The following is a 461373-nucleotide window of genomic DNA, read 5'->3' on the forward strand; positions in this document are numbered from 1 at the left end:
AAAGTATCACAATATCAGAGAATAACCGACCTGAATTCATGCCAACGTACGAAAATATTACGTTGAAAGTAGTATTTGAAGAAGAAACAAGACGAATTGTAGGCGCACAGGTTATTTCTAAAATTGATGCTACTCAAGCAATCAATACATTGTCTGTATGTGTACAGCAGGAAATGACCATCGATGAGCTTGGCTTTATGGACTTTTTCTTTCAACCGCACTTTAATAAGCCTTGGCATTTCTTAAACCAAGCAGGACTTCAAGCGCTTCAAGCATAAAAAAAGCAGGTGACTACCTGCTTTTTTTATGTAGATTTTATTATCTTTTTTATTTTAGCAGGTCTAAAGCGGATCCAGCCTATAATAAGAAGAATAAAAGGATAAAAAGCCCCTACGAAAAAACTATAGGGAATCCACGTTTCGGCTAACCATGTTTTTTGATAGATAATAGTTGGATAAACGATAATAGAAAAAGTTGTAACGATTAACCCCATCGGTAACGTTAGAAATCGAGTTTCGTTAACGTTAAAAATGTGGCAAAGCCCAGCGATAGAAGCATGAAAATAAAGAGAAACTTTAAAGAAAAGAGTAAGAAACCATATAATAGCAATAATTACTTCAATTCCTTGCAAAAAATTCCCCAGCTCAATTCGCTTAGCCATTTCGTATACAGGAAACATGGTAGTTGAAGAATGATAAGAGCCAATAACCATTATACAAAAGAGAATGATCGCTACCATAATAAATCCACCTAACAGACTTCCGCTCATTAAAGCTTTAGCACCTTTTTCAGGTTTTCTTAAATGAAGAGGAAATACCATCATTAAAGGAGCAAAAGTAAAATAAGTGATGCTAAGAAAGATGAAAACCGAATGAGTCAGCGGCTTTAAGTGAATATCTAATAAAGGCATAAGGTTTTGGACTTTCATTTGAGGAGTCAGTGAGAAGATGAAAATTCCGAGAAGGCCAATAAACCAAGGGAAAAATATTTCACAGCAGCGTGCGATGGTTTCTAGTCCGAGTCTTGCTCCGAACACAACCACAAGCATAAAAATAATGTGAATAGCAATCAGCGGCGTTTCCATCATAATATGTGTATTTAAAAAACTCCCCACGTAGTATACAATGCGGCTGCATGTTATGACAGTAGACGTGACAAATAAACAAGATACACCTTTTCCTAGATATTTTCCAAACACTGCTTCATTGATTTCTATCAGATTTTTATCTTTAAATAACAGTCCGAGAGCTATATATACTTTTACTAATACAAATCCGCATACTACTCCAAGGATAGCTGGAATCCAAGCGGTTTGTTTGGAATCTACAGTCATAGCTGCTGGAGCAATAACAATTGTGCTTCCAATTGTATAAAGCATAACGAGCATGCGAAATTGAATCGTTGAAATTTTAACTACAGGTTTCACTGTATTCACTTCCTCGTCTTAACGTATTAAGATAATAAATGAAATAAAAATATGCTGATTGGCTTGAAGATAGCAGCTGATAAATCAGAAGGATTTGGAACATTTAAACCAAGTGCTTTACAGATGCTTACCACCATTCCGATTGCAAGAACTGTATAGAATAGCCACAGTTCTTTCTTCGCTTTTTTATGCCGTAGTTTAGGTACTTCAAACCAAATGACGAGCGTGCAAACGATAAGTAAACCCAATACCCCTAGCATACACTAGCTCCTATACATGAATAATTAGTGTTATATTTTCCTGAAAAATAATTACTTATACTGAAGGTGCATTCTTTATTAAAGGTTTTTGAGTTTCTATCCATTGCTAGAACGCCGCTTTTTGTTTTGAATAAACCCTGCAATTAAAAGGAAAAGTGGATATAAGATGCCTACAAGTAAGCTGTAGGGAATCCACGTTTTTGTATCCCAATCCTTTTGATAAGAAACGCTTGGATACACAATAAGGGAAAGGGTAATCATGATGAGTGCGACTGGAAAAGAAAATAGCTTGTAATCCTTTATATGAAATACATTGGCAAACCCCAAAAGAGTAGCGTAAAAGTAAATGCAAAGCTTAAAAAAGAGAGTAATAAACCACAAAATAGCAATGACTACTTCAATTCCTTGAAGAAAGTTTCCTACATCAATTCTTCTTCCTAATTCATAGCTTGGAAACATGGTGATTTGGGAGTAATAAGGACCAAGTACTAAAATTCCGAGTAAGATTAACGTAACCATCACTAGTCCACCGGCTACATTACCTATATAAAAAGATTGAGTTGCCTTTTTCGTGTCTGGTGTATGGGAAGGGAAAATCATAAGCAGAATCGTATAAGTCAAAGAACTTATGCTTAAAAACGTTAAAACAGCACGAATAAAAGCTTTTGGATGGATTTCGAACACAGGCTGAAGATGCTCTATTTTAATTTGAGGATCATAGACACAATGAGAAGCCCGAATAATCCGACAAACCAAGGGAATAAAATCTCGGCACTTCGTGCAATAACCTCTATTCCTAGGCGTACTCCTACGATGACCACACCCATAAATGCAATGTGGATGGCTGTAAGCGGGGTGTAGGGAAGAATTTGTGTAGTGAGAAAATTCCCTACATAGTAAAGAACTTGACTGCTGATAAATAAATTGGATAACACAAAAACAGCAGAAACAATCTTTCCAAATAGTTTGCCAAAAATTTTTTCGTTCATTTCCATCAGCGTAAGCGTTGGAAACATTTTTCCTAGTGAGGTAAAAAGCAAAACTAAGCCAATTCCTAATGCAACACCGAAGAGTGCGGCAATCCAGGCATCTTGATGAGCATCAGCTGTAATAGCGGCAGGTACAACAATAATTGTGCTTCCGATGCTATACAAAGTTACTAATTTGCGAAACTGCGCAGCTGAAATATTGATTTCATTAAGCAAAATGAGCACATCCTTTTGCCATATACACTAATTAAGTGATCCAACGGAATAATAAGTGACTTAAAGGTTGAAACATTACTTCTACCCAATCAGAAGGGTTCGGTAGAGGCAGCCGAAAGATTTTTGCAAGAGCGATTATGATACTGATTGTCATGAACACAATAAAAATGTTCCGTTCCTTTTTATGAGAGTGTTGAGGTAATCTTTTTATTTCCATCCATATAATCCCTGCACAAATGATCAAAAAGGAAAGAAACAAGTGCATGCAGTCAACCCCAATACATTTTTTCGTTCAGATAAGCTATTCGTATGATGTCCGCTACAGAAAGTCATTATACATTTCTGTAGAATATAGAAAGTATTTCAGGAGATAGAAGATATTTTCTAGGGCTCTTATATGATTGAGGGGTTTGTTATGAGGAATATACACTTAGCTTTAACCTATTGAAGCGTTGTATGAATATGTAGAAAAATGCCACACTAAAGAGTGAACAAATGGAAAGGAGCACTATGATGAAAAAATTCCCATACAATAAAGATAAACAACAATCGTTTCAAGCAGCACAGCAGGGGCATAAAGAAGCAGTAGATGCATATGAACAGGCAAATGAAGCTAAAAATGATGCATCGTACGGCCATGAAGCGAAGCAAGCGATAGGTGAAGTGAATGAAGCCTCTCAGCAAATTGAGAATGCGCTTGAAAATGCTTCTGAAACACAGCGTCAGCGTTTAACAGAGTTTCAGCAAGATATAAAAGATATGGAGAACAACCTTAATCAATAAAAGAGCCGCTGTTTTACTTAGAACAGGTTCACAATAGGGTATAAATTGTAAAAGCAGAAGATAATGAACTTCTGCTTTTTTTATTGGTAGTGTGAACGTAGGTTTCGTGTATATAATTGCTTCTGGCTATTGTTTGGGGGAAAGGCGAAGACTTGCACGGAAATCAACAGTGGTGTAACAAATAATCCATCATTCCATTCTTATTTTAAAAGGTATAGAAGTTAAAAAAGTAAGAATCCTAATAAAAACAGAACGATAAGAATGGAAAGGGATTGTGACAGGAACATGCTAATAAATATACTAATAATGATTGTCGTATTGTACTTCATATATGTATTCGTAACTGCAGTGGTACTGTTTTATGTCCCTTTGCACAAGGGAAAAGACTTAAAAGTAATAAATACTGAGAATTTTTACGGAAAGGAAGAATCCACAGACCGGGTTATGCTTTTGGAAAACGGTTATTTTTCAGGGCTTGTTCGGATGCAGATGATTCAAGAAGCGAGGCATACAATTGATATTGCTTACTTTTCCATCGGTAAAGGTCGTTCTTCGGATTTACTTATGGGCGCTTTATTCGAAGCTGCGGATCGAGGTATACGTATTCGAGTGCTATTAGACGGGATCTCTCATGGATTAAAAGGCAAGAGAAAAAATGTTCTTTATGCTCTAGCTTTCCACAATAATATAGAATTAAAGTACTATGAGCCCTTCACTATTTTTAAACCTTGGACCTGGCATAATCGTCTTCACGATAAAATAATAGTAGTCGATGGCCAATTAGGTATTATTGGAGGACGAAATATTGGAGATAAATACTTGGCCAGTCAACCAGATAAAAATTTTGTCTATGACCGTGATGTGCTGATTTATAACACAAAGCAAGAAAGTCATAGTGTCATTCTCTCAATGGAGAAGTATGTAGAGAAATTATGGACTCATCCGTATACACGCAAAGCTTTTCAAAAGCTCAAGAAGACTAAACAATTTCGTGGTCTTTCAGGAAAAAAATTGTTGATAGATCAATACGAAAAGGCAAAAAAAGCAAACGAACCTTTTGTCCATCCTTATATTGTATGGAGAGAATCAACGATGCCTACAAGAAAGGTTTCTTTTATTACAAATCCTATTCAGAGAATTAATAAAAGCCCTTTTATATGGAAAACATTTATTAAGCTTTCCCAACAAGCTGAAAAATCCATTGTTGTTCAAAGCCCTTATATCGTACCAACAAAAGAGATGGAACGGTATATAGATAAGCGGGTAAAACCCAAAGTACAAAGAATTATTTTAACTAATTCTATTACATCCACTCCAAATGCTATGGCTTTTTCTGCATACTTGGGAGTGAAGAATCACGTCATAAAAGCTGGTTCAAAGCTTTATGAATATCAAAAGCCCTATTCAATTCACGGGAAATCTGTTGTTTATGATCAGCGTTTAAGTGCAGTTGGTTCTTTTAACTTAGATTCCCGCTCTGCATTTTTAAATACTGAATCCATGGTTATGATAGATAGTAAAGAATTTGCAGCCGAGTTAACAGGAGCTATTGAAACTAAAATTTCTCACAGTATGCTTGTGGGAAATGAGGGAGAACCTGTGGATTTTAATACGGATTCTCAAAAAAACGCGCCTCCTGTAAAATCTGCACTTCTACATATTCTTTCGGTCTTTACGCGATTTTGGAGACATTTTGTATAGTACTGTGTTACAGTAGAGTCTCTAAAAACAAATAGCGGAGATTAAAGAAGACTGCAGCTGGTGAAGGGAATGTGTAAAAAGCTGTGATATGCCTCACAGTTTTTTTGAAACTGCTAGTACTAGTTATGATTTATCAAAAGACCTATTGACGAAATTCCATATATGTTTTATTATGATATAGCGTCGTTAATAAACGAGGTTCTTTTGAAGAAATCATTTCTAGGGGCATAGTTTAAAGGTAGAACTACGGTCTCCAAAACCGTCAGTGTGGGTTCAATTCCTACTGCCCCTGCCATTTTGAAGTTATCTTTTAGTTCACACGCGGGTGTGGCGGAATTGGCAGACGCGCTAGACTTAGGATCTAGTGTCTTATGACGTGGGGGTTCAAGTCCCTTCACCCGCATCTTTACTTTCATATATGCGCGGAAGTAGTTCAGTGGTAGAACACCACCTTGCCAAGGTGGGGGTCGCGAGTTCGAACCTCGTCTTCCGCTTCTTTTCAAAAGCAGTTTGCATGTGCAAACTGCTTTTTTTGTTGTAGAAATAAAGAGTTTTATTATGCTGTTTTTAATCAGAAATATTTTATTAAAGCAGTACTGCTTATACGTGTTGTTTTCGTGAATATACACATAATATTGGGGTTACATTAAAAGCTAATGAACGATACGTGAAGACATCTAATATGGTTTTTAAGATAGGGGAGAGTCCTATGGAATCTAGTTGGTTTTCCATTATACCGTTTTTAATTGTTATTCCAATAGCTATTTTCACCAAACAAGTGCTGCCAGGGTTGTTTTTGGGCTTATTAGTAGGCGCTTATTTGATTGATCATTCGATTATTGGAGGTGTTGAAAAGCTACTTCACTACGTTGTACAAGCTCTTAGAAATAAAAGTAATATAGAAATCGTCGTCTTTTTATACGCGTTTTCAGGGCTTATCGGAATGATTAAGATGGCTGGAGGAGTTAAGGGGTTTGTGGAAACTGCTGCAGAAAGAATTGATACAAGAAAAAAAGCCCTTATTTTAACCTATGTTTCAACCATTGGGACATTCAGTGCTCCGACATTTCGTTTTGTTACGATCGCGCCCATCATGAGAGCGCTGCTGAAAAAAGTGAAAATGACGACAGCAGAGCTAGGTTTTGTTATTGAAACAACTGCTACTCCTGTTATCGTCTTAATTCCTGTGGCAACGGCATTTGTAGGATATATGGTATCAATCATTCAAATGGCGATTGATCATCAAGGCATAAAACAAGACGCTTATTCTTTGTTCATTCAAAGTATTCCTTATAACTTCTTTTCGATTGTAATTATTTTAGTAGGGATTTATTTAAGCTTTTTTCATCATTCAACATCTACGGCTCCTATGAAGCTTGAGGAAGAAGACGAAAAAGATTGGCATGATTGTCATCCTTGCGTATCGAAGGATTTGCCTTCTAAGCCTTGGAATCTCTTAGTGCCTTTACTTGTCGTGATCTCACTCACCTTACTTTTAACATGGTGGAGTGGACATCATAAAAGTCACACCTTTTTTGAAGCATTTATTAAAGCAGACGTACTAGAAGCGATGGTAGTAGCTTTGATTATGACTACGTTAATTACCCTCATTTTTTTCTTATTTCAGCGCTTTACATTACAGAATTTGCTTAATGGTTTTATCACAGGAGGCAATGACTTAATGTCCGTTATTCTGTTGTTATCGGTAGTATGGGGATTATCCGCTGTTACAGAAGACTTGGGTTTTTCGAATTTCGTGACGGCACATTCTAAGTGGATTCCTCAAATGTTTGTCACTCCTTTTATGTTTGTGTTTGGAGCTGCTATTTCTTACTTTATCGGGTCTGCTTGGGGGACGTGGGGGATTTTAATGCCGCTTGGCGTATCGCTTGCAAGTTCTGCAGACCTTTCTTTACCGTTGATTATCGGTGCGGTATTTGCGAGCGGTTCATTTGGAGCGTTTTCTTCACCTTTAAGCGACGATACGAATACCATCGCCAAAATATTAGATTTATCTGTTATTGAATATGCTAAGTATAAATTAAAACCAGCTTTAATTGCAGCAGGAATAACAGTTGCTTTTTATCTCGTTGTATCTTTCTTGTTTTGAATGAGAGAAATAGCCATCTAGTATCAATTTTTTAGTTTTTTCAGCTTAACGTATGCATACAGTCCTAATGATAGGCACACTAGTATGATACAAGTAAGCGGAAATAAGATGGTATTAACAAAATGATCATAAAACCATATATACACGAAAATCACCTCACTAACTGCAAATTTATTGTTATTGTCTCTGCTGCCGCTTCCTATTCTTAAAAAATGCGATAAGCAGAAGCAGTATAGGTACGACAGCAAAAAGTGGCATATGTAAAAGCAATCTTGCTACGTGCAATCCTTCATAAAGATGCTCTTGAAAATTACTAGCGATCGTAATCGACAAAAACAACACAATGATGCCTAAAGGATATGCCAGACGTGAAGGAGATTTAATTTTAAATAAAGTAGCTGTACTTATTATAGAAGCATAAAACAAGATGCTAACTTTAAAATAAATCCCAATAACCATAGCGAACATAAAAAATACATCTAGACGCTCTAAAAAATCAGCTACTTGGATTGTTTGGACAGTACTCAGAAGAGGGAACTGTGATCTTGTCGTCAAATCAACTCCAAGCACGCTAATGTTAATGATCATCGTAATAATTAGATTAATTCCGCTTAATCCCGTTGCGCATAGCATGGTGACATTTGCTTTTTTAGGGTTGCTTAAATAAGGCAGAAGCATGGTAAATACAATAGCTTCTGTGAAAGGGAAATACAGCGTTTCGGTTAAAGCAACTTTGGCAACAGGAAGTATTCCTTCTTTTAATACCGGCTGTAAGTTCTTAAAATCAATTAATCCTGAGCTAATAATTAAGATGAAGCCTGCAATAGCCAGAAAATACATAAAAATAAACAGAAGCTCTCCTGACCTCGCTATTGCTTCAATTCCTTTTCGGGTTATATAGATAATGACCAGCATCAATAAAGCATTGGCAATAAATAAAGGCGTATCCGGATAAGCAAAAGTAAGAAGCATCTCTCCGAAATCTCTCAGAACTCGCGATGCATCGTATAAAAAATACACAATATATATGAAGGCAAGAAGTGTTCCCAGTACCTTACCTAAAATTTTCTGCATATACTCTGTAGGCAGGAGGTCCGGATAGTAGGAATAGAGTTTATGATAGATTAAGAAGAAAAAAAGCTGCACAGCATTCCAATTAAAATAGCTAGCCACGCATCTTGTTTCGCTCCCATTGCAAGAGGGACTAATAGAGCGCTTCCCAGTTCAAATAAAACCATGAGAATAAATAATTGAGTGGCGCTAATTTTTGCTTTTTCCATATACCCAGTACCTCCTTGTCTTAGTGTTGTTTTTCTTTTACGCTAGAAAGAAATGATTTATTGCGCAGACCTGTTCGGCGAATATAAGCTTCTACCGTAACGTCTACATCTAATTTTGGAAAGTAAACGTCATCCCATTCTGATTTGAGTTTTTCCCACTGATTGGGGCGCGTGCGTTCCAGCGCTTCTCCAAATCCAAAGATATCAACTTTGTCTGTCTGAGCTTGTTTAATAGCCGTTTGTAATTCTTTTTTTATTTCTTTACCTGCAGCTTTTTCCATTTTTTTGATTACAGCAGGTTGACGTGTATCAACAGGGACCTCCACTTCTCCAAGATCGCCTTCTACACGAGTATGAACGGACGCATAAGGTTTTCCTTTTATCATTTTTACAGATACATCCGTTTTTTGACGAACTGTTTGATAGGCAAGCGCTTCTTTTTTTCCTTTCCAATCTACATTAATATCGGTTCCTTGTATTTTATCAAGGATCCAAACACTGCCTCTGGCTGGACTATTGTACAACCAGTCGATTAACTTTCCATTTTTAAAAACAGCAATGCCAGAAGCACGAAGGGTAGCTTCTGGTGCGCTTTGCTGGAGATTATCTAATTTTTCTGCTTGTTGAGGATTTCCAACTAAACGAAAACCCGATACTAGCGCTTCTCCTCCGGGAGATTCGAGAGATCTCATCACTTCTTGAAAGGAAACCTTTAGGTTTTCTCCCCATTTTCTTTGAGTGAACTCCAGCGTTTTCATAATTTTGTTTGCTGGAATTTTATCGACAGGCGTTAGTGCTTTTACCAAATCAGCAGCACTTGATTGGTTTGCGATTACTAAGGAAGTCGTAATTCGAAACTCAGGATCGCGATCAATAGAATCAATAAGAATGTTAATTCCTTCTTCACGCGCTAGTTTTTCTCCGATCACGACTAAGTTGGTATGGGCATAATAAAGTCTTCGGGAAATTCTAGCTGAAGCGCGTCTGCTTGCTTCAACTAAATTATCACCGGAAGCGGAATAGATCGTAACAGGCGGACTTTGAGTACCGCCGCCCCCTTGTAAGCCAGCTACATTTCCCGGGTTAATAATTTGAAAGGTAAGCTCATACCGCCCGTCTTTCGTTTTATCAATGCCCATTGCCGATACAAATGAAAGGTCCGTTAACTCTTTTTTACTCCAGCAGCTAGTAAGCAATACCATCATTATGGTCATTACCAGTAAAAATAAACTTTTACGTTTCATTTTGATCATCTTCTTCCATTTCCTGATTAATCATGCCTCTTGAAGAAGGAGGCTCAGGCTTTTGATGTTTGCTTTGACGAACTTTGTTATCACTAATTAATTTAGGTCTTCTTCTCATCGTCCACCAAGGTAACCGAAGCAATGTATCTTCATTGCTTACAGGAATAAAGGGTGCTAATGGCGTCATGTAAGGAACACCAAATGAACGTAAGCTGCACAGGTGTCCAACCCCCATTAAAAGAATAAGGATAATGCCATAGAAACCGAATGTAGCCGCTCCTAATATAAATAAAAAACGAATTAAACGCGCTGAAATAGCCATATCGAAAGACGGTGTGGCAAAGCTAGCAATGGCTGTAATCGATACAATAATAACCATAGCTGGTGAGACGATCCCTGCTTGGACCGCTGCTTGCCCAATAACAAGAGCTCCAACGATCGATACAGCAGAGCCGATAGCTTTTGGTAAACGAATCCCTGCTTCACGCAAAATTTCAAAGGTGACTTCCATAAAAAAAGCTTCCACGAACGCGGGAAATGGAACGGATTCTCGCTGTGCCGCAAGAGCTACAATAAGCGTTGTGGGTACCATCTCTTGATGAAATGTCGTAACCGCCACATACATAGCAGGAGCGATAAGTGAAATCATAAACATAAACACCCGCAAAAGACGAATGGACGTCGCAATATCAAAGCGTGCGTAGTAATCTTCAGCCGATTGGAAAAATTGAATGAACAAAGCTGGAGCGATAAGTACAAAAGGAGTTCCATCCACAAAAATAGCAATTCTTCCTTCCAAAAGGTTACCCGCCACCACATCGGGTCTTTCTGTATTATAAATAGTTGGAAAAGGAGTGACCGTTTGATCTTCAATTAGCTGCTCAACATAACCTGATTCCAAAATACTATCAATATCAATGTTTTTTAATCGCTTTCGAATTTCTTTTACAACTTTATCGTTTGCGATGCCATGAATATACATAAGAGTGACATCCGTTTTAGTTACCCGGCCAATCTTCATCAACTCTAGCCATAAGTCGGGTGTTTTAATAATTCGGCGCACCATGGCTAAGTTTGTGCCAATAGACTCAGTGAAGGCACCTTTTGGTCCTCGCACTACCATTTGAGTAGTAGATTCTGCAATGGCACGCTTTTCACCGCCTTGTGTACTCACGCTGAGTACGCGGTTTATGCCGTCGACAATAAGAAGGCTGTCACCGGACATTAAAGAAGAAAGTAAATCATTCCAGTTGTCTGCAAACGATACGTTACCCATTGTTACGATGTCTTCGGAAATTAACTCTAATGCATTTTGATCGTTTAGGTCGTTTTTTTGATTATCTTTCATAAGAGACTGCAGTAAGTAATCTTGAATAGCCTGATTATCTACAATCCCTTCTATGTAGACGATAGCAGCAGCCAAGCTGTTATTGACGCTTATTTTAAAATGACGAATCACAATATCTGAGCTGTTTCCAGTTTTCTCTTTAATGAGGGTAAGGTTTTCAGACAGCAGATTCTTAAGAGAAGACACTGTTTGTTCGTTGTTTGTTTGATCTGCCTGAGGTTGAAGTTTATTTTTAGATTTTTGATTTTTAAAGAACGAAGGCATAAATGAAAGCACCCTTACTATAGTTTTTATTAATTTGACCAAAAACCGTATAATTATGTAATTTTTAACAAAATATCTTTTGCATGACGGTAAATAAAAATGACGACCCTATGAGGTAAGTAATGATTAGGTGAGGAGAGAAAATGATGAAAATTATTGGAGTTAGCCTGCTGCTATTTGGATCTGTGATCGCTCTTTCTGTAGGAATTGATCTTTTTCAAGGAACAAACGTACTGCAGGCACTATACAATGCTTTAAGCCCGTTTCGTGTAATGGAAGTGGCCGAATTATTTGTCCTTTTTTCTCTTTTGTTTTTCTTTTTCGCAGAGTCACTTTATCTTGTTTTAAAGAAGCGTCAACAAAAGCAATAGTAACTTGGTGCAAAGAGGTTTTTATATCTTCACTATCGAAACAAGCGTATAGAGAGATAGCTTTGAGATAGGGGAGAACCACATGAACATTGAGACTAAAAGATTACTAATACGCAAATTTAAATATGAAGATTGGCAAGATGTCTACGCATATACATCTGATGCTAATGTCATGAAGTATATACCAGAAGGTGTTTTTAGTAAGACTGATGCGAAGAAATTTTTAAATGAAAATATGAAAGAAAATGTTAAAAATTTTCCAGTTGTATTAAAAAACAAAAAAATTCTAATTGGTCATATCGTCTTTTTTAACTATTTTGGCAACCATACTTATGAAATTGGCTGGGTATTTAATTCTCTCTATCATCAGAAAGGATATGCTTCAGAAGCGGCAAAAGCAATAGTGGACTATGGCTTTAACACAATGAAACTGCATCGGATTATTGCTACTTGTCAACCTGAGAATACGTCTTCTTATCGTGTTATGGAGAAGATTGGGATGAGAAGAGAAGGGTATTTTAAAAAATGTATTCCAACTGAAAAAGGATGGTGGGATGAATATTATTACGCGATTTTAAAGGAAGAGTGGAAATGAGCTTTACTTTTACGGAATTGCATTTTCCGAGTTATAAAGACGAAAACAAGCCCAATTTTAAAAAAATGAGCAGAACAGCAAACCAAAACGTCTAGGCAGACATACAATAACCTATCCATGAGAAACACCCCATGTTTGAACCTTCTTTGTTTTAGCAACAGAAAATTACGTTGAAAGGGAGTGCTTGTATGTCTAATGCTGGATGTGGATTTGGTTCTGGTTTCGCTTTATTAGTTGTATTATTTATTCTATTAGTAATTATCGGATGTAGTTGTTATAGCGGTGGTTACGGTGGCGGCTACGGCTGCTAATTATATCACTGAATAGCCTAAAGGATACCCTTTAGGCTTTTTTATGTTCATTATAAAAAGCTGGAAGAGATGATTAATCGGCAGGCTCAGTATCAACATGTGATTCAATTTTTTTCTCTTTCTGCAATTGATTAATAGAAGCCCAAGGCACGCGGCGAGGCTTGTATTCAATCGCATCGGTAGAATAAACGGCTACGCTTACGACTCCGCCGTGCACCTGCGCTCGAATCAACAAAGGATCACTATACGTATTTTTAAAATGAAAGTCAGGTCCATACCAGCTCACGGTAGCATCTCGCCCAGGAGGTACGTAGGAAACACTGCGGCTATGTGAGTAACGCTGCGTAATTGTTACGCCAGCGTTATCGACGGCGTTAAATAAGGTAGAAGAAACTTGGCAAATTCCTCCTCCAACTCCTTCAGAATACTCTCCTTTTACAATGATTGGCGCACGCATATACCCTTTGGCTGCCGTTCTTTTTCCGACGGTTTGATTAAACGAGAAAACTTCCCCAGGAAATATGACGCTGCTGTCTAGTGATTCAGCCGCAAGGGAAATATTGTGAGAACGATTTTTATTATGAGGGTTAAATAACGTATGATAATGACCGATTTGCTTAATTCGAATCGTTGCAAGCAGCTCCTTATCCACGCGAGGCGGAACAGGAAGCGTCGGGATTTCTAATGTTGACGTACCGCCGTTAAAAAAATAAGTATAAAATTTCTTCGCAAAATCTTTATGATATAGTTTGACACCCGCTTGCTCAGGAACAATTTGTCCGCTTTTATCAATGCGGGCATTTATGGGCTCTCTATATGTTTTTTTATCCAATTCTTTTAGAAGAAGATTGTATCGATCAAGATCAACCATAGGTACAGGAAGAAGAGGCACGGCCACTTTGTCCCGTTCAATCCGTTCAATTGGGTTACCGTCATGAGTAATAGATAGGTGGTCTTGTGTAGAAAGAGGTTGAATGAGCATTAAAAGTCCAACCATCCAAGTGAAATTCATATCATATACCTCGCTTTCACCTGTTAGTATGAATAAAATGAACCGTTTAATGTATAAGATTCACAAGCTCTTTTTTGTATTATTTTCCATGAGCTTAGCGTGTAAAAATTTCTATTTATAATTGTATGTGTACTTTCGCATATTACATAGAGAAACTACAAGGTAATGAGGGTAGACAATGACAAAATTAATGATTTTAGTCTTTATGCTTATTAGTTTTTTTGTGCATCCCCAAAAGATGAAAGCAGAAGAAAACCTTACGTACTTTCCCGTAAGTGACACAGGAAAAGTATTAAAGTGGAAACGTGTAGAAAGCTTACTGCCAAAGGGGAAAAAATTTAAAGTGATCGATGTAGAAACTGGTTTTTACTTTTATGTGCAGCGAAGAGCAGGCTCACACCATGCAGATGTTCAGCCGCTTACACGCCAAGATACAAAAATAATGAAGCACTTATATAATGGGAAATGGAGCTGGAACCGAAGAGCTGTTCTCATTCCGTTTAAAGGTCAAATGCTTGCAGCTTCCATGAACGGAATGCCTCACGGAGCCGGTGCGCTTGACAATGGGTTCCCCGGTCATTTTTGCATTCATTTTGCAGGAAGTACGACTCACAAGTCTCAAAATGTGGATCCAGGTCATCAGTTAATGGTATTAAAAGCAGGAGGAAAGCTTGATGAATATGCATTAAAAGCTGAGCCGGCAGAAGTCGTAAATATGTTTTTAACAGGATTAAAGCAAGATGACGATGCCTTAATGCAGCCGGTTTTGCGCGTGAAGCAAGAGCATAAGCTATGGACAAAACTGCATAGTATCTCCACTATTTATTATAAAACGGACTTATTTCATGCAAAAAAGTATAAAACAAAAGAGAAAATCGCCGTAGATTGCCTTATTTATTACGAAGATAAAGGGGCTCAAAAGACCACGATGGTTTTTACTTTAAAAAGAAACCCGTTAACAAACGGGTGGGAAATTTCTTCACTTACATTGTAAGTACTGATTAATGCTTAAAAACACATCTGACAGAAAACAGATGTGTTTTTAAGCATTTGTTTAGCTCTTTAGTCCTTCGCAATGTTATAGTGTAAAAACGTGCTTACATACGATAGAAAAGAATAAAAAAGGGTATAAGTAATAATATTACTCTTTCTACAAAGAACTCTACAGCAAGAAAGGAGAGGGTGTTTATTTTTTCATATTGGTTTAGCCGCTTAGTTGCTGCAGACCCTGGACGAAAAAGGCTCAAAACAGCTTCTAAAGCTACGATCAGCGTCATTACAGCGGTCGTTATTATGCTGATCGTATTAAAAGCAGCGGGAAGCTCACAAATTACCGCTGCTATTTTAGCAGGTGTAATCGGCCTGATGGGTATATTGGTCGTGAATGATGAAACAACAAAAGCAAAAAAAGTGACAACAGGCTTAGTAGCACTTTCCAGCGCCGTTTCTCTCGGAATTGGCTCGTTTTTATCACGATATGGACAAGCAGAAAATATTTTTCTTGTTCTGTTGGTGTTTTTGTCTTTTTATTTACAGAAATTTGGTATTCGCTATTTTTCCCTGTCGATGGTAGCATTTATGTCGTTTTATTTTGCTTCTATTTTACACGTCACATTTTCTCAGCTGCCGTGGCTGTTAGCTGGCGTTGTAGTAGGAGCTTGCTGTGCATTTATCTATAATTTTGTTATCTTTAAAGACCGGCCTGCCAACGTGCTGAGGTCTTCAATGAAATCATTTCATATTCAAGTGAATTTGGTGCTTGATTTAATTATTGAGTTAATTCAAAAGAAACAAATTGAACCGGCTCAAATCAAACAATATAACCGCAATATTAAAAAACTAGCAGAGTATGCCCGTGTAGCATCAGAAGAGCTTGGAAATACAGATCCCCACGACATATGGCCTGGCGTAACAGCTGAACAGATGCGCCTTTATGTATTTGATACAGTTATGCTGCTTCAGACATATTCCCCGGCGATTCGAAAGCTCAGTGAATTAAAAGCATTTAATCATTTTGACATTCAGCAGCTGCTGTTAAAGCTAGTGGAATCGATTCGCGAAGCAGAAGTATTAAATGAAAATCCTACTCATTCCTTAACGGATGCAGCTCAGCATCTGCAAGAGCTGCGCCAAAAATTAAGTGAACTCGAACCTCAAGATAAAAGGTATAAAGACTGGCTTTACTTAATCCGCCGTATCGAAACGATATCAAATCACGTGATTGATGAAGCCTATGAGCTGCAGCAAGCAATTGTGAAACAAGAAAAACAGCCTCAAAAAGAAGCGGAAGAAAAAGAAGGCGAAGAGGACAATGATGAAGAAAAAGGATTAAAACCATCTACGAAAAAGTCTATTCAAGCGGTCATCACCGCTGTTGCCACATTAATATTTGGCTCTTTTTTATCTCCATCGCATCAATATTGGGCGCTGTTAGCAGGCTATCTAGTGCTTCTTGGTACAGAAACGATAGGAAGTACGTTTGTAAAAGCCGTGCAGCGAAGCGTAGGAACGCTTTTAGGAGCAGCTGTTGGCTTTGTTGTCGCAAGCTTTGTCTCACCCGGGATACTTGAAATAACGCTGCTTTTTATCTGTGTATTTATGGCTTTTTATTTCTTTCCTATTACGTATTCGTTTATGAGCTTTTGGATTACGATGATGCTCGCCTTTATGTATGACATGCTTCTTGGGGGGATTTCAGAGAGTTTATTACTAGCTCGCGTATTAGATACAGTTGTAGGAGTTGGAATTGGTTTAGCCGTATCTGCTCTTGTGTTTCCTAAAAGAACAAGAGATAAAATAACCGACACCTCAGTAGAATACGTAGCGGCTTTAAAAGAATTTGTTCACACTTATTTGCATCGTTTTACGAAGCAGTATGCGTTGGCCAATTTAGCTGATAAAGGAATGGAATTAGAAAAAAAGCTAAAACAGCTTCATGTCGATTCAGATCCTATTATCAAAGGTTTCGTTGGCCGTTCACGTCTTCAGCAATTTTTGACCGTCTTTACCGCCATTAATTATTACGCCAAGCATTTGGTAGCTTCTTCTACTAGAAACGGGGCTTTTTATAAGGAAGCAGAATTTCATGGCGTAGTAAAGGAAGTGGAAGAGAAAGTAGCAAGCAACTTCACTCAGCTTGAAAAAGCGTTACGAGGAGAAAGAGGAACGTATGTATACACGCTTGAAGATGTAAGACAAAAGATTGAACAATCTTTAGATTATTTTGATACGTCCGTTCAATCAAGAAATTTACAGCATCTTCAGCTGCTGCATAACATTTATTACGTATGGAAAATCAATCAATCGGTTGTTCACTTAGCCAAAGAGCTAGGGGCAGAAGAAATAAGTAGTGAAGACTAAAAACCAGCGAATATTTCGCTGATTTTTAGTCTGATGAATAAGGAGACGTATCTTTTCTAATCGTTCTCCACGTTGTTTTAAGACCGGCATAGCTGCCAATTGCAGCGTATCCATAAAAATATCCCATAAACAAGCCGGCAATAATATGATGAGGATGACTGATAAATACTGAAAAAAGCACGCCAACAGCTAAAGCAATAGTCGGAACATATTGCTTTTTAGGATGGAAAAGCCATTTGATCAGCTGCGTCACGATTAATACGATAGGAACGCCAATGACTGCGTCCCAAAAATTTGTATGAATTGTAGGGAAATCCATATTCAAGCACCTCGTTAAATGTGTTAGATGTAAGGTTATCTATGCTGCTTACCTTAAAACACTTCAGTTAGTTATGAGGTGCTCCAGGTGAATAATAATAAGGTGGAATTTTAAGCCAGCCTTTTTGCTGCATCAGACTTTTCACTTTTGATCCTAATATGACCTTTTCAGTGTGGAATTTTAGCCACATCAATCCAATATCGGTTCTAATAGACTGTCCCATATTTGTGCTGCACATGACGATATTAGAGGCAACTTTTACAGATATTAAGTTAGCGATTTCAGAATCCGTTGCTTTTGCTCCTAATGGAATGCTGTTAGGGTCGGATTTGGGATTGGTAGCCGGTATTTCAGGAAGCAGGATTCCTTCTTTAACCATTAATTTCTTTAGGGTATCAATCTGAGATTCAGCCAGGTTTTTTGAGTCTTGAATAAGCTTAAGCAGTTCACTGTTGGTTGTTGTATTAAGACAGGTTTCTAAGGCAGGTACTTCTTCCGCTAAAGCAGTGAAATATAACCAGCATCCCATAGCCTCACCAATATGTGGGGGAGGGGGCGAATCATCTGTAGAAAAGTTCTTTATATAATCAAGTAGTGTCTCAATGACGTTAATCATAACTTTTCACCCTTTATATAGTTTATCCATCTCCATTATTACCTTCAGCAGAAAAGGATAAACACAGCTAAGAAATGCTACATATAAAATTGATTATGATGAGTGGAAGAAAAAGCATCTCACGCAGCCATTTATAATGATGACAGTACATTTACTGTCACCACATCTAAAGGTATAAAAATTGCGGCAATGCGTACTAAATATGTTAGGGCTAGAACATGAAGTAAATAGAAAAAAATCTCCTTGCTCATTAAGGAGATTTTTTTATCAGATGTGTTATATCGTTTTTCTCCGATGCTCTCTCCATAAAGAAGTTAAATCCTCTGACCAATATTTATAATCAAATACCGTTATATTTTTGCTAGGCATAAAAACATTCAACAGCCAATTAACCCTTAATTTGTCTCTGACGCCTATCGTTTTATCGTTTTTACAGCAGCCTTCATCACAGGGTTTATCGTGTATCTTGTAAGGAATATTTTTAACGACTAATCCATTTTTCACACGTTTTGTGTACTCAATTCCTATAATCAATATATCACTCCTCACAGTAGCTCTTATCTTCATAATCATATGTATGAATGACTTCTTTAATGAAAGGGTAAAAGGGAGGAAGACAAAAATAAAAAAGCCCTGCTGTAGGGCTTTTAGATTAAGCAACTTTTGATGCAACGACGATGACTTTACCGTGATCTAATTCTTCTTCATAGCGTTCAGCTTCCGGCTGTGATAATCCTAATGAACGCATCTTGGCACGAAGCTCGTCTCCTCGAGAACGAAATACATTCGCAATCGCATCAAAAACACCTTGTTCAGAAAGACCGATGTTGTTTGTATTTGTTGCAGCTGTTAAATCCTCGGAGCGATCTTGATGGTGTGCAAGTAAATAAACTTCGTCTTTTGTAAATCCTTCACGCAAAAATTGTTCAATTGTATCTTTTGCCTGTACGCCATTTTCAACTACTTTTACATTTACCATTTCAAAAAACCTCCTTGTATGATAGCCAACTTTCTTGAATACGTTGAGTAATGAAGAGAAGCTTAAGTAACTTATCTCCTTGTTTTGTGTATACACGTTATTGGAAGAGATAAAACCTATTTTATGAAATTGAGTTAAAAAGCCTAATATAGAAGAACAAGGAAAAACGATTTTATTTTTAAGGAGAATCTGGTGAAGGATAAGCGGGAAGAAGCTTTAGTTAGCCTTTTTCCTGCATCGTTTTTTTTTTTTTTTTGACCTTTTAAGGTACAGTACAAACTGCAAAAAGCCTGGATCTTAAACAGCTAAGATCCAGGCTTTTTGCATACATGAGAAATTTAAGATGAAAGACGTTCTTTTTGTTTTTCATAAACAGAAGTAGACTCGTTCCATGTATATCGACCATCTTGTAATTGAATGGTTGCGCTGAATGGACAGTCTATTGACGTTTCTGCGTCATCTAAACTACTTTCAAGTAAATTTTTTTTAAATCGAAGCAAATCTTCTTTTGAAGCAACTCGAAAAACCATTTCTAACGTAAGATCATCGTCCATTGCATTGTGTAATTGACTAATACTTTTGCGGAATTCTTTATTATATTGGAGCATAATTTTAATATCTGCTACGCAAGCAACACCAAACACATCTTTCACAACAGACTCAACCGTTAACTGAGTTGTGGAAGCATATGTTGAAATATTACGCTGTGGATTTTCTAAATAATAAATCGTTTCTACAGGATGTCTCGTGATAAGCACCTCTTTCCTATTCTTAAGTATACAGGAAAAAAGAATGGAATGGGGAAAGATTTTTAGGAAAGGAGTCCTGACATACATAAAAAGACTGTTTGTAAACTGTTTGTAATAGGAAAGAGAGTTATAAATTGAGGGCTTTTCGCTTATCATTTTTGCTATAACCTTAAATCAACGAATTCTGTGCAACTTCTTTTAAGATTTGGTAAAATAAAACCCTACGTTTTAATTCCTTCCGATAGATCCCTCAACTACTATTTCTACTTATTTTAAAGGAGGACGCTATTTTGCAGTTTGAACAAGCTTTAACACATTTACAGTCCTATTTTGGCTATGATTCGTTTCGAAAAGGACAGGAAGAGTCGATTCGTTATGTTTTAGAAGGGCACAATACCGCTTGTATTATGCCAACAGGAGGAGGAAAATCACTTTGTTATCAAATTCCTTCATTATTATTAGAAGGTACAACACTGGTGATTTCTCCGTTGATTTCCTTGATGAAAGACCAAGTGGACACGCTGAATGCAGCTGGTATTCCGGCCACGTATATTAACAGCTCGCTGACTCACACGGAGGTACAGCAGCGCTTAGAAGAAGTCGCACTTGGCGAATATAAGTTGCTTTATGTAGCGCCGGAACGACTGGAGTCTCCGCAGTTTTTAGAGCAGCTTCAAATGCTTCCTATCCCGCTTGTAGCGGTAGATGAAGCGCACTGTATTTCACAGTGGGGTCATGATTTTAGACCGAGTTACTTACGCATCAACGAACTGATCAGCAAGCTGTCTAACGCTCCGATTGTGATGGGGCTGACGGCTACGGCGACGCCTCAAGTGCGTGAAGATATTTGTCGAGCTCTTCATATTAATGAAGAGTACACGGTGATGACGGGATTTGAACGTGAAAATTTATCGTTCGCTGTGGTAAAAGGCCAGGATCGAATCAGCTATATCGAGCAGTATATCCGTAAAAATGACCAAGAAGCAGGAATCATTTATGCCGCTACGCGTAAAGATGTTGAAGAGCTTCATGCTAGATTACAAAAGTCAGGAGTTAATGTATCAAAATACCATGCTGGTATGAATGGGAACAGCCGTGACGAAGAGCAGAACCGCTTTCTGCAAGATGATGTGCAGGTGATGGTGGCTACCTCTGCCTTCGGAATGGGGATTGACAAATCAAATATTCGCTTTGTTCTTCACTATCAGCTTCCGAAAAATATGGAAAGCTATTATCAAGAAGCAGGACGTGCTGGTCGTGACGGACTTCCAAGTGAGTGTATCGTCCTTTATTCTCCTCAAGATATTCGCGTGCAGCGCTTTTTGATTGAACAGTCAACGTCAAATCCTAAAAAGCAGATTCAAGATCTTGAAAAGCTGCAAAATATGGTGAACTACTGTCATACAGAAGGCTGCTTGCAAGCGTATATTCTTCATTATTTTGGAGAAAGTGAAGCGCATGAGTGCGGCCGCTGCAGCAACTGTACGGATGATCGTGTGGAAATAGACGTAACGGTCGATACGCAAAAAGTATTATCTTGTATGATTCGTATGGGCGAACGTTTCGGTAAAATGATGATTGCTCAAGTATTAACGGGTTCACGAAATAAAAAAGTAGTTGATTTTGGTTTTGACAAGCTGAAAACGTACGGCGTCATGAGCGACCGGTCGGCTAAAGAAGTGAGCGATTTTATTGAGTATTTGATTTCAGAGCAGTTTATTTTAGTAGGACAAGGATCATTTCCTACTTTATCAGTAGCAGCGAAAGGAAAAGGTGTGCTTCTCGGCACGGAAAAAGTGATGAGAAAAGAACAAATGGAAGTGAAGCAAATTGTCCAAGACGACGAGCTGTTTGCTCATTTGCGTTCCGTTCGAAAGCAGCTGGCAGACGAAGCGGGCGTGCCTCCTTTTGTTATTTTCTCAGACGATACTCTTCATGATATGTGCGCAAAACTTCCGGTAACTCTTGAACAGTTCGCCACTGTAAAAGGAGTCGGAGAACAAAAACAAGAGCGATACGGAGAACGATTCACGACTGAAATCAAACAGTTTTGTGAGAAACATCCAGATCGAAAGCGAGAAGTATCTTCCCCTGCTCCGAAAAAAGCAAGAGCTTCATCAAAAGAAGGCTCTCACTTAATGACGTATGAGCTATTTCAGCAAGGAAAATCGTTAGATGAAATTGCTGCAGAACGTGAATTGAGCCGCATTACCATTGAAAATCATTTGTTTAAATGCGCAGAAGAAGAAAAAGAAATTGACTGGTCACCTTTTCTTTCAGAGGAGGACGAACAGCTTATTTTAGAAGCTGCTTTCTCAGTAGGCGATGAAAAGTTAAAACCAATCAAAGAAGAATTACCTGAAAACATTACCTATTTTATGATTAAAGTAGCGCTGTTTAAACAAAAAATGAAGCAGCTGTCTTAAACAAAAAGCTCCTATTTAAGGAGCTTTTTTATGTTGAATAAGGGAGTTTACTGATAAAATAGAAGATATAAATATTTGAAAAATCAGATTAAATAAAAAGGAGTACTGCACTGAGATGATTGAACGAGAGCTTGAAGCTATTTTGCATGCTTCTAACGACAATATCGTTATCACTGATGAAAAAGGGTGTATTTTACGAGCGAGTCAAAACTGCCGTGATATATACGGGTATGACGTGCCAGAGTTGGTCGGACAAACAGTATACGAATTGCAAGACCGCGGGATATTTTCACCTTCCGTTACGATTGAAGTGTTAAAGAAAAAGAAAGAAGTACAGCTGATGCAAAAAACAGAAACGGGTAAAGTTGTAATGGCAACCGGTATTCCCGTGTATGATGAATATCAGTGTATGAAAAGAGTAATTAGCTTTTCACATGATTTAACAGAGCTTCAGCGCTTAAAAGAAGATTATCAGCAGCTCGAAGTGAAAATGAAAACATATCAGCTAGAAATGGAAGAGCTTCGGGAACAGCAGTCAAATGAGATGGTCATACGAAGTCAAGCGATGAAAAAGGTATGGTCCATTATTAATCGCGTGGCAGACAGCGATGCAACGGTTGTGTTGCTAGGTGAATCGGGTGTTGGTAAAACGGCTTTTGCGCGTGCTTTACATTATGGAAGTGAACGAAAAGAAGAGCCGTTTATTGAAATCAACTGCGGAGCCATTCCAGCTAGTTTGTTTGAATCTGAAATGTTTGGATACGAAGCAGGATCTTTTACAGGTGCAAGTACAAAAGGGAAAATAGGAAAGGTTGAATTAGCTCATAACGGCACGCTTTTTTTAGATGAAATAGGAGAGCTGCCTCTTGATATGCAAGTGAAGCTGTTAAAAGTGCTGCAAGAAAAAACAGTCACCAAAATTGGAAGTGAACGAGCCAAATACGTAAACTTCAGGCTGATTGTAGCAACAAATCAGCCGCTTGAGGAAATGGTCAAAAAAGGAACATTTCGCGAAGATTTATTTTATCGGTTACACGTTATTCCGATTACTATTCCTCCGCTTCGCGAGCGAAAAGAAGACATCGCGGCACTGCTTTATCATGTGTTACATAAACAAAATGAAAAATATAAAATGAAGAAATTTTTTCATGCAGAAGCATTAGATATATTGGTTGAACATCCGTGGCCCGGAAATGTGCGCGAGCTAGAAAATACAATTGAACGCCTTGTGTTAACAACGGATGAAAACAGCATCTCGCCTAAAGACCTGCCGTTTTATACAGAAAAGATCAAAAGTGATAAAGAAGAATGGGAGACTCTTGATACGTTAACCTCTCAGGGAATGACCCTTCAGCAAGCACTTGCAGAAGTGGAGAAAAACTGGCTGATTCGTGCTTATCGACAGTGTCAAACAACGTATGAAATGGCAAATGCATTAGGAATTAGTCAGCCTACGGTTGTAAGACGTTTACGAAAGTACAATATTAAATAAAGAAAATTTAATTCAAAATGAATTAACTGATTCCGTACTGAATCAGTTTTTTTGTTTTGATTCTATTATGAATTAAAAATCGTCCATAATTGCACGAAATAAGACGATAAAAATTGGCATGCATTTTGCATTAATAAAAAGTATCTAAATAAAAAGCGTCAGTATCTAACATGTTGACACGGCGCTAATGAATGAAACCCATTAGGAGGAATAAATCATGCCAAAATATCAGCCGAAAAATTCATTTGAATCTCCGCGTTTTTGCGGACCTCGAACATTTATGAGACTTCCGTATGTAGAACAAGTAAATTCGGAAATGGATTTTATTGTCACGGGTATTCCGTTTGATTCAGGTCAATCTTTTCGAACAGGAGCACGTTTTGGACCGGAAGCTATTCGAGATTTCTCCATTTTGCTTCGCCCGTATAACCCAGAACAAAAGATTAATATTTTTGATTACATTTCAGGCGTTGACTACGGCGATTTGTCAGTTGTTCCGGGATATATTTTAGAAACATATAAAAAAATTGAAGAAGGGTTAACGCCGGTTGTGAATGAAGGAATTATTCCTATTTCACTAGGCGGTGATCATTCGATGACGCTCGGCGAACTTCGTGCCATCGCGAAAAAGCACGGGCCGGTAGCGCTTTTACAGTTTGATGCTCATTCTGATACGTGGGATAGCTATTTTGAACAAAAATACAATCACGGTACGGTATTTAGACGAGCAATTGAAGAAGGGCTAATTAACGTGTCGCGTTCGATTCAAATCGGTATGCGAGGCGGTCTGTACGGAATTGAAGATTTAGAAGATGCAAAGAACTTAGGTCTAGCTCTGTATACGACAAATGAATATAAAAAACTGGGCGTTGAAAAAATGCTAGAAATTATTCATGAGCGTGTAGGAGAAGGACCCGTATTTTTATCGTTTGACATTGACTTTTTAGATCCAGTTTACGCGCCGGGAACAGGAACGCCTGAAGTATCGGGTGCAAGTATTGACGATGCGCTTCAATTCGTTCGTGGGTTAACAAATATTAATTTTGTCGGGTTTGATTTAGTAGAAGTACTGCCAGCTTATGACCATGGACAAATTACAGCAGCAGCGGCCGCTAATATTGTTTATGAATTTATCACGCTTATTGCGTTAAGAAAAAAAGCAAAAGAAGAAGAAGCGCTGTTAGTAAAAGCACGCGACTGAATATAAAGAAGACAGTAAAAGTGGGAAGGTACTATTATCTTCCCACTTTTATATAAGAGTTCTCTATAGGGAGTGTTTGACTATGAACGAGCAAGTAAATGTAACAGTAGATAAAAAGCGAGCAAAACCATGTAAAAGAGAAATATTCAATCCAGCGACCAATAAGATCATAGCGGAAGTGTTTGATTCGTCGCTTCAACAAGTAGAGGAAGCGGTAGGTAAAGCGAAACAGGCTTTTGAACAGAGTGAATGGAAGAAAAATAAGTCACTGCGTGTAGAGGTGCTTACGAAACTAGCAAATCTATTAGAAAATGAAGCGAATATATTCGCTGAAACAGAAACATTAAATACTGGCAAACCGATAAAAGAAGCGCAGTTAGATATTGAAGATACGATTAATTGTTTAAGATATTACGCAAATTTAATAGAAGAAAATCAGCCGTGGACAAAGGACATGTTCGACGATACAAACAGTAAAATCATTCAAGAACCTATCGGCGTATGCGCGCTAATCGTTCCTTGGAATTTCCCTTTGCTGCTTGGCATGTGGAAGCTGGCTCCTGCCTTAGCAGCTGGAAACACGGTGGTGTTTAAGCCTTCAGAATTAACGCCACTTTCTTTTTTAAAGTTAGCTTCATTATGTGAAAAAGCTGGTATACCAGAAGGTGTGTTTAATTTACTTACAGGAGACGGTGAAGTGGGAAGTGCGCTGGTTGAACACAAAGACGTAGCTAAAGTCTCTTTTACAGGAGGATCAGAAACAGGCAAACGTATTTATCAGCAGTGCGCAAAAGAGATGAAAAGAGTTTCTCTTGAACTGGGAGGGAAATCTCCGCTTCTTATTTTTGAAGACAGTGAAATTGATATTGCAGTAGACTGGACAATATTTGGCTCATTTTTTAACCAAGGACAAGTGTGTGTAGCTTCATCGCGTATACTCGTAGATGAAGCTATTTATAAGCCGTTTCTTTCTGCTCTTATGGAGGCTGTTGCTGCTATAAAAATTGGTAACCCCTTAAGAGAAGAAACGGAGATGGGTCCGGTTATTAGCACGGAGCATCTGAACAAAATACAGGATTTTATCAAGTTAGGTCAAGAAGAAGGAGCGAATTTATTAACAGGAGGAACGTTAATTGACTGCGAAGGTGGAAACTATATAAAGCCGGCTGTGCTCGTCGATGTGGAGCAGCATATGAAAGTCGTACAAGAAGAAATATTCGGTCCCGTCATTACCGTTCAATCTTTTTCAAGTGAAGAAGAAGCCATAGTACTTGCCAACGGCACGAGATTTGGTTTAGCTGCAGGAATTTTAACGAATGATTTAATGAAAGCAGAGCGAGTTGCTGAACATCTTCAAGCGGGAACGATTTGGATCAACGGCTACCATACGCCTCATATTGAAACGGCGTGGGGCGGTTTTAAAGAAAGCGGCATTGGGCGGGAGTTAGGTCCATCAGGATTAGCTGCTTTTACTGAAACAAAACATGTGAATACAAATTCCAAGCTAGCTCGAGCCAATTGGTATCAATAAAAGTGAAAGGTGGAAAAGGAATGACAACAAAAAGTGGTCTCGCCCATGATGATGTGCAGCCGATTGCAATGAATAAAAGAAGTATGGGCTTCTTCTCTACATTTTCCATGTGGATAGGAGCCAATGTGGTAGTAACGACCGTTTTTACCGGAATGCTGTTTGTACCCGATATGACCTTTTTAAAGGCATTATTTATTATTGTGCTTGGCTCTTTAGTTGGTGCCATACCGCTCGTGTTGATGGGGAATATCGGAACTCGAACCGGTCTTCCAACCATGGTTTTGATGAGACCAGCTTTTGGGCAAAGAGGAGCTATGCTTCCTGCTGCTGTTAATCTTATTACATTAATCGGCTGGGCCTGGATTCAAGCCTACATGGCAGGGCTAAGTTTAAATCATGCCGTTACCTTTTTGACAGGTTACAGCAATATCAATCTATTTACAATTCTTACTCAAGTGTTGGTAGTAGCTATTTCTATATACGGACATAAAGGCATTGAAGCAACGGAAAAATTAGTAGCTACGCTTATGGTCATTTTAGCAACCGTTGTGTTTAGCTATTTGTTTATCGAATTTGATGCAGCAAAATTAATTCAAATGAAAGCAAGCGAAAATCCTGGTATTACAGGAATGTTAGCTTTTGATATTGTCGTAGCTACAGCTTTTACGTGGATTCCCATTGTTTGCGATTATAACCGAAACTGTAAATCTGAAAAAACGGGCATTGCGGGAACTTATTTAGGGTATAACGTCGCAACTCTAATTGCGATGGGGTTAGGGGCAACGGTTTCTGGCTTTTCAATTCTCGGAAATATGACGCAAACGTATGACCCGGTAAATTTAATTGGTGCATATAGCCCGCTGTTAGGGTTAGTAGCTGCCATCGTAATTTTTTTATCGGTGCTGTCAACCAACGTAATGGTATTGTATAGCGCGACAATGTCTTATTTATCTATTTTTCCAAAGCAGAGGTTCTGGATACCGGCACTAACCATGGGAGTTGTCACAGTTCTAGGCTCTTTATTAAAAGAGTGGTTAATGACAAATTTTCAAAGCTTTCTGCTTATGATCGGCGTATTATTTATTCCTATTATTGCGATTGTTCTTGTTGATTATTATATCATTTGCCGAAAACACTATGACGTTTCAGCTATTTTAGAAAAAGAAAATAAACTATACTGGTATACAAAAGGCTTTAACCTTCGTGTGTATGTATCTTACATAGTGGGGGCTGTATTTGCCTACTATTTTACGTACGTTCACCCGCTAGCCACAGGCGCAACAATCTTAGCTTTTTTATTTACAGGTGTTTTGCATGTATTGTTAACCAAACTTTCGCAGCTCTCAATCCCTTACTCAAAGGGAATCGACAGAAATGCTTAATATAATTTTAAATAGACTGAATTATCAAAAATAATCAAAAAGCTCCTATTTAAAGGAGCTTTTTGTGTTAAAAATAGCTAAGAAATAAGCAAAAGCAGGAAGAAGAGAGGTTCTTGATCTAGCTAAAAATAAAGTAATAACATGTATTTGATTCTGTCAGGGGTCTTTCCTATAATAAATGTAGGAAAACTTTCCAAAGGAGAATTTTATGCTCGAATTAGAGACTATTCAAAGCAGTGCCATTGAAAAAACTAAACATACATTACTAAAGGATATAAAAAACGTAATAGGTGAACAAGACGAATGTCCGGATTTTGAGACTTATTTAACAGACAGACACTCTTTTATTAAAAAGGCCTGGGGGACTACGTGGAGAAAAGCAGTTGTTTCTTCTGTATCTAAAAAAAGCAGAAAGTCATATTTAACAGAGAAAGGCTTCGAGGTGAAAGGGTATAAACCTCAAGCTATAGATAAGTTATTTGCTAAAGAAACGAGAAAAGGTATAGAGTTTAATGCTTTTTCTTGGCTAGAAGAGCAATACGGAAAGGGCAATAAAGCGGAGTGGCTATCTCTATACGGAGAAGCAAGAGCTGAATTTGCCGAAAAAGAAGAAGAAAGAAAAGAGAAGGAACGACAGCAAAGTATTAATGATCGAAAAGCTAGATATCAATTACAGTTAAACTTAGAAGCAGCTCCTATTTTGGAAGTAAACAAAGGGCTGTATTACCTACATATAAGAGAACAGCTTTCCCATCAGCTGTCAAAAGACATTAAAACAAACTCAAAGTATATTGAAAACTATGCGCCGCATACTGAGCTTGAAGATGAATTAATAGCAAACGGCGATTTAACACGTCATGATTATGAAACGGTTAATGACTTTTTTCAAGAGCTCACCGGCGGCGTAAGCTCAGAATTAGACAGATATTCAACGATTATCTTGTTTGAAACGTATGAAGATGTATACGAGGTATTTATCACCGATAAGATTTATGAAATTATTCCAACTATGATTATGGATGACCTTCCTGCTTCATTTAAAGAAGAATATAAATGTTATACAAATGCTTCGGTAACACGAATGGATATTATAAAAGCACTTAGAAGTGATTTATCGGATTTGGTCTATGAATATAAAAAAATGCTTGTAGAAGAAAAGCTTTCTGATGTACTAGAAATTTCAGATCACAACTTGACGATTGAAGAGCATCAAGAGAGATATCAACAGCAACTGGAAGAAAGACGATTACAACAAGAACGTGAACGTGAGGAAAAGAAAAAGCTTATCGAAGAAGAACAGCGACAGTTAAATTATATTTTTGGTGCAGAATACGAAATGGACCCAAGAAAAGAAACGGAATACATCCTTCATCTCGGTGATACAAACACAGGAAAAACGTATACGGCATTAAAATCATTAAAAAAAGCTGCTTCGGGTAGTTACTTAGCGCCGCTTCGCCTGTTAGCTTTAGAAGTTTTTGAAAAGCTGAACAAAGACAGAGTCCCTTGTTCGTTAAAAACAGGTGAAGAAGAAAAGATTGTTGAAGACGCTCAGCATATGGCCGGTACCGTAGAGATGTTTAGTGAATTAGAACATGGCGATGTAACCGTAATTGATGAAGCACAAATGATTCAAGACAGAGACCGAGGATTTTCATGGTATAAAGCCATCACTCGAGCCAATGCCAAACAAGTTCATGTTATCGGGAGTTTAAGTATTCGAAGTATGTTAGAAGAGATGTTAGACGGTGTGATCTCAGAAATTCATGAGTACGAAAGAGATATACCTTTAAAAGTAGATCTTCGAAGGTTCAAAATTGAACAAGTAAAACCCGCAGATGCTTTAATTGTTTTCTCGCGTAAGAAAGTGCTCCAGACAGCGGCTAAGCTAGAAAAAGATGGTCACAAAGTTAGCGTGATTTATGGAAGTATGCCGCCTGAAACGAGAAGAAAACAAATTGAGCAGTTCATTAATAGAGAAACAAATGTCATTGTGTCTACAGATGCGATTGGAATGGGGTTAAATCTTCCAATTAGACGAATTGTCCTTTTAGAAAACATGAAGTTTGACGGACAAAAGAGGAGATTGTTGACTTCTCAAGAGTTAAAGCAGATTGCAGGTCGTGCTGGAAGGAAGGGTCTCTATAATGTAGGAGAAGTTGCATTCGCTAAAGATGCAAAGCAAATGAGAGAACTGTTATTTTCAACAGACGAGCAAATCAGTAAATTTTCAATTGCGCCTACTTCAGATATGCTAAGAAGATTTAAAGAATATCATCATGACCTCGGAACGTTTTTTGACATGTGGGCTAAATTTAAAAATCCAAAAGGTACACAAAAATCAAACCTGGCACAAGAACGTGAGCTTTATGAGGAAGTGAAAGACACGCTGATTGAGGCGAAAATGCCCATTGTTGATTTATACGGCTACTTGCAGCTGCCGTTTTCAGCAAAAGAAAGCTCCTTGAAAAAGCAGTGGGTTGCCAGCATGAATGCGATTGTTAACAGAGAAGAGTTACCTGAACCACGGATGATAGAAGGTTCACTGGAAAAATTAGAGCTGTCTTATAAAGCAATTGGCCTGCATCTTTTATTTCTATATCGAATGGACAGAAGGCCAGAAGCTATTTACTGGGAACGTGTCCGAGAAGAGCTTACAGATAAAATCCATAACGTATTAAGAAAAGATATGAAAAAATTTAAAAGAACATGTAGTGCGTGTTCTAAAGACCTTCCTTGGAATCATGATCATGCGATATGCGATTCGTGTTTTCATAAAAGATTCCGCAGAAGGTATGGAGACGACGATTTTAATTAATAAGATGTAGTGATAAAAAAGAGGCTTGTATAAACGTATGTTAGTTGAAGGAAGAGGCTGGGACAAAAGTATTTTAGCCGAAGTGAAAAACGAACCATTGATCAACATGTTTGATTAGTGATTCGTTTTTTTATTATGGTGAACGTAGGTTTCATCTGTTTCGTTTCTTCTAGCAGTTGATTGGAGGGCAAGGCTAAGGCTCGTGCGGGAAAAGCATAAGTGGCGAGGAGGCTCAGCGGCCGCCCGCGGAAAGCGAAGCCTTGCATGGAAATCAACTGCGGTGTAACAAGCGGTTCAGCTCATGCATCCCATTTACTCGTCTTTAGATTGGATTCATTTCTTTATGTCTCAACCTTATTTTTCGGATAGGCTTTTTATCTTTTTCCTATGAATTTCTGCGTCAAAGCAGATTTTTGTAGAAAAAAATCGGAAATGTATAAGCGGTCATCTTGTAAAAAGAGCAATAAATTATTATCATATAGAGTGGAACTGATATTTTAAAGAGTTCCGTGATTTTTTTGTTGGGCGGACGTGTATTGTATTAGAGTAAGTTTGCTATCATTCGTTATGTTAAAAGCAGCACTTTTAAATAGAGATACGGTTCGTAATAGAAGGGAAGAGGATGATGACAAGTCATAACAAAGAAAACAAAGCTGCAGCCGAGCAGTACAGTAAAGGGAAGATTTTGTGGCAATTAACCCGTCCTCATACGCTAACAGCATCGTTTGTACCGGTTTTAATTGGAACAGTTCTAGCCATGTTTTATGGCCATGTGAACGTTTGGATGTTTCTTGCGATGCTTTTTTCATGTTTGTGGATTCAAATTGCGACGAACTTATTTAACGAGTACTATGATTTTAAACGCGGCTTAGATACAGAAGACTCTGTAGGTATCGGAGGAGCCATCGTCAGACACGGCATGAAACCGAAAACGGTATTAAATTTAGCACTGATTTCTTATGGAATTGCTCTTATTTTAGGTGTATATATATGTGCAAACAGCAGCTGGTGGCTTGCTTTAGTTGGATTAGTAGGTATGGCGATTGGTTATTTGTATACGGGCGGACCGCTTCCGATTGCGTATACGCCGTTTGGAGAATTATTTTCAGGTCTTTGCATGGGCGCCATGTTCGTATTGATTTCATTTTTTATTCAAACTAATACCGTAACGTCTGAAAGCATCTTTGTATCACTTCCGATTGCGATTTTAGTAGGTGCGATTAATTTGTCTAACAACATTCGTGATATAGAAGAAGATACAAAAGGCGGACGACGTACGCTAGCCATTTTATTAGGTTCTAAAAATGCGATTAGATTTTTAGCTGCTTTGTTTGGCATTGCGTATATTTGGACCGTTGCATTAGTGGTATTCTTCGATATTAGCCCTTGGATTTTCTTAGTGTTTCTTAGTGCACCTAAGCCAATTCAAGCCGTACAAGCATTTGTACGCGGAGAGCTTATTGCGATGAAAGCAACCGCGCAAACAAATACGTTTTTTGGATTTACTTTATCAATTGGCTTATTAATTGGCTATTTAGTAAGCTGATTAAGTGGAAAAAGCCTGTCTTTTTAAAGACAGGCTTTTTGTTATGCTTCAGTTATTTTTTCTTTTACTGCGCTAATAAATGCGTTCATATTTTCAGAAGATGAAAAGCTGGCTTGGGCTTGTTTTGGTCCGCCGCCGCCTTTTCCATGGTAAAGTGGAAGCAGCTCTTTATAAAGTTCGCCGCATTTGACCCCACTGCCGCTGTGAGCCAGCAAAACTTTTTGATCACTTGAAAAAGAAAAAAGAAGCGTCGTATCAGGTGTTTGAAGAAGCTGCTTTGTCAAGGCTTGCACATCTTTTAGTGTGCGGTTTTCAAAGTGATGGTACAGAAATGAACCTTCTTTTTTGCTTTCTAATTCACTTGCTAAATAAGCTGCATTTTCATTTTTTAATTCTTCTAGTTGTTTTTGCAGCTCTTTTTGTTCAGTCTCCAATTTTTTAATGCGTTCTACAACTAATTCACGGCTTGTGCTGAATTTATTGCTAAGTTCTGCTACGATTTCTTGAGACTGCTGATAATCAGCTAATGCACGCATACCGCATTTAAAAAAGAGGCGTGTATTGCCGCGCTGCTTTTCTGTTTTCGTAAGTTTAATAAGGCCAAGCTCTCCAATTTGGTTTACATGAGTACCGCAGCAGGCAGAAACATCAATGCCTTCAATTTCCACGATGCGTACCACTTCGTCTTCTAGATCGGGCACTTTGCGAAGCGCAAGAGTATGTAACTCTTCTTTCTTCACTTCGTACGTTTTAATGTGACGGTTGCTGTGAATAGCGTCATTTACAACTTTCTCAATGTGTAATAACTGCTCATGAGATAATTGAGGTACATTCAGATCGATAGAGACTGCTTCGTTACCTAAATGAAAGCTAACGGTGTGAATATCATATGTATCGATTAATAGAGCCGAAAGTAAGTGTTGTCCGCTATGCTGCTGCATGTGATCAAAGCGGCGATGCCAGTTAATTTCACATGTGACGTTCGTTTGTGCAGGGAGCGTATTGACGATATGATATACTTCTCCATTTTCTTCATACACATCTTTCACGTCGATTCCGGCAATATTACCGTAGTCAGACGGCTGTCCGCCGCCTTCTGGATAAAAAGCGGTTTGTTTTAACGTTAATGCGTAGCCATTTGAAAGAGAGCGTGTCTCTATCACTTCAGTTTCCCACGTTTTTATGTAGGGGTTGCTATAATAAAGTCTTTCTGTCATGTTCATCATCCTTTCTAGTAAAACCATATCTAACTTTTTCTATAGTATCAGAAATATGTTTCTTCGAACATGGATAAGCTAACTTGTAACAATAAAACTGGGTGGGACATATGAAAAATACTGTTTATATTTATACAAGGGATTTAAAAAGAATTTTCACCAATTGGGCGATGATTATCATTGTGCTGACGCTTATGATTCTGCCGTCTTTTTACGCATGGTTTAATATAAAAGCATCTTGGGATCCATACGGGCGGACTGAAGGTATTGCCATTGCAGTAACAAGCGAAGACGAAGGTTCTACGATAAGAGGTCAGCACGTGAACGTGGGAAAAGATATTATTGCAACGTTAAAAAAAAATAAAACGCTTGGATGGACGTTTGTCTCCAAAGAAAAAGCTGATCACGGAGTAAAGCACGGAGACTATTATGCAAGTATTGTTATTCCAAAAGATTTTTCACAAAAGCTTGGTACCGTTCTTCAAGATCGTTTGGAAAAACCGGTCATTATTTACAAAGTGAACGAAAAAATAAACGCAGTGGCGCCTAAAATTACAAGTAAAGGAGCCAGCAGTTTAACACAACAGATCAGTGAAAAATTCGTCAAAACAGCGAATGGAGCTATTTTTTCAGTGTTTAACGAACTAGGTATTACACTGCAGCGGGATTTGCCGACCATTCAACAAGTTGAACAGCGGATTTTTGAACTTGAAAATCGTCTTCCTGAAATCAAAAAAGTAATTAATGAAGCGAATGACACCACTCAAAAAGCTGGAGCTATTGTATCAAAAGCTCAGGCCGCTCTTCCTGAAGTAGAGAGACTAACAGCTGACGGCGCACAGATGACTCAGCAGCTAAACACTTTTTTAACTAAAAGCGATGAAGTTTTAAAAAACGCTGAACCAACGATCAACGAAACGCTGCATCGGGTTCAGCAACGAGCTCTCCGGGTTCAAGAATTGAAGAATCAGCTGATGGAAAAAGATATAAAACCGGCTGAAGTCAACGCAGCATCGGAACAGCTAAAAGGGCAGTTAACAAAACAAATTGCTGACACAGGAGAGATTCTTACGCTTCTTACAGATTTAAATGCGTTATCTCAACAAAAAGTTCTTTCACCTGTTATTAATGACGTAAAAGATGTAAATACGCTTTTACAGCAGCAGCTTTCGGATGTAAACAGCCTGCAGCAACAAACAAAGAATGGTGATGTTCCAAATCAAAGCGTACTTGATAGGTTCAGCTCTCACACCGATCAAGCTGTTTCTAGATTAAATGCGTTAACGAATTCATATTCTTCTACGATTGTGCCTGCTGTTGAACAAGCAATCAAAGAAGCGAAAGATAAAACGGCAAGCGCAAACTCACTGCTTGATGAAGCCAATAAAAGCATACCGGATGTTTCTAACGTCCTGTCTAAAACAGCCAGTGGCATCTTGCTTGGGCAGCAGGAGCTTGGGAAAATAGCAAAAGACTTTCCGCGAATTGAACAAAACGTGCACAATATAGCGGATAAAATACGAGAATTTCAGCAAAAAGAAAATATTGAAGATATTATTAATTTGCTAAAAAACGACGTGCAAAAAGAAAGTGACTTTTTTGCTAAGCCGGTTCTTTTAAAAGAAGAAAGACTTTACCCGATTCCGAACTACGGCTCAGCTATGTCGCCGTTTTATACAACGCTTTGCTTGTGGGTCGGAGCTTTGCTGTTAGTTTCGATTTTAAGCGTAGAAGTAGCGGATGAAGAGCGATTCAAAAGCTATGAGGTCTATCTTGGAAGACTTTTAACGTTTTTGTCTATTGCTCTCGTGCAAGCTTTTATTGTGACGCTAGGGGATTTATTTTTAATCAAAACGTATGTCGTAGATAAAGTACCTTTTATCTTTTTAGGCTTGCTGTGCAGCTTCGTATTTATGACGATTGTATATACGCTTGTTGCGATATTTGGCAATGCAGGAAAAGCAATGGCGATTGTTTTACTTGTGCTTCAGCTTTCCGCTGCAGGCGGTACATTTCCGATTCAAGTCGTGCCTGCTTTTTTTCAAGCAATCAATCCATTTTTACCATTTACGTATGCAATAAGCATGATGAGAGAAGTTGTAGGAGGCATGTTAGCGGATATTGTCAGAAAAGACGTTACGGTGCTTCTTTGCATTTGGCTAGGCGTGCTGCTCGTTGGCATTTTTCTTCATAAGCCTCTTAGTAAAACGAGTGCAAAATTAACAAAAAAAGCGCGTGAAAGTAAATTAATTCATTAAAAAAACGTTTTGGGTTTCCAGACAGAACAAAATGCGGTAGTGTAGATATAAAGGAGTGATCAGCATGGGTATATTAGATGGACTATTAGGAAATGCATCAGAAGCAGATATAAGAGGAACTGAAAAAGACTTACAAAATATCTTAATTGCCAACGAGCGAGTGGAACAAGCGTATAAAGTCATTCGCGATTTAATGGTGTTTACGACGAAACGCTTAATTATCGTTGATAAGCAAGGAGTGACGGGAAAGAAAACAGATTATCATTCCATTCCTTATAAGACGATTACCCATTTTAGCGTAGAAACGGCTGGAACATTTGATTTAGATGCGGAATTAAATATTTGGGTATCGGGTTCTAGTGCACCGATTTCAAAAGAATTTCGTAAAGATAAAAACATTTACGACGTGCAAAAAGTATTAGCATCTTATGTGTTAGATTAAAAAAGTTGAGCCATGAAAAACTGGCTCAACTTTTTTAATGTGTGTAAAACGAGAAAGTATAACAGTCTTGCATACAGTCGTTTGAAAATACTCAGGCTGTTGTCCATTCCTATTTTCACTTTACTCATTACCGAAATGCATGAAAACGATTTACATAATGAATTATACAGAATAAAAAAACCGTGATATGCTTTTTTTAGAGAAAAAAGGAAGTGACCAACTGTGAGTTATACCGTAATTGGAACATCAGCTTTTCGCAAAACAAATGTTGCGCTTTTTGCAGCAGGCTTCAACACATTTTCGATTTTATATTGTACACAGGCCATTTTACCCGAATTTTCTAGAGAATTCGGGATATCCCCGGCGTTTGCCAGCTTGTCTCTTTCGTTAACAACCATTACGCTAGCGGTTAGTATGCTTTTTTTAGGTTCTTTATCAGAAGTGTGGGGACGAAAGAAACTGATGGGTCTATCGTTAATTTTTGCGTCATTGCTATGCATCATGACAGCATTTAGCTCTACCTTTGAAACGCTGTTAGTCTTTCGCGTCATTCAAGGAATCGTTTTAGCAGGGCTGCCTTCCGTGGCCATGGCTTACTTAGGAGAAGAAATTGAACCAGGGAGTTTAGGAAAAGCGATGGGGATTTATATAAGCGGCAACGCCTTTGGAGGCGTGGCGGGAAGGCTTATGACAGGGGTGCTCACGGAATATTTCAACTGGTCCGTAGCTCTTGATGTTGTAAGCGCAATCAGTTTATTAGCCACCTTTGTTTTTTTTATGAACTTGCCAGATTCACAAAACTTCACTTCACGATCTTTTGAACTTCGTCAGCTTACCGGCTCTCTTCGCAGTCATCTTCAAGATAAAGGGATGCTTTGTCTTTTTGCTATTGGTTTTGCGCTGCTTGGGAGTAACGTAGCTTTATACAATTATATTGGATACGCTTTATCCGCTCCTCCGTATTCTTGGAATCATACGCTTGTAAGTTTTATTTTTGTTATTTTTTTTGTGGGAGTATTCAGCTCGGTCTGGATGGGGACGCTGGCGGATCGATACGGCCGGAAAAAAGTGCTGTTATGTACGATTGCTGTTACGCTTATAGGTTCCATCGTTACGCTGCATCCAGTTTTATGGATAAAAATTACCGGGCTATTGCTGCTGACTTTTGGCTTTTTCGGAAGTCATTCCATCGCAAGCAGCTGGGTGGGAAGAAGAGCCACTCATGACAAGGCTCAGGCTTCGTCTTTGTATTTGTTTTTTTACTATGCAGGATCAAGTGTTGGCGGGACAGTGGCTGGATTATGCTGGAGTGCGTACGGCTGGAAAGGTGTTATTGCTTTAATTGGTGTGTTTCTTACAACAGCCTTTTTCCTAGCTGTTCGTTTGTCAAAAATGCCGGCTCAGCAGACGCATGTTCACTAAAAAAGAATGCAAAGACATGTATGGCTATTGATTTAAAAAGACTTTCCACTCAGCGTGGAAAGTCTTTTTTTAGTTTAAAAGCTGAATAAAAAGCTCGGCTACTTTTTTATGAGCACTGTTAGCAGGATAGATATAAGAGAAACGGCGCTTAAAAGGAGCGGTGTTAACGTTGAGAATCGATAGGTGCTTTTGTTCTACATCTTCTTTAATAGCGCAAAGTGACAGCACAGACATTCCTAAATCGTGAACAATGGCTTCTTTAATTCCTTGATTGCTGCTGATCGTTAGCATGCTTTTCATTTTTAAACCGTTGGACATTAGAACGTGATCTAAATATTCTCTTGTTCCAGAGCCTTTTTCACGCGCTACCCACCGCTGATTTTGTAAATCATCAATTTCTACTTTTTTAAGCTGAGCTAAAGGGTGATCCACTGACGCAACGATAGCAAGTTCATCGTCCATAAAGGACTGAATATGTAAGTCGGATTCTTCCGTGTGTCCTTCAATAAGCCCTACATCTACTTTGAAATGACGAACAAGCTGAGCGATTTCCTTTGTATTACCGATAGTCACTTCTACATCAATATCAGGATATTGTTCACGAAGCTTTGCTAAAAATGAAGGGAGAATATATTCGCCAATCGTGAAACTGGCGCCAATCGTTAGCATTCCTTTGACACGGTGATGATGTTCATAAATATCTCGTTTCGTATGCTCATATATCTGAATCATTTGTTTAGCACGATCGTATAAAATTTCGCCGCTGGGTGTGATTTTTAACATTTTAGGTGAACGCAGGAACAGGGAAGTTTGAAATTCTTTTTCAAGATTTTTGATGTGTACGCTTACGCTTGGCTGTGAAATCATTAACTTTTCCGCAGCTTTTGTAAAGCTTTGCTCTTCTACAACAGAAACAAACGTCTTTAACGCATCATAGTACATAGAGTATGGCTCCTTTTATATTAAAAAAATTAATTATAAACATTATAAAACATTGCTATTGTAATAACTAGAGGCACTTGGTTAAAACAGTAAAATAAGGTGCTGGCTTAAAGATTTATAACGAAAGCAGTACAAGCTATTTTCAGAAGTTAATCTAGTTATTTACATTTCATCTATAAAGCTACTAAACACTTTTTTGTCATCTGTTTGTAACAAAAGTAAAAAAAGTACTTGTTTTTTCCAAAAAACATATTATAATATTAACTGTAATACGATGAGTAATACAGTTAATACACCTAGTACACACATCATGATTTTTGGTAAATGAAGGGAGGCAGACTATGTTTGATTTAGATATTCGTAGTCGCAAGCCGATATACGAGCAATTAGTAGATAAATTGAAAGAACTTATTATTCATGAAGTCTTTAAGGCCGATCAAAAGCTTCCATCTGTTCGACTGCTAGCAAAAGAATTAACAATTAATCCAAATACAATTCAAAAAGCATATCGTGAACTAGAACATCAAAATTATATTTATTCAGTTCCAGGCAAAGGAAGTTTTGTAACGCCTCAAGTTGATACACTAAATAACGAGAAGGTGAAAAAGATGAAAGAAGAATTAGTAAGGCTGTTGGCAGAAGCTATGTATTTAGGGATGGATAAAGATGAAATTCTATCACTTATCTCACAGGCTGAAAAAGCAGTAAAAGGGGGAAGCGATAGTGATTGAACTGAAGGCGATAAAAAAAGAGTTTGAAGAAATGGAAGCTCTAAGGGACGTCACGCTTTCTATAAAAAAAGGATCTATTTACGGACTGCTTGGCTCCAACGGGGCAGGGAAAACAACGCTATTAAAAATCATTGCAGGTATTTACAAGCAAGATCACGGGAAAATCGTAATAGACGGCGAGGAAGTATTTGAAAACGTTGGCTTAAAAGAACGTCTTATTTTTATGCCAGATTCTCTTTATTTTTTCCCTCAAACAACGATTAAGCAATTAGCGTCTTTTTATAGAAGCGTCTACCCGACTTGGAACGAAGAGCGGTTTCAAAAATTAAAAGAAGCTTTCCCAATTCAATTACATAAAAAGGTACACAGAATGTCCAAGGGAATGCAGCGTCAAGTAGGTTTTTGGTTAGCGCTGTCTGCTATGCCGGATGTACTTATCTTAGATGAGCCGCTCGATGGGTTAGATGCGGTAATGCGTCAAAAAATTAAAAACCTTCTTGTTCAAGACGTGGCAGAACGGGAAATGACGATCTTAATTTCATCGCATAACTTGCGAGAAGTGGAAGATCTTTGTGATCATGTAGGCATTTTGCATCACGGTCAATTATTAATTGAAAAAGAGCTGGATGATTTAAAATCAGACGTGCACAAAATTCAAGTTGCATTTGAAGGAGATGTGCCGCTAGCGCTTTATGACACGCTAGACATTTTATATCAAGAAAAACGAGGAAGCGTCTTGCTTTGTATTGTTCGAGGAAAAGAAAATCATTTAGTCAACAAAGTTCGATCGTATCAGCCTTTAATTTTTGACATCTTGCCACTTACGCTAGAAGAAATCTTTATTTATGAAATGGGGGATGTGGGTTATGCAATCGAAAACATCATCGTTTAACCGCGGCATGTGGATTCAATCCATGAGAAACGTGGGATGGATTGGTGCTTTATATACACTTGTTCTTTTATTTATTTTGCCACTTCAAATTATTCTGAGGTATACAGGTGAAGTTAACGAAAATGGAATGTATACAGAAAAGTTAAAGACTCTTTTTGAAGTTGTTGGAAGCCTTCAATTTTTGTTTATGTTTACTGTTCCTGTGGTGCTAGCTATCTTTTTATTTAGATATATCCAAACAAAATCAGCCGCTGATTATATTCATAGCTTACCAATAAGCAGAGGTGTGCTATTTTGGCAAAACGTATTATTAGGAATTGTATCATTAGTTTTACCTGTTATTATTTCAGCCATCGTTCTTTTTCTTATTAAAGATTCAGTAAATGTTGACGATTTATATACGCTAAAATTAATTCTACGATGGGCTATTGATACTATTATTTTGAATATCTTTGTTTTTTCTGGAGCCGTATTTGCAGGTATGTTCACAGGTATGTCAATACTGCAAGGTGCGTTTATATATATATTATTCATTCTTCCGGCTGCGCTCATTCAGTTTTTTATTATGAATGTTAAGTTTTATTGGTATGGGTTTGCTACAACATATTATTCAGGGAGAAATTTACAAGATTTGGTTCCTTTTATCCATATTATGGATCTGTTAGATAGTGGAAAAGAAAGTTATCTAAGTCTAGTAATATATGCAATTGTAGCTTGTGCACTTTGTTTTATTGCATTTATTGCATATCAAAAGAGAAGTTTAGAAATCGCTACGCATGCAATCGCTTTTAATTGGTTAAAACCTATCTTTATCTATGGACTGACGACGTGCTCATTATTATTATGGGGGATGTACTTCGGAGAGATCAAGGATTCTTTTAAATGGCTTATTTTTGGTTATGTTTTTGGATCTTTATTAGGGTATATCCTTGGACATATGATTTTAGCTAAAACATGGCGTGTGTTTGATAAATGGAAGGGCTACTTATTGTTTGTGGCAGCAGCCATCATTATAGGTATAGGCTTGAAAGTGGATGTTTTTGGTTACTCTAGTTACTTACCAAATCAAGAAAATATTCAATCTGTATATTTTGATGAAGATGATTACTCCTTGACAGATAACCCTAAAAGTCATGATCCAGAGAATGGTGACTATTATAGACCACCTTACTATTATTCTGATAAAAATACCGTTAATTTTATACGAGCATTGCATAAACAAATTATAAAAGATCAGCCTAATATTTCTAAAAGAGAAATACAGTCTGGAGATGCTCGTGAAATAACTTTTGCTTATAATTTAAAAAATGATAAAAAAGTTGTTCGACAATATGCGGTAAGGGAAGCTGATTATAAAGCTTTTTATAAACGAATTATAGAAACACCTGAGTACAAAAATCATTCTTTTTATATTTTAGAACGTGATAATAAAAATATGAGGTATGTAAAAGAAGTTCAAATTAATGTGATGTATAAAAGCGGCGAACCTATTGTAATTAAAGATCCAAACAAAATTGAAGATTTGAAACTGGCAATAAGAAAATCCATACAAAATCAAACGTATGAGGATACTCAGAGTAACCAACAAAGCTGGTCTAGCATTGACTTTATGGATGGAAATGGACGAAGTGTAGACTCCATACCTTTTGAGAAATCATATAAAGAAGTTGAAAAGTGGCTCAAGCATGAAAAAATGTTTGAAAGTGCTCGAGTGATGCCAGAAGACGTTTCAAATATTGTAGTTTTAAAGAATAAAGATCACGAAATTCTTCAGAACGCATGGGTAGACACGCCCTCTATTCTAACTAAAAGAAAAGGTGCGTTAACTATTAAAGATTCCAAACAAATCGATCATTTTCTTTCGCATACAACCATTCAAGAACAAGGGGATTATATAGTTGTTTTCCGTTATAAAAATTCAAGTCCTGAAGTTCAAATGTTTGATGCTAACACGATTCCAACAGAACTAAAAGAAAAACTAAAATAGCAAGGGAGAACTTATTATGTGCGGCGAGGAATTGCAAGATTATTTAAATCAGGTGCTGGCTTATTTATTAAAAAATGGTGTGAATAGACAAGACGCCGAAGATATTACGCAAGAAGTAGCATTAAAATATTTAGAAAAACAAGAAATGGTCGATCCTGAAAAAATAAAAGCTTGGATGTTTCGCGTCGCATTAAATAAACGGTGTGATTTAGGAAGGCGTAAAATAGTGAAAGACCGCTATACGTCTTCTTACAAAGAAGAACCCGTTATGTATACGCCTATTCAGCAGGTGCTCAGAAATGAAGAAGCGGCTGAATGTCAGGCGATTTTAAATCAATTGAATCCTAAGTATCGCAATTTGCTTCTATTAAAATACGGATTAGGGTTTAAATATGAAGAAATTGCCGAGTTATTAAATATGCAGATGACTACGTTAAAATCAGCTCTTTACCGCGCGCGCAAGTACTTTGTAAAGGGGTATAATGAAGTCATTTAATATAAATGAAACAGCAGCAGTTTGTGAAAAAGCACTTTTTACACAAACTACTGCTGTTTTTTTCGTATTTTTCTTCTTTGGACGGCATAGATAATCAAACTGATCGCACAAAAAGCTAAAGTGATCTCAATCACATCAGTATAAGAAGATGTCGTATTAAAAAAGGAACCGAAAATAAATAAAGCGAGCGTCCAAATAAAACCGAAGGAAAATGAGACTTTAATATAATGCCGATGCTTCATTCCGCTTGCTCCGAGAAAAAAAGGCATCACATGTCGCATTCCTGGTAAAAAGTAGCTTGCGATGATGGCGTGAGATCCATATTCTTGAATCGTTCGCTCAACTTTCATGACATTCTTTTCCCATCGCGGGCGTTTTAATAGCGCAAGCGCCTGAGCTGAAAAAAGACTGGCTATCAAAAACTTAAGATACAAGCTAATCATCATGCCGCTGTAGGTAAGTATAAAAGCTGGAATATACTGAACGGATGGAGACGTAGCCTGGCTGCCTGCAAGCATAATATATACCGGGTCAGGAATAGGAGTAAGGTTGGCTCCGACTAAAATGATAAAAAAGAAATATCCGTAGCCTAATTGGTTAATGGCTCCGATAAGCTGATCAATCACGTTTTCTTCCTCCTTTCTTCATTAGAATACGAGAGAGTGACACACAGTGTTCGCTCAAAATAAAAATAAAGTATAGGTGCGCACAATTTAGGAAAAAAGAGTTATAATAAATAAGAATGTACGTTCTTCTTTCGGGGATTAATTATACAGAAAGAGGTGATAGTATGAAAATGATGTACCCTAAAAACGGCAAAGTTATTCTTCATATTGATGCCAATGCTTTTTATGCATCTGTTGAAACCGCACATGATCATACGCTCAAAGATAAGCCTCTTGCTATTGCTGGCAATCCAAAGGAACGAAGAGGAATTGTTGTAACCTGTAACTATATTGCTCGTAAACGCGGAGTATATGCGCCTATGCCTCTTTGGGAAGCGAAAAGAAAATGCCCCGAGCTGGTTGTTATAAAACCTAATTTTCCATTATATCGCCAAATGTCCAAAAACATGTTTGATTATTTAGTAACCATTTCACCTCTTTTAGAGCCCGCTTCAATTGATGAAGGCTATTTGGATATTACAAACTGTGCTGAATTAGGCTCTCCTCTTGACATAGCAAAGTCCATTCAGCAGCATTTAATACAGACGCTGCAAATTCCTGTGTCAATTGGAATCGCGCCGAATAAATTTTTAGCCAAAACGGCAAGTGATATGCAAAAACCTTTAGGGATTACCGTCCTTCGAAAAAGAGATGTCCAAACAGTTCTTTGGCCAAAAGCCGTAGAGGAAATGCACGGAATCGGTACAAAAACAGCTGAGAAGCTAAATGCGATTAAGATCGTGACCATCGGTGATCTAGCAAAAGCCGCTCCCGGTCTTCTTAAACAAACTCTCGGAATAAAAGGAGAAGTTATGAAAGAACGAGCATGGGGCCAAGATGATCGACAGGTGAACCCTGATCGCCAATCACAGTTTAAATCTATTGGAAACTCTACGACGCTATCTCAAAATGCAGTAGATGAACATGAAGTTCTCCCTATTTTAAATAAACTATCGCATTCTGTAAGCTCTCGTATGAAAGCGAAAAAAGTTGTAAGCAAAACGATTCAACTAACGATACGATACAGTGATTTTAAAACCATTACTCGAAGCCAAACTATTTCAAAAGCAATTAGCGAGCCAAATGATCTTTTTCATTACAGTGCGGTATTATTTCAAAAGCATTGGAACGGAGAACCAATTCGTTTATTAGGCGTAGCTGCTCTTCAAGTGAGCCACCATGTTCAGGAAGAAGAACAGTTAGATTTGTTTACATATGGAGAGCAAGCAAAAAAAGAGCCTTTATACAAAGCGGTCGAAAGTTTGCGTGAAAAATATGGAGATAACATTATTCAAAGCGGTTTAAAAAAACAAAGAGGAAAAAAAGAGAGGTAACTCTCTTTTTTTGTATAAAATAATAGGTTTACACTCATTATAGAAGGGGAAGTACATTACTATCACGGTAATCAAAGTGATTACAAAATGAATTTGATTGCGACTTTTTTGATTGTCTGCAATGAAATTACATAAAATAATCTATGAGGTGATCTTATGTCAGACGTACTATTTACATCTAAAGCAACAGCGGTAGGAGGCCGAGATGGTCGAGTCAAATCAGATGATGGTATTATTGATTTAACCCTTGTAAATCCTTCTCCAAATAACAAAGAAGAAGGAACAAATCCCGAGCAGCTGTTTGCAGCAGGATATTCTGCTTGTTTTGACGGTGCTTTAAATTTAATTGCTAAGAAACAAAAAAAAGACATTGATTCGTCTATTACTGCAGAGGTAAGTCTACTAAAAGACCACACTGATGATGGCTTTAAAATTGGAGTGGTGTTAAACGCTCATATTAAAGGCGTTTCACAAGAAGTAGCTGAGAAGCTAGTAGAAGATGCACATCAATTCTGCCCGTATTCTAAAGCAACGCGTGGAAATGTTAACGTAACGTTAAATACAACGGCTGAGTAAATAAAAAACGCCTGGATTTCTCTTGAATCCAGGCGTTTTTTTTATGTGCAATTTTATATGGTCTATTTTTGATTGTACGTATGCAGTGATTGCAATAACTCCTGCAGCGTTTCTTTCAGCTTTTCTAATTCTCTCTGTGACTTATTCGTCATACTAAAAACTTCTTCTGGAATATGACAAGCTTTATCACGTAATTTTTTTCCTTTTTCGGTTAAACTAATAAAAACAACGCGTTCATCTTCATGAGAACGCTGACGAATCACTAATTCTTGATCCTGCATTCTTTTTAGCATAGGAGTAAGGGTGCCTGAATCCAAATACAGAAGTTCGCCCATTTTTTTCACGCTGAGTGTTTCATGTTCCCATAAAACAAGAAGGGCTAAATACTGCGGATAGGTTACTCCTAATTTATCGAGCAGCGGCTTGTAAACCTTTGTAATTTCTCGAGACGTGGCGTAAATTGAGAAACAAAGCTGATTTTCCAGCTGCAGCTGCTTATAAAGTTGTTCCATTGATGTTGCCTCCAGTCTATTGCTTTTTATTCAATTATACACAATTAAATAGTGGTGTCCAATAACGCCGGATGAAAAAGTAATCAAGCTGTAAATAAAAAATGGGAATTTTACATATACTAAGAAAAAAAGGGAGCTGTGTACATGTATTTTGCAAAAAAAGCCGTAGAAGAAGAAGTAGATCAAATGATGGATACGACTGTATATGCGTGTCAATCTAAATCATGTAATGGGTGGATGAGAGAAGATTTTGTTACAGTTGATTATAACTGTCCGATGTGCGGAACAGAAATGTCGCAGGAAGTACGCGAGCTGCCGAAAATTAAGTACGATCATCAATTTTATAATAAATAAAAAAAGAAGCAACTGCTTCTTTTTTTATTTTTCACTAAAATTTCATTAAGCTGCGCTAGACTAAGAACCAACATACGATGAAGGTGGGGAATATCAGAATGAATCAAGGGAACTTTTTGAAAGGTTTATTTTGGGGAACCTTATTTAGTATTCCTATTTGGATTTCATTGTTTGGCTGGTTCCGCATTTTATCACATCTTGCATAGTTTCGTTTTATAAACCGTCATACGCGCCCTTATCTTTCTATTTCCGCTATAATAAAGGTGATAGAAAAAATAAGGAGCTGTTCTCATGATTCAATATAAAACGGAGCAAATGACGGTTTTTGAAAGCGCGCTATTTCAAACAACATCTGCAGTAATCGAAACAAAAGACTGTGTCATTGTTGTTGATCCAACATGGCTTCCTCACGAAATTAATGAAATTAAGCAGCATGTTCAAGAGATCTTAAATCATCGCAAACTGTATGTGTTTTTTACTCACGGAGATTTTGATCACGTCATTGGGTATGGCGCTTTCTTAGAATTAAATGCCACCTTTATCGGCAGCAAATTTTTAGAACATCACCCGGACAAAGAAGAGAAAGTTCAAATGGTTAAGCAGTTTGATCATGACTATTATATAAAAAGATCTCATGATATTATATTCCCAGAGTTAGATATTGTTGTAACCGAAAATGAACAGCATATTACTTTAGGTGAAACATCCATTACCTGTTATTTTGCAAAAGGTCATACAAACGATGGCCTTTTTATGATTGTCGATGATTCGATATGGATTGCAGGGGATTATTTATCGGATTTTGAATATCCGTACATATATGAAAGTGTAAATGATTACCGCGACACGCTTGCCACTGCGCGACACATTTTAGCTAAGCACCAAAATCTAACGCTAGTTCCCGGGCACGGGAAAACGACACATCACCGAGTTGAAATTCAAAGACGGGTGGAGATGGCCAGCTCTTATTTAGATGAACTGCAAGCGGCAGTGAAAGAAAACAATAAAGAAGCGCTCGATAAGCTAAATGATAAACTGGCGTTTCCCTCTGATTTCACGGCACAATGTCATCAGAAAAACGTTGAAATTATGAAAAGAGAATTGCTGTTATAGAAATCGAGTGTACAGTCATCCCGTCGATATTAAAAGTAAGAAACCGCATCTTCTGTTGGAGATGCGGTTTCTTACTTTCCTTTATTTATCAATTAAATGAAACTTTTTCCTTTTCTGTCCGTTTATATAAATAAGAAATTATTTTATTTATAAAGGAGTATGACAATGGGGAAAAACGGTTGTGTAAAATGCGGACATACAGAAGCAAAAACAAAAGAAATTGCTACAACGGGAACGGGACTGTCTAGATATTTAGACGTTCAGCACAATCACTTTACAGTGGTATATTGCACGAACTGCGGATATTCAGAGCTATATAATAAATCATCTTCAAGAGGCAGCAATATTATTGACTTATTTTTTGGAGGATAAAGATGAGTATCGACCTTATTGAAATCCACAAAGACAGGCGCGCTTCCTATTTGAACCTGCTATTAATAGGGGATGAAGACGAAAAAATGGTGAAGTCGTATATAAATGAAGGTTCCTTATTTACCATTGTGTATGAAAAGAAGGAGATAGGAGTTGTGCAGTGCCTCATCGATGAAGAGGAATCGGCAGTAGAAGTAAAGAATATTGGTTTAAAAAAAGCATACAGAGGAAAAGGAATCGGCAGCAAAGTTATTAAAAAGTTAGAAGCATTGTATGAGTGTAACCATTATTCTAAAATGATTGTAGGAACAGCGGACTCCAGTCTTGAAAACATAGCATTTTATAAAAAGGCAGGCTTTTATCAAAGTGGTGTCAAAAAGAATTTCTTTTTGCAGTACGTTCCACCCATTTACGAGAATGGCTTGCAAGCTATCGATATGGTTATGTTTGAAAAAAAATTAAAAAGCAGAAGCGACTAACACGCTTCTGCTTTTAGTGATTAATCTAAAATTTGAAGTTTTACCGTTTTGCGTCCCCAATTTAAAGCTGAGCTCTGAGATGCCATAAATAAATCAACGCGAGTACCTTTAATGGCACCACCAGTATCTCCAGCAATTGCTTCTCCGTAACCTTCTACGTATACGCGAGAACCTAATGGAATCACGCGAGGATCCACTGCAATTACTTTTCGATTAGGATTTGACCTTAGGTCGATGCCTGTAGCAGTGATTCCACTGCAGCCCGCACAGTAAGCAGTATAAGCTGTTGCTTCAACCGTAATCTCTTTTGAAACCGACTTGCTTTCTTGCGCTGGAGCAGGTGCCGGCGTTGAAGTTGACGGTACTGAAGTTGACGGTGTTGATGGTTTCGCCTGAGCTGCAGCTTGTCCGCCTACTTGTAGCACTTGATTAATGTAAATCGTATTAGACGATAAGTTATTCCACTGTTTTAATTGAGAAATTGAAATGCCGTGGCGCTGTGCTACGCTCCACATTGTATCTCCAGGCTGAACTTTGTAACTTTTACTGTTGCTGGGAGCCGGGGATGCTGGCGTTTCGTTTGTTTTTTCTTGTACAGGTGCTGAAGGTGATGATGAAACAGTTCCTGTTCCGCTTATTTTTAGTACTTGATTCACATAAATTAAATGACTAGATAAGTTATTCCACTCTTTTAGCTGCTGTACAGAAGTACCGTTGTTTTTAGCGATACGATAAAGCGTGTCGCCTGATTTTACTGTATATGTATGATTTGAAGATGTCGTAGTTGGAGTTGAACTAGATGGAGAGTCAGTAGATGTAGATCCAATTTGTAATGTTTGGTTTGCATAAATTAATGTGGAAGAAAGACCGTTCCACTTTTTTAAGTCTTCAACTGTTACATTATGCTGCTGTGAGATGCTGAATAACGTTTCTCCAGCTTTTACTTTATGCGTGTCTGTGTCAGCTGATGCTGCGTCTGCAATTCCAATTGATACTAAAGCTGTAGCCCCTAATGTAAAAATGTGTTTTTTCATCTAATATTTCTCCTTTATTTCCAATAGTTGTCTCTTATTCTATCAGCAATATGTAACAAACTCATGACAAAATGGTAGGTTTTATATTACAAGTTTGTAACAATGCGTCTAAAAATATAGAAAAAACGCAGTTTTTTTACGATTATGATGAAAAAAGTCTTAATTTGTCTGGAGAGATAGACTAGTAAAAAAGGTGTTCTCCTTTTATAAAAATGAAGAAGAAAGAAGCTATGCTATATTCAAATGACGTGATAGAATAGACAAGTTAGAAATGAACGGATAAAAAGGGAGTTAGACATCTATGGAAAAACGCTCTATCTCTTCATATTTAAAAGCATGGGTGCGCGCACTTTCGATTGAGATTAATTATATGAAGAAACACGGCGGAGAAAAGTATACGGTAGGAAAAGGAGAGTACTTAGGGCAGCAGGGAGATGCGTATCTTTACCGGTTTGAACGCACAGCCGATTTATACCTTTTTGATGGAGCTCAGGTACGCCTTATCCACCAGCATAAAGAAAGTAAAGGAGAAGTTATCGGAACAGAAGGATTTGATTTGTACCTTAAAATAGATGCGTTTATTGGACAAGAAGTAGACGAACTCGATATATATAACGAACCATGGGAATTATTGCAGGCTCTCATTGATAGACTTACGGAAGCAAAAGATTACAAGCAAAAAATAGTAAGAATCAAACGTCTTATGAGAGGCGATAGTCCTGTTCGTCATAAGGAGTATACGTCTAAGAACGCTCTTCATGAAGTGTTGCTGCGAGCGCGTTATAACCGTACTACGTATATTTGGGGTCCTCCTGGAACTGGAAAAACATATACGCTATCCAAAATCGCGGCAAGCTATTACCGGAAATCAAAGCGGATCCTTTTATTATCTCACAGTAATGCAGCGGTGGACGGTTTGCTGCAAGAAACTGCGCGTCAGTTAAAAAAGAAAGAAGCTTGGAAAAAAGGAAAACTCATTCGATACGGAGCAACAAAAAGCAGCGGCTTAGAAAATATAAAAGTAGAAGAAGTCATTGGAGAAGATGATCCGGATTTAGCTCAGGAGATGCGTGATCTACAAGAAGAACGAGTTTACTTAAGCAGGTATCCCAATAGAGCTCACCAGCTTCAGCAAGTTAACAAAAAGCTAAACGCCCTTCGTAACAAGTGGATTGAAGCGGAGAAAAATGTTTTTGATCAAGCGTATATTGTAGGCACTACTTTATCAAAAGCGGCTATTGACCGATTACTTTATCAAAGTGAATTTGATATGGTTGTGGTAGATGAAATTAGCATGGCATATGCACCGCAAATTGCTTTTGCAGCTACGTTAGGAAAACGAATTGTCGTATGCGGCGATTTTAAACAGCTTCCCCCGGTATCTCAATCTTCTCATGCTGAAGTGAAGAAGTGGCTGCAGCGAGATTTATTTGAGCAGACGGGTCTTGTAGAGCAAGTAGAAAGCGGTGAGATACACCCGCACCTTTTTATGCTGACGAAGCAAAGAAGAATGCATAAAGATATCTCAGCTTTTACAAATCGCTATATTTACGGCAATCGAGTAGCAGATCATCCATCTGTCACAACAAGTCGAGAAGTGGTAGCAGGCAGCCGGCCGTTTGCTCATGAAGCAGCGTTTATGCTTAACATTGGTCATTTGCATTCTTCCGCTATGCGAGATGTCGCTTCCGGCTCACGTTACAATGTGATAACGGCTGTTTTGGCGGTAAGTTTGATGCTGCGGGCACGCAAAGCTTCTTCAGCTACTCTTGGCTATGTAACTCCTTATAAGTCCCAAGCTAAATTGATCAACGCATTTCTTCAAGATATTGAACCAGCTAGCGGTATAATTGCAGCAACCGTACACAAATTTCAAGGCGCGGAACGAGATATCATGATTTTTGATACGGTCGATACAAAGCCGCAGTCAAAACCAGGGTTACTTTTAACAAATGAAAATAGCGATCGATTGGTAAATGTGGCGGTGACGCGTTCAAAAGGAAAATTTATTATGCTTTCAGACGAGTCGTTTGCCCAGCAGCGTGTACCAAAGGAGCGAGCGTTATGGAAGTTGGTCAACCACTTTAACGAAAATCAAAAAGTATACCAACCTCAGCAGTTTTTAAAAGAAGTCATTCAGCATCCTAAATTGATTTGGTACCATCCATCGAACAGCAATCAGTTAAAAAAAGACTTATATCAAGCTCGGCAGCAGATTTTGTTGTGTATTCCTTATGCTTCCCTCGTTCCTCAAGAAATACGGGGTGTGTTAAATTCGTTTAAAGGTGAAGTGACCGTTCTTACTCGTGAACCAACAGAAGTTCGAATTGACGGCGCTCATGTCATTTCATCTGCTGTTCCGATGTCACTGCTTATCATCGATGAATCCACTATATGGATCAATATGCCTTACGGCGGAAAGAATGAAGCATTTATGGCAGCTAGAATTGAATCAAAGCTAGGCGCTAAACAGCTTATTCGGTCAATTGACTTTACCGAAGATAAAACAAGAAATCAAGAAACGAAAATGTATATAGAAACAAATAAACCACAATATTCTTTGAACAATTACCTTCGCAGCTGGGATCGCTGTGAATCTTGTCAGCATATGCGAGAAGTAGAGATAACAAAAAAAGGAAAAGTAAGGTTTATTTGCTATTATTGCGGGAAAACAAGTGGGGCAACACGTTTATTAGTGGAAAAATATTTAAACTACGTACATGCTGTATGTAAAGCATGCAAGCAGCCAATGAACGTAGAGTATGATGAAAATAAAGGCGTCTACGCATGTTGTCCATCGTGCAAAAAGGAAGTTTTGCCTAGAGATTTATTGTAACTTTAGGAAAAGGGCGTGATCTTATCGTTTATTCTCGTAATATAGCGGCTTTAGCTGATTGTTTGCTAGAAGGAAACGTTCAAAAAAGCTGGCTGCTCATTGCTATATATATAGAAGAAGGCCATTCTTCAACTGACGTATACACGTTTCTGACAGAAGCAATGTACGAGATAGGGAAAAGGTGGCAAGAAAATAAAATTTCAGTCGCGGACGAGCATCTGGCTACTGCAACCTGTGACTATGTGTTAACTCGCTTTCAGCTGTCACAGCATCAATTGCTTCAGCGCCATCGAGCACTTCTTTTTTGCATTGAAGGAGAAGAGCATTACTTAGGTATTAAAATGATTGCAGGACTTATGAGAGAACAGGGATGGGAAGTTAAAAATTTAGGAGCAAACTTGCCGCTGCCGTTTGCTCTAAAAAGCATTGAAAGATGGGACCCTGATGTAGTGTGCTTATCTGTCTCACAAGTGCATTTGCTGCCTGATTTACAAAAATACATTGCTGAGATTGAAAACATGCCGCAAAGTCCTCTTGTATTAGTGGGCAGCAGGCTTCTCAACAAGCACGATTTGTCGGCTTCAGGATCTTCAAGAACCATATTCATTAATCATATTCAAGCTTTTAAAGACTGGCTTCTAATCAACAATAAAGAAAGTTCGACGCAAGATAAAATGTTAGCAATGGGGGAAGAAATATGATCAGTTTGCCGATTCAACACATTCCGGTTCCAATGTTTTTACTCAATAAAGACAACGAAATAATTGAATTTACACCAAGCGTCACGAAAAATTTCCCGCCTGTTCAGAACTTTTTAGATCTAGTTGATGAAGACAGCCAAGAAAAAGTAAAAAGAGCACTCCAGGGAAAGGAAGAAGTGCAAATCGAAGTAAATATGCGCACGTTTTCTAACCCGGTTGCTCTTTTTGATTTTCATTTTAAGCCTGAAGCCTATCATTCGCTGCACGCTGTTTTCTGCTATCCTATTCATGAGCATATGACGAGTGTTCAATCAACTCTTCAACAGTTTCGCTCTATGCTTATGCAAGACTCATCACAAGTGAACCAAGATTTTTCAGTCAGGGAAACAGATGTAGAAACGGCGAAAAAAATGCAGCTAGTTGATCTTCAGCGTCATTTTCGAGAAATGAAAACAAATGTGCTAACCATTCAAGACCTCCTAAGTATTATCCGCTCCGACGTAATTGAAGCAGGAAAAGGAGAATATATTGAATTGGTCTCTACACATTTGTTTGACATCCAAGATGTAATTAATCAGGAGCTTGAATGTTTAAGGCAGAAGAACAAAGTACATTAAGAAAGCGGCAATCGGATTTCTACCGTTGTTCCTTTTCCTTCTTCACTATCATACGAAATGCTTCCTTTATGATTACTAATGATTTTGTGACTCACCATCAATCCTAATCCTGTTCCTTTTTCTTTTGTTGTATAGAAAGGCTCGCTAATTCGTGTTAATCGATCTTTCGGCATGCCTTTTCCTTCATCTATCACTTGGACGACTACTTGATTTGTATCTGGATCAAATTTAGATACCACCAGAATAGACCCGGGGTCATCCATCGCTTCAATAGAATTTTTCACCATGTTGATAAATACTTGTTTCATATCTTTTTCAATACAATGAACAACAGGTAATTTTTCTTCAAAATCTGTTGAAATAGTAATGTTTTTAAGAATGGCCTGTGTATGCAGCAGCGTACATACGTCTTGAAGAATTAAATTTATCTGTTTATTTTCATATTTTACGACTTCGGGTTTGGCTAGAATGAGCAGTTCGCTAATGATCAGTTCTAAGCGGTTAAACTCGGACATCATGACATCCATATATTCTTTTTTATACGTTTCTTCTTGCATCATAAGCTGTAAAAAGCCCTTTAATGATGTAAGAGGGTTTCGTATTTCATGGGCAATGCCAGCAGCCAGCTGTCCAAGTGCTGACAGCATCTCTGAATTTTTGAGCATCATTTCCGACTGTTTGCGCTGTGAAATGTCTTCGCTTAACCCAATGTAATGGATGATTTCATCCTGATCATTTTTAACAGGCATTAAGGCTAACTGTTCCCAAACGGTTTCTCCGCCTTCTTGAACGTAGGAAATTTCTCCGTTCCATTTTTCTCCTCTGTATACTTCATTCCAAATCTTAGGGAATCTTTTAACCCCCAGATTTTTTGTATATAAGTCATAAAGGTGTAAACCAAATACTTCCTGCGGCGCATGCTTTTGTTCCATGAACTTTTGATTAATGTACTTAATTTTACCTTGATGATCGGTAATAAAAATGCCCGTAGGACTGTGAGCAACTGCAAATGATGTAATAGCCAATTCTTCATTTGACCGTTTAATTTCTGTAATATTAATAAACGTAATAACTACACCGTTAATTAAATTCTCATTTGTACGATAAGGCATCATTTTCATGCTGTACCATTGGTTATCGTAGCTTTGAATTTCTTTTTGAAGGGTGTTATTTGTTCTTAAAACGTGCATTGCGTCCTCGATTAGATGGTCATATCTAAAGTTATGCGAAATATGAAAGAAAGGTCTTCCGATATCTTGATGAAGAACGTTGATCACTGTTTTCGTTTCCGGCGTAAATAATTTAATATTCAGCTGCTCGTCTAAAAAGATGGTAGCAATAGTTGTGCTGATTAATAAATTATCGATATCGTTGTTTAAGTCCGTTAATTCTTCAATCTTTCGCTCGTACTGGTTGTTAACACTAATTAACTCTTCATTAACAGACTGCAATTCTTCATTTGTCGACTGCAGCTCTTCGTTGGAAGCAATCAGTTCTTCGTTCGTGGACTTTAGCTCCTCATTTGCTGTTTCTAGCTCTTCAATCGTCGTTTGCAAATGCTGCTGCGTATAATGAAGCTCTTGCTCTAAATCTACTACAAGCTCACTAATAGAGCTTGTTTGATTAAGAAACATGGGCTCTCCCTTATCAATAATGGCACTATCTGTCTGTTCATCAAACATAAGTAAGTAAAGAGAGTGATTTGTTGGAAGAGCAGATATCGTAATATTAAAGCGGCGCTGCACGTTGTTTATGACAAACTCAATGTGCTGACAGCATACGCTCATACCTTGCTCTTTTACGCGTTTAATAGCTGCTCCAATGGCTAAAGAGACGTGAACAGGAACCATTTTGAAAATTGTATAATTAATTTTCCCTACAGGAACGTTAATAAGCTGAGTCGCTTCTTTTGAACAAAATATCACTTCGTTGTATTCATTTAATACGAGACAAGGGCTCATAAAGTGATCAATCATTGACTGATACATCTCATCTAATTTAAGCGAAGGAAGAGGCTTATAAAGTTGACTTGGCAGCGGCACGCTAGAAAAATCACCTTCATGCAAGTTGGATTTTGAAAGATTAAAAGCTCCCGTAATTTGTCGGCTGGGCTGTCCGGAACGCTTAAATATTTTCCACTTACTGTTGATAGGGCGGAACAAATCAGACAAGTTTCCCGTTGTTTCGCTAGGGCCTAAAAAAAGTACGCCTTCTTCTGTCAAAGAAAAATGAAAAAGAGACAGAATGCGCTGCTGCAGTTCAGCTTGGAAGTAAATCATCATATTTCGACAGCTAATTAAATCAACGTTTACAAAAGGCGAGTCTTTTCCTATATTATGGGGGGCAAAAACAATCATTTTGCGGATTGTTTTTTTAACTTGATAACTCCCGTGTTTTGTTTGCTCAAAATATTCATTAATCTGAGCTGCTGAGAAGGAATGAACTTCCGCTTCTTCATAAATACCTTGACTAGCTCTTTTGATTGCATGACGATCGATGTCCGTAGCAAAGATTCGGACATCGAAATAACGGTTGATTGTTGATAAATAGTCATGAAGCAAAATAGCTAATGTATATGCTTCTTGACCAGTAGAACAACCTGCTACCCAGATGCGGATTTCATCTTCTTGACTATGAATCTTTCTTTCAACTAATTGAGGGATGACTTGTTCTTCAATAATAGAGAATGCTTCTTTATCTCTAAGAAATTGTGTCACTCCAATCAGCAAGTCTCGCTGCAGTTCGACGATTTCTTCGGCTTCTTTACATAAATAGTCCCGGTATTCTTCCATCGTTTGAGAGGGCGGATCGAGTAAAGCCATTCTCTTTTCAAGTCGTCGCAGCACCGTGTTTTTTTTGTACATAGAGAAGTCGATGCCTGTTTTCTTCTTTATTAATGAATAAATGTATTGCAGCGTTTCTTCATTATATGTAAATTCAGTTTGGCTGACATGCGTTTGCACAAGGTCAGGCATATCAGCAGGAGAAAGAATATAATCAGCAAGGTGTGCATCAATAGCGCTTAGGGGCATATCTCTGTACTTTGCTGTGCTTTCATCTTGTACAAGTACAGTTCCGCCATACTCTCGTATCGTTTTTGCTCCTCCTGTTCCATCATTTCCTTTTCCCGATAAAATAATGGCTGTGCACCGGTGTTTTTTTGCAGCAGCCAGAGAATGAAAAAAGGCGTCAATCGGATACTTTACCTGATCATTTTCTTCATAAGGACGAAGGCGAAGAGTATGATCAACAACGGTCACATAATGATGGGGAGGATTTAAATAAATTGTGTCTTCTTGTAAAGTCATCCCGTCTTGTGTCAGTTTGATATTCATTCCTGTTTTTTTTGCTAAAAGTTCTGGCATAAAGCTTTTATATTTAGAGGAAAGGTGCTGCACAATAATAAACGCCATTCCATTTGGTGAAGGCATATTAGCGAAAAACTGCTCAATAGCTTCTAACCCTCCGGCAGAAGCGCCAATTCCCACAACGTGTAAATCCTGTTTCTCTATTCCTTCTGTAGACGATGGAACTGTAGAAAACGAGTTGTTCTTCATAATAGAACCTCCAATAATGTTTAGACACTTCGTAGATTGTATGTCGTTTTGTCTATTTTAATGTCGACAGCACAGCGTGGTTTACATCAAAAGTAAATTTTTTTAAAAAAACCAAGATGCTGGTACATAGGTTCATTTTAGCAAACCTATTATATTGTTCAAATAACGTTTTCAAAATTCCTTTATTTTTTGCAAAAAAATTTAAAAGTCCAAACTATATAATATGCCCCGATTTTCTTTATATAAACGTATTTTTATAAAAAAAATCGTTTTTTTTTGCAGAAAAAAATATTTAAAAAAGTTTTGTTTACGCTTACATATGCATAAGGTTATACGCTCAAGGAGGAAAAAAACGGTTAAATCCAACTTGACACTCTTTTTCAGCATGTTACTATAGGAACCGTTGAAAGAAACGAGAACAAAAATACGAACAAATGACAGGGGAGATTTGATGGATCAAAAACAAAAAGTTGCTTTTTTAGGTGCTGGATCAATGGCTGAAGCGATGATTTCCGGTATGGTCAATGCAAAGAAATTACCTGCTGAAAATATTATCGTAACAAATCGAAGCAATGATGCGCGACTGCATGAACTTGAAAATAGATATGGTATCACAGCAGTAAAGCGCAGCGAGCTGAAAACAGATGACATTGATGTTTTTATTCTAGCGATGAAGCCAAAAGGCGCTGAAGAGGCATTAAACGAATTAAAGCCTCAAATCAACAAAGACCAGCTTGTCCTATCTGTTCTTGCAGGGATTTCGTCTTCTTACATGGAAGAGTTATTGCATGATGAACAGCAGGTCATTCGAGTGATGCCGAATACATCAAGTATGATTCAGCAATCAGCAACGGCTATATCTCCAGGTCAATATGCTGCAATGGATGCTGTGCTAACAGCAAAAGAGCTGCTTTCTGCAATCGGAAAAGTATACGTGATTGATGAGCCACAAATGGACATTTTCACAGGAATTGCCGGAAGTGGACCCGCTTATTTTTATTTCCTTATGGAGCATATCGAAAAAGCAGCTAAAGAAGAAGGTCTCGATCCTGAGCTAGCACGTGAAATTGGCGCCCAAACCATTTACGGTGCAGCAAGAATGATGATGGAAAGAGATGAAACGCCGACGGAGCTTCGTGAAAATGTGACGTCTCCAAACGGTACAACAGCAGCTGGTTTAGACGCCTTAGCTAAACACGGCGGCGGAGAAGCAATGATGCAAGCAGTCAAAGGAGCATCAAAGCGTTCAAAAGAAATGAGTGCTCAACTACAAAAAGTGGCAAGTACTAATTAATTCGTCACTTATCTTCTTCGTGAATTCCTCACCACAAAAAAATAATCATAAACAAGAAAACATACAGAACACACTAGGAGTGATTTGATGAGTCCCGACAATAAGAAGCGGGTTGTAATTAAAATTGGAAGTAGTTCATTAACAAGTTCACACGGCGAAATCAGCAGACGGAAGCTCGAGCGCCTTGTGGATCAAGTCGTAGACTTAAAAGATAGCGGTCATGAAGTGCTGTTGGTTTCATCAGGAGCTGTAGCTGCAGGGTACCGCAAGCTTGGCTGCTTAGAGCGACCTAGCTCTTTACCTGAAAAACAAGCAGCTGCCTCAATCGGTCAAGGACTGTTAATGGAAGCTTATTCAGAACTGTTTCTATCACATGGATACGTTGCTTCTCAAATCTTAATTACAAGAGACGATTTTTCAGACGAAAATCGTTACAACAATGCACGAAATACAATTAACGTGCTGTTAGAACGCGGCATTGTGCCAATTGTCAATGAAAACGACACGGTAACCATCAATCGATTAAAATTTGGCGATAATGATACACTTTCAGCTAAAGTTGCTGGACTAGTGGATTCCGACCTGCTTATTATTTTATCGGATATCGATGGCTTATACAGCGCGGACCCTCGCCAGGATCCAAATGCAAAATTAGTTCCTCACGTAGGGGAAATCACGCAAGAAATCGAAGAATCTGCAGGAGATTCAGGAAGTTCAGTTGGAACAGGCGGTATGCGCTCGAAAATTGACGCGTTCAAAATCGCTATGGCGTCAGGAATTCCAGCATTTTTAGGAAGAGCCGGCGTGCCAAACATTTTAACACAAGCGGTTGACGGAGATGCAACAGGAACGTATTTTGAATCTGAAGATGATTCTGCGAACCTTAATCAGAAAAAGCAGTGGATTGCGTTTAACTCTGGTCCTGAAGGGGAAATAGTAGTCGAAGATGCCGCGAAACGTGCAATTATTGAAGATAAAGAGCCTTTACTTCGCGAGCATGTTAAATATATTAAAGGCCACTTTAGTGAACGAGCAGTTGTACGTATTCTAGATAAAGACGAAAATGAGCTGGCTCTTGGCGTGACAAATTATTCATCTGATGAACTTGCACTGAATGAGCCAATTGATCAACCGATTGTAGACAGCGAGGGTCTAGTGTGTCACTTAGAAATTCCAGTACCGGTCGGTTTGTAAGCAAACATGCTGTAAAGAAAAGGAGCCCTTCCTTTTCTTTGCATGATTGCATTTACCTCTTATGCCTCACACTTTAAAATCAAACAAAACTAAAACGAATCCAGGAGTGATTTGGTGTTACAAACAAATGAAAAGTATTCAGTAGAAGAACAAGCTATTTCAGCAAAAAAAGCAGCTAAGAAATTAAGTTTACTAACAACAGAACAAAAAAATGATGCGCTGTTAACGATTGCCTCTACACTTGAAAACAACACGGAGTATATTTTAAAAGCAAATGAAGTAGACTTAAAAAACGGTAAAGAAAAAGGGTTTGACGAAGCGCTGATGGATCGCCTTGCTCTTTCAGCGGAACGTGTAAAAGAATTTGCTAACGGCCTTCGTGAAGTTGCTGAGCTAGACGATCCAACAGGAGATATCTTATCAAGCTGGACATTGGATAACGGTCTAGATGTAAAGCAAGTACGTGTGCCTCTTGGCGTTATCGGAATGATTTATGAAGCACGTCCAAACGTCACGGTAGATGCAACAGGGCTAGCGTTGAAATCTGGAAATGCCATTGTGTTAAAAGGCGGCTCTTCAGCTATTTCATCTAACCAAGCTATCGTGGACATTATTCATAAAGCTCTTGATGAAACGCCAATTCCTAAAGAAGCGGTACAGTTTATTTCAAGTACAGATCGTGCGGCTACGCAAGAATTATTTACAATGAAAGAGCATATTGACGTGCTAATTCCGCGCGGAGGGGCTTCATTGATTCAAGCGGTGGTCAATAACGCAACGGTTCCCGTGTTAGAAACGGGAGTCGGAAACTGCCATATTTATATCGATGAACAAGCTGACGTTAAGAAGGCCATTCCGATTCTGATTAATGCAAAAACAGATCGACCAGCGGTGTGTAACGCAGCAGAAACGGTTCTTGTACACAAGAACTGGCTCGATTCTCATAAAGAAGAATTGATTCAAGCATTCAATGATCATAATATTGAAGTATATGGTGACAAAGCGACAGTAGGTGAAATTCCTGGAGCAAAACCAGCGGCTGAAAAAGACTGGGCTGAAGAGTATTTGCGCTTAGCAATCGCAATGAAAGTAGTAGAGAGTGTGGATGAAGCGATTGACCATATCGAAACATATGGAACAAAACACTCTGAAGCCATCATTTCAGAAGATGAACAAGCCGTTTCACGCTTCATGTCTTTAGTGGATGCAGCGGCACTGTATCATAATGCATCTACGCGTTTTACTGACGGAGGAGCTTTAGGATTTGGAGCTGAAATTGGGATCTCAACTCAAAAGCTTCATGCACGCGGTCCAATGGGACTTCCTGCGCTTACGACAATTAAATACATTATGAGTGGAAACGGACAAACTCGATAAGAAAAAAAGCGAGCCTAATCATGTGCTCGCTTTTTTTTATGAAAAGCAAAATAAGTAAATGGAAGCTGATTTGTAAAAAAATATAAACTCTGTTATAATAGTAAAATATATAATTTTTGTGATCTTCATTTTTGTTCTTTTCAGACTATCCCGTTGTTTTAAGAAAAGCAACTGCTATCTGCTTTGTTATAACTTCATTTTTATTTTAGTCTTTCAAGACGCCGTATGTATTCCTCAAAGATTGATTTACGGATGTATAGTATCACTTTATCTTGCACCATTTACCACATTTACACGCTAAGTTAATCTTCATTTATTATCCACTTAAAAAGTACTGTTTAAAGGAGACGATGTGTATGTATAATCGTAAAAATTTAGAGCCGGCTGTTATTGAAGAAACAAAAGTTTGGGAATGTACATCAGATACGTGTAATTGCTGGGTTCGAGATAACTTTAAAAGCGGAGATCAGCCAACTTGTCCAATTTGCAAAAGCGAAATGAAGCAAGCTGTAAAAGAACTGCAGGTTATTCATAATCCTAGAGTCATTGATTAATAACTTTTAGGAAGACGTTTTTTGAAAGGGGTTTGTGGATGTTTCTAGGAATTGATCATGTTCAGCTTCTTGGTCCAGAAGGATGCGAGCAAGAAGCAAGAAATTTTTATGAAAATCTTTTAGGAATGAAAACTGTTCTTAAGCCGGAAAATTTAAGGCACAGAGGCGGCATATGGTTTCAATGTGGAACTCAAGAAGTGCATATCAGTATTCAAGATGACTACATACCTGCTAAAAAAGCGCATCCAGCTTTTGTCGTGGAAGATATCAAGACGCTTAGACGTAAGTTGGCACATTCGGGCTGCGTTCTTTCTGAAGAAGAGCCTATTGCAGGGAGAGAGCGTTTTTTTGTCCACGACCCGTTCGGAAATCGATTAGAATTTTTACAATATGACAAATAAAAGACCTCCAAGCGGAGGTCTTTTATTTTAAGGCGTTATCTAAATACGTATATACCGTTTCTTTGCTAACTAATACTTCATTTTCTCTGTCTTTATCTTTTTGCCACTTTTCCTGTGCTTTTGCTAATACTTCTTCGACTTCCTCCTTTGGAACGACAATGACTCCACCGTCGTCACCTGCAATAAGATCCCCAGGACGGATCTTCACGCCCCCGCAGGAAATGATCTCGTTTACCTTTCCTTTTTCTTTTTTGCTGCTTGCTGCGATCGTAGAGCCCTTACAAAATACAGGGAAATTAAGCTTTTCAATGTCTTCCTGATCTCGTATAACACCATCTAGTACAATACCGCTTATTCCAACAAGCTTCGCCATGGCTACTACGAAATCTCCTGCTAAGGCACGGTTACAGTAGCTTTTTCCATCAATGACGAGCACGCTTCCGGGCTCCGCTAGTCGAATCGCTTCAAGCACTGAGTAATTATTACCAGCAGGCGTATCTACGGTAAGAGCCGGCCCAAATAGTTTGTAATGACGCTGCAATGGCTTAATAGAAAAGTCTAAGTGGTTTGCACCTTCCATTGCATCTGATAAATTTGCTGTTGATAATGGGAGCTGTTCATTCAACATCGTATCTCTCCTTTTTAACTTTAGTCTATCTATACATATTCATATAAGAGAAAGCTCTTATTTATGAAAGGGCAAGTAGATAACGTGAAGCATTGACCATCAATTAACTGCAAATGTACAGCGTTAGAAGCTTCCAAAGCCAATTTTTAATGAATTTTATTATATCTTTGAGGCACTGTTTCTCGTATGGTATTCGTCATATAAGCACCTATATCCTTTAATTAGTAATAAAGGCGAAGGTAGCAAAATACATGCAAACGTTTAATCCTATGAACATTTGATGGAGCTTGATGCATTTTTATATAAAAAAGTGAAACCTTTTGGTATGATGAAACGTAGGAACATATATGGAAATCATATATGAAAAAACATATGTGACGTTAGTCATTTAGTGGAGGGAAAACAATGGTAAAAAAATTATTGGCCGCATTTATTGCATTAGCGGTTGTGTTTTCACCAGTTGGTGGATCACTTATTCATGACGGTTCAAACGTAGCAAGCGCAAAAGGGTATAAATCAGGAAAGCGCTCTTTTGACAGCGGAAGCAATAACCAATCAAGCTTATTTAAAAACAATAACAGTAATTCAGTTAAGCAAAACAATACGTCTAAAAATTCATCATCTAAGAGTACAGCGGCTAGCTCAAAGCGTGGCGGCTTAATGAAAGGTCTTTTAATGGGAGGAATTGCGGGCTTATTATTCGGAAGCTTACTATCTAGCTTAGGACCATTAGGCCCAATTTTAGGCTTTATGGTAAACATGCTTGTGATTGTAGCTTTAATTCTTCTTGTAGTAAAGTTATTCCAAAGCGTACGTAGCAACAAGCGTAAAAATGAGGAAGTGAAATCTTGGAGACAATAAAAATTTCTGAACAAGATATTATCAATGCGATGTGTTTGTATATCGCGGAAAAAAAACAAGTTCAGCCTCAAGAAGTAGAGATTGAGCTAATGTATGATGATGACTACGGTTTTTCAGCAGAGTCATACGTACATGATCGTAAGCAGGTTCATATTACTTTGAACATTATTGAAGCGCTGCGCTTTTGGCTGGATACGGAAATGAACGTAGACCCATACGCAGCAGGACTAGAACTGGAATTAGACGACGAAGAAGGTATTATCGCTTTTGCTAAATTAAGTCGATAAAGAAATCTTCAATAAAAAGCCCGCTCAAGTGAGCGGGTTTTTTATTAGGATTTTAACTGTTCGTTGGAACTGGACTTATCGCGTTTTTTAGTGAAAAACCACCAGTTGGCATCTCCAAGCAATTTCATAAGAGAAGGGACAAGAAGCATTCTGACAATCGTTGCATCGATAAATATAGCTAGAGCAATTCCTACACCCATTTGTTTAACAGGAGTTACGTCTGTAAAAGCAAAGGCTCCTGTAATCACAATCATGATTAAAGCAGCGCTCGTAATGATTTTACTAGTGGAAGCTAAGCCTTCTACGGTTGCCACATTATTATCGCGGGTTTGATGGTACACTTCGTGAATGCGCGAAATTAAAAAGACTTCGTAGTCCATGCTAAGCCCAAATACAAGGCCGAAAACAAAGACTGGCAGTACTAAAGCAATATTAGATTCGGTAAGACCTAAATGTCCATTTTGAAATAGCCATACAAGTAAACCAAACGTAGCTGTTAAGCTTAAAATATTCATAATGATAGCCTTTAAAGGAATGAGTAAGGAACGAAAAGCAATCATTAAAATGACATACGTTGAAAATAAAACAAGAGCCAAACCATAGGGAGCTTTTTCATAAATTTCATCGAATATTTCTTGTTCAAATTTTGGATAGCCGCCAATATGAACGGTGAAAGGTGAACGTTTGTCTTTCCATTTTCGAACAAAATCTTTTGCTTGATCTGAATTTTGGTCTGTATCTAGCGTAGCTTTTATGAGCATATAATGTCCGTTAATGAACGAATCTACAGCTGGCTTTGTCTGCGCACTTATCTGCGGGTTTTCCAGCATAGCTTGAAGCTGATCACTCGATTTTACGTTTAAAGCGGTAGAAATAGAATCGACTTGCTTAACTAACGAATCTTCTTTTAATTGTTTTATAAAAGTAAAGGCATTTGCTAAAGGCTTTTCATTCAGCATATCTTGCTTAGCTTCTAGCAAAAAATAAACGTCTGCCGTGTTTTTATTTATAAACGTATCGTTATATGTGTCAAAAGCTTGACGGGACTCGTATTTTGTTGGGAGCGCTTCTGAAGACGGTATCTCTAGATGCATGTCTCGAACGGGAATAAGTGCTACTAACAAAATGATAAGAGAAACAATCGTCATAGTTACAGGCTTTTTCATGACAAATGTAGCGAATGAACGCCACCTAGACTGACCGCCTTGTTCACTGACTTTTAAGATGCGTAAACGATTAATGCGTGTACCTAATATAGCCAGTATGGAAGGAAGAAGCGTAAGAGCTGAAAACACAGCAATAAAAACAACAGCCATTCCTCCAAGAGCGACGTTTTGGAAAATATCCACTTGAATAAACAGCATTCCCGCTAATCCAATAAATACGCATAATCCTGAGAAGATGACCGAGCGTCCCGCTGTTTGAATGGTAATTTTGATTGCTTGTTCTACCGATTTTGTTTGAATTTCTTCTTTAAAGCGATTAATAAATAAAAGGGCAAAGTCAATACTAAGAGCTAATCCAATCATTGGAATCACATTTAAAATAAAGATGGACAGCTCTGTGTACGGATGAAAGAAATAGACAACGCCCATGGTAGTAACAACGGTTACAATTCCTATCATAAGAGGAATTGCAGCAGCTACCACGCCGCCAAAAGCTAGAAGAAGCACAACTAAAGCAACAGGAATGCCAATGGCTTCCGCTTTTGCTAAATCAGCTTGGCTTGCTGTATTCATATCTTTTTCAATAATAGGACCACCGGTTAATTTTACACTAACTTCTTTTTCTTCAGCCGAAAGAGTTCTGATCTTTTCCACTCGTTTATCCATCGTTCCATCATCGTGATTAAAGTGGATAATTCCATACGCTGTGCTTCCTTTTATCATCTTGTTAGAAGCCGTTGGTATGTCAACTTTCGACGCGTCTGATTTGTCCTTTGCCTTTTGCATATACTGAGCGATCGTTTGCTGGAATTTCGAGTCAGAAACTCCGTCTTTTTTTAAAAACAAAACGATAACCTGAGCTTCACTAACATCAAATTTATCAACTAAAAGCTGCTCGGTATCTTTATACATTCCTTTCATTTCAAATCCGTTTCCTCCCAGCACAGAAGGAAGCTTAGCCGCATAAAAGCCAAATCCGACAATTAGGATGATCCATAGTATTAATAAAATTTTCCTGCTCGCATATAATGCGTTCGCTACTTTATTCATATTAACCTCCAATTTTTTGTACAGTTACTAGACTATTTTATACTAACAGTTATTGTAATTAGAAGAAGTATTGTGTTTTTTTGTTTTTCTTGCCTGAAAAAGTTTTTATACAGAGAAGCAGGGGTGTTTCCTCAGCAAAATCGTGTTTATGTTTCAGGAGATTTAGGGAACACTGTACATAAATGCACGAAGGGGGATTTAAAAAGATGCAAATGAAACAGCCAGCTAAAATGACGAATAGTTATGGGTGTAAAAATGAGTATGATACATTAAAGCGTGTGATTGTTTGCCCACCTACATATATGAAAATTGAAGAAATTATTAATGAAACACAAAAGCACTATGCGGACGAAAATATTGATGAGAGCTTGGCTTCAAAGCAACACCGTCAATTTGTCGAATGTCTTCAAAAAGAAGGAGTGGAAGTCATCGGGCTATCTGCACAAGAGCCATTTCCAGAACAAGTATTTACGCGGGATATTGGCTATACGCTCGGAGATACCATTATTGTCACGAAAATGGGCAGCGAAATTCGAAGTGGAGAAGAACAAGTGCTAGCAGAGTGGCTGCAGCAGCAAGGTATTCCTTCCCATCAGGTACCGGACCATCCCATTGAAGGTGGAGATGTGCTGATTGATGGACAAGCTATTTTTATTGCGCTCAGCGACCGTACAAGTAGAGAAGGTGTGGAGCATATCCAAGAGCTGCTTCCAACGTATGAGGTTGTTCCGATTCCTATTGACCGATCTTACCTTCATCTTGATTGTGTGTTAAATATTTTATCACCTACAGAAGCGCTCGTATTTTCACCAGCTTTACATGAGAAAGAATTAAATTTACTTCGCATGAAATATGACTTAATTGAAGTAACAGAAGAAGAGCAGTTTACGATGGGAACCAATGTATTATCAATCGGTAATCAGCGGGTGATCAGCCTGCCAATGAATACAGAAGTGAATGAAGAGTTAAGGAAACGAGGCTATGAAGTAATTGAAGTTGATATATCTGAAATTATTAAGTCCGGCGGTTCTTTCCGCTGCTGCACAATGCCTCTGGAACGAGTGTAAAAAAGCTTAAAAAGAAAAAAAGATCTCGGCGATAGCCAGGGATCTTTTTTTTGAGGGATGTTGTATAAAATTTCAAGTGAAAGGAACATTAACCTATATAAGCTGTTGAAGGAAAGGAGTGATAAACATGGCAAATCGTAATCCTATTTTAGTTCAAGGTGCTGAACAGCTTCTTGATCAATTAAAAACGGAAATTGCGGGGAGACTTAACGTTCAGCTTGGCGCGGAACAAACGGCTCGCGCAAATGGTTCTGTTGGTGGAGAAATGACGAAGCATCTTGTTGCAATGGCGCAACAGCAATTAAGCGGTGCACAAGGACACATTCGCTAGTCTGCTCTACATAAACACTTTGATGAAAAGTTCTGGCTCTTTTGAGCTGGAACTTTTTTTGTGTAGAAAACATCATTCTACTTTCTCTTGGTCGTTTGAGTGGAGATTTTGCTTGAAATTCTCCACTTTCAAGGTTGAAAAGTGCATAAAATGGGAAAAGAACAAAAAAAGAGAAAGTAGAGGTTTATCATGAAAAAGCTATTATCATTTGGAAAAAGTCTTGGTAAAGAAATTCAAGAAGACCAAGCAACGGGACTAGCGGCTGAGCAAGCTTATTATTATATGCTATCATTATTCCCTATGCTTATTTTACTGATATCAATTGTTCCGTATCTATCTATTAAACCGGAAGAGGCAATCGATCTTCTTCAAAGCGTTATGCCGGGAGAAACGGCTGCAATCTTTAAAGATAACGTAGCTCAATTTGTAAGCCAACCAAACGGCGGGTTACTGACTGTAGGGATTTTAGGAACCATTTGGTCCGCTTCAAACGGTATGAACGCCTTTATCCGTGCAATGAACCAAGCCTACGACGTGAAAGAACAGCGCTCGTTTATTAAAGTAAGAGGTCTGTCCATTCTTTTAACAATTGGATTAATTGTAACAATTGTTGTATCGCTTCTTTTACCAGTGTTCGGAGGAGTTTTGTTAAATTGGATAAGCGAATGGTTTTCTCTCCCTTCAGGTACAACAGTGGTTTTAAATATTCTGCGCTGGATTGTTGGTGTCGGCATTATGGTACTTGTTTTATCCGTATTATACAGATTAGCGCCAAACAAAACATTTCCTTTTGCTCATGTATGGCCCGGAGCACTCGCTGCTACGCTGCTATGGCAGCTAACATCTTTAGGGTTCTCATTTTACGTAAGCAACTTTGGCAATTATTCTGCTACTTATGGAAGCTTAGGAGGCGTGATTGTTCTGATGCTTTGGCTATTTTTAACGGGGTTAATTCTCGTGATTGGAGGAGAGATTAACGCTATTTATCACCGAAACAAAACGGCTGCACCTCCTAAAGATACGTCTCAGGCGATGTAATAAAAAAGGAAACCTTTATAGAGGTTTCCTTTTTCAACGTTTAAAGCTATTAACAAGCTGTTTAAATGAGTTGGCTGTATATTTGACCGAATCTTTTTTGTACTGTACATCGGTTTTAATAGCTGCTTGTGTTACTTTTAAATGATTTGTTTTTTCTTTGATATGATCAGTTTCGTTTTGAAGATGTTGAGAAGTGGCATTTACAGAGTTCACAGTTGGCTTGATTTTTTTATTAAATGATACGCCTGCGTAAATAAGATACGCAAGTGATGCCAAAACAACAGCTAAGCTTATATAAACAATAATCATCAGTGTGCCTCCTTTGTACGTATTTATATAGGTGAGAATAAAATATATACGAATATCATCCTCTTTATTTAATTGTTATACCCATTTTTAATTAAAACAAACAAAAGCCTGCCGAGAAGACAATATATTGGATTTTTTCTGAAATTTCATTCATCATTACATATAGAGTTACCTTGAAAGGAGAGAGAAGAAGAATGCCGTTAGATCCGCATATTCAAATATTTCTAAATCAATATAATGAAATGCCCCGTCCTTCTTTAGAGGACGTTACACCCCCGCAGCTGAGAGAAATGGAAAAGATGTCTTTAACTCCTTCCAAAGAAGCAGTTAAAAAAGTATATAATAAAGACATTGAATTAAATGAACGTACGCTCACTATACGAGTGTATGAACCTGAAGGAACAGGGCCATTTCCCGCTCTTGTTTATTATCACGGAGGAGGCTGGGTATTAGGAAGCCTGGATACTCATGACTCTATATGCAGGTCGTATGCAAATGGAGCAAACTGTATTGTGGTGTCTGTTGATTATCGTCTTGCTCCTGAAGATAAATTTCCTGCTGCAGTAAACGATGCCTATGAAGCCTTGTATTGGATTTCAGCTCATGCGTCTCAGTTAAATATCGATTCAAATAAAATTGCCGTCGGTGGGGACAGTGCCGGTGGCAACCTTGCTGCGGTTGTGAGCATTTTAGCAAAAGAAAGACAAGGTCCATCCATTGTTCATCAGCTGCTTATTTATCCGTCTTTAGGATTTAAAAATCAGCACCCTGCCTCTATGAAAGAAAATGCGGAAGGATATTTCCTTTCAAAAGATCTCATGGATTGGTTTCGCCTTCAGTACTTAAATAATAAAGAAGAAGAACAGCATCCTTATAACGCTCCGGTATTACTAGAAGATTTATCGAGTCTACCAAGCGCTACCATTATTACAGCACAGTATGATCCTTTAAGAGATAGCGGAAAAGACTACGCGGACGCATTAAAAAATCACGGTGTCCCCGTCACCTATGAAAATTATGAAACAATGATTCACGGGTTTTTAGGGTTTCATGAATTTGTCCCACTCGCTCAGCAGGCGATCAATAAAAGCGCAGCTCAACTGCGTCAAGTATTTGACTCTATTTAAGGCGCAAAGATATATAGTGTCATAAATTATATGAACTTGGGAGAAGCAGCACATGGATGTGCTGTTTTTCTTTATTAATAGGGAGAAAAGATTGACAATAGTTTCAAAAAATAGCCCATTATCTCTTTTAAAGTCATTTTGTTTGGAGTATAGTAGAAAAGTAGGATAAAAACATTTGTTTACATTAAATAAGGTGATTTTTCGAATGATAAAAAACAAGTAGGTCAGCTGATTCCTTTTCAAAAAATACTTGATAAACGTTGATATAATAGGGTTTTTAGAGGGTAAGTAAATAGTCACTAAGACTGAAATTTGTCCATAATAAAAAAACTACCTAAACTGTTAAGGCAACTTCCATATTCAAAGGGGGTTGCCTTTTTGTGTGCAAAGCGAATAAGAAAGGGAGCAAAAGTAGCTCAAATAAATCTTGAAGAAGCTAAAGAGAAAATTATTAAAATTAAAACTTTAGAAGGTATGGCTCAATCCACTTTAAATCAATATAATCTCGTTTTTAATGATTTAATTGCATTCTTTGAAAAAGATACAAGAGTAGATGATATCACTTTAAATGACGCTAGGGATTTTATTAATTGGTTGCTTCACGAAAAATCTGATACAAGTAGTAAATTTAAGCAAGTTGCAAAGAAGGGGGTGAAGCCATCTATGTAAATAACTACCTTCAAAAAGCACGTGCTGCTTTTAATATTTTGAAACGTGAAGAAGTGCTGAAAGAAAATGTCTTTAATGAAATTCGTAATGTAAAGTTCCAAAAACATAAGGTTGAAACATTGACGGTAGATGAAATAAAGCGAATTTTTAATGCCTTTAATAAGAGTTATTATGCTCAATTTAGATCATATGTGCTTTTACATACATTGCTAGACACATTAGGAAGGGTAGATGAAACTTTATATTTGAAGAAACGAGACGTTGATTTCGATAAGCGGTCAGTAACTTTTCAAAATACAAAATCGAAGAAATTTAGATTAGTAGAATTAACTCCAAAAACTATAGGACAACATTCTAGTATGGATGATTTAGCTAGTAAATTTCAGATAAGAGAGATTTGCTTGGATTATGATCATAATGTTGATGACATTGATGAAGTAGAAGATACAGTGGAAGAATTAAGAATTGATTGCAATGTGGAGATTACATAGTTTTAAACGATTTTCCTAGGTATGCCCATAGATAATTAAAAATTACGAAAGGGTTGTGTAGGATAATGCCCTATGAACAAAAGGATTATTATATCAGTGCTAAGGATAATGAGTATTACAAAGCACTAAATGTTGTAGAACACTTAGCAGAAGAGGATAAGCAAAGGAATAATTCTCCGATTAGACTGAAACCTTAGAGAAATTAACTAACGAATTAAAAGATAATAATGGAGATAACCTTACTCCATGGCATTTCAATATGATAATATCAATACTTTTAGATTATGTGCCTACTGAAGTAAAAGACAAATGATAACAAGTAAAGAGTCACTCAATTAGAGTGGCTTTTTATTTTGTTTAACAACAAAAATCACCTGTTTTGGTGCTCAGCGAATATGAATAATAGTTTGTTTAGCAAGTTGTTGGCTAGGCATTAGTTCTAGGGCATATGCTACATCTTTTAATTCTGGGTTATTAGGTAAATCATAAGGATCTAGGGACTCAAAATGTAGAATTTGTTCATCTGTTAAAAGGTCAAGTGGGATACATACATCTACAATTGCTCTAATAATAGTTATACCTAGTTTTTTTGCTAAGTATGGTCTATGATTACCTCCATTACCAACGCAAAACTCACCATTAGGAAATAATGTTAGGTTAATATCCATGTGAGAGGAACCAGTTGTTACATATCCGTGAGTTTCTATTGATTTAAGAAGACGACTTAACTTTTCTTCAGACAAAACGTTGTCATGAGTTAAGCCTTTTATTCTTGAAACCGGCACCAGCATTGAGCCAACATGATGAGTTAAATAGTTTCTACCATAAATTTCTGTATAGTCATCATAAAATTGCCAGCCTGTATATTCAATCACTGATATCATCTCCTTTAAGATCAATTACATAAATAATATTAATAATGTTGTTAAATTAGAACATCATAGATACAGTTAATAAAATCAGGGAAGCATCGTTTCAATTCAGGTGCTTTTTAGTATGTTCAAATTTAGAAAGGGTGACTATTAAATAATGACCGATGAACTTTACCAAAAAATATTAGATGGAGAAATTAGTAACGAAGAGTTCTTACGTATCAATGAAGAAGATGATGAACCTTTAACTCATAATCAAAGAATAATGTTGGCTGAGTACTTAATGAGTTTACAAGGATTAACCAAGTATGAAGCTTTCAAATTGCTTTCAAGTGCGTGGAATAAAAATATTCTCATAGTCATATAGCGAGAAGGGTTATTACACTTTTTGTCGAAATTATAGGCAGAAAGTTGGTGATTAGAAAATGAGAATTCAATTAGATTTTAAAGTGCTAAATGTTATAGTAGAAAACGGCATAAAGTCCTACATTGTGCAATGCCTAGGCGAGAATTTCCGACGGGTTATTAAAGCACAATATGACGGGAGTGTATATATACCAGATTACCATCAACAATTTTGGGACATACCAGCTCTAAATCGAACCTTTATTGATATTGAATTAGCTAATTTTATAATGAAAATTGAGAAAAGTGAAAAAATACAGTAAGACTACTTGTATAGATAAGTAGCATTAGTGTGGGAGGGAATCTTTCTAAAAAAGAGATGACACCCCCAATGATTTTATTTTACTATTAATTAGTTAGTCAATGAGCTATGACTATTGTTATAGCTCATTAGAATTTTATTGTTATATAGGAATGGTGTAATGAAGAACCTATTGTACATTCTAGCAAGTGTAATAGTTTGTGTAGTAATATTCGTAGTAATGGAAGCCTTATTTAATGGAGATTGGACTCCATATATTGCTTTAACTATATTTGCTGGGGTAATAATTGGATTGCTTTTACGCATTCAACATTTTAATACTTAACGTTAAGTCGCTCTAAAAATTAGAGTGGCTTTTTATTTTGTTCGAGTAATAAAAAGTTGTTGAAAACGATGATTCACAATAAAAGAAAAGCTTTCATATTTTAATGAAGGCTTTTTTACAAATTGAAACAAAGTAGGTGATTAAATGTTTTATTCTAATTTCTATACGCCTTTTAACTATACTTTCTACCCCTATTTTATGCCTTCCTTTGGACGTCCTACTGGATATGTACTGAATTCTAGTGGTGAGGTTGACAGTTGGTGGGGGAATTATCCATTGGGGTATCCTGCTAAGGCTCCAAAACTTGGGGGTGGAGGACAGTCGCCTATTTCGGGACCTGCCATACCTTTCAGTTTCAGGAGTTATTATTGAAGTAATAAGCATAAGGATACTGATTCATCAGTGTCCTTTTTTATTAAAAACAGATGATTTGTCATTCTTTGTCGAACTAGTAGGTGAAGAGGTGATACACATATGCTTAAATTTAAAGTTGTTTTTGAATTTATAAACGGCAGGACAAAGGAATTAAAATTTGAAGCCACATCAAAGAAAGAAGTCATTAGTCATATAACAAAACATGAAAAATTTGTTTCGAATGAAAAAGAGCTAGTGCATATCAATTTAAATAATGTGGTGCAGTTTATGGTTACAGAAGAAAAAAAATAATAATAAGGTAAGAATAAATAACTTTTTGTCGAATAGAATAGACAAAAGGTGGTAATAGATATGGTCGATAAAAATTGGATTAATGCTTATGTTTCTAAAATTTCAGGAAAACATTTCGAACTGGTACTGATTCAAGATATTATTGATTCTTTCATTGAGATGTTAAATGTAAAGCTAAATGATAATCAACAGCCTAAAGTCAATTTTAATAAAGAGGAAAATGAAATTTCATTTCCAGACTGTTTAGTTTCTTTTAAAATCCAAGGATCTGTATTGAGCTTGAGGAAAGTTTTAAAATCTAACTATCAGGTTGCTGGTGGAATTAAAATTTTTGATACGGGTTTATCTTATCATTTGAAATCTGGCGCAGAGTTGATTGAAGAGGTTGAAACTATATCTGAAGCATTAGATAGGGCGCTAAGTTATTTACTTTTAGAGCTGAAATAAAAGTAAATATTTTTATAAGTTTAAGCTGCTCAAATTGGGTGGCTTTTTATTATGTCTAAATTACATAAATTGAAATATGTGCTAAATAATAAAAGGAACAGGAAGGGTGGTTAAAACACATCGTGCCTCGCAAGAGTCCTAAGATATGTAACACGGAGGAATGAATGTAGAGAATTAACTTATGATACATATTGTGATAAGTGTAGGGAAGATGCTCATCGAGAGTATAAAGAACAGCGAGTAGATAAGAAAGAACAAGCCTTTTATTCTAGTATTTCATGGATTAAATTACGCAATAGGAAGAAGAGGTTAAACCCTTTATGCGAGGTCTGTCTTGAAGAAGGCAGGCTTACTCCTGTTGAAATAGTCCATCACCTTATAGAAGTGAAAGAGGATTGGAGTAAACGTTTATCAATAGACAATCTACAATCAGTATGTAAAGCACATCATCATAAGAACTGGAAGCATCATCTGCTAAACTTTTAACTTCAAAACTACAATAGTTGAGTCTAAAAGCTTCTTTTAATAAATGAGCTTTAGCTCTACTATCATCTGTATAACCATTGTACGGACTGTACAACTGACCAAACCCTACCTAAACCATAACTTCTTGACCTAGTGGTCTTCCGCCACACCGTTCTTCAAAAGTAAGCTGTCGGTTAGATAAAATACGAGATAAACCTTCAGATGTCTCACTTTGAGGATCATTCCAAATTTCGTCCAATAGTCGACTAGCAGTTTGATAATATTGTAGTACGTGAGAGTTATTTTCTAAAAGTGCATCTACGGTAAAGAATGTAATTAAATTTCCTCCTTCTGGATGTATAGTTCTTTTTCAGTATACATAAAAATAATATAGGTAAAAAGAAATTTATTTTAAGTTAGGGAAAGAAATTTGAAGCAAAAACAAATGAAATAATAACAAAAAAATCCTTTTTTATGATAATATGTACTTATTAAGGGGCTGTTTGTTGTGGAAGAGCAATTGAAATCAAAGGAAATTAACATAGAAGTTAAACTTGAGCTTCTAAAGATATGTAATAACGTAATGAATAATACTTGCACCCCTAATGAATTAATCAAGGACTTAGAAAAATTAGTTAGTCGAATTAATTTATCAATTCAAGGTGATATTTTATAAAGGTTAAGTGGGTTAGGTGTGACGTCAATATAATTAGAAGAATTTTTCTTGGAATTTTTTTCTTATTTCTATTGATAAAAAAACTATCTAAATGTACAATAGGCTTACAATATTATAACGGAACGTTGTTTTAACGGGGTTTGTACGTTTTAAGTAAGGTGATTTTTTGAATGATAAAAAACAAGTAGGTCAGCTGATTCAAGATCTGCGAAAGATTGCGGAAATGACAACTGTCGAGTTATCAAAAGGAATTTGTACAGAAGAAGAGCTACATCGATTTGAACAAGGTGAAATTCATGCAAGCAGTGAAGTTCTCTATCATTTATCGAAACGCTTAGGGGTTCCGATGAATTATTTCTTTGAAGCAGGAGAGCTAACGCCCAACGATTATTCAAAAGAAATTAAATCGACCATTAGGCATTATATACGAAAACGCGATTATGAAACCGTGTTACATATGGTGAACAAAGAAAAAGATAATCCTATGTTTCAAGATCCTTTTCACGCACAATTTTTCCTATGGCACGAAGCCATATGTGATTATTATATTGGAAATAAATTTGAACAAGCGCTTCGTAAATTGGAAAAAGCCATTGCGTTCACGCGTACGAGCGAACAGTTTTATTCAGAAAAAGAGATTGCTATTTTAAATAGTATTGCCATTATTTATGAAGAAGAAGGTCATTTAAAAAAAGCGTTCAGTACGTTTATGGAAGGATTGCAGCATATTGCTTTGCTTCCTAAGTTAAAAGATCCTTTAGTCAAAATTCGAATTTTATACGGATTATCGCGTGCGCTTTTGCAAATGGAACGTTATGAAAAGTCGGTTAAATATGCACAAGCAGGACTAGAGCTTTGTATTCAGCATGAGACGCTTTATTTATTAGGAGAACTGCACTATCAAATTGGAGAAGCACTCTGTCAGCTTGGTGAGCTTAAAGAAGGAATAGCTTACTTAGAAAAAGCTATTACTGTTTTTGAAATTGAGCAAAATAAAGCGTTTGTGACCATTATTAAAGAAGAGATGTCTAAATATCAAGAAACAAAAAAGAAGAGCTGATCGCTCTTCTTTTTTTATCTCCAATACACTGGGTGTGGGTAAAACGGACGAGGACGAGGGTAAAAGTAAGGGGGATGGTAATAAATAGGACGAGGATAAGGGTAAGGATAAAATGGACGTGGGCGAGGGTATGGATAATAACCATAAGGGAATCTTTCGTCAGTTTCATGGGGATTCGAATAATAATCATAGCCATATTGGTACTCTTCTAAAGGTTGTTCCGGGTAATATTGATAATTCACTCTTTTCACCGCCTAAATTTTTATGCTTTTTACTGTATTCATTATAGAAAGAATTGGAGTATGTACCCATCAAATTTTTAATTTGAAAAAGGCGGGAGACAAAGAGTATTTTGAAAATAAAAACAAATCAGCTTTCCTTCTCGTTTTTTTGTAAGTTATCAGCATCGGGGAGGTTGGGAAGTTCAAAGCTTTTAATAAAAGAAGCGTAAGCAATCGTGTCTTTAATAGGATTTACATAAGATAATGGTTGACCTCGATAGCTGAAATTAAATGTAATCCAAGCAAAATCTTTATTATTGTTGGAAATCAGTTTCGCATTATGTATAAAAGCAGATGCGGCAATCATCGCATCCGGGCCTTTAATTTTTTTATTGGATTCTATTTTGGCTTTTCTACGAATTTGAGCTGCTAGCTGTGCAATTTCACTTGTAACGTCTACAATTTTATCTGTCATATCGTAAATATAATAATTTTTTACTGCTTTGACTTGAGGATTTGTTTCTACTTCCCAATGCGACAGAAGTTCCATTTGTACAACGGTAGGCATTAAAAATTCCGCATTATTTGAGATAAGTTCATTAATATATTCCACAACTTCTGGATAATTAAGCGCATGTGAAGCCCAAATGTTTGTATCAATGATTACTTTTTCACCCAACACAAATCGTTCACTCCTCTCTACTAGCCATTCGTACCAGCTCTTCTAACCCAAGAGGTGAGTAAAGAGCCGCAGATTCTGAAAGCTGATTGCTTAATAGAAGCTTTTCATATTTAGTTAATCTAGTTTTTGCAGATTTTATGAGCTTTTCTTGTGTATCATTTAATGTTTTATCTTTTTTATCGTACGTGCGTAGAACTTTATTTTGAGGTTTGTATTTAAGATTTTTCTTCTGTATAGGGGGGGAGGAAGGTGATTGTGGCGAGGGTTTTGTGTAAATTTTTCCATTTATTTTTAGTTTAAAGTGCTTCTGAACCTCCTTGCTGTATGTTCCTTTTTGGTCACCTACCAAGCGCTGTGCTTTCATGATATCCCTGCCTTTTATATAAATTTATATAGTATATGTGATGAAGTTTTCTCTTACTATTCCTTTTACATAAAAAGATTAAAAAATTAGCTTCCGGGAGTTATTAAATTAACTAATGTTTGCCTGGTGGGTGATAATCTCAGCGAATACCGGACAAAGGTTTAAAAACATGATATCGTGTAAGAGAATAAATCAGTATAGGTTAGAGAAGGAACTACAAAAAAGGGGATGCAAAATGAAAACAGAAAAACAAAAAATGCTGGATGGAGAATTATACCTTTCCGCTGATCTGCAATTAATAAAAGAACGTGAAAACGCTCGAAGATTAACAAGGCTTTATAACCAAACAACAGAAAGGGAAGAAGAAAGACGTACAAACTTATTAAAAGAACTGTTTGGGTCTACGGGAAATTCTCTTTGCATAGAGCCTACTTTCCGCTGTGACTACGGTTCTAACATTCATGTTGGAGAAAATTTTTATGCTAACTTTGATTGCGTACTTTTAGATGTATGTGAAATAAGAATAGGAGATAATTGTTTTCTTGCACCAGGTGTACATATCTATACAGCAACTCATCCTTTGCATGCTCTTGAAAGAATTTCAGGAGCTGAGTTTGGAAAACGCGTAGAAATAGGAAATAACGTCTGGATTGGGGGAAGAGCCGTTATTAATCCTGGAGTGAAAATAGGCAACAATGCGGTAATTGCTTCGGGTGCCGTTGTGACAAAAAATGTTCCTGCTAACGTGGTAGTCGGAGGCAATCCTGCAGTTATAATCAAGCATATTGAAAATTAAAGAATAAACAAAGAGCTTTTGAATTGTAAAAGCTCTTTGTTTATACGATGTTTTATTGCCGATATGGCTCGTCCTCATTTATAATGTTTTGGTTAAATGTAAAAATATACATATTTCCTTCCGAGATCATCCATACTTTATTGACAAAGGAAAATTAATCATGGTATATTATCTTTAATTAAAGATATTTAAATTAAAGATAAATGATGAATAATAAACTAGACGATTTATCCGGAGGAATGTAGAATGAACCACTTAAAAGGAATACACCACGTAACGGCTATTACAAGCAGTGCAGAAAAGAATTATGAATTTTTCACATATGTGTTAGGCATGCGCTTAGTTAAAAAAACGGTCAATCAAGATGATATTCAAACATATCATTTGTTTTTTGCAGATGATAAAGGAAGCGCTGGAACGGACATGACTTTTTTTGATTTTCCAGGTATTCCAAAAGGTTTTCACGGAACAAATGAAATTTCAAAAACATCTTTCCGCGTCCCAAATGATGAGGCTTTAGACTATTGGGTAAAGCGCTTTGATCGCTTAGAAGTAAAGCATACGGGGATTCAAGAGCTATTTGGGAAAAAGACGCTTTCGTTTGTTGATTTTGATGATCAGCAGTATCAGTTAATTTCCGATGAAGGAAATCAAGGAGTTGAATCAGGCACTCCTTGGCAAAAAGGCCCTGTTCCTCTTCAATACGCTATTACGGGACTCGGTCCTATCTTTATTCGTATTGCCGAGTTTAATTACTTTAAAGAAATGATGGAAAAAGTCCTTTTATTTAAAGAGATTGCTCAAGAAGGAGATCTTCACCTATTTGAAGTAGGAGAAGGAGGAAACGGGGCGCAAGTAGTAGTAGAACACAATGAAAAACTTCCGCAGGCTCAGCAAGGTTTTGGAACGGTTCATCACGTTGCTTTTCGCGTAGAAAATCGACAGGCTCTTGAAGAGTGGATTAACCGAATGCCAAGCTTCGGTTTCCATACTTCTGGTTATGTGAATCGTCACTTCTTTGAATCGTTGTATGCAAGAGTGGCTCCGCAAATTTTATTTGAATTTGCGACAGATGGACCAGGATTTATGGGAGATGAACCTTACGAAACGCTCGGAGAAAAATTATCACTGCCTCCGTTTTTAGAGCCAAAACGTGCAGAAATTGAGAAGCTCGTGCGTCCGATTGATACAGTAAGAAGTACAAAAGAGTTTGTGAAAGAATAGTATACAAAAAACACTCAAATAGTTATTTGAGTGTTTTTTGCTGTTTCAAAGATGAATCAGCTTTCAAAACGCTAAAAAAACGTGCTTTTGATATTTTCTACTTTTATATATACCTGTCGCGAATGTTTACTTAAAAACTGCCAATGTTCTACAGGGAAGGAGTGGGAGTGGGTTGTGCATAGCCTTCTTTATATTTTTCATCGATGTCTTTGCGAATATCTTTTATTGATTTGCCTCGGTTATAGTCGAGCATAGCTTTAGCTGCAATTTCTATACACAATCCGCATTTTGTTCCATGATCATCCCAGACAACTGCTCCGTTTCTTTTGTTTTTAAAAATAAAGCAGTCATAGCTATTTTTGTGATTCGCTTCCATGCCACATCCGCAGTAGCAAGGGATTTTTTCAAGTAGTTCACGATTTTTAGCAACGGATAGATAAACTAGTTTCATATCTTTAGGCTGGTTCTTCAAAAACTGTGGTAAAACATCTGCTCCTGGAGTCTCTTCGCGAATGTCAGCAACTGCAGCTTTATGATGTTCATGACCTGAATGTGCAGAAGAGTTTGTGGCAGAAGAAGTTGTTGTATTGTTTGAACAAGCGGATAATCCAATACTTGTAGCGAGAATCCCCAACAAAATAATTGATTTTTTCAATACAATTAACATCCTTTCATGTGAAAATAAATGATAGTTGCATCATACACGGCAGTTTATCTATGTAGATAATCAAATACCTGCTTGTTTATATCTAATTCTCTATAAGTATGCAAAGCAGTTATCGTGTATGATAGAGATGGACGAGGAAAAAATATGAAGCATGAATTTATCATAAGGTACGTTTTGTAAGTAATTGGACAGAAGGAGAAAGTGAACGGAGGTTAAACAGTAGTGAGTGAACAAAATCAACGTCTTTTTGAATATATTTTAGAGAATTCAGCCTCTATCAGTGAAGAATGGCTGCGCCAAAGAAGTAATATTAAAGGATCGATTTACTCAAAGGACGCAGACGCTTCAGTTGAGAAAAAGCTGCGCGAGCAGCATCTTTATACGATCGAAACAATTGCGAGCGGCTTTCTTGACGATCAAGAGATTTTTAAACAACGTATGGTGAAATGGACGACGGAAGTAGTAAACAGCAGAATTAAATTTGATACGCCGATTTACGAGGTAGTAGAAGCGCTAAGCAAAACAAGAAAAATTATTTGGACGTATGTCAAAACATATAGTCTGATACATTCATCTATTACAAAAGAAGATATACTGTCTTGGAGCGAAGTTTATCATACAACATTTGATAAACTCATTAATGAATTCTCCGAACAGTATTATAAAATCACAAGGCAAAAAATAAGTCTTCAGCAAGAGCTAATCGACGAAACGAGTTTTCCTGTCATTCCAATTGTAGATCACATCGCGGTCTTGCCTTTGGTAGGGCTTATTGATGAAATCAAAGGTGATTCTATTATCGAGGTTGTTCCAAAAAGGTGTGCAGAAAAACATATAAGGCATCTAGTCATTGACTTATCGGGTGTAAATTATGTAGATACGTATGTCGCTCACAAATTTTTTGATTTGATTAACATTTTGCAGCTGCTAGGCATCCATGCGATTATGTCAGGAGTGAGTCCTGACATGGCTCAGACAGCTGTTAATGTAGGAATTAGTTTTAATAAAATTGAAACGTTTGGGCATTTAAAACAAGCTCTCTCTTCGCTTGGTGTAAAGAAAAAAGAAGAAGAATAAAGTATAGAAATGCTAGATCAAAACGGAACTGAGACCTTTACTCTCAGTTCCGTTTCTTTTTGTTTGTCTATATTCTATATATGAAATAATATTCTGCTGCATTCAAAATCTTGTAAGCATACCTTACAAACTTCTTTCCACATGGGGACAAATGGAAGATACTAAGAAGCAAATAAACGGCGGTTTTCTATGCCAAACGTCTCGTTTAGCTTAAGAATGGAGGTGTAAAGAGAAGAATAAGAGAAGTACATAATGAGATGGTTAAAGCCTTAGATAAGTACTGTTAAGCCGTTTGATTAAGGAGGAGTTCTATGAAAATAATTTATCTTCTTTGCCTGCTTCCGTTTGTAGGAATATTAGGTTTATTGCCTTTTGTTAACAAAGTGAAGCCGTTTATTTTAGGGATGCCCTTTTTTCTCTTTTGGATTGTTATGTGGGTAATCCTTACGTCTTTTATTATGGGTATTGTGTACAAGCTCGATCCTGCTGTTAAAGGAGGAGATAAATAATGAATACCGCTCTGATTATTATTTTTGGTTTTTTACTTTTAGCTATTTATCTTGGAATTCGAGCTACGCGGGGCAAAAAAATGGATTTAGAACAGTGGAGCGTAGGCGGCAGAGGTTTTGGAACTGTTTTTGTCTTCTTTTTGATGGCGGGTGAAATCTATACTACTTTTACGTTTCTAGGAGGAAGCGCTTGGGCATATGGAAAAGGAGGGCCGGCGTTTTATATTTTAGCCTATATTTCTTTAGCGTACGTGTTAGGGTATTGGATCGGCCCGCAAATATGGCGATATGCGAAGAAACATAAGCTCATGTCTCAGCCGGATTTTTTTGTTTCAAAATACAAAAGCCCGTTTCTAGGCATCGTTGTTTCATGCGCAGGGGTGCTGGCAATTGTTCCTTATATTATTTTACAATTCAAAGGCTTAGGTATTATTGTATCTGAAGCTTCTTATGGCTCTATCTCTTCAACCGCAGCCATTTGGATTGGAGCCATATCACTAACGGTTTACTTAATGATATCAGGCATACATGGTTCCGCGTGGACGGCTATTGTTAAAGATATTATGATTTTTATTGTCGTCTTATTTTTAGGAATATATATGCCGTTTCATTACTACGGAGGCTTACAGCCAATGTTTGAGGCTGTGCATCAAGCAAATCCAACGTTTCTTACTCTTCCCAAGACAGGTCTAAGTATTTCGTGGTTTATTTCTACAGTCATGCTGACCGTATTAGGATTTTACATGTGGCCGCATACGTTTAATGCAACGTATTCAGCTGAAAACGAGAATGTATTTCGAAAGAATTCTATTATAAGTCCTATTTATACGCTAATGCTGCTTTTTGTCTTTTTTGTAGGGTTTACTGCTCTTATGCAGGTACCTGGACTACAAGGCGCAGAAGCGGACTTGTCACTGCTTCGTCTTTCCATTCAAACATTTGACCCGTGGATTGTCGGCTTTATTGGCGCTGCTGGTTTATTAACAGCACTTGTGCCTGGATCGATGCTTTTGATGGCAGCTTCTACGTCACTATCTAAAAACGTTTATGGCGTTCTTGTTCCCTCAGCGACGGGCAAACAAATTTCGATACTGGCTAAATGCTTCGTACCGGTCATTGCGCTTGTTTCAGTCTATTTTACACTTCATGGAGGGAATACGATTGTAACGCTTTTACTAATGGGCTACAGCATTGTGACGCAGCTGTTTCCTGCTTTTATTTTTAGTTTAATGAAAAACAATATCGTGACTAAATACGGGGCGTGTGCAGGTATTGTTGCCGGCATTGCGTCTGTGATGTATATAACGATTACTGAAACAACGCTTGGCACGTTGTTTCCTGCGTTGCCACAAATCATTAAAGATACAAATGTCGGCGTTATTTCTTTATTTATTAATTTAGTTGTATTAATGGTGGTCAGTTTAGCAACGAAAAAAATCGCCGCACAGCCGCATTTTGAAAGCGGGGCAGTAGATGGAAAACAAATTTTGTGAAAATCTTTTTCCAATGGCGTTTTAAGAACATCATGAAGGGTATAAAAGTAGTGCATCACCAAAATGTTCAATATGGCTGCAAGATATAAGCAGCCTTCTCGATAAAATGTAACGATTGCGTTGTTTTTAAACATAGGTAACGAGTGTGAAAAGCAACAAGACGTATGCCACAAGCGGTGTACGTCTTTTCTATGAAAGATATTTACTTAAAAAAGGAGATGATAACATGACATCTGAAAAAGCATTTGAGCAAAAGAAAGATCTTTTAATGAATCAAATTATTGAATCGGGTTACTTTAAAGCAGAAGACGGGAGACATTTGTACGAATTGAATTTAAGTGAACTAGAACAAACGCATCACGATCTTCAAAACCAAAAAATAAGAGAAGTATAATTAAAATCTTCCAGATTATTAGAAATTCAGCTGATTTCGTATATGTGTGTAAACACCAGCTGTTCAGTTTGTTCCTCCGCGGCTTTTTTGCTTGAAAGCAGGCACTTTTCTTTTTCTTCCTGTGCGTTTACAGCCTAGCTGTTTCCAATCATACTCCTCAAACATATAACTCAACACTTAAGAAATATGCGAATAAAAACAAAAAAAGCGCAGCTTCTGCGCTTTTTTTGTTGAGTTAAAAACGAGTGGAGGCCGCTGTTTTTTTAGGTTTGCTCATTGCTTTTTTTAATACTTCAGAAAAATAGGGCTCTCCGCTAGGATTTTGCTGTCTTAGCAAGTCAATGGTTCCTTTCACGTCATCCATAGCTCTGTGAGCGTGCTCTCTCTCGATATTATGATGATCAAGAAGCGTTGTTAGTTTTTTATTAGGAAAGCCGTACTCTTTCCATTTGACAGCACGCATAGAGCAGTGCCATTTTTGGTTGAATAAAGATGGATACCGTTTTAAAAGAAAACTGCGATCGAAAGAAGCATTATGAGCGATGATAGCCGAAACGCTAGTTAACAGCGATTCCACTTTTTTATCGTCTAATGTTTTATTTTTGACCATCTCATTTGTAATTCCCGTTAAGTTTGTAATATACGGAAAAATGGGAGTTGAAGGCATATTAAATTCTTCATATTCTTCTACAATGTCGATTATTTCTCCGGTAGAAGAATCATAAGAAACAACAGCAATAGCTAGTTCGATAATATCGCATGTTTGCGCACTTAATCCCGTTGTTTCAACATCTAAAACGGCTGCTAATTTCACTTGTTCAGTTGACAACTCGTCGCCCTCCCTTTCTATTTATCATTCTATTAGCTTATCATTTTTCAACAGAAAACGTTAGTAAAAAAGATGAGGTAGCACGTACATGGATTTATTTTATACGCCTACGTGGAAAAGGAATTTATTTTTTTAAAGGAGATGACGATATCAAAGGAGAATAGTAATATTTACTCATCTAAATTAAGTCTTCATTGAAAATAATGAAATGAAGGAAGAAGGGGATCGTTATCATGCAATTGCTGTATATGGTACTTTTTCTTGTCTTAATTTTTTGGGGAATTACATCTTTTATTCATTACAGGAATCAAACTATTAAAGTTCGTTTGAACAAACATTATACGAATGCAGTAGAATGGATTGAAGCTGTTAAACAAGAGCTAGAAAAGCAAGGGAAATCCGTGAGTTATGAAGGGGATTTCTTGTTTAAAATTGATGAAAAACCTTATGAAATCGCAGCGCGTAACATGTCTATTTGGAGCATGTCGCTCTATCATATCTTGCTGCAGCGTCAAAAAGAACATTCTTAAATTTACTTGCATACAGAAATTATCACTTCTCCTCTATTGAGAAGTGATTTTTTATCTTTCTGTATCCATAATGGGGAATTTTTTGTTTTTATATAATAGTAATACGGAAAAGATGGTTCTAATTCCCTAAAAAAATACGCTTCATATATTTTTAGTTTCTGTTATCGATTTGGCATAGAATTTGCATATGTAAGAAGGTTTTATCAGACATTTTAATTGTCAGGCAAAGAAAATTAGTTACATACTATAAAACTATTTTACATTATCTACTAGAATTAAAAAATTTTAATAATATAGTAAAATGTAGTTGACCTTCCTAGTTTTAGAATATAAAATAAATCTTGCTAATAGTTTGAAAATTCTAAAATGGAGGGGTTTACTTGAAAAGCTGGAAAAAGATTTTGGGGACATCTTTTCTTGCCACAACTGTTACATTAAGCGGAGTGGGGCCAGTACTTATGAATGGAAGTACTGCTTCAGCTAAAACCGCACAATCGGATGAACTTCCGAGTTCACCAATTGATATGAATACAGTACCGGAAGAAAGATTGGCTAACGCACTGAAAAACCAAGGAGTTATTTCTCAAAGTGCAACACCGCAAGAAGTGAAGAAAGCCGTTACTTCTTACATAAACAAAAAAGATGCACATAAAGAGAGCATGAAGGGACATAAAGCTAGCAAAATTGATTTGAAAGCGAAAGAAATGCAAACAAAACAAAAAGAAAAGTTTCAACGAGGCGAATTTGCTAACATTAAGTCTCAAGGAAACAATTCGGGGAACGGGGTAAACGTTAAACCTGCAGCTCAGGCAAACTATAAAGGACAAGTGAGAAAAGATAAAGTTCTTGTTCTTTTAGTCGAATACGCAGACTTTAAGCATAACAATGTCGTTCAAGAACCTGGTTACATGTATGCAAAAGATTTTAACCGAAATCATTATCAGCAATTAATGTTTGGAAAGAAAGATTTTACGCTATTTAACGGAAAGAAAATTAAAACGTTTAAACAATATTATGAAGAACAGTCTGGAGGTAGTTACACAGTAGATGGAACGGTTTCTGACTGGTTAACTGTACCTGGAAACGCAAAAGAATACGGAGCAGACAACCCAGCGGGAGGAAACGATAATGCGCCTGGATCTAAAGGGCCTCGTAATCTTGTAAAAGAAGCGCTTGCTGCTGCAGCAAAAAGCGGCATTAACCTTTCAGATTATGATCAGTTCGATCAATATGATATCGATGGAGACGGCAACCGCAATGAGCCTGACGGCATAGTGGACCACTTAATGGTCATTCATGCTGGAACTGGGCAAGAAGCAGGTGGAGGTAAATTAGGAAACGATGCTATCTGGTCTCATCGCTCTACTTTGGGACAAGTGTATAAAGTTCCTGGAACAAACATGGCTGCTTATGATTATACAATTGAACCAGAAGACGGAGCAGTTGGCGTTTTTGCTCATGAATTTGGCCATGATTTAGGTTTGCCGGATGAGTATGATACACAGTATACGGGTCAAGGTGAGCCGGTAGGCGTTTGGTCAATTATGAGCGGAGGGAGCTGGGCTGGTGAAGTAGCTGGAACAGAACCGACAAGTTTCTCCCCGCAAAATAAAGAGTTTTTCCAAACAAATATGGGTGGGAACTGGGCAAATATTCAACAAATCGACAGCAAAAACATTACAAAATCGGGCTCTGTGAGCGTGGTTGATCAAAGCGTGACAAAATCTAAACGACCGGGTATTGTGAAGATTAATTTACCTAAAAAAGCTGTTCAAGGGATTAAGCCTGAGTTTGGAAGCAATTATTACTACAGTAAACGCGGAGACGATCTGCATACGACGATGACTACGCCAGAGTTTGATTTAACAGCAGCAAAAACAGCTAAATTCAATTACAAAGCGTTCTATGAAGTAGAGGCAGAATACGATTACTTATATGTAAATGCGATTCTTCCTGACGGTTCAAAAGTTCTGTTAGATACAATTGGTGATAAAGCGAATAATGCAGATAGTTCTGCTGAAACATCTAACGGAAAATGGGAAGATAAAAGTTATGACTTGACGCAGTTTAAAGGTAAAAAAATCAAGCTTCAATTTGAATACGTAACGGACGGTGGACTTGCTCTTCAAGGATTCGCTCTTGATAATGCCAGTTTAGTAGTAGATGGAAAAACGGTATTTACGGACGATGCTGAAGGAGCTCCAAAAGTAACGTTAGATGGATTTGAAAAGACAAACGGCATCAGCTACAAAGATAACTATTATTACCTTGAGTGGAGAAACTATGCAGGCAGTGATAAAGCACTTCAATTCGCGCGCGGTGCAAAATATAATACAGGCATGCTGCTTTGGTACGCAGATGAAAGCTATCTTGATAACTGGGTAGGACAACATCCGGGTGAAGGATTCCTTGGTGTAGTTGATTCACATGCTCATAAAGTTCTTTACTTTAATGTGAATGGTATTAGCACTACAGCAAATTCAAGCCGATATCAAATTGCAGACGCGGCGTTCTCATTTGATAAATCACCTGCTTGGTCATATTCTCATAAAACGTGGGGAACGATTTCATCTAAAGAATCAAATGGCGTTACAAGCTTTAACGACAAAAAATCGTATTTAGATGAAAGAATTAAAGATGCAGGCCGCTTGCTTCCTCAAAACGGATTAAAATTAGACGTAATTGGTGAAGCGAAAGACAATTCAGCTGGTGCTGTATGGATTCATAAGTAAAATTGAATGTATTAAAAAGATCTGAAGAGCGTATTCTTCGGATCTTTTTTTGTATCATAAAATCAAAATAAACTATGAGCTAAATAATCAAAGACGCTAAGCCCGTTTAAAAAATAGAAAAAAGGGAATTTTCAACAGTGAATAATTGTTATTATGTAATGAAATTCATCCATATAATCAATACTAATAGGTAAAGAAAATATTGAAAAGGAGTTCTAACTATGAGCTATCGTATCGAAAGAGATTCAATTGGAGAAATCAAAGTGGCAGAAGATAAACTATGGGGAGCGCAGACGCAAAGAAGTAAAGAAAACTTTCCGATAGGGATTGAAAAAATGCCGATTGAAGTAATACGCGCTTTTGCGGTTTTAAAGAAAAGTGCGGCTATTAGTAATCATAAGTTAGGCAAACTATCAGCAGGGAAATCGGAAGCCATCGTGCAAGCTGCTAACGAAATTATTGAAGGGAAATGGAATGAACATTTCCCTTTAGTAGTATGGCAGACAGGAAGCGGAACGCAATCAAACATGAATGTAAATGAAGTGATTTCCCACCGAGGAAACCAGCTAATAAATGGCGACGAAACGCTTCATCCAAATGATGATGTCAATATGTCACAAAGCTCTAACGATACTTTTCCTACGGCTCTTCATATTGCAGCTGTACTAGAAGTCGAAGATCAATTATTGCCTGCTCTAAAAACATTAAAAGAAACGTTCGCTGCGAAGCAAGAGCAGTTTAAAGATATTATTAAAATAGGCAGAACCCATTTACAAGATGCTACACCGCTAACACTAGGACAAGAAATTAGCGGATGGCATCATATGCTCGAAAAGAATGAAGAAATGATTAAACAAAGCGTAGAGTATATGAAGGAGCTAGCTATTGGCGGTACAGCTGTTGGGACGGGGATAAATGCACATCCCGACTTCGGCGATGAAGTAGCGAAAGAAATCAGCAGCACGCTTGGAAAAACATTTATCTCAGCACCTAATAAATTTCATGCATTAACAAGTCACGATCAAGTGGTTTATGCCCACGGTGCACTCAAAGCCTTAGCAGCTGACTTAATGAAAATCGCCAATGACGTACGCTGGCTGGCAAGCGGTCCTCGTAGCGGACTAGGCGAAATTACGATTCCTGCTAACGAACCAGGAAGTTCTATTATGCCTGGAAAAGTAAATCCAACTCAAAGTGAAGCTCTAACAATGGTTTCTGCACAAGTGCTTGGGAATGACGTGACGATTGGCATTGCGGCTAGTCAAGGAAACTTTGAATTAAATGTATTTAAGCCAGTTATTATTTATAATTTTTTACAATCAGTCAGATTGCTGACAGATTCCATGCAGGCTTTTAACGATAAATGCGCAGTAGGAATTGAACCCAACAAAGAAAAGATTCAGCATAATCTAGAAAATTCTCTTATGCTTGTAACAGCGTTAAATCCGCACATAGGTTATGAAAATGCGGCTAAAATCGCCAAGCTGGCTCATAAAGAAGGAACGACATTAAAAGAAGCAGCGGTCAAAACAGGCCTTCTGACTGAAGAACAATTTGAGCAATGGGTAAATCCTGCTAATATGATTCATCCATCAAAATAAAACAAGAAACCAAGCAGCTCAGAATGCTTGGTTTCTTGTTTTAATAAAATAAACATTGTTCTAAATAAACACATAAAAAGAAACTGCGGATTAAAAGAAATTTTACACTAGCTTGTACTAGATTCAAATACATACGATTAGGGTATTTACATTTTTATAAAGGAGGGATTCAAGTGACGTACGAAGTGAAGTTTTATTTTGGAAATGAAAAATCAATCAGTACATTGGTTGAATCAGAAAATGTAAAAGAGCTTGAGGAATCTATTATTCATACACAAGGATGGTATCGTTATTATGACAAAAAGCACGAAGCTTATTTAGCGATTCAAATGAGCAACGTTTTACACATCGTTATAAAAGAATATCAGGATCCGGAAAAAACAGGGGTTTTGAGAGATTCGTCGTATACATAAGGAAGCTAGCAAAAGAGGTGAAAACTATGCAAAGGCGACATTCAAATAATCCTATTATTCTCGACGTTTCTCATCATCAAGGAATCATTAATTGGAAAGAAATAAAAAACACCTCAGTAAAAGGGGTGTATATAAAGTTAACAGAAGGTGGAACTTTTGTAGACCCTAGATCCTATGAAAATTATATAGGTGCTAAAAATGCAGGCTTGAGAGTAGGGTTTTATCATTATGCTCACTGTACAAATAGCCCGGAGAAAGAAGCTGCTTTTTTTATTGCTCAGCTTGGACAAATGAAACTAGACCTTCCGCCATGTTTGGATTTAGAAGAAGATAAGAAAAAATCCAAAGAATTTGTTTCTCGCTTTGCCGTAAGCTGGCTCGGGCATGTTCACAAAACAACAGGGATTAAGCCTATCGTATATACGAACTATCATTTTGCTAAAACTTTTTTTACAAACGAAATAAGTAAGTATCCTTTGTGGGTAGCAAGATATAGTGCAGCCAACAGACAAGGCGGTATGCAGCACCCTGGTAAGCTAAGTCAGTGGCAGCGATGGGCAATGTTTCAGTATACGGATTCTGGCAGAGTAAAAGGAATTTCTACAAATGTGGATATAAATGAAATGGACTACTCATTTTTTAAAGAAGTTACAACAAATCTCTCTATGACGAATAATACAAAAGGACCCTTTGTGTATTCCAAAGGTGATAGAGGGTTAGGAGTCAAACAAATTCAGCAAAACTTACTTGCGCTAGGTTTTTCTCTTCCGAAGTTTGGAGCAGACGGTTTCTATGGAGATGAATTAATCGCTGCAGTGAAAAAATTCCAGAATCGGTATGGCCTTTTTTCAGATGGGATAGCAGGAGCGGACACACTGCCGCGTCTTGTTAAAGAAGTGAATAATCTGAATAATCTGGTTTAAGAGATTACCTGATAGGGAAAAGTCACTGTAAGATTCAAAAAGGTACAAGGAAGGAGCTATTATGAGAAAACGAAAACAAAAAGCATTGATATCAGGTATTACATTATCCACGGTAGGAGTCGGCATTACGTCTTATATATTAAGCGATGCTGCGAAACGACGAAAAGTAAAAGGACTTGTTCGAAGTGCCAAAGTAAAACTTTCAAGTTTATCTAAAAAACAGCAGGTAAATGCTACCTTGAATAAAGATGCTCATTCAGATCCTACGTACGTTTCTGAAAGCAATATGATTTCAGAAGGACCTATGTATCAAGACCAACATAGATAATAAAAAACTAGTCTTGCCTCGGGCGAGACTAGTTTTTTTATTAATTTTATAAATAGCAGCGCTTATTCATGTTACACTCTCTATATAAGGGAATTATTTTACGCATATTTACAAGTAAAGGAGGAATAGAAGGAGTGGTTAGTAGCGGATTGTTTGTTAACTTATGTATTTTTTCGTTTTTTGTCAGTATTATGATTGCGATACGAATATTTTTGTTACAGCGTCTAGCCCATAAATACAAATGGATGAGTGGTATTTATGCAAGTATTGTTTCTGCTATTCTTATGGTGTATAGCGTTACGTATCAACAGATTACATATGATTTACGTTTTCTTCCTCTTATTTTGACCGTTCTATACTTTGGTTATAGAGCCGGTGCAGTTGCAGGTATCACTATGGCTGTGTGCAGTATCTATTTAGAAAGTCATTGGTTACTGACTATCTTAATTTTAATTTTTACCTTTTTGTTTTCCCTTCCTCTTATTCGATATAAAAAGCAGTTTTCTTTATTAAAACAATCTCTTCTTTGTTTCTTTCTTCATTTTATCGTTCATGTCTTATTGACAAATTACTTCTGGAATACACCTATTCAGTCGCCGTTTTATAGCGAAATAGAATATTTAGTGTTCGGAATTCTCGGACTGGGAGTAGCCGTAGCGACGATAGAATTTTATCGTAAATTTTACGCTGTAGCAGAAGAAGCTGCTTATGCTGGATCAGATTCATGTAAGGATGAAGAAGATTCTTTTTTTGTCAGAATAATGAAAAAAGAACTAGAATATACGAAAGAACAGTTGGAGTCTTTTATTAATCATCACATGGATGCGGTTATTATAACTGATTTAGAAGGGCAAATCTTGCGAGTTAATGAGGCCTATGAAAAAGTATATGGATGGAAATCCCATGAAGTCATTGGGAAAAAATATTACGATATAGCAGGAGCTTTTAGTAAGGATGTACATGAGAATATAAAAAAGACTGTTGCTGAAAAAGAGGCAATCAATCGAGTAGAAGTTGTCAGAGCTCGTAAAGATGGAAGTTTGGTAGACCTTCGCATCACCATTTCTCCAATTTTTAATGGGAAAGATGAGTTGGTAGGTTTGTCTGGAGTATGTGTGGATATATCTGAAGCTAAAAAAGCTAAACAAGAGCTTGATTTGCTGCATCGTAAGCTTAAGGAAAGTGAGTTAAAGTACCGCACGTTATTTGAATATGCAAACGACGCGATTTATTTACTTGAAATAGGTTCGGATCATTTCCCTGCCCGTTTTGTTGAAGTAAACGAAGCTGGATGTAAACGCTTTGGATATACGAGAGAAGAGCTTTTATCCACGCCTTGTCACGGTATTATACCTAGAGATTCTGACATTGTTCAAAAAACAGTCGAAGAAATTCGTAACGGAAATCTTTCTTTTACGCTGCAATCACAGTTTACATTTAAGTCTGGCGAAATAAAAAAACTAGAATATAGTGGGAAGTTGTTCAATATAGAAAACAAAAAAGTGCTTCTTATTGTTTCAAGAGACAGGACAGAGTACTTAAAAACAGAAGAGCTGCTGCAGAAATCTGAGAAATTAGCAGCGGTCGGGCAGCTTGCTACAGCTATTGCTCATGAAATTAGAAATCCTTTAACGGCCATCAAAGGGTTTATGCAGTTATTAACTGAAAAAGCGAGTAAAGAAGAGTTAACCTATATGAACATTATATCCTCTGAAATTGAGCGTATTGAAATGATTACAGATGAATTCATGTCTGTGGCAAAACCACAGGCCGTAACATTTCAGTCGATTGATTTGCAGCTGTTAATTCAACAAGTGATTTTATTGCTGCAGCCTCAAGCAACCATGAAAAACATCTTTATTGAACTTAACTCATATGGAGAAATGCCTTTTGTATATTGTGAAAGCAATCAAATGAAACAGGTGTTTATAAATATTCTTAAGAATGCGATTGAAGCAATGCCTTCCGGAGGAGAAATTAAAGTTGAGCTGAGAAAAAAGGACAACAATCATATTCATATTCAAATTATTGATGAAGGTGTAGGAATTTCAAAAGAACGCATCAAACATTTAGGTGAACCATTTTACAGTATTAAAGAAGACGGAATCGGGTTAGGATTAATGATCTGCTTTAATATTATCCAACAGCATAAAGGAACTCTTAGTATTGAAAGTGAAGTAAACAAAGGGACGAGTGTGGAAATTTGTTTACCGTTAGATTAAAAGGTAATCAGTTAAAGGAAGAAGAAATTTTGCAACAAGTTGTTTAGTAAAGTTATAATATTCTATGTTGAAGTAAAATAAGCAAAGGAGTGGTTACGATTAAACAGAAAAAGTGGATTAACATATTTCGTATTCTGTATATTATTTTTGCTATTATTGCGATTGGAGCATCTTTTGGAGACTATTCTTTTGGGCTTAATAATCCCCGCATAGTCAGTTTAACGGCTCTCATTTTGGCGGTTATCTGTATTGTTCCGTATTACATACTTCGCTTTAAAGAACAAGCTTCTAAAAGTAAATAAGTTAATATTTGTTATCTTAAAAGAGGCTGGGACAAAAGTATTTTAGTTGAAGGAAGATCCGAACGATTCATCGTTCGGATTTTTTTATTTTTATGGTGAACATGGGTTTAATTCAGCTGGTTGTTTCTAGCGGTTGATTGGAGTAATTTCGTTATGTCTCAATCTCTTTTTTATCGTAATAATTTATCGTAATAAAAGGGCGATAAATGGGCTAACATTTTTCCTAGCCTGTACATATGCTATAGAGTAAACAGGCTACGGAGGTGAAGTCAAATGGGATTTTGTAACTGGGGTTACGGCGGTGGTTATGGCTACGGCGGTTACGGCGGCTACGGTAATTACGGTGGCGGTTTTGCATTAATCGTTGTACTATTTGTTTTATTAGTTATCGTTGGTTGTACATGTTTCAAATAAAAAAAGCACGAATCTGCAAAGAATTTAGTAGATTCGTGCTTTTTTATATGGGTAAAACCTTAGTACTATAATGAAATAATGTCGTGAACATACATAAAAAACATATAAAAAATTTAATTAATAGATTAAAAAAATAAAAAATGAATAGGAACAGTAGATTTAAGTCTTAAAAATGGGCTAGAATTTATAATTTTCCTTATAAGTAATTTTTGTAAAATGCTTCAGAGAGTTGATAGTAAGAGCCAATAGCACTAACTAGGCTACTAGTTTTTATCACCTGCCCAGAAGAATTATTTCACTTGTATGAAAATCAACATAAATGATTTTCATATAGTTTAAATAGGTAAAAAAGACTTATTGTAAAGATTTATTTTTAATTTTCATAATAATAGGAATATTAAAATAATATATAGACGTAGTAATTTTTAGTTGCTATAATGTTGCTAATTATCACAATTAACAGAAAAATTGCGGTAATTAAATTTACTAGGGATAGGGAGAAAAAACTATGAAAAAGAAAAAACAGGCTTTAAAGGTATTATTATCAGTTGGTATTCTTTCTTCATCATTTGCTTTTGCACATACGAGCAGTGCCGCGCCAAATAATGTACTTTCAACTAAAAAGTACAACAAAGAAATTAAATCTCCTGAGTTTATTTCTGGGAAGCTCTCAGGCCCATCATCACAGAAAGCTCAAGACGTCGTATTTCACTATATGAATAAAAATAAAGACAAATATAAATTAGGAAACGAAAATGCCCAAAACTCGTTTAAAGTAACAGAAGTAGTGAAAGATCCCGTTGAACAAGCAACCGTTGTACGCTTGCAGCAGGTATACAATAATATTCCTGTATGGGGATCTACTCAATTAGCACACGTAGCGAAAGATGGAACCTTAAAAGTTGTATCAGGTACAGTAGCTCCTGATTTAGATAAAAAGGAAAAGCTAAAAGGACAGAAGCAAGTTGACAGCAAAAAGGCGATTCAAGCAGCTGAAAAAGATTTAGGCTTTAAACCGACGTATGAAAAATCCCCTTCATCTGAACTGTATGTTTATCAAAATGGTTCAGACACAACGTATGCTTATGTAGTAAATTTAAATTTCTTAAGCCCTGAACCAGGCAACTATTATTACTTTGTTGATGCTATTAACGGTAAAGTGCTAGATAAGTACAATACGATTGATTCCGTAGCTGGTCCAAAAGCCGACGTGAAGCAAGCGGCAAAGCCGGCAGCGAAACCTGTAACAGGCACAAATGCTATTGGCTCAGGTAAAGGAGTGCTTGGAGATACTAAATCCTTAAAGACAACGTTATCTAGTTCTACTTACTACTTACAAGATAATACAAGAGGCGCCACAATCTATACGTACGATGCAAAAAATCGTACATCTCTTCCGGGTACTCTATGGGCAGATACCGATAATACGTACAATGCAACCCGCGATGCAGCTGCAGTAGATGCTCACTATTATGCAGGTGTGACATATGATTATTATAAAAACAAATTTAACCGCAACTCCTATGACAATGCAGGAGCTCCGCTAAAATCGACTGTTCATTATAGCAGCGGCTACAATAATGCGTTTTGGAATGGCTCTCAAATGGTATATGGAGATGGAGATGGATATACTTTTGTTCCGTTATCAGGAGGATTAGACGTTATCGGACATGAATTGACGCATGCGGTCACAGAAAGAAGTTCTAATTTAATCTATCAATATGAATCAGGTGCATTAAACGAAGCAATTTCCGATATTTTCGGAACATTGGTAGAATACTATGACAACCGCAATCCAGATTGGGAAATTGGAGAAGATATTTATACGCCTGGAACAAGCGGTGATGCCCTTCGTTCAATGAGCAACCCAGCAAAATATGGAGATCCGGATCATTATTCAAAGCGCTATACAGGTTCTAGTGACAACGGCGGAGTTCATACAAACAGCGGTATTATCAACAAAGCGGCCTACTTGCTAGCTAACGGAGGAACGCATTACGGGGTTACTGTAACAGGCATCGGCGGCGATAAGCTAGGAAAAATTTATTACCGTGCCAATACGCTATACTTCACTCAGTCTACAACGTTTAGCCAAGCGCGTGCAGGTTTAGTACAAGCTGCTGCTGATTTATACGGTTCAGGCTCTCAAGAAGTAATTTCAGTAGGTAAGTCATTTGACGCAGTTGGTGTTCAATAAGTTATAAACCAAAAGTCGCAAGATAAATGAGGTATCTTACGACTTCCTATATTACCTTACTACCAATAAAGGAGTACTCGTATAAATATATTACAGTACTCCTTTATTTTATGTTAATAAATAAGGAAGACAGATTTCTTCTTGATCTATAAAAATCCACTTCTTATTCCTCCCTTTTATGTCCGTTCGGATTATACCATTGTTTGTTAAATGAAGAGGACCCGTTTTAGTAAACGGTCTTATTATAAAATGTTATAATAAAGAAAAGAATTGAATACATACATATGAAAAAGGAGTGGAGGAATCAATGGACAAAATTGCTGTTATTTCAGATATCCACGGAAATCTTCCTGCATTAGAAGCAGTTTTAGCTGACATACAACAACGAGATATCCATCGCATCATTTGTCTAGGTGATTTAGTAGGAAAAGGACCGGATTCAAGTAAAACGATTGATATCATAAAAGAAAAGTGCGAAGTAACAGTAATGGGAAACTGGGATGACTTTATTACAAAGCCTGCGGAATTTGAAGCGTTAAAATGGCATCAAAAGAAGTTAAGTTCAACCCAAGAGGCATACTTAAAGGAACTTCCTTTTTCCGTTGAGTTTATGATGAGCGGAAAATTAATTAGAATGTTTCACGCTTCACCTAGAAGTCTTTATGATCGAATTCAACCCTGGGATTCACTTGAAAAGCGCCTTAGTCTATTTGCTAATACGGAATATACGGAAAATATAAAAGGATCAAGAGAGCCGGATGTTATCTGTTACGGAGATGTACATAATGCATTTATTCAACATATTAAAGGGAAAACGCTATGTAATGTAGGAAGTGTAGGAAACCCGCTTGATTTACCGCAAGCTTCCTATCTTATCTTAGAAGGAAACGATCAAGACGAAAGCCCTTCAGCATTTTCTATTCAATTTGTGCGTATTCCATACGATATTGAAAAAGCAATAGAATTGGCGAGATCTGTAGAGATGCCGGATTTTGAACCCTACGTTCAAGAATTAAAAACAGCTCGCTATAGAGGACTAAAAAATTAAGAATAGAATGTATCTCAACCTTCAGCATAAATGCTGAAGGTTTTTTAGTGGGGTATATGAGGGGTTTTTCAACATCATTAGTATGATACATGCAAATAAAAGTTATTCCGATGAATTTAAGGGAGGGAAAACTTGGAGAAAAACATACAGCATTTGAAAGGAAATAAATTTTATTTTATGAAGACAATATGAAGAGGGCAATTCCATTTGAACATAAAATCATGCAAAAACGCCCCTGAAAAGTTGTTTTTAACATAACGAGTGGAGGAATACATGATGAAATTTTTTATTGATACAGCTAACCTGGAAGATATTAAAAAAGCTTATAAAATTGGGGTATTATCAGGTGTTACCACAAACCCTTCCCTAGTAGCTAAAGAAGGCGTAAAGTTTGAAGATCGCATCGAAGAAATTTTAAAAACCGTCCCGGAAGTAGAATCCGTTTCAGCAGAAGTCACGCCCGACACAGTAACAGCAGATGACATGATTGCTCAAGCAGAAGAGCTTATAAAAATTAATGGAGGAGACAAAAATATAACGATTAAACTTCCTATGACCATTGCTGGATTGGAAGCAACCCGTTATCTAGCTAAAAAAGGCGTAAAAACAAACGTAACGTTAATTTTTACAGTGAATCAAGCGCTTCTAGCAGCGCGTGCCGGTGCCACATACGTATCGCCATTTTTAGGACGCTTAGACGATATTTCAGAAGACGGTGTTTATCTGGTATCTCGAATTGCAGAGCTATTTCGAATTCAGCACATTGACTCACAAATTATAGCAGCGTCAGTCAGACACCCAGATCACGTCACGCGAGTAGCTCTTGCTGGGGCTCATATTGCTACAATTCCGTATGCCGTAATTGAACAATTAGTAAAACACCCGTTAACAGAACAAGGAATTGAAAAATTTGCATCAGACTGGGAAAAAGCTGTAAAAAGTTAAATTCACTTAAGGAGAAGACATCATTTTAGTGTCTTCTCTGCTTAAAGGGTATACGAAGATTCTTTTTTTCTATTTTGCAGCAAACAACTTATCATTAATAGGCGAACATCCTATACATATATGCAGAGATGACATACGTTAATAGAAACGAAAGAGGTGTTAAAATGGGCTGTATTATTAACATTGAGAATATCGTGACTAACGGGTTAAAAGACAATTCGAATGTAAGCGTAGGCTGTGTTGTACAAAATAGTCACACGGCAAATACAAAATCGGTAGGAGCTTGTTTTTCGTTTGGAAACGGCTCTCCTGCTATTGCCTCTATGACAAACAGTAATATCGACTTTTGCAAAGGTGAAGAAAATAAAGAGTAACAATCTTGAAAACAATTCCAGAAAGAGTATTTCTGGAATTGTTTTTTGGTAAGTGATAGAGTTTTGTTAACAAGTTGTTTTGGCTTTTAAAAGAAAAACATTCATGAGGGAGGGGTTTGAGCGGTGCTATGAGCATTATTTCTATTATTCCTTATACATACGTTGAAAGAAAAATAAAACGAACACAAAAGGTGACGATTCAGCATTCAAAAGACATGTGCTTATATACTGATAATATTCAAACAGAGAATGATTGCTTTCACATTAACAGCATATTTGACATCTCTTACAAATGCGTTTCAAAAGAAAGCGGCTTTTTATACTTACATACAAATCAAGGGATGTTCGCTTATACCATACACACCGATCCTGCTGCCTTTATAGCAGCATATAAAGATATAAAAAAGAAGGGGTGACATTGCTGTCAGCCCTTCTTTTTTTTGTTACTATTTTATCCACTGTACAACTTGATCCATACTTCTTCTCGTTTTTCCACGTTTAGGTTCATGAATTCGGTAGCCGAACGCAACCATAACGGAAATATCAAACTTACCGTCTTCTAGTAATCCTTCTTCTTTTAGAATTTCATGTACTTGGTCATAGTTAAATCCTTCAATCGGACAAGAATCAATACCAATTTGAGCAGCTGATGTCATCATATTAGCTAGTGCAATATAAGATTGTTTGCTAGCCCAATCAAAAAGCGCTCGCTTGCTTTCGAACAAGTGAAAATCATTTTCTTGGAAATCTTTATAACGAGGCATTAATGTCTCTAATACATCATCGGGCATTTCTTTTACGTTTTTCTGAAGATCCAATACATATTCAGAGTCATATCTTGCGTCTGTGCGAGAAAGAATAATAACAAAATGACTTGCTGTAGGAATTTGACCTTGTGCTCCCCAAGAAACAGCTTTTAATTTTTCTTTTAAATCTTTATTTTCAACGACTAAAAACTTCCACGGCTCATAACCTACTGAGCTTGGAGATAAGCGCCCTGTTTCTAAAATGAATTGGAAATCTTCATCGGAAATTTTCTTCGTTGGATCAAACTCTTTTGTAGCATGACGAAAGTTAAATGCGTCTAAAATTTCTTGTTTTTTATCTGTATTGTTCATGTGTAAACAACCTTTCTGTAAAAATATTTAGTGATGAACTGTTCAGAGTAAGCTATACCCTGTATAGCTTACAATTAACAGCCAGTTAACATACAATTTGTCATAAAATCCGTTTGCAGATTTATCATAAATTATATAAATCATTCTAACAAGTACGCACATTTTTGTTGTATAGTATACTTTTTTATACTGTTGATCCAATTTTATAAGAAGCAGAAAGGAGGAAACGATCTGGGGAGTTTGTTTTTGAAAAAATAGTTAAGAGGGAGAAAAAGGAGAAGAGTACTCTTCTCCTTTTTAATTAAATTTTGGTATTTGATTTTTTCGCTTTGTTTTCAAGTTCACTTTTCGGTTCTGTTGAAAATTCAACATCTTTTCCGTGTCCTTGAGGGTTAACACCAGGAGCTACTTGACCGCGGTTAGCAGATTTTTTTGTACCCATTTTCGTCACCTCCGTTCGGTTAGTATGTGCAAAAAAGTGAAACAAAAATCAAGAAGTAAAGCGTGGAAAGATAAATAGGAAAAGATTATCTTTAAGCATCTTCATTACATAAACAAGATAGTTACTCATTTAAACGGCCATAAAAAAACACCCTTGGAAGGGTGTTTTTTGTTTAAGAATCTGAGCTTGTCGCTCTGTCTGCGTATGGATAGATAGGATCTTTTAATTGAAATTTGTAAGTCACTCCATCTACAAGTCCTACCGTTTTATTGCTATCATAAAGATCCAGCATAAAAGCAGCCATTTCTTTTGACGTATGAAACTTAGGTACTCGTCCTTCGTATTCAAAATCACTCATATCCATCGAACGCTGTGCAAATTCTGTTTCAGTAGCCGCCGGAGCTAGAACTTTAGCCTGCATTTTTGCTCCTCTCCCTTTTAATTCTTGAGAAAGACCTTCTGTAAATGCACTTACGTAGAATTTTGTTGCGCAATAAGTGACTGCATCAGCAACAATGGTGTAGCCGCCTCCAGAAGAGACATTAATAAGCTGGGTACCTGCAACGTTTTCATAATCTCTTACAAATAGAGAAGAAAGAATGGTTAAGGCTTCGATATTTAAATGAAGCATTGTTTCAATTTTAGTTAATTTTTGTTCACCGACAGAAGCAAAGTTTCCGAATCCAGCATTGTTAATCCAAGTTTCTAATTCATACTCTTTGAGTGACTCATAAAACGTATGAGCATTTTCTGCCACGGATAAATCAATCGACTGGACAATAACATTTACATCTTGGTTCAGTTCTTCAATTTTTCTTTTTAACTCTTCTAGCTTGTCCTCTCTACGTGCAGCCAATATAAGATTTTTTCCACGTGCTGCAAAAGCTAAAGCTGTTTCATATCCAATTCCTGAACTTGCGCCAGTGATTACTGTATATTTCATGTTGATTCCTCCATTTTCGATGTTTTCGAATTGATTATAATTGTTAAAGTATACTTTAAGTCAAGCGTTTATTTGATTTATTTTTCCCTTTAGAAGTATGTTTATAAACATTTGAAGTTGGGTGCTAAACTTTTTTGCTTTTATGCTACACTTGAAACAACAGCCGAAATTTCATTTCATTAAAAGGAGGAATGTATGCGTTTTCCAAATGTGAATAGAAGACCTAGCTTACTTGCCCAAATTACATTACTTATTACGGTAGTTATTCTTGTGAGTACCGTCCTTGTATGCATTTTATTTTCTGCAATGATAGATGAAATTGTTGAAAAATATGTAGGTAAGCAAGCTATGACAGTAGCAAAATTAGCTTCTGAAGACAAAATGATTGTAAAAGCTTTTAAGAATAAAAATCCTTCTGAGCAGATCCAACCTGCTGCAGAAAAAATAAGAAAAACCACTGGGGCAGATTACGTCACCATCGCTAATGATAAAGGAATCCGCTATTCTCATCCCAATAGTAGCTATATTGGAAAACATACCAAAACAAGCAACGAAGCTTCTTTAAAGGAGCATCAATCCATTATTTATAAAGGAAAAGGAATTTCAGGCTTTGCAATTAAAGCCAAAACCCCCATATGGGATAGCCGAGGAAACGTAATAGGCGTTTCGTCGGTAGGGTTTCTTGTAAGCAATATAGAAAAACAGATTAATGATTATAGGATAAAAATTATTAAATTGTCCTGTATTCCTTTTCTTATTGGAGCATTTGGAGCTTTTTTTATTGCAAGGCGGGTAAAAAGACTAATATTTGGACTGGAACCGGAGGAGATTTCCTTTCTTTTTAAAGAAAAAGAGGCTACCCTTGAATCTATTCGAGATGCTACTGTTACTGTAAATGTTGAAAAATATGTAACGTCGATGAACAGAAGGGCTAGAGAACTATTTGGTCATCTTCAAATAGGAGGAGAGATAAAGAACGCCCGTTTAGGACAGCTAATTGATCAAGCGATAGAAAAGCAGCGGGTGTATTCTAACCAGTCCCTTGTACTAGATGGTCAGCAGTATATTTTAGATTTATCTCCTATTGTAAGAAAAAAAGAAGTGCAGGGTATCGTCCTTACTATAAGAACTTTATCTCAAATTGAAGAATTGACAGAAGAGATTTCTAAAATTAAAATTTTTTCTGATAATTTACGTGCTCAAAATCACGAATTTTTAAATAAGCTGAACGTGATTTATGGATTGTTAAAGTTAAAGAAGTATGAGCATGTCATGCAAATGATTTCATCAGAGGTAAAGGAACGCCAAGATATTATTTCTTTTTTAATGTCTTCTGTAAAGGATCCTTTGATTGCGGCATGCTTACTTGGAAAGATCAATCGTTCGAAAGAATTAGACGTTACTTTAGAAATTGACCAAGATAGTAACTTAACAAGTACTTTAGATATCGAAGACGCAAAAAACGTTGTTTCTATCTTGGGGAATTTAATTGATAATGCGCTCGAAGCTGTGCGAGAACATAAAGGGAACGTGCTGGTATCTTTTACAGATGTAGGAAATGACCTGATTTTTGAAGTTGAAGACAATGGACAAGGGATATCAAAAGAAGTAGAAAATATGATTTTTATAGATGGTTACACAACGAAAAAAGGTGAAAATCACGGAATTGGATTGACTATTGTTAAAAGATCTGTAGAGCTGCTTAAAGGTGAACTATACATAAGCAAAAGTATGTTACAAGGGGCAAGATTCACATTAGTTATCCCAAAGCTATTAAATAATGAAAAGGAAGAATCGATATGACTGAAAATCAAATTAATGTCATGATTATAGAAGATGATTCTACAGCTGCACAAATTTATGAACAGTTTACTAAGAAACTAGAGCATTTCACTGTTGTTGCGACAGCAGGATCTGGAGAACAGGCTTTAGAATTACTAACAATATTTACGCCGCAATTAATTTTATTAGACGTCTTTTTACCAGATATCAACGGAGTGGAACTGCTATGGGAAATCAGAAAGAAGTATCGAGGAATCGATATTATTTTAATAACGGCAGCCAATGATGTTGAAACAGTAGGGGAAGCAATAAGAGGAGGAGCATTTGGTTATTTGGTGAAACCTGTAATTATTGATAAATTTTTATCTACTTTAAAACATTATCAGTCTACGAGAATAGAATTAACCGAAAATAAAATGATTAACCAAGACAAAATAGACCATTTATTTAGAACACATCATAACCGCCACACTCAATCAGCAGCTGCAGTAACAGAACTTCCTAAGGGGATTGATAAACATACTCTTCGTTTAGTAAGAGATAAAGTTCGCGAAGTTCAGCAGAGCTTGAATGTAGATGAGTTTGCTCAACTAGTAGGTATCAGTTATTCAACAATGAGAAGGTATTTAGAGTATTTAGTATCTTGTAAAGAAATGCAGGTGGAAATAGTGTATGGAAGTGTAGGGAGGCCTGAGCGGAAATACCGAGTAACTAATTTTACATAAAAACGAGATAGCGGTTCTTTGTCCGCTATCTCGTTTTTATGTAAAAATGATGCATGAAAAAAATGAAAAGAATTACTTTTATAAAAGATATTAAACTTATGGTGGTTATCTATGAACCTGGTTTAACAGGTGATACCTTTTTAGTAACGTGTAGCAAACAAAAAATGAAAACGTTATCAAAAAGGAGGAAAAATATCCGTGCTTTCTTTATTAGGATTTTTAATGGTTGCAGTATTCATGTATTTAATTATGTCAAAACGACTTACCCCCATGGTTGCTCTTATCATTATTCCAATTATATTTGGTTTAATAGGTGGTTTTGCTAGTGGAATGGGACCTATGATGCTAGAGGGTGTAAAAGATATCGCTCCTACAGCTATTATGATTTTATTTGCTATTTTATATTTTGGATTAATGATTGATTCAGGGTTGTTTGACCCTCTCGTTTCATTCATTTTAAAGGTTGTAAAAGGAGATCCTCTAAAAATCGTCGTCGGAACTGCTGTTCTTTCAATGATGGTTGCTTTAGATGGCGATGGAACTACTACCTATATGATAACGGTCTCTTCTTTGCTTCCATTATATAAACGCCTAGAAATGAATCCGCTTATCCTAGCAGGAGTTGCGATGCTATCTATGGGAGTTATGAATATGACTCCGTGGGGAGGTGCTTCTGCTATGGCTATGAGTTCATTAAATTTAGATTCGTCTCAGTTGTTTTTGCCTTTAATACCTGTAATGGGTTTTGGGCTTCTATGGGTGCTGTTTGTTTCTGTTGTCCTTGGAAGAAGGGAAAGAAAAAGGTTAGGAGTTATCAATATTAAACATTCTGCAAATGAAATTGCACATGCACATGAATTAGAGGGAACAGCGCAACATTCAGACTATCGACGCCCTAAGTTAGTATGGTTTAATTTTCTCCTTACCATTAGTCTTATGGTGTGCTTAATTATGGACTTTATGTCGCTGATGCTTTTGTTCATGGTAGCGTTTGCTATTGCATTATTAATAAATTATCCAAACATCAAAGATCAACAGCAGCGAATTTCATCTCATGCAAATAATGCGGTAGCCGTCGTTTCAATTGTTATTGCAGCAGGTATTTTTACAGGAATTATGTCTGGAACAAAGATGATTGATGCTATGGCAAATACACTTGTAGGAATAATCCCAGATGCAATGGGCCCTTTTTTGCCAGTTGTAGTAGCATTTTTAAGTGCTCCATTTACATTTTTTATGTCTAATAATGCCTTTTATTTTGGCGTATTGCCGATTATTGCTCAAGCTGCCGAAAGTTATGGCATTAGCGCAGCTGAAATTGGAAGAGCTGCTATCTTAGGGCAACCTGTTCACGTGATAAGTCCCTTGGTAGCAGCAGCTCACTTATTAATTGGAATGGTAGGAATTGAATTTAGTGATTTGCAACGATTTTTAATTAAGTGGGCTCTAGGCACTACGGCAGTGATGACAATAGCAGCATTAATCTTAGGTGTTATTTCCATTTAATAAAAAAAAGACCCCGAGGGGTCTTTTTTTTATACTCTTAATCTTAAGTTGAACTAGACTGTTCGCTGCAACTGCTCTTTTTAAAATAGAACTTATAAATTAAAAATCCGCATACAGCCACTACCGCTGCAATTAAAATATAGGTTTGTGCATCTGAGATAAAAGATTGAATGGACTTAAAGTTTCCGATTTGTCCTAACCAAAGCATGGCAATATTCAAAGGGAAGATACCAAGAAATGTGAGCAGAGCAAACGGCATAGGTTTCACTTTAGATAGCCCTGAAAGGTAGGAAATGTAGTTGCCGAGCCCTAAAGGACGAGCAATCGCAATACTCCATAATCCGCATTTTTTAAACCATTTTTGTGATTTCTCAAATGCTTTTTTCTTCTTTGATAATTTTTTCTTTACCTTATCCTCTAATTTATAGCCTATCCCATAAGGTATAAAGCTAAAAGCTGTATAAACGGCGCTTCCTGCAAAAGCGATTAATAATAATTTCACTATGTGCATGTTTAATAAGTATCCGTAGGTAAGGGTGAGAAGAGAACCAGGAAACGGCAGGGAGGAAGCCTCAATGGCCAGTCCGCTTAAAAGTCCCCAAATTCCAAATTGTTTCAGTAAGTCTGTTATGAAATGTAGCATAAGATCGCCTCTTTTTCTGTGTCATAACATTCAAATACCCATCTATATGTTCGGAAAAACTTATAAAAGAAAAGAAAATACAGGAAGAAAGCGGGATGTGAAAGAAAAAAACTTAGCTTGTACAAGGAAAAAGGAAGGAAGTGTATTTTATAGCTTCTACTCAGAGTAAAATTATAGGGGAAAAATAATCGAGTGTGGATTTTTAAATAAACTACGACTTTTATTCATAGTTTTGATTCCTTTTATTCATTTTACTTATGAAAATAACGGGTGTAAACTTGTTGTGTTGTGAAATAGCCCATTATGTATATGTATTAAAAAGGAAAGGAGGTTACCGTGTGGTTATTATTGTAGGATTGTTATTGTTGATGTTTTTTGCTTATCTAGGATGGTCTATTATCTGGGTGGCTCCTGTTGTAGCTACGTTCGTTGCTTATTTTAGCGGTTTAAAAGTACTGCCTACTTATACAGATGTGTATATGGAAGGGTTTGTAGATTTCGCTGCAAAATGGTTCCCCATCTTTTTATTAGGAGCCGTCTTTGGAAAGCTAATGGAAGATACAGGCGCAGCTAAATCGTTGGCGCAGCGTATTGCTAAATTATTTGGAAGTAAAAGAGCCATTTTAGGGGTGCTGATTGCTTCAGCTATTTTGACATACGGCGGAGTGAGTCTATTCGTTGTTGTCTTTGCGATTTATCCTTTAGCAATCGCGCTATTTCGAGAAGCTAACGTATCGCGAAATTTACTGCCAGCAACCATTGCACTCGGAGCATTTACGTTTACAATGACAGCGATTCCAGGTACGCCTCAAATTCAAAATCTGATCCCGACTGCTACATTTAAAACCAATGCAATGTCCGGTTCGATTATTGGAATGGTCTCAGGTCTTATTATGGCGGTGGGAGGATATTTATGGTTAGCTTATCGCGATAAAAAATTAAAAGCTAAAAATCAAGGGTTTACCGAGCCTAATGAATCATCAGTCGCAGCGAGTGAAGAGCAGGACTCGATGAATATAATATTAGCTATTTTACCGCTGATTGTCGTTGTCGTGGCATTAAACGTTTTAAAATGGGAGCCTATCGTATCATTATTAATTGGTATTTTTTCTATTTTACTTATTAATTTTAAACATTATAAGAAGTTTATTTCTTCTATAAATGAAGGAGCAAAAGGATCCGTGATGGCTGTTATTAATACGAGTGCAGCAGTAGGTTTTGGCTCGGTTATTACAGCAGTTCCAGATTTTAAAGATGTCACGAATGTGTTGCTAAATGTTTCGAGTAATCCGCTCGTTTCAGAAGCGTTAAGTGTTCAAGTGCTAGCGATGATCACGGGTTCAGCATCCGGCGGTATGGGTATTGCGCTTCAAGCATTAGGAGATACGTGGTATCACTTGTCTCAAACGACGAATTTAAGTGCTGACGCTCTGCACCGTATTGCAAGCGTTGCGTCAGGTGCATCTATTTTACCGCATAACGGTGCGTTGTTAACGCTGTTAGCCGTAACTGGTCTTCGGCATAAAGAAACCTATAAAGACGTATTTGTTGTTGCATTTATCATTCCAACAATCGCTTTATTTGCAGGAGTCGCATTAGCGGCAGCCGGTATTATTTAAAAACAGGAGGAGAATACACATGGTTGAAAATCAAGTAATTGTAATCACAGGAGCAGCAAGAGGAATTGGGTTTGAAATAGGTAAACGATTCGCAGAAAACGGCGGAAAAATTGTGTTATCCGACATTGATCAAGCTGCTGTAGAAGCTGCAGCACAAAATCTTCGTGAAGCTGGATTTGAAGCGCTTGGTGTCAAAGCCGATGTAACAAAAGAAGAAGAAATCAAACATTTAATTGAAACAGCAAACACGCATTTTGGAGCGGTTCATACGTTCATTAATAACGCTGGCTTGCAGCATGTTTCTCCAATCGAAGAGTTTCCAACTGAAAAATATGAGTTAATGATCAAAATTATGCTAACAGCTCCATTTATGGCGATTAAGCACGCGTTTCCGATTATGAAAAAACAAGGGTTCGGACGTATTATTAACGTTTCTTCTATCAACGGTTTAATCGGTTTTGCGGGCAAAGCAGCTTATAACAGTGCTAAACACGGTGTAATTGGGCTAACAAAAGTAGCTGCTCTTGAAGGCGCAGCACACGGTATTACGGTGAATGCACTTTGTCCTGGCTATGTGGATACACCACTAGTGAGAGGTCAGTTAGATGGTTTAGCTAAAACAAGAAATGTACCATTAGAGAGTGTGCTTGAAGAAGTTATTTATCCTTTAGTCCCTCAAAAAAGATTACTAGACGTGAGCGAAATTGCTGACTATGCTATTTTCTTAGCGAGTGATAAAGCAAAAGGTGTAACTGGTCAAGCGGTAGTAATGGACGGCGGATATACAGCTCAATAAAAAATAGAATAAGTCATTAAAAGCATAAAGGAGTCTAATGAGCTCCTTTATGCTTTTTTATGTTATATCTATTCTATCGAGTTAATCAACGTTAAAATATAACTAGGCGATACATAAAAGAAGCCTTATACTATTTCTCCTATAAAGATAAATAGTATGATAAAAAAGCCTACAGATTAGAAAGGATGATACATATGGTGCAAACAGTAAATGAATTAATTAAACATCCGGTTTTTTATTTTTTTAACGAAATTTCAGCTATTCCTAGAGAATCTGGAAATGAAAAGAAAATTAGTGACTATTTAGTTTCTTTTGCAAAAGAAAGAAGCCTTGAAGTTATACAAGACGAGGCTTTAAATGTAATTATTAAAAAGCCGGCAACTAAAGGGTATGAGCATGCTCCAGCCATCATTTTGCAAGGACATATGGACATGGTATGCGAGTTAAATAAAGGAACTGTGCATGATTTCGAAAAAGATCCGCTTCAACTGCGAATTGTGGAAGATATGCTTTATGCAAATGGTACTACGCTAGGAGCTGACAACGGGATTGCCGTTGCATATGCACTGGCTTTACTAGATGCTCATGATATAGCTCATCCTTCTCTTGAAGTAGTCATTACTACTGAGGAAGAAACAACTATGGGCGGAGCCATTGCTGTAAATTCAGCTCATTTTGAAGGGAAAATCTTTATTAACCTTGATACAGAAGAAGATGGAAAGCTGCTTGTCAGCAGCGCAGGCGGGGTAAAAGGCGTGCTTCGCATTCCCGTAGACTGGGAATCGTCTTCCGATAACTCAGAAACATATAGCTTAAGCATCGGTGGATTGCGCGGCGGACATTCTGGAATGGAAATTGATAAAGAAAGAGGAAATGCTAATAAACTGCTAGGGAGAGTTTTATATGATTTACAACATGAACTTCCCTATTCTTTAAGCAGCATTAGTGGAGGATTAAAATCAAATGCGATTCCCCGTGAATCAGAAGCAATTCTATCAGTTGAGCCTTCTGAGGTAGGAAAGCTAGAAAATAAGATTCGTGAGTGGAACGAAATAGTAAAAAATGAATTACAAGCGGCTGATCCGAGCGTATATGTGAAAATAAACAAATCTTCTTCCGTTGAGAAATGTTTTACAAAAGAAACGACAGAACGAATTGTACAAGCCATTATGCTAACACCAAACGGCGTTCAAAGCATGAGTATGAATATCGAAGAATTGGTAGAATCTTCTACCAACTTAGGTGTGATTACGACGACAGAGTCTGAGATTGTTTTTCAAAATGAAATCCGCAGCTCAGTAAAAAGCCTAAAAGAAAAAATAGTAAGTCAAGTGCACATACTTGCTCAAGTAGTCGGAGGAAGAGTTGAAACAAAAGGTAATTACCCTGAATGGGCGTACAATGGAGATTCAAAAATTCGTAAATTATGTAAAAAGGTTTACAAAGAAAAGTATGGGGAAGAGGCGGAGATCATCGCCATCCATGCTGGAATTGAATGCGGTATTTTCCTGGAAAAAATCCCTGGATTAGACGCTATTTCGCTCGGTCCCGATATGTACGACGTTCATACACCTGATGAACACCTGAACATTCCGTCTACTATTAAGACATGGGAATACTTATTAGCAGTATTAAAAGAAGCAAATAAGATATAAAGTTATCAGCATCCCTATAATTTTTAAAAAAGAGCTTCTGTAAAGGAGCTCTTTTTCATTCGTCATTTATCGGATAATAATCAGAATTCCGTCAACACGTCAGGCAAATGAGAATATTTATGTAAGCGTTTTACAAATAAAGGTTTTAAAACGGGCCTAAAAGAGGTAAACAATTACTAAAACGACAGACAAATGAATTCAAAACAAGCTCTGCAACTAATAAATTAGTAGGGAGAGAATGTATATGAATGATAATAGTCTTATCAAAGATCCCTTTTTGGAAAAAGGAGAAATTGAATTTTTAGAATTAAGGAAAGACGAAATACGTTATCTAAAGTTCGATCGGTTTTTGAAAGTGATTAAAACACTTAATCAACGCAGTGATAAAGGCTACCAGAGTCTTATGCTTTCCGTTGATGGCTTTAAAGGTAATTCAAGAGAATTATATGAGATAGAGGAGTTTCGCAGATACGTAAATTTGTTAATTAATCAAGTTCCTCAAATATTATTTTATATTCATGATAAAAACAAAATGACTAATCAAATTTTGAAAAGTCTATCAAACAACAGCAGCCAGCCGGCCTCTATAGATCCTAAAAGAGCACGTTTAATGATTGATGCCATACAGGAGCAAGTAGAGAAAACAGAGGATAAAGAGATAAAGGAGAATCTTTCTGAATTCGTATGTAAAATCCAGAGCTTTGTGAATCAGTATTAACATTTCCCAATAGAAAAGTAGAATCCATATTATAAAAAAGTACGAGAACTCAAAGTTTCTCGTGCTTTTTTATTGGAAAAACAGTAGAAAGAGAAAAGGATTATCAACATAGATTGATAAATAACAAATAATAATGGTAAAGCTTCATATTCTGACGTGAAATAACAAAATAACAAGGAGGAATGAACATTGCATCATATTGAAATAAGAAGACCAAAAATAGAAGACAGCGCAGAACTCCACGAGCTTTTTAATGAAGTAATCACAGATACCTTTCATAAAGAGGGTCTATCTGACATGGTGAACGATATACAAATAGAAATTGAAAGTAAAGAACAATATTTAAAAAGTGACCTCGATAGCGGTGGAAAACATCGATTCTTTTGGCTTGGAATAGATAAGTGCACCAATAAGATTATTGGATGTATCGAATATGGTCCTGCTAGTGAATTAATTACGGCGTGTACAAAAGGAGAGCTGCAAGGATGGATTGAAATCGGCACAGTTTTTGTTCATCCAAAGTACCAAAGAAAAGGTGTAGGGACACTGCTTTTACATACTATGCTGCTTACGCTTCAAAGCAAAGAAATTAAAAAAATTTGTTTGGACAGCGGATACAAAAATGCTCAGGAAGTATGGAAAAACATATTTGGAATCCCTGATTATTTAATAAAAGATTACTGGAGCAAGGGGTATCATCACATGGTTTGGAAAATATCAGCAGAAAGTACGCCGATAGTATTTAAGCTCAGTTATAACAAAGAATAAGGTCTCTCCTAGAAAATAGCCGGTACGTTTCTACCGGCTATTTTCTACTGGTTAAGCTGTTTACATATGTTCAATTATAAATTAGTGTATTTTATTGATTATAATACCTTGACTGTCATAGTAATATGATTTAAATTATACATAAAGAGGTGATACTTTGGTATATGCAAAAATGTCTTCAGATTTACTTCGGGGACATACAGATACAATGATTTTGAAATTACTTCTCAGCGGAGATAAGTATGGTTATGAAATTAGTAAGCTTATTTATACCTACTCTAAAGAGCAGTATGAATTAAAAGAAGCCACAATGTATTCAAGCTTGAAGCGCCTGGAAAAAGACGGTCATATTCTTTCTTACTGGGGAGATGCTGTACAAGGCGGTCGCAGAAAATACTATAAAATTACAGAACAAGGAAAAAGCGTATATAAACAAAACAAAGAAAACTGGGAGCAAGCGAAAAAAATTATTGATTTATTGTTGTAAGAAAGGATGATGTTATAAATGAACGAAAAAATAAAAAATCATGTGCATAACATTTTGGCTCCTTATCAGGATGTAAAAAATGTTCAAGATCTAGAAGAAGAACTATCACAGAACTTGCAGGAAAAATTTACAGATTACAGAAAAGACGGGCATAATGAAGAACAGGCTTATTATATGACAATCAATTCTATCGGTGATATCACAGAACTGATTCAATCAATAAATGTAGAAACAAAGGAATTAAAGCAAACCGTCCCTATGGATTTTTCAAAGACCGAGCTTACAAAATCTGATTTTCGTTCTGTATCGGTGTATAAAGGGAAATTTAATGCAAGTAATTTGAATGAATCTGATTTTAGCTACGCAGATCTTACAGACAGCATGTTTAAAAGCAGCAATTTAACGAAAGCAATATTTCATCAGGTTAATTTGACAGGCGTACAATTTAAATGGGCAAATTTTAAACAGGCTAGTTTTAAAGGCTGTATCTATGACAACACGTACTTTAAGCAATGTAATTTAACAGACGTTGTATTTGACGAAGAAACATTTAACGGAACAATCTTTGAAGGAACATCATTAAAAAAAGCCTCATTTCGCAACGCAACTTTGCTAAATGTACAGTTTCGAGGATCAGATTTAAAGAAATCCGATTTTGAAAGTGCAAAAATGGATAAATTGACATATAACTTTTTAAAAAGTGCCAAGATAGATCTTAGTAAAGTTACGATTATTTAAAGATAAAAAAGACCTCTCTGAAGGTCTTTTTTTATGGACATATAACAATTCTTTTTAAGAGCGAGCAGGATAGTTTATGAGAGAGCTAGAACACATTCATAATACGAACGATTACGGCAACAAGCTGAATATGAGAAGAACATATTCGTATCTTTGAAATAATAAAGCTTTTATCACTTATGTGGAGGAGTATGGAAATGTCTATATATGAAATTTGGAATGAAGTGGATCTTTATATGAATGATAAGCTTATACAACCTGACCCTATTCTTGATGAGGTATTGAAGGCAAATCAAGAAGCTGAATTACCTGCCATCGACGTATCGCCTAGTCAAGGAAAGTTTCTGCATTTGTTAGCTTCATTAAAAGGAGCTAAACGCATTTTGGAAATTGGTACTCTTGGAGGGTACAGCACGATTTGGCTAGCCAGAGCTCTTCCGAAAGACGGGCAGCTGATTACGCTCGAATTAAGCGCTCATCATGCAGAAGTAGCAAGAGCTAATTTAAAAAGAGCGGGAGTAAGCCACTTAGTAGAAGTCATTGTCGGCCCCGGGCTTGATACATTAGCTGTATTAAAAGATAGGGGAACAGATCCGTTTGATCTTATCTTTATTGATGCTGACAAGCCGAATAACCCAAATTACTTAAAGTGGGCTCTAGAATTATCGAAAAGAGGAAGTCTGATTATTTGTGATAATGTTGTTCGTCAAGGGCATGTGGTGAACTCAGAAAGTGAAGATGAAAATGTAAAGGGAATTCGTCAATTTATGAATGCTCTGGCTCAAGAAAAACGAATCAGCGCCACGGCTATACAAACCGTTGGAAGCAAAGGCTATGATGGATTCATTGTAGGGATTGTTGAATGATAAAATTTGTATTACACCTAAAAAGAGACGGAGACATAACTAAACCCATCCAATCAACAGCTAGAATCAAATACATACATGAAACCTACGTTCATCATCACCCTAAAAAATCCGAACGAGTTGGATTCTCAACCAAACTCGTTCGGATGGTCCTTCAACTAACATACTTTTGTTCCAGACTCTTTTTAAATGGGCCCCAATTTATCTGTCATTTGTTTTTCGGTTAAAAAATTAATCAATTCTCGTACAGCGAATGAACTGTAGCGTTCTTTTAACAGAATAATTCCAAGTTCCCACATCATTTCAGGATCTGCAATAGGTACGGTAGTAATATTGGGATCTTTCACTTTGGCATAAAGCGATTCGGGTAAAATAGCAATACCTAGTTCTGCCGCTGTTAATTCAATAATTAAATCCCATTGAGAACTTTTATACGCTATAGAAGGCACAAAGCCTGATTTTAAAGCATCTTGAATTAACCGGTCGTGCAGCGTAAATTCTTCACTGAACATAATGAATTTTTCATGCTCCAATTCTTTCATCCAGACGGAAGAACGTTTCGCTAAAGGATGGTTTTTATGCGCGTATAAAAGGAATCTCTCCTTAACGAACGGGTATACGTGAAAATGTTCATCATGAACGCTTGTGAGAGGAAGCATAACAATCCCCATATCTACACCAGCCTCTTCCACAAGTGCTTCAATTTTTTTTGCTCCAAATTCAATAAGCTCTAGAGATACTTTAGGGTATTGTTCATTAAATGCTTTTGCAATCTTCGGGAAAAACAAGGTCCCGATGAGCGGAGGGACTCCCATCTTGATTTGCCCTGTTTGCAAGTTCACTAAATCTCCCAACAAGTGAGGCATGTCTTTTAACACCGACAGAGCTTTAGTTGCCTGATGATACACGACTTCTCCTGCATCGGTTAGCTTTAATTCTCTTGTTGAACGATCAAGAAGCTCAAATCCTAGTTCATTTTCTACTTTTTTGACGGCTTTACTTAAAGCCGTTTGTGACAAATGAACTTGCAGCGCTGCCTTTGTAAAATTTTTATGATTCGCTACCTCTATAAAGTATTCTAAGTCTCTGATTTCCATGTGAAACTCCATTTCTGCAAACTGCTTATCCTTTTTCTTTACTCTTTATTTTAACCATTAAATTATTTACTGTAAATGTGCTGATTATATCCAATGAATAAAAACAGGGAAAGGAAATGAACTAAAGTTTCTGTCGAAATTGATTTATAAAACGAATAATTTTTTTATAGAGAAACATAGATTTTGCTATTAGCTGATGGGGGATATAAAGATTTTTGCATGTGCGTTCGGGCAAAAATGCAAAACTGATTAAAACAACTGAAAGTCCAAATGCTGCGGCTGTAATCTCTAGCCAGGAAAACATCATACCATTCCTCCTTTTACAAACCTACTAATAGAATATGTAAAAGTTCGAAAGGAGGTTGTACGATAGACCTATAACGAGTGACGGTATGAAGCTCTCTCTAAAAATAAAATTACGTCAAAGAACGTTTGGCACAGGCCCTGCGTTCTTTGACGTAATTTTATTTTCGCTCTTCAGCCTGATGCTCTTGTTTGTTTTGTTCAGTGAGACGTTTTTGATGAGCTTTTGTTTCTGCACTTACGTGATTTGCATCATTCGGTTGATTCTTCTTTGAACCTCCTGCAGCGTTACTCATTAGACGACACCTCCAGTCTGGTTATGAAACATACCTATAGAATGTGCGTATTTACAGACTTTATACACCTCTATCGATATTACTGCACACGAAAAAAGCAAAGGGAGAGTCACTAAGACTGTTCCCTTTGCTTTTTTACTAGGCCACTTTATCGGTGGTGATAATTTTGTTAATCCAGTCTTTTCCTTCTGTAAACCTTGTAACCAGCATTGCTGTTACTGTATTTCCTGTACTATTTAACAGGGTAGCAGGGGCGTCAATAATCGTGGAAATGACCGCAATAATGGGCAGAACTTCTGGCGAAAATCCATAAATCGTAATAATTAACATTTCGCCAATCATACCGCCTCCAGGGATTGCTCCCATTACAGCTCCAACTAAAAAGGCTACGCCTAAAATACTCAAAATGCTCGTAGCAGACGTCATATCTTTTCCAAACAAACTGAATAAGAAAACAATTTTTAGAATACCGCCAATAACAGAACCATCTTTATGCGTGTTTGCTCCTAATGGAATCACCGTTTCAGCAATATCAAGTGGCACACCCATTTTCTTTGTTGCATCTAAATTGACTGGAATAGATGCAGCAGAAGAACAGGTAGCAATAGCGGTGATAGAAGGAGCAGCTGCATTTTTCCAGAACAGTTTAATTCCTGCTTTACCGCCAGCAATCCATGCGTATAGCGTAAAGAAGCCGAAATAGTAAACGATTGCAATTAATAAATAAAGAATAAATGCTCTAGCGTACCCTTGTAAGATCTTTGGTCCTAGTTCTCCTACAACAGTAGCAAAATAGCACCCTAAACCAATTGGAGCATAGTACATCACAATTTTAACAACCTTCATCGATACTTCTTGACCCGAAGTCAGGAATTTCGCCATAGGCTGTCCTTTTTCACCGGCCATCGTTGTAGCAATACCGAAAATGACGGCAAAGACAATTAATTGTAAAATATGCTCTTTCGAAAATAACTGAACAAAATCAGGTACAGTAAAGGTACTAACAAGCTGAGTTAAAAGCGTCATTTTTTCAGCTGTATTTTCACTGTCACCCATTAATTCTTTAATCGCAGAAGTATCTACGTTGTGCAGCGGATTGTAAAGTGACGCGCCTAAAAAGCCTAGAACAGCTGAAACAGCAGCAGTAGCGATAAACACAACGGCGATACCTAGCATAATTTTACCGAGACGTTTCATTTCGTTCATGTTTGCAATTGCCGAAGCCACACTAAAAAAGACAAGGGGAACGATAATCATGAACATTAAATTAAGAAACAAATCACCAAAGGGCTTTACGACTGCTACATCGGGCCCGATAGCATATCCTGCTATCCCGCCAATTAAAATAGCGAGAAGCAGAATAAGCGATGATCTGTACGTTTTAAATACACTTAAAACCATAGTTATATTTCCTCCAAACAACAATAGCTTCTTTACTACGCAAGAACAGCTATCATTTGCTCATTGCATACGTAGTAACGACTGGCTTTACATCTTTTCGCACCAAATCTTCGTATGTTTCTCGCTCCACAGCAAGACGAGCTTCTCCATTTTTTACAAATACAACAGCAGGGCGCGGAATGCGGTTGTAATTGCTAGCCATTGAATAGTTGTAGGCACCTGTAGAGGAAACTGCTAATAAATCTCCTTGATTAACGCGCGGTAAATCGATATCCCAAATAAGCATATCTCCTGATTCACAGCATTTCCCCGCAATCGATACCGTTTCATCTTTTTTATCCGTCACTCTATTAGCCAAGACAGCTTCATGCTTTGCATCATACAAAGCAGGACGAATATTATCGGTCATACCCCCGTCAATTCCCACGTATTTGCGTACACCTGGAATCTCTTTCGTTGAGCCAATTGTATAAAGCGTTGTACCCGCTTCTCCTACGATGCTTCTTCCAGGCTCAATCCAGACTTCCGGAAGGGTATAATTTTGTTCCGTTAACGTACGGCTTAGCTTTTCTGTCAGTGCATCTACATAATACTCAACTGGAAGAGGAGAATCGCTTTCGGTATAACGAATACCAAAACCACCACCTACGTTTAAAACTTTTACTTCAAAGTCCATTTTATCACGAATATTGAATAAGAAATCAGTTAAAATATCAATGGCGCGAGAAAAACCATCTACTTCAAAAATTTGCGAACCAATATGACAATGAATGCCTAAAAGATTATAATAAGGCTTTTCTAATGCAGAACTTACCGCTTTCATGGCTTGGTCATTGGAAAGACCAAATCCAAACTTTGAGTCTTCTTGTCCGGTCATAATATATTCGTGTGTATGGGCTTCAATCCCTGGAGTAACACGGAGAAGAATAGATGCTTTCTGTTTGCGCTCAGCTGCTAAGGCATGCAAAACTTCAAGTTCGGTGAAGTTATCCACAACAAAGCAGCCGATATTCGCATCAAGAGCCATTTCAATTTCTTCAATCGTTTTGTTATTTCCGTGAAAATGAATGCGTTCAGCTGGATATCCCGCTTCAAGAGCTGTAAATAATTCGCCTCCTGAGACCACATCTAATGACATATCAAGCTTCGTTAAAAGATTAGCCATTTCCATACAAAGAAAGGCTTTCCCTGCATAGGCGATTTGATATGAAAATCCACTTCTTTGGAAGGCTGAATGGAAGGCCTTGCATTTCGTCTCAATTAATTCTTGATCGTAGATGTATAGGGGAGTGCCGTATTGTTTTTTCAGTTCGACCGTATCGCACTGTCCAATTTCTAAATGATTGCTGCTGTTAATTTTACTCGTTCCATGTAAGTACATAATCCATATCCCTCCATTTAAATCATTCAACTATAACTTTGATGATCAGTAGAAAAACACAAAAAAGACCCGTGAAGTGATGTTCACGCGTCTTGGTTTCATAATAATAAAGTATTATTACATTCTAGGCATCAACATCTCTTCAATAGCTCTCCACAAACCAAATGGTTTGTGACAGCTCAGCATTTATTCAATACTGAACCAGTATATGAACACAATGGATGTCTATATACTTCGGCACGAAATCCCTTTTACTTATCTTCACAGACTCCATTAGTCTCTAATAAGTGACTCTTGATTTCATGCACCTCTATTCTCAGAGAGGAAAATTATATTTAAATGTAACTCCTATTATATTTCCTTTTCCTCTGTCTAGTCAATGAAAAGTTAAGGCATAGGAATATCAAAAAAAATAAATAAAAAAGCTATAAAGCTTCCAGATAGAATCCAAGCAGCCAGTGCTGTCTTCTGATGAATGATTAAAAGTGAGAACGTGACAACATTGAAGAGAAAAGAACACAGCAGCGACCATCCATAATGATGAGTGATACTGTGATTAACATAAGCAATGAACTCAATCACAGTAAATAAAAGCGCCCACAAAAGAATCCACCACAGCCGGCCGCTTACATGCAACGGCAGCCTTCCTAAAAAAACCGGTATAACAAACGGATAAATAATTAAGGTTATTCCAAGGGAAACCATTAGGTGATCGGGTAGAAAAAGGTGATCAATACCAACAGGGTGAAATACCCATACGCGGTGATGAAACAGCAGCACTTCATAAAGCAAATTCCCCGTGATCCAAAACAACAAAGTAGGATAGTATTCTTGATATCTCCGCCACTTGCCAAATAGTAAACCAAGAATGATGAAAAATAATACAAATGAAGATTGCATACGCTCTCCTTAAAATAATGGTTATTTCTTTTTATTTACATATTATAGTGGTTTTATTCTTTCATTTTTTTATTCAGAAACTATAATAAAAAAGCGGTAAACGCAGTGTTAAATATGCGCGATCACTACTTGTGGTTTGCTTCATCTCACCATAATCTCCGTAAAAGAACTTATTGCGCTTTTGTTTACAATGAAAGGAGCTATATGTCAAAGTCAGCAAGACTCAAAAATAAGCTCAAAATAGCTTCACCTAGTATGTGACTTCTTTTTTTGCTATGCTAAAATTGCGTACATAATGGCATAAGAATACTAGAAGAAAGAAAAGGGTGTTTTGGTATGAAAACATACATCGTAGTTGGAGCTGGGATACTTGGAGCTTCTACAGCATATCATTTAGCAAAAGCAGGAGCAGATGTGACATTGATAGATCGCAAGGATGCGGGTCAAGCTACTGATGCAGCAGCAGGAATTGTTTGTCCATGGCTTTCGCAGCGTCGAAATAAAGCATGGTACCGCTTAGCAAAAGGCGGCGCCAAGTACTATCAAACATTAATTCAGCAATTAGAAGAAGATGGAGAAACGGATACGGGATATAAGCGAGTAGGAGCAATTAGCTTACATACTGATGAGCAAAAGCTTAAAAAAATGGAAGAAAGAGCATATAAGCGTCGGGAAAAAGCTCCCGAAATAGGCGAGATTACACGTTTATCCGCTAAAGAAACACAGGCTTTGTTTCCGGTTCTTTCGGAAGAATACAGTTCAGTTCATATTAGTGGAGCCGCTCGCGTTAACGGAAGAGCTCTTCGAAACGCACTTGTGAATGCAGCGAAGAAAAACGGTGCAAAAATAATAGAAGGAAACGCAGAACTACTTTATGAAAATAATCAAGTAACGGGCGTTTCCGTAAATGGACAAACCCTTCTAGCAAGTACAACAATCGTAACAGCAGGAGCGTGGGCAAATCAATTACTAGAGCCTCTTGGAGTGAAATTTTTAGCAAGCTTTCAAAAAGCACAAATTGTCCACTTGCATCTCCCTGATGTAGATACAAAAGACTGGCCCGTTGTGATGCCTCCAAGCGACCAATATATTCTTTCATTTGAACAAGGTCAAATTGTCATTGGAGCAACACATGAAAACGACACGGGTTATGACTTGAGAGTAACTGCTGGGGGGCTTCATGAGATTTTTTCAAAGGCCTTATCAATTGCTCCCGGCTTAACAGAAAGCACAGTCTTAGAAACAAGGGTAGGGTTTCGACCATTTACTCCAGGCTTCTTGCCAGTCATTGGAACTCTTCCGGCTTACGAAGGAATACTAGTAGCGAATGGTCTCGGAGCTTCAGGCTTAACGTCGGGTCCTTATCTTGGTTCAGAGCTTGCTAAATTAGCACTTGAAATGGAAATGGAAATTGATCTTAGCGACTATGATGTAGGAGGAGCTATCGAGTCTTAAGCAAACAGAATGAATGAAAACAAATAGAAGTTCGTAAACTATAACTACTATATGATGAAAGGAAGTAGATTGTTTGCGAAAGATTATGATAAGTGCAGCAGCAGCTTTTTTATTTATGAGCGCGACGCCTGTATTAGCAGAAAACAATCCTCAGCCAGAAACAAAAGACGTGCAGCTGACGTCTCAGCAAAAGCAGGAATTGTCCGTGCTGTACAAAGAAATGCTAGCAAAAAAGAAAGAAATACTTTCAAAATATGTGGAGTACGGTGTGCTAAGCAAAACGGAGAGTCAAAACATTTCTTCACATATGGAAAATCGCTATCAGCATATGGAGAAAAATGGTTTTGTTCCGAAGCGACACTGTCATAAAATGCATCATTCAAAGTAATTCATATTCACATAAAAAAGCGCCTTTACAGGCGTTTTTTTATGTGAGTGAATGGAAAATATCCGCTTCTTTATCTAGTAAATTCTAAAATCCTCATGTAAAATTAAGAGAATGAGAACGAGTAGGAAAGATGCTAGTGAGGGGTAGGTAAATACGAACGATGAACGAAAATAAAAAAATAGTCCGATTACATGCAGAAAATCATTCAGCTGAGGCGCTAGGAATCATATTTGCTTACAAACAAAAAGATGACCATCTTGTTTACAGTATGTATCAAGGTGAAAGCGTTCATGAGCAAAAAATACCTCTAGAAGAATGGGTCTCGTATGAGCATTTTTTCGAAGCACTAAACAAAAAGAAAAAGCTTATGTACGAGCTTCAAATAAATGATAAACGCTATGTAGTAAACTTAACCCCTTTATCTTACACAGAAAAGCCTGAAATTATGGGGCATTGCGTGAATATAACTAGTTATCAGGAGAAGAAAGAACAGATTCAGCCTTTTATTTATCATAACGCAGATGCTGTTGCTGTCGTTGACTTAGAAGGTAAAACGCTTCAAGTGAACCCTGCGTTTGAGAATACATTTGGCTGGACGTTTGAAGAAATTTATCAAAAGCCTCTTCCAATTATACCTTCGTTTTTAAAGGAGCCAGTGTGCGAACTTCATAAGACCATTCAATCAGGGGAATCGAAAACGGAATTTGAGACGGTCAGACAGCATAAAGACGGTCATTTAATTAATGTAAGCGTCACACTATTCCGCGTTGAAAATATGAATGATTGGCCGCTATGCATTGCTTTTGTCTATCGAGATATAACATCACGAAAGCAGGCTGAAACGGCTTTAAAAGAAAGCGAAGAACGCTACCGAAGCTTGATTGAGTTATCGCCGGAAGCGATTATCGTTCATAGTGAAGGGAAAATTGATTACATCAACCCTGCAGGAGCCAAAGCGCTAGGATACAAAAGTCCTCAAGACGTATTAGGAGCGTGTGTTTATCAGTTTGTTCACCCTGATTACTATGATGTGGTAAAACAGCGAATTTATCGAATGAAAACAGAAAATAAATCTGTAGACCTACAGGAAGAGAAGTTTATTCATAAAGACGGTCATACGATTGATGCCGAAACCATTGCTTTTCCTATTCCCTATATGGGAAAGCAGGCCATTCAAGTTTTGTTTCGTGATATTACAGAACGTAAAAAAACTGAAAAATTGCTGCGTGAATCCGCTCAGCTTTCCTTAGTCGGACAGTTAGCGGCTGGTATAGCTCACGAAATTCGAAACCCTCTGACGGCGGTAAAAGGATTTATGCAGTTATTAAAAGAAACGAGCGGTCAGCCTTACTATGTAGAAATGATAAATCATGAGTTAGATAGAATTGAATTGATTACTGATGAGTTCTTGAGTCTTGCAAAGCCTCAGGCGAAAACCTACAGGGACAAACATGTCCAAGATATTTTAGAGAATACTTTAAAGCTAGCTGAGGTGCAGGGGATTACGGAGAAAATTCACGTAAAAAAAGAAATTGATCTTCATCTTCCTCTCGTATTATGCGAAGAAAATCAGTTGAAACAGGTGTTTAGCAATATATTTAAAAATGCAGTCGAATCTATGCCAAGTGGAGGAACCGTAACGATTCAACTAAAAAGATTTAATCAGGAGAACCTTGTTGTCCGGTTTAGCGACGAGGGGCCAGGCATCACGCAGGAAAGAATGCAGCATTTAGGAAAACCTTTTTATAGTACCAAAGAGAAAGGAACGGGGCTTGGACTGATGGTGTGTTATAAGATCATTCGAGAACATAGAGGAGAAATTAACTTTGTAAGTGAACTTGGAAAAGGAACTACCGTAGACATTCTTTTGCCTTTTAAAAAGTAGATTCTACTTTTATAAGCATGAAACCTTTTCTAAAGGGGAATACATGTTAGTGAACGAATAATGAGATTAAAATAGGAGGGAATAAGATGGAACGCATTGAAACGGGAGAGATTTTTACAATTTTAGATGAAAATGATCAAGAGCAAGATATTGAAGTGCTTGGAAAAATGACGATTGAAGGGCACGATTATATTGCTGTTGCGTTTGTGGAAGAAGTTTTAATTGAAACAGAAGAAGAAATTGATGTTTTCTTTTTGAAAATTGAAGATGATGGTGAATGGTCTTCAATTGAAGATGACGATGAGTTTGAAAAGGTATCAGCCGTATTTGAGGAAATGACATCCGCGTAAAAAGAGAGGTTAAAACCTCTCTTTTTTTATTTTTAAATAATATAATATTTAGAATTTTTCTAAAAATATCTTGCTGAATTATTTCCCTTCATTTATGATGAATATGTAACATACCAACCGGTTAGTAAGTAAATGAAAGCGAGGGACTACCGTGTATTTTTCTTACTCTGACAAAGTAGTGAAGCTGCAAAAAGAATTGACCTCTTTTATGGAAGAGCATATTTACCCAAATGAACGGCTATACGAACAACAGCTGAATGAACAGCCATCTAGATGGTCAGCTGTTCCTCCGATCATGGAAGAGTTAAAAGAAAAAGCAAAGCAAGCTGGATTATGGAACTTATTTTTGCCAGAAAGCGAATACGGAGCGGGTCTAACAAATGTCGAATATGCCCCCCTTTGCGAAATTATGGGCCGTTCTATTATTGGACCAGAAGCTTTTAATTGCGGAGCTCCTGACACCGGCAATATGGAAGTACTGGTTCGATACGGAACGTCCGAACAGAAAGAAAAATGGCTAAAACCGCTGTTAAATGGAGACATTCGCTCCTGCTTTTCTATGACAGAACCAGATGTAGGTTCTTCTGATGCCACAAACATTCAGTGCAGTATTATAAGAGAAGGCGATGAATATGTAATAAATGGAAGAAAATGGTGGTCTTCAGGTGCGGGAGATCCTCGCTGCAAAATTGCTATTGTCATGGGAAAAAGCGATTTTACCGCATCTAAATATGAACAGCAGTCTATGATTCTAGTTCCATTAAATACTCCAGGAGTTAAAATTGAACGAATGCTGCCAGTCTTTGGATACGATCACGCTCCTCATGGACATGCTGAAATTCATTATGACAATGTGCGTGTGCCAGCGTCTAATATGCTTTTAGGCGAAGGCAAAGGATTTGCTATCGCTCAAGGCAGATTGGGGCCTGGACGTATTCATCACTGCATGCGGCTAATAGGAGCAGCGGAAAGAGCGCTTGAAGAATTATGTAAGCGTATTCAAAATCGTTCTACTTTTAATAAGTTGCTTTCCCAGCAAGGGGTTATTCAAGAATGGGTGGCAGAATCGCGTATTGAAATTGAGCAAGCTCGCTTATTAACATTAAAAGCTGCTTATATGATGGACACAGTTGGAAATAAAAAAGCGCGGAAAGAAATTGCTATGATTAAAGTAATGGCTCCTGCTATGGCTTTAAAAGTCATTGATCGTGCTATTCAAGCATTTGGAGCAGCAGGTGTTTCAGAAGACACGCCGCTTGCGGCACTTTGGGCAAATGCCCGCACTCTTCGCCTCGCTGATGGTCCAGACGAAGTGCACAAAGCTCAGCTTGCAAGACTTGAATTAAAATCCTATCAAGAAAAGGAGGCAACATATGCACATAAAGGATTTGTTTGATTTAACTGGGAAAACAGCTATTATTACCGGCGGAGGCAGAGGATTAGGAGAACAAATGGCAGAAGGGCTTGCAGAGGCAGGGGCAAATATTGTTCTATGTTCGAGAAAAAAAGAAGCATGTCAGCAAGTGGCCGATCGATTGGCCACTACAGGCGTAAAAACCCTCGCTTTAGCATGCGACATCAGTCAGCCTGAAGATATTAAAAATGTCGTGCATCAAACGATTGAAAAATTTGGACGTATTGATATTTTAATTAATAACAGCGGAGCTACGTGGGGTGCTCCAGTTGAAGAAATGCCTCTTGAAGCATGGCAAAAAGTGATGAATATTAATGTTACAGGAACGTTTTTAATGTCCCAAGAAGCTGGAAAAGAAATGATTAAACAAAAAGCTGGCAAGATTATTAACATTGCTTCAATTGCCGGTCTTGGAGGAACAGATCCTCAGTACATGGATACAATCGGGTACAACACGAGTAAAGGAGCGGTCATTACGTTTACGAAAGATTTAGCTGTCAAATGGGGACAGCATAATATTCAAGTTAATGCGATTGCGCCGGGATTTTTCCCTACTAAAATGTCAGGTGCGATTATGGAACAAGGCAAAGATTATTTTCTGAGTCAAACCCCTTTAAAACGCTTTGGCTCCGAAGCTGATTTAAAAGGAGCGGCTGTTTTTCTTGCTTCTGCGGCGTCTAATTATATTACGGGAGATATTCTGACAGTAGACGGTGGAGTTCATGCTATGTGAATAAGAAAGGAGTAACTTGATGGAAGACGTTAAAAAATGGTTTACACCTTATCCAGAAGCTTACACTCATGACATTCACATCGAAGATATTTCACTATTTGATATGCTGAAAGAAACAGCCGAACGTTATCCTGCTCACACGGCAACGCGCATGTATCAGCATACGTTAACGTACCAGGAGCTGTATCACTCAGTTCGCGTATTTGCAGGAGCACTACAGAAAAAAGGGATTAAAAAAGGAGATCGTGTAGCAATTATGCTGCCAAACTGTCCGCAATATATAATAAGCTATTTCGGCATTGTAGCAGCGGGCGGCATTGTGACTCAGGTCAACCCTATGCTTGTCGAACAAGAGCTAGAGCATATTTTAAACGATTCCGGGGCAAAAAAAATAATTCTGCTCGATGATTTTTATACGAGACTTCAAGAGATAAGAAACCGCGTTGATATAGAAGAAGCGATAACTGTCAGCTTGCAAAAACCTTTTGTTCCTACATCACCAGACCTTTCCTTCCTAGATTTTTTAACCATCAAGCATGAATTTAATCAGCCGGTCATCCATCCAGGACACGATATCGCTGTTCTTCAGTATACGGGAGGAACGACCGGACCATCTAAAGGTGCGATGCTTACACATACAAACATTTACACAAACGCAGTTCAATCATACGAAATATTTAAGCATGATATTGAATTAGGAAAAGAAAAATGCTTAACCGTTATTCCATTATTTCACGTATTTGGCATGACTTCCTGTATGCATTTATCGATTCTTTGCGGAAATGAAATATTGCTATTGCCGCGTTTTGATTTGGAAGAAGTACTAAATACAATAAAAAAAGAGCAGCCTAGTATTTTTCCTGGCGTGCCAACTATGTATGTTGCTATTACAAATCATCCGAGGGCAGAAGAATACAACATCGAAAGTATTCGCATCTGCAACAGCGGCAGTGCGCCGATGCCTATTGAGCTGATGAAAGAGTTCGAACGAAAAACGGGTGCTAAAGTGTTAGAAGGGTACGGCTTATCAGAAGCATCCCCTGTCACGCATTGTAACCTGCCGTTTTGTGAGAGAAAGCCAGGTACAGTCGGACTTGGCGTTCCGCAAACTGCTTATAAAATTGTAGACGTGGCTACCGGAACAAAAGAACTGCCAAGAGAAGAGCTTGGAGAAATAGTGATTAAAGGCCCTCAAGTTATGAAGGGCTATTGGAATCAACCTGAAGAGACGGCTCACGCGCTTAGAAACGGCTGGCTGTACACAGGAGACATTGGACAGATAGATGAAGACGGGTATTTATCCATTGTTGATCGCAAAAAAGATATGATTATTGCGAGTGGTTTTAATGTGTATCCTCGAGATATTGAAGAAGTTTTATATGAACACAGCCACATTAAAGAAGCCGTTGTAATTGGTGTGCCGCACCCTTACAGAGGAGAAACGATTAAAGCGATTTTGGTAGTGAAAGAAGGGAAATCTCTTTCCGAAGAAGAGCTTACTTCTTATTGTCGACATCACCTTGCCGCTTACAAAATTCCGCGAATCTTTGAGTTTCGCGCTGAGCTTCCTAAGACCAATGTAGGGAAAATTTTACGACGGGCACTACGAGAAGAAGTGGTGAAAGAAACGATGTAAATAAGCTGAACATAAACAAACTTTTTCAAAAGCTCCCTCTAAGCCATGGTATAATTTGTGAAAATGAGAAAAGACAGAGAGGGTTTGACGATGAAAGATTTGATGATGGAACGAAGCATTCAGCTTTTTGCTCAAAAAGGTTTCAAAGAAACGTCTATTCAAGATATTGTAAATGAATTAAACGTCACAAAAGGAACGTTTTATTATTATTTTAAAAGCAAACAAGAGCTTTTAATGGATATTCACCTTCAATATATTGAAAGATTAATAGAAAACCAAGAGACGATTCTTGCAGATAAGACAACATCTTATCCAGAAAAGCTTCACAGCATTATTTTTAAACTTGTTCATGATATTGAGAAAGAAGGTCTTCGAGCTAAAGTGTTTTTTAGAGAGATGCGTCATTTGAGTGAAGAACACTTAGAACAAATCATTCCAAAACGCGATCGTTTTAAAGAAAACGTACAAGAAATTATTGAAAAAGGAATAGAAGCAGGGCAGTTCCGTTCAGATTTGCCTTCAGATATCGTGACGCTAGGCATATTAGGAATGACAAATTGGAGCTATTTTTGGTTTCAGCCGGATGGAGAAAAATCAGATCGAGAAGTTGCGGCTATTTTTTATAAGATGCTGGTGAAAGGTATTCAGTCACAGTAGCTGATAGGCTAGACAGTGCTCGTAAAAGGCGGGAAAGTATAAGCTCTTTCTCTCCTTTTATATTAAAAGGAGGCTATAACATGAATAGTAAAGACATACAGCGTATTGCTGTTATTGGAGCAGGACAAATGGGACATCAGATCGGTATGCTTTGTGCACTTGGAGGATATGAAACAATTATTCAAGATATGAATGAACAATCACTCATTGATGCAAAAAATAAGCTGGAAGCGATTATAGGCAAGTGGGTTCATAAAGGAAAAATCTCTTCTGAGGCTAAAGAAGCCGCATTTCGAAGATTGTCTTTTACAAACACATTAAAGGAAGCGGTTTCAAATGCTGATTTTGTAATTGAAGCTGTGGTAGAAAAGTTAGATGTAAAACAAAGTGTCTTTAAAGAAATAGATGAGTACGCACCAAGTCACGCCATTTTAGCATCGAATAGTTCAACAATTGTTAACTCGCTTATTGCAAGTGCAACAAACCGTCCAGAGCAAATCGTTAACATGCATTTCTTTTTTCCTCCCCTTGTAATGGACTGCGTAGAAGTTGTGATGAGTGAAAAGACAAGTGAAAAAACAGCTCAAACGACAATGGAAGTTTGCAAGCAAATTAATCGTACAGCAGTCCTTCTGAAAAAAGAAATCTCAGGTTTTATTGCCAATCGAATTTTAGGAGCGTTGCAAAAAGAAGCCGTTTTTCTTTACGAAAATGGATACGCAAATTTTGAAGACATTGATACGATTTGCAAAAAAGCGCTCAATCACCCGATCGGTCCTTTTGAATTGATGGATCTCTCGGGAATTGACGTCGGATATTTTGTGATGCAGCAGCGCTATAGCGAAACGGGGGATCCAGAGGACAAGCCAGCTGCGTGCATTGAAGAAAAAGTTCAAAAAGGCGAGCTTGGACGCAAAACAGGAAAAGGTTTTTACACATACCACACACAAGGAGTGAAGTAATGATGAAAAAATTTGTACGTGTTGAAAAAGAGGAGAAAACGGCAATTGTAACCATTGATAACCCGCCTTTAAATGTAATGAGCCAGACTGTTGTGCAGCAGCTTGAAGAAACGTATGAAGAGCTTAGTAAAGATCCGGATGTAATTACAATCATTTTAACAGGAGCGGGCGAGCGGGCGTTTATGGCTGGAGCTGATATTAAAGAGTTTCCTCAGTTAATGGGGCAAAGCGGCATTAAAGAAGAGTTTATGAAAACCCATCGTGTTTTGCAAAAACTTGAAAACATTGAAAAACCAACAATTGTCGTGTTAAACGGTTTAACGTTTGGAGGAGGATGCGAACTTTCACTAACCGCTGATATACGCATTGCCGAAGAACATGCTCAAATCGGTCTTCCGGAAGTGAAGCTCGGATTGTTTCCTGGAGGCGGCGGAACTCAGCGTCTTCCACGCGTAATCGGCGTTTCTAAAGCTAAAGAGTGGATGTTTGCCGGCAGTCCTGTTTCTGCAGAAGAAGCGCTTCATGCAGGCTTTGTCAATCATGTCACGCCTAAAGGAAAAGGGCTCGAAAAAGCAAAAGAGCTGGCTAAGAAATTTAACCGTCACTCTCTTCCATCACTTTCTCGAATTAAGACAGCGGTAAACGAAGGAATAAATCGTACATTATCTGAAGGTCTTGAACTTGAGGCAGAGCTGTTTGAAGAAGTCTTTCAAACAGAAGATATTAAAGAAGGAGTATCAGCATTTATTGAAAAGCGTCCCGCTGTTTTTTCACATAAGTAAAGGAGGAGAAGATCATGTATGAAACACAGGTCAAAGTGCGCTTTTGCGAAACAGACGCACTCGGTCACATTAACAATACGAGCTATTTCATTTATTTAGAAGAGGCCCGGATTGCTTTTTTTGAAGAAATGGGAGCATCCATGCATACAGAAAAGTGGGAGTATATTTTAGCGTCTACTAAATGTGATTTTGTTGCGCAAGGTTATTTTAATCAAGTGCTAATGATTAAAACCTTTGTATCTAATGTCGGCAATAAAAGCTTTACAATTGGACATGAAATTACAGACAGCAAGACGGGATCGCTGATTGCTAAAGGAGAAGCTGTCATCGTGTACTTTGATTTTGATGCACAAAAAAGCGTTTCTATTCCAGCGGACATTAAGCAGTTTTTGATGAATTATAAAGTAGCTGTTTAACTATAAAAAAGCAGGTGGTAAAAGAATGTCACAAATCATTCCTGTACGAAAAGGAGAGGAATTAAACACGGAAAAACTGCATCAGTTTCTCCGTGTTTCGGTTCCTGATTTACCTACAGAGCCTCTTTTAATCAAGCAATTTGGATCAGGTGCGTCCAATTTAACCTACGCTCTTTCAGTCGGAGAGTGGGAGGCGGTGTTGAGACGCCCTCCCTTTGGGCCAGTTGCGCCAAAAGCGCATGACATGCAAAGAGAATACAAGATTTTATCTGTTTTATCGAAGTCTTTCCCTCTCGCTCCTAGGCCGTATGTGTTTTGTGAAGATGAGACGGTGGTCGGGAAATCCTTTTTTTTAATGGAGAGAAAGCACGGTGTTCTCATCGACACAGCGTTTCCAGAAGACGTGAAAGGAACTAACGAACTTTGCCGTTGTATCTCAGAACAAATGGTGGATGTCCTTGCTCAACTTCATGATGTTCCTTACAAAGGCACGCTTCTTGAAAAAATCAGCAAGCCCGAAGGATTTTTAGAACGTCAGGTACACGGCTGGATTCATCGTTATGAAGAATCAAAAACAAGTGACATACCGGAAGTAGAAGCCCTAAAAAAATGGTTGACCACACACATCCCCACTACACAGCATTCGACCATTATTCACTATGATTATAAGCTTAACAATACGTTATTTTCACCGGATGGAAATAAAATTGTAGGATTATTTGACTGGGAAATGACAACCGTTGGAGACCCGCTTGCTGATTTGGGAGTGGCGCTGAGCTACTGGATGGAAGACAGCGATCCTGAACTTTTGAAAAGAGGACTTGGAAATCCACCTGTTACTGTGCAAAAAAGCTTTTATTCTCGTCGAGATTTTGTAGAAGCATACGCTAAAAAAAGCGGACGGGATGTTTCACATATTGACTTTTACCTAAAATTTGCTTACTTCAAACTTGCTGTCATTTGTCAGCAAATTTATTACCGTTATAAAAAAGGCCAAACAAATGATAAACGGTTTTCACAATTTGGAGATTATGTCAAAACACTAATTATTCATGCTCTGCACACAGAACGAGGACATATATGAAAGGAAAAGTTCACGTAATACTCAAAAAAGAAGAGCTTCTTGCCAAAAAGCTAGAAGGAAAAACGGTTGTTATATTTGATGTCTTATTAGCTACATCAACAATTGCGGCTGCTTTACAGCAAGGAGCAATAGAAGTTATTCCAGTAAAAAATGAAGAAGAAGCGCGTAAAAAAGCAGAAACGTATAAGCCTGATGAAATTGCGCTTGTAGGCGAATATAGAGGGAAAACGATTGAAGGCTTTTTTGATCCAAACCCCAGCACGTTAAAGGAGCATGTTCAAAATAAAGCAGTTATTTTGTCTACCACTAATGGAACGGTAGCCATCCATAACGCCGAGAAAGCGAAACATGTATATGCAGCTTCACTGTTAAACGGAGAAGCGGTTGCGAATGCTGTTTGTCAACCAAGTCAAGATGAAACTGTTTTATTGGTTTGTTCAGGTTCATCCGATCGCTTCTGTCTAGAAGATTTATATGGAGCGGGGTACTTCATAAGCTGTTTGCTGCAACTAAAAACATTTCATTTAACGGATGCTGCAAAAGCCGCACTGCTTTTATATGAGGCTTATGAGCATTCACCTGTTGAAATATTAAAACGCTCAGCCGTAGGGGAAATGCTCACTCAGTATGGCTTTCTAGACGAAATTGGCTTTGTAAGCCGGAAAAACGTCTATTCCGTAGTTCCTAAGGTAGTGAAAAAAAAGCTAGTAAACGGGGAGGAAACGATATGTCTGAAATGAAAACCGAAGCAAAAGGCGGATCATTTTTACTGAAAAAAACATCTACGCATCACGTTTATACACCCGAAGACTTAACGGATGAGCACCGTATGATTGCTCAGACAGCAAAGCAGTTTATTGAAAAAGAAGTAGACCCTTACCATAATGACATTGAGCAGCAGGATTTTAATAAAGTAGTAGAATTGATGCATAAAGCAGGCGAGCTTGGACTTCTTGCTCACAGTATTCCAGAAACATATGGAGGACTAGGTCTTGATAAAGTAAGCAAAGGACTCGTCGGTGAAATCATTGGCCGGACAAGCGGATATGGAGTCGCTCATTCTAATCATACATGCATTGCGACACTTCCTATTACGTATTTTGGCACCAAGGAGCAAAAAGAAAAATACTTGCCTAAATTGGCAAGCGGGGAATATATTGGCGCCTACTGTTTGACAGAGCCAGAAGCAGGTTCTGATGCTCTTGCAGCCCAAACAAAAGCCGTATTAAATCCTGAAAAAACACATTATGTATTAAATGGAACGAAGCAGTACATTACCAATGCTGCCTTTTCAGATACGTTCATCACGTATGCAAAAGTAGACGGTGAACATTTTACCGCTTTTATTGTAGAAAAAGGTTTTGAAGGACTCTCTCTCGGGCCAGAAGAAAAGAAAATGGGAATTAAAGGGTCGTCTACTCGTCCAGTTATTTATGAAGATTGCTTAGTACCCGTAGAGAACGTACTTGGACAAGTAGGAAAAGGTCACTTGATTGCGTTGAACGTCTTAAACCTCGGACGTTTTAACTTAGGTTCTGCATGTATGGGTGCAGCGAAATATGCGTTTGAACTTGCTTTAGCTTATACAAAAGAACGCAAGCAGTTTAAAACAGCTATTGCGGAATTTAATGCTTCAAAAGAAAAAATAGCAAAAATGGCGGCTCGTATTTTTGCATCTGAATCTATTCAGTACCGTACAGCTGGTTTACTAGAAGAGGCACTTGGTGGCTTATATGAAAGTGAAAATCATAAGTTAGTAGCTAAACAGCTGGCTGAATTTGCAATGGAATGTTCAGTTTGTAAAGTGTACGGATCGGAAACGCTTGATTTAATTGCCGATGAAGCGCTGCAGCTTCATGGCGGCGCAGGGTTTATTCAAGAATATAAAATAGAACAAGTATATCGTGACTCACGCATCAATCGTATTTTTGAAGGTACAAATGAAATCAATCGCCTTTTGCTTCCAACTCAGCTTCTAAAAAAAGCAGACAAAGGAGAAATAGAGCTGAGCAAACAAGTAGAACATGCTGTTAGTGAATTGATGAGCGGTCAGTGGGAAATATCTTCAAATGAACTTCTAGCAAGAGAAAAGCAGGCGGTTATTACCACAAGACATTTATTTCTTGCTTTGTTAGGAACAGCATTCCAAACGTTTAACGCCAATCTAGCACAAGAACAAGAAACGCTGATGAAGCTCGCAGAAATTGCTGTTGGACTATTTGCCATAGAGTCATCTGTGCTGCGCGCGGAAAAAGCCGTGAACAAAAATGGAGAAGAAAAAGAAAAGTTAAAAAGCAAGCTGACAGCAACGGTTGTTAGTGAAACACTCTTTGAAATTGAAAAGCAGGCTCGACAATTAATAAACGGAATGTTAACGGGTGAAAAACACCGACAGTACCGCGCAATTCTTGGAAAATGGATGAATGATTTGCAAAGTGAAGGAGAGTTCACGCGCAATCGAGACATCGCCCGTGAATTTATCGAAAGCGGGCGATATGTTGTATAAGGAGGGATATTATGCGTTTTGAAGGGCAAATAGCTGTTATTACAGGAGCTGGAAGCGGCATTGGAGAAGCGACCGCTCAGAGAATGGCGAAAGAAGGAGCTCGCGTCATTCTTGTCGGGCGAACTAAAGAAAAACTAGTACAGGCTGCATCGGCTATTGACACACGGTGTGAACGAAAATGCACGGATATTTTCTCAGCTGATGTAACGAAAGAAGAAGACGTCAAAGAGCTGGCTGAGTTTATAAAAGAAAAGTACGGACAAATTCATTTATTAATTAATAACGCAGGCGGATCAGTTAATTCAACAATCAAAGAAACAACGCTTGAACAGTGGAAACACGTGCAGGACGTCAATTTAACAAGCGTATTTCTTGTCACAAAACATTTGATTCCTTTTTTAACTGAAGAAATAGGAGGAAATCGATCTATTGTTAACATCGCTTCTCTATCAGGACATAAAGCTGGGGCACAAATTCCTCACTACAGCGCTGCTAAAGCTGGTCTAATTAACTTTACAAAAGCAATGGCGTTTGAGTTAGCACCCCACGGAGTCAGAGTAAACTCTGTGTCTCCTGGATTCGTAGAAACACCTTTAACGCAGCCTGGACTTGAAAACGAGCGCTTCACTAAGGCAATCGAAAAAAATACGGCTTTAAAACGTGTAGGTAAACCAGATGAAATTGCAAATGTTATTGCTTTTGCAGCGTCTGAAGAGGCATCTTATATGACGGGAAGTGATTTATTAGTAGATGGCGGGTGGCTTATCGTTTAATGCAAATTAAAGAGGAGGGAATTGAAATTATGAGTGATTTAGTAGTAGAAAAGCAGGGGACTATTTTATCTTTAACGTTAAATCGGCCGGAGCGTTTAAATGCATTCAGTGAAGAAATGATTGAAAAGTTAACAGCTGAAATAAAACAGGCACAAAGCGATGAGTCTATTAAAGTAGTTATATTAAATGGAGCAGGGCGCTCGTTTTCTGCCGGAGGCGATGTAAAAACGATGGGTCAAGCATCCGGATCTGATGTTTATGAACATATCGGCCGTTTAAATGAATGTATTTTAGCGATGCAAAATCTAGAGAAGCCAATTATTTCAGCAGTTCATGGATTTGCAGCAGGAGCGGCTTTTAATTTAGCTCTTGCTTCTGACTTTATCATTGCGTCAGAAGAAAGTCGGTTCGTATTAAGCTTTTCTCAAGTTGGATTGATTTCAGACGGAGGAGGCCTTTACTTTCTTACAAAGGTCGTTGGTCCCCATAGAGCGAAGGAACTATTATTTTTAGGAGAGCCTATGGATGCCGACACGGCTTACAAAGCTGGTTTTTTAAACCGTGTAGTATCGTTAAATCAGCTGAAAGATGAGGTCACATCCTTTGCAAGTCGCTTATCACAAGGACCAACGAAAGCGTATGGGAAAATGAAAAAAATTGTCAACGATTCCTTTCATTTAACGTTAGAACAAGTCCTTGAACAAGAAAGACTAACGCAAGTTCTTATGGTAGAAACAAGAGATCATCAAGAAGGAATATCTGCGTTTAAAGAAAAAAGAAAGCCACTATTTCAAGGGAAATAAGAGGGGGATATAAGATGAAAGCCATTCAATTTACGCAGTACGGGGGACCTGATGTTCTTCAAGTTATCGATATTGCACGCCCTGTACCAAAAAAGAAAGATGTGCTCATTAAAGTTGCGGCAATCGGCGTTAATTACGCCGACGCTGCGCGGCGTGAAGGAGCATACGTAGTCGAAACACCGCTGCCTTTTATCCCAGGTTCTGAAGTAGCGGGCGAAGTGGTTGAAGTAGGCGAGGATGTAAAAGGGATACAAGTAGGTACAAAAGTCGTGACGCTGCTAGGATCTAATCGAGCAACAGGATACGCTGAGTACACGCTGGCAGATTCAAGAGGCCTTATTCCGTTGCCGGAGAATGTGGATTTAACACAAGCGGTTGCTTTGCCTCTTCAAGGACTCACGGCTTATCATATTTTAAAAACAATGGGTCGCCTTGAAAAAGGAGAAACCGTCATTGTTCATGCGGCAGCAGGCGGTGTTGGAACCTTAGCTGTTCAGCTTGCCAAAATGTTTGGAGCTGGAAAAGTTATTGCTACAGCGAGCTCCAAAGAAAAGCTTGAGCTTGCAAAAAATCTCGGAGCTGACGAAACGATTAACTATACAGAAACAGGCTGGGAAAAACAAATTTTAGAAGTAACGGAAGGAAAAGGAGCCGATATTATTTTAGAAATGGTAGGAGGGCATATATTCTATGAATCTCTTCAATGTCTTGCACCATTTGGGCGCCTCGTTTTTTACGGAATGGCTAGCGGAAAACCTGTAAAATTTAACCCTGCCCGCCTGATGGAAAAAAATCAATCGGTTCTAGGCTTTTTCTTACCTCAAATGATGGCAAAACCAGCGCTTTATCAGCAAAGCCTGCATGAGCTATTAAACTACGTAAATTCCGGTCAGCTAAAATTAATGCTGGGCGGCACATTTTCACTTGATGAAGCAGCAGATGTACATCGTCTGCTTCAAGGAAGAAAAACGACCGGAAAATTAGTGTTAGTTCCTTAACAAAACAGCTTCCGTCTCTAATAGGGATGGGAGCTGTTTTGGTTTAAAAAATTGGCTTTCACCTGCCAATTTTTTAAAAACCGCTTAATAATTTGGCATAAAAACCAATGTTTTTTACTAATTTCTTCTATATTTTAACACTGGCATGGAAGTTGCATAATAAGTGTTTGAACATATAAAGGAGGAATTGAATATGGTGAGAAATGGAACGGACCGCGTGAAGCGGGGAATGGCAGAAATGCAAAAAGGCGGCGTTATCATGGACGTCATTAATGCAGAACAGGCAAAAATTGCAGAGGCAGCAGGCGCTGTTGCCGTTATGGCGTTAGAGCGCGTTCCGGCCGATATTCGTGCAGCAGGCGGCGTATCTCGTATGGCAGATCCAACAATTGTGGAAGAAGTGATGAACGCTGTATCCATTCCAGTTATGGCGAAAGCTCGTATTGGCCATATTGTTGAAGCACGCGTGCTAGAAGCAATGGGTGTAGACTACATTGACGAAAGTGAAGTACTCACTCCAGCTGATGAGGAATATCACCTTAACAAAAGTACATTTACGGTTCCATTTGTATGCGGATGCCGTGATTTAGGGGAAGCAGCAAGACGAATTGGTGAAGGTGCTTCGATGCTGCGTACAAAAGGCGAACCAGGAACAGGAAACATCGTCGAAGCAGTGCGTCATATGCGCCAAGTAAACGCTCAAGTACGTAAAGTTGTAGGCATGGATGAAGACGAGTTAATGACAGAAGCTAAACTATTAGGTGCGCCTTATGAGCTATTACTGCAAATTAAACGTGAAGGCCGTTTACCGGTTGTAAACTTTGCAGCAGGCGGCGTAGCAACACCCGCAGACGCAGCGTTAATGATGCAGCTAGGAGCAGACGGTGTGTTCGTTGGATCAGGAATCTTCAAATCAGACAACCCTGAAAAATTTGCGCGAGCAATCGTGGAAGCAACAACGCATTATCAAGACTATGAACTTATTGCAAACTTGTCAAAAGGATTAGGAAGTGCAATGAAAGGAATTGAAATTTCATCATTATTACCAGAAAATCGTATGCAAGAACGCGGCTGGTAATGAGTAATAACTTTTAAACTTAGTTAGGAGAATGACCATGGGGAAATATACGATAGTCGATAAAGAAACGTGTATTGCGTGCGGTGCATGCGGAGCTGCGGCACCTGATATTTATGATTATGATGATGAAGGAATTGCGTTCGTTATACTTGATGATAATCAAGGCACGGTTGAAGTGCCCCAAGAGCTGGAAGACGATTTAATAGATGCGTTTGAAGGATGTCCAACAGAGTCCATCCGTATAGCGGATGAAAAGTTTGATGGAGACTCGAATAAATTTCAATAAACCGAAATAAATAAAAAAATAGAAAGTTTTTTTAAAAGAAAAGAAGGATTTTGTCTAGAAAAGGCGAAATGTTAGTTGTGTAAGAACATATCTTTTTAAAAATGAAAGCACTTACATAACTAAAAGCATATGAGTTAGTCTCATTTGACCTTTCAGAATTATTATTGTAAAAGTGCAGAGTAATCAAATAGTTTTTAAAAGGAGATTAAGGGGCATGCAAATACTGAATACAGTCATTGTGACAGGATATGCAAAAGCTCCACAGGGAACTTCCATGTATGAAATGTATAAGCATGCGGGAATTGTACTAGAAGTGGATCTGACAGAGCATAAAATTGTAAATGCTGAGTTTACGTTTATTACGGAGCTGACGCAAAATTTTTTCCGGAAGCTGCTTATTGGTTACTGCCTTGCAGATGGAATTGAACCTCTTATTGAACGTATTCAAAATTATTATTTTGCTCCATCTCAACAGGCGATTATCGTAGCGCTTCAGGCTGCAATCCAACGTTACTGGGATAATGTGAATCAAAAAATTACATAGCGTTTGGTTAGAATAAAGTGAGAAGACAACCTCTTTTCATGGTCTTATTAAAACCAAGCAGACACACACACACTTTACAAAGAGTGGGGACATCCCTTTTTCTTTGGGGAGTCATTGTGTCCTGCTTGGTTTTTTTCGTGTAAAGCGCTGTGAAATATAAAAAGAAAAGGAGGAAACAAAATGAACAAAATCATCACGCGCGAAGAAGCAATAGAAAAAATAACAGATGGCGCACGCATTATGGTAGGTGGATTTGGTCTTGTTGGAAGCCCGCTTAGTCTGATTGAAGCGATTGCCAAATCAAACCTTAAAGATTTAGAGATTATTAGTAATAACCTCGGTGAACCTGGAAAAGGATTAGGTGTATTGGTTCAAAAAAAACAAGTAAAAAAAGCCATAGGGTCTTATTTTACTTCCAACCCTGAAGTTGTACACGCTTATCAACAACAAGAACTTCAAGTGGAGCTCATCCCGCAAGGAACAATGTCCGAGGCAATTAGAGCAGGAGGAGCAGGCATCGGAGGATTTTATACGCCTGTGAGCGTAGGGACCCAGCTGGCGGAAGGAAAAGAAGAACGAGTATTAAAAGGAAAGAAATATGTTTTGCAAGAATCGCTGCACGCAGATGTAGCTCTTATAAAAGCTAAAAAAGCAGATCGACTGGGAAATCTTATTTACAGCAAATCAGCAAGAAACTTTAATCCAATGATGGCAACAGCCGCTGATATCGTGATTGCAGAAGTAGAAGAAGTTGTTGAAGTTGGACAGATTTCTCCTGAAGAAATTGTAACTCCTCATTTATACGTTACTTATATCGTAGTGAAAGGAGAAAATTAAGATGAACGTCAAACAATATATTGCTGCGCGTGCTGCAAAAGAGCTTTGTCACGGAGATGTAGTGAACTTAGGAATCGGCATTCCTACTTTAGTTGCTAATTATATCTCACCCGATGTTCACGTGTTTTTACATTCAGAAAACGGGATTCTCGGCGTTGGACCTACTCCTGAAGAAGCCTATGTAGATCCAGAACTTGTGAATGCTGGAAAGCTGCCCGTCACAGTTTTGGGAGGTGCCTCATTTTTTAACAGCGCTGATTCTTTTGCTATGATACGCGGAGGCCATGTGAATGTATCCATTCTTGGAGTGCTTCAAGTAGATGAAGCAGGCCGAATTGCGAACTGGGCTGTTCCTGGGAAAAGTGTTCTTGGCGTAGGAGGAGCAATGGATTTATTAGAAGGCTCAAAAAAAGTGATCGTGACGACTCTTCATACGAATAGCCAAGGAGAGTCAAAGCTAGTTGAGGAGTTAACTTATCCACTTACTTCAGAGCGACGAGTCGATATGATTATTACGGAATTAGCTGTCTTTTCCGTAACGGACCTTGGTCTTGAACTTCTTGAAACAGCTCCCGGTGTTTCTTTAGAGACAGTACAACAAAAAACGCAGGCTTCTTTTCGCGTTTCTAAATTATTTAATAAAAACAATGAGGTGACAGCATAATGGCAGTGATTGTAAATGCATTTCGAACCCCTATTGGAAAGTTTGGCGGTTCGCTTGCAGATACGCTTCCAGAAGAACTAGTCTCTCTTGTGATGAAAAACAATTTGTCTTCAGCGGGATATACTTCAGAGATTGTTGATGAAATCATTGTCGGACAGACGAAACAAAGCGCTCATGCTCCTAATATAGCGAGAGTAGCCGGGCTGAAAGCTCAATTCTCTGAACGTATTCCAGCTTATACCGTGCACCGCCAGTGCGGTTCAGGCATGCAGGCTGTAATGAATGGAGCTATGTCCATTTTATCAGGTCAAGCCGAAGTGGTATTAGCCGGAGGAGTGGAAAGCATGTCTCAAGCACCGCACTATACGGTAGGCACTCGTTTTGGTTTTCACGTTGGTGATTTAACACTCTATGACTCTAATACAGAAAGTCAGCCAAAATCACAGCCTGAAACGTTATACGGAACGTTTACGATGGGACAGACGGCCGAGTGGCTCGCTGAAAAATATAGTATTAGCCGCACGGAACAAGATGAGTTTGCTTTTTATAGTCAGGAAAAAGCTAGGCGGGCTATAGAACTGGATTTGTTTGAAGAAGAAATTATCCCGGTACCTGTAAAAGAAGGAAAAAAAGGTATGAGGCATTTTGCAACAGATGAATTTCCTCGTCTTACTAGCAAAGAAAAGCTTGGTGCGCTTAAGCCTGTTTTTCAAAAGAATGGAACGGTGACAGCCGGCAATTCATCCGGCAGAAACGATGGCGCTTCAATGATGCTGTTGATGTCGGAAGAAAAAGCTGAGCAGCTTGGATTAACGCCTATGGCAAAGATTGTGTCGTTTGCCGCAGCGGGCGTCTCTCCAAAGGAAATGGGAATTGGCCCCGTTTCTGCTTCGCAAATTGCTTTAAATAAAGTCGGTTTAAGCTTAGGTGATATGGACTTGATTGAATTAAACGAAGCATTTGCCGCTCAAAGTATTGCTTGCTTAAGAGAATGGGACATCACATCAGAAAAAGTGAATGTAAACGGAGGAGCGATTGCGCTTGGACACCCTTTAGGCTGCTCCGGGGCAAGAATCATAACAACTCTGTGTCATGAACTCCACAAGCAAAAAAGACGATACGGCCTAGCTACTATTTGCGTTGCAGGAGGATTAGGAATGGCGATGGTGGTGGAAAGATGGACGAAATAAAAAGAGATTATGTTTTTCATAGAGATTTAACAAAAAAGTATCCAATGATTACGCATGGTGAAGGAAGCTACTTAATAGATGAACAAGGCAAAAAGTATTTAGACGGCTGCTCCGGCGCCGTGGCGGCAAACTTAGGGCACGGCATTGCGCAAATAGCCGAGGCGATGGCGGAGCAAGCAAGAAAAGCGGCGTTTGTTCATACATTACGTTTTGAAACGAATGTTTTGCATAAACTTGCAGAAAAAATTGGTAAAATGGCGCCGCTTCATTTAAACAAAGTCTATTTTACATCAGGAGGATCAGAAGCAAATGAAAGTGCATTAAAATTAGCAAGGCAATATCACAGAGATGCCGGAAAGATGCAAAAACACATCGTAATCGGAAGGTGGCAGTCTTACCACGGAAACACGATAGGGGCACTATCAGCTGGAGGAGATGTAAAAAGACGATATCCTTATACACCCAACCTTTTACATTTTGCGCACGTCTATTCGCCGTATTGTCATCGCTGTCCGTATAATCGCAATCCAGAAGACTGCGTGGCAAATCAAAACTGGAGCTGTATCACCGATATTGAACGCACCATTTTAGAGCTTGGTCCAGAAAATATTTCAGCTTTTATCGCAGAGCCCATCGTAGGAAGTCAGCAAGGAGCTGTTGTACCTCCACTTGACTATTTCAAAAAAGTACGTGAGCTTTGCAGCCGCTATGACATTCTTTTGATTGTTGATGAAGTGATGACAGGCTTCGGGAGAACGGGAACTGATTTTGCAGTGGAACAATTCGGAATCGAACCGGATATCCTAACGTTTGGTAAAGGAGTTTCAGCTGGATACGCTCCTTTAGGAGGAATGATTGTCCATGACCGTCTGATTCAAGGCTTGTTAGAAAATAGCAGCGGGAAATTTCTTCATGGCTATACGTACAGTGGACATCCTGTTTCAATAGCGGCAGGCCTTGCTGCTTTGGATATGTATGAAGAAATGAATATCCTTCAAAACGTTGAAACTCAAGGCGCGTATTTAATGGAATGTTTAGTAGCGCTGCAGCGCAAGCATCCTTATATTTCAGATATTCGCGGCCGCGGACTTTTAATTGGATTAGAACTAATGAAAGACGCCAATCAACAGATATTTTTCGAGCCACGTGAAGCAGCCAGCGAAAAGCTCAATGAAATTTGTATGGAGCTTGGAGGCGTCTTTTATCCAGGATCCGGATCTATAGATGGACATAAAGGAGAACATATCATTATCAGTCCTCCTTTAAATATAACGAAATCAGAAGTTGATGAAATAGTGAGATTGCTAGATCATGCGTTTTCTATTTTTTATCAGCACATAAGAAAGGATGAGTCATATGAAAGTGCAAAATAAAACAGAAGAGCTTCAAATCAAAGGAAAAAAACATTTATCACCGGTGATGACAAGAGTAACAGAGCTTGTTATTGAAAAAGCGCACGGTGCGAAATTTTGGACAGCTGATGGCAAGGAATATATTGATTTTGTATCAGGAGTAGCTGTCAATGCAGTGGGTCATACGCATGAAAAGATGGTAGAAGCGATAAAAAAACAAGCAGATCAGCTGCTTCACCTAGGCTTAAACTACGGCTATTACGAAACAGCAGTGAATTTGGCAGAAAAACTTGCGCAAATTACGCCTGGAAACTTAGACACGGTGTTTTTTTCAAACTCAGGCGCAGAAGCCATTGATGGTGCGCTCAAATTAGCAAAAGCGGCCACTGGCAGACCAGCGATAATTGCTTTTGAAGGTTCTTTTCACGGTCGTACACTAGGAGCTACAGCTATTACGGCTTCAAGCTCAAAATACCGCAGCTACTACGAGCCGATTTTAGGAGAAGTGTATCACGTCCCTTATCCTTATCCAAGTCAGCTTCCTAATGTTGACGAGGAAGATGCAGAAGCATATTGCTTAAATCAACTGCAAAAGCTGTTTGATCTGCGAGTGGATCCTTCACGCGTAGCAGCGATTGTAATTGAGCCAGTCATGGGCGAAGGGGGCTATTACCCTGCTCCTTCTAGCTTTTTACGCGCACTGAGAGACATAGCGAATGATTATGGCATTCTGCTTGTTTTTGATGAAGTGCAAACGGGATTTGGGCGCACTGGAAAAATGTTTGCCGCAGAACATGCTGGAGTCACACCAGATATTTTAGTTTTAGCAAAAGCTCTTTCCGGCGGCATGCCTTTAGGAGCCATTGTAGCAAGCCGCGAACTGCATGAGAAATGGCCAACAGCTGGACATGGTTCTACTTTTGGCGGAAATCCAGTATCGTGCGCAGCGGCTTTAGCTAATATTTCAATCATTGAAGAAGAAAAGCTTGTAGAGCGCAGTGAAAAAGTAGGCGCTGATATTGTTAAACGCCTTCAGCATTCTATCGGACATTTACCGGCTATTAAAGAGGTTAGAGGAATTGGTATGATGATTGGTATTGAATTTCATGTTGAAACAGCAGCTGCTTATGTCCCTGTTATTAAATCAAAAGCGCTGGAAAAAAGACTGCTAATTATGAACTGTGGAGTCAAAGGGCAAACCATTCGTTTAATGCTGCCGCTAAATATTGATAAAGACGTGCTGGATCAAGGACTGTCTTTACTAGAAGAAGCCATCACAGAAGCAGTTTCAATTAACTAGCTTTTTAAATGAAAAGGAGGGTAACAATATGAGTCAGACTAAAACCGAACTGTTACAAGGAAATTTATATATTAACGGCGAGTGGGTAAGTGAAGAGGAGCAAACCTATTTTGAAAGTATAAACCCTGCAACACAAGAGCTCGTTGGAACGTGCGCAGCCGCTACGGCTAGTCAAGTTGATGATGCGGTAAAAGCGGCTAGTACAGCCTACAGCCACTGGAAAAATACATCTATTCCTGAACGTGCAGCATTTTTAACAAAAGCAGCTGAGCTTTTTGAAGACAGAAAAGAAGAGCTAGCTCAAGTGATGACAAAAGAGATGGGAAAACCGCTGACAGAATCCATAGGGGAAGTTGGTGTCGTCATTGCAACAGCTCAGTATATGGCTGGAGAAGGAAGACGTTTGTTTGGCGAAATAGTGCCCGCTGGCTTTCCTGACCGAGATATAAAAATGGTTCGCGAACCGCTTGGAGTTGTGGCATGTATTACACCTTGGAACTTTCCTGTTTCTCTCGCTTCTTATAAAATGTTTGCCGCTTTAATCGCTGGCAATACCGTTGTCTGGAAGCCGGCTTCAGAAGTGGCGCTCTCAGCGAAGATTTTTATGGAAGTATTGCACGCTGCGGGGCTTCCAAAAGGAACAATTAACTTGCTTACAGGATCGGGCAGAATTGTTGGACAAAAGCTTGCTACGCACTCTGAAGTGAAAATCATATCATTTACAGGTTCTACGGAAGTTGGTCAGCAGTTAGCAGAAATGAGCAGCAAAACCTTAAAACGAATTTCTTTAGAGCTAGGAGGAAAAAACGCTGTTATTGTGTTAAAGGATGCCGATTTGGATAAAGCAGCAGAAGGAATTGTTAAATCAGCATTTACGACAACGGGGCAGCGCTGTACCGCAGCTAGTAGAGTGATTGTGGAGCGTTCAGTAAAAGAAGAGCTTTTGAAAAAAGTAATAGCTCTTACAAAAGAAATGAAGATTGGAAATGGTCTTGAACAAGGAGTTGTGATAGGACCGCTTGTTAATGAACAGCAGTGCCGTTTAGTAGAAAATTACGTACAAAAAGCGGTAGAAGAAGGCGGAAATATTGCGCTTGGAGGTCATGCTTTATCAGAGTTAGGAACTTGTTATTACATGCCTACAATTATTGATAACGTCAGTTCGAACCACACAATTGCTCAAGAAGAAATTTTTGGTCCCGTGCTTGCTTTTATTGAAGTAGATGGCTACGAAGAAGCAATGAGCGTCAATAATGGAACGATGTACGGGCTTTCCACTTCTATTTATACAAGCAGCTTGCACTATGCCAGCCGAGCGGCAAAAGACGCTGTTAGCGGATTAGTCTATATCAATAACGGAACATCTAATGCTGAAATGGGAGTAGCATTCGGAGGAATGAAAATGTCTGGCAACGGCCACAGGGAAGTTTCTCATCATGCATTTGATGTGATGACAGAATGGAAGTCTGTCTACACCAACTATTAATCTCGCACCTTAGCGAAAAGGAGGAGCACATGTCTTCATATCGCATTGGCATTGCCTTTTTTTATCATGAATCTCACAGCTTTAGTCCATTAAAAACAGAAATAGAACACTTTGTACAAGAAGGCTATTTTGTTGGAACGGAAATATATAAAGCATACTCAGGAACCAAAACAGAAGTAGGGGGATTTTTAGATGTATTAAAGCAAGAGAAGCAAGTAGAAATCGTTCCCCTTGTTTGTGCAGCTGCAGTTCCGTCTGGGATTGTATCTTCTGAAGCTTATCACATAATTGAAAAGCAAATGTTACACTCACTTACTCATGCGGGGCCGCTAGATGGTTTGTTAATCGCTTTGCACGGCGCAATGGTAGTAGAGCATCTTTTCGATCCTGAAGCTCATTTGTTAAGTCAGATAAGAAGCTGCATAGGAAGCGACGTTCCCATTGCTACTACGCTCGATATGCACGCAAATATCAGTGAAGATATGCTTACGTACACGCCGCTTCATTTTGGTTTTAAAACATATCCTCATGTTGATATGTACGAACAAGGAGTGAACGCTGCGCGAGCGCTTTTAACACAAGTAAAAGAAAGCGCTATCTATTATGCATCTTTTAAAAAAATGCCTATGCTTTTGCCCTCGATTAATATGCGAACCGCAGAAGGGCCGATGAAAAAAATGATTGATCTTGCTAAGCAAGCCGAGCAAGAAGCAGACGTATACAATGTTTCCATTTTTGGAGGCTTTCCGTATTCTGATATTCCAATTGCCGGAGCAAGCGTGCTCGTAACAGCTTTGAATCCTGAAACAGCAGAAAAAACAGCAAAGAAACTAGCTTCTCAGTTTTGGAGTATAAAAGAAGAGTTTATCGTGGATTTGCCTACCGTTGAAGAAGGTCTGCAAACAGCGTTAAAACGATCAAGCGAACAGCCAATTGTGCTCGCTGATATAGCGGACAATCCTTTAAGCTGCGGAAGCGGCGATACAACAGAACTTTTGGAATACATGCTGAAGCTAAATATGCCGGGGACACTGTTTGGAGGTCTTTATGACCCTGAATCTATTAAACAATGCGTGCAAGCAGGAGTTGGGAATTACGTCTCTCTTTCCTTAGGAGGAAAAGTTTCTCCTGAGTTCGGAAAGCCCGTTGAAGTTGAAGCAAAGGTCATTGGTTTATCAGAAGGTGAGTTTTACAATTCGGGACCGTTTAATCAGCATTTGAAAGTAAATGTAAAAGGTGCAGCTCATATTCGAGTAGGAGAATTGGATATTTTGCTGATTGGAAGGCCGGTATCAGCAAACGATCCTGAACTTTTTCGCCATATCGGTATTGAGCCAGAGACGAAAAAAATCATCGGTTTAAAAGCTAAAAATCATTTCAGAGCCGCTTTTGAACCGCTTGTAGGATCTATCATCTATGTGGATGCTCCAGGCGTAGCATCAAATCGCTTAACGACCTTTAAGTATCAGCACATTCCAAAACCAATATGGCCGCTGCAAGATGTCAAATATGAAAGTGAAAAAAGGAGGAAAGAAAAATGGATGCATTAAAAGAGCAGTACTATATCGAAGTGCCGGAATCGTTAAATCCTGAGCAGCAAAAAATGATGATTGAACTTGAAAAAGATGCGTTTCCGGGCATGGGAGCCGTTGATGAACAGACGCTTGTACCTTTAGCCCGCTATGGCAAGCTTATTCAATATTTCCAGGAAAATGACGCAAGGCCAATTGCTATTTGCGAGCTGCTTCGAGATTACAAAGATATCACAAAAGCTTATATCTTTGGGTTCTACGTCCGCTCTGATAGACAAGGAAGCGGAATTGGACAGCTGTTTTTAGAAGAAATATTTTCGATTCTAAAAAAAGATAATTTCGAAAGCGTTTGTTTGACTGTGAATGTACAAAATGAAGGGGCTGTGAAGCTGTATAAAAAAATGGGCTTTACCATTAAAGAAACGCGAGCAGGAGAGTTTGGGGAAGGAGAAGATCGCTATTATATGGTGCGGTCAATTTCTTAATAGAACATCTATTCAAAAAATGAACTTTGGAGGGAATATAAAATGAACAATACATTATATAAAGCAAGCAGACACTGGAAAGAAATCGAACTTTGGAAGGATGTAACGGATGAGCAGTGGAACGACTGGGTATGGCAGCTGACAAACACGATTAAAACATTAGAGGATTTAAAGAAAGTGATCAATTTAACACCTCAAGAAGAAGAAGGCGTAAAAATTGCAACCAAAACGATTCCGTTAAATATCACTCCTTATTACGCATGGTTAATGGATGAGAACGATCCGAAATGTCCAATCAGAATGCAGTCCGTTCCTATTTCAGAAGAACTGCATAAAACAAGGTATGATTTAGAAGATCCGCTTCACGAAGATGAAGATTCACCGGTTCCTGGCTTAACGCATCGTTATCCCGACCGCGTGCTGTTTTTAGTTACAAATCAATGCTCGATGTACTGCCGCTACTGTACAAGAAGACGTTTTTCAGGACAAATTGGCATGGGCGTTCCAAAAAAACAGCTGGATACAGCTATTAATTACATTGCAGCCAACCCTCAAATCCGTGATGTATTAATTTCTGGAGGAGACGGACTATTAATCAATGACAATATTTTAGAATATATTTTGAAAAATTTGCGCGATATTCCGCACGTAGAAATTATTCGTATCGGTACAAGAGCACCGGTGGTGTTCCCGCAGCGCATTACAGAAAACCTGTGCAATATCTTGAAGAAATATCATCCGGTTTGGCTAAATACGCATTTTAACACATCAATTGAAATTACAGAAGAATCAAAGCGTGCTTGTGAAATGCTTTCGAACGCAGGAGTTCCAGTTGGAAACCAAGCGGTTATTTTAGCCGGAATTAACGACAGCGTGCCAATCATGAAGCAGCTTATGCATGATTTAGTAAAAATTCGCGTGCGTCCTTATTACATTTATCAATGTGATTTATCAGAAGGAATCGGCCATTTCCGTGCGCCGATCAGTAAAGGGCTAGAAATTATGGAAGGACTTCGCGGCCATACGTCCGGCTATGCAGTTCCTACGTTTATCGTGGATGCTCCTGGAGGGGGCGGTAAAATTCCGCTGCAGCCAAACTACATTATTTCTCAAAGCTCCAATAAAGTGGTGCTTCGAAACTTTGAAGGTGTTATTACATCTTATCCGGAGCCGCAAAATTACCAAAGTGGTAGCGCAGAAGAATTTTATAAAAAAGTATATCCTGAAGTGTTTGAAAAATTTGAAAGCAACGGTGTTCTTTCGATTATTGATGATACAAAGTTCAACTTAACGCCAGAAGGTCTAAACCGTCTTGACCGCCGGAAAACGTATGACCAAAATCCAGAGCATAGCTCTTTGAAAGACAAGCGTGAAAAACGCGATCAATTAAAAGAGAAAAAATTTGAAACGCAAATGAAAAAATACGAAACGGCGGGAGCGAAGGAGGAATAATATTGAAATGTCAATGGTGCGAATCCTATGAAGCGAAAGAGACGGATGCAACGGTTTATTGGGAGCTTCCTGACGGCACAAAAGCCATAGAAATTAAAGAGACGCCTTCCATTACATGTTCAGAATGCGGAATTACGTATCAAACAGATGAAACGGTAGGACACATTGAAGATCAACTGTTTTTAATCAACACCTCTGCCTTAGAAAAAAGTGTAACGTACGAACAGCTTATGAGCCTGCCTCGTCTATTAAAACGAAACTACTTTGATTTTTCAAAGTAAGCAATGAAGAGTCCATCTCCTACTTTTTATAGGAGATGGATATTCTTATACGCTTTACGTTAAACATGTGCGCATAGTTCATTTATAAAGGTGGGATAAGTATGGAAGCGGTCGATATAAATCGTAATGAAGAAGAAAAAAAGCAGGACGATAAGCATATAAAACGCCATTTAAAAGCACGCCATATGACCATGATTGCCATTGGAGGGTCAATAGGAACTGGCTTATTTCTAGCTACCGGATCATCCATCCAAACTGCTGGACCTGGAGGAGCACTGATTGCTTACGGGGCCATTGGAATTATGGTTTACTTTCTCATGACTAGTCTTGGAGAAATGGCCACGTTTATGCCGGTCTCAGGTTCTTTTTCAACGTACGCCAGTCATTATGTAGACCCAGCTCTCGGCTTTGCGCTCGGCTGGAACTACTGGTTTAACTGGGCTGTTACGCTCGCTGTAGAAATAGCTGCTTCTGCTATTATCATGAAGTTTTGGTTCCCTGATGTTCCAAGTATTATCTGGAGCGCTTTGTTTTTAGGCTTAATTTTTTTACTTAATTTCCTATCTGTAAAAAGCTATGGAGAATCTGAATATTGGTTTGCTCTCGTAAAAGTAGTAACCATCATTGTGTTTATCGGAGTGGGACTTCTGACGATCTTTGGCATTTTCGGCGGTGAATATATTGGCTTTAAAAATTTTACATTAGAAGAAGCGCCGGTCAACGGCGGATTTCTGTCCGTACTAAGCATTTTCTTTATCGCGGGATTTTCTTTTCAAGGTACAGAGCTAGTCGGCATTGCAGCGGGGGAAAGTGAAAACCCTCAAAAAAATATACCAAAAGCCATTCGCCAAGTCTTTTGGCGCATTCTTCTATTTTATATTGCAGCCATTGCTGTAATCGGGCTCATCATTCCTTACACAAGCCCATCTCTTCTAGGAGGAGACGTGGATAACATTGCTGTTAGTCCATTTACGCTTGTTTTTGAAAAGGCAGGAATTGCTGCAGCTGCTTCAGTGATGAATGCTGTTATTCTTACCTCGGTTTTATCAGCCGGAACTTCTGGCTTATATGCTTCTACGCGAATGTTGTGGTCAATGGCAAATGAAGGGCAAGCGCCTAAAGCGCTTCGAAAAATTAATCGCCGAGGAATTCCAGTAAACGCGCTTGTTTTAACCACTATCATTGGCGGTCTTGCCTTTTTAACATCAATTTTTGGTGATCAAATGTATATGTGGCTTTTAAACGCTTCAGGCATGAGCGGATTTATTGCGTGGATCGGTATTGCCATCAGCCACTATCGTTTCCGAAAAGCATATGTTGCTTCAGGACAGGATATAAATGAACTGGCGTATAAAGCAAAATGGTTTCCTCTAGGTCCTGTTCTTGCATTTGGAATGTGCCTCATCGTTATTCTAGGTCAGAATTATCAAGCGGTACTTTCTGACAAAATTGATTGGTACGGCTTGACGGTCTCATACATCGGTCTGCCTCTCTTTTTAGCGACGTGGTGGGGATATAAAATAGCAAAGAAAACCAAGGTTGTACCTTTGCATGAGTGTATCCAAAGAGACGATAAGAAATAAAAAAGCTATACGGCTAACGATAAGTAAAAAAGGTGAACCTTGGACAACAAGGTTCACCTTTTCATTTATAAAAATTTATCATAGTAAGCTTTATTTTATAGATATCATAGCATAAAAAGTGATTTTTTTCCAGTCTGGTTTTTATTTTGTTTATTGATAAAATTCAAGAATACCACTGCATGCTAAGCGATTATGGAGGCTGAAAATCTTTGTACTTTAATAAGAAAAGGGGTTTGCAATGAGAATTTCTGCAGGTGTTGAAATGCTACAGTTGACTGCCAGAGCTTTTGACCAAGATATAATATTAAATCCTACATTAGTTTGGAATAACGATGAAGCTATTCTAATTGATACAGGAATGCCTGGGCAAACCGATCAACTGAAAGAGGCCTTGGGTGAATTGAATATATCTATTGAACAGCTAAAAGTAATTCTTTTAACACATCAAGATCTAGATCATATAGGATGTGCGACTGATATACGAAAAAAATCAAATGAAAATATCATCGTATATGCTCATGAATTTGATAAGCCGTATATTGAAGGGAAACTTCCGCTTATTAAAACGAATGCGAGTCGAATGAGTAACGAAGAACTAGCAGCTATACCTGATGAAATAAAATATTTGTATACAAACCCTCCAAAAGTTGACGTAGATATAGTATTAAAAGGGAGTCAAATGCTCCCATACTGTGAAGGCATTGAACCGATTTTTACCCCTGGACACACACCTGGGCATGTAAGTTTTTATTTAAGAAAATCAAAAACACTGGTTGCTGGAGATGCTTTAGTATTTGCAAATGGACAACTAATGGGACCTGTTAAACAAACGACCTTAAATATGGACCAAGCAGTTCACTCACTGGAAAAATTCTTACACTACGACATTGAGCATGTTATTTGTTATCATGGGGGGTATTTTAAAGGCTGTCCGAAAGAAGCGATTTTAAGGATAAAAGAACGCATTGCACAGGGAGAAAGTTAAGGGGAAATGAACTTGTTTTTTTTGCTAGAACAAGTAAGGGAAAATAAAAACCAAAGGGGATGTATAAAATGTTTACACCAACTATCAGTGTCCGAAAAATAAATGATAATCTCATTATAAAATGGCAGCTTTCACACTTTACGATTCCGTTAGAAGACATTCTTGAAGTAACGGAAGATGACACGTACGGAGGTAAAGAAGCAAACGCCATTCGAATTGGCCCTCCGTACGGAACGACTGACCGCATTTTTATAAAAACGACCAATAAAAACTATCTGTTATTTACCTCAAACGCACCGGCTATATTAAACGAAATAAATTCATAACGACCATTACTAAATACGAGATATATAGGAGAGAAAAAATTGAAGATTAGCCGTACTTTCGATGCTGGTAAAATTGCCAAGCTTAATCAGTCTGTTCATCAACTGCATGTAGAATTATACCCCCAGCATTTTCAAACATATGATTTTCATCAGGTACATGAATTTTTTAAGAAAGTGATGAAAGACGATAGATTTATCTTTCTTTTAGGAGAAGACGAAGGTCAGCATGTAGGGTTCGCTTGGCTGGAAATAAAGCAGTATTCAGAAACAGTGTTTAAAAAAGCTTACGAGTCAATTTACGTGCATCAAATAAACATCGCAGAATCCTATAAAAACAAAGGGTTTGGTTCAAGTTTGATGAAAGAAATTTATAGCATTGCTCGTACAAACGACATAAATACAATTGAGTTAGATTATTGGAATGATAATACGATTGCCGAAAGCTTTTACGAAAAAGAAGGATTTGTTACGTATAGAAAAATAGCTTATAAAGAACTTTAAAAAGAGCATTTACTTGCTCTCTTTTTTATATCCAAGAAGCCATTTTCTTCATTTTAATTACTCAATAAAATAAAGTACGCGATTTGAGAACTTAACTCTTGAAAAATTTTTGTTTTACATTTATACTTACATTCTTGTTCGCGTAATGCGACAACTTACTTTATATTCAACTAGGAGGTATACAGATAGTATGGAAAATTTCATTTATCATAATCCCACAAAATTAATCTTCGGAAAAGATCAGCTTCAAGCATTATCAGAAGAACTCCCGAAATACGGAAAAAATATTTTGCTTGTATACGGCGGAGGAAGCATTAAGAAAAACGGTTTATACGATCAAGTTCTTACGCTGTTAAAAGAGTTAAACGTAAATATACATGAGTTAGCGGGCGTAGAGCCAAATCCTAGACTATCTACGGTACGAAAAGGAATTGAGATTTGCCGGAATGAAAACATTGACTTCATGTTAGCAGTCGGCGGAGGAAGCGTTATTGACTGCACAAAAGCAATCGCTGCCGGAGCTGAGTATGAAGGAGACGTCTGGGATATTATTAACAAAAAAGTAACGGCTACAAAAGCACTGCCGTTTGGAACGGTATTAACATTGGCAGCAACAAGTTCTGAAATGAATCCTGATTCTGTTATTACGAATTGGGAAACAAATGAAAAATACGTTTGGGGCAGCTCTGTTACGCATCCTGTATTTTCTATATTAGATCCTGTGAACACGATGTCTGTTCCTAGAGATCAAACTATCTACGGCATGGTAGACATGATGAGCCATGTATTTGAACAATATTTCCATAACGTGAAAAACACGCCTTTACAAGATCGTATGTGCTATTCCGTATTACAAACAGTAATTGAAACAGCACCGAAATTACTAGAAGATCTGCAAAGCTACGAGCACCGCGAAACGATTTTATATTCCGGAACAATCGCGCTAAACGGAACACTTCAAATGGGCTACTTTGGAGATTGGGCTTCACATACTATTGAACACGCAGTGTCAGCTGTATATGACATTCCTCACGCAGGCGGTTTAGCAATCCTATTCCCAAATTGGATGCGACACGTTGTAGATCAAGATGTAACTCGTATGAAGCGTGTAATGACAAGTATGTTCGATATTGAAACTGCAGGTAAAAGCGACAAAGAAATTGCGTTAGAAGGAATCGATAAGTTAAGCGCTTTTTGGTCCAGTCTTGGTGCACCTTCTCGCTTAGCAGATTACGATATCGGCGAAGAGCGACTAGACGAAATTGCTGGAATTGCTGCTCGTGAAATGGAGTACGGAGGTTTCGGTAACTTTAAAAAACTAAATAAAGGTGATATTTTAGCTATTTTAAAAGCGTCACTGTAAAGTGAAAACCAAAAAGAAGGAGACATCTGTCTTCTTCTTTTTGGTTTATCTTATAAATGACTGGAAATTAAGTAGAGCAGGAAGAATGGTTTTTTCTCAAATTTCAGTTAACAACTAAAGGAAAAGCTTTATAATTAAGTACAGAGAGAACGTTTTAGAGAATTTAAGGGAGTGGGGAGATGAAAAAGTTTGCGCTAGCTTCATATGCGCTTTATTTGCTGGGCGGATTAGTCATTACAGCCGTAGGGTCCGTCTTACCGCAATTGCTAACACATTATCATGTGTCCTATACAGTTGGCGGACAGCTTGTATTATTAGGTTCTTTAGGATTTTTGATAGGAGTTCCGCTATCTTCTTTTCTATTAGGACGCTTCAGAGAAATGAATTTACTTACAATTGCCGCACTAATGATAGCGCTATCACAAATAGGTATGCTTTTATTGCCTCCATTTGAGTGGATTATTGCATTCAATTTTTTAAACGGTATTGGTGTAGCCGCATTGGAAGTAGTTGTAGCTACTTTAATGATGGAAGTATTTATCGGTAGAAGAGCTATTGTTATGAGTTATTTAGAAGTATCATTTGGTCTAGGTGCGCTGTTGATGCCGTTAGTAGCTAGCTTATTGATTTCGCAGAACAGCTGGAGGTTTTCATTTTTTATAACGAGTGTACTAGCTTTACTAATGGTTGTGGTCTGCAAAATGATTCCTTTTAAAAAAGAGACTGTTTTAACTTCAGAAAGCGATTCTTCAGACGCCAACTCAGAACCTGCGCCTGTGCTTGCTAAAAATCAAAGATGGAAAATACTTGCTCTTTTTAGTGTGATGATTTTTATGTACGCCGGAGTAGAAAGCAGTATGAATAATTTTCTTTCGTCTATTTTTATCACGTATCTAGATGTAATTCCGTCACAGGCTACTTTAAGCATAAGCGTTTTTTGGGTGGCTATGCTAATAGGACGAGTGGCTACTGGATGGATTATTCGAATCGTTACATACGAACGCTATCTTTTTGGCAGCATTGGAGGAACAATTGTGAGTTTAGTGCTGTTTATCGTATTAAAAGAAGCTGTCGCAGGCTATATTTTATTAGGGTTTTTAGGGCTTGCAATGTCAGGTATCTATTCGATTACGATGGTATATGCTAATCATACATTTACCGGATCTGCTCGTATTGTAACAAGTTTAATTACTGGTTTTTCAGGGCTTGGAGGAGCTATTTTTCCTGCGCTTATTGGCTTTACTATGGACGCAAGCGGAATTACCTCAGCACTTTGGTACATAACAGCTTTTGCATGTTTATATCTTCTGGCGCTTTGCATCATTTTTTTCGTTCAGCGTGATGCAAAACAAAAAGCTAATAATCATTTGCAGCCTATGAAATAAATGTTACGTCAAAAAAAGAAGTGAATTATAAGTTCACTTCTTTTTCTTTTCTCTTTCGTTATAGTAAACAAAAAGGGTTCACATAAATTCAAACAAGAAAGTGAAAAATGGATATATCTATGAAAAAGGAGCGCAATATGAAAGAAGTGAATATAAAGGATCCCGCATTAAACCCCGACATTGCATTAAAAAGAATACTAAATGAGATGGCTGAAAAAGATGTAACTTCATAAATGGTTAATATCTATTTTAATAAAAAATATAAAAAAGAAAGGTTGAATCTATGTCGACCTTTCTTTTTTTATAAAAATTCTCATTAAATTTTTTCTAACAATATCTTTATAATCAAATAGCAAAATTCCTGCTTTTAATTTCGCTTTAGTATTAACCCTATAAACCATTCTTTTCTTTACTTTTTACTAATATATCAAATATTCTATATATTCCTAATGTTATATAAAATTAAATTGACAAATATATGAAGCGGTCATTAGAATTTAGTCATCGAACAGTGAAGAGCTGTTTAAAAGTAGGAGGGAAGTAAATGCCGTTACAAAATAAGCATCTAGCAGTTGTGTTACAAAATACATATTTACCGTTTATTTTTGAAGAAGCAGAAGCTCTCGGAATTAAAGTGACGTTTTTTTATAACCAGGAAGAAGTAGAACCTAAGCATCTTAAAAACGTACAAAATTTCATACCCATCGATTTATTTCACACCCCAGACAAAGCTCTTGAGATTATTAAAGCAGAGCATCACAAAAATCCTTTTGACGGCATTATGACATTATATGAGCCTGCATTAGAGTTTGTATCTCAGCTGACAGAAGAATTAAACTTACCTGGTTTATCACCGTTTGTGATTAGTAACTGTCGCAACAAACAGAAGATGAGAGAGGTTTTAAAAGATAATGATCTTAACACTCCGTATTTTAAAGAGGTTGAAAATACGGAGGAATTAAAGAATCTTTCACTGCCTTATCCTGTCGTAGTAAAACCTTCTAACGGATTTTCCAGTCAAGGTGTATCACGAGCGAATAATAAAAAAGAACTGATTGACAGCATAGAAAAAGTGAGACGCGTAAATGAAGAAGACCTAAGTAAATTCACAAAAAATAAAACGGGCATGGTAATTGAACAATTTATAGACGGGCCAGAGTTTGCTATTGAAACGTTTTCTGTAGAAGGGGAAGTTTATGTACTTTCTATAGGTTATAAAGGGAATTCCAAAGGCCCTTTCTTTGAAGAAGGTGTTTATATAGCTCCAGCTCAGCTAGAAGAAAACGTTTGGCAATCTATTGCACGAGAAGCAGCTAGAGCAGCAAATGCTTTAGGGATTGAGGATGGCCCGGCTCATATTGAATTACGCCTGGATCCAGCGGGAAAACCTTATGTAATTGAAATAGGAGCGCGCATTGGAGGATCTGGGATTTCTCATTATATCGTAAAGGAAAGTACAGGTATTAACTATATGGAGCTAGTTTTTTACTATGTATTAGGATTAAAACCTCCTGTATTAAAAAATGAAAGAAAACGAAAGAAAGTGGTGGGCAACTACATTATCCCTGTGCAAGGCTATGGGATTTTTAAAGAAATTCGAGGCTTAGAAGACGTGCGTAGAGATACTGAAGTAAAAAGGGTTATTCAATTTATAACTAAAGGGACAGACATTTTACCATATCCGCACTTTTCAGGTTACCCTGGATTTATTTTAACCACTCATGACTCTTATTACGACTGTGAGCAGTATTACAGCTATTTAGATAACAAAGTAAAAATCGTTTATAAAAATAAAGTAAACGCATAGGGGGTATCAAAGGCTATGATAGTTGCAGAGTCGTCTAGTAAGAAAAATAAGCAGCTTCAAAAAATTAGCATTATCCATACCTTAGGGCCTGAAGGAACAAATTGTGAAAAAGCAGGCTATCTGTGGTTCGAACGCCAAAGCATACAAGGTCAGGTCTTTTTGCATCAAACGTTGGAAGAAGCTTTAGTTCATGTGAAAGAAACAGAGAGTTCTGCTCTTCTAGGCTGCGCGGTATATCCTTACTTACATGATATTGTATTCAAAAACTTAACTAGTTTAGAGCTAGTAGATAGCTTTATTATGCCAACGTATAACATGGTGCTTGCCTCAAAAGAAGAGGTGATAACAAACAATAACCTGTTAATTGCTTCACATCCTGCCCCTGTTGATTTAGCTCATTCCATCAGTCCTAATGTTCAGTTAGTAAATAGTAATGCTCAAGCGGCGATTGATTGCTTAGAAGGAAAGGTAGACGCATGTATTACAACGAGTAAAGCCGCTAACGAGCAGGGGTTAACAGTTGTAAAAGATTTTGGAGAAGTGCCGATGTGTTTTACGCTCCACGGAAGAAAATAGGCTTAACTTTAAAAAAGAAATAAGGTGAAACAGTGATTTCTAAATTAACCCGTATTCATGTACATCTTTTGTTTTGTCTATTAGCCGTCATCGGGGGAACGACATGGGCTTTTCAAAAGACTGGATTAAAGGATAGCTTGCCTCTATGGTCAGCAGGTATGAGGTTTTTAATTGCTAGTTTAATAATTGCCCTCTACCTCTTACTCACAAAAAAAATGGCCATTTCAAAAGAAGTAGTAATTATTTCAGCATTAAACGGAATTTTGTACTTTGCTCTACCGTTTGGTTCTGTTTATTGGGCATCCGTCTATTTGCCAAGCGGGCTTGTTTCCGTTTTAGCTGCCAGCATTTCAGTGTTTGCCCTTTTATTTAATCGCTTATTTAAAGGAACACCAGCTACAAAAGGACAAAAGATAGGTGTAGTCATGTGCTTAATTGGTATGAGCGTTGTATTTGGAAATCAGCTGTTTATACAGGGGAATGTGATTCAAATAGTAGCCATGATTGTCATTTTAATGGCTATGCTAGGTTCTGCTTTTATAACTGTTCAAGTTCAATCTCGCATAAAATCCTTGCCTATTATGACCTTTAATTCTTTTTCGATGCTAAGTGGAGGCGCTTGTTTACTGATTGTTAGTTTGTTTGTAGAAAATGGAAACCGCACTTTCTCTGGTATTAGTCTTATCTCATTATTATATTTGGCCATTATAGGGTCGGTCTTGGGGTTTTCTATTAATATTTATTTATTAAAAAAATGGCATATATCAAAAGCAACGGCGCATTTATTTATTTCACCGGTTATCGCCTTATATGTAGGGTTTGTCTTTTTAGGTGAAACATTAAACAAACAGGTCTATATAGGTACAGCATTTGTAATAGCAGGGGTTATATTTATTAACTTGAAAAAGCAAGTAGAGAAAAACACAAATAACTCTACTCTTACATCATCTAAAAATATTTCTGCTAAGTAGCTGTTCTAAAAAAGGAGGGTTTTAATCATGTTAACAAAAAATCATACCCAAAGTTTAGTGGAGTTATTAAACGATAAAATAGTACCTGCTCTATATGAGATAAGAAAATATCAGGGCCCAAATGGAGAGGTCAAAAGAAATTACGAAAAAGCTAGAGAACTCTTATTAAAAGTAGTTGCTGAAACTGAAACAATATATAACTCTTTAAATTTACCTGTAGTGTGGAATGCATTAAAAAATGACGTATGTGATTGGATTGAAAGAGGACTCGATCAAGCTCCTTATTTTGATCAAACGTTAATTGCTTATAGCCCGCCTGCAAACGGGGAGGCGACGTTCTTTTTAGGACCGATTGTAACGCCTAATGGCCCTACAAAAAGAGGGTTTTATTTAGAAGCCTTTATCGCCGTTCGTGATGAACCTGAAATCATGAAATCCATTGAAGCAGACCTTCCTCATCCTAAAAATGGATGTGAATCTTTAAAGCTGTTAGCTGGTACTCAAGGATTTATGGAAGGGAAGTGTATTGTATTTTTCCCTGAGAATGTAAAAACAAAAGAAAAGGTAACAAGTCAAAACTTCGCGATATTTTTCTTTAATAAATTTCACAGCATATACAATCAGGATACATTAAAAAGAGCGTATTCTATCTTTCCTGATTTTAACTTTAAATCTCATACTATGAATAGAGAAGACACTTATCAGGCAAGGGTGATTTGGGGATATCTGCATGATTATTACCATCACTGCGGAAATAAACCTTTTGACCAACATATACAGGCGAAAATGAATTTTTTTGCAGGCATACTAGAAGAAGTTAAAGTAGATTGCCAGACGGTGCTGACTCTTCATAAAAGAAAATATCCTTTTTGGGAAGAGATAACGGAATTTGTTCTCTTTGAACGACTTTTAAGATACCCTAGTCAGCATAATGCACCCCGAAACTTTGATTCTGGAACAGGATTTTTTCTTTTTAGCTGGTTAGTTGCAAATGGGCGTTCAATATCCCGAAAAGGAGACCATGCTTATTTAGATTTAGACATATGCTTAAAAGAACTGGATCTTTTAGTAAAAGAAATTGAAGAACTTGAAACGATTCAAAGTGACCTTGACTATAAAGAAGAAGCTGAACATTATGTTCGAAAATACTTATTACCTAGTGAGAACGATGATAAATTTATTATCCCGGACAATTACTTTATTAATCAGCAAAATAAAAAGATTGAAGTTCCATACTTACTATTCGATGACCATAATCTTTAAGGAGAAGGTGCACTAGTGACTGCTTTGCATTTAAGTAAAATAGGAAACAAAATGACTAATAAAGTAGGCGTTCGCGCTATTATGCATGATATCCAAGAAGTGCTCAATTCCAATCTTAATCAATATGTGAATTTAAGTGCTGGCAACCCCGCCATTCTCCCTCAAGTTTATGAAATGTGGGAAGAAGCTTTAAAGGATATTGTGAACGACAAACAATTAAAAAATTTGATTAGCCAATATGGTTCTAGTTACGGTACGCATGAATTAATTGATTGCATAAGAGAATATTTCTTTACGAATTATCATATTAAACTGGACAGAGAACAAGTCTTGATCACTTCGGGAAGTCAAAATCTCTTTTTTTTAGCTTTAAATTCGTTTTGCGGTACAAGTAAAGAAGGAAGGGTAAAAAAAGCATTAATACCTATGCTGCCAGATTACGCTGGGTATAGTGGAGTCGCGCTTGAGGAAGGTGTAATAGAAGGAATTCCTCCTATCCTCTCAAAGCTTGATCATCATACGTTTCGTTATGAATTTAACAAACAAGCATTTAAAGATAAAATAGCTCAGGACCCAGACGTCGGAGCTGTTGTATTATCAAGACCTAATAACCCAAGCGGCAACATTCTTTCTGAAGAATCCGTACAGCTTATATCCCAAGTGTGCAAGGAATATCAAATTCCATTGCTAATTGATTCAGCTTACGCACCGCCTTTTCCTGCTATTAATTTTATTGAAATGGATCCAATCATACATGATAATATCATTCACTGCATGAGTCTTTCTAAAGTCGGATTGCCTGGAGAGAGAATAGGAATTGCTATAGGAAAAAGTGACTTCATAAAAGTAATGGAAGCATTTCAATCAAATATTTTGATTCACTCTTCTAGGTTAGGTCAGCGAATGGTGGTTAGCACCTTAAAAAGCGGGCAGTTAGCCGGAATTTCAGCTAACCATATAAGAACTCATTATAAACAAAAACATGACTATTTAAAAAATCTTTTAACTATACGTATGCCGGATGATATTCCTTGGTATTTGCACAAAGCGGAAGGTTCGTTATTTGGTTGGCTTTGGTTAGAAGGTTTGCCTTTCAGTGATACCGATCTATACAATAAATTAAAAGCAGAAAACTTGATTGTAGTGCCAGGCGGGTCATTCTTTCACGGTAGCCAATCTTCTTCTCACAACCGGGAGTGCATTCGCATAAGTCTTACTGCTGCAGATGACGAGTTAAAGAAAGGAATTGATATTCTTTCTTCAGTAGTTAAGGAAATATACAGTTCAAACTTTATATTTCAAACAGAAAAAATATAATTTCTTTAAGATTTAGAAGTGCAACTAATACGTAATCATAAAAGGTCCAGTTTTATAAGCTAAAGATTGTTTGAAGAAGACAATAACATCCAATTTCTTTTGGAACTGGATAATTTTTTGTAATGAAGGACTCCTATATTTCTGCTAGCATATGAACCACGTCAAGAAATAGCAAGGAGGCTTTTTATTTTTATGATAAAGAAACTAGTGATTGCTATAGCAATGCTTATCCCAAGTTTTGGTGCAGGTTACTCAGCATTTGCTGCAGCGCCCGCTCATGAACAGCACATTCAAGTAAATAAAAATGATAAAGAATTATTAGCTCGTCTTGTATCAGCTGAAGCCAAAGGAGAGCCTTATGCAGGCAAAGTAGCCGTGGCGACAGTTGTATTAAACAGAGTCGACAGCAGCAAATTCCCGGACACTGTAAAAGGCGTTATTTATCAAAAAGGTCAGTATAGTCCGGTCAGCAACGGTCAAATTAATAAACCTGCAGACACAGATTCAAAAAAAGCTGTAGAAGAAGCAATTAACTTCCAGGGTCAAGGAAAAGGTTCATTATTCTTCTTTAATCCTGATAAAACGGGAGATCAATGGCTGCGCCAAAAACAAGAAACAATTAAAATAGGACATCATGTATTTGCAAAATGATGAAAAAGCTAATGGCTAGCTGCGCGCTGCTATTAGCTTTTTTAGTTATGTACATAAAATAAACAGTAGAACAACCTTTAAAATTGGAATTTAATGGTAAAATATAAGAAGTCATTCATACTTAAAAATATGAGGTGATAACGTGAAAGAGAATATGATGTTTGCTTGGATAGCTTCATGGTTAGCTCTTGCTGGTCAGCTCGTTTTTTTTATGGGAGTAGCGCTTTTTACAGGGGATTGGCGCTATATGATGTGGAGTTTTATGATAAGCATAATTGTAGGTATACCTAGTATCATTGGTACCTATAAACGAAATCAGTAGCTAAAAGCATACAAAAAATAAGGAATATCGTATTGAAATGAGCTATGAAAGACTTAGAGAAATCCTCCAAGTCTTTTTTGTTTGGGCATAAAAAGACATGAATCGTACTCCGTTCTTCTAAAAAAAGTGCTTTTTACATAGTTTATCAATACAGAAAATTTGATAAACACGCGGAGGAGTAAACATGCAGAAGCAGCCTAATTTTTTGTTAATTATCGTGGACGAGGAGCGATTTCCACCCTTATATGAAAGTAAAGAACTAAAAAAGTGGCGAAAAAAACATTTAAAAGCACATGAATTTTTAAAACAGCATGGAATGGAATTTACCCGTCACTACGTCGGTTCTACAGCCTGTTCACCAAGTCGAGCTACATTGTTTACAGGGCAGTATCCTTCCTTGCACGGAGTTACGCAAACACAAGGTATCGCAAAGAAGTCACAAGATCCTGATATGTTTTGGCTGCAGCCTAATACCATCCCGACGATGGGAGATTATTTTAAGCAGGCTGGGTATCAAACCTTTTATAAAGGAAAATGGCACATTTCTGATGAGAACATCTTAATTCCAGGAACACATAACGTTTTTTCTAGCTACCAGATGCAAACAGGAATACCGGATCTAGAGAAAGAGTGCCTCTATCAACAGGCTAATAAGCTTGAAAAGTTTGGGTTTTCAGGGTGGATTGGTCCAGAACCGGAAGGGAGAAACCCGCACAATTCTGGTTCATCCGCGGCCGTTGGAGTGAGCGGACGAGACGAAATATATGCAGAGGAAATCATAGAGCTTATTCAACGATTAGAACATCAAGCGACTGCGCAGCCTTGGCTCATGGTAGGTTCGTTTGTGAACCCGCATGACATTGCGCTGTTTGGAGCGATTACCAAACACCTTCCTATGTTTCAGTTTTCTATTGATGAGACGATTCCGAACATCGATCCGCCACCTACCATTAGAGAATCTTTGCAAACAAAGCCTAGCGCTCAAAGCAGCTATAAATACATCTATCCAAAAGCGCTGCAGCCGACGCCAAATTCTAGCTTCTACCGGCGCTTGTATTATCAGCTGCAAAAAAATGTTGATAAACAAATTTTAAAAGTTCTTCGGACCATCGAACAATCTTCGTTCTATGAAAATACAATTATTATTTTTACCTCTGATCATGGTGATTTGCTTGGAGCTCACGGTGGACTACATCAAAAATGGTACAACATGTATGAAGAATCTATTCACGTTCCGCTTCTCATTCACAACAAATGTTTATTTCCCAATTATCAACGTACAGACCTGATGACTAGTCACGTTGACTTGATTCCGACAATGCTTAGTTTAGCTAATATCGATGCTTCCGCTGTTCAAAAGCAATTACAAAAAAGTCATACGGAAGTACATCCATTTGTTGGGCGAGACCTGTCAGGTATACTTCGAGGAGAATCGTCTCTTGAGCAAGTGCAAACACCGATTTTCTTCATGACGGATGATGACCCGACAAAAGGACTTCACCAAACAAATTTTTTAGGAGAAAGCTACCCGTCAGTTGTTCAGCCTAATCACATTCAAGCGGTCATTGTCGAGTTTTCGTCAGCGGCAGGAAAGGAAATTTGGAAATACGCTCGTTATCATGATAATCCGCAATTTTGGTCAGCAGCTGAAGAAAAAGATAAAGTCAATCACCGGGAGCAATATGAAGGTTACCCTGTAAGTTTTACTACCCTTAAAACAACACGTGTTCCCGATCAAATTGAAATGTACAATTTGACCAAGGATCCGTTAGAAACAGTAAATCTGGCTCACCTGTATTTTTCGACAAATGAAACAAGGAAAGTTCAGCGGCAGCTTGATGTTATTCTTAAAGAACAAATCAGGAAAAAACGGATTTTTCCGCAAAGTGGAAGCATGAATGATGAGCTTCCCTCTAAAGATAGATAAAAAATAGTTTCTACGGATTGAAGTCAACTATTTGGGTGAGCAGAAAAAGGTGTATTTAATATTTTAGTATATAAATAAAAAACCTGATAATGCTTGTGCTATGTTATTTGTTCTGATTTGGGATAGTATTGGGTTTCACTTCGTTAATACCGCTTAGATAAAACAAATAAGGACTTATAGTATCTTTCTTTTTCGCCTTTATTGTTATGAAAATAAAGGTGAAAATAAGAATGAAAAGTAGTCGTTAATAGTATAATAAAAAACTTTTTCAGTCCGTGTATTCTTAAGTAACTTTTCAAAAATTTAAGCATAAAGTAATTCTATACCATTAAAAAATAAAAAATTACTTCTTGACTTCTGTTAAATTTATACACTATAATCGCTTTTAACAACTAATAAACAGTATTTGGCAATGAAAAGGACACGAATTAGATGCTGTTTTCTTCGCAGAGAATAGGGCCACTGGCTGAGAGCCCTTAAGAAATCATCTAATTTACCACCTTAGAGCTATTGCAGGGAACGTGCATAACTGAAACTGCAATCGGTAAAACCGTTATCTTTTTAAGCGTAAAATACGTATGGGTATTTTACGGAATTAGGGTGGTACCACGGCCGCATTCGTCCCTTCACTAGGGATGAGTGCGGTTTTTTATGTAGAAAAAAAGAATATACAAGCAATGAAAAGGACATGAATCATTTTTGAATTTTCTTTACAGAGAGTAGGGTCACTGGCTGAGAACCCTTAGAAAACGAAATGAATTTACCACCTTGGAGCTGCGGCGGGGAATGTGTATACACTGAAACCGCAACCGGTAGAACCGTTATCTTTTTAAGCGTAAAATACGTATGGGTATTTTACGGAATTAGGGTGGTACCACGGCCGCATTCGTCCCTTTACTAGGGAAGAGTGCGGTTTTTTTGTTAAATAAAAACATATTGGAGGAATGAACATGTCAAAACAAATGGAAGCAGAAAAGCGAAATCATCAAAAATTAGGTCAAGAACTGGAGCTGTTTATGTCAATAGAAGAAGCTCCTGGTATGCCATTTTTCTTACCTAACGGAATGATTATTCGAAACGAGTTAGAGAACTACTGGAAACAAAAGCATTATAAAGCAGGCTATCAAGAGATAAAAACACCCATCATGATGAAACAGGAGCTGTGGGAACAATCAGGGCACTGGGAGCACTATCATGAGAATATGTATTTTTCAAATGTTGACGAACAAAACTATGCGATTAAACCGATGAATTGTCCGGGAGCCATTTTATTGTTTAGCAGCAAGCGAAGAAGCTACCGAGAACTTCCGATTCGATACGCAGAGCTTGGATTAGTTCACCGTCACGAGCTTTCTGGATCTTTAAACGGATTGCTAAGAGTCCGTTCATTCACACAGGACGACGCTCATTTATTCGTAGAACTCAGTCAGATCGAAGCTGAGATTAGCCGCATTCTAGCGTTTATCCATGACTTTTACTCACATTTTGGCTTCGATTACAAAGTGGAGCTATCCACACGACCTGAAAAATTCATGGGAAATATTGAAACATGGAACCAAGCAGAAAAGTCGCTTCAATCTGTGTTAAGTGAAAAAGGCTTAGACTATCAGGTGAATGAAGGAGACGGAGCTTTTTATGGGCCGAAAATCGATTTTCATATTTTAGATTCCTTAGGTCGCAGCTGGCAGTGCGGAACAGTTCAGCTTGATTTCTTAATGCCAGAGAAGTTTGACTGTATGTATATTGGAGAAGACAATAAACCTCATCGTCCCGTAATGATTCACCGCGCTATATACGGTTCCGTTGAACGATTTATGGCCGTCTTGATTGAACATTACGAAGGTCAATTTCCTCTTTGGTTAGCTCCTGTTCAACTCAAACTATTGCCTATTGCACCGCCGCATGTGGAATATGCATATAAAGTGAAACACGAGCTGGAGTTAAAAGGGTATCGTGTTGAAGTAGACGATCGCATTGAAAAAATAGGGCTGAAAATTCGAGAAGCAGAAATGCAGAAAGTTCCTTATATGGCCGTGATAGGAGATAAAGAAGTGGAAAATGAATCGCTTGCTATGCGAAAGCACGGGAAGAAAAATATAGGAACAGTAAGTGTGGAAGAGGCAGCTGTACACTTGAATAAAGAAAAGAATTCAAACAGAGTTTATTGAAGCTATTTACCTTACTAAATAGAAAAATCCGATTTTTTTAAGTCGGATAGTGATTCCCTTCATCTTGTCTTACACCAAAATGAAGGGAATATTGAACTAGAAGGGTATAAGATAATATATATCAGCAGTATAACTTTTGCCTTAGACAAACGCCGGTATTTTATAAAAAAATTTATCTTATTCCATTCGAATCGTTTGTACGGGATGAAGCTGAAGCCTCATCTGATGGTTTGTTCATGTTCTGCTGATTTCGCTTTTTTTTAGAAGGAGAGTAAAAAAGAAATTTAAACATAAAGTACACTCCTAATGCTAGTAAAATACAGCCCATAAGTAAGTTAAGCATCTCTCTCCGCCCTTCATACACTTCAGTTTTCATCATTATAACACCGGGTAAGATAAAACATTCATTGTTCTGTAAATAATCTCTAGGTCAGGAATTTATATCTGAAGATAGTTAGTAAAAAAGTTATCTAAAAACATATAAAATAATTTTTTAGAATATTATTTTTATTCAAACTTATTATACATAAGCACAATGATAATCTCTTTATTTAGTTTATAAATCCAAAATAGAGCAATATTAAGAAATCGCTTACAAAAACTCTTGAAATATATATAATGATATTAGTATACTAATAGACAAGTTAGTAATTATTTCTATATAATTACTTCTGTATCTGAAGTAAAAACGCGCAGCCAAATAGGGAAAACGTCATTTTCAAGTTTTTTTAAGGGATGAGTGGCAACAGAGAGGAGAGAGTGCATTGGGAAAACTATTTAAAAAGAAGTCAATCGAGCAATTATTAGAACAAAGTCAAAACAAATCTCTAGTCAAAACATTAGGAGCATTCGATTTGACTCTTCTTGGTATTGGAGCCGTAATAGGAACAGGGGTTTTAGTATTAACAGGCTTAGTAGCTGCTAACGATGCTGGACCAGCCGTTATTTTTTCTTTTATATTGGCTTCTATTGTATGCGGTTTTGCAGCGCTGTGCTATGCGGAATTTGCTTCAACTATACCTGTATCTGGGAGTGTTTACACCTATACATATGCAACCATCGGCGAAGTGGTAGCACACTTAATGGGCTGGACGTTGCTTTCTGTCTATTTGTTAACAATGTCAGCAGTAGCAAATGGATGGTCTTCTTATTTTAACAACTTTTTAGAAGGCTTCGGTTTTTCACTGCCAAAAGAATTGATTACGATCCCTGCAAATGGAGGTCTAGTGAACCTTCCTGCTATTTGTATTACACTTCTTATTACATGGCTGCTTTCAAGAGGAACAAAAGAAAGTAAAAAAGTGAATAACTTTATGGTGCTGGTTAAATTATTTATTATCCTTCTCTTTATTATTGTAGGAGCTTTTTATGTAAAACCGTCTAATTGGACTCCTTTTATGCCTTATGGAATTGAAGGTGTTGTGACAGGGGGCGCGGCCGTATTTTTTGCTTTCTTAGGTTTTGATGCCTTATCTACATCAGCAGAAGAAGTAAAGAATCCGCAGCGCAATTTGCCCATTGGAATTATTAGTTCACTTGTGATCTGCACGATTATTTATGTAGCAGTATGCCTTGTTATGACCGGAGTTGTTTCGTACAAAGAACTGAATGTCCCAGAAGCAATGGCCTATGTTCTCCATTCAGTAGGACAAAATGCAGTGGCAGGAGTTATTGCTGCAGGAGCTGTCATTGGAATCATGGCTGTTATTTTCGCCTACATTTATGCAGCAACACGCATTTTATTCTCCATGAGCCGCGACGGCTTGCTGCCAAAAGCATTTGCTAAAACAAATGAGAAAACAGGAGTTCCGACTCTTTCTACTTGGCTAGTAGGGATTATCGGAGCGTTAATTTCAGGGTTTATTGATCTAAAAGAACTTGCGAATTTAGCAAATATCGGAGCTCTTTTAACTTTCGGCATGGTGGGCGTCAGCATTATCATCTTACGTAAAACGCACCCAACTTTAAAACGTGGATTTACAATGCCGTTTGTACCTGTTTTACCAATTTTATCTGTATTATCTTGTTTATTTTTAATGATTAATCTTCCTAAAACAACATGGCTGTATTTTAGCATATGGATTGTGCTTGGTATATTTGTATATGTCGGTTATTCTCGTAAACACAGTCGATTAACAAGTAAAGAAATGAAAAAAGCGAGTTAAAAATAAAAAAAGAGCCTTTCAGCAAAGAAAGGCTCTTTTTTTATTTTTTGTTCGGTTGTTAGAGAATTAGGACGATTGTTCACTATGTTTTTTGCGTGTTTCCACAATAAAAAGACAAGTGCTGATAACAAAAGCCGTTCCTACAAAAATGGCGCCGACCCAAGGAAGTGAAGTGAGTCCCATATGGTTAATAATCACGCCCCCGAAAAAGGCGCCAAAAGCATTTCCTAAGTTAGCAAACGAGTGATTCGAAGTAGAAGCTAAAGCAGGTGCTTCCTGTGCTAAGTTCATAATTTCCACTTGAATACCAGGCATTACAGCAAATGCTGCTGCTCCCCAGAAAAAAAGCGTGATAATTGCTGCTGTTGGGCTTTTAACGGTAAACGTAAAAATAGTCAGCACAATACAAAGAAAAGCAAATATACCTACAACCGAAGGCATTAACTTCCAGTCTGCAAGCTTGCCTCCAACAACGTTTCCGAGCGTAACGCCGCATCCATATAATACAAGTATCCACGTAACGCTATGTTCACTTACTCCTGTAACATCTTCAAGAAGCGGTGTAATGTACGTAAAAACAGTAAATAAACTGCCGCATCCTATTGCGCTTAAAAGAAGCATCACAAGAAGTTTTGGTTGAGTAAAAGCAGCAAACTGCTGTTTTAGACCCGTTAATTTGTCTTGACCAAGCTTTGGAATAAACAGAATAATACCAATAAATGCAATAATCCCCATAATCGTAATAGCCCCGAATGAAGCTCTCCAGCCTAAGTGTTGCCCAATAAATGTTCCCACAGGAACCCCGATGATATTTGCAATGGTTAAACCTGCCATCATCGTTGCGACAGCACTTGCACGTTTATGAGGTTGTACGAGTCGTGAAGCAATAACAGCGCCTACTCCAAAGAAAGTACCGTGACATAATGCCGTAACTAAACGAGCTCCCATTAAAATTCCATAGCTGGGTGCAATAATAGCAATTGCATTTCCGAGAATAAATAAAAGCATAAGTAAACAAAGCAGAAGCTTTTGAGGAAGTCGATGAGTAAAAATGGTTAAAATTGGCGCGCCGATTGCTACTCCTAAAGCATAGCTTGTAATTAGCTGGCCAGCAGTCGAAATGCTAACATGAAGGTCTTCCGCAACGTTAGGCAGTATCCCCATAATAACAAATTCCGTCATTCCAATAGCAAAAGCTCCAAGAGTCAACGAGATGAGAGCAATTGGAAAGGAATCTTTCTTACTGACCTGCTCATTAGCATGCATTGTATTCATGTGTGATCACCCTTTCTGTGTATAAAATTTATATCTCCTTGAAAAGAAGTCAATTACTAATAATACTTAAGTGATGGAGCTTTGACAACCAAAAAAGATGATGTAAGCGGTATCTTTTGGGATTTCTATTTATCTTTATCATATATGAAGACAGTCGGACATAAATTTATTGACAGAATAAAGTTTAGTCCTATAAACTATTTTTAAAGTTGAATAGTTTATACCTATAAACTAAATGAATAAAGGAGAGAAAACAGTGACAAAAAGCAAATTATATCAAGCTGTAGAACTTTTTGAAGAAGTGCTGTTTGTAGGAACAGAAGTAATTCATAGAGAGATCAGCCATAACCTCTTTGAACATGTCTCTAGGCAGCAGTTTGATTTGTTAAATAGTTTAATGATTAAAGGTCCGTCTTCACCTGGCAGTCTTGCAGTCTTGCAAGGTGTTCATAAAAGTGCCATTTCGAATCGAATCAAAAAACTGCTCGAAAAAGGGCTTGTGGAATGGGACGCTAATGAACTAGAGAGCGATAAACGTTCTAAGCTTATTAAGATTACGGCTGAAGGCGAAAAGGTAATAAATGACGGAAATGCCGCGTGTTTTAGTATCATTGAGAATTTGTTTGATGATGTAGAAGAAGAAAAAATAGATACATTTATTGAAATTCTTACAATGGCAAAAGAAAAGTTAACTACAAAAGGGGAAAGCAAAGAATGAAATTTATTGTGAAATTTAAATGGGTGATTGCGGCCTTCATTTTAGCTTTAACAGTTATATTGATGCTAACGGCACCAAATTTAGCAAAGCTCGCAAGTGAAAAAGGACAGTCTCAGCTTCCCGAAGATTCCGTTTCATCTAGAGCCAGCCAAATTCTAAAAAATGCCGGAGAAGACAGTAATACCATCAGCATAGTTGTCAAGTTAGATAACGCATTAGATAAAGATAGTGAGAAACAAATACAGAAAATCATTGATAAGACAGAGAAAATTAAAGGTGTAAAAGATGTCACAACGCCTTTAACAGATGATCAAGATGTTCGTAATCAATTAATGTCTAAAGACAAAAAAACCGTTTTAGTTCCGGTTACTGTCAGTGGATCGGATGAAAAAGTTGAAAAAATAGCGAATCAGATTTATGATAACGTGCCAAAAGACATTACGGCATATGTAACAGGTGCATCTCTTATTAATCAGGATTTTGCACACAGTTCAGAAGAAGGGTTAAAGAAAACCGAGTTTATTACTATCTTTTTGATTTTAGGTTTGCTTTTACTCGTTTTCCGTTCAGTAGTGACGCCGTTTATTCCTATTTTAATTGTGGGAATCACATACTTAATCAGTCAATCGTTACTAGGGATTTTAGTTAAAAATGTCGATTTTCCAATTTCAACGTTCACGCAAACGTTCTTAGTAGCTATTTTGTTTGGAATTGGTACGGATTACTGCATTCTTTTACTTAATCGTTTCCGTGAAGAATTGGCAAACGGACATGATAAAGTAGAAGCCACGATCACGGCTTATCGGACAGCAGGAAGAACGCTATTTATCAGCGGAATTGCCGTATTTATTGGTTTTGCCGCCATCGGATTTGCCAAGTTTGCCATTTTCCAGTCCGCTGTCGGGGTAGCAGTGGGCGTAGGTGTACTGCTAGTCATTTTATTTACTCTGCTTCCACTTTTTATGGTTACACTTGGAGAAAAATTATTTTGGCCGTCTAAAAAAGTGGCTTCTCATAGCGATAATAAGCTGTGGGGCTTTTTAGGAAAAAAGGCAGTGGCGCGACCGTTCGTGTTTTTAGTCATTACAGCCATTATTACCGTGCCTTTTATTGTAACGTACGACTCAAAAGTATCGTTTGACTCTACTGCTGAAATAAGCAGTGATTATAAATCTATAAAAGGACTAAATGCTATCAGTGATGCACTGGGAGAAGGAAAAGCGTTTCCTGTCAATGTTATTATTAAAGGAGATAAAGAGTTAACAAAGGCGGATGTTATTCCTTATTTAGGAAATATCAGCAAAGCAATTGAAAAAGTGGATCACGTGGATTCTGTTATGACTATCACACAGCCTACCGGAGAAAAGATTGATGATTTATATGTTAATTCACAGCTAGGCTCTGTATCAGACGGAATCAAAGATGCTGTTAAAGGAATCGGAGATGTACAAAAAGGATTAAGTGATGTTGAAAAAGGGCTAAATCAAATAGCTGACCAAACGGGTTCTGCTTCTAAAGAGAAATCTGGCGGGTCGCTTGCACCTGCTGCAGACGGATTAGCTCAAATTAATCAACAGCTGCAGCTTGTTAGCACACAGCTCTCTACAACAGGAAATGTGCAGCAAGCGGTCCCGCAGCTTGTTGCAATCAGTAAACAGCTTACTGCCATTCAAACCGGTCTCCAACAAGCAAATGAGAATCTTTCAGCTCAGCAAGGTCAAGTTGGAACGCTATCAGACAGTATCAATCAGTTAGCAAAAGGAGTTAAAAGTGCGAATGACGGACTGACGAAGATCTCAGATGGCTTAACAAAAGCAACAGATATGCTTGATAACATGAGTGACAGCTCAACAGTTAGAGATACGGGTATTTATCTTCCAGCAGAAGTGATGAAAGATAAAGGGTTTAAACAATCCATCGATAACTATTCTTTTGCAGATGGAAAAGGAGTTAAGCTCAGTGTAGTGCTCGATCAAAATCCATATTCTGAAGAAGCCATTTCAACCGTAAAAAATATTGAAAAAGCGGTGGCAAGCGAAGTCGTTGATACGCCGTTTGAGCATACAGAAATTGTGTACGGAGGGGTATCGAGCTCAAATGCGGATTTAAAAGATTTATCTACAACGGATCTTTCACGCACAATGGTTATTATGATGATTGGATTGTTTATTGTGCTGACCATTTTATTCCGTTCAATGATAATGCCTGTATACATGATTGCTTCACTGCTGCTTACGTATTATACAGCAATGGGAATCTCAGAGCTTCTATTCGTGGATATAATGGGGAATGACGGAATCAGCTGGGCCGTGCCATTCTTTAGTTTTGTTATTTTAGTTGCCCTTGGAATTGACTATTCTATTTTCTTGTTAGACCGTTTTAACGAAGAAGTAAAAAGCGGCGTAGCAGTAGGGATGGTTACGTCTATGAGTAAGATGGGGTCGGTTATTATCACTGCTGCTATTATCTTAGCCGGAACGTTTGGGGCTATGATGCCATCGGGTGTATTAACACTTGTTCATGTAGCAACGGTTGTTATTATTGGTCTTTTACTTTATGGCCTTGTCATTCTTCCGCTTCTTATGCCAGCGATTGTCGTAACGCTTGGAGAAGGAAACTGGTGGCCGTTTATTCGGAAAAAAGAAAAATACAAAGTAGAAGAATAACTTGTATATGCTAGCTGTATCAAAAATCAGATATTTGTTAGGAAATAGTGATAAACGCCTGTATAGCGTTAAACATTATATAGGATAAAAATGAAGGATAGATGAGCGTCATAAGAATGCTCTATCTATCCTTTTGGTATTATTGGAAAACGTGAGTATAGTTTAAAAGCACAATCAAGCAGGTGCTTTTATAAATACACCTAGTCGAATAAAAGACCTCTTATCAGGAAAACCTATAGTCAAAAACATGAGGGAGGTTCTTTTATGAAATTTGTAAATTTCTTCGCTAATCAGCGAGACAAACGACGAGAACAAATGCGCGAAGCAGGAACATGTCCAGATTGCTTAGGGAAACGATTCCACCATATTGGACTTTATTTTGTACATGTTTATGAGTGTCCGAGCTGTCAAGGCAAAGAAGATATGTAATAAAATCTTCAGAAGTAAGGCAAAGGCAGTCTCTATGCAGATTATGATCTGAAACCTTCTTATTTTAGAGAAGGTTTTTATTTTTTTGAAGGTGAACGGTTGCTTGTATGTTTTGTGTTAGCAACCTTTACATATTTATTTTCTGTCTAACTAGATTCGATTAGTATAGTTATTAAGTTACTTTAATGTCTCAAGTTAGCAATTTAAATAAAAAGGAGGAAAGGATGAAGGAAAAAGAGACTCGTAGCTTGCAATACTGTATTTCGAATATTAAATATGAGGAGCTGATGCTAGATGGCAACGTTACATTTAGATAAAGTATATAAAATATATGATAAAAAGAATATCGCCGTAAATGATTTTAACCTTCAGATTAAAGATAAAGAGTTCATTGTATTTGTTGGACCTTCAGGCTGTGGTAAGTCTACTACGCTGCGAATGATCGCTGGTCTAGAAACAATTTCAAAAGGTAATTTTTACGTTGATGGAAAGCATATGAACGAAGTAGCTCCAAAAGATCGTAATATCGCTATGGTTTTTCAAAACTATGCTCTTTACCCTCATATGACAGTTCGAGAAAATATGGCATTTGGTTTGAAGTTAAAAAAAATAAAGAGAGATGAAATTGATAGACGTGTAAATGAAGCCGCTAAAATGCTAGGACTAGAGACATATTTAGAGAGAAAACCAAAAGCTTTGTCAGGAGGGCAGCGTCAGCGAGTTGCTTTAGGTCGTGCTATTGTTCGGGAAGCAAAAGTTTTCTTAATGGATGAACCATTATCTAATTTGGATGCGAAGCTGCGAGTACAGATGCGTGCTGAGATTATTAAACTGCATCAAAGGCTGCAAACAACAACAATCTATGTGACGCATGATCAAGTGGAAGCTATGACAATGGCTACTCGCCTAGTTGTTATGAAAGACGGGATTATTCAACAGATCGGAACTCCTCAAGATATTTACAGCCATCCTAGGAATGTATTTGTAGGCAGTTTTATTGGATCGCCCGCAATGAATTTTTTTCGAGGGTATCTCCAAGGCACTTATTTTATAATGGGAAAAACTAAAATACAGCTTCCTGATTTTCTAATACACGCTTTACATTCTCAAGGTCATAATGAGAAAGAGGTCATAATGGGTGCGCGTCCTGAACACATTGTATATCATAAAGAGGATAGTAAGAGAGAGTTGAACAATGAGTTTTGCTTCACTACGACACTAGATATGATAGAGGTACTAGGTGCTGAAACAATTTTATATGCTAGTTTAGAAAAGCAAACGTTTGTCGCTCGAGTGCCTCTTTTATGTGAGTTTGAAGCAGGGGACAAAGGCGCTTTTTCGTTGAATTTAACCTACGTGCATTTCTTTGATGGAGAAACAGAAGAGCGCATTTCTACAAATGTAGATAAAAAAGTTTAATATTCTGATAAATGTATTGACTAGTTAACGATTGCAGTTTAATATAACAATATATAACATTACATAATGTTGTATATCATATTTTATTTAAGGAGTGGGGAAAATGAGCAAAACAGTAGTGAATGTAAAAAGTGATGTGCAAGCCGTATTAAACGAATTAAAAAGCAAGCAAATTCGTAATGTGTTTTTCGTCGCATGTGGAGGATCTTCTGCGATCATGTATCCAGCTAAGTATGTACTAGATCGAGAAGCTCAACATATTACATCCGATTTGTATAGCTCGAACGAATTTATCCACCGCAATCCGCAGCAGCTAGGAAAAGACTCCTTAGTTATTTTATGTTCCATGTCAGGAACAACTCCTGAGACTACAGAAGCAGCTAAGTTCGCTAAAAGCAAAGGCGCTTATGCTGTAGCCTTAACAAATGAACCTACTTCACCTTTAGCACACAGCGCAGATATTTTTATTAAGTATGAATGGGGCAATGATATCGATGCTTTTGAAACAAACTTAGGCGTTTTATATCAGCTTGTATTTGGTCTCTTATACGTAGCAGAAAAAAATGATAAGTTTGCAAAGTTAGTTACTAGCTTAGAAAATTCACAGTCTGTTTATGAAAAAGCTCTGAAATACGAAGCGAGCAACGCAAGAAAATTTGCTGAATCACATAAGTCTGAACCGGTTATTTATACAATGGCCAGCGGTTCGAACTATGGAGCAGCATATTCATTCAGCATCTGTATCTTGATGGAAATGCAGTGGATTCATTCTCACGCTATTCACGCTGGAGAGTATTTCCACGGTCCATTCGAAATTATTGATGCAAACGTACCGTTTATCATCCTAGCTGGACTAGATGAAACGAGACCTTTAGAAGAACGCGCCTTATCATTCTCTAAACGATATGGAAAGAAATTAACTGTTCTAGATGCAAAAGCATATGACTTCGAAGGAATTGATAAAGATGTGCAAGGGTATATTGCTCCTCTTGTATTAAACCGTGTACTGCGTCAGTATGCCGAAGAATTAGCTGAAGCACGCAATCATCCTTTAAGTAAAAGACGCTACATGTGGAAAGTAGAATATTAATAATCTCCTAATAAAGATAGAAATCTGTATATTTTCCTTACGAGTTATACTATAATGTTATAAAACATTATAGTATAACTTATATATGAAAGCACTTACAATAAGGGGGTTTCTATATGAAAAAGACAAATTTAATCTTAGCCTCACTTTTAAGTTGTTCTTTAATGCTCGGGGGATGTGCTGGAAAACAAACGTCTTCAGACTCAGACACAGGAAAGACAACATTAACATTCTTTCACAGATGGCCAAAAGAACCTGAAAAAAGCTACTTTGAAGAAGTTGTAAAAGAATTTGAAAAACAGCACCCTGATATTGATATTAAAACAGAAGCGGTCTTAAACGATTCATATAAAGACAAAATTAAAGTTATGACAGGCACTAATACCCCTCCTGATGTGTACTTTTCTTGGAGCGATGAGTTTGCTAGACAATTTGTCAGAGGAAACAAAGCCTTAGATTTAACCTCTTATTATAAGAAGGATTCAGCGTGGTCTTCCAAGCTTGTTCAATCTCAAATTAAACCATATACCGTTAATAAGAAAATTTACGGTGTTCCTGTCACAATGGATGGGAAAATGTTTTTTTACAACAAAGATATCTTCGATAAATTAGGATTAAAAGCGCCTACAAACTGGAACGAGCTACTAAATGTTTTAAGCGTGTTAAAAAAGAAGCATTATACAGCTTTAGAATTTGGAAGCCAGGATACATGGACCATTTCTCACTACGTAGGAACCTTAAATCAGCGCATGGTAAAGCCTGACGTTCTTTCAAAAGACTATAATTCAAAAACTGGGACATTCACGGATAAAGGCTATGTAAAAGCTCTAGAAAAATTAGAAGAATTAGTTCCTTACTTTAATAAAAATACAAATTCGATTGATCATGAATATGCAAGACAACAATTTTCAAATGGAAAAGCAGCTATGTTTTATGCTGAAACCGCTGAAATTAAGCTTTTCGGTCCAACGAAATTTAAGATTGGCATGTTTAATTTTCCTAAAGTAGAGGATGGAAAAGGAAATGCTACTAATTTAACAGGATCACCTGAAGGGTTTATGATTTCTTCTAAAACAAAACATCCAAAAGAAGCGATGGAATTTCTTGAATTTTTAACATCAAAACAAATGGGTGAAAAGCTAGTAAAAGAAGTAGGGAAATACAGTGCAGTAAATGATACAGCTAACAGCAGTAATTCAACACCGGAGCAATTAGAAGCAGTAGATAATATTTTACAAGCCAAAGAGATGGCTCCATGGTTTGATATGGCAATCGATGCTCGAATTGCAGATGCTTATTTAACAGGGGCTCAGCTTATGCTAAATGGTGATAAAACCCCTAAAGAAGTAATGAAAGATGTGCAAAAAGCTGCAGCGAGTGTTCGTGCTGAATCTAAAAAGTAAGGAAGTGAAAAAGCGATGTTAAAACGCAATAAGCTAACCCCTTATTTATATCTTTTTCCTGCTTTTGCTTTTTTACTACTTGTGTATATCCCTATTTTTCAGAATATTTGGGATAGTCTTTATGAGTGGAGCACATTTTCACCAGACAAAGTTTTTGTAGGAATAGATAATTATGTGCACTTATTTAAAGACCCTGTTTTTTATCAGGCACTCAAAAATAATATTCTTTATGCGGTCATTTCAATTATTTTTCAAGTGGGAGGCGGTCTAATTGTGGCTGCCGTTTTAGAAGATAAACTTATTCGAAAGTTTTCTCCTTTTTTTCGAACGGTTTATTTTTTACCAGTAGTCGTCTCGATGACCGTTATTGCCTTGTTGTTTACTTTTTTTTACAACCCTGAAGTAGGGCTTCTAAATCAAGTGCTCAAAATGGTCGGATTAGACTCATTGGCAAAACCTTGGCTAGGAGACAGTAATACAGCTATTTATGCAGTTATTGCTGTATCTCAGTGGCAGTCTATCGGCTATATCGCCATGCTGTATATTGTAGCGATACAAAAAATCTCACCTGAATTGTATGAAGCAGCTGAAATAGACGGCGCTAATAAATTTAAAATGTTCTTTCATATTACTGTAGCGCAAACAAAAGAAATGACATTTGTTGCTGTTATTTTAACGCTCACTGGTGCTTTTACAGTATTTAATGAACCTTATATTTTAACTGGAGGCGGACCGGGTACATCATCTGAAGTCCTAAGTACGTATTTATACAAAACAGCCTTTTCGAAAGATATGATGGGCTACGCTTCCTCAATTGCTACTGTCATTTTAATTATTACGCTGTTGATTTCTCTTGTTCAAATGAAAGCATTTAAAACAGGAAAGGAAGACGCTTGATGCAGATGCCTAAAACAAATGTCACCTTACCTAATGTTGTCAATACAGCCACTAAAGAAAGAAAAAAGAAGAGGTACACAGGTGTAACGATAGTATATGTCGGATTGATCATCTATTTTATCGTCATTGCGTATCCCTTGCTTTGGATGATTATAAGTTCTTTTAAAAGCACGGATGAAATCTTTACTCACAGCTGGTCTATGCCCCATACTTGGCTAATTGAAAATTATGTGACAGCGTGGAAAAGCGGAATATCTTCTTACTTTTTAAACAGTGTGATCGTCACGGGCGCGTCTTGTTTTTTGACGGTCCTGGTCAGTGCGTTAGGAGCTTATGGGCTATCACGCTTTGAGTTTCAAGGAAAAGCTTTTGTCCTTATTATATGTCTCGGAGGGCTTATGCTTTCTCCTCAGGTAAGTTTAATTCCTTTGTATAGCATTATTCAAAAACTTGGAATCTATAATACACACTTGGCACTGATTCTGCCTTATGTTGCTTATCGAATTCCTTTAACCATCTTGTTAATTCGAGCTTATTTTCTTTCGATTCCAAAAGAACTGGAGGAAGCAGCTCGGTTAGATGGATGTACAAGCTTGGGGATTTTATTTCGGATTTTCATTCCAATGAGCACGCCCATTTTATTAACAACGACAATTTTGACAGCTTACTACACATGGAATGAATTTATGTTTGCCATTATCTTTATCGACGACGACAGTTTGCGTACAATCCCAGCAGGATTAATGCAATTTAGAGACGCTTTGCAAACAGATTGGGGGGTATTACTAGCTGGACTGACCATTTCAGCAGCACCGATTGTTATGTTGTTTTTATTTATGCAAAAATATTTTATCCGTGGCATTGCTAACGGGAGTGTTAAATAATAGGAGGATAAGCAGATGAAACTAATTGGAGTAGGGGATAATGTAGTAGATTACTATAAAGACCAAGGAAAGATCTATCCAGGCGGCAACGCACTAAATGTGGCCGTATTTTATAATAGATTGAGCAATCATCAGTCTTCCTATATGGGAATCGTGGGGAATGACGAATCTGCAGAGCATGTAGTCAATACTCTGCAGCAAGAAAAGATGGATATTAGCAGAGTAAGAAGAGCTGTAGGGGAGAATGGAATGGCGGTTGTAACACTTGATGAACAAGGTGATCGGATTTTTGTAGGATCAAATAAAGGGGGCGTTCAATCTAGATTAAAACTAATGCTGAATGAATCGGATTTAACCTATATTCGTCAGCACGATCTTCTTCATACGAGCATTTTTAGTCATTTAGAATCTGACCTTCCACTGTTACATAAAGTTGTTGATATTTCCTTTGATTTTTCTACGAGATACGATGAGGAATATTTACAGCAAGTATGTCCATATATCAGCTATGCATTTTTCTCAGGAAGCAGCCTGCCAGAAGAAGAGTGTATGAATTTAATAAAGCGAGTACACTTGTTAGGAACCAGTGTCGTATGCGTGACAAGAGGAGAAGAGGGAGCTTTATTATCAGTCGAAAACCAATTATTTAAACAGCCTATAATTCCTACAAATGTAGTGGATACGCTTGGGGCTGGAGATTCTTTTATAGCTGGTTTTCTTTCTTCTTACCTACCAGAAAAAAACATAGCCAAAGCCCTCCATAATGGATCATTGGTGGCATCACAAACCTGTCAGAATTACGGAGCATTTGGATATGGAAAAGAATATAATGCAGACTGTGCGATGGTTTTAAAATGAATAAAATAGCGCCTTTGCTTTTAAAGCAAGGCGCTATTTTATTAAGAATTAGAACTGTCTATAGTGAACGTAACGCGATTCGCAGGGTAGTGTAGAAAAGATGAATGAATCGGTCTTTTTTGTGCATCATACGCCACTTTTTCCACTTTAAACAGCGGCTCTCCGACTTCACATTCTAAATGTTTTGCTTCATCCACGTTTGCAAATACCATGTTCAATAATTTTTTATTATGAACCGGAGCAATATTGTACTTATTTTTTATAGTATCGTACATTGAAACTGAATTATGGACGTGCTGATCTAAGTGTGGTAACAATTCTAAGGAGTAGTGAGAAATTTCTAAGGTAAGAGGCTGGTCGTCATAATACAGGATGCGCTGCAGTTCAAGGACTTCACTTTCTGGAGGGATTGATAACATCTTTGCCACATGAGCTTTTACAGGTTTTATACCAAAAGACAAAATTTTAGTCTGCGGTACTTTCCCTAATTCCGACATATACTCTGTATGCCCATTAACGGCAAACAGCTCTCTTTTAGCTTTTGGATATTGAACAAAGGTTCCTTTTCCTTGCTGACGTATTAGAAGGCCTTCTTCTACTAAATCTAATACGGCTTTTCTTACCGTAATCCGACTTACTCCGTATATATCGCACAAATCTGTTTCAATTGGAAGTTTTTCACCCGGAGTATAAACTCCTTTATTAATATCTTCTGTAATAGCCTGTTTTAACTGCATATATAAAGGCGTAGAGCTATGAGTATTTAGCTTCATCTTTTTCCTCCTCTTTTCTAAATACTTTCTTTTGAATATAATTATATTATAACGTAATGTGATGTTATATTACAATTTGCTTTTATTCCTTTTTATCATGTATGTTTGATACAAAAGAAAGAAAGGTTGGCGAATTCAAAGTTCTATAGCATTTACCTTTCTTTTCTATTAATTGAAAACATGGGTAATGGTTAGACAAGCAATAGAAAATATGCAACAATTTTTATTACCAGCTTCTTCAACATAAGATAAAATATAAAGAAGGTAAGAACTTTATAAAAAGGAGATTCCGCCATGGGTGAAAAAAAGAATATTGATATAGGTGGTCTTAGTTTTGCTTGGGATTTAGAAAAAGGACAATTTAGCTTTGAAGGAGAAGATGCGATCCTTTTTTGGATTTCTTCTGCGATGAAAACATTGTTTGACACAATCGAAGAAATATCTGGAGAAGAGGCAGCTTCTGTAGTACTGGAAACCACTGGTTTCCGACAAGGATTAGTAGTAGGAGAGTACTTTCAAAATATGAAAGGCGTAACGGTTTTTGAAGCGGCTGAGTTAATTACCAATACATACGCTTCGGCTGGATGGGGAAAAACCACTATCAAATATTTAAATCCTGAAAGTAAAACTCTATCTGCTGAATTAAAAGACAGTTGGGAACATAAAATTAACGTTGCGCAAAAGAAAACAAAGGGAGGAAATTTTCTTCCGGCCCATTATGCAGGGATTTTTACAGGACTATTCGGAACAAATATTTGGTACAAGGTGATTCAACATCAAATAGAAGGGCATGAATGCACCACAGTAGAATACTTCCCTTCCAACATTGATATCACTCAAAATATTCATCAATTAGCCAGAAGAAAAGAAGCGCAGAAAATAGAACATTTGCAAAACGTTGTAGCAGAAAAAACAGCAGAGTTAAAAGATCTTATTAAAAAGCTTTCTTCTCCTATTATTCCGGTTTTGGAAGGCATAGTCGTCGTTCCTTTGATTGGCAAATACGACGAGGATCGAACGGAAGATTTGATTGTCAATACATTAAATAACCTCCCAAAACATCAGGCTAATTATCTTGTGCTGGATTTAACCGGATTGGATAAAGAACTTACTGAATATACGGCAAGTCTTATTGAAAAATTAGGTGCAGCAGCGTCCCTGATTGGTACGAAAACAATTTTAGTAGGAATTTCTACTGACTTAGGGTTAGTTATATCAGAGACCCATATTGATTTATCAAAATATGATTGTTTTCAAACATTGCAGCACGGCATTCATTATGCATTGGCACAAAGCGGACGAAGCATCGTTTAAAAGATATATTTGAAATATAACAAAATGCACTCATTCAGCATTATAACAAATCTCTTTATCAAAGAACGGAAATGTATTGAAGGATTTTATTTTTCAAAAGAGGAATTGACATGAAACCAAAAGGTGTTATATTATTTTTATATAAAACTTTTTGGTGTTATTTTTTAAAAAGGAGAATGAAGATAACGATGAATGATAAAAGTGTAGTAGAAGATGTAAAACAGACGATAATATTTAACGCGCCGATTCAAAAAGTTTGGGATAAAGTAGCAACTGCAGAAGGGCTCCAACAATGGTTCATGCCTAATGATTTTCAGCCTCAGGTAGGATATGAATTTCATTTACAATCGCCTTTTGGACCATCTCCGTGTAAAGTGTTAGAAATAGATGCACCAAACTATCTTTCTTTCTCTTGGGATACGGATGGATGGGTCGTTTCGTTTACCTTAAAAGAAATGGGTAATCAAACTGAATTTACACTTATTCATAGCGGGTGGAAAGAAGCTGAAACACTTCTTGAAAAAGCAAACGAAAAGAGTTCAGTAGTACGAGATAGAATGAGCTACGGGTGGATTAGTCTCGTAAATGAAAAACTTCGAAAGATTGTTGAAAACTAAATGACTTCATCAGCTCCCAAGCATGATATCTTTCAAGCCATTGCTGATCCTACTCGAAGAAAAGTACTTGAGCTGCTTTCTGAAAAAGAATTGCCTATTTCAGAAATAACGTCTCATTTTTCAATAAGCCGTACCGCTATTGTCAAGCATCTTCATATACTTTCAGAAGCAGACTTAGTCCATGGACAGAAAAAAGGCAGAGAAAAAGTGTATTATCTTCAGCCAGAGCCTTTAAAAGAAGTACAAGATTGGCTTTCTTACTACGAGCAATTTTGGACGAACAAATTATCTATTCTTCAGCATATTGTTGAAAGAGATGAAGAAGGAAATCAATAGAAAAAGCATAAAAACGTTTTTTATAGGGAATATAGCAAAGCCAGTCGTTAAAAAGACTGGCTGTTTTACATAAAAGCTGGTTTTATTCTAGAAGGACAAATAAAAGAAAGATGCAGAACAACATAGGACATTTCTTGAAATGAAAAGATAGACCTTTAGAAGAAAAAAGGGGGAAACAGAGCAATGAACAAGCTTTTATTTTACGGGACGAGCGATGCTCAAGGAGTGCCTCGATTATTATGTGACTGTAAAGTATGTACACAAAAAGATCAATTAAATCAGCGCACAAGGCCTAGTGCACAGTTTACAATGGACGGTAACGTGTTTTTGATTGACGTATCACCTGATTTTAAACATCAATTTCATTTATACAATAACAAAAAAATCCCTTCTACCGTTTTTATTACTCATCCTCACAATGACCATGTGGCTGGTTTAGGAGATTTAGCTGATTTATGCTATTGGAATAATGTAAATACAGAAGTCGTAGGAGCGCCTGAAGTCATCAGCGAGTTAACCGAAAGATTTCCTTATCTCGCAAAAAGAAAAGGGCTTACCTTTAAAGGAACGTTAAAATGGCATAGTAGAGAAACAACCATTACGTTTCATAAAGTTAATCACGGATTTAACGGTCATTCCTACGGCATTGTGGTTCATCAAAAACAAGGCGAACGCTGGGCGTATGTATCCGATTCTTTTAACGTGACAAAAGAACAGTGGCAGCCTTTTTACCACTTAGATTTACTGATATTTGGTACATCTTTCTGGAAAGAATATCTTCAAAAAGAAAAAAGATCCGTATATGACGTGACAGAGGCAATGGAGATCAAAGCGAAGCTACAGGCAAAAACCATGGTGTTTACTCATTTATCACATAATATCGATATCCGAAAGCACGCCGAGATGCTCTCAGATGAAAACGTAAGCTTTGCCTATGACGGACGCGAGATTTTATTACCCTAAGTATAGTAATACATAAACGCATAAAAGGTTTCATTTAAAGAAGCAGCGGAGGTAAAGCGCTGCTTCTTTAAGCTTGTAAATTAGATATGTTCGATAAAGTCGATCACAACTTTGTTAAACCGATCGCTTTCTTCGAGAAAAGGGCAGTGGCAGCTGTTCTCAAAAACTTCAAGTACAGAACCTGAAACCAGCTTTTGAATATGTCTTCCAGCTGCTACCGGAATGAGTTTTTCTTCTTTTCCAAAGCACAGTAAGGTAGGGATTGTAATAAACGAGAGAAAATCTCGATAGTCCACAATGGATTGATCAAACAAAATAGCACTGGCTATTGACTCAGGCATTTTCGTTACTTCTTTCATAATCCAATGTTTATCTTCTTCAGTTAATTCATCCTTAAACATAAGCGGAATAAAATTTTTTAATGTACTTGATCGATCAAGCTGAATACCCTGCATAAGCGAAATAAGCGCAGGTAAATCAAATGCACCGATCGGAAAGTCGGGCCATTTAAAGTCTGAAGCCATTTCATCTACAATAATATTCCCTTTTACATTTTCTTGACCAAATTGTTTCAAATATTCCCACACAACAAAAGCACCCATCGACCAGCCTACTAATATGACGTCTTTTAATTGATGAGTGGTTATAAACTCATGCACATCACGAGCATAAGTGGAAATTGTATGGCCATATGGAGTATGACTTGAATTTCCATGTCCTCTTAAATCCAAAAGAATAGTTAGATACTGTTTTGAAAAAAAAGAAAGCTGGTTATGAAAAAAACGACTGCTCATCCAAACTCCGTGAATGAAAATAATAGGTGTTCCTTCCCCTTGTTGTTCATAGTACAAAGTTGCACCGTCTTTTAATGTATAAAAAGGCATCATTTTCGCCCCCCACCTCAAAGATTTATATCTCATCATGTATGCGCGGGAAAATTCATGTAGAACGTATCGAGTCAATAAAATTTTTATTGAAGAACAAATCCTAGAAGTGAACGCTTTGATATGTTATACTATTACAGGCTTAAATACTGTATGTTTTTGAAACAATCATTCACTGTAATACTTTTTAGATAGAAGCATCCTTATAAAAAGGATGTTGTTTTTGTCGTAATGTACCTTTAAGTAATGAATTGTTACCATCAATTCGGTTCACAATAACCGACCTACATGCATTATATCTTGCAAATATAAACAGATAGGTGGAAGAAGCAACATGACTGAAAGAAAACCATATCAAGTACTACTATATTATTTGTACACACCAATTGAAAATCCTGAAGAGTTCACAGCTCAGCACTTGGCATTTTGTAAAGAGCTTGAATTGAAAGGACGCATTTTAATTGCGGCTGAAGGGATCAATGGAACGGTATCAGGAACAGTTGAACAAACAGATAAATACATGGAAACGATGAAAAATGATCCTCGTTTTGAAGGTATTGTATTTAAAATAGACGAAGCAGATGAACATGCGTTCAAAAAAATGCACGTGCGTCACCGCAAAGAATTAGTAACTCTTCGACTAGAAGAAGATGTGAATCCTCTTCGCGTAACGGGTAATTACTTAAGCCCAAAAGAATTTTATGAAGCGATGCAAGATGAGAATACGGTCGTAATTGATGCAAGAAACGATTATGAATACGATTTAGGTCACTTCCGAGGAGCTGTTCGTCCGGATATTCGAAACTTCCGTGAGCTTCCTGAATGGATTCGCGACAACAAAGATCAGTTTGAAGATAAAAAAATCTTAACGTACTGCACAGGCGGTATTCGCTGTGAAAAATTCTCTGGATGGCTTCTTGAAGAAGGTTTCGAAGATGTAAGCCAGCTTCACGGAGGTATTGTAACATACGGAAAAGATCCTGAAGTACAAGGTGAACTATGGGACGGTCAGTGCTATGTATTTGATGAGCGCATCAGCGTACCAGTTAACCAAAAAGAGCATGTGATTGTCGGAAAAGACCACTTTACCGGCGAGCCTTGTGAACGCTATGTTAACTGCGCAAATCCAGAATGCAATAAGAAAATCTTAGCTTCTGAAGAAAATGAACACAAATATTTACGCGCTTGTTCACATGAATGCCGAGTGAGCCCTCGTAACCGCTATGTAAAAGAACACGGTTTAACAGAAGAAGAGTTTGCAGCACGTGTTAAAGAGCTTGAAAAAGAACACGTAACTTTATAATAAAAAAAGCAGCACGCTATACAAAGCGTGCTGCTTTTTTTATGAAAAGATTCTCTTAGAACCTGGTGTTTAAAGAATGTCATACAACGGGTATTTATGAAAAAGGAAAGATATTCCTAGCTTTTTTAATTTGTTTAAAAGAATATTTTTTTGAGAAAGCGATTATAAAAAAATGGTTGTACATAAAAACGAAAAAGGAGCTTAAAAATGGAAGCAAAAATTGAAAAAAAGTACGATGGCCGTTTGCTTGAAGGACCCCTATGGGATGAAGAAAATCAAAAATTAGTACTAGTAGACATCTTAGATAAAAAGCTTCTTACGTACGATCCAAAAACGACAACCTTAGAAGATATTACTCTTCCTTCAGTCGTTACAAGCGTTTCTAAAACCAATCATTCAAAATTGATTGTCTCCACCCATAATCAGCTGCTTTTGGTTGATAAAAACAAAAAGAATCATGAAGAGTATATCCGTTTAGATACTCTTGAAAAAACCATGCGTTTTAATGACGGGAAATGTGATCCATATAATCGCTTTTGGATTGGAACGATGAGTGAAGAAGATGAAGAAGGAAAAGCCCAGCTGTACGTAGTAGATGAAAAAGGTGTAATTAAGAGTGCTAAAGAAGGATTAAGCGTGTCAAACGGGCTAGCTTGGAATCGAACAGGAGACAAATTCTTTCTAGTCGATTCACCGAAAAATAAAATTATGTCTTATTCATTTTCGAAAGAAACAACAAGGCTCGAAGATGAAAAAGTGGTGATTGACCTTTCAGATATGGACGGGTTTCCTGATGGAATGACAATTGATGAACACGACCGATTATGGGTAGCGCTTTGGGGAGGTTCCAAAGTTATTTGTGTAGATCCAGATAAAGGAGAAATTATAGAATCTATTCATCTTCCTGTTTCCAATGTAACCTGCTGTACATTTGGAGGAGACGATTTACAAACCTTATTTATCACCACAGCTAAAGAAGAAGAAAAATACGAAGAAGCTGCCGGCTCTCTTTTTTCATGCCGAGTAGGAGTAAAAGGCGTGCCGGCTTATACTTACGTATATTAGATAAGCGCTTATCAAAATGTAATGATTCCTAAAGACCAGTAACGAGAGATTTTACATGCAGCTTCTACAATTCCTTTACATTGTGTTCACTTCTTTACATTTTATTCTTTATGTGGAAGAGGAATAAAATATGTGGGCAACGAATTTCCATAAAGAAGCCTTTTAAAGAATATGAACACTTCTGTTGGGTAATAATGGGGAAAGGTACAAAAGGAGGAATTGTTTTGGAACAAACATTGTATGAAAAAGTGGGCGGACAAGAAGCTATTGAAAAAGTAGTTGATTATTTTTATTCTGAACTCGTATTAAAAGACGAAACGGTCAGTCACTTTTTCGAGCATACGGACATGGATAAACAGCGTCGACATCAAGCCAAGTTTATAAGTTTTGCCTTAGGTGGCCCGAATCAATATTCAGGAAAGTCGATGGCCAAAGCACATACAAATATGAATATTCAACCCGAACATTTTAATGCAATTGCTAAGCACCTTCACGATGCACTTGCTCACTTTAATGTTGAAGAGTCTGATATTGACCAAGCATTAAGTAAAGTTGAATCCCTAAGAAATGATATTCAATATAAATAAATCAAAAAAAGAAGGTGACTGTGACCTTCTTTTTTTATGCTCAAAGCTGTGATGTATGAAGGAAACATGGAAAAGACATCGTAATATGATAAAAATGCAATAGGTGAAAATATTCATCGAAAGTCTGGGAGTGGGAGTATGTCAGCAATTAATGGGAAGCAATACGTAGAGAGAATTAATCAATTAAAAGCAAATGTATGGGTTGATGGCAAGCTCGTAACAGGCGATATATCAGAACATCCGGCTTTTAAAGGAGCCATTAACAGTCAAGCTAAGCTTTATGATCTTCAGCATGATAAAAAAATCAAAGATATCATGACATACCAATCTCCGGCTTCTAAGAAATTCGTTGGTACATCTTATTTACAGCCTAAAACAAAAGAAGAGTTAAAAAAAAGACGAGAGATGACTCAGCAATGGGCGCAATTAACCCATGGTATGATGGGAAGAAGTCCAGATTATATGAATACCGTATTGATGGCTTTTGCATCCTCTGCAGAACTCCTGAGAGGAACAGAAAATTGCTTTCCTGAAAACATCATTTCTTATTATGAATATGTGAGAGAGCACGACTTATCGCTCACTCATACATTCATCGATCCTCAAGTCAATCGAATCCAATTTTATTACGAGCAAAACGACGAACCGATAGCAGCAAAAATAGTTGATAAAAACAATGAGGGAATCGTTATCCAAGGCGCGAAACTGCTTGCTACACAGGGTGGAATGACGGATGAGCTACTCGTACTGTCTTCAGGGGGCATTCAAGGAAAAGAAAAAGGATTTGCTTTTTCGATTCCAAGTAATACAAAAGGAATTAAATTTATTTGTAGAGAATCATTTGCAGGAAAAGATTCGACGTTTGATTATCCATTAAGTTCTAGATTTGAAGAAATGGATACAATTGTTGTCTTTGACCATGTATTAGTACCGTGGAACCGCGTGTTTTTCTATGAAAATGTAGACGTATCAAATACATTTCTTTCTTCTAGTTCCTTCTCAGCTTTTGCTCTGCATCAAGTAAGTTCAAGGAGAATTGTCAAAACAGAGTTTGTATTAGGGATTGTACAATCTCTGATTGAGACCATTAACATTACGGACTATCCGCATGTGCGAGAAAAAGCAACGGAGCTTATTATTGCGTTAGAAACGATGAAAGCCCTCGTGATGAAAGCAGAAGAAGAAGCGGAGATTGATCCATGGGGATACATGCGTCCGAATGAAACTACACTTCGTATTGCCGCAAATATATTTTCAAAAACATATCCTACCTTTACAGAGATTATCCAGCTTTTAGGTGCAAGCGGACTAATGGCAATACCAACAGAAAATACGTGCCGCTCATTGGTTAAAGAAGATATTACGCGTTATTTGCAAGCTAAAACAAGAGGGGCAGAAGATCGAATTAAGCTTTTTCGACTAGCGTGGGATTTAACTATGAGTCCGTTTGGCACAAGAGAAACGCTGTATGAACGTTTTTTCTTTGGGGAGCCTGTACAGTTAACCAGTTATCTGTACTTATCTTATGATAAAGAGCGCTATGTACAGAGAGTAACCGATTTTTTGAAAAGTTAACGGAGAAAACGAATCTCCGCTGGGTATGATAGTTTAGTTACAAAAACAGCGGAGATGCTTATTGAATAAATTTGAAAAATCTGCAATAATTTTCAGGGAATCATTTCTGTGAAAATACTAAGGAATACCATAAAGATAGGATGTTACAATGAAGCAATTAATCTATTTTGGTTTAGAACAAGCAAAATCTTGTGTTTTTCCTGTTATCATTTTTCTTACATTGGCCATGACAAAAATAATTGAAGTACCGTTTATTTCCAGATATGACCTTATTTTATTAGTCTGTCTAGGAACTCAAGTTTTAATGGTGATGTTTAAACGAGAAACGCTTGATGAAGTAAAAGTCATCGCAGTATTTCATTTAATTGGACTAGCGTTAGAACTCTACAAAGTTCATATGGGATCATGGAGCTATCCAGAAAAAGCTTTCACTAAAGTCTGGGGTGTTCCGCTGTACAGCGGATTTATGTATGCTAGTGTAGCTAGCTACATGTGCCAAGTGTGGAGAAGGCTTGAATTAAAGCTTACGAATTGGCCTTCTACGTGGATCGTCAGTATACTAAGTATGGCTATTTATCTTAATTTTTTCACGCATCATTTTATTTACGACTTCCGCTGGTTTTTAAAACTTTTTACTTTACTTATTTTTTATCGAACTTTTGTATATTTTACGGTTAACAAACGTACATATCGCATGCCTGTAGCACTGTCTTTTGTACTGATTGGCTTTTTCATTTGGATCGCTGAAAATATCGCAACATTTTTCGGGGCATGGCAGTATCCAGATCAACAGCAGCAGTGGACAATGGTTCATATAAGTAAAATTAGCTCTTGGCTTCTTCTTGTGATTGTTAGTTTCTTGATTGTTGCTTTACTAAAGCATTTAAAAGAAAATCAAAGCCAATTTAAACAAAGGAAGAAATCAAAAGAAAAAAACGAAATATATGAAAGATAGAAACATAACTATGTACACGCTGTTAATATGAAGTGCAGAATCTTTGGAGGCTTATATGCAAGAATATATTTTTTATCTTCCCTATTTTAAATCAGCGGGGAAGACCGTAGCAGTTACAAATGAAAATGGAGAAAACGTCGGACAACTTAAGAGAATGCATAAAAATATGTGGACTAAAAGTATTGATTTTTAACTCGTGATGGACTTCCAGTTTTAGATTCTATTTCTTGGTTTCCTATCTTTTCCTGCGGCTTAAAGGTACATTTACAAGTTCAATGGGAAGGAAGAACGGTGCTTATTGATCACGTGAAAAAACACCGGTGGGTGATAAAATAAAATGGAAAAACAGTGGGGGATCTATTAGGTAAAGGAATAATTAAAAACGAAGGACAACAAGAAATTAGATGGGGAAATAACGTCTACATGTTAAGCAGTCATGAAGCCGTAGAGGAAGCGTGTATTTTTAATCAAAAAAGAGAAAAAGTCGCAGAGTTTAAAACAGACCTTTTTCATTTTAAAGAAGGCAAACACTCAATAAGAGTAACAGAAGAACTGCCCCTACCCATTTTTATCGCTTCTTACTATATAACTACTTTTATTATGCCATACATATAATCAGGCGCAGAATGATTCTGCGCCTGATTTTTATATCATGATTTTACAAATATCATTTGTGAATTCAACGGGATCACTAATAGATAAGCCTTCAATTAGAAGAGCTTGGTTATATAATAAATTTGTATAAAGGTCTAATTTCCCTTTATCACTTTCAAATGCATCTTTTAAAGAAGCGAATACATCATGATTTACGTTAATTTCTAACACTTTCTCTGCTTTTACATGCTGATTATCAGGCATAGCACTTAAAATTTTCTCCATTTCAATCGTTACTTCACCATCAGCTGATAAGCAAACGGGATGTGTTTTTAAACGTTTAGACGCGCGCACATCTCCTACTTTTCCCGCCAAAGCTTTTTTCATATAGTCAAATAGCTCTTTATTTTCTCTTTCCTCAGACTCATTGATCTGTTCTTCTTCTGCTTCAATCCCTAAGTTACTGCTTGAAACAGATTTAAATTCTTTTTCTTCGTACGTCATTAACATTTTAATGGCAAATTCATCGATATCTTCTGTAAAATACAGAATTTCGTACCCTTTATCTGCAACCAATTCTGCTTGAGGAAGTTTTTCAATTCGGTCGTACGATTCGCCTGATGCATAATAGATATACTTTTGATCCTCAGGCATGCGCGATACATACTCATCTAGTGTTACGAGCTTTTTCTCTGTAGAAGAATAGAATAAAAGCAGGTCTTTTAATACGTCTTTGTTGCTGCCAAAGTCACTGTAAACGCCGTACTTCAGCTGGCGGCCAAATGATTTATAAAACTTCTCGAACTTTTCACGTTCGTTTTTAAGCAAGCTTTTTAATTCATTTTTGATTTTCTTGCCGATGTTTTTGGCAATCAGCTGAAGCTGGCGGTCTTGCTGCAAAATTTCACGTGAAATATTAAGAGATAAATCTTCAGAATCTACCATACCTTTTACAAAGCTAAAGTAATCTGGAAGAAGGTCTGCACATTTATTCATAATTAAGACGCCGTTTGAATACAGTTCAAGCCCTTTTTCAAATTCTTTTGAGTAGTAGTCAAACGGACTATTTTCTGGAATAAATAAAATGGCATTGTAGCGAATCGTTCCATCCACATTAATATGAAGGTGAGTGAGCGGTTTATCAAATCCGTAGCGCTTTTCTGAATAAAACTGCTCATAGTCTTCTGAAGTCAATTCATTTTTGTTTTTCTTCCAGATCGGTACCATACTGTTGATAACTTGCTCTTCTGTATAATCTTCTAGCTCGTTATCAGAACCTTCTTTAGGAAGTTTTTCCGTTATGTCCATTTTAATCGGGTAGCGGATAAAGTCTGAATACTTTTTAATGATCTCTTTTAAACGATACTCTTCTAGATACTCATCATATGTTTCATCTTCTGTATTTTCTTTAATTTTTAAAATGATTTGAGTCCCAACCGTTTCTTTTTCGCAAGGTTCGATTGTATAACCATCGGCACCAGTAGATTCCCATTTATAGGCTTCACCGCTGCCTAACGCTTTACTAATCACCGTTACGACATCTGCCACCATAAACGCTGCGTAAAACCCAACGCCGAATTGGCCGATAATCGTGTGCCCGTCCTTTGTTTCATTTTCGTTTTTAAACGCAAGGGAACCGCTTCGCGCAATTGTGCCCAAGCTGCTTTCAAGCTCTTCTTGCGTCATGCCAATCCCAGTATCCGTAATGGTTAAGATACGGTTAGTTTTATCTGGTGTTACTTTTATGTAATAGCTTTCTTTGTTAAAACGCAAGGAGTCGTCTGTTAAAGCTTTGTAATAAATTTTATCGATTGCATCGCTTGAATTTGATAGAAGTTCTCTCAAAAATACTTCTTTTTGAGAATAGATGGAATTAATCATCATCTCTAATAATCGCTTTGATTCGGCTTTGAATTCTTTTTTTGACATAAGAAGTTCTCCTTTCCAAATAGGGCTTGTAAAACAATTAGCACTTCAGTGGATAGAGTGCTAATCACTCTTCTTATTTAACATGTATTAGGACATTTGTCAATATATTAGGAGATTCACTAAAGAGATTAAAAATTAGACTGAAAAAAGCAAACTTTTAAAAAAAGGTTGAACGTTCTGAAAGAGTTTGCTAGAATATACTTAATTTCAAAGACTATGTGTGACTGGCGAAACGCGGATAACCGTGAGGAAGCATATAGTGACGTAGCCGTTCGCCTGGGCAGAGGTAAGGGATTAATACATATCTCTTACCTCTTTCTGTTTAGGGGGAGAGGATATAGAAGTTACCAGACATGTAGGCTAAAAAACCAGACTTTTAAAAAAATTAAAAACGAAGTTCCTTTATTCAAAGGTAAAAACATGTAAAACTACGATGATAATCAGAGGAGAGTACAAAATGAGCACATTAACATTGGAAAAAGTACAAACAATCAAAACATTAAACAACATTGCACAAAAAGGTCTAAATGTTTTTAATCAAGAAGGTTATCAAATTGACAATGACAGCGAAAACCCAGATGCGATTGTCGTGCGTAGCTTTAACATGCACAGCATGGCATTTGACCAAAATTTAAAAGCTATTGCACGAGCTGGAGCAGGGGTTAATAATATACCAGTGGACGCTTGCACGGAGCAAGGTATCGTTGTATTTAATACGCCAGGAGCTAATGCAAACGCAGTAAAAGAAATGGTTTTAACTACAATTATGGCTTCTTCTCGTAACTTATTTGCTGGAGTTGAATGGACAAAAGGATTAGACGGCCAAGGTGATCAAATTCCTAAGTTAGTTGAAGCAGGCAAAAAACAGTTTGTTGGAAAAGAAATCAAAGGTAAAACGTTAGGCGTTATTGGTTTAGGTGCAATTGGTGCTCTTGTAGCAAACGATGCGCTTGATTTAGATATGGACGTAATTGGTTTTGATCCATTCATTTCTGTTAATACAGCTTGGAATTTGTCTCGCAACGTACAGCGTGCAATGTCTCTAGAAGAACTATTTGCAGCATCTGACTATATTACGGTTCACGTTCCATTAACGGACGATACAAAAGGTGTTTTCAATAAAGAAACGTTTAGCATCATGAAACCAGATGTTCATATCTTGAACTTCTCACGCGGTGAGCTTGTAAACGAAGAAGATATGAAAGCTGCTCTTGAAAGTGGAAAAGTTGGCCGATACATTACAGATTTCCCAAATCAAAATGTCTTGAACATGAAAAATGTTGTGCCAATTCCTCATTTAGGGGCATCAACTCAAGAATCAGAAGAAAACTGCGCGGTAATGGCAGCACGTCAAGTGAAAAATTTCTTGGAAACAGGAAACGTTAAAAACTCAGTGAACTTCCCGAATGCATCTCTTCCTTACACTGGGAAAAAACGCGTAGCTGCTTTCCATCACAACGTGCCGAATATGGTAGGACAACTTACGCAAGTATTCTCAAACTACAATTTAAACATCGCAGATATGGTGAACAGAAGCCGCGGTGAATATGCGTATACAATGATCGATATTGACAATCAAGTAAGTGACGAGATTGTGCCTGAGCTAGAAGAAAAAATTGGTCAAATTGAAGGAATTATTACAAGTCGTATTATCTAATTTGGTTCCCATCATATTTTAGTGTTTCAGCCCTAACTTTTCTAAGTTAGGGCTGTTTTTACATGGTGTTTACCTCATATCATTTCCTTTATTCTCATAGCATATAGAAATACCTTTAAAGAGGTGAACGTTTTGTCAGGAGAACTGATAGGAATTTTGATAGGGTCGCTCATCGCGCTGGCAGGAACATTCATTACGTCTGTCGTAGCTATAGTGATGTCGAAAGAGCAATACAAACAAGAGCTTCGCAAAGCATTTATCCAAAAGAAAGTTGATGCCTATACCCATGTGTGTCAAGTTATTCTAGCTATAAAAAATGATTTACTTACAAAAACCGTTTCTTCAGCCGGCTTAAACTGGACGGCTCAATCTATTAACAAACTAGCAGATGTGTGTATTACGGAAGGACTATGGATCGATGAAGAAGACAGCAAAAAGTTGGAGGTTCTGCAGAAGCAGCTTTCAAAGTTTGTATTTGATGAAATAGAACTGTCTAGACATGATATCCTCACAACCTGTTATAAAATTGTTGAATATTGTGAAAAAAAGGTAAGAATTCTTCATTTTATGACCACAAAAGAATAGGTGATTACTACTTTAAGAAGTGATAGTAGAAATATTAAAAAAGCATTGGAATATAAAATTACAAAACAATCCGTTTATATACCAGCAGCCGACGAGGACATTAGTAAGTGATGAAGACGGTAAATTTATCTTTTCAAACAACGGTTCCTACGTTATTTTTCTAGTTTCTCCGGGAAATAAAGAAATTAAAGCTGAAATTGCATATAGATGTTTTGAAAAAAACGTAAGAAGGACTGTTAACTGAATAGGTCTTAGCGATTGTATGAGAAGTGTATGAGCTATTTCATATTTAGTACAGTTCTTAACAAACAGTAAGCGTTTATGAAAAGAACTTTGCAGCAGCATACAAAGTTCTTTTTTATAGCTTGCGTTTTTTCGTTCGATTGTGGGATATAACCAAAGAAAAACAAAGCAAGCAAAAGTATGATTCCGACTAAACAAGCGATTTGAATGGTATTTAAGGATGTTGAGGACTCAAGGATTAAAGCGATAATACATAAAACTAAGCCACCTAGTACAATAGTAAATCGATTAACACTGTATAAAAAACGAATGCCGTATTTTTTATATAGCAGCAGGGAGGAAGCAAAAAGACGACTGTTATAGAACGAATGCCAAATACAGCTGATATACTCATCACCTCTTTGTAGAATGAAGTAACCTTTTTGTCCAGGTAAGGGTAAGCATCCTTAACATCTCACGTTAATGTCTAAATTCACATTATCTTAAGTTTCAATTCATACTGGCTTCATATAAATTAATCATACTGAATGTATTAATGAAAGATATGAGGTGGAATAATGCTAAACAAGCTTTTTAAACTATTTACACAAGAAACCGAGATATCTAAAGATAAAGAAGTAGATCTCCACGACGAGAGCGATTTTAACGAAGTTTGTGATGATCATTTCATTATAGATGAGTATTAGAAACCCTACAAAATGCTGCAAAAGTTAAAGAATGGATTGAGTATATCTGTATAACCAGTAATTGCACAAGGGCCGTAAAGGTATACTTTTACGGCCGATTAATATTGATGAATTGCTTTTTACATGAAACAATGTGAAAAAAATGGGCATCCTAGAAGCAAAAGGAGGGGATAGAATGGGCAAAGAACCAAACGATGAAACAAGTGAAGGGCTGAATCAGCTTTTTGAAATCATCAATGCAAAAGGCGACGAGGGCGAACTTAGAGAAATTGTCAGCAGGAGCAGTGAAAAGAATAATCATAAAAATCATGAGGATCAATCGTAAAAAGAAAATAAAAAACCTCTTCATGGAAATCATGAAGAGGTCAGATGAAATAGTATTGCAACCATTCCATCCTGCAGAGTTTTAAAGTATTTTAAACTCTTGATACGACTGGTTTTATGGAACTGATGGGATTCGAACCCACGACCCCTTGTCTGCCAGACAAGTATTCTCCCACTGAACTACAGTCCCGATTATGTAGAGCCTTTATTGCGTGTTGACTCTACTATATTTTAATACGTATGCCGCGCGTTCGCAATAGTTATTTTCAGTGTTTTCTAATTTCTTCATATGAATATTAACTTCTAAAAAAATCATTTACTTCTTGTTTGTACGTATAAAAAAAGCTTGGAATTTGGCTTGGTTCCAATCCTTTTGCAGCGTATTTGCTGATGGATTCGTAGTACCATTTCTGCTTTTCGAATCCTCTTTTAAAGCTATTCCAAATCGTATCTCCTTGCTGATCGTAGCTTTCTTTTAAAGACCGTAAATTGTCTAATTTATCTGCTACAATTAAAGATTTCACTTCAAGAGAACCAGTTTTCACAATTTGAATTGTATGCTGTTTACGTTCTTCCCAGCTTTTTGATTTGTTTTCTGTATGAGCTTCAACAATCCCCGCTACCTCTAAACCAAATCTTTGTACAATTTCTTCGAGTGTTACACTTGTATCTTCTACAGCATCATGCAGATAAGCTGCTGCAATTACTTCTTCACTAAAACCCGCTTTTTCTAAAATATTACCTACGTTAATAGGGTGAACAATATAAGGTGTATCGGACAGCTTGCGCATTTGGCCGCTATGAGCGTGTTCTGCATATCTACGTGCTTCTTTTATTAAAGACATCATATTCCTCCGCTTTTTTTATACAGTATATCTTCATATTATTAGTATAAACGAATATAGCTCTCCTCACTTTATAAAATTGCGCAAATTCATTTCTCATAATAAGGTAAGGCTATTAAAAGCCCTTGTTATTGTACGGTTTTTTATAAAGCCTAATAGCTATTTAATAGGCCTGTATCAGTTGCCATTTCCTTTTTTATTCATAGTTTGTATGAAGGAGTGATAGCAATGCAAAACCGTAATAATCAAAATATTAAGGTCATTGATGTTTCTCATCACAACGGAACATTTGATTGGGCAAAAGTGGCGTCGGATGGTGTAAAAGGCGCGTATATTAAATTAACAGAAGGCACAACCTTCTTAGATAAAAAATCATATGATAATTATATAGGAGCAAAAAATGCAGGTCTACGTGTAGGCTTTTATCACTTTGCTCATGCTGATAATGATCCTATTGCAGAAGTTAATTTCTTTTTAAATAAGTTGGGCAGCATGAAGGTTGATTTGCCTCATTGCTTAGATTTGGAAGAAAACAAAGGGAAAACAAAAGCGCAGGTCACAGCCTTTGCAGTTAGGTGGATGGAGTATATTGAAAAGAAAACAAGCATCACACCTATTCTTTACACGGGATATAGTTTTATTAAATCCAACTTTACAAGCGCTGTAGCAAAATATCCGCTATGGGTAGCCCGGTACAGTGGAAGTAACCGTTCTAAGGGGTTTGCTAATCCGGGGAATACAGCGATTTGGAATAGATGGGCTATGTTCCAATATACAGATCAAGGAAAGGTAAAAGGAATTAACGGAAATGTTGATATTAACGAAATGGATCTCGATTTCTTTAATAGTATTAATACAGGTGTTACGGTGGTGGAAAATAATAAGCCATCAGCACAATTACAGCAAGGTGATAGCGGACTAGCTGTAAAAGAACTGCAGCAAAATTTAACTAAATTAGGATTTGACCTTTCTCAACACGGAACCGATGGTCAATATGGAAATGAAACTACTGCAGCTGTTAAAGCTTTTCAAGAAAAGTATGGATTAACGTCAACTGGAAAAGCTGATGAAAGAACATTGGCTAAAATGATGGAATTGCTTAAAGGTATAAGTAATCCTATAGAAGAATCATTACCGAAGGTTACTTCACTGGGAGATAAATATTCTTTCCAAGTAAAGGCGAAGAAGGATATTGAGGTCTATAAGTATGCGAATGTAACAGAGAATTTCAGAACTATAAAAAAAGATACGATATTTAGCGTATATGGCTATACGTATGCAGCATGGGCTGTGCCAGGTGGATTTGTGCAAATAAAAGATGTAGAACCTATCTCAGTTACAATTAAAACAGGTGGATTAAGTAAAGACATGGAAGCGGAATTTCGTGCTTTCTTAAAAAATGAAGGAATTGACAGTGAATTACATGTACATACAATAGGTAATCCATCAGCTAAAATCACAGCAGCTGGACTAGATTTTGTAAAAGTTAAGCAGTTTTTAGATAAAAAAGGCTGGTATTATAAACAATAAAACCCCGCTCTTCGGAGTGGGATTTTGTCTTGGGATTTAATAAAAAAGATAGCAGACATCAATTAAGTAATTAAAATATGTTCTAAATAATAAAAGAAGTGGTAACCAAAAAGATTCTATGTATAGTTCACCTGTAGCAGTCATATTTTTAGTCAACAGCTCATGGAGGGTGAATGAATATGAAAAATACGCAGATTCGAATTGAAACACTGTCCTACCACTACGAAAGCATTATGGTGAATGACGAAGTAGAGCGTGCGATAAAAAGTATTGAAGTGACGTATCGAGTATATAAACATAACCATGTTTTAAACGGACATGTAGTACTTTCAGGAGAAGAGATTTACGATCTTCAGCAGCTGACTCACGCAGTGGCTGGGAAAATAAAAGCAGAATTAGAAACTACATAAAAAAGCAGCGCCTTTCTTTAAATCTTAAACCAAGATTAAAGAAAGGCGCTTTTTTATTAATTATTAATTAAACTGCAAAAAGAAGAAATTAAAGTATGTTCTAAATAAAATATATAAATAAAACACATAGCATCTAAGAGAATTCCTTAAAACATACACATTACCTTTGCATTGTGAACTTTGTCTCTTTTACCACTACTTTTCTTTTACTATGTGTAAGCAACACGCCGCATAACGTAATGATGCTTCCAACAATGGAAGCTGCACTCGGGATATCTTTTAAAAGCAGCCACGCTAAGAAAAAGGACAGCGCAGGAGTTAAGTAAAGAGAAATGGCAGCCTCAGCAGAACCTATACGCGATGTCAGATAAGCGAGTACCATATAGGGAATAACGGTTGGAAATAATCCTAAATATATCACGCTTATTGCTGATCTGACAGAGATATGTGCAAGTTCCGTTTCTAACCCAGGTAAAAAAACAAGCATAGAAATTGTAGCTCCCCAAATACTGTACGTCACAAAAGAAAGGAAACCATACTTTTTCAATAAATTTTTTTGACATACTATATAGATGCTTTCTGCAAGGGCAGCTAGCAGAATCAGTAAGATTCCATTAACTGAGTGTACAAAATTCTCTTTGCTGAAGGTTAAAAGTGCAACACCTGCAAAGCTTACTGCAGATCCAACCCATTTTCTTTTTCCGAACTCCTCCTGAAAAAGAAAAATAGCTAAAAGCGAAGAAAAAATAGGAGTAGTCGAGACCAGTAAACTCGCAATACCCGCACTCACCGTTTTTTCCCCAATGTTTAATGCCGTGTGATATACGGTAAAACCTAAAAAACCGAGTGCTAAAAGAAATGGAATATCTTTTATATCAGGCAAGCGCATGTGTGTGGCTATTGCAATAACTAACAGCACTAAAGAAGCAATACTTAACCGAACAAAAGCGAGGTGCTGAGGAGAAAACGATTCTAGTCCTATTTGAATAACTGGAAATGCTGAAGCCCATAAGCTAATCATCAGTATATGTAAGAACACCAGACTAAACGTTAATTTCATGTCTATTCATCTCCATTTTTCATTTTTAATCCAACCAGTATCTATTGCGGTTCCCATGTTAATAAACATTTGATAAAATGTCTTCAACCAGTTTAAAAGCAATTAACCCAACCACTTTAAAAACAGGAGTAAATGTATGAATCAAGAGAACAGTGCGAGTTATCCAAAATACAAGCAAATCATTGATTTTATGAAAGAGAAAATTGCGCGTGGAGAATGGCCGATTGGAAGTAAAATTCCTAGTCAGCGAAAGCTTGCTTCTATGTTCGATGTTAACCGAAGTACGGTCATCACGGCATTAGAGGAATTAACAGCGGACGGTTTAATTGAAGGTAAGATGGGAAAGGGAACAATCGTTATAAATAATACATGGACGCTTTTGGCTACGACTCCGCCCGATTGGAATGTTCATGTGAAATCAGGTATGCATCGTCCGAGTCAAGCAATGGTACAAGATATTAATGAATCCGAATTTAACTCAAACCTTATTCAATTAAGCAAAGGAGAGCTTTCACCTGACATATTCCCTAAAGATAAAATGAAATACGCTATGGAAAAAGTAGCAAAAAACATGGAGGTTCTGGGATACGAAGAACCAAAGGGGTATTTTCCTTTACGAAAAGAGTTAAGTGCGTATATGAAAACAATGGGGATTGAATCTTCTCCAGATTCTATTTTAATTGTTTCCGGCGCTCTTCAAGCTCTTCAGCTTATTTCAATTGGACTGCTACAAAAGAACTCTTCGGTTTTGCTAGAAAAACCTTCTTATCTATACTCTTTACATGTATTTCAATCAGCTGGAATGAAACTCAAAGGTCTTTCTATGGATGAGGAAGGAATAAAAGTAACAGCTATAAAACGCGCCGACCCTCAAGAAGGGCAAGCTATTTTATATACAAATCCATGTTTCCATAACCCAACGGGAACATTAATGTCCCAAAAAAGGCGTTACGATTTGCTGAAAGAATGTGAGGAACATCAGCTTCCTATTATTGAAGATGATTTATACCGCGAATTATGGCTGAATAAACAGCCTCCGTCGCCATTAAAAGCTTTAGATAAAAATGGACACGTGTTATATGTTAGCAGTCTTTCTAAAACATTAAGCCCGGGATTACGTATCGGATGGATAGTCGGCCCAGAACCAGTCATTGAGCGTTTGGCGGATATTAAAATGCAAACAGATTATGGATCCAGCTCATTGTCTCAAAGAGTGGCAGCAGAATGGTTTGAAAATGGCTTATATCAACTGCATATGGAAACGGTACGAACGGAATTGCGAACAAGAAGAAAAGTTATGCTGAATGCTTTAGAAACATATGCAGAAGATATAGCAACATGGACGAATCCTGAAGGAGGTTTTTTTATATGGGTGCATATTCAACCTTCTATTTCAATGAAATCTTTATACTCTCGTGCTTTAAAAAGAGGAATATTGCTTAATTCTGGGAGTATCTATGCACAAGAAACCGGCAGTTATCTTCGGCTTTCTTACGCCTATGCTTCTTTACCAGATATCGATAGAAGCATTAAAATTCTTGCTGAACTTATTCGGGAATTGCAAGTATAGTAAAAAAAGGAGTAATGGATTACCCACTATTCCTTTTTATTTGTATCAAACTCTTCTTCCTATAAAAAACTCCAACTAACAACTGACTATATATTACCGTCTATAAATACATGTTATTTTTTATGGTAAAAATAAGTTAAGAAGACTTTTAATTTGCTTTCTGCACGTTTTACATGTAAATCGTGAATGGTTTTAACTACGTAATCATTATCAAACATTTTCAACACCTCAATTATTGTTAAATTTTCTGTTTGTTATAGTTTATGAAATAATCAGACGCATATCATCCGCCATCAGCTGTAACTTTGCGGTTCATCTTTTACAACTAAAGGCTGAAATTTACGCTCATGATTGAACGCACGAATAACAGGATATGCAAAAAAATGAAAAGTGTGCACGTTTTGTTTTAAAAAAGCTATATCTTTAAAAAAAGAAAATTGTCACACACATTTATGAATATGTATCTACTAAGTAAGAAGACTTTTTTAGTTGGTGGGATTGAAGGTGAAAAAGATGGATGAATTATTTAAAGATCTTGATGTGTACAGGACGCAAGAAGAAATGAAGCAGTATTTTGAACATACGCAGCAAATGATTCATCAAAACAGAGAATATATAAAATTAGCTCGACTTAAAAAAGGGCGTTTCAAAAAGTTTTTTGAAGAGTTTTATCCGCTTTATTGCTTCAGCCAATCTTCCTATTGTCCGAGGAATTCAAAATTGAAGCTTATTATTGGAAGTCAAGGATACGACGGATTAATTCTTCAGCCGGATGGTACTGAAAAACGAATTGAAATTACTTCTTACAAAGATGGGAAACTGGAATTTGAAGATGCACAGAGGGTGAATTCAGGAAATTTTGCTCTACCCCGTATCCAGACGGAAGGTTCTGTAGAAGAGTATATAGAAAAAGTGCTAGAAAACATCCAAAAAAAGAGCAAAAAAGATTACAGTGGAGCATCCATTCTATTTGTTGTACACACGTTTCATTATTTTGAAGCCTACGGAAAAAGTTCAGCTGCCTTTATTCGTACCTTAAAAAAAGAAATGAAGAATACTGATTTTCGAGCGGATGAAATTTATTTATTGGAATTAAATCAGCCAGAAAGTGAAAGTGTTAAGCAAAACATTCATTTCATTAAATAAGAAGACACGCTGTAGATGTTGAGGCGTGTCTTCTTTTCTGATAACAGAACTCTCTTAATACAGGTGGATAATTTTGAAAATTACAACAATTAAGTGCTATAATTCAAGTATGAATATGCATTCAGAGGAGGAAAATCAATGGATTTAGCTTATAGAGATAAAGCTTACGAATATGCCAAAAGATTCGAATCTAGCTATGACGATTATGATGAACGGTATAAGTTGCACAATAATCCGACGGTGTGGCGATTTATGCCGCTGTCTGATTTTCAAGATTTACTGGAAACCAATGCGCTTTTTTTCGCAAAACCTGATGCATTTTCGGACCCCCTTGAAGGATGCTCTTCAATGTGGAACATAGAAGAGTTAAGAAAAAAAGGCGAACGTCATAACCGTACCTCTAGAACCTATATAAGAAAAATCCATGAATTTTCTGCTGTTTCATCCTGGCATATCAATGATTACGAAGCCGCTGGAATGTGGGATCTATATTTAAAGGGGAATGATGGCGTAGCTATTAAAACCACCTATGAAAATTTATTGTGCAGTATTAAAGATTTACGCTATAAAATCTTCTCTGGCAAAGTGCAGTACATAGACTTCCAAAAAGAAATGGTCAGTCACTCTGTATATGACACGTTATTTTACAAGCGTAAATCCTATCAGCATGAAAATGAATTGAGGCTTGTTATTGTAGCAAGTCGTATACACGCTTGGAAACTGCAAAAGCTATTCGAAATTCAAGGTATTTCCGCAAATCAATGGCAAAAACGAATGGATATCCTTGAAAAAAGATCGTATGAGTTTTCTCATGAGCATGGTAACCTCCTTACATGTAATTTACATCAGCTTATCAATGAAATTTACGTGTCCCCAAGAAGCGCTCAAAGCTGTGTAGATGAAGTAAAAGCCCTTGCTAAAAAACACGGACTCGCTTATAAAAAGGTCACTCAGTCCGACTTGTATAGGGACTATATTTATTAAATGTTTATGTTATTTGAAAACAGGTAAATCAGTAGTAAAAGATGTTTTCAAGGAGGAATACTATCATGCCTTACAATTCATTAAAAGAACTGCCGGATGGAGTAAGAGATAATCTTCCTCATCACGCTCAGGAAATTTATAAAGAAGCATTCAATTCAGCAAGTGATGAATACCAAGAAGAAGCTACCGCTCACAAAGTTGCTTGGAACGCGGTGAAAACGAAGTACAAAAAAGATGATAATGACAACTGGGTGAAAAAATAGTGACAAAAGAGCCTAACCATAATGGAATTATTATTTTTTGAAAAAATCTCCCAATTAGGTTTCAATTATTTTTTCGAGGGTATACATTCTATGTAAGGCCAATACAAGAAAGGAGAGACTGTACACATGCATTGTTTTACAGCGACTTCAAGAAACGTATTGAGCACCTTAGAAGGAAGATTTGTTTTGATTACAAAAGGCACACTGGTAAACAATCGTTATACTAAGTGCTAGGCTGTCTAATTCAGACAGAATACTCGACTATTCAAACATAACATTCAGTATAAAAAGAAGATGCGTGCTAAGCGCATCTTCTTTTTTATTGACTCTATTTTCCCTCCCTTTTTGTACTTCGTCTTATTTTTACGCATAAAGTAATAAAAAGGAGGGGGTTATGCTGTTTGATTATGAACAGGAGTTAACGATTCACAGAAAAGATGCTACTCAAAAGACTGCAGCGACTAATGCTGAGACTTATAAAAGCATAGACTGGGAACAAGTGAAAGTAGAACAAAATCTTACGGATTACCAAGCTCTTGTACGCGTACCTTTTCCTCTGATTTTCAAAAAAAATCAGCTGTATCCTGTATGGGATTTAAGAAAGTATGCTTTTTTATTTGAACAATCTACACCTGCTACTGTCCACCCTAAACTGTGGGAACAAGGAAAATTAAATGTACAAGCCGGCTTATATCAAGTAACTGAAAATATCTTTCAAGTAAGAGGCTTTGATATGGCTAATATTACATTTGTTAAAGGGAAAACGGGATGGATTGTTATTGATTGCTTGACGTCAAAAGAAACAGCAGAAGAAGCGCTTAAACTAGTAAACCAGCACTGCGGTAAACACTCTATCAAAGCCGTTATCTTCTCTCATTCGCATATAGACCATTACGGCGGAGTTCTAGGGATATTACCTGACTCAACACAAAATAAAAATAGTAAAGTTTATGCTCCTGCTGGGTTTATGGACGCAGTTATCGATGAAAACGTCACGGCGGCAACAGCAATGACACGAAGAAGTCAATACATGTACGGTATTCGACTGCGACGCGATGAAAAAGGCTTAATTGACAACGGTATCGGAAAAGAAATTTCGTTTGGAACAATTACGCTTATTAAAGGAATAGAAGAAATTCGCCCTTCCCAACATCATTCTTATGTAAGTAAAGAAATTGACGGCGTTTCATTTCAGTTTCAGCTTACGCCCGGAACGGAAGCGCCTGCTGAAATGAACATCTATATTCCTAGTGAAAAGTCTCTGTGTATTGCAGAAAACTGTACGGCCACTCAGCACAACCTCTATACGCTCAGAGGAGCAAAAGTAAGAGACGCAGCAGCATGGGCAAGATACTTGCAGCAAGCAATCGATTTATTTGGCCAAGAACTAACAACTGTATTTGGGGTACATAATTGGCCAAGGTTCGGAAACGAGTCGTGTATTACCTATATCGAAAATCAACGAGATGTTTATCAATATATTCATGATCAAACATTAAGGCTCATGAATCAAGGATATACCATTGATCACGTCGGCCGAATGATGAAGCTGCCAGAAAGCCTATCTCACGAGTGGTATACCAACGGTTTTTATGGAACGGTTAACCACAACGCAAAAGCGGTTTATCAGCGCTATATGGGCTGGTATAACAGCAATCCTGTAGATTTAAATAAACTGTTTCCTGAAGAGTCAGCTAAGAAGTATGTAGAGTATATGGGTGGAGCGGACAACATTGTCAAAAAAGCGCAGCGCTGTTTTCAACAAGGCGACTATCAATGGGTAGCTGAAGTGACCAAACAAGTTATTTATGCTGATCCTCACCATGTAAAGGCAAAACTTTTATGTGCAGACGCGCTTGAACAATTAGGGTATATAGCGGAATCTGGCCCTTGGCGAAATGAATATTTAACAGGAGCCAAAGAACTTCGTTTAGGTAATATACCGCTGCCTGCCAACATTATCACAAAAGAAGTATGGGATACACTTCCTTTAAAAAATATTTTAGAACTATTTAGCATTCGCGTAGATGGATTAAAGGCAGGTGCATGTAACTATCGTATATTGTTTGTAATACCAGATCGTAATGAAGTAGCTCTCACAGAACTTAAGCATGGAATCTTTAGGTATCTCGGAGATACGCGAAACAAAGCTGAGGTGACGGTAACGATGTGGCAAGATACCTTATATCGACTCACAACTACAAATGATCACTCTTATAGCTCGGTCATATTTGTTCAAGGAGATAAATCAAAATGGGATTTCTTTTTGTCTTGTCAGGATTCTGTCGATCCAAACTTTAATATTGTGACACCTGTTTCTGAAAAATAGAGTATCTGATTACAGCTCAGAAAGCACATCGTTGACTTTTTGTTCAAAGCAGCTGTCGCATGTGAATATTTCTTTTTCTTGAAAAGATGTTAGCCTTTCTCCGCAGATGGAACAGCATTCTATACAGTGATTGTTTCGCTCTTGTTCTTTTCTTTCATTTAACATAGCACTTTCCTCCTTTGCAGTATAAATAGTTTGCCTTATTTCTTTAAGTATATACTAATATCAGCCTATGCAGGGAATATAAGGCTTGCTAATACAGATTATTTATAATATAAAAGCGTTGTTAAGCAGCAGAAATTGGCACAGGAATTGCATGTTAAATCGTTGAGAAAATTCAATGATTAATATGGGGTGAACAGAATGTCCATTACAAAAACAGCTAGTGAATTAAAAAAAGAACAGCAGCAAGAACAGGAATCACTTAATTTATTTTTATCTACTCAAACGGTTATTCAAGAAGCGCTTCAAAAGCTAGGCTATGGTGAAGAAGTATACCATTTATTGAAAGAACCGCTGCGCATGATGACGGTTCGCATTCCGGTTAAAATGGATAATGGATCGGTAAAAGTCTTCACCGGCTACCGCTCTCAGCATAATGATGCTGTCGGGCCTACTAAAGGAGGCGTACGCTTTCATCCTGAAGTAAATGAAGAGGAAGTGAAGGCATTATCTATTTGGATGAGCTTAAAATGCGGAATTGTCGACCTTCCGTACGGCGGCGGTAAAGGCGGAATTGTATGCGACCCAAGAAACATGTCTTTTGGTGAACTAGAACGACTCAGCCGCGGCTATGTAAGAGCCATCAGTCAAATAGTTGGGCCTACTAAAGATATTCCTGCACCGGATGTCTATACAAACTCTCAAATTATGGCGTGGATGATGGATGAATATAGCCGACTGCGTGAGTTCGATTCTCCTGGTTTTATTACCGGAAAACCTATCGTACTCGGAGGATCTCAAGGACGCGAAACTGCAACGGCTAAAGGAGTAACCATTTGTATAGGAGAAGCTGTTAAAAAGAAAAACCTTAACTTGCAAGAAGCGCGAATTATTATTCAAGGCTTCGGAAATGCCGGCAGTTTTCTTGCTAAGTTCATGCATGATGCAGGAGCAAAAGTAATTGGCATTTCAGATGCATACGGAGCTCTTTATGATCCGCTTGGTCTTGATATTGATTACCTGCTTGATCGACGCGACAGTTTTGGTACCGTAACGAATTTATTTACAAATGTAATGACAAACGAAGAACTATTAGAAAAAGAATGTGATATTTTAGTGCCCGCAGCCATTTCGAATCAAATTACGGTTCGCAACGCTCATCGCATTAAAGCTTCTATTGTAGTCGAAGCAGCGAACGGACCGACTACGCTTGAGGCCACGCGTATTTTAGATGAAAAAGGCGTGCTTTTAGTGCCAGATATTTTAGCGAGTGCTGGAGGCGTAACGGTTTCATACTTCGAATGGGTGCAAAATAATCAAGGCTACTACTGGTCTGAAGAGGAAGTAGCTTACAAATTACGCAAGGTAATGGTGGATTCATTTGAGACGATCTATCAAATCTCTCAAGAAAATGACGTAGATATGAGACTTGCTGCTTACATGGCAGGAATCAAAAAATCAGCTGAAGCTTCTCGTTTCCGCGGCTGGGTATAAGATGAAAAAACGATTTGGACTCTATGTTCCAAATCGTTTTTTATTTACCGGAACTGCCAAATAATTAAAAGAAAACCTGCTAAAAAAACAAACATGCTTAAAAAGTTGGCATATTTATTCATCGCGACCTGAATGAGGGCAAAACAATTGACAGTGAGAATGATTTTCAATTATTCTATATATAAGATATATACATACCTATACTAATAAATTGAATGCAGAAAAGGAGACAAAAAGCATGAGCGTATTAGATATTATTAAAGCCAGAAGAACGATTGGGGCTATGCAAGACAAAGACGTATCAGAAAATGCTATTAACCTTATGTTAGAAGCCGGCACTTGGGCTCCTAACCATAAAAAGACAGAGCCTTGGAAGTTCCGAGTGTTTACAGGGGATTCACGCGTTCGTTTAGGAGACGAAATGGAACGTATTATGAAGCAAAAAACTGGTCACTTAAGTGAAGAAGAAGCGTTGAAAAAAACAACAAAAGCAAAAAAAGGACCGCTTCGCGCTCCTGTCATTATTGCTGTAGCAGTAAGTCCTTCTGGAAAAGTGCCTGAAATTGAAGAAATCTCTGCCGTAGCAGCAGGCATACAAAATATGCTATTAGTAGCGGAAGAACAAGGTTTGGCTACAATTTGGAGAACCGGTGAAATTGTCTATCAGACAGAACTGAATGACTTTTTATCTCTAGAAGAAGACGATAAGCTCTTAGGCTTAATTTACGTCGGACATCCTAATAAAGAAGCTTCATCAAAACGTATTCCATATCAAGATAAAACGATTTGGTATCGTTAAAAGGTTCTTTCTGTGTTTCTATAAATAAAAGGCAGCAGCTCATAAGTTGAGCTGCTGCCTTTTTTATTGTTTTTGAAAAGTAGCATTAAGTTGCGCTTTTATTAGCTTACCTGCAGCAGTTATTTTTAGTATCTTATGGAGAACTTCTCTGGTTTCCGTAACTACTAGTCAAAACAAAATAGGAATTGTCTGTGTTCAGTCTTCTTTTCGAAGACCAAAATAATAGGTACATGCCAAACCGAAGATAATGGGCGATCATTTAACGGTCACCTTCCTTTCGGATGATTGAACGTCTACTTTCTGCATTGGGGTAGCAGTGTTGACAAAGAAGATGCCTTTTAACTTTGAATATTCCATCAATACTAATAGCAAGCTCATTGCAAGCAGCGGAACACACACCACTTTGGCAGGAATGTTGAAACAATAGTTAAGGACGGTGATGTTGGCAATAATGGGGAGAAAAATAATGTTCCCTAGTGTTGCGGTACGCGGAATCACCAATAAAAATGCAGCTAATAATTCGCCAGTGGCAATAAAATAGTTGTAGAAATCGGAATACCCAAAGAAATACCACGCCAGTTTCATAGCAGAATCTTTTGTTGAATCGAACACGAAATCACCTGTTATAAATTGTCCTGGGTAGATTTTGGCCATTCCATAAATAAGAAACGTAATGGCCATGGTCCACCTTAGGGTCGCAAGAATACTTAAACGAAATTTCTCTTTTGTTGATAAACGCATTGTTTTCCTCCATTTGTATGCTTAATCCAAAAATCGCATTTTAGTTTCAGGGGTTGGCAACATGCATGACGTTTGTTTTCCAAAACACTTATACCGATTACGTGCGATGAAACGATAGAGTGGGTTTCGAATGAATACGGGAACAACTCGGAAACACGCCATCAGTTGAATGAGCCCCCGAAGTCGGCGGACAATATGTAGGATGGCCGTAGACTCTGTGTAAAGATTCCCGTTCATAAGAAGAATGACCGATTGAAGTGGTGGATGCTCATAGTTATGCTGACTCAGCAAGGTTCCCGCAGTATCGGATTGAAGCGATGCAAAACGAAACAGAGCACGTAAATCCCGCTTGATGACAAATTGAACCCATTGATTGCAAACACCATCAAATAGAATAATAGGATGGTGTGATGGGTTTAGGGGCATGACTTCTCCACCCTTCCTTTTTTATGAATATTTACTAAAATAAGTATAATAGTTTGCGTATTGGACTACAAGACATAAGGGTAAATATGGGAAAAATCTACGTGAATTTTAAAAAAAGAGGAGTCAAATACGACTCTTCTTTTTTCGTGTTTATTATACATAATTAAAACTTTTTTACCTGTTTTCTTCAAAATGTAAAACTATTCCTGTTTTGAAACGTACTAGATATAGTAGAAATTTACAAAAGGAGATGTGATAAAGGAGTTAACTATCTTTGTTACTACAGAAAAAGAAACTTACTTCGAGGTGAAGACGTGAAAAATCAACATATTTTAGAGGTAAAAGATCTAACTAAAGTTTATAGAGGAGAGGGCTATGAAGTTACTGCACTAAATGATATATCCTTTCAGTTAAGGGGAGGTGAAATGGTTGCTGTTATGGGCACAAGTGGTTCAGGAAAAAGTACGCTGCTGAACATTTTAGGAGCACTCGATGAACCAACTAGTGGAACTATTAAATTAAAAGGAATGCTTTCAAAAGATATGTTCCAAGAACCTCAAGCTTCAGCGTACAGACGAGATAATATTGGATTTATCTTTCAATCATTCCACTTATTAAAGGATTTATCTGTAGAAGAAAACATAGCTCTGCCGCTCGTTTTAAAGGGACTTACATCGGATGTAATTGATTTAAAAGTAAATAACGTTGTTGAGCTCTTGGGCTTAACAGCTTGGAAAAAACACCGCCCTGTACAACTGTCAGGTGGACAACAGCAGCGCGTAGCTATAGGAAGGGCAATTATAACTGAACCACCTATTATTCTGGCAGACGAGCCTACAGGTAACCTTGATTTTAATACTTCCGAAGTCATACTAGACACACTGGTAACCACAAAAAACGAACTTAGCCAAAGCATACTTCTTGTTACTCACGACCCTAATGTAGCTACTTATGCAGATCGCGTTCTATTCTTTCATGATGGCTCTATTGTCGATAAATATATCTGTAGCGGAAATAGTGATTTAGATCATATACTAGAGAAGTTTAAGCTTATTACAAAAGTCGAGAGTCCTAAGATATGAAAACACTACGAGGTTTAGCTTTTCGTTTATTTAAGTCCAATAAATTTATAGTGTTTTCATCTATTATTATGCTATTAATCTATAAATATATACCAGCTGAAAACGGGTTTCTCGTTATTGTTTTGTTTCCTTTAATTTATTGGTTTATCTACGAATTTATATTAAGACCTAAGAAAAGAAGAAGCAATGATTAATTTAAAGAGAACATGGTTAAGAAGGAGCGATTTACTTGTTTTGGAATTATCTTAACATGTCAACAGGACTTGTAATAGCTTTAGCAAACGTTTTTAATTCTGCATTCCAAGGAAGTATGCGCTGGGTTATAGTCCGGTGTGGTTTGTTGATTTTAATATACAATTTAATAGTAACTTTTAATCAAAAACAAAATGAAGCGTCTAATCAAAATACTGTAGGAATTGTATCTAGAAGAGATCGTTAATTGTTTTAGGGAGTTTAAAGTACTTAAATTTACTTTTTTATAAGCTTAACGAAGATTCTGGAGTGAAAATTTTATAAGAAAGAGGGAAGTAATGGACGTTCAAAAGGTAGCAAACTTATTTTTGATTTTTATCTTAATTGCAGCAGGCATTTCATTGATAATTGGCTTTGTTGTTGCTGTGAGAAGTACAAACTATAAGAAGGGATATATAAGTACTTTTATATCCAGTGTTTTCTTTTTAATACTTATTGTGAACTGGTATGATAAAGCATCTTCAAACGTTTTTATGGGGACAATACCTTGGATTTTAAATGTTATTGCCGTCATTATTGTATTACCACTGTACGTGTTAGTTGCTCGCTTTATATTTAAAAAGGTTACAAAAGGACAAAAAGGAACAAAGGAAAAGATTATTGGTTAAATTACTTTCTTTCATCGTTTTTTCTAATCTTCATGATTTTAAATAAATGAAGATACACAAAATCTTTTTTTATCAATATCCTGTTAGAGAAAGTGATTGATATCATTTTCTGTAAAGGAGAGAACGTCTATGATTAAAGTTAACCAACAAATTGTGAAAATAAGTGATCTAAATAATAGTTCGTTAACAAAAGAAAAAGCAGACATTTTAAAACAGATGGATGCCTATAGGGAAGTGTATGAGTATGCTACATTTGACCAGCTTGATTTTGATGTATCTGTTAAATTACAAATTATTGAATCGTCTGTGTTGCTGCGCAAAAGCGGTGCCAGGTTTGCTACATTTGCACGTTCTAGGTGTAACGAAAAGTATTGGAAAAGAACCGATAACGGAGGATTTCAGCTACTGCCTACCGTTTCTCCTCATCAGGCCATCGATGATATTTTTTACAACGGACACGAATATGCGTTTGAGTGCGCGACGGCTGTTATCATCATCTTTTACAAAGCTGTATTAAATAATATTGGAAAAGCAAACTTTAACAGGCTTTTTGCTGATCTTTACTTACACGATTGGCAATATGATGAAGATCTTGAGCTCCATGGTTATAAAGGATCTGACTACTTGCCCGGAGACTGTGCGTATTTTAAAAATCCTGATTATAACCCTGATACTCCCCAGTGGAAAGGTGAAAACACAATTGTATTAGATGAAACTCTATATTTTGGTCATGGAATTGGAATTACGACGCGGGAAAGAATTATTGAAGTGTTAAATTTAAAGAGAAAAGACGACGCAAAGCAATCAGCTTACCTGTCAGATGAAATTGTCAGGCTTCACACCGCTCACCTCAGTTATTTTGCAGTTAGATACGAACCCGTTGTTTGGTACGACAGAAACAGCGCTATTATTTCCACTATTGGGTCGATTACGTATGTAGCTTGATTGATCAAAGGTTTGATACTTTGGTCTTTTTTTGTAAAAAGGAAAGAATTACATGAAGGTAAATTTGAGAATTCAAAAGGATTTTATGTATAAAAGAAGAATCCATTTAATACACAGGTCTTAAAACTAAAAGGAAAGGAGGAGATTCCCATTAAAAATCGTGATAAAAGACGCAAGAGAAAACGCGGCGCATTAAAAGATTATCTAAAAAATAAGCTAGGTCAGCTAAAACCGAAGCCAAACAAAGGACCTGTCTCAAATTTGAAGTCTTCTGCTTAAAACATCCCCCTAGTTTTTATATAGGGGGATGTTTCTTTTGAGTTTTCTTTTATTTTCAGCTTTAACTGTTATGAGTGGCATTTAAGGGATAATTTGTGCACAATAGACATTGAATAGTTTATCTAATACGACAACGTAAGGAGAGATTAGACGATGGAAAACATGATTTTAAAACATATGGACGTTGTAAGAGGAATTACGATTAGTATCCTCGAAAAAACAACAGAAGAGGCAGCGGACATCACACCAAAAGGATTCAATAACAATATCCGCTGGAATCTTGGACACATTGCCTTTATTCAAGAAAAACTTGTGTTTGGCTTAGCTGGTGAAGCGATGCAAACGCCCGAGAGTTATGAAAGCTTTTTTGGCGCAGGAACAAAACCTGCCGATTGGACGGAGGCTGCTCCTTCTCTTGAAGAAATTGCGAATGTGTTGAAAGATCAAGCACATCGTATTAAAGAGTTCATGCCTCAGCAGTTTGACAAACAGTTGATCACACCTTTTACAAACAAAGCGGGCATCAACTTTACAACAGTTGGCGAAACGTTTTTATTCAGCTTTTATCACGAAGCGATGCATGTAGAAACGATTAAGCAAATTGGGAAAGCTGCAGCTGCACAATAAGGAAATAAAAAAGAATAAATCACATATTCTTTATAACTATTTTACATAGCGCCTATGCATATACTGATCTATACAGCGCATAAGATGTAACATGAGCTGCTTTTCCTAATGCAGTTCGCAAGGAGGTGACAACGTGAAATTTCTTTCAGGTTTAACGACTCTTCTTGTGATTTTAGGCGGTTTAAATTGGTTAGCTGTAGCATTAGGCGTGAATGTAGTAGAAGAGCTATTTGGCTCTTGGGATTGGTTAGTAACAACGATTTATTGGTTAGTTGGCCTGTCTGCTCTTTATCAAATTTTTGATAAGTTCTTCGGAACGGGAGCGAGTGTCAAAAGCAAAGCGCTATAATAAATATTATTTTTTATTATCTCTTTAGGGAGTTTGAATGTATATTCAAACTTCCTTTTTCATGGATAAAAGACGTGACATCCTTACAAAATACGGTAAAATAAGGTAATAACTAAAAAATAGGAGGAATGAGATGGAGCTTTGGGGTGTAGTACCTATCTTAGTGTTTGGAGTTCTTTATATAGGAATCATTGCTGGTATTATAGCTGTTATCGTTATAGTTTTAAAGCGAATGAAAGAGAGAAATCAATATTTACGTGACATACGGGATGAACTGAGAAATCAAAACAGAGCAACTATAGCAGAAAATAAAGAATAGAAGAGGGTTTAATAGATGAAGAAACGTGTACTTCCTATATTTTTTATCGTAAATCTTTTTTTTATTTACTGTTTATTATTTAATCAAGGATACATTTTTCAGCTAAAGAATCTACCTTACATATGGGCTATTTATTTACTTCTTGGCACCTGTTTAGCTTTTTATTATATGCTGCGATACAAACAAAAAAAAGACGGACAGGTGTTGCTTTCAATCGGCATTTTAACTACAAGCATTAGTTCACTTGGCTGTTTAGGTTTCTTTTACTTCTTTTATCACGCGATGGGCGGATAAGAGAGAGCACCACAAGCAGGGACTTCAGTGAAAGTCTCTGCTTTTTATATGTGGATCTATTGTATAATAGAAAAAAAGAAATGAATGCAGGAGGGGAACTATGCGAATTGTTTCGCTTTGTCCAAGCAATACAGAACTAATAGCGTATTTAAAATGTGAGCATTTGCTCGTAGCAATAGATGATTATTCCGATTGGCCGCAGTCTATTCAAGGTCTGCCGCGTTTAGGTCCCGATTTATCTATTAATATGGACGCGGTGGAAGAAGCTAAACCCGATTTAGTCCTAGCATCACTAAGCGTTCCTGGAATGGAGCGAAATATTGAACAACTAAAAAAACGAAAGCTTCCTTATGTCGTATATAATCCTAATTCGCTAGAAGATATCCGTCAAAATCTACAGGATTTAGGTCAGCGATTAAACATTGAAACAAAAGCAGCTGAACTGTTAAAGCGTTATGATCAGTTTCTTTCTACATATAAAGGGATTGCAAATCAAATTGATGAAAAAGCCACTGTATACTGGGAATGGTGGCCAAAACCTGTCTTTACTCCTGGCAAAGCAAACTGGCTGACTGAAATTAGTGAGTTAGCGGGAGGAGAAAATATATTTGCTGATCATAAAGAAGCAAATGTACAGAGTGATTGGGAAGAAGTGCTCAAACGAAATCCACTTCATGTGTGTTTGGCTTGGGTGGGCGTACAGACAAACAAAGTGAATCCAACGATTTTACACAAGAGACCGAACTGGTCTGACATGTCTGCCATAAAAGAACATCGCGTATATGTACTAGAAGAATGGCTGTATTGTCGTCCTTCACCTAGGTTGCTGTTAGGGTTAAAAAAACTCGCGCCGCTTCTTCATCCAGATACGTTTCCTGCATTTGACGGTAAGGACCCCTTATTATAAGAAAAAGGAGCGATACATATGAAAGATATAAAACAAATAAAACATACCCTTCAACACCGCTATCCTTTTTTACTTGTTGATCGCATCTTAGAGCAAGAAGAAGGAAAGCTTGCGGTAGGAATCAAACAAGTAACAGCAAATGAACCTTTTTTCAAAGGCCACTTTCCCGACTATATGGTAATGCCAGGGGTACTTATTGTAGAAGCTCTTGCTCAGCTCGGTGGATTTGCCATGGCTGCGGATGACCAACAAAAAGGAAGACTTGCTTTTTTAGCAGGAATAGACGAATGTCGTTTTAAGCGTCAAGTAAGGCCAGGAGATACACTGCGTTTAGAATTTGAGGTCCTCAAGCAGCGCGGAAAGATTGTAAGAGGAAAAGGAAAAGCATTTGTAGACAGCGAGTTAGCTTGTGAAGCGGTCATTACCTTTGCTCTTGATATATAAAAGCAAGTGTATTGAAGGAAACCGCTTTATGGCATAAGGGCTTTTTTTGTAAATACCTTAGTCAAACTTCCTTTTGATGAAAGAAGAAACGGGGTATAGAAGAAAAAAGGGAGAGGGGAGAATGCGGTGAGAACATTAACGGAAGTTGTTGTATTACTCACACTATTGGGTACGTATATAGGCATCTCACTACTTGTCTACAAACGGAAAAGAACGAATCCGTTTTTCTACAGTATTTACTTTTATTTAGCTACCAGTGTCATTTTGATTTGCTTGGTTATCTTTTGGCTTCAGCTTCGTTTTGGACTCACTGATAAGCAAGTAGGAGGATTGCTTATCAGTGTGGTTGCATTCTTTTTACTTATTTATGGGTTGTTAAAAACAAAACAAAAAGACAGGTAGCCGATGCTATCTGCTTTTATTTATATTCATGTTATATATTTTTATCAATTGTAGTGTCAATTGAATGGATCTCTTCATATACTAAAGATAACAGCTTTCTTTTGCAGGTTAGTTGACATCGTAGCTTACAACTCGCTATTCTTTTGATAATTCATTTTGTGAAAGGAAGTGGACGTATGGATGCATCCCGTATTATAGCTAAGTTAGAAAATCGGATACCGACAATTCTTGGGATGGAGCAGTTTTCTCGCTTCGGTATTCTTGTTCCGCTTATTGAAAAACAAGGGGAACTACATGTTTTATTTGAGGTAAGAGCCCTCGATTTACGAAGACAGCCCGGAGAAATTTGTTTTCCAGGAGGGCGTGTCGAGAAGACGGATGCAGACGAAAAAGAAACGGCTATCCGTGAAACATCCGAGGAGTTAGGGATTACGCCTGAATCTATTCAGCAAGTACAAGCTTTAGATTATATTGTTTCTCAATTCGGAACAATCATTTATCCTTATGTAGGTTTTATTGATGAGTCGCTTGAACTTCGACCGAATCCTTCGGAAGTAGCAGAAGTATTTACCGTGCCTCTTTCTTTTTTCCAGCGTACCGAACCTGATATACACAATATCCATTTCAGGGTAGAACCCGAACATAATTTTCCTTATGACGCGATTATTGGTGGTGAAAATTATAATTGGCAAACAAGAGAGATGGAAGAACATTTTTATTACTATGAAGATCGAGTCATATGGGGACTGACAGCAAAAGTGATTTATCATTTAGTACATGTATTAAATGATAAATAAAAAGCAGCGAATACGTATTCGCTGCTTTTTTTATATTAAATAGATTGAATAGCCTCTGCGATAGGCGTATCGCCTGAAACTAAATCAAAAGAACGTCCGAATGTATGATCTTCACTTAACGTTTCCACTACCACACGCGCTACATCTTCGCGAGGAATGGATCCGCGCTCTTTGTTCTCCCCAGCATCTACACGTCCTGTTCCTGGTTCGTTTAACAATCCGCCTGGTCGAACAATTGTATATGTTAATCCGCTTGCTTCTAAGATTTTATCCGCGTAATGTTTGGCTACATAGTAAGGAATTAGTGAAGTATTCCAGTTTTCACGGTGATGTGCTTGAAGTGCGCTTACCATCACAAATCGTTTAATACCTAAATTTTCTGCAGCTTCCATCGCTTTTACCGCACCGTCTAAATCAATTAAAAGTGTCTTATCATGGCCTGTATTTCCGCCTGATCCTGCGCTAAAGATAACGGCGTCACAGCCTTTCATCACTTCCTTAATTTCATGTACAGTGCCTTCTAAGCTTGCAAAAGCCGTTTCGATACCTCTTGCCTCAAGTTCTTTTGCTTGTTCTTCTTTACGAACCATCGCACGTACAGTGTGCACATCACTTTCATTCAAAATGTTTACAATATGTTTGCCTACTTGACCATTCGCACCAATTACAAGAACTTTCATGTCTAAATTTGCTCCTTTCAAACCCAAATGCTTATATATTATTGTTTCATATTCACCGTTTTCATTCAATAAATTAGCTCAAAATCCGGTGAATAAGGGGAAAGTAAGAAAATATATTAAAAAAATGAAAAACAAGAAATAAAAACTAATTTACAAACAAAAAAAGGAAAAAAATAGTTCGTTAAACCCAGTGTCTGAACTATTTAAATTTTGTAAAATTTTCTCAAACCCTTGGTAATACAACACTTCTTAAAAACAGTATCTCTTTTAACATTTCCCGATACAACCTATATAAACACATTTTGATAATTTTAAACTTTTACTTCGGAAAAATTTTTTGTTATTATGTTTTAGTCATTAAAATATTCATAAACGAAATATTTAGTCCGAGCGGACAAAGGAGAGGATAAAATGAACACATTACAATACTTAGTCGCAGAACGTGCAGAGATTTCTCCTCAACATGAAGCACTAGTTGAACATAATGAACGTTATACATTTAATGAATTTCATGAAAAAGTAAATCAATTGTCTCATTACTTCTTAGAGAAAGGAATTCAAAAAGGAGACCGTATTGGTGTTTTAGCTCATACAAGCATTGCTTACCCAGTCGTTACAATGGGGATTTTACAAGTGGGAGCAGTCGTTGTTCCATTAAGTAAGAGCATGACACCTTATGAGCTTGATAGCATTATTACGAGCGGACAGTTAAAAGCGATTATCCACCACAATGAATTTACGTCTGTATTAGAAAAAGCGGAACAAACGGATGGACTTAGTTTTACGTTAAAAATTGAGGATGCAAAAGAATTTACAACTCAATTCTCAGCGTATAACACAAACACGCCAGAAGCACTTCCTGAAGTACTTCCTGAAGATCTAGCATTGATGATGTTCACATCAGGTACAACAGGTAAGTCAAAAGGATGTATGATTGCACACGGATCGGTAAGTGCCTTTTTAAATTCTGGCGGACAGGAAGAACGTGCAAATATTGATAAAAGCATGCGCTATTTGTTTGTTCATCCATTCTTCCACATGAGTTCGATGAGCATTTTATTTATGTGCATTAACACAGGAAACACAATGGTATGTTCTGAAGAAACAGATCCAGCTAAAGTAATTGAGGTAATTGAAAAAGAAAACATTAAAATGCTGTTTGCACTACCACCTGCATTAAAATACATTGTAGAAGAGCTTGAAAAAGGAGATCACTATGATTTTCCTCTAAAACTTGCTGTGTCAGGCGGAACAAAAGTATCAGAGTCTTTAATTGAACAATATGATCGTAACGGAATGATTTTAGCTCAAGGGTACGGAAGCACAGAAGCTTGGATTATCAGTTCATGGCATCCTCAAATGGGATGGAAGAAAGTAAGCTCTGCTGGAAAACCTGCTCCACATGTGGAAGTTAAAATTGTAGACCCCGAAACACGTCAAGAAGTTCCAACTGGAGAAAAAGGTGAAGTACTTGTACGAAGCCCTTATCTATTTAAAGGCTACTGGCAAAATGAAGAAGCAACAAACGCTGTCTTACAAGATGGCTGGTTAGCGATGGGCGATGCAGGTCGATTAGATGAAGACGGATTTCTTTACATTGAAGGACGCTATAAAGATGTAATTGTATATGGAGGAGACAACATCTACCCAGATCAAGTAGAAGAAGTTGTCCTAGCAGCAGATGGTGTGTTAGAAGCGACAGTTGTCGGCATGCCTGATGATGTGTACGGCGAAGTTCCATATGCATTTGTTGTTAAACAAGAAGCATCTGCTTTAACTGAAGAAGATGTAGTGAACTTCTGTAAAGAACGATTAGCACCATATAAAGTGCCAACTGTTGTATTTGTTTCATCACTTCCTAAAAACAGCGTAGGAAAAGTGTTGAAAAACGAAGTGAAAAAACAAGCCTTAGCACACGCATAATAAAAAAGCGGCCTTTATAGCCGCTTTTTTTATATTTATTGCTGTAATTTTTGAGATATTTTTTTCATAATGTGAAAGTATTGATCTCTTTCTTCTTCTGATAAGTGCGAAAGTAAATCTGACCAAAAATCGACACGAGTAGCTTGCAATATTTCGACAACTTTTTCGCCTTTTTCCGTCAACTCTACCCACACGCTTCGGCGGTTTTGCTTTTTATAAATACGATTCACAAGCTCATCATCTTCTAATTGATTTAATACAATGGTGATAGCACCAGGTGAGAGTCCAAGTACTTTTGTGATATCGCTAACAATACAGCTTTTTTTATCGTGAATGGTCTTTAAGATTGCTTCTTTTGTTGAAGTTAAATGGTAGGGAAGCAAATCATATTTCTCACCGATTACGGTGTTTTTATATTTTAAAAGAGCTTCTTTTACATGATCTATACTTTCTAGCTGATGACTAATCTCTTCTTTGCTATAACGTTCAGTCAAGCGTAAATCCTCCTCATAAAACAAATTCCATTTTTACCATTATACCATGTATAATGCCCATAGAAAAATGAACAACACCGCGAAAATTGTCAGAAAAATTTTAAAATAATTACCATAATTCGTTAAAAAATCCTTGTTTTCGTGCTATTATATATAAGAATAGTAATAACAGGAAACGCATACAACATTTGTTTTCTATTGAGTTCATAAGAAAAAATGGGGTCTATGAACATCATTCCGCTTTACCTCATGTGTTGAACAAAGAAAAAAATATAAAAAATGGTGATTATTCACTTTGGCAGATCGTCTTTTATAAGATGTTTGTATAAAATGAATGTATACATATTTTTATAGAAAAAACATATTGAGGTAAAGCCGAGATATGGGGGGATTCAATTACATGAAGAAAGTCTTAGGAGCGCTTTTGCTTGGCGCTACAATTGTGAGTGCGTTTATTGCGTACAGCATGTATACAAACCATTCTGCAAAGCAAACAGCTGCGATAGAACAAAAACAAGCAGCGAAAAAAGCAGAAAAAAAGACTGAGAAAAAGAAAAAACCAGTCCTTAAAATCGAAGACCTAACGTATCAGCTGAAAGATTCCCGCACAGGAAAAGTAATGAAAGAATTCAAGCCGGTTCATTACAAGGATAAAGACGTATACGACCAAGAAATTAAGCAATTAGCGTCTGAGCTGGCAAAAGGGATCGACACGCCTATGCAAAACATAAAAATGGATGCAAATGGATCGTTAACCGGCGGGTCCAAACAAATCATTTTAAAAGAAGCAGAGCTTGTTAAAAATCTGCAGAACTTAAATACGAAACAATTGGATGTAAAGGTTCCGATTTACGAAACCGCTCCAAATGTAACGGCAGCATCTGCTCAAGGGATCGCTGATGTATCGCTAGCTTCGTATTCTACACGTTTTCGTCCAAGTGATACAAGTCGAAACAGAAATGTTCAGCTATCCGCAGAAGCGATTAACAACGTTGTATTAGGTCCTGGAGATTCATTTTCTTATAATCAAACAGTTGGGGAGCGCACAGCAGAAAGAGGCTATCAGCCTGCTCCTGAAATCATCAACAAACAGCTGGTGATGGGAATTGGCGGAGGGATCTGCCAAACATCTTCTACGCTATTCAATGCTATTGACGGCGCTGGTCTTCAAGTGACAGCTAGGTCTCACCATTCAAAACATGTAGGTTATGTACCTGCAGGAAGAGATGCAACCGTATCGTGGGGAGGACCTGATTTTAAGTTCACAAACAACAAAGATTACCCTGTCATCATTAAAGCGTACGCAAACGTAAATACCGGTGTTTTAACGGTAGATGTCCGTACTTCACAGCATGCTATCTAATAAAAAAGACGTATCCTAACAGATACGTCTTTTTTTCATTTATTATGCTTTTTGTTGCTCGCGTTCACGAAGTTCCACACGTCGAATTTTACCTGAATTAGTTTTTGGCAATTCATCAATAAATTCAATTACGCGAGGATACTTGTAAGGTGCAGTTAAAGTCTTTACGTGATTTTGCAGCTCTTTAATAAACCCTGCATCTGTTGTTTTTACATGATCGACAAGAACAACATACGCTTTTACAACATGGCCGCGATCAGCATCTGGGCTAGCTATAACGGCACATTCTTTCACCGCTGGATGCTTAATTAATGCATCTTCAACTTCAAATGGCCCAATTGTATAGCCGGAACTGATAATGATATCATCTCCGCGTCCTTGGAACCAGTAATAGTTATCTTCATCTTTAGAAGCGCGGTCACCTGTTAAATAGTAGTTTCCTTTATACGTTTTCTCAGTGCGCTCCATGTCTTTATAGTAGTGCTTGAAAAGAGAAGGGAGGTCTCTACGAACGGCAATATCTCCAACTTCTCCAGGCTTACAAGGTTCGCCGTCTTCATTAATGATTTCTACAAATCCTTCAAGCATCGGTTTACCCATTGAACCAATCTTTGTTTTTACACCTTTTAATGTACCGATTAAAAGAGTATTCTCTGTTTGACCGTATCCATCACGTACTTGGATATTAAAATATTTTTTAAACACATTAATCACTTCTTCATTTAGCGGTTCTCCCGCAGATACAGCGCTATGAAGGTGAGATAGGTCAAAACGTTCAAGCTCATCAATTTTAGCCATAAAGCGGTACTCTGTTGGCGTGCAGCACAGCACGTTTACTTTTTCATCCTGTAAAATTTCTAAAAACTTTTTAGGTTCAAAACGTCCGTTATAGATAATGCCTGTTGCACCTTGTCCAAGTACAGATAAAAACGGAGTCCAAATCCATTTCTGCCAACCAGGACCTGCTGTTGCCCATACCGTATCTCCTTTTTTAATATCTAACCATTCAGCAGCTGCGATACGAAGGTGAGCATAAGCCCATCCATGAGTATGAACAACGCCTTTTGGCTGTCCTGTTGTACCAGATGTATAAGGAAGGAATGCCGTATCATCCTTAGTTGTTTTAGCTGCTTGGAACTGTTCTGGCGCATCCGCCGTAAGTGACTCTAAGCGCGTCCATGACGTAACATCAGCACCAAACGTAATTTTATGTTGTAGAGAAGTAGGGAAGTTTTCAATCTTATCGATCTCATTGCAGAAAGGATGGTAAGAAATAATCGCTTTTGCTTCAGCGTGATGTAAACGATATTGGATATCTTTTGCGCGTAATAGTTCTGAAGAAGGAATTACAATAATACCTGCTTTTAAGCATGCTAAGTAAATAGCGTACGATTCAATAAGGCGAGGCGCAATAACTAAAACGTGATCGCCTTTTGTTAAACCTAGCTCTGTTAACCCGTTTGCCACTTTATTGGCTTTTGCTAACAGCTGGTTATATGTAATTTCTTCACGTGCACTGTCAGCGTCCTGCCACTTTAACGCAAGCTGATCGGATGCATGTTTTTCAATTTCCTCTGTTAAGTTGTAATGTTCACTTGGAACTAAATCTTTTAGTTGAATCATAAAAACGACTCCTTATATTATAGATATCAATGATTTTTATCATTACTATTATATTACTAACTATTAGTACTTGCTACTAATTTGTTTTGGGTTTTAGTAAAAAAGCAAAAAAAGACCCGCCTATCTTATTAAGACAGCGGGTATAACGTATGTTATTTAAATAAGCTCCATTTTGTATGAATAGGTACTAGCTCTTCTTCAGACTCGTCCTCTTCGTATAAACCACGTTCTTTTAAATACTCCACAAAATATAAGTCTGCTTCCTTACGTTCATCATAAGGCTTGATCGATAAAACAAACCCTACTTTATGCTGATCTTCATTTTCAACGCCTGAGAGATAAGCTTTTACATTATGCTGCAAGAACAGCTCTTTAGCAGGAATAATTAAGTCTTTAACGAACTTTGACAGCAATTCCAGCTCAAAGTCGAAGGTGAACTTAGCAATTTTTTCTAGATCTGCAAATACCACGCCGATAAAACTCGTATTATGTATTTCGTAGTCTTTCGTTTTTTCATCCCACTCAATATGTCCGATTTCCTTTAAGTAATTAATAAAATACCCAATGCCTTCATTGCGGCCAAAAGGCTGTTTAGAAAGGACTAAACCAATCTTCTTGTACTTAGGAAGATACACGCATGAGATAGCGGCTTCAACTTTATGCTGTTGAAATAAGTGCGTTGCCCCTTGAAGCAAGGCATCTAAGACATGATGGGTAATTTTCATTTGCTTACGAGGAAAGTGATATTCATTGCGTGCTAATTCATCTGTATCAGCAAACGTTGATCCAATAAAGCCTGTATTGGATAGGGTAGGAGGGAGCTTCTTTCTTTTTCTTTTTCGTACCGTCATTCAAAAACACTCCTTGTGATCATCAATACGATAAAAATAAAACGAACATACGTTCTTATCTAATGATACAAAAAATGTGTCGAAAAGTAAAGAGAAGTTAACGGAGAATTTGAAATTTTATAATAAAAGTAACTAAGGTTTCTAAAACGTAGCGGTTAGTAGAAGTTAAAGAGGAGAGGGAGAGCAAAAAATAAAAGGCTGCAGATGAAAAGCATCCACAGCCTTTTATATATTCATTAACGAGCTTCTGTTAAAGCTACCATATCTTCATCATCTAAATCGATATCTACGTGACAATCCATTGTATGAATTGTTTTATCTTCATGATTTCCATAATAAATTGTAATGTTCATGAGTATCGCTCCTTTAAAACTGGATAATGACATCCAATTTATACCGTCATCTATTTGTTTAATATTATACCCGATGAAAAAGGAAACTACAACTAAAATCACTAAAAAGCTGATAAGAAAGGGGTTTTCAATGACTTTAACAAGGAATCAGATAGAATAAAAATACTAATTACTGTATTTTATTACAGAAAATACGAGGTTTTGACTTTTGTAAATGAATAAAAATCCACAAAATGCAAACATATGTACTAAATGAAAAATATACGTTCTATAGCAAATAAATCCTTAAAATATTAAACGTAAACAGATTTTATCAATTTGCAAAGAGTTCATTGAGAATACGATGAGAAAAAATAAATGAGTATAAAATCTAAATCCTACAAGTAAACTCATTTATTTTTCAAAATCTATAAATATAGGTCGAACTGATCAAACTTAAAAACAATCTGTTGAAATCAATATGCATTCTATAAAATCATATCCACATTTGTTCAATTAGAACAAATCTTGCTGATAATTAGTTTAGTGAGTTAAATTAAATAAACACAAACCCTATCTCATTTTTAAATTCTGTCTCACTATCATAAGTATACTTTTGAAATGAGACAGAATTTACGTTTTATCTATTGGTTCCTAGAATATATATTATGTAAACTAGAAAAAGAAATAAAATCATTGCGGTCTCCCTTGCTCTTAGACCCTTGGAATACATATCACCTATTGCTTTGTCTTGGTTACTCGTTTGCTTGCTTTAAGGCTTTATCGAGAATTCCTATAAGAAAATAATCGCTCACTTGATTTGGATGACCTTACATCTTCAAGTGTACGTCGTTTTGTATAGAATTAAGTAATTAATCATCGAAACGTTACAACGTCGTATATCAAGCCACTTAGGCAATATTGCTTAAAAGAAAATTATATGAAGTCAGACTTCACTGCTAATATCCAAACGCCAAAATCAGACAAAGAACTTCCTGTTTATATGTCCTTCGAAGAGCTTCAAAAACTTTTCCGCTACCTAGAAACTGATAAGCGTCCCCTAGCCTTTTGAAATAATCCATTGTTATCCTCGGGATTTGGAATTTATTAGTTCTTCCTCTTTCACACCTATTCCCTTATAATAACCTGTTAGAGAGAGGAGCATAGAATATGGCAGATGTAAAACAATTTATCTTTTTTGATTTTGAAATGCTGTGTTCAAACAAAGGAATGCCGTTTGAAGATATGGAAGCAATTCGGCTCGGCGCGGTGAAGTACAATATCGAGACAGAAGACATTGAGTTTTTTGATCGTTATATTCAACCTACAAAACGAGTGTCCTTAAGCCGCTTTTGCAAAGAGTTAACCGGTATTAAAGATACTGATTTAGTCGGTGCAAGTAATTTTAAAAATGTTTTTGAAGACTTTTTAACCTGGATTGGCGGAATTAAAAAATCCCGTTTTTTCTCCTGGTCTACCAGCGATTTATCCCGTTTAAAAATAGATGCGGCAAAGCACGAAATCTCTCTTGCTACTATAAAGAAAATAGAACAGCGTTATGTTGATTTTCAAGAAATTTTCACAAAACGTGTTTCTGAAAATAACGTATCAGTAGAAAATGGGTTAGCTTTATATAATTTGCAGTTTGAGGGTAAAAAGCACAATCCGATGTATGATGCGTATAACACTCTTCGCATTTACCTAAGCTTTTTGAACGAGCCAGTACAGTCTGATTTCATTATGATAAAACAATTTATTCTGGAAGAAGTGCCGCAGAACATTAAAGAAATGAATGCAACGCTTAGAACTACCATACAAAAAGACCTCCACATATTTGCGGAAGAGTTAAATGAAATATATAAAATGAAAGATGCGTTAAAAATTATAAAGAGAACTCAAAGAATTGTTAAAAAATACGAAAATATTCTTATCAATCGCTCTGGTATGTTTTCAGAGGAAAATAGTTTTTATGTCGGTCTTTTACTGGATTTTTATCATAATTTGCTGCTTTGTTATAATGAACATCTCGAATATTCATCGAAAATTATCATTTTAGATGAGAGCACTCTATACCCTTTAAACCAGCTTTCTTTAAAGAGAGGATGAAAATCCGTTCTCTTTGGTACATAATTTAGCTCTTTCCTTATCCCCTTGTTCCCGTTCATTCCATAAACTCTCAAGAACGGAATCATCATTATAATCTTCCCTTATTAATAATAAAGTTTTAGGCCTCAATTAGGTCTAAATAAGTTTACTTACTACGGAATTATGTATTTTACACTAAATAAAAAAGCAGACACAATTGGTCTGCTTATAATACTAGCTATCCTGCTATCCTAACAGTCTGATTTTAGCTTTTGTGATTATTATTGGATTGATTTACCACTTAATGCATCGCAGATAATCTAAACAGTTTATCAATTTTAATGTTTCACAACAGTTACATACGTAACTTTACTTACATTATTCGAAGCATCTTTAGCAGTTACGTTTAATTTAGTTCCTTTTTTCTGTATAGGGATACTAACAGAGAATGATCCCTTTGAATTTGCTTTTGCATACCCAATTCTATTCTTCCCTATATTAACAGTTACGGTAGAGTTAGCTTCTGCTTTTCCTGTCACAACCTTATCATTATCATCTACTTTATTAACTGCTGGCTTGTTTGGTGGAGTAACGTCAGCCTTTACAACTGTTATATAGGTAAGTTTACTTACATTTCCCGCACTATCTTTAGCGGTTACATTCAGCGTAGTGCCTGCTTTTTGAACTGGAATACTAACAGAGAATGCTCCCTTTGAACTTGCCTTTGCATACTCAATTCGTTTTTTACCTACATTAACAGTTACAGTTGAACCTGCTTCCGCTTTACCAGTTATAACTTTATCGTTATTGTCTACTTTATTAACAGTAGGTTTATTTGGCGCAACAGTATCTTTGTCAGCTTCAAATTGAGTAGAGATTCCATATATAGCATCATAATCATTTCCGTTTAGATCTAAAACAGGTATGTAATACGTGCCCGCTTTATTAACTTTATATCCTTGCACTTCCACTCCATCATCATATTCAGAACCTAAGTATTCTAAATAACCATGATCTTGATATTCATATTCAGTTGCTAAAAATAGTAAATCGATATTGGAAGTAGTATCTGTTCCACCCGCTACTAGTAAAGTCCCTTTTCCAGATACGTTCACCTTATAAAAATCTATATCAAGAGTATCGTCGAATTGTCCAAATGTTACTCTCTCGTTTAGTAGTGTATCTGCTATTTTGAAATCATCATTAGGCTCACTTTCATACATTGGCTGACCACTACTGCCCTTAATACTTGCACTTGATGCATTAAATTTTTTCGTAGAAAAACCTTTAGGTGTTTCTAATGTAATTAAAGTTTGTTCTTTAATTTCCCTTAGCGCATAGGGATTAATAACATTATGATTTAACGGTTTATCAGATTTCAATCGGCTTTCAATGGTTTTCTTTGAAGACTCATAGTTATTTTCAGCTGCTTGAGTTGTGCTTACTGATAATGAGGAAGCTAGTAAACCTACAGATAATAATGAGATGATACCCTTTTTCTTCATTTAATCTCTCCCTTAACCATATGTAATTACTTTATAACTACGACTATCATACTACTTAATTTTTAACATAACCATATAATTCTATATTCAAATTCCGACAAAAAAAGACAGCCATTTTTAATGGGGCTGTCTTCCTCTAAATCTTTTACTATTTTTATATCTGTGGAGGAAAAGATGTTTAGTTTTATAATGTACTTTCTCTTTACGAAAGTGAAATGAACTATAAAATGAAGCATAGATAAATCATATATCGGTTGTATTTAAGAGTGTCAGTATCTAACATTTTTTGTTCTTTTGAAAGATAGAGAAAAAACTTTTCTATACGTTAGTTACTACGTTTTAATTTTTGAAAAATCCATTTTATTACAATTTATAGTCAACAGGAATTAAAATCCCAAAAGTATATATAATAGCTACTTTTGAGGTTTTGTATCGCTCTTTTTATGTTTAATAAACAGCTTATTTTATTGGTAACCGTCTAACGTAACATCAGTAATTGACCCATCACTAGGATTTACTTGATACCACCCTTGTGTAGCTGTATGCCCTTCTCCTGTTTCTTCATTATCAACAACATTTTCATAAACATGGATAATATAGTTTCCTGAGTCGTCAACGTGATCATATGCTACAAGGAGAGGTGAATCTTCAGATATGCCTTGCTGATCACGAACCAGCTGGATAGCTTGTTCTTGGGAAACTGTTTGTTCGGCTGTTTCCTCTTCCTCAATTGCTTCTGTATCTTCTTCCTGCTCTGGTTCTGATTCCGTTTGGGCCTCATCTTCTGAATCAGCCTGAGCTTCTTCCTCGTCCGCTTTTGCCTGAGCTTCCTCTTCCTCCTGCTGTTTCTTTTCTTCTTCTGCTAAACGTTCTTCCTCCGCTTTACGATCTGCTTCTGCCTGAGCTTCAGCTTCTGCATCCGCTTTGGCCTGCGCCTCTTCTTCTTTTTGTCGGTCTTCTTCTAGTTGTGCATAGTAATCATCTAATTCCTTTTCCATTTGCTGCTGTTCAAGGTCAGATAATTGCTTTTGTTGTTCTTGTATTTGATTTTGAAGCAAAGCAATTTGTTCTTCTGAAGCATTATCAACAAAATTGATGTTTTCTACATAATCACCACTCGCGTCAAAATTAACTTCCATCATACAAAAAACATTTTGCTCTTGATTAATGCCATAGTAAATATATTGATTGTCACCTACTTGGATGTACTGATAACCATTCATTACGTTTAATAAGTAATCGCGATCCGCTTCTTTAGAATTAACTGCTTTTTTAATTGTTGATGCTTTTGTTTGTAATGTATTCGGCGATGATTCTTTTACAGCCGTTTTGTTGCCATTTTCTTTCGTATGAACCGCTGTTGATTTCTCTGTAGGCTCTTCTTTTTGCGATACAGTTTCACTAGATTCATCGCTACAGGCTGCTAGCAATATAGCTAATAATGGAATACCAAAAGCAACTTTCAACATTTTCATAGACTATTATCCCCTTTTTTTATCTTTTTTTAGGTTTTGCATAATTCTAAAGAACCACAAAACCTTAGGGGTTATTATACCAAAATTAAGAAAATATAAGAATATTTTCTTGTTTTGTTTATGGAATTTTTTGAATAAATTATCTTTTTATGCATAAAAAAACACAAAGCCATATACTTTTTTCAGAACACGGCTTTGTGTTTTCGTAACAGATGTTAATGATGAAATCCATTGTCGTATTTCGTGTCTTTAAGAACAGGTCTATCCAACGAGTTAAGAAATTCAACGGCTTGTTTGAAATTAACCATAAATAAATGAGCAAGGTCTCTTGAAAATCCATTTCTAACAACAATGCGCATGATTGTGATTTCTTCCATGTCTGCTGGGAGTGGGTAAGCAGGAACTTGCCATCCGTACGTACGCAGTTGTCTAGACAAATCATAAAGAGTCCAGTTTGGTGTATAGTCTTCTTTCAGTTTCCAAGCAAGAACCGGGATATCTGAACCATCAGCAAGAATTTCGAATGCGTCCATTTCTCCAATTTCTTTGCTAAGAAACAGCGCGTTTTCTTGGGAGGTTTTTTGCACGGCATAATAGCCGTCTTTACCTAAACGCAAGAAATTGTAGTACTGCAAAAGGACTTGTGCTCCTGGTCTAGAGAAGTTGAGCGCAAAAGTTGGCATGTTGCCCCCTAAATAAGAAACGCGGAAAATAAGATCTTCAGGCAAGTCCTCTTTTTCTCTCCAAATTACCCATCCCAAGCCAGGGTAAACTAAACCATACTTGTGTCCTGACACGTTAATGGACTTTACTCGCGGCAAGCGGAAATCCCAGATAAGGTCTGGTTGAAGAAATGGAGCGATAAAACCTCCAGAAGCAGCATCTACATGGATAGGAATATCCAACCCTGTTTTTTCCTGTAACTCATCCAATGCTTTTGCGATAGCAGCAATTGGTTCGTAAACCCCTGTATACGTGACTCCAAGAATCGGTACGACGCCAATTGTATTTTCGTCAACCGCATTAATCACGCCTTCTGCATCTAAATAAGGATGATCTGGATTAATGTTCACATAACGAGGCTCTACGTCCCAATAGTTTGCGAACTTCTCCCATACCACTTGAACCGATGAACTAAATACAATATTGGGGCGGTCCGTTGATAGCCCTTTAATTTTACGCAGTTTCTGCCAGCGTCTTTTTAACGCTAGTCCACCAAGCATACATGCTTCAGATGAACCTGTAGTAGAAACGCCCATCGTGGTATCAGGATTAGGTGAATTCCACAAATCCGCTAAAATACGTACACATCTCTCTTCAATAGCCGCTGTCTGCGGATACTCATCTTTATCGATCATATTTTTATCAAAAGATTCTCCGTACAAACGCTTTGCATCAGGCTCCATCCACGTAGTAACAAACGTAGCTAAATTCAAGCGGGCATTTCCGTCTAAAGCAATTTCGTCATGAATGATTTGATAAGCCGTTTCCGGAAGCATACCTTGATCACCGATACGCAGTCTTGGAATCGTCACTTCTCCTTGTCGAGAAAAAAGCGGATTAACAGGAAATTCATCAGGTAAATTTTTTTGTTCACGATGTGGGTGCCATTGAGGCATAAAGTATCATCTCCTTATGTATATCTAACAAATTGCTTTACGTTCACCTGGTGTTATAACAAGCAGGTCTCCTTTACACATTATGAGCTTTGAAACCTATTTTCATTCTTTACATTATCCGCAGCACATAAGGGTGACCTTTATTTAGTGATACTCATAAAAATCTGCTTGGTACAACTTAAGGGTAAAAAAATATGGTAATATATTCTAAAGGAGGTTTTCGGATGGAGAAACAAGGGATTATCTTGCAAGACAAGTTTTTCGAATTAGGTGAATCTCCTATTTATAATGAATCACAAGACGTTGTTGGAAATGTCACATATAAGTTATCTATTGCTAATAAATTTGAGATTTTAAAGGACGAAGAAATTATATTTACAGGTAAATCTAAAATGTTTGCCCTCATGCCAAAGCTGATTATTTCTGATCATCAAGGAAATGAAGTTGGCATGATTCAACGGAAATTCACTTTTTTTAAAAAGAAGTATCTTTATATCAGAAACGATGGCGATACATATGAAATTACGGGGAATATAACAGATCGCAAATTCGACGTTTTGCGTTCCGGCGTTCCTATCATTCAAGTCCGCACACTCTCTTCTTTTCTGTCATTACGTCCCCACACGTTTGCTTTAGAATTTCTCGAACCTGATCTTGATAAGTGGGAAGGAATTGCGGTTGTACAAGGCGTAAGGATGATGGTGAAAGACGAAAACAGCAGTACAGCTACTGCTCCGGCTCAATAGTGGTTATATGATATTAAAAAACGAACAAACTTCAATATAAAGTTTGTTCATTTTTTAATTAAGGGCCAAATACTAATGTACCGATGACAGGGTAGCTAATTGGTACAAGAAACAAGATGATATTTAAAATAATCGCCCATAGACAGAGCTTGTCTTTTTTTATAAAGAAACCAATAATTGCAGGAACAATCATGAGCGGAACTAAAAAGATAGGTGCGATAATAGGCAGTCCTTGAAGCTTTTCAGCCGCAATAAGTCCTGTAAAAAAGTTAAGGATCAATAAAGTATTAATAATGACATATAAAAGTGAAATTCCTCCAAGAATCCCACCTATTATCCCACTTTTAGTTGTTTTAACAGTGGCATCCACGTTTCTATCACCTCTTTTTTAGAAATATAAGTAAACTATACTATAATGTGGTTTTTATTGTAAAGATATGAAGAAAATAACTAATGAAAGCCCATTACAAAAAAGCACTGTAGCGATTGCTACAGTGCTTTTTATAAACAGTGCATTTTTTCCTCTGCTTCTTTCCAAGGAACCGTATAGCTCTGTCCTTTGGCGCAAAAGACGGAGGATGAACTGTATTCGGGATCCGCCTCTTTATTGTAGCGGATTCGTTCAATAACTTCTTCTTCATTATGACAGCGTTCATACCCTCCGAATAATAGAGACATCGCTCCTTTTCCATGCGTAAAAGATGCTAGCGTCGAACCGTAGGTCATAAAAGTAGCAACAGGAACTTTTCCTGTAATAATCGCTTTGTTTTCGGTTGTTACAGGAGAATCAAAGCGACCGTGTGCGCTTTGAACATCAGCTAATACTCTTCCCATTTGATCAATATCTACTTTAATTTTAAAGTCATAATACGGTTCCAGCACAATGTTTTTGGCTTTTTCTAACCCTTGTCGTAATGCTCGGTACGTTGCTTCTCTAAAATCTCCTCCGCTTGTATGCTTGTTATGAGCTCGTCCGGTACACAACGTCACTTTTATATCAGTAATAGGCGAACCTGTCAGCAAACCGTGATGCGGCTTTTCAAATATATGCTGACGGACTAGATTTTGATACCCAACGGACAAATCGTCGGCGTGACAAGCATTTTCAAAAGTAATTCCGTTGTTTCGTTCCGCTGCTTCTATTTTCAAATGAACTTCTGCATAGTGTTTCAACGGTTCAAAATGCCCGTAGCCCATCACTGTATTTTGAATGGATTCTTTGTACAAAATTTCTGGTTCTTCAAACTGTACGTTTATATTAAAACGTTCTTTTATCAGTTTTTCGAGAACTTCAAGCTGAATTGCTCCCATCACATGAATATGAAGTTCTTGAGTCCTTTCTTCCCACGTCACATGTAAAGAAGGGTCTTCAGCATCTAAAAATCGAAAAAGTTTAATTCCTTCTTTTGGATGAACAGAAGGCTCAAAAACAACTTTTGATTTTAACGTAGGCAAAAGTTCGTAGGACCGGCTTTCTTTTAACGTTCCAAGACCGTCTCCAATCGATGCTGAAGACAATCCTGTAACTGCAAAAAGTTTGCCGGCTGAACCTTCATTAACGTTTTTAAATGTGCTTCCGTTATAAGCGCGAATTTGAGTAATTTTTTCTTCGTATAGCTCTCCGTTTTTTTCATAAGCCACTTCATCACGCACCTGCAGTGTCCCGCTAAGAGCTTTGATAAACGTGATACGCATGCCGTTTTCATCGTGCCGAATTTTATATACACGCCCTGAAAATGCTTCTTCCTTCGAGTAGCGAGTTTCTGTTAACAAATCAACCTTCTCTAAAAATTCTTTAATACCGATGTCTTGTAAAGCTGAACCACTCGCACACGGGAAAAGCTGATTGGCTTGAATAAGCTTTTGCATAGCCGCTCTCCAATAAGCTTGATCATTCTTACCTTCCATAAATGCATCTAGAAGCTCTTCATCTTTTTCAGCTATAAATTCAATAAGTTCCTCACTTAACGAGCCATCTAGAAGCTCTGACGTTATGTCAAAAACATCGGGGGTTAAGTTGTGTTTAATATCATTTATAACACGTTCAGGATCTGCTCCTACACGATCGATTTTATTGATGAAAAAGAATACGGGCACACGATGTTTTTGAAGCAGCTGCCAAACCGTTTCTGTATGGCCTTCGACTCCTTCTACTGCACTTAAGATAACAATGGCATAGTCCATCACTTGAATAGAACGTTCCATTTCAGGTGAAAAATCGACGTGGCCCGGCGTATCAATTAAATAGTAAGTAGAACCGTTATATGAAAAAGTTCCTTGATCGGCAAATACCGTAATTCCTCGTTCTTTTTCAATCGCATGGGTATCAAGAAAGGAGTCTTTGTGGTCAACTCTTCCTCGCTGTTTAATACTTTTTGTATGATAAAGAAGCTGCTCGGAAAACGTAGTCTTCCCTGCATCCACATGCGCTGCAATGCCGATTGTTTTATTAGATTGTTTCATTGTTAAATACCACCTTACTGCTGTATGTATAGCTGTTACTCTCTATTTTATAATAATCGTAAGAAAAAGTGGACGACAAAGAATTAGAGCTGCTTACATCAAAAAAGAATGCGTGATTAAACATCGCATTCCTTTTTTGTACGGCTTTTGGTATCTTTTTTGCCTTTTGCTATAAAAATAGCTGCTATAAGGCACCCAATTCCAGCTAAATGCATGATGTTATTACCTGTCGCGCCTAGACTGTTACTAGTCAACCCAACTAAAATGCTACCAAATATAATCAATAAAACAGCAAACATGAACTTCAATTTCTTCACTCTCCGTTAGTAAGTTATTAAATATGATTTGCATATGGATCATATAAACCAGTAAGTAATAATAGACTTGCTGATAAAATCAATGTTCCTGCGATTAACAAACTGTTGCTACATACCTTTTTTCTCTTCTTGCGTAAAAACATTCCTGATATAAGAAATAGTAGTGCGACAGATAGTAGAATTAACCCTATACCAATATTCAATCTTTCTTTCTCTCCCTTATGCATGTATTCCGTATCATCTAGTTAACCATAATATTATTATGAAAATAAAAAACGAATTTGAACGTTTACCCAACCTTAATTGATTTATATGTTATCATACATAAATTGTTAAAAATACATTTTTTCACCTTTCACTATCAAAAAAGCAGCCTCTTTACTAAGAGACTGCTTTTTTTAATGACAACTGATAAAACCGTTTAAGAAGCTTTTTTTAATTGTTCTTTTTGTTTTTGTTGATAAGAAGAAAAATAAATAAGACCTACAAATACAGCTCCACCTATCATATTTCCAATAAAGGTAGGGACAATATTTGTCATAAAATCAAACCAAGTAAAGTGACCTGCAAAAATAGCAGCGGGAATAATAAACATATTGGCTACAACGTGCTGAAAGCCAATCGCAACAAATGCCATAATAGGAAACCAAATACCAAGAATTTTCCCCGTAACATCTTCAGCACCGTATGAAAGCCAAATAGCTAAACATACAAGCCAGTTGCAGCCCACAGCGGAAATAAGCGTTTTAAAAAACGATTCATCAATTTTAGCTTGAGCAATTGCTACCGTTTTATCTAAAAAAGGCCCTGTTTCTGTTAAACCTACAATATGTCCAAAGAAATATGCGATAAATGCGGCACCTAAAAAGTTAGCAAGCGTGACCCAAAACCAGTTATGAAGCAAGTGACGAAGTGAAATTTTTCTTGCATACAGGGCAATGGAAACAGACATCATATTCCCTGTAATAAGCTCCGCTCCCCCAAGTACAACCAGCATAAGACCTACAGGAAAGACGGCACCTCCTAAAAGATTCGATAAACTTCCCCATTCAGCTGGTAAATTACCAATTACGCGTATATCTAGTAAAAAGCCAAGCGCAATAAACGCGCCTCCTAAAAACCCAAGCATGAGAATGGAAGAAAGGGATAGCTTCGTTTTTGAAATCCCTGCTTCTAAAGCGATGTTTAACATTTTATCCGGCTTGTGAAATGCCATAAAACTCCTCCTTAACTAAAAAAGGCAGCACTCAAAAACACCTTTTACACAAGGTTTTTGAATGCCGCCTAATAATCCTGCACTTTCTTTACAGTATATCAGTCATCATTATCTATAATAAAATCAAATAAAAAACAAGCAGATCCTACTTCTCTTTCATTTAATTAAATTATGTATTTTACGTTGTTCTACTGAATATTGGTTTCAAACACAAACACAGAAACAGCGATATCTTCTTCTACTTTGATATCAGAAAATAAGTACTCCAGCTTAGCTCCTAACAAGTCTTCAAGCCCCTCTGGAGGAGATGAAGCGTACAGGTTTTGAATAAGCTTTGTTCTTGCCATATGTACCGTCTCTTTACCTTCGGTTGTTCTCGCGATAAATTGTTCAGCTGGCGTTAAGTTGCCGTACAAAGTTGAAATAGCCATATTTTGAACAAATACAGTATGAATTCGTTCTGGACCTTTTCCAAAAAGTTTTTTGCGCAGCTTTCGGATAATATCATTAAAATCATGTATTTTCTTAGACACTGGTGTATGCCCCCGCTTATCTCGAGTATGTCTATCCTGCTCATTCAAGTTTTCAACTAAGAATAAGTTACATTATACATGACGACGTTTACATTGTATACAATGTATCTGTTTTATCCCCGTTAATCCAAACAATCGCAAAACCATTACGAAATGATAAAAAAAATCCTTCACTTATTAAAGTGAAGGATTACCTTTATATCTCTACTTAAAGGTTACAAATGGATTCTCAGTTATCAAAGAAATAACTAAGAACTTTGACAAAATAGCATGTCAAAATAGTCAAGTGGTATGTTTGTACCAGTAGTTAATGCTATCATGTTAAAGTCATGGAATCCAATTAGTTTACTTTCATAATACTTTATTTAATTTAAATATTCTTTTTTGATAGGTAACCCTTAATCTTCATCACGATCTGCTCTAAATTCATCATCAGATAATGAATTTAGTTGATGGCTAAGCTTTTCGTAGTTATCTTGTTTTTGGTTTTGTTGTACATCATTAGATATAGGAGCTTCACTAGAAACAGTAGACTTTTTTCTAGTCTCTTCGCCTCCGCTAACTCCAAACCCAACATTGTTATCCGTCATCGGATTCACCTCTTTAACTGTTATTATAGAGAATTGCTCTAAAAAAATAACAGGAAACAAAAGGGATTACCACTTAGCTAATAGTGGTCCAAGGTTACTTACGCCAAACCGTATTTAAATAAGGAAATGACCCGCTTTAACCCCATAGGCAATACCAACAAAAAAACTTGCTATACCTAGTGTTTGACTTTTACATACATACTTTATAGTTAAGCCTGGAATCAGACCCCATATAATGATGAAAATAGCGAACGATACTATAATAGAAGACCATGCATCTTGCCCTGATATACTTATACCTTGCATAAACGTTTCTCCTTTCAGTACTTATATCGGGAGAACATAAATTTTTTATAGTATCTTATAATACGAACTAAAAAATTCAAGCGACCTGTCCATATAAACTTTTACAGCGAATGGTGGCGTTCAAGCTCAATTGTTTTTGGTTTTTGCCATATTAATACCCCTGCTGCTACGTACATAAACGAAGTGATGTAAAAAAGGCTGCCGATTGTCAGAAAATCAATGATATACCCTGTTGCAATCACGGCTAAAGCTGCCCATATAGAGGTCCATAAATGATAGTGTCCTACTTGTTTTCCCGTATGAGCACGATCTGTCTGCCTAGATAACGCTATTTTTTCTGAAGTTTTCTGAAGAGCTCCAAGTAGCCCCATTATAATCTGAACGATATACACCTGCGTGATCGTTGTTAAAACAGGAATAACAAGCATAACAACGGCCATCCCAAACGTATATAAAAGAAGCAAGCGCTTTTCTCCTACTCTGTCACTCCATGAACCGATCAACGGATGACTCAAAGCTGCGGTTAAAGCGAAAATTCCGTAAGCTAAGCCAAATTGTGAATAACTATCGCCAAGATTTCGAAGCAGTAAAAGGTAAAAAGGTAAAACAATACTGCTTGCGGTAATCATCAGGCTTTGTGAGTGTAAGAGTTGTTTGTACGTCATTTTCCATACTCCTTATAAAATAAATTAACGAACGTTTCGTTCCGATCATATTTTCTTTTTAAATTAAAAAAGGCGGTTGTATGAGGATAAGCCTCTTCTAACTGCTTCTTAATTGGGTAGCCGTAGTAAGGCAAATAATAGCTTCCTTGATGCTGAAGCGTAACATCTACCATTTTTCTGACAACTCTTTGTGTATCAGAGATGCCTTGATGGTCTTTTTTCTGGTTAATAAGTAAAACGAGAGCAAACATGTCGTCTTTTGCATAAGACATGACTGCTTTATTGTCTTTCTCTACATAGCGAACGGTAATGTTCAATAAATTTAATTTCTCTGTTGATAACACTTCGCGTAAATCATCGATGTAAGAAGCAAATTCATCAACCGGAACGAAGTATTCCTGTAAAACTTCCGCTCGGCTAGCACTTTCGTATTCCATAAAATCACTTTCAGAACGCATAACATTATTTCTTGTTTCAGGCCGTCCATTTTGTCTTAAGAAATAAGCCTTTTGTGTTTCCCACAACATATCTTTTCCCCAGTCACTGTACCGAGACAGCCCTAGCATAAATTTAGGAAGTGCCACTATTTTTTCTGTTTTGAGCGGTTCGTTTGCAGTAGAAGTATTTTGAGAAGATAAACGGTAGTTTGTGACGTACATATCTGTTAGTAATTGATTAGGAGAAACAGAAATACGCGCCATATGCATACGAACGTCAGGATTATGCTGTACGTAGTTTTTAAAATACGCTGTATACTGCCTATAATCTAAGCGAATAACTTCATCTTCATACCATTCATCGTCTGTCAAACGAAGCGTCACATCTAAAATGACTCCAAATAACCCGTATCCTCCGTTTACTAAAGAAAACAGCTCAGGGTGTTTCTTCCGGCTAATTTCGATAATAGATCCGTCCGCCTGCAGGAGACGCATAGATTTTACCGTATCCATTAAAGAACCGTATCGAATATCTCTGCCGTGTACGTTCACGCTAATAGAACCTCCAACGGTAAAAATATTTTGTGATTGCATAACTTGAAGAGCAAGACCGTCTTTATGTATATATTGCTGAATATCATTCCACGTTGTCCCGCTTTGAACCGTAATTTCTTTTTGACGTGGCTTGTAATCTATAATTTTATTGTACTGCTTCATATCAAATATAATAGCATTCGGATAGTACGTCTGCCCTCCTTGGCTGTGCTGCATGCCTGCAATCGCTATTTTTTCATGATGCTGTGAAGCGGTTTTCACCCAATCTTTCAGCTCTTTTTCAGTTGTTCCATGCTTTATTTCTTTGACTTTTGTAGGAAGAAGCCGAGCAACATCCTCCGTTACAGGACGGGTTTGCTGCTGTTTATAAATATGATAGGAGGCATATGAACCTACTAGATAAAAAGATAAAAAAGTTCCTAACAACACGTTTTTCTTCATTCTAAACTGTAAGCTCCTTTCTTTATTTCTGTGAAATTATACCATATAAAAAGTGAAATAACACTATAAAAGTGTAATTTTACACTAATATACAACTTATTTTGAGAAAGTATATGAAAAAACTTGTAATTTAATGTATGTTAACCTTATTGAAACAAAAAAAGAAAAGACACTGGGTCTTTTCTTTTTTTGTTTCTTTATTTTTCAGCTTCGTATGCAACTAAAGCTACTCTTTTTCCTAACGTTTGTTGAAACTGCTCTTCTAGCTGTTTAAGCTTCGCATGCATATCATCGTTAATTGAAGCTGGCTCAAAGGTCATTTTTGTTTGCTCCATCAGATACTGTCACCTCTTTCATGTGTGTATGTTCTACTTTTTCCAATATAAAAGAGGTCTATGACGATTTGACGAAAGTTTACAAATTAAATTTGCTAATGAGCGCTGTTAATTGTTCTGCCATTTGAGACAGAGATTGTGCGGAAACAGCAATTTCCTCCATTGAAGCCAGCTGTTCTTCAGTTGATGCAGCAACTTCTTCAGATGTAGCTGCATTTCCTTTAGCAAGGATCGCCATTTCACCCGCTGTACGGGCCACTTCTTCAACCGCTGCTGAAATTTGCTGAGCAGTCGCAGCAACTTCTTCTACTTGCGGAGTCGTTTCATTCATGCTGCTTAGAATTTGTTCGAATTTTTGAATAGCCGTTTGTGATATTGTTCGTCCTTCTTCAACTTTGTTTGTAACTTGCTCCATTGTATGTACAGATTCCTGAGTATCTTGTTGAATCGCTTGAATAAGCTCAGAAATTTGAGACGCGGACACTTGTGATTGTTCTGCCAGCTTTCTCACTTCCGCTGCTACAACGGAAAACCCTTTTCCATGTTCTCCAGCTCGTGCCGCTTCGATTGCAGCATTTAAGGCTAGTAAATTTGTTTGAGCAGCAATGCCGCTGATTACTTCTAAAATGGTTCCAACTTCTTTTGAACGTTGAAACAAAGTACGAATCGTTGTATTAGACAGCTCGACGGATTGAGAAATGGATTCCATTTGTTCGACCGTTTCTCTCACGGCTTTTCCGCCTTCTACAGCTTCAGACGTTGTGTGATTTGATAGCTGAGAAACAATTTCTGTACGCTTGGCAATGGTAGAAACTCCTTGGACAATCTCATCTAAAGAAGCTGCATTTTGGTCAATAACAGCCGTTTGTTTTTCCGCGCTAGAAGCCACTTCTTGTATCGCAACCGATACTTGTTCAGTCGCAGCGCTCGTTTGCTGTGAGCTGGCCGTTAGCTCTTCTGAAGAAGCAGCCACTTGTTCTGCACTCATTTCAACATTTTGAATTAATGTGCGAAGATTGTTTTGCATCTGACTAAAAGCATACCCTAACTCGCCGATTTCATCCTTTGAATTGACGATAATCGCTGTTGTTAGATCTCCTTCACTAACGCTCAGAGCCTGATTCTTAAGCTGTTTGAGCGGTTTAATAATCGATTGCAACACCGCAAAAATGGTAAGACTCCCGATTATCAGACAAGCTACAATAATAAATAGTGTTTTGTAAAAGATAGGCTGTGCTGCTTCACTAACTTCTGATGAGTACATAGTGCCTGCAACTTTCCAGCTTGTTGTTTTATTTGTAGTAAAGACCATCTTTTTTTCATCCCCGTTAAAGGTATAATCAAAAGACCCGGAGCTCTTTGCATAAAGCTTGTCAAAAAGAGAATCTGTCGCTTTTGTACCTGCTTTTTCCGTAGGGTGAACAATATATTTTCTTTCTCCATCCAAAAGAAATGGATATCCTTTTTCTCCGATTTTTACTTTGCTGACAGCTTTATTGATGCGGCTTATATCTAAATTTAAAGCAATAACCCCTGTGCCATCCGCCGTTGTTTTCGCTACAGTAATAACGGTCTGACCTGTAGAGGCTGATGGATAAGGTTCAGTGACAACTGTTTTTCCTTTGTTTTGCATGGCTAGCTTGTACCAATCTCGCTTTCTGGGATCATAGCCTGCTTGTATCACTTTTTTAGGCGATTGAATAAACTTCCCCTGCTGATTTCCTGTAAAAATGCTGACGGCTTCTGGATGAAGCGAAGCATATAAGTTAAAATCTTTGCTTAAAGTAGCCATATCTTTTTCATTGTAGCGCTCGTTGTTTACCACTGATGCAAAAAACTCTACATCATGAATTTTTGGTCCAATGGTATCGTCAATCACTGAATTAATGGACTGTACATTTTGCTGTGCTGTGTTAATAATTTGGTTTTCAATTTCATGTTTCGCCGTTATGTAAGCTGATACACCTATCGTAACAGATGGCACTAACAAGATCGCTGCAAATGCTAGCACCAGCTTTGTCTTAAAGTTATTAAGGGACCTTTTTTTTCTTACTCTCTCCATGCTATGTAGCCTCTCTCTCCGTAGTTAAAAGTGATCGTGCACTTTCTTTCTATCGGCAAGACTTCATATTCCTTTAGTCATCGAGTGTATACATAATTAACAATGGGTGTGAAAAGATAAGAGTACGATAAAAAAAGTAGGTGATTTTAATGGAAGAAAGTAAAAACAGCAAGTCTTTTTCAATGTTTGAAACAGAAAAGGTTCAGCGCGGGGAAGAAAAAGATATTTTTAATATCTATAAAGAAGGAGTAAAAATTGCAGAAGTAAGAGGAACGGATCCTCAAACTCAGCAGGTTATTCCGATGCATGACTTAAATGATTACGAAGAAAATAAGCTTCACGAATATATTGCTCATTTAGACCATACAACGTAAAAATGCTAAAACAAGAGCCCTCTCTTGTTTTAGTCCTTAGAATCATAAAAAACATGTTCAAAATGCAGCGTGTTTTTTTGTATGTACAGCAGTCCAAACGAAAATTGCTTTTCACGCCGCTTGTCAGTAGCGGAACCTGGATTAAACAACGTAATATCACCAATTTGCTTATGAACAGGAATGTGAGAGTGACCGAAAATTATTGCGTCAACTTGTTCATGTTCAAATGCCAAAAGCGCACGTTTTTCAGTCGTTTTTCCTTTGCCATGACCGTGGGTTACACCAATCGTAACGTCGTCAAACGGAAGAAGTAATGAAGATGGAAGTACTTGCTGAAGCTCTTCACTGTCTACATTTCCAATTACGCCGTGTACAGGAGCAAACACACGCAGGTCATTGTATACATCTATCGTTTGAAAGTCTCCAGTATGAATAATAGCATCAGCTGTTTTCAGTTCGGTTAGGAGTCTTTCCGGAAAATGTTTCGCTCTTTTTGGAATATGAGTGTCACCTAAAATAACAATCTTCATTTATGATACGCTCCTTTTTCATTCAATATGGTGTAGTTTAGCGTATTACGTTGGAATGAAGCAACTCTATACGGAGCGTCAGGCAAAAAATTTCTCTTTTTCATTTAAGTTTGCGAAAATACGTTACATACTAAGTTACAGAATGGAGTTTTCAAAATGGAAGTAAAAATTAATCGAAACGCAGCAAAAGTGTTAAAAAATGCGTTGGCTAGCCCAGAAGGTCAAGGAAAAATGATTCGTGTATATGTAACTGTCGACCACGGTGATCACGCGCATTATGATTGGAAATTTGATACGCCGACTGAACATGATGAAATTGTAAAAACAGATAAAGATATCGATATCATTTTAGATAAACGCGAGAAATTTTTAGAAGGCGTATGGATTCAATATTTCCACGTTCCAGAGCCTGAATTTGTGATTAGCAGCCTTCACCACGCGCATCACCATCATTAATACAAAAAACACACCTCTAAAACAGGTGTGTTTTTTCGTTTGTGTGACAAGCAAAAATTTTATTGATAAGAAGAAGAGATAAAATTTTGTTGAAGCAATAAAAATGAGCTATAGTGGAATTACAGATGAAAGAAAAGAGGTTAGCGTATGAAAGTAAGTGTGTTAGTAAGGTCTATTTTAGTTGTTATTTTATATAATTTATTCGTTCTGTACATCGGATGGAACGCTTGGATGTGGCTTCACACAATGTTTGAAGTGGAAAACAAATGGATTCTTACGGTGATCGTTGTCTTTTTTGCTTATTCCTTTATCATCAGTCGTGCGTTTCAACAAGTGAGCATATTTAAAATTGTGGGATCGTACTGGTTAGGATTTATTCAATATTCGGTGCTTTTGCTTCCTATAAGTAATCTAGCCGTATATATTCTTACTCTTCTAGGCGCTTCACTTTCTACAGCTATCGATTCAATTGGATTTTTCATGATTGCCACTTTTTTATTCATTTTTGCTTATGGTACGTATAATGCTTACAGTCCTGTGGTAAGAAAATACACGATTTCACTTGCTAAAAAGACGAATCGGAAAAACCTTCGCATTGCTGTAGCATCTGATATGCACTTTGGCACATTGTCGGGCAAAAAACATTTGCAGCGGTTAATCACTCATGTACAAAAGATACAGCCGGATCTTATTTTACTTCCTGGAGATATTATTGACGATGATCCCCACGTATTCTTTAAAAAAGAAATGGATTCTATGATGAAACAGCTAAAAGCCCCTTTAGGCACATATGGAATTTTAGGAAACCATGAGTATTACGGCGGGAAGATCCCTCAGTTTGTGGAAAGAATGAAGGAAATGAACATTCCTATTTTAATGGATGAAGTGTTAAACATAGGTGATAGCTTGTATTTAATAGGAAGAAAAGACAAGACGGACAAAAAACGAGACAGCTTTTTCGATTTAGCGAGTGAAACGGATCGTTCCCTACCTGTCATTGCAATGGATCATCAGCCGCTTTCTTTAAAAGAAGCGGAACAAGCAGGCGTAGATTTACTTCTATGCGGTCATACTCACAGAGGGCAAATGGCACCTAATCATTTAATCACCAAGCGGTTATTTGAAATTGATTGGGGCTACAAGCAAATTAATCAACTGCATACCATTGTCTCTTCAGGATTTGGCTTTTGGGGTCCTCCGCTTCGAATCGGGAGCCGATCAGAAATTATTCAAATTGATATTTCGTTTACAAAATAGAGAAAGCCTTGAGGCTTTCTCTATTTTAATGTACGCAGCAGCTTCGGAAGCTCTGCATAAATGGCGACTACTTCATCTACTTTCATTCGAACGAGCCCGCTTGAAGACGGGGCAACAAAGTCCATTATTCCTGATACCATCGATTTCTCTTGTTTACCCCACTTTACTTGCTTGCGCCCGCTGTACTGCTGATAGACACCTTTTCCAACAAAACAAACGATTTTAGGCGTATATGTAGCTATTTTTTTCTTTAAGATTTCTCTGCCTTCTGCATATTCTTCTTTTGTAATCTCATCAGCTGCCTTTGTAGGACGCTCTACAATATTGGTTAAACCGTATCCTAGCTGGAGCAGCGAGTGATCTTCCTCCGGATGATATTTACGATCTGTCAAACCTGCTTTATGAAGAATCGTCCAGAAACGATTGGTTGGATTCGCAAAATGATGCCCCGTTTCCCCGGAACGGATGCTTGGATTAAAACCGACAAATAAAATATCTAAGTTGGGTTGTATGTGATCAAAAATAGAATTCATAGTCATACGCTCCTTACAATGTAAAAAGAAAACACCCAAATTGGATGTTTTCTTTTTACTATACCCTATTAAATACGAACTACGCGTCCGTTGAATTTTTGTTTCCAGTAGCCGCTGCTCATGTTTGCAATTGCAACACCTGTTGAGCTTTGAGCACCGATGAACTTGCCGCCTCCTACATAAATGCCAACGTGGCCGTCTTTTTTATATGTATCGAAGAAAACAAGATCGCCAGGTTGCATTTGACTAGAAGACACTTGTGTTCCAGCATGCTTTAACGTCTCTGTACTTACAGATCCAAGAGGTCCAAGGTTAACGCCTACTTGAGAATATGCCCAGTGTACAAATGACGAGCAGTCAAATAAACCGTGGCTAATATCAGACTGGCTGCGTCCTCCGCCAAATACGTAAGCAGAGTTTCCAATCCAGCGGTTTCCTACTGTTACAACATTGCTAGCTTTTGGAGCCGGAGCGCTTGTAGGTGCCACATCATTGCTGCTTGCTTTTGGTGCTTCTGCCTTAGCAGACGATGAATCGGCTTTTTCAGCTGGTGCAGCCGCTGCTTTTTGAGCTTGCTCAGCTGCTTTCTTAGCTGCCTCTTTAGCCGCTTGTTCAGCTGCTTTTCTTGCTGCTTCTTCTGCAGCTTTTTGATCTTTAATATTTTGTTCAAGCGTAGACTGTTCATTTGCAAGAGAGCTGTCTTTTGCTTGTAGAGAAGCTTTTAGTTCTTCATTTTTTGCTTCTTTATCTTTTAGTTCTTTTGCCAGTGCATCTTTTTGTTTCTTTTGAGCTGCTAGCTGGACAGTCATTTCATCCAGTTCCGCCTTCATGTCTTCTAAGCTAGCAAGCTTAGATTTAACATCCGCTTGTTTTGTTTTTAATTCGTCTTGCATATTTTTAGTTTCTTTTAAAATACCACGGTCTGCATCTACAATAGTCGAAACAGCTAGCGCGCGGTCTACAAAATCACCAAAACTTGAAGAACCAAGTAAAACTTGTAAATACTCTACGTTACCGCCGCTTTCTTGCAGGGAACGTGCACGATCTTTTAAAATATCGTTTCGCTTTTCAAGTTTTTCTTGAAGCAGCTTAATTTCTTTTTCAAGCTGCTCTACTTGTTTAGACGTTTCTTTAATATCGGCTTCTGTTTTTTGGGCTTTTTTATTATTTTCTTCTTCTGCTATTGTTAATCGCTCAAGCTGTGCTTTCATTTGATCTTGTTCTGCTTGAAGGCGTGTCAATTCATCAGAAGCTGCTTTGATGTTAGATTGCACATCTTGACGCTGATTTTGAATTTGAGATTTTTGCGATTCCATATCTTGAATGGTAGAGGCATACGTTGGAGTTGATAAAACTCCTCCCAGGCCTAATAAAACCGTTGTGTTAAGTAAAAGCATTTTCTTTTTCAATATGAATTCCTCCGCTTTCTTGCTCTGTTAAACTAGTAATTTCTAATTATGTATCAATATGTATAAAAGTCTGACAATTTATGTAAAGTTCACTGTATTTGTCGATAAATAGCTAAATATGCTAATGAAAATCTACGAAAATTATACCACGATAAACGTTGAAAAAAAGAATAACAATATTACAATTGTATTTCAGTAGTGTAACAATTAACGCTTGTGTATACATTCATCTTTCACCTGCAAAAATACACCTTTATATCCCTGTTAAAATAAATAATCTACCGGGCTTTACACAGCACTGTTTTTAACATGATAAAATAGGCGATCAAGATTTTTTAAGCTGGTTGGATATAAGTTATTGCTAAAGAGAACGTAACAATTTTTTAACATCTACATCTGTTTTTTTACCTTTTTCTACTATTTTTACAATATTTGAAAATGATTTTCTGAAATAGTAACAAATCTATGTTTATCTGTCGTTTGCACGTGTTTAAAAAGAGAGTGATAGGTAATTATCAAACAATATTCGACAACGCTTGGATGAAGTCATACAAAAGACCTTCTCACTGTGAGGCGAGAAGGCCTTTTGTTAATCACGCTGCTGATAATAATGTTCTAAAGCTACAATTGCACTTCCCATTCTTTCTTGATCAGGAATAACAATACGATCTACTCCTTCTTCTTTTAAAGCAGCAGCGGTTACTTTTCCTACGGATACAGCTACTACAGAGCTTTTAAAGAGTTCTCGAATGTGATCAGCTTGTCCGTGTTCTCTTGCAAACGAAAATAAAAATCGGGCCTGCGGAGCGCTTGTGAAATTAACAGCATCAATTTTTCCGCTTATTAATTCGTTTATAAGCTGTTCCATGATTTCTGCTTTTGGCGGAATATGCTGATACGGTAAAATCTCTTTAAATTGGGCTTTTTGATTCGATAGAAAGTCAATCAATTTTGGTGCAGGATCTCCGTGAAGCTGAAGCGCTACATGCTTTCCTTCAAAAGAAAATGAATGAAGTGCCCTGACTAGTCCCGCTGTACTTCCATCATCATCTCGAACGGTTGGAGTAACACCGAGCTTTTTTAACATATTTACGGTTTTATACCCGCGTGCAGCAATATTAGCTGCTTTTAAAGAAGACAGAAATTCATCCGCCAGTCCTAGCTTATCTGCTGTTTTATACAAAATTTCCGTCCCGACGCCTGTCGTAAAAATAAACCAATCATAATTTCCTTTTACCAGTTCTTTAATATCTGCTTCTAAGTGTGTGTCATCTAAAAAGATTGTTCCTTGTGCAGGTCGTACAAGCGGGGTCCCGCCAAGGTTTTCAACAATTTTGCTGATTTCTTCTACTTTACGCTGACCTACGAGTGCGACTGTTTTTCCTTCTAATCGTTTCAATGGTCTACCTCCATTTTTCTATGTATGCTACTTTAATGATCCTTGATAACCGAGTTTTTCAGAAATTAGGCTCGCTGCTTCTGTTACTTTTTGAATAATGAACGGCAGTCTGTCTCCTTGAAATCTCGCTTCAATTCCCGCTACGCTAATGCCTGCAACCACTTCATTTTGATGATTTACAATCGGCGCGCTCACGGATGTTGTAAAGTTTTCTAATTCAGAGGTGCTAATGGTATACCCTTTTTCTTTTGCTTCTTTTAATACATTTCTTAGCTTCTTTTGATCTGTAATGGTTCCAATACCTATTGGAGCTAGCTCCGTTTGAGTAATATATTCCTCTTGTTCTTTTTCGGGTAAATGCGCCAAGATAATGCGTGAACAAGCTCCTGCATAAAGAGGTGAACGCCTTCCAATTGATGTATAAAGGCGCACTGGATGAAGCGTATCTACTTTTTCAATATACATAGCTTCATTCCCATCTCGTACAATTAAATTAACCGCTTCTTCTACTTCATCTCGGAGCGCTTCCATTACAGGCTTTGCGATATTTCTAATATCTAAGCGATTAGCCACTAGCTGACCAAATTGCAAGAATAAAAGTCCTAGCGAATAGTATCCTTGCTCGTCTTTTGTTAAAAATCCCATCTCTTCAAGCGAACCAACCATCCGGTGCAAAGAAGTTTTCGGAACGCCTGAATATTCCATCATTTCTGTGAAGGTCAGCTTAGGGTGCTTGATAAAAAGCGTGAGAATCTGCATGGATTTAACCACTGTTTTATTGTTAGCTTGCATAAAACCTTCTCCCTTATTTGTGCGAATACATGTATTTGATAGACGTATAGCTTACTAGCTAATGATATGTTCTTTTTATTATACATGAAGAAAAAAAGGAAAGCACTCCCTTATAAGAGCACTTTCCTTTCTTACACCGTTTCTAGTTCTTTAATTGAAATAGGGTTACTTTCTAGAAATTTGGTTGTAAAATCCCCTTCCTTAAAAGAAGGATGGTTCAGTAATTCTAAATGAAAAGGAATGGTTGTATGAATACCTATAATGATAAATTCTTCGAGCGCGCGTTTCATTCGTTGAATCGCTTCATTTCGATCTTTCCCCGTTACAATTAATTTCGCCACCATTGAATCATAAAATGGGGAAATTTCATAGCCTGGGTAAACGGCGCTGTCTACACGAACCCCGTAGCCGCCAGGGGGTAAATACATCTCGACTTTTCCAGGGGAAGGCATAAAGTTTTTAGCCGGATTTTCTGCATTGATCCGACATTCAATTGCCCATCCCTTTAACTGAATATCCTGCTGAGAAAATGATAGCGGGTAGCCTGCTGCTACTGAAATTTGTTCTTTAATTAAGTCAATGTTTGTTACAAGTTCTGTAACGGGGTGTTCAACTTGAATTCGTGTATTCATTTCCATAAAGTAAAAATGCCCGTGCTTATCTAACAGAAACTCGACTGTTCCGACACCTGTATAATCAACTGCTTTAGCTGCCGAGACCGCCGCTTTGCCCATTTTAGCACGAAGGTTTTCATCTACCGCAGGAGACGGAGCTTCTTCTACCAATTTTTGATGACGGCGTTGAATCGAACAATCTCGTTCACCTAAATGAACCACATTCCCTTCTTCATCAGCAATGATTTGAATTTCGATGTGTTTTGGCTCTTCTAGGTACTTTTCAAGATATACGCCGCCGTTTCCAAAGGCTGTTTCTGCTTCATGCTGAGCTTGACGAATGGCTTTTTCTAGCTCTTCTTCGCTATGAGCTAGACGCATTCCTTTTCCGCCACCGCCCGCTGTAGCTTTTACGATGATTGGATAGCCTATTTCTCGTGCTACTGGCATAGCGGTGCTGCTATCTTCAATCAGTCCTTCCGTGCCAGGTACAATAGGCACGCCGGCTTGTTTCATTGTATCTCGCGCTACAGCTTTTGCCCCCATTTTACGGATGGCTTCCGCTTTTGGACCAATAAAGGTAATATCATAGGATTCACACATCTCAGCAAAATCAGCATTTTCAGCTAAAAACCCATAGCCGGGATGAATAGCGTCTGCCTTGGTTACTTGCGCTACGGTAAGCAAATTACGAATGTTTAAGTAGCTTTCTTTAGAAGACGTTTTGCCAATACAAAATGACTCATCTGCTAGCTTCACGTGAAGTGCATCTTTGTCTGCTTCTGAATACACGGCCACGGTTGCAATCCCCATCTCTTTACAAGCCCGAATGATACGAACTGCAATCTCGCCGCGGTTTGCGATTAAGATCTTTTTAAACATAATGACTCCTCCTGACAGTATGTATACTTTAGCGTGATTTTACGGTAAATAAAGGCTGTCCAAACTCAACAACATCCCCGTCTTTCACAAGAATTTCAAGCACTTCTCCTTCAATTCCCGCATCGACTTCATTAAACAGCTTCATCGCTTCAATCACACATACAACATCTTTATGTTCAATGGTTTGTCCTACTTGAACAAAGGGATCGGCGTCTGCTTCTGGCTTGGCGTAAAAGGTTCCGACCATTGGTGATAAAATTTGCTTTTCATTATTGTCTGCTGCGTTTACAGACATAGAATCTTGAGGCGCTTGCTCAGTGGCAGCGGCTTTTACTTCATCTGTTTTCACTTCTGTAACAGCTGTGTCCTCTAAAGGAATTCCTGCTTTATCAATGACAACTTTTGTTCCTTCATGTTCAATATGGAGCTTTTGAATACCAGATTCATTCATTAATGAAACAACTTCTTGCAATTCACGTACGTTTATCATTTCTTGTCACTCCCGTTTTGTGTTATTTAGTTGACGCAAGGTTAACAGCAATCTTCAATTCTTGAAGCATCTGTTCTTTTTCTAAATAGATTTTTTCTGCTTCATGAAGCGAAATGTGAGAAAAGTAAATGGATTCTCCAGGCTTTACTTGAGCTAAAAGCGGTAAATCCGCTGTGATGACTTGAGCAATTTTAGGGTATCCCCCCGTGGTTTGACGATCTGCTAACAGGATGATGGGATTTCCATCCGGCGGGACTTGAACAGAACCTTTTGAAACAGCTTCGGACAATAACTCTTTTTTTTCTTGAAGCTGAAGAGAAGGTCCATCCATTCGATAGCCCATTCGATCTGATTGATTCGATACTTTAAAAGGCTCTTTCGTAAAATGACTTTTGCTTTCAGCTGTAAATAAATCGTATTGACTGCCGTTAATAACACGGACACCGGGTTTCTTTGTAAAATGAACAAGTTCCTTATAATTTACGGACCATGAAGAAGTATATACTCCGTTTATCAGTTCATTTGAAAGAAAAGCAGGCTTTGAAACAGCAGGAACAGATAGAGGTAAAACATCGTCTGTTTGTAGTGCTCTTCCTTTGTAGCCCCCGATTTCACCTCTTAAATACGTACTTTTACTATTTAACACTTCATTAATAGCAAATCCTCCTGCTACAGATAGATAGGAACGGCACCCAGTTTTGCAAGGACCAAATGATAAAGTGCTTCCTTTTGGAATAAACAAAGGTTTCCACATCGGGACTAGCTTTCCGTTGACCGAAGGAGCTAAATCTCCTCCGGTAATTGCTACTAAACAATCACTTTCTATTTCAAGGGTAGGCCCCATTAGCGTAACTTCAAGTCCTGCTTCTTTTTCATCGTTACCAACTAGTAAATTAGCAATTCGAAGGGAATAAGAATCCATTGCACCGCTTACAATCACACCGTGCTGCTGAAACCCTCTTCTGCCTAAATCTTGAATGCTCGTTAATAACCCGGCTTTACTGACTCGCATACTCATTTCTCCCCCTCCTTTGCCTGCATTTCTTGATACTCTTCTTTAGAGATAGGCTCGAATTTTATAATATCTCCAGCCTGCAGCAAACTTGGGGGATTTTGTTCCGGCAAAAACAGTTTAATAGGCGTTTGACCAATTAACTGCCATCCTCCGGGAGTAGAAATAGGATACACTCCTGTTTGCATTCCCGCAATACCAACCGAACCGGCAGGAATAGAGGTGCGAGGAGACGGCCGGCGAGGTGTAGCAATTCTTTCAGATAATCCTCCTAGAAATGGAAATCCAGGAGCAAACCCAATCATGTACGCTAAGTATTCACCTTCAGAATGAATACTAATTACCTCTTCAGTTGTTAAGTTATGGTGACGAGCGACATATTCAAGGTCAGGTCCATACTCGCCTCCGTAGCAAACTGGAATGGAAACCGTACGATGGTCTAATTCTTTTTCTGTCTGTTCGTTTTCTAGTTTACTTTGAACGATAGAAGACACTACTTCAAAAGGAGAAACAAATTCCTTCTTCTGCTTTTTTCCCACGGCTGCTACAACTTCAAGAGGGTTATAGAAAATTGTAAGATTTGTAAATGCCGGCACGCATTCGATAAACCCAGGGAATGGATTTAATTCTATCGAATCTTTACACGTTTTAATTTGTTTATGAATATCGTACTGAATACTATCTCCAAACGTTATAACAAGCGCTGAGTCGCCAAGCGGAGAAATAACAGCCGACGCTTTTGTTACGGTTTGATTCATACCTACACCTCTTTCTTTTATAAAACACCTAGTTTTTCATCTCGAATATCTGTGATAAACATATGCCCGGGAGCATGTGTAATCATAATAGAAGGTTTTGTTGCCATTGCTACTGCTTGAGGAGTTACACCACAAGCCCAAAATACGGGCACTTCCCCTTCCTTAATCGAAACAGCATCACCAAAATCCGGAGAGTGCAGGTCTTGGATCCCTATTGCAGCCGGATCTCCAATGTGAACAGGCCCCCCGTGCACAGCTGGAAAACGTGAAGTTACTTGGGCTGCCCGCACTACGTCTTGCTGAGGAATTGGACGCATACTAACTACCGTCGAGCCGTGGAATATTCCCGCTTCAGCGCATGAAATATTTGTTTTATACATAGGAACATTACAGTTTTCTTCAATGTGACGAACAGGTATGTCGTTGTTTAAAAGCGCGTGTTCAAATGTAAAGCTGCAGCCGATAAGAAAAGCAACCATATCTTCTGTCCAGTAATCTGTGATATCGGTTACTTCTTTTACTAGTTCCCCATTTTCATAGATTCGATACTTTGGAATGTCTGTACGAATATCTCCGGATGGAGCTGCAAATTTTGGCACCGGAGATCCAACGTCTGTGACATCTAAAAGAGGACACGATTTAGGGTTACGCTGACAGAACAATAGAAAGTCAAAAGCTTGTTGCTTTGGTAAAATAGCTAAATTAGCTTGAGCATAGCCGTTTGCCATGCCTGCTGTTGGTTGAATAAGCTGATTGTTACGGATTTGCTGACGAAGTTCAGCTGGAGTTAGCTGTGAAAGGGTTGTCATGTTTCTATCTCCCATCATTGCCCGCACGCAACTTACGTGCGGGCACATTGTTTTATTTAAATAATTGAGGAAGTTGATCTATTAACGTATAGCCGCCCATTAAAGCCATTACAATAACGACAAGTACACCAGAAATGGTAAGCCATAAAGGATGTTTATACTCGCCAACGATGCTTTTTTTGTAAGCAGCAACCAGTAACGTCCCAAGAGCGATCGGCAGAATTAATCCATTGATTGCTCCAACTAAAAGAAGAACTTTTACAGGTTTTCCAATTAAGACAAACGACAGAGTTGAAATAATAATAAATCCAATAATAATCCAGTTTGAGTTTTTATTAAGTTTTTCACTAAACGTTTGAATAAACGAAACGGATGTATAAGCAGCTCCTACCACAGACGTAATAGCGGCAGACCACATAACAATACCAAAGATTTTATAACCGACGTTTCCCGCTGCGAGCTGAAACACGGATGCCGGAGGATTGGCTGGGTCAATTTGTAAACCTTTAGACACAACGCCAAGTACAGCTAAAAACAACGCGATTCGCATAACAGAAGTGATGAGAATTCCTGTTACAGAACTTTTTGTTACTTGAGGTAAAGAACCGATGCCTTTTACGCCGGCATCTAAAAGACGATGTCCGCCAGCAAAGGTGATATAACCACCGACTGTTCCTCCAACAAGCGTAACGATCGCAATAATGTCAATTTTGTCAGGAGCAAAAGTTTTCACTACAGCTTCTCCAACGGGAGGTGAAGTGGTAGCAGCTACGTATAGCATTAGCCCAATCATGACAAAACCTGCAATTTGCGTGAAGCGATCCATTGCTTTTCCAGCTTCTTTTACAACGAAGATTAGCACGGCAATAACTGCACTAATCGCAGCGCCGGCTGTTGGAGAAATACCCGTAATCGCATTTAATCCAAGCCCGGCACCGGCAATATTTCCAATATTGAAAGCAAGTCCTCCAATAACAATTAAAATAGCGAGCACGTATCCTAATCCAGGAAATACCATGTTGGCGATTTCTTGTCCGCGTTTTTCAGAAACAGCAATAATTCTCCATACGTTGGTTTGAGCAAAGATATCAAGAATAATTGAAATTAAAATAACGAATCCGAAGCTTGCAGCTAAATTTTGTGTAAATACAGTAGTTTGAGTTAAAAAGCCTGGTCCAATAGCCGATGTGGCCATTAAAAAAGCGGCTCCAAGCATTAACGTCCAGTTTACTTTAGGCGCAGCCGAAAGTTTTTGCTGAGGTGTTGATTTTTTAATTGGCTCCAATATCATCTTCCTCCTGATTGTATGTAGTTTTTATTTTGAAATAGCCTTAACTACCACTTCTGATGCTCGTAAAGAACGGTTGACATGACGGGCAAATTCAAGTGCGTGAGCTCCGTCTCCATGGATGCAAATCGTATCTGCCTGCAATTCTACATCCTTACCTTGTTGAGATTTTACCTTCCCTTCTTTCACCATTGTAATAACTTGAGAAACAGCTTCGTCATCATTTTCAATTAAAGCATTTGGTTCTGTGCGAGCAGTGAGAGAACCGTCTAACTGATAGGTACGGTCTGCAAATACTTCGTTAGCCGTTTTTAAACCAATTCTGTTACCTGCTTGAATCAGCTCACTTCCAGATAACCCAAACAAAATCAGCTCAGGATTTACGTTGTAAACAGCTTTTGCTATTGCTTCAGACAACGCTTTGTTTTTAGCAGCCATGTTATATAGTGCACCGTGAGGTTTTACATGCTGCATCGATAACCCTTCCGCTTGCAAAAAACCGTTTAATGCCCCAATTTGATAGACCACGATATCGTAGGCTTCCTGAGGTGAAATATTCATGTTTCTGCGTCCAAAACCGATAAGGTCCTGCAGACCAGGATGAGCCCCAATTTGCACTTTTTTTTCAGCGGCCATTTTTACCGTTTTTCTCATGACGCTCGGATCCCCTGCATGAAATCCACAGGCTACGTTCACAGACGTCACGTGCTCTAAAATGGCTTCATCATTGCCAATACGATAAGCACCAAAGCTTTCACCTAAATCACAGTTTAAATCTACTTTACTCAATGCATTCTTCCCCCTTAACCCCTTTAATGTAAGCGTAATCATTTGCAGATAGTAAATAAAATTCAAGCTTTATTATCTGCATCAATACTTTGAGTTCCGTTTTTCGGAACTATAGTACCATTTTTCAGTTATATTTGGATTTTAGCACGAGATGATGAATTGAACAACAACATTGTCAGAATATTTAACATAGTCATTATTTTTACTTGGATAATAATCCCTTATTTTATTGCTATCTTCTATCTATAGCCTTAATATAACGCAGCCGCTCAATGTCATTAGACGCAGTAAACAAACAGGTTGTCAGAAAAATTACTAGTTCAAAATAATCAAAATGAAATTTTCGTTGTAATCGTTTTCAAATAGGTGCTATATTTCAATTGTAGTCAATTTATGCAAACGATTGCAAAAAAAGGGGATGAAACGATGAAAGGAAAAAAATGGACAGCTTTAGCACTAACACTGCCGCTGGCTGCTAGCTTATCAACAGGCGTTCACGCCGAAACCGTACATAAAGGTAAGTCTGAAGCAGCAGATAAAAACGGTGTCTTTTATGAGGTGTATGTAAACTCTTTTTACGATACAAATAAAGATGGACATGGTGATTTAAAAGGTCTGACACAAAAGTTGGATTATTTAAATGACGGCAATTCTCATACAAAAAATGATCTTCAAGTAAACGGGATTTGGATGATGCCCGTAAACCCTTCTCCTAGCTATCATAAATATGATGTAACGGACTATTATAATATTGATCCGCAGTATGGAAGTCTGCAAGATTTTCGCAAACTGATGAAAGAAGCAGACAAACGAGACGTAAAAGTTATTATGGACCTCGTTGTGAATCATACGAGCAGTGAACACCCTTGGTTTCAAGCTGCGTTAAAAGATAAAAACAGCAAGTACAGAGATTACTATATTTGGGCTGATAAAAATACCGACCTGAATGAAAAAGGATCTTGGGGACAGCAAGTATGGCATAAAGCTCCAAACGGAGAGTATTTTTACGGAACGTTCTGGGAAGGAATGCCTGACTTAAATTACGATAACCCTGAAGTAAGAAAAGAAATGATTAACGTCGGAAAGTTTTGGCTAAAGCAAGGCGTTGATGGCTTCCGCTTAGATGCTGCCCTTCATATCTTTAAAGGTCAAACACCTGAAGGCGCTAAGAAAAATATCCTTTGGTGGAATGAGTTTAGAGATGCGATGAAAAAAGAAAACCCTAACGTATATCTAACGGGTGAAGTATGGGATCAACCGGAAGTGGTAGCCCCTTACTATCAATCGCTTGATTCTTTATTTAACTTTGATTTAGCAGGAAAAATTGTCAGCTCTGTAAAAGCGGGAAATGATCAAGGAATCGCTACTGCAGCAGCGGCAACTGATGAGCTGTTCAAATCATACAATCCAAATAAAATTGACGGCATTTTCTTAACCAACCATGACCAAAATCGCGTCATGAGTGAGTTAAGCGGCGATGTGAATAAAGCAAAATCAGCCGCCTCTATCTTACTTACGCTTCCTGGAAATCCGTATATTTATTACGGTGAAGAAATTGGCATGACAGGTGAAAAGCCTGATGAATTAATCCGTGAACCGTTCCGCTGGTACGAAGGCAACGGAATTGGACAAACTAGCTGGGAAACACCTGTATATAACAAAGGCGGTAACGGCGTGTCTGTAGAAGCACAAACAAAACAAAAGGATTCCTTGTTAAATCATTACCGTGAAATGATTCGTGTGCGCCAGCAGCACGAAGAGTTAGTAAAAGGAACGCTTCAATCCATTTCAGTAGACAGTAAAGAAGTCGTTGCCTATAGCCGCACGTACAAAGGCAAATCGATTAGCGTGTATCATAATATTTCAAATCAACCTGTAAAAGTATCTGTAGCAGCGAAAGGTAACTTGATTTTTGCTAGTGAAAAAGGTGCTAAGAAAGTCAAAAATCAGCTTGTGATTCCGGCGAATGCGACGGTTTTAATAAAATAATATAAAAGAAATCCGTGGATGAACCCACGGATTTCTTTTATATCTCTTTTCCCAAGCAGTTAACTTGATTATGATGAAGCGGCTTAGTGGCATAATGCGTAAAACCAAGGCGCTCCCAAAACAGCTTGGCTCTAGGATTTTGAGACAGAACGCCCAGGCGTAGAACGGAAACTCCCTCTTCTTTTAGCTTGTCTTCAAACGCTAGATACGCCTGCGTTCCAAAACTGAAATTGTGATAGGCGCTATGAATGATAAATGCTCCAATCCACGGATGGTCATCGTTTGGGTTTTGTTTCATGTAATCAATAACCCCTACGTATGTATCGTCGGCTTTTATAAAGTAACTGTCTGTTTTTTCGTTCATGTATTCTTTAAAAAGCTCTTCTTCACCCCGCTCTTTTTTGCCGTTTTCTAACACGTTATAAGCTTCGTTTGAATTGATAATCTCTGACACAATATACATCGTGTCAGCTGTAATAGGTTCAAATGAAATCATATGTCTTCCCTTCTTTCTCTGCAAAGTAGCTGTATATCGTTGCTTTGTCAATTTTACCATTTTTCATTCGCGGAAAGGACGTTAAAACTCTCCATACGCGCGGGATTTTATAAGCAGATACTCGTTTTGTCAGTGCTTGTCTCACATCAGAAAGAGAAACGTTCTCTAAGACAATTGCTGCACCGACTACTTCTGAACGTTCAGCATCTACTACGCTAAAAACGGCTGCTTCGCTAACGCCGGGTATTTGCAAAAGCAACTCTTCGATTTCTTCAGCATACACTAAGCTTCCGCTGCTTTTAATCACGTTTTTGTCTCTTCCTACGATGGTCATGCTTCCGTCTTGAAGCTGAACCGCAATATCATGCGACGTAACATATCCGTTAAAAAATGAGCGGTTCGTTTCTTCGCTGTCCTTAACAAACCCTTCAAATGCTTGAGTTGTTTTCACAAATAGTGTTCCTTTATCTCCTTTTTCTACTTCTTTTCCACGCTCGTTCAGGATTAAAACGTCTACGCTGTCAACAGGATAGCCTACTGTATGAGGCAGCGTTTCAGCTGTATGTGGTGAAAGCACCGTAACAAATCCCATTTCAGAAGATCCGTAATATTCATACAGATAGGCATTAGGAAACGCTTGTGAAAATTTCTTTCGAACGGAAGGAGATAATTTATTGCCTACTGAAATTACGGTTTTTGGCAGAAGTCGTTTTTCTTTTGGTCTGCTTTGTACATAACGAAGCAACGGAGAAATTAATGCGGGTGTAATAGACATACAGCTAGCTTCCTTGTTAAAAACAGCCGAAGGTGTAAACGATTCTAGCATGATAGCGTGCATGCCGCTGCAAAGCGCATGCAAGACTGGGTAAAGCTGGGCAGAATACGAGATATGTAAAGGAACAAGCACTTTGTCGTGTTGCTCTAAAGAAAATATATCGGACCACTCTTGAAATGATGAAGACCAAGAATAATGCGATTTTACAAATCCTTTTGGTCTCCCTGTTGACCCAGAGGTAAATCCAAATAAAAATAAATCGGACAGTGCATTCACTCGTCGTACGGGCAGGATTGGTTTTTCTTTTGTTGTGTTAGTTAAAGAAGATGTGTTCCATAGCCAATTTGGGGATTGAATAGAAAAATAGGTATCCACTTCCGCCTCTGTTAACTCATTATGTAAAAGCATCACAATTCCACCAGCTTTTAAAATCGCTAAAAATGACACAACAGCTTCTACATTGTTTGGCATACTTAACGCAACGATCTCCCCTTTTTCCATCCCTTTTTCCTGCAGCTGATTTTCGGCTTTGCATACATGATCCCACATTTGACCGTAGCTTAGCTTATTAATAGAATCCGATAGTGCCAGGTTGCCAGGCGTTTGTTGACACTGATAAAAAATTAGTTCTTCAATTCGTTTCATTACTGCTTAAACTCCCTTTTTCTTTTACTTTTAGTGTATCGTAAATGTACGTTTGAGAAAACAAAAATGTAAACTTATATAAAAATTAAGTTGACTAATTTGAGTTTTATAAGATACGATAGTCATGTTTTATCATACATAGCGGAGGTTTACGATGAAAACAAAAGATATGACGTACGTTGCATTATTCACGGCTATAATGGGAGCTCTAGGCCTCGTCCCTCCTATTTTTTTATCCTTTACACCCGTTCCAATTACCCTTCAGCCTATGGGTGTTATGCTATCGGGAGGAATTCTTGGAGCTAGACTAGGAGCTTTAAGTCAATTTCTTTTTTTATGTTTGCTAGCAGCTGGCGTTCCTTTACTTGCTGGAGGACGCGGAGGGATTGGCGTATTTTTGAGTCCGAGTGCTGGATACATCATTGGCTATGTGTTTGCAGCTTTCTTTATTGGCTGGACTCTGTCACGATTTAAAAATGTAACGGTTGCAAAGGCATTTGCCGTAAATGTGTTATTTGGCATTGTGTTAGTATACGCATGTGGCATTCCTATACAAGCAATGCAGCTTCACATTCCGTTTCTGAAGTCCCTTCAGCTAAGCTTTGTTTATCTTCCGGGTGACTTCATAAAAGCAGCGGTCGCGGCGTATTTAATTACAAAAGTTCGAAAAGCAGTAGCGGTACCTGGCCGTTCTAAAACGGCTTCTATGTAAGGAAGTGATGACCATGTATCAAGCAGCAGTTGTAAAAGCGAAGCGTACAGTGATTGGAAAAGAAAACGGCGCATTTAAAAATTTTCGCGTTCAAGAGCTAGCGGCTCCTTTATTAAAACAGCTTAGCGCTGGAATCGAGCATGAAATTGATGACATTATTTTAGGCAATGTTGTAGGTCCAGGAGGAAATGTAGCTAGACTATCCGCCTTAGAAGCAGAGCTCCCTTTTTCTATCCCGGGAATGACCATTGATCGTCAGTGCGGAGCGGGCTTAGAGGCTATTCGAATGGCCAGCTATTTGATAAAAGCTGGCGCTGGAACGTGTTATTTAGCTGGAGGAGTTGAAAGTACAAGTACTTCTCCTTTTGAAAAAAGAGCACGTTTTTCTCCTGATAAAATTGGTGACCCTGACATGGGGATCGCAGCAGAAAACGTAGCCCAGCAATACAATATATCTAAAGACCAGCAGGATAGGTATGCTCTTTTAAGCCATGAAAGAAGCTGGGAGTCTTTTGAAAAGAGATTGTTTGAAGAAGAAACGCTTCCTCTTTCAAATGTGATGCATGATGAAGCGTTTATGAAAAACCGAAACCTAACAAAGCTGCTTCAAAAAGCCAGCCCCGTCTTTTTAAAAAAAGAAGGTACCGTCACTGCAGCCAACAGCTGTGGAATTAATGACGGGGCCTGCGTTACACTTGTGATGGAAGAGCAAAAAGCACGCGCCTTAGGATTTCAGCCCGTTTTACGTTTTATAGACGCTGATATTTCAGGCGTGTCGCCTCTATCCCCTGCTATTGCGCCCGTTTCTGCGATTAAAAATATCTTGAAGCGAAATTCTCTTACGATAGATGACATTGACTTATTTGAAATCAATGAAGCCTTTGCCGTTAAAGTTGTTGCTTGTATGCAAGAACTGGGGATATCAGAAGAGAAAGTAAATATTCGCGGAGGAGCGTTGACGCTGGGACACCCATACGGAGCATCAGGAGCTATTTTAGCCACGCGTCTTTTTTATGAAAGCAAGCGCCGTGACGTGCGATATGTAATAGCTGCTTTAGGGAGCGGAGGCGGAATAGGAACAGCGGTATTATTTGAAGTAATCAAATAATACCGCTGTTTTTATGTCTTGCTTATCACATTGTGCTGCATTAAATACCGCTCAATATCTTTAAATGTCTCAACTGGAACAAATGAAACGTTTTGTTCGCGCAGTAAATCCTGCAAAGAATCTTTTGCAAATGTGACATCTGCATATTTTGCCGGATGTGAATCCGGCTCGCTGTCTCCAGCAAAATAAATCGTTTCGTATGTCTCTTTTAGTTCTTGAATAACAGCAGATTTATCAATGCCGTAGCGTTCTGAATGCCATCTGTGAGCAGGGTCTAGACGCAAGTGAACATTGTTTTGATGGAAATATCCTTCATTCGAATAAACTTCCACTTTTTCAACACCGTATTTATCTAAAATCGGTTTAATATAGTACGTTGTTCCAGCGCTTAGAATATAAAAATCCCCGCCGTTTTTCTGAACAGTTTTAATAAAAGCGGGCACGTATTCATCAATTGGAATATTCCCTACTTCTTCTAAAATTTTCGGTTCTTCCTGGTGAATGGATTGAAAAACAGTAGATAAAAAATCAATATCTTTCATTTCTCCTGCTTTCCATCGGTGGAAAAGTTCTTCACCTTCTGGAAAATACTTTTCAATCACAATCCAGTAAAAATCTTTTTTTGAAATTGTTCCATCAAAATCTGATACAAACGCCCATTTTTTCATTCCTCACACATCCTTTGCTACATACTAAGCAGTTCTCGAAGCTCTTCTTCTGTCAAACTGGAAAGCATTGTTTCTCCCGGCTGAATAACCTGTTCGATGAGTTCTTTTTTCTTTTGCTGCAAGCCGTAAATTTTTTCTTCGATGGTTCCTTGAGAAATAAGCTTGATGACCTGCACAACATTTTTTTGCCCAATGCGGTGTGCACGGCCTGCCGCTTGTTCTTCAATCGCCGGGTTCCACCATAAGTCATATAAAATAACCGTATCGGCTCCCGTTAAATTTAAGCCTGTGCCTCCGGCTTTTAATGAAATTAAGAAAATGTCTTGTTCTCCATTATTAAACCGATCCGCCATTTCCACCCGTTCTTTTGATGGCGTTTGACCATCTAAATAAAAGTATGAGAGATTATCTTTTTGAAGCTCTTCTCGAATAATGTGAAGCATGCTTGTAAACTGAGAAAAGATTAACAAGCGTTTTCCATTGGCAACCGCACTTCTTGTAATCTCAAGCAGCTGCTCTAATTTGCTTGAATACCCTTCGTAATTTTCAACGAATAAAGACGGATGACAGCAAATCTGGCGAAGTCTTGTTAATCCCGCTAAGATCTTCATTCGGTTTTTATTAAAATCTTCACCGGCTAAAGATGATTTTAATTGCTCTAAATAGCCTACATATAACTCTTTTTGTTCTTTAGTCAGCTCAGATAAATGAGTTGTTTCAATTTTATCAGGCAGTTCTTTTAACACATCCTTTTTTACTCGTCGCAGTAAAAATGGTCTTACAATTCGACTGACCTGCTCCGATGACATGTTTTTAAACTGGCGAAGCCCTGGAAATAAACCAGGAAGAATGGTCTGGAAAATTGACCAAAGCTCATCAAGTGAGTTTTCAATAGGGGTACCGCTCAGCGCAAAACGTTTTTTAGCTGAAATAGTCCTAACAGCTACTGCTGTCTTCGTTGTATGATTTTTAATACTCTGAGCCTCATCTAGAATTAAAGCATGAAAATGAAGGTGCTGATACAAATCAATATCTTGACGCAGCGTTGGATAAGATGTGATCCATACGTCAGCTGTGCGTTTTAGCTTCTCCTCACGCTCGCTCGGCGTTCCTGTAATGGTTTGAACCGTTAAATTCGGTGCAAATTTCTCCAATTCGTTGCGCCAGTTATAAATCAAGGAAGCCGGCACAACAATTAAAAAAGCACTGCTATCTTCATCAAGCTCTTTTTCAGATAGGATATAGGCAATGCTTTGAAGCGTTTTTCCAAGCCCCATATCATCAGCCAGCACGCCTCCTAAAGAGTAGTGAGCCAGAGATTTAAACCACTTAAACCCATTGTACTGATAATCACGCAGTGATGCCTGCAAGGATTCCGGTACTTCCCAATCCATTTCCTCTGGGGATTTGAGCTGTGTAAGTAACCTTTTAAATGCTGAGCCAAACTTAGCAGCTGATTTATCACCCGCACTCATAATCTCTTCCACTTGCATCCCTCTGTATAAAGGTACTTGCAATGAGTTATCCTTTAAGTCTTTCTCGGTTACGTTCAGCTCACGAAACAGATTTTGAATATGCTCAAAGCCTTCGTTTTCAAGAGGAATAAACGCACCGTTATCTAGACGATGATAGCTTTTCTTTTCTAAAACAGATTTTAAAACAGCTTGAACGGTCTGATGATTAATGTCTCCTAAATCAAAATTAATTTCTAATAATCCATTGCTGTTTTTGATGTCAACCGTTGTTACTGGCGCAGAAAAATCCGTATAAGCATAATCTTTCATCTCATCCGTAATATACACATCCGCTATTTCATCAAGCTTTGGAACAATATGAAACAAAAATTCATATAAAGATGATTCATCTTGATTTAAATACAGCTGGTTTTTATAAATGTTTAAAGGAGCTGTTTCAATTAAATCCATCACGCGGTCTTCTTTTTCTAAATCTCGTATTAAGATTTTATCGTACTTTTCAGGTTGAGGTAAAAATGGATTAATTGAAATCTCTCCGTAGTGGTACCGAAGCGTCACAAACAGCTGTTCATCTTCCTGGTCAATAAATACTTTTGCTTTTAGTTCAGGTGCAATAATCTGATGGGATACTTCTTTTGCGATATCCACTTTTCCCACTTTTTTTAGTCCTGGAACGACGTGTGATAAAAAATTGCCCATCTGCTCTTCTGCTATAGGTACGACTGGCTTCAAAGGCGCCGTTTTTCGAAGCCCTTCAAGAAGCATACGCTGATCTTGAGATAGCTCATAAAACGTCCCGTTTAAAAATAGCCACCCGTATCGATCAAAAAATGAAGCTTGATGAAGTTCAGTAAAGTCTAACTCAAATCCAGCTGCCGGGTGCTTATTTAATTGAAACGAAAAAGGAGCTGAGCTTTCAGCAAAGATAATATTTTCATATGAGTGCCCGTCATGAATAAATATAAAGCTCCGATCTTTGAGCAATTGAAATAACTCTTTGGCTATGATAGAGGGAATGATTAGTTCTCTGTTATTTGCAGACGAACGATACATGGAATAAGAATTTTTATAAAATGATTCATTTGTCATAATATCCATCAGCAGCTCAATGATTTTCCTATCTTCTTCTATAAAAAAATGTTCCGCCGGGTCATATTCGAAGCGCTTGGTAAATTCGTGAGTTTTGAATTCTTTAACGTCTGTTAAAAATTCTTGAATGTTTTTTACTACATACGTCCGGTCGACGCCTACTTTCATTTCAAGCGCCACGTACATTCCTTCTGAACGTAAAAATTCTTCTGAGTAAGACTTGCAAATAAATTCCACTTTCAACGGATCTTTATCTGCATATTTTCTGTGGTCGCTTATTGTTTGCTGATAACTTGAAAATAAGTCGATAAAATGATTTACATTCTCGTATTCTTTGCTTTGGCGAAAAGGCTTCGTTTTAATTGGCTGCGGCTTTGCTCGCTCATCGCAAATGGTTAATAAAACAGCTACTTCGTGTTTGCATTCTGAAAACTCGTGATAAGCAGGACAATCGCAGAATGAATAAAAAGAATTTCCTTTTTGTTCAACCATTACCGTATACATTTCCGCCCCTCGAACGGCTGCTGTCCACGTAGTGGTCTGTTCATTGTATTCCAAGTCGAGCACACGTCCCTGCTTGTAATACGTGTGTCCTCTATAGTACGTTCTGCTTGAGTACGAATCTTTTAATTGTTCTTTGTTTAATGTTTTATTTATCATCGCTTCACAATCTTCCAATCGCATAACAGTCAATGCTGTTTCTGTTTAATTTCTATTCAGAACAAATAATGTTCAACGTCATAAACGTTGAACATTATTTGTCAATTTCTCTATTATAACATGCAACAGACATTATAAAACACTCTTAAGCAATGCAGACTGTTTTCGCTTTTTTCTTTTGTAGAGTATCCAGCCCGCTCCAGCCGATGATAATAAAAGTAGACTCAGCCCTAAAAAAGCCAGTCCTATACGATCGTTAGCCGTAACGTACGTAAAGAAGAAAATCAGTAAAATCCGAATTCCTAACGTAATAAAGCGAAAACAGCTGTCGACTCTTCCCACGATGATATTCGGTATTTTTTGCATCATAAACGTATTTCGAGCTACTCTTGTACCTGCATTTGCAAAAGCAAGAAGAAACACAACAGAAAAATAAATCGGCAGAAGTTTCATAAAGAAGAGGATAGATATACCGAGTGCAAAAAGGCTTATATTAAGCATAACGGCTAGCTCAGTGCCTGTTCTTTTCATAATAGATACGATGAATACCCCTGCCGTTAATGCCCCGAAACCATATACCGCACTTTCAATTCCATATGCTGCTGGGCTTGCTTTTAATTCTTGAGTCAGATAAATAGGAAATAAATAGTTCGTCATCATCACAGCGATGAAAGGCATAAAAGAAAGCAGTAAAAAAATAGAGACGGAGCGATTTTCTTTTATAAATGTTAAACCTTCTTTCATGGCAGTGTGTTTCTTGTCGCTTCGTTCACTGCTTTGTTTATATGGAATACTCCATAGACAAAGAAATGCAGCTATATACGTAGATGCATCTACTGTTAAAATCCACTGAAGCGACCAACGAGTAATGACTAGACTCGCTATAGCGCCTGCAAGCATACTCGATAGCTGACCTTGTATTTCCATGATACTGTTTAATGATTGAAACGCATCTTTTGAAAAAACTTCTTGATTTAAAGCAAAAATCGTTGGATAAAAAAACGTGTAGTAAAGGTTTCCGGTTCCGTACAAAATTACGTAGTGAATCGTTGAATAATCGGTAACAAAACCGACGATTACAAATAACATGACCGTGATAAAACCTATCAATTCTACGGTTAACAGCAGTTTCTTTCGTGACATTCGATCAATCAGAACACCTATATAAGGAGTAGCCATAAAGCTAATCACCGTCATAATCAGCATAATCGTGCCAAATAGTCTATTTCCATGTGGAGATGCAACTAACAGTAAAGGAATGGCAAGCATCGTAATACCGGAGCCGATAGAGGATAAAACATTAGCAGCTACTACGGCCTGAAAGCGCCGGTCTTTATGGAGCGCCTTCATCAAACATTTTGCTTAGCTTCTAAAATTTGCTTAGACACTTGTGTATACAGAGTCAGCTCATTAACTAATTCATGAATTCCGTTAGCTGCGTTTTTTCGTAAAGTCCCTTTTTCCAAGATGTCTGCAGGGTCTAATACCAACTGCTTAGATAGAACATTCGCATACAAAGCGCGTGTAACGGTTCTAAGGTTATTTAAAGCATTAATGCCTCCTTTTCCTCCTCCTGATACTGCTAAAAGTGCTACGGGCTTATGCGCAAAATACGCACTGTTTAAGAAGTCAAATGCGTTTTTCAACGCTCCGCTCATAGCTCCGTGGTACTCGGGCGTCGCAAGTAAAATACCATCTGCTTTTTCTATTTTTTCAATTAGCTCTTGTACTTCTTCTGTTTCATACTGATGAGGTTCACCTGTGAATATAGGAAGCGATAATTGGCTTAAATCTAGAAAAGAACTTTGATAGCTTTTGTGAAGCTCTCTCGTCATTTGTGTTGTTCGACCTGTTTCTCTAGGACTTCCATTCATGATAAGTATGTTCATGTTTATCTACTCCTCTGTCGTTTGGTTATACGTATAGTATAGGGATGATTGAACTTTTTTTCGTCATGCTATTGATAGAAAGAAAGCTACCAATATAGACGGAGAAGCACAGAGAAAAACCTACAACTAAAGTCGTAGGTTAGGAAATTCCGTGCTGCACAGCATATAGAGCAGCTTGCGTGCGGTCTTGAACCCCAAGCTTCGATAAAATATTAGATACATGTGTTTTTACTGTTTTTTCCGTAATATGTAAGGCAACACCGATTTCTTTGTTGCTTTTTCCTTTTGCAATTTCTTTTAATACGTCTTTTTCTCGTTTTGTTAAGTGGTCAATAAAATTGACTTTCTTTTCGCTGCTTTTAGTTAAGCGTGTTAGCAAGTGTGTGGTGACTTTTGGATGAAGCTGATTTTCTCCGTTCATTAGCTTTCGAATAGCCGCTACAAGTTCATCTGGGTCACTTTCTTTTAGCTGATAGCCTGAAGCTCCAGCTTCTAGTGCCGGTATCACATGGTCTTGATCCGAAAAGCTTGTTAAAATCATGACTTGTATATGCGGTGCTTGTTTTTTTAATTCTTTTGTTGCTTCGATTCCATCGAGAACCGGCATCGATAAATCCATTAAAACAATGTGTGGTTCTAGGGATGTCGCTAACTTTAAAGCTTCCTCTCCGTTAGAAGCTTCTCCTACAATTTCTAAGTCTGGCTGCGTCTGTAAGAAAAAGACAAGCCCTTTTCGGACAACGTGGTGATCATCTGCGATTAGAATCTTTATTTTCATATGCGCTCCTTTCTGTTATGAAAGAGGAATAGATACTTCCACAACCGTTCCGTTTCCTATGCTGCTTGTAACAGATAGTTTTCCATTTAATCTTTTTATTCGCTCTTGCATGGTTTTTAATCCAAGCGTCGGCAATTCTGCTGAAGCACTATACATAAACCCATTGCCGCTATCTTGGACTTTCATAATCACTTGTTCTCTGCTTATATTTACGTTTAAATGTACATCTGCTGTACCCGCATGCTTTCGGCAATTATTAAAAGCTTCTTGGCCGACTCTCCACAGTGTCTCTTCAATCACAGCAGGCAAAACCGACACACCTTTAATTTGTTCTGTTACGTTAAGACCTAGCATTTGACCATAGCTTTTTAACGCACTGACGATGCCGTTTTCTAACCCTTGAGGACGAAGCTGCCAAATTAATGCTTTCATTTCCACTTGAGCATGCTGAGCGGTTTCTTGGATTAAGGAAAAAGTCTCTTTTAACTGCACATCTTTCGCTAAGCTGCTTCCGGCTTTGGCTGTGACATTAATTGAAAATAACAGTTGATTAACAGAATCGTGAAGATCTTTTGCCAGTCTGTTTCTTTCTTCAATAAGCTTTACCTCCTGCTGAGATTGAGTCAGCTTAATCCGCTTGATAGCCGTGCCAATTTGAAGAGCGACGGATCCTAATAAATCAAGCTCTCGCTGTTCAAAATGAATTTTATGAGGGGCAGCTACATTTAATAATCCAAAGCGCTCATCCCCTGCTTGTAAAGGAACCGTTGCGTGATGGGTAATGTCGTGTGTATCCCCCCACTCATGAATGACGGAATCTTCAAGTCTCTTGCACTCCATAATATTAGACGCTTTTTGAAGCCGGCCATCCATATACCGATCAACACACCAGCAGCTTCCGTTACACATAGGCTGAGCGGTTTTATTTAATAAAGCCGGCGGCAAATGCTGAGCGGCAATCATCTCATGTTTTCCATTTTCGTCAATAAAAAAGATCCATCCTGTTTGTAAATCTGTTATTTGCAGCAGTTTTAAAAGAGCATCGTGAAGCATTGTATGTAAATTAGTGCCTTCATTTAAAATCTCGGCAATGTCTTTTAAAATCTTAAGCTCTGAAATATGATCTTTTTCCATAGCCTCTCTCCTATATGATGTATTTTCCATTTTTTATTTTATCACAATTAAAGACGATTCCGGCTCATAGGACGTTATTTTTAAGGTGTTTGCGCTTAGGTATGTAAGAGTTTTTGACATCAATAATAAAAATTTCAAAAAGTATGTCAGGTAGTTTAACAATTAGCTAGAGTCTTTACGTAAAACGAACTATACTACAGATAATTCACGTAAGAAAAGAAAAAACGAAAGGAAATGAGAAGAAAAAAATATTAAAATTAATACATTGAAAACGCTTCCAAATATGAAGGCATAGTGCTATTATATAATTATTAACAGAATAGGGATGTGAGAAAGATGAATAAATTATTTTTAGAAGAGTTACGATACATTATCTTGTGTGAAGTGCCTATGACAAAGTACCGAGTAGAGCAGCTTCAAGACAAATTTGATCAAAGCCCATACTTAATTAATGAACTTTATCAACTCCTATTCGAAAAGCGTCACATTTTAGCTTTTGTTGATGATATTGAATCATCCCTGTATGACTATATTGTGAATAAAGAAATGATGGATGCTAAAACGTATTATGGAGCTATTGCACATGTAGCAAATCTTTTCGGCGAAACGCCTACATATATAAAATGCAAAATAAAAAAATATAGACAGTCTTCGATTTCAAGTATCAGTGCCTAAAAGTTGCGCACAGCTGATTCAAATAAAAAGCAAAAAAGAAATCCTAGCACAAGGGTTTCTTTTTTGTACCACTAACATATAGGGAGGAAAATAAGATGAAGACATTTTTTATCACGAATCGCTATTCGTTTCTCGAAAAGCAAGTAGATGAATACATGCAATCTTTACTGGTAAAAACACCTGAACAAGTTATTTTATATTTCGAAAGACAAATTCGAAAGTATAAAGTATATTTACAGAAAAAACATCATTACCCAGAGTGTATGGTTCAATCTATCCACCGTTTGATTGAAGAATATTCATTAATTATCATCAGGGTGAAGAAATACATTAGTTATCAAAACAAGCTGATGAATAAACAGCTCTTAGAGCCGCAGTAAAACGAATCATTTTTTATGGTTCGTTTTACTGCGGCTCTGCCGTTTTACTCCTCATATTTTAGCAGTAAATGCAGAACAGCGGGACGTTCTTCAAGATTTTTGTATGAGTGTACATGACTTCCTTCAAATTTTATAGAGTCAAATTGTTTTAGCTCGTATAGCTCTTCTTCTATTTTCATTTCGATTCTTCCTTCCATTACCGTTGCTACTTCAATTAATCCTTTATGATGAGGTTCGGGACAGTATGTAGCGAGAGGAGAAAGAAAGGCTCGGTACATTTCAATAGTTGAATCTATTTGATTTTGAAAAATAAATTCTACTTTCCACGCTTCGTCCGGTCCTTTGAGAGAAAAACCTTCTCCGCACTTAGATACAGCCACTGAAGGTTCTACTGACACTAATTTAGTTAAAGGGATATTTAAACCTGTTGTTATTTTCCACATTACTCCTAGGGTTGGATTAGTCTCCCCTCTTTCAATTTTCCCTAACGTAAGTTTGCTCACTCCCGTCCTATCTGCTAATTCATCGAGTGTGAATTCTCGCTGTGTTCTTATTTTTCTAAGCTCGTTGCCTACCTTTTTCATCATTTCTTCTGAATGCATTTTTACCTTCCTTTCTTTTGTATATTATGGTACACTTTTTTTGTATCTAAGTATACTATAATATATATTTAGGTATTTTTATTAATTAGGAGGAAAAAGTATGAAAGCAATTTTATGGGGGCTTCTCTCGTCCATGTTCTTTTCTGCTACATTTATTGTGAATCGCGCCATGAATGTATCTGGAACAAGCTGGGCTTGGACAGCATCTCTTCGTTTTTTATTAGCACTACCTATTTTACTCATTTTAGTACTTGTACAAAAGAAGTTTACACCATTATGGATGGAAATGAAAAAGCATCCTTTCGCTTGGTTAGGCTGGGGAACTCTTGCAGGAATTGGATTTTATTCATTATTAAGTTTTTCTTCACTTTTTGGACCGTCATGGCTCATAGCTGGAACGTGGCAAGTAACGATCTTGGCAGGTGCGCTCATTTCTCCACTTTTCTATGTAACGATTCAAACTGCAGACGGAAACAAAAAAGTAAGAGGAAACATTCCACTCAAAACGCTTGGTATTTCAACGTTTATTTTAGCGGGTGTGATTCTCATGCAAGTTAAAGAAGCTGAAAACATCACGCTTTCACAGTTTGTGTTGGGTTTTCTCCCTGTCGTCATGGCTGCTTTTTTATATCCGCTTGGAAATCGAAAAATGATGGAAGTTTGCAAAGGGAAATTAGATACATTTCAACGTGTTTTAGGTATGGCTATCGGCAGTATACCGCTAAGTATCATCTATGCGATATATGGATTTTATACAACTGGTATGCCGACAGCTCCTCAGTTTTCGCAAGCTTTTATATTAGCGATGAGTTCAGGTGTAATTGCGACAATGACGTTCTTTCACGCAACAGACTTGGCAAAAGAAAATTTAGCTTTGCTGGGAGCTGTCGAAGCAACTCAATCGGGCAGCATGATTTTTACAGTGTTTGGAGAAGTGTTTTTATTAAATGGGCGTGTGCCAACAGGGATAGCTTTAGCTGGTATGATGGTAATCGTAATCGGAATGATTATGAACAGTATGCTAAACAAAAAAACAAAACTGTCTTCGGCCGGTCCTTCACGTACTCTATCAAAATAAGAAAAGAGGAGATGAAAATCTGTTTAAAGGTTTTCATCTCCTCTTTTTAATATTCGAGATGATTGTTCCAATAGCGATTCCAAAGCACAGGGAATCGCATCTGTAAACCATCCTCATCATCTTCATCCCAATCAAGATCCAAATCTTGCTCATCGTACCAGATTGGATCAAACTGGTCATATTTATCATAATAGTAGTCGTTATCTAAACCTGTCTTTTCTTCATAAGCTTCACACGCTACAGCAAGTAATTCTTCTAATTGAGGAGCATAGCCTTCTACTTCTAGTGGTTGAAGAACAGAAATCATCGTCTCAGGAGATTCAATTGCTTTATAATAAATGTCTTTTCCTTGATATAAAAGCCACGCTCTAAAATAATCAAAACAATCATCTGAACAACCGCCCATTACAATATAAGCTGCTGCCCACAATGAAGAAGTATAGGATTGATCAAAATGCTGATTTAACAGCTGATCAAAGCGGAAAATGTCTTTTTCAGAACGCTTTGCTAGCGTTGAGCGGAGCCATTCCATTTGCTCGTCGACATCTATTTTTGTCTTCGCCTTTTTTATCAGTTCCCAAAAGAGATCCTCTGACATCGTGCTGTCTTTCATTACTTGCATTGAACAAGTTAAAGGCTTATACCCTTTCTTCAATTTTGCACGAATCAGCTTTTCAGCTTCCGCTTCACAAGCTTCTGCGGAAGCAAACTCTTTTACTTGCATGCGACCGGCTGTATCAACTTTTCCAAAGTGAATGACTAACTTGCTGTCTCTTCTTTCAACTTTCCAAAATTTATTCGATTGCTCATCTTTATACACTAAGGTTATTTGCATGATACATTCCCCTTTTTCATCCTACTACTATTGTGAATATTTCTCTTTTTACAAGTTATGTAGAGCCATGGCGCTTCATAATACATTTTCTTTCCTTTTGTAACATGTTCCAGTTGATTTTAATTCTTTCTAAAGTTTGTTAAAAGCTGAAGCGCTATTTTTTGATTATATTTCGCTCAGCATTTAAATTTAATGCTACTGATACAGTTCAAACAGCGAGAAATTAAAACATCATGTATGTAATATTTCACTTGTTTGTTTTTTTTGTTGCATTTACAACATTTTGTTTTTCCTTTATACTCTTTCATATCAGATATCTTTATTATACAAAAAAGAATCATAAATTCGCAGCAAAGGAAGGATTTTAATGAAAATTAAGCAAGTTACAACAAAAGAGCAGCTTGAAGAAGTATTTCATATACGTAAAACAGTGTTTGTTGAAGAACAAGGCGTGCCATTAAAAGATGAATTTGATGAACATGAGGAAACGGCAAAACATATGTTGATTTACTATAACAATGAACCGGCAGCTTCTGGTAGATTCCGCATAGTAGACGATTACGCCAAAATAGAGCGGATATGCGTATTAAACGAATTTAGAAAATACGGGCTCGGAAAAGAAGTGGTGGCCAGCTTGGAAGAAGCAGCGAAAAAAGAAGGATTAACTCAAGCTAAGCTTCACGGTCAAGTTCAAGCTGAATCATTTTATCATAAATTAGGGTATAAGACTGTTTCTGATGTATTTATGGAAGACGGTATTCCACACGTTATAATGAAAAAAGAATTTACGTTTTAAAAATCTTCTTGTACACAGTTACTTCAGTAAAGAAAAAGGCTCTCTACTGAGAGCCTTTTTTGTACTATTAGATTTTCATAATTCCGCCTGTGCTTGCAGAAGTTACAAGTTTAGAATATCTTGCAAGATAGCCTTTTTTCACTTTTGGCTCAAAGCCTTTCCAGTTTGCTTTTCGTTCTTCCCAAACATCTGGAGAAACTTGAACATTCATCGAACGATCTTCAATGTCAATCACGATGTGGTCGCCATCTTCTACAAATGCTAGCGGGCCGCCTTCAGCAGCTTCTGGAGATGCGTGGCCAATTGATAATCCACGAGAAGCGCCAGAGAAGCGTCCGTCCGTTAATAGAGCTACTTTTGCACCTAGTCCCATTCCCATGATTTGAGAAGTTGGAGCTAGCATTTCAGGCATTCCCGGGCCGCCTTTTGGTCCTTCATAACGAATGACTACGACATGTCCTTCTTTTACTTTGCCGTTAGCAATACCGTGCAGCGCCTCGTCTTGAGACTCAAATACAATTGCTGGTCCTTCGTGGCGAGTAATGCCGTCTTGAACACCGCCTGTTTTAATAATCGCGCCGTCTGGAGCTAAGTTACCAAATAATACAGCAAGTCCGCCTTTTTCGGTGAACGGCTTATCGATTGGATGGATAACGTTATAGTCTTTTACATCGCATCCGGCAATGTTTTCACCTAGCGTTTTTCCAGTAACTGTCATAGTATCTAAATGAAGAGCCCCTTCTTTTTTAGATAGCTCGTTTAAAGCAGCTGATACGCCTCCTGCTTCATGTAAGTCTTCAATAAATACATCAGAAGCCGGAGCCAGCTTTGCCAAGTGAGGCACGCGTTCTGCCACTTCATTAATACGCTCTAATGGATACTCAATTTCAGCTTCATTCGCAAGAGCTAGCGTATGAAGAACTGTATTTGTAGAACCACCTAACGCCATGTCCAAAGCAAACGCGTTGTCGATTGCTTTTTCTGTTACGATATCACGTGGTTTTAAATCTAATTTAATTAATTCCATAAGCTGTTTAGCTGATTTCTTAACGAATTCTCTACGTTCAGGAGCAACGGCTAAGATTGTACCGTTTCCAGGTAAAGCAAGTCCTAACGCTTCAGCTAAGCAGTTCATTGAGTTCGCTGTAAACATTCCTGAACAAGATCCGCATGTCGGACAGCCGAATTGTTCTAATTCAAGTAATCCCTTATCATCAAGTTTACCAGCTTGATGAGCTCCTACGCCTTCAAATACTGAAGAAAGAGAAATCTTACGACCGTCGCTCGTTACGCCAGCCTTCATTGGTCCGCCGCTAACAAAAACTGTCGGAATATTCAGACGTAATGAAGCCATTAACATCCCAGGCGTGATTTTATCACAGTTTGGAATACATACCATTCCATCAAACCAGTGAGCAGATACTACCGTTTCAACTGAGTCAGCAATGATTTCACGACTTGGTAATGAATAGCGCATACCGATATGTCCCATCGCAATACCGTCATCTACACCGATAGTGTTCATTTCAAAAGGTACGCCACCAGCTTCGCGAATCGCATCTTTTACGATTTTACCAAACTCTTGCAAGTGAACATGACCTGGTACAATATCAATATATGAATTGACAACCGCAATAAACGGTTTGCCGAAATCCTCTTCTTTTACACCAGCTGCACGCAGTAGGCTGCGGTGCGGTGCTCTGTCGAATCCTTTTTTGATCATGTTACTTCTTAATTCTGCCACAATAATTCCCTCCGTATTCATCTAACCTATTAAAAACTGAATCTTTTTAAATTGTTTAATAATTTTTAATATAAATACTAATTTAACAAATCACATAAAGGTTTGTAAAGGTTTATGACAAAATAATCATTTTTTATTTCAAAATAGTAAAATCACCCGCATAAATCAGTATAATATATACATATATCCCTTATTTTACAAGGGGGGGCGGAAGGTGGATGCTGAGCATGAAACAATCCTTTTATTACAGAGGTCATCAGGAAAAAGAAATATTTGCACAAAAATGGGATGTTGAAAACAATTCTGCAAAAGGCGTTGTTCAAATAGCCCATGGGATGGCCGAACATATTGGACGCTACGAATACTTTGCTAATGTATTAACTCAACATGGCTACATCGTATATGGAAATGATCACCGCGGTCACGGTCAAACAGCTTTAAAAGATGAAGAAAAGCGTTTTTTTGCTGAAGAAAATGGTTTTGACACCGTAGTTTACGACATGATTGCTCTGACTAATCACATTTCAACGGAACACTCCGGTCTACCAATCTTTCTTTTCGGTCACAGCATGGGTTCTTTTCTAACGAGAAGATATATTCAATTGAATACAGAGCACATTTATGGTGTGATGCTCTCAGGTACTGGCAGCATTCCTTCCCTTTCACTGAAGGGCGGCATATTAGCTGCGACAATAGAGAAAAAAAGAAAAGGATTACGATCTGCTAGTCCATTGCTTGATAAACTTTCTTTTGGACAGTATAACAAATCCTTTCATCCTGCTCGAACACCTTTTGATTGGTTAAGTCAAGATAATGAGGCTGTAGATTTATATGTAAATGACCCTTACTGCGGAGGAGTTTTCACAGCGGGATTTTTCTATGACTTATTAACAGGAATCAAACAAATCTCTAACTTAGCTAATATAAAGCTAGTACCATCAAACCTGCCTGTTTATTTAATATCTGGAGAACATGACCCAGTAGGCAGCTATACAAAAGGGGTACTCAAAGTATATAACGACTTTAAAAAAGCCGGATTGCAGGACGTAAGCTACCGCTTTTTTACACAGTGCCGTCATGAGTTGCTTAATGAATTAAATAAAGATGAAGTGATAGAAGATATACTAAATTGGCTTGACGTGCAAATGGACAAAAAAACGGTTCGTGTCTAGACACGAACCGTTTTTTTTATTAAGCAAATACAGATGTTAATACAGGCACTACTTGTTTTTTACGTGATACAACGCCTTCTAAGACAGCTGTATTGTTTTCAAGCGTTACGTTGTATGCTTCTTCTACTTTTGAAGCAGCAGAACCTAATGCTAATGCAGTAGAGTTGCTGTTTAAAATATCTGTAACAACTAAAAGGAATAATTGTAATCCTTTTTCTTCGATTGTTTTAGTAATAGCTTCTTCCAATTCAACTTTGCGCACTAAAACGTCGTTTACGTCAATTGCATTCACTTGTGCAATTTCTACTTTGCTTGTACCCATGCTGAATTCTTTAGCATCTAATGAAATTAATTGTGAAGCTGTTTTATCGCCTAAGTCAGCTCCAGCTTTCAGCATTGCTAATCCGTACTCTTCTGCATCTACGCCTGCAATTTCCGCTAATTCTTTAGCAGCTGCAACGTCCTGGTCTGTGCAAGTTGGTGATTTGAATAATAAAGAATCAGAAATGATAGCTGATAGCATAAGACCTGCGATGTTAGGTTCGATTTCTACGCCGTTTTCTTTATACATCTTGTTTAAGATCGTTGCCGTACATCCAACTGGCTCTGCACGATAGTATAAAGGATCTGCTGTTTCAAAGTTAGCAATACGGTGATGATCAATTACTTCAAGCACACGAACTTGATCAATATCGTTTGCACTTTGTTGGCGTTCGTTGTGGTCCACTAAAATAACTTCATTTGTTTCTTTAGATACTTCATCAACGAAACGTGGTAGTTCAGCGTTGAACTTTTCAAGAGCAAATTGCGTTTCACCGTTAATATCGCCTAATCGAACTGGTTCAGCGTCTACACCTAATTTATTCTTTAAATCAGCGTATGCAATTGCAGAACAGATTGTATCTGTGTCAGGATTTTTATGTCCAAAAATTAACGTCTTTGCCATCTTAAATCTCTCTCCTTCTTACGTATGTAAATAGCATTCTTGCGTAAATTTAGTTAATTCGTTCACGCAACATTGCCATTTTAACATAAACTTTTACATTATTTTAATTTTTTTGCGAAAAATGATATTCATCCGCAGATATTTTGCCATTTTGTATCTTTTTCATAGTAAAAACACCTCTATTTCCGATATAAATAGAGGGTTTTATACGTTCATTATATAAAAGTTAGCGATAAAACACAACCCGTCTCTCTATTACTTGATAGATAACTTAAACGCAGTATCTTGCCACTTTTGATAAAGAAAAAGTAGAACAGCAACAACCATCATTAGTACAAATAATAAAAAATGATTCATTTCCTTCAGTGTATAAATATTTAGCTTTTCAAAAATAGGATTCATAACAAATGCTTGAAACAAATCAAATGCTGCATTGATAATCATAAACATCCAAAAGCCAGGATAGGTAAAATAAAAAATAAAAAGCGTGCCTATTATAAATATGCCAAAAGGAAAAGGCGTCATATTAACGAAGAAAAAAAAGAGTTTTATTCACTTCCCACCAGTTAAAGCCATCTGCAATTTGAAAAACCATCGTTAACAATACCACTCCAAATAGTGATACAGCCATATACCGCTTCACTCGCTCTTTATCCACTGCAAAAAGCAATAGCCAAGGACCGATAAAAAACATCCACATTACAATTTGCGCCATGAACATTCCGCCTTTCATTTCAAAAAAAGAGAATATACATTACTCTGTCCTTATTTGTGTAAAAGAACCAAAAAAAGCACCCCTTATGAAGGGGTGCTTTTTTTGGTTATCGTCGCAGTGTAAAATCGAAATGTTCATTTACTTTGGCTCCTAGCTCTTCAAGAAACTGCTGAGCCGTCATTCCTTCTACGCTTTGGGTATACCAAGCAAGCTGAGATTTTTTATGAACATTGTTGTAATATACATCTCTTGACCAATATGTTTTTGATCGGTATGTATAATTAAAGTGAATGAATAGTTCACTCCCGTCTGGACACTGCAACAATACGCGGTAATGTGGATTACGACGATTTTTATCTAAACTCATTTCTTTGATCTGTGCTAACATTATTCACCTCTAAAGCCATTACTTAATCATTTAAAGGTAAATGCCACACCTCGCTATATCCTAGCTCTGCCATCAACTAGAAAATCATATATTTTCTAAAATTCTACACGATATAGGACAAAAGAGGAAGAGATAATTTATTGATGGACGTGTAAAGTTTCATATAAATCTTTTAGCTGCTCAGGGTATTGAGACCTTACGTAATAACCCGTGGGACGGTGCTCGATTAAATGAGAAGCAAACAAATAGCCGATGAGCACGTGCATTTGTTCATCTGAGGTTTCTTGGCTTAATTCTCTTTCGAGTCGTTCAGCTAAGTGTGAAGCCAGCTGTTTAATTTTTTCATCATGTGATAAAAAAAGCATTTTGTTCCCCCTTATAACGAATAAGTAATGCTGTGAATTTCAATAAAGACAAAGTATTGCTTTTATAAGGGAAATTATACTTTTATTTTACAATAAAAGTATATAAATAGTTCTAAATATTCAAAAAAATAACTCGTTTCTTTTGGACTATTCGGCAATAAAAAAAGAAGCGGGAGCTGTCCGCTTCTTTTACGTAAAAAGATATTTGACTACCGAAATTTATTCTACTTCCACTGCCCAGCCGAATGGGTCTTCCACTGTACCATTTTGAATACCTGTTAGAGTGTCATACAGTTTTTGTGATACTTCTCCTGTGTTTCCATCGTTGATGACCATTTTCTCGTTATTCCAAAATAGTTCGCCAATTGGAGAAATAACTGCAGCTGTACCTGTTCCAAATGCCTCTTCTAGTTTGCCTTCGGAATAAGCTTGCTTAATTTCTTCCATAGAAATACGGCGCTCAGTTACAGGCATATCCCAGTGTTTTAGCAGCTCAATGATAGATTTACGCGTAATTCCTTCCAAAATGCTTCCGTTCACAGATGGCGTTACTACTTCTCCATCGATTTTGAAGAAAATATTCATGCTTCCTACTTCTTCAATGTACTTGCGTTCAACTCCGTCTAACCACAGTACTTGTGAATAGCCTTTTGAGTCAGAAAGCTGCTGAGCTTTTAAGCTTGAAGCATAGTTTCCGCCTGTTTTAGCTGTCCCTGTCCCTCCGGCTACAGCACGAACAAATTCGCTTTCAACCGCAATTTTTACAGGAGCAATCCCTTCTTTGTAATATGAACCAACTGGAGAAAGAATAATGATAAATTGATAGCGGTCAGATGGCGCTACTCCTAAGTAAGGCTCTGTTGCGATGACAAACGGGCGAATGTATAGTGATGTACCTTCAGCAGTAGGAATCCATTCGCGGTCAATTTTAATCAGCTGCTTTAACGCTTCTAGCGCTAAGTTTTCATCAACATGAGGAATACAAAGACGATCGTTTGATTTATTTAAACGTTTGAAGTTCTCATCTGGTCTAAATAATAATACTTGCTCTTTTTTTGTTACATATGCTTTTAGTCCTTCAAAAACAGACTGCCCGTAATGAAAGATCATGGATGCCGGATCTAATGTGATAGGTTGATAAGGGACAATACGAGCATCGTGCCATCCTTGGCCTTCTGTATAATCCATAATGAACATATGGTCCGTAAAGACTTTCCCGAATTGCAATTGATCAGATTGCGGCTTTTCTTTTTTTGTTTGACTTAGTGTTACATCGATTGAATAAGTTGTCATAGTTGTTTCTCCTTGCTCTTTATATTTACGGGTTTTTCGCTTAAACCTCTATATAAGTTACATTGTACAACTTTAGGGAAGAGTGTCACAATAGTTAGAGACGAAAAATTCTAAAAATTTTATAAAAATTATAAAGAAATAGCACCTAATCGAATTAAGTGCTGAATTGAAAAGGTTTTCTTTCTAAAAAAACTATTTCTACATTTTATTTATAACTATTTATAAACCAATTTTCACTCGAAGCTTTTCATCTTGTATTGAAAATTGTTTGATTTTCCCTACTGGAATGACCTTCACTTTATCAATTTCATTGAGATTGATATGAATTTGTTTTTCTTCATACGTAGTAACAGGCGGCTTGTGAAAAATTCGATAGTTGATCCAATTTTGATTAAGAGGTTTCATTTCATGGATTTTGAATAGAAGCGTACGTTCTTTTGCCTCAAGAGGTTCTAGCACAATGGAAAATGGAATTCTCACCAGAAATTTTTTAATAATTCCATTCACGTGAATATAGGAGTCTTGAAATGAAATAGAGAATTGCTGAATTTGATCTTGCTTTGTCATTTGCTTTTGAAAAATTCGCATGAGCATAGAAGCGGATATAGGAACGGTTACGCCACTTTCAGCCATCTTTTCTTTCATTTTTGCCTGCACATCATCACTAATTACATCGTTTAACTTTCTCTGTACCCAATCCTTCATGATGCACCTCCACTATGAAGTTATCTTGCTGTTTCCTCTAACGCACGAATTGAAGCTGTTAAATGGTTTGACACGTCGGCAAGGCGATCTTTTGTCAGTTTATCTTCTCCAAGGTAGATAGGTTTTCCAAAGGAGATAACAATAGGAACCTTCGAAAATAGTTCTTTTACATTTGCGGGTCCTTTGTAAACCGCGGGTACAATAGGAACCTTTGCTATACTCGCTATAGTGACTGCTCCTCTTTTTAAGGGAACGTCTTCCTCTGTTCGCGTGCCGCTAGGAAAAATCCCGACGATATGTCCTTCTTTTGCTAATTTAATAGGTGTTTTAATGCTGCTGGGTCCCGGGTTGGTACGATCTACTGGGAATGCGTTGAGTTTTTTTAATACATTACTAGTGAGTATATGATTAAAAAGCTCCTTTTTTGCCATAAAATGAATTTGGTGAGGCAAAATAGCCGCACCAAGCGCTACAACGTCTACCCATCCCTTATGCGAACAAGCGATCACAAAACCTGTGTCTGTTGGTAAAGACTCTTTATTCCTTATGTAAAGCTTACCTCTTCTTTTTAATAAAAATTTACATACGTGAGCCGCAAGATTATACATAAACATTTCCTCTTCCCTCTATTATTTGAAAATATATACAAAAATTATATCACTTACTATTAAGAGTTGGTACTAAAAATTAATGTAACATCTTTTTACAAGATAGCTTACCTACTTCTCTATATATTGTAAAAAAGTAGATATCGAATCCTCTATTTTTAGTCAACTTAACTAATGACATCCCTTAAAAAACATTTTACTATTAATGTATTATTATAAATGTAATATTTATTGACATTACATGTGATATAATTAAAGGAGGTTTTTAGGTGAATAACCAAAATCGACCGTTTCGACTATCTTCATTGGGATTACAGCACGTACTTGCTATGTATGCGGGTGCCATTCTCGTTCCGCTGATGGTGGGGCGCGCATTGAATTTAAATGCCCATGACTTATCCTATCTTGTGGCCATTGATTTACTAACATGCGGACTAGCTACGCTGCTGCAGGCATGGACGAACAGGTGGTTTGGTATTGGTCTTCCTGTTGTACTCGGAAGCTCATTTGTAGCGGTGACTCCTATGATTGCAATTGGAACTCAATATGGAATTAGCGCTGTTTACGGAGCGATTATTGCCGGTGGTATTTTCATCGTACTGGCAGCAAGTTTTTTAGGCAAAATTATTAAATTTTTCCCTCCCGTTGTCACCGGAACGGTTGTGACGATGATTGGTTTATCGCTTGTACCATCCGCTGTCCGAAATATGGCAGGAGGAGTGGGAAACAAAGATTTTGGTTCTCTTTCTAATCTTCTTCTTTCTTTTGGTGTTCTAGCGCTTATTTTAATTTTAAATCGATTTTTCAGCGGTTTTCTTCGTTCTCTTTCTGTATTGATTGGAATTGTAGCCGGAACAATAGCCGCTGTATTAATGGGAAAAGTTGATTTCACTAATTTTAATGAAGCTTCTTGGCTGCACGTTCCCACTCCTTTTTATTTTGGGATGCCTACTTTTGAAATCGGCCCTATTTTAACAATGATTCTCGTATGCTTGGTCATTATTATTGAGTCTACAGGCGTATTTTTAGCGTTAGGAAAGCTGTGTGATCGGGAATTAACGGAAAAGGATTTTACAAAAGGCTACCGTGCCGAAGGAATCGCCATTGTTCTTGGAGGGCTATTTAATGCTTTCCCTTACAATACATTCGCTCAGAATGTAGGACTGGTTCAGTTATCGAAAGTGAAAACAAAAAATGTAGTGGTAGTAGCCGGCTTCATTCTCATATTACTGGGGCTTGTTCCGAAAATAGCTGCTTTTACAACCATTATTCCCACCCCTGTTTTAGGAGGAGCAATGGTCGTGTTGTTTGGTTTAGTTATTTCATCAGGCATCAAAATGCTAAGTGCTGTTGATTTGTCCAAACAAGAAAATTTGCTGATTATTGCGTGCTCTCTTTCACTCGGCCTTGGTGTAACGGTGGTACCTGATTTATTCGCTCAGCTCCCAAATGCTTTGCGCGTAATTGTAAGTGATGGAGTTATTACGGGAAGTTTGGCTGCCATTTTATTAAATCTCTTTTTTAACGCATCAATTGAACGAAAAGTACCTTCTGTCTCTTTGGAGAAGACAGATTATTCAGAAATAAAATAAAGGTGGTGTAGTATGAATAACGTATCCGTACAGTATGTAAATCAGCTTAGCAAGCAGCATTTTGTTTCACTAGTTGGTGATATATTTGAACATTCACCTTGGGTTGCAGAAGAGGCTTATTCTAAAGGCCCTTTCTCTTCCGTTGAACAACTTCATGCCATGATGAAAGAAATTGTAGCGCAAGCATCTGTAGAAAAACAGCTGCAGCTGCTGCAAGCTCATCCAAATCTAGGTGAAAACATTGCCATGACATCTGCTTCTACTGAAGAACAAACCAAAGCAGGCTTACAAAACTTAACGCAAGATGAGTATGAACAGTTTTCTTCTCTCAATGGAACGTATATGGAGAAGTTTCCTTTTCCTTTTATTTTGGCAGTACGAGGCAAACAAAAAGAAGATATCTACGAGGCAATGCAAAGTCGTTTACTAAATACCGAGCAAACAGAGTTTGATACAGCGTTAGAAGAAGTATATAAAATTGCTTTCTTTCGCTTAACTGATAAAATTACTGAAGATAAGGAGACAAAGAAACGAGCATGACTAAAATCACAACTCATATTTTAGATCTTACCCACGGATGTCCGGCTGCTTTTGTCAAAGTTGATTTTTATCATATTCAGTCGGAAAGTAAACGAATAAAAATTTCACACGGTACTACAAATGAAGACGGGAGGTTAGTAACTCCGCTCTTCTCTTCTGAAGCGTTTGAATCAGGAGATTATGAACTTCTGTTTCATGTTGGGGAATATTATAAAAAACAAGAGGTCCAAACAACAAATCCCCCCTTTTTAAATCAGGTTTCTGTTCGAGTCGGATTGTCTTCTGAACAAGAACATTATCACGTCCCTTTGCTTGTGTCACCGTGGGGATACCAAATTTATAGAGGAAGCTAAAAAAAGAAACGGCGTCTTTAAACGTCGTTTCTTTTTTAGTTGAGCAATTTAGACATATAGTACTCATCAATAAACAAACCGCCAATTCGCAGTGAATGTTTTTTTGTTCCTTCAATTTCAAATCCTACTTTGTCATATAAAGAAAGAGCCTTTTCATGCTGTATAGCGACTGTCAGTTCAAGACGATGAATACGGTGTTCTCTCGCCCATTCTTCAAGTGCACCGATTAAAGCTGTCCCAATCCCTTGATTTTGAAACGTCTTTCGAATACCTAATGTTAGAGAAGCGATGTGAGCGTTTCGGTTAGCTTCCCCCCCTGTTGCAGCTATATATCCCACAAGCATCTCGTTTTCTTCTGCTACAATAATCGTAGAGTTTGGCTGCTGCTTAAAGATTTCGATGTTTTTCTCCTGCTGATCTGTGCTCAGCTTTCGCTCTCCGCTTTCAAACAGCATAAACTTACTTTCTTCTTCAATCTGTTTAAGCAAATCTACAAAGTTTGCAGCATCATGTAATTCTAGTTCTCTAATTTGCATGCTGATCCCCCTTTTTGTGTGTCCCTTTTGTTTGTATATGTATTGGTTCACCTTTATAAAATATAGCTTTACAGTTTCTTACGAAAAATACGACTTTTTAAGAAGCGGAAGTAGAACAAAAAACCTACTAATCTCCCTTTTTTTGAAATGCTTTTTTCCTCTGTATAATTTTAAATCACTTATCAACTTCTGTAAATTTTTTAGATTCCCTCTTTTAATTTCCATTTATCTTCCTTTTCTATGGGTTTGATTTTGATCTAAGGAGACCTTTTATAGAAAACATATGACTATTATCCTGTTTTTCATGAAGAAAGAAAGCAATAAATGTAATTTTACTTGTAATCGTTTAAAATAGAAAAAGTGGAAATTTTATGTACATATCCTCCTTAATTATTGGTCTATGAAAGGAAATTATTATGAAAGTACAATCCGCAAAATGTGGTGTATATGTCTTAAGCGGTCTAGGAGCTGTTATAGTGTTCTTCTTACTTTTACTTAAGAACAGTGCTTTCTTTCTAGAGGAAGAATACGATCAAAACAAACCTGAAGCTGCGCTTGCGGTCAACGAACATACCTATCACCTTCACAAAGGTTCTATTAACTGGTCAAACGGCCGTTCAACAACAAAAAAAGAAATAAATGTATATGATTTATATACATACATATCGCAGCAAAAAAGTATCCCATTGCAGCAGCAACAATTGGTTAAGCTCCATTTTTCGAACTTAGACGGTGCTTATATTCGTAGTGTGAGTGTGCATATATGGAGAGATAACGGTGAAAAAACCAAGCTGTTTGTCAAAAATAATGAATTTAAGGTTCCTAAAAATCAAGGTTTGTACGTTGTTGATATTGCGATTAACTCTACAAGAGGAACAATGCAATATGCGGCAAATGTGCAAATACAGTAAGTTTTTATATATTTATGTTTGGTCGAGAAAATCGGATAAGAAAACTCTTGTTGCAAGTAGGAAACGATGTATGGAATAAAAAACGGTGAAAAAGAAGTATTAAAAATATAGTGAAGCATTCAAATAAAAACCCTAACTTCTTCAGTAAATAATCTCACACAAAAAAAGAGAGCATAAGCTCTCTTTTTTATAAAATGAAAAAGACGTCCACGTAGGACGTCTTTGATGCGTTTGTGGCGGGGACCGTGTGACCACATTCACACGTTTAGCTCGAAAGCATGTCCTTCGACTTACACAAATTAGCTCATCGCTTTATTAATATAACATCCGCCACAGAAAAAAGCAATCAATTTTTAAATAGTTTTTTCTATTTATACATATTTCGCGAGAATCCACAAAATAATATGCATGCGTAGCTATTCACTCTCTACATTTTCAGTCTATTTTAACTCATGTACGAATATACTAATAGACCAACCTATACGCAGTTTTTGAAAAAGGATGTGAATAGCTTGTTTCAAATCACTGATTTCCCTGAATTTTCATGGTCGTACTCCAGACATAAAATGGTCACACAGTGCAACCGAAAGTATGCATATCATTATTATGTCTCACATAACGGATGGCTTGACAGCGCTTCTGCGCAGTCTCAGAGCGCTTATCGTTTAAAAAAGGTTTCCACTTTATCTATGTACGCCGGACAAGCCGTGCGTCAAGTGATTACAGAGGCCATTTCTGACTATACATCTACAAAGCTTGTCCCAAATGAACGGAACTTAGCGGAGAAAGTGCAGCAGCTACTAAATAACGCACTGCGTGATTCTACTGACTATGGAGAGCTTTGGTATCATAAGCCTGCTCAGTATAAGATGCTTTTAGAATTCTACGAAAACGGCTATATTTCTAAAAAAGACCTTAAAGACATGCAAAAACGGGTACACATTTGTGTACATCACTTTTTACAAAGTAAATCTTTTTGCGACATCGTATCTTCACCTTTTTTAGAAGTGGAGCCTCATCAGTCGTTTCGTTCTATAAATGTGTATGATCATAAAGTATATGCGCCTTTTCATTCTCTTTTTAAAAATCCAGTCACAGACGAATTTACGATTGTTGATTGGAAAATAAGTAAACAAACAAAAGATGATTTGTTTCAACTGGCGATATACGCCCTCTACGTGCTAGCTGAATATAATATTTCCGTCGATCAGATAAAAGTCCGAAACGAATACTTGCTTTCAGGCAGTGCGCGTACGTATCAGCTTACTCTTCACGAAATTGAAGCTGTTCTTCAGCAAGTTGATACAAGCATTGATTATATGAAAACTTTTTTGGAAGACTCAGAGGTAAATCAGCCTCTTCCGCTTGAGCATTTCCCTCAAACAGATACGCCTGCCTCCTGTCACGGCTGTGCATTTAAAGAATTGTGCCAAACGGGATAAAAACAGCTGAAGATGATCTATATTTTTTGCTAAACTTTTTTATTGTCAAAAGAACCTTTGCTAGCATATAATTTGCATTAAGGAAACATTTTATACTTCATATAAAAAAATTAGCTTGGGCTATTTATTGTTCATCAAAGAAAGGAGCACTAGACATGAAAGATCAAAACGGCAGTAAAGCATTATCAGTTATGCAGCTAAGTGCTCAAGACGTATTGTCGGGTAAAACAAAAGGAATTAAGCGATTATTACCTTTCTTAGGGCCTGCTTTTATCGCAGCGGTTGCTTATATTGACCCAGGTAATTTTGCTACTAATATTGCAGCAGGCTCTCAATACGGATACATGCTGCTTTGGGTTGTATTAATTTCTAACTTAATGGCTGTCTTAATTCAATCGTTATCAGCTAAATTAGGGATTGCAACGGGCTTGAATTTACCCGAGATAGCACAGGAACACTTCCCGTCCTTCGTTTCTTTTGGGCTTTGGATCCAAGGAGAATTGGTCATTATGGCGACGGATTTAGCAGAATTTATTGGGGCTGCTCTTGGAATTTATTTATTATTTCATATTCCTCTGTTCCCAGCTGCACTTATCGCAGCGGTAGGCTCTTTTGCTATTTTAGAGTTACAAAGACGAGGTGTTCGACTGCTAGAAGCAGCTATTGCGGCGATGGTTTTTATTGTGGTATTAGCTTTTGGAACTCAAATGTTTCTTGCGCATCCAGACGGCGCAAGTGTTGTCCACGGCTTATTTGTCCCTCAGTTTCACGGAACAGACAGCGTGCTGTTAGCTTCTGGGATTTTGGGTGCTACAGTTATGCCACACGCGATTTATTTGCACTCAGCTCTTACGCAGCGCCGCGTGGTAGGAACTACAGAATCGGAGAAAAAAGCGATTTTCCGCTTTGAATTTATTGATATTGTGATTGCCATGATTATCGCTGGTGCAATTAATGCAAGCATGCTGATTGTCGCAGCCGCTCTATTCTTTAAAAACGGACTAAACGTGCAAGATTTGGACGTGGCTTTTACACAATTTGAACATTTAATTGGTCCCTTTGCAGCTATTGCGTTCGGAGTTGGATTATTATCTTCAGGACTTTCAAGTTCTTCGGTCGGAACAATGTCTGGAGATGTCATCATGCAAGGATTTATTAAACGCAGAATTCCTTTATATCTTCGCCGGTTCATTACAATTATTCCGCCGCTTTTGATTATCGGATTGGGCGTAAATCCAACAAGTGCACTAGTTGTCAGTCAAGTTATTTTATCGTTCGGAATTGCCTTTGCGCTCGTTCCTCTTATTATGTTTACGAGTAATAAAAAAATCATGGGCGGGTTGGTTAATCATAAAGCAACAACCACTGTAGCTTGGGTGATAGCTGCATTAGTCATTTGTTTAAATATCTTTTTGATTTATCAAACGATAGCATAGTAAATCAAACTTTCAAGAAAAAACAAAAAAGAGACCCTAAAAAGTTAGATATAGTCTAACAATTGGGTCTCTTTTTTATTATTTTTTATTAAACGATAGTAAAAATGAAGTAGACGAGAGTTCCAATAATGGCCGACAGTACTAAGCAACCCAGTGGGGATAAATAAGAATAGTTTTCTTTACGGATTGAAAGAATGCGATCAACAATAAAAATAAGAATGACGCCCATCATTCCGAATTCAAACATTAATAACCCAAAAATGGCGTGAAATATGAATGACATGATAAAATCAATTTTTTTACTACGGTCTTTTACAAAAGCACTGACTAATAAATCAACGATAACCGTGCCTAACGTCCCCATTATTAAAAAGAAGGGTGTAAAAAATAAAAGGTATAAAGGAAATAAATCAATGAAATGCGGACTGGTTTTTTTAATAGAAAAATTGGGAATTGACTCTTTTATACCTGGCATAAAACAAAAAAGTAAAGTAAAAAGAAACGCAGCTATAATAGCGGCTGATAGCTTTCTATTTAAATGCATGTTTATTTTTTTATTACTAAATTCAGTAGTTGTTTTTGTATGTTTATGATTCATATGTCTTTAACGTGATGTACGCACCTTTTCCTTTCTCATAACTTTTTTATTTATATTTTATGTCTATCTTTTGTTACCAGCAGTTACAATGATACACGTTCTTTTTGAACTTGACTACACTAACGCGCTTTATGTCTATTCTCTTTTTCTTTTTGTGTCTATCGTTTACTCCGCTTCCCTTGTATATTCCTTCTTTTTATTCAGGGGTTGTAGTATAGTTAACGCTTTCTATGAGAAACAGGATGATGTTACAAAAAACCCCCTCTTTTTCGATAAAACAAAAGACGGGCGTTTTTTCTGTATGTAATTAATAATTCTGTTTGGCTTCTTCAAACTTAAACACATCCGCTCGTTCTGATTGCTGTGTAATTAACAGGTTATACGTATGGTTGGCCTTTTTTGGAATTTTAAATGCAACATCGAGGTTAAGTGGTTCATCGTCAGATAGTGACGGTAATGAAGAAGCTGTCCACAGGGTGTGCGGGGTTTCTGTCGATAAATTCCCTCCATCAGACGGTTCGTAAGTTTGATGAGTTACTGTATCTTGTAATGTAAACGTTGTGTCGTTTAATACTACAGTCGAATGTTCATTAGGTGTTCGCTGAAACTGAACGGATACGACAATGTACTGGGTGTTTACTTGTTTAGCTCCTTTAACAGGATAAAATTGCGCATCCGTTGTGGACACATAATATTGACCGTGTTTTGATCGTTCTCCAAATGCTAATCGATCATCGGTTTCATCTTCTTGAGCTACCCGACTTACAGGGGCCATCGTTTCATCTGTTGCTGAAATGGCGTCTGCTCCCGGGGCATGCTTAGGTTGAGGGGTTTTGTAAGTGACGTGCGTATCGCCTTGTTTGTCTTCACAAGCAGCGAGACTTGTGAACAAAGCAGCAGCTACAAGGCTTCTGGTAACTATTTTCTTCATGTTATTCCTCCAATGACTAGTCTATATACTATGCTATATGGTATTTATCTGGGAATCAAGGATAAGATTAGTACAATGTGAATGAAGTCAGTGAGATTTGGAACGGATATAGGACCTGCAAAGACTGCTGTGCTTATTTTTATAACAAAAAAGAGACGATTTCCGCCTCTTTTTTGTTTGTTCGTATTATGAATTTAGTTCATCTAAAATTGAATGCAGTTCACTTAAATGGGTAATCTCATAAGTAGGAATGACTTCATTTCGCTCTTTATCGTGACGATTAATCCATACAGATTTCATTCCAACGCGAGAAGAACCCAGTATATCTGTCATTAAATTATCTCCAACCATAATCGCTTCATCTTTCTTTAAATCCATAAGTGATAAAGCATGGTCGAAAATAGATGGATCAGGCTTACCGCGGCCAAATGCACCTGAAATCACAATCTCATCAAAATATGGAACTAGTTCTGATGTAATATCTAATTTGGTATTTTGTAAGTCAGGTGAACCGTTTGTTAGCAGCAGCAGCTTGTACTTTCCTTTTAATTGATCAAGTACTTCAAACGTTTCTTCGTATACAAACGGTGTTTTGCGGCGCTCTAATGGAAAACGCTCAGCTAGCTCTGCTCCAAAAGCATCATCGTGAATTCCTAGGGTACGAAGACCTCGAGTCCAAGCTTCTTTGCGATAAGTAGGAACAATATCTTTCATTTTGCGGAATTCATCATGATCGTCTAAAAAATTCCCCCATAATCCTTCAAATGGATTAATGCCAATCATTTGCGTAAACTCATAGGTTTCATACGAAGCATATAATTCTCTTGCTTCCTTACGCACCGCTTCTTCTAGTTCTTCAGGTTTTAAATTATATTTCTCACTTGCATATGTACATGTTGCAACGAATGCTTCTTTTACGCTTTTTTGGTCCCAAAGTAGCGTGTCATCTAAGTCGAAAAATACCGCTTTAATCATGGATGTGTGTACCCCCTACTGTTTTTGAAAAAGTTTAACTATTCTTACACTAGATTACAAGGATACACACAATAAGTCTAGTGTATTTGCAATTTATTCTGTAAATTTATTTTTATAAAGCTTCCTCTTTACAAACAAATTTACAGAAATAAAAACAGCTGATATAATCACAGCATGTATGTATGCAGGAGGTTTTATATGGAATCGTTAGAAGAAATGTTCGGCATTCCCACAGTTCGTACAAGTAAGCGCTTAAGCAGAGTAGTTGCCGCACGCTTGCGCCCTTTTGGGATTACGCCAGAACAGTGGACCGTTTTAAAACGCGTATCAGAAGCTGAATATAGTACGCAGAAACAATTAGCTGAACGAGCGGATAAAGATCAAGCGACGCTGACTAAAATTTTAGATTTACTAGAAAAACAAAATTGGATTCAGCGTATCAGAAATCCAGAAGATCGCCGCTCGTTTTTTATTCAAATAACAGAAGATGGCCTGCGTTTAAAAACAGAAGTAACGCCTGCTGTGGAGCAGGTATTTTTCGAATTAACGTCCGAATTAAACGAGCAGCAGGTGAAAATTTATACCGAAACTTTACAAAAACTTGAATGCCGCGCGGAACAATTGCTTCAAGAAACAGAAGACCTTAGTTAAATCCCCAAAACCCCACAGCTAACATTCTGCGGGGTTTTACACGTAGTTGGCGATGCATAGTACTTCTTTGATTTTTGAAATCACTTGTTTGGTTTCATCTGTTAAAGAGGTGAATTTAAACGCGATGGATTCTGCATTTGGATTAATGAAGGGTTCTTTGTTCGTGTCTTTGCGGTAGTCTTCAATTTGTTCTAAACAATATTTTAAAATAAACGACAAGTTCGCACGTCGAAATCTCAAACTGACGGTAGAAGGCCATCTTTTTTGAAACTGATTGCTTCCCTCATACTGAATCGCTCCGATGTAGCGTTCTCCGGATAAAAAAGATTCTTCGCTTCGATATAGCTGAACGGTTTGGGCTGTTCCGCTCCAGTCAATATAAATACCTGCTGTTTCACAAACTTCGTATATGTAATGAAAAAGCTCCGTTACTTCTCCGAAATGGTAGTGAAGCGGATGTTTAGCCGTCATAGGTAGCTCCCTCCTTTATCGACTTTCTACCATTATATTGTAGGAAAAGTAACTTATTCATTTATACAACTTATTTCATACGCATAAGCAGTAAAAATGAAAATATATGTTTTTTAGTTTACATAAAAATATTATAAGTAATTAGCGATAACCCGATTTTCGAAACGCGTCGTATACCGTATCTTCTTGAAGTTTTTCAAGATAAACGTTCGTTGTAGCAATAGAAGAATGCCCTACTACTTGCTTCACAACAGCAAGCGGAACGTCATTAGCTAAACTGTTTGTAATAAAGGTGTGACGAAACCAATGAGGAGAAATAGACGCGTTTCCTTTTACTTTATAAACAGCTGATTTAATCGTTCGATACAACGTTGTATAGGATAATCGCTTCTTTTCGCCGGTACGATAGTACTCTTTAATGGAGTAAAAAAGCGGGTCGGTGTCAAAAGGACTTAGTTCAGTGCTTTCATTTAACGCTTGACGGTAAGTGAAAAGCGTTTCTTTCACATCATCAAACACAGGAATCGTTCGTTCTTTTTTTCCTTTACCAATCACATCTACAACCAAATTTCCGCGACGGTCTTCGCGGAAGCTTCCCCAATTTAAACTCAGCAGTTCACTTGAACGCATTCCACTCATATACAAAAGCATTCCCATTAAGCGATTGCGCGCTTTGAATTCCTTTTCATGCTGACGAATGCGCACGACTGATTCTAACGCATTTACAATCACCTGGGCTTCGCGGTCGGTTAGCTCTCGGTACTCGGTGCGATTTTGTTTTTCCTTGTCGCTGTAATGTCCTTTAGAAATAGATGGTTTTTCAATCCACGTCGTATACAGCGAAGGATAAAAATGAGTAGCGTGTCCAAACTCTAGCATTCTTCTAAAAAATTCTAGTTTTCTTGCAGCGGTGCGATTGGCATATTGATTCATCATTTCTTCATTAAATAATTTGACTTCCATAAATCCAATCGATTTTAATGTAATCTCTCGTTCATAGAAAAAAGACAGAATCGTTTTCATGTCTTGATTGTAAGATCTGATTGTATGAGGAGAAAGTGATTTTTTGATAATACGCATTGAAAAAAAGAGCTGAATAAATTCTTCATCTGAAATGTGCTTTAAATTCAAGTTGTTATCTTCATCTAACAGCTCTGCCTCTTCCCACTGCTCTTTTAGTTGGCGAAACGAATTTTTCGCAGGCGACAATTCAAATTCTTCCATTTTACCCCTCCTAATGATTAAAAACAACGATATCCCTTTTAAGTGATCTAGGATTCGATATAACGATTTTTTATAAATTCGCAACAAATACCATTAAAAGTTTTTAAAAACCTCTCAAAACTCAATTTAGAAAGTCGATTTTTAAAGATTTTAACACAAAAAACCATTATATGTAAAATAAATTCTGTTTTCTGTTTATTTCTCTACTTTATCATATGAACGCTTGATAAGGAAGAGTTATCTTGCGTTAGTTAACTAAAGTATTTTACCCTGTGTTAAACAGTGATGTTTTGGGAACACTAGTAGGAGTTTAGGTAATAATTGGAGGTACCGACTTTGGAAAATCAGAAAAGTAGATTGACGTCATCAGAAATTACAAGTTTATGGACACAATACATCCAAGACACCATGTCTGTTTGTATTAGTAAATATGTGTTAGCAAAGGTCAAAGACCTTGAGGTTTATTCTCTTTTTGAATTTACTTTAGAACTGGCTGAAAAACATTTGCACGTGCTTAGAGATATTTTTAAAGCTGAAAAATTAGATTTGCCGATTGGCTTTACTGATAAAGATGTAAATCTAGATGCTCCTCCTTTGTTTACGGACACCTTTTGGTTAGTATATATACACGAAATGACTATGCATGGATTAGCTGGATATAGTATATCTTTTAGTGTTTCAGCACGCAAAGATATACGTGACCATTATTATCAGTGCAATATTGATGCGATGGACCTTTATAATAAATCTATTGAAATTCTTATATCAAAAGGTATTTATCAACGATCTCCCTACTTTTCTAAAACAGAAAGAGGTCACTCGATTACAGAATGGGGATATGTCATGGACCTATTCGGAGACAAAAGACAGCTGAACTCAATGGAAGCTGGAAATATTTATTTTAACTTAAAAAAGAGTATCGCAGCTAAAGCGCTTGTGAATGGCTTCAAACAGGTAACGAAAGATAAAGATATCCATAGCTTTATGGAGGAATGTTCGCACACAGCCAGTAAGAATATAAATATTTTTTCTTCCTTACTTCAACAAGAAAACCTGCAGTCTCCGCGCTTGATGGATGCTGAAATTACAAATTCTGACGTAGCCCCTTTTTCTGATAAACTAATGGTATTTCATGCAGGATTTTTGTTTCATTTAGCTACTACATATTATGCTGCGGCTATGATAACTAGTATGAGAATAGACGTAGCCGGACATTGTGATGCTTCTATTTTAAGGGATTTAAAAACCATCTCTTCTTTTGGGCGAATAATGATCAAAAAAGGATGGATCGAAAAACTGCCAAGAGCAGATGATCGGAAAGAATTATCTTAATATCCTGCGAACTTATTTGTAAATAAAAAACATCACGCTCTGCGTGATGTTTTTTAAAGTGATTCAATTTTAGTCAGGTGCAGCTGTTTATTGCTGTAGGAAACGGTATAGGTTCGATAATACTCTTTTTCCTGACTTTGACCGTTCGTTGTAATTGAAATGACTTCTTTCGTTTGGATTGTATAGACCGCTTCGCCCTCTTCTTCACTCACAGATTCCACGTCTAATACCGAATAATCAACGAGTTCTTCTCGAATGTCTCTTTCATACAGCATTTTCACAAGCTGCTTTTGATCATTCCACAAAACACTATCCCGCTGGATATAAGGCTGTACGTGTTCAAATTTATTCGTGTTAATGGACTTTGTTAAATCTCGCAAATAATGTTCAATAAAAATATCCGCTGTTTCTTGATCAACTTTTTGGATGCTTTTTAAATTAAAATCTTTTTCTTCCTTCTCTTCTTTTTCTTTTTTATCTTCTTTAAAATCGTCGATTCGCTGAGAGCTGTTTTTGCTGATGGCATACTTTGTATTGTTCTCTTTGAAAACCAAGATTTCTTCCTTTTCCCCTTTTTCGTTTGTACGGGTTGTTTCACCTTGGTATGAAATATCACTAGAAGGATTAATTGACTTCACGTATTCGATATATTCATCGGCCGTAATGTTGAGGTATTTTTGATGATAGGTAACTTCATCCCATTCATTTAACTTCCAGTGCTTATTGACGTATTTAAAATTCATGTAGATGGTCAGTCCACCGCTTCCTTCTTTACTAATTGGCTCAATAGCCGAGACCGAAAATTGCCCAGCGTGATTGTTAATAAGTTCAAATCGAATAAGATGAGTTACATCAGGAAAAAAGCTCATATTGCATTCTTTGCAGTAATAATTAGTAGAAATACTTTTTAGCTTTGTTGCAATTAAAGATGAAGTTGCGTATGGCGTTAACGCTTTTTTTAGCGTTTCATAATCAGCAGGGTTAGATTCATTTTCCCATTCGTACTCTTGGCCTAATTCTTTATAGGTACTTGAAATTTTGTTCATCGTCTCAACCGCAGTTTTTTCTGCTTTTTTTTCTGATACAAGATCAGGAGGAAGAGATGACTTAGCTTGATCTTTTGGGATCACTTCATCTGAGGAAGGTTCGGTTGGTTTGGATAACTTAACTGTTTCTTTTTCTTCACAGGCTGTCAAAACCATTAGCAGCAGTAGAACGAATGCAATCGTCCATTTTTTATGCATAAGGTGTCCTCCTCAATGCCGAATTTAGTCTGTTTTTAAAATGATCTTTAATTCTCAAACGTATCGAGCACGTAATCACCGCTTGGAATTCCCCACTTTGCCTTTTTATTTTGATCTGTTTTAGCAAGTAATGAGATGGAATTTTCTTTGAGCGTAATGACAATTGTTCCTTTATTTCCTTGTCCATCATTTTCATATTTAATGGCTGCTTGGTTATTTTCAAAGCGAATATTTTTTTGTTCAACGGTTGACACGCGGATTTTGCTAGGTGGCTGGTACGAATTTATTTTAATCGTTGCTTCCGAGTTGGATGTAGCAAGAAATTGAATGATAGGAGATCCGTTATCATTGCCAGTGGTCCATTTTCCATCGTAGTCGTGTAAATCTGTTGTTTGTGTAGTGGGAGTCTCAGTGCTTGCATTTGGTTTAGATGAAAAGTCAAATGGTTCTACACTCGATAACTTTAACGTATCGTTTTGATAAACGGCTGTATAAAGGCGGTCACAAATTTTAGTGTAAGGATCTTTACCCGGCTGCTTTAATAAGCTTTCCTCGTGGGTTTGTATTTTGAACACATGGTTAGGTTCTTCATACCAATTGACAATATGAAACGTTTGCTTCTTCTGCTCGATGCCTTGGCGTGTGAAATTTTCAACAAGAAGGTTCTGCTCTTTATAAAAAGAACTGTCCGCTTTCAAAAAAGCTTTTAAATCATCAAAGGAGTTTTGATCCACTGCTTTTCCAAACGCTGAAAAGTAATCAGTCATCCAGGCTGTAATAAATTTCCCGCTCATTGCTTCTTTATTTAAATCAATTGATTGAATGCTTTCTACCTGTGTTTTTGGTTCGTTTAGTACTTTTTTTGCATCTTTTTCTACTATCATTGTATTTCCGTCTTTTAATGTTTCTTCTTGCTGACAGGCTGATAACAGAATAGATGAAACAACCGTGATAATGATTGTATTACGTTTGTTCATCATAATTGCCCCTTCTTTATCTAATATAAATGTATGTATATTCTTCCAACAAACAGACCTAGTATATCATTCTACAAAAAAACGCTCAACCCTTTAATTTTACAAGAAAAACGGCTTGCCTTTACAGCCAGCCGTTTTTCCTCCTATTTAATGGATGCTTCTCGATATGAATTGGCTGCTTCTTTTTTGAGCTGTCTAGAGCCATAAAAGACATAGTAAATAATTGAAAGAAGGAAAATTCCAAGAATCACATAAATTAAAGGTAGAGAAACGCCAAACAGCATTAAATTTGTTGTAAGAACACTGTATTTTATGATGCTGTACAAGCACAGAATCCCTAATACTAAGGCAATGCTTGGCACGACCGGGTAGTTTACTTTAAAAGGACGAGACAAGTTAGGTTCTTTTTCGCGTAAAATAAAAAGAGAAACTAAACTGATGCAGTACATCATCATTGCTCCGAACACGGATAAGATAATAAGTGCATTGGCAAATGTTGCAGATCCTGCACAAATCACGCCGATTGCTCCCGGAATCAACAAACCGCCGACAGGAACTCCTTTTTTATTCGTTTTAGCAAGAAATTTAGGGAAGTACCCATCTCGTGCAAGCGCATAGGTTTGTCTTGAAAATCCCATGATGATTCCGTTTAAGCTAGCAATCAAACCGAATAGGCCGATAATAGCAACAACGGTTGAAATGCCGTTTCCGTATACAGAAGACAGTGCCTGTGGAAGTGGATAATCGGCTAGCTTCCCGCTTCCTTCGCCAAGTCCTGCTGTTACAAATAGTGTAAACAACGTTGCGGTTGCTAGAGTAATAATCGCTCCAATAAATCCTTTAGGAATGTTTTTCTTAGGATTTTCCACTTCTTCCGCTGCCATTGCTCCTCCTTCTATTGCCAGATAAAACCAAACAGCGAATGGAATAGCTGCTAGTACCCCTGTTGGCCCGTTAATAAATGAATGATCATTAAAAATATTCGATGTTTGTACATGAGGCAAACCAGCTACATAAAAAATAGATAAACCAATTAGTGCAACAATGGTAGCTGTAAGCTCAATCACCGCTACTTCTTTTACCCCGATTAAATTTAATAAAACAAAGAAAATAAAGGCACCTACCGTTGCGTATACAGGGTTAACGGCTGGAATAAGGAAGTGTAGGTATGCTCCTGTTGACACTGCAATAGCAGGGGGAGCAAAAATAAATTCAAGCAAGCAGGCAATTCCTGCGATATATCCCCCAAAAGGTCCAAGTGCTCTTCTTGCATAAGCTGAAGGTCCGCCGGCTTGCGGGATAGATGTTGAAAGCTCTGCATAACTGAACATAAACGTTGTGTAAAACACGGTTACAATTAAGGTTGCGATTGCAAGCCCAATAATCCCGCCTTGTTCAAACCCGTAATTCCACCCAAAGTATTGTCCTGAAATAACCATGCCCACTGAAATAGCCCATAAATGAATAGGTTTTAATTGTTTTTGTAACGCCATACGTTCTCCTCCTTTTGATGTTTAAACAATAAGATGTACACCGCTTGTTTGCTGCTTGATCATTTTGTCAATCATGGTACCGATATGTGCGGCTGCCTCAATAGGAGGCGTCCCTCTTTTATGAATATTAGAAATAACCATACGATCAGACTCTTTTTTGCCTTTGCTAGGTTCATAGCACATGTAAGCACTCATTGATTCAGCACTGACCAGTCCAGGTCGCTCTCCAATCAATAGCACAAGTGCTTTTGGCTTTATGATCTCGCCAATTTCATCCATGCATGCAACTCGTCCCCCTTTTACAAAAAATGAAGTCCCGATACAAAGCCTATATGACTGCAGGGAGTCAATTAAAGCTGGATACACGTCGCTTATGTTTTCTTCGATTGCCTTGGCACTCAGTCCATCTGAGACTACTACTTGTACATCAGGCTGCTGCACGCAGTTTTTAAAAATTTCTTTCTTAGCGTTATCTGCTAATAACCTTCCTTGATCCGGCCGTTTTAAATAATGTTCTTTTGACTTCACGCGTGTATTCACAGTGAAAAGGTTAAACTCAGCTAAAATATCTTCTGAAACTGCTCCATATACAGAATCCACGGCTGCAGCATGATCCGTGCGAAAAGATAAAACGTCTTTTGTTAGCGGCCTTGTTCCTGTACGGCCGACACCTATGCGGGCAGGGGTAAATTGTTTAAGTGTTTCAAGCGGATCGCGATTTGACTTTGGTATCATAGTAAGCACCTTCCTTAAATCAAATTCATAAAAATAGTTGGGTCTCCGGCTCTAGATGTAAAGCGTCCGTTTTCCATAATACGCTGATCTTCAAGCCACTTTTGAAATAAAGGCGTTGGGGTACGGTCTAACACATTACGTACCGTTGCGATGTCATGATAACTAAGAGACTGGTAGTTTAGCATGCAGTCATCAGCCATGGGCACTCCTATGACAAAGTTCACTCCAGCTGTTCCTAGAAGCATACTTAAATTATCCATGTCATTTTGATCAGCATCCATGTGATTGGTGTAACATACGTCTACTCCCATAGGCAAGCCGTGCATTTTGCCCATAAAGTGATCTTCTAGCCCAGCTCGTAGGACTTGTTTGCTGTTATATAAATATTCAGGTCCAATAAATCCAACAACCGTGTTAACTAAGAAAGGCTTGTAGTGACGAGCTAAGCCGTAGCATCTAGCTTCGAGCGTTACTTGATCAATATTATAGTGAGCTTCTGCTGACAGTTCAGAACCTTGTCCTGTTTCAAAATACCAGCGGTTCGGACCTTTTGCTGTACCTTTTTCATGAATTAACGCTGTTGCTTCATTGAGCATAGACAGTGAAATCCCAAATGAGTCATTACCGGCTTCTGTTCCTGCTAAACTTTGAAAAATCAAGTCAGCAGATGCTCCTTTTTCGATTGCTCTCATCTGACTTGTTACATGTGATAACACACAGTTTTGAGTAGGGATGGACCATTCATTGATTATATTTTTTGTTTCATTTAAAAGAGCGTAGATATTATCCGTTGTGTCAATAACGGGGTTAATTCCAATAACCGCATCCCCAATTCCATAGCTTAACGCTTCGTAGAGAGATGCTCTCATTCCCTTTAAGTTATCTGAAGGATGATTAGGCTGGGCTCTTGAAGCCAATACGCCTTTTTGGCCGATAGTCGTTTGACAAGTAGTTTGCACTTCTATTTTGGCTGCTCCTTGAATTAAATCTAAATTGGACATAATTTTAGTAGCTGCCGCAATCATTTCGCTGCTTAATCCTTTGCTAAGCGCAAGAAGGTCTTCTCCGGTATGCTCATCAGATAAGATGTATTCTCTTAACTCCCCTACTGTCCAATTTTTTATAATGTCGTAAACGGATGAATCAATTTGACTTTCGATTAACGCCGAGACGTTGTCTTCATCTGCGCTGAGCAGCGGGTAGTTTCGAATATCAGCAAGTGTGATATCAGCTAGGACTTGCTTTGCTGCCATTCGTTCTTTCATTGACTCAGCGCTAACTCCCGCGAGCTGATCTCCAGAACGCTCTTCGTTTGCTTTGGCCATGATTTCTTTTAAGCTATAAAATGAAAATGTTTCTCCTAACAATCGTGTAGTTTTAAACATCGTTTCCTCCTTGTATATTTAGTGGATTAGGATGAAAAAGCGAGCGTTTTAACGGAAACAGAGATTGCTTCTCCAGCTACTGGTAACCCTAGATCGATGTAATCTCCGTGTGTAAAATCAATTTGATCTAAACAAATAATTTCTAACTCTTTTCTCTGTTTAGCTAGTGCTTGTCCTAAGGCTTTTGCAATATCTTGCTCGCATAAAACAACGAGGCACTTAGCTCTCTTAAAACAAGCAATAAATTCAGCGCTTATTACTTTTGCTAATTCTTGCAGCATCTTATAGCTGCAGTAAGGAAAATGAGATAAAGCAATAGCAACGGGAGGATCTTCTGCACTGAAAATAGTTGAAGCCTGCATACATGACGCTCGAGCTCTTTCTTGAAACAGCTGCGGATTCCACTCCTCCTCTGGCTGTACGGGTATTTCTATAATCGGAATGTTTTTCAGCGGCAGTTTTTTAGACTTAATGTATACGGTTGATCCGCTAACTTCTGTATTTTGCATACCAGCTCCAATGACAGTAGCGCGCGTTGTCTCAGCGGCTTGAGATACTTGGATGGATTGAAAATGATATGCTAGAAGCGGACCAACGTCTCCGTGTATGGCCACTTCCTTCACTGTTTTTGGCTTTTGCTTCTCCATCATTGCTCCTACTCCTCCTGAAACCATGATCGTTTCAGGATGTATAGAAGATCTTGTATGAGGAGAAACGAGCAGCGAGGAATTTTGATTCAGCGCTTTTACATAATTCACGGTTTCTTCAGCTAGTAATTGACAGATAGACGAGAGCTTTTCAAATGTTGCTTTTTCACCTTCTCGCAGTGTTAAAGAATTATTTTTCAAAAATTCAGTTAAATGAGACGAAATGTAGGTAACAAGACCGTCTTCATTTAGTCGAATTAATCTCCCGCCTACATGCAGTGTAAACGTTTCTATCACTTTTCCATTTTGACATAAAGCGATGTTAGCAGTGCCTCCTCCTACATCAATATTGGCAATTACTGCATTTGTTTCAGCAGAACGTTCGATTGCTCCTGATCCTTTTGCTGCTAATATTCCTTCCAAGTCAGCGCCGGCTGTTGCAACAACAAAATCCCCAGCATGTTCGGCTAGATAGTGAACGATACTTTCTGCATTTTGCTTTCTAGCCGTTTCTCCTGTAATGATCACAGCGCCCGCCTCCACTTGATCTAAGGAGATTCCTGCATTCTTATACTCTTGTTCTAGTAGTACCGTTAATTTTTGAACATCGATTTCAACATCGTTTAGCATAGGGGTGGTATAGATAGAACTTGCATACGTTACGCGACGATCAATAATTTGACAGCCTGGCAGCGTAAACTGATTTTGTTGATTTGCTATTAGCAGCTTGCTTACAATCAGTTTTGTTGTGCTTGTTCCAATATCTAAACCTATGCTCGTGATCCATTTCTGTAGCATGCTATCAATCCCTTACCTCGTTTGAATATGGTGATTATCATAAAACAGTTTTTTGAATATTTCACTAACTATGTTATCAAACCTGACACACTTTTGTGTAAACAAAGGTGACAAATGACAAAAAAGACTAAATCTTGGTAGATTTAGTCTTTTTTATTATGAGTGTGATTTAGTTACAATCATTCTTGATGCGGATGGAATTAATAGTGAAAGAATGACTAAGCAGGCAATTAGTGACCCTACCATTGAAATCCCGTTCATTGAAAAAGAATACCACAGAGCGGACATGCCCTTTGGCGCGTATGATCCCCAGAAAATAATACCCGCAATAAAGTGCCAGAAATACCGTGCGAAGCTGCCGATAACAAGGGATAAAACAATCAAAACAAAAGCTTTTGATCTGTTATTGTTAGCTAAATTTGTTTTAATAGATTGCGAAAAAACACCTCCAAAACCTATAAAAGCAAAAGCCACAATATATTCAATAAACGTTTGCAGCGCTGTTAAAATATAAGCCGTTCCTGTTGCCAACTGCAACAGCCCCCATAATAGACCAGATAGAGCCCCGCCTTTTACTCCCCAGCGAAAGCACATAATAAAAATGGGCACCATGGAGAACGAAATACTCACAGCCGTTGCAATCTTAATGGAAGGCAAAAGATCAAGTAGAAGTGCTAATGCTGCAAAAATAGCTATTTCAATTTTAGCCTGTAAGGGTAATGCTTTATTCACGTTTCTCACTCCTGTTTTTGAATCATTCATATCAAACGGTTTACACAGGAGTAAGCAAATATATGCTACTATTCCCACATTCCTACGCTAGCGTTAACTAACAGGTTCGAAGGGTCTGAACAATTTGTTCACTCTCAGCACGGCGGCTCCCCCTGTGGTACGTTCGGATATTTATGTAGTATTATGACAACATTTATTATACCATATGTAACAAAATAGATTCGAGAGATTTCAAAGATGTTTCTATTTTCTGAATCTATTTTTTATAATGACAATCGTTTTAGTATTTGATATACTTCTTTTATGTCAAATGAATATAAAAAACCCTCATCCTAATCGATGAGGTAGAGGTCGCAGTTTTTAATAGTAAAGCAACGGAAATGCAGAGAACATTGAGGATGTTGCTTGAAAGGAAAAATTGCCGAAGTTTAGATCACTTCTCGGTTGATTTAAGCTGGGGCTGTCTCCGAACAGGAACAGAACTGTCACATCATGCAAGTGATGTGAAGAGCTATCTTCACGGAAGGTTGACGCGGTTTTCAGATTTAAAAGCGCGCACATATACTGCGGGCTTTTTTTATGTTATCCCGTCTCTTTCCGTACATTCGAAAGGAGTATTTATCTATGCAAGAGCAGCAAGAATTAAAACGTGGGTTGAAATCTCGCCACTTAACGATGATTTCATTAGGAGGAGCCATCGGAACCGGCTTATTCCTAGCAAGTGGTGGAGCAATTCACACAGCAGGACCTGGGGGAGCGCTTTTAGCTTACGCTATTATTGGTGTCATGGTTTACTTTTTGATGACCAGCCTGGCGGAGCTCGCAGCTTATATGCCTGAAGCTGGTTCGTTTAGTACGTATGCGTCTCGGTTTGTAGATCCATCCTTTGGTTTCGCTCTCGGCTGGAACTATTGGTATAACTGGGCTATTACGATTGCAGCTGAATTATCTGCTGGAGCCCTTATTATGAAATTTTGGTTCCCAAACTCTTCTTCTATTTTATGGAGTGCCCTGTTTTTATTAATTATGTTTGGGCTTAACTACCTTTCTGTAAAAGGATTTGGCGAATCTGAATTTTGGTTTTCATTAATTAAAGTAGTAACAGTTATCATCTTTTTAGTTATTGGTATTATGATGATTTTTGGTATCTTTAACAATGAAGCACCAGGTTTTAAAAACTTCACGCTTGGTGATGGACCCATTCACGGTGGATTCTTTACTGTCTTAGGTATTTTTATGGCTGCTGGTTTTTCATTCCAAGGAACAGAGTTGCTTGGAGTTGCAGCTGGAGAAAGTGAAGATCCGGAAAAAACGGTTCCTCGCGCAGTTAAACAAGTCTTCTGGCGCATCTTGTTATTTTATATTTTAGCTATTTTTGTTATTGGGATGCTTATTCCATACACAGCGGATTCATTAGCAAGTGATGATGTGCGGGTCAGTCCGTTTACTCTAATATTCGAACGAGCAGGTCTGGCGTTTGCAGCATCAGCTATCAATGCCGTTATTTTAACAGCCGTTTTATCTGCTGGTAACTCAGGTATGTATGCTTCTACGCGTATGCTGTGGAACTTGGCGAAAGATGGAAAAGCACCGAGGTTCTTAGCAAAAGTAAATAAACGAGGCGTTCCGGTTAATGCTTTAATCGCAACGGCACTTGTCGGTACACTTGCATTTGGTGCTTCATTTTTTGGAGACGGTGCGGTATACACGTGGTTACTTAACGCTTCTGGTATGTCTGGTTTTATTGCTTGGTTAGGAATTGCAATCAGCCACTATCGTTTTAGAAGAGCATTTGTTGCCCAAGGTCATGATTTGAGTGAACTTCCATATCATGCAAAACTTTTCCCATTTGGCCCTATCTTTGCCTTTATTTTATGTGCCGTTGTTATTTTAGGCCAAAACTATTCGGCGTTTATGGGTGACTCGATTGACTGGTACGGTGTACTTGTTTCCTATATCGGACTTCCTTTATTCTTAATTGTTTGGTTAGGATACAAATGGACGAAAAAGTCGAAACTTATCCCGTTAAAAGAATGTCAAGTAACAGTGAAAAAATACGAATAAAAAAAGCTCTCTATTCTTTTGAATAGAGAGCTTTTTTATGTGATCTGATCAGCAAAATGAAGAGATATATAGGCGGGCTGGTTTTTCATAACAAGCATATAACCTTTGAGGGGACGATTACAGTAATCAGCAGCTTCTATATAATAAATATGCTGAATTAACCTGCTTAAATGGGTTACAAAAGATGGAAGTTGATGAGTAGGAATGCTTTGGATGTAGTCTATGATTTCTTGTTTAGTTTGAAGGCCCGAATGGGTACATTCTAACAGATGAAAAAGCAGATCTGCTGCTATAGTAGATAGTTCAGAATTGTGCTTGATTCTATTCAGCTGGATATGCAGCTCTTTTTTGGACCATCTTTTCGGAATAGCTCTTAGATGCTGATATTGAAAATGTGTATTCATGATAGCTAACACCTTTCGTATTAACATAATAAAACGATTTATTATGTTAATAACCTTTACACACGAAACTAAAACGTTACAATGTGTAAAGGTGTCATACATCTTATAAAATAAGCTGATAAAAAAGCACATCTTGCCACTGATCAAATTTCCAGCCTACTTCTTTAAATTCTCCGCAAAATGTAAAATTAAATTGCTCATGCATTTTGACACTGATATCATTCCCTTTTGTAATCCCTGAAATGACAACGTGATGGTTGAGTTCTTTAGCTAATTCCAAAATCCGCTTCATAAGCTGTTTTCCAATGCCATGTCCCTGCTGGTTTTTATCAATATAAATCGATAGCTCTACCGTTTGAATGTACGCCTCTTTATCTCGATAAGAAGAAAGCGAAGCATAGCCCGCTACTACCCCATCTTTTTCCGCTACAATAAGCGGAAAAAGTTCATTGCTAATGTGATTATCAAACCAGCTCCTTCTTTGCTCTACTGTTACAGGCGTTAAATCAAAAGTAGCAGCACTTGTTTGAACAGACTGATTATAAATTTCAACAAGCATAGGTAAATCTTCTTCTTTAGCATAACGAATGATCATATGTACAAACTCCTTATAGTATAGAATTATCTTTATTTTACTTCTTTTAATAAACATAATCTACATAAAAAACCGATGTGCGCATGCACATCAGTTATGATTTTGAGCATATTGAAAGGTTTGAAGAACTTGAAGTGTCTCTTTTGTAGAAACGACCGTTGCAAACTCCTCATGCAAAGAAGACAATGCGAATGTATGTACATCTTCTGCAGGAAGCCTTGTTTTTCCATCGTAGGACATACAATCAAAGCAAGCTGTTGCATCGTTTACAACGTACGTCCTGTACCCTAGATTTCCAGCCATGCGAGCAGTCGTAGAGACGCAGTGATTAGTAGTTAGTCCTATTAAGATAAGCGTATCATAGCCATTTGCTTTTAAATAACTGTCTAGCTCTGTTCCAATGAAGCAGCTGTTCACGTGTTTGCGAATTAAGTATTCATCTTCTTGTGGACCAAATCCTTCTTTGAACTGAAACCCCTTCGAACTTGGGTGTAAAGGAGAATTTGGATTTCCTGATGCATGCTGTACGTGAATGACAGGATAATCTTGGCGCCTCCATGCTTGCAGCAGCGTCAGCATATGTTTTTCTGCATCTAAATTGTTTCTTTCCCCCCACTCGGGTGAATAAAATCCTTCTTGTACATCGATAAGCAGCAGCACTGGCCGGGAACGTAGCATAAGCATCATCTTCTTTCGTCTTTATTTTAAAATGGAAATAACGTATGTGCACCCATCAGGACCGGCTTTTGAAGAATGAACCGTTTGTTTCGGTAAATGTATCCGATCTCCTGCCTGACATAGAACCGTATCACGTTCAACTGTAAAATAAATAGATCCTTCAAGTATATGAAGAATTTCATCAGTTGGATGCGTATGAGATGGGTGCGTTTGAAAAGCAATATCGTGCTGTACTTCAACGTATCCAGTATACGCCGGAAGCAGTTCTTTAATTACTTCTTCAAACTTTCCGCCAACTCCTTTTTTAATAGAGGCTTTTTTTACGTCCATGCTGCTCACTCCTTTTTAATTTAAACGGACACTGTCCGGTAGTATAGTTGTTATCATCATGTAAAAAATATTGCTTCCACTCTCGGTTTCCCTGCTGTCCATACCATCCTAACTCAGGGTGAGCTGATACGTCATCATATGTTTTTAACCGATCGCGGACCACCTTTTGTACGTGCCGCCCTATTTTTGAATCTCCTGTCATACCTTCAAAGACCCACCGAGGCTGAAATGTAATCATAAATCCTCTGCTCTTACGGCTTTTACGCAAAGAATGAGCAGGCGTATTACATACGACAAAAATAGGTTCTCCGTGAAAGCAAAATTCCCATAATGGATTTTTTGGATCTTTTGGAATGTCTTGCGGCCATTTCTTTTGATCAATTTGATGAAGAAACGTCAGCGTATCCCAAAACATCGTTTCGTACTCTTCCATTGATCGTTCTTTATGTTCAGGCTTAAAGAATAACACAAAAGATGTATAGCGACCTATGGTCTTGAACGTATCTATGTATTCTCTAAGTGCCGACGCTGCATTCCTAATATCTTGGTAGTTATAAGGAGTAGTCACAAATGAAAAACGCAGTAAATCTTTTTTAAAGCCTTCTACCCCTAATATACAAGGAAATGGATTTTCTTCTGATAATATATCGCTTTGGAAATATTGAAAAGCATCTTTTCCCCAAAACGGGACATGCGTTGACTCTAAAATCTCATTGGCTCGAAAAAGCATTTTTGATGCCATTAAAACCCTCCTTATGGAACTCAACGTTACATGTGTATTAAAGAAAAGAAAGTTTATGAGCATTTTTAACTAAATGCCGCTTCTAAATTATAAAACTCTAATCTATATATATATATAAGCTACTATTGGACAAGTTAGAAAGGAGGCTGTGTTTGTGGAGTGGTTTTTGATTGCTATAAAACAAATAATTCTAGGTATTAGTCTCGCAGCACCGGTAGGTCCAATTAATATAGAGATGATTAAAAAAGGGCTGACAAGAGGATTTTGGGCTTCTTGGCTAGTTGGTTTAGGAGGCATGACGGCCGATATTTTATTTATGCTCCTCATTTTAATAGGGTTAACGCCCTTTGTTCAGATGCAGGCTGTTACTGTTTCCTTGTATGCAACTGGTTTTGTCATGCTCACATTTGTTGGCTTTCAAAGTATGAAACAAGCTGTTTCTCGTTCCTTTTCAATAGATGTAAACAAACCCTCTATTAAAAGAGATAAGTCGTTTTTTACAGGTTTCTTCATTGCTCTTATGAACCCTTTAAATATTGTGTTTTGGTTTGGTGTATTTGGGTCAAGCTTAAGCGAAAGCCTCCAAAGTCAAACGTGGCTATCTGTCTTTTTTCACAGTTTCTTTATTATCTTTGGCATCCTTCTTTGGAATTTAAATATTGCCAGCAGCATTCATTTTACAAGAAAATTTATCACGCCTAAGCTTCTTCGCTTCATTACGTTAGGTGCGGGTTTTTTACTTTTTTTATTTGGCTGCCAATTCGGTTTTAAATGTATATCCTTACTTATAGGCTGAGCTTTTAGCGATGAGTTCAATAAGAGTGTCATTTACTTTCTCACGTTCATCATAAAAAAGACCGTGTCCACTATTTTCAAATGGAAGAAGTGTAGAAAATGAAATATGACGATTCATAACTTTTGCAAGATCAAATGGACAAATTTGATCTTTTTTTCCGTGTAATATATATGTCTCAGCGAAAATTTGACTCAAATCCTCTCGCAAGTCTTCGTCTCGTAAAGACACCGCAGTTTTAATCGTTCCATGACCGGATGCCTCTAAACCTAAATCTTGAAACCACCCTCTAAAAGCTGAGCTAATAGGCTGATTAAAAAACTTTTTGCCAAACTCTTCAAGCATGTTAGGACGATCTCTATACGTATTTTGAATAATTGTATTTACTTCTTCAGAAGGAAGTCCATATGGAAAATCAGTTTTTTGAATAAAGCTTGGAGCCGCTGCTCCTAATAAAATTAACTTCTTCACGCCATATCCTAAATGTCTGCTCATATATCGAATGGCAATGGCTCCCCCCATAGAAAAGCCTACAAGCGTATAATTTTTAAGCTCCAGTCTTTCTACTAACATTCGAATATCATCCGCTAATTGATTATAAGAATAGCCGGTGAAAGGCGCATCTGATTTTCCGAATCCGCGAAGATCAGGAGCGATACATCGAATACCGCGGGCCGGCAACGTTGTAAATTGGTATTCGTACATTTTAGCGTTAACAGGCCACCCGTGGAGGAAAAGAACGGGTTCCCCTTTTCCAATATCCCGAACAAAGAGTTTAGTCTTAGGAGTTACGTGAATAAAATAGTTCATCTATAACACCTCCTAGATGTTCTTTTATATATATGTTTAGGACAATTGGAACATTCAAAAGTTTCTTAGAGGCTTGTGTAGGAGGTATATGATGTTTATTTGGGTTAAGGAGTAGGGAAATTTTTATATTGTTTATTTAGAACATAGTTTAACTTAAAAATATTAAACAAAAAAAGTAGTAAAGCGTTAAAAACTTTACTACTTTTTTGTTATTTTTCTTCCAGCCACACATCAACTAAATTGCCAGCTTCGCTTTGGTCCAATACGAATGAACCGTTGCTGTATCGGTCGCTAGCTCGCATTGTAGACGGATCAACCTGCTCGATTTGACCTTTAGATGATTCCACTATCATGTAGTGCTCTTTAGAGATTGCTTTTACTTTTGCAATTTGATGCGGATTAGATTTTAGTTCTCGGACCATCACTAGCCCTCGTTTTGCTCGTGCTGATTCTTCAAACTCAGTAATTTTTGTCTTTTTCACAGCTCCTCGCTGCGTGGCGATAAATAATTCAGTTGATAGAGCTTCACCTTCATCGAAGATAACGCCGCTTACAACATAATCATCGTCTTTTAAGTTAATTCCTTTCACACCGGAAGCGCGAGTTCCTACAATATTGATTTCTTCTTCCCGGAAACGCAGTCCGTAGCCAGAGCGAGTGGCAATAAACACTTGTTTTTTACCATCGGTTTGATATACATCGACTACTTCATCATCGCCTTTTAAATTAACGGCGACAAGAGCTTTGGAGTAGCGCTGTGCTTTATATTGAAGTAATTCTGATTTTTTGACCATACCATTTTTCGTAAAGAAAAGCAGATACTGATTTTCTTTAAATTCTTTCACCGGTATCGCCCGTACAATTTGCTCTTCTTTATCAATTGGAACAATGTTCATGATATGCTGCCCCATGTCTTTCCACCTGATATCCGGAAGTTCGTGCACTGGCATATATAAATAATTCCCTTTGTTTGTGAAGATGAGAAGGGTTTCGGTTGTATTAATTTCATACTTCGCTAAAATTCGGTCCGTATCTTTCATACCGAAGTCTTGCCCGTTAGACGCGGCGTAAGAACGAAGACTTGTTCGTTTTACGTATCCGTCTTTTGTGACTGTCACCATCACTTCTTCAGATGGAACCATCACTTCTAGATTAATCTTAATTTCTTCGATTTCCGCTTCAATTTTTGAGCGGCGTTCTGTACTGTATTGCTTTTTTACACGGCGTAATTCTTTTTTGATTATATTAAAAAGTTTTTTCTCGCTATGTAAGATTTCTTCTAACTCGTTAATTTTAGCACCTAGCTCTTCAGCTTCCGCTTGTAGAGCTGTGATGTCCGTGTTTGTCAAACGGTATAATTGAAGCGATACAATCGCCTCTGCTTGAGGTTCTGTAAATTCATATTTGGCAATTAAATTATTTTTAGCGTCGCGCTTATCTTTAGAAGCTCTAATCGTCGCAATAACTTCATCTAAAATCGACAGTGCCTTAATCAATCCCGCTACAATATGTTCACGTTCACGTGCTTTTTGCAGTTCGTATTTAGAACGATTTGTTACCACTTCTCTTTGATGATCAATATAAGCATCAAGAATGTTAGCCAAGCTCATAAGCTTTGGTCGCTTTTTAGCAATAGCAACCATGTTAAAATTATAAGGTACTTGCAGATCCGTATTTTTATAAAGATAGTGAAGTACTCCTTGAGCATTTGCATCTTTTTTTAATTCTACTACGATGCGCAGACCGGTACGATCCGTTTCATCGCGAACTTCAGCAATGCCTTCCACTTTTTTATCTAAACGAAGCTCATCCATTTTCTTAACAAGGTTAGCTTTGTTTACTTCAAACGGAATTTCTGTAATGACAATTTGCTGTTTTCCGCCGCGAATGGACTCCACTTCCGTTTTTCCGCGAATAATAATTTTCCCTTTACCTGTCTCGTAGGCTTTCTTAATCCCGTCTACCCCTTGAATGATTCCTCCCGTAGGAAAATCAGGACCTTGAATAGCCGTCATCAACTCTTCAATTGTACACGTTGGTTTATCAATTCGCATGATCGTTGCGTCAATTACTTCACCTAAATGATGAGGCGGAAGTTCTGTAGCATAACCAGCTGAAATACCCGTGGATCCATTTACTAGCAAGTTAGGAAACATAGCCGGTAACACAGTTGGTTCGCTGCTTGTATCATCGAAGTTAGACACAAACTCAACCGTTTGTTTGTCAATATCTCGTAGAAGTTCTGCAGCAATCGATGAAAGGCGAGCTTCTGTATAACGCATTGCTGCTGGGGGATCTCCATCAATACTTCCGTTGTTTCCATGCATTTCGATCAATACATTTCTAACTTTCCATTCTTGACTCATTCGAACCATGGCATCATATACAGATGAATCACCATGAGGGTGATAGTTACCAATTACGTTCCCTACAGTTTTGGCTGACTTGCGAAAGCCTTTTTCTGCTGTATTCCCATCTACGTGCATTGCATATAAAATACGGCGCTGAACGGGTTTTAACCCGTCTCTTGCATCCGGCAGTGCACGCTCTTGAATAATATATTTACTGTATCGACCAAAACGGTCGCCTAGTACATCCTCAAGAGGTAAATCTAAAAAGCGTTCTGTTTGTGTCATTGTACGTCCTCCTCTGCGACCGTTAATACATTTTCATTATCTAAAATATTTGGATCTTCTTCTAACCCAAACGCTACGTTGCTTTCAATCCATTTTCTGCGTGGTTCTACTTTATCGCCCATCAAAGTGGTCACACGACGATCAGCGCGAGCAGCATCATCAATACGGACACGAATCAGCGTACGCGTCTCTGGGTTCATTGTTGTTTCCCAAAGCTGATCTGCGTTCATTTCACCGAGACCTTTATAGCGTTGAATCATATACCCTCTTCCTACCTTATCGATAGCACCTTGCAATTCTTCGTCACTCCATGAATATTCAACCACTTCTTTTTTACCTGACCCTTTGCTTACTTTATAGAGCGGTGGAAGAGCAATAAATACTTTTCCTGCTTCCACAAGCGGTTTCATATAGCGGTAGAAAAACGTTAGGAGAAGCACTTGAATATGAGCGCCATCCGTATCCGCATCGGTCATGATGACTATTTTATCGTAGTTAATATCATCAATGGTGAAATCTGCTCCTACTCCTCCGCCTATCGCGTGGATGATCGTACTAATTTCTTCGTTTTTAAAAATATCTTGAAGCTTGGCTTTTTCGGTATTGATAACCTTCCCTCGCAGTGGCAGCACAGCTTGAAAGCGGCGGTCCCTTCCTTGTTTTGCTGAACCTCCGGCGGAATCCCCTTCGACTAAGTACAGTTCGTTTCGCTGAGGATTTCTTGATTGCGCAGGCGTTAACTTCCCGCTTAGAACGGTTTCTTGACGCTTTCGTTTCTTCCCGTTTCTTGCGTCTTCTCTCGCCTTTCGTGCTGCTTCACGCGCTTGAGCAGCTTTGATTGCTTTTTTTACAAGAAGAGAGCTTACGTCTGGGTTTTCTTCTAAGAAATAGGCAAGTTTTTCAGAAATAACTGCATCTACGGACGAACGAGCTTCACTTGTACCTAACTTTCCTTTTGTTTGACCTTCAAACTGAAGCAACTCTTCAGGTATTCTAACGGAAACGATGGCTCCTAAGCCTTCTCGTATATCCGTTCCTTCTAAGTTTTTGTCTTTTTCTTTTAGCAGGCTTACTTTACGGGCGTATTCATTAAATGCACGCGTCATAGCGCTTTTTGCACCGGACTCATGCGTTCCACCATCTTTGGTACGAACATTATTAACAAATGATAAAATGGTTTCAGAATAACCATCATTAAATTGAAAGGCAAATTCAACTTCAATATTATGATGAATCCCTTCAAAAAAGACGACTGGATGAAGTGAATCTTTTTCTTCATTTAAATATGAAACAAAGGCTTGAATACCTGTTTCATAATGAAAGATATCGTGACGATCATGTCTTTTATCGATTAACTCTATTTTGAATCCTTTTAACAGAAAAGCCGATTCGCGGAGCCGTTCACAAAGCGTATCATAATTATACACAGTTGTTGAAAAGATCGTGGCATCCGGTTTGAAATGAATCGTTGTTCCCGTTTTTTTCGTTTTTCCTATTTTTTCTAGCGTCGTAACCGGCTTTCCTCCATTTTCAAAACGCTGTTCATAAATAAATCCATCTCTATGAATGGTTACAGTCAACCATTCAGACAGCGCATTTACAACAGATGCACCTACTCCGTGTAAGCCTCCGCTTGTTTTATATCCACCCTGTCCGAATTTACCTCCTGCATGCAGGATGGTTAAAATAACTTCAGGCGTTGGTTTTCCTAATTTATGCATGCCCGTTGGCATACCTCGACCTTTATCTTGTACAGAAATTGAATTATCTTTGTGAATGGTTACAATAATTTCTTCTCCGTAGCCTGCTAGAGCTTCATCAACAGAGTTGTCGACGATTTCATATACTAAATGATGCAGACCTCGTGTATCCGTACTTCCAATATACATACCAGGACGTTTACGAACGGCATCTAATCCTTCTAGTACTTGAATTGCATCTTCATTATAATTAAATTGTTGTTTCCGAGCCATTCATACTACCCCTTTCATCACAACGAACATTACTACATTATGTATGAAACACAAACGTTTGCGCTTCGTGTCTAAGAATAAATGATCATGTATCCTATCTTTTAATTTTATAGTGTTCGCATCAACAGAACGTATGTTTCTATTTTTGCGTACTTACAAGATTTTAGCACAAATTTCCGTATTATAAAAGCAATATCTTGTGTATTCATGGATTATAAGCATTATAAAGCTAGCTGTCTAACGTCTATTGTAGCGGAAACGCTCTTACTATTTCAACGCATGGTGAAACCCATGCAAGCAGTGTGCATGGGTTGGTTGTTCTGCTTATAGATCTTACTTTGTTAAAGCATGCTCAACTTTTATACAACGATCCATAACTACAGTATACCCTTTTTTAGCGAGCAGGTCATATGCTTCTTCATTAATTAAACCAGATTGTGCCCAAAATACGTCTGCATCTACTTCTAAAAACTCTTCTGCAACTTCAAGCAAATGCTCAGAGCGACGAAATACATTAACGATATCAATATGCCCTTCAATTTCTTTTAATGAAGATACGGCTTTTACGCCGAGCGCTGAGTTGATTGTCGGGTTCACCGGAATAATCTCGTAACCTTGCTGCTGCATGGCTTCTGAAACCATATAAGACGTTCGATGAGGGTTATCTGATAAACCTACTACAGCAATGCGCTTGCTTTTTTTTAATATTTTACCAAGCTCTTGACGGGAAGGAATTTTAATGGACATGTCTATTACCTCTCTTAGCTATATAATATGTACTGAACAACATTCGCGATTTACAGTTGATTTCCTGCATATAGTACCCGTTTTCTCTATTTTTGTAAACGTCTTCTTTTTTTAAAATAATTGTCTCTCACCCAAAACTAGCTATGTTTTTTTAAGTATCTCATGGTAAAATAGAAACGATATAGAAATAAAGGAGCTTTCAAACATGAATTATTTATTACCTATTCTTGCCTATATCTTGGGCTCTATTCCTTTTGGACTAGTTGTTGGAAAACTAGGATACGGCATCGATATACGAGAGCATGGAAGCGGCAATTTAGGCGGCACCAACTCATTTCGTACATTGGGCGTAAAAGCCGGAATTATCGTTACGCTTGGAGACATTCTAAAAGGAACCCTAGCAGCTTCTTTACCGCTTTTATTTGATACGAATCAAAACATTCTCTTTATTGGTTTATTTGCTGTCATTGGTCATATTTTTCCTGTTTTCGCGAAATTCAAAGGCGGGAAAGCTGTTGCCACGTCCGCCGGAGTGATTTTATGTTATGAACCTCTTTTATTTGCTTTCGTACTATTATGTTTTTTTATCTGCTTATACATAACGAAGTATGTATCATTGTCATCAATGGTTACCGGGGTATTAACTTTTATCTACACGCTATTTAAGCAAGACTACATGCTTATTATGATTATTGGTTTAATTGTAGCCTTTGTCATTTACAGACACCGCGCAAACATTACCCGAATTCTTAATAAAACAGAACCGAAAGTCACATTTTTGTCAGGTAAAAAGAAATAAGAGAAGCTTCCTCTTATTTCTTTTTTTATAACCGTTTTGTAAGCGAATACATTTCTTATTTATTAGTTATACTGATACTAAAATAAGGAGGTGAATGATGTGAAGAAAAAATGCCCTATTTGCAAACGAAATAAGAAAATGGATTCACAGCTAGAAGGAAGCCGCTACTGCGTTCACTGCTGGGAAACCATTGGAAAACAATATGATTTCAAATGAAAGAATGAAACGATTTAATATAGAAATGAAGCCTTCACCTCTATATTAAATCGTTTTATTTTATCTCATTCCTTCCTAGCTGGATTCGTATATATTGGTAATTTATCTACCTTTCTACTATAATAAATGTATCCGCAGTATTGGAAGGAGCATAATTAATGAAATTAACAGTAACAGAAGCAGCAGCTACGTGGTACAAAGATGAAATGATGCTAGAAGGAAACGAAACAATTCGCTTTTTTGTTCGCTACGGCGGATGCAGCAACGTTCAAAAAGGTTTTTCTTTAGGTGTAAACACAGATTCTCCTAAAAACGTTGGCGTTGAAACAAAAGTTGACGGTTTAACATTCTTCGTAGAAGATGAAGACCTTTGGTACTTTGATGGTCATGATTTGACCGTAAATTATAATGAAGAAACAAAAGAACCTGACTTTCATTACGAAGCGTAAGAAAAAAGCATCGATTTATCGATGCTTTTTATTCTTGCGATTAACCCTGCTTTTTGGCATCTTCATAGGCTTTATGCCATTCCGGATAATTACGGCGAATCGAAATAGGCTTAAAGTTTTCTTTTTTCACACATACGTGTGACGATGTTCCTGCTAACGCAAGTTCTTCATTTGAATTAAAAATTTCGTAGCCGTACACAACGCGTAGACCATCATAGTTCTCAACCCAAGTATGTACTACAGCTGTCTCGCCATAATGAAGCGGCTTTTTATATGAAGCCTGTATATCAATAACTGGCGACAGCACACCGTCGCTTTCCATTTGTGCATAGCTAAAACCTAAATCACTAATAAACTGCGTTCGACCTATTTCCATCCATACTAAATAGTTAGCATGATACACAACGCCCATCTGATCGGTTTCTGCATAGCGCACTTCGATTTCTTTCTTCGATACTAGCATGATTCTACCTCCTCTTGCACTGTTCCTGTTTTATCTTACCATATAAGGAGAATATACTCCTACTAGTTTGGTTATTACTCAATATGTTGTAAGACTAAGCGCATCTTGAATGCGATATATCAGCATTTCCAGCCGCGTCATTTTATTTTCATACCTTTTATAAGGAAGTGTATATGTGTAGTCTTTATTTGTCCATAAGCGGTCAAAATAAGCGTTTAGTTCGGTCATAACCTTTTTGTTAGAAGGTCCTGATACTTTAATATCCGTTTCTAAGTTCAAGTCAGCCAAATTTCGTTTTGTGAAATTTGCTGCTCCTGCAATAATAGTTGCATTTTTTTTGTTTCGAATAAATAAAGTTTTAGAATGATACTGTTCTTTCCCTGTATGATACCAGCGAATTTTAATATCTCCTTTGGATTTTTTTACAAGTTCTGCTGCTACTGGACGGTTAGGCAGTCCGAACTTTTTTCTTCCAAACGCATTCTCATTAGGATCTAAAATTAATCGTACGTTTGCTCCTTGTTTGGAAGCTTTCAAAAGCGCCTTTATTACGTCGCGATCTCCAAGATAAAACATGCCAAGCCATACATCGTCGCCTTTTTTAGCATGATGTAAATCATGTAATACGTGCTTATAGATTTTACCTTCTGTTAACAGCTGAACATAGAGGTCTCCCTTTTCTTTTTCTTTTTTCTTATACCGAGGTAACTTTCCTCCATAAGAAAAATCTGACACCGCTTGTTCACTTTTCACCACATCTCCAATGATATTCCCTTTTACTTCAAAGGCCATGTTAGAATTATAAAAACTTGCATCATGAGGATTGGCAGAAGAGATAATAACGCTTTGATCTGTTGCTACTACTTTTCTGTGATTAGCTTTTACATTTAACAACTTTAAATAAGCACGGACCGTCGCTTTAGGCGCATTGGTACCAAACGGATTTGTTATCCATCCGTTTCCTTTTTCACCAAACCACTGAACAAAAGTTCTCCACACTGAAGAATACAGTGGAATGGAGTCTCTGAGCTTAGATAAATTGGTTTGCACCACTTTGATTCCGTTTAGCCGCAGTGAATCTAACCACTTTGAATCATGTGAGCCGTAGGTTGTATTGATTTCATCTGTAATAAAGACGATTGCGATATTAGGATGTTTTCGTTTCTTTTCAATCAGCTTACTTGCAAGCGTATCACTAAGGTGAGGAAACGTTTCGCCTTGGTTATAGTAGCCGTTAAATAGAAACATATCCATAATAATGAAAGCTTTTGCGTCATCAATCACATTCGTAACTGCTTGAAAAATATGTTGTTCAGAAACAGATGTCTGCTGGTCTTGATACGTTAGGTCTGATAAAAGAAATACATCTTCTACTTTGTGGGGCTTACTTTCGTATGAAACTCCTTTAGGCAAGGGCTTATGCGTTTGATAAGAGCCCACAATAATCAAGACGACAAGTAAACTGACCAAAATCCTTACTACTTTCTTTTTCACGTGCTTTTTCACCTACATAAACCTCTTCGCTAGTTTGTATTATTATTGACCTTACTAAAAAAATATAGAAAGAAAGCAGCTAAAACCGTTTATTTTTAGCTGCTTATTGTCGCTGTTTTATTTATTAAATCGTACCTTCGTAACCATTTTGACGAGCTTCTGACTCATCTTTTATTTCGCTGCGCATTGCTTCGATACTTACTTCGCGATTGTGATTTTTTTGCTGAATGCGCTGACGTTCTTCTTCAGTGCTGCATGCAGCAGCTTCTTCTGCTTCTTCAATGTTTTTCATTGTATTTTGCACCATTGTTTGTAATTTTTCAACGTTATCACTGCGATCGTCTGGATTCGGTTTATTCCATGCCATTGTATCTTCCTCCTCAAAATAACTTTGTTACAATTGTAGTATGCCGGATTTGTTCATCTCTATAAGTGGAAAAAAATGATTTTAGTTTACATAATATAATTATAATTAATTTAAAATGCATATATAAAACATACATAATATGGTAATATATACATACAAAGGGGGAATCTCTATGACCAAACGAATGATAGCAGTACTAAGCGTCATCTTTATTGCAGTGCTTGCCGTATTTTTTATGTCGCAAACTTCATTGGCATCAAAATTGACAGCAAGTGCCTCTATGAAGCCTCATCATTACTCAAAACATGAAGAAAAAATGTTAGCCGTGACAAATTTAGACTACAAAAGCAATATTATTGCATACGATGTTAAAGCTCCTAATCACGCAAAAGAAGCTTATGTAAAAGCCACTTATTATGAAAAGGGGAAAGCCAAACAACCTTTATTTTCAGGAGGGTTGACCGTTTCAAAAGAATTTGACATGTTTGCTATTACATATAAAATCGATGATGATGCTCATAAAGTTATGTTTAATGTAGGCAGCAACGATACAAACCTAGGAATAGAAGCGGAAAAGCCAAAAAAAATGAACGGCTATTCCTTTACTGGATTAGAGAAAAAACAAACGGTAAAAATGAATAAAACATATCCAGTTGCTGCTTTATTTGGTGACGCTGGCAGTGGCATACGAGTTGCTCCGCTTTCAACCCACGATGGAGAAGTTGTTAAAGAGCTTATTTCGAGCAATCCTTGCGTTTATTTATTCACGGTAGAATTCAAATAATAAAAAGTCGCTGAATTCAGCGACTTTTTATTCATTCACCTTTGGTTTGAATAACTTGAGGATGCTTGCCGGATGTATCTTGCATTTGTTTTCCGTTATTTCCACCAGCTTCTCTCGGTTGAGTGCCGATGTGATTCGGAACAAAAGGTTTGCTTTGTTTTTTAGGATTTCCCATGCTTATCCCCTCCTCACCGTTACTCTAACCAACTTACTTTAAAGTTATTCAGCTCTTTCAAGCATACGATCTTCTAACCGCTTTTCAATTTCCATTTCAATACGTTCAATTTCTGACTGATCTTTTAACAGCTGCGTTTTATTTTCTTGCACTAACTCTTCAAATGAACGTTTGCGTAATTTTCTCATGATCACAACACCTACTTTATGTAATTTTTATGAAAAATCTGAAAAATCTAAAGAAACTGATATCATACAACTATCTATATTGTAACCAATTTGTCAGATAAGTAAACATACTTTTTGAAAAGTTGTAAGAAAGTTTGATATGTTTACTGACTTATCTATGTATACGATGGTAAAGGAAATAAGTTTCATTTTTAATAAAACAAGCAGCGAAGTTAATTCGCTGCTTGTTGAGCAAAGTTTTCCATTTGTTTAAGCGTCATTGGACCATTCACTCGTTGAACAATTTTCCCTTCTTCATCTATAAAGTAAGATGTCGGAATGGTGGAGACTCGATATTTTTTACTCCCTACACTATCTTGGTCGTCCAATAATACACGAAACGTAAACTGTTTTTCTTTAAGAAACTTAGATACTGCCTGTTTACTGCCTTCTGACGAAGTTAAATTAACCGCAAGCAGCTGTACATCGTTTCCATATTTCTCATAAAATGCTTGCATATCGGGCATTTCTTTTTGACACGGCGGACACCATGTTGCCCAAAAGTTTAAAATGACTTTTTTTCCTTTAAAGTCCGATAATTGAACGGATTTCCCGCTCGTATCTGACAGTGTAAACGGAGGCGCTGTATTTTTTGGTTCCAACCCATAAGCTTGACCCGAAGCCTGACGAGCACTATCGCCTTTTTTGATATTTAAATCCTTGTATTCGCTTAAGTTAGAATTATCGGATGCTTCATTTGGAGAAAGCCCTTGCCAAAGTGCGTAGCTAAGAAATCCTACTAGAAGCAAGACCGCAATTATTTTTTTAACCATATGATCGGCTCCTTTATTTCTTCTAAAAAGTGATAATCTATGTACTAATAGATATGTGCAATATCTACTAAAATAATCCTTTTATAGGGCATTTTCTTTTATAATATAGCATATTTCCCTCTCACTTTTTGTCGAAAACGGTGCGTTTGCATAAAAAAAGAGCGGTTCACGAGAACCGCTCTTTTTCTTTATAACTTACGCATGTGTTTTAGACTGTAATTTATCACGAAGCACCATTTGAAGGATACCACCGTGGCGATAGTAATCAATTTCAACTTCACTATCGAAACGAACCAGTACTTCAAATTCTTTTTTGTTTCCAGCTTCATCAGTTGCTGTTACTTTTATAAAATCACGTGGTTTTACCGTTTCATCAACTGCTACTGCAATTGTTTCTTTTCCAGTTAAACCTAATGTATCCGCGCTTTCACCATCTTTAAATTGAAGAGGTAAAACACCCATTAATACTAGGTTTGAACGGTGAATACGCTCAAAGCTTTCAGCGATTACTGTTTTAATACCTAAAAGATTTGTGCCTTTTGCTGCCCAGTCACGAGAACTTCCCATGCCGTAATCTTTGCCTGCAAGTACAACAAGACCTGTATCTTGCTCTTTGTATTTCATACAAGCATCATAAATGCTCATTACTTCATTTGTTGGCCAGTACGTTGTCCAGCCGCCTTCTGTACCAGGAGCTACTTGGTTTTTAATGCGGATGTTTGCAAACGTACCGCGCATCATCACTTCATGGTTACCACGACGAGAACCATATGAGTTAAAGTCTTTTGGCTCTACACCGTTTTCTTGAAGGTAAAGACCTGCAGGTGATGTTTTTGCAATTGAACCCGCTGGTGAAATGTGATCCGTTGTCACTGAGTCACCAAATTTCGCTACTACGCGAAGATCATTTAACGCCTCTACTTCACCTGGTTCTTCTGATAAGCCTTCAAAGAAAGGTGGGTTTTGAATGTACGTTGAATCATTCTCCCACGTATAAAGCGCATCTTCGCTTGTTTTAATTTCGTTCCAGCGCTCGTTATCATCGAATACACGCTCATACTCGTTACGGAATAATTCAGGCGTTACGGTACGGCTAACAACTTCTTTAATTTCATCTTGAGAAGGCCAGATGTCGCTAAAGAATACTTCATTGCCGTCTGTATCAATACCGATTGGATCTTTTTGTAAATCTACATCTACCGTTCCAGCCAGTGCATATGCTACAACAAGCGGCGGAGAAGCAAGGTAGTTACCTTTTACTAATGGATGAATACGTCCTTCAAAGTTACGGTTTCCTGAAAGAACAGACGTTACAAGCAAGTCGCTGTCTGCAATCGCTGCTTCAATTTCTGCTTCTAATGGACCAGAGTTACCGATACAAGTGGTACAGCCATAACCTACGATGTTAAAGCCGATTTTATCTAAGTATGGAAGCAGCCCTGAATTTTGAAGGTAAGCCGTTACTACTTTTGAACCTGGTGCTAAAGAAGTTTTCACGTAAGCTGGAACATCCAATCCTTTTTCTACCGCTTTTTTCGCAACTAAACCAGCTGCTACTAATACGTAAGGATTTGATGTGTTCGTACAGCTTGTGATAGCCGCAATGGCAATGGCACCTGTTTTCATTGTTGTTTCTGAACCGTCTGCAAGCTTAAACGTAATTTCTTTATCCACGTCTTTAGCATCAAGTCCGAAGCTTTGGTTGCTAACAGGAGCTGTTAAAGCCTTCTTGAATTCTGTTTGCATTTGAGAAAGTGGAATTAAATCTTGCGGACGCTTTGGACCAGAAAGATTTGCTTCAATCTCAGCAAGGTTAATCTCAACAACGTCAGTGAAAATTGGATCTTCATTTTCTGGTGTGAAGAATAAACCATTTGCTTTTGTATATTGTTCGACAACCTGAATGTCTTTTTCATCTCTTCCAGTTAAACGCATGTATGCTAATGCTTCTGCGTCAACTGGGAAGAATCCACATGTTGCACCGTATTCAGGAGCCATATTAGCGATTGTTGCACGGTCAGCTAATGGAAGTTCTGCTACACCAGGACCGAAGAATTCCACGAATTTTCCGACTACTCCTTTTTGACGAAGCACTTGCGTAACTTTTAAAGCTAAGTCTGTAGCTGTAGTGCCGTTTGGTAATTCACCAACAAGTTTAACACCGATTACTTCAGGAACTGGGAAATAAGAAGGTTGACCAAGCATACCTGCTTCCGCTTCAATACCGCCAACACCCCATCCTAAGACACCGATACCATTAATCATCGTTGTATGAGAGTCAGTACCTACTAGAGAATCAGGGAAAGCTACAAATTCACCATCTTCTTCAACAGCATGAACAACGTTTGCTAAATATTCTAAATTTACTTGGTGCACGATACCAGTAGCTGGCGGAACTGCACGATAGTTATTAAATGATTTTTGAGCCCAGCTTAAGAAATTATAGCGCTCTGTATTACGTTGAAACTCAAGGTCCATATTAATTCGTAATGAGTCAGCTGTACCTGCTTTATCAACTTGTACGGAGTGGTCGACAACGAGGTCTACTGGAATTTCTGGATTGATTTTGTCAGGATCGCCTCCTAAATCAGCCATTGCTTTACGAAGTGACGCTAAGTCTACAACCGCTGGAACTCCAGTGAAATCTTGAAGAATAACACGAGATGGTTTGAAAGGAACATCGATATCTTTAATATCTTTTGTTCCCCATTTTGCAAGGTTTTCGACGTGTTCTTTTGTAATAACACGGCCATCTACCTGACGAAGAACAGATTCTAATAATACTTTAATTGAATACGGCAGCTTAGATACGTTACCTAAACCTGCTTCCTCTAAAGCTTGTAAGCGGTAATAATTATATGTGCTGCCATTAAGATCGAATGACGAACGAGCGTTAAAAACGTCTTTTTTAGTCATTGCTTTTACCCCCTTAAAATTCTATGTATAAAGGATTTACTTACCCCATCCTCTATTCCCTTCACCATCTATCTTAATATAATATTATACATAAGTAAATAAAAAGAATGTTATTAATTAACATAAGTTTCACTTATAACCTTTTCCATCTTCCTTTTATTTTTCTAATAATTCATATTTCATTGATTTTTACGCATGCTAGAAACGGAGGTGATTCAACATGGCTAAACGCAAGTCAAACCACGTCATTCCTGGAGCTAACGCGGCTAGCGCTCAAGGAAAAGGATCGGGTTATAATGAAGAGTTTTCAAATGAACCATTAACGGAACAACAGAAACAAAATAATAAAAAACGCAAAAAAAATCAATAAAACAATCTCTTATTGGATATACTAATCACTAGTTAGAAAAGCAAAATCGTTTAACTCCATGAAATCTAACGAGAAGGCGTCATTATATATGACGCTTTTTTCCTGTTCCCATTTCCTGTTTTTGTTAAACCTATTTTTAGAAAGGGGAATTTTTCATTGGATAAATTCCCTGTCACTATCCTACCCTAATAAGTGAAAGGGAGGCTTTAACTATGAACAAAAACAGCAGCAAAGACATCAGAAGAAATGCGCCAAAAAGCAATTCTGGACAGCCAGAACCGCTAAGCGGATCTCATAAAGTAAAAAACCGTAAGCATTCTCGCCAAAAACACAATAGCGGACATGATATGTAAAACAGCGGCAAGCTCTCTACAGAGCTTGCTTTTTTATGCGTAGAAAAGACAGCTAGTACTTCAAGCTTATTCTTTGCGCAGGAGTTCACTAAGTACATAAACGCGCATATGATAGTAAAGTGAAACAGTTTAAATAATGGAGGAACGCAGAAATGAAAAACAAGCGTCTGCCAGCAGACCAAATGTTTGTAAAAGGCTTTCAAGAGTTGTTAGAAGTCATGCTTTCAAATCCCTTTATGAGTTATTTAGATTATGATTCCGTTCGTATAGATTTATTTGAAACAGAACAATCATTTATTGTCGAAGCTGAATTATTAGGGTATCACCCTAAGGATATTATCGTTCAGATACAAGCTGACCACTTACAGCTGACAGCCAAAAAATACTGCATTAGAGAATTTCATGATGAAAAGCAAGGAACGCTTGCAAGAGAACAAACGGAAGAAAGCGTTGAACGTACAATCGACTTTCCATTTCCATTGATGAATAAAAAAATTACCGCTACATTTAGTAACGAAATCCTTGAAATTACGATTTCTAAACATGAGACAAATGAATCTAATCAGCAAATAGTCCCTATTGAGTTCCAATAAAGCTGCAGATGTTGTCTCTGCAGCTTTATTGGAACTATTTAATTGTTTATTTAGCACATAGTTTTTTTAGAATATTCTTCTTTTCAAAACAATGGGATATCTAATTTATTTTACGGCACACTACTAAAAAAGAGTAAAAGGAGAACGTTTATGCTTCATACTGCTTGGAAAGGTAAAATCAGCTTTGGATTAATTGATATCCCTATTAAACTGCACGGAGCAATTGAAGAAAAAGATGTAAAGCTGCGCACGCTACACTCCGTTTGCCATACACCTATTCATCAAGAAAAACATTGCCAAACGTGTGGACGAGAAGTAGAATCCGATGAACTGGTTAAAGGATACGAAACCGCGACCGGTCAGTTTGTTGTACTTTCACAACAGGAAATTGACAGTGTCAAAGAGCCCTTTGCAGCAAACAAAGCCGTTGAATTGTTACACTTTGTTTCGTTAGATGACATTGATCCCCTGTTTTTTGATAAGCCCTACTATATTTCTCCTGGGGAAACAAGCCTAAAAGCTTATTATACTTTATTAAATGCACTTGAAATAACGAATAAAGTCGGTATTGCGAATGTATTTTTATATTCCAAACAGCAAATGGCAATTATTCGTTCCGTGGGCGGATCTCTTGTTCTTCACACGATGCATTTTGAAGAAGAGCTTCGTTCAGTCACAGATGTGCCTAACTTATCCAGTACTTCTTCCATTAATGAAAGTGATACACAAGTGACGGTGGAATTAATTGATAAGCTATCTACTTCTTTTAATCCATCTATTTACAAAAACAACTACCGAGACGCCTTACAAAACGTCATTCAACAAAAAATAAATCAAGGCGAAGTTACAAAAGGCAGCGGAAGCGAAGAACGAGATATTCGACATTTAATGGAAATGTTAAAAGTGAGCATAGATCCTTCTACTTTACACCCGACAAAATCAACAGCAGAGAAAAAAACTTCATCCTTAAAAAAGAAAGCATAAAAAAGCTAACGAAGAAATTCGTTAGCTTTCATTTGCAACAGAAGTCTTAGGAACAATAGTTCCATATGATGCCGGTATTTTTAAATATTGCGTTACTTGATTATTTTCTACAAAGACAATAAAGTTATCTTTTTTATCTTTTCCAATACCTTTTGCTTTTGCTTCAGACCACGTGAAGCCCAGCTTTTCATTTACCTCACTGCGAGTCGTTTCCGGTCCAAAAACATATACTTTATCCCATCTAAAATCACATAATTCATTAAAATCAAGGATGGAAGCTTCTTCTTTACTTTGATTTGTTTTTTTAATTTCATTGATTACAGTTTGCTGAAGTTGCGCTTGGTTGCGTTCGCTGTATACCCTGTCAATAAAAAAAGTTGCCAATAGCGCTACTAACGTGAATAGTAGAATCTTTTTCACTTCGTTGTCCTCCTGATACGTTCTCTGCACATGATACGACTTCTTTTCGATACGGTTTTATTCTCTACTATTCTAGAAAATTCAACAGGAAAATACAACTAAAATCTCGAAATGTCATCAAAACATAAAAAACTTAACACTATGTCAACGCATAAAAAAAGACTTGTTCACTTTCTACCTATTCACCTACTCAGCGCTGAAAAAATGTGGTTCTACCGTACAAATAGTTTCAATAAATTCTTCTACTAGCCCTTCTTCTCCCGGCAAAAAAGGCAGCGCACCAACTCCAACACGTTCAATACTTTTATAAAAATGATGCTGCTTATAGCCCTCTGCTTTCCCAGGAAAAAGCACAATCGCTGTTTGTACCGGTTTTATTCCATTTTCCTCTACAATAGCGTCTCGGTAACGATGCATGGTATTAATATCTTCTTCTCTAGGAGAGGGCGTATCGTGATTTGGTTTGATACGATACTTAGCGTCAAAAAGATATACACTTTTTTTCTCCCCTTGCTTTACTTCAAGCAGCAAGTCCGGCTTTTGAATAACGGTATGAGTATGATGGTATGCTTTCTGATACCATAGCGTGGCTTCTGCTTTCCCCACTTGAAAACGATGATAAGACGGCTGCATCCTGACGTTCAACCCTTGTTCTGTCGTTGTCATGATGTTTTGTTCTATCCGCTTGCCGTAAGTTTGCAACTTCTTTAAAAGACTAACATACGTCCAGTATTCGTAGAGAGTTGCGATATCTTTTAATGAGAGGTGGTAAAACTCTCCGTTAAGAGCCAATCCTCGCGTTAAGAACATAAAGTATCTGCTTGCTTCCCGATAGCGGGGTGCCGTCCGTAGGGTAGAAGGAAGAGTTGAAGCTTGTAGGGTCTTCACCCGTTGCCAAAACGCATTATTTAACAGTCTTTTTAATTCGGTATGATTAGTTTCTAAAGCCGATATGGCTTCTTTTTTTACATATCTATCTTCTATCAATTTGTCAATTAGTGCAGTTAGCTTATGATACAGCTGCGTCATCATCCATTTTACACTTTGATTTTCCAGATTATCATAGGTAGACACATGCCTGGTGCCAATCGCTTTTGTGGGTACTACTTTTATATTTCGATTAATTTTAATCCCCCTGCTTGAAGGTGCAAGATAGGTAGGGTGGGTTCGGACAAATGATATAGCACGGCTATCTTGTTTTTTTATTTGATCGCCTCTCATGAGCTCATGTTCAACTTTTACCGATTGAAACGGCTGATTTTCAATCTGACGCACAGAATGAAGAAAGGGTTTCATATAGTGAGAGAGAACATGATAAAATTCCGTCCATGTTGCTTGCTTAGACCAAACAGATTTTGCTTCAATATATGTTTTACGAAGCATATCGTATGCCAAATCATGAATGTATCCGTTCACTTCATCAACCATGTGTACATAATCTGTCTTGTAGCTCATCTTTGAGGGGAAAATTTCAAGAGTAAAGGACAGCTCTTTTTCTCTTTCGCTGTAAACATGAAACGTAGAATACCCTACTTCATTTTGAAAGCTTATATTTCCCGTCAAAATGTAGGGAAATCCTACGCTTTGAAAACTTTGTTCAACTGCTTTTGAATCGTGGTTAACAAACAGGCTTGTTTCATTTTTAGAAACAACTGTAATTTGATAGGTTTCATTTTCAAAAAATAAAGGCTCAAGCGGCGGTTTTGAAGTCATCATGCCTTTTGTTTGATTTAATACTTTTACATGTGTAATTCCTTTTCCTGTACAAGAAAAAAACATCACTTCTTCTGCAGATTTTATTTTTTTCTTATTTTTCCCTTTTATAACCACCGTACACGTGTCAGTTTCAATTTCAACGTACGGTATTAATCCAAAATGACGTGTATCCGTATATTTCAAAACGTCTCATCATCTCCATTATTTTGCGTGCGCTTTTAGGAAATCTCATTCCATCTGCATTTACGACAGCTGTCTCAAATTCATCATCTAACAGTGTATTTGTACAGTAATAATAAAGGTTTTTTAATAAATCAAATGTGTACCCATCGCTTCCTGAAATACGAGGCAAAACTTTTTGCAAAATCTGAAAATCAAACGCCTGATCAAATGTAAACATCCCGCTTTTTACCGCGTAAATCAAATAAAAGCATATTTCGTCGCGTACGCGGTAACCTATTTGCAGATCGACTTCTATAAGCATCTCGTTGACGGTTAGCAGTTCATTTGTTACTTCGTGAATGAGCTCAGCATGTTCAACATACGCATCTTTTAAGTGAACATATTGACTTTGAATTTGTACATTTTGAATGCCGTGCTGAGCCGGATCTCTATCATCTAAAAAATCAAAAGAATCTAGTTGAATCTTATTTAACTCAATGGTGTTGGTACGATCTAACAACTTTTGACTAAACCCATGAGTTGTTTCATCCATATTAATTGTACCGATAATGAGAAGATTAGATGGCAAATAAATATCTCGGAACATCTTATGTCCAGGAAATAATGGAGCCGTTTTGATTTTCCCTTTTGACCAGCTCCTGCTTTCCATCACGCTTAAAATATCGCTAAAATAATGTTCAACTCGAGCTAAGTTCATTTCATCCAATATAGCAACATATGTGTAAGCTGGATGCTGAATGGCTTGCTGCATAATCGACAGAAACGATCCTCTGCGAAAATCTCCTCTTAAATCAATATATCCTAATAAATCTGAACTATCGTGCCAATCGGGTCGAACCGGAATGAGCACTTGTCTTCCATTTTCAATCGTGGCACCGATACTATCTGCTAAGAGCTGAGCAAGCTTTGTTTTTCCTGTCCCGCTCATTCCTGATAAAACAATAAACGGTTTGGTCTTTAAAGCAAAGTAGGCGTTGGCTATATCATGTCGTTCATATGTAAATCCAGATTTCCTAATATACTCATGAATATGGACGATGGCGTCTTTGTCTCCCAGCATCTCTTTGCTCATTCCGTATGTTTTTATATACTGTTCATGCATACTTAGCAGTAAATGCAAGTCATCTTGCAGCTGATCATTGCTAGGTAAGTCTGCTATATTGTAAGGAAGGTAAAGAGCTACTCTATCCTCAAAGCTTTTCGCTTCCATGCTTGTACCAATGACAATATGATTATCTTTCAATACGCGGGCATGTTCAGGAGTGAAAAATCGAATGTCTTTCAGATCAGTTCCTTCTTCTGAGTCTCCTCTCATCATGACTAAGTAAATGCGCTGACCGTCTTCACTGAATAAATACGCGACCATCACGTCACTCTCTATATTCTTATTCGCAAGGGTCACGTAAGGAAATGTTTCAGCGTGCTGTCCCGATATACGCATTTCTTCTCGATTTATATGCTCCAATCGATAAAGAGAAATCGGAAGCCTGCGTGTAAGCATATTTTCTATTTCATGTTTTACAAGTACGTCTCCACCCATTTGTTTATAATGTTCCGCTACATACAGCAGCCGCTCGCGCAAACTCATCGAATTCTCTCCTTTCTGCCTTCACTGCAGTTTGTAAAAATAAAAAGCATCGTCAGCTGACCACGCAAAAGGTTCATTTCTTTTATTATAGACGCTTTCTTCGTATAGTAAGCTATTTTATAACGTTAGGAAACACTACATTATTCTTTTCTCTACATATATGTTTATGTTCATTTTAATGAAACATGACAGAAAAGAAAAGCGTTAGGGGCTTAATAAATGAAGAGGCAATGATACGAACAGAAAAATAAGCAGCTTGTGTGCCCAGGGATACCCCCCCCCATTATGCTACATGATTATTTAACGTCTGATGCTTTTGGCTGAGTAAAGAAAAAGATAAAAATAATAAGCGGCAGGGCGATAAGAAAAATACTCGTCTCTGAAGGTCTTACTGTAGGTATATCTGTTAATGACATTTTAATCAGTCCTTTGTAAATTTTTCAACTAAGTCAGGATTTACATAAAAATGTTTTGATACCGTACGATGAAAAAACTGAGAGGATTGATTCAGTTCACTTAATGCAGGTTCTGTTTTGGGAACGCCAAAAATAGGCCCACTTACGTTAATGGTAAATCTTCCAGAAGAAATAAAGGCGCCCGACACATTAATCTGGTTATTAAGCAGCAAAGCCGCAAGAAACACATCAATCATATCAATAATAATATTAATTCCCACATTTCCGTCTTTTCCTTCGATGCGACTGGTTCCTGTAATAGGTCCGCCTACTGAAACACGAAAAGCTCCGGGTGTCACAAATACTCCTATAATTGTTATTTGGCCAGTTAATAATAATATGGCCGTTACTACATCCAGATCTCGTTGAATGGCAAAGATAAGTTCCCTTTCTTTGTCAAAGCCGCTTTTCCATTCCACATTCTCCACACCCTTAGCACATACTATTCTAAACACGTGTAAGTGTTATTCTAATTCTACTTTTTCTTTTCTCACTCGCGCTCCGAAAAGTGTAAAACAGATTTTACTGCGTCTTCAATTTCTTTATATCCTGTACATCTGCATATATTAGAAGCTAACCACTCCTTTATAATATCGTCACTTCCTGAAGGATGGCGTTTGGAAAGCAAATGAGCATTCATAATAAAACCCGATGTACAATAACCGCACTGAAAAGCAAAGTGTTCAATAAAAGCTTTTTGCATAGGTGAACTCTTCAGTCCTTCTATAGTCATTATTTCTTTCTCTTCTGCTTCTGCCGCTAACATGAGGCAGGATTTCATTGGCCGCTGATTTATCCCTACTGTACAAGCTCCGCAGTCTCCATTTAAACAGCCTGGTTTTGCTCCGGTAAGGCCCAGCTTTTCTCTTAATACGTAAAGCAGCGTATCTGCTGTTCGGATATCAACCATTTTTTCTTCCCCATTAACCTTTAGCTTAACTGTTATTCTATACCGTTCATCTCTTAGCACATTACGTTCCTCCCAGCTCTTTGAAAATATCAAACAATAAATTTTTAATCACAAATTTGCGATATCGATCCGATCCTTCTCCATCATTTAAAATTGGAGCCGGTATATAATCAAGAGCAGTTTGAATTCGAGCTTCTAATGGCGTTTCTTCATGATTTAGCACTTCTTCTATTTCTTCTGAGCGAAAAGGAAATGAACATACCCCGCTGAAAGCTACTCGAATGTTTTTTTCTGTTTTTAACGCCGCTATTGTAACTAACGGATAGCCTGTATCCCACTGCTGACGTTCTTTTATACTCACGTATGGCAGGGCAGCATACTTCGTTTCAACAAACATCTGAACAAGAAGTTCTCCCTTTTTCAGCTGCAAACGCCGGTGAAAAAGATCGTGAATCGAATAAACATTTGTTCCAGTGAGACCTGCCACTGCGAGTTGACTATCCGTTAAAAGCAGCGGCAACACGGCTTCTCGATAAAAGATATGCCCACAAATATTTCCTCCCAGCGTTATTTTATTTCGAGCCGTGTGATCAGCCACTTCGCTAGCAGACTTACTTAATAAAGGAAATAAGTTTTTCTCTTCCAGTTCAGTCAACGTTACACCTGCACCAAAAATCATCCAGTCTTCATCAACTTCTGCTTTTTGAAACTCTGGTATATTTTTTATATCAATAACAGCATGGGTAACAAACAAACCCAATCTGCCCAATGTCAGAATTTCAGTGCCTCCAGCATAATAACGCGGCTGTTTCCCTTGATTCTCTAACTCTTGAAACAAGGCAATCGCTTCTGAAACGCTTGCAGGTTTATAATATTCAAAGTCAAACGAAATCATTTGCATTCCCTTCTTTCATTCTCCAAATCAATTCTGGGATAAGAGGAAGTTGATTTAATTCTGTTTCTGCTGCCACCGTTAAGCTGTTTCCTAAAGAAGCTGGCATACCAAGCAGCCCGTGTTCTCCGACTCCCCGAGCGCCGTACGCTGCATCTATTTGAGGTGTATGAACAAAGTCTACTACGTACTCCGGATGCTCTCCGTAGCGAAGGGGACGATATTTCCGAAGCTGAGGGTTTAAAATACGTCCGTTTGAATCAAACCAAAATGTTTCTCTACCCGCAAACGATAGTCCCATACTCATCGCACCCATGACTTGACCTCTTGCCATTTTCTCATTTAACACGGTTCCTATATCAATAACAGAAATAGCTTTTACAATACGATATCGATGCGTTCTAGGATTATATTCCACTTCAACTCCTTCAGCTGCTACGGTCCATTCAGGCCCCGGACGCCCGGCTCCTGTTTCTTTATCTAAGTAGGTCATTCCTCTTAAAATATAGTTACCCCTCCCTATGATTTGCCCTCCAATTGCATTTCCGTTCGGATATTTGTAGCCATACACAATTTCTTTAAAGTCCAAAGAGGTTTGAGGCTCATCCCGTAAAAAAACTTTTTCATGTTTTATTTCGATATCTTCTTCAGAAGCTCGGAATATATGAGAAGCTATCTTTTTTAATTGGTTAATCACATCTTCAGCGGCTTTTAAAACCGCTCTTCCTGCCATAAAAGTTCCTCGGCTAGCCACCGTTTTCCAATGTTCAGGAGTCGTTTGAGTATCTACTTCCATTCGCACATGAATACGTTCCATGCGCATCTGCAGTTTTTCAGCCAAGATTTGCGCGAGCACAGTTTTTGTTCCCGTGCCTAATTCAATAACGCCAGACATTAAATTTACGCTTCCATCCGGATTGAATGTTAGAATAACACCTGAACCCGCGTCTGTTTCAATAGTCGAGGTTTTCCAGACGCAGCTAATCCCTTTGGCGGTAATAAGGCCGTTTTCATGAACTGTTCTCTGCCCTTCCTCCCATTTGATTAGCTGCTTTAAGCGCCGAATACACTCTGGTAAGTTACCAACGCTGCTAGAAGTCAAACGGACTTGTGTAGGCGTAGTATCACCTGGTAAAATAGCGTTTTTTTCTCTAAATTCCAAAGGATCTATACCTGCTTTTTTAGCAAGGATGTCCATCGTACGCTCAAATGCAAATAATAGTTCAGAGTGGCTGAATCCTCGAAAAGGGGAAGCGTAAGGGTGATTTGTATATACACATAATGAATCACAGAAGATATGTTCAAGACGATAAGGCCCCGTACAGTCAGCTGCTGCAGCCTTACTTAAATCCGTTCCTTTATCTGCATAAGCACCGCTGTCAAACAAATATAGAATGTCAGCAGCCTGCAAGAGTCCCTCTTTAGAACAACCTAGCTTAATTTTAGCGTCTAGACCGATGTGAACAGGCGAAGTGAGCATATCTTCTTCTCTTGTGTTCAATATTTTAACCAGCCTTCCACCAACAGCTTTTGAAGCTAGATAAGCAAGCAGCTCCAGCTGGACAGCAGCTTTTCCTCCATACCCTCCTCCTACTAGCGGTGTTTCAACGATCACTTTTCCCGCTTCAATTTCAAAGTACTCACTGATTAATTTTTTCACCATAAAAGGAGCTTGAGAAGAAGTGATAATTTTAACTACTCCATTCGGAAGAATTTCAGCAGCGGCGCTTCTTGTTTCCATCGCCGCGTGATCTGAAGGAGACAAAGAAAACGTTTCTTCCACTACTAGCTCACTTTTACTCCAGCCTTCTTCCATATTGCCTTTTCGTATTTTAACTCTGTTAGCTACGTTGGTACCGGGCTCTGGATAAACCGTTTCATCGTGCTTGTAGGTGTGCATATTTTCATGTACTAAAGGAGAATTTGGCTCAATAGCGGCGCTAGGAGAATGAACGACAGATAACGGCTCATATTGAATATGAACAGAGCTCGCCGCACGCTCGGCGAGTGCAGGGTTTTCTGCTACTACAAGGACTACGGCTTCTCCGTGATACCGCACTTTTTCAAACGCAAGCGGTCGCCGGTCACGAACTCCTTCTCCTGTTAACGGCAGATGCTCTCCCGTCACAACCGCGTGAACACCGGGAATAGCAATCGCTGCTTGAATGTCTATCGCTTGAATTCTTGCATGAGCGTAAGGACTGACTACTATTTTGACGTGAAGGGAACCTTTAAAACTGTAATCATTTGTGTACCGAGCTGTTCCCGTCACTTTTTCTAACGCATCTTTTCGAATCACGTTTTTCCCAATAATCTCCACTCTTTTCACCTCCGTCAATCAAACCCGTCTACATTTCTCTTTATATATCTTTTTAATACGTTCATACGCTTGTTTTGTATCAACATCCATAAAAAGGGAAGCGTCGGTACATTCATAAAATATTCCATTTTCAGTTCCGTTTTGTCTTATGATTTTTCTTGCTCCTTGGTCTCCTTGCAGCTTATCCAAACTTGGAAACATTTGTTTTGAAAATAAAACCGGCGCTCCGGCGATTCCTTGATAAAAAGAAGAAATAAAGGGAACGGAGGAATGGTTCTCAAACAGAGAAACAATTGTATTAATCAGCACGATACTTATAAGAGGCTGATCTGCTAGGAGTACAATAACAGCATCAGCACTTAGTTCTTTTGCTTTTTGTAATCCGCACTTTAAAGACGCTGACTGACCTTTTAAGGCGCTACTACAAGAAATATGACTCCACTTCTGCTGATATGCTTCTGAAAAAAGAATAGGTTCAATCCACTCAAGATTATCGCCTTTCTTTGTCACTACTATTGTATGATTCACTTTTGAACAAACGGCGGCTTGTAAAGCTTTACTACCTAAACATTCATTCCCTAAAGGCAGAAGCAGCTTATTGCTGCCCATCCTTTTACTAGATCCTGCGGCAAGATAAACAGCTACAACATTTAAAACGGGCATTTTCACCCCTTTTTCCCATCACACATTCGAAGGGTTCCAATTAACTCAGCTACAATACTAACCGCAATTTCCTGCGGCCCTACCGCTCCTATGGAAAGTCCCACGGGCGAATGAATATGGGAGGGAATATCGGTATTCAATAATCGAAGCGTTCGCTTTTTGGGTCCTAAAACTCCTATATACTTCACAGTTTTTGATTTTAATAGCGACAGAATTTCTTGATCACGATAAAAATTATGGGTCATAATCACAACAAAATCATCGCGCTGAACGGACAAGTGTTTGTCTACTTCCTCTGGAAATCCAATATGTATTTCCTCTGCTAGCGGAAAATGTTCCTTATTACATAAAGCCGGTCTCCAGTCGCATAAGGTAACAAAAAAACCTGTACTAACAGCAAGTGCTACTAAATATTTTGCATCGGCACCTGCTCCCCAGATAACTAGACGAGGCTTTGGTTTATATAGATGAGCATATGTGAGCAGGGAGCAATTTGAAAGTTGAATACCGCTCTTTCTCCCATTCCAATCATCTGTTGCAAAAGATGATGCGTCGCTATTTGCACCAAATGTTTCGCCCGTCTTTTCTACATAAAAAGAGGTTGTTTGAGTAAAGTTTTTTTCTAATTTTTTAATATGTAAAACAGGATTTCGGTTATCTAAATGACGTTTTACTCGCAAAAGATTTTTCTTCATCCTCGCAGTTACAGGTTCTAGGAGAATATACAGGATTCCATTGCAGCCTGCTCCTTGTCCCCATCCTGCATCACCTTCTTCTTTCAAATTGTACGTAACGGTTAATACGTGCTCAGTGTCGAACAACTCTTTTACGCGCTCAGCAATATCTGCTTCTACACAACCAGCGCTTAACATCCCAATGTTCTCCCCATTTTCTTGAAACAGCATGGACGTTCCTTCTTTTAAATATGAGGATCCTTCTACATGAACAATCGTTGCCAACACACTTTTTACTGTTGATGTGTTTACAGCATGTAAAATATCGTGCATTTTTATTATTCCCTCCTTTTCCTGTCGAGGTTTTAAAATCTTTTCACGTTTTACACAGAACTACAATACGCTACAGTAGACCACTTCTACTCTCTGAATGAATCCATGTATTATTCATATTTTCAAAGAAGCTACAATAAGCTTTTAAAGACTTAGAAGAACTGTCGTTTGAAAGGAGAATAATATGCTATTCGACTCAACAAAAATCAACCTAGGAAAATTGAACGTTCGCAGTGCTGATCAAGCAAGCAGTATTTCTATTGGAAATACGTCAAAAGTTACAAGATATGTCACAGCAAAGAAAAATCAGGCCTTCGGACAGCAGCACGCTGATCAATGTTTTACAGCAGGATCTGCTCAAAAAACTGTAGATAATGATTATGTAGATGCATTTGCAACAAAAAATGATAAATAAGGAGGAAACCATATGATTTTTTCGCCCATGGTCATTAACTTACAAGCCTTCAAAGTGAACGTTTTGGATAATTCATCCGTTTTAAGCATAGGACCTAATCAGCAGCTTGATGTGTTCGTATCTTATAAACGTAATCAAGGTCTGGGAGAATCAAACGGAGATTTTTCTCCGAACGTAACTCCGTTCTCATGGATTATAGACTCAGATGTAAATGATTCAAACTCAGTTAAAAATAGCGTAATTTAATTTTTTTCATTTCCTCTACCTCTACTGCGCACAACTAGCAGCATATCTTCATCTATTCGTCTATTAGCATTCAACCGGAAGCCTAATAAATATAACCTGCATCTGAACTGGCTATATTTATTAGGCTTTTTCTATGAAATGGGCACTTTTTGAAAAGATGATGGGCTGTCAATTTGATCTCGATCATCGACACAGCTTCTCGTTCCTATAAAGCCGCTATCATCACCAAAATTTTGCCCAAATCCCTGTGTTTTTTTATCTGAATTATTCCAGTCTGCTAGTAAATTCTGTCCGATATTTACTGCAGACGCATTTTCAAAGGAATTTATCTTTAGCATTAAAATATTAATATTTATAGATGCACCTGCCATTTAAACCACCCCCCTTTCAAACTATATTCAAATTCCATCTTTTTATGATGTGTGGTAAGGAGGAAACCATATGGACTTTGATAAACTTATGCAGTGGATGGAATTTGCTAAAAAATATCAAACAAATGACTTTTGGAACGGTGTTTTTGATCAAACTGCTTTTAACGAATTTATGAAAGAAAATATGGATATGAATGCTCCTGATTCATATCAGGCACCTCAGGCTTCTAAAAGTAATTTTCCACCTGTTGACATTTACGTTACCCCACATGAAATCATTATTATCGCTGACTTGCCCGGCTATCTAAAAGAAAATTTGCAGGTGTCTGTTTCAGGCAGCCGGCTTTTGTTAAAAGGCTCACCGCACCCTCTCATCACAGGACAGCCGGTTGTACAAGAACGACCTTCTGGAGACTTTAACCGAATTATTGAATTGCCAGAACCTACGGATGCGCATCATCTGCGTGCGAAATTTGAAAATGGACTGCTTATTCTTTCTTATCACAGGCAGTTTTTCCAAGAAGAACGTATTCACATTGAATAAGGCTTAGTAGTTTTATGAATGAAATTCAATAGTTCACATAAGCATTTATAAACGCAAAGAATTTAACGTGAATTTCCAAACTGGACCAATATATATTTATCTAACTGTTATTACATCGGAAATAAGCCCAAGATGAGGAGAAGCGAAATGTCTATGAAAGGATTTTTCAACCCCAAACAGACTAACCAACAGCTTCATACTGAGCTAGAGGACTTCAAACATCAAATCAAGCGCATTAACACGCTTGAAGTTCACATGAACCGTTTTTTAAAACTCGAACCGCAAATTGGTTCTCTCATAATGCTCAAAAAAAAGCTGGAGGCTCAGCCCTCGCACTCCAATGATTCTTCACCTTCACAAAGAAGCACTCATAAAAATGCTGAACAAGCATATGCAAAAGATAAGAAAGAGATTGCTAACCAGCTTCAATTTTTAAAGGAAAAAGTAGCGCAATTGGAACAAGTGATCTCCACGCAACCCCCTCGCGATAAAAAGATAGAAACTGTACCTTATCCGGATTTAACTAGCTTGATAGAACAATCTGTAAAGAAAAAAATGGCTCCTTATCTCGAAAGAATGACCGAACTAGATGAAAGAGTTTCAGCATTAGAGCGCAGCATGTCGCTTTTAACTGAAGTACAGGTGGACATGTTAAAACGAACGTCTGCCCTTCAAGAAGAAGTAAAAGCGATTCACCAAAGAGCCGCACTCTTAGAAAATGCTCCCCCGCCTATTCATATTGATAAATTTTTTCTTGATAAATACGAACAAAACAATAATATTGGCCAAGTTGGCATTAAAGAACTCGGCGGTACTTTAAACATCGGAGCTACATACGGAAGCGGAGCTATACCAAAGGATTTCACGGACCAAATCCAAAAAGACATGGAAGAGTTAAAAAACGCTAAATCAGATATTTCTTCTGGAAAAACGAAGCCTGCACAACCTGCACAAGAGGAAAAAGAAAATTCTTCTTCCGCTTTCGAAAAAGAAGAAACATATACGGAAGTTCCTATTTTTGATGAAGATGATCCAAAGGAAGAGTCAATCTAAAAAAGTCATAAAATTATATCTAGTTATGACTAGAATTTTTGCAAGCTATTCTTTACACTATAGGTAATAACTTCAAAAAAGGAGATATGCTGATGCCAAAGCTTTTATGGAGAATAGGTGCTGTCATGTTGCTAATGTGTGGAGGCTTTATCTTTTTATTTATTGCTGCTTCGCAAATGATGGTTCAGCAATACAAACCTTTTTTTAGACGCGAGAGTGCATAACTCTCGCGTTTTTTTATTGAATATTATCCTGTTTATGGTAATATATATCAAAAAGATATAGGTGAGGAAAATAAATGAAGGAAAATCAAACAACATATGCAATTTTAGGACTGCTTACCACGGAATGCAGAACTGGTTATGAAATTAAGCAGTTAATGGATCGAAGTTTAAATCATTTTTGGAAAATCAGTTATGGCCAAATTTACCCCACTTTACAAAAGCTTTTGAATGATGAACTAGCAACGGTCAATTCCGTTGCTCAAACTGATAAACCAGATAAAAAAGAGTATGTAATAACAACTAAAGGAAAAGAAGTTCTGCAAGATTGGCTGCGTGAACCTATTAAACAGCTCCCTTCAGAAAGAAATGAAATTTTGTTAAAACTCTTTTTTAGTAGTCAGCAAGAAAAGCAGCTCACAATTTCCCAGTTAAAAAACGCTCAGCAGAAACTAACTGAACGTTATCACATGTATTGCGGAATTGAAGACAGCATTTCTAACAGCCCTTCTCCCGACAGAACGTATTGGCTTATTACCCTAGACTACGGTAAACGAACAACGTGTGCTTCGATAGAATGGTGCAAAGATACGATTAATAAATTATATGATGAGGAGGCGCATAATTTATGATTCATTCCAATCGTATGATGGCTAAGCCCGGTAAGGATTTGGTCGTCTTTGTTATAGGAATGCGTATTAATAAATGGACAGCCGTACACAAATGGTTCCCTGTATTTAAAGCAATGCCTCCTATGATTCGCGAATTGTATGCAAACAAAAACCTTGGATTTTTATCTTTGCAAGGAACTTTTAATTTAAGAACCATCACGCTGATTCAATATTGGGAGTCAGTTGATCAATTGACCTCCTATGCCAAAGGTCCTCAGCACTTAAAAGCTTGGAATTCTTTTTATAAAAAGGCTTCAAAAACGAATGCAGTGGGCATTTATCATGAAACGTATGTCATTTCTGCAGGAAATTATGAATCAGTATATGTGAATATGCCTTCGTTCGGTTTAGCTAAAGCGCTTGGATCTGAAACCATAACGAAGCATACTCAAACTGCCAAAAAACGTTTGAATGTTAAAAAGCCGCTTTAACTAAAAGCGGCTTTCGTTATATTTGTTATACATATATCTTCAGCATTTGATTGGCACCTTTTTGAAATTCATACGGGACGTCTGCTATTTCTGTTCCTTTTACTAGAGGCGCAATCTCTTCTAACAGCTGCCGCAAATAGGTAGAAATCTTGCCGCTTAAATTCGTTAAAGGAAACAAACGTACTTCCTCTTTTGTAACGCGTATCAGTTCTTTTAAAGCTTCTAAATGAAACGTATAATCTAACCGGTCACTGTACATAAATAAAAAGTTTGCACAAAGAGTTAAATCAAACTCGTTCTTTTGAAACGGCAAATTAGGAAGTGCTCCGTACTGATAGGCTTCGGGGTTCTTTTTCATATGAGCAATACAATCTTTTAATGCTCTTTTTCGATGTTCAGTTAAATCATCAATAGACGAAAAATACTTCCACACATACTGTTCCTGTACGTGCTGCATTTGATTCATCGTATGAATTAAATCCAGGCTTCCTTTCTTTTCAAGCTCTTCTGCCGTAAATTTATAGGCAATATCACAGCTAGTAGCCTCCGTACCTTGCTGCAAGGCATGAGCAGTAAAAGAACAGGCCCCGCTAGCACAATCTAACACTTTTTTTCCTTTTAAATACTTTTCATTCAAATTAAACATAGCTCTATACTCTTCAAACGTTCTGCCGATAAAAACAACTCGGTCAATTCCTAACTTTTTCTCTGCTAAACTCAACTCTACTCAGCTCCTATCTTTTACTTAGACTTTCATTTTACAGAAAATTGGATTAAATTCCAATAGTTTATGTATTAATTAGTTTAACCACTATCCTTTGAAGGCCTAAAAACAGGCCCCAACACATAACTCCTATCGATAAACTCATAAACAAATGAAGAGAGTTTTTTAAGCAAATATAGACGACAGCAAGTAGTAAAATAGTGCCTGGCAGTCCATAAAGAACGCCTAGTGTAAACTGACTGACCACTTCCTTTTTTTCTCCTTGCACTGATAACCATATAATACTTAGTAAGCTCACAATTGGAAGGGCAGCCACAATTCCACCGTATGTCGGAACTCTTTTGGCCATTTCTGTTACCCCTGCAATAATAAGAGCCGACATTAAAATTTTGATGATACTATACATGTTTTGCACGCTCACTCAATAACTGAAAAGCCTGTTGAATCAGCTGTTTTTCAGATGCTGTCATTTCGCGTAAAATAGCTGATACTTTTTCTTCATCCAAGCTTGAATTCCGTTTTAATAGGTCTTTTCCTGCTTCTGTTAAATGCAGAATTACTTTTCTTTCATCATGTATATCTCTATTTTTATATACATACCCTTTATCAATATTTCTCTTTACGTGTTCAGATGCCGTATTATGTGAAACGTGTAAATAATCCGCAATTTCTTTTATTCCAACCGAAGATGATTTATCTATATGCTGTAAAAGACGTATTGTTTGGTGTGTAATTTTCTCTTGATGCGTATAGTGCAAATGATAATAAATAGACGTCCAATAGCTGTTTAACTCCTCTACTTTCATGATCTTGCTCCTTTATATCGTATTTTTAGTTATTATCGTATTATACGATATATATTACAGGAACGACAGCCAGGTTTCAATACTACCTTCTTTTTATCTGACATCTCACATAATAATATAATTTAACAGTTACACTAATCGTACACACTGTGAAAGGCGGTTGTATGACATTGATTCTTCGACTGTTAAAATGGGTTCCGAATCTCTTTACGATTGGAAATTTGCTAAGCGGCGTATTTTCCATAGCTTTTAATATGAATAGCTACGAACGCTTAGCTGCTCTTTTTATTTTTCTAGCCGCTTTTTTCGATTTATTTGACGGCAAAATTGCGAGAAAGCTGAAAGTTAACAGTGAGTTTGGTGTAGAGCTAGATTCTTTGGCTGATATTATAAGCTTTGGCGTAGCGCCTGCAATGCTATTTCATACTCTTTCTCCCCACTCTTGGCTAACCGTACTCGCTTTTATGATTTATCCAAGCATGGGCGCATTAAGATTAGCTAAATTTAGTGCAAATCCAACCATAGGTTATTTTATAGGGCTTCCTATTCCTTTTCCAGCTCTAATTATCGCACTGCTTGGTATGTTTTATTACGTAAACCCTTACCTTATGATTATTTTAGCTATTTTGATGGTTAGCCCTATTCGAGTGATGAAAATTTAGATGCAATAAAAGACAGACAAAATGCCTGTCTTTTATAGTGCTGTCCATTCTTCGCACAGCATTTTATGCTTGAATTTCAGCTCATGTTCTCTTTTTTCAAGCTGAGCTTGTAAAGAAAGCCACTCGCTATTATCAGGTGCTGAGCATAATTTTTCTTCAAGGGACAGTAAGGAATCCAGTACGTCTTCAAGCTGAGCAGCCACTTCTCTTTGCTGTTTTATGTTCATTTTTTTCAACAGTAGTTTTTCATTTTTCTTCATTTTTTTCACCTCTTTCTTTTCTTTACCCAATGTTGAATGTTTTAGTATAGAAAGTATATGGTTAAAAATATTTCTACTGTAATAAAGATCCTTTAATAGCTTATCTTATTTTTAATGATTTTTTAGAACATAGTTTAATAAGATTATTATATCTGATACAATTAGTAATACTTTTACGAACCGTGATATACTTAAAAAAAGAAAGGATGATGAATAGAAAATTATGCTGCAAAAATTTGGTTTTTCTCAGTATGAAAGTCAAGTATATGAAGCGCTGCTTGCGAATGATGGCCCGTTGGATGCTAGTTCCATTGTTACGTATTCGCATGTTCCAAAAGCAAAAATTTATGAAGTGCTTAATCGTTTAATTGATAAAGGTATTGTAGTAAATACATTGTCCGGGAAAAAGAAACTTTACTCAGCGGTAGCCCTTCAAACCGTCATTCAAAAACTTACTGCTGATTTTGAAAATGACATTAATGAATTAAAAACATATAAAATTAAAAAAACGTTTACAGATGATCATGTTTGGAGTTTAAAAGATAAATCCTCTATTTCTGCTCACATTGAACAGTTGATTCATGAAGCGGAATCTTCTATTATTTTATCCGCGTGGAATGATGAGTTAGCACATTACCGCTCATTGCTAGAAGAAAAAGAGAAACAAGGCGTAAACGTCGAGGTCTTAACCATAGGAAACTTGCAGACTACCCTCAAACATTTACATACATTAAATCCAATAGATGATCATAAAAACCTTGAGCCGTCGCAGTTGATTATTGTTGACGACGCTTACCTTTTATTTGCCGGCATTGAACATGAGACATGGAAAGCAATAAAAACCATGTCGCAGCCGCTTGTAAAAGTTTTTGCTGATTTCTTTTATCATGACGTCGCACTTACCCATATTACAAAGAAATATCAAGAGCAGCTTCTTCAAGATCCTGAGATCATGGAGCTGCTTACTCGACTGCGATATTAAAAAGGTTACTAATTCATTAGTAACCTTTTTAATATTACCTATTGAAATCTCTTTTAAAAAAGGTTACTATTCTAGTTGTAACTTTTCAAAGAGGGGGTTTTTTGATGAATAAAAAAGTTTACATACTTGCGATTGCTTCCTTTGTTGTTGGAACGGTCGAATTAATTCTAGGAGGCATCTTAGACTTAATTGCCGATGCATTTCATGTATCATTAGCAAAAGCAGGTTATTTAATCTCTATTTATTCGTTTGTTTATGCCTTGTCTGCGCCGATTTTACTAAATGTGACGGCTAAGATAGAGCGTAAAAAAGTTTATATGTGGACATTATTTATTTTCTTATTGAGCAATGTATTTTCAGCCTACAGTTCGGGCTATTATATGCTACTAATTGGACGTATTCTTGCTGCTGCGAGCGGTTCTTTTATCATTGTATTATCTACCACAATGGCTTCTAGAATGGTAAAACCTGAATACCAAGGCAGAGCAATTGGCATCGTATTTATGGGAATCAGCGGCTCACTTGTTTTAGGTATTCCTCTTGGTATTTTGATTGGAAATGCGCTTGGCTGGCGTCAAGTATTTGTTATGATTGCAATTTTGACTGCCATTATTATGATTACCGTTTGGTTTACAATGGAGCGTCTAGCTCCTGCTCCAATTGTACCGTTAAAAACTCAGGTAAAAGCTTTACGGAATAAAAAAATGCTCGCTATTCACCTAGCAACATTGTTTGTACTTGCGGGTCATTTAACTCTTTATGCGTACTTCACACCATTTTTACAAGAAACGCTAGGATTAAATACAACGATGGTGACCATTATTTATGGTATTTTCGGTCTTGCTGCCGTGGCAGGAGGAGGACTTGGAGGAGCTGTTTCTGATAGATGGAACCCTTCTTCTTCTGTTATCACCATGATTGCTCTCTTTTTTGTTAGCATGATTGCTATGCCTTTTGGCGTTCATTTACCATTTGTTGTGTTCTTGCTTCTTATGATCATTTGGAGTGCGCTCAGCTGGGCGGTCTCACCAGCTCAAAGCAATTTAATTATTCATAGTGCACGCGAAACGTCGGACATTTTAATCAGCACTAATGCAGCGATTTCACACGTAGGAATTGCGATCGGCTCCTATGTTGGAGGAATTGTCGTTAATCAATACTCTGTTATTTATAACGGCTGGGTCGGGTCTATTTTTGTTTTGCTTGGTCTTTTCTGCTCTCTTTATGCGGTAACACGAACAGAAAGCACAGCAGATACGCTTCACAGTAAATAAAATTTTATAAAAAAGCGTACACACATGGTGTACGCTTTTTTTGATTATGATTGGTCTCCATGCATTTCAGCTGCAAATTGAGATTCGGACATAACGATAAAACCATGCTTTCTTAGCAACGCAGTCGTTACCCCTTCACCGGCTATTTTAACATTTGAAAATGCTCCGTTATATATATGTTCACTTCCACATGAAGGGCTGTTTTCTTTTAGTACAATAACAGTAGCTTTTATTTCTTTTGCGATGCTCAGTGCCTTATAGGCCCCGTCTATGTATATGTCTGTGACGTCTTTTCCCGATCGTTCAATAACTCGCGCATTTCCGTTTATTACGTCTATTCCCGTTCCTTTTATAATTTCTGCCGGTTCTCTAGGTGTGTGAAATCCACCTAACAGTTCCGGACACATCATCACCGCTTCTTTATTTTCAACGAGCGCTTCAATTTCCTTAACTAAGGCACTGCTTCCATTATATTTGCACCCTTGACCTGCTAAGCAGGAACTAACCAAAATCATAGAATTCTCCCTCCCATAAAAAAACACTTCTCATTCATCATACAAAGAATATATGATGAATGGAAGTGTTTACCTTTTATATTTTATTCAAGATCACGCTTTGACTCCTGCTCTTTGTCTCGATCCGTTTTCGCTTCAAATTCAGAGCGAGTCATTACGTCCTCTACATGCATATTTACTTCTACTACCTCTAATCCCGTCATCTCGTGAACTGATTTTTTTACGTTATTAACAGTTTCAGAGAAAATGGCTGGAACATTTTTTCCGTATTCGACAATTACTTTTAAATCAAGGGCAACTTGCTTTTCTCCTACTTCAGCGTTAATCCCTTTTGTGATATCTTCAGTGCTGCGGAAGCGATCTGTTAACCCGCTCATAAATCCGCCGCTCATTGATAAAATCCCTTTAATTTCATTAGCTGCAATTCCAGCAATTTTTTTAATAACTTGATCTTCAAATGTTAATGTATTTTGATGTGTATTTTCCTGAGATTTTACTGCTGTATTTGTTTCATTAACTGCCATAACTAACATCTCCCTTAAAGTGATTTCCTATCTTCCTTTAGTAAAGAATCCTACCCAAGCATTTATGTCTAAATGACCGTCTCGCCACTTCCCAATTACATAACCAATTCCCATAAAAGCTACAATTAGCAGCGTGGGACCAAAACCAATTGTTAATAACAAAATTGCCAACACTAAACCTGCCAGAATACCAAGTACTCGGCCACGGTACGGAATCAATTTATCTGGAGTACCCATTATGTCCCTCCTTCATCACACAACACGCTCTTTCTTTCGTGTTTGTGTATCTGTTAAGTCAATACGGACGGAGTGAACGGGAAGCTCGAGTAAGGCCTCCACGGCGCGTTTTGTTTCAAGCTGCATTTCTTTTCCTAGCGTTGGTAATCCATCTCGTCCAAACAACGAACAGTTGATATACAGACTAACTTTTTCTTTGCGAGAATGAATAGATGCCTGGACTTCAGGAGAGCGTATTCCCTGAAAGCTTCTAATTGCTCGTAAAGCTGTAGATTCGATCGTTGCTTTAGAAATTGTTATTTTGCCTTCACCAGTTACAATTGCTAAATTCTTTTTAGGCGGTCTGCTAAATATGCCTGTTAAAAGAAAAATAATAAAAATAACTGTTAAAAATGCGCTTATTGATAAAATTGTGTAGTAAAACCACTCCTGATGCTGCCACTTTTCTAACCAGTTTGAAAGGTGAGGAACCCTATAAACCATCAGTGCTAACATACCGGAACAAATCAGTCCTGCAATTCCAATAATTGCGATTAAAAACCGATTAAAATTATTCAATTTTCCACCTCATCTCAACGTGAACTCCTACTGCTTTTTTGTTGTGGGTAAAGGGAAGGCAACGAGATATTCAATAGTTACCCGCAATATTTTTTTGATAAACTTTCTAACTGTAAAACTGAATATAAAAAAACGACTAGGTTTCCCTAGTCATTTTCCGCGTCTCTATACGTTGTCTTGTGAGCTTTGATGAACTTATTACCGTTTATTAAACCGCCAATTAATAAAATAGCGGCCGTTAAATAAAACCAGACCATTAAAATAATAATACTTCCAAGCTGACCATAGATTTGCGAGTAGCTTCCAAACTGGACATAGTATCCAAATCCGGTAGATACAACTTGCCATCCTAGCGTGGAGAAAACAGCTCCTGGAAGTACATCTTTCCACGTTACTCTTGCGCTTGGCATCAGTTTGTAAAAAAGAATAAAAAAGCCTAATAAAAATAATGTCCCAATTCCCCATCTAATTGTCGTCCAGCTTTGAAACCATATGTCAGGAACATGGACTTTTGTTAGTACCAAATGTCGAATGACCTCTTCAATAATTGGTACAAATAATGAAATGGCTACCACAACCATAAAACCAAAAGTTAAAATTAAATCATTGATTAAACCGCGCAAAAACGTTTGTTTTCTTTGAATATGATACGCATCATTTAACGAGCGAACCAAAGATTGTATAGCCATAGATGCGAGCCAAAAAGTCGCCAATAAACTAAAAGATAAAACTTTTTTCCCGCTATTGTTAACTGTTTCAATTGACTTTTCAATTACGTCGTAGGCGCTTTTAGGCGTAAATGGTTCAATAAATATCAGCAAATTGTTTGTATCAATTGGAAAGAAACTCAGCAGAGAAAAAAGAAAGATAATAAACGGTACAAAAGATAACAAAAAATAGTAGGCTGTTTGAGCAGCCTGATCAAAGAAACGCTCCGTAAAAAAACGAGCGGCAACGGTCTTAGATGTTTGAATCATAACAGCGTTCTCCTTTACTTTCGCTTCACTCTGTAGTGAAATTCATATTCAATTTTTATGTTCAACATGTATTGGATAAGTTTCGGCTTATAAAGCTTTCCTTTTCCATTATCCGCGGTTAACAAAGAATTTAACCTGTAAAATTATACAGTCGGTTCATAAAGAAGATATTATTATAATTACATCTGCCATTACCACCATATCAATAGATCTTCTTTTTCTTTCATAAAACCGTAAATTCTCTGGGACTGCTTTCCCTTCTTTCTTATATCTTAAACTTTTTTACGCTATGTTAAAAAAGTAAAACATAAGAGCGCCGATCAGCATCAGCATAATCATTAAAACAAAAATAACCAAAGCGTGAGAAGATTGATACATTTGGCTGTTAATTTTTTTGCGGGTTGAAAAATAATGATAGGTTGAGAAGAGAAGCAAACCTGCACTTGCAGCTAAAGAAAAGATAATAACAGCAATAATAAGGGTATCGGCTGCTTCACTTAATTTTTTTCCAGAATTGAAATGTAGGCCGCCTGCAACAAAGCCAATGCCGAGTGTGGCAATAGACGTTCGAATCCACGCTAAATACGTTCGTTCATTTGCTAAATGCTGCTGAATATAAATGGATTCATTTTCTTTTTTAGTCATTTACATACCACCGTCCTTTTATATGTCTTCTATTATAAATAAATGCTCAAACGAAAATAAATTGAGGACGCTTCACGCCACATTATACCGGAAAAGAACGAATCATTACCATCTTCAAGCGGTCAAAAGAGCTTCTTCATAAATCAAAAAAGCCAACGGGATAACCCCAGCTGGCTTTTTTGATTTATGAAACATTTTCCTTATCTTGATCATGCTGATATTCATCGTCCCAATAATCAGCGTTTTGAATTTCTAATTTCCTTGGAGAAAAGATAGGGTCTATCCCTAGTTTTCTCTGCTGGCGATAATCTTTTAAAGTTATTAAAGCTGGCTTAGCTAAACTCAAAATTGCAATTAAATTGAGCCAAACCATTATTCCAACTCCGATGTCTGCTAATGCCCATGCAGCTTCAGCCGTTCGGATAGATCCGTATAAAGTAGTGGCTAAAAGAGCTGCCTTTAGGAACATGGATACTATTTTATTTTGTTTGCCTTTCATTACGTAAGCTAAGTTCGTTTCCGCAATATAATACTGTGACATAATCGTAGTAAAGGCGAAAAACACGAGAGACACAGCTACAAACCCTGATCCGAATCCAGAAAGCACCGTCTCAACTGCTTGCTGCGTATATTGAGGCCCGGCTTCAACTCCTTTTAAATGATCCACAATGAACGAACCATCTGGCGCTTGGGTGCTCATATCTTTCAAATATCGAACTTGTACAAATCTAGTGAGAATAGTAAATAAAAGCCCCACTCCTATACATAGATAAAGCATTGGCGTACTCCAAATCATTTCACTTATTGTACTAATCATTTGTTCCAATATGAATTCCCCCTTAAAACACTTTGCACATTATGAATAATGAGAACATAGTTTTAATATAGAGTTAAAAAACAGAAAATTCACTCTTTTCACCAGGTTGTTTTACACATTATTTGATAAATAGACAACATTTGCGGATATAACGTATATTTTGGACAGATTATCTGACGCATTTTTCAGTGATGCGTAAGTTCTTTACATAATCCCCACTGTCACAGCATAAGGTAATAAGTGAACCAAGGGTCACTTTATGTTCTAAGCCGAGCGTACACACAGCACATCTTTCTGTTTTCATTTCACGTTAATAGTTCACTAAGTGAATCATTTTATTTTTAAATATTTCTGGTATATGGTATAATTTAAACTGATAAAAAGATGCTGCATATATGCTAAAAGAGCAGGCCGTATGGTTTCGCTCTTTTGTTGTTTTCACGCCATGCGGCACAACGAAAGAAGGAAATAGAATGGAATTATGGAAACGAAACTTGTACATTTGCTGGTTCGGTTCTTTTTGCACCACAGCCGGGATGAGTTTAGTTATTCCGTTTTTACCGCTTTATATTGAAAAGCTGGGAGTTCACGATATAAGCTCCATCAGCAGATGGGCTGGTATTGCATTTGGATCTACCTTTTTAATGGCGGCTATCGTTTCTCCTTTATGGGGGAGTTTGGCCGATAAATATGGGCGAAAGCTTATGCTCCTTCGCGCAAGCTTGGGTATGGCAATTGTTATGACTTCTATTGGTTTTGTGCAAAATGTCTATCAGCTTGTCGGACTGCGCTTTTTAATGGGGGCCGTTTCCGGCTTCATCTCTGCAGCCATTACGTTAGTAGCGACTCAAACACCTAAAGAGCACAGCGGTAAAGCATTAGGTACGTTGTCTACAGGGGCTGTATCAGGATCTTTATTAGGACCGCTAGTAGGCGGATACTTAGGAGATACAATCGGGCTACGCCACGTCTTTTTCGTGACGGGTGCATTTATGTTTTTGTCTTTTTTAATTGTAAATTTAATTCAAGAAGACAAAAAAGAGACGGCGAAAACGACGAAAGAATCTAATATTGGGTTACTGTCTCTTAAAAATTCAAAGGCCGTGATTGGTGTATTTGTTACAACTTTTTTGCTGCAGCTTGCGGTTATGGCTATTCAGCCAATCGTTACACTGTATGTAAAACAACTGTCTACTCATACCGATCACCTTGCCCTTATTTCAGGCTTTGTCGTGGCGGCAACAGGAATTTCAAATATTTTAGCTGCATCAAAACTTGGCAAAGTCAGCGATCGCGTGGGTCCTCAAAATGTGCTTCAAATATGCTTGCTTATCGTAGCGATTATTTGCGGCTTGCAGGCCTTTGTGCATAGTACTTGGCAGCTATTCTTACTTCGTTTTTTACTCGGTTTCGCAATGGGAGGATTATTACCTTCTATTAATTCTTATTTGAAGAAAATTGTGCCGGACTCTATTACAGGTAAAATGTTTGGCTATAATCAAACAGCGCAATACTTTGGGAATTTGGCCGGTCCAGTCATTGGCGGACAAATTGCCGGAGCTAAAGGAATTCCTTACGTATTCTTAACAACCAGTGTTCTTCTACTATTGAATGCTGGGTGGGTGTATTATCAGCGCCATCACGGACAACAGCTAGACGGTAAAGCCGCATAAAAAAACCTTCCGTTTTAACGGAAGGTTTTTTTATTACCACAAGGGTTCTTCTTCGCTGCTTACTTCATAAGAAAGTGGCATCATAATAACCGCTGCTATGAAGAAAATAAGCTCCGCGACAACAATGGATGGAAAGGAAAAGTCAAATAGTGAGAGAATAAGCCAAATAATAAGGGGTGCAAATGAGTAGATTGATAATCGCTTTTGGGATTTTGCAGAGATATACTGTTGTTTGTCACAGTGTGGGCATTCTAAAACGTTTCTAAATGTTAACAGTTGTTTAAAGGTTGTCCTCCAGTTCCATTTATGATTACAATTTTGACAGGTGGCCATGGGCATCACGCTCCTAAAAAGATTTATGTACATATAAAGTATACGTACAAGTTGGTATAAAGTTTCATTTTTATAATTAAAAACGTTTTTACTATTATAACATAAAACAAAATAAAAGGCTTTTTACAAGAAAAAGCCTTTTATTTCAACGTTTATTTAGATACAGCTTCATTCGTTTGAGAAGTTGTTTTTACTTTTATAACCATAATAACAAAAGCTAGCAACCCAAGAATCGCTGCTACGAGAAAAGGAGCTTGAGGCGCTACGGCATTGCCGATAACTCCTGATAATAAAGGAGCAAACGCTGCACCTAACCATCTTAAGAAATTATATCCTCCAGATGTAAGTCCTCGTTCATAAGGAGATACTTCCATTACATGACTCGTAAATAATGCATTATTAAGTCCTGATACAAGACCCGCTGCCATGATTAAAACAATGCGCAACCATGTTGCATCAAAAGCAAATAAACAAATTAAAATAAGTGAAAAAACAATTAAGCTAACATGTAACACTTGTTTTGGCTGATATCTTTTTTCTAACTGATGTGCTAAAACCGCTGAGCCATAAGCTAAACATAATCCCCATCCAAAGAAAACAAAGCCAATTTGAAGAGCTCCGATCGATAGAATAAGCGGCGTATAAGCTAACACTGTAAAAAATCCGTAGTAATAAAGCATGCCTGATACAGCGCCTTGAGTAAATGGTTTTAATTTATAAAGTGTAACCATGTCTTTAAAACCCGCTGCTTTACGAGACTTAGTGCTTGTAGGCTGTTTAACAATCGTTAATACTAAAATAAAGGCGATAAAAATTAAAGCACTTGTACCGAAAAACGGCAATCTCCAAGAAGCATTTCCTAACACGCCTCCTACAAGCGGTCCTCCGGCCATTCCCAAACCAATCGCAGCTTCATATAATCCTACTGCTTTTTTTACTTCACCTGATAATGCAATAAGCAGCGTCATAGCTGTTGCAAAGAAAAACGAATTACCAAGTCCCCATCCTGCTCGGAAAATGGAAAGCTGAGGAATATTGTTAGAAAACCCGCATAAGGCTGCAAAAATCGTCACAATGATAAGTCCTGTTACCATCAAACGCTTGTCTCCTACACGTGATGCTAAGATGCCTGCTGGAATCATCATAATAGCCATCATTAATAAATAGGAAGTAAATAACATTTCTACTTGCCAATGAGAAGCTCCAATTTGCTTAGCAATCTCCGGTAAAATCGGATCTACTACCCCGATTCCCATAAATGCTAAAAAAGTAGCTACTACCGTAATAATTTGACCTAATCGGTTATTTGAATGCTGTCCTTCCACTCTTTCATCTCTCCTTTTGTTTTTGTTTTTTCATGTATTTTCATAGCAGATTCTCGCATTTCTTCTAATTCTGTTTTAAATGCCTGCATTTTAACCACTTTAAATTCAATCATCTTGATTTGATTTTCCAGTAAATTTTCTATTTTAGTTATCTCTTTCGCTGATAATCCTTGCTGCTCACTTCTTTCTTCAATCATTCTTTTGAGCGACATAAACTGCTGCAGCTCCTGTAAAGAAAAACCGAGAACTTCTTTTGCTTCTGCTACTTTTCTTAGTTCTTTTACCTCTTCTTCGGAATAAATCCGTGCATTTCCTTTTGTGCGTTGCGGGGGCAAAATGAGTCCAATCTCTTCATAATACCGAAGAGCCCGCTTGGTCAAACCGGTCATTTTCGTCACGTCATCGATTAGATACATGCTTTCCCCTTCACCTCCCTTTAACATTAACGTTAACGTCAATTCTATATTACTATTATAGATTAACGTTAACGTTAATGTCAATAATATAAAGACATTTTATGTAAATTTAAAAAATATGTGCACAAAAAAACCTATTGATAAATCAATAGGTTACATCAATATGTCATATAGCTGCTGTGCTGTTTCTCCTGTTACTTTGCCGTATACCCCTCTTCTTTTAGAAGTAAGTTCCGCACTCTCGGCGGTGAATCGTACATTGTATACGACGCCTTCATAAGTAAGCTGTACATCTGGATCAAGAGCGACGCTGTAATCAGCTTTTTTCCATTGAATTTGTTTCATAATTGATTCTACAGTTAAAGCATCTTCTGAACTTAACGTTTTTTCTCCTGCTTTTATAGGCTTTCCCTCCCTTTTTTTATTAAATTTTAGTTCAGAATGAGCAGATGAAAATTCAAGTTGGTTTTTATCATGCGCTATGAAATCTTGGGGTAGTTCTACATAGCGGACAACTTCTCCTTCGTGTACAAACACAAGCATTTGATTAGCAGCAGATATTTTTTTCATCACCTCTTCACTAACCGGTGCGTTTACAAGTTTTTCTACGTCGGCTTTCTTGCTTTTGTTTGTTAATAAATATCCTTTTTCCCATTTAAAATCACTTAACTTCGATACATCCACTGAGCTCACACCTTTTTTTTCAAATGATTGCTGAATATTCTCCCCCATTTCTTTGTCGTTGGTGACTTGAGCATTAGAACTGCACCCTACTAAACAACAGAAAATAATGCCTATTGCTATAAGAGCCTTCACTTTTGCCTTCCTCCTCTCTACCATTCTTTTAGACAATTCCAACTTTGTACCATTTTAACATATAATTCCTATTTTTTCGTGAAAACAAATAAAGAATACGCTTACATAATTTCACGCATATAAATTTGATTTATTTATAAGTTTTTTCTGAATATTTTAAGAAAATTTTAATATTTTATTTAGTTCGTTTTTAACTCTTATCTTTAGACTAAAAAATAAGTTAAAAATAAATAACGCAGGAGGAAAACAATGACTTGTCTATCTGAAGTTTTAAAGTTTAATGAAAAATTTGTAACAAATAATCAATTTGAGGCTTTTCAAACATCCAAATTTCCTAACAAAAAAATAGTGATCTTAACTTGTATGGATACACGTTTGTTAGAATTACTTCCTAAAGCCATGGGGCTAAAAAATGGAGATGCAAAAATAGTAAAAAATGCCGGAGCTGTTATCTCCCATCCCTTTGGCAGCGTCATGAGAAGTATATTAGTTGCCGTCTACGCTTTGCAAGCTGATGAAGTATGTGTCATCGGTCATCATGAATGTGGAATGACGGGCATGAAAGCTGAAGCTATTTTAGCCTCTGCTGAACAAAGAGGGATTAGCATGGAACAGATTCGTAATCTAAAATATGCTGGTATTGATTTAGAATCATGGCTGACTGGGTTTGAGTGTGTAGAAGATAGTGTCGAAAACAGTGTGGATATGATTCGAAATCACCCTTTATTACCAAAAGACGTGCTTGTTTCTGGAATGGTTATTCATCCTTCAACAGGAAAGCTTGACGTTGTTGTAAACGGCTATTCCCAAGACCGAACTGAAACCGTAAGCTCATGAAGGAGGATTTTATCGAATGCTAAAAGATAACCGATTTCAAGGCTATTCAGCACGGCATTTACAAAAAGACATTATCGCCGGTTTGGTTGTTGGGGTCGTTGCTATTCCTTTAGCAATGGCCTTTGCCATCGCTTCTGGTGTAAGACCTGAATACGGGATTTATACAACCATTATCGCAGGGATTATGGTTTCAATATTAGGCGGATCGAAATTTCAAATTGCAGGTCCAACAGGTGCATTTGTTCCGGTGCTGCTTGGAGTTGTCATGCAATATGGTTATGAGAACCTCATTATTGCCGGCTTTATGGCTGGAATTATGATTACGCTTCTCGGAATATTTAAGCTAGGGAAATTTATAAAGTTTATTCCGCGCCCTGTGACGATTGGATTTACAGCAGGAATTGCGATTATTATTTTCTCAGGTCAGATCGCTAATTTTTTAGGATTAAAAGGAATTGCAAAACATGAGGAATTTCATTTAAATATGATTGAAATCCTACGAAAAATTGCAACGATTAACATTTACAGCGTCATCATAGCCGCTATTTGTTTAGCTATCGTGATTACAACGCCAAAGTTTTTACCTAAAATTCCCGGTGCCCTTCTAGGTCTTCTTGTCTCCACACTTGTAGCCATTACACTGTTCCCAGGAAAAGTTGCAACGATTGGCTCTACTTACGGTGCCATTCCGAGTAAACTACCATCTTTTAGCTTCCCAGATTTAACATGGGATAACATCGTGATGCTATTTCCAGCTGCCTGCGTAATTGCGATGCTTGGAGGTATTGAATCTTTACTATCGGCTGTTGTTGCTGATAATATGGCCAAAACCAAGCATAATAGCAATAAAGAGCTTGTGGGCCAAGGAATTGCTAATATCGCTACCTCGCTATTTGGAGGAATTCCAGCAACTGGTGCCATTGCCAGAACAGCTACCAATATCAAAAACGGCGCAGCTTCTCCATTATCAGGAGTCATACACGGCTTAGTTGTTTTATTGGTCCTTGTGATGCTTGCTCCTTATGCATCAAACATTCCGCTGGCAAGTATGGCACCTATTTTAATGTTTGTGGCTTGGAATATGAGTGAGCGTAAAGAATTTGCGCATATTTTAAAAACCAAGTCGGCTGATTCATTTGTACTTGTAGCTACGTTTTTATTAACAGTTTCAATCGATTTAACAACAGGCGTAGGCGTGGGTCTACTTTTAGCTATTGTCATGTTCGTGAAACGAATGAGCGGATCACTGAAGATTTCCAAGGTTTTAGCGGAAACATCTGAAAACGCTCACAAATCTGAATTGATGGAATATACCATGCAAGGATCTCTTTTCTTTGGATCGGCTGAAGTATTAGAAGATTCCTTTGATAACATCGCTGAAGCGAAACCAAAAGTTTTATTGCTTCGAATGAGCCAAGTATCCTTTATTGATACATCTGGAGAAGCTTTACTATCGAAGGTGGTCGAACGTTTGAAAGATTCGCATAGCCAAGTCGTTATTTCCGGCTTACAGCACCAGCCAAAAGAAATGTTAAAGTCAACCGGTCTATATGATAAAATCGGTGAAAAAAATATATTTTCTTCCGAACCTCCCGTGAGTAAGATTAAAGCTCGTCATAGAATCGTTACTACGTAATAAAAAAGAGATCGGAACGATTAATCGTTCCGATCTCTTTTTTTAAATATTAAACCGGTACCCTGCTCCCCAAACCGTTTCTAGGTACTGAGGATCTGCTGGGTTTTCTTCTAACTTTTCTCTTAGTTTTCGAATGTGAACTGTTACGGTTGAAATGTCTCCTGAAGAATCAAATCCCCAAATTTTTTCAAATAGATGTTCTTTACTTAATACTTGATTTGGATGAGAAACGATAAACTTCAGCAAATCGAATTCCTTCGCTGTAAAAAACACTTCTTTATCATTGACAAATACTCTTCTAGCGAGCCTGTCAATCGCTAAGCCATGAATACGAATCATACGCTTTTCCTGCTTATCAGAGAGTCTTTCATATCTCGCTAAATGCGCTTTGACTCTTGCGACCAGCTCCCCAGGGCTGAATGGCTTGGTAATATAGTCATCTGCACCTAGCCCGAGCCCTCTAATTTTATCGATTTCTTCTTTTTTAGCTGAAACTAAAATGATTGGAATATCTTTTGCAGCTCGAATTTGCTTACACACTTCAAATCCGCTCACTTTAGGGAGCATAATATCCAAAATAACCAGATCAAAATGTTCATTTAACGCTTTTTCTAATCCCTTATCACCGCTATATTGAACGTCTATTTCAAAATCGTTAATTTCTAAATAATCTCTTTGCAATTCAGCAATACTTACTTCATCTTCAATTAACAATATCTTCTTCATGTGTATCACCATTTTCATTCATTTTTTGCAAAGAAAAGAAAATACTTGTTCCTTCGCCAAGCTTACTTAATGCCCAGATGTCTCCCCCGTGGCGTTCAACAATTTGTTTTGCAATGGCCAGTCCAAGTCCACTTCCTCCAGTATTGCTATTGCGGGACTGTTCTGCTCGATAAAACCGGTCAAAAATATGCGCTAATGCTTCCGATGAAATCCCTGCGCCATTGTCTTTCACTTCAATAATGAGTTCACTTTCGGTAGCAGAAAGAACGATATCGATTCTTCTTCTTTCTTTATCCATAAATTTAATGCTGTTGGTTGTTAAATTTATTAAAACTCTTCGCAGCTGCTCAGCATCTGCCTTTGCATACAGCGTCGTTAGAGAATCATTAGAAAATAAAACATCAATATCATGTTCGCTCATTTCAAACTGAAGCTCTTGCACATAACTTTCCATAAATGCAGAAATATTAAGTTTTTTAAACACAAATGGAATTTCGTGCAAATCCAATTTAGAAAATAAAAACAGCTCATCGATTAACGCATTCATGTCTTTTGCTTTCGTTGAAATCGTTAACAAATATTTAGAAAGCTTATCTGGCGTATTAGCTACTCCATCTTGAATTCCTTCTACATATCCTACAATGGAAGTAATAGGAGTTCGTAAATCGTGTGAAATACTTGAAAGCAGCTGCTTTCGATTATCTTCATATTGAATTTGCAGTTCAACAGAAGATTTTAGTTTTTGCCTCATTTCTTCAAAAGCTTGCGTTAATTCGCCTATTTCATCCTTTGAATTAGCAGAGATCTCAAAGTGAAGATCACCTTGTTTTATTTTTTCAGCCGCTTCTTTTAATTCACGAATGGGTTTAATAATGCTTCTTGAAACAAGATAGTTTAAAAATCCAATAATCACAATTACTAAAATTAATAGTAGAAAGATTAAAAAAGGGAAAATTCGATTAATAATGCCTACATAAGGGCTGATTTTTCGCAAAACGTAAATGCTTCCTTTTTCTTGATTTAAGAAAGGAAAATCAAGGTTGATATATGTAAAGTACTGCTTGCCTATGCGCAGCATGTCCTGCTGATACGAATGATTTCCTTTACTTTTTTGATGCTTTGGCAAGTATTTACGGAGGTTTTCTCCTTTAATGGATTCTGAAGCATATACAACCTCTGTATTTTTTTGAATCACAATATCAATATTTTCAAATTCATATTTTTTAACCGTCTCCGGCCGCAGCAGCTGCTCCGGTTTTTCTTCACTCAATAACTTTAAATCTAAGAATGCATTTTCTTCTTCTGGCGTTAACAATTTATACTCATAGGAGTGACTGTACAGTTTTCTTACAAAATCGGCGTCTCCAGTAATGGAGAAGAAAATGAGAAAGCCCGATAAAAAAAGCAAAATAATAAAGACAAACACAATACTGATATACGTTAAAATAAAACGCAGCTGAATTGACATTACTTACCCTATGCCCCTTTGGCTTTAACAAAACTATTTGATAGACTAGTAAAGGTGAATAACAAATAGATCGTTAGACATTATACATATAGCAAAAATTAAAACAACAAAACAAATGTATATTCTCACTTTACCGTGATAGAGTGAGAATGAACACCACCTTTTTTACCATTTTATGAATTACTGGAAAATTATGATCTATTTTTCATAATATTCTTAGGCTGAAAGGTATACTATATGCCTTAATATTTTTAAAAAGGAGATTTTTTAATGAAAATTATTAAAGCTACTTCCTCTCACATCCCTTCTGTTGCCCGTCTGTACGTTGACAGCTGGCGCATTACATACAAAGGATTAGTACCTGATGCTTATTTAAAAAGCTTATCTTATAAACAAAGTACAGAAAAATGGTCCCTTTTTCTTACCGAGCCTTCTCATTTTATCTTGCTCGCTATCGATGAACGAGGAAAGATTGTCGGCTTTTCAGCAGGTAAGCCTCATTTGTCCTGTGCTGAAATATACGCGCTATACGTTTGCAAGGAAGTGCAAAACCAAGGAATTGGTCACCTTCTATTTTCTCATTCAGTAAAAGAATTTGCTGATCAGCAATATACGTCTATGATTATTTGGGCTATGAAGAAAAATAAGAAAGCCGTTCAGTTTTATAAAAAATCAGGCGGCAAAAAAATCTTGAATCGCACAAGTCAGTTTGGAGAAACTAAAGTTGAAGACGAAGCATACGGTTGGGAACGTCTTCCTTCTATATAAATAAACGAGCACACTAGTGTGCTCGTTTATGTGATAGGAACTCCTGTCGAAGAATTTTCTGGAGCTTGAGTTCGTTTTAGAAAAAAAGATAAGACGTGGGCAATCACTCCAACGATAGTAGCAATAAAAAATGCTTGCTGCAATCCGGAAATCAGTCCATTCACTTTTGCTAAAGCTGTATTTGGTTCATTTACCCCTTTTACGTAACTCTCTTTTCCAGAAGACATAATACTGACAAATAGCGCAGTTCCAATTGCTCCGGACACTTGGTGTAATGTATTCATTATTGCTGTGCCATGAGGATACAGCTGCTTAGGGAGCTGATTTAACCCGGTAGTCTGTGCAGGCATCGTCACCATAGAAGTACCAATCAACATCATCACGTGTAGCGCAACAACATAAGCTACACTCGTAGAAGCAGCGAGTTGACTAAAAAGTACAAGAGATAGGATAACGAGCACAAGACCTGGAGTGACTAATGCTTTAGGACCAAACTTATCAACAACTCAGACATTAGACAATTTCTATACAATCATACTCATAACCTTTTAGAATCGCTGCGCTGTTCTAGCTTATAATGACTATACAAAAAGCAGAACGATTATACGCTCTGCTTTTAAGTTCGAGAAGATAATATTATTGAGCCGTCGTCTTTTTGTCCGTTGAATGAACTTTATTACAAAGCTCATTCCAGTGCCAAAAACAATTCCCTTGACTCACTATAAAACAATCCAGCCATTTCTGAAAATTCATATGTAATACATGTGCATCTTGAAACGATGCGTTCCGCTTTTTTACTATTATATATGCAGGGTGCGCTGATTTTTTGGAGTCAATGATAATCTCTTCTTCTCCAACAGACCCAATTGTCATATAGAGACTCTGACTTTTATAAGCTGTTTCTCTTACATCTTCTAAGCTATAAAGATTCCCTGCTATTTTTTTGTCAGCATCAATGAACAAATTACACCCATTTGTTAGCTGCAAAAACTGCTTGTAGTCTTCAGGAAGTGATACATGCATTTCTTCTTCAAAAACATTCAGTTGATTCTTGCTTACTCCATCAAAAAAAGTACAAGTGGTTCTGTATACTTCTCCTTCATTTTTACACACTTCTATAACATTATTGTTTTCCCACAGCCGCTTTCGAAGTGAATTTATTATTTTTTCAATCATACTCTTCCTCCAAGCGTTGGATTTAAAACGGTTACATTACATTAATTAAACAATAATGTGCTAATTCCTTCTTTCCTACTAAATTATACGACAAACTTTAGAAATTCATGTTCAAATAACATAGAAAAAAGCAGCGAATATCGCTGCTTTACAGGTTATACAGGTGCTTTTTCTTCCTGTTCAGGATGGTGATCGTAATCAATAAGCGCTTTTGGAAGGCCCGTATATTTAGCCCAATAATAAATCCCAAGAGATACGACCGCTATGATAATTAAGTCTACAGGCGTATCGATCAAACCCTTTCCTCCGCCGAACGAACCAATATAAGAAATAAAGAGCATGATGATATAATAAGAAACTAACCACCAAGTTGATTTAATCTGCTGACGAAGACTTACTTCGTTTTTAGGCACATATTTAGCAAAAATCAAATATATAACAAACATAACCAATTGAGAAGTTAACAGCCATGAAATAGTCTTCCATCCTGACCAGTAGACAATAAAGGAAGCAAAAATAAAGGATAATGGACCAATTATACTCATTCCTCTTAATTTAAAAGGCTTTTCCAAATCTTTTGCGTTCACCATAAAGGCCGCTGATGAAATTGGTGCAATTGCGTAAGAAAGAATAAGCGCAACAGAGCATACGTTTACGAGTGCATTCCATGAAGGAAATGGCAGTGTCCAAAAAATCGAAAGTCCTAATGAAAGCCATAGAGATGATCGAGGAATCCCTGTTTTTTTATCCACATGAGCAAACGTTTTAAATAGCGTACCGTTACGAGACCAAGCATAGATAAGTCTAGATGTTGTATTCATAAAAATATTACCGTTACCACCTGGTGATAAAATGGCGTCTAAAATAACAAGTGTTGCTAGCCACCCAAGACCAAGAACAACAGCGATGTCTTTAAATGGCAGTGAGAATTTATCTTGAATGCCGGACCAACCGCCTTTAATCATGTCAGATGGAATAGCTCCGATAAATAATACTTGTAGAGCAGTATAAATGAGAGCTGCTAGAATGATACAAATCACAAGAGCAATTGGAATATTACGCTGAGGATTTTTCACCTCTCCAGCTACCGATACAATTGGATGAAGGCCTAAGTAGGCAAACATAACCCCGCCTGTGGCAATGGCGGCCTGGATACCATCAAACCCCCCGGGAGCAAACTCTCCCATCGTAAAGTTTCCTGACTTAAAATAAAATGCCAGCGTTACGATTACTGTAAGCGGCACAAAATATTTAAAAATAGAAATAATAATATTCGATTTCGCAAATGCTTTTACACTCCAGTAATTGAGTAAAAAGAATAAGCAAAGCAACACAAATTGTAGAATCCATCCAGATATCGTCGGTGAATCAGATCCAGATTTTGTTAAACCTGGAAACCAGTAGGCCACATACTGTCTCACAGCTGTTACTTCGATAGCGATTAGGCTAGTGTACGCTACAATAGTAATAAATGAAATCATATAGCCTACAAGATGACCGTGTGAATAAACAGGATATCGAATAATTCCTCCTGTACGAGGCAAGGCAGCCCCTAGCTCAGCGTATACAAGGCCTATTAATAAAATAATAACTCCACCAATAACCCAAGAAAAACTTCCTGCAGGACCGGCTTGCGTAGCGACATTGCTAACGGCAAACAGCCAAGCGGAGCCAAAAATAGCCCCTAATCCAATCAATGTTAAATCTAATAGGGATATCGTCTTTTTAAACGGACCTTTATTCTCCATAAGCTTCCTCCTTTGGATGAATCATCACTTTTGTTGTTTTTTTTGACAACATTCATATATATTCGATAATATGTGTCAAAATTTTTATTACTATACCCATTCAAAATTACTTTGAATCCCTTTTCTTGATTTCTACAGATTAATTAACAGAAAATTTTAAAAAATAACTCTTATATTCAAGACACACTAAAACTTTTTCTTCTCTTCTTTAATAGGTAGAATACTCAATAAATGAAAGGAGTTAGACAAATGACTTTACCAGAAAATTTGCCTGTTGATTTTACAGCTTACAACCACTTAACATTCCTTCCGCTCGGACGCAAAAATAAATCGATTCGGTCCGTAGGAAGTAAACATACTAAAGGGCTACTTGGACGTTTAAATGACTACTTTGAGCGAGCAATGAATGAGTTATCTCAAGAAGATATAGTCCTTTTTCAAACGTTCTTATATGGAAGTCATAGGGGCGGTTTTCCCGTCGCAATTGATAAAAATGAAGACGTTTATCCTCACTTTTGGAAACCAACTTCATTTCTATGGAAAGAATATAATAAGAATCGCGGCATTCCTATTCATCATGATGAGTTTTATTCTCAAGATTTTACGGTTTTAACTAAAAATGAGTTGGAAAACTACCTCGGAAGTATTATGAAAGATTACATGTTTTGCGCTAGGATACATGATTCTTCCAAAGAAGAATGGATTCAACATATTAATAAGTGTTTCTTCAAACATCCGCTCATTTCCCTTTATCATCGAAATGCAGATGTGATTGAAGCAATTGAACAATCAAAAAAATCACCTTTGCTTTTTATTATGAAAAACCCTGAGCAAATTGCTTTTTGGCGCAATCGGATTGAAATCATTATGAGACCTTTTCGATCTCTTCCTTACACCGCCTTTGAGAGAGGATTTTCAGATACGGAAGATACGGTATTAACTGTTCACGGAGAAAAAGAGATCATTCGCTTAACTTCAGAAAACAGAGGTCTCGCCGTAACATATGATGTTGCAAATGATGCTATTTCACTCGATGATGAGTATAATGTAGTGCTAGCAGCGAAACGCTTAGCTACAACTCAGCGGCAGTTCGAAGAGATTATAGATGAAAATGAAGAAGTGATTCAAAAACTACTGGTCTTTTTTAAATGGAAAAGTCTTTTAAAGCATCATGAAGTGCACATCAAAGAAATCCAAGACAAATTGTGCAGCCTAACCACTTATCAACTTAATCAAAGACAAGTTTTACAGGAAAACGATCCCTTTCTTTCCTTCATTCAAAAGGTATTACAAGTAAAAACACCGAATGCAAAGCTCGAAGTTGGTTCCATTCAATGGTTTTCACAATGGAATTTTCCAGATGTCACCCTGCTGCAGGAAACAAACAAATTTACATGTTGTATGGATCCAAACGAAATAGAAAAGAAACTGACAGAAATAAGCGCTAAGATAGAAAATGAACTTCATAAGGAGCGTCAGGATCTGCTTTCGACTCCGCTAAAAATCGGTCAAATAACTTTTGATTCAAACCAAATGCTACAGTTACTAACACTTATAGATACCTTAAAGAACACGGAAACTCAGCAGAGTTACGTACAAATTTTAGAAGGTGTTTCTACTAACAGCATTCGTCAAAAAGAGCTCGATAAAATACCCGCATTTGGATTGTTAAGTTCCGTAAAGCGCAAGCGCATCGTTACGTATTTACAAGAATTACAAAACTATCAGCTGCTAAAAAAAGAGAAAAAAGGATTCAGCCTCACTCCAAAAGGCGAAGCCATCCGACGTCTATTTGAAGAAGAATCACGGAGAATATGAGATTATATCTCGCGTGATTCTTCTTTTTTGATTTTGAAGACTACTTTCTCTATTAAATGCTTATCATAATTAGAAGTCTCCATTCATATAATCATTACTAGATTAGCAAAGTCCTTCATACCTATTAGCCTGATGCTGACATAGAGAGGAGATTTCGCCATTGAAATCTAGTAATCGCGCCAATTTTGTAGTGTTAACATATAAGATGGTTCTTGTTATTTTATCCATTGTTTTAATGACATCATCTATCATTGTTCTAGTGAGCTACTCAGCATTTAAAGAACAGTTCAATTCTTCTATTGTCTATCAAACGTTATCGAGGCATAAAGCAGAAAGCCTTTATTATTTGATGAGCCAGGAAAATCATCATTTTTCAACGGCTTTTGATAAAAATTACTCGCCTCCAGGTCTTTCTTCTACACTGCTAGAGTTATCAACAAGTATTCGAGCAGAAGACGCGAGAAGCTTGTTTGGTTCAGAACTTCCTGGATTCAGTATTTATGACTCCAATATTATCATCGCCGGTGAAGGCACAAATTTCACAAACTTCCCTAGAGAATCTGCACCGCCGTTAGATGAAACGCTAAAAGAAAGAAATTCTACTACAAAAGTTCAGCAACCTAAAGAAAACAATGGTACGAATGCTCCAAATAATAATACAACTGGCGGAAAAAAGGTATTTTATATTTATCATACGCACAGCTGGGAATCTTACTTGCCTCTGTTAGGACTTGAAGGTGATCCAGATGCTAATAAAGCTGTAGATAGCAAAACCAATATTAATATAGTCGCAAATATGCTAGGAAAAGATTTAGAGGCTCAGGGAATTGGAACAGAAGTAGATCAAACCAATATTGGACAGAAATTAAAAGAAAAAGGTTGGAACACCAACCAATCGTATGCCATGTCTCGTACAGTAATTGAAACGGCGATGACTGAGAATAGAGATTTAACTTACTTTATCGATTTGCACCGAGATTCGCTTCGAAAAGATAATACAACCATTAAGATTAACAATAAATCGTATGCAAAAGTTGTGTTTGTTTTAGGGAAAGCGAATCAAAATTTTGAACAAAACTTAAAGATGGCAAAAGCGCTTCATGAAGGTCTTGAAAAGAAATATCCTGGGTTAAGCCGCGGAGTTATTGGCAAAAACAAATCCAGCGGTAACGGTGTATATAACCAAGATGTTTCTAAAAATGCGATTTTAATTGAAGTGGGCGGAGTTGATAATAACTTTGACGAGTTAACCAACACAGCAAAAGCACTGTCTGATGTCATTAGCCAATTTTACTGGCAAGCTGAAAAAGTAGATGCCCCTGCTCAATAAAAAAAGCCCTCTTCACTGAGGGCTTTTTAAAATTCAATTCCTTTTACAGCAGGAATTCCTTCATCATAATAATGTTTATGAGGCTTCATTTCCGTCACAAGATCTGCTGCATCCATCACTTCTTTTTTGGCAGAACGCCCGGTAATGACCAAATGCATATGCTCAGGGCGCTTTTGAATAAGGTCAATTACTTCGTGTAGCGGTAGCACATCATCAATAGGAAATTTCTCGATAGCCAGTGCATTATTTAACTCGTCCAAAATAACTACATCATATTCGTTCGAGAAGACTTTTTCCTTCGTTAGCGCCCAAGCTTTTTGCAAAGCTTCGCGATGTTCAGGCGGTGTTTTTGTCCACGTAAAGCCCACTCCTGTTTGAATCATTTCAATTCCTATTCTGTCAAACATCAGCTTTTCGCCATATGTACGCTGAGGAGATTTAATAAATTGAATCATTAATACTTTTTGTCCGCGTCCCGTAGCGCGCAACGCAAGACCTAAAGCAGCGGTTGTTTTTCCTTTACCGTCTCCGGTATAAATTAACGTAAGACCCCGTTTGTCTTTCAATCTAAAAACCTCTTTTTCTTAGAATTTCAGTTTACAGCCATGTTGTTTTTTCTGTAAACGGTGTTCTAGCAGGCTCTTTCATTTTTGTAAGAGACTCTTCATTTGGATAGCCTAGAAATACGTTTCCTACTACGACTTTACCTGAAGGCTTGCCGATAAACTCATACAGCCTCTCGTCTCGAACAAGACCAACGCCTCTTGTTCTCCAAACGAATCCAAGACCTAGTTCTTTAGCTGCTAGCCACATGGAATGAATCGCGCATGAAACCGCATATTTGTTGTCTTCAGTGGCTTCTTCGTCTCCTTCAACTATGTCAGCTGTTACGACGATATGTACAGGCGTATTTTTTACTGCTTTTAACGAACTTTCTACTAAATGAGGCTTTGTAGGAAAGCGCTCCTTTAAATAAGCTTCAGCCAGTTCTTCATACTTCTTTTTTGCTTCTCCTTGAATCACATAAAAGCTCCAAGGCTCTCTCATTCGGTCATTTGGAGCCCACGTCGCTGCTTCAAGCAGCTGTTCGATTTTCTCTTGCTCCACTTCACGTGCTTCATGATCTCGTATCGCTCTTCGTTCTTTTAGCTGTGAGATAATCGTCATATTGTCTCCTCCTTTTAACATTAAAGCAGAATATTTTCCGCTCTTTCTTCGAACCATTTTATTTTTTCTCTAATTGTCACTACTTCACCTACAAGCACGATGGCAGGATGAGCAATTTCTGCTTTTTTTGCTATTTCTTCGATTGTGGCAAGCGTTCCCGTTACGGTGCGCTGATACTTCGTCGTTCCCCATTGGACAAGCGCTACTGGCGTATGTTTATCTCGTCCATGGTCCATCAACTGCTTGCATATATGAGGTAAATTTCCAACACCCATATAAAACGCAATTGTATCTATTCCTTGAGCAAGCGCTGACCAGTTTAAATAATCTTTTCCTTTTTCTTCTCTTCCATGACCCGTTACAATCGCAAAAGAAGTGGCATGATCTCTATGGGTAACCGGAATTCCTGCATAAGCTGGAGCTGCAATTCCTGAGGTGATACCAGGAACGACTTCGTAAGGAATTCCTTGAGTAGCAAGTACTTCAGCTTCCTCTGCTCCGCGGCCAAACACAAAAGGATCGCCTCCTTTTAAGCGCGTCACTACTTTTCCTTGAAGTGCTTTTTCAACAAGCAGTTCGTGGATACGATCTTGGATGACTCCGTGCTTGCCCGGTAATTTCCCGCAAAAAATAAGCTCCGCATCTTTTTTAGCATAGTTTAACAACTGTTCGTTGGCTAAGCGGTCATATAAAATAACATCTGCTTCTTGAATACACTCCATTCCATATACGGTTATTAGCTTCGGATCTCCTGGTCCGGCTCCTACTAAATATACTTTTCCAACTGTCACACGGCATCTCTTCTTTCTTTTTTTACCGCTTTACACTGTTCCACCCAGTTTTCTACCATCTCCGTAGAAGAGCCGAAATGAAAGTGCGTATAGCCGGCAATTAAATTATTGTTCATATAGCCTTCTTCTTTCATTCCTCGCATCCCTTTTGTATCATAGGCAGGCGAAAACTCTTTCTCTGAATGAAAGGTTGAATAATGAAATTCATGGCCTTTAGCTCGTATATCGCCTTTAAATAAAAAATTCCCCGGCTTTCCCGTCACTTCTCGGTATCCTAAAGCAGCTAATTTTGTCTGCATTCTTACTTGTCCGGGAATAAGCCCCACCATTTCATGGCATGTATCATCTGTTGTGACAATAGCATCTGTTAAGAACATAAAGCCTCCGCACTCAGCAAGCGTAGGAATTCCTTTTTGGATGGCTGCTCGAACAGAATTTTTAACGTCGATTTGCTGAGCCAGCGTTTCAGCAAATTCTTCTGGAAATCCGCCTCCTATATAAAGACCGTCAGCATCTTGCGGAACCGTTTCTCCTTTTAAAGGCGAAAATTCTACAAGCTCTGCTCCGTAAGCTTTTAACAATTCGAAATTTTCTTCATAATAAAAGTTAAAAGCCGCATCTCTCGCTACAGCAATTTTCACTTGAGGTACGGACGGCTTTGTAAAGATAGGATCATTAATTTCTATTTTAGGAGCTAAAGCCAGTTCATATACTTTTTCGATATCAATTGTATCATGAACAAGCTTTCCTAACTGTTCAAAAAACGGTGTTAACTCTCCTCGTTCAATCGACGGAATGAGCCCGAGGTGACGTTCAGGAATCGTAAGATCATCGTTTCTTTTCAAGTAGCCTACTACAGGGATATGACATTCCTGCTCAATCGCTGCCTTAACAAGTTTATAATGTCCTTCACTTCCAACCCGGTTAGCAATCACCCCGACGATGTTCGCTTCGGGTAAAAATTGCTGAAACCCTTTTACAATCGCCGCTGCACTTCTAGCCATACTAGCACAGTTGACAACTAAAAGGACAGGGCTATTGGTGATTAAGCTGATTTCTGCTGTTGTTCCTTCATTCGTTAACGGATTTTTCCCATCGAAAAATCCCATAACTCCTTCCATGATGGAAATATCAGCATCTTCACTAGTACGAGCGACAATTTCTCTAACCATATCGTGTTCAAGCATCCAGCTGTCTATATTTCGAGACGTTCGTTCTGTAACAGCCGTATGATACGTTGGATCAATATAATCGGGTCCGCATTTAAACCCTTGAACTCTGTAACCGGCTTGTCTTAATGCTGCCATCAGCCCGATTGTAAGGGTTGTTTTCCCTACGCCACTTCCGGTACCGGCAATGACGAGTCTTCTGTTTGACATGTTGTTCTCTCCTTTAGTCATATGGAATAAGTGCCACTGAAATGGTTACATTCCCTGACTTTTTCTTCACAAGTTCAAGCTTATCAGCACCGCTGTATAACATAGCAGCAGGTTCACTAACGCCATATGCACCTGTATATTTAAAGACAGTATCTGAAGGCTGTTGGATACTTATGCTGTTTAGCTCTTGGGGCAAATAATAGACAAACTCCCAGCCGTACTTAGACGCCACTTCTAACAGCCCTTCTTCATCTTTCTTTAACTCTATTGTACATAATGCTTTTACACTTTTCATTGAAAACTGAAGTTCAGCAAGCGTTTTTTCAATAACGGTTTCAATTTCAGCTGTACTTGTCCCTCGATTGCATCCCATCCCAATCGCTAATACTTTTGGCCGGTAAAGAACACCGTTTTCTAAGATTGCTTCTTCCTCTTTTTTTAAATTGCGATGCGTTACGACCAAAGCAGCATGTGGCGATGCTTCAAGAGCTGTCTGAATCGATGAATATGTTTTAATGTTAACTGGAACAGGGTGCTCATAATGCCACCAGTTCTTTTCACCTGATTCTTGAACCACTGCTATTTCTTCTTCATTCACCACAGAAGCGCTGACAGGCGTTAGTTTTTCTGCTGATTCCCACACCCATCCAAAGCGCTTACCAAATAAATCAACCGGAATTGTTTTTTGCACATCGGATGCTGTTGTAATAACAGGATGAGCTTCAAGAGCTGCCGCAACTTCACGCGTAAGCTCATTTGCTCCTCCGATATGACCTGAAAGCACGCTGATGACATTTTCGCCTTTATCATCAATGACAACAACCGCAGGATCCGTTTTCTTATCTTTTAAAATAGGTGCAATCATACGTACAACTGCTCCCAGTGAGATAATAATAATAAGTCCTTTATATGATTCAAAAAGAGAAGGCAAAAGCATCCGAACGCTTCCTGAAAACAGCTGAATGTTCTGCTCTTGTTCGTCTCCTTTTTCAAACTTGCTCATGTAATACACATCAGACTGCTGAAAAGTGCGGCCTAGATTTCTTGCAATTTCTACGCCGTGCTTCGTGATGGCCACGACAGCATAATCCCCGCGCTGTGTAATGAGGGCTTTTCTTCCTTCTTGGAGTTGAATCATTCCGACTTCACTCCTCTTCGAAAGCCATGGGTAAATGTTTTATCATAAAGTTTTGAACGATAATCTTTGTCATGAATGTGTGGATCAAGTGCCCAGCCTGCCAAAATCATCGCCTGCTTGCGAATGCCGTTTGTTCGCATAGCGTCATCGAGGTCTTTTACCGTTGTGCGAACAATTTTTTCATCTGGCCACGTTGCTTTATAGACTACTACAATCGGCGTATCCTCACTCCAACCGGCGTTTATAAATTCTTTCATTACTTTTTTTGTGAGCGTCGCGCTTAAAAATAACGCAATCGTACATTTATGTTTTGCTAAATCGGTTAATTTTTCAAACTCAGGCACAGGCGTTCTTCCTTCAGCACGAGTTAAAATAACCGTTTGAGTCAAATCTGGAATGGTTAATTCTGCCTCAGCCGCTGCTGCAGCAGCGAATACGGAGCTGACGCCCGGAACGATTTCAATATCAACGCCTTCTCTTTTTAAAAGTACCATTTGTTCCATAATGGCTCCGTACATAGCAGGATCTCCGGTATGAACTCTTACAACCATTTTTCCTTCACGCATGCGATCAAGCATCGTACCGACCATTTCTTCTAAATGCATACCCGCTGTTTTTAACACTTCAGCTCCTGGTTTAGACTTAGCAACTAGCTCTTGACTTACCAGTGAGTCAGCGTACAAGACAACATCTGCTTGCTGAAGTAATTTTAAGCCTTTTACGGTAATTAAATCTGGATCTCCGGGTCCAGCTCCGATTATGTATAACTTCATTTTCTCACCACCATTAGCGTTAAGTATTGTAAATCGGCTCCTTCTAGTTCTGAAGCTTTCCAGATAATTTCTTCATCTGACGTTACTTTTGTCACCACTGACGCTTTTTCAAGCAGATCAAGCTCTTTTAAAAGACCAACCATAAAATCGATGACTTTGGCCACTTTAATAAAAATGACGCAGTCGTTTTCCATTAATACTTTTTTCATTGTTTCATAATCTTCACGAGCAGGAACAATTGCTACGTGTTCATCACCGTCTGCTAACGGAATACCTAAACGAGATGCAGCTCCATTAATGGATGAAATACCAGGAATTACTTGAATCGGAGCTTCAGGGTGACGTTCTTGCATCAGGCGCATCATGTGAATAAACGTACTGTAAAGCATAGGGTCGCCCTCTGTGACAAATGCTACATCTTTTCCTTCCTCGAGCTTTTCCCATACTCGTTCTACCGTTTCGGTCCATTTTCTTTCCAAAATAGCAGGATCTTTTGTCATTGGAAACACAAGGCCAAGCATATCTTTTTCATTTGCACTGAAATAGACATCAATAATTTTTTGGGCATAGCTTTTGCTTCCTTTTTGCTTTTTAGGATACGCAATAACAGGTGATTCTTTTAATTTACGAAATGCTTTTACTGTAATAAGTTCTGGATCTCCCGGTCCAACTCCAAGTCCGTACAATGTTCCAATCATATTCATTCTCCTCTTCTGGCTGTAATAATATAAATGGGGTTTAAAGCGTCAAATCGCGTTAAATGTAAAATGGGCTTGCTTCTCGAAATTTGTGCAAGGGTAACAGCAGTCTCAAAGCCTCGTTCTTTAAAAGCTTTCATCGCTTCTGCTAAATTTTCAATCGTTACGGCATTTAATACGATGCGCCCTCCTGAATTTAATCGACTGCAGCAAACATCTAAAATTGTTTCCATGCCTCCTGCTGTACCTCCAATAAACACCGCATCAGGATCAGCAAACTCATTGAGTCCTTCCGGTGCTTTTCCGTGCACAGTGTGGGCATCTACTCGAAATTTCGCTAGATTTTCCCTGCAGTTTTCTAAGTCTGCTTCATTTTTTTCCACGGCAAAAATTTGTCCTTCACGCGCAATTTTAGCCGCTTCAATTGCGACTGAACCCGTACATGTTCCGATATCCCATACGACGCTGTCTCTCTTTAGCTGCAGGGCGCTAATACTAAGTGTACGAACTTCTTTTTTGGTAATAAGTCCTTTGTCCGGCTTGCGTTGAATAAATTCATCGTCCTCTATTCCAAGAGGCCAGACTGGGCTCTTTTCTACCTGCTTTAATATCACGACATTAAGCGGAGAAAAGAGTTGATTCGCCGCCTCTTCCAGCGAAAGCAGCTGACAGCGCTCCGTTTCTCCACCTAGGTTCTCTGCCACAAACATCTTGTATTCTGTCATGCCGAATGATAATAAGTAGTTTGCCAGAGCACTAGGAGAATTTTGCTCATCGGTTAAAATCGCCACTTTTTTATAGCCGTCAATTCGCTGAGCCAGTCCCTTCATGCTTCTGCCGTGCACGCTTGTAAAATAAGCGTCTTGCCATCGCTCTTTTAGACGTGAGAATGCAAGCTGAATAGAACTTAAATAAGGATATATTTCAACGTCTAGCTTCGTAGAAAGATAGCTCCCAATTCCGTAAAATAACGGGTCGCCTGAGGCTAACACAACCGCATTTCCTTCTTCGTTTTTTAAACGTTCAACAAGAGGAGAAAGCCCCCCTTCAATCGCTACTTTTTCTCCTTCGAAATCTTGAAAAAAATCCAGTTGACGCTTTCCTCCAATTAGCACATCACTTTCATACACCCACTGTTCATACATAGGAAGCAAACTTAACTTCCCATCGTCACCAATTCCAATAATTTTAATTGCCATGTTGCACCGCCTGTCCTAAAAAATCTCCTTTTAATGTGTAAAGAGACGTATCGACATCGATTCCGTCCCCTACTTCCTTTAATGCTGATAAACAGCAGTACTCGCACAGTTTTTCAAAAAACTGATGATGACCGCTTTGCGTCATTAAATCTCCCACTTGAGAAGCTGTGTTTGCACCTTTTATTTCTTCTACCAGTTCAGCAGAAGCGCCTGACTCAGAAGCCGCTTTTGCTAAAAAATTAAAATCAATGGGTGCACTTTTTGAATGAACCATCATAACGCCTTGCGCGACTTTTGAAAACTTTCCCATCATGCCTACGAGCGACACTTTTTTCATTCCTTGCTTTTTACATTGTTTTAAAGTAAATCCAACAAAATCTCCCATTTCGATAAATGCTTCTTCCGGAAGTTCAGGGAACTGTTTCATTCCATACTTTTCGCTTCGGCCCCCTGTCGTAATGACAACGTGCTCACAATTACTCGCTTTAGCAACGCTGATGGCCTGCACGATACTTGCTTTATAAGCAGCTGTTGAGAACGGAACGACAATCCCCCGCGTCCCCAGTATCGAAATGCCTCCTAAAATACCTAGACGCGCATTTAATGTCTTTTTCGCCATTTCTTCTCCTTCAGGAACCGAGATGACAATCTTAACGCCTTTTTGTATATTGTATTCAGCTAGAAGCTGCTCAGCCGTTTCTTTCAGCATCTTTCTTGGAACAGGGTTAATGGCTGCCTCACCGACAGGAACTGGGAGGCCGGGCTTTGTCACACGCCCTACTCCCACTCCTCCATCAATGATAATGTCTGCACCATTACACCACGAAACTTCAGAAATAATCAGCGCTCCGTGCGTGGCATCGGGATCGTCTCCAGCATCTTTAATGATGCTAGCTACAGCGCTGCTTGTGCGGTACTCGCATTCTTCAAGATGAAATGTAGCAAAGCGGCCGACAGGTAAGTAAATCGTTGACTCATCTTGCACTTCTCCTGAAATTAGCGTAAGCAGAGCTGCTCTCGTAGCTGCCGTTGCACAAGCGCCCGTCGTATAGCCTTCTCTGAGTTTCTTAGGTTCTTTTGGTACTTCCTTCATGCGTTACACCTGATCTGCAAGAATTGAAATTGCATTTAATGCAGCAACCGTTACCGTACTGCCGCCTTTTCGCCCGATGTTTGTAATAAACGGCACGTCAAGTTTTGCAAGTTCTTCTTTAGATTCAGCTGCTGAAACAAATCCTACCGGCAGACCAATAACAAGCCCAGGCTTCGCTTCTCCTTCTTTAATCAAACGAATTAATTCAAGTAAAGCTGTGGGTGCGTTCCCAATTGCAAAAATTCCTCCGTCTGCTTCTTTGATGGCTTTTCGCATAGAAATAATTGCACGCGTTGTATTTAAGCGCTTTGCTTCTTCCATTACGTCCGGATCTGAAATATAAACTTTGATTTCACCGCCGTGTTTTTCAATTCGCTGCTTGTTTGTTCCTACTTGCACCATTTGTACATCTGCAACCACTTGCTTGCCGCTGCGAATGGCTTTAATTCCTGCTTGAATCGCATCCGGATGAAACAGCATGCTGCGTCCAAGCTCAAAGTCTGCAGACGCATGAATTACGCGCTGAACAATTGGGTACTGTTCGTCTGTAAACGGATGAGGCCCAAGCTCTTCTGTAATCATTTCAAAACTTTTTCCTTCAATTTGCTGAGGCTGAACAGTTAACGGTTTAAATTCTGTACGAAAATCCATCTCAATCAACTCCTAGTTTGGTTTACTAAAGCATGAACCACTTCTTCAAACGTGGAATACACGGTCCCATACTCAATTTTCGGTCGCCCAATCATAATAATATCTAAGCCTAACTCTTTAGCTGCTTCCACTTTTTCATCCACAGATCCAACTTTTCCGCTTTCTTTTGTGACCATGACTGTCACTCCGTATTGCTTATACAGCGCTCGATCAAACTCTTTTGTAAACGGCCCTTGAATAGCAATGATATTTTTTTGCGAAAATCCTAATTGCTGGCACTTTTCCATATTATCCAGCCTTGGAAGCATACGAGCAACAAGCCGTACATCTGAAAGAGGAAGCAGCTTTTCTGTAAAAACCTGCAGCGTCTTGCTGCCTGTTGTCAGCATAATAACTCCTTTTTTCTCAGCTGCTACTTCTGCTGCTTCTTCATACGTAGAAACCATCGTCATATTATCATAGGTAAAAGCCTGCGAAGCCCGCTCATAGCGTATGTAAGGAATCGCTGTTTCAGCAGCCGCACCGATAGCATTTTTAGATGCTTCTTCCGCAAAAGGATGACTTGCATCCACAATAGCTTTTACACGATGTTCGTTTACAAAATCCGTCATATCTTCTTTTGTGAGACGTCCAATTTTCACTTTCACTTCTGCACGCTGTAATTCGATAGCTGCGTTTTCGGTTACAACCGTTGCCGTAACCTCATGACCTGCTTTTTTCACTTGCACGGCTAATGCACGTGCATCGCTAGTTCCGGCTAACAATAAAATCATTTTAGCTCGCCGACCTTATCTTCACGGTGTTGATGGTCGTGATGGTGATCGTGGTGATGGTGTCCGTGATCATGGTCATGATCGTGATGATGGTCATGATCGTGATGATGGTGGTGATCAATATGCTCCATAATGCCGAGGCGATATTGACACGTATCGCAGTTCATTTTCACTTCACCTTCTAATCCTTCTTCAGCACGTTCTTTTAAAATTGTCTGCAGTTTTGGGTGAAAACCGAAATAGCCGGCTAGCTTAAACTCAATGTTTTCATGCTGCATTTTATACTGCTTCACCATTTCTTCTAATCGCTTAATTAATACTCCTGTAAATAAGAAATACGGGAGAATAACCACTTTTTTAGCGCCCAATTTCAAACATCGCTCCACGCCTTCATCAATCAGTGGTGCGGTCACGCCCATAAAAGAAGTTTCGACGATTTTATAATTTGTTTTTTCCCAAAGAAGGCGCGTAATTTTATATAAATCACTGTTTGCATCAGGATCACTTCCTCCTCGCCCTAAGACAATAACAGCCGTGTCTTCAGCTGGAGTTTCTAAATTCTCTCCTGATTCTTGCAATCTCGTTTTTAAAATTTCAAGGGCTTCCTCATGAACGCCAATGGGACGTCCGTATACGAAGTTTACGTGTGGATATTTTTCCTTAGCTTCATCTATAGCCGCCGGAATATGTATTTTAGAGTGGCCAGCAGGCAAAAGCATAATTGGAATTACAACTACATCTTGTGCTCCCTTTGCCACACATGTATCAATACCTTGACTTACATTTGGACGTTCAAACTCTAGAAAACACGTTTCTACTAAAATAGATGCGTCCCAATCATGCTTCATAGTCGAAATAAATTCGCGAATTTGATCGTTCCCTTCAGGATCTCTGCTTCCATGACCAACAAATAAAACTGATTTCATATAATGTCCTCCTATTTTTTAATCTCCACACGGAGCTGGTTCTACTTTTATTTTTGGTGTTATATCTTGATAGTCGAATCCATAAACGTTCTTCACACGCTTAAAGAATTTATGAAATCGCTCATTAGGATGACCTTTTTCTTTATATTCATGGATAATGTTCTCCACTATTTCAACAATGTCATCGGGTGCTATGCCTTCCGCCACAATTTGACCTGAATGCGCATTGCGTCCAACCGTTTTAGCTCCTAAAAATAAATCAAACGCACCTTTTCTATAGACAATGCCGATATCTTCTTGAACAGCGCCGTAACAAGCCATACCGCATCCATTGATACCAAGCTTCAGCTCTTTTGGCATGTCCATTCCCCCGAGGCGCTTTTGTAATTCTTCCGTATGTGGAATAGCATCGCTTTTTTCTCCATCGCAAAAATCACACGCTTTGATTGTGAACACGTCTCCGACCGGAGATAGTAAAAAGGAAGCTGCTTGGAGCTTTTTAATGATTATATCCGGCTGGGCCGTTGGAATTTGCAGTTTAATTTGATGGTCAGGTGTATACTCCATCGTACCTTTTTCACCAACAACTTCCGCTAGTGTTGTCATTTGAACAGGCGTGAATTTCTTATTTGCAAGTCCTGGACTAACTGCTACTTCAAAGATAGACTCGATTGGCTGGTGTACGACCGCAGAAGTGGATTCACCTAAAATTGCTTGAAGCGCTTCTTCTGCAAGAGCTCGTGAAGTTGCTTTTTCTTCTCTTGTGTTCTGAACTGCTTCAATAGCTGAAGCTGTTTGCTTTACAGTCTCTTCTTGATCGAGAGCCCATGGTTCTGCTTCTTTTCGAAGTCGCTGATGCGGTCTTAGCGGCTGCTCCGTTTGGTTGAGGGTATATTTCCGCTGATATCCTCGCGGTGTAATCATTAAATCGTCGTAAAAGAATGTAGATGAATTTCCGACAACAACGGTAGTCAGCATGCCTATTTCATGGTTTAACATGTCTTTTAAGTTGGTCATTACGACTTCTTCACGGTCACGATAAGCGCTTTTAACAAGACCAACAGGCGTATCAGGGGAACGGTACTTTAATAGAATCCTTTGCGCTTCAACAATTTGTCTTGTTCGTCTTCCGCTTTTTGGGTTGTAAAAAGCCACTACGAAATCTGCTTGTGCAGCTGCTTCAATTCTTTTTTCGATTAGCTCCCAAGGCGTAAGGTGGTCACTTAAACTAATCGTACAAGCATCGTGCATCACGGGCGCTCCAAGGAGAGATGCGCATGAATTAATAGCCGAAATGCCAGGAATTACTTCCATCTCTACGCCCGTTTCTTTTTTCCAGCCTTTTTCAATCAACACTTCATACACAAGGCCTGCCATTCCGTATACTCCTGCATCTCCGCTTGAAATGACAGCTACGGTTTTGCCCGCTTCAGCTTGCTTTACAGCTTCTTGTGCACGGCTTACTTCTTCGGTCATTCCCGTACTAATAATTTGCTGATTCGTTAACAGTCCTTGAATTAGTTCCACATAGGTTTTATAACCGATGATCATATCACTTTCTTGAATGGCTTCTCTTGCTCGCTGTGTAATATGTTCAAAGCTTCCTGGCCCAAATCCAATAACTAACAGTTTACCTTTCATGCTAGCTCCTCCTTTATGCGTTACTTTTTACTTTGTCAATTCCTTCTATGGAGTCACTGTTTTCCGGAGAAACGAAACCATTTTGATCACATTCATAAATAAGCGATTCCTTTATACTGCAGCCTCCTGCTAAATGCTCTTTGACAATCCGGTGAGCCACGGTTTCAGTGACCTGCTTGTACCAATCTCCTGAAGGATAGACGATAGCTACAGGAGCATCTTTGCATCGTCCGTTACAGCGCGTACGCGTTGTATGAACCGTTTCATCCAAATCCAGTTCCGTCACTTTATTTCGAATAGCCTGCGTGGCTTCTTCTCCACCTTTTCTCATACAGCTGCTTCCATTACAAATCAATACGTGATGTTTTGTTCCATTTAAGTTCCACGTCGTCACACTCATTCGCTCCTTTACTAAAAAAAGCGCCTCTATCAATGATAGAGGCGCAGAAAATTCAAACTAAGTTTTTGCACTTCCACCTATATCCCGTAGGGTAAGCTTCGCATTAGAAAAAGGCTGGTTTCCTGACTTCGATTCATCACTTGATTGCGCCTTCCCGAATACAGTGGCATATGCAATCAGCTCCTCTTCACAGTGGCGGGTACCGCGCTGGCTTTACACCAGACTTCCCATTTAACGCAATGTGAACATTGCGCACCTTTTTTGCACGATATGTAGTTTTAGGATATGAGAAAAACCCACTTCGCTAATATGCGAGCGGGTAAAACGTCAGAATAAGAGTGTACACGAATGCCACTTTAAGCCAACGTTTCCCTTCCCGCTCCCCGGAGAAATAGAAACTTCACAATAAAGACAGGTCTCCTGACTTGTGTATCATTCTACTTGAAAACCTTCCCGTGATTTTTTCACAGTGGTTATACTCGTTCGTCCACACTTACAGTTGCGGGGACAGTACTGGCATTTCACCAGTTTCCCTATTAAGCCTTCTTGGCATCTTTACTGTTGCTGTTTGATATATATGAACCTTTTAAACTATCAGAATAATAGAAGTAACTACCATATCATAGCGTACATTTTTTTTTATTTCAACTCTATTCTTTTCGGAAGATACAAGTATCTATAAAAAAACAAGAGCATAAAATCAGCTCTTGTTTTTTCATTATATAGCTACTAATGTTAAATGAGGATCATTATAATACACAACTTCTGAAAGAACTTTACAGCCATTTGTTTTAGCAAAAGCTTCTCTCGCCTGTTTTTCAGTTTCAAATTCAAACATTTTCATTTCTTTTCCAGCATATACCGTCAGTACCCACATGAAAAGATTCGCCTCCGATTATTGTAGTGATCGCTATATCCACATTATGCTGAAACCATTTCCTTTTGAAAACCCATTCTACAAAACTTGTCACAAGAAACTTTTAAAAATTTAAAAACATTTTAACTTCTGTAAATGAACACAATGTACAAAAGGTTTAAGCAGTATTGTACCTCTTTAAAAAAGGTGCTTTTTTAACCCACTGTTGCTTCACCAGTAAAAAAATATATAGTATTTATTAAAAAAAGAAGCCGGACAGCCGGCTTCTTTTTTAGGAAAGGAAAGGACAGACATCACAATCCCGTCCTGTTCTTTATTTTGCATAAAAATACATTAATTAAATATTCCTTTCTTAAAGCAGAACCATGTTCGACTGCACATAGTAATAAAGAAGCTTATACGTATGATTCAATGAATCTTGATGCGTTCTCTCAAACGCATGAGAAGAATCAATTCCTGGACCAATTAAGCCGTGTACGATATCGTGTCCGGCACGAATAGCAGCAGAAGCATCTGATCCGTAAAACGGATAAATATCTAATTTGTACTGAATATCATGCTGCTTAGCTAGCTCCACCAAATGCCTTCTCAAACCGTAATGATATGGGCCGCTTGAATCTTTTACACAAATAGACACGGTGTATTCATCAGTAGATTGTCCATCTCCCATAGCACCCATATCAACCGCTAAGTATTCTACTGTTTGAGGCGTAATGTTGGAATTTCCTCCGTACCCAATTTCTTCATTATTTGAAATGAGAAAGTGCGTAGTGTATGGCAGTTCGATCTGTTCTTCTTGAATTGTTTTCATGAGCTGAAGCAATAAAGCTACGCTTGCTTTATCATCGAGATGACGAGATTTAATAAAACCGCTTTTTGTTATTTCTACACGAGGATCAAACGAAACAAAGTCGCCGACTTCAATTCCAAGGCTGCGAATATCTTCTGCGCTATGTACTTTTTCATCCAGTCGAATTTCTATATTTTCTTGATTCCGCTCAGCTTTCCCTGCATCTTTATACACATGAACAGATGTTTGATGCATAAGGATGGTTCCTGTAAATACTTCTCCTGATGAAGTTTCAATTTCACAATATTCTCCTTCAATAGAATTGTAGCGAAACCCTCCAATCAGGTCGATTTTCAGACGTCCACTCGGTTTGATTTCTTTTACCATAGCACCTAATGTATCGACATGAGCCGTCAGCATGCGGTGGTGATCTGTATCTTTACCGGGAATAGTAGCGACTAAGCCTCCTTTTCGATTGCGATACGTTTGAATATTTAGCTCTTTTACATAGTCTTCGACAAATGAAATTACCTTTTCTGTATTTCCAGAAGGACTGGGAATCGAAACAAGCTTTTTAATTAACTGAACAGTTTCCGTCATTATGACACTTCCTTTGTCTCTCATTTCTTTTATTTTACCATATGTTTCAAAAAAGATAACAGGCAGCTCCAAACAAAAAAGCCGGGCAGCTGCCCGGCTTTTTTGTTTTAAGCTATGTTTGATTTCTTTAATTCATTTGTGTAATTTAATGATTTTTGCTTATCAAACTCGCCTTCAGACTTGGACATTACAATAGCAGCTAAAGCATTTCCTACTACGTTAACTGTGGTACGCATCATATCAAGAATGCGGTCAATTCCTGCAATAAATGCCATGCCTTCAAGAGGGAAGCCCATAGATTCAAGTGTAGCAAGTACAACTACAAACGATGCCCCTGGTACACCAGCCATTCCTTTTGAGGTTAACATTAGCACAAGAAGGAGCTGAATTTGATCCATAATGGAAAGGTCGATGCCGTACATTTGAGCAATAAACAGCGATGCCAGCGCCTGATAAATGGTTGAACCATCTAAGTTAAACGTGTAGCCCGTTGGAATAACAAACGATGTAACCGATTTAGAACAACCGAAGTCTTCCATCTTTTTGATAAGAGATGGTAAAACGGCTTCTGAACTTGCCGTTGTAAAAGCAAGAAGCAGCTCGTCTTTTAACACTTTTATCAGCGTAAACATGCTTGTTCCAGCCATTTTAGCAATAATCCCAAGAACCACAAGCACAAAGAAAATCATGGTGAAGTAAACGGCGAACACTAATTTTCCTAATGGAATAAGTGATCCGACACCAAACTTTATAATATTAACACCAATAAGTGCAAATACACCTACTGGAGCAAATTTCATCACCAAATTAGTTACCCAAAACATTGCATCCAAGACGCCTTCAAAAAAGGCTAAAACAGGTTTTCCTCTCTCTCCAATCGAAGCTACGCCTACACCAAACAGTACGGAAAATAAAATGATTGGTAAAAGATCGCCTTCTGCTACCGATTGAAAGACGTTTGTCGGAACAATATGAAGAAGCTCTTGAGCAATCCCTGTACTTTCAGACGTTTTTGCCGTTGCCTCATATTGAGAAATATCACTTTTTTCAATATGTCCCATATCAACCCCTGCACCAGGGTGGAATAAGTTCGCGGCAATAATCCCCACTACAATAGCAATGGTTGTAACAACTTCAAAATAAAGAATTGTTTTTCCGCCAAGCTTACCTAATTTTTTGATATCGCCTACTCCTGCGACCGCTACGATTAATGCTGAAATCACGATCGGTACGACAATCATCTTAATTAAATGAATAAATATGTCTCCAACCGGCTGTAAAATAGAAATGGCTGTATCGCTTCCATAAAAAATAGCACCTACAGCTACCCCTAAAATCAGTCCAATTAGAATCTGAGTTGCTAGACCTAACCTTTTCACTTTCTTGCTCCTTTCGCACAGTTGACTTTCATCCATCGAGCATATGCGGTTCCGCGAACCGTGTATAAATATACATCCTCAAAGCACCTTGTGTAAACAATTCTTTACTAAAAGGATGTAAGGCCGCACATGCGAATTTTTAAAAGCCACGGTTCTGTTTTATCATATCAAATAATTGTTGTATATTGAGATTTTTTTGCTAAGTATTTTTCTATTTTTGCTATTTCAGCGAATAAATTAAAAAAATAAAATTTTATATTGAAATATGCATTTTAGGTTAGTATAATACGATACATGTTTATTTTTATTATTCGAATATAAAATTCTGAAAATTTTAATTATTCAACACGATAATAAAAAGCATTTATAATTTTGGAGGTTTTAATGTGTCAAACAAAGTTCCTTTTTCATTTATAGTGGTTATTGGCTTTATGCTTTTTGCCCTATTCTTCGGCGCAGGTAATTTAATCTTCCCTGCAATGTTAGGTCAGTCTGCTGGAAGCAATATTTGGTCAGCAAACGCTGGATTTTTAGTAACGGGTGTAGGTCTACCTCTTCTAGGTGTTCTCGCATTTGGTTTTTCCGGAAAAGAGGATCTGCAGTCTTTAGCTAGTCGCGTACATCCAGCTTTCGGTATTATCTTTACTACAATTTTATACTTGGCAATCGGACCGCTTTTTGCGATGCCGAGAACGGGAAGCGTTTCGTTCGAAATCGGCGTTAAGCCTTTTTTATCAGAAAATTCAGGGCACCTTCCCCTTATCATTTTCACGGTAATTTTCTTTACTATTACCTGTTTTTTTTCGCTAAACCCTGCGAAAATTGTCGATTTAGTAGGAAAAGTTTTAACACCTATTAAATTAACGTTTATTGGAATATTGGTAGTTGTAGCCGTCGTGAACCCAATTGGAAAATTTGAAGCACCAAGCGAAGCTTATACAACACACGCATTTTTTAAAGGCTTCCAAGAAGGCTACTTAACAATGGATACACTAGCATCATTTGTTTTTGGAATCATTATTATTAATGCAATTAAAGAAAAAGGAGCAAAAACTAACCGACAAATCATCACAATTTGTGCAAAAGCTACGGCTATCGCTGCCGTTATTTTAGCTCTTATTTATAGTGCATTGTCCTATATGGGTGCTTCAAGCGTATCAGAGCTTGGACGTCTTGATAACGGAGGTACGGTTTTGGCTGAAGTATCAAATTACTATTTTGGCTCTTACGGAGGAATTCTTTTAGGTCTGATGATTACCGTTGCTTGTTTAACAACAAGTGTAGGCCTTGTAACATCTTGTTCATCTTTCTTCCATAAGCTGTTTCCAAGGGTTTCTTATAAATTAATTGCTGTTATTTTATCAGCATTCAGCGCCGTTGTAGCGAACTTTGGTTTAACGGAATTAATCGCTATTTCGGTTCCGGTCTTAACAGCTATTTATCCGTTAGCTATTGTGTTAATTGCTTTAACATTCTTACATCCTTTATTTAAAGGCCGTTCTGAAGTTTACCAAGTAAGCCTTCTGTTCACGTTTATCGTTAGTTTATTTGATGGCTTAAATGCTGCTGGATTCAAAATTGCGGCAGTAAACGATCTGTTTACATCGATTCTGCCTATGTATGGAGTGGGTCTCGGCTGGGTAGTTCCTGCTATTGTAGGAGGATTAATCGGTCTTGGCATTACCTTCCTTCGTACAAATGATAATACGAACAGAAACACTTCAAGAAAATTAATTAAATAAAAAGAGGATGCGAGTGCATCCTCTTTTTATTATGGCGTCTTATGAATAAGGAGTTTTTTTCTCCATTAACTTCACTTCTTCTCTTAACACATGTTTTTCGTATAGATATTTATCCGTACGTTGAAAATGATATTTATCAGCTTTTTCTTTTTCAGATGTGGTCAAAAGCACTCGATGATTAGAAGCATCTGACACACCAAACGTTTCATTTTGATAAGTAGCATACGGAGCTACAAAAAACACTTCTTCAACAGCATCACGAGGAACTTCTTTTGTAAAAGTCGTGTCATTGTATGGAATGAATCCGTTTGCTACATCGCCTTCATCATAGCTAATTAGCTTTACACACCCGTTTTCCGTTTCATAACATTCATAATCTCGTTCATTATATGCTGCATACAAACCTTTTCGAATCACAAAAAACCAGTCCTTTACATTGGGTTAGCAACTGCTGGTACAAATCGTTTCTCTTCTGCCACATAGGTAGCTAAAAGTACTTCTTCCCCATTTACCACTTGGTATAGTTCCGCTCCGTTTGCTGGTGGATAATAGTTATCAAATTTGAACTCTGGAACGGTTTCCCCGTTTCGAGATCCTGTAAACCCATTAAGCGTACATGGAGGTCCGTCTGTTGTTTTTCCTCCGAACACAGTTCCGTAGGGAATATCAACTTGGCTTATCGCTTGCGATTTAAATTTGATTACACCGTACGTCGATCCTTCTTCAGGAAACGGCCTTTTGCCTGAACCATCGGTGTAATCTAAACGTAAGCTTTCAACAAAATCTTTGTACGAAGTAATATCATGAACATCTTCAGCTTTAGCTACATATCCTCCCACTGCTGTATAAGATCCATCTACATACTTTTCAATATCTTTAGCAGGGATCGTTTTTTGCAGCAGCGTATCTTTTGTAAGGGGAGAAACAGAGTCACGTATAGCCTTCATTACTTCTATTTCATGAGAAGTTAATGTTTTAACATCCTTTAATTTTAGTTCATTAAACTCCTTTTTTGTAAGATTAACGCGCTTCAGCACTTCATTAATTTTTTGATCAAAATCTTCTAAGCTTTCTAAATCTGAAGCCGTATAATGAGCATCAACTGCTCTTACATCTTTATGTACTTTTTTAACTTCATTTAATTCATACTGTTCTACTTCATCAGCCGTTTTAAACGTTTCAACGCTTGAAATGGTTTCGCCATTCGTATCAGCTACAACGTAACCGTCTTCAGCTTTGATCACATATCCGACTTCTCCGTTACCTAACGCAATTAAGTCTGACTGTTGAAAAGCGGCTTTCTCTTTTTCTTTTTGAAATTCCTTATCTGTCATTCCCTTAGTAACGAGAGCTTTAAGTTCTGACGTGTCTTTACTGTCTTTTTGATTTGCTTCTACTTTCTCAGCTGTAACTGATGAAGTTTCTGTATTAGATGGAGAATGAGTGACCGTCCCGATGACAAAAATAAGACCAAACACAATCCCTATGCCATACAAAAATTTGCTTGTTTTATGAGCTCTAAATAAAATTCCTAACACAATGCAAACAATACCTGCAATCAAGCTATCTACTAATAATAGATGTCCCAATCAAACCCCTCCTCTTTAATTCTTGTTTATGTTAAAAAAATCCATAAAAGAAGTCGATACAATTAATGTAAATAAAGTTTTAAATAGGAATATATTCATAATTATTACTAATTAATCCCTTTTAGTAGGTCTCAAAAATAAAACACACCACCTAAAAATAGATGGTGTGTGAAGTATAGTAAGTAATTAAGAAATTTGTTTAAGTTCTGATGAGAGTTTTAAAAACTCTTCTTTATTTTTCATCAATAGCGTGCGGTCGATTTCTTCTTTTAGCTGTGCTTTACGAAATTCTGCAATCGCCTTGTCTAAAATCATCTCAGCGAATAATGCATCAAGCACCTTTCCGTTGGATTTTTGCGGTGAATTAAGTAAATTCTTTTTCATAAGAAATCAACTCCTTGGCTTTTTTATAATATAACACAAATATTCTGACTTTTCAATCATTTAAACCAAGTATTTTACATCTATTTTTTCCACATAAAAAGGCCGCCCTTTTGTTATAAAGCGCGGCCTTTTATTACGAATCTGCGGCTTTTTCTTTTACTTCCGCATAGTAGTTTTCATATTCAATAAATTCAGGAGCTTGATGAGCTGCCATGATACCGTGGTAGCTGATATCTAAGCCCACTTCTTCTTCTTCTTCCGTAGATCGAAGCGGAACCACCAAGGAAATAACCTTTAACCCTATCCACGTCGTAACAAATCCCCAAGCGCATAGAGCGATTAACCCAAGAAGTTGAACGCCAAGTAACGTCCAGCCTCCTCCTGTAAACACACCGCCGTCTGTAGAAAACAAGCCCACAGCCAACGTGCCCCATATTCCCGAAGCAGCGTGTACAGGAAAAGCTCCTACAGGATCGTCGATTTGACGTGCTTCGAGCCAGTTTGTAGCTGCCATCATTAATAAGCCAGATACAGCTCCAATAAAAATAGCAGATGGTGTGTTAACAAAAGCGCACCCGGCCGTAATGCCAACCAGTCCAGCAAGCGATCCATTTATTACAGAAGGTGCATCTGAACGGTTGTAGCGAAATAAAGTATAAAATAAAGTAGCTGCTCCGCCTGCTGCTGCTGATAACATTGTGACAATAGCAATGTGACCAATTCTAACGTCAGTGGCACTTAGCGTACTTCCTGCATTAAACCCGAACCATCCAAACCATAATAAAAAAGCACCCACTGATGCAAGCGGCAAATTGCTTGGAAGAGAAACAGAACTAATTCCATTTTTCGTGAACTTCCCTTTTCTCGGTCCAATCATTATTGCAGCTGCTAAAGCTGAAAAACCGCCAAGAGCATGGATAACTGCCGAACCGGCAAAATCAAGCATCCCTAACTTACTAATCCATCCGCCTCCCCAAATCCAGTGGCCAGCTATAGGATAAATAAATGTAGTCATCAAAATCGCATATAAAAGATATGCGCGGAAATTAATTCGTTCTGCCACCGCTCCAGAAACGATAGAAATGACCGCAATAACAAACGCACATTGAAACAGCCAAAACGTTTCAAGCCCAATTGGAATGTCAAGGTGCGATAAATTACCTGAGAGCGCAAAACCGCTTTTACCGACAACTCCACCTAAATCATCACCGTACATTAATCCAAAACCAATTAAATAGAAACAAAGCGTTCCTATTGTAATATCAGCGAATACTTTCATAATAATATTCACGCTATTTTTATAGCGGACAAAACCTGCCTCTAGCAAGGCAAAGCCGCCTTCCATTAACAAAATCATCGCCGCTGTTAACACGACCCACGTTGTATTTATCCCTAAACTTAGTTCATTAACACTCATATCCCAACGCCTCCACTGCTTTTTAATCGTTTTATTTCTTGTACAATAGCAGGCGAAAGCGTAATTTCACTTGTTTCTTCATTTTCCGCTTTTATTAATTCAAGAACTTCATGAAGTTCTCGCATTTGTGCTTTAAGGTGATCAATTTTTTTAAAGCGTTCCTTTACGTATACCATATACTCGACCGCTTGATGCTGACTTAAAGGACGCCCGGTAAAAAATTTACGAAACGGTGATAGTGATTGATACCAAGCTTCTTCAGCACGTTTCTTCTCTTCGTATTTACTAATTTTCGTTTTTATATCTTCTATTTCTTGTGCTTTAGCTTCTTTTAACTTCATTATAAATTCAATTAATTTTAATTGAGGCAATGTAATGACCACATTATGATAAAGTTCATCCACTATAACCATGTTATATCTCCTTACATAAGATGTTATATTATGATTATATGTAGAACACTATAGTAAGTCAATGTAATTTTTTGAAAACTCTTTAAATAGTAAATGCGCCCTATCTTTTTAATACTTATAGAATATTAAGTTCCTATGTGTTGAAATATGACGTTATTTGTTTTATCGTAGGAAGAGGAATCATGTTAGTTCCCTATTTTAATTTTATTTACCTAGGCAATTATTCGCTTTATTTTTTATAAACTTTTATTAAACAAAGGGTTACGAGGTTCTTCACTTATTTTTTCAACAAAATGAGTTGATTTTATCTCGTATTAAAATTAAAATAGAATTATGTGCAAGATTTCACAACTTCACAATGTAGTTTGAAAGTCTAGCAGATAACTAGGAACTACATATGCAACAGTATCCAGCAAAGGAGGACTTTTCATGTCTCAATCAACTATTCAAAAATCAGCTGCAGAGGAAAATGCTGCTGTACAAACAGAAGCGGCAGTTAACAAAGGTCAAGCGGATGTGTTAGATCAATTGTTAAAGCCTGAAGTACAAGAAGCTCTTACTGTTCTTGTAGATAATTTACCAAAATTATCTGAAATGGTAACGGTGCTTACAAAAACTTACGACGTTGCGCAATCATTATTAACTGACGACGTATTAAAAGAAGATCTACTTGGTGGAGTAAAAGAATTTATCGAGCCAGTAGAAGGAACAGTAAAAGGTCTTGCAGCTACTGCAATCGAAGCAAACGATCGTGCAGAAGCAAATGCTTCTAATTCAATCGGTTTATTCGGTTTATTACGCATGCTTAAAGATCCACAAGCTCAAAAACTATTCCGCTTTGCACAAGCGTATTTAGACATTACAAACGAAAAACAAAAATAATTTTCATTAAAAAGTGTGGACGGAGGATCGACTATGTCAAAACATATTTTAATTTTAGGCGGCGGTTACGGTGGTTTATTAACTGCAATGACAGCTCGCCAACACCTAAGTGCGGATGAAGCAAAAATTACAGTAGTGAACCGTTTTGCTACTCACCAAATCATTACAGAATTACACCGTCTAGCTGTAGGCGGCGTTTCTGAACAAGCGGTAGCTTTACCACTTGATAAATTACTTAAAAACTACAACGTTGATTTAAAAATTGCAACGGTAAAAGAAATCTCACCAGATCAACGTGAAGTATCTCTTGAAGATGGTACAAAATTAAGCTACGACTACCTTGTTACAGCGTTAGGTAGTGAAACTGCTTACTTCGGTATCCCTGGTTTAGAAGAGCACAGCTTCGTTCTTAAATCAGTAAATGATGCAAACCGTTTACGTGCACACGTAGAAGCTTGTATCGCTGAATACAGCAAAACAAAAAATAAAGCTGACGGTACAATCGTAGTTGGCGGTGGCGGATTAACAGGTATCGAACTTGTTGGTGAATACGCTGACTTAATGCCAAGCCTATGTCTAAAACACGGTGTTGATCCAAAAGAAATTTCTCTATACTGTGTAGAAGCAGCTCCTACAGTTCTTCCAGGCTTCCCTGCTGAATTAGTAGAGCGCGCTCAATCAAGCTTAACAAAACGTGGCGTTACATTTGTTACTGGTACACCTGTAACAAAAATGGATGCTACAACTGTTGAACTTAAAGACGGCAGCAAAATTGAAACAAAAACAATGGTATGGACTGGCGGAGTTCAAGGTAACTCTGTAGTTGCTAACTCAGGTATCGAAGTAAACCGCGGTCGTGCACTTGTAAATGAATTCTTACAATCTACATCTCATAAAGATGTATTCCTTGCTGGTGACTCAGCGGTTGTAATGGGTCCAGAAGGTCGCCCTTACCCACCTACTGCTCAATTAGCTTGGCAAATGGGTGAAGTTGTAGGCGTGAACTTAGCAGTAGCTATTCGCGGCGGAGCAATGGAATCATTCGTTCCTGTCTTCTCTGGTACACTAGGAAGTCTTGGACGCAAAGATGCAATTGGTACAATCGGCGGAAACAAAACGCAATTAAAAGGTTTACCAGCATCACTTATGAAAGAAGCAAGTAACGTTCGTTACTTATCTCATATCAAAGGATTATTTGCATTAGCTTATTAATCCGGCTTAAAACGAAAGAGGAATTCTCCTCTTTCGTTTTTTTATTTACATAAGCCAAGAAATAAGAAGCGGCAGCGTAATCAACGATAAAATAGCACTAATGACAAAAGCAGATGCGGTTTCGTTTTCCAAACTTTCAAACCGCAAAGCAATCATCGCAGCTACAGCAGACCCAGGAAAAGCTACCAGTAAAATAGCTTTTGTCACTTCATCTGAAGACAGCCCTATCCATACTGCAATTCCGAGCATAACGATGGGTTGAACCGCCACTTTTAAGACAGCTATCCCAAGCGCGCCTTTACTGAAGTTAATTTTTCCAATTCCAATCGTTACTCCTACCGCAAACAAAGCCGCTCCCGATGTGATACTTCCGATTTGATCAAGCATATCCTGTAAAAGTTTAGGTGACTGAAAGCCGCAAAGCGTTAAAATCACCCCAATTAACGGTACACATGCCAAAGGCTCAGATAAACCATGCAAAATGGAATGAACCGTTACTTTAAATAAACTTGTTTTCTCTTCCCCTTCTTTTCGCCCCCGTTGTCCAACGGTTCCTAAAATCGTTGCCAGCGGATCTAAAATCGCATTCACCACGATTCCTGTTATGGCAATTGGAATCGCTACTGCGCCTGCACCGAACAATCCTCCGAGTACTGGGATGCCCATAAAAGCAAACGTTGGCTGAGCTGAGTTTAGGGCAAACATAGAAGAGGCAGTTAACGTATGCTTCCCTGCATACTTCACGACGAGCAATATAATGAGATAAAACCCGACGATTCCTAAAATCAGCGCTACTAAAAACGGCCATTCGTCTATGAGTGTTTTTCTTGGCGTTGTCGTTACACCTACAAATAGGTGTGCAGGAAGCGCAAACTTCGTTACTAATGTGTTGAGCCCCTTAGACGTTTGCTTATCAAATTTTTTAAAGTGCCCTGCTAAATAACCAAGCAAAATGACAAAAAAGATAGGCGCGAGAATGAGAAAAATTTGACCTATGCTCATTTATCATTCACCTCATTCATTTTTTGCCTTAACCGGTTTATAAACAGGCTGCCATACCGCTGCTTCTACAAGTTCATTTACATTTTGCTCGGCAACAGTTGCTACGTTATCTTTTACAGCAGCATCGGCAACTGCTACAGCAACCGCCTTTGATACTTTTTGAAGATCTTTAATGTTGGGAAGAAGCGTATCTCCTTTTGTATCTGTTTCTGCTATACGCGCTACTGCATTGGCTGCTTCTGCAAACATAGATTCAGTAAACTTTTGAGCGCGAACCACAATTGCACCTAAACCAAGGCCCGGAAATACAAACGCATTATTAGCCTGTCCGATTTCATAAGTGTGCCCGTTATATTCAACGGGTTCAAATGGACTTCCCGTTGCAATAAGGGCTTTTCCTTCCGTCCATTTTATAATATTTTCCGGAACAGCTTCAGCAAGTTTAGTTGGGTTTGAAAGCGGCATAATCACCGGGCGCTCTACATGCTTTGCCATTTCTTTAATAATTTCTTCGGTAAAAGCATCCGTGACGCCTGACGTTCCAATTAAAATCGTTGGCTTCACTTGCTTGACAAGCTCCAACAGTGAAATTTTATTTTCATTATCTTTTTCCCATTCTTTAATCTCTTCATTTTGGCGAACATACGGCTGTTGAAAAGGAGCTAAATCTTCCATATCTTCGGTTAACAGACCTCTGTAATCATATGCCCAAAAACGATCATATGCTTCTTCTTCAGACAGCCCTTCAAGCATCATCGCACTATGAATACGATCAGCATTCCCAATTCCAGCAGATCCCGGTCCAAATACAACAACCCTCTGATCTTTTAAAGGCGTTCCTGTAATACGCACTGCTGTTAAAACGGCTGCAAGAGTAATTACTCCCGTTCCTTGAATATCATCATTAAACGTTAAAATTTTATCGCCGTATTCTTTCATAATGTGACGCGCGTTAATATTCCCAAGATCCTCCCAATGAAGAAGCGCTTTAGGAAACTTGGTCGTTATTTCTTTTACAAATTGAGCAATAAAACGATTATAGTCTTCTCCTTTTACTCGTTCATGACGATTTCCTAAATACAAAGGATCTTCAAGAAGCTTTTTGTTATTGGTCCCCATGTCGAGAACAACAGGCAGTACGCGGCTTGGGTCAATTCCTGCTGCAGCTGTGTAGACCGCTAACTTTCCAACTGCAATATTTATCCCTCCTACACCCCAATCCCCAATGCCGAGAATACTTTCTGAATCCGTTACAACAAGCAAATCAATATCTTCGCTGTCGAGTCCTAAGTTTTCAATCGCATCACTTAATCGATCCGCTTCATTTACAGATAAATATAGTCCGTCAGGACGGTGGTATTCATGGCTGTATTCTTGAATGGATTGACCTACAGTAGGCGTGTAAATAATAGGAAGCATTTCACTTAAATGATCGGTTAATAAACGATAAAATAAGACGACGTTTCGGTTATGTAGATCATTCAACGAATTATTTTTTTGAAGATCATTCGGTGCTTTCTTGAACTGCTCATATGCTCTCTTCACCTGTTCTTCTAACGTTAAAACCGTTGGAGGAAGAAGTCCCTGCAGATGAAGGTTTTCTCTTTCTTCTTCAGTAAAGGCAGAACCTTTATTTAAATAAGAAGTGGATAAAACTGATTTTCCTTTTAGTGAAGTTGAAATTGACCCATCTTTTTCTACTTTATATGCTCTCATGTTTTTTTACCTCTTTTCCTAAACAATTAGATAGGGTTAGGTTCAGCAAAGAGATATATTTTTAACCATTTATTTTTAATGAAAACAAAAAAAGAGATTGAGCCATAACTACATCGATCCAATCTAAGGAAGAACAAACGGGATAAATGAAACCTGCGTTCAACCTAACAATAAAAAAATCCGAACGATTCATCGTTCGGATCTTCCTTACACGAAAATACGTTTTTCCCCGCCTCGTTTTTTATACCACGCTGTAGTCTTCCTCCTCACTTTCTGAGTAATTAGGTGGCTGTATATGCGAAGGCACAAGACATTCATAGCTTTCCCCTTCTAGCCTATCCTCCAGCTCTTGTTTCGCTTGACTAATCAGCTCTTGATTTTCTATCATTTCAATTGCCGTAGCCGCGATGGCTTTTCCAGCCAATAACATTGCATCATGGGCATACTCCGTTTTCCCTTGAGCAACAGCTTGCCATGTATGAAACGGGGTAGCATAAGCCCACGTTGCGGTCACGCACTGTGCAGTTGGAACATTCCAGCTAACGTCTGCGACATCAGTTGATCCTGTCATGAAGGAAACATTTTTAGACATAGGAGCAATTTGGTTGAAGACTGGATGATCCGCTAAAGCTCTGTCTAGCAGTGAACCCACTTGTTTTTTTGCTGCTTCTTTATCTTCAGCGGATGTAGACTCGTAAATAGCTTTGGCAAAAGCTATTTCTTCTTGTTTCACTTCAGCCAAATTTATCTGCATCATTTGCTTATGCATCAGCTGCTCCATTGTTTGATTTGGAATTAGGTTAGCGCAGGCTCCTTGAATTTGCTGTTCCATTTGTGTTTCAGTCATTAAAGCCGCTCCCTTTGCAATTTTCACAACCCGTTCATAAAGTTCTTTTACTTGAGATGGCTTCGGAGCACGAATTAAGTACATCACTTCCGCTTCTGCTTGAACAACATTAGGAGAGATGCCTCCGCTATTTGTAATGGCATAGTGTACGCGCGCTTCATCTATCATATGTTCACGCATATAATTTACACCAATATTCATCAACTCTACAGCGTCTAAAGCGCTTCTGCCAAGATGAGGACTAGCAGCTGCATGACTGCTTCTTCCTTTAAATTTAAAAGTTGCTTGCATAACCGCATTCGATGACGTGTGCATAACACCATTAACGGTAGCCGGATGCCATGAAAACGCGACGTCTACATCTTGAAAAAATCCTTCTCGTACCATATACGTCTTTCCGTAACCACTTTCTTCGGCTGGACATCCATAGTATCGAACGGTCCCCGGAACATTTTTTTCTTTTAAATATTCTTTGACAGCAAGTGCAGCTGCTAGTGAGCCTACACCAAGTAGGTTATGTCCACACCCATGGCCATTTCCGTTTTTTTTGAGTGGATCTGCTACTGCACATTTATCTCTTTGACTCAGCCCGGTAAGCGCATCGTACTCACCGAGAATAGCGATGATCGGATAACCGTGCCCGTAGCTTCCAATAAAACCTGTTTCAAGGTTGGCAATATGTGTACGAAGCGTAAACTCTTCTTTTTCTAACATGTCGCAGATCAGCTGTGCCGACTTATACTCTTCAAACCTCGTTTCTGCATATTCCCATATTTGATCACTGATTTGAGTTAGCTCGTTTCGCTTTTTTTCAATAAGTTTTTCGACTTCTTTTATAATATCCATGAAACCCTCTCCTTTTTTCTTCATTATTTAACAGCGTTTTGTGTTTCCACTACCACTTTTGCAGGTCGAATCGAAAACAACGAAATAGCACAGACAAGAGCACAGATAATTAATAAAGCAAATGCTGCATTATACGACCCGCCAAACGATTGTACTAAAAAGCCAATGAGCATCGGTGTTAATACGCCGGCTGCTTGAGCTCCTGTATTAATAAAACCATTTGCTGAACCGACCACTGATTCAGGCAACATTTTTAAAGGAGCTGAAGCGATTAAAATCACATTAAACGAAAACAGTAAGGTGACTGCACTTTGAAAAACGATAAACATGCCTACGCTAGGTGAAATGGCCATTAAGCAAAGAAAAACGCCCATCAGTAAACCAAACACCGCCGCTATCGTCTTGTCTTTTCCATCCGGAAGCTTGTCTAAAACAAAGCCGCTAACAAACATCCCGATAATACCTACAAATGCTGGGATAGCGGAAAGAAAACCGATGTCCGTTAAATTCAGATGTCTTACTTCGGCTAGATATGTAGGCATCCACGACATGAGTCCCCAGTTAATGGCGTAGATACTGAAGTATGCAATAAATAAATTCCAAATCATCGGAGTTTTGACAATTTCTTTTAATGTCATCTGCTTAGCTGGAATAGCAGAAGTCTCCGTTTTTTCTCCCTGCTGCTTTTCTTTCAATAAAAATACAAACAGAACTGTAATAACGAGCCCGATGGCTCCTATGATATAAAAGATACTTCTCCAGCTTATCGTTTGCATCAACTGCGTCGCTAGAATCGGTGTAACCACGCCCATAATCGTACCTGACGATAACAAAAAGGACATGGCTCTACTGCGTTCTTGCTGAGGAAACCACCCTGCGATTCCTTTTGATGCAGATGGAAAATAACTCCCTTCCCCTAAACCAAATAAAAAGCGAATGATAATAATAGAAGCAAAAGACCAGGCCATTCCCGTAAACACCGTAAACAAAGACCATAAAAGCACGGCAATTGTAATGACTTTTTTAAATCCAAAGCGGTCTGCTAGCCACCCCCCAGGTATTTGCATCAGTGCATAGCCTGCAAAGAAACTGCTTAAAATGATGCCTGTAGAAGAGGCATTAAGATGTAAATCTTTTGAAATATCTAAAATAGCGTAATTAATAATAAAACGATCTAAGTTTCCAAGCGACCAGCCTAAAAATAATAAAAATAAAATGACATATTTCCAGTTTGACCTTGCTAGCATAAATGCGCTCATCCCCTTTTTGTTCCATTTAATGTAATGTTTTGTAACAAATTAATTCGTTATATAAATATTAAAAAATTCTGACTATTTTTTCAATGTGTATTTCTATATAATAAGAACTATAACTATGTATTTTTTTACATTAAGTAGTCTATAAGGGGTTGTTGACGTGAGTGATTTATTAGCTAATATGAAAGGTTATCTTACATCTATTATTAAAAACAGTTCTTATCAGATTTGGGCAAGTATTGATTCTGCAAATTTCAACGTGATTTTTTCCAGTTCTTCATGCTCATCCCTGACTTACACTACTCCCACTAGCCTACATAACGGCAGTGATTCCTTTCAAAAGCATACGGCATATGAAGAGTTCGAGGAAATTTACTTATCCTTTCCAAACCGCTATGCGTTTGTTGTTCGCATATTTGCTAAGCATGACTGGACACCCCCACAAATAAAACAGCTATCAGCTACCGTTTCTCCTTATATGCTGCAAAAAAAGCTAGAGCGGCATGAGCATATTTTAAACGTGCTTATGAAAAGCATTAAGGAAATCTCACTTTTACAAGACTCAGATTATCTATTAACAAGAATTCTTGAAAATGCTCTTTCAGTTATTTCTGTTGCGGATATGGGCGTGCTGTGGATGTTTGATTCTTCCACGCAATTTCTTTTGCCTCGCGCCTGGTCCGGGGGGCCAAACAATGAAATTCAAAACATGAAAATGAAAGTTGGCGAAGGAATTATCGGAAAGACATTTCAGCATAATAAAAGCTATATGTATACGAACTTAAAAGATATATTACGCGATTCTTCTACTATGACTGACGATAATATTCATTATCTTAATCAGTCCTATACGTTTACAAACATTCAATCTATTATTTCTGTCCCTATTTGTATGGAAGAACAGACGGTATGCGTACTCATTATTTATCAAAATGGTACAACCCCTCTTTTAAATGAAGAGGATAAAGAATTGTTAGAAAGCTTTTCCGATCAAGTATCGATTGCTCTCTTAAACTCAGCGCTTTTTGAAGATGTAAAAAAACAAAATGAACTTTTAATACGTCGCGATCAAATTCATCGCACCTTCATGAATGTTTCACTTCAAAGTAAAGGAATTGAACCAATACTTACCGAATTGCGCCGAATGGTTACATCTCCTGTCACCATTGTAGATTTTGTTGATAATAAGACCTATGGCTTCTTGAAATTCTTTGATATAGACACAAAAACAGCTGAATTTCACACGCATTTTCTTTCACATACAAAGCCTTGTTTTTATACTATTGAGGCAAACAATGAGGCACACAGTGTTTATATTCACCCCATACACGGCATTGACACGCTCTTAGGGTTACTTATTATGCAGGCAAATCAAGGAGATCTTTCCTCTCTAGATCAAGTGGCACTCGAACAAAGCAGCTCTGTTATTGCATTAGAAATGCTGAAAAAACAAACGTTAGTTGATTTATTTTACAAGCGAACACATGAATTATTTAGTGAATACTTATCGTGTTATGACACTACTTTGCTATATCAAAAAGCAGCTGAGCTAAACATTGATACAAAAAAGCATATTCTAGTCGCTCTCATTACCATTCGTTCACAAGCGGACCTGCAGCTCTTAAACTTACACCTTCATCGCCTTGTATCTGACATCAAATCGATTTTCAGCTCAAAAGCACCGGTCGTATACGGATTCGACACCAAAGTAACCATTGTATTTACGCTTGATCCTCATGAAGAACACCGTGCTATTATCAAACAATTAGAAGATTTGCTCTCAAAATGGCGTTACTACAATGAATGTCATATAAAAATAGGTATTGGAAGTCGGTATTCTCACTTTACTCAAATAGGAAAAAGTTATAGTGAAGCTGAAAAAGCTATCTCTTACCTTCTGTCTCAGCAGCAAGATGGATGCATATTGTATGAGGAAATAGGAATTAACCGGCTATTTATTAATCAATCGAAAGAAGAAGTAAAAACCTTTATTGATGAAGTATTTCTCCCTCTTAAGAACAATCATTTAAACGACGAACCTTTAGAGCAAACGCTAGAAGCGTATTTCGATAATAACCGCTCTGCTTCACTTACAGCTAAGCAGCTTCATATTCATGTTAATACACTCTATCAGCGGTTGAAAAAAATTGAAGAAAAAATGAACATATCATTTACAAACAGTGAACACCTATTAAAAGTTCAGCTAGCATGCTATTTGAAAAAATTCCACTACAGCTAAAAAACCGATTCTTATTTTTAAGAATCGGTTTTTTCAGTAGAAAGAACAGCCTCAATTGATTGCTTCCAGCGGCTCAGTACCTCTTTGGAATCATGAAGCTGAAATTGAATTCCTGATGTTAAAACTGCATATTTTGCGTAATCTTCTTTAACAGCGGCTACTTCTCCCGTAAATAACTCATAGCCTGATAACACAGGAGCTTCTTTTTTTAGCAAAAATTTAATGTAATAAGCTTTTCCTTCAACAACTAATGTAACGGTTGCCTTATGATTCTGTATCATGTTTTTTGAAGATGTTGTATTTTTCCATACTAACAGCTTGACGCGTGAAGAGCTAATAGCTATCAGCTCTCCTGCGCTAATCATTGCTACATGAGGAAAACCCTCGGATGTCACTGTAGATAGCAACATCGCATCACGCTGTTTTCTTTCTAAGTCTTTTCCATTTAAAAATACGCGCACGGCTTTTGGCAGCTCTGCTTTATTCATTTTACTTACCGCCTTTGCTTATTAAGATCGGGGTGGCACAGGAGGCACGTGCGTTGCCAGCGGTACGTCTTTTGGATTGACTTTAAATGGTCCAGGGTATTTTTCAGGATTGGTGATGGTCTCAGGTTCAGAAGAACGCCAGGTAAACAAACACACGTCGCATAAATAAATTTCCCAGGCTCCTTCAACTGGTGATTTAGATACTACGTTTGCTTGTTTGGTTTCACATCTTGGACAAGTATGCATGTCGATTCCTCCTTGTTTATTTTTGCATCATATTCGTTAAGATTTTTTCCCATTTTTCAGTTTCAAGTGGTGTATCTAAAGGCTGAGAATAGTGACCTCTTGTTTCCGGTGCAACTGGTGTTGTAGCATCCAAAATCATTTTATCTGTAATACCAGCCGGCTCAGATCCTGGATCAAGTGGCAGAACTGAAAGATTAGGCACTGTTATAACATCATGTTTTGGGTGCATTTTTGTTGATAGCGCCCACATGACTTGCGGTAAATTAAACGGATCCACGTCTTCATCTACTAAAATAACTAGCTTGCAATATCCTAATCCATGGGGCGTAGTCAATGCCCTCATACCAACAGCCTTAGCAAATCCTCCGTATCGGCTTTTTGTTGAAACGATAGCAACGAGACCATGAGTATACATCGCGTTCACAGCTTCAATCTCTTCAGGATATGCTTCTTTTAGCTGCTGATATAAAGGAACGCTTGTATTGATTCCAATTAAATAATCTGTTTCTGTCCAAGGCATACCGATATATAAACTTTCAAAAATAGGATCTTTACGATGGTATACGCGATTGATTTTGATAACAGGCATGCTTCTGCCACCGGAGTAATGACCTGTAAATTCACCAAAAGGACCTTCATACTCGCGTTCACCAGCTAAGATCTCTCCCTCTAAAATCACTTCTGCTCCCCACGGTACATCTAAATCAGAAAGCTGAGACTTCACAATTCTGTACGGCTCACCTTGAATAGCTCCTGCCATTTCATATTCTGATTGATCGTAATGAAGCGGCGTAGCGGCTGCTGTGACAATCGCAGGTTCACATCCTAAAGCAATTGAGACAGGGAGGTTTTCACCTTTTTCTTCGGCTTGTTTCAAGTGAATGGCAATATCATGCTGTGGCACGGGCTGAATGCCTAGACGGTCTTTCCCTTTGACCTGCATACGATATATACCCACGTTTTGTTTGCCGAAATTCTCCTTATCATGCTGATCACGAGAAATGACGCACGCTTTATCTAGATAATAGCCGCCGTCTCCTTGATTTAAGCGAAACAATGGCAAAAGGTCGAATAAGTTGATATCATCTTTAATTTCACACTCATGAAATGGCGCTGTTTCTTCCCTTTTCACTTTGACAGGAAATTTTTCATATCTCCGAGCAAACTCAAAGAACTGTTCTTTTACAGGAGTTGATTTAGGCAGTCCCATCATTAACGCGTGATTTGACCAGGAACCCATTACGTTTAGAGCTACCTTTGCATTGTTGTACCCATAAATATTGGTAAATAATAATCCCGGCGTTTGGTCTCCTAAATTACTGATGGCTTGACCTGCTGAACCTAAATCTGGATCAGGCTGCACTTCATCTGTAACCGTCAGTAGCTGCCCTTCTTTATGTAGCGTATTAAGGAAATCTCTAAAGTCTTTATAAGCCATGTTTATTTTCCTCCTTGTGATAAATGTTTAATTCCATTCCATCTTTTTGCCTCAGGAAGCTCAATTCCTAATTGATCTAAAGTTCGAACAGCAATATGGGTGACAATATCCTCAATCGTCTCAGGCTTGTTATAAAATGCCGGCATAGGAGGCACGAGGATAGCTCCCATTTTTGAAAGATCCAGCATGTTTTCTAAATGAATCGTATTCAAAGGCGTTTCTCGAGGAAGTAGCACCAGTGGCTTTCTTTCTTTTAGCATCACATCTGCTGTTCTCGCTATTAAGTTATCTGCTAGTCCCATTCGAATAGATGCTAATGTTTTCATGCTGCAAGGACTAACAATCATTCCATCTATGCGAAAAGAACCGCTCGAAATTTTTGCTGCTTGGTCTTGATATGAATAACAATAATCTGCTAGCGCTTCTACTTGCTGAACGCTATAGGGTGTTTCCAGCTTAATTGTGGCATGAGCCCAAGGCGACATGACTAAATGCGTTTCAACAGAAGCCTTCTTCAAAAGCTCTAAAATTCGAATACCTAAAATAGCTCCCGTGGCTCCTGTGATTCCTACAGCTATTTTCATTTCTCTTCCTCCTCTCTGCTTTGGTTACACATTTAACTTTACACTCATTTTCCATACAATTAAAATATTGATAAAATATATAATAATACCTTTAAAGTATGGAGTTGAATACAGTGGAATTAAGACAGCTGCATTATTTTATTGTCATAGCTGAAGAATTAAATGTGACCAAAGCAGCAAAGCGCCTGCATATGGCTCAGCCTCCTTTAAGCAGGCAGCTAAAACAGCTCGAAAATGAGCTGGGCCTTTTGCTTTTTGAACGAAATAATAACAAGCGCTTATTGTTAACGGTAGAAGGAGAGCTTTTTTTAAAACGAGCGAAAGAAATTGTGCAAAGGGTCGAAAAATCAGTATTGGAAGTACAGGAATGTAAAAACGTAACAAATGAAAAACTTGAAATCGGATGTACAATCTACTGTGCATCAACGGTTCTCGATAAGCTAACTCTTATTCAAAAACAATATCCAAACAGCACATTTAATATCTATGAAAACGAACCAGCTCACTTAAACGAATTATTAACGGAAGGAAAAATTGATGTAGCAGTCACTACTACTGACTTACCTTATAAACATGTCAAAACAAAAACACTTGCACCAGATGTTTTTGTTGTAGCCGTTCCCAAAGAAAGTGGTTATGCAAAAGAAAAGATTTCAGTCGCTGAAATTGCTTCTCTCCCTCTTATTCTTCTTCGCTCAAACCGGGAAATAAGCATATATAATCGCATTGTGAAGGAATTTGAAAAGATGGGTATAACACCTAACATTTTATGCGAATGCCATGATTCAGCGATGCTTCTTAATTTAGTATGTCGTGGCCTTGGTGCTGCCATTGTTCCTTATTCGATGCTATCTTCTTTTTCACTAGAACATATTAAAATTTTAAACATAGAAGATAATCCATTTGTAATTGAGCCTTTAGTTACGTGGCGTACCGACAGTTATCTTCCCAAAATCGCCCAAGAATTTTTAAAGCTTTTTTAAATATAAAATAAAAAAAGACTTTGCTAAAATAGCAAAGCCTTTTTTTATTTTATATTGATATATGTGACTACATTAACCAAGAAATTAACAGCGGTAATGTAACAAGTGACATAATGGCACTAAGTACGAATGCTGAAGCTGTTTCACCAGCTAGGCTGTCAAAGCGAACTGAAATCATCGCTGCTACAGCTGAACCTGGGAACGCTACTAATAATACTAATTTTACGATGTCAGCTGATGATAGACCCATTGCTGTTGCAATTCCTAACATTACAAGCGGCTGAATAGCCACTTTTAAAATCGCAATACCAAATGCCGCTGGGCTAAATTGAATTTTACGGATACCAATTGTTACCCCAACTGCGAATAGAGCCGCACCAGATGTAATTGAACCGATTTGATCTAAGCTGCTTGATAGTAAATCTGGAGCTTGGAAGCCGCATAATACTAATATTACTGCGATTAACGGAACACAGGCTAACGGCTCAGAGAGACCGTGTAAGATTGATTTAATCGTTACTTTAAATAAGCTTTCTTCTGAATCGCCTTCACTTCTTTCACGCTGTCCAACCGTACCAATAATAGTTGCTAAAGGATCAAGCATCGCATTTACTACGATACCAGTAATTGCGATTGGAATTGCTACTACATCCGCGCCAAACAAGCTACCTAATACTGGAATACCCATAAACGCAAACGTTGGCTGCGTAGAGTTTAAAGAAAACATAGACGCGCCTGTTAAAGAGTATTTAAATACATATTTTGCAACAAGTAAGAAAAGAACATAAAATCCAATAATACCAAGAACTAATGCTAGTAAAAACGGCCATTTTTCAATAAGCGTTTGTTTTGATGTTGTTGTAATACCAACGAATAGATGTGCAGGTAACGCAAATTTTGTTACAAGCGTATTTAACCCTTTAGATGTTGTTGCATCAAACTTTTTAAAATACCCTGCTAAATAACCTAGCAAAATAACAAAAAAGATTGGGGTTAAAATAATAAAGATTTGACTAATTTCCATTTTTGAACACTCCATTGTTTAGATTAGAATCAATCATATAAATTTGCTTTCTTAGAAAGATAATTATCTTCTAAGGCTTGTCTATGGATATTGTTTACGTCAGGCCATTCATCTCCCCTTTTGCTAAACATCTCTACAAATATGAAGTAACGTATAATGGTTCATGAAAACGCATGGACTTTGTTTTTCTGCAATCATTTATTTACTTCGAAGCTGTTCATTTATTTAACATCAAATCACACAAAACTTGTCATACAATACAGTAACTATACAACCTTAGTAAAAACTTGTCATACAATCATGTTGTTGGCTTACTTAGGCTGAAAAAAAACACCTTCAAATGAAAGATGCTTAATCTTGTGACGAAAGAAAGCTACTTCTGATTGATGAGGAAGAATCTCTAAGAGTTTGAAACTCTCAGTTAAAAAGTTCCATAATTTCACAAAGTTTTTACAAACCATCTTACTTATTTGTATATTGCTTTCTGTGACGAATTTATGAACATGTTTTAACTTAACATTTGTAGGGCAATTATTCAATTACATTGATTAAAATTTTAATGAAAAAAATATTTTAATCCTGCTTTTTTTACATAAAACGGATTAAAATAGTCACAAAGACCTATATATTAACGGTTAAAAAGAAGATGATTCATCTATCACCTTCTTTTGCTCACTTTATTTAATAATTACATTTCGATCATAACGTTACTTTATTTTAGCATCAATAATGGAAAAATTGTGGTCTTCTGAAAACCACGTTTTAATTTTTTCTTTTGCTTTCAGTTTAACACCTTCATCAATGTACATGGCAACTTGAATCAATGCAAGCCCTAGAGCTCCTAAATCATCTGTAAATCCAACTCCTGCTGCGAAGTCTGGAATTAAATCTAGAGGAAGAATAAAGTAACCTAATGCTCCTATAATAACTGCTTTTGCTTTTGGCGGAATATCAGGCTTTTGCAGCGTGTAGTATAAAAGCAATACGGCATAAACAACGTTTGCTCCCGCTTTTTTACCAAACTTTTTAAGCTTGTCCCAAAATTTTTCTTCCGAGTAATATTTGGCTGCTTCCTCTGTACGAACGGGTACAATTTCTTGTTTCTCTTCCATATCGATCACCCTTTCATCACCATATGTACTTATTATAAACGATTATCTCTACCGAATTCCATTGAGAGCTTAAACTCCATAAACCTGCACAAAGCAGGCTTATGAACTTTTTAATGAGTAATGCTTCATAACGATGGTAACTAAGTCATTCAGCGCTGTTTCACTTTTAGAATGATTTTCAAACTGCTGAATGAGATCCATATGTTCAAGCAGCACTTCGTAATTACCCGTCATCTTTCTCAGAACTTCATATGCGGAACTATTCAAATCCACTTGTATTTTCAAATCCTCCAGCTGTACTAGATACTCATTCCAGCGCTGGTCTTGTTCTAGCAGCAGCCATACAATTTCTTTTATCGCCTTCCGCACATTGGACTCCATCTTTTCATCTCCTTTGATACACAGATATAACAAAGTCTATGAAAAAAACGAGCTTTTTCATTCCCGTATTAAACAAAAAGAGTTCCTTTTATTTTATAACAAGCCCGCTTAAGAGCTCTTCCCATACTTTATCATCGCGCAGCACGTCCATTGAAAAAATAGGTGCATGTAAGACACATGTATAAGGCAAGTCCCAGTTAGCTGCGGATAAAAGTTCTTTTTCACTGTTTGTCAGCAGCAGTATATAGAAATCGTTCTTGACCATTCCCTTTAAAATATGCTCTAATTCTTTCGCTTCTTCATACGTTCCACCCATACGAATAAACAATATACAAGAACTGGTCTCCATCGACGTTAAAAATCGCTCCGTTCTCCGTTCATATTTTTCTTTGACTTCATTATATGAAAGCCAGTTATTCTCTGTATTAATAGACGACGGAAAATCATGAGCAGAATCAATTTGATACACCTTATCACGCAGTCTAAGCGTGGAACCATCTCCGAAAGAACTAATATAGGTTAAGTGTTCATATACAAATAAGTCTTTACAACGATTTTTCAACAGCTGATTGACATGAGAAAGAGAAATGCTAATACACCAATCAATCACGCCCGCTTGTTTTCGCAAAAAATATTTTTTCATGTATATCCCTGAAAAACAGTTATAGCCTAAACTGTATATCATATCGTACTGCTTGCTTTTTAGTTCATTTAAAGTAACCATGTTCATCCTCCCTTCTACTATAAAATATGACAGCTTTTTATAGAAAGAGGCGGCTTCTGCCTTATGCCGTACAGGCTTTTTGCTTCTTAAAAACTTGTGTAAATAAAGAACAATAACTTAAAGAAAAATAACCGAAGCAAAATATTTTGGAACTCGAAAGATTATTGTTAAAATACTTGTATTCCATTGAAATAACAAGGCCTATGAAGTCTTTAAAGAAAGAAGATGAAATTGATGAGTAAAGCATTAAAAGATATTCCGATTTCCGTATTAGATCTTTCTCCTGTAGTTGAAGGAGGAACTGTATCTGACTCACTTAGAAATACATTAGATTTAGCTCAGCACGCTGAAAAATGGGGGTATAACCGCTATTGGCTAGCTGAGCATCATAATATGACAGGTATCGCAAGTTCCGCTACATCTGTTGTGATTGGTCATGTAGCTGCAGGCACGTCACATATTCGCGTAGGGTCTGGAGGTATTATGCTTCCTAACCATTCTCCGCTTGTTATTGCTGAGCATTTTGGCACGCTTGAATCACTATTTCCAGGACGTATTGATTTAGGCTTAGGAAGAGCGCCAGGGACAGATCAGCTGACAGCACAAGCACTGCGACGCGACCGCAGAAGCGACGGCAGTGACTTCCCAGAACAGCTAGCTGAACTGCAAGAGTACTTTAAACCTGCTTCAGAAAGTCAGATGCGCGTCAAAGCTGTTCCGGGTCAAGGTTTAAATATTCCGATTTGGCTGCTTGGCTCAAGCGGTTTTAGCGCACAGCTTTCTGCACAGCTAGGCTTGCCATTTTCATTTGCAAGTCACTTCTCACCTAATAATACAATGACAGCTCTTAACATGTATCGCCGTTATTTTAAGCCGTCCGACGTTTTAGAGAAACCATATGCAATGTTAGGTGTAAACGTAATCGCTGCTGATACAGATAGAGAAGCTGAACGTTTGGCTACTTCTATGCAGCAGCAGTTTCTAAATTTAATTCGAAACACACCGGGTAAACTAAAAGCTCCTGTGGATAATATGGATGAACTATGGACTGACTTTGAAAAAGCTTCTCTTCAACAGCAGCTGGGCTCTTCTATTGTCGGAAGCCCTGAGACGATTAAAGTCAAGCTTGAACAGTTTATTGAAGAAACAGAAGCAGATGAACTGATGATTAACGCTCAAATTTACGATCACAAAGCTCGCCTTCGTTCGTACGAAATTGTTTCTCAGCTGTTCAAATAATAAAAAGGCCGGACGTGTCCGGCCTTTTTATTTGCTTTCTACTGCTTCAAGAAGTAAATCTGCAAGATGAACGGCCCTTACACTTTCTTCTACTCCTTCTCTGACTACCCCTAGCTTCATTTGAATGAGACAGCCCGGGTTCGCTGTTACAATCGTATGTGCATGCGTTTCTTTCACTTTTTCCATTTTGTAATCTAAAATTTGCATAGACATCTCTTGTTCCGTTAAGTTATAAATACCGGCTGAGCCGCAGCAATGATCCGCATTTTCCATTTCATTAAACACCGTTCCGTTAATCGCTTGGATCAGTTTTCTCGGTGCACTGGATGTTTTCATCACGTTTCTTAAATGACACGAGTCTTGATACGTAATAATTTGACTTGGCAGCGATAACTTTTGTTTTTCCACAAACTGCTGCTGCAATAAAATCTCTGAAAAATCTTTAACTTTGGCAGAAAAAGCCGCTGCTCTTTCTTTCCATTCCGGTTCCTCTTTTAATAAATGATCGTATTCTACCAACAGCGCACCGCAGCCTCCTGCATTAAGAACAATATCATCCGCTTGAATGGATTCAAACGCCATAATATTTTGCTTCGCTAACTTCTTTGCCTGATCTTTTTCTCCTCCGTGCGCATGCAGCGCGCCGCAGCATGTCTGCACCTCTGGTATGACGACCTTACACCCCGCTTTTTGTAAAAGTACAATCGTGGCGTTGTTTGTTTCCATAAACATCGTATCCATTAAACACCCTGTAAAAAAAGCAACCGTACGCTCTCTTGTTCCTTCTGCTTCAAATAAAAAAGGCCGTTTCTTCATTTCTTTTTTTGTTGGCACAGGCGGAAGCGTTTTTTCCATTTGCGCTAGATTACCAGGAAGGGCGTTTAGTATGTTTGTTTTTTGAACAGCTTTTTGCAAGCCGCTTCTTTGATAGAAAGCAAGCAGAGAATGTACATTTTTTAATCGTTCTTTATGCGGAAAAAGCTGTTCAAACACCATATGCCTGAGCGCTTTTACCGGCCATTTATGTCGTTTCTTCTGCTGAATAATATCACGCGCTTCTTCTAGTAAATGTCCGTACTTTACACCCGAAGGACAAACAGGCTCACACGCTCGGCAGCCAAGGCAAAGGTTCAATTGCTTTTCAACGGATTCATCAGGTTCAATGAGCCCATCTACCACTCCTTTCATCAAAGCAATTCTCCCGCGCGGTGACGCTGCTTCATATTGATTCGTTTGGCCATACGTCGGACAGCTTGGCAAACAAAAACCGCATCTCATACAATTCATTAACTCGTCATAATCTAACCGTTCTTTGAATGCTTGCTGAATGTCTTTTGTTGCCGTCATGAACGAACCACCACTCTTTTTCTCGTGTCTTTAGCAAAAATTTTCCCTGGATTCATAATTCCTTGCGGGTCCAAAGCATACTTAATTGCTTTCATCGCAGCTACTCCTTCTCCGCCCATCTTCAATGCCAAATACGGTGCTTTCATTTCTCCCACTCCGTGTTCACCTGTAATCGTTCCTCCAAGCTCAATGGCTTTATGAAAAATTGCTTCAAAAGCTTGTTCGACGCGGTGAAGCTCTTCTTTGTCACGCGCATCTGTTAAACAAGTCGGATGCAGATTTCCGTCTCCCGCATGACCAAACGTACAGATCTTAACGTTATATGTTACAGCAATTTCATTAATCGCTTTGACCATTTCACTAATTTTAGACCGTGGGACGGTTGCGTCTTCTAAAATCGTCGTTGGCTTCATCCGTGCTAAAGCAGAAAGGGCTGATCTTCTTGCTGTACTTAACGCTTCTGCTTCTGCTTGCGAAGCGGCTACTTTTACCGATACAGCGTTTCCTTCGGTGCAGATGCGTGAAATCATTTCAATATCGCGCTTCACTACTTCTGGCGGACCATCTTGTTCAATCAACAAGACAGCGTTTACATCTGTTGGAAGGCCAACTTGTGCAAAATCTTCTACTACTTCACACGTCGGCTGATCTAAAAATTCAAGCGTAGCTGGAATAATTTTATGTGCAATAATAGCTGAAACGGTCTTAGCAGCTGCATCCATGTCTTCAAACAGTGCGAGCAAGGTTTGTTTTGTTTCTGGTATTGGAATAAGCTTTAAAATTGCCTCTGTCACAACGCCAAGCGTTCCTTCAGAACCGACAAACAAGTTCGTTAAATCGTATCCAGCTACATCTTTAGCTAACTTGCCTCCCGTCTTAATGCAGTCGCCGTTTGCAAGAACTACTTCAAGACCAAGAACGTAATCTTTTGTCACGCCATATTTTAAGCCTCGTAATCCTCCTGAGCATTCATTGATGTTTCCTCCGATGGTTGATATTTTCATAGAGCTTGGATCAGGAGGATAAAATAAACCTTTTGCCTCTACAGCGTTAATTAAATCTAACGTAATAACACCCGGCTGAACGGTAACCGTTAAATTTTCTTCATCAACTTCTAAAATTTTATTCATTCGGTTAAAGGTAAGAACAATTCCTCCTTGCGTGGGACACGTTCCTGCGCTTAAATTTGTACCTGAACCTCTTGGAACAATGGGCACGTGATCTTCGTTGCATATCGTTAAAATTCTTTTCACTTGATCTTTGTTTTCAGGCATAATAACCGCATCAGGAAGCGACTGAAAGTTAGGTGTTGCGTCATAGGAATACACGAGTCTTGCTTCACTGCTATCTTGAAAATTGGCTGATCCTACAACTTCAATGAGCTTTGCTTTTGTTCGTTCATTAAGCATAACGTTCCTCCTTATATGTATCTCTTACTCTTATTATAGTTACAGAAGCAACGAGGGACTATAGATAAAGAACTAAAAAAAAGTGCTTTAAAAACTCTTTTTTTGTATGTTTATCTAACGAAGGACGCACTTTACTCTAATAGAGACAGCGCAAGGTGAAAAAGCGTGATACCTTTTACGCTTTTTGGTTCAATGTCTGTTAGTTCTTTCATTTGCTTCAAGCGGTAATGAAGCGTATTGATATGAATATGTAAATCAAACGCCGTTTTTTTTAACGATTGATCGTTGGCTAAATAGCATTTCAGCGTTTCGAGAAGCTCTTTTTCTTTTTGAATGGACGAAAGCACTCGACTCAAGAATTCCTTTTTTACAGGTTCAGAAACGTCTTCTAAAATCATGTCCATCAGCAGCTCCTCATAAAAAATAACGGTTTGACGTTTTGAAGCCACTTTAAGTGCTTTTTTCGCTTCTTCATATGAAGCATGCAAATTAAATTGCTCCGCTGGCTTTCCTACACCAATAGTGATCATAACTTGGTTGTTTGCTTGAATGTACTGCTGACATTTTTTTAATTCTTCTTTAAATCCTTGCCTTGCCTTTTCACCTACCGCTTCTTTCAGTAAAAGCAAACGATCATATCCCCAGTTTGCGATATAATCCCCGTCAGCTTTATGACTTTCAAACCAGTAGCGAATTGTTTCTTGTACCTGCTGCTGCTTCTTTTTCGAAAGAGATGAGTCAATTTGAAACAGCGTGCAGCAATAAGAACTGTCTACTTGCACTCCTAAAATATGGCCTCGTTCAATAAATTCTGCATCTACCTGCTGGCTATAAATCCATTCACGAAAAAAAGCTTCCACTCCTTTATTTTCCCATTCCTTTGTTTCTATGTAATATGCCTCGCGAATAATTAACTCTGTTAATCTTCGAATAATGTCTGCAAAAGGCTCAACGGCTTCTGGAGTACCTGTAATGCCAATAACCCCAATAATCTCTCCTTGATAACTGATAGGCAAGTTAATGCCAGGCTTAACTCCTTTTAAATCCGCTGCTTCTTTTTTGGATATATATAGTTTTTGCTTTCTTTGCATCACGTTCCACGCGCCTTCGTGAAAAAAACCAACCCGTTTTTCTTCTGTTGACGCAATAATAATTCCGCGTGGATCTGTTACAATTACATGTTCTTTCATCACAAGCTGCACTTCTTTTATAATTTTCTTTGAAAGTTCAGACACAAGCTGCACGTTGTTTACACCTCACCTATCATCATTTAAAAGAGCTGAAAGAATTCTTTTCTCTCAGCCCGCTTTTTTATTATGCGTTCACTTTTTCAGCTTTTTTTAGCACGTTAAAAAATTCTTTCATAAATTTAGGTAAATCTGGCCAAGCTTGTCCGGTTACTAAGTTTCTGTCTACGTGAAGCGTCTGTTCAACAAATACTGCACCCGCCGCTTCTACTTCCGGACGGCAAGCAGGATACGCTGTCACTTCTCTGTCTTGCAGATACTCTCTAACCGTCGTTAACACGAGCTGACCATGACAAATAACGCCTAAAGGTTTGTTTTCTTTTAAAAAATGAGCGGCAATTTCCTGAACTTTTGTGTTCATTCGAATATATTCAGGCGCTCGTCCTCCAGGAATAATAAGTCCGTCAAAATCAGCGGGATCCACTTCATCTACAGAAGCGTGAGAATCAATTTTATATCCCGTTTTTTCTGTGAATGTTTCCATTTCTGGAAGAAAATCATGAACAACCGTTTGGAGCTTCTTTTTCACGGGAGAAGCAATGGTACACTGAATATCTTCTTCTAAACAGCGATAATACGGATAAAAAACTTCTAAAGCCTCCACGGCATCTCCTGTTAAAATCAAGACACGTTTACTCATCTTTTATCACCTTTTCTTTTAATGTCGTCATTTACTTCTTCTCGCAAGCTGCTTTCCATTCCTGCTTTTCCCCCTAGGAATAATAAAAAAAGCAGGGCCTTCATTCCTTATTAGGAATGTCAGCCTTGCTTTTTATCTTGTAATCTTTTTAATTCAGCTGTTAATTCAATAAACCAAGCTTCGTCTTTCGTTAGCAGCGCGAGATCAATTAATGAAAGAATTTGCTCTTCGTGCGCCGTTTTTTGAAGGGGCAGCTTTTCTATTTTTTCATCCATCATGCCAATGGTTGTGCCGACCATTTTTTCATCATCACTTTTCACAACGTTGATTAGTGCTGCTTTTTTAGATGGATTAATCGTTTTAATATATCCGTATATAAGTTCACCGTCGCGAGACTTCCCTTTGACCCAGTCGCCTACTTTTAAATTTCCTTCAAATAGCTTCACAGTCATTCTCCTTTCTTCATAAACATGCTAAGAATTAATGTAACGGCATATAGTACTGCAGAAAGTAGTGTAATCATAATACTTACAGTTTAGAAAGTCAAAGAATCTGTTTTATAGCCAAAAGCTTGATATACAACTAAATCACTGCAACAATAAAAAAATCCGAACGATTCATCGTTCGGATCTTTCTTCAACTAAACTCAGCCTCTTTATTTGTTATACGAGTCCAGTTAAGCTGTAGATTCCAATGATTAAGAAACATGCAAGCGTTTTTATAACAGTGATGGCAAAAATATCTCGGTAAGACTGCTTGTGGGTTAACCCGGTAATAGCGAGCAGTGTAATAACGGCTCCGTTATGAGGAAGCGTATCCATACCGCCTGATGCCATCGCTACAACTCTGTGCATAACTTCAGGAGGAATGTTGTACTGATTAATAGCTTCTACATACTTATCTCCCATCGCACTAAGCGCAATTCCCATGCCTCCAGAAGCAGAGCCCGTAATACCGGCTAAAATGTTTGTCGTAACGGCTCCATTGACAAGCGGATTTGTAAATGTATGTGAAATACCGTCACGAACGGTTGCAAAGCCAGGAAGAGATGAAATAACGCCTCCAAAGCCATACTCAGCTCCCGTGTTCATCGCAGCGAGAAGCGCTCCGCCAATACTTGCGTTAAGACCCGCTTGGAAACCGGTAGTCACTCTCTTCCAGTCATACGCAATCGTTGTGATAATTCCAATAACAAGTGCCAATTCCACTGACCAAATACCAACAACTGCGGTTAAATCTACTTTTCCGAACGCTTCAAGGCCAATTTTGGCAAAATCAAAACCCTCTGGGTACCATTTTGGAATAGAAACAGTAAAAAATTTGTTTGCGACCCCTACAAGCACAAGCGGCACAAATGCTAAAATCTGTCTTGCTACGCTAGGTTCATAGTTAGGTTCTGTAGAAGGCACAGACTCTTTTTCTAGCTCTGCAGCAGCCGCTAGTTCATTATTAAATCCGTAGTAGCCTTCTCCAGCTTTTCTTGCTTTTTTGCTTCGGCTTTCTAAATACCAAAGACCTAAGCTAAAGACAATAACCGATCCGATAATCCCCAGTGTCGGAGCAGCATAGATGTCTGTTTTAAAAAAAGTCGTTGGAATAACGTTTTGAATCTGCGGTGTACCTGGAAGTGCATCCATGGTAAACGAAATAGCTCCTAATGCAATCGTTCCCGGTACTAATCGTTTTGGAATATTCGCTTCGCGGAATAAGTTAGCCGCAAACGGATAAACTGCAAACGCAACAACGAATAAACTTACTCCGCTGTAGGTTAAGATTGCCCCCATTAAAACAATAGCCAAGATGGCACGTTTAGCCCCTACTACTTTAACAATTGTTTTCGCAATCGATTCAGCGACTCCAGACATTTCAACCATCTTTCCGAAGACTGCTCCTAATAGAAAGACAGGGAAGTAGTTTTTAATAAACCCAACCATTTTCTCCATAAAAACGTTTGAGAAAAACGGGAGTGCATAGCTTGGTTCCGTTAAAATAACGGCTAGCAGCGCACAAAGTGGAGCAAACAAAATAACTGAAAATCCGCGGTAAGCAACCAGCATCAAAAGCCCCAGAGACAGCAAAATAATCAGCAAATCCATAACGTTTCCCCTTTCATCCCTTATTCAATTTGTTTTGAATTTATCTTATTTTTTATAAAGTGCAGACTCAAACTCATATTCATAGCACGTGTAATAAAGCTGAATAATTTCTTCTGCCGTCGGTACGATCGGATGATTAGCAGGACTTCCGCTTTGAATCGCATCCGCTGCCATTTTCTCAACCGCCGCGTAAAATAGCTGACGATCAATGCCCCACGATTGAAGATTAGGAATCTCTAAGTCGATACAAAGCTGCTTGATGGCTTCAATTAACACATCTGCTCCTTCTTTTTTTGTATATGATACGTTCGGAAAAAGAGCTTGTCCTATTTCACCTAAACGATCGATTGAAGCCTCTTTTGTATAGTCCAAAACCGCAGGCAGGAGCATCGCATTAGAAATACCGTGGGGCACATGGAATAACGCGCCAATAGGTCTTGACATACCGTGCACTAGAGCAACAGATGAATTTGAAAACGCCATTCCTGCCAGCATAGAAGCATAGGCCATTTCGTTTCTTGCTTGAACATTTTCTCCATTTCTGTACACAATACGGATATTTTTCATGATTAACTCAATTGCTTGAAGCGCAAGTGAATCTGTAAAAGGATGTGCTTTTTTAGACAAATACGCTTCCACTGCATGACTGAGTGCATCAATTCCTGTAGCTGCCGTTACGTGTTTCGGACATGATAGAGTTAATAACGGATCAACAATGGCTGTATCAGGCAATAATTGAGGCCTTGCGAGCATCATTTTTACATCGTACGCCGTATCTGTAATAACCGTCGCTTTAGTCACTTCTGAGCCTGTTCCAGCAGTCGTAGGCACGGCAACTAAAGGAAGAGGACTATCTTGAAAATCTTGTTGATTTTGAAAATACGTTCGTAGATGCCCCTCATTTGTCATCATAATGGCAACCGCTTTTCCAGTATCGATACAGCTGCCTCCCCCTAAGGCAATAACCACATCGCACTGCTCCGTTTTACATATGGCGAGCGCTTCATCTAGATGAATATCTGTCGGCTCTGAATTTACGCCTGTATACACGGCACAGTCCATGCCAGCCTCGGCTAAGTAACGACGGCAAGTTTCTACATTCCCTGCTTTCGCCATAACGTCATCACTTATAAGCAATGCCTTTGTCCCAAGCAGTGCAGCCTTTTCTCCAATTTTAGAAAATGATCCTTCTCCATATAAAACCGTGCGTGGTACAAGTAGTTCATAAATTCCCACTGTTTTTCCCCCTTTGTTATCTCGCTGACAATCTCTCCTTCCGTATTTTCATGCTGACTTATGTAAGCGATTTCATTTATTTGTGCAAAAAACCAACATGAACTTCGTTTTTCTCCCCTATTTATTCTCTTTTTGTATACCCCTTTCCTCTTTCATTCTAAAATTTCATCTTATATTTTTCAATCTTTTTTTGTAACTTTTTAAAAATTACAAAAAAAGCCAGAGGTATTCTCTGACTTTACCATTTAAATAAACTTTTGAACAGTATTATTTCGATTTAATTTATAAATAGACAGCAGGAAAAAAACGAGTGCAAAAGCTAGTAAAATGCTGATATTTAACCATAGGCTGCTTAAATCAGCTCCTTGTTGAACACTTTTTAACGTACTTAATACCCACGTTTGAGGAAGAAAGTCGGCTATTTTCTGCATCACATCCGGCATAAATTCAGGCGGAAAAAAGCAGCCGGACAGTAAACAAGTTGGCGTGATGATAAGCGTCTGAAGACCATTCGCTGCTTTTGAACTTTCTGTAAAAGCGATAATTACAAGAGACAAGCCGATGGCTACTAGACCAAACAAAACTAAAATGAAAAACAGCTGCCATACGGGAATGTTCATATCTACGTGAAAAAGAGTCGTAATACAAACAAGTGTAATCATTACTTGCAGAGTTAATAAAATCATATTTGTAATAACATTGGATATCACGTATTGCCTTGCACTAACTGGCGAAGCTAACAGTCTAAAATACGTTCGCTGCTCTTTTTCTTTTGTGATAAGAGCTGATAAATTCACCGCAGAAAAAAGCATAAACATAATTAAATACCCAATTGTCTGCTTGACAATGTTTTGATCGGTTCCTTTGTCTTCAAGGGCATGCGTTGAGACGTGGAATGGCGCTTTTTGATAATTCTCATACATTTGGTTAAACGCAGCATCGTCGCCTTCAGCAGCTTGATTCAGCGCAGAAACATTATCAATATATTGATATAAATAAGACTTAATAAAGCTCGTTACTTCTGCTCCTTTTATTGAAGTGATTGTAATATGATCTGGTTTGTTCGCTTTGACGCTGTCAGAAAACCCTTTTTCAAAGGTAATAACCGCATCAACTTTCTTTGACGTAATCTCATGATCCACTTCTTTGTCCGTGAGCATTTTAACATTTGTTTTGTGCAGCCCTTTTAAAAACTGAACGGTATCTTTTGTAATATCCGTTGAGTCGTGATTGACAACTCCGATATTCACCGAAGTCCCTCCTGCATTTCCATAAATAAGAACGGACATTAAAACCCCTGCAATAGGCAAACCAATAACAAGCACAAGCGTCCTTTTGTTTCTAAGCAGCATATTTCTTAGCATATTTGTTACAAGCCACATGATATTTTTCATGTTATAACCCCTCTCTTTTTCTCAAAAGCACAATTGCTATGCCCAAGAATAAAATAGAGAAGCCTACATTCAACCCAATAACTGAAAGAGAAGCGCCGATATCATTGGTATAAATCAATTTAATAAGTCCATTATTCATCCAGGTTAAAGGTGATACATTGACGAAGCCCTCTCCAGATCCATTTTGAAAATAGGTTCCTCCCACAATACACGACACTTGAATAACAACCATAATAATTGCTCTTGACGCCGCTTCTGTCTTCGTAAGGTAGCTAACTCCTAATCCAAAGCTAATGGCAAAAAGAATCTGAGATACTAACATCAGCAGTACTAGGAGTAAATGATCTCCCCAGTTGGCATCAAAAAAATATTTAGTCGACATAATGACGACTAACACACAAATGGCGTGAACCAAAACAGTACCTAAAATTTTCCCGACAAAAATTTCAGCGGTTTTAATCGGAGCGGCTACTAATCGATTGGCCGTATTTCGCATACGCTCTCCTCTAATTAAATAACTCGCTGAGATAGATCCGTACAAAACAATCATAGTTGTCATTGAAATGGCGTAGTAGTCTATTGAATTTGGCTGTTTTTGAGAATGAAGAGATGTTTCTTGAATATAGTCATGCTTAGACGCACGGAGCAGATTATCCACTTGCTGAGGATTTACTTTGGCCACTTCCATAGCCACATTGTACTTATCAACAAAGGTGCTTAACATACCTTGGACCATGTTGAATTCAATGCTGTTTTCTTCATTTCCGTAGAGATGAATGCCTTGGTCTTTCACTTCTACATAAGCTGTATAGCGCTGCTCTTTTACTTCTTTTTTTCCATCTTGATCTTTTTTCAACGCTTTAAAGTGAATGCCAGATTTTTCTGCGTTTGCAGCAAACTGCTTAAAGGCAGCATATTCTTCATTACTTGTGTCCATTTTGTAGAGAACGTAACTGTCATCTATCGTCATGTCATTATTAAAGGCTTGAGACAAAGCTGTTCCTAAAATAAGGACAAGAGCTAGCGGAAAAAGAATCATAAAGATAAATGCACGCTTATCTCGCAGATCACTTTTCATTTCTTTCAAAGCAATTGCAATAATATTCATTCATTATTCCTCCTTTCTTTTATAAATCTCTTAGACTGCGCCCTGTCAACGTGAGGAAGACCGTCTCTAAATTTGGGGCTTGTTCCTTAACTGCTTTAATTTCGATATGATGCGTCATTAAATACTGAATGACTTTGTTTAAGTTATTCACTTCGGCATTTGAATTAATTTTAATGATTCCATCTTCATACGTAACGGCTGTTACTCCCGGAATTTCTTTTAGACCGCTGCAATCTATATCATCCGCTGCTTTTACTTCAATCCAAATATCTTTTGTATCGGTGATAATCGCTTTTAGCTGCTCTTTTGTTCCTTCCGCAATGATTTTGCCGTGATCAATAATGGCAATCTTTGTACATACCTCTTCTACTTCTTCCATATAGTGACTTGTATAAATGATTGTGCTTCCCATTTCATTTAGCTTTTTTACAGATGTTAAAATATAGTTTCGCGACTGAGGATCAATACCAACCGTCGGTTCATCCATTATAATAAGCTTTGGGCGATGAGCAATTGCGCATGCGATATTTAACCTTCTTTTCATACCTCCTGAAAAGCTTTTCGGATAAGCCTTTTGTTTATCTAAAAGCCCTACAAACGCTAAAGCTTCTTCCACTCGTTCGTTAAGAAGTGATCCTCTTAATCCGTAAAGTCCGGCAAAAAACTTCACATTTTCATATGCTGTCAAATCTTCATAAATCGCTAAGTCTTGCGGAACGATCCCGATGTTCATCTTTGCGAAATTTCGATGTTTCTTTATATTTTTCCCTAGCACTTCAATATCACCGCTGTTGCTTTGAAGCAGACTAGCAACCATATGAATCATTGTGCTTTTTCCTGCTCCGTTTGTTCCTAAAAACCCAAATATATCTCCTTCTTCTACTTGTAAAGACAAATTATCTACTGCAATAAAATCTCCAAATTTCTTTGTTAGTTTTTGAATTGATAATACGTTCATCATTTCACCTCTAGTGTGTTGGTATATCCTTATTTTATGAAAAAAAGGCAAACTTACGTCAGTGCATAAGTTCACCTTTTTCCCATGAGAAATCTCATTATTTATGTATGAAGTTTCTCACCTATCGGCAGCAGCGTTGTAACAGAAAACCCGTTTGCCCCATCAACGATCACCGTTCCGTTAATGGAAGCGGCTCGCTCTTCCATCCCTGCTATGCCAAGTCCTTTTTGAAACAAGTGAGCCCCTTTTCCATTGTCTTTGACTTCTACTTTAACCATTTTATTTAGTACATGAAGCTCAATGGCAATCATCGTTGCTTCTGCATATTTTAAGGCATTTGTAATAGCTTCCGTTATATTTTCATGGATAATTTTCCACTGAAGAGGCGTGATAAGATCTAAATTACCTTTGTATACAAGAGGCATTGCGATACTATGCTTAGCCTCAAACTCACCAATAAATAATTTAAGCCGGCTGATTCCTATTTGCTCAGCGGGAGGCTTTATACTTTTTAACGTTAACCTAATTTCTTCAATACCTTCTTTGGAAATCGTAATCGCATTTTGAAGAAGAGACAGCGCTTTTTCCTCGTCTTGCTTCATCACATGCTTTGCTGCCTCCATTTGAATAAGCGCTCCTGTCATTGAATGACCAATCTTATCATGAATTTCCTGCGATAATCGATTTCGCTCTTCTAACTTTGAAGCATATTGAGACTGCCTCACATACTCTTTATTTTCATTCACGTGTTTTTGCAGCTTTTGCATACTTACTCTCATTTCATCAATTTTTTGCTCATAATTAATCGTTCGTTTTTGATAGAGAGCTGCTGCTGTATAAATAAAGAAAGTAAACGCAGCGACTAACACATACAGCGCGCTAATGTCAGAGGGAACAAGCAGCATTGGAAGCAAAACAAGCAGCAGCACCATCCATTTTTTTACGACTGATTCTCCAACAAGCTCACAAAGGTTTAGCGGCAAAAGAAGAAAAAACAAAGGATGAAGTTTATACGCACAATATAGAATAAGGACAATTGAAATAACAATAAACATGCGCTTGAACACGCTCTTTTTCACAATGGACGCTGCAATATTAACACAGCTGTAAAGAAGCAGTGCTAACACAATAGCTGAAATCGAGTGTACATAATTAAACTGAATGTACGTAATAGCCAAAAACAGTATAAGGATGAGCTTAGTCATCATTAATCCGACTTCCATAGCCCTACTTCCCTTTACCGGTTAAATAATAAATAGCAATTTGAGTGCGATGCTCAAGTCCCGTTTTACTTAAAATCGAACTAATATAGTTTGCTACGGTACCTTCTGAAATAAAAAGCGTTTTAGAAATTTCTTTATTCGAAAGCCCCTTGGCAATAAGCGTCATAATGCTCGTTTCACGCTCTGTAAACTGTGTCATATCCGCTTTTGACTCACGCTCAGTTGCAGCGTTTAAACTTGATTTAATCTTATCAAGCACAACATCTTGAAGAACCGTATGTCCGTTGAATACACTTTTGATTGCGTCTCGAATGCGCTCCGGTTCTGTATTTTTTAACAAGTAGCCTTTAGCTCCGTTTTTTACGGCATCAATAATATACTCATCATCATCAAACGTAGTTAAAATAAGCGGCTTTGCTTTCGTTAACTCTGAAATAAGCTTTGTAGCCTCTACACCGTCCATAACGGGCATTCTTACATCTAACAATGCAATATCGACGGAATGGTTTTTGCAATATTGAACGGCTTCCTGACCATCTTTTAAAGTAGCGACAACGTCGAACTCCTCGTATGTATTTAATATAATTTTCATTCCTTCTCGAATAAACGAATTATCATCTGCAATAATAATAGTAATTTTCATTTCTTTAAGTGAGAACATCTCACTTTTTTTCACATCCTTCTTTCACATCCATCCGCATGCTTCTCATTTATTGTAGCCATAATAAACCAAAAGTTCAATGCGATAGTTCGCAGTCTTTCTAAGCACTAAAAAAGAGCAAACCTCCGCAGGTTTACTCTTTTGCTCCGTTACTTCTGAGCTAACTTAATCACCGTCTCTAAAAGTACATTTACACCTTTTTCGCATTCTTCCCAAGGAGTAAATTCTTCTTCACAATGACTTTTTCCGTTTACGCTCGGAATAAAAATCATAGCCGTCGGAATATAGGTAGCTAAAAACTGTGCGTCATGTCCAGCTCCGCTTACCATTCGCTTGTAGGAATACCCAAGCGAACGAACGGATTCTTCCACTTCATCGCAAACGGTTTTATCAAACCATACGGTATCGCGTCCCCAAAGCTTGGTCACCCGCACTTCGCAGCCTTCTAACAGCTCCGCTTGATCAGGCAGTGACTGAATGATCTTTTCCACGGACGCAATGACGTCTTCATCCGTATGTCTCGCTTCAAGCGAAAAAATAACTTTATTTGGAATAACGGTATGAATATTAGGCAGTACGTTCATACGACCCATTGTATAGACTAAATTTGAATCTAATCTACCGAGCTCATGACGAGCTTCAGCAATTAAATTATTGGTTGCAAAAAGCGCATCTTTCCGCATATCCATCGGCGTCGTCCCGGCGTGGTCTGACTCCCCGGTAACTTCAATTTCATAACATACCATGCCGAGCACGCACTCCACTACACCGATTGATTTGGCTTCTCGTTCTAAAATAGGCCCTTGCTCAATATGTAATTCTACAAATGCCGATGCTTCAGTAAGGCGGTTACTCGTATCGCCTTCATATCCGCATGATTGAAGAGCTTGCTCAAACGTCACGCCGTCAACATCCGTCTTCTTTATCATAACGTCTTTTTGAAATTTGCCCGATAAAATACCTGAAGCCATCATAGAAGGCTCAAAACGCGCTCCTTCTTCATTCGTAAAGTTAACAATGGTAATCGGCACCTTCGGCTTAATATTATGTTCAACGAGCGTTCTTACTAACTCTAATCCTGCAACTACACCGAGGATTCCGTCAAACCTTCCGCCTTTTTTTACGCTGTCCATGTGTGAGCCAATCACAACAGGCGGCTTATCTTCTAGTCCTTCAAGCGTGGCGTAAATACATCCAAGATCGTCAATTTTAATATCCATTCCAAGGTCACGGCAGCATGAACAAAAATAGTCTCGTGCTAAGCGGTCTTCTTCTGACAGCGCTAAGCGGGTTACACCGTTATTAGGTGTTCGTCCATAATCGGCAAATCGTTCAAGCGTATTTTTTAACCTTTCTCCATTCACTGCTACTTTTTGTCGTTGCAACTCAACCACTCTCCTCATTATTTGGTTATAAAGTGCGTCTAAGGTGCGGGGTTAATGAATATCATTCATTATGACATAAAATAGGCGATATCACTTGAAGTCTGTTAGAACCCCTTCCATTGTTTTTGTAATGAAAGTGCGCAGCTTGCCTTATGTATCTATTAGCTTCAAAACGTAAATTTCCTGCTTTTTTCTATGAATAATGCACGCGTTATTTATGCATTTTTATTATAAAAATAGCGATAGGTTTTTTTCAAAAAAAAGAGAATTAGTTACTATACTAACTCTCCTCTACATACTTACTTTTTATTTGCTTTCTTCGCAATCGCAATCATTGTAGCCAAAACACCGACTGTAATAATCACAATAGCAATTACAGCAGTGGTAATAATAATTCCTGATGTTACTTCTGAAACACCCATTAGTCTACGTTCTCCTTTTGTGCCTGACCTATTTATCTACATCAGCATAGTGGTCGGTTTATTCCTATTATATACGAACTTGTAAAGCGACGAAATATGTGACACATAATTGACATACTGTTTATATGTTTTCTTTTAATTCTACGTTTTATTTAAGAAAATACGGGAATAATTCAAACATATATAAGAAATACTCTTTATTTCTTTAAAGAAGTATTGTAATATAAATGTAACAATTGTAATATTAACAGCATGAATGTTACATATATTTCAATGAATGAGTAGGAGGGAAATGGAAATGAAAAAAATTGGAATAATCTTAGCATCACTTGCTCTTTTCTTTTCACTAAGCACAGGAGTTACAGCTCAAGCAGCATCACAAAATCTATCAACGACTAATGCGGTAAAAATTGCAGCAAACGCAAGCAACCATTTCTGGAATGCACTTCATGGATCTAAAGGTAATTTATGTACTCAAAAAACATTTAATTATAAAGGCACTCAGTACTCATATCTTTGTCAAGATTTTAATACAAAAAGCAAACTAGTAAGCTACTTATCTGAAACTTTTACAAACAGTGCTATTCAAAAAGGATTAACAAATTATCGCTACATCACATATAACGGAAAGCTTGCTCGTCCTGTCGGTGACGGATTCAGCATGCTAGAGTGGAACAAAGCAAAAGTAAAACTAACTTATCAGCGTGCCGATGTTCGCTCTTATCAATTTACGGTTCCAACGGTTGACGGAGGAAGTGTAAAACGCACCGTTACATTTTATAAATCTGGTTCACAGTGGAAAGTGAATAAGTTTGATGCTGTACTATAAGCAATATAAAAAACAAGGTCTTCTAAGGCCTTGTTTTTTTATGCTCTCGCTTCCGCTCTTTATTAAAGAAGTTTCACTTTATTTTCACCAACTCCCCTTATAGTATGGAGACACACTACTACTTATTCGATACATTGTCATCGGAGGATTTTATATGAACATACTACAAAAAAGAACGGCTTTTATCGTAACGGCAGCTTTTCTTTTAGCATTTGTTTTCAGTATCGTTTCACTATCACACTACAAAGGAGAAGAACATTTATTTTCGATTCAAGAAAGTTATCAGTTAAAAAAGATTACTAATGGTATATCTGCTCCTGATAATAATTCGAGGGATCATCGTCTCCCTTCAGGAAACGGTCCCGCTTCGTCTAGCAATTCCGGAGAACACGTAACGCCTTTTCATAATCTATCTATGGATAACGGTGCCGGAAGTCAAGGAGCTAATAAGGACTATGAAACACCGCTAGCTCTTTATACGGTGGGCTTTTTTATAGCAGCAGCTTTCGTTTACGGATTATTAAAGAAAAAGAAATGGCATCATTCGATAGGGCATTCTCGCGTTATTTTATGGTCATTACTTGGCACTGGACTATTTATCCGGATTGCGCTGATTCCGTGGGTAGGCTCTCATATGGATGCGTCGCTTTTCAAAAACTGGGCATCGGTTGCGGCCAATCATTTTTCCAATTTCTACGCTAAAAGCGGGAGCGATTATCCGCCGTTTTATATTTATATCTTGTTTATCGTTGGGAAAGTTGGCAGTTTACCGGATTTTCAGCAGTATTTTTCGCTGTTGATTAAAATCCCGCCTATTTTAGCAGATGTCATCACATCTTATTTACTCTATCGTTTAGCTCGTAAATACTTAGCACCTTCTTTTGCATATCTGTTAGCAATTGGGTATTTATTTAATCCGGCCATTTTAGTTAATTCAACGTTTTGGGGACAAGTCGATTCATTTTTCACTTTGCTTATTGTCCTAGCGATTGTGATGATTACGGAAAAAAGAATTTACGCGTCAGCCGTTATTTTTACAGCAGCGGTCTTAATGAAGCCGCAGGCGATTATTATCCTGCCCATTTTGTTTTTTGAACTCATTCGCCTAAAGCAAGTAAAACATTTCTTCGGCATTGCTTTAACGGCGGCTTTCACTGCTGCAGCGATTTTATTGCCTTTTTCAATTGGAAAAAGTCCAACGTGGATTATTGATTTATTTTCATCAACCATTGGAGAATACCCGTATGCCTCTGTTAACGCCTATAACTTCTTTAGTTTAATAGGCGCAAACTATAAAGACAGCTCTGCAACACTGCTGTTTTTCAGCTATCATACGTGGGGACTTATTTTTATCGTCGCGACAACTGTTTTTTCATGGCTTATTTATATAAAAGGGCGCAGCTTTAAATACGCCGCTCTTGCAGCGCTTATTCAAATTTCAGGGGTATTTACGTTTGCTTCAAGCATGCATGAACGCTACTTATTTCCAGCAGCAGCGCTTGCTTTGCTCGCTTATATTTATTTAAAAGACAAAAACTTGCTTTACTTATCCCTTGGATTTAGCATCAGTATTTTCATGAACACTTTTTTTGTTTTATACGGTGACAGCAATATGCAAAACAGCACGTCCTATCCATTTTCTATGTTTGCTACGTCTATGCTGAACGTTTTGCTTGTTGTTTATTTAGTAAAAGTTGCTTGGAATTTAGTCCAAAAAAGTACGGTTTTAAAAACGGCATAATACAAAAAGCTCAGTGAGTATGATTGATCACTGAGCTTTTTTACATAACAAGCGACATACCTGGCGCGTCTTCTTCTCTTTCTTGAAACCCTAATTTTTTATAAAAATGATGCTTTCCTTTTGCTGCAAACAGCTGAATCGATTCAATTCCGCTTTCTTGGCACTTCGTCAACAGCTCTTGAATAATTTGCTTTCCAAGTCCTTTGTTCTGGTATGAGGGATCTACCATCACGTCGCAAATAAGCGCTTGATAAATTCCGTCTGAAATCATACGTCCGAATGCAATTAATTGTTCATTGTCATAAATACCGACTCTAAACCAGCTGTTGGCTGCAGCCTCAAACAGCTGTTCTTTTGTATAATTGCCTTTTTTACTTTTATGTAATCCGCTCGCTTCATGCAAAGCAGCAAACTGCTCAAATGACGGAACCTCTTTTTTTATTACGTAAGACACGTTCATTCTCCTCTCAATACCATTGTTTTCTATATTATATTTATACATCAAACGGAATAATAATTCAACATTTTTATCTAGTTATCTTGTTACCCTTTCTTCAAATAAAAAAACTGCCGTTTGGCAGTTTTTTAGGCTTGTACTGATTTTTTTCGTTTTTTAAGATCAATTCCTGCAATGATAAGCAAAATGACTCCAAGAGCAATCATGATTTTACTCACTATCTCTAACCACTCCGGTGCGCCTCCAGCAAGTAAAAGTGAAAATCCAATGATATAAATCGGAAACCCCGCGAGAGCCCAAGGAGATTTCACCTTCTTTTTCTTCATGTGTACGATCTCCTCTTTCTTTACAGATTCTATGTAGGCTGTATATGATGAGTTTATCAGAAAAAATTGGAAACGACAAAGGAGATAAACGCATGTATACGCTGCCTCAAACATTTTGTGACACCGTTACTCACCTTCACTCTCATAAAGGTCAAAAGTGGTTAGCTGACTTTCCTCAGCTTATTCACTACTGTGAAGAGCGCTGGCGTATCAATATTCACATTCACTTCCCTCTTTCTTACCACTTTGTTGCTCCTGCGCGTAAAGCAGATGGAAGCGAACTAGTTGTCAAATTTTTTGTAGAGCCTTCAGAGTTGCTTTATGAGCAAGAAGCACTGACAGCACTAGCTGGTGAGAACACGGTAAAAATAGTGGACAGCGATACTGAAAAAGGCATTTTACTGCTCGAAAAGCTGTCTCCCGGATGCCCGCTTTCCTCTTTCTCAACTAAAGACGAATCTGCGTTAATCGCTGCTGGGCTCATGAAATCTCTATGGCACATGCCGCACTCAGACTCCACTATCGAAACAGCCATTAAAAGAGAGAAACAGCTTCGAGAGTGTACACAAATGTATCCAAACGGTATTGATTTCCTTTCTTCTGAAACGCTTCAGAATGCACTAGCCGTTTTCTCTGAATTAAACCGCACTTCTCAGCAGCTTTTTCTGCTTCACGGCGACTTGCATCATGATAACATCTTACAGTCTGGTGAAGCGTGGAAAATAATTGACCCAAAAGGGTTAATTGGAGAAAAAGAGTACGAAATCGTCCCTTTTCTTTTAAATCATCTGCCTAAGACAAACGTGGCAGAGACAATTGACCATCGAATCAATATATTTGTCAAAGAACTGAACGTAAGTAAAAAACGAATCTTACTGTGGGGATACGCTCATTCTGTACTAGCCACGTGCTGGTTAATAGAAGACCGCCAAGACGCCGCTTCTTTTTTACATGCCATAGAAGCATTTCAACACTTATACGAACGCTATTACGGGCATAAAAAATAAGAGCCGACATTCGGCTCTTATTTTTTGCATTTCTCTGCTATAAGCTCATATGATTTTAATCGGTCAGCCGGATCGTGCGTAATGGTCACAAGCATGAGTTCATCCGCTCCGTAGCGTGCTTGAACTTCTTGAAGACGCTCATGTACTTCTTCTGGATTTCCGATAATCATGGCTTCTTTCATTTTCTTGATTTTTTTCTCTTCTTCTTCTGTAAGCGGATAGCTGGCCGCTTCTTCAATAGAAGGCACGCCTTTTGCTTCCATTTTATCCTGCTGAATTTTCCATACGAGTGAGCTCGTTGCGATGAGATGCGCTTGCTCGGTTGTTTCAGCGCAAATGACCGATACAGTGACAATCGCATAGGGCTGATCTCCGCCCTGTCTTGGCTGAAATGCCTGTTTGTACTGATCAATAATAGCTGAACCGTCTTGTTCACTCATAAACTGTCCAAACGTATAGGCCATTCCGTTTCTAGCGGCGAGCTCAGCACTTTTTTTACTTGTACCAAGAAGCCAAGGTTCGGGAGAGACCGGCGGCAGCGGCGAAGCTGAAAGCTTTGCGTATTCATGTTCAGCCGGAAATTTATCGTCTAAAAACTGAAGAAGCTCTTCAACAAGTTCAGGCATTTTAAATACTTGCTGCAAGAAATTATCCGACAGCGCATTTGTTGCTTCAGCCGATCCACCCGGCGCGCGCCCAATTCCTAAATCAATGCGCCCTGGAAACAGCGTTGCCAGCATGTTATACGTTTCCGCTACTTTATACGGCTTGTAGTGAGGCAGCAGCACCGCTCCCGATCCAATTCGAATCGTATTAGTCTGTGCGCCGATATAGCCAAGCATCACTTCAGGAGCCGAACAGGCAAGTCCAGACAAATCATGATGCTCTGCAATCCAGTAGCGTTCATAGCCAAGCTTGTCACCAGCCTTGGCCAGCTGCATTGATGCTTTTAACGCTTCAGCTGGGGTCTGATGGGATGAAACGGGCGATTGGTCGAGTATACTTACTTTCATCACGCATCTGCTCCTTATTCGTTCACTTCAATTAAACTTAATGAAAAATCCCCTACCTGTCCTTTTTCATATAAATTTGTAAAAGATGTGGAGTACTGATGAATCGTTCCTTGAAAATCCAGATCTTCTTCCGGGACATTTACATGAAAGGTGCCTTTATATAACAGTGTAGTAATATCATGATATTCCTCACTTGTTACTTTAAAATCAACTGAAATTTTCGTTTTGCCTTTTACAATCTCTTGTTCATAGCTGTAAACTTGAATAGGCGTATCATTTAATACAATTTCTTGTACCACGTTAAATCGTCTCCTTTTTTAGTGCGTATGAAAAATAATAGCACTTGAAGAAGTCATGAGCAAATAAAAGAGCTTCTGGTTGCGCATGCAAAAAAAGCATGGCTTTTTGCCATGCTTTCAGTCAAAAAACGATCTTATACGCGCTTTGTACGCGTTCGTTTGAATACGAAATAAAGAACAATAATCACAAATGCCGCAACTACAAACGGAAGCGTATATTTGCTTGCTACGTCTTCAATGTTCGCCCAATTCTCGCCTAGCTTTCCCCCTAAGTAAATAAATAAAATCGACCAAGGAATCATCGCTAACACGGTTAAAGACGTAAATTTCCAAAACGGCATTTTAGCAATACCTGCAGGAATCGAAATTGCATGTCGAACAACCGGGACAAAACGAGCAGAGAAAACAACGCCCGCGCCGTATTTATTAAACCAGTTTTCCGCAAGATCAATATGCTTATCATGAATAAATAAGTACTTGCCGTATTTTTGAAGAAACGGACGTCCTCCGTAGGCTCCAATCCAATATAAAAACCACTGTGCAATCGTTCCGCCAATAATTCCGGCAATGACTGCTCCAGGAAAACTAATCATACCTTGAGAAATCATATACCCTCCGTAAGCTAGTACAATTTCACTTGGAATGATTTCAATCATTAAACCGAGCGCAATACCTAGATAGCCAAGGCTCGTTAGAAAATCTAAAATACTCGCAACAAATGAACTCACCTTTAATCACCTTACTCATTCTTTAATAATTTTACACTACTACTATAAAAGGAAACTATGAACTCATTATGAACAGCTTACTTCCCCGTTGACTGCCGATACCTTTTCCGCAGCTCATGCGTATGCAGATCTGCTAGGCGCACCGGAATCGGAAGCTTACTTTCTTTGGAAATAAAATGCATCATGAGCTGATACGACATGTCCAAATCAATATAGTTTCCGCACGACAGAAAAATAGGCTTTACTCCTTTTGCTGTCCTTACTACTCTACCATAAACTTCGCCATCAATCACAATATCTTCATAAGCGCCTGCTGCATCTTCAGGCATAACGTAGTCATATCCCTTGATCTTTAAATAGCTTTTCCCAATTCCAACGATGGGTTTATTGAGAAAAAACGAAGCATGTGTGGCTACTCCCATATGCTCATAGTGCAAATATCCGTTGCCATCAAATAAAAACACATCGGGCTCTACTTGAAGTTTTTTAGCCGCTTCAAGTATTAAAGGAAGCTCTCGAAAAGCTAGAAACCCAGGAAGATAAGGAACCGTTACTTCTCCTACACTGTGCACTTTTTCCACAACGTTTTTCGTCTGATAATCAACCACTACAATGCTGCACGCTCCGTAGGATACGCCGTTTTCTTCCCAATACGCAACATCAACGCCAGCACAGTTATGTATATGCGCCATTTTGACGCGTGATGTTAAATCAATTTGTGCTTTTAGCTTTTGCTGAAGCGTCCGGCACTCCTCTTTTGTTTGCATCGTAAACGTATGTATGTACTGAATATCCATGTTCCATTCCTTTCATTGACTGACTCACCTATTATACAACTATTTTCTAAGAAATTCCTATTCTTTTTTTACACCTTTTATTATAGCGCTGTTTCCTTAATATTTAATTAAAATCACTATTCTTTTACGCATTTTTTGTAAACATCACCAGGAAAAAGTCCCTATTTTCCTTTACGAAATGTCAACGCTTTCTACATACTTTCGCTATATCAGCATCATATTTTTTCGTTACGCTATTTCTATACCAACGCATAGGAGAGAAACGTGATGAAAAAATATTTAGCTGGTCTAAGCGCCGTCGCCTTGTTATGCTGTTCGATTGCCTCTTCTGCTTTTGCACGCACGGAAGAAAAACTCACAAATATCGCGCACCGAGGAGCCTCCGCTTACGCACCTGAAAATACAATGGCTGCTTTTCACCAAGCGCTAGAAATGAATGCGGATTACATTGAACTTGACGTGCAGCAAAGCAAAGACGGTGTACTCGTTATTATGCATGACCGTACCGTAGACCGAACGACAAACGGAAGCGGACACATTCGAGAATTAACGTACGCGGAGCTTCAGCGCTTGGATGCAGGAAGCTGGAAAGACGATTCGTTTGCGAATGAAAAAATCCCAACTCTTTCACAAGTGTTAGATGAATTTCAAGGGAAAATCGGTATATTAATAGAGTTAAAAGCCCCGGAACTTTATCCTGGAATTGAAAAAAAAGTAGCTTTTGAAATCAACAAGCGAAAGCTCGATCACATTATCATTCAGTCTTTTAACGTTTCATCCATGAAAAAAATGCATGAGCTTCTCCCAAACGTTCCTATAGGCATACTAACTTCTTCAGAACGAGATGCAAACCCAAACTCAATTCAGCAATTAGCCGCTTTTGCCACTTACTTTAACCCGTCCTATGACATCCTAACGCCTACTCTCATCCACCAAGTCCATTCTGCCGGAATGAAAATATCACCGTGGTCTGGAACCAAGCGGCTTCCTGCTTCATTTTTGTGGAAAACAAAAAGCGACGGAGTCATTACAAATTATCCGGATGAAGTGAATTGGGTGCAAACATCAACAAAAATAGGGAAAACCATTCACGCAAGCTCCGCGAGTCACACTGCTCGCTTAGTTGGTGTAAAAAAGTAATAGCAGCTTTCTTTAATAAAGAGCTCTTATAGCCCTTCTCTTCTGTATAAATCTGACTTTCGGTTGTCTAAATAGTTCAAAATTTCCTTTGAACTTGCCGAAGACGATAGGTCTATGTCAACAATCGCAAGATCCTCATTATTAAGAGATTTAAACAGACAGTGCCCATTAGGATTAATAACTTCACTTTCACCAAAATAGACATAGTCATCTTCTAATCCAACTTTATTAGCAGCTGCAATAAAAATATGATTTTCTAAAGCTCTTGACCTCAAATAAACGTGCTGATGATGCTCGTAAGGAATCATGTTCGCACAAAGAACAAAGACGACTTCGGCTCCTTTTAATGCTAGAATTCGCGCCACTTCAGGGAATTCCATATCATATGTAATCATTACTCCAAACTTTCCTTGAGGTGTATCAAAGACTGGTATACTATCTCCAGAAGTAAAATATGAATTTTCATGATCAAAAAGGTGAATTTTACGATAAGTTCCTACTATCTCACCTTTCTTATTAATAAATACAGCGGAATTATATATTTTAAAGTGGTGTCTTTCTGGAAAACCAAGAATAACTCCTATTTGTAATTCTTTAGCACATTTTTTAACTTTCGTGATTAATTCTCCTTCTACTGATTCAGCTAATTCCTCCACCTGTTCATTTAACAAAAAACCAGTCAAAAATAATTCAGGAAATAACACAAAATCCGCACCTTGATCTTTAGCCGCTTCCATCGTTCCAAAAACTCTCTTTAAATTTTTATTTTTATCATGCAAATTGCTTCTAAGCTGGGCTAATGCAATTTTTAATTGACGCATCCCTTCACCTCTTTAAAAACCTTCTTTTTTGTATACTTTTAACTTTTTTGAAATAGTAGACTGATCAACCTGCAATACTTCTGCTACTTTGTAAGTACTTTTGTATTCACCGTAAGCTTTTAAAATTAATTCTTTTTCTACTTGTCTTTTAGCTTCTTTCAAAGATATTGGTGCTTTAGGAGAAAATGACCAACCGTTTTCACGTATATTTTTTTCTTCTAGCACTTCTTTTTCAGTCATATTTGTTACGACAATTCTTTCTATCGTGTTTTCCAATTCCCTTATGTTTCCTGGCCATTTATATTGGATAAGCTCTTTTTTTACTTCATCATTAATCTCTTTTTGAAGATGATATTTTGTATTATATTTAAACAGAAAATGATCAATTAAGATATGTATGTCCTTTTCTCGCTCTCTAAGAGGTGGAATAGTGAGCGGTACGACATTAAGCCTATAGAACAAATCTTCACGAAATAATTTTTTCTCAACAAGCTCCTGTAGATTTTTATTTGTTGCAGCAATTACTCGCACATCTACTTTCTTTTCCTCTGTACTTCCTACTTTTCGCACCGCGTTTTCTTGCAAAACACCTAGCAGTTTTGCTTGTAGGTTTAAAGGAAATTCCGCAATTTCATCTAGAAAAATTGTTCCTTTATGAGCAGCCTCAAATAAGCCGACCTTTCCTCCTTTTTTTCCGCCTGTAAAAGTTCCTTCTTCATACCCAAATAGCTCTGATTCGATTAAACTCTCTGGAATAGCACCACAATTAACAGAAATAAAAGGCTGCGTTGAACGTGTACTAGTACTATGAATAAATTTAGCAATTTGACTTTTGCCTACTCCCGATTCACCTAGTAGAAGAACAGTGGAGCCTACATGAGCAATTGTTTCAATAATTTTACTAATTCGTTTCATAGCAGATGATTCCATAATCAACTCATCGGTTTTATGCTGACCTTCATTTGAATAAGGGTTAAACATGCTTTGAGATATATTCGCTAATGTCACGATTTGATTTATGTAAGCGTTCGCTTGGACAAGGTGGAGGGTAAATAGATAGGTTCTTCCCTCATAGGTGCTTAATAACTGAGTAGAACCACTTGGAGCAGCAGTAAAGACCTTTTTCCACTGAACTTCTTCAAATAACATACTTTCTTGAAACAGCGATAAGTGACTGGTTTGTTTATTATTGATAGATACGGTATCAATGCGTCCTTCATGATTTATGATGACTACTATTGATTCGCGGGTACCTATTGAAGAATTCCTCATTATCCATTTCCTCCTTTCGATTGTTTCTAATGAAAAATCGCATCATTGATGATAAAAATCATCATCTTAGCTTTCCAAATAACTGTATAAGCAGAATATGACTTATTTTCTTTTTCTCCCTATTAGTATAATGAAAAAATTCATCTTTTTAAAGATTAAAAATCAGAATTGACTGAAAACATACGTTGGCACACTTCTTGCTTGTATTTATAGTGAAAACGATTATGAGGAGGTATTTTACAGTGAATATTACAATTGCTCAGTTTTGTCCTGTACTAGGCAATAAAAAAGAAAACATTCGAAAAATAAATGACTGTATCAAGCAAGCTGTAAGCGAACAGGCTGACCTTGTTGTCTTTCCGGAACTTTGTTTAACAGGTTATTTTATTTGGGATGATATTAAGGAGCTAGCTGAATCCGTTAGTGGTGAAAGCTTACAGCTTTTACAACAAAGCTGCAGGGATCACAGCATCCACGCCGTTATATCTTTTCCTGAAGTAACAGCTAACGGGCACTATCATATTACATCCGCTCTTATAGATGATACCGGAACTGTAATTGGTACGTATCAAAAAACACATCTTTTTGACAGGGAAGCTGAAATCTTCCGCCCAGGCAACACTTTACCTGTTTTCAAAACCAAATTCGGAAACATTGGATTAATGATCTGCTATGACCTTGAATTCCCTGAAGTGGCCCGAACTTTAAAAATAAAAGGAGCGGATTTACTCATCATCCCGCTTGCTAACATGAGCCCTTACGAAGATTATCAAATAACTTATTTAAAAAGCCGTGCTATGGAAAATGAACTTCCAATTGCTCTATGCAATCGAATTGGCTCTGAAGAAGATACATTCTTTTTTGGACATAGCGCAGTCGTCAACAGTAAAGGAAAAGTTCTTCTAAAAATGGGTAGCAAGGAACAAATATCGACAGTAGCTATTTCTTTAGAGGAATCAAAAGATCAGAAGCTTAATTACCTTATGCACAGAAGAGCGGATTTGTACAAATAGATATAGGAAGATTAAAAACAATTTTTAAGGGAGGCGCAAAGATGGAAACAAAAAGAAACCAAGCAGTTCCAACTTTGAAGTTGTCACATATTGTTTTGTTTGGACTTGCTTATATGACACCAATGATTGTATTTGGTATTTACGGCTTGTTGGCTGAAACCACCCATGGACTAGTTTCCACTGCTTATATAGTGGCTTTAGCTGCTATGCTATTTACCGCTTATAGCTACGGTAAAATGACTAAAGCTTTTCCTATTGCAGGGTCTGCTTATACGTATACAAGAAAATCCATAAATCCATATGTCGGATTTATGATTGGATGGGCTGTTTTACTAGACTACCTGTTTCTTCCTATGGTTATTTGGCTTATCGGAGCTGTTTATTTACATACAGCTTTCCCTAACATTCCTCTTTGGACATTTGTACTAGCCTTTATTTTTATTACAACTGTTATCAATATAATTGGCTTAAAAGCAGCGGCGAGCGTCAATACATTAATGATGATTTTTCAATTGCTCGTAGTCGGTATTTTTATTTCACTAAGCATTATATACCTTATAAAAGGCTCATCACCTTTTGCACTCTTTAGCTTTAACCCATTCTTGAACGAGCATCTTACATTTTCGTTTGTAGCCGCTGGAGCTTCCATTGCTTGTTATTCTTTTTTAGGATTTGATGCTGTTACAACTCTATCTGAAGAAACCATTAATCCTGAAAAAACAATGCCAAAAGCTATCTTTCTTATTACACTAATTGGAGGCATCATTTTTATTGGAGCTTCTTATTTTCTACAGCTTGTTCATCCTGACTATACATCTTTTAAAAATATTGATTCAGCAGCATTTGAAATTGCCGTACAGATCGGCGGCAATTTATTTAGCTCTATTTTTCTAGCTGGATTAATTATTGCTCAATTCGCATCTGGCTTATCTGCTCAAACAAGCGGAGCCCGTTTATTATTTGCAATGGGAAGAGATGGCGTACTTCCCGCTAAGATATTTGGTTATCTTCATCGAAAGTCAAACACACCCCTATTGAATATTTTATTCATAGGAGGCATTTCATTGCTGGCCGTTAAGCTTGATGTAAGTACATCTACTTCATTTATTAACTTTGGAGCATTTTTAACGTTTATTTTTGTAAATCTATCGGTCATTTTTCACTATTACTTCACGTTAAAAAATGAAAAAAAGAATCGTTTTCTTCTGTACTTTCTTATACCAGCTATTGGAGCGGTCCTTGATTTCTATCTCTTTATTAATTTAGATAAACACGCCTTAGTGCTAGGAATCATCTGGACTGCCATAGGACTTGTATACTTAACTTTTCTTACAAAAGGATTTAAGCTTTCTCCTCCAGAAATGGATTTCGATGAAGAGGAAATAACGAAATCTTCCTCTTTTGCACATCAAAAAGCTGCTGAAAAGACATTATAACTTTTTTTAAAAAAGAGGTTGAAACATAACGAAATCAATTCAATCTAAAGACGAACAAATGGGATACATGAGCTGAACCGCTTGTGACACGGCAGTTGATTTCCGTGCAAGACTTCGCTTTCCGCGAGCGGGCACTGAACCTCCTCGTCGCTTGCGCTCCTGCGGGGTCTCATCTATCCCGCTTTTCCCCCAAGAGTCTTCGTCTTGCCATCCAATCAACTGCTAGAAGGAATTAAATAGATAAAACCTACGTTCACCATCAAAAAAAAACGAACCACTAATCAAACATGTTGATTAATGGTTCGTTTTTCACTTTGTCTAAAACCAACGCTTCTTTTTGTCTTCACACCTCAAATAAACTTTCTCCGTCCTTATTCACCCAATACTTTTCTGTTTCTGGAATCAAACCTGTAAAGTCTTCATACGTTCCTTTCCAATCGCTTGGAACATATTCTTCAAATGAAGCAGGCTCAGGAAACAGTGAATAGAACACCTTTTGATCAAAGTCCACCAAAAACGAAGGGATAAAGTCTAATACGTCTTCTTCCTCTCCGCTTTCTATTTTATCTTCAAACAGCTTTAAAAGAGTAGCTGCATCTCCTTTATATGACTCTATACGTTTTAAAAAAAGCCCAGCATTTTCACTGCTGAGAATCTCCATTCCTTTTCGTTCAGGTTCAATGTATTCGTCAACCGCTAAATCACCTTCATTTTCAAAAGCTTGCGCAAACTTCACATAATCTAAATACCATAGCTCTCGGTCAGTCACATACCATTGAAACTGCTTTTTATGTATAACTCCGACAATTACGTTTTCAGCATATATAGGTTCTAGCATGAGGTGGACCTCCTTGCTTTTATTAGCTTTGTAACCTGTTGTATACGATTTAATTAGTCTTCAAGCACTCTCTTTTGTACTTTTTCATTCAGCTTTCGCTTTAAATATTCAGCAATTTCTATTTGTCCTCGTTCAATCGCAAATTCATAGGCATCCATATCTTTCATCGTATCCCCTGTATACTTTACAGTAATATCAATACCACTCTGAACAAGGTATTTTACAATATCAAGATGACCACCATAAATCGCTGAAAATAAAGGATTTCTACTCGAATCGCTTACATCTAATACTGCACCTCTATCGTATAAGTACTGAACTATGCTAAATTCACCCACACTCGCTGCATGTGCAATTGGCGCTGACTTTGGTACACCTTCATTTGTGTTAATATCCATCCCGTATTCAACTAAGAACTTTATCATATCAAGGCTACCAGCTCTAGCAGCCACGTGTAGCCACGTTCCAAAAGGAGTTATAAACTCAAGCAGCCTTTTATCTGTAATCAGAATCTCTTTTGCTTGTTCTGTATCACCATTCTTAATTAAATCATAAGTTTTAACTGCTCTTTCCTTATTATCCATAGAAACCTCCTAAGATATCTTTGTTTATACAGCTTCTTCATCAGTTCATAGTATCAGAGAGATCCCTTTAGTTCTCTCAAATCACTTCCAGAATTCATCTAATGATTTAAATAGGATTATGTGGATACTCTTTTAAATAGTGCTCTATTAAATCTTTAGTTTTTTCATCTATTGGTACTTCATTTAAATATTTGTACTTCCAAAGTTTGAGCTGCACTAAAAAACCATAATCTGTTTGAAACCAATTTGTATAATCAAAAGATACTGAGAATTCTCCTTCTCTATCAAGGCTCATTGTAAAGGAATACCACAAATCCTGATTATGTTCTTCAAACGCTTCTCTCACTTTACTACTAAGGTCCAAAAGTTTATCTTCTTGTTCATAGAATTCTAATTCAGAAACAACAAATCTTTCTGTAATATCTAAGCTATAATGATACGTTTTTTTATTCGAAGGCTGATTATAAAAGAAATACGTTCCTCCTCCATCTTCTGATACCTGTGCATAAAAATAAAATTTCTCCCAGTCTTCTGGAATCATATTGTTAACTGTTTCTGCTATTTCTTGATACAATTCCTGTAACTGGCTTTCCATTTGCATAAATTTTATCCTCCTGCCTGGTTTTTAACTGTTACTCTCTCTAATTCTTCAGCTTCAATTTGATATGCTATTCTAAATTTAAGTAGAGCGTATTAAATCCCCTTGATAAGAGGGAAATATTTTTACCGATACTTTTTTGGAGGGTCTTCCTTTAAAGCATTTGCCCAATCTTTCTCCATACTAAACCAGACACCACCAGAATGATTGTTAGCTATTTTACCTACACTAAGTTGTTCCCCAACAATCACGTCCATTCATGTATTTTCCTAAGCCATTTGAGACAACAAAACCATAGAGGACTTTTTTGGTTTTAATAGATTGAGTTAATTTGTTTCACAACCTCACACTCATAAAAAACGCAAGCACCATCCGTATCTTTTCACACAGATACTTGAACTTTTATCATCCATAATTTTTAACAAAGCAAAAGATCTTGAAAGGAATATTACCCATCAAGATCTTTTATCATTTCATTTTTTGCATTAATACTTATAACTGTAAAGCTAATTTCAAGTTTATTCTTTTTCATTCATCTTTTGCTTTAAATATTCAGCAATCTCAGTCTGCCCAAACTCCTTTGCATATTCATAAGCATTCATATTTTTGATATTTTCTCCTGTGTATCTAATGGACACATCTATTCCTTTTTGTACTAAATATTTAACTACTTCTTGATGCCCCCCATAAATTGCTCCAAACAGCGGATTTCTCTTCGCTAAGCTCACATCTAGTTCTGCTCCAGATTCTATTAAATATCTTACTATAGCTAAATTACCAGATCCAGCTGCTAAATTTAACGCAGAAGCATCAAATGTCCCGCCTTTCGCATTAACATCAATTCCTTTTTCAACTAAATACCGGACGATTTGAAGGTTCTCCTTTTTAACCGCTACATGTAACCACGTACCAAATACAGTCACGGTATTCAAAGTCTCTATATCATCACCTATTAGTTTTTTCACTGCATTGATATCGCCAGTTTTAATGGCATTTCTTATCAATTTCTTACTATGGTTTCGGTCCATTATGCAAACTCCTTCATTATCATCTACAAATAACTTATTATGTAATCCTTTTTATCCAGGAATTTTACTACTTCTTCCACACATTTATTTTCAATATTCAACTTCTTTAAAAAATCTTCAAGATTTCCAAATTTTATAACAGTCCCAAAATCGGCTTTATTAAGATCCATTTAATCACTACCTCCCCCGTTTATACTTATGACCTCAAACGGTATTTAATAGCTCATCATTTGGCAAAGGTAAAACAATGGTATTACTATCTACTTTCCTATTTTTTCACTACTTATTACTTTCTTGCTCTACGCTTGTATACTTATTCAAATCCTATAACCATCCATTCATCTACTACATCCCAAAAGTTTAGGTTATACTCTGGCTCTTCTTTTGAAGACCACAAAGTAGCGTTGTCACCCAAACTGTTTTTATAATCCACTACTACATAAGTTCCCATTCCATTACTGAAAAATCCATATGAAGATACGAAGTCAATTTTTAAATTATGTTCTCCAATTTCATCAACAATTCCCCATTCATAATCGTCTAAATACGTAATATTTTCTAGGGACTCTAACCCCATTGACTTACTTGGATAGTAGTAAAACCCACTATGAACATTTTCATAAAAGCTTCTAATTTTATCTGGAATTTTACTCCAATCTTCTTCAAGCTGTTCGTTATTAAAGTACTCTTTAGGATTTCGGCCTTCATAATATAAAATTTTCCCTCTGGCATTTTTCACCGAATATAATATCGAATACCGATCACCAATAGCCATTAATTCAACATCTATCAAACATTCTTTTAAAAAAGATATGGTGTTGCTCATTTCATTACTTACATATCTTTTCCATACATTTAATACCCTACTTATCTTACTAGATTTATTTTTTTCTTTAAAAATTTCTCTCCATTCATCAGGAATTAAATCCTTTTGGATATGATCGATGTTAGTAGACTCTATTAAGCTTACAGATAGTTTCTTACTTAATGTATACTTATTTAAGAAATCTAATTTATCTTGAAGCATCATTTCTACCCACTCCCTATTCTTCTAAAGTCCCGCTATTACGTCCTGTATTTTCAATTTATGTTTACTGCCTCCTTCATTTGTATAGCCTTAATCAGTATTTAAATAGGATTATTTGGATACTCTTTTAAATATTGGTTTAGTAAACTTTTAGTTTTTTCATCCGCTGGTGCTTCATCTAAATATTTATACTTCCAAATCTTTTTCTGTGCTACAAATCCGTAATCTGTATTCAACCAATCTGTATAATCAAATGATACAGAGAACTTCCCTGTTTGATCTAACATTAGCGTAAAAGAATACCATAATTCCTGGTTATTTTCTTTAAAGATTTCTCTGAGCTGTTCACTAAGATCAAAAAGCTTATCTTCTTTATTATTAAATTCTAGTTCCGATAGATTAAATTGTTTCGGTATATCTAGACTATACGTGTAGCTATTATCTCTAATTGATTTATAAAAAAAGTAAACTCGCCCCCCGGATTCATCAATCTGTGCATAAAAATAAAATCTTTCCCATTCTTCTGGAATCATATTATTAACCGTTTCTGCTATTTCTTGATACAATTCCTGTAACTGGCTTTCCATTTGCATAGAATTTATCCTCCTGACTGGTTTCCAACTGTTACTATCCCTAGTTCTTCATCTGCAATTTGGTATGTTATTCTAACTGTTTATCTTTAACTTTTTTATGTTTCTTCAAATCCATGTCAGACAACTAAAAAAAGACACTATGATACTTATATATATCGTAGCAACTATTAAGCTGACACATCTTATGAACTCTAGCTTTCCAAAAGAATTAGCGCTCTTCTTTGCACAAATATAAGTATTGGCCAAATTCAGGAAACACATCCCAGTTTTTTTCAAAGGTATTGTTTGTTTCCCGCTCCTCGACTGAACCATTCTTTAAATCTCGCTTTTCCATTACTATGTAACCATCTTCTCGGAAATTCAAAATCAAACTACTTACTTCTGTATCAGTTTCATCATCATATTCCCAATACATGGCTGTTCTTAAAAAAAGCTTACCTTCACTCATAACTTCGAAATCATAATTTAAATATTTACGAATTAGTTCATCATAAAACCCTACCGAAACCCATTCATTTGTAATATTTATAATATACTTGTGCTTCTCATCTTCCCTTAGTACGACCGTATAGGGTTTATGTTTTTGATGGTATGTGTATGCAGTATGCTCATCAAGAATGTTCCAAGGCTTCTTTTTGATATCTGACCATTCGTCACAATAATACATTTCCATAGTCAATTGTACACCTTCCCATAATATTTCTACTAACAGTGCTGTTTTTATCACTAATCAAGAATTGGTTTAAAGATGATTTGTCAGTGCCAACCAAACTGAATTCTGTTAAGCACACATATCAATACGAAATTAAAGCTTATTATTTTTCACTTCTTCAAACCACTCATCAGCAATATGACTGGCTGTTTTAATATCGTCATGCGTATAAACTAAGTCATACTTGTATTCAGCTTTAAAATTGCCACTCTTAACATCATAGATTAACTTCATCTCCGTTGGCATATCTCTTTCATATTCTTTGCATAATTCTTCAATCTTTTCGATATCTTCACATATTATTCGCAACACCATAAGCATTCTTTTTTGAGACACATCATATCTTTCGTCTCCATTCTCCAATGCATCATTCACTTTATGACATTCTACATACTTATTATTGATACAATAAAAGAAACTGCCTGAAACAATTCCTCCTTCACGTGAAGCATAAACATATACTTTATCAGCTCTATCTTCAACGTACTCCATACATATAGATATCATATCAGCTTGTAATTCACTAAACTTATCTTCATATTCTTTCATTTTACTGTTTTCACTCCTTAGATTAACTCTCAAGAATTCCAGTTAACCTTACCTAAAAAATCTTTTCGTTCCTTTAGTCATCATAGAGTGACCCACCTTATTTGTTTAGATACTTGCAATGACTAGCGATTGGGATAAGCTATTTTGGCGCTATTCTATTTTATAAGCCGTAACTTTTATAAAATAGAAAATAAATACTGAAATGCGCAAATGCGTTTAATAAAAGCACCGATTGCCTAGAAAATTCAATCGGTGCTCCCACTTACTCTTGCAAATTTTTTATTCCCAAATTAATCTCATTAATTCAGGAATAAAAGAATTTATACCTATTTACGAACGTAGGTTTTATAAGTTTCCCAATAAAATTAACAAACAAATAAGTTTAGCAGCCCTCTAGAGTTATTTGTCTTTTAGGCTTTTTATAAAATCTTCAAAGCTATAAGAAATAAGGCTAAAATGCGTGTTAGAAGGTTCATACTCTTCTTCGTAGATGTCTTCCATGTCTAAGCTCCAATAATAAACCGCTCCAGCATCTTCTCCTGATAATGACAAGCAAATTTTGTTATCAATTGGATCTTCGCCAATAATTAGAAAATTATCAGGTATTATATGGTTACTATGAAAAGCTAAAAATACATTCTGTACATTTTTATGCACTTCTCTAGTAAATGGAAGTATAGATGTTAAAGATGACGTGATTTTTTTGTCTAAGGTTTGAAACCTTCGTATAGTAGGGTTGCCGCCATTGGTTTTAAGTAAAAACTCTTTATAATCATCGGGCAATTCAATATTCCACTCTTCTTCAAATGATTGAATCTCTTGCAAATTTGCAGGTTTACTATTATTTTTAATCTCTATATTCATAAATAAATATTAACCTCCCTCTATAAATATCTCGGTCTATAACTTTGCAACCCATATCATCCCTAGAGATTCTTTCTTTTAGTTTCAAGTTTTATAGTGAGAGTGTGACGCCCTTTACATGCTGTGACAAATCATACATTAAAACGTAGGTGCCAATTTTACATACAATTTAAAATCAACTTCTATATCATTTTCAACACTTGTTCTTTCACATTTTCGTCAAACTTAGCTCCTTCTACATTTGCTCCTTTCCAAACTACATTGTCGAGTTTAGCACCGGTAAAATCCGCTTCTGTGAAATTAGCATTTCTAGCATCTACCGCTGATAAATTTACATTTTCCAAATGCGCTTTTTCAAATTTACCATTTGTCAGATTGGCACCGCTGAAATCCGCTCCCGTACAGTCGGCCTGTTCCGCATCAATTCCTGACAAATTTGCATGGCGAAATGTAGCATGATTTAAAATTGTTCCAACTAATTCTCCATGTGAAAAATCAACTTCGTCAAAACGAGTTTCAAAGCAACTACTTATATTTATCTTTGCATATTTCATATTTGCTTTAGAAAAATCCGCTTCGCCAAACCTACAATCTGCCATGTTAATTTCCTCTAAATTACAACTTCTGAAATCAGCTAACTCAAAATCGCAGTCATGAAACGCTGCTCTCATTAGTGAAGAGGCTCTCAACACAACACGTTTTGCCATAATACGCCTTGCCATTACTTCTGACAGGTCTGAAAAACTAAGGTCTAAATCACTCATATCTACCTGATCTATAACCTCATCATTATATTGAGCTCTATTTACTATTTCCATGACTCTTATTCGGTCATTACTTTTCTCATCCATGATTACAAATTCCTTTCCTTTAATTTTCTAGATACTTCTTCCAAGCAACATTGGGCGAATATGTGACAACCATTCGACTTTCATGAAAACTTGGCACAGCTATTACTTGAGCTGGTTCTAAGTATTTCATTACATATAACCACTGATCTAGCAATGTATCCCTATCAGCTTCTAATGGATTTTGTAAAAGATCCATACAAACCCCGCCCCATTCTAATTCTGATACGACAGCGGGAGTATTTAGTAGGAATTCCTTATCAAACATTTCTAAAATATGACCACTAAAATATGTTCTAGCTCCTACCCCCAAGGGACCGTTAGGAAGAAATCTGACCGGTATAGGTAGAGATGAGATATTCATCCACTTTTGTAAACGTTCACGTTCAGTATTCCAAGGATTAGGTACTGGCCAACAAATTTGAGCTACTCCAAAACAAGGTTTTGCAACTTCTGCGATTTGATCAGATAGCACAAAAAAATCTGACCAAAATTTTTGAGGAATAGATTTTTGAAATTCAAATTTCAGAAATGAACCATAGTTCAAGTTAACTTCAAAGCGTCCTCTATAGTGCACAGATTTATCACGATACAGATGAACTTCAGATACTTTACGTCCCGAAATTACTTCTTCTAGAATTTCCTCACGATTATATTCCACCCGTACCGTTTCAGCGTTCCCCCAATGAGTAGGAGCAAATTTTTCATTTGACTCAAACACATCCAAAAGACGACCTAATAGCTCCTCTTCGTTAAAAGCTACTGTGGGGTACATTGAAATTGAAAAATAATTAGGTTTCATTTATATCCTCCTTCCATACTAGATATCATATCAGCCTTCAATTCACTGAATAAATCTTCAAATTCTTTCATACTACTTTTACTTCTTTAACACTAATAAAATGCTGTAAGGCCATGCTTGCCATCAATAATGTATTTAACTATAAATCTCTGTGTGTGATATGACTCTCAGTATAAATGTTTTTAACGTCAAAACCTATTTTTTGAAATACTTCTTTCAAAATTCAACCTCATTTTTCTTTGACTTTCTCATATTTTTTCACATTCACATCAGGCATCTAAAAAATCAAAAAACGGCTCACAAAAAAACACTTGTTGCCTAAAAGGCAGTCAAGTGTTTATAGTTCATTTTGTAATATAGCTTTGAACATTACTGAACTGGTCCCATGAATTCAGTAATAATAAGAATATGTTCCTTCAATTTGACTTTTTTTAGATTCTCTATTTTTTCTGTTTCACCAAGCCCTAATAGAGGGGTGTATCCAAAACATTCGTCATAAGATATTTCGCCCCATATTTCTACTGCTTTTGGATATGGCTTCCACTTTAAATATTCGTCTCGAAATTTTTCCGAATCTAAACTTTTAAAAAAGTATAGAAAGTTTGGCATAAGTGTTTTAAGTAACCCGTACCTAAAATTAAGCAACCTTACATAACCATCAGCCCATATGACTAAATCCCCCATACTTGTTGCAAATAATACTAAAGAATCAGTGTATCTTTGGCTACTCTCTTGTAAGATATCAATGTACTCCTCTGGATTGACACTTTTAAAATAACCTGCCATAAATGTTCCAAACCCATAATCCTGCCATAAATCTATTATTTCTTTAGGGACCATATTTTTATACTTTTCAATCAGTTCACTGGGAACTTTATTATGCAACTTAAAATCTTTTAAATATTGTTCCATTCAAACTCCTCCTTTAATGTGTTAACTTTACATTCAAATAAGTATTTTTCGGTTGTTCTGGTGTCATATTTTTTGATATTTCCTCTATTTGTTTATCAACAATTTTGATTCTAGACCTCCATTGACTACCTATAGAGAAATTAACCCTCTTATCTCCCATTCATTCCTCCTATTATTTCAGGCCTTCCTCCCGCAACCTGATCTGGATTATGAAGTGCCGTTTGGGTTTTCAGCTATTTTTCCGCCTCTTCCTCTGCTTCATCAAATGATTTTCCTTTATCCATAAATTCGGTAATCACCACTTAATTTTTTATATCGTTTTTTTCTCTAGTAGTGTCGCACACTGTACAAAACCAACTATAATCTATAAATTTAACACTTAGCACACTTATAAAATTATACGCGTACCAGCATATTTCTGGGTTAAAACGTAAAAAAGCACTTGTTGCCATAATTGACAATCAAGTGCTTTAAGTTCATCTGTTTTTAAGTAGCGTAAATTTGTAAGTTTTGTAGTAACAGTATGACACCCTTTACATGTCATGACAACTACTACGTTAAAACTTACGAGTTTGTACGAGTTCGTTAGTTTCATACTCATTCCATGTGTTTATATTCACCGCCATGTAAAATGTCATTTCGCCTAAGCTCGTACTTCGTTTTCTATTCTATCATTGCACACAGTGCTCCATGATGGTACAACCCTCATGGAGTATCTATTTTCAAACACCCTATTATTTTTTCTATCCACTTCACATGTATTTTGTTTTTCATTTATTTATATATATGTTAATGTGTTCCATTATAGTATCTGCTTGAAAAATCTAAATAAACTAGGAAGTGTAAAGTATTAGAACTAACTCTATATATCTCCGTTCATATACTAGTAAAACACGCGCTTTTTCCATTATTGAACTGGTCCCATAAACTCCGTGATCAATAAGATATGCTCCTTCAGTTTCACCTTTTTTAAATTCTCTACTTCTTCTGCTTCGCCAAGCCCTAGCAGAGGTGTATAACCAAAACATTCTTCATACGCCGGCACATTATATTGCTTTATTGCCTTTGGATAAGGTAACCAATCTAAAGCCCTTTGTTTAAATGCTTCCTCCTCTAAAAACCTAATAAACAAGGAGAATTTTACGGCTAGCACTTTTGTTTCACTTTTCCGGTAGTTAACCATCACTATGTAGGACTCTTGGCTTTCATCTTTCTCAAAAAGGATAATATCACCCATGGATGTAGTGAAAATAGGAATTGTTCCTTTGTTTCTTAAATATGTGTCGCTTACTAAAGAGCTAAAGTCATCAGGATTTATTACTTTTAAATAGCCATTCATAAAAGTCCCATAGCCATAAATTCTCCATGCTTCAATCAATTCTTTTGGAAGGTATTCTTTATACTTATTTATTGTGAATCCTTCTACTTTACTGACTTTTTTAAAATCACTATAAATGCTCAATTAACAATCTCCCTTTGAAGTATACATAGTTTAAATACGAACTTTTCTGTCGTTTTATTGTTATACTGTTTTCTAATTCCTTCATTGGTTCATCAACACCATCAATTCTAAAGCTCTCAATTCTCAAACTATCCATTTTCATATTGTCTTGCGGAAACACCAGCTGATCCTATATAAATTAAATGTCAAAAACCTTGGGAGGCATTTAGCCAATCAAGGTTTTTGACATTTTTAACCTGATATTTTACTTTTTTAGCGGCAATATCAAACTTTTTATTAGTATTATAAATTATTGATCCTCATATAAACTATCAAGAAAATCTTTAAAGTTACTTGATAAAAAATACATATTCTCCATTCCATCATGTTCCTCATCATGAGCCCAATGATATATCTGTCCTAAATATTCTTTGTTTATTCCGATACATATTTGATTTCCACTTGGATCATCTGCTATTGGAATAAATCCTATTTCTAATATTTCATCAAAAATATCAAGCTTTTTTTCTAAATTATCATACATACTACCAATTCCATAAAAAATATTTAATATACTGTCACCTAACTCTTCAGATATCTTATAATTACCTGGATCAGGATATCCACCATTATATTCTATCAAAAAATCTCTATAATCTTTTGGAAATGTAATATTATGATTACGCTCAAAACTTTCTAAATCTTCCACCAATAAACTTTCATGTATCTTTTCGATTTTCACCAAAGTCCCACTCCTTATTTGCTATTTTTTCCATTGATTTTTGATTGTCCACCTATATGCTTAAATTCATCATGAATATCTTTTACTACAAGAAGCATTGTTTCCCCATCTTGGTGATGATGCCAAGTATATCCTATAGGTGGTCTCCTTATATCGAAAATAGGGGGATCCGTATCTTTACTTAGTTTAGCTTCTATATTTGCATTTTCAAAATCTTTCGGATTATTTTTAGGCGAATGAACTTCGATTTTTACTGGTTCAACATTAGGATGCATAAACGGTGTAAAATCCGGGTAACCATCTGGATACCTTACTGAAACTCCAGAATTGTTAGTATAAGTCCAAGTTCCGTCACTCTCAATATGAATTTCTCCACCCTTATCATACCACTTTTTAGGTATTGGCGAGTTCATCGGTTTTGTTTCCAAAATTTCTTTATTAAAATCTTCTAAGGTTAATCGGGTACCATTAACCTTACCATTAGTATCCCAATGAATCTCACGCTCACTCACACTCTCTACTTTTACAGGCTTATCAACCCTCCGAACCGTCTCTACCTTAACCGAATCACCCAACTTCTCCACATCACGCTTGGACATAAATCTTCCGCCAGCTCCGCGATAGCGATTATGAACTGGATCATATTTCACCTTCGTTACCATCTGCATCGTCTGCTGCTTCACATTCTGCAAGGTCTCCCTCACCGTCTGCTGGGCAAGTGCTGGACCTGCCGGCACAAGTTCTGGCATGAGTCTTGGCATACTGCTGTCTAGGATGTTGTTATACGTTTTATGTAGCGACTGGGTCCAAGAGGCCGGTGCGTTTTTGACGCTTTGGTAGGCTTGCTTTGTGACGTTGGCAACGGCGCTTGTGCGAAGCGTGTTGCGCATGTTGTTGAGCTTTTCGGTTCCTTTGGTCGCAAGGCTTTGTCCCATTTTCCCCGCTACCTTCGTAGAAAGCGCTCCAGCTCCAGCAATTCCTAATGCTTGCAGAAGACTTTCTTTACGCCGCTCTTCACTGATTTTATTGCCGAACATGTCGCGTCCGGTCATGTATTTTCCTAAGCCATGTGAGACAACAAAACCATAGAGGACTTTTTTGGTTTCAATAGATTGAGTTAATTTGTTTCACAATCTCACAATCATAAAAAACGCAAGCACCATCCGTATCTTTTCACACAGATACTTGAACTTTTATCATCCATGATTTTCAACAAAGCAAAAGATCTTGAAAGGAATATTCCCCATCAAGATCTTTTATCATTTCATCTTTTGCATTAATACTTATAACTGTAAAGCTAATTTCATGTTCATTCTTTTTCATTCATCTTTTGCTTTAAATATTCAGCAATCTCGGTCTGTCCAAACTCCCTAGCATATTCGTAAGCATTCATATTCTTAATATTTTCCCCAGTATATCTGACTGAAATATCTATTCCTTTTTCAACTAAAAATTCAGCTACTTCTTTATGCCCGCCATAAATTGCTCCAAATAGTGGATTTCTCTTAGCTAAACTCACATCTAATTCTGCGCCTTCCGCTATTAAATATTTCACTATTTCCAAATGTCCTTCTCCCGCGGCTACCCTCAGAGGAGCAGCATCAAATATATCACCTTTGGTATTAATATTAATTCCTTTATGTAGCAAATATTTCACTATTTCAAGTTTCCCTTTTTTAGCTGCAACATGTAACCACGTCCCAAACGGTGTTATTGAATGTAAAGATTGCGGATTGTCATCTATTAAATGTGTTACCTGATTAATATCACCGAGCTTGATAGCATTTCTTATGACTTTATTTAAATTTTTTTCATCCATAACGTTACCTCCCATATTCAACTATCTTGTACTAGCTATATCTCCTAAATCTTTAAGGGCTTCAACAATATCATCCAAGTCTCCGTCCATTTCTTCAACAGCCCTTAATCTATGAACAACAATTTCTAAGGCGTCAATACTATGTTGTCCTACCACAGCATTCGGTGCCCAGACAAGGTTTTCTTGCCCAATTATCGGATCAATTCCATATTTTCTTAATATTTCTTGCCCTTCTTGCACAAGCTCTTTCTGCTTTTGACCAAGACCTTTCTTGAATAAAATATGATGAGCATGTGGATTTATCATAGCCTCAGGTGGGCCACCTATTAATCCCGTGAGATATTTTCCAAAATCAATTTTTAAGAGTACTTCATTATATTCTTTTGTAATGCCTAGTTCAGACATTTTTCCACTAATTTCTGAAAGTTCCTCTACACTAAACCTATTATTTTGAATAGCATTTTTAAGCTGATTCATTTTGTCCTTATTGACCCTACCTGATGTAGTTATATCATTGAGATATTCGCTCACTGGCTTATCTTTAACAGAAACCTTACCAATCATCTGCATCGTCTGCTGCTTCACATTCTGCAAGGTCTCCCTCACCGTCTGCTGGGCAAGTGCTGGACCAGCCGGCACAAGTTCTGGCACGAGTCTTGGCATACTGCTGTCTAGGATGTTGTTATACGTTTTATGTAGCGACTGTGTCCAAGAGGCCGGTGCGTTTTTGACACTTTGGTAGGCTTGCTTTGTGACGTTGGCAACGGCGCTTGTGCGAAGCGTGTTGCGCATGTTGTTGAGCTTTTCGGTTCCTTTGGTCGCAAGGCTTTGTCCCATTTTCCCCGCTACCTTCGTAGAAAGCGCTCCAGCTCCAGCAATTCCTAATGCTTGCAGAAGACTTGCTTTACGCTGCTCTTCACTGATTTTATTCCCGAACATGTCGCGTCCGGTCATGTATTCGCCTAGTCCGTTTGCAGCCACAAGACCGTAGAGACCTTTTTCGGTTTGCTCCAGGACTTTGAAGGATTTGGCGGATTTGTAGGCGTCTAAGGCGTGATCGGCTGCGCTTAGGCCTTTAGCCGTTTTATAGATTGCTTTTCCGCCTTTTGCGGCTCTTCCTACCCAGCCGACAACCGGAATGAAGCCGGCTGCTGCCATGGCTCCCGCTGCGACGCGCTGTGAGGTAGAAAGTTTTTCACCCGTAACAGGGTCCACGCCTTCTGCTGCTCGTTTATAATCATAATATCCGCTGACCTCTCCTGTAAAGGTAGAAACCGCATCCCACGTTTTTTCATACCACGGCTTGTTTGCTTCTTCTTCTTGCTTTTTTTCCAGCTCGTATACTTCTTCTTGCTGCTTGTTGTAGTCAACATATGAAGTTGCATAGTCGTTTAGCTTTGTTTGAACTTTATACAGCTCGCTGTCGTGATAGGCTTTTTCGTCAAAGACAAGCTGATAGACACTTCCTCCTTGACTCGTAGCAAGCTCTAAGCCGCTTACTAGCATATCCACTACCGCATAGAAGTCGTCCATTTCGCTGTATTCTTTTGACCATTCAGCGTCAAGCTGGTTCACTGCTTCAATTGTATCGGTGCGTTTTTTCTCTGCTTCTTCTATTTTATCGTTAAACTCACTCGTTGAAAACGCTGAAATAGAGACGATATCGTCAATGCCGTTTAAAATACTCTGCAGATCGTCGTGCTGCTGAGCAACCATTTCTTTAGCATTGCTGTTGGCGTTTTTTAGCTCTGTTTCTAAAAATGATTCATCTACAATCGTGCTTCCTGATAGCTTTGCTTTTTCAGCTTTAACGTGAAGCGTTGAAAAATAGCTTTTTTGCATTTTAATTAAGTTTTCCCACTGTCCGGCCGTATCGGCGTGCTGCTTATAAAAAGATTTTATATTGTCAGCGCCTTTTCCTTCTAAGCTGCCTTCTAAGTCCGCTACGCCCTGCAGCGCTTTTTTCAGTTCACCCAGCTGGCTGAGTAACTCATCGTAGGCTTTTTCCCTATCTTTTGCTACATCAAACAGCGCTTTTGCATCGTATACCTTTCCCACAGTCATCCCCCTTTGCTGCTACGAATGGATAATAGATTCGTCTTGTTCTTTTAGTAAGTCTACATTAGATTTTGTATCTTTTACGTTTTTGTTTAGTGCTTTTATATAAGTAGAAATAAGCGTTTGAATTTCTTCTTCGCGCGCTGCCCATTTCTCTGTAGTATCAAGGCTGTTTTTTCCAAGGTCAGGCATTTTGCTAATGGATAAGTTTCCAATCGCTGTGCTGACTGCTTCAAGCTTTTTAATAACGTCAGCATGATCAAGCTTAATTGTCATGAAAACAGCCCCCTTCTAATTTCACTAATCTTGTTTTCTACTGCGTCATAGGCTTCTTCACCTTTAGCTAATAAAGAATCCGCTTCTCCAATAGCGGCGTTCAAGCCACTCAAAGCTCCTTTTTCAGCTTCTAGCATCCATATCTTTGTTTCAATTTCACGAATGTATCCATCGTAATCACCGTCTAAAATGCCTTTTATGTTGTCGTAGGCTTCCGTACGTTTTTCTTCAAAATCATCCGATAACGTACCCGTCCACTTTTCTCCTAGCTCAGGCTTTTTGATGTGTTCGATTTCAGTTAATGAAGTAGCTTGTTCATGCTCAATTTTACTTTTGGCCGTTTTTAGCTTAGAGATCTTTCCTTCTACATCTGAGACTCTTCCAGATACTTCACCCAGCAGTCCGTCTAATACGCTTCCTAACCCCATATCGTTCCTCCTGTTCCGCACAATTCGAGTTTAATCCAATAATTATAAGTATAAAATTTGTCTCATTATAGCTAAATAGGAAAAAACTCTCTTTTTTATGCTTCTAGTTTCATGAATTGAGATAAAAATGGAAAATCAGAGAAAAAAGACTCATGTCTAAATACGTTATCCAACCATATACCGTTATCTAAAATAAAGAATAAGTAGAATAAAACCATTCCTTTGTACCCATACCCGTTTTCTGCCATAAATTAAAGCTTTTTGCGTAAAAAGACCAATTTCACTTCGCTTTTTTACATAGCAAAAAACCTCTGCACATTCTGCAGAGGTTTTGTTTTATACTTGAACCGGCGTTGGTTCTTCAGCTGCTGGTTCATGCTGTACAAGTCCGTAGTTTTCCCACGCCCGGCTTTTCCAGCGGAAAAACATAATAACTGCGCGCGTCCATTCGTCGGCTGCAATGGCAAGCCAAATGCCAGCAAGCCCCATGTCTAAATGGAAAACGAAGAAATAACCGAGCGGCAAGCTCATCATGACCATCGACATGGCACCAATTAACACCGGATATTTGGCATCTCCCGCTGCCCGCAGCGAGTTAATCAGCACAATGTTCATCGTTCTTCCCGTTTCAAGCAGAATACTCAGAAGCAGCACCGTCGCCCCAAGCTCAATGATATGCGGATTGTCTGTAAACACGCTGATCAGCTGTGTTCTGAATGTCATCACAAGAACAACCATCATCATCGTTACGGCACTGGCCCATTTGACGCTTTTCCATACGCGATGGTACGCTTCATCTTTTTCGTTTCCGCCTACTAAACGGCCGACAATAATCGCTGTACCCATTCCAATCGCAATGGCAAACAAGTAAATGAACATCGAAATGTTCATCGCGTACTGTCTCGCAGCGAGTGATTCTGCTCCTAAGTAGGTTGCATAGTATAAAAAGACAATTTGACAGCCTTGATACATAACCTGTTCAAAAGCCGACGGAATACCGATTTTTAAAATTTTACCGATATATTCTTTTGAAAGCGTAATGTAGTACTGAAATTTCACTCTATATTCCATCACTTGATACAGCAGCCAAAAGAACACAATCAGCGCCACGAATCGGCTGAACGCAGATGAAATGGCAGCTCCTTGCACGCCCATTTCCGGAAAGCCGAACTTCCCGAAAATTAAAGCATAGTTTCCTGCAATATGAAAAATGTTCATTCCAAGTGAAACAAACATCGCCTGCTTCGTAAAGCCGTGTACGCGAATAATCGCTGCAAGCGAGTTAATAATCGCTTGAAGAAAAATAGCTCCTCCGACGATGGATAAATAGCTTTGTGCATACATCAGCACGTCACCTTGTAAGTTCATAGCTTCCATCATATGTCTTGAAAACAAAAGAAAACCCGCGCTAATGACTAGCCCGACTCCTAAATTTAACGTAACGGCCAAAGCAGAAATCTTTGACGCTTCCATATACCGTTTTGATCCTAAATACTGAGAGACAACAATTGCCGCCCCGTTGCCAATGACCTCTAACACCAAAATCGCAATGTGAAGGTATTGATTGGCTGCTCCGACTCCTGATACGGCATCGTCCGACAGCGCACTTAGCATAAAGGTATCAGCAATCCCCATTAACATAAAAAGAAACACTTCTAAAAAGATCGGCCACGTTAAGAAAAACAAATTCAGCTTTTCTTTTGGCCCTTTTTTTGTTTCGACCGCGGTCATCCCATCACCTTCTTTACCGATATCCAATTTCAAACAAGAAGTATCTTACCACACATTTCCTTTGTATACATCCCCTTTTTAGCACATTTTTTATTTTATTTGTTTAGGCATAAAAAAAGCCGCTCCCTTGAAGGAAGCAGCTTTTTTTCCGTTGTTAAATTGAAATTTTCACTTCCGCATTCATACCTGGAAGAACTTTATCTGATGCATCATCAATTGAAATTTTCACCGGTACTTTTTGCGTTACTTTTGTGTAGTTTCCTGTATTTTGAGCAGGAAGCATAGAAGACACTGAGTTTGTTGCGCGGCCGATTGCTTCAACATGACCTTTAAAGACTTTACCTGAATCTCCGTCCACTGTAATGTCGACGCTGTCTCCTTCTTCAATATCACCTAGGTCTGTTTCTTTAATGTTTGCATTGATATAGATTTTAGATAAATCAGCTGTTTGTGCTAATACATCGCCAGCTTTTACTAATTGATTTTGAGACGCGTTGTTTTTAATGATTGTTCCGTCGATCATAGACGTTACGTCTGTTGATTTGTCGCCTTCTTTTAAGCTTCCAACAGAGTCACCTTGAGAAACGCTGTCTCCTTCTTTTACATTCCATTCGCTTAACTGACCGTTAGCTGAAGCCATAACTTGTGAAAGCGGTGCTTCTACCTGCGCTTCATCGGTTTTAACGTAATTTGCTTTTTCGTAGAAATAATATCCACCAAAACCTACTAGTAATAAAATCACAATGATTCCAACAATGTTAGTAACCAATAAACGACTTTTACTCATCGGAATTCCTTCTTTCTATAGTTAGTATATTATACAGATGTTTCTTCTGTTTGAGGCGCCGGCAGCATTTTTCTTTCTTCTTGCGGCTCAGCTTTTTCTTGCACCTCTTCTTTTTGAACAAGAATTCTATTTTGACCGCTCCACGCTTTACTTAGTGAAGCAATGAGCATGATTACGCCTAAAATACCAAGCATGAAAAATAAGTTGTGATACGCATGTAAAATCGACGCTTTTTTAGCGCTTGCTACAACAGCTGTCACAGCCGATGTTTTTGCGTCCGCTTGACTCATTCCCATACCCATATAACGTTTAATCATTTCAGACAGCTGCAGCTTCACCTGAGGATCTACTGAGCTAATTTGTCCTCGGAAATCTTCATAATAAATCGCGTTTTGTCGAACAACAAACCATCCTATTACAGGTGCTATAATGGCTCCTAGTAAATTTCGAATGGAGTGCAGTGAAATCGAACGCATCGAAGCTTGATGTAAATCTCCGGCTAATGCCGCTCCTAGCGCACCAGATACCAGTGCCATACTAACACCCATACCAAAGAGCATAATGTGAACATATAAACTTACTAGTGATGTATCGGCTGATACGTTCACCCAGCTAAATCCTACAATGACAATGAGAAGTGATCCAATCGCTCCAAGGTAACCTGGACCAAACTTGTCATACAAGAATGTCGTGGCAAATGCTGAAATCAGTACCCCAACAAAAAAGTATAAATAAAAATAAGAAAGCGTGGTGTACGATGCATTTTGCACATTTTGCATGACGCCATTAATACCTGCGATTGCTAGAATATATGCCATATGACCGCCAATTGCCATAATTGTACCTGCAACTGGTTTTACGGCTAGCAGCGATTTTAATGGTACTAACGGATTTTCAGCCGCTAAATCAACTAAAACAAAAATGACAACTAACCCTGCTGCAGCCAATAAGAATGGCCACACTTGAATAGAAGCGAATCCTTCATATCTTAGTTCATACAGTGGATATACTAGTAAAATCATAATAAGACTAAGGATAAAGATACTTTTCTTATCTACTGGACGCTCTTCTTGCTGAGTTGGATCATGAGCAGGCAATACCTTATACCCAATAAACAGACAGACAAGAGAAGCTATTATTCCTAAAACAAAAACCCAGCGCCAATTATCCATGCTAAGAGATACAGCACCTAAAAAGGCTCCAATCGCCGTTGAACCGAACAGTCCGCCGATCGCTAACACTAAAAAGAAGTTTCGGATTTTATTCGGAAACGAGATCAGCGCAGCTGGAATAATGGTTAAAAACAGCATTCCTGAGCTTAAGCCTTGAATCAGACGACCAAGGGATAAAAACGCCACATTTTCAGAAAAAACGTTGATAATCGAACCTGCTAAAAAGACTAAAACGAACGTTAAGTATGCTTTACGCACGCCATATTTTTTCGTCAGCATCGGACCAATAGGTACTCCAAGTCCAAATGCCAAGTTAGAAATAATAGATGGCAATAGTAAGCTTTGTGTACTCGCATCAAATCGATTTTGAATCAATACTTGATTGACCGTGTAAGATAAATTCAAAAAATACTGAGGGCCAATTGAAAATAGCGTTAAAATCGCCATAATTAAGTATTTAGGTACGCTTAAACCTTGTTTGTCGGAGGCTACTGCTGGATTATTCTGACTCATATTTATTCCTCCTTTTATTAAATTCTTTTCATATGACTAACAATTCCTTACATATTTTATTGTACAAGTTGTATTATGCAAGTTATAGCAGCACTACATATTATACATCTTTTAAAGAAGAAATCAACTTCTTTGTTTCAACTTAAAAAGACTATTTTTCAATAGCCTTTTTGTTCATCTATATGTATTCGCTTTAACATCCATTACTGCGCCATTTTTTAAAATCGTGATTCAAGCGGGATAAGCTTTTTTCCAGTGCTAAAATCTCTTCTTCCGACCAATCTTCTAATACTTCAGCATAGGCTTGTTTACGCTTGCTTTGTACATGCTGCAAAATCTCTTTTCCTGAATCCGTCATTTCAATTAAACTAATCCGCCCGTTTTCCGGACTTGGAAAGCGGCGAACAAACTGTTTAGTCTCAAGCGCAGATACTTGCCGGCTAGCTGTAGATAAGCTCAGCTTTAAATTTTCAGCTAATGCATTAATCCCGAGCGGACTGCGCTGATCTAGCTCGCTTAACAGTAAATACTCAGAGCGGTCCAAGCTTCCAAGCTTAGGACTGTGCGTCGTTGTTAGACGAACAAGCAGCGCAATTTCGTGCTCAATGGTTTGCAGCGAGTCTCGCTTCACCTCTGTCTCCCCCTTTATCTCATAGAACATTCTGTACTTTTCGCTATGTTTACTATACCGCAACCGTTCGCGTGAACCAACCTTTTTTCCGTTTTTCTTCTATTATATAGAAAGATATCATAGATGGGGTACATTTAATTCTAGCATCACAGGACAGTGGTCGCTTCCCATTACATGCGGATGAATAGCAGCTCCTTGAATAACGTCTCTAATTCTCTCTGATACGATAAAATAATCAATGCGCCACCCGATATTTCGTTCTCGCACTTTGTTCATATACGACCACCACGTATAGGATCCTTCTTGATTCGGATACAAATAACGAAATGTATCAAGAAATCCGCTAGCAAGAAGCGTCGTCATTTTCCCTCGCTCTTCTATGGTAAAACCAGAATTGCCTCGGTTTGGCTTTGGATTGCGCAAGTCAATTTCTGCGTGGGCTACATTTAAGTCTCCGCACAAAATCACCGCTTTACGGCTATTTAATTTGTTTAAGTACACGAGCAGATCGTCTTCCCATTGAAGCCTTTCTTCAAGCCTTGCTAAATCTCTTTTAGAATTGGGCGTATACACATTTACTACATAGCATTGTTCAAACTCAAGCGTGATAATACGCCCTTCGTCTTCTGATTCTTTATCCACACCGTATGAAACGGATAAAGGCTTCTGCTTTGTAAAAACAGCCGTTCCGGAATAGCCTTTTTTCACGGCGTAATTCCAGTACTGCTCGTACCCTTCTAGCTGCAAATCAATTTGTCCTTCCTGCAGCTTCGTCTCTTGAATACAAAATACATCTGCATTCACTTCTTGAAAATAATCTAAAAATCCTTTTCGCACACACGCGCGAATGCCATTTACGTTCCACGAAATCAACTTCATAAACTCTTCACGTTCTCCTCACTCGATTTATGTATCAGTGTTTAGTGTAGACAATTTCTTGCATGAGTTCAAATAATTTAAAGGGTACACTTCTTTTTAAGGTATTCCTGATATTTCTTCTTATTTTATTTTCTGTACCTCAAACACTAGATATAAGAGGTGAACAATAATGTCAACAAACAATCGATATGACAACAACAAAGGACTTTCTGTTGTTTCTAAAAAAGAAGAACATCCTGCTAAACAATGTGAAACACAGAATCAAACGGTGCTTACTAAAGAAGATTTTTCTTTAAATGATTCTGCCATTAAGCATTTCAGCAGGTAATCCATAGAAATAAGAACCCTTTAACTGGTAGCAAGACTTGTTGTACGAAGCTCTTGCTATCCATTTCTTAAAAACAAGGTGATCATATGCTAAAAACCAATCAAATGATAGAAGCCATCAAAGAATATTCCATCCCTTTTGTTAATATCGATGACTTACTGCCGCTTATTAACACAGCAAGCCGCGCTCAATACGTACTTCTCGGTGAAGCATCTCACGGCACATCTGAATTTTACGAAATTCGAGCAGCTATTACGAAAGAATTAATTCAGCATCATGATTTTTCTTTTATAGCAGTGGAAGGAGACTGGCCTTCGTGTTTTGAAGTTAATCGCTATATTAAAGGATATACAACTCAGTACGCCGATGCCGAAGATGTCTTAAAATCTTTTAGCCGCTGGCCTTCATGGATGTGGGCCAATCAAGAAATAAAAGAATTGATTGAATGGCTTCGTGATTATAACAACAACTTGCCAGCACATCAGCCAAAAGTAGGTTTTTACGGTTTAGATGTATACAGCCTGTGGGAATCGATGGAAGCTATTATTGAGTACTTAGAAAACAACCACGCTTCTGATGCAAAGAAAGCGAAAAAAGCCTTTGAATGCTTTGAACCTTTTCATCGCGAAGCACAGATGTACGGAATTTCTTCTGCCTTTTACGGAAAAAACTGCATGGTAGAAATCTTAGAGCTTTTACAAACCATTCAGCAAAAGAAAGATACCTATACTCATGAGCCTGAAGCTGCGCTTAGTATGCAGGTAAATGCGCTGGTAGCAAGCAATGCTGAAGCTTATTATCATACGATGATTACCAACGACAATGAATCGTGGAATATTCGGGATCGTCATATGGTAGAAGCTTTAAAATATATTCAATCTTACTACAAAGATAGCGCTAAAGGAATTGTATGGGAGCATAACACTCATATCGGAGATGCAAGAGCAACGGACATGAAAAGCAGCGGCATGGTGAATGTAGGTCAGCTTACCCGTGAAGAATACGGAAAGAAGCATGTTTACGCCGTCGGATTCGGAACTTATCACGGCACGGTCATTGCTTCTGATAGCTGGGGTAATCCTCATCAGGAATTAACCGTTCCTCCAGCTATGGAAGGAAGCTGGGAAGATACCATCCACCGAGCAGGTGCTTTTGATCAATACCTCATGTTTACAGAGGAAAATCGAACATTTTTTCATTCAACGATAGGCCACCGCGCCATTGGTGTTGTATATGACCCAGAGATTGAACAATACGGAAATTATGTTCCTTCTCGCTTGTCAAAACGATATGATGCTTTTATTTACGTAGAAAAAACACACGCCTTATCGCCACTCATCTTTTAATTAAATAAGCGGACTTCCAACGAAGTCCGCTTATTTTTATTGCAAAAAGCTACGAATCGTATCTGCCACAAGTGCATGATCTTCTTCTTGTGACATGCCTGATACGGTGATGCTTCCAATTACGCCAACGTTTTTAACCGAAATCGGAAATGACCCTCCTACTGCTTCGAATTCCTGAGGATTCGCTGCGTAAAACTGCGCGTAAGAACGATCTTTTAACTCGCAGTACAGCTTCATATAATACGAGCTGTGATGGTGGCGAAGAACGGTGTTTGATTTTCGTTTAATCCATTCTTCATGATCGGGAATAGCCCCTTCCATCGCATGATGAAAGAGAGTTTGACCATTTCGTTTAATACTTACGGTTACTGCCTTACCCTTGCTTTTTGCTTCATTAATAATGGCCGTTCCGAGCTGTAGAGCCTGGTCATTTGTAAATTGATGAAAGATCAGTTCTTTTTCCTGTTGAACTACTTTTTCAAGCAGCGTCTCTGCCGAATGATTACTCACTGTTTCTCGCTCCTTAGTTAAAATAAACCGCTCGTTTTTCTTTGCTGCTTTCAAATACCGCTTCAATAACTTTAACCACGTCACGAGCTTCTTCTGCTGAAACCGGAAGTTCTTCTCCTCGAAGCAGGCTGTCGGCAATTTTTTGATAATACGTCACATAAGAACCGTGCAGCGTTTCAATTTCTGTTGTTTCTCCTTCGCCCGTTGTCAGCTTACCGTAGTGTTCAGGATGATCTGCTCCCCACGTATCATTCACAGGCTTCTTGCCGGCTCTTAGCATATCTTCTTGGCCGTCAATCCCGTATTTGATATAGCTTGCTTCTGTTCCGTGAACTTGAAAGCGCGGCCCGTTGCTTGGCACAATAGCGCTTGAATGCAAAATAACGCGAAGAGAACCGTATCCAAGCACTACGTGGAAGTAATCATCCGTACGTGCATGATCTCGCTGACCAAACACATCAGCTTGAACAAATTCAGGCATTCCAAAAAGATGTAAGGCTTGGTCAATTAAATGAGAGCCTAAATCGTAAAGCGCTCCTGACCCAGGTCCTTCATTTTCTCTCCAGCGGTCTCGAACAGCCGGACGATAGCGGTCAAAATGAGCTTCATACATTTTAACGTCGCCTAATTTTCCTTCTTCAATCAGCTGTTTCACCGTCAAATAATCATTATCCCATCTGCGGTTATGATAGACGCTTAGTTGAACATCTTGTTCTTTTGCTAATTGAATTAATTCATTTGCTTCTTTTTCCGATACAACCATCGGCTTTTCAACAATTACATGCTTGCCTGCGCGAAGTGCGTCTTTCACCATTTCATAGTGCATGCCGCTAGGCGTTGTAATAATAACTAAATCAATGCTGTCATCTTCTAGAAGTTCAGATAAAGTGCTCACTACTTCAACGTCTTCTAAGTCACTCTTCACCTTTTCAGGATTTGAACTCATTACTTTTGAAATATGAAATTCGTCTAACACGCTTAAAAGAGGCGTGTGAAAGACCGTTGCTGAAAATCCGTATCCTACTAATCCTACTTTTATTTTTTTCATCGTTTTTCCTCTCCTTTATCAAAATCTGTGACGATAAGCCGCACTTGATTTTGTTCTATTTTTTCTTTTACATCCGCTTCTGGCTCTTTATTTGTAATCAAGATATCAATGTCGCTCATATCACATACTCGGTGTAAAAATTCACGTTCAAACTTCGTATGATCCGCAAGCATAATCACTTGTCTTGCACATTGAATCATCTGTCTTTTTAAAAACGCTTCTTCTTCACTTGGAGATGTAATACTCTCTGCCCCAACGCCGCATGTCCCTAAAAACAGCTGATCTACTTTATATTCCTGCAACGTAGAAATCGTTCTTGGCCCGGTGACGTTACGGTTTTTCCCGTTAAACTTGCCCGGCAGCAAAAACGTATCACACGTCGTATATTGATCGAGCAAATCCACATTATCAATGGAATTCGTAATAACAGTTGCATGCTTTACATCCATATACTTCGCCATCAGTGCGATGGTAGAAGACGTATCTAAAAGTACATCATAGCCCGCCGAAATTAACGAAGCTGCTTCTTTAGCGATTTGTTCTTTCGCTTTGGTAGGCGTTCGTTCACTATAATCAACGAGGTGACTTGACGATAGCGTCGCCCCGCCTTTGACTCTCATAACCTCACCGTGTTCTTCAAGCTTGACTAAATCACGCCTCGCCGTATCTTTTGAAACGGTAAACATATCGCAAATTTCGTCTAACATAATCGTACGGTTTGTATGAAGGTATTCAACAATCGCACTCATGCGCTGCTCTTGATACATCCGAATACCCTCCTTTTTTACTTTGATATGAGCTAATTGTAGCGCAAATAAAAGCTAAAAGCCAGAAAAAAACTTAAAAACATTAAGTTTTTTAATTTTTTAACTTAAAATATAAAAGTACACAAACGCTTTTTTGGAAATAACTATCTTATTTTGGATAATACTTCTTTTATATCTGATACCCTTTCATGCTTTTGACTAATCTCTTCTAAACAATTCAGACTTCTAGCAAACGTATATGAAAAAAAAGCGAGAATCGTAAAGATTCCCGCTTTGTCGTTACATCTTATGCTCAAGCGCCTTGAAGTTTTCTTGAAATTGCTCCAAGCGAACAAGTCCTTCTTCACGCAGACGTTTGTTTTCTTCTTCGATTGCTTTTGTTTCCTGCATTCCTTTCATAATAATATTCCACGTTTGCTCCATCGTTTCTACTTTTACGCTAGGAGCACCGGACATTTTGGCAATTTTAACGCTTTGCTGTGAAATGTTTTCTGCATTTCGAATGAGCAGTTCATTTGTGCGTTTGTCTAATTCGTTCATTGACTCGGCTACTAAATTTTGGCGTTTTGCTGCAATTGCGTTAATAAGTCCATTTTTAAAAATAGGAATCGTTGTAATAAACGCAGAATTGATTTTTCCGATCAGCTTTGTATTTCCTCGCTGCAGCATACGGATTTGAGGAGCAGATTGATAAGATACTTGTTTTGCCATTTCTAAGTCATATAATCGCTGCTCCATCAGCTCAACTGCGTTTTTTAAGGTTTGAAGCTCCATTGCCGCCAGCTGATTTCCACTCGACGCTCGTTCTTCAAGCACCTTTAACTCTTGTTTTAATTCTTCTACTTTTACTTCGCCCGCTACAATATATTTTTCAAGCTCCATATAGTACTGATAGTTTTGCTCGTAAAGCTGTTCAAGCGTTGTGGTCGAATGCTTCATTTCCGTTTCATATTTTGTAATCTCTACATATACTTTATCAATTTCAGAGCCCATCGTTTCATATTTTTGAAACAGCTTATCCACTATTTTTTGACCGCGTTTAAAAAGCTTAGAGAAAAACCCTTTATCTTCAACAAAATCCTTTGCGTCAAATTTATCCATAATCTTTCCAAGCTGCTTTAATAATTGGCTTGACTCTTCCATGCTGGACGATTTAATTGTACTAAGCACTTTTCCAGAAAACGAGGAAATTTCATTGGCCGTTTCTTTCCCATATTCAAGCAGAGCCAGCTGATTTTTATAATCAATTTGTTCTGCTAAGCGACGTACTTCCGGTTCTTCTCGCAGTTTTGCTTTTACTTCATTAGGCTTTGTTTCTAAAGCTTCTTCCGCTTCGTTTAGATCTAAAGGCTGTAATTCATTTGTTGCCATTTAAAAACCCTTCTTTCTTTAAAAGATTCGTTTTAACCATTTTTGAATGAGCGACGGCTCTTTGAATTCTTCATTAAAGCTAATATCTTCTAGCCAGTGCATATCGAAATATTTTTCTTCGACGAACGCTTCTATATCCAGTTGACCCGTCGGATTAAAAAGAACAATATCAACGCCGAATTCATTTAATAGAAGCAGTAAAGCTGCATCTTCACGCGTAAACGTTTCATGTTCATTTCCGTGATAAATAATGAGCCGGGGGACGTGCTGCGTATAATCAAATTTTTGAAGCATGCGAAGCACGTTGTTTGGAAGCTTCAAAGACTGATTAAACAAGTACATTTGATGCTGATACTCATCTTCATGATCTAACCGAAGGAGCTTTGAATGTGCACAATACCTGGAAATAGCTGCAGCGAGCCCTTTCTGAAGCCCGATAGGCAGCTCTTTATAGCGCCACCAGTTGCTTTCAATCATTTTATCTGCACTGAGCGTACCATCACTTCCGAGAGCTCCTTGATAGTGAAAGTGATTATTCCCCTCTATCTTTTTGGCAAAAGGAACAGAATCAATCGTCAGAGCTAACTCATTTTCCGTTTGCATGAGCTCATGCACTTTACTCCAGTACTCTTTTCGATTTCTAGAAATGCCAAGTACTTTTGAGAACAAGACCGGCACGTGTACATATGGCTTTGACACTCCAAAATTAGGACGAATAAACGCCCGTTCTCTCATTAATAAAAAAACCTCATCATACGTCGTTTTAAGAGTAACTGAAGTTGGAAAATACGAACGAAATTGCCACGGTTTATACAGCATGGACTCCTCTGAATGAAGCACTTGCTCAATTTCTTGAGACGCTCTAAATGCTACCGTACCTTTTCGAACCGGTTTATCCATTGGAAAAGGAAAAAGCGAGCTAGTAGAAGGAAACGTATAAACCGTTGTTAAATGTTGATTCTTATCTACTTCTTTTAAATTATCCTTTCCCTCTGGATGAAAGGTGAGGACGTCAAAACCTAGTAAAATCAAATAATGAAGAAAATACTGCTCGCTTTTATTCGCATCTCCGTACCACATGATGCGAGGCGCGTGCTCGGGAAAGGCTTTATCCAGCATCCAAGATTTCACATGATTCCACTGCCACTTTATTAAATCGATTAATACGCGTTGAAACTGTGCATCCATAAAGCCCTCTGCGTGCTGTTCTTTAAAACACGTTAACGTTTCAATAAATTTTTCACGTACTCTTCTATGTATAGCGGGATTTTCTGACTTCACGATCAGCTTTTTTCCTTCTAAAAAAGCAAACAGTCGATTGACAGAAAGACCGCGTTCTTCTTGATTAATTTTAAGAATCGTTTGGACTTCTTTTAATCTATCATTTGAAATGGACTTATCAAGCTTATCGTGCAGGACAAGGATCGATGATGATGAATGCGCAAGTTCATAAAGAAAAGCTGCGTACTCGTCCGCATCAAGATGAGTGCCTAAATACCTTCCCGCCACTTGTTTATAGGAAGTTTGCTGCTCATTTTGTATAAAGTCACCTCGCAGAGAAACATCTTTAGAAAAAAGAGAAGTTCCATTTTGCTCGTTAAGATTAATGATATGAGGATCAATTAGTTTATTCACGCCTTACAGCTCCTTTCTTTTCAGACATATACATGCTAAAAAGAAAGGGTACTCGTTAAAGCACCCTTTCTTTTTCATTTATCCCATGCCTTTTTTATACGGATAATCCGTAGTTGCGGCAAAGGTCGGCCAAGCCACCGGAAAATCCGCTGCCAATAGCATTAAACTTCCAATCGTTTCCGTGCTTGTATAGCTCGCATACAACGACAGCTGTTTCAATCGAAAAATCTTCGCCTAAGTCATATCGAAGCACTTCTTCATTTGTTTCAGCGTCAATCAAACGAACAAACGCGTTGGATACTTGTCCAAAGTTTTGTCCTCGAGCATCCGCGTCGTGAATCGTGACGCTAATTCCGATTTTTTCAACATGGTCAGGAAGAAGAGAAAAATCAACGGCGATTTGCTCATCGTCTCCATCTCCTGCACCTGTACGGTTGTCGCCGGTATGCTCCACAGCTCCATTTGGACTTTTTAAATTGTTGTAAAAAACAAACTCCTCGTCATTTACAACTTGGCTTGATTTATTGGCTAAAAATGCACATGCATCTAAATCGAAATCTTGAGATCCAGCATATTTATTTGTATCCCACCCAAGACCTACTATTACTTTTGTTAATCCTGGGTTCGTTTTGGTTAGGTCAATGCGCTGACCTTTTGATAAAGAAATTGACATAAAAACATCCTCCGTACATTTTCTTACTTTAATGATTAGGCATTTAAACCGAAGTCGTTTACAAGTGCCGCTAAGCCGCCTTGATAGCCGCTGCCAATAGCATTAAACTTCCATTCTCCACCGTGTCGGTACAGCTCGCCTACCACGACTGCTGTTTCAATAGAGAAGTCTTCACCTAAATCATAACGAATTAACTCTTCGTCATTTGTTGCATTTAAAATACGAACATAGGCGTTGCTTACTTGACCGAAGTTTTGACCGCGTGCTTCCGCTTCATGAATCGTAATGGTAAACGCGATACGTTCAATAGATTGAGGCACATTTTTCAAATCTACTTGAACCTGCTCATCGTCTCCTTCACCTACGCCTGTACGGTTATCTCCGGTATGCTCAACCGCTCCGTTTGCACCCGTCGTATTATTGTAAAAAATAAAATCAGATTCTGAAGCACATTTTCCTGCGCCGTTTAATAAAAAAACAGATGAATCTAGATCAAAATCGTTTCCACCGTCATACTTATTTACGTCCCATCCAAGACCTACCACGACGTTTGTTAATCCTGGATTCGTTTTTGTTAAATCTACTTTTTGTCCTTTTGAAAGATTAATAGCCATTTCGTTTCCCTCTTTTCAAGTTGTTTATTTTGTATATTTATTTGCAATTTCACCTAATCCAGTATCTCTCGTTGCATCTCCAGTTGCGGAAAACTTCCATTCTTTCCCGTCTCGGTAAATTTCACCTGCAAACAAAGCGGTTGCTCCTGAATGGTCTTCAGATAAATTAAAGTAGACAAGTTCTTCGTTTTTAGCGCTGTCTACAACGCGAATAAACGCATTTTTAATCATACCGAAATCTTGGTTTCGCTCAACACACTGATAGATGTTGACCACAAACACAAGTTTATGTACGTTTCCAGGAACTTTTTTTAAATCAACAAAAATTTGTTCATCGTCTCCTTCACCTGCTCCGGTAAGGTTATCGCCTGAATGCTTAACGCTCCCGCAGTTACTGTGACGATTTCCAAAATACACAACGGCTGAGTTACTTACAAGCTTATCGTTTGAATTTAGCATAAGAACAGATGCATCACAGTCGATACTTGGTCCG

Annotated in this window: 480 protein-coding genes, 4 tRNA genes, 3 pseudogenes, 6 riboswitches and 2 other annotated features (2 of these 495 running past the window's edge); of the genes and pseudogenes, 240 read left to right on the forward strand and 247 right to left on the reverse strand. The window is 37.7% G+C overall.

All coding sequences use genetic code 11. From position 1 onward, the window contains the following. Positions 1 to 278 carry the 3' end of an FAD-dependent oxidoreductase gene (locus MKY06_RS11440; RefSeq protein ID WP_013056936.1) on the forward strand. 1057 nt of this gene lie to the left of the window's left edge, so only the last 278 of its 1335 coding nucleotides appear in the window; its start codon lies off the left edge, out of view; the stop codon is at positions 276 to 278. Positions 279 to 304: 26 nt separating this feature from the next. On the opposite strand, the gene MKY06_RS11445 is transcribed toward MKY06_RS11440, so the two are convergent. The 4 genes from MKY06_RS11445 to MKY06_RS11460 form a co-directional block, all read right to left on the reverse strand. Then, positions 305 to 1426: a GerAB/ArcD/ProY family transporter gene (locus MKY06_RS11445; protein WP_013056937.1), complete on the reverse strand. Its 1122-nt coding sequence runs from the start codon at positions 1424 to 1426 to the stop codon at positions 305 to 307. A 26-nt stretch (positions 1427 to 1452) separates the two neighbouring features. Beyond that, on the reverse strand, positions 1453 to 1686 hold the full coding sequence (locus MKY06_RS11450; RefSeq protein ID WP_013056938.1) for a hypothetical protein: 234 nt from the start codon (positions 1684 to 1686) through the stop codon (positions 1453 to 1455). A 96-nt stretch (positions 1687 to 1782) separates the two neighbouring features. Then, positions 1783 to 2370 (reverse strand): GerAB/ArcD/ProY family transporter, encoded by a 588-nt coding sequence (locus MKY06_RS11455; protein ID WP_340960716.1) that lies wholly within the window; start codon positions 2368 to 2370, stop codon positions 1783 to 1785. Positions 2371 to 2384: 14 nt separating this feature from the next. Then, positions 2385 to 2891, reverse strand: a complete 507-nt coding sequence (locus tag MKY06_RS11460) for a GerAB/ArcD/ProY family transporter (protein WP_340960717.1) — start codon at positions 2889 to 2891, stop codon at positions 2385 to 2387. 513 nt (positions 2892 to 3404) lie between these two features. On the opposite strand from MKY06_RS11460, the gene MKY06_RS11465 reads away from it, so the two are divergent. The 6 genes from MKY06_RS11465 to MKY06_RS11490 all read left to right on the forward strand — a co-directional run bounded on the left by MKY06_RS11465 (position 3405) and on the right by MKY06_RS11490 (position 7485). Then, the gene (locus MKY06_RS11465; protein ID WP_013056940.1) at positions 3405 to 3674 is read left to right on the forward strand and encodes a hypothetical protein; all 270 of its coding nucleotides are present in this window, start codon (positions 3405 to 3407) and stop codon (positions 3672 to 3674) included. Between the two features lie 306 nt (positions 3675 to 3980). Next, a complete protein-coding gene (locus tag MKY06_RS11470; protein ID WP_098278070.1) occupies positions 3981 to 5375 on the forward strand; it encodes a phospholipase D-like domain-containing protein in 1395 nt (464 codons plus the stop codon). 221 nt (positions 5376 to 5596) lie between these two features. After that, positions 5597 to 5670 (forward strand) — tRNA-Trp (locus MKY06_RS11475). 26 nt (positions 5671 to 5696) lie between these two features. Further along, a tRNA-Leu gene (locus MKY06_RS11480) sits at positions 5697 to 5778 on the forward strand. Between the two features lie 19 nt (positions 5779 to 5797). Continuing rightward, positions 5798 to 5869, forward strand: a tRNA-Gly gene (locus MKY06_RS11485). 215 nt (positions 5870 to 6084) lie between these two features. After that, a complete protein-coding gene (locus tag MKY06_RS11490) occupies positions 6085 to 7485 on the forward strand; it encodes a Na+/H+ antiporter NhaC family protein (RefSeq protein WP_043982340.1) in 1401 nt (466 codons plus the stop codon). Positions 7486 to 7662: 177 nt separating this feature from the next. On the opposite strand, the pseudogene MKY06_RS11495 reads toward MKY06_RS11490, so the two are convergent. From MKY06_RS11495 to MKY06_RS11505, 3 genes and pseudogenes are all read right to left on the reverse strand, one after another. Continuing rightward, positions 7663 to 8765: pseudogene (locus MKY06_RS11495) on the reverse strand (GerAB/ArcD/ProY family transporter). Between the two features lie 20 nt (positions 8766 to 8785). Continuing rightward, entirely contained in the window at positions 8786 to 10009 is a 1224-nt protein-coding gene (locus MKY06_RS11500; RefSeq protein ID WP_063672855.1) for a Ger(x)C family spore germination protein, read from the reverse strand. Beyond that, positions 9999 to 11621, reverse strand: a complete 1623-nt coding sequence (locus MKY06_RS11505; protein ID WP_289914143.1) for a spore germination protein — start codon at positions 11619 to 11621, stop codon at positions 9999 to 10001. Before MKY06_RS11505 ends, MKY06_RS11500 begins: the two co-directional genes overlap by 11 nt. Before the next feature lie 146 nt (positions 11622 to 11767). Between MKY06_RS11505 and MKY06_RS11510 the strand changes: the two genes are divergently transcribed. The 3 genes from MKY06_RS11510 (at position 11768) to MKY06_RS11520 (ending at position 12898) form a co-directional block, all read left to right on the forward strand. After that, on the forward strand, positions 11768 to 11992 hold the full coding sequence (locus MKY06_RS11510) for a hypothetical protein (protein ID WP_029321624.1): 225 nt from the start codon (positions 11768 to 11770) through the stop codon (positions 11990 to 11992). 82 nt (positions 11993 to 12074) lie between these two features. Beyond that, complete coding sequence (locus tag MKY06_RS11515; protein WP_013056947.1) at positions 12075 to 12587, forward strand: GNAT family N-acetyltransferase; 513 nt, start codon at positions 12075 to 12077, stop codon at positions 12585 to 12587. Between the two features lie 188 nt (positions 12588 to 12775). Beyond that, entirely contained in the window at positions 12776 to 12898 is a 123-nt protein-coding gene (locus MKY06_RS11520) for a YjcZ family sporulation protein (protein WP_013056948.1), read from the forward strand. 73 nt (positions 12899 to 12971) lie between these two features. On the opposite strand, the gene MKY06_RS11525 is transcribed toward MKY06_RS11520, so the two are convergent. Then, the gene (locus tag MKY06_RS11525) at positions 12972 to 13910 is read right to left on the reverse strand and encodes a VanW family protein (RefSeq protein WP_029321627.1); all 939 of its coding nucleotides are present in this window, start codon (positions 13908 to 13910) and stop codon (positions 12972 to 12974) included. Positions 13911 to 14088: 178 nt separating this feature from the next. Here MKY06_RS11525 and MKY06_RS11530 point away from each other — a divergent pair, with 178 nt between their 5' ends. Beyond that, entirely contained in the window at positions 14089 to 14904 is an 816-nt protein-coding gene (locus tag MKY06_RS11530) for a hypothetical protein (protein ID WP_098277842.1), read from the forward strand. A 188-nt stretch (positions 14905 to 15092) separates the two neighbouring features. Beyond that, positions 15093 to 17270 carry an FUSC family protein gene (locus MKY06_RS11535; RefSeq protein ID WP_098277843.1) on the forward strand — a complete coding sequence of 726 codons (2178 nt, stop codon included), beginning with the start codon at positions 15093 to 15095 and terminating at the stop codon, positions 17268 to 17270. Positions 17271 to 17295: 25 nt separating this feature from the next. On the opposite strand, the gene MKY06_RS11540 is transcribed toward MKY06_RS11535, so the two are convergent. The 5 genes from MKY06_RS11540 to MKY06_RS11560 all read right to left on the reverse strand — a co-directional run bounded on the left by MKY06_RS11540 (position 17296) and on the right by MKY06_RS11560 (position 19942). Then, on the reverse strand, positions 17296 to 17589 hold the full coding sequence (locus MKY06_RS11540; protein WP_013056952.1) for a hypothetical protein: 294 nt from the start codon (positions 17587 to 17589) through the stop codon (positions 17296 to 17298). 67 nt (positions 17590 to 17656) lie between these two features. Beyond that, the gene (locus MKY06_RS11545) at positions 17657 to 18205 is read right to left on the reverse strand and encodes a DUF3231 family protein (protein WP_098277844.1); all 549 of its coding nucleotides are present in this window, start codon (positions 18203 to 18205) and stop codon (positions 17657 to 17659) included. A gap of 276 nt (positions 18206 to 18481) precedes the next feature. Further along, a complete protein-coding gene (locus tag MKY06_RS11550) occupies positions 18482 to 18739 on the reverse strand; it encodes a hypothetical protein (RefSeq protein WP_041816554.1) in 258 nt (85 codons plus the stop codon). Positions 18740 to 18857: 118 nt separating this feature from the next. Beyond that, complete coding sequence (locus MKY06_RS11555) at positions 18858 to 19184, reverse strand: general stress protein (protein ID WP_013056955.1); 327 nt, start codon at positions 19182 to 19184, stop codon at positions 18858 to 18860. A 338-nt stretch (positions 19185 to 19522) separates the two neighbouring features. Further along, the gene (locus MKY06_RS11560; RefSeq protein WP_029321639.1) at positions 19523 to 19942 is read right to left on the reverse strand and encodes a hypothetical protein; all 420 of its coding nucleotides are present in this window, start codon (positions 19940 to 19942) and stop codon (positions 19523 to 19525) included. Positions 19943 to 20223: 281 nt separating this feature from the next. Between MKY06_RS11560 and recQ the strand changes: the two genes are divergently transcribed. The 7 genes from recQ to MKY06_RS11595 all read left to right on the forward strand — a co-directional run bounded on the left by recQ (position 20224) and on the right by MKY06_RS11595 (position 32329). Continuing rightward, entirely contained in the window at positions 20224 to 22359 is a 2136-nt protein-coding gene (recQ, locus tag MKY06_RS11565) for a DNA helicase RecQ (protein WP_013056957.1), read from the forward strand. Positions 22360 to 22474: 115 nt separating this feature from the next. Further along, complete coding sequence (locus MKY06_RS11570) at positions 22475 to 23851, forward strand: sigma-54 interaction domain-containing protein (RefSeq protein ID WP_029321644.1); 1377 nt, start codon at positions 22475 to 22477, stop codon at positions 23849 to 23851. A gap of 217 nt (positions 23852 to 24068) precedes the next feature. Further along, positions 24069 to 25052: an agmatinase gene (gene speB / locus MKY06_RS11575; RefSeq protein WP_029321646.1), complete on the forward strand. Its 984-nt coding sequence runs from the start codon at positions 24069 to 24071 to the stop codon at positions 25050 to 25052. Between the two features lie 82 nt (positions 25053 to 25134). Continuing rightward, positions 25135 to 26583 carry an aldehyde dehydrogenase family protein gene (locus tag MKY06_RS11580; protein WP_098277845.1) on the forward strand — a complete coding sequence of 483 codons (1449 nt, stop codon included), beginning with the start codon at positions 25135 to 25137 and terminating at the stop codon, positions 26581 to 26583. A 20-nt stretch (positions 26584 to 26603) separates the two neighbouring features. Continuing rightward, positions 26604 to 27965, forward strand: coding sequence for a purine-cytosine permease family protein (locus tag MKY06_RS11585; RefSeq protein WP_098277846.1), 1362 nt, complete (start codon positions 26604 to 26606; stop codon positions 27963 to 27965). Between the two features lie 208 nt (positions 27966 to 28173). Further along, positions 28174 to 30783 (forward strand): helicase-related protein, encoded by a 2610-nt coding sequence (locus MKY06_RS11590; RefSeq protein WP_098277847.1) that lies wholly within the window; start codon positions 28174 to 28176, stop codon positions 30781 to 30783. A gap of 625 nt (positions 30784 to 31408) precedes the next feature. After that, on the forward strand, positions 31409 to 32329 hold the full coding sequence (locus MKY06_RS11595) for a 1,4-dihydroxy-2-naphthoate polyprenyltransferase (RefSeq protein ID WP_029321653.1): 921 nt from the start codon (positions 31409 to 31411) through the stop codon (positions 32327 to 32329). A 41-nt stretch (positions 32330 to 32370) separates the two neighbouring features. Here MKY06_RS11595 and MKY06_RS11600 read toward each other — a convergent pair whose 3' ends face one another. Further along, positions 32371 to 33546 carry an alanyl-tRNA editing protein gene (locus MKY06_RS11600; protein ID WP_098399442.1) on the reverse strand — a complete coding sequence of 392 codons (1176 nt, stop codon included), beginning with the start codon at positions 33544 to 33546 and terminating at the stop codon, positions 32371 to 32373. A 110-nt stretch (positions 33547 to 33656) separates the two neighbouring features. Between MKY06_RS11600 and MKY06_RS11605 the strand changes: the two genes are divergently transcribed. The 3 genes from MKY06_RS11605 (at position 33657) to MKY06_RS11615 (ending at position 37668) form a co-directional block, all read left to right on the forward strand. After that, the gene (locus MKY06_RS11605; protein ID WP_053487258.1) at positions 33657 to 35804 is read left to right on the forward strand and encodes a YhgE/Pip domain-containing protein; all 2148 of its coding nucleotides are present in this window, start codon (positions 33657 to 33659) and stop codon (positions 35802 to 35804) included. 64 nt (positions 35805 to 35868) lie between these two features. Next, the gene (locus MKY06_RS11610; protein ID WP_013056966.1) at positions 35869 to 36246 is read left to right on the forward strand and encodes a PH domain-containing protein; all 378 of its coding nucleotides are present in this window, start codon (positions 35869 to 35871) and stop codon (positions 36244 to 36246) included. Between the two features lie 222 nt (positions 36247 to 36468). After that, positions 36469 to 37668, forward strand: coding sequence for an MFS transporter (locus MKY06_RS11615; RefSeq protein ID WP_013056967.1), 1200 nt, complete (start codon positions 36469 to 36471; stop codon positions 37666 to 37668). A gap of 69 nt (positions 37669 to 37737) precedes the next feature. Here the strand turns inward: MKY06_RS11615 and MKY06_RS11620 are convergent, their stop codons facing one another. Continuing rightward, a complete protein-coding gene (locus tag MKY06_RS11620; protein WP_013083080.1) occupies positions 37738 to 38610 on the reverse strand; it encodes a selenium metabolism-associated LysR family transcriptional regulator in 873 nt (290 codons plus the stop codon). A gap of 341 nt (positions 38611 to 38951) precedes the next feature. Here MKY06_RS11620 and MKY06_RS11625 point away from each other — a divergent pair, with 341 nt between their 5' ends. Genes MKY06_RS11625 through MKY06_RS11640 form a run of 4 tightly spaced genes read left to right on the forward strand, consistent with a single transcriptional unit; the run spans position 38952 to position 42716 of the window. Next, positions 38952 to 39341, forward strand: coding sequence for a GntR family transcriptional regulator (locus tag MKY06_RS11625; RefSeq protein WP_013056969.1), 390 nt, complete (start codon positions 38952 to 38954; stop codon positions 39339 to 39341). Beyond that, positions 39334 to 40233, forward strand: coding sequence for an ABC transporter ATP-binding protein (locus MKY06_RS11630; RefSeq protein WP_064471657.1), 900 nt, complete (start codon positions 39334 to 39336; stop codon positions 40231 to 40233). The genes MKY06_RS11625 and MKY06_RS11630 overlap by 8 nt, the downstream gene beginning before the upstream one ends. After that, positions 40208 to 42220 carry a multidrug ABC transporter permease gene (locus tag MKY06_RS11635; protein ID WP_098277849.1) on the forward strand — a complete coding sequence of 671 codons (2013 nt, stop codon included), beginning with the start codon at positions 40208 to 40210 and terminating at the stop codon, positions 42218 to 42220. The genes MKY06_RS11630 and MKY06_RS11635 overlap by 26 nt, the downstream gene beginning before the upstream one ends. Positions 42221 to 42236: 16 nt before the next feature. Then, positions 42237 to 42716, forward strand: a complete 480-nt coding sequence (locus tag MKY06_RS11640; RefSeq protein WP_028413409.1) for an RNA polymerase sigma factor — start codon at positions 42237 to 42239, stop codon at positions 42714 to 42716. A gap of 47 nt (positions 42717 to 42763) precedes the next feature. On the opposite strand, the gene MKY06_RS11645 is transcribed toward MKY06_RS11640, so the two are convergent. Then, on the reverse strand, positions 42764 to 43342 hold the full coding sequence (locus MKY06_RS11645; protein WP_013056973.1) for a DedA family protein: 579 nt from the start codon (positions 43340 to 43342) through the stop codon (positions 42764 to 42766). Positions 43343 to 43506: 164 nt separating this feature from the next. Between MKY06_RS11645 and MKY06_RS11650 the strand changes: the two genes are divergently transcribed. Then, positions 43507 to 44715 carry a DNA polymerase IV gene (locus tag MKY06_RS11650; protein ID WP_098277850.1) on the forward strand — a complete coding sequence of 403 codons (1209 nt, stop codon included), beginning with the start codon at positions 43507 to 43509 and terminating at the stop codon, positions 44713 to 44715. A gap of 156 nt (positions 44716 to 44871) precedes the next feature. Next, positions 44872 to 45291 (forward strand): organic hydroperoxide resistance protein, encoded by a 420-nt coding sequence (locus MKY06_RS11655; protein ID WP_013056975.1) that lies wholly within the window; start codon positions 44872 to 44874, stop codon positions 45289 to 45291. 62 nt (positions 45292 to 45353) lie between these two features. Here MKY06_RS11655 and MKY06_RS11660 read toward each other — a convergent pair whose 3' ends face one another. Next, a complete protein-coding gene (locus tag MKY06_RS11660) occupies positions 45354 to 45803 on the reverse strand; it encodes a MarR family winged helix-turn-helix transcriptional regulator (protein ID WP_013056976.1) in 450 nt (149 codons plus the stop codon). Positions 45804 to 45947: 144 nt separating this feature from the next. Here MKY06_RS11660 and MKY06_RS11665 point away from each other — a divergent pair, with 144 nt between their 5' ends. From MKY06_RS11665 to MKY06_RS11680, 4 genes are all read left to right on the forward strand, one after another. After that, the gene (locus MKY06_RS11665; RefSeq protein WP_340960725.1) at positions 45948 to 46157 is read left to right on the forward strand and encodes a cold-inducible protein YdjO-related protein; all 210 of its coding nucleotides are present in this window, start codon (positions 45948 to 45950) and stop codon (positions 46155 to 46157) included. A gap of 291 nt (positions 46158 to 46448) precedes the next feature. After that, positions 46449 to 47270, forward strand: a complete 822-nt coding sequence (locus MKY06_RS11670; RefSeq protein ID WP_098322405.1) for an MBL fold metallo-hydrolase — start codon at positions 46449 to 46451, stop codon at positions 47268 to 47270. A 165-nt stretch (positions 47271 to 47435) separates the two neighbouring features. Then, entirely contained in the window at positions 47436 to 47642 is a 207-nt protein-coding gene (locus tag MKY06_RS11675) for a zinc ribbon domain-containing protein (protein WP_098277852.1), read from the forward strand. A 2-nt stretch (positions 47643 to 47644) separates the two neighbouring features. Then, complete coding sequence (locus MKY06_RS11680; protein WP_098757262.1) at positions 47645 to 48121, forward strand: GNAT family N-acetyltransferase; 477 nt, start codon at positions 47645 to 47647, stop codon at positions 48119 to 48121. Positions 48122 to 48141: 20 nt separating this feature from the next. Here MKY06_RS11680 and MKY06_RS11685 read toward each other — a convergent pair whose 3' ends face one another. Next, on the reverse strand, positions 48142 to 49155 hold the full coding sequence (locus tag MKY06_RS11685) for a LysM peptidoglycan-binding and 3D domain-containing protein (RefSeq protein ID WP_078081827.1): 1014 nt from the start codon (positions 49153 to 49155) through the stop codon (positions 48142 to 48144). Between the two features lie 301 nt (positions 49156 to 49456). On the opposite strand from MKY06_RS11685, the gene MKY06_RS11690 reads away from it, so the two are divergent. From MKY06_RS11690 to MKY06_RS11700, 3 genes are read left to right on the forward strand one after another with little or no spacing between them, the layout of a single operon-like run. Then, positions 49457 to 51991 (forward strand): AAA domain-containing protein, encoded by a 2535-nt coding sequence (locus tag MKY06_RS11690; protein ID WP_098757263.1) that lies wholly within the window; start codon positions 49457 to 49459, stop codon positions 51989 to 51991. A 41-nt stretch (positions 51992 to 52032) separates the two neighbouring features. Then, a complete protein-coding gene (locus MKY06_RS11695; RefSeq protein WP_255260868.1) occupies positions 52033 to 52692 on the forward strand; it encodes a cobalamin B12-binding domain-containing protein in 660 nt (219 codons plus the stop codon). After that, the gene (locus MKY06_RS11700) at positions 52689 to 53309 is read left to right on the forward strand and encodes a hypothetical protein (protein ID WP_013056985.1); all 621 of its coding nucleotides are present in this window, start codon (positions 52689 to 52691) and stop codon (positions 53307 to 53309) included. Before MKY06_RS11695 ends, MKY06_RS11700 begins: the two co-directional genes overlap by 4 nt. Here the strand turns inward: MKY06_RS11700 and MKY06_RS11705 are convergent. Next, positions 53306 to 56866: a CheR family methyltransferase gene (locus MKY06_RS11705; RefSeq protein ID WP_098804706.1), complete on the reverse strand. Its 3561-nt coding sequence runs from the start codon at positions 56864 to 56866 to the stop codon at positions 53306 to 53308. The two genes, MKY06_RS11700 and MKY06_RS11705, sit on opposite strands and share 4 nt — an antisense overlap. Positions 56867 to 57317: 451 nt before the next feature. Here MKY06_RS11705 and proC point away from each other — a divergent pair, with 451 nt between their 5' ends. From proC to MKY06_RS11730, 5 genes are all read left to right on the forward strand, one after another. Continuing rightward, positions 57318 to 58160 (forward strand): pyrroline-5-carboxylate reductase, encoded by an 843-nt coding sequence (gene proC, locus MKY06_RS11710; RefSeq protein WP_013056987.1) that lies wholly within the window; start codon positions 57318 to 57320, stop codon positions 58158 to 58160. An 87-nt stretch (positions 58161 to 58247) separates the two neighbouring features. Beyond that, entirely contained in the window at positions 58248 to 59354 is a 1107-nt protein-coding gene (gene proB / locus MKY06_RS11715) for a glutamate 5-kinase (protein ID WP_013056988.1), read from the forward strand. Positions 59355 to 59468: 114 nt separating this feature from the next. Then, positions 59469 to 60731 (forward strand): glutamate-5-semialdehyde dehydrogenase, encoded by a 1263-nt coding sequence (locus MKY06_RS11720; RefSeq protein WP_029321683.1) that lies wholly within the window; start codon positions 59469 to 59471, stop codon positions 60729 to 60731. A 356-nt stretch (positions 60732 to 61087) separates the two neighbouring features. Further along, a complete protein-coding gene (locus MKY06_RS11725) occupies positions 61088 to 61285 on the forward strand; it encodes a cold-shock protein (protein WP_013056990.1) in 198 nt (65 codons plus the stop codon). A gap of 38 nt (positions 61286 to 61323) precedes the next feature. Next, complete coding sequence (locus MKY06_RS11730) at positions 61324 to 61686, forward strand: VOC family protein (RefSeq protein WP_013056991.1); 363 nt, start codon at positions 61324 to 61326, stop codon at positions 61684 to 61686. A 22-nt stretch (positions 61687 to 61708) separates the two neighbouring features. Here MKY06_RS11730 and MKY06_RS11735 read toward each other — a convergent pair whose 3' ends face one another. Then, positions 61709 to 62314, reverse strand: coding sequence for an RraA family protein (locus MKY06_RS11735; protein ID WP_098757265.1), 606 nt, complete (start codon positions 62312 to 62314; stop codon positions 61709 to 61711). 405 nt (positions 62315 to 62719) lie between these two features. Between MKY06_RS11735 and MKY06_RS11740 the strand changes: the two genes are divergently transcribed. Together MKY06_RS11740 and MKY06_RS11745 are read left to right on the forward strand one after the other, a co-directional pair. After that, on the forward strand, positions 62720 to 63175 hold the full coding sequence (locus MKY06_RS11740) for a hypothetical protein (RefSeq protein ID WP_013056993.1): 456 nt from the start codon (positions 62720 to 62722) through the stop codon (positions 63173 to 63175). After that, the gene (locus MKY06_RS11745; protein ID WP_013056994.1) at positions 63163 to 63462 is read left to right on the forward strand and encodes a YxcD family protein; all 300 of its coding nucleotides are present in this window, start codon (positions 63163 to 63165) and stop codon (positions 63460 to 63462) included. Before MKY06_RS11740 ends, MKY06_RS11745 begins: the two co-directional genes overlap by 13 nt. Before the next feature lie 44 nt (positions 63463 to 63506). Here MKY06_RS11745 and MKY06_RS11750 read toward each other — a convergent pair whose 3' ends face one another. After that, on the reverse strand, positions 63507 to 65678 hold the full coding sequence (locus MKY06_RS11750; RefSeq protein WP_098449328.1) for an MMPL family transporter: 2172 nt from the start codon (positions 65676 to 65678) through the stop codon (positions 63507 to 63509). Positions 65679 to 65884: 206 nt separating this feature from the next. Between MKY06_RS11750 and MKY06_RS11755 the strand changes: the two genes are divergently transcribed. The 3 genes from MKY06_RS11755 to MKY06_RS11765 all read left to right on the forward strand — a co-directional run bounded on the left by MKY06_RS11755 (position 65885) and on the right by MKY06_RS11765 (position 68114). Further along, positions 65885 to 66745: a dimethylarginine dimethylaminohydrolase family protein gene (locus MKY06_RS11755; RefSeq protein WP_029321690.1), complete on the forward strand. Its 861-nt coding sequence runs from the start codon at positions 65885 to 65887 to the stop codon at positions 66743 to 66745. A gap of 127 nt (positions 66746 to 66872) precedes the next feature. Next, a complete protein-coding gene (locus MKY06_RS11760) occupies positions 66873 to 67076 on the forward strand; it encodes an alpha/beta-type small acid-soluble spore protein (RefSeq protein WP_013056997.1) in 204 nt (67 codons plus the stop codon). Positions 67077 to 67265: 189 nt separating this feature from the next. Then, positions 67266 to 68114: a YihY/virulence factor BrkB family protein gene (locus MKY06_RS11765; RefSeq protein ID WP_013056998.1), complete on the forward strand. Its 849-nt coding sequence runs from the start codon at positions 67266 to 67268 to the stop codon at positions 68112 to 68114. Between the two features lie 33 nt (positions 68115 to 68147). Here the strand turns inward: MKY06_RS11765 and MKY06_RS11770 are convergent, their stop codons facing one another. Next, positions 68148 to 68423 carry a hypothetical protein gene (locus MKY06_RS11770; protein ID WP_025752355.1) on the reverse strand — a complete coding sequence of 92 codons (276 nt, stop codon included), beginning with the start codon at positions 68421 to 68423 and terminating at the stop codon, positions 68148 to 68150. Between the two features lie 194 nt (positions 68424 to 68617). Between MKY06_RS11770 and MKY06_RS11775 the strand changes: the two genes are divergently transcribed. From MKY06_RS11775 to MKY06_RS11785, 3 genes are all read left to right on the forward strand, one after another. Then, a complete protein-coding gene (locus MKY06_RS11775) occupies positions 68618 to 69550 on the forward strand; it encodes an alpha/beta hydrolase (RefSeq protein ID WP_029321693.1) in 933 nt (310 codons plus the stop codon). A 378-nt stretch (positions 69551 to 69928) separates the two neighbouring features. Then, positions 69929 to 70219, forward strand: a complete 291-nt coding sequence (locus MKY06_RS11780; protein ID WP_041816556.1) for a hypothetical protein — start codon at positions 69929 to 69931, stop codon at positions 70217 to 70219. Positions 70220 to 70257: 38 nt separating this feature from the next. Further along, positions 70258 to 70710, forward strand: coding sequence for a tyrosine-type recombinase/integrase (locus MKY06_RS11785; protein ID WP_063671553.1), 453 nt, complete (start codon positions 70258 to 70260; stop codon positions 70708 to 70710). A gap of 386 nt (positions 70711 to 71096) precedes the next feature. Here MKY06_RS11785 and MKY06_RS11790 read toward each other — a convergent pair whose 3' ends face one another. Further along, positions 71097 to 71585 (reverse strand): hypothetical protein, encoded by a 489-nt coding sequence (locus MKY06_RS11790; protein WP_236019599.1) that lies wholly within the window; start codon positions 71583 to 71585, stop codon positions 71097 to 71099. 154 nt (positions 71586 to 71739) lie between these two features. On the opposite strand from MKY06_RS11790, the gene MKY06_RS11795 reads away from it, so the two are divergent. The 7 genes from MKY06_RS11795 (at position 71740) to MKY06_RS11820 (ending at position 75888) form a co-directional block, all read left to right on the forward strand. Beyond that, positions 71740 to 71949 (forward strand): hypothetical protein, encoded by a 210-nt coding sequence (locus tag MKY06_RS11795; RefSeq protein ID WP_098277858.1) that lies wholly within the window; start codon positions 71740 to 71742, stop codon positions 71947 to 71949. Positions 71950 to 72007: 58 nt separating this feature from the next. Further along, on the forward strand, positions 72008 to 72250 hold the full coding sequence (locus MKY06_RS11800) for a hypothetical protein (protein WP_041816560.1): 243 nt from the start codon (positions 72008 to 72010) through the stop codon (positions 72248 to 72250). Positions 72251 to 73048: 798 nt separating this feature from the next. After that, entirely contained in the window at positions 73049 to 73240 is a 192-nt protein-coding gene (locus MKY06_RS11805) for a hypothetical protein (protein WP_013057002.1), read from the forward strand. 60 nt (positions 73241 to 73300) lie between these two features. Beyond that, the gene (locus MKY06_RS11810) at positions 73301 to 73687 is read left to right on the forward strand and encodes a hypothetical protein (protein ID WP_057273161.1); all 387 of its coding nucleotides are present in this window, start codon (positions 73301 to 73303) and stop codon (positions 73685 to 73687) included. A gap of 282 nt (positions 73688 to 73969) precedes the next feature. Then, complete coding sequence (locus MKY06_RS30725) at positions 73970 to 74173, forward strand: HNH endonuclease (RefSeq protein WP_223268944.1); 204 nt, start codon at positions 73970 to 73972, stop codon at positions 74171 to 74173. Positions 74174 to 74660: 487 nt separating this feature from the next. Next, a complete protein-coding gene (locus MKY06_RS11815; protein WP_155660336.1) occupies positions 74661 to 74828 on the forward strand; it encodes a hypothetical protein in 168 nt (55 codons plus the stop codon). A 166-nt stretch (positions 74829 to 74994) separates the two neighbouring features. Further along, positions 74995 to 75888, forward strand: a complete 894-nt coding sequence (locus MKY06_RS11820) for a helix-turn-helix domain-containing protein (RefSeq protein WP_098757266.1) — start codon at positions 74995 to 74997, stop codon at positions 75886 to 75888. Positions 75889 to 76257: 369 nt separating this feature from the next. Here MKY06_RS11820 and MKY06_RS11825 read toward each other — a convergent pair whose 3' ends face one another. Then, positions 76258 to 76791, reverse strand: coding sequence for a PIN domain-containing protein (locus MKY06_RS11825; protein WP_098757267.1), 534 nt, complete (start codon positions 76789 to 76791; stop codon positions 76258 to 76260). Between the two features lie 7 nt (positions 76792 to 76798). Beyond that, positions 76799 to 77155 carry a hypothetical protein gene (locus tag MKY06_RS11830; protein WP_098757268.1) on the reverse strand — a complete coding sequence of 119 codons (357 nt, stop codon included), beginning with the start codon at positions 77153 to 77155 and terminating at the stop codon, positions 76799 to 76801. A 235-nt stretch (positions 77156 to 77390) separates the two neighbouring features. On the opposite strand from MKY06_RS11830, the gene MKY06_RS11835 reads away from it, so the two are divergent. Then, positions 77391 to 77951, forward strand: coding sequence for a maltose acetyltransferase domain-containing protein (locus tag MKY06_RS11835; RefSeq protein WP_098757269.1), 561 nt, complete (start codon positions 77391 to 77393; stop codon positions 77949 to 77951). Positions 77952 to 78197: 246 nt separating this feature from the next. After that, entirely contained in the window at positions 78198 to 79175 is a 978-nt protein-coding gene (locus MKY06_RS11840; RefSeq protein WP_013057008.1) for a ring-cleaving dioxygenase, read from the forward strand. 148 nt (positions 79176 to 79323) lie between these two features. Here MKY06_RS11840 and MKY06_RS11845 read toward each other — a convergent pair whose 3' ends face one another. Further along, a complete protein-coding gene (locus tag MKY06_RS11845; protein WP_013083117.1) occupies positions 79324 to 79830 on the reverse strand; it encodes a PCYCGC motif-containing (lipo)protein in 507 nt (168 codons plus the stop codon). A 234-nt stretch (positions 79831 to 80064) separates the two neighbouring features. On the opposite strand from MKY06_RS11845, the gene MKY06_RS11850 reads away from it, so the two are divergent. The 4 genes from MKY06_RS11850 to MKY06_RS11865 all read left to right on the forward strand — a co-directional run bounded on the left by MKY06_RS11850 (position 80065) and on the right by MKY06_RS11865 (position 83315). Continuing rightward, positions 80065 to 80919 carry an STAS domain-containing protein gene (locus tag MKY06_RS11850; protein WP_029321717.1) on the forward strand — a complete coding sequence of 285 codons (855 nt, stop codon included), beginning with the start codon at positions 80065 to 80067 and terminating at the stop codon, positions 80917 to 80919. Positions 80920 to 81230: 311 nt separating this feature from the next. Beyond that, a complete protein-coding gene (locus tag MKY06_RS11855; protein ID WP_029321718.1) occupies positions 81231 to 81428 on the forward strand; it encodes a DUF3311 domain-containing protein in 198 nt (65 codons plus the stop codon). Continuing rightward, a complete protein-coding gene (locus MKY06_RS11860) occupies positions 81428 to 82921 on the forward strand; it encodes a sodium:solute symporter family protein (RefSeq protein WP_029321721.1) in 1494 nt (497 codons plus the stop codon). The genes MKY06_RS11855 and MKY06_RS11860 overlap by 1 nt, the downstream gene beginning before the upstream one ends. Positions 82922 to 83147: 226 nt before the next feature. Beyond that, complete coding sequence (locus MKY06_RS11865) at positions 83148 to 83315, forward strand: Fur-regulated basic protein FbpA (RefSeq protein WP_013057013.1); 168 nt, start codon at positions 83148 to 83150, stop codon at positions 83313 to 83315. 235 nt (positions 83316 to 83550) lie between these two features. Here the strand turns inward: MKY06_RS11865 and MKY06_RS11870 are convergent, their stop codons facing one another. Further along, entirely contained in the window at positions 83551 to 84144 is a 594-nt protein-coding gene (locus MKY06_RS11870; protein ID WP_013057015.1) for an exonuclease domain-containing protein, read from the reverse strand. A 233-nt stretch (positions 84145 to 84377) separates the two neighbouring features. On the opposite strand from MKY06_RS11870, the gene MKY06_RS11875 reads away from it, so the two are divergent. From MKY06_RS11875 to MKY06_RS11940, 14 genes and pseudogenes are all read left to right on the forward strand, one after another. Beyond that, positions 84378 to 84674 (forward strand): hypothetical protein, encoded by a 297-nt coding sequence (locus MKY06_RS11875; protein ID WP_013057017.1) that lies wholly within the window; start codon positions 84378 to 84380, stop codon positions 84672 to 84674. Between the two features lie 380 nt (positions 84675 to 85054). Continuing rightward, a complete protein-coding gene (locus MKY06_RS11880; protein WP_098757270.1) occupies positions 85055 to 87406 on the forward strand; it encodes an immune inhibitor A domain-containing protein in 2352 nt (783 codons plus the stop codon). Between the two features lie 221 nt (positions 87407 to 87627). Then, on the forward strand, positions 87628 to 89007 hold the full coding sequence (fumC, locus tag MKY06_RS11885) for a class II fumarate hydratase (RefSeq protein WP_029321725.1): 1380 nt from the start codon (positions 87628 to 87630) through the stop codon (positions 89005 to 89007). A gap of 173 nt (positions 89008 to 89180) precedes the next feature. After that, complete coding sequence (locus tag MKY06_RS11890) at positions 89181 to 89420, forward strand: hypothetical protein (RefSeq protein ID WP_013057019.1); 240 nt, start codon at positions 89181 to 89183, stop codon at positions 89418 to 89420. 26 nt (positions 89421 to 89446) lie between these two features. Next, positions 89447 to 90343 carry a GH25 family lysozyme gene (locus tag MKY06_RS11895; RefSeq protein ID WP_064471673.1) on the forward strand — a complete coding sequence of 299 codons (897 nt, stop codon included), beginning with the start codon at positions 89447 to 89449 and terminating at the stop codon, positions 90341 to 90343. A 61-nt stretch (positions 90344 to 90404) separates the two neighbouring features. Further along, positions 90405 to 90671, forward strand: a complete 267-nt coding sequence (locus MKY06_RS11900; RefSeq protein ID WP_013057021.1) for a hypothetical protein — start codon at positions 90405 to 90407, stop codon at positions 90669 to 90671. A gap of 134 nt (positions 90672 to 90805) precedes the next feature. Beyond that, positions 90806 to 92893 carry a PAS domain S-box protein gene (locus MKY06_RS11905; protein WP_097812463.1) on the forward strand — a complete coding sequence of 696 codons (2088 nt, stop codon included), beginning with the start codon at positions 90806 to 90808 and terminating at the stop codon, positions 92891 to 92893. Between the two features lie 89 nt (positions 92894 to 92982). Then, positions 92983 to 93195, forward strand: a complete 213-nt coding sequence (locus MKY06_RS11910) for a hypothetical protein (protein ID WP_013057022.1) — start codon at positions 92983 to 92985, stop codon at positions 93193 to 93195. A gap of 273 nt (positions 93196 to 93468) precedes the next feature. Then, the gene (locus tag MKY06_RS11915; protein WP_013057023.1) at positions 93469 to 93609 is read left to right on the forward strand and encodes a YjcZ family sporulation protein; all 141 of its coding nucleotides are present in this window, start codon (positions 93469 to 93471) and stop codon (positions 93607 to 93609) included. Positions 93610 to 94207: 598 nt separating this feature from the next. Continuing rightward, positions 94208 to 95806: pseudogene (locus MKY06_RS11920) on the forward strand (M4 family metallopeptidase); the annotation flags it as partial. 307 nt (positions 95807 to 96113) lie between these two features. Further along, positions 96114 to 96854, forward strand: a complete 741-nt coding sequence (locus MKY06_RS11925; protein WP_013057025.1) for a metallophosphoesterase family protein — start codon at positions 96114 to 96116, stop codon at positions 96852 to 96854. A gap of 276 nt (positions 96855 to 97130) precedes the next feature. Continuing rightward, entirely contained in the window at positions 97131 to 97799 is a 669-nt protein-coding gene (gene fsa, locus MKY06_RS11930; protein WP_013057026.1) for a fructose-6-phosphate aldolase, read from the forward strand. A gap of 164 nt (positions 97800 to 97963) precedes the next feature. Then, positions 97964 to 98173 (forward strand): spore germination protein, encoded by a 210-nt coding sequence (locus MKY06_RS11935; RefSeq protein WP_013057027.1) that lies wholly within the window; start codon positions 97964 to 97966, stop codon positions 98171 to 98173. A gap of 128 nt (positions 98174 to 98301) precedes the next feature. Next, positions 98302 to 98589: a hypothetical protein gene (locus tag MKY06_RS11940; RefSeq protein WP_029321736.1), complete on the forward strand. Its 288-nt coding sequence runs from the start codon at positions 98302 to 98304 to the stop codon at positions 98587 to 98589. Positions 98590 to 98619: 30 nt separating this feature from the next. On the opposite strand, the gene MKY06_RS11945 is transcribed toward MKY06_RS11940, so the two are convergent. The 3 genes from MKY06_RS11945 to MKY06_RS11955 form a co-directional block, all read right to left on the reverse strand. Then, entirely contained in the window at positions 98620 to 99291 is a 672-nt protein-coding gene (locus MKY06_RS11945; protein ID WP_013057029.1) for an NAD(P)H-dependent oxidoreductase, read from the reverse strand. A gap of 301 nt (positions 99292 to 99592) precedes the next feature. Next, the gene (gene sspL, locus MKY06_RS11950; protein ID WP_013057030.1) at positions 99593 to 99733 is read right to left on the reverse strand and encodes a small, acid-soluble spore protein L; all 141 of its coding nucleotides are present in this window, start codon (positions 99731 to 99733) and stop codon (positions 99593 to 99595) included. A gap of 172 nt (positions 99734 to 99905) precedes the next feature. Continuing rightward, positions 99906 to 100676: an SDR family NAD(P)-dependent oxidoreductase gene (locus MKY06_RS11955; protein ID WP_029321740.1), complete on the reverse strand. Its 771-nt coding sequence runs from the start codon at positions 100674 to 100676 to the stop codon at positions 99906 to 99908. Positions 100677 to 100871: 195 nt separating this feature from the next. Here MKY06_RS11955 and MKY06_RS11960 point away from each other — a divergent pair, with 195 nt between their 5' ends. From MKY06_RS11960 to MKY06_RS11970, 3 genes are all read left to right on the forward strand, one after another. Continuing rightward, positions 100872 to 102479, forward strand: a complete 1608-nt coding sequence (locus tag MKY06_RS11960; RefSeq protein WP_029321742.1) for an ATP-binding protein — start codon at positions 100872 to 100874, stop codon at positions 102477 to 102479. Further along, a complete protein-coding gene (locus MKY06_RS11965; RefSeq protein WP_057273170.1) occupies positions 102476 to 103183 on the forward strand; it encodes a response regulator in 708 nt (235 codons plus the stop codon). The genes MKY06_RS11960 and MKY06_RS11965 overlap by 4 nt, the downstream gene beginning before the upstream one ends. Before the next feature lie 198 nt (positions 103184 to 103381). Then, positions 103382 to 104689 (forward strand): CitMHS family transporter, encoded by a 1308-nt coding sequence (locus MKY06_RS11970; RefSeq protein ID WP_064471676.1) that lies wholly within the window; start codon positions 103382 to 103384, stop codon positions 104687 to 104689. Positions 104690 to 104732: 43 nt separating this feature from the next. Here the strand turns inward: MKY06_RS11970 and MKY06_RS11975 are convergent, their stop codons facing one another. Beyond that, positions 104733 to 105332 (reverse strand): DedA family protein, encoded by a 600-nt coding sequence (locus tag MKY06_RS11975; protein WP_098287501.1) that lies wholly within the window; start codon positions 105330 to 105332, stop codon positions 104733 to 104735. Positions 105333 to 105670: 338 nt separating this feature from the next. Between MKY06_RS11975 and MKY06_RS11980 the strand changes: the two genes are divergently transcribed. The 8 genes from MKY06_RS11980 to MKY06_RS12015 all read left to right on the forward strand — a co-directional run bounded on the left by MKY06_RS11980 (position 105671) and on the right by MKY06_RS12015 (position 112979). Further along, a complete protein-coding gene (locus MKY06_RS11980; protein WP_098287502.1) occupies positions 105671 to 106951 on the forward strand; it encodes a GntP family permease in 1281 nt (426 codons plus the stop codon). Positions 106952 to 106970: 19 nt separating this feature from the next. Next, positions 106971 to 107747 (forward strand): 3-hydroxybutyrate dehydrogenase, encoded by a 777-nt coding sequence (locus MKY06_RS11985; RefSeq protein WP_098325340.1) that lies wholly within the window; start codon positions 106971 to 106973, stop codon positions 107745 to 107747. A 194-nt stretch (positions 107748 to 107941) separates the two neighbouring features. Continuing rightward, positions 107942 to 109402 carry an aminoacyl-histidine dipeptidase gene (locus tag MKY06_RS11990; protein ID WP_340960750.1) on the forward strand — a complete coding sequence of 487 codons (1461 nt, stop codon included), beginning with the start codon at positions 107942 to 107944 and terminating at the stop codon, positions 109400 to 109402. A gap of 244 nt (positions 109403 to 109646) precedes the next feature. Further along, a complete protein-coding gene (locus MKY06_RS11995; RefSeq protein ID WP_013057036.1) occupies positions 109647 to 110120 on the forward strand; it encodes a hypothetical protein in 474 nt (157 codons plus the stop codon). 189 nt (positions 110121 to 110309) lie between these two features. Continuing rightward, positions 110310 to 110888, forward strand: coding sequence for a GNAT family N-acetyltransferase (locus tag MKY06_RS12000; RefSeq protein WP_098322396.1), 579 nt, complete (start codon positions 110310 to 110312; stop codon positions 110886 to 110888). Positions 110889 to 111045: 157 nt separating this feature from the next. Next, positions 111046 to 111375, forward strand: coding sequence for a PadR family transcriptional regulator (locus MKY06_RS12005; RefSeq protein ID WP_013057038.1), 330 nt, complete (start codon positions 111046 to 111048; stop codon positions 111373 to 111375). 18 nt (positions 111376 to 111393) lie between these two features. Further along, on the forward strand, positions 111394 to 112113 hold the full coding sequence (locus MKY06_RS12010) for a pentapeptide repeat-containing protein (RefSeq protein WP_064471677.1): 720 nt from the start codon (positions 111394 to 111396) through the stop codon (positions 112111 to 112113). Between the two features lie 179 nt (positions 112114 to 112292). After that, a complete protein-coding gene (locus MKY06_RS12015) occupies positions 112293 to 112979 on the forward strand; it encodes an O-methyltransferase (protein WP_035438961.1) in 687 nt (228 codons plus the stop codon). A gap of 185 nt (positions 112980 to 113164) precedes the next feature. Here the strand turns inward: MKY06_RS12015 and MKY06_RS12020 are convergent, their stop codons facing one another. The 6 genes from MKY06_RS12020 to MKY06_RS12045 all read right to left on the reverse strand — a co-directional run bounded on the left by MKY06_RS12020 (position 113165) and on the right by MKY06_RS12045 (position 118357). Further along, positions 113165 to 114076 carry a LysR family transcriptional regulator gene (locus MKY06_RS12020; RefSeq protein ID WP_041816562.1) on the reverse strand — a complete coding sequence of 304 codons (912 nt, stop codon included), beginning with the start codon at positions 114074 to 114076 and terminating at the stop codon, positions 113165 to 113167. Between the two features lie 121 nt (positions 114077 to 114197). After that, entirely contained in the window at positions 114198 to 114383 is a 186-nt protein-coding gene (locus MKY06_RS12025) for a hypothetical protein (RefSeq protein WP_013057042.1), read from the reverse strand. Between the two features lie 157 nt (positions 114384 to 114540). Further along, positions 114541 to 114675, reverse strand: coding sequence for a hypothetical protein (locus MKY06_RS12030; protein ID WP_013057043.1), 135 nt, complete (start codon positions 114673 to 114675; stop codon positions 114541 to 114543). Positions 114676 to 114813: 138 nt separating this feature from the next. After that, complete coding sequence (locus MKY06_RS12035) at positions 114814 to 116076, reverse strand: dicarboxylate/amino acid:cation symporter (RefSeq protein WP_013057044.1); 1263 nt, start codon at positions 116074 to 116076, stop codon at positions 114814 to 114816. A gap of 52 nt (positions 116077 to 116128) precedes the next feature. Beyond that, positions 116129 to 117457, reverse strand: coding sequence for a diaminopimelate decarboxylase (gene lysA / locus MKY06_RS12040; protein ID WP_013057045.1), 1329 nt, complete (start codon positions 117455 to 117457; stop codon positions 116129 to 116131). Between the two features lie 138 nt (positions 117458 to 117595). Then, positions 117596 to 117778, reverse strand: a riboswitch (Lysine riboswitch). A gap of 66 nt (positions 117779 to 117844) precedes the next feature. After that, on the reverse strand, positions 117845 to 118357 hold the full coding sequence (locus MKY06_RS12045) for a CBO0543 family protein (protein ID WP_029321764.1): 513 nt from the start codon (positions 118355 to 118357) through the stop codon (positions 117845 to 117847). A gap of 336 nt (positions 118358 to 118693) precedes the next feature. Between MKY06_RS12045 and MKY06_RS12050 the strand changes: the two genes are divergently transcribed. From MKY06_RS12050 to MKY06_RS12275, 46 genes are all read left to right on the forward strand, one after another. After that, complete coding sequence (locus tag MKY06_RS12050) at positions 118694 to 119812, forward strand: NAD(P)/FAD-dependent oxidoreductase (RefSeq protein ID WP_013057047.1); 1119 nt, start codon at positions 118694 to 118696, stop codon at positions 119810 to 119812. 73 nt (positions 119813 to 119885) lie between these two features. Continuing rightward, positions 119886 to 120200: a YckD family protein gene (locus tag MKY06_RS12055; RefSeq protein ID WP_013057048.1), complete on the forward strand. Its 315-nt coding sequence runs from the start codon at positions 119886 to 119888 to the stop codon at positions 120198 to 120200. 160 nt (positions 120201 to 120360) lie between these two features. Further along, complete coding sequence (locus MKY06_RS12060; protein WP_013057049.1) at positions 120361 to 122085, forward strand: PAS domain-containing sensor histidine kinase; 1725 nt, start codon at positions 120361 to 120363, stop codon at positions 122083 to 122085. Between the two features lie 86 nt (positions 122086 to 122171). Next, positions 122172 to 122435, forward strand: coding sequence for a DUF1292 domain-containing protein (locus tag MKY06_RS12065; RefSeq protein ID WP_013057050.1), 264 nt, complete (start codon positions 122172 to 122174; stop codon positions 122433 to 122435). 151 nt (positions 122436 to 122586) lie between these two features. Beyond that, positions 122587 to 123831 (forward strand): acyl-CoA dehydrogenase, encoded by a 1245-nt coding sequence (locus MKY06_RS12070; protein ID WP_029321769.1) that lies wholly within the window; start codon positions 122587 to 122589, stop codon positions 123829 to 123831. Next, positions 123809 to 124582: an SDR family oxidoreductase gene (locus tag MKY06_RS12075; protein WP_013057052.1), complete on the forward strand. Its 774-nt coding sequence runs from the start codon at positions 123809 to 123811 to the stop codon at positions 124580 to 124582. Before MKY06_RS12070 ends, MKY06_RS12075 begins: the two co-directional genes overlap by 23 nt. A gap of 19 nt (positions 124583 to 124601) precedes the next feature. Further along, a complete protein-coding gene (locus MKY06_RS12080) occupies positions 124602 to 126218 on the forward strand; it encodes a long-chain-fatty-acid--CoA ligase (RefSeq protein WP_029321772.1) in 1617 nt (538 codons plus the stop codon). 90 nt (positions 126219 to 126308) lie between these two features. Then, a complete protein-coding gene (locus tag MKY06_RS12085; RefSeq protein WP_013057054.1) occupies positions 126309 to 126875 on the forward strand; it encodes a TetR/AcrR family transcriptional regulator in 567 nt (188 codons plus the stop codon). Positions 126876 to 126955: 80 nt separating this feature from the next. Next, complete coding sequence (locus MKY06_RS12090; RefSeq protein ID WP_029321774.1) at positions 126956 to 127837, forward strand: 3-hydroxyacyl-CoA dehydrogenase family protein; 882 nt, start codon at positions 126956 to 126958, stop codon at positions 127835 to 127837. Further along, complete coding sequence (locus MKY06_RS12095; protein ID WP_013057056.1) at positions 127837 to 128619, forward strand: enoyl-CoA hydratase; 783 nt, start codon at positions 127837 to 127839, stop codon at positions 128617 to 128619. Before MKY06_RS12090 ends, MKY06_RS12095 begins: the two co-directional genes overlap by 1 nt. A 14-nt stretch (positions 128620 to 128633) precedes the next feature. Beyond that, a complete protein-coding gene (locus MKY06_RS12100; RefSeq protein WP_013057057.1) occupies positions 128634 to 129035 on the forward strand; it encodes an acyl-CoA thioesterase in 402 nt (133 codons plus the stop codon). Positions 129036 to 129060: 25 nt separating this feature from the next. Beyond that, positions 129061 to 130119, forward strand: a complete 1059-nt coding sequence (locus MKY06_RS12105; protein ID WP_013057058.1) for a phosphotransferase family protein — start codon at positions 129061 to 129063, stop codon at positions 130117 to 130119. Next, the gene (locus MKY06_RS12110; RefSeq protein WP_013057059.1) at positions 130116 to 130859 is read left to right on the forward strand and encodes a 2-phosphosulfolactate phosphatase; all 744 of its coding nucleotides are present in this window, start codon (positions 130116 to 130118) and stop codon (positions 130857 to 130859) included. The genes MKY06_RS12105 and MKY06_RS12110 overlap by 4 nt, the downstream gene beginning before the upstream one ends. Further along, positions 130847 to 132625, forward strand: coding sequence for an acyl-CoA dehydrogenase family protein (locus tag MKY06_RS12115; protein ID WP_029321779.1), 1779 nt, complete (start codon positions 130847 to 130849; stop codon positions 132623 to 132625). Before MKY06_RS12110 ends, MKY06_RS12115 begins: the two co-directional genes overlap by 13 nt. 11 nt (positions 132626 to 132636) lie before the next feature. After that, positions 132637 to 133398: an SDR family NAD(P)-dependent oxidoreductase gene (locus tag MKY06_RS12120; protein WP_029321783.1), complete on the forward strand. Its 762-nt coding sequence runs from the start codon at positions 132637 to 132639 to the stop codon at positions 133396 to 133398. A gap of 29 nt (positions 133399 to 133427) precedes the next feature. Next, entirely contained in the window at positions 133428 to 134201 is a 774-nt protein-coding gene (locus MKY06_RS12125; RefSeq protein ID WP_029321785.1) for an enoyl-CoA hydratase/isomerase family protein, read from the forward strand. Positions 134202 to 134215: 14 nt separating this feature from the next. Continuing rightward, entirely contained in the window at positions 134216 to 135199 is a 984-nt protein-coding gene (locus MKY06_RS12130; protein ID WP_029321787.1) for a quinone oxidoreductase family protein, read from the forward strand. Between the two features lie 193 nt (positions 135200 to 135392). Next, complete coding sequence (gene pdxS, locus MKY06_RS12135; protein WP_029321789.1) at positions 135393 to 136277, forward strand: pyridoxal 5'-phosphate synthase lyase subunit PdxS; 885 nt, start codon at positions 135393 to 135395, stop codon at positions 136275 to 136277. A 37-nt stretch (positions 136278 to 136314) separates the two neighbouring features. Continuing rightward, the gene (locus MKY06_RS12140) at positions 136315 to 136563 is read left to right on the forward strand and encodes a ferredoxin (RefSeq protein ID WP_013057065.1); all 249 of its coding nucleotides are present in this window, start codon (positions 136315 to 136317) and stop codon (positions 136561 to 136563) included. 214 nt (positions 136564 to 136777) lie between these two features. Beyond that, positions 136778 to 137107 (forward strand): DUF3870 domain-containing protein, encoded by a 330-nt coding sequence (locus MKY06_RS12145; RefSeq protein ID WP_013057066.1) that lies wholly within the window; start codon positions 136778 to 136780, stop codon positions 137105 to 137107. A 180-nt stretch (positions 137108 to 137287) separates the two neighbouring features. Then, the gene (locus MKY06_RS12150) at positions 137288 to 137944 is read left to right on the forward strand and encodes a CoA transferase subunit A (protein WP_013057067.1); all 657 of its coding nucleotides are present in this window, start codon (positions 137288 to 137290) and stop codon (positions 137942 to 137944) included. Between the two features lies 1 nt (position 137945). Further along, the gene (locus MKY06_RS12155) at positions 137946 to 138608 is read left to right on the forward strand and encodes a 3-oxoacid CoA-transferase subunit B (protein ID WP_013057068.1); all 663 of its coding nucleotides are present in this window, start codon (positions 137946 to 137948) and stop codon (positions 138606 to 138608) included. Beyond that, positions 138608 to 139798: a thiolase family protein gene (locus MKY06_RS12160; protein ID WP_029321792.1), complete on the forward strand. Its 1191-nt coding sequence runs from the start codon at positions 138608 to 138610 to the stop codon at positions 139796 to 139798. Before MKY06_RS12155 ends, MKY06_RS12160 begins: the two co-directional genes overlap by 1 nt. Beyond that, a complete protein-coding gene (locus MKY06_RS12165; protein WP_029321796.1) occupies positions 139786 to 141171 on the forward strand; it encodes an aminotransferase family protein in 1386 nt (461 codons plus the stop codon). The genes MKY06_RS12160 and MKY06_RS12165 overlap by 13 nt, the downstream gene beginning before the upstream one ends. Further along, positions 141155 to 142450 (forward strand): aminotransferase class III-fold pyridoxal phosphate-dependent enzyme, encoded by a 1296-nt coding sequence (locus MKY06_RS12170; protein WP_029321798.1) that lies wholly within the window; start codon positions 141155 to 141157, stop codon positions 142448 to 142450. Before MKY06_RS12165 ends, MKY06_RS12170 begins: the two co-directional genes overlap by 17 nt. A 28-nt stretch (positions 142451 to 142478) precedes the next feature. After that, entirely contained in the window at positions 142479 to 143936 is a 1458-nt protein-coding gene (locus MKY06_RS12175; protein ID WP_029321800.1) for an aldehyde dehydrogenase family protein, read from the forward strand. A gap of 29 nt (positions 143937 to 143965) precedes the next feature. After that, positions 143966 to 145486: a M81 family metallopeptidase gene (locus tag MKY06_RS12180; RefSeq protein WP_029321803.1), complete on the forward strand. Its 1521-nt coding sequence runs from the start codon at positions 143966 to 143968 to the stop codon at positions 145484 to 145486. Further along, positions 145474 to 145953 carry a GNAT family N-acetyltransferase gene (locus MKY06_RS12185; RefSeq protein ID WP_029321805.1) on the forward strand — a complete coding sequence of 160 codons (480 nt, stop codon included), beginning with the start codon at positions 145474 to 145476 and terminating at the stop codon, positions 145951 to 145953. Before MKY06_RS12180 ends, MKY06_RS12185 begins: the two co-directional genes overlap by 13 nt. A 42-nt stretch (positions 145954 to 145995) precedes the next feature. Beyond that, a complete protein-coding gene (gene ablA, locus MKY06_RS12190; protein ID WP_016764132.1) occupies positions 145996 to 147405 on the forward strand; it encodes a lysine 2,3-aminomutase in 1410 nt (469 codons plus the stop codon). Between the two features lie 2 nt (positions 147406 to 147407). After that, positions 147408 to 147686, forward strand: coding sequence for a YokU family protein (locus MKY06_RS12195; RefSeq protein ID WP_013057076.1), 279 nt, complete (start codon positions 147408 to 147410; stop codon positions 147684 to 147686). A 101-nt stretch (positions 147687 to 147787) separates the two neighbouring features. Beyond that, the gene (locus MKY06_RS12200; protein ID WP_029321808.1) at positions 147788 to 149269 is read left to right on the forward strand and encodes an amino acid permease; all 1482 of its coding nucleotides are present in this window, start codon (positions 147788 to 147790) and stop codon (positions 149267 to 149269) included. A 238-nt stretch (positions 149270 to 149507) separates the two neighbouring features. After that, the gene (locus tag MKY06_RS12205; protein WP_029321810.1) at positions 149508 to 150254 is read left to right on the forward strand and encodes an MBL fold metallo-hydrolase; all 747 of its coding nucleotides are present in this window, start codon (positions 149508 to 149510) and stop codon (positions 150252 to 150254) included. Positions 150255 to 150322: 68 nt separating this feature from the next. After that, on the forward strand, positions 150323 to 150580 hold the full coding sequence (locus MKY06_RS12210) for a SunI/YnzG family protein (RefSeq protein WP_034652033.1): 258 nt from the start codon (positions 150323 to 150325) through the stop codon (positions 150578 to 150580). 39 nt (positions 150581 to 150619) lie between these two features. Next, a complete protein-coding gene (locus MKY06_RS12215; protein WP_098277875.1) occupies positions 150620 to 151081 on the forward strand; it encodes a GNAT family N-acetyltransferase in 462 nt (153 codons plus the stop codon). A 190-nt stretch (positions 151082 to 151271) separates the two neighbouring features. Beyond that, entirely contained in the window at positions 151272 to 152444 is a 1173-nt protein-coding gene (locus tag MKY06_RS12220) for an iron-containing alcohol dehydrogenase (RefSeq protein WP_289914256.1), read from the forward strand. A gap of 179 nt (positions 152445 to 152623) precedes the next feature. After that, positions 152624 to 153829 (forward strand): MFS transporter, encoded by a 1206-nt coding sequence (locus MKY06_RS12225; RefSeq protein ID WP_097812477.1) that lies wholly within the window; start codon positions 152624 to 152626, stop codon positions 153827 to 153829. 544 nt (positions 153830 to 154373) lie between these two features. Beyond that, entirely contained in the window at positions 154374 to 155636 is a 1263-nt protein-coding gene (locus tag MKY06_RS12230) for an ATP-grasp domain-containing protein (protein WP_098287508.1), read from the forward strand. 15 nt (positions 155637 to 155651) lie between these two features. Further along, positions 155652 to 156212 carry a hypothetical protein gene (locus tag MKY06_RS12235; RefSeq protein WP_028408503.1) on the forward strand — a complete coding sequence of 187 codons (561 nt, stop codon included), beginning with the start codon at positions 155652 to 155654 and terminating at the stop codon, positions 156210 to 156212. A gap of 32 nt (positions 156213 to 156244) precedes the next feature. After that, positions 156245 to 157183: a DMT family transporter gene (locus tag MKY06_RS12240; protein ID WP_013057086.1), complete on the forward strand. Its 939-nt coding sequence runs from the start codon at positions 156245 to 156247 to the stop codon at positions 157181 to 157183. A gap of 27 nt (positions 157184 to 157210) precedes the next feature. Beyond that, a complete protein-coding gene (locus tag MKY06_RS12245; protein ID WP_097812478.1) occupies positions 157211 to 158446 on the forward strand; it encodes a DUF6421 family protein in 1236 nt (411 codons plus the stop codon). Positions 158447 to 158461: 15 nt separating this feature from the next. After that, positions 158462 to 159763, forward strand: coding sequence for a valine--pyruvate transaminase (locus MKY06_RS12250; protein ID WP_289914268.1), 1302 nt, complete (start codon positions 158462 to 158464; stop codon positions 159761 to 159763). A gap of 192 nt (positions 159764 to 159955) precedes the next feature. After that, complete coding sequence (locus MKY06_RS12255) at positions 159956 to 160414, forward strand: cell wall hydrolase (RefSeq protein ID WP_029321830.1); 459 nt, start codon at positions 159956 to 159958, stop codon at positions 160412 to 160414. 142 nt (positions 160415 to 160556) lie between these two features. Next, positions 160557 to 160736, forward strand: a complete 180-nt coding sequence (locus MKY06_RS12260; protein ID WP_035438973.1) for a hypothetical protein — start codon at positions 160557 to 160559, stop codon at positions 160734 to 160736. Between the two features lie 184 nt (positions 160737 to 160920). Next, positions 160921 to 162663: a sulfatase-like hydrolase/transferase gene (locus MKY06_RS12265; RefSeq protein WP_098287509.1), complete on the forward strand. Its 1743-nt coding sequence runs from the start codon at positions 160921 to 160923 to the stop codon at positions 162661 to 162663. Positions 162664 to 163066: 403 nt separating this feature from the next. Further along, positions 163067 to 163292, forward strand: a binding site (T-box leader). A 39-nt stretch (positions 163293 to 163331) separates the two neighbouring features. Further along, positions 163332 to 163560: a binding site (T-box leader), on the forward strand. A 53-nt stretch (positions 163561 to 163613) separates the two neighbouring features. Further along, a complete protein-coding gene (gene thrS, locus MKY06_RS12270; RefSeq protein ID WP_098277878.1) occupies positions 163614 to 164831 on the forward strand; it encodes a threonine--tRNA ligase in 1218 nt (405 codons plus the stop codon). A 764-nt stretch (positions 164832 to 165595) separates the two neighbouring features. Next, positions 165596 to 166996: an amino acid permease gene (locus MKY06_RS12275; RefSeq protein WP_013057094.1), complete on the forward strand. Its 1401-nt coding sequence runs from the start codon at positions 165596 to 165598 to the stop codon at positions 166994 to 166996. A 66-nt stretch (positions 166997 to 167062) separates the two neighbouring features. On the opposite strand, the gene MKY06_RS12280 is transcribed toward MKY06_RS12275, so the two are convergent. Beyond that, positions 167063 to 168271 carry an MFS transporter gene (locus MKY06_RS12280; protein ID WP_340960757.1) on the reverse strand — a complete coding sequence of 403 codons (1209 nt, stop codon included), beginning with the start codon at positions 168269 to 168271 and terminating at the stop codon, positions 167063 to 167065. A gap of 256 nt (positions 168272 to 168527) precedes the next feature. Between MKY06_RS12280 and MKY06_RS12285 the strand changes: the two genes are divergently transcribed. The 9 genes from MKY06_RS12285 (at position 168528) to MKY06_RS12325 (ending at position 178635) form a co-directional block, all read left to right on the forward strand. After that, on the forward strand, positions 168528 to 168989 hold the full coding sequence (locus MKY06_RS12285) for a MarR family winged helix-turn-helix transcriptional regulator (protein WP_013057096.1): 462 nt from the start codon (positions 168528 to 168530) through the stop codon (positions 168987 to 168989). Then, entirely contained in the window at positions 168986 to 171655 is a 2670-nt protein-coding gene (locus tag MKY06_RS12290; protein WP_340960760.1) for an MMPL family transporter, read from the forward strand. Before MKY06_RS12285 ends, MKY06_RS12290 begins: the two co-directional genes overlap by 4 nt. A 264-nt stretch (positions 171656 to 171919) precedes the next feature. Next, a complete protein-coding gene (locus MKY06_RS12295; RefSeq protein WP_013057098.1) occupies positions 171920 to 172084 on the forward strand; it encodes a hypothetical protein in 165 nt (54 codons plus the stop codon). 294 nt (positions 172085 to 172378) lie between these two features. After that, a complete protein-coding gene (locus MKY06_RS12300; RefSeq protein WP_098277881.1) occupies positions 172379 to 173503 on the forward strand; it encodes an ABC transporter ATP-binding protein in 1125 nt (374 codons plus the stop codon). 103 nt (positions 173504 to 173606) lie between these two features. Beyond that, positions 173607 to 174593 carry an SIS domain-containing protein gene (locus tag MKY06_RS12305; RefSeq protein WP_098322388.1) on the forward strand — a complete coding sequence of 329 codons (987 nt, stop codon included), beginning with the start codon at positions 173607 to 173609 and terminating at the stop codon, positions 174591 to 174593. Positions 174594 to 174709: 116 nt separating this feature from the next. Then, positions 174710 to 175996 carry an ABC transporter substrate-binding protein gene (locus MKY06_RS12310; RefSeq protein ID WP_028408490.1) on the forward strand — a complete coding sequence of 429 codons (1287 nt, stop codon included), beginning with the start codon at positions 174710 to 174712 and terminating at the stop codon, positions 175994 to 175996. A gap of 15 nt (positions 175997 to 176011) precedes the next feature. After that, on the forward strand, positions 176012 to 176893 hold the full coding sequence (locus tag MKY06_RS12315; protein ID WP_098277883.1) for a carbohydrate ABC transporter permease: 882 nt from the start codon (positions 176012 to 176014) through the stop codon (positions 176891 to 176893). Beyond that, positions 176893 to 177777: a carbohydrate ABC transporter permease gene (locus tag MKY06_RS12320; protein WP_057273200.1), complete on the forward strand. Its 885-nt coding sequence runs from the start codon at positions 176893 to 176895 to the stop codon at positions 177775 to 177777. Before MKY06_RS12315 ends, MKY06_RS12320 begins: the two co-directional genes overlap by 1 nt. A gap of 15 nt (positions 177778 to 177792) precedes the next feature. Continuing rightward, positions 177793 to 178635: a fructoselysine 6-kinase gene (locus MKY06_RS12325; RefSeq protein ID WP_013057105.1), complete on the forward strand. Its 843-nt coding sequence runs from the start codon at positions 177793 to 177795 to the stop codon at positions 178633 to 178635. Positions 178636 to 178676: 41 nt separating this feature from the next. Here the strand turns inward: MKY06_RS12325 and MKY06_RS12330 are convergent, their stop codons facing one another. Further along, positions 178677 to 179408: a GntR family transcriptional regulator gene (locus MKY06_RS12330; RefSeq protein ID WP_013057106.1), complete on the reverse strand. Its 732-nt coding sequence runs from the start codon at positions 179406 to 179408 to the stop codon at positions 178677 to 178679. 294 nt (positions 179409 to 179702) lie between these two features. Between MKY06_RS12330 and MKY06_RS12335 the strand changes: the two genes are divergently transcribed. From MKY06_RS12335 to MKY06_RS12350, 4 genes are all read left to right on the forward strand, one after another. Beyond that, positions 179703 to 180722, forward strand: coding sequence for an STAS domain-containing protein (locus tag MKY06_RS12335; RefSeq protein WP_289914287.1), 1020 nt, complete (start codon positions 179703 to 179705; stop codon positions 180720 to 180722). A 188-nt stretch (positions 180723 to 180910) separates the two neighbouring features. Then, a complete protein-coding gene (locus tag MKY06_RS12340) occupies positions 180911 to 181339 on the forward strand; it encodes an SRPBCC family protein (protein WP_029321843.1) in 429 nt (142 codons plus the stop codon). Beyond that, positions 181340 to 181675 carry an ArsR/SmtB family transcription factor gene (locus MKY06_RS12345; RefSeq protein ID WP_013057109.1) on the forward strand — a complete coding sequence of 112 codons (336 nt, stop codon included), beginning with the start codon at positions 181340 to 181342 and terminating at the stop codon, positions 181673 to 181675. A gap of 183 nt (positions 181676 to 181858) precedes the next feature. Beyond that, positions 181859 to 182638 carry an MBL fold metallo-hydrolase gene (locus tag MKY06_RS12350; RefSeq protein ID WP_098277885.1) on the forward strand — a complete coding sequence of 260 codons (780 nt, stop codon included), beginning with the start codon at positions 181859 to 181861 and terminating at the stop codon, positions 182636 to 182638. 80 nt (positions 182639 to 182718) lie between these two features. Here the strand turns inward: MKY06_RS12350 and MKY06_RS12355 are convergent, their stop codons facing one another. Then, the gene (locus MKY06_RS12355) at positions 182719 to 183522 is read right to left on the reverse strand and encodes an alpha/beta fold hydrolase (RefSeq protein WP_176525729.1); all 804 of its coding nucleotides are present in this window, start codon (positions 183520 to 183522) and stop codon (positions 182719 to 182721) included. A gap of 334 nt (positions 183523 to 183856) precedes the next feature. Here MKY06_RS12355 and trhO point away from each other — a divergent pair, with 334 nt between their 5' ends. The 7 genes from trhO (at position 183857) to MKY06_RS12390 (ending at position 189622) form a co-directional block, all read left to right on the forward strand. Continuing rightward, positions 183857 to 184825 carry an oxygen-dependent tRNA uridine(34) hydroxylase TrhO gene (trhO, locus tag MKY06_RS12360; RefSeq protein WP_055990891.1) on the forward strand — a complete coding sequence of 323 codons (969 nt, stop codon included), beginning with the start codon at positions 183857 to 183859 and terminating at the stop codon, positions 184823 to 184825. A gap of 207 nt (positions 184826 to 185032) precedes the next feature. Then, the gene (locus MKY06_RS12365) at positions 185033 to 185890 is read left to right on the forward strand and encodes an SMP-30/gluconolactonase/LRE family protein (protein ID WP_053487279.1); all 858 of its coding nucleotides are present in this window, start codon (positions 185033 to 185035) and stop codon (positions 185888 to 185890) included. A 224-nt stretch (positions 185891 to 186114) separates the two neighbouring features. Then, positions 186115 to 186477 carry a group I truncated hemoglobin gene (locus MKY06_RS12370; protein WP_098196502.1) on the forward strand — a complete coding sequence of 121 codons (363 nt, stop codon included), beginning with the start codon at positions 186115 to 186117 and terminating at the stop codon, positions 186475 to 186477. Positions 186478 to 186615: 138 nt separating this feature from the next. Next, positions 186616 to 188052, forward strand: a complete 1437-nt coding sequence (gene hpaB / locus MKY06_RS12375) for a 4-hydroxyphenylacetate 3-monooxygenase, oxygenase component (RefSeq protein WP_098277886.1) — start codon at positions 186616 to 186618, stop codon at positions 188050 to 188052. A gap of 148 nt (positions 188053 to 188200) precedes the next feature. Next, the gene (locus tag MKY06_RS12380) at positions 188201 to 189007 is read left to right on the forward strand and encodes a DUF817 domain-containing protein (RefSeq protein WP_098526484.1); all 807 of its coding nucleotides are present in this window, start codon (positions 188201 to 188203) and stop codon (positions 189005 to 189007) included. A 55-nt stretch (positions 189008 to 189062) separates the two neighbouring features. Continuing rightward, on the forward strand, positions 189063 to 189200 hold the full coding sequence (locus MKY06_RS12385; RefSeq protein ID WP_223268906.1) for a tubby C-terminal domain-like protein: 138 nt from the start codon (positions 189063 to 189065) through the stop codon (positions 189198 to 189200). Positions 189201 to 189430: 230 nt separating this feature from the next. Then, positions 189431 to 189622, forward strand: a complete 192-nt coding sequence (locus tag MKY06_RS12390) for a hypothetical protein (RefSeq protein ID WP_225518995.1) — start codon at positions 189431 to 189433, stop codon at positions 189620 to 189622. 30 nt (positions 189623 to 189652) lie between these two features. Here MKY06_RS12390 and htpG read toward each other — a convergent pair whose 3' ends face one another. Next, on the reverse strand, positions 189653 to 191530 hold the full coding sequence (gene htpG, locus MKY06_RS12395) for a molecular chaperone HtpG (RefSeq protein WP_172738317.1): 1878 nt from the start codon (positions 191528 to 191530) through the stop codon (positions 189653 to 189655). Between the two features lie 210 nt (positions 191531 to 191740). Beyond that, a riboswitch (ZMP/ZTP riboswitch) is annotated at positions 191741 to 191819 on the forward strand. A 168-nt stretch (positions 191820 to 191987) separates the two neighbouring features. On the opposite strand from htpG, the gene MKY06_RS12400 reads away from it, so the two are divergent. From MKY06_RS12400 to MKY06_RS12420, 5 genes are all read left to right on the forward strand, one after another. Further along, a complete protein-coding gene (locus MKY06_RS12400; RefSeq protein ID WP_013057119.1) occupies positions 191988 to 193187 on the forward strand; it encodes a phosphoglycerate dehydrogenase in 1200 nt (399 codons plus the stop codon). 123 nt (positions 193188 to 193310) lie between these two features. Beyond that, entirely contained in the window at positions 193311 to 193772 is a 462-nt protein-coding gene (locus tag MKY06_RS12405) for a hypothetical protein (protein ID WP_223272356.1), read from the forward strand. A gap of 19 nt (positions 193773 to 193791) precedes the next feature. Beyond that, on the forward strand, positions 193792 to 194016 hold the full coding sequence (locus MKY06_RS12410; protein WP_029321863.1) for a DUF6143 family protein: 225 nt from the start codon (positions 193792 to 193794) through the stop codon (positions 194014 to 194016). A gap of 556 nt (positions 194017 to 194572) precedes the next feature. Next, complete coding sequence (locus tag MKY06_RS12415; RefSeq protein ID WP_255260860.1) at positions 194573 to 194701, forward strand: hypothetical protein; 129 nt, start codon at positions 194573 to 194575, stop codon at positions 194699 to 194701. 175 nt (positions 194702 to 194876) lie between these two features. Next, the gene (locus MKY06_RS12420; protein ID WP_013057122.1) at positions 194877 to 195026 is read left to right on the forward strand and encodes a hypothetical protein; all 150 of its coding nucleotides are present in this window, start codon (positions 194877 to 194879) and stop codon (positions 195024 to 195026) included. 117 nt (positions 195027 to 195143) lie between these two features. On the opposite strand, the gene MKY06_RS12425 is transcribed toward MKY06_RS12420, so the two are convergent. After that, a tRNA-Ala gene (locus tag MKY06_RS12425) sits at positions 195144 to 195215 on the reverse strand. A gap of 106 nt (positions 195216 to 195321) precedes the next feature. Then, positions 195322 to 195870 carry an HD domain-containing protein gene (locus tag MKY06_RS12430; RefSeq protein WP_013057123.1) on the reverse strand — a complete coding sequence of 183 codons (549 nt, stop codon included), beginning with the start codon at positions 195868 to 195870 and terminating at the stop codon, positions 195322 to 195324. 228 nt (positions 195871 to 196098) lie between these two features. Between MKY06_RS12430 and MKY06_RS12435 the strand changes: the two genes are divergently transcribed. After that, positions 196099 to 197400, forward strand: coding sequence for a GH25 family lysozyme (locus tag MKY06_RS12435; protein WP_098277888.1), 1302 nt, complete (start codon positions 196099 to 196101; stop codon positions 197398 to 197400). 179 nt (positions 197401 to 197579) lie between these two features. Further along, positions 197580 to 197810 carry a hypothetical protein gene (locus MKY06_RS12440; RefSeq protein WP_223268904.1) on the forward strand — a complete coding sequence of 77 codons (231 nt, stop codon included), beginning with the start codon at positions 197580 to 197582 and terminating at the stop codon, positions 197808 to 197810. Between the two features lie 160 nt (positions 197811 to 197970). On the opposite strand, the gene MKY06_RS12445 is transcribed toward MKY06_RS12440, so the two are convergent. Further along, entirely contained in the window at positions 197971 to 198870 is a 900-nt protein-coding gene (locus MKY06_RS12445) for a DMT family transporter (RefSeq protein WP_029321870.1), read from the reverse strand. Positions 198871 to 199006: 136 nt separating this feature from the next. Between MKY06_RS12445 and pdxR the strand changes: the two genes are divergently transcribed. The 5 genes from pdxR to MKY06_RS12470 all read left to right on the forward strand — a co-directional run bounded on the left by pdxR (position 199007) and on the right by MKY06_RS12470 (position 205162). Further along, entirely contained in the window at positions 199007 to 200440 is a 1434-nt protein-coding gene (pdxR, locus tag MKY06_RS12450) for a MocR-like pyridoxine biosynthesis transcription factor PdxR (protein WP_053487284.1), read from the forward strand. 513 nt (positions 200441 to 200953) lie between these two features. Further along, positions 200954 to 201586 carry a hypothetical protein gene (locus MKY06_RS12455; protein ID WP_013057129.1) on the forward strand — a complete coding sequence of 211 codons (633 nt, stop codon included), beginning with the start codon at positions 200954 to 200956 and terminating at the stop codon, positions 201584 to 201586. Positions 201587 to 201724: 138 nt separating this feature from the next. Continuing rightward, positions 201725 to 202570, forward strand: coding sequence for a DUF2971 domain-containing protein (locus MKY06_RS12460; protein WP_013057130.1), 846 nt, complete (start codon positions 201725 to 201727; stop codon positions 202568 to 202570). A gap of 65 nt (positions 202571 to 202635) precedes the next feature. Next, positions 202636 to 202833, forward strand: coding sequence for a ChaB family protein (locus tag MKY06_RS12465; protein WP_013057131.1), 198 nt, complete (start codon positions 202636 to 202638; stop codon positions 202831 to 202833). 394 nt (positions 202834 to 203227) lie between these two features. Then, complete coding sequence (locus tag MKY06_RS12470; protein WP_098476652.1) at positions 203228 to 205162, forward strand: alkyl/aryl-sulfatase; 1935 nt, start codon at positions 203228 to 203230, stop codon at positions 205160 to 205162. A 9-nt stretch (positions 205163 to 205171) separates the two neighbouring features. On the opposite strand, the gene MKY06_RS12475 is transcribed toward MKY06_RS12470, so the two are convergent. Then, positions 205172 to 205327, reverse strand: coding sequence for a hypothetical protein (locus tag MKY06_RS12475; protein ID WP_013057133.1), 156 nt, complete (start codon positions 205325 to 205327; stop codon positions 205172 to 205174). Positions 205328 to 205525: 198 nt separating this feature from the next. Here MKY06_RS12475 and MKY06_RS12480 point away from each other — a divergent pair, with 198 nt between their 5' ends. Beyond that, a complete protein-coding gene (locus tag MKY06_RS12480) occupies positions 205526 to 206818 on the forward strand; it encodes a Glu/Leu/Phe/Val family dehydrogenase (protein ID WP_098476651.1) in 1293 nt (430 codons plus the stop codon). Positions 206819 to 207056: 238 nt separating this feature from the next. After that, positions 207057 to 207617 carry a nitroreductase family protein gene (locus MKY06_RS12485; protein ID WP_013057135.1) on the forward strand — a complete coding sequence of 187 codons (561 nt, stop codon included), beginning with the start codon at positions 207057 to 207059 and terminating at the stop codon, positions 207615 to 207617. A gap of 255 nt (positions 207618 to 207872) precedes the next feature. Here MKY06_RS12485 and MKY06_RS12490 read toward each other — a convergent pair whose 3' ends face one another. Together MKY06_RS12490 and MKY06_RS12495 are read right to left on the reverse strand one after the other, a co-directional pair. Further along, positions 207873 to 208358, reverse strand: a complete 486-nt coding sequence (locus MKY06_RS12490; protein WP_098196508.1) for a hypothetical protein — start codon at positions 208356 to 208358, stop codon at positions 207873 to 207875. 21 nt (positions 208359 to 208379) lie between these two features. After that, positions 208380 to 208784 (reverse strand): thiol-disulfide oxidoreductase DCC family protein, encoded by a 405-nt coding sequence (locus MKY06_RS12495; protein WP_098325319.1) that lies wholly within the window; start codon positions 208782 to 208784, stop codon positions 208380 to 208382. A gap of 314 nt (positions 208785 to 209098) precedes the next feature. Between MKY06_RS12495 and MKY06_RS12500 the strand changes: the two genes are divergently transcribed. The 12 genes from MKY06_RS12500 (at position 209099) to MKY06_RS12555 (ending at position 216089) form a co-directional block, all read left to right on the forward strand. After that, positions 209099 to 209866: an ABC transporter ATP-binding protein gene (locus MKY06_RS12500; RefSeq protein WP_013057137.1), complete on the forward strand. Its 768-nt coding sequence runs from the start codon at positions 209099 to 209101 to the stop codon at positions 209864 to 209866. A gap of 229 nt (positions 209867 to 210095) precedes the next feature. Continuing rightward, positions 210096 to 210305, forward strand: a complete 210-nt coding sequence (locus tag MKY06_RS12505; protein ID WP_289914325.1) for a hypothetical protein — start codon at positions 210096 to 210098, stop codon at positions 210303 to 210305. 91 nt (positions 210306 to 210396) lie between these two features. After that, positions 210397 to 210726, forward strand: coding sequence for a hypothetical protein (locus tag MKY06_RS12510; protein WP_064471702.1), 330 nt, complete (start codon positions 210397 to 210399; stop codon positions 210724 to 210726). A 129-nt stretch (positions 210727 to 210855) separates the two neighbouring features. Further along, positions 210856 to 211671 carry a protein-glutamine gamma-glutamyltransferase gene (locus MKY06_RS12515; protein WP_013057144.1) on the forward strand — a complete coding sequence of 272 codons (816 nt, stop codon included), beginning with the start codon at positions 210856 to 210858 and terminating at the stop codon, positions 211669 to 211671. Positions 211672 to 212103: 432 nt separating this feature from the next. Further along, positions 212104 to 212577 carry a DinB family protein gene (locus MKY06_RS12520; RefSeq protein ID WP_098277892.1) on the forward strand — a complete coding sequence of 158 codons (474 nt, stop codon included), beginning with the start codon at positions 212104 to 212106 and terminating at the stop codon, positions 212575 to 212577. Between the two features lie 133 nt (positions 212578 to 212710). Next, positions 212711 to 212926, forward strand: a complete 216-nt coding sequence (locus tag MKY06_RS12525) for a DUF378 domain-containing protein (protein WP_013057146.1) — start codon at positions 212711 to 212713, stop codon at positions 212924 to 212926. A gap of 133 nt (positions 212927 to 213059) precedes the next feature. Continuing rightward, a complete protein-coding gene (locus MKY06_RS12530) occupies positions 213060 to 213245 on the forward strand; it encodes a hypothetical protein (protein ID WP_013057147.1) in 186 nt (61 codons plus the stop codon). A gap of 15 nt (positions 213246 to 213260) precedes the next feature. Next, positions 213261 to 213539 carry a hypothetical protein gene (locus MKY06_RS12535; RefSeq protein WP_013057148.1) on the forward strand — a complete coding sequence of 93 codons (279 nt, stop codon included), beginning with the start codon at positions 213261 to 213263 and terminating at the stop codon, positions 213537 to 213539. Between the two features lie 100 nt (positions 213540 to 213639). Next, positions 213640 to 214446 (forward strand): cobalamin-binding protein, encoded by an 807-nt coding sequence (locus MKY06_RS12540; protein WP_116327048.1) that lies wholly within the window; start codon positions 213640 to 213642, stop codon positions 214444 to 214446. Between the two features lie 18 nt (positions 214447 to 214464). Then, positions 214465 to 214890, forward strand: a complete 426-nt coding sequence (gene fabZ, locus MKY06_RS12545; RefSeq protein WP_013057150.1) for a 3-hydroxyacyl-ACP dehydratase FabZ — start codon at positions 214465 to 214467, stop codon at positions 214888 to 214890. A 126-nt stretch (positions 214891 to 215016) separates the two neighbouring features. Next, positions 215017 to 215292: a hypothetical protein gene (locus MKY06_RS12550; protein ID WP_016764214.1), complete on the forward strand. Its 276-nt coding sequence runs from the start codon at positions 215017 to 215019 to the stop codon at positions 215290 to 215292. Between the two features lie 176 nt (positions 215293 to 215468). Further along, positions 215469 to 216089, forward strand: coding sequence for an NUDIX hydrolase (locus tag MKY06_RS12555; RefSeq protein ID WP_013057152.1), 621 nt, complete (start codon positions 215469 to 215471; stop codon positions 216087 to 216089). Positions 216090 to 216124: 35 nt separating this feature from the next. Here the strand turns inward: MKY06_RS12555 and MKY06_RS12560 are convergent, their stop codons facing one another. Beyond that, entirely contained in the window at positions 216125 to 216769 is a 645-nt protein-coding gene (locus tag MKY06_RS12560) for an SDR family oxidoreductase (protein ID WP_098526480.1), read from the reverse strand. Between the two features lie 411 nt (positions 216770 to 217180). Between MKY06_RS12560 and MKY06_RS12565 the strand changes: the two genes are divergently transcribed. Further along, a complete protein-coding gene (locus tag MKY06_RS12565) occupies positions 217181 to 218692 on the forward strand; it encodes a class I adenylate-forming enzyme family protein (protein WP_029321906.1) in 1512 nt (503 codons plus the stop codon). A 35-nt stretch (positions 218693 to 218727) separates the two neighbouring features. On the opposite strand, the gene MKY06_RS12570 is transcribed toward MKY06_RS12565, so the two are convergent. Then, positions 218728 to 219186, reverse strand: a complete 459-nt coding sequence (locus tag MKY06_RS12570; protein ID WP_013057155.1) for a MarR family winged helix-turn-helix transcriptional regulator — start codon at positions 219184 to 219186, stop codon at positions 218728 to 218730. Between the two features lie 400 nt (positions 219187 to 219586). On the opposite strand from MKY06_RS12570, the gene MKY06_RS12575 reads away from it, so the two are divergent. Beyond that, the gene (locus MKY06_RS12575; RefSeq protein WP_013057156.1) at positions 219587 to 220549 is read left to right on the forward strand and encodes a VanW family protein; all 963 of its coding nucleotides are present in this window, start codon (positions 219587 to 219589) and stop codon (positions 220547 to 220549) included. A gap of 42 nt (positions 220550 to 220591) precedes the next feature. Here MKY06_RS12575 and mbcS read toward each other — a convergent pair whose 3' ends face one another. Both mbcS and MKY06_RS12585 read right to left on the reverse strand, forming a co-directional pair. Beyond that, positions 220592 to 222172: an acyl-CoA synthetase MbcS gene (mbcS, locus tag MKY06_RS12580; RefSeq protein WP_098526479.1), complete on the reverse strand. Its 1581-nt coding sequence runs from the start codon at positions 222170 to 222172 to the stop codon at positions 220592 to 220594. A gap of 152 nt (positions 222173 to 222324) precedes the next feature. Then, positions 222325 to 223023, reverse strand: a complete 699-nt coding sequence (locus MKY06_RS12585) for a hypothetical protein (RefSeq protein ID WP_013057158.1) — start codon at positions 223021 to 223023, stop codon at positions 222325 to 222327. Positions 223024 to 224525: 1502 nt separating this feature from the next. Between MKY06_RS12585 and MKY06_RS12590 the strand changes: the two genes are divergently transcribed. Next, positions 224526 to 225461 carry a 3'-5' exonuclease gene (locus MKY06_RS12590; protein WP_098277894.1) on the forward strand — a complete coding sequence of 312 codons (936 nt, stop codon included), beginning with the start codon at positions 224526 to 224528 and terminating at the stop codon, positions 225459 to 225461. Positions 225462 to 225778: 317 nt separating this feature from the next. Here the strand turns inward: MKY06_RS12590 and MKY06_RS12595 are convergent, their stop codons facing one another. The 3 genes from MKY06_RS12595 to MKY06_RS12605 form a co-directional block, all read right to left on the reverse strand. Then, a complete protein-coding gene (locus MKY06_RS12595) occupies positions 225779 to 226945 on the reverse strand; it encodes an Ig-like domain-containing protein (RefSeq protein ID WP_289914352.1) in 1167 nt (388 codons plus the stop codon). Between the two features lie 464 nt (positions 226946 to 227409). Next, positions 227410 to 228420, reverse strand: coding sequence for a hypothetical protein (locus tag MKY06_RS12600; protein WP_029321915.1), 1011 nt, complete (start codon positions 228418 to 228420; stop codon positions 227410 to 227412). Positions 228421 to 228635: 215 nt separating this feature from the next. Continuing rightward, on the reverse strand, positions 228636 to 230039 hold the full coding sequence (locus MKY06_RS12605) for a glutamate decarboxylase (protein ID WP_078081862.1): 1404 nt from the start codon (positions 230037 to 230039) through the stop codon (positions 228636 to 228638). Positions 230040 to 230263: 224 nt separating this feature from the next. On the opposite strand from MKY06_RS12605, the gene MKY06_RS12610 reads away from it, so the two are divergent. Next, complete coding sequence (locus MKY06_RS12610) at positions 230264 to 230785, forward strand: hypothetical protein (RefSeq protein ID WP_029321919.1); 522 nt, start codon at positions 230264 to 230266, stop codon at positions 230783 to 230785. 58 nt (positions 230786 to 230843) lie between these two features. Here the strand turns inward: MKY06_RS12610 and MKY06_RS12615 are convergent, their stop codons facing one another. The 11 genes from MKY06_RS12615 to MKY06_RS12665 form a co-directional block, all read right to left on the reverse strand. Next, positions 230844 to 231155: a hypothetical protein gene (locus MKY06_RS12615; RefSeq protein ID WP_013057166.1), complete on the reverse strand. Its 312-nt coding sequence runs from the start codon at positions 231153 to 231155 to the stop codon at positions 230844 to 230846. Between the two features lie 131 nt (positions 231156 to 231286). After that, positions 231287 to 233248 carry a GTP-binding protein gene (locus MKY06_RS12620; RefSeq protein WP_098526477.1) on the reverse strand — a complete coding sequence of 654 codons (1962 nt, stop codon included), beginning with the start codon at positions 233246 to 233248 and terminating at the stop codon, positions 231287 to 231289. A 116-nt stretch (positions 233249 to 233364) separates the two neighbouring features. Further along, complete coding sequence (locus MKY06_RS12625; RefSeq protein ID WP_231101803.1) at positions 233365 to 233547, reverse strand: hypothetical protein; 183 nt, start codon at positions 233545 to 233547, stop codon at positions 233365 to 233367. A gap of 439 nt (positions 233548 to 233986) precedes the next feature. After that, the gene (locus MKY06_RS12630; RefSeq protein WP_098287532.1) at positions 233987 to 234781 is read right to left on the reverse strand and encodes a formate/nitrite transporter family protein; all 795 of its coding nucleotides are present in this window, start codon (positions 234779 to 234781) and stop codon (positions 233987 to 233989) included. 188 nt (positions 234782 to 234969) lie between these two features. After that, complete coding sequence (locus MKY06_RS12635) at positions 234970 to 235314, reverse strand: DUF2294 domain-containing protein (protein ID WP_013057171.1); 345 nt, start codon at positions 235312 to 235314, stop codon at positions 234970 to 234972. A 398-nt stretch (positions 235315 to 235712) separates the two neighbouring features. Continuing rightward, positions 235713 to 235904, reverse strand: coding sequence for a hypothetical protein (locus MKY06_RS12640; RefSeq protein WP_028408436.1), 192 nt, complete (start codon positions 235902 to 235904; stop codon positions 235713 to 235715). A 114-nt stretch (positions 235905 to 236018) separates the two neighbouring features. Continuing rightward, positions 236019 to 236210 carry a hypothetical protein gene (locus tag MKY06_RS12645; RefSeq protein ID WP_025751820.1) on the reverse strand — a complete coding sequence of 64 codons (192 nt, stop codon included), beginning with the start codon at positions 236208 to 236210 and terminating at the stop codon, positions 236019 to 236021. Between the two features lie 101 nt (positions 236211 to 236311). After that, positions 236312 to 236875 (reverse strand): MFS transporter, encoded by a 564-nt coding sequence (locus MKY06_RS12650; protein WP_098526476.1) that lies wholly within the window; start codon positions 236873 to 236875, stop codon positions 236312 to 236314. Beyond that, positions 236872 to 238308, reverse strand: coding sequence for an FAD-binding oxidoreductase (locus MKY06_RS12655; RefSeq protein ID WP_098449365.1), 1437 nt, complete (start codon positions 238306 to 238308; stop codon positions 236872 to 236874). Before MKY06_RS12655 ends, MKY06_RS12650 begins: the two co-directional genes overlap by 4 nt. 197 nt (positions 238309 to 238505) lie before the next feature. After that, positions 238506 to 238643 (reverse strand): hypothetical protein, encoded by a 138-nt coding sequence (locus MKY06_RS12660; RefSeq protein ID WP_014459963.1) that lies wholly within the window; start codon positions 238641 to 238643, stop codon positions 238506 to 238508. Between the two features lie 79 nt (positions 238644 to 238722). Continuing rightward, positions 238723 to 240705: a methyl-accepting chemotaxis protein gene (locus tag MKY06_RS12665; RefSeq protein ID WP_098287536.1), complete on the reverse strand. Its 1983-nt coding sequence runs from the start codon at positions 240703 to 240705 to the stop codon at positions 238723 to 238725. Positions 240706 to 240854: 149 nt separating this feature from the next. Here MKY06_RS12665 and MKY06_RS12670 point away from each other — a divergent pair, with 149 nt between their 5' ends. After that, entirely contained in the window at positions 240855 to 241079 is a 225-nt protein-coding gene (locus MKY06_RS12670; RefSeq protein ID WP_014459961.1) for a hypothetical protein, read from the forward strand. A gap of 29 nt (positions 241080 to 241108) precedes the next feature. Here MKY06_RS12670 and MKY06_RS12675 read toward each other — a convergent pair whose 3' ends face one another. Continuing rightward, a complete protein-coding gene (locus MKY06_RS12675; protein WP_098526475.1) occupies positions 241109 to 241609 on the reverse strand; it encodes a metallophosphoesterase family protein in 501 nt (166 codons plus the stop codon). 156 nt (positions 241610 to 241765) lie between these two features. Between MKY06_RS12675 and MKY06_RS12680 the strand changes: the two genes are divergently transcribed. Both MKY06_RS12680 and MKY06_RS12685 read left to right on the forward strand, forming a co-directional pair. Further along, positions 241766 to 242065: a heme biosynthesis protein HemY gene (locus tag MKY06_RS12680; RefSeq protein ID WP_098287537.1), complete on the forward strand. Its 300-nt coding sequence runs from the start codon at positions 241766 to 241768 to the stop codon at positions 242063 to 242065. 147 nt (positions 242066 to 242212) lie between these two features. After that, positions 242213 to 243322, forward strand: a complete 1110-nt coding sequence (locus MKY06_RS12685; protein WP_098287538.1) for a metallophosphoesterase — start codon at positions 242213 to 242215, stop codon at positions 243320 to 243322. Positions 243323 to 243342: 20 nt separating this feature from the next. Here MKY06_RS12685 and mug read toward each other — a convergent pair whose 3' ends face one another. From mug to pxpA, 11 genes are all read right to left on the reverse strand, one after another. Further along, positions 243343 to 243855: a G/U mismatch-specific DNA glycosylase gene (gene mug, locus MKY06_RS12690; protein ID WP_013057179.1), complete on the reverse strand. Its 513-nt coding sequence runs from the start codon at positions 243853 to 243855 to the stop codon at positions 243343 to 243345. A gap of 68 nt (positions 243856 to 243923) precedes the next feature. Further along, complete coding sequence (locus tag MKY06_RS12695) at positions 243924 to 245264, reverse strand: coiled-coil domain-containing protein (RefSeq protein WP_057273232.1); 1341 nt, start codon at positions 245262 to 245264, stop codon at positions 243924 to 243926. 589 nt (positions 245265 to 245853) lie between these two features. Continuing rightward, positions 245854 to 246663, reverse strand: a complete 810-nt coding sequence (locus MKY06_RS12700; RefSeq protein WP_029321939.1) for a uroporphyrinogen-III synthase — start codon at positions 246661 to 246663, stop codon at positions 245854 to 245856. Between the two features lie 27 nt (positions 246664 to 246690). Continuing rightward, positions 246691 to 247455 carry an IclR family transcriptional regulator gene (locus tag MKY06_RS12705; RefSeq protein WP_013057182.1) on the reverse strand — a complete coding sequence of 255 codons (765 nt, stop codon included), beginning with the start codon at positions 247453 to 247455 and terminating at the stop codon, positions 246691 to 246693. A 131-nt stretch (positions 247456 to 247586) separates the two neighbouring features. After that, positions 247587 to 248951 (reverse strand): acetyl-CoA carboxylase biotin carboxylase subunit, encoded by a 1365-nt coding sequence (gene accC, locus MKY06_RS12710; protein WP_029321941.1) that lies wholly within the window; start codon positions 248949 to 248951, stop codon positions 247587 to 247589. 28 nt (positions 248952 to 248979) lie between these two features. After that, positions 248980 to 249441 carry an acetyl-CoA carboxylase biotin carboxyl carrier protein gene (gene accB, locus MKY06_RS12715; RefSeq protein ID WP_289914392.1) on the reverse strand — a complete coding sequence of 154 codons (462 nt, stop codon included), beginning with the start codon at positions 249439 to 249441 and terminating at the stop codon, positions 248980 to 248982. 22 nt (positions 249442 to 249463) lie between these two features. After that, on the reverse strand, positions 249464 to 250459 hold the full coding sequence (locus MKY06_RS12720) for a 5-oxoprolinase subunit C family protein (RefSeq protein ID WP_029321946.1): 996 nt from the start codon (positions 250457 to 250459) through the stop codon (positions 249464 to 249466). Then, positions 250456 to 251211 carry a 5-oxoprolinase subunit PxpB gene (pxpB, locus tag MKY06_RS12725; protein WP_029321948.1) on the reverse strand — a complete coding sequence of 252 codons (756 nt, stop codon included), beginning with the start codon at positions 251209 to 251211 and terminating at the stop codon, positions 250456 to 250458. The genes MKY06_RS12720 and pxpB overlap by 4 nt, the downstream gene beginning before the upstream one ends. 17 nt (positions 251212 to 251228) lie before the next feature. Continuing rightward, a complete protein-coding gene (locus MKY06_RS12730) occupies positions 251229 to 252020 on the reverse strand; it encodes a putative hydro-lyase (RefSeq protein WP_013057187.1) in 792 nt (263 codons plus the stop codon). Positions 252021 to 252072: 52 nt separating this feature from the next. Further along, positions 252073 to 253236 (reverse strand): NRAMP family divalent metal transporter, encoded by a 1164-nt coding sequence (locus tag MKY06_RS12735; protein WP_236019637.1) that lies wholly within the window; start codon positions 253234 to 253236, stop codon positions 252073 to 252075. 99 nt (positions 253237 to 253335) lie between these two features. Continuing rightward, positions 253336 to 254097 (reverse strand): 5-oxoprolinase subunit PxpA, encoded by a 762-nt coding sequence (gene pxpA, locus MKY06_RS12740; protein ID WP_098399467.1) that lies wholly within the window; start codon positions 254095 to 254097, stop codon positions 253336 to 253338. Positions 254098 to 254490: 393 nt separating this feature from the next. Here pxpA and MKY06_RS12745 point away from each other — a divergent pair, with 393 nt between their 5' ends. Further along, a complete protein-coding gene (locus MKY06_RS12745; RefSeq protein WP_340960786.1) occupies positions 254491 to 256086 on the forward strand; it encodes an alpha-amylase family glycosyl hydrolase in 1596 nt (531 codons plus the stop codon). A gap of 37 nt (positions 256087 to 256123) precedes the next feature. Here MKY06_RS12745 and MKY06_RS12750 read toward each other — a convergent pair whose 3' ends face one another. Further along, positions 256124 to 256582 carry a GNAT family N-acetyltransferase gene (locus MKY06_RS12750; RefSeq protein WP_013057191.1) on the reverse strand — a complete coding sequence of 153 codons (459 nt, stop codon included), beginning with the start codon at positions 256580 to 256582 and terminating at the stop codon, positions 256124 to 256126. Beyond that, positions 256569 to 258002 carry a class I adenylate-forming enzyme family protein gene (locus MKY06_RS12755; protein ID WP_098602448.1) on the reverse strand — a complete coding sequence of 478 codons (1434 nt, stop codon included), beginning with the start codon at positions 258000 to 258002 and terminating at the stop codon, positions 256569 to 256571. Before MKY06_RS12755 ends, MKY06_RS12750 begins: the two co-directional genes overlap by 14 nt. 154 nt (positions 258003 to 258156) lie before the next feature. Here MKY06_RS12755 and MKY06_RS12760 point away from each other — a divergent pair, with 154 nt between their 5' ends. Together MKY06_RS12760 and MKY06_RS12765 are read left to right on the forward strand one after the other, a co-directional pair. Next, complete coding sequence (locus MKY06_RS12760) at positions 258157 to 258714, forward strand: biotin transporter BioY (RefSeq protein WP_098287543.1); 558 nt, start codon at positions 258157 to 258159, stop codon at positions 258712 to 258714. A gap of 13 nt (positions 258715 to 258727) precedes the next feature. Further along, positions 258728 to 259822 (forward strand): acetyl-CoA C-acyltransferase, encoded by a 1095-nt coding sequence (locus MKY06_RS12765; RefSeq protein WP_176544058.1) that lies wholly within the window; start codon positions 258728 to 258730, stop codon positions 259820 to 259822. Between the two features lie 11 nt (positions 259823 to 259833). On the opposite strand, the gene MKY06_RS12770 is transcribed toward MKY06_RS12765, so the two are convergent. From MKY06_RS12770 to MKY06_RS12795, 6 genes are all read right to left on the reverse strand, one after another. Then, the gene (locus tag MKY06_RS12770; RefSeq protein ID WP_064471719.1) at positions 259834 to 260490 is read right to left on the reverse strand and encodes an MtnX-like HAD-IB family phosphatase; all 657 of its coding nucleotides are present in this window, start codon (positions 260488 to 260490) and stop codon (positions 259834 to 259836) included. Positions 260491 to 260507: 17 nt separating this feature from the next. Beyond that, a complete protein-coding gene (locus tag MKY06_RS12775; RefSeq protein ID WP_098399471.1) occupies positions 260508 to 263714 on the reverse strand; it encodes a DEAD/DEAH box helicase in 3207 nt (1068 codons plus the stop codon). Positions 263715 to 263846: 132 nt separating this feature from the next. After that, on the reverse strand, positions 263847 to 265064 hold the full coding sequence (locus MKY06_RS12780; protein ID WP_029321966.1) for an MFS transporter: 1218 nt from the start codon (positions 265062 to 265064) through the stop codon (positions 263847 to 263849). After that, positions 265064 to 265603, reverse strand: a complete 540-nt coding sequence (locus MKY06_RS12785; RefSeq protein WP_098476645.1) for an NADPH-dependent FMN reductase — start codon at positions 265601 to 265603, stop codon at positions 265064 to 265066. The genes MKY06_RS12780 and MKY06_RS12785 overlap by 1 nt, the downstream gene beginning before the upstream one ends. A gap of 139 nt (positions 265604 to 265742) precedes the next feature. Beyond that, positions 265743 to 266381: a response regulator gene (locus MKY06_RS12790; RefSeq protein ID WP_013057199.1), complete on the reverse strand. Its 639-nt coding sequence runs from the start codon at positions 266379 to 266381 to the stop codon at positions 265743 to 265745. Between the two features lie 15 nt (positions 266382 to 266396). Next, positions 266397 to 267515: a GAF domain-containing sensor histidine kinase gene (locus MKY06_RS12795; protein WP_013057200.1), complete on the reverse strand. Its 1119-nt coding sequence runs from the start codon at positions 267513 to 267515 to the stop codon at positions 266397 to 266399. A 336-nt stretch (positions 267516 to 267851) separates the two neighbouring features. Here MKY06_RS12795 and MKY06_RS12800 point away from each other — a divergent pair, with 336 nt between their 5' ends. Beyond that, on the forward strand, positions 267852 to 268190 hold the full coding sequence (locus MKY06_RS12800) for a hypothetical protein (protein WP_013057201.1): 339 nt from the start codon (positions 267852 to 267854) through the stop codon (positions 268188 to 268190). A 95-nt stretch (positions 268191 to 268285) separates the two neighbouring features. Further along, positions 268286 to 268570, forward strand: coding sequence for a hypothetical protein (locus tag MKY06_RS12805; RefSeq protein WP_029321972.1), 285 nt, complete (start codon positions 268286 to 268288; stop codon positions 268568 to 268570). Between the two features lie 44 nt (positions 268571 to 268614). On the opposite strand, the gene MKY06_RS12810 is transcribed toward MKY06_RS12805, so the two are convergent. Then, entirely contained in the window at positions 268615 to 269172 is a 558-nt protein-coding gene (locus tag MKY06_RS12810; protein ID WP_013057203.1) for a helix-turn-helix domain-containing protein, read from the reverse strand. A gap of 100 nt (positions 269173 to 269272) precedes the next feature. On the opposite strand from MKY06_RS12810, the gene MKY06_RS12815 reads away from it, so the two are divergent. Then, complete coding sequence (locus MKY06_RS12815) at positions 269273 to 270250, forward strand: DMT family transporter (protein ID WP_013057204.1); 978 nt, start codon at positions 269273 to 269275, stop codon at positions 270248 to 270250. 46 nt (positions 270251 to 270296) lie between these two features. On the opposite strand, the gene MKY06_RS12820 is transcribed toward MKY06_RS12815, so the two are convergent. Further along, positions 270297 to 271085 (reverse strand): DUF4240 domain-containing protein, encoded by a 789-nt coding sequence (locus tag MKY06_RS12820; protein ID WP_029321977.1) that lies wholly within the window; start codon positions 271083 to 271085, stop codon positions 270297 to 270299. A 367-nt stretch (positions 271086 to 271452) separates the two neighbouring features. Between MKY06_RS12820 and MKY06_RS12825 the strand changes: the two genes are divergently transcribed. After that, entirely contained in the window at positions 271453 to 271881 is a 429-nt protein-coding gene (locus tag MKY06_RS12825; protein ID WP_098476644.1) for a GNAT family N-acetyltransferase, read from the forward strand. 67 nt (positions 271882 to 271948) lie between these two features. Here MKY06_RS12825 and ilvD read toward each other — a convergent pair whose 3' ends face one another. Continuing rightward, positions 271949 to 273625 (reverse strand): dihydroxy-acid dehydratase, encoded by a 1677-nt coding sequence (ilvD, locus tag MKY06_RS12830; RefSeq protein ID WP_013057207.1) that lies wholly within the window; start codon positions 273623 to 273625, stop codon positions 271949 to 271951. A gap of 227 nt (positions 273626 to 273852) precedes the next feature. Here ilvD and MKY06_RS12835 point away from each other — a divergent pair, with 227 nt between their 5' ends. Further along, positions 273853 to 274797, forward strand: coding sequence for an alpha/beta hydrolase (locus tag MKY06_RS12835; protein WP_098196702.1), 945 nt, complete (start codon positions 273853 to 273855; stop codon positions 274795 to 274797). Positions 274798 to 274816: 19 nt separating this feature from the next. On the opposite strand, the gene MKY06_RS12840 is transcribed toward MKY06_RS12835, so the two are convergent. From MKY06_RS12840 to MKY06_RS12875, 8 genes are all read right to left on the reverse strand, one after another. Beyond that, entirely contained in the window at positions 274817 to 275743 is a 927-nt protein-coding gene (locus MKY06_RS12840) for a manganese-dependent inorganic pyrophosphatase (RefSeq protein WP_013057209.1), read from the reverse strand. A gap of 255 nt (positions 275744 to 275998) precedes the next feature. Then, the gene (locus MKY06_RS12845; RefSeq protein ID WP_223272358.1) at positions 275999 to 276187 is read right to left on the reverse strand and encodes a hypothetical protein; all 189 of its coding nucleotides are present in this window, start codon (positions 276185 to 276187) and stop codon (positions 275999 to 276001) included. Positions 276188 to 276269: 82 nt separating this feature from the next. Then, positions 276270 to 276458, reverse strand: a complete 189-nt coding sequence (locus MKY06_RS12850; RefSeq protein WP_235567302.1) for a hypothetical protein — start codon at positions 276456 to 276458, stop codon at positions 276270 to 276272. Between the two features lie 106 nt (positions 276459 to 276564). Beyond that, positions 276565 to 276846: a hypothetical protein gene (locus MKY06_RS12855; RefSeq protein WP_029321983.1), complete on the reverse strand. Its 282-nt coding sequence runs from the start codon at positions 276844 to 276846 to the stop codon at positions 276565 to 276567. Positions 276847 to 276983: 137 nt separating this feature from the next. After that, positions 276984 to 277211, reverse strand: a complete 228-nt coding sequence (locus MKY06_RS12860; RefSeq protein WP_029321985.1) for a hypothetical protein — start codon at positions 277209 to 277211, stop codon at positions 276984 to 276986. Between the two features lie 219 nt (positions 277212 to 277430). Then, on the reverse strand, positions 277431 to 278504 hold the full coding sequence (locus tag MKY06_RS12865) for a branched-chain amino acid aminotransferase (RefSeq protein WP_013057210.1): 1074 nt from the start codon (positions 278502 to 278504) through the stop codon (positions 277431 to 277433). Positions 278505 to 278723: 219 nt separating this feature from the next. Next, positions 278724 to 279209, reverse strand: coding sequence for a hypothetical protein (locus MKY06_RS12870; RefSeq protein ID WP_013057211.1), 486 nt, complete (start codon positions 279207 to 279209; stop codon positions 278724 to 278726). 20 nt (positions 279210 to 279229) lie between these two features. Continuing rightward, positions 279230 to 279817: a lysophospholipid acyltransferase family protein gene (locus tag MKY06_RS12875; RefSeq protein ID WP_098399475.1), complete on the reverse strand. Its 588-nt coding sequence runs from the start codon at positions 279815 to 279817 to the stop codon at positions 279230 to 279232. A gap of 269 nt (positions 279818 to 280086) precedes the next feature. On the opposite strand from MKY06_RS12875, the gene MKY06_RS12880 reads away from it, so the two are divergent. From MKY06_RS12880 to uraH, 3 genes are read left to right on the forward strand one after another with little or no spacing between them, the layout of a single operon-like run. Further along, positions 280087 to 281409, forward strand: coding sequence for a nucleobase:cation symporter-2 family protein (locus tag MKY06_RS12880; protein WP_098399476.1), 1323 nt, complete (start codon positions 280087 to 280089; stop codon positions 281407 to 281409). Between the two features lie 12 nt (positions 281410 to 281421). Continuing rightward, entirely contained in the window at positions 281422 to 281949 is a 528-nt protein-coding gene (gene uraD, locus MKY06_RS12885; protein ID WP_013057214.1) for a 2-oxo-4-hydroxy-4-carboxy-5-ureidoimidazoline decarboxylase, read from the forward strand. Then, positions 281946 to 282302 (forward strand): hydroxyisourate hydrolase, encoded by a 357-nt coding sequence (gene uraH, locus MKY06_RS12890; protein WP_098277913.1) that lies wholly within the window; start codon positions 281946 to 281948, stop codon positions 282300 to 282302. The genes uraD and uraH overlap by 4 nt, the downstream gene beginning before the upstream one ends. A 35-nt stretch (positions 282303 to 282337) precedes the next feature. Here the strand turns inward: uraH and MKY06_RS12895 are convergent, their stop codons facing one another. Beyond that, the gene (locus MKY06_RS12895) at positions 282338 to 282838 is read right to left on the reverse strand and encodes a GNAT family N-acetyltransferase (RefSeq protein WP_029321993.1); all 501 of its coding nucleotides are present in this window, start codon (positions 282836 to 282838) and stop codon (positions 282338 to 282340) included. Positions 282839 to 283254: 416 nt separating this feature from the next. On the opposite strand from MKY06_RS12895, the gene MKY06_RS12900 reads away from it, so the two are divergent. The 3 genes from MKY06_RS12900 (at position 283255) to MKY06_RS12910 (ending at position 286627) form a co-directional block, all read left to right on the forward strand. Further along, positions 283255 to 283749 carry a hypothetical protein gene (locus tag MKY06_RS12900; protein ID WP_013057217.1) on the forward strand — a complete coding sequence of 165 codons (495 nt, stop codon included), beginning with the start codon at positions 283255 to 283257 and terminating at the stop codon, positions 283747 to 283749. A 503-nt stretch (positions 283750 to 284252) separates the two neighbouring features. Next, on the forward strand, positions 284253 to 285191 hold the full coding sequence (locus MKY06_RS12905) for a PD-(D/E)XK nuclease family protein (RefSeq protein ID WP_223272359.1): 939 nt from the start codon (positions 284253 to 284255) through the stop codon (positions 285189 to 285191). A 155-nt stretch (positions 285192 to 285346) separates the two neighbouring features. Further along, positions 285347 to 286627: an Nramp family divalent metal transporter gene (locus MKY06_RS12910; protein ID WP_098277914.1), complete on the forward strand. Its 1281-nt coding sequence runs from the start codon at positions 285347 to 285349 to the stop codon at positions 286625 to 286627. Between the two features lie 88 nt (positions 286628 to 286715). Here the strand turns inward: MKY06_RS12910 and MKY06_RS12915 are convergent, their stop codons facing one another. The 3 genes from MKY06_RS12915 to MKY06_RS12925 form a co-directional block, all read right to left on the reverse strand. Beyond that, complete coding sequence (locus tag MKY06_RS12915; RefSeq protein ID WP_013057220.1) at positions 286716 to 287225, reverse strand: hypothetical protein; 510 nt, start codon at positions 287223 to 287225, stop codon at positions 286716 to 286718. A gap of 307 nt (positions 287226 to 287532) precedes the next feature. Further along, positions 287533 to 288156, reverse strand: coding sequence for a hypothetical protein (locus tag MKY06_RS12920; RefSeq protein WP_223272360.1), 624 nt, complete (start codon positions 288154 to 288156; stop codon positions 287533 to 287535). A gap of 186 nt (positions 288157 to 288342) precedes the next feature. Next, positions 288343 to 289131, reverse strand: a complete 789-nt coding sequence (locus tag MKY06_RS12925) for an HAD family hydrolase (RefSeq protein ID WP_098277915.1) — start codon at positions 289129 to 289131, stop codon at positions 288343 to 288345. A 198-nt stretch (positions 289132 to 289329) separates the two neighbouring features. On the opposite strand from MKY06_RS12925, the gene MKY06_RS12930 reads away from it, so the two are divergent. Next, complete coding sequence (locus MKY06_RS12930; protein ID WP_098277916.1) at positions 289330 to 289782, forward strand: MarR family winged helix-turn-helix transcriptional regulator; 453 nt, start codon at positions 289330 to 289332, stop codon at positions 289780 to 289782. 36 nt (positions 289783 to 289818) lie between these two features. On the opposite strand, the gene MKY06_RS12935 is transcribed toward MKY06_RS12930, so the two are convergent. Together MKY06_RS12935 and MKY06_RS12940 are read right to left on the reverse strand one after the other, a co-directional pair. Continuing rightward, a complete protein-coding gene (locus MKY06_RS12935) occupies positions 289819 to 290253 on the reverse strand; it encodes a hypothetical protein (RefSeq protein ID WP_013057224.1) in 435 nt (144 codons plus the stop codon). 141 nt (positions 290254 to 290394) lie between these two features. Next, positions 290395 to 291477, reverse strand: coding sequence for a tyrosine-type recombinase/integrase (locus MKY06_RS12940; protein WP_013057225.1), 1083 nt, complete (start codon positions 291475 to 291477; stop codon positions 290395 to 290397). A 336-nt stretch (positions 291478 to 291813) separates the two neighbouring features. On the opposite strand from MKY06_RS12940, the gene MKY06_RS12945 reads away from it, so the two are divergent. Then, on the forward strand, positions 291814 to 292809 hold the full coding sequence (locus MKY06_RS12945; protein ID WP_041816568.1) for a DUF3231 family protein: 996 nt from the start codon (positions 291814 to 291816) through the stop codon (positions 292807 to 292809). A 53-nt stretch (positions 292810 to 292862) separates the two neighbouring features. Here MKY06_RS12945 and MKY06_RS12950 read toward each other — a convergent pair whose 3' ends face one another. The 7 genes from MKY06_RS12950 to thiT form a co-directional block, all read right to left on the reverse strand. Then, entirely contained in the window at positions 292863 to 294053 is a 1191-nt protein-coding gene (locus MKY06_RS12950) for a TcaA NTF2-like domain-containing protein (RefSeq protein ID WP_063671676.1), read from the reverse strand. 47 nt (positions 294054 to 294100) lie between these two features. Further along, positions 294101 to 295030, reverse strand: a complete 930-nt coding sequence (locus tag MKY06_RS12955) for a TcaA NTF2-like domain-containing protein (protein ID WP_223268902.1) — start codon at positions 295028 to 295030, stop codon at positions 294101 to 294103. A 143-nt stretch (positions 295031 to 295173) separates the two neighbouring features. Continuing rightward, positions 295174 to 296523 carry an ethanolamine permease gene (eat, locus tag MKY06_RS12960; protein WP_289914456.1) on the reverse strand — a complete coding sequence of 450 codons (1350 nt, stop codon included), beginning with the start codon at positions 296521 to 296523 and terminating at the stop codon, positions 295174 to 295176. A gap of 21 nt (positions 296524 to 296544) precedes the next feature. Beyond that, positions 296545 to 297258, reverse strand: a complete 714-nt coding sequence (gene eutC, locus MKY06_RS12965) for an ethanolamine ammonia-lyase subunit EutC (RefSeq protein ID WP_029322012.1) — start codon at positions 297256 to 297258, stop codon at positions 296545 to 296547. A 14-nt stretch (positions 297259 to 297272) separates the two neighbouring features. Beyond that, positions 297273 to 298643, reverse strand: coding sequence for an ethanolamine ammonia-lyase subunit EutB (locus tag MKY06_RS12970; protein ID WP_029322014.1), 1371 nt, complete (start codon positions 298641 to 298643; stop codon positions 297273 to 297275). A gap of 26 nt (positions 298644 to 298669) precedes the next feature. Next, positions 298670 to 300088 carry an ethanolamine ammonia-lyase reactivating factor EutA gene (locus tag MKY06_RS12975; protein ID WP_029322016.1) on the reverse strand — a complete coding sequence of 473 codons (1419 nt, stop codon included), beginning with the start codon at positions 300086 to 300088 and terminating at the stop codon, positions 298670 to 298672. 156 nt (positions 300089 to 300244) lie between these two features. After that, entirely contained in the window at positions 300245 to 300850 is a 606-nt protein-coding gene (gene thiT, locus MKY06_RS12980; RefSeq protein ID WP_049787051.1) for an energy-coupled thiamine transporter ThiT, read from the reverse strand. 32 nt (positions 300851 to 300882) lie between these two features. Continuing rightward, positions 300883 to 300983: riboswitch (TPP riboswitch) on the reverse strand. 174 nt (positions 300984 to 301157) lie between these two features. Then, positions 301158 to 301342: riboswitch (Lysine riboswitch) on the forward strand. 102 nt (positions 301343 to 301444) lie between these two features. On the opposite strand from thiT, the gene MKY06_RS12985 reads away from it, so the two are divergent. Then, on the forward strand, positions 301445 to 302884 hold the full coding sequence (locus MKY06_RS12985; protein WP_013057233.1) for an amino acid permease: 1440 nt from the start codon (positions 301445 to 301447) through the stop codon (positions 302882 to 302884). A 35-nt stretch (positions 302885 to 302919) separates the two neighbouring features. Here MKY06_RS12985 and MKY06_RS12990 read toward each other — a convergent pair whose 3' ends face one another. The 5 genes from MKY06_RS12990 to MKY06_RS13010 all read right to left on the reverse strand — a co-directional run bounded on the left by MKY06_RS12990 (position 302920) and on the right by MKY06_RS13010 (position 305633). Continuing rightward, a complete protein-coding gene (locus MKY06_RS12990; RefSeq protein WP_057273260.1) occupies positions 302920 to 303288 on the reverse strand; it encodes a hypothetical protein in 369 nt (122 codons plus the stop codon). 103 nt (positions 303289 to 303391) lie between these two features. Further along, positions 303392 to 303883 (reverse strand): GNAT family N-acetyltransferase, encoded by a 492-nt coding sequence (locus MKY06_RS12995; protein ID WP_029322018.1) that lies wholly within the window; start codon positions 303881 to 303883, stop codon positions 303392 to 303394. A 90-nt stretch (positions 303884 to 303973) separates the two neighbouring features. After that, entirely contained in the window at positions 303974 to 304561 is a 588-nt protein-coding gene (locus MKY06_RS13000) for a cysteine hydrolase family protein (protein ID WP_013057235.1), read from the reverse strand. A gap of 21 nt (positions 304562 to 304582) precedes the next feature. Next, positions 304583 to 304891 carry a cupin domain-containing protein gene (locus MKY06_RS13005; protein WP_013057236.1) on the reverse strand — a complete coding sequence of 103 codons (309 nt, stop codon included), beginning with the start codon at positions 304889 to 304891 and terminating at the stop codon, positions 304583 to 304585. Then, the gene (locus MKY06_RS13010) at positions 304866 to 305633 is read right to left on the reverse strand and encodes a YqcI/YcgG family protein (protein ID WP_064471726.1); all 768 of its coding nucleotides are present in this window, start codon (positions 305631 to 305633) and stop codon (positions 304866 to 304868) included. Before MKY06_RS13010 ends, MKY06_RS13005 begins: the two co-directional genes overlap by 26 nt. 154 nt (positions 305634 to 305787) lie before the next feature. Between MKY06_RS13010 and MKY06_RS13015 the strand changes: the two genes are divergently transcribed. Next, positions 305788 to 306429 (forward strand): LysE family transporter, encoded by a 642-nt coding sequence (locus tag MKY06_RS13015; protein WP_029322025.1) that lies wholly within the window; start codon positions 305788 to 305790, stop codon positions 306427 to 306429. Here MKY06_RS13015 and MKY06_RS13020 read toward each other — a convergent pair. From MKY06_RS13020 to MKY06_RS13035, 4 genes are all read right to left on the reverse strand, one after another. Beyond that, the gene (locus tag MKY06_RS13020) at positions 306415 to 307236 is read right to left on the reverse strand and encodes an alpha/beta fold hydrolase (RefSeq protein WP_013057239.1); all 822 of its coding nucleotides are present in this window, start codon (positions 307234 to 307236) and stop codon (positions 306415 to 306417) included. The two genes, MKY06_RS13015 and MKY06_RS13020, sit on opposite strands and share 15 nt — an antisense overlap. Before the next feature lie 209 nt (positions 307237 to 307445). Then, a complete protein-coding gene (gene parC, locus MKY06_RS13025) occupies positions 307446 to 309872 on the reverse strand; it encodes a DNA topoisomerase IV subunit A (protein WP_029322028.1) in 2427 nt (808 codons plus the stop codon). Further along, a complete protein-coding gene (parE, locus tag MKY06_RS13030) occupies positions 309869 to 311845 on the reverse strand; it encodes a DNA topoisomerase IV subunit B (protein ID WP_013057241.1) in 1977 nt (658 codons plus the stop codon). The genes parC and parE overlap by 4 nt, the downstream gene beginning before the upstream one ends. Positions 311846 to 312178: 333 nt before the next feature. Then, positions 312179 to 312592: a CoA-binding protein gene (locus MKY06_RS13035; RefSeq protein WP_013057242.1), complete on the reverse strand. Its 414-nt coding sequence runs from the start codon at positions 312590 to 312592 to the stop codon at positions 312179 to 312181. 205 nt (positions 312593 to 312797) lie between these two features. On the opposite strand from MKY06_RS13035, the gene plsY reads away from it, so the two are divergent. Next, positions 312798 to 313391 (forward strand): glycerol-3-phosphate 1-O-acyltransferase PlsY, encoded by a 594-nt coding sequence (gene plsY / locus MKY06_RS13040; protein WP_013057243.1) that lies wholly within the window; start codon positions 312798 to 312800, stop codon positions 313389 to 313391. Between the two features lie 374 nt (positions 313392 to 313765). Next, a complete protein-coding gene (locus tag MKY06_RS13045; protein ID WP_013057245.1) occupies positions 313766 to 314056 on the forward strand; it encodes a HesB/YadR/YfhF family protein in 291 nt (96 codons plus the stop codon). Between the two features lie 40 nt (positions 314057 to 314096). Here MKY06_RS13045 and MKY06_RS13050 read toward each other — a convergent pair whose 3' ends face one another. The 3 genes from MKY06_RS13050 to tlp form a co-directional block, all read right to left on the reverse strand. Further along, positions 314097 to 314519 carry a YbgC/FadM family acyl-CoA thioesterase gene (locus MKY06_RS13050; protein WP_029322034.1) on the reverse strand — a complete coding sequence of 141 codons (423 nt, stop codon included), beginning with the start codon at positions 314517 to 314519 and terminating at the stop codon, positions 314097 to 314099. A 78-nt stretch (positions 314520 to 314597) separates the two neighbouring features. Continuing rightward, complete coding sequence (locus MKY06_RS13055; protein WP_098196539.1) at positions 314598 to 316025, reverse strand: phospholipase D family protein; 1428 nt, start codon at positions 316023 to 316025, stop codon at positions 314598 to 314600. 112 nt (positions 316026 to 316137) lie between these two features. Then, the gene (tlp, locus tag MKY06_RS13060; protein ID WP_013057249.1) at positions 316138 to 316380 is read right to left on the reverse strand and encodes a small acid-soluble spore protein Tlp; all 243 of its coding nucleotides are present in this window, start codon (positions 316378 to 316380) and stop codon (positions 316138 to 316140) included. A gap of 172 nt (positions 316381 to 316552) precedes the next feature. On the opposite strand from tlp, the gene MKY06_RS13065 reads away from it, so the two are divergent. Continuing rightward, positions 316553 to 317164, forward strand: a complete 612-nt coding sequence (locus MKY06_RS13065) for a hypothetical protein (protein ID WP_098277919.1) — start codon at positions 316553 to 316555, stop codon at positions 317162 to 317164. A 31-nt stretch (positions 317165 to 317195) separates the two neighbouring features. Here MKY06_RS13065 and MKY06_RS13070 read toward each other — a convergent pair whose 3' ends face one another. From MKY06_RS13070 to acnA, 4 genes are all read right to left on the reverse strand, one after another. Next, positions 317196 to 317339, reverse strand: a complete 144-nt coding sequence (locus MKY06_RS13070) for an acid-soluble spore protein N (protein ID WP_013057251.1) — start codon at positions 317337 to 317339, stop codon at positions 317196 to 317198. 44 nt (positions 317340 to 317383) lie between these two features. After that, positions 317384 to 317527, reverse strand: a complete 144-nt coding sequence (locus MKY06_RS13075; protein ID WP_013057252.1) for an FbpB family small basic protein — start codon at positions 317525 to 317527, stop codon at positions 317384 to 317386. A gap of 212 nt (positions 317528 to 317739) precedes the next feature. Next, positions 317740 to 318339: a TlpA disulfide reductase family protein gene (locus MKY06_RS13080; RefSeq protein ID WP_098277920.1), complete on the reverse strand. Its 600-nt coding sequence runs from the start codon at positions 318337 to 318339 to the stop codon at positions 317740 to 317742. A 195-nt stretch (positions 318340 to 318534) separates the two neighbouring features. Continuing rightward, positions 318535 to 321255: an aconitate hydratase AcnA gene (gene acnA, locus MKY06_RS13085; RefSeq protein WP_029322039.1), complete on the reverse strand. Its 2721-nt coding sequence runs from the start codon at positions 321253 to 321255 to the stop codon at positions 318535 to 318537. A gap of 220 nt (positions 321256 to 321475) precedes the next feature. Between acnA and sspO the strand changes: the two genes are divergently transcribed. From sspO to ku, 4 genes are all read left to right on the forward strand, one after another. Next, on the forward strand, positions 321476 to 321625 hold the full coding sequence (sspO, locus tag MKY06_RS13090) for a small acid-soluble spore protein O (protein ID WP_013057255.1): 150 nt from the start codon (positions 321476 to 321478) through the stop codon (positions 321623 to 321625). Positions 321626 to 321837: 212 nt separating this feature from the next. Then, the gene (locus tag MKY06_RS13095; RefSeq protein WP_013057256.1) at positions 321838 to 321978 is read left to right on the forward strand and encodes a small acid-soluble spore protein P; all 141 of its coding nucleotides are present in this window, start codon (positions 321838 to 321840) and stop codon (positions 321976 to 321978) included. Positions 321979 to 322130: 152 nt separating this feature from the next. Then, entirely contained in the window at positions 322131 to 322571 is a 441-nt protein-coding gene (locus tag MKY06_RS13100) for an Hsp20/alpha crystallin family protein (protein WP_029322042.1), read from the forward strand. 150 nt (positions 322572 to 322721) lie between these two features. Further along, entirely contained in the window at positions 322722 to 323555 is an 834-nt protein-coding gene (ku, locus tag MKY06_RS13105) for a non-homologous end joining protein Ku (protein WP_013057258.1), read from the forward strand. Positions 323556 to 323576: 21 nt separating this feature from the next. Here ku and MKY06_RS13110 read toward each other — a convergent pair whose 3' ends face one another. From MKY06_RS13110 to MKY06_RS13150, 9 genes are all read right to left on the reverse strand, one after another. After that, positions 323577 to 323975, reverse strand: a complete 399-nt coding sequence (locus MKY06_RS13110) for a hypothetical protein (RefSeq protein WP_013057259.1) — start codon at positions 323973 to 323975, stop codon at positions 323577 to 323579. A 186-nt stretch (positions 323976 to 324161) separates the two neighbouring features. Next, entirely contained in the window at positions 324162 to 325874 is a 1713-nt protein-coding gene (locus tag MKY06_RS13115; RefSeq protein ID WP_013057260.1) for a DUF2357 domain-containing protein, read from the reverse strand. Next, on the reverse strand, positions 325828 to 327462 hold the full coding sequence (locus MKY06_RS13120; protein WP_029322048.1) for an MrcB family domain-containing protein: 1635 nt from the start codon (positions 327460 to 327462) through the stop codon (positions 325828 to 325830). The genes MKY06_RS13115 and MKY06_RS13120 overlap by 47 nt, the downstream gene beginning before the upstream one ends. Positions 327463 to 327883: 421 nt before the next feature. Then, entirely contained in the window at positions 327884 to 328336 is a 453-nt protein-coding gene (locus MKY06_RS13125) for a hypothetical protein (RefSeq protein WP_029322049.1), read from the reverse strand. A 71-nt stretch (positions 328337 to 328407) separates the two neighbouring features. Next, a complete protein-coding gene (locus tag MKY06_RS13130) occupies positions 328408 to 328887 on the reverse strand; it encodes a (2Fe-2S)-binding protein (RefSeq protein ID WP_013057264.1) in 480 nt (159 codons plus the stop codon). Between the two features lies 1 nt (position 328888). After that, the gene (locus MKY06_RS13135) at positions 328889 to 329722 is read right to left on the reverse strand and encodes an FAD binding domain-containing protein (RefSeq protein WP_029322051.1); all 834 of its coding nucleotides are present in this window, start codon (positions 329720 to 329722) and stop codon (positions 328889 to 328891) included. Beyond that, positions 329709 to 332039 carry a xanthine dehydrogenase family protein molybdopterin-binding subunit gene (locus MKY06_RS13140; protein WP_098399482.1) on the reverse strand — a complete coding sequence of 777 codons (2331 nt, stop codon included), beginning with the start codon at positions 332037 to 332039 and terminating at the stop codon, positions 329709 to 329711. Before MKY06_RS13140 ends, MKY06_RS13135 begins: the two co-directional genes overlap by 14 nt. Before the next feature lie 18 nt (positions 332040 to 332057). After that, positions 332058 to 332702: an NTP transferase domain-containing protein gene (locus MKY06_RS13145; RefSeq protein WP_098277923.1), complete on the reverse strand. Its 645-nt coding sequence runs from the start codon at positions 332700 to 332702 to the stop codon at positions 332058 to 332060. A 2-nt stretch (positions 332703 to 332704) separates the two neighbouring features. Further along, the gene (locus MKY06_RS13150) at positions 332705 to 333709 is read right to left on the reverse strand and encodes an XdhC family protein (protein WP_029322057.1); all 1005 of its coding nucleotides are present in this window, start codon (positions 333707 to 333709) and stop codon (positions 332705 to 332707) included. Between the two features lie 184 nt (positions 333710 to 333893). On the opposite strand from MKY06_RS13150, the gene MKY06_RS13155 reads away from it, so the two are divergent. Then, a complete protein-coding gene (locus MKY06_RS13155; RefSeq protein WP_013057269.1) occupies positions 333894 to 334124 on the forward strand; it encodes a hypothetical protein in 231 nt (76 codons plus the stop codon). Positions 334125 to 334136: 12 nt separating this feature from the next. Further along, positions 334137 to 334370: a hypothetical protein gene (locus MKY06_RS13160; protein WP_013057270.1), complete on the forward strand. Its 234-nt coding sequence runs from the start codon at positions 334137 to 334139 to the stop codon at positions 334368 to 334370. Between the two features lie 131 nt (positions 334371 to 334501). Here MKY06_RS13160 and MKY06_RS13165 read toward each other — a convergent pair whose 3' ends face one another. Continuing rightward, positions 334502 to 334741 (reverse strand): hypothetical protein, encoded by a 240-nt coding sequence (locus MKY06_RS13165; protein ID WP_013057271.1) that lies wholly within the window; start codon positions 334739 to 334741, stop codon positions 334502 to 334504. Between the two features lie 70 nt (positions 334742 to 334811). Between MKY06_RS13165 and MKY06_RS13170 the strand changes: the two genes are divergently transcribed. From MKY06_RS13170 to MKY06_RS13190, 5 genes are all read left to right on the forward strand, one after another. Beyond that, a complete protein-coding gene (locus tag MKY06_RS13170) occupies positions 334812 to 335285 on the forward strand; it encodes an Hsp20/alpha crystallin family protein (protein ID WP_013057272.1) in 474 nt (157 codons plus the stop codon). A gap of 147 nt (positions 335286 to 335432) precedes the next feature. After that, positions 335433 to 336338: a hypothetical protein gene (locus MKY06_RS13175; RefSeq protein ID WP_098287557.1), complete on the forward strand. Its 906-nt coding sequence runs from the start codon at positions 335433 to 335435 to the stop codon at positions 336336 to 336338. A 92-nt stretch (positions 336339 to 336430) separates the two neighbouring features. Further along, on the forward strand, positions 336431 to 336562 hold the full coding sequence (locus MKY06_RS13180; RefSeq protein WP_013057274.1) for a hypothetical protein: 132 nt from the start codon (positions 336431 to 336433) through the stop codon (positions 336560 to 336562). Between the two features lie 74 nt (positions 336563 to 336636). After that, a complete protein-coding gene (locus MKY06_RS13185) occupies positions 336637 to 337191 on the forward strand; it encodes a PadR family transcriptional regulator (protein WP_013057275.1) in 555 nt (184 codons plus the stop codon). Further along, complete coding sequence (locus MKY06_RS13190) at positions 337188 to 337661, forward strand: DUF4188 domain-containing protein (protein WP_013057276.1); 474 nt, start codon at positions 337188 to 337190, stop codon at positions 337659 to 337661. Before MKY06_RS13185 ends, MKY06_RS13190 begins: the two co-directional genes overlap by 4 nt. Positions 337662 to 337686: 25 nt before the next feature. On the opposite strand, the gene MKY06_RS13195 is transcribed toward MKY06_RS13190, so the two are convergent. The 3 genes from MKY06_RS13195 to MKY06_RS13205 form a co-directional block, all read right to left on the reverse strand. Beyond that, positions 337687 to 338382, reverse strand: a complete 696-nt coding sequence (locus MKY06_RS13195; protein WP_013057277.1) for a hypothetical protein — start codon at positions 338380 to 338382, stop codon at positions 337687 to 337689. Between the two features lie 67 nt (positions 338383 to 338449). After that, on the reverse strand, positions 338450 to 338791 hold the full coding sequence (locus MKY06_RS13200; protein ID WP_064471732.1) for a DUF3147 family protein: 342 nt from the start codon (positions 338789 to 338791) through the stop codon (positions 338450 to 338452). Beyond that, complete coding sequence (locus tag MKY06_RS13205) at positions 338784 to 339191, reverse strand: MarR family winged helix-turn-helix transcriptional regulator (RefSeq protein WP_013057279.1); 408 nt, start codon at positions 339189 to 339191, stop codon at positions 338784 to 338786. The genes MKY06_RS13200 and MKY06_RS13205 overlap by 8 nt, the downstream gene beginning before the upstream one ends. Positions 339192 to 339361: 170 nt before the next feature. On the opposite strand from MKY06_RS13205, the gene pssA reads away from it, so the two are divergent. Continuing rightward, on the forward strand, positions 339362 to 339853 hold the full coding sequence (gene pssA / locus MKY06_RS13210) for a CDP-diacylglycerol--serine O-phosphatidyltransferase (protein ID WP_170959531.1): 492 nt from the start codon (positions 339362 to 339364) through the stop codon (positions 339851 to 339853). A 32-nt stretch (positions 339854 to 339885) separates the two neighbouring features. Here the strand turns inward: pssA and MKY06_RS13215 are convergent, their stop codons facing one another. Next, positions 339886 to 340113 (reverse strand): hypothetical protein, encoded by a 228-nt coding sequence (locus MKY06_RS13215; RefSeq protein WP_016764339.1) that lies wholly within the window; start codon positions 340111 to 340113, stop codon positions 339886 to 339888. Positions 340114 to 340336: 223 nt separating this feature from the next. On the opposite strand from MKY06_RS13215, the gene MKY06_RS13220 reads away from it, so the two are divergent. Then, a complete protein-coding gene (locus MKY06_RS13220; protein WP_029322064.1) occupies positions 340337 to 341095 on the forward strand; it encodes a TrmB family transcriptional regulator in 759 nt (252 codons plus the stop codon). A gap of 104 nt (positions 341096 to 341199) precedes the next feature. Further along, positions 341200 to 342369, forward strand: coding sequence for an MFS transporter (locus tag MKY06_RS13225; RefSeq protein ID WP_013057282.1), 1170 nt, complete (start codon positions 341200 to 341202; stop codon positions 342367 to 342369). A 44-nt stretch (positions 342370 to 342413) separates the two neighbouring features. On the opposite strand, the gene MKY06_RS13230 is transcribed toward MKY06_RS13225, so the two are convergent. The 7 genes from MKY06_RS13230 to MKY06_RS13260 all read right to left on the reverse strand — a co-directional run bounded on the left by MKY06_RS13230 (position 342414) and on the right by MKY06_RS13260 (position 346642). Then, entirely contained in the window at positions 342414 to 342884 is a 471-nt protein-coding gene (locus MKY06_RS13230) for a DUF523 domain-containing protein (RefSeq protein ID WP_029322068.1), read from the reverse strand. An 83-nt stretch (positions 342885 to 342967) separates the two neighbouring features. After that, positions 342968 to 343408: an Asp23/Gls24 family envelope stress response protein gene (locus MKY06_RS13235; protein WP_013057284.1), complete on the reverse strand. Its 441-nt coding sequence runs from the start codon at positions 343406 to 343408 to the stop codon at positions 342968 to 342970. A gap of 27 nt (positions 343409 to 343435) precedes the next feature. Then, a complete protein-coding gene (locus tag MKY06_RS13240; RefSeq protein WP_029322072.1) occupies positions 343436 to 343645 on the reverse strand; it encodes a DUF2273 domain-containing protein in 210 nt (69 codons plus the stop codon). 15 nt (positions 343646 to 343660) lie between these two features. Then, positions 343661 to 344203, reverse strand: coding sequence for an alkaline shock response membrane anchor protein AmaP (gene amaP / locus MKY06_RS13245; RefSeq protein WP_013057286.1), 543 nt, complete (start codon positions 344201 to 344203; stop codon positions 343661 to 343663). 146 nt (positions 344204 to 344349) lie between these two features. Further along, positions 344350 to 345180 carry a YihY/virulence factor BrkB family protein gene (locus MKY06_RS13250; protein WP_078081880.1) on the reverse strand — a complete coding sequence of 277 codons (831 nt, stop codon included), beginning with the start codon at positions 345178 to 345180 and terminating at the stop codon, positions 344350 to 344352. 282 nt (positions 345181 to 345462) lie between these two features. Then, the gene (locus MKY06_RS13255) at positions 345463 to 345825 is read right to left on the reverse strand and encodes a YidH family protein (protein WP_098287559.1); all 363 of its coding nucleotides are present in this window, start codon (positions 345823 to 345825) and stop codon (positions 345463 to 345465) included. Positions 345826 to 346009: 184 nt separating this feature from the next. Continuing rightward, positions 346010 to 346642 (reverse strand): alanine:cation symporter family protein, encoded by a 633-nt coding sequence (locus MKY06_RS13260; RefSeq protein ID WP_420742931.1) that lies wholly within the window; start codon positions 346640 to 346642, stop codon positions 346010 to 346012. A 473-nt stretch (positions 346643 to 347115) separates the two neighbouring features. Here MKY06_RS13260 and MKY06_RS13265 point away from each other — a divergent pair, with 473 nt between their 5' ends. Beyond that, on the forward strand, positions 347116 to 348315 hold the full coding sequence (locus MKY06_RS13265) for a multidrug efflux MFS transporter (protein WP_170960152.1): 1200 nt from the start codon (positions 347116 to 347118) through the stop codon (positions 348313 to 348315). Positions 348316 to 348348: 33 nt separating this feature from the next. Here the strand turns inward: MKY06_RS13265 and MKY06_RS13270 are convergent, their stop codons facing one another. The 4 genes from MKY06_RS13270 to MKY06_RS13285 all read right to left on the reverse strand — a co-directional run bounded on the left by MKY06_RS13270 (position 348349) and on the right by MKY06_RS13285 (position 351205). Next, complete coding sequence (locus tag MKY06_RS13270) at positions 348349 to 348648, reverse strand: TIGR04104 family putative zinc finger protein (RefSeq protein ID WP_028413131.1); 300 nt, start codon at positions 348646 to 348648, stop codon at positions 348349 to 348351. Between the two features lie 152 nt (positions 348649 to 348800). Further along, the gene (locus MKY06_RS13275) at positions 348801 to 349973 is read right to left on the reverse strand and encodes an MFS transporter (RefSeq protein WP_098287562.1); all 1173 of its coding nucleotides are present in this window, start codon (positions 349971 to 349973) and stop codon (positions 348801 to 348803) included. Continuing rightward, a complete protein-coding gene (locus MKY06_RS13280; protein ID WP_013057292.1) occupies positions 349943 to 350389 on the reverse strand; it encodes a MerR family transcriptional regulator in 447 nt (148 codons plus the stop codon). Before MKY06_RS13280 ends, MKY06_RS13275 begins: the two co-directional genes overlap by 31 nt. Before the next feature lie 153 nt (positions 350390 to 350542). Beyond that, positions 350543 to 351205 carry a hypothetical protein gene (locus tag MKY06_RS13285; RefSeq protein WP_029322101.1) on the reverse strand — a complete coding sequence of 221 codons (663 nt, stop codon included), beginning with the start codon at positions 351203 to 351205 and terminating at the stop codon, positions 350543 to 350545. Between the two features lie 249 nt (positions 351206 to 351454). Between MKY06_RS13285 and MKY06_RS13290 the strand changes: the two genes are divergently transcribed. Together MKY06_RS13290 and MKY06_RS13295 are read left to right on the forward strand one after the other, a co-directional pair. Beyond that, positions 351455 to 352042, forward strand: a complete 588-nt coding sequence (locus MKY06_RS13290; RefSeq protein ID WP_029322103.1) for a beta-class carbonic anhydrase — start codon at positions 351455 to 351457, stop codon at positions 352040 to 352042. 16 nt (positions 352043 to 352058) lie between these two features. Next, on the forward strand, positions 352059 to 353678 hold the full coding sequence (locus tag MKY06_RS13295) for a SulP family inorganic anion transporter (RefSeq protein WP_029322105.1): 1620 nt from the start codon (positions 352059 to 352061) through the stop codon (positions 353676 to 353678). 42 nt (positions 353679 to 353720) lie between these two features. Here the strand turns inward: MKY06_RS13295 and MKY06_RS13300 are convergent, their stop codons facing one another. Together MKY06_RS13300 and MKY06_RS13305 are read right to left on the reverse strand one after the other, a co-directional pair. Further along, positions 353721 to 354404 carry a response regulator transcription factor gene (locus tag MKY06_RS13300; protein WP_035438997.1) on the reverse strand — a complete coding sequence of 228 codons (684 nt, stop codon included), beginning with the start codon at positions 354402 to 354404 and terminating at the stop codon, positions 353721 to 353723. Next, positions 354382 to 355872, reverse strand: a complete 1491-nt coding sequence (locus tag MKY06_RS13305; protein ID WP_098277926.1) for a sensor histidine kinase — start codon at positions 355870 to 355872, stop codon at positions 354382 to 354384. Before MKY06_RS13305 ends, MKY06_RS13300 begins: the two co-directional genes overlap by 23 nt. A gap of 270 nt (positions 355873 to 356142) precedes the next feature. On the opposite strand from MKY06_RS13305, the gene MKY06_RS13310 reads away from it, so the two are divergent. Further along, on the forward strand, positions 356143 to 356640 hold the full coding sequence (locus tag MKY06_RS13310) for a GNAT family N-acetyltransferase (protein WP_029322110.1): 498 nt from the start codon (positions 356143 to 356145) through the stop codon (positions 356638 to 356640). A gap of 26 nt (positions 356641 to 356666) precedes the next feature. Here MKY06_RS13310 and MKY06_RS13315 read toward each other — a convergent pair whose 3' ends face one another. The 3 genes from MKY06_RS13315 to MKY06_RS13325 form a co-directional block, all read right to left on the reverse strand. Then, positions 356667 to 357101, reverse strand: a complete 435-nt coding sequence (locus tag MKY06_RS13315; RefSeq protein WP_223268900.1) for a lincomycin resistance protein LmrB — start codon at positions 357099 to 357101, stop codon at positions 356667 to 356669. 175 nt (positions 357102 to 357276) lie between these two features. Continuing rightward, the gene (locus MKY06_RS13320; RefSeq protein ID WP_098277927.1) at positions 357277 to 357816 is read right to left on the reverse strand and encodes an SMI1/KNR4 family protein; all 540 of its coding nucleotides are present in this window, start codon (positions 357814 to 357816) and stop codon (positions 357277 to 357279) included. 155 nt (positions 357817 to 357971) lie between these two features. After that, on the reverse strand, positions 357972 to 359564 hold the full coding sequence (locus MKY06_RS13325) for an APC family permease (RefSeq protein WP_098277928.1): 1593 nt from the start codon (positions 359562 to 359564) through the stop codon (positions 357972 to 357974). Between the two features lie 249 nt (positions 359565 to 359813). On the opposite strand from MKY06_RS13325, the gene MKY06_RS13330 reads away from it, so the two are divergent. Next, on the forward strand, positions 359814 to 361382 hold the full coding sequence (locus tag MKY06_RS13330; RefSeq protein ID WP_098277929.1) for an RQC-minor-2 family DNA-binding protein: 1569 nt from the start codon (positions 359814 to 359816) through the stop codon (positions 361380 to 361382). Positions 361383 to 361542: 160 nt separating this feature from the next. Then, positions 361543 to 362712 carry a stage II sporulation protein P gene (gene spoIIP, locus MKY06_RS13335; protein ID WP_029322119.1) on the forward strand — a complete coding sequence of 390 codons (1170 nt, stop codon included), beginning with the start codon at positions 361543 to 361545 and terminating at the stop codon, positions 362710 to 362712. Positions 362713 to 362738: 26 nt separating this feature from the next. Here the strand turns inward: spoIIP and cobO are convergent, their stop codons facing one another. The 17 genes from cobO to MKY06_RS13420 all read right to left on the reverse strand — a co-directional run bounded on the left by cobO (position 362739) and on the right by MKY06_RS13420 (position 378987). Continuing rightward, positions 362739 to 363278: a cob(I)yrinic acid a,c-diamide adenosyltransferase gene (gene cobO, locus MKY06_RS13340; RefSeq protein WP_013057304.1), complete on the reverse strand. Its 540-nt coding sequence runs from the start codon at positions 363276 to 363278 to the stop codon at positions 362739 to 362741. Between the two features lie 31 nt (positions 363279 to 363309). Next, positions 363310 to 363879, reverse strand: a complete 570-nt coding sequence (locus MKY06_RS13345; RefSeq protein ID WP_098277930.1) for a nitroreductase family protein — start codon at positions 363877 to 363879, stop codon at positions 363310 to 363312. Between the two features lie 20 nt (positions 363880 to 363899). Beyond that, positions 363900 to 364670, reverse strand: coding sequence for a uroporphyrinogen-III C-methyltransferase (gene cobA / locus MKY06_RS13350; protein WP_013057306.1), 771 nt, complete (start codon positions 364668 to 364670; stop codon positions 363900 to 363902). After that, positions 364667 to 366049 carry a cobyrinate a,c-diamide synthase gene (locus tag MKY06_RS13355; protein ID WP_013057307.1) on the reverse strand — a complete coding sequence of 461 codons (1383 nt, stop codon included), beginning with the start codon at positions 366047 to 366049 and terminating at the stop codon, positions 364667 to 364669. Before MKY06_RS13355 ends, cobA begins: the two co-directional genes overlap by 4 nt. Before the next feature lie 13 nt (positions 366050 to 366062). Beyond that, entirely contained in the window at positions 366063 to 367187 is a 1125-nt protein-coding gene (locus tag MKY06_RS13360; RefSeq protein WP_098277932.1) for a cobalt-precorrin 5A hydrolase, read from the reverse strand. Continuing rightward, on the reverse strand, positions 367184 to 367960 hold the full coding sequence (gene cobM, locus MKY06_RS13365) for a precorrin-4 C(11)-methyltransferase (RefSeq protein WP_013057309.1): 777 nt from the start codon (positions 367958 to 367960) through the stop codon (positions 367184 to 367186). Before cobM ends, MKY06_RS13360 begins: the two co-directional genes overlap by 4 nt. Continuing rightward, entirely contained in the window at positions 367957 to 368658 is a 702-nt protein-coding gene (gene cobI / locus MKY06_RS13370; RefSeq protein WP_029322123.1) for a precorrin-2 C(20)-methyltransferase, read from the reverse strand. Before cobI ends, cobM begins: the two co-directional genes overlap by 4 nt. A gap of 2 nt (positions 368659 to 368660) precedes the next feature. Next, positions 368661 to 369857: a precorrin-6y C5,15-methyltransferase (decarboxylating) subunit CbiE gene (cbiE, locus tag MKY06_RS13375; protein ID WP_098287566.1), complete on the reverse strand. Its 1197-nt coding sequence runs from the start codon at positions 369855 to 369857 to the stop codon at positions 368661 to 368663. Further along, a complete protein-coding gene (locus tag MKY06_RS13380; protein ID WP_028413119.1) occupies positions 369847 to 370950 on the reverse strand; it encodes a cobalt-precorrin-5B (C(1))-methyltransferase in 1104 nt (367 codons plus the stop codon). The genes cbiE and MKY06_RS13380 overlap by 11 nt, the downstream gene beginning before the upstream one ends. Positions 370951 to 370953: 3 nt before the next feature. Next, the gene (locus MKY06_RS13385) at positions 370954 to 371601 is read right to left on the reverse strand and encodes a precorrin-8X methylmutase (RefSeq protein ID WP_013083415.1); all 648 of its coding nucleotides are present in this window, start codon (positions 371599 to 371601) and stop codon (positions 370954 to 370956) included. A 5-nt stretch (positions 371602 to 371606) separates the two neighbouring features. Then, positions 371607 to 372374, reverse strand: coding sequence for a precorrin-6A reductase (cobK, locus tag MKY06_RS13390; RefSeq protein ID WP_029322129.1), 768 nt, complete (start codon positions 372372 to 372374; stop codon positions 371607 to 371609). Continuing rightward, entirely contained in the window at positions 372371 to 373300 is a 930-nt protein-coding gene (locus MKY06_RS13395) for a sirohydrochlorin chelatase (protein WP_029322131.1), read from the reverse strand. Before MKY06_RS13395 ends, cobK begins: the two co-directional genes overlap by 4 nt. Before the next feature lie 18 nt (positions 373301 to 373318). Then, entirely contained in the window at positions 373319 to 374941 is a 1623-nt protein-coding gene (gene cobJ / locus MKY06_RS13400; protein WP_172738301.1) for a precorrin-3B C(17)-methyltransferase, read from the reverse strand. A gap of 13 nt (positions 374942 to 374954) precedes the next feature. Next, positions 374955 to 375335: a (2Fe-2S) ferredoxin domain-containing protein gene (locus tag MKY06_RS13405; protein ID WP_013057317.1), complete on the reverse strand. Its 381-nt coding sequence runs from the start codon at positions 375333 to 375335 to the stop codon at positions 374955 to 374957. A 101-nt stretch (positions 375336 to 375436) separates the two neighbouring features. Next, positions 375437 to 375616: riboswitch (cobalamin riboswitch) on the reverse strand. 118 nt (positions 375617 to 375734) lie between these two features. Beyond that, a riboswitch (cobalamin riboswitch) is annotated at positions 375735 to 375913 on the reverse strand. 146 nt (positions 375914 to 376059) lie between these two features. After that, positions 376060 to 376218 (reverse strand): hypothetical protein, encoded by a 159-nt coding sequence (locus tag MKY06_RS13410; RefSeq protein WP_013057318.1) that lies wholly within the window; start codon positions 376216 to 376218, stop codon positions 376060 to 376062. 352 nt (positions 376219 to 376570) lie between these two features. Continuing rightward, on the reverse strand, positions 376571 to 377608 hold the full coding sequence (locus MKY06_RS13415) for a M42 family metallopeptidase (protein ID WP_029322135.1): 1038 nt from the start codon (positions 377606 to 377608) through the stop codon (positions 376571 to 376573). 107 nt (positions 377609 to 377715) lie between these two features. Beyond that, positions 377716 to 378987 (reverse strand): cation:dicarboxylate symporter family transporter, encoded by a 1272-nt coding sequence (locus tag MKY06_RS13420; protein ID WP_029322137.1) that lies wholly within the window; start codon positions 378985 to 378987, stop codon positions 377716 to 377718. A 386-nt stretch (positions 378988 to 379373) separates the two neighbouring features. Between MKY06_RS13420 and brnQ the strand changes: the two genes are divergently transcribed. Beyond that, positions 379374 to 380729 (forward strand): branched-chain amino acid transport system II carrier protein, encoded by a 1356-nt coding sequence (gene brnQ / locus MKY06_RS13425; protein WP_013057321.1) that lies wholly within the window; start codon positions 379374 to 379376, stop codon positions 380727 to 380729. 39 nt (positions 380730 to 380768) lie between these two features. On the opposite strand, the gene MKY06_RS13430 is transcribed toward brnQ, so the two are convergent. The 5 genes from MKY06_RS13430 to MKY06_RS13450 all read right to left on the reverse strand — a co-directional run bounded on the left by MKY06_RS13430 (position 380769) and on the right by MKY06_RS13450 (position 384532). Beyond that, positions 380769 to 381146 carry a hypothetical protein gene (locus tag MKY06_RS13430; RefSeq protein WP_013057322.1) on the reverse strand — a complete coding sequence of 126 codons (378 nt, stop codon included), beginning with the start codon at positions 381144 to 381146 and terminating at the stop codon, positions 380769 to 380771. 14 nt (positions 381147 to 381160) lie between these two features. Next, positions 381161 to 382318: a hypothetical protein gene (locus MKY06_RS13435; protein WP_340960812.1), complete on the reverse strand. Its 1158-nt coding sequence runs from the start codon at positions 382316 to 382318 to the stop codon at positions 381161 to 381163. 186 nt (positions 382319 to 382504) lie between these two features. Continuing rightward, positions 382505 to 382702: an IDEAL domain-containing protein gene (locus MKY06_RS13440; RefSeq protein ID WP_013057324.1), complete on the reverse strand. Its 198-nt coding sequence runs from the start codon at positions 382700 to 382702 to the stop codon at positions 382505 to 382507. Between the two features lie 133 nt (positions 382703 to 382835). Then, the gene (locus MKY06_RS13445) at positions 382836 to 384119 is read right to left on the reverse strand and encodes an ammonium transporter (protein ID WP_025751686.1); all 1284 of its coding nucleotides are present in this window, start codon (positions 384117 to 384119) and stop codon (positions 382836 to 382838) included. Continuing rightward, on the reverse strand, positions 384116 to 384532 hold the full coding sequence (locus tag MKY06_RS13450) for a hypothetical protein (protein ID WP_013057326.1): 417 nt from the start codon (positions 384530 to 384532) through the stop codon (positions 384116 to 384118). The genes MKY06_RS13445 and MKY06_RS13450 overlap by 4 nt, the downstream gene beginning before the upstream one ends. A gap of 429 nt (positions 384533 to 384961) precedes the next feature. Between MKY06_RS13450 and MKY06_RS13455 the strand changes: the two genes are divergently transcribed. After that, complete coding sequence (locus MKY06_RS13455) at positions 384962 to 385414, forward strand: DUF1641 domain-containing protein (protein WP_013057327.1); 453 nt, start codon at positions 384962 to 384964, stop codon at positions 385412 to 385414. A 33-nt stretch (positions 385415 to 385447) separates the two neighbouring features. Further along, entirely contained in the window at positions 385448 to 386626 is a 1179-nt protein-coding gene (locus MKY06_RS13460; protein WP_013057328.1) for an NAD(P)/FAD-dependent oxidoreductase, read from the forward strand. A 45-nt stretch (positions 386627 to 386671) separates the two neighbouring features. Here MKY06_RS13460 and MKY06_RS13465 read toward each other — a convergent pair whose 3' ends face one another. The 4 genes from MKY06_RS13465 to MKY06_RS13480 form a co-directional block, all read right to left on the reverse strand. Beyond that, entirely contained in the window at positions 386672 to 387628 is a 957-nt protein-coding gene (locus MKY06_RS13465) for an AEC family transporter (protein WP_013057329.1), read from the reverse strand. A gap of 12 nt (positions 387629 to 387640) precedes the next feature. Then, entirely contained in the window at positions 387641 to 389344 is a 1704-nt protein-coding gene (locus MKY06_RS13470) for an NAD-dependent malic enzyme (protein ID WP_057273290.1), read from the reverse strand. Between the two features lie 241 nt (positions 389345 to 389585). After that, complete coding sequence (locus MKY06_RS13475) at positions 389586 to 391037, reverse strand: M20 family metallopeptidase (RefSeq protein WP_029322146.1); 1452 nt, start codon at positions 391035 to 391037, stop codon at positions 389586 to 389588. Between the two features lie 23 nt (positions 391038 to 391060). Further along, on the reverse strand, positions 391061 to 392284 hold the full coding sequence (locus MKY06_RS13480; protein WP_029322148.1) for an MFS transporter: 1224 nt from the start codon (positions 392282 to 392284) through the stop codon (positions 391061 to 391063). Between the two features lie 169 nt (positions 392285 to 392453). Here MKY06_RS13480 and MKY06_RS13485 point away from each other — a divergent pair, with 169 nt between their 5' ends. Further along, positions 392454 to 394532: a helix-turn-helix domain-containing protein gene (locus tag MKY06_RS13485; protein WP_098287570.1), complete on the forward strand. Its 2079-nt coding sequence runs from the start codon at positions 392454 to 392456 to the stop codon at positions 394530 to 394532. Positions 394533 to 394549: 17 nt separating this feature from the next. On the opposite strand, the gene MKY06_RS13490 is transcribed toward MKY06_RS13485, so the two are convergent. Genes MKY06_RS13490 through MKY06_RS13505 form a run of 4 tightly spaced genes read right to left on the reverse strand, consistent with a single transcriptional unit; the run spans position 394550 to position 397288 of the window. Beyond that, positions 394550 to 395020 (reverse strand): pyridoxamine 5'-phosphate oxidase family protein, encoded by a 471-nt coding sequence (locus tag MKY06_RS13490; RefSeq protein ID WP_013057334.1) that lies wholly within the window; start codon positions 395018 to 395020, stop codon positions 394550 to 394552. A gap of 21 nt (positions 395021 to 395041) precedes the next feature. Continuing rightward, positions 395042 to 395266, reverse strand: a complete 225-nt coding sequence (locus MKY06_RS13495) for a non-oxidative hydroxyarylic acid decarboxylases subunit D (protein ID WP_029322150.1) — start codon at positions 395264 to 395266, stop codon at positions 395042 to 395044. 16 nt (positions 395267 to 395282) lie between these two features. Then, positions 395283 to 396704, reverse strand: coding sequence for a non-oxidative hydroxyarylic acid decarboxylases subunit C (locus tag MKY06_RS13500; RefSeq protein ID WP_013057336.1), 1422 nt, complete (start codon positions 396702 to 396704; stop codon positions 395283 to 395285). 2 nt (positions 396705 to 396706) lie between these two features. After that, the gene (locus MKY06_RS13505) at positions 396707 to 397288 is read right to left on the reverse strand and encodes a non-oxidative hydroxyarylic acid decarboxylases subunit B (protein WP_013057337.1); all 582 of its coding nucleotides are present in this window, start codon (positions 397286 to 397288) and stop codon (positions 396707 to 396709) included. A gap of 113 nt (positions 397289 to 397401) precedes the next feature. On the opposite strand from MKY06_RS13505, the gene MKY06_RS13510 reads away from it, so the two are divergent. Then, positions 397402 to 398271, forward strand: a complete 870-nt coding sequence (locus MKY06_RS13510; RefSeq protein WP_029322153.1) for a LysR family transcriptional regulator — start codon at positions 397402 to 397404, stop codon at positions 398269 to 398271. A 67-nt stretch (positions 398272 to 398338) separates the two neighbouring features. On the opposite strand, the gene MKY06_RS13515 is transcribed toward MKY06_RS13510, so the two are convergent. The 4 genes from MKY06_RS13515 to MKY06_RS13530 all read right to left on the reverse strand — a co-directional run bounded on the left by MKY06_RS13515 (position 398339) and on the right by MKY06_RS13530 (position 401512). Continuing rightward, on the reverse strand, positions 398339 to 399295 hold the full coding sequence (locus MKY06_RS13515) for an AEC family transporter (RefSeq protein ID WP_029322155.1): 957 nt from the start codon (positions 399293 to 399295) through the stop codon (positions 398339 to 398341). Between the two features lie 707 nt (positions 399296 to 400002). Next, on the reverse strand, positions 400003 to 400407 hold the full coding sequence (locus MKY06_RS13520; protein ID WP_029322158.1) for a YkvA family protein: 405 nt from the start codon (positions 400405 to 400407) through the stop codon (positions 400003 to 400005). Positions 400408 to 400506: 99 nt separating this feature from the next. After that, positions 400507 to 400788 (reverse strand): hypothetical protein, encoded by a 282-nt coding sequence (locus tag MKY06_RS13525; protein WP_013057341.1) that lies wholly within the window; start codon positions 400786 to 400788, stop codon positions 400507 to 400509. Between the two features lie 88 nt (positions 400789 to 400876). Further along, a complete protein-coding gene (locus MKY06_RS13530) occupies positions 400877 to 401512 on the reverse strand; it encodes a DUF1796 family putative cysteine peptidase (protein ID WP_035439002.1) in 636 nt (211 codons plus the stop codon). A 234-nt stretch (positions 401513 to 401746) separates the two neighbouring features. On the opposite strand from MKY06_RS13530, the gene MKY06_RS13535 reads away from it, so the two are divergent. Further along, positions 401747 to 402751 (forward strand): LLM class flavin-dependent oxidoreductase, encoded by a 1005-nt coding sequence (locus MKY06_RS13535; protein ID WP_029322162.1) that lies wholly within the window; start codon positions 401747 to 401749, stop codon positions 402749 to 402751. 27 nt (positions 402752 to 402778) lie between these two features. On the opposite strand, the gene MKY06_RS13540 is transcribed toward MKY06_RS13535, so the two are convergent. The 14 genes from MKY06_RS13540 to MKY06_RS13605 all read right to left on the reverse strand — a co-directional run bounded on the left by MKY06_RS13540 (position 402779) and on the right by MKY06_RS13605 (position 417877). Next, positions 402779 to 404098: a (Fe-S)-binding protein gene (locus MKY06_RS13540; protein ID WP_029322164.1), complete on the reverse strand. Its 1320-nt coding sequence runs from the start codon at positions 404096 to 404098 to the stop codon at positions 402779 to 402781. Next, entirely contained in the window at positions 404095 to 405507 is a 1413-nt protein-coding gene (glcD, locus tag MKY06_RS13545; protein WP_029322166.1) for a glycolate oxidase subunit GlcD, read from the reverse strand. Before glcD ends, MKY06_RS13540 begins: the two co-directional genes overlap by 4 nt. Before the next feature lie 131 nt (positions 405508 to 405638). After that, positions 405639 to 406751, reverse strand: a complete 1113-nt coding sequence (locus tag MKY06_RS13550; RefSeq protein ID WP_098804747.1) for a CdaR family transcriptional regulator — start codon at positions 406749 to 406751, stop codon at positions 405639 to 405641. 70 nt (positions 406752 to 406821) lie between these two features. Then, positions 406822 to 407394 (reverse strand): DJ-1/PfpI family protein, encoded by a 573-nt coding sequence (locus MKY06_RS13555; RefSeq protein WP_013057347.1) that lies wholly within the window; start codon positions 407392 to 407394, stop codon positions 406822 to 406824. A 119-nt stretch (positions 407395 to 407513) separates the two neighbouring features. Then, positions 407514 to 407840 (reverse strand): IDEAL domain-containing protein, encoded by a 327-nt coding sequence (locus MKY06_RS13560; protein ID WP_013057348.1) that lies wholly within the window; start codon positions 407838 to 407840, stop codon positions 407514 to 407516. Between the two features lie 216 nt (positions 407841 to 408056). After that, the gene (locus tag MKY06_RS13565) at positions 408057 to 409490 is read right to left on the reverse strand and encodes a GntP family permease (protein ID WP_029322171.1); all 1434 of its coding nucleotides are present in this window, start codon (positions 409488 to 409490) and stop codon (positions 408057 to 408059) included. Positions 409491 to 409535: 45 nt separating this feature from the next. After that, a complete protein-coding gene (locus MKY06_RS13570; protein WP_078081889.1) occupies positions 409536 to 410726 on the reverse strand; it encodes an iron-containing alcohol dehydrogenase in 1191 nt (396 codons plus the stop codon). Between the two features lie 245 nt (positions 410727 to 410971). After that, on the reverse strand, positions 410972 to 412120 hold the full coding sequence (locus MKY06_RS13575) for an ABC transporter permease (protein ID WP_225518950.1): 1149 nt from the start codon (positions 412118 to 412120) through the stop codon (positions 410972 to 410974). 1 nt (position 412121) lies between these two features. After that, on the reverse strand, positions 412122 to 413228 hold the full coding sequence (locus MKY06_RS13580) for an ABC transporter permease (RefSeq protein ID WP_063671759.1): 1107 nt from the start codon (positions 413226 to 413228) through the stop codon (positions 412122 to 412124). A 19-nt stretch (positions 413229 to 413247) separates the two neighbouring features. Continuing rightward, positions 413248 to 414186, reverse strand: a complete 939-nt coding sequence (locus MKY06_RS13585; RefSeq protein WP_225518949.1) for an ABC transporter ATP-binding protein — start codon at positions 414184 to 414186, stop codon at positions 413248 to 413250. A 101-nt stretch (positions 414187 to 414287) separates the two neighbouring features. Beyond that, positions 414288 to 415409, reverse strand: coding sequence for a sensor histidine kinase (locus MKY06_RS13590; RefSeq protein ID WP_225518947.1), 1122 nt, complete (start codon positions 415407 to 415409; stop codon positions 414288 to 414290). A gap of 4 nt (positions 415410 to 415413) precedes the next feature. Beyond that, positions 415414 to 416052, reverse strand: coding sequence for a response regulator (locus MKY06_RS13595; protein WP_013057355.1), 639 nt, complete (start codon positions 416050 to 416052; stop codon positions 415414 to 415416). A gap of 167 nt (positions 416053 to 416219) precedes the next feature. Then, positions 416220 to 417455, reverse strand: a complete 1236-nt coding sequence (locus tag MKY06_RS13600) for a Zn-dependent hydrolase (protein WP_225518945.1) — start codon at positions 417453 to 417455, stop codon at positions 416220 to 416222. Positions 417456 to 417754: 299 nt separating this feature from the next. Then, positions 417755 to 417877 (reverse strand): hypothetical protein, encoded by a 123-nt coding sequence (locus tag MKY06_RS13605; RefSeq protein WP_013057357.1) that lies wholly within the window; start codon positions 417875 to 417877, stop codon positions 417755 to 417757. A gap of 292 nt (positions 417878 to 418169) precedes the next feature. Between MKY06_RS13605 and MKY06_RS13610 the strand changes: the two genes are divergently transcribed. Continuing rightward, the gene (locus MKY06_RS13610; protein ID WP_013057358.1) at positions 418170 to 418706 is read left to right on the forward strand and encodes an IseA DL-endopeptidase inhibitor family protein; all 537 of its coding nucleotides are present in this window, start codon (positions 418170 to 418172) and stop codon (positions 418704 to 418706) included. Positions 418707 to 418860: 154 nt separating this feature from the next. Further along, positions 418861 to 420447: a glycosyltransferase family 39 protein gene (locus tag MKY06_RS13615; protein WP_013057359.1), complete on the forward strand. Its 1587-nt coding sequence runs from the start codon at positions 418861 to 418863 to the stop codon at positions 420445 to 420447. Positions 420448 to 420487: 40 nt separating this feature from the next. Here MKY06_RS13615 and MKY06_RS13620 read toward each other — a convergent pair whose 3' ends face one another. Beyond that, on the reverse strand, positions 420488 to 420901 hold the full coding sequence (locus MKY06_RS13620; protein WP_013057360.1) for a GNAT family N-acetyltransferase: 414 nt from the start codon (positions 420899 to 420901) through the stop codon (positions 420488 to 420490). A 131-nt stretch (positions 420902 to 421032) separates the two neighbouring features. Continuing rightward, on the reverse strand, positions 421033 to 421230 hold the full coding sequence (locus MKY06_RS13625; protein ID WP_098325265.1) for a hypothetical protein: 198 nt from the start codon (positions 421228 to 421230) through the stop codon (positions 421033 to 421035). 47 nt (positions 421231 to 421277) lie between these two features. Between MKY06_RS13625 and MKY06_RS13630 the strand changes: the two genes are divergently transcribed. After that, positions 421278 to 422237, forward strand: a complete 960-nt coding sequence (locus tag MKY06_RS13630; protein WP_223268899.1) for an aminoglycoside phosphotransferase family protein — start codon at positions 421278 to 421280, stop codon at positions 422235 to 422237. 17 nt (positions 422238 to 422254) lie between these two features. Here the strand turns inward: MKY06_RS13630 and MKY06_RS13635 are convergent, their stop codons facing one another. From MKY06_RS13635 to MKY06_RS13650, 4 genes are all read right to left on the reverse strand, one after another. Next, positions 422255 to 423250 (reverse strand): LLM class flavin-dependent oxidoreductase, encoded by a 996-nt coding sequence (locus tag MKY06_RS13635; protein WP_055992823.1) that lies wholly within the window; start codon positions 423248 to 423250, stop codon positions 422255 to 422257. 14 nt (positions 423251 to 423264) lie between these two features. Continuing rightward, on the reverse strand, positions 423265 to 423549 hold the full coding sequence (locus MKY06_RS13640; protein ID WP_013057364.1) for a DUF3219 family protein: 285 nt from the start codon (positions 423547 to 423549) through the stop codon (positions 423265 to 423267). A 134-nt stretch (positions 423550 to 423683) separates the two neighbouring features. Continuing rightward, entirely contained in the window at positions 423684 to 424277 is a 594-nt protein-coding gene (locus MKY06_RS13645; RefSeq protein WP_013057365.1) for a DedA family protein, read from the reverse strand. A gap of 77 nt (positions 424278 to 424354) precedes the next feature. After that, positions 424355 to 425074: an endonuclease V gene (locus tag MKY06_RS13650; RefSeq protein WP_098277947.1), complete on the reverse strand. Its 720-nt coding sequence runs from the start codon at positions 425072 to 425074 to the stop codon at positions 424355 to 424357. 267 nt (positions 425075 to 425341) lie between these two features. Between MKY06_RS13650 and MKY06_RS13655 the strand changes: the two genes are divergently transcribed. Further along, complete coding sequence (locus MKY06_RS13655) at positions 425342 to 426214, forward strand: glycerophosphodiester phosphodiesterase (protein ID WP_098277948.1); 873 nt, start codon at positions 425342 to 425344, stop codon at positions 426212 to 426214. 26 nt (positions 426215 to 426240) lie between these two features. Here the strand turns inward: MKY06_RS13655 and MKY06_RS13660 are convergent, their stop codons facing one another. Both MKY06_RS13660 and MKY06_RS13665 read right to left on the reverse strand, forming a co-directional pair. Continuing rightward, on the reverse strand, positions 426241 to 427035 hold the full coding sequence (locus tag MKY06_RS13660) for a carbon-nitrogen hydrolase family protein (protein ID WP_014459788.1): 795 nt from the start codon (positions 427033 to 427035) through the stop codon (positions 426241 to 426243). Positions 427036 to 427047: 12 nt separating this feature from the next. Further along, positions 427048 to 428307 (reverse strand): sigma-54 interaction domain-containing protein, encoded by a 1260-nt coding sequence (locus MKY06_RS13665; RefSeq protein WP_098277950.1) that lies wholly within the window; start codon positions 428305 to 428307, stop codon positions 427048 to 427050. Between the two features lie 242 nt (positions 428308 to 428549). On the opposite strand from MKY06_RS13665, the gene MKY06_RS13670 reads away from it, so the two are divergent. Together MKY06_RS13670 and MKY06_RS13675 are read left to right on the forward strand one after the other, a co-directional pair. Then, entirely contained in the window at positions 428550 to 429320 is a 771-nt protein-coding gene (locus tag MKY06_RS13670; RefSeq protein ID WP_289914743.1) for a carbon-nitrogen hydrolase family protein, read from the forward strand. 41 nt (positions 429321 to 429361) lie between these two features. After that, positions 429362 to 430756 carry an APC family permease gene (locus MKY06_RS13675; RefSeq protein ID WP_098757300.1) on the forward strand — a complete coding sequence of 465 codons (1395 nt, stop codon included), beginning with the start codon at positions 429362 to 429364 and terminating at the stop codon, positions 430754 to 430756. A 39-nt stretch (positions 430757 to 430795) separates the two neighbouring features. On the opposite strand, the gene MKY06_RS13680 is transcribed toward MKY06_RS13675, so the two are convergent. The 28 genes and pseudogenes from MKY06_RS13680 to MKY06_RS13815 all read right to left on the reverse strand — a co-directional run bounded on the left by MKY06_RS13680 (position 430796) and on the right by MKY06_RS13815 (position 452588). Continuing rightward, positions 430796 to 430975: a hypothetical protein gene (locus MKY06_RS13680; protein ID WP_098277953.1), complete on the reverse strand. Its 180-nt coding sequence runs from the start codon at positions 430973 to 430975 to the stop codon at positions 430796 to 430798. A 124-nt stretch (positions 430976 to 431099) separates the two neighbouring features. Further along, positions 431100 to 431594 carry a hypothetical protein gene (locus tag MKY06_RS13685; protein WP_098980137.1) on the reverse strand — a complete coding sequence of 165 codons (495 nt, stop codon included), beginning with the start codon at positions 431592 to 431594 and terminating at the stop codon, positions 431100 to 431102. A 53-nt stretch (positions 431595 to 431647) separates the two neighbouring features. Continuing rightward, on the reverse strand, positions 431648 to 432178 hold the full coding sequence (locus MKY06_RS13690; protein ID WP_098277955.1) for an ankyrin repeat domain-containing protein: 531 nt from the start codon (positions 432176 to 432178) through the stop codon (positions 431648 to 431650). A 106-nt stretch (positions 432179 to 432284) separates the two neighbouring features. Further along, on the reverse strand, positions 432285 to 432773 hold the full coding sequence (locus MKY06_RS13695) for an immunity protein YezG family protein (protein WP_095380342.1): 489 nt from the start codon (positions 432771 to 432773) through the stop codon (positions 432285 to 432287). Between the two features lie 128 nt (positions 432774 to 432901). Next, positions 432902 to 433033: a hypothetical protein gene (locus MKY06_RS13700; RefSeq protein WP_255260857.1), complete on the reverse strand. Its 132-nt coding sequence runs from the start codon at positions 433031 to 433033 to the stop codon at positions 432902 to 432904. A gap of 261 nt (positions 433034 to 433294) precedes the next feature. Beyond that, the gene (locus MKY06_RS13705; RefSeq protein WP_098277956.1) at positions 433295 to 433804 is read right to left on the reverse strand and encodes an ankyrin repeat domain-containing protein; all 510 of its coding nucleotides are present in this window, start codon (positions 433802 to 433804) and stop codon (positions 433295 to 433297) included. A gap of 23 nt (positions 433805 to 433827) precedes the next feature. Next, a complete protein-coding gene (locus MKY06_RS13710; protein WP_176524274.1) occupies positions 433828 to 433974 on the reverse strand; it encodes a hypothetical protein in 147 nt (48 codons plus the stop codon). A 143-nt stretch (positions 433975 to 434117) separates the two neighbouring features. After that, positions 434118 to 434834, reverse strand: a complete 717-nt coding sequence (locus MKY06_RS13715) for an SMI1/KNR4 family protein (RefSeq protein WP_098277957.1) — start codon at positions 434832 to 434834, stop codon at positions 434118 to 434120. 98 nt (positions 434835 to 434932) lie between these two features. Further along, entirely contained in the window at positions 434933 to 435418 is a 486-nt protein-coding gene (locus MKY06_RS13720; RefSeq protein WP_026106613.1) for an antitoxin YezG family protein, read from the reverse strand. A gap of 214 nt (positions 435419 to 435632) precedes the next feature. Continuing rightward, a complete protein-coding gene (locus MKY06_RS13725) occupies positions 435633 to 436097 on the reverse strand; it encodes a hypothetical protein (RefSeq protein WP_098277958.1) in 465 nt (154 codons plus the stop codon). 132 nt (positions 436098 to 436229) lie between these two features. Then, positions 436230 to 436685 (reverse strand): immunity protein YezG family protein, encoded by a 456-nt coding sequence (locus tag MKY06_RS13730; RefSeq protein ID WP_095380291.1) that lies wholly within the window; start codon positions 436683 to 436685, stop codon positions 436230 to 436232. 399 nt (positions 436686 to 437084) lie between these two features. Continuing rightward, entirely contained in the window at positions 437085 to 437549 is a 465-nt protein-coding gene (locus tag MKY06_RS13735) for an SMI1/KNR4 family protein (protein WP_097812533.1), read from the reverse strand. 182 nt (positions 437550 to 437731) lie between these two features. After that, entirely contained in the window at positions 437732 to 438400 is a 669-nt protein-coding gene (locus MKY06_RS13740; protein ID WP_075421737.1) for a pentapeptide repeat-containing protein, read from the reverse strand. A gap of 19 nt (positions 438401 to 438419) precedes the next feature. Further along, positions 438420 to 439199 carry a hypothetical protein gene (locus MKY06_RS13745; protein ID WP_098277960.1) on the reverse strand — a complete coding sequence of 260 codons (780 nt, stop codon included), beginning with the start codon at positions 439197 to 439199 and terminating at the stop codon, positions 438420 to 438422. Positions 439200 to 439568: 369 nt separating this feature from the next. Continuing rightward, positions 439569 to 440111, reverse strand: a complete 543-nt coding sequence (locus MKY06_RS13750; protein ID WP_289914790.1) for a T6SS immunity protein Tdi1 domain-containing protein — start codon at positions 440109 to 440111, stop codon at positions 439569 to 439571. A 13-nt stretch (positions 440112 to 440124) separates the two neighbouring features. Then, positions 440125 to 440347, reverse strand: a pseudogene (locus MKY06_RS13755) (polymorphic toxin type 15 domain-containing protein); the annotation flags it as partial. A 671-nt stretch (positions 440348 to 441018) separates the two neighbouring features. Then, positions 441019 to 441573, reverse strand: coding sequence for a T6SS immunity protein Tdi1 domain-containing protein (locus MKY06_RS13760; protein WP_289914794.1), 555 nt, complete (start codon positions 441571 to 441573; stop codon positions 441019 to 441021). 289 nt (positions 441574 to 441862) lie between these two features. Beyond that, positions 441863 to 442294 carry an SMI1/KNR4 family protein gene (locus MKY06_RS13765; protein ID WP_170960147.1) on the reverse strand — a complete coding sequence of 144 codons (432 nt, stop codon included), beginning with the start codon at positions 442292 to 442294 and terminating at the stop codon, positions 441863 to 441865. Between the two features lie 14 nt (positions 442295 to 442308). After that, positions 442309 to 443346 (reverse strand): HNH endonuclease, encoded by a 1038-nt coding sequence (locus MKY06_RS13770; protein WP_289914802.1) that lies wholly within the window; start codon positions 443344 to 443346, stop codon positions 442309 to 442311. Between the two features lie 257 nt (positions 443347 to 443603). Next, complete coding sequence (locus MKY06_RS13775) at positions 443604 to 444113, reverse strand: ankyrin repeat domain-containing protein (RefSeq protein WP_098277962.1); 510 nt, start codon at positions 444111 to 444113, stop codon at positions 443604 to 443606. 21 nt (positions 444114 to 444134) lie between these two features. Beyond that, on the reverse strand, positions 444135 to 446171 hold the full coding sequence (locus MKY06_RS13780) for a T7SS effector LXG polymorphic toxin (protein WP_289914809.1): 2037 nt from the start codon (positions 446169 to 446171) through the stop codon (positions 444135 to 444137). A gap of 18 nt (positions 446172 to 446189) precedes the next feature. Beyond that, positions 446190 to 446447: a YwqI/YxiC family protein gene (locus tag MKY06_RS13785; protein WP_045291795.1), complete on the reverse strand. Its 258-nt coding sequence runs from the start codon at positions 446445 to 446447 to the stop codon at positions 446190 to 446192. Then, a complete protein-coding gene (locus MKY06_RS13790; RefSeq protein ID WP_107917984.1) occupies positions 446444 to 446875 on the reverse strand; it encodes a YwqH-like family protein in 432 nt (143 codons plus the stop codon). The genes MKY06_RS13785 and MKY06_RS13790 overlap by 4 nt, the downstream gene beginning before the upstream one ends. A gap of 336 nt (positions 446876 to 447211) precedes the next feature. Further along, entirely contained in the window at positions 447212 to 448606 is a 1395-nt protein-coding gene (locus MKY06_RS13795) for an MATE family efflux transporter (protein ID WP_078081897.1), read from the reverse strand. Between the two features lie 154 nt (positions 448607 to 448760). Continuing rightward, complete coding sequence (locus tag MKY06_RS13800; protein ID WP_013057385.1) at positions 448761 to 449393, reverse strand: HlyD family secretion protein; 633 nt, start codon at positions 449391 to 449393, stop codon at positions 448761 to 448763. 29 nt (positions 449394 to 449422) lie between these two features. Next, entirely contained in the window at positions 449423 to 451078 is a 1656-nt protein-coding gene (locus tag MKY06_RS13805; RefSeq protein WP_064471755.1) for an MFS transporter, read from the reverse strand. Between the two features lie 193 nt (positions 451079 to 451271). Beyond that, the gene (locus MKY06_RS13810) at positions 451272 to 451709 is read right to left on the reverse strand and encodes a MarR family winged helix-turn-helix transcriptional regulator (RefSeq protein ID WP_013057387.1); all 438 of its coding nucleotides are present in this window, start codon (positions 451707 to 451709) and stop codon (positions 451272 to 451274) included. A 117-nt stretch (positions 451710 to 451826) separates the two neighbouring features. Further along, positions 451827 to 452588, reverse strand: coding sequence for an exodeoxyribonuclease III (locus MKY06_RS13815; protein ID WP_289914840.1), 762 nt, complete (start codon positions 452586 to 452588; stop codon positions 451827 to 451829). Positions 452589 to 452757: 169 nt separating this feature from the next. Here MKY06_RS13815 and MKY06_RS13820 point away from each other — a divergent pair, with 169 nt between their 5' ends. Both MKY06_RS13820 and MKY06_RS13825 read left to right on the forward strand, forming a co-directional pair. Beyond that, positions 452758 to 452916, forward strand: a complete 159-nt coding sequence (locus MKY06_RS13820) for a hypothetical protein (protein WP_171843219.1) — start codon at positions 452758 to 452760, stop codon at positions 452914 to 452916. Between the two features lie 86 nt (positions 452917 to 453002). After that, positions 453003 to 454262, forward strand: a complete 1260-nt coding sequence (locus MKY06_RS13825; protein WP_289914843.1) for an erythromycin esterase family protein — start codon at positions 453003 to 453005, stop codon at positions 454260 to 454262. Between the two features lie 36 nt (positions 454263 to 454298). On the opposite strand, the gene MKY06_RS13830 is transcribed toward MKY06_RS13825, so the two are convergent. The 8 genes from MKY06_RS13830 to MKY06_RS13865 form a co-directional block, all read right to left on the reverse strand. Beyond that, on the reverse strand, positions 454299 to 454772 hold the full coding sequence (locus MKY06_RS13830) for a heme-degrading domain-containing protein (protein ID WP_029322221.1): 474 nt from the start codon (positions 454770 to 454772) through the stop codon (positions 454299 to 454301). Between the two features lie 13 nt (positions 454773 to 454785). After that, the gene (locus MKY06_RS13835; protein ID WP_064471756.1) at positions 454786 to 455820 is read right to left on the reverse strand and encodes an oxidoreductase; all 1035 of its coding nucleotides are present in this window, start codon (positions 455818 to 455820) and stop codon (positions 454786 to 454788) included. Then, complete coding sequence (locus MKY06_RS13840) at positions 455817 to 456587, reverse strand: DeoR/GlpR family DNA-binding transcription regulator (protein WP_289914849.1); 771 nt, start codon at positions 456585 to 456587, stop codon at positions 455817 to 455819. Before MKY06_RS13840 ends, MKY06_RS13835 begins: the two co-directional genes overlap by 4 nt. Positions 456588 to 456866: 279 nt before the next feature. Beyond that, on the reverse strand, positions 456867 to 457958 hold the full coding sequence (locus tag MKY06_RS13845; protein ID WP_013057393.1) for a toxic anion resistance protein: 1092 nt from the start codon (positions 457956 to 457958) through the stop codon (positions 456867 to 456869). 18 nt (positions 457959 to 457976) lie between these two features. Further along, a complete protein-coding gene (locus MKY06_RS13850) occupies positions 457977 to 459593 on the reverse strand; it encodes a YceG family protein (RefSeq protein WP_289914856.1) in 1617 nt (538 codons plus the stop codon). A 94-nt stretch (positions 459594 to 459687) separates the two neighbouring features. Continuing rightward, complete coding sequence (locus MKY06_RS13855) at positions 459688 to 460266, reverse strand: TerD family protein (RefSeq protein ID WP_013057395.1); 579 nt, start codon at positions 460264 to 460266, stop codon at positions 459688 to 459690. Positions 460267 to 460301: 35 nt separating this feature from the next. Further along, complete coding sequence (locus tag MKY06_RS13860) at positions 460302 to 460880, reverse strand: TerD family protein (protein WP_013057396.1); 579 nt, start codon at positions 460878 to 460880, stop codon at positions 460302 to 460304. A gap of 24 nt (positions 460881 to 460904) precedes the next feature. Continuing rightward, positions 460905 to 461373, reverse strand: partial view of a TerD family protein gene (locus tag MKY06_RS13865; protein WP_013057397.1) — the 3' portion only. 128 nt of this gene lie beyond the right edge of the window; only the last 469 of its 597 coding nucleotides appear in the window; its start codon lies off the right edge, out of view — the gene reads right to left on this strand; the stop codon is at positions 460905 to 460907.

It is taken from the genome of Priestia sp. FSL P4-0332, from assembly GCF_038005845.1.
Lineage (GTDB): Bacteria > Bacillota > Bacilli > Bacillales > Bacillaceae_H > Priestia.

Coding starts and splice junctions, on each gene's coding strand:
- MKY06_RS12565 (WP_029321906.1), top strand. CDS start 217,181: ATGAACACATTACAATACTTAGTCGCAGAACGTGCAGAGATTTCTCCT.
- MKY06_RS12235 (WP_028408503.1), top strand. CDS start 155,652: ATGATAGTTGCAGAGTCGTCTAGTAAGAAAAATAAGCAGCTTCAAAAA.
- MKY06_RS12935 (WP_013057224.1), bottom strand. CDS start 290,253: ATGACGGCTAAACATCCGCTTCACTACCATTTCGGAGAAGTAACGGAG.
- proC (WP_013056987.1), top strand. CDS start 57,318: ATGGATCAAAAACAAAAAGTTGCTTTTTTAGGTGCTGGATCAATGGCT.
- MKY06_RS12540 (WP_116327048.1), top strand. CDS start 213,640: ATGCGAATTGTTTCGCTTTGTCCAAGCAATACAGAACTAATAGCGTAT.
- MKY06_RS13815 (WP_289914840.1), bottom strand. CDS start 452,588: ATGAAGTTGATTTCGTGGAACGTAAATGGCATTCGCGCGTGTGTGCGA.
- MKY06_RS13165 (WP_013057271.1), bottom strand. CDS start 334,741: ATGGCAGGTGCATCTATAAATATTAATATTTTAATGCTAAAGATAAAT.
- acnA (WP_029322039.1), bottom strand. CDS start 321,255: ATGACTAAAAAAGACGTTTTTAACGCTCGTTCGTCATTCGATCTTAAT.
- MKY06_RS11855 (WP_029321718.1), top strand. CDS start 81,231: ATGAAAATAATTTATCTTCTTTGCCTGCTTCCGTTTGTAGGAATATTA.
- MKY06_RS13395 (WP_029322131.1), bottom strand. CDS start 373,300: ATGAAATCAGTTTTATTTGTTGGTCATGGAAGCAGAGATCCTGAAGGG.
- MKY06_RS11765 (WP_013056998.1), top strand. CDS start 67,266: ATGAAAAAGCTATTATCATTTGGAAAAAGTCTTGGTAAAGAAATTCAA.
- MKY06_RS11665 (WP_340960725.1), top strand. CDS start 45,948: ATGTATTTTGCAAAAAAAGCCGTAGAAGAAGAAGTAGATCAAATGATG.
- MKY06_RS12985 (WP_013057233.1), top strand. CDS start 301,445: ATGCAAGAGCAGCAAGAATTAAAACGTGGGTTGAAATCTCGCCACTTA.
- MKY06_RS13705 (WP_098277956.1), bottom strand. CDS start 433,804: ATGGACCGAAACCATAGTAAGAAATTGATAAGAAATGCCATTAAAACT.
- MKY06_RS11545 (WP_098277844.1), bottom strand. CDS start 18,205: ATGATTAACGTCATTGAGACACTACTTGATTATATAAAGAACTTTTCT.
- MKY06_RS12735 (WP_236019637.1), bottom strand. CDS start 253,236: ATGCTTGGAGCCGCTTTTTTAATGGCCACATCGGCTATTGGACCAGGC.
- MKY06_RS12800 (WP_013057201.1), top strand. CDS start 267,852: ATGAATAAATTATTTTTAGAAGAGTTACGATACATTATCTTGTGTGAA.
- MKY06_RS13175 (WP_098287557.1), top strand. CDS start 335,433: ATGTCTATGAAAGGATTTTTCAACCCCAAACAGACTAACCAACAGCTT.
- MKY06_RS13495 (WP_029322150.1), bottom strand. CDS start 395,266: ATGCATACTTGTCCAAGATGTGAAACCAAACAAGCAAACGTAGTATCT.
- uraD (WP_013057214.1), top strand. CDS start 281,422: ATGAATAACGTATCCGTACAGTATGTAAATCAGCTTAGCAAGCAGCAT.
- MKY06_RS12210 (WP_034652033.1), top strand. CDS start 150,323: ATGTTTACACCAACTATCAGTGTCCGAAAAATAAATGATAATCTCATT.
- MKY06_RS11775 (WP_029321693.1), top strand. CDS start 68,618: ATGCCGTTAGATCCGCATATTCAAATATTTCTAAATCAATATAATGAA.
- MKY06_RS13625 (WP_098325265.1), bottom strand. CDS start 421,230: ATGAAGAAAAAGAAGGTGAAATCTCCTTGGGCTCTCGCGGGGTTTCCG.
- MKY06_RS11625 (WP_013056969.1), top strand. CDS start 38,952: ATGTTTGATTTAGATATTCGTAGTCGCAAGCCGATATACGAGCAATTA.
- accB (WP_289914392.1), bottom strand. CDS start 249,441: ATGATAAACGTACGTGAATTGCAAGAAGTTGTTTCATTAATGAATGAA.
- MKY06_RS12155 (WP_013057068.1), top strand. CDS start 137,946: ATGAACGTCAAACAATATATTGCTGCGCGTGCTGCAAAAGAGCTTTGT.
- MKY06_RS13450 (WP_013057326.1), bottom strand. CDS start 384,532: ATGGTTATAGTGGATGAACTTTATCATAATGTGGTCATTACATTGCCT.
- MKY06_RS11465 (WP_013056940.1), top strand. CDS start 3,405: ATGAAAAAATTCCCATACAATAAAGATAAACAACAATCGTTTCAAGCA.
- MKY06_RS12445 (WP_029321870.1), bottom strand. CDS start 198,870: ATGAAATTAACGTTTAGTCTGGTGTTCTTACATATACTGATGATTAGC.
- MKY06_RS13020 (WP_013057239.1), bottom strand. CDS start 307,236: ATGAACTATTTTATTCACGTAACTCCTAAGACTAAACTCTTTGTTCGG.
- MKY06_RS12035 (WP_013057044.1), bottom strand. CDS start 116,076: ATGGTTTTAAGTGTATTTAAAACGTACAGATCATCGCTTATTCTGCTT.
- MKY06_RS13075 (WP_013057252.1), bottom strand. CDS start 317,527: ATGAGAAAATTACGCAAACGTTCATTTGAAGAGTTAGTGCAAGAAAAT.
- MKY06_RS12105 (WP_013057058.1), top strand. CDS start 129,061: ATGTCACAAATCATTCCTGTACGAAAAGGAGAGGAATTAAACACGGAA.
- MKY06_RS11895 (WP_064471673.1), top strand. CDS start 89,447: ATGCAAAGGCGACATTCAAATAATCCTATTATTCTCGACGTTTCTCAT.
- MKY06_RS11470 (WP_098278070.1), top strand. CDS start 3,981: ATGATTGTCGTATTGTACTTCATATATGTATTCGTAACTGCAGTGGTA.
- MKY06_RS12010 (WP_064471677.1), top strand. CDS start 111,394: ATGAACGAAAAAATAAAAAATCATGTGCATAACATTTTGGCTCCTTAT.
- MKY06_RS11605 (WP_053487258.1), top strand. CDS start 33,657: ATGAAAAATACTGTTTATATTTATACAAGGGATTTAAAAAGAATTTTC.
- MKY06_RS12825 (WP_098476644.1), top strand. CDS start 271,453: ATGAAAATTAAGCAAGTTACAACAAAAGAGCAGCTTGAAGAAGTATTT.
- thiT (WP_049787051.1), bottom strand. CDS start 300,850: ATGAATGATTCAAAAACAGGAGTGAGAAACGTGAATAAAGCATTACCC.
- MKY06_RS12560 (WP_098526480.1), bottom strand. CDS start 216,769: ATGAAAGTTCTTGTAATTGGTGCGAATGGTCAAGTAGGCAAACATATT.
- MKY06_RS11960 (WP_029321742.1), top strand. CDS start 100,872: ATGCGTTTTCCAAATGTGAATAGAAGACCTAGCTTACTTGCCCAAATT.
- MKY06_RS12940 (WP_013057225.1), bottom strand. CDS start 291,477: ATGGAAGAATTTGAATTGTCGCCTGCGAAAAATTCGTTTCGCCAACTA.
- MKY06_RS12705 (WP_013057182.1), bottom strand. CDS start 247,455: ATGCAAGCTAACAATAAAACAGTGGTTAAATCCATGCAGATTCTCACG.
- MKY06_RS13230 (WP_029322068.1), bottom strand. CDS start 342,884: ATGATTTTGGTTAGTTCCTGCTTAGCAGGTCAAGGGTGCAAATATAAT.
- MKY06_RS11990 (WP_340960750.1), top strand. CDS start 107,942: ATGGTGCAAACAGTAAATGAATTAATTAAACATCCGGTTTTTTATTTT.
- MKY06_RS12310 (WP_028408490.1), top strand. CDS start 174,710: ATGAAAAAGACAAATTTAATCTTAGCCTCACTTTTAAGTTGTTCTTTA.
- MKY06_RS13155 (WP_013057269.1), top strand. CDS start 333,894: ATGCTATTCGACTCAACAAAAATCAACCTAGGAAAATTGAACGTTCGC.
- MKY06_RS12470 (WP_098476652.1), top strand. CDS start 203,228: ATGCTGTTTGATTATGAACAGGAGTTAACGATTCACAGAAAAGATGCT.
- MKY06_RS12455 (WP_013057129.1), top strand. CDS start 200,954: ATGGATGAATTATTTAAAGATCTTGATGTGTACAGGACGCAAGAAGAA.
- MKY06_RS11555 (WP_013056955.1), bottom strand. CDS start 19,184: ATGGTAAATGTAAAAGTAGTTGAAAATGGCGTACAGGCAAAAGATACA.
- MKY06_RS13530 (WP_035439002.1), bottom strand. CDS start 401,512: ATGGTTACTTTAAATGAACTAAAAAGCAAGCAGTACGATATGATATAC.
- MKY06_RS12160 (WP_029321792.1), top strand. CDS start 138,608: ATGGCAGTGATTGTAAATGCATTTCGAACCCCTATTGGAAAGTTTGGC.
- MKY06_RS13825 (WP_289914843.1), top strand. CDS start 453,003: ATGCTAAAAACCAATCAAATGATAGAAGCCATCAAAGAATATTCCATC.
- MKY06_RS13575 (WP_225518950.1), bottom strand. CDS start 412,120: ATGAAAAATATCATGTGGCTTGTAACAAATATGCTAAGAAATATGCTG.
- MKY06_RS12795 (WP_013057200.1), bottom strand. CDS start 267,515: ATGGAAAAAGATCATATTTCAGAGCTTAAGATTTTAAAAGACATTGCC.
- MKY06_RS12290 (WP_340960760.1), top strand. CDS start 168,986: ATGAAATTTATTGTGAAATTTAAATGGGTGATTGCGGCCTTCATTTTA.
- MKY06_RS11580 (WP_098277845.1), top strand. CDS start 25,135: ATGAACGAGCAAGTAAATGTAACAGTAGATAAAAAGCGAGCAAAACCA.
- MKY06_RS13650 (WP_098277947.1), bottom strand. CDS start 425,074: ATGGATATTCAGTACATACATACGTTTACGATGCAAACAAAAGAGGAG.
- MKY06_RS13320 (WP_098277927.1), bottom strand. CDS start 357,816: ATGATTGAAAAAATAATAAATTCACTTCGAAAGCGGCTGTGGGAAAAC.
- MKY06_RS13805 (WP_064471755.1), bottom strand. CDS start 451,078: ATGAGTCAGAATAATCCAGCAGTAGCCTCCGACAAACAAGGTTTAAGC.
- MKY06_RS11505 (WP_289914143.1), bottom strand. CDS start 11,621: ATGCCTTCGTTCTTTAAAAATCAAAAATCTAAAAATAAACTTCAACCT.
- tlp (WP_013057249.1), bottom strand. CDS start 316,380: ATGGCATGGAATAAACCGAATCCAGACGATCGCAGTGATAACGTTGAA.
- MKY06_RS12975 (WP_029322016.1), bottom strand. CDS start 300,088: ATGCTACAGAAATGGATCACGAGCATAGGTTTAGATATTGGAACAAGC.
- MKY06_RS11915 (WP_013057023.1), top strand. CDS start 93,469: ATGGGATTTTGTAACTGGGGTTACGGCGGTGGTTATGGCTACGGCGGT.
- MKY06_RS12620 (WP_098526477.1), bottom strand. CDS start 233,248: ATGAAACAATCTAATAAAACAATCGGCATTGCAGCGCATGTGGATGCA.
- MKY06_RS13225 (WP_013057282.1), top strand. CDS start 341,200: ATGAATAAAAAAGTTTACATACTTGCGATTGCTTCCTTTGTTGTTGGA.
- MKY06_RS12180 (WP_029321803.1), top strand. CDS start 143,966: ATGTCTTCATATCGCATTGGCATTGCCTTTTTTTATCATGAATCTCAC.
- MKY06_RS11975 (WP_098287501.1), bottom strand. CDS start 105,332: ATGCTACATTTCATAACAGACTTACTGAAACAATTTGGAATTTGGGGA.
- MKY06_RS12140 (WP_013057065.1), top strand. CDS start 136,315: ATGGGGAAATATACGATAGTCGATAAAGAAACGTGTATTGCGTGCGGT.
- MKY06_RS12660 (WP_014459963.1), bottom strand. CDS start 238,643: ATGGAGCAAACAAAAATGACCTTTGAGCCAGCTTCAATTAACGATGAT.
- MKY06_RS13505 (WP_013057337.1), bottom strand. CDS start 397,288: ATGAAAATAGCTGTAGGAATCACAGGAGCCACGGGAGCTATTTTAGGT.
- MKY06_RS12920 (WP_223272360.1), bottom strand. CDS start 288,156: ATGAAGAAAATAGTTACCAGAAGCCTTGTAGCTGCTGCTTTGTTCACA.
- sspO (WP_013057255.1), top strand. CDS start 321,476: ATGGCTAAACGCAAGTCAAACCACGTCATTCCTGGAGCTAACGCGGCT.
- MKY06_RS12330 (WP_013057106.1), bottom strand. CDS start 179,408: ATGAAGCTAAATACTCATAGCTCTACGCCTTTATATATGCAGTTAAAA.
- MKY06_RS11670 (WP_098322405.1), top strand. CDS start 46,449: ATGATTCAATATAAAACGGAGCAAATGACGGTTTTTGAAAGCGCGCTA.
- cbiE (WP_098287566.1), bottom strand. CDS start 369,857: ATGGCAATTAAAATTATTGGAATTGGTGACGATGGGAAGTTAAGTTTG.
- MKY06_RS12090 (WP_029321774.1), top strand. CDS start 126,956: ATGAATAGTAAAGACATACAGCGTATTGCTGTTATTGGAGCAGGACAA.
- MKY06_RS13010 (WP_064471726.1), bottom strand. CDS start 305,633: ATGGCATCAAAAATGCTTTTTCGAGCCAATGAGATTTTAGAGTCAACG.
- MKY06_RS12265 (WP_098287509.1), top strand. CDS start 160,921: ATGCAGAAGCAGCCTAATTTTTTGTTAATTATCGTGGACGAGGAGCGA.
- MKY06_RS13475 (WP_029322146.1), bottom strand. CDS start 391,037: ATGGATATTATAAAAGAAGTCGAAAAACTTATTGAAAAAAAGCGAAAC.
- MKY06_RS11985 (WP_098325340.1), top strand. CDS start 106,971: ATGGTTGAAAATCAAGTAATTGTAATCACAGGAGCAGCAAGAGGAATT.
- MKY06_RS12630 (WP_098287532.1), bottom strand. CDS start 234,781: ATGGCATTTCACAAGCCGGATAAAATGTTAAACATCGCTTTAGAAGCA.
- MKY06_RS13520 (WP_029322158.1), bottom strand. CDS start 400,407: ATGGAAGAGAAACAAGAAATTGTACCCGTTCGTACAGAGGAAGCAGCC.
- MKY06_RS12520 (WP_098277892.1), top strand. CDS start 212,104: ATGGAAAACATGATTTTAAAACATATGGACGTTGTAAGAGGAATTACG.
- MKY06_RS13790 (WP_107917984.1), bottom strand. CDS start 446,875: ATGGGGTTAGGAAGCGTATTAGACGGACTGCTGGGTGAAGTATCTGGA.
- MKY06_RS13280 (WP_013057292.1), bottom strand. CDS start 350,389: ATGTATCTAATCGATGACGTGACGAAAATGACCGGTTTGACCAAGCGG.
- MKY06_RS13255 (WP_098287559.1), bottom strand. CDS start 345,825: ATGACTAAAAAAGAAAATGAATCCATTTATATTCAGCAGCATTTAGCA.
- MKY06_RS12485 (WP_013057135.1), top strand. CDS start 207,057: ATGAGCGTATTAGATATTATTAAAGCCAGAAGAACGATTGGGGCTATG.
- MKY06_RS13330 (WP_098277929.1), top strand. CDS start 359,814: ATGACTTTACCAGAAAATTTGCCTGTTGATTTTACAGCTTACAACCAC.
- MKY06_RS12640 (WP_028408436.1), bottom strand. CDS start 235,904: ATGACGGATAACAATGTTGGGTTTGGAGTTAGCGGAGGCGAAGAGACT.
- MKY06_RS13080 (WP_098277920.1), bottom strand. CDS start 318,339: ATGGTTAAAAAAATAATTGCGGTCTTGCTTCTAGTAGGATTTCTTAGC.
- mug (WP_013057179.1), bottom strand. CDS start 243,855: ATGAATTCTATTTTTGATCACATACAACCCAACTTAGATATTTTATTT.
- MKY06_RS12165 (WP_029321796.1), top strand. CDS start 139,786: ATGGACGAAATAAAAAGAGATTATGTTTTTCATAGAGATTTAACAAAA.
- MKY06_RS12480 (WP_098476651.1), top strand. CDS start 205,526: ATGTCCATTACAAAAACAGCTAGTGAATTAAAAAAAGAACAGCAGCAA.
- MKY06_RS12255 (WP_029321830.1), top strand. CDS start 159,956: ATGATAAAGAAACTAGTGATTGCTATAGCAATGCTTATCCCAAGTTTT.
- MKY06_RS12085 (WP_013057054.1), top strand. CDS start 126,309: ATGAAAGATTTGATGATGGAACGAAGCATTCAGCTTTTTGCTCAAAAA.
- MKY06_RS13460 (WP_013057328.1), top strand. CDS start 385,448: ATGTCAAAACATATTTTAATTTTAGGCGGCGGTTACGGTGGTTTATTA.
- MKY06_RS12780 (WP_029321966.1), bottom strand. CDS start 265,064: ATGAAGGCGCTCCATAAAGACCGGCGCTTTCAGGCCGTAGTAGCTGCT.
- proB (WP_013056988.1), top strand. CDS start 58,248: ATGAGTCCCGACAATAAGAAGCGGGTTGTAATTAAAATTGGAAGTAGT.
- fsa (WP_013057026.1), top strand. CDS start 97,131: ATGAAATTTTTTATTGATACAGCTAACCTGGAAGATATTAAAAAAGCT.
- MKY06_RS11525 (WP_029321627.1), bottom strand. CDS start 13,910: ATGAATTTCACTTGGATGGTTGGACTTTTAATGCTCATTCAACCTCTT.
- MKY06_RS13605 (WP_013057357.1), bottom strand. CDS start 417,877: ATGGGTGTTTCAGAAGTAACATCAGGAATTATTATTACCACTGCTGTA.
- MKY06_RS11585 (WP_098277846.1), top strand. CDS start 26,604: ATGACAACAAAAAGTGGTCTCGCCCATGATGATGTGCAGCCGATTGCA.
- MKY06_RS12380 (WP_098526484.1), top strand. CDS start 188,201: ATGAAGCAATTAATCTATTTTGGTTTAGAACAAGCAAAATCTTGTGTT.
- MKY06_RS13470 (WP_057273290.1), bottom strand. CDS start 389,344: ATGAGAGCATATAAAGTAGAAAAAGATGGGTCAATTTCAACTTCACTA.
- MKY06_RS12115 (WP_029321779.1), top strand. CDS start 130,847: ATGTCTGAAATGAAAACCGAAGCAAAAGGCGGATCATTTTTACTGAAA.
- MKY06_RS13355 (WP_013057307.1), bottom strand. CDS start 366,049: ATGTCAAACAGAAGACTCGTCATTGCCGGTACCGGAAGTGGCGTAGGG.
- MKY06_RS11705 (WP_098804706.1), bottom strand. CDS start 56,866: ATGAAGAACAACTCGTTTTCTACAGTTCCATCGTCTACAGAAGGAATA.
- MKY06_RS13465 (WP_013057329.1), bottom strand. CDS start 387,628: ATGAGCATAGGTCAAATTTTTCTCATTCTCGCGCCTATCTTTTTTGTC.
- MKY06_RS13685 (WP_098980137.1), bottom strand. CDS start 431,594: ATGCTAGAACCTATATATGCTGAAAACGTAATTGTCGGAGTTATACAT.
- MKY06_RS12845 (WP_223272358.1), bottom strand. CDS start 276,187: ATGATTATCAATGCAGCATTTGATTTGTTTCAAGCATTTGTTATGAAT.
- MKY06_RS12415 (WP_255260860.1), top strand. CDS start 194,573: ATGCTAAACAAGCTTTTTAAACTATTTACACAAGAAACCGAGATATCT.
- MKY06_RS12015 (WP_035438961.1), top strand. CDS start 112,293: ATGTGGAGGAGTATGGAAATGTCTATATATGAAATTTGGAATGAAGTG.
- MKY06_RS11510 (WP_029321624.1), top strand. CDS start 11,768: ATGAAAATTATTGGAGTTAGCCTGCTGCTATTTGGATCTGTGATCGCT.
- MKY06_RS13665 (WP_098277950.1), bottom strand. CDS start 428,307: ATGAGGAATTCTTCAATAGGTACCCGCGAATCAATAGTAGTCATCATA.
- MKY06_RS13690 (WP_098277955.1), bottom strand. CDS start 432,178: ATGGATAATAAGGAAAGAGCAGTTAAAACTTATGATTTAATTAAGAAT.
- MKY06_RS13565 (WP_029322171.1), bottom strand. CDS start 409,490: ATGGATTTGCTGATTATTTTGCTGTCTCTGGGGCTTTTGATGCTGGTT.
- MKY06_RS13120 (WP_029322048.1), bottom strand. CDS start 327,462: ATGAGTTTGCGCGAGCGGCTGCTGTATGTAGCGGAACATTATAAACAA.
- MKY06_RS12790 (WP_013057199.1), bottom strand. CDS start 266,381: ATGAAAATAAAGATTCTAATCGCAGATGATCACCACGTTGTCCGAAAA.
- MKY06_RS11760 (WP_013056997.1), top strand. CDS start 66,873: ATGGCAAATCGTAATCCTATTTTAGTTCAAGGTGCTGAACAGCTTCTT.
- MKY06_RS12910 (WP_098277914.1), top strand. CDS start 285,347: ATGAAAGATCAAAACGGCAGTAAAGCATTATCAGTTATGCAGCTAAGT.
- MKY06_RS13775 (WP_098277962.1), bottom strand. CDS start 444,113: ATGGATGAAAAAAATTTAAATAAAGTCATAAGAAATGCTATCAAGCTC.
- MKY06_RS13160 (WP_013057270.1), top strand. CDS start 334,137: ATGATTTTTTCGCCCATGGTCATTAACTTACAAGCCTTCAAAGTGAAC.
- MKY06_RS12970 (WP_029322014.1), bottom strand. CDS start 298,643: ATGTTTAAAACTACACGATTGTTAGGAGAAACATTTTCATTTTATAGC.
- MKY06_RS13540 (WP_029322164.1), bottom strand. CDS start 404,098: ATGACGGCAACAAAAGACATTCAGCAAGCATTCAAAGAACGGTTAGAT.
- MKY06_RS12460 (WP_013057130.1), top strand. CDS start 201,725: ATGGATTTAGCTTATAGAGATAAAGCTTACGAATATGCCAAAAGATTC.
- MKY06_RS11995 (WP_013057036.1), top strand. CDS start 109,647: ATGAATGATAATAGTCTTATCAAAGATCCCTTTTTGGAAAAAGGAGAA.
- thrS (WP_098277878.1), top strand. CDS start 163,614: ATGTCAAAACAAATGGAAGCAGAAAAGCGAAATCATCAAAAATTAGGT.
- MKY06_RS12655 (WP_098449365.1), bottom strand. CDS start 238,308: ATGAAGAAAAACGTGTTGTTAGGAACTTTTTTATCTTTTTATCTAGTA.
- MKY06_RS13235 (WP_013057284.1), bottom strand. CDS start 343,408: ATGGCAGTTAATGAAACAAATACAGCAGTAAAATCTCAGGAAAATACA.
- MKY06_RS12065 (WP_013057050.1), top strand. CDS start 122,172: ATGGAACGCATTGAAACGGGAGAGATTTTTACAATTTTAGATGAAAAT.
- plsY (WP_013057243.1), top strand. CDS start 312,798: ATGAATTATTTATTACCTATTCTTGCCTATATCTTGGGCTCTATTCCT.
- MKY06_RS12365 (WP_053487279.1), top strand. CDS start 185,033: ATGGAAGCAAAAATTGAAAAAAAGTACGATGGCCGTTTGCTTGAAGGA.
- MKY06_RS13005 (WP_013057236.1), bottom strand. CDS start 304,891: ATGGACGTAAAAAAAGCCTCTATTAAAAAAGGAGTTGGCGGAAAGTTT.
- MKY06_RS12490 (WP_098196508.1), bottom strand. CDS start 208,358: ATGCGTTTATCAACAAAAGAGAAATTTCGTTTAAGTATTCTTGCGACC.
- MKY06_RS13580 (WP_063671759.1), bottom strand. CDS start 413,228: ATGAATATTATTGCAATTGCTTTGAAAGAAATGAAAAGTGATCTGCGA.
- MKY06_RS12895 (WP_029321993.1), bottom strand. CDS start 282,838: ATGCAAATTAGAGAACTAGAATTACATGATGCTGCAAACTTTGTAGAT.
- MKY06_RS13415 (WP_029322135.1), bottom strand. CDS start 377,608: ATGACGGAAACTGTTCAGTTAATTAAAAAGCTTGTTTCGATTCCCAGT.
- MKY06_RS11955 (WP_029321740.1), bottom strand. CDS start 100,676: ATGAAATATACAGTAATCACTGGCGCAAGTTCAGGAATTGGATATGAA.
- sspL (WP_013057030.1), bottom strand. CDS start 99,733: ATGGGTACAAAAAAATCTGCTAACCGCGGTCAAGTAGCTCCTGGTGTT.
- MKY06_RS13555 (WP_013057347.1), bottom strand. CDS start 407,394: ATGAGTAAACGTGTCTTGATTTTAACAGGAGATGCCGTGGAGGCTTTA.
- MKY06_RS13000 (WP_013057235.1), bottom strand. CDS start 304,561: ATGCTACGTTCCCGGCCAGTGCTGCTGCTTATCGATGTACAAGAAGGA.
- MKY06_RS12080 (WP_029321772.1), top strand. CDS start 124,602: ATGGAAGACGTTAAAAAATGGTTTACACCTTATCCAGAAGCTTACACT.
- MKY06_RS12185 (WP_029321805.1), top strand. CDS start 145,474: ATGGATGCATTAAAAGAGCAGTACTATATCGAAGTGCCGGAATCGTTA.
- MKY06_RS12865 (WP_013057210.1), bottom strand. CDS start 278,504: ATGACAACTTATTCAATCGATGTAACACTAAGTCAAACAAAAAAAGAA.
- MKY06_RS13745 (WP_098277960.1), bottom strand. CDS start 439,199: ATGAAACCTAATTATTTTTCAATTTCAATGTACCCCACAGTAGCTTTT.
- MKY06_RS12770 (WP_064471719.1), bottom strand. CDS start 260,490: ATGAAAAAATGGGCGTTTGTATCAGATTTTGATGGAACAATTTCAAAA.
- MKY06_RS12325 (WP_013057105.1), top strand. CDS start 177,793: ATGAAACTAATTGGAGTAGGGGATAATGTAGTAGATTACTATAAAGAC.
- MKY06_RS13500 (WP_013057336.1), bottom strand. CDS start 396,704: ATGGCTTATAAAGACTTTAGAGATTTCCTTAATACGCTACATAAAGAA.
- MKY06_RS13260 (WP_420742931.1), bottom strand. CDS start 346,642: ATGATTAGTACAATAAGTGAAATGATTTGGAGTACGCCAATGCTTTAT.
- MKY06_RS11735 (WP_098757265.1), bottom strand. CDS start 62,314: ATGTTGAATGAACAGCTCCCATTATCAACAGCAAATTTATCAGATGCA.
- MKY06_RS12030 (WP_013057043.1), bottom strand. CDS start 114,675: ATGAGTAACGCTGCAGGAGGTTCAAAGAAGAATCAACCGAATGATGCA.
- MKY06_RS11945 (WP_013057029.1), bottom strand. CDS start 99,291: ATGAACAATACAGATAAAAAACAAGAAATTTTAGACGCATTTAACTTT.
- MKY06_RS13310 (WP_029322110.1), top strand. CDS start 356,143: ATGAAAATTATTAAAGCTACTTCCTCTCACATCCCTTCTGTTGCCCGT.
- MKY06_RS12495 (WP_098325319.1), bottom strand. CDS start 208,784: ATGCCCCTAAACCCATCACACCATCCTATTATTCTATTTGATGGTGTT.
- MKY06_RS13615 (WP_013057359.1), top strand. CDS start 418,861: ATGAACATACTACAAAAAAGAACGGCTTTTATCGTAACGGCAGCTTTT.
- MKY06_RS12100 (WP_013057057.1), top strand. CDS start 128,634: ATGTATGAAACACAGGTCAAAGTGCGCTTTTGCGAAACAGACGCACTC.
- MKY06_RS11940 (WP_029321736.1), top strand. CDS start 98,302: ATGAGCATTATTTCTATTATTCCTTATACATACGTTGAAAGAAAAATA.
- parE (WP_013057241.1), bottom strand. CDS start 311,845: ATGGCTCGGAAACAACAATTTAATTATAATGAAGATGCAATTCAAGTA.
- MKY06_RS13445 (WP_025751686.1), bottom strand. CDS start 384,119: ATGAGTGTTAATGAACTAAGTTTAGGGATAAATACAACGTGGGTCGTG.
- MKY06_RS12605 (WP_078081862.1), bottom strand. CDS start 230,039: ATGCCTCAATGGCACCCACATCGTGAACAAAAAAATTTACCTGATGAA.
- MKY06_RS12645 (WP_025751820.1), bottom strand. CDS start 236,210: ATGCAAGGTATAAGTATATCAGGGCAAGATGCATGGTCTTCTATTATA.
- MKY06_RS12200 (WP_029321808.1), top strand. CDS start 147,788: ATGGAAGCGGTCGATATAAATCGTAATGAAGAAGAAAAAAAGCAGGAC.
- MKY06_RS13740 (WP_075421737.1), bottom strand. CDS start 438,400: ATGGATGAGAAAAGTAATGACCGAATAAGAGTCATGGAAATAGTAAAT.
- MKY06_RS11600 (WP_098399442.1), bottom strand. CDS start 33,546: ATGACAGAAAGACTTTATTATAGCAACCCCTACATAAAAACGTGGGAA.
- MKY06_RS12025 (WP_013057042.1), bottom strand. CDS start 114,383: ATGATGTTTTCCTGGCTAGAGATTACAGCCGCAGCATTTGGACTTTCA.
- MKY06_RS12670 (WP_014459961.1), top strand. CDS start 240,855: ATGGAAGAAAGTAAAAACAGCAAGTCTTTTTCAATGTTTGAAACAGAA.
- pdxS (WP_029321789.1), top strand. CDS start 135,393: ATGGTGAGAAATGGAACGGACCGCGTGAAGCGGGGAATGGCAGAAATG.
- MKY06_RS11730 (WP_013056991.1), top strand. CDS start 61,324: ATGTTTCTAGGAATTGATCATGTTCAGCTTCTTGGTCCAGAAGGATGC.
- eat (WP_289914456.1), bottom strand. CDS start 296,523: ATGGCGTTACAAAAACAATTAAAACCTATTCATTTATGGGCTATTTCA.
- MKY06_RS12745 (WP_340960786.1), top strand. CDS start 254,491: ATGCAAACGATTGCAAAAAAAGGGGATGAAACGATGAAAGGAAAAAAA.
- MKY06_RS12300 (WP_098277881.1), top strand. CDS start 172,379: ATGGCAACGTTACATTTAGATAAAGTATATAAAATATATGATAAAAAG.
- MKY06_RS13590 (WP_225518947.1), bottom strand. CDS start 415,409: ATGGAAGTCGGATTAATGATGACTAAGCTCATCCTTATACTGTTTTTG.
- MKY06_RS12855 (WP_029321983.1), bottom strand. CDS start 276,846: ATGTTAGCACAGATCAAAGAAATGAGTTTAGATAAAAATCGTCGTAAT.
- MKY06_RS12280 (WP_340960757.1), bottom strand. CDS start 168,271: ATGAATACAATGCATGCTAATGAGCAGGTCAGTAAGAAAGATTCCTTT.
- MKY06_RS11810 (WP_057273161.1), top strand. CDS start 73,301: ATGGTCGATAAAAATTGGATTAATGCTTATGTTTCTAAAATTTCAGGA.
- MKY06_RS12680 (WP_098287537.1), top strand. CDS start 241,766: ATGGAAGTAAAAATTAATCGAAACGCAGCAAAAGTGTTAAAAAATGCG.
- MKY06_RS13200 (WP_064471732.1), bottom strand. CDS start 338,791: ATGTATAGTATCATCAAAATTTTAATGTCGGCTCTTATTATTGCAGGG.
- MKY06_RS11620 (WP_013083080.1), bottom strand. CDS start 38,610: ATGTACTATGATGCGTTAAAGACGTTTGTTTCTGTTGTAGAAGAGCAA.
- MKY06_RS11925 (WP_013057025.1), top strand. CDS start 96,114: ATGGACAAAATTGCTGTTATTTCAGATATCCACGGAAATCTTCCTGCA.
- MKY06_RS13170 (WP_013057272.1), top strand. CDS start 334,812: ATGGACTTTGATAAACTTATGCAGTGGATGGAATTTGCTAAAAAATAT.
- MKY06_RS12335 (WP_289914287.1), top strand. CDS start 179,703: ATGGGTGAAAAAAAGAATATTGATATAGGTGGTCTTAGTTTTGCTTGG.
- trhO (WP_055990891.1), top strand. CDS start 183,857: ATGACTGAAAGAAAACCATATCAAGTACTACTATATTATTTGTACACA.
- MKY06_RS12585 (WP_013057158.1), bottom strand. CDS start 223,023: ATGACGGTACGAAAAAGAAAAAGAAAGAAGCTCCCTCCTACCCTATCC.
- MKY06_RS12595 (WP_289914352.1), bottom strand. CDS start 226,945: ATGAAGAAAAAGGGTATCATCTCATTATTATCTGTAGGTTTACTAGCT.
- MKY06_RS12355 (WP_176525729.1), bottom strand. CDS start 183,522: ATGCCTTTTTATACATTAAAAGACGGTGCAACTTTGTACTATGAACAA.
- MKY06_RS12840 (WP_013057209.1), bottom strand. CDS start 275,743: ATGGCAAAGACGTTAATTTTTGGACATAAAAATCCTGACACAGATACA.
- MKY06_RS13440 (WP_013057324.1), bottom strand. CDS start 382,702: ATGAAAAAGAATTTACTTAATTCACCGCAAAAATCCAACGGAAAGGTG.
- MKY06_RS12170 (WP_029321798.1), top strand. CDS start 141,155: ATGAAAGTGCAAAATAAAACAGAAGAGCTTCAAATCAAAGGAAAAAAA.
- MKY06_RS12930 (WP_098277916.1), top strand. CDS start 289,330: ATGGAATCGTTAGAAGAAATGTTCGGCATTCCCACAGTTCGTACAAGT.
- MKY06_RS11690 (WP_098757263.1), top strand. CDS start 49,457: ATGGAAAAACGCTCTATCTCTTCATATTTAAAAGCATGGGTGCGCGCA.
- MKY06_RS12400 (WP_013057119.1), top strand. CDS start 191,988: ATGAGCACATTAACATTGGAAAAAGTACAAACAATCAAAACATTAAAC.
- cobM (WP_013057309.1), bottom strand. CDS start 367,960: ATGAAGTTATACATAATCGGAGCTGGACCCGGAGATCCAGATTTAATT.
- MKY06_RS13305 (WP_098277926.1), bottom strand. CDS start 355,872: ATGTCAATTCAGCTGCGTTTTATTTTAACGTATATCAGTATTGTGTTT.
- MKY06_RS13290 (WP_029322103.1), top strand. CDS start 351,455: ATGACTTGTCTATCTGAAGTTTTAAAGTTTAATGAAAAATTTGTAACA.
- MKY06_RS12175 (WP_029321800.1), top strand. CDS start 142,479: ATGAGTCAGACTAAAACCGAACTGTTACAAGGAAATTTATATATTAAC.
- MKY06_RS12205 (WP_029321810.1), top strand. CDS start 149,508: ATGAGAATTTCTGCAGGTGTTGAAATGCTACAGTTGACTGCCAGAGCT.
- MKY06_RS13190 (WP_013057276.1), top strand. CDS start 337,188: ATGATTCATTCCAATCGTATGATGGCTAAGCCCGGTAAGGATTTGGTC.
- glcD (WP_029322166.1), bottom strand. CDS start 405,507: ATGCTTAATGAACGAACAAAAGCAAAGCTCATTGAAGTTGTAGGATCA.
- MKY06_RS11570 (WP_029321644.1), top strand. CDS start 22,475: ATGATTGAACGAGAGCTTGAAGCTATTTTGCATGCTTCTAACGACAAT.
- MKY06_RS13250 (WP_078081880.1), bottom strand. CDS start 345,180: ATGATTCAAACATCTAAGACCGTTGCCGCTCGTTTTTTTACGGAGCGT.
- MKY06_RS11740 (WP_013056993.1), top strand. CDS start 62,720: ATGGTAAAAAAATTATTGGCCGCATTTATTGCATTAGCGGTTGTGTTT.
- MKY06_RS13215 (WP_016764339.1), bottom strand. CDS start 340,113: ATGAAGAAAAATGAAAAACTACTGTTGAAAAAAATGAACATAAAACAG.
- MKY06_RS13065 (WP_098277919.1), top strand. CDS start 316,553: ATGACCAAACGAATGATAGCAGTACTAAGCGTCATCTTTATTGCAGTG.
- MKY06_RS12340 (WP_029321843.1), top strand. CDS start 180,911: ATGAATGATAAAAGTGTAGTAGAAGATGTAAAACAGACGATAATATTT.
- MKY06_RS11830 (WP_098757268.1), bottom strand. CDS start 77,155: ATGAAAGCACAGCGCTTGGTAGGTGACCAAAAAGGAACATACAGCAAG.
- MKY06_RS12815 (WP_013057204.1), top strand. CDS start 269,273: ATGAAAGCAATTTTATGGGGGCTTCTCTCGTCCATGTTCTTTTCTGCT.
- MKY06_RS12765 (WP_176544058.1), top strand. CDS start 258,728: ATGTATCAAGCAGCAGTTGTAAAAGCGAAGCGTACAGTGATTGGAAAA.
- uraH (WP_098277913.1), top strand. CDS start 281,946: ATGACTAAAATCACAACTCATATTTTAGATCTTACCCACGGATGTCCG.
- MKY06_RS12020 (WP_041816562.1), bottom strand. CDS start 114,076: ATGGAAATCAGAGACTTAGAATACTTTATAGAGGTAGCGAATCATAAA.
- MKY06_RS11725 (WP_013056990.1), top strand. CDS start 61,088: ATGTATAATCGTAAAAATTTAGAGCCGGCTGTTATTGAAGAAACAAAA.
- MKY06_RS13295 (WP_029322105.1), top strand. CDS start 352,059: ATGCTAAAAGATAACCGATTTCAAGGCTATTCAGCACGGCATTTACAA.
- MKY06_RS13840 (WP_289914849.1), bottom strand. CDS start 456,587: ATGTATCAAGAGCAGCGCATGAGTGCGATTGTTGAATACCTTCATACA.
- MKY06_RS12955 (WP_223268902.1), bottom strand. CDS start 295,030: ATGAACAAACGTAATACAATCATTATCACGGTTGTTTCATCTATTCTG.
- MKY06_RS11835 (WP_098757269.1), top strand. CDS start 77,391: ATGAAAACAGAAAAACAAAAAATGCTGGATGGAGAATTATACCTTTCC.
- MKY06_RS13800 (WP_013057385.1), bottom strand. CDS start 449,393: ATGAGTAAAAGTCGTTTATTGGTTACTAACATTGTTGGAATCATTGTG.
- MKY06_RS12050 (WP_013057047.1), top strand. CDS start 118,694: ATGAAAACATACATCGTAGTTGGAGCTGGGATACTTGGAGCTTCTACA.
- MKY06_RS11805 (WP_013057002.1), top strand. CDS start 73,049: ATGCTTAAATTTAAAGTTGTTTTTGAATTTATAAACGGCAGGACAAAG.
- MKY06_RS11935 (WP_013057027.1), top strand. CDS start 97,964: ATGGGCTGTATTATTAACATTGAGAATATCGTGACTAACGGGTTAAAA.
- MKY06_RS13480 (WP_029322148.1), bottom strand. CDS start 392,284: ATGCTAGCAAGGTCAAACTGGAAATATGTCATTTTATTTTTATTATTT.
- hpaB (WP_098277886.1), top strand. CDS start 186,616: ATGTCAGCAATTAATGGGAAGCAATACGTAGAGAGAATTAATCAATTA.
- MKY06_RS13595 (WP_013057355.1), bottom strand. CDS start 416,052: ATGAAAATTACTATTATTATTGCAGATGATAATTCGTTTATTCGAGAA.
- MKY06_RS12875 (WP_098399475.1), bottom strand. CDS start 279,817: ATGTATAATCTTGCGGCTCACGTATGTAAATTTTTATTAAAAAGAAGA.
- htpG (WP_172738317.1), bottom strand. CDS start 191,530: ATGTCAAAAAAAGAATTCAAAGCCGAATCAAAGCGATTATTAGAGATG.
- MKY06_RS11680 (WP_098757262.1), top strand. CDS start 47,645: ATGAGTATCGACCTTATTGAAATCCACAAAGACAGGCGCGCTTCCTAT.
- MKY06_RS11540 (WP_013056952.1), bottom strand. CDS start 17,589: ATGGATTTCCCTACAATTCATACAAATTTTTGGGACGCAGTCATTGGC.
- MKY06_RS12230 (WP_098287508.1), top strand. CDS start 154,374: ATGCCGTTACAAAATAAGCATCTAGCAGTTGTGTTACAAAATACATAT.
- cobK (WP_029322129.1), bottom strand. CDS start 372,374: ATGATTTTATTGTTAGCCGGAACTAGCGATGCACGTGCATTAGCCGTG.
- MKY06_RS13385 (WP_013083415.1), bottom strand. CDS start 371,601: ATGGATTTTCGTACAGAATTTAAACCGTTAACTGTTCAGCCTCAGCAA.
- MKY06_RS12515 (WP_013057144.1), top strand. CDS start 210,856: ATGATTAAAGTTAACCAACAAATTGTGAAAATAAGTGATCTAAATAAT.
- MKY06_RS11865 (WP_013057013.1), top strand. CDS start 83,148: ATGACATCTGAAAAAGCATTTGAGCAAAAGAAAGATCTTTTAATGAAT.
- MKY06_RS12420 (WP_013057122.1), top strand. CDS start 194,877: ATGGGCAAAGAACCAAACGATGAAACAAGTGAAGGGCTGAATCAGCTT.
- MKY06_RS13660 (WP_014459788.1), bottom strand. CDS start 427,035: ATGCGTCAATTAAAAATTGCATTAGCCCAGCTTAGAAGCAATTTGCAT.
- MKY06_RS13820 (WP_171843219.1), top strand. CDS start 452,758: ATGTCAACAAACAATCGATATGACAACAACAAAGGACTTTCTGTTGTT.
- MKY06_RS13240 (WP_029322072.1), bottom strand. CDS start 343,645: ATGGGTACTCCAGATAAATTGATTCCGTACCGTGGCCGAGTACTTGGT.
- eutC (WP_029322012.1), bottom strand. CDS start 297,258: ATGATACCAAAGTCAAATCGCGATCCGCTTGAAACACTTAAACAATTT.
- MKY06_RS13730 (WP_095380291.1), bottom strand. CDS start 436,685: ATGAAAGAATATGAAGATAAGTTTAGTGAATTACAAGCTGATATGATA.
- MKY06_RS13835 (WP_064471756.1), bottom strand. CDS start 455,820: ATGAAAAAAATAAAAGTAGGATTAGTAGGATACGGATTTTCAGCAACG.
- MKY06_RS11530 (WP_098277842.1), top strand. CDS start 14,089: ATGACAAAATTAATGATTTTAGTCTTTATGCTTATTAGTTTTTTTGTG.
- MKY06_RS12225 (WP_097812477.1), top strand. CDS start 152,624: ATGAAAAAGTTTGCGCTAGCTTCATATGCGCTTTATTTGCTGGGCGGA.
- MKY06_RS12430 (WP_013057123.1), bottom strand. CDS start 195,870: ATGTCTTTAATAAAAGAAGCACGTAGATATGCAGAACACGCTCATAGC.
- MKY06_RS12720 (WP_029321946.1), bottom strand. CDS start 250,459: ATGAGTATGCGAGTCAGTAAAGCCGGGTTATTAACGAGCATTCAAGAT.
- cobI (WP_029322123.1), bottom strand. CDS start 368,658: ATGATTGGAACATTGTACGGACTTGGAGTTGGACCGGGAGATCCAGAA.
- MKY06_RS11590 (WP_098277847.1), top strand. CDS start 28,174: ATGCTCGAATTAGAGACTATTCAAAGCAGTGCCATTGAAAAAACTAAA.
- MKY06_RS12925 (WP_098277915.1), bottom strand. CDS start 289,131: ATGATTAAAGCGGTATTTTTCGACTTAGATGACACGCTACTTTGGGAC.
- MKY06_RS13700 (WP_255260857.1), bottom strand. CDS start 433,033: ATGGACGTGATTGTTGGGGAACAACTTAGTGTAGGTAAAATAGCTAAC.
- MKY06_RS12785 (WP_098476645.1), bottom strand. CDS start 265,603: ATGAACATACTTATCATGAATGGAAGTCCTAGAGAAACAGGTCGAACA.
- MKY06_RS12390 (WP_225518995.1), top strand. CDS start 189,431: ATGTTAAGCAGTCATGAAGCCGTAGAGGAAGCGTGTATTTTTAATCAA.
- MKY06_RS13150 (WP_029322057.1), bottom strand. CDS start 333,709: ATGCACGATATTTTACATGCTGTAAACACATCAACAGTAAAAAGTGTG.
- MKY06_RS11635 (WP_098277849.1), top strand. CDS start 40,208: ATGCAATCGAAAACATCATCGTTTAACCGCGGCATGTGGATTCAATCC.
- MKY06_RS13725 (WP_098277958.1), bottom strand. CDS start 436,097: ATGGAAATGTATTATTGTGACGAATGGTCAGATATCAAAAAGAAGCCT.
- MKY06_RS13070 (WP_013057251.1), bottom strand. CDS start 317,339: ATGGGAAATCCTAAAAAACAAAGCAAACCTTTTGTTCCGAATCACATC.
- MKY06_RS13490 (WP_013057334.1), bottom strand. CDS start 395,020: ATGAATAAAGCAGAGCTGCCAAAAGCCGTGCGCGTATTTTTAAATGGA.
- MKY06_RS13380 (WP_028413119.1), bottom strand. CDS start 370,950: ATGAAGGAAGTACCAAAAGAACCTAAGAAACTCAGAGAAGGCTATACG.
- MKY06_RS13455 (WP_013057327.1), top strand. CDS start 384,962: ATGTCTCAATCAACTATTCAAAAATCAGCTGCAGAGGAAAATGCTGCT.
- pxpB (WP_029321948.1), bottom strand. CDS start 251,211: ATGAATCAAACCGTAACAAAAGCGTCGGCTGTTATTTCTCCGCTTGGC.
- MKY06_RS11685 (WP_078081827.1), bottom strand. CDS start 49,155: ATGAAAAAACACATTTTTACATTAGGGGCTACAGCTTTAGTATCAATT.
- MKY06_RS12755 (WP_098602448.1), bottom strand. CDS start 258,002: ATGAAACGAATTGAAGAACTAATTTTTTATCAGTGTCAACAAACGCCT.
- MKY06_RS13750 (WP_289914790.1), bottom strand. CDS start 440,111: ATGGAACAATATTTAAAAGATTTTAAGTTGCATAATAAAGTTCCCAGT.
- MKY06_RS12685 (WP_098287538.1), top strand. CDS start 242,213: ATGAAAGTAAGTGTGTTAGTAAGGTCTATTTTAGTTGTTATTTTATAT.
- MKY06_RS12060 (WP_013057049.1), top strand. CDS start 120,361: ATGAACGAAAATAAAAAAATAGTCCGATTACATGCAGAAAATCATTCA.
- MKY06_RS13720 (WP_026106613.1), bottom strand. CDS start 435,418: ATGGAAAGCCAGTTACAGGAATTGTATCAAGAAATAGCAGAAACGGTT.
- MKY06_RS12990 (WP_057273260.1), bottom strand. CDS start 303,288: ATGAATACACATTTTCAATATCAGCATCTAAGAGCTATTCCGAAAAGA.
- MKY06_RS13180 (WP_013057274.1), top strand. CDS start 336,431: ATGCCAAAGCTTTTATGGAGAATAGGTGCTGTCATGTTGCTAATGTGT.
- MKY06_RS12465 (WP_013057131.1), top strand. CDS start 202,636: ATGCCTTACAATTCATTAAAAGAACTGCCGGATGGAGTAAGAGATAAT.
- MKY06_RS12575 (WP_013057156.1), top strand. CDS start 219,587: ATGAAGAAAGTCTTAGGAGCGCTTTTGCTTGGCGCTACAATTGTGAGT.
- MKY06_RS12110 (WP_013057059.1), top strand. CDS start 130,116: ATGAAAGGAAAAGTTCACGTAATACTCAAAAAAGAAGAGCTTCTTGCC.
- MKY06_RS11655 (WP_013056975.1), top strand. CDS start 44,872: ATGTCAGACGTACTATTTACATCTAAAGCAACAGCGGTAGGAGGCCGA.
- MKY06_RS13855 (WP_013057395.1), bottom strand. CDS start 460,266: ATGTCAATTTCTTTATCAAAAGGTCAGCGCATTGACCTAACCAAAACG.
- MKY06_RS11500 (WP_063672855.1), bottom strand. CDS start 10,009: ATGAAACGTAAAAGTTTATTTTTACTGGTAATGACCATAATGATGGTA.
- MKY06_RS12665 (WP_098287536.1), bottom strand. CDS start 240,705: ATGGAGAGAGTAAGAAAAAAAAGGTCCCTTAATAACTTTAAGACAAAG.
- MKY06_RS12730 (WP_013057187.1), bottom strand. CDS start 252,020: ATGACAACCCTTTCACAGCTAACTCCAGCTGAACTTCGTCAGCAAATC.
- MKY06_RS13610 (WP_013057358.1), top strand. CDS start 418,170: ATGGAAATGAAAAAAATTGGAATAATCTTAGCATCACTTGCTCTTTTC.
- MKY06_RS13695 (WP_095380342.1), bottom strand. CDS start 432,773: ATGGAAAGCCAGTTACAGGAATTGTATCAAGAAATAGCAGAAACAGTT.
- lysA (WP_013057045.1), bottom strand. CDS start 117,457: ATGTACTTACATGGAACGAGTAAAATTAACAGCAGCAATCATTTAGAA.
- MKY06_RS12625 (WP_231101803.1), bottom strand. CDS start 233,547: ATGTTTGCTGTTTTATTGATTATATTTGGTAGCATTTTAGTTGGGTTG.
- MKY06_RS11770 (WP_025752355.1), bottom strand. CDS start 68,423: ATGATTATTGTTTATATAAGCTTAGCTGTTGTTTTGGCATCACTTGCG.
- MKY06_RS12245 (WP_097812478.1), top strand. CDS start 157,211: ATGTTAACAAAAAATCATACCCAAAGTTTAGTGGAGTTATTAAACGAT.
- MKY06_RS13050 (WP_029322034.1), bottom strand. CDS start 314,519: ATGCTAGTATCGAAGAAAGAAATCGAAGTGCGCTATGCAGAAACCGAT.
- MKY06_RS13845 (WP_013057393.1), bottom strand. CDS start 457,958: ATGGCAACAAATGAATTACAGCCTTTAGATCTAAACGAAGCGGAAGAA.
- MKY06_RS12750 (WP_013057191.1), bottom strand. CDS start 256,582: ATGATTTCATTTGAACCTATTACAGCTGACACGATGTATATTGTGTCA.
- MKY06_RS11875 (WP_013057017.1), top strand. CDS start 84,378: ATGCAATTGCTGTATATGGTACTTTTTCTTGTCTTAATTTTTTGGGGA.
- MKY06_RS13325 (WP_098277928.1), bottom strand. CDS start 359,564: ATGGAGAATAAAGGTCCGTTTAAAAAGACGATATCCCTATTAGATTTA.
- MKY06_RS12860 (WP_029321985.1), bottom strand. CDS start 277,211: ATGCTTTTTTTATCACATGATGAAAAAATTAAACAGCTGGCTTCACAC.
- MKY06_RS11490 (WP_043982340.1), top strand. CDS start 6,085: ATGGAATCTAGTTGGTTTTCCATTATACCGTTTTTAATTGTTATTCCA.
- MKY06_RS12650 (WP_098526476.1), bottom strand. CDS start 236,875: ATGACGTACAAACAACTCTTACACTCACAAAGCCTGATGATTACCGCA.
- MKY06_RS13145 (WP_098277923.1), bottom strand. CDS start 332,702: ATGCCCGTTTTAAATGTTGTAGCTGTTTATCTTGCCGCAGGATCTAGT.
- MKY06_RS11640 (WP_028413409.1), top strand. CDS start 42,237: ATGTGCGGCGAGGAATTGCAAGATTATTTAAATCAGGTGCTGGCTTAT.
- MKY06_RS13585 (WP_225518949.1), bottom strand. CDS start 414,186: ATGAACGTATTATCAATTCAAAAACTAACAAAGAAATTTGGAGATTTT.
- MKY06_RS13535 (WP_029322162.1), top strand. CDS start 401,747: ATGAGTAAAGCATTAAAAGATATTCCGATTTCCGTATTAGATCTTTCT.
- MKY06_RS12995 (WP_029322018.1), bottom strand. CDS start 303,883: ATGATCATTCGTTATGCTAAAGAAGAAGATTTACCTATGCTTGTTGAA.
- MKY06_RS11900 (WP_013057021.1), top strand. CDS start 90,405: ATGAGAAAACGAAAACAAAAAGCATTGATATCAGGTATTACATTATCC.
- MKY06_RS12900 (WP_013057217.1), top strand. CDS start 283,255: ATGAAAGTACAATCCGCAAAATGTGGTGTATATGTCTTAAGCGGTCTA.
- speB (WP_029321646.1), top strand. CDS start 24,069: ATGCCAAAATATCAGCCGAAAAATTCATTTGAATCTCCGCGTTTTTGC.
- MKY06_RS13860 (WP_013057396.1), bottom strand. CDS start 460,880: ATGGCTATTAATCTTTCAAAAGGACAAAAAGTAGATTTAACAAAAACG.
- MKY06_RS12095 (WP_013057056.1), top strand. CDS start 127,837: ATGATGAAAAAATTTGTACGTGTTGAAAAAGAGGAGAAAACGGCAATT.
- MKY06_RS13100 (WP_029322042.1), top strand. CDS start 322,131: ATGAAAAACAAGCGTCTGCCAGCAGACCAAATGTTTGTAAAAGGCTTT.
- MKY06_RS12810 (WP_013057203.1), bottom strand. CDS start 269,172: ATGCATTCAGAAGAAATGATGAAAAAGGTAGGCAACGAGCTTAGAAAA.
- MKY06_RS13360 (WP_098277932.1), bottom strand. CDS start 367,187: ATGATTCAACTCCAAGAAGGAAGAAAAGCCCTCATTACACAGCGCGGG.
- MKY06_RS12850 (WP_235567302.1), bottom strand. CDS start 276,458: ATGGCGCAAATTGTAATGTGGATGTTTTTTATCGGTCCTTGGCTATTG.
- MKY06_RS12125 (WP_029321785.1), top strand. CDS start 133,428: ATGAGTGATTTAGTAGTAGAAAAGCAGGGGACTATTTTATCTTTAACG.
- MKY06_RS13635 (WP_055992823.1), bottom strand. CDS start 423,250: ATGAAAGTAAGTATACTCGACCAATCGCCCGTTTCATCCCATCAGACC.
- MKY06_RS12870 (WP_013057211.1), bottom strand. CDS start 279,209: ATGAAGGATTGGGTACAGAGAAAGTTAAACGATGTAATTAGTGATGAT.
- MKY06_RS12610 (WP_029321919.1), top strand. CDS start 230,264: ATGGAGAAACAAGGGATTATCTTGCAAGACAAGTTTTTCGAATTAGGT.
- MKY06_RS12320 (WP_057273200.1), top strand. CDS start 176,893: ATGCAGATGCCTAAAACAAATGTCACCTTACCTAATGTTGTCAATACA.
- MKY06_RS11795 (WP_098277858.1), top strand. CDS start 71,740: ATGACCGATGAACTTTACCAAAAAATATTAGATGGAGAAATTAGTAAC.
- MKY06_RS11520 (WP_013056948.1), top strand. CDS start 12,776: ATGTCTAATGCTGGATGTGGATTTGGTTCTGGTTTCGCTTTATTAGTT.
- parC (WP_029322028.1), bottom strand. CDS start 309,872: ATGACACAAACAGAACGCTTTTTAGATTTACCTCTTGAGGATGTACTA.
- MKY06_RS12130 (WP_029321787.1), top strand. CDS start 134,216: ATGAAAGCCATTCAATTTACGCAGTACGGGGGACCTGATGTTCTTCAA.
- MKY06_RS11750 (WP_098449328.1), bottom strand. CDS start 65,678: ATGAATAAAGTAGCGAACGCATTATATGCGAGCAGGAAAATTTTATTA.
- MKY06_RS12220 (WP_289914256.1), top strand. CDS start 151,272: ATGGAAAATTTCATTTATCATAATCCCACAAAATTAATCTTCGGAAAA.
- MKY06_RS13265 (WP_170960152.1), top strand. CDS start 347,116: ATGGAATTATGGAAACGAAACTTGTACATTTGCTGGTTCGGTTCTTTT.
- MKY06_RS11965 (WP_057273170.1), top strand. CDS start 102,476: ATGACTGAAAATCAAATTAATGTCATGATTATAGAAGATGATTCTACA.
- ku (WP_013057258.1), top strand. CDS start 322,722: ATGCTTCATACTGCTTGGAAAGGTAAAATCAGCTTTGGATTAATTGAT.
- MKY06_RS12385 (WP_223268906.1), top strand. CDS start 189,063: ATGCAAGAATATATTTTTTATCTTCCCTATTTTAAATCAGCGGGGAAG.
- MKY06_RS13185 (WP_013057275.1), top strand. CDS start 336,637: ATGAAGGAAAATCAAACAACATATGCAATTTTAGGACTGCTTACCACG.
- MKY06_RS13410 (WP_013057318.1), bottom strand. CDS start 376,218: ATGTGGGTACTGACGGTATATGCTGGAAAAGAAATGAAAATGTTTGAA.
- MKY06_RS13735 (WP_097812533.1), bottom strand. CDS start 437,549: ATGAATATAGAGATTAAAAATAATAGTAAACCTGCAAATTTGCAAGAG.
- MKY06_RS11700 (WP_013056985.1), top strand. CDS start 52,689: ATGATCAGTTTGCCGATTCAACACATTCCGGTTCCAATGTTTTTACTC.
- MKY06_RS12475 (WP_013057133.1), bottom strand. CDS start 205,327: ATGTTAAATGAAAGAAAAGAACAAGAGCGAAACAATCACTGTATAGAA.
- mbcS (WP_098526479.1), bottom strand. CDS start 222,172: ATGATTCAACTAAAAGATTTAGTTCCAAGTGAACATTACAACTTAACA.
- MKY06_RS12915 (WP_013057220.1), bottom strand. CDS start 287,225: ATGAATCATAAACATACAAAAACAACTACTGAATTTAGTAATAAAAAA.
- MKY06_RS12555 (WP_013057152.1), top strand. CDS start 215,469: ATGGATGCATCCCGTATTATAGCTAAGTTAGAAAATCGGATACCGACA.
- MKY06_RS12600 (WP_029321915.1), bottom strand. CDS start 228,420: ATGAAAATGTTGAAAGTTGCTTTTGGTATTCCATTATTAGCTATATTG.
- MKY06_RS11515 (WP_013056947.1), top strand. CDS start 12,075: ATGAACATTGAGACTAAAAGATTACTAATACGCAAATTTAAATATGAA.
- MKY06_RS13770 (WP_289914802.1), bottom strand. CDS start 443,346: ATGACCGGACGCGACATGTTCGGCAATAAAATCAGTGAAGAGCGGCGT.
- MKY06_RS12835 (WP_098196702.1), top strand. CDS start 273,853: ATGAAACAATCCTTTTATTACAGAGGTCATCAGGAAAAAGAAATATTT.
- MKY06_RS12675 (WP_098526475.1), bottom strand. CDS start 241,609: ATGAAGATTGTTATTTTAGGTGACACTCATATTCCAAAAAGAGCGAAA.
- MKY06_RS13515 (WP_029322155.1), bottom strand. CDS start 399,295: ATGGAAATTAGTCAAATCTTTATTATTTTAACCCCAATCTTTTTTGTT.
- MKY06_RS12440 (WP_223268904.1), top strand. CDS start 197,580: ATGAAAAATACGCAGATTCGAATTGAAACACTGTCCTACCACTACGAA.
- MKY06_RS11650 (WP_098277850.1), top strand. CDS start 43,507: ATGAAAATGATGTACCCTAAAAACGGCAAAGTTATTCTTCATATTGAT.
- MKY06_RS11660 (WP_013056976.1), bottom strand. CDS start 45,803: ATGGAACAACTTTATAAGCAGCTGCAGCTGGAAAATCAGCTTTGTTTC.
- MKY06_RS13525 (WP_013057341.1), bottom strand. CDS start 400,788: ATGGAGTCCAATGTGCGGAAGGCGATAAAAGAAATTGTATGGCTGCTG.
- fabZ (WP_013057150.1), top strand. CDS start 214,465: ATGAAAGATATAAAACAAATAAAACATACCCTTCAACACCGCTATCCT.
- ablA (WP_016764132.1), top strand. CDS start 145,996: ATGAACAATACATTATATAAAGCAAGCAGACACTGGAAAGAAATCGAA.
- MKY06_RS13220 (WP_029322064.1), top strand. CDS start 340,337: ATGCTGCAAAAATTTGGTTTTTCTCAGTATGAAAGTCAAGTATATGAA.
- MKY06_RS12530 (WP_013057147.1), top strand. CDS start 213,060: ATGGAGCTTTGGGGTGTAGTACCTATCTTAGTGTTTGGAGTTCTTTAT.
- MKY06_RS12820 (WP_029321977.1), bottom strand. CDS start 271,085: ATGCAAATAACCTTAGTGTATAAAGATGAGCAATCGAATAAATTTTGG.
- MKY06_RS13715 (WP_098277957.1), bottom strand. CDS start 434,834: ATGATGCTTCAAGATAAATTAGATTTCTTAAATAAGTATACATTAAGT.
- MKY06_RS11595 (WP_029321653.1), top strand. CDS start 31,409: ATGACAAGTCATAACAAAGAAAACAAAGCTGCAGCCGAGCAGTACAGT.
- MKY06_RS12145 (WP_013057066.1), top strand. CDS start 136,778: ATGCAAATACTGAATACAGTCATTGTGACAGGATATGCAAAAGCTCCA.
- MKY06_RS12760 (WP_098287543.1), top strand. CDS start 258,157: ATGAAAACAAAAGATATGACGTACGTTGCATTATTCACGGCTATAATG.
- accC (WP_029321941.1), bottom strand. CDS start 248,951: ATGTTTAAAAAGATCTTAATCGCAAACCGCGGCGAGATTGCAGTTCGT.
- MKY06_RS12435 (WP_098277888.1), top strand. CDS start 196,099: ATGCAAAACCGTAATAATCAAAATATTAAGGTCATTGATGTTTCTCAT.
- MKY06_RS12510 (WP_064471702.1), top strand. CDS start 210,397: ATGGACGTTCAAAAGGTAGCAAACTTATTTTTGATTTTTATCTTAATT.
- MKY06_RS13345 (WP_098277930.1), bottom strand. CDS start 363,879: ATGACGATTATCTCACAGCTAAAAGAACGAAGAGCGATACGAGATCAT.
- MKY06_RS12045 (WP_029321764.1), bottom strand. CDS start 118,357: ATGCAATCTTCATTTGTATTATTTTTCATCATTCTTGGTTTACTATTT.
- MKY06_RS13710 (WP_176524274.1), bottom strand. CDS start 433,974: ATGGATCTTAATAAAGCCGATTTTGGGACTGTTATAAAATTTGGAAAT.
- MKY06_RS11840 (WP_013057008.1), top strand. CDS start 78,198: ATGAACCACTTAAAAGGAATACACCACGTAACGGCTATTACAAGCAGT.
- MKY06_RS12345 (WP_013057109.1), top strand. CDS start 181,340: ATGACTTCATCAGCTCCCAAGCATGATATCTTTCAAGCCATTGCTGAT.
- MKY06_RS13785 (WP_045291795.1), bottom strand. CDS start 446,447: ATGACAATTAAGCTTGATCATGCTGACGTTATTAAAAAGCTTGAAGCA.
- MKY06_RS11675 (WP_098277852.1), top strand. CDS start 47,436: ATGGGGAAAAACGGTTGTGTAAAATGCGGACATACAGAAGCAAAAACA.
- MKY06_RS12775 (WP_098399471.1), bottom strand. CDS start 263,714: ATGATAAATAAAACATTAAACAAAGAACAATTAAAAGATTCGTACTCA.
- MKY06_RS13095 (WP_013057256.1), top strand. CDS start 321,838: ATGAACAAAAACAGCAGCAAAGACATCAGAAGAAATGCGCCAAAAAGC.
- MKY06_RS11800 (WP_041816560.1), top strand. CDS start 72,008: ATGAGAATTCAATTAGATTTTAAAGTGCTAAATGTTATAGTAGAAAAC.
- MKY06_RS11450 (WP_013056938.1), bottom strand. CDS start 1,686: ATGCTAGGGGTATTGGGTTTACTTATCGTTTGCACGCTCGTCATTTGG.
- cobJ (WP_172738301.1), bottom strand. CDS start 374,941: ATGAAAGGTAAACTGTTAGTTATTGGATTTGGGCCAGGAAGCTTTGAA.
- MKY06_RS13795 (WP_078081897.1), bottom strand. CDS start 448,606: ATGACCGCGGTCGAAACAAAAAAAGGGCCAAAAGAAAAGCTGAATTTG.
- MKY06_RS11860 (WP_029321721.1), top strand. CDS start 81,428: ATGAATACCGCTCTGATTATTATTTTTGGTTTTTTACTTTTAGCTATT.
- MKY06_RS13045 (WP_013057245.1), top strand. CDS start 313,766: ATGAAATTAACAGTAACAGAAGCAGCAGCTACGTGGTACAAAGATGAA.
- MKY06_RS12150 (WP_013057067.1), top strand. CDS start 137,288: ATGAACAAAATCATCACGCGCGAAGAAGCAATAGAAAAAATAACAGAT.
- MKY06_RS13270 (WP_028413131.1), bottom strand. CDS start 348,648: ATGGCCACCTGTCAAAATTGTAATCATAAATGGAACTGGAGGACAACC.
- MKY06_RS11755 (WP_029321690.1), top strand. CDS start 65,885: ATGCAAATGAAACAGCCAGCTAAAATGACGAATAGTTATGGGTGTAAA.
- MKY06_RS11610 (WP_013056966.1), top strand. CDS start 35,869: ATGGGTATATTAGATGGACTATTAGGAAATGCATCAGAAGCAGATATA.
- MKY06_RS13035 (WP_013057242.1), bottom strand. CDS start 312,592: ATGTCCATTAAAATTCCTTCCCGTCAAGAGCTTGGTAAAATATTAAAA.
- MKY06_RS12590 (WP_098277894.1), top strand. CDS start 224,526: ATGGCAGATGTAAAACAATTTATCTTTTTTGATTTTGAAATGCTGTGT.
- MKY06_RS13630 (WP_223268899.1), top strand. CDS start 421,278: ATGAGTTTATCAGAAAAAATTGGAAACGACAAAGGAGATAAACGCATG.
- MKY06_RS12120 (WP_029321783.1), top strand. CDS start 132,637: ATGCGTTTTGAAGGGCAAATAGCTGTTATTACAGGAGCTGGAAGCGGC.
- MKY06_RS13675 (WP_098757300.1), top strand. CDS start 429,362: ATGGAAACAAAAAGAAACCAAGCAGTTCCAACTTTGAAGTTGTCACAT.
- MKY06_RS12805 (WP_029321972.1), top strand. CDS start 268,286: ATGAAGACATTTTTTATCACGAATCGCTATTCGTTTCTCGAAAAGCAA.
- MKY06_RS12295 (WP_013057098.1), top strand. CDS start 171,920: ATGAAATTTGTAAATTTCTTCGCTAATCAGCGAGACAAACGACGAGAA.
- MKY06_RS12950 (WP_063671676.1), bottom strand. CDS start 294,053: ATGCATAAAAAATGGACGATTGCATTCGTTCTACTGCTGCTAATGGTT.
- MKY06_RS12075 (WP_013057052.1), top strand. CDS start 123,809: ATGCACATAAAGGATTTGTTTGATTTAACTGGGAAAACAGCTATTATT.
- MKY06_RS13655 (WP_098277948.1), top strand. CDS start 425,342: ATGAAAAAATATTTAGCTGGTCTAAGCGCCGTCGCCTTGTTATGCTGT.
- MKY06_RS12535 (WP_013057148.1), top strand. CDS start 213,261: ATGAAGAAACGTGTACTTCCTATATTTTTTATCGTAAATCTTTTTTTT.
- MKY06_RS12350 (WP_098277885.1), top strand. CDS start 181,859: ATGAACAAGCTTTTATTTTACGGGACGAGCGATGCTCAAGGAGTGCCT.
- pdxR (WP_053487284.1), top strand. CDS start 199,007: ATGAATCAAGAGAACAGTGCGAGTTATCCAAAATACAAGCAAATCATT.
- MKY06_RS13205 (WP_013057279.1), bottom strand. CDS start 339,191: ATGAAAGTAGAGGAGTTAAACAGCTATTGGACGTCTATTTATTATCAT.
- MKY06_RS13135 (WP_029322051.1), bottom strand. CDS start 329,722: ATGATTTCGTTTGACTTTGAATATTATAAACCTGCAAGCGTTTCAGAA.
- MKY06_RS13300 (WP_035438997.1), bottom strand. CDS start 354,404: ATGAAGAAGATATTGTTAATTGAAGATGAAGTAAGTATTGCTGAATTG.
- MKY06_RS12305 (WP_098322388.1), top strand. CDS start 173,607: ATGAGCAAAACAGTAGTGAATGTAAAAAGTGATGTGCAAGCCGTATTA.
- MKY06_RS12315 (WP_098277883.1), top strand. CDS start 176,012: ATGTTAAAACGCAATAAGCTAACCCCTTATTTATATCTTTTTCCTGCT.
- fumC (WP_029321725.1), top strand. CDS start 87,628: ATGAGCTATCGTATCGAAAGAGATTCAATTGGAGAAATCAAAGTGGCA.